Origin of the sequence: Enterococcus sp. DIV1337a, from assembly GCF_051712285.1 — a bacterium.
Lineage (GTDB): Bacteria > Bacillota > Bacilli > Lactobacillales > Enterococcaceae > Enterococcus > Enterococcus faecalis.
Window position 1 is genome coordinate 815,001 of sequence record NZ_JBIOOP010000001.1, and the last position, 461,373, is coordinate 1,276,373.

Sequence of the window (461,373 nt, forward strand, 5' to 3'; positions counted from 1 at the left end):
TAGGTTCGAGTCCTACTGCCGGAGTTTAACATATGAAATATCATGAGTATGTGCTTCTTTCAGCTATGGAGAGTTGTCCGAGAGGCCGAAGGAGCATGATTGGAAATCATGTAGGCGGTAAACACTGTCTCAAGGGTTCGAATCCCTTACTCTCCGTTTCATATTTACAAACTGGCCCGTTGGTCAAGCGGTTAAGACACCGCCCTTTCACGGCGGTAACACGGGTTCGAGTCCCGTACGGGTCATTCAATTTAATAGTAACATTCCTTTTTGGAGGTTTAGCTCAGCTGGGAGAGCACCTGCCTTACAAGCAGGGGGTCAGCGGTTCGATCCCGTTAACCTCCATTACTCGGTTGGTTCCGTGGTGTAGGGGTTAACATGCCTGCCTGTCACGCAGGAGATCGCGGGTTCAAATCCCGTCGGAACCGCCATTTAATGTTGTTATTTGAAAATTATTTGAACAAGCTTTTGTTTTAGGCGTGGTAGCTCAGTTGGTAGAGCAACGGATTGAAGCTCCGTGTGTCGGCAGTTCGACTCTGTCTCACGCCATTTATGGAGGAATAGCGAAGTGGCTAAACGCGACGGACTGTAAATCCGTTCCTTAGGGTTCAGTGGTTCGAATCCACTTTCCTCCATTTTAGGGGCATAGTTTAAAGGTAGAACAACGGTCTCCAAAACCGTTGGTGTGGGTTCAATTCCTGCTGCCCCTGCCATTTATTTATTTAATAGATACACTTTTTAAGATTACGGCGATCGTGGTGAAGTGGTTAACACACCAGATTGTGGCTCTGGCATTCGTGGGTTCGATTCCCATCGGTCGCCCTTTGTAATTTTATTGGGGTATAGCCAAGCGGTAAGGCAACGGACTTTGACTCCGTCATGCGTTGGTTCGAATCCAGCTACCCCAGTTTTTTTGTAACAAAAATGGAATATGGCGGTATAGCCAAGTGGTAAGGCAGAGGTCTGCAAAACCTTCATCACCGGTTCAAATCCGGTTACCGCCTTCCAAAAATATCTTGCCGGCGTGGCGGAATTGGCAGACGCGCTGGACTCAAAATCCAGTTCCTTCACGGGAGTGCCGGTTCGACCCCGGCCGCCGGTATACTAAAGACTGTTAAATCAATGATTTAACAGTCTTTTTTGTTTATTATTTTCTAAAATACATAAAAAAACCATCTCAAAAAATGAGATGGAAAGTTACGTGAGAGAGTGATAAGTATAGTGCGAATAAATACAGGGGTTACAGAAGAATGTGGGGGTTCTGCATCATCGTCATTAAATGTTCCTGCAGTGGGAATATGAATTTCTGTCATATTATATTCAATAACTTGAACTGTGATGATTGCAACAGTTCCAATGATTGCTAACATAGTAGTCATACTTTCACTCCTCTCTTAATTTTAAATAAAAGTACTTAATTGATTTGCTAAAGACTAAAAACATGCATCAACATGAACGTTGAGCTTTAGCACTATACAACGTAAAGATCACTCTTAGCTATTTTGAGAAAAGCCTTCTCTTCGACTATTCTTGTTCTACTCATTGGTGTCTCTCGACATTTCTGAGCAATAGCCTATGTTTGTATAGGAGCCTCACCTAACTTATTACAAAGAAATAATAGTCTTTTAAGTAACTCTTTGTCAAGACATAAGCAGTAGGAGAAATAGTTCTATTTACAAATGAATGCGACGAATCATTTCTTCTGTTATTTGTTCTACAATATCAATGGTTGTTTTAGGCGAACGTTGATTTCTGGGAATATCGATTGAGTAAATTTTGGCAATACGACCAGGATTTGCATCCATTAATACAACCCGATCAGAAAGTTGAACTGCTTGTTGAACGTCATGCGTGATCATTACAATTGATTTAGTCGCAATTTGATTGTTTAGCCAAATTTCTAATAAATCGTTGGATAATTGGCTGGCTGTAATGATATCTAAAGCTGAAAAAGGTTCGTCTAAAAGTAATAAGCTAGGTTCGATGGCTAAAGCACGAGCAAAGCCTACACGCTGTTTCATTCCACCAGATAACTCTCTGGGATAAGCTTTTTCAAAACCAGTTAAACCAATCATTTCAATGAGATTACTAACTCTTTTATTTATTTGTTCGTGGGAAATTTCTTTACGGTTTTCTAAGCCAAAGCTGATATTTTTTTCGACTGTCAACCAAGGAAAAAGGGCAAAATGTTGAAAAACCATACCGATATTGGCATCAGGCTCATTAATGATTTTATCTTCAAAAGTAATTTCACCTCTAGTTGTGCGAAGAAGTCCAGCAATACTTCTGAGCAGCGTTGATTTGCCTGTTCCTGATTGTCCGATAATACTTAAAAATTCATTCGTTTTAACTGTTAAATCAATATTTTCAAGGACTTTTAAATGTTCTGAATGTCCTTCAATTTCAAATTCTTTATATACTGATTTTATGCTTAATAATTCTTTATTTTCCATCGTCTTATTAGATAGGTCAAGGGAAATCACCTATCGTTCTCCTCTCTAGTTTATCTTAAAAATTTAGTCGAGTTGAGTCATCCAGCTATTAATAGTGAAATTTTTGTTTTGCTGCTCGATATAAAGGTTGCCAAACAAAGGCGATACATAAACCAACAACGAAACACATCGCTAAGGTTCCTAAAGCAGATTTATCTTTTACACCATCGTTTGCCGCAATATATTGTCCTAGGCCAGTAACATCTATTGATTTTTTGCCCCATTGAATGCTTTCTGCTGCGATATCAGCGTTCCAAGCAGCACCAGCAGCGTTAATAATTGCTGTAATGAGGTAAGGTAAGATAGAAGGAATCAAAAATTTTGTCCACCATTGCCATTTAGATAATTTAAAAAGTTTAGTTACGTCACGAATATCATCAGGGATGGCTAAGTAGCCAGCAATTACATTAAAGAAAAAATACCATTGGCAACCAACCATGATGAGTGGTAGAATCCACCATTCTAATTTGTTGAAGCCCATACTAATAATCAACACAATGAATGGAGTATAAACATTTGACGGAATGGAGCCTAAAATTTGTCCAATCGGTTGAACGATGCTTAAGCGCCGATTATCATTCGCAACCCAAATTGCTAAGGGAGTAAAGATAATGCCAGCAACGACCATGGCCAAGGTAACCCTTAGCGTAGTATAAAGTGTTAATCTAGGAATCATGCTGAAATCTTGATGGGGCAGGAAATGATAGAGCTTAATAGAACAGTAAATCCCAATAATCGTTAAGCTGACATACCATAATGTTTTGAAGAAATGGCGTAATTTTGCTAGTAAGCGATAGAGATAATCTAGTTTGAAAAAGTACCAAACTTTTGGTAAATCATAGATCCAAAAATGACTGAATTTCACAAAAGCTTTTGAAAAGTATTTCGTTAAAGTTGCTTTTTTTAATAAATGATAAATGATGGATTTAGGTGGCGTCGTACTTTCGACATCTGTTTCATATTTAAAATAATAAGTGGCTCGAACTAAAGGTTGAAAGACTAAAAAGTTTAAAATCACCACATTGATTAATAAGGCAAAAACAGCCCATAAACAAGATTTAAAGTCGGCTCGATTTAATGCCACTTGGATATAAGAACCAATTCCTGGTAAGTAAAGGTTGGTTTCTTTAGGAAAAGCAACAGAAGCTTGCTCGCTAGCCACTAAGGCAAACCAAGCCGCCGTTTGAGAAATAATAACGTTCCAAAGTAAGCCAGGAATTGAGTAAACAAATTCAAGGCGCCAAAATTTTTCCCAAGCATTGTACTTGAACTGATCGGTCACATTCACTAGATCTGAAGGAATCACTTCCATTATTTGGTAAAGAGTCAACATGATGTTCCAAGCTTGACCTGTGAAGATAGCAAAAATAGCAACCGCTTCTGCACCCATCACATTTCCTGGAAATAAACCAAGTAACCAAGCAGTTGTAAAGGTCAAAAAACCTAGTAATGGAACAGATTCAAGGAAATTAACTAATGGTAAAATGACTCTTCGTGCCGTTTTATATTTTACGGCTAAAATACCAAAAACAAAGGAAAACAGGAAGGACCAAGCCATGCCTACAATCATTCGAAACATGGTTCGAATTGAAAAGTAAAAAAGATTTGATGGAGATAAGAAATCATCTGTTTTACTTGGTGTTGCGAGGAATTCTTCTGAGGGAAGGGTGTGAAGAGGGCGATTCATTTTTAGCCAAGAGAAGACGATGATAAAAATGAAAATGCCTAAAATGATGAGCAAGGTAAGATTCCCGATACTTTTAGCAAGTAGGGTATTTTTCTTAGATGATGCAGTGACAGCTTTCAATTTAAAAACCTCCAATTAATCATATTAAAGAGGTCGCCGAATAAAAGAAGAAGATTATAGGGTAATCACAATAATTGAGCTTTGGCTTTCTGAGACGTAAGAAAAAATTCTAGTTATCTTAGGAAAGCCTTAATTCGACAATCCCTGCTTTACTCGTTACTGTCTCTCGACATTTCCGAGCGATAACCTGTGTTCTTCAGAGTAACCTCACCTAATATGATTCTATTTGATTTACATGCTTATCATACTCGTGACTAAAAATAAAACAATTTCTAGCTAGTTATACCTGAATGACTGTTTGTTGTTATTCTATTCAATCATTCTTAAAAAGTTTGCCCACATTCTGTTTTTTTTTTAAGAAAAAATTATCAGAAGAGTATGTTATGTAACGCAAGGGGAATAGCATAGGATGTTGTATTTTTAGTTTGTCTCGTTTACTGTTAAAGATGTAAGTAGTAACTATACGTGAATGGCTAAAAAATTAAAAGTAATCTAGCACCTATATGAAGCAACAAAGAAATTTGTTCAGAAGAAAGGAAATTATGATGATTATTTGGTTAAACGGTGCGTTTGGAGCTGGAAAAACGACCATTGCACATGAATTACAACAAAAACTTCTCAATGCAATCATTTATGATCCAGAAATTATTGGTAGTGCATTGATGGAGTTAGTTCCCGAAGAAATGAAAGAAAATGATTTTCAAGAGTATCAGGAATGGCGTTGCTGGAATGCTCATTTATTAAAACGAATGTCGAAAGCGTCTGGACGGCCGATTATTGTTCCAATGACCCTTTATAAAAAAGAATATGAAGAAGAGCTAATTGGATATTTGAGACGAGCAGGCGTTAACGTTTGTCATTTTTTGTTAGCGGTCGAGAAAGAAAAAATTTTACAAAGATTATTGAAAAGAAATGATGGAACTTTTGAATGGGGGAAAAATAAGTTGCCCGAAGTACTTGAAGGTTTTCGTCAGATTCAGTTTACCGAGATTTTTAGAAATCATTCAGCTGACACGACAGAAATTGTAGCAACCATTCTTAATAGAGTAACCGAATAAAAACAAAATAAGGGACCTAAGCCGAAATGACTTAGGTCCTTTATTTTCTACTTCTTAAGATAATCAACTACCAGCTACCCTAATTTCTTCAAACTTTAAGACTACACATTTACGACAATCTATTTTTACACTGTCAAAATTTTCTTTTAAGTCTTGCATTTTGTTATTTTTAGCAGTATATTTTAGGTATACCTAAAATATATTAGAGGTTAACCTTCTAATGGGAAGGGCCTTTTAAAATTATTGCAAAACGAAAGAAGGAATTGAATTGAAAAATTCAGAAGAACATGAACCAAAGCAAAGACATCATTTGATTGAATATGCAAATGGTCCTTCGCTTGAAGAAATTAATGGCACCATTGACGTGCCTAAAAATATGAGTTTTTGGAAAACGTTATTTGCTTACTCAGGTCCAGGAGCATTGGTAGCAGTGGGGTATATGGATCCAGGAAACTGGTCTACTTCAATTACTGGGGGACAAAATTTTCAATATTTATTGATGTCGATTATTTTAATTTCCAGTTTGATTGCAATGTTGCTCCAATATATGGCGGCTAAATTAGGTATTGTTTCACAGATGGATTTAGCACAAGCGATTCGTGCTAGAACTAGTAAGACGCTAGGTATTGTATTATGGATTTTAACAGAGTTAGCAATTATGGCTACGGATATTGCTGAAGTTATCGGGGGCGCAATTGCCTTATATTTATTATTTCATATCCCTTTAGGTCTGGCTGTCTTTATTACGGTATTTGATGTTTTACTTTTGTTGTTATTGACAAAAATTGGTTTTAGAAAAATTGAAGCTATTGTTGTTGCTTTGATTGTTGTTATTTTTGTGATTTTTGCTTATCAAGTGGCATTGTCAAATCCAGTATGGGGAGATGTAATTAAAGGGTTGGTTCCTAGTGCAGAAGCTTTTTCTACATCGCATGCGGTGAATGGGCAAACGCCACTGACAGGTGCATTGGGGATTATTGGTGCAACAGTGATGCCTCATAATTTGTATTTACATTCTTCTGTTGTACAAAGTCGTAAAATTGATCGTAAAGATAAAACCGATATTCAACGCGCTTTACGCTTTTCAACTTGGGATTCTAATATTCAATTAACGATGGCATTTTTTGTTAACTCTTTGTTATTGATCATGGGTGTGGCCGTTTTTAAATCCGGCAGTGTCAAAGATCCTTCATTCTTTGGTTTGTTTGATGCTTTATCAAATCCAGCGGTTATGAGTAATTCTATTTTAGCGCATATTGCAGGTTCTGGAATTTTATCAATTTTATTTGCGGTAGCCTTATTGGCATCAGGACAAAATTCAACAATTACAGGAACCTTAACTGGTCAAATTATTATGGAAGGGTTTATTCATATGCGCGTACCAATTTGGTTACGTCGGATGGTCACACGTTTGTTATCTGTTATTCCTGTCTTAATTTGTGTTTTAATGACCAGCGGAAAAAGTACAGTGGAGGAGCATATTGCGATTAATAATTTAATGAACAATTCACAAGTTTTTCTAGCATTTGCTTTGCCATTTTCGATGTTGCCTTTACTGATGTTTACAGATAGCCGTGTTGAAATGGGTGAACATTTTAAAAACTCGTGGTTGATTAAATTGTTAGGCTGGGTTTCTGTCATTGGCTTAATTTACCTCAATATGAAAGGTTTACCTGATCAAATTGAAGGGTTCTTCGGTGATAATCCGACAGCGAGTCAAATTACGTTAGCCGATAATATTGCTTATGTCATCATAGCACTCGTCATTCTCTTGTTAGTTTGGACGGTTGTAGAATTATATAAAGGCGATAAACGATACGCACAGCAGCTTGCAGCTATGGAGCAACAAGTAGAGGAGGTTAAATAATGAAATTTTCAAAAATTATGGTTGGTGTTGAAGAGTCGCCAGATGCGCTAAAAGCATTTCATTATGCTATCCAAAAAGCAAAAGAAGACCAAGCTGAATTGGTTATTGTTTCGATTTTAGAAGAGAAAGAGATTAATGTTTACCAATCGTTAGATAAAAATTACTGGCAAGAACAGTTGGCGAAATTAGAGAAACAAACGGAAAAATATCAACAAGAAGCGTTAGCGAATGGCATCGATAAAGTAAGTATAATTGTCAATGAAGGAAACCCAGGGGAATTAATTATTAATAAGCTTATTCCTTTGAATAAACCAGATTTGTTAATTATTGGCTCCAAGTCAACTAGCAAATTAAAAAGCTTTTTTGGTAGCCAAGCAGCTTATATGGCTCGATATGCACCAATTTCTGTAATGATTATTCGCTAACAAAATTGAAACAGTTAAAAAAGCCGCCACGATTTACTATTCGTGGTGGCTTTTTTATAGTAATTTTTGTTTATATAAATAAACAGCCAAACTTAGTTGTAGCGAACTATCAGGAAATTCTAAAGTTAAGTGAAGAATCTCTTCTATTTTTTTTAAGCGATAAATAATTGTATTACGATGTACATACATATTTGTGGCAGTCAACGAAATATTTTTATTCGATTGAAAGTAGGCGTTGATGGTTTCTAGTAGGGAACTTTCATGTTTTTTATCTTCTTTTTCTAATGGTTCAATCAATCGTTTATATATTTTTTGTTTGGCTTGTTTGGTCAGGGTTTCGATCATTAAACGATAAAAAAAGAGGTCGTCATAATTCAAAATCGTTCGTTGTTGTAATTCTTGACTTGCTTGTGCTAAGTGGAATGTTTCTTGTGCTAATTTATAAGAATCACACAGATCGGTGATTTTTTTGACAGTTGGCCCAATCGCTAATTTAAATGATAATTTTGGATTCAGTTTCATTAATTGCTCTAGTAAATTCTTGGCAAGATGAGTGGATTGTGCAAGGTAGGTGGCTTCCTCTTGTGCTGGATTTTCTAGTAATAAAATAAAGCCAGTTTGTGTAGGAAAGGCAGTAATTTTTTGTCGATATCCTTCTAAAATATGATTCAATTGATGGCCAATGCTATTCATTTGAATAGTCGGATTAAACAGTTGTTCCAATTGTTCAATGGCTACAAGCAAGAGACTAAATGTATCTTTTTCATTTAATTGCAGATAATTACTAAATTCTTGCCAAGCTTGAGGATTGGTATTTTTTTCTTGGATAAGGTCTTGAAACAGCGCCCCGATCTTTTGCCTCGTTGTTAAATTTTCCGAAGATTCTAATTGAAGTTGTGGTAAAAGGTAGTGAGCACAGACCTCCACAGATAATAAATCAATCGTCTGTAATTTTTTGGTAGTTTGCCAAATCACTAAGTAAGATAAGCTGAGATTTTTCTTTTTGATGGGTAAAATTCGCAAAGATAGCTGATGGTTCGCTAAGGGAAATTCAACAGTCAGTGGTTCTTTATAAAATAATAGTAGCTCATTGTTCTGGGCTTTTAAAGCTGTCTCAAACTGTTTTTTGCGAGTTGCATTGTTTAAAATACTGGTGATTCTTGTTGGCGCATCAGGTAAATCAAAATGATTCATAATCTGAAAACGCTCGTCTAAAAGCATTACAGGCGCTTGAATCGCGGCACTTAATACTTCCAGTAATTGGGTACTTTTTCCGCCAGCTTTGATAATTGTATAAAATTTATTATGCATATGAACAGAATGTTGGCTAATCGTTTCGTCAGGTTGATTGACTCGGCGATTGACCAATGAAATAATTTGAGAAAAGTTGTAATTATAAGGAATTGAGAGAATTGGTAAGCCGACGTCATTCGCTAATTGGATCATCTCTTGTGGAACTTCATTGAAATAACGTTGGACTTTAAAGCCTAGAGCAGCGCAGTTCATATTTGCTAGTTCTTGAATAAGACGTTTTTGCAAGCAAGGCTGATCTTTGAAAATATAGCCGGTAGTTAATAAAATTTCTCCTGGCGTTAACCAGTCAAAAGCATCAGGATTTTCTAAAATATTTGCTTGTAGAATTGGCGCATCTAAATTGGTCTCGTGCGTCAATAAGGTTAAACCAGGTAGTTCTTCTGCATGGAGTAGATCATTGACCGTCATCATTAGCAAGGCCTCCTTTTGTATGAATTATCTAAAAATTAAGTGTATTTATTGTAAGATGTTACAAAACTATTTTAGGGAAAATAAGGTATCCTTATACTAATAGAAAAAAGTTCCAAGTCATCACGTGATTGGTAGTCACAAGTGACCAAATAAGAATAATCAGCGCTTACAACCTATAGAAACGCATCGTTTAAAGATATAGCAATAGTATACTTAATTTTTAATGCTTTTACTATTGTTTCAGCTACTTTAAATTTCTCAAGTATTTCTATAATCTGTAAGTTTTTTGAGACTCTTATCAGATATGCTTCTTTTTCTATATTTTATCAGAAAATTCTGGTAACTTTGAAGGTTATAGTTTGTAAAATGGAGGGATCGGTATGAAGAAATTAAAAATGTTAGGATGCGTCGGTTTGCTTTTAGCTTTAACGGCTTGTCAGGCGGGAACGGGAAACTCGGTTGATAGTAACAAAGCAGCGGAACAAAAAATTGCAATTAGTTCTGAAGCGGCTATTTCGACAATGGAACCGCACACAGCGGGGGATACTACCTCGACTTTAGTCATGAATCAAGTTTATGAAGGACTCTATGTTTTAGGTAAGGAAGACGAATTAGAGTTGGGGGTCGCTGCCGAAGAACCAGCGATTTCTGAAGATGAAACCGTTTATACATTTAAGATTAGAGAAGATGCCAAATGGTCGAACGATGATCCAGTGACAGCAAACGACTTTGTTTATGCATGGCAACAAGTTGCTTCCCCTAAATCAGGGTCGATTCATCAAGCTTTATTTTTTGATGTCATTAAAAATGCTAAGGAAATTGCTTTAGAAGGCGCAGATGTGAATACTCTTGGGGTTAAGGCGCTAGATGATAAAACATTAGAAATAACTTTAGAACGGCCTACCCCTTATTTGAAATCATTACTTTCGTTTCCTGTTTTGTTTCCACAAAATGAAAAATATATCAAAGAACAAGGGGATAAATATGCCACTGATGCAGAACATTTGATTTATAATGGTCCTTTTAAATTGAAAGAATGGGATAACGCCTCTTCCGATGATTGGACCTACGAAAAAAATGATACGTATTGGGATGCTGAAAAAGTTAAATTAACAGAAGCAAAAGTTTCAGTAATTAAGAGCCCAACGACAGCGGTGAATTTGTTTGACTCGAATGAATTGGATGTAGTGAATAAGCTAAGTGGTGAATTTATTCCTGGTTATGTTGATAATCCAGCCTTTCTTTCGATTCCTCAATTCGTCACATACTTTTTAAAAATGAACAGTGTTCGTGATGGAAAAGAAAATCCGGCTCTAGCGAACAACAATATTCGTAAAGCGTTGGCACAAGCTTTTGATAAAGAAAGTTTTGTAAAAGAAGTCTTGCAAGATCAATCCACGGCTACAGATCAAGTAATTCCGCCGGGACAAACGATTGCACCAGATGGAACTGATTTCACAAAACTAGCTGCTAAGAAAAATAACTACTTAACCTACGATACAGCGAAAGCAAAAGAATTCTGGGAAAAAGGGAAAAAAGAAATTGGGCTGGCTAAAATCAAATTAGAATTTTTAACAGATGATACAGATAGTGCCAAAAAAGCTGCTGAATTTTTCCAATTTCAATTGGAAGAAAATCTAGATGGATTAGAAGTGAATGTTACTCAAGTTCCTTTTACTATTCGTGTTGATCGTGATCAAACGAGAGACTATGATTTAGAATTATCTGGTTGGGGAACCGATTATCGTGATCCATTAACGGTTATGCGCATCTTTACTTCGGATAGTACCTTGGGCGGTGTAACGTTCAAGAGTGATACGTATGATCAATTAATTCAAGAAACTAGAACAACACATGCGGCTGATCAAGAGGCTCGTTTAAATGACTTTGCTCAAGCACAAGATATTTTGGTGAATCAGGAAACGGTTTTAGCACCAATCTACAATCGAAGCATTTCTGTATTAGCTAATCAAAAAATCAAGGATCTGTATTGGCATTCATTTGGACCTACGTACAGTTTAAAATGGGCTCATGTTAACTAATTGAATGAAGGTAGGAAGGGGTTTGTCATGCTTTTAAAAAACTGTAAATTAGAAACAGGATTTTCTACTGTGAATCAGCGAATTGTTGCGACAGAAACAGCTAGCTATGATATTCGAATTGAAAACGAGGTCTGTACTGCGGTCGCACCGCAGTTAAGGCCATTAGAGAACGAAACAGTTATCGATGTGAATCAGCAACTCGTTTTACCTGCTCTAAGAGAAATGCATATTCATATTGATAAAACGTATTTTGGAGGACCTTGGAAGGCCTGTCGTCCACCAACGAAAGGAATTTTAACACGTATTGAAGAAGAAACTTGGCTGTTACCTGAACAATTACCAACTAGTTTAGAACGTGCTTGCCAAGTTATTGAGCAATATATTCAACAAGGCCATTATCATATTCGCAGTCATTGTAATGTAGATCCATCTATTGGAACGAAACATATTGAAATCACTAAAGAAGCATTTAGTCGATATGAACAATACATTACTCATGAAATTGTGGCTTTTCCTCAACACGGATTACTCCGCTCGCAAGTCGAACCTTTGATGCGTGAAGCCTTACGTATGGGCGCAACTCATGTCGGCGGCGTTGATCCAGCCCTTGTGGATCGTCATGTGGATCATTCAATCGCCAAAATGTTTGAATTAGCTACCACATTTAATAAAAAAATTGATGTTCATTTACACGCCCGTGATACTTTGGGACTTTATGAATTTAATAAATTTGTTGATTATACAGAACAAGCAAAGATGTTTGGCAAAGTTACTTTAAGTCATGCTTTAGCCTTGGGGGGCTTAGAAGAAGCAGCAATTAGAGACATTGCGCAAAAATTCATCGAAACAGGTATTGATTTGACTTCGACTGTCCCGATTGGCATGCCCACCATGCCGATTCCAACCTTGGTTGAACAAGGCGTTAAGATTTCCGTCGCTCATGACAGTTTGACGGATCATTGGTCGCCTTTTGGCAGTGGCAATACAATAGAAAAATTAAATACAGCCGCTCAAAGATTTAAAATTAGCGATGAGTATCGCTTGAATCGTTTATGGGGCTTAGCAAGTAATTTTGTAACGCCTCTTGATCCTAACGGGCAGCGTGTTTGGCCTAACGTCGGCGATTCTGCAGATTTCCTACTATTTAATGCTGAGAGCACTGCTCACGTGATTGCCCGCCAACAGCCAATCCAACAATTGATACTAAAAGGACAACTGGTTGAAGCCGTTCAAAAGGGGGAAAAAGAATGACAGCATCCATTGTTTATTTGAATAATGTTCGTTTAGAAACTGGTTTTGCTAAAGACCACCACGAATTAACGTATACTAAAACTGCGCTCTATACTTTAGCGATTCAAGAAGGAAAAATCCAAGCGATTATTTCGCAAAATCAAGTCACTGAAAAGCAACAAGGCACTGATTTAAACGGACAACTGGCTATTCCCGCTTTTCAAGAGAGCCATAACCACTTAGATAAAACCTATCTTTCATTAGGCTGGCGTGCTAGCCAACCTGTTAAGAATTTAAAAGAGCGTTTAGCAGACGAAGCCAGTGAACTTAAATTGTTAGCTCCGTCAACAGAACAACGAGCGACGGCCATGATTGAAAAATTGATTGGGTATGGAGCCTCTTATATTCGGACACATGTCAACATTGATCCTTATGTAGAACTAGAAAACTTCTGGGGCGTCAAAAGAGCCTTAGAAAAATATGCGCATGTGATTGATTATGATATTGTTGTCTTTCCACAGCATGGATTATTAAAAAATCCCCAAACGGTTTTACTCATGAGAGAAGCCCTAAAAAATGGTGGAACAATGGTTGGCGGTTTAGATCCTGCAGGCATTGATTATGCAATTGAAGAATCTTTAGAAACCATTTTTGATCTGGCAGAAGAATTTCAAGTAGGAATCGATATCCACTTGCATGATACGGGGGAGGTTGGTGTTTATACAATTGATAAGTTTTTAGACATTTTGGAAGAACGAAAATTTACTCAGCCAACCGCTATCAGCCACGCCTTTGCGCTGCTAGATGTACGACCAGCAGAAAAAGAAAAACTATACCAACGCTTGGCAACGCATCAAACGGCGATTATGTCTACAATTCCCTATGATTCTCGTTATTTATTGCCACCAATTGACGTGTTACGCCAAGCTGGTGTATCGGTTCATTTAGGTAGTGATGGCTTTTTTGACTCTTGGAGTTCTAATGTTTCAGGTGATTTATTTGAAAAATTACGTAATTTTTGTGAAATGACAGGAAAGATTACAGAAGAGCAACTTACTCAAGCTTACGTCCATGGCTGTGGCAAAGAAGCACCTTTTTCATTTGAAGAAGAACGCCTTTGGTTTACAGAAGGCGACGAAGCAAACTTTATTTTTACAGAAGCAGCTTCTACAGCAGAAGTGATTGCTAGAAAACCACAGAAACGCCAGATTATGTTGAAAGGACAATGGGTTTAACTTGCTTTAAAATTAGGTAGAAATAGAATGCTAAAAAGCCAAACAGAGGAAACGGGGTTCAGCTCTGAGCAACGCACAGTGTCAGTCCTGCGGTTACTCGTCACAGTTTAATGCGTATAAAGTGCTTCTGCTCACAACGTGTATCAGCTTTTCAAGTTTGTTTTACTCACTTTAACATAGCACTTTTGCGTATCTTCCTTTATAATAAGACAAAATGAAGGAGATGAACCAAGCATGACTGAACAAACGAGAGAAAACAAAAAAGCAGCCTACGAATTGTGCTTGCAACAATTGAGTGGTTTGTTAGAAATAGAAACGGACACTATTGCAAATTTAGCAAACTCGTCCGCGCTACTTGCACAAACATTACCAGATACCGTTTTTGCTGGGTATTATTTATATAAAGATGAAGAATTAGTTTTGGGGCCTTTTCAAGGGAAAGTCTCTTGTACCAGAATTAAAATGGGCAAAGGTGTCTGCGGTGAGTCAGCAGAAAAACAAGTTACATTGATTGTTGATAACGTGAAGACACACGCCAATTATATTTCTTGCGACTCGGCTGCGATGTCTGAAATCGTTGTGCCGATGGTGAAAAATCATCAATTGGTTGGTGTTTTAGATATTGATAGTGGTGTAACAAATAGCTATGATGCGGTTGACCAACTGTATTTGGAAAAATTTGTTACCTTATTGCTAGAAAAATCAGATTTTTAAGCAGACTATTTTTGCTTTCTGACAAATCATGAGAAAATAAAGTATAAAATTTGATCATGAAAGAAGGTGAGTCATTTGTTAGAGCTGTATATAAATTTTAAAGGTGAAGCAAAAGAAGCAATCGCGTTCTATGAAGATGTTTTTGATACAAAATGTCAAAATTTAATGACTTTTGGCGAAGCACCTGAAGATCCTGAGCATCCTATAAACGACGAAATAAAGGATTTAGTGATGAATGCAAGCATCATTATTGAAGGAACCTATGTAATGATTTCAGATGTTCCTGATATGTTTGGTTTTGAAGTTACGGAAGGAAATAACCTTTCGCTCGTGGTTAGCACAGATGATGATGAAAAAATTGAACGCTTATTTAAACGATTATCTGAAGGTGGCACTGTTACAATGCCATTATCTGAAACTTTTTGGTCCAAAAAGTATGGTTCCCTAAAAGATCAGTTTGGCATCCATTGGATGTTTAATTATTATGAAGAAGATTAAAATAAAAAAGCCCCAATCCACTATTTTCATTGGATTGGGGCTTTTTTATTCATGAAAGAATTGCTTCTTAGCGATTTGATACTGCCGTTGCTTTTCTGTCCAAAATTGCTGATCGTTTTCATCAATTTTGCGAATGACTTTTGCTGGATTCCCCCCAACAATTGTGTTCGCAGGAACGTCTTTTGTAACGACAGCACCAGCAGCAACAATCGCATTTTTTCCAATTGTAACGCCAGGTAAAATGGTAGCACTTCCGCCAATCCACACGTTATCTTCAACAATAATTGGCGTACCGAATTCTAATTCTGCAGTTCGAATCATTGGATCAGTTGGGTGGCCGGCAGTATAAAAGCTAGCACGAGGACCAACCATGACATTATCACCGAAGATGATTTTGTTTACATCTAAAAAAATGCAATCCATGTTTGCATAAAAATTTTCTCCTACCTCAATATGGCGACCGTAATCTACATGGAGGGGCGGGTTGATATATAACAGCTTGCCAGTTTTTCCTAATAATTCTTTTTCTAGGGCCACAATTTCTTTCACATTATCGATAGGAAGTTGATTGATTTTTTGAGCTAACACCTTGCCTTTTGTCGAGTTATTTTCGGGTAAAATGGTGGGGGCGTAATATAATTCGCCTTTTAACATTTGCATGTAATCAAAGTCATTTTGTGTCATGTAAGCGCTCCTTTAGGCTTTTTCTCTATTGTATCAAATCAATACAATAAGTCGAGGAATATGTAAAATAAAAAAGGACAGATAGCAAAATAGCCTTGCTTATCTATCCTTTATCAAAGGTTATCCAATTTTTTTAACTCTCCCGCCAATTTTATCTGCTAATTTTTGTGCTTCTTTTTCAGAGTGGTAAACTAAACAACCTGATTTATCACGCGTACGTTTACCATCTGCAGTTAAATAGCCATGAAAAAACTTGATTGCATACATAGACATCACCACCTTTCTAATTGAAAATAGTGTAAATGGAGCGATTAAAAATGTCAAATGATAGAATGCCCTTAACCCTTCTTCTCTTTTTTAGCTCATAGATAAGCTTGGTTAAGAGCACCATGTTACTTAAAAAATTAGTTTGAAACGGGTCGTTGAATGAAATTCTTGTTCAGGTGAGAGGGTGATAGAACCGAACAACGGAAATCTTTCAGCACCAGGACAGACTTGGGTTTCAAAGGTGAGCGCTCCGTGATTGACTAATTGTTGCCCTTGAATATCGGGACCGTTATCAGCAAAATTTGCTGAAAAAATAACAACTGAAGGTTGATCAGTGAACATCTCTAAGGTGATATCTTTAGTAGGACTTTTTAAGATAACATCCGGGTTAATTAAATCATGATTGGTTAAGATGAAAGGGTGATCGAAGCCGTTCATCTTTTGGATTTGTTCATCGTTACTTGAAAAAACCTCAGCTAATTTTTTAGGTTTTTGTAAATCAAAAGCTGTCTGGTCGACGGAAGCTAATTCTCCAAGTGGTAAGACTCTTTCATCAAGCGGGACATACTTTTGGGCATTTATTTGTAACTCATGCGCATCAATGGGGATTGCGGGATTGCCAGTTAAATTAAAGTAGACATGATTGGTTGGATTAAAAAGTGTTTGTTCATCTGTAGTTGCTTGATACTCAATTTGCCATTCATTTTCTTCAGTCAATGTATACGTGACTGAAACAGTGAGGTTCCCAGGAAAACCATTTTCACCAGCAGGACTCTCTAGCCAAAATTTCACAGAAGGATTCACTTGTGCCTCTTGGATTTCGCTGTGCCATTTTTTACTTTCAAACCCAGGTGTGCCGCCGTGAAGTGTTGTTTGAGTAGGCGTATTAATCATCGTTTGATACGTTTTACCCGCTAGTTCAAAGGAGCCATCGGCAATTCGACCAGCTGTTCGGCCAATTGTTGCACCAAAATATAAGTCTTTAGACAAATATTCATCTGCTGAAAGAAAGCCTAACACGAGTGATCGAGATTCATTTTTTGTAAGAGGAACGTCGAGCGCAACAATTCGCGCACCAAAATCTGTTACTTTTAAAGTCACACCATTTTTATTCGTCAGTGTGTAAAGAAGCATTCCTTGTCCAAATGATTCAGTTGAAATAGTCAAAATAATCAATCCTTCCTTCAAGTAAATATTTAGTAAATTTAACTTTGTTATTTAGATTATTTAAATAGTCAAAAAGAAACGCTAAGAAAATAAATCTTTATTTAATTGTATTGTACACGTTTTCAAACGAAATAACAATTAAGAAAAATGTTAAGTAAATATTTGCAAAAGTTTAGTAAATATTATACAATTTGTTTACTAGTGAAAGGAGCGATTAGTGATGGAAGAACTGTTAATGAATCGATTTGTAGAAATATTTGGTGAGAAAGGGACAGCCTGTTATTTTGCCCCTGGAAGAATTAATTTGATTGGTGAACATACAGATTACAATGGCGGTCATGTTTTCCCAGCGGCTATTACGTTAGGGACATTTGGTGTGGCAAGAAAAAGAGACGACCAAAAAATTCGGATGTTTTCTGATAATTTTAAAGAGGTTGGTCTCATCGAATTTTCATTAGAAGATTTAACCTATTCAGATTCAGATGATTGGGCAAATTATCCGAAAGGCGTTTTAAATTACTTGATTGAAAGCGGACACAATATTGATTCTGGCTTAGATGTGCTCTTCTACGGTACGATTCCTAATGGTGCTGGCTTGTCTTCTTCTGCTTCTATTGAACTTTTGATGGGGACGATTTGTAATGATTTATATGCTTTACACTGTCCAATGCTTGAATTGGTGCAAATCGGTAAAAAAGTGGAGAATGAATTTATTGGCGTTAATTCGGGAATTATGGACCAATTTGCCGTAGGGATGGGAGAAAAAGATCAAGCTATTCTACTAGATACCAATAATATGCACTATGAAATGGTTCCCGCCAAATTAGGTGAGTATACGATTGTCATTATGAATACCAACAAACGTCGTGAATTAGCAGATTCAAAATATAATGAACGTCGTGCAGAATGCGAAGAAGCCGTTCGTTTGCTTCAAAAAGAGTTATCTATTGAATTTTTAGGTGAATTAGACAGCGAGACATTTGAACAATATCAAGTATTGATTGGAGATCCAACGTTGATTAAACGAGCGCGTCATGCCGTCACAGAAAATGAACGAACTTTATTGGCAAAACAAGCGCTAACTGAAGGGGATTTGGAAGAATTTGGCTTATTATTAAATGCCTCACATCGTTCGCTAAAAGAAGATTACGAAGTAACTGGCATTGAGTTAGATACCTTAGTGGCTTGTGCGCAAGAACAACCAGGCGTTTTGGGCGCACGGATGACTGGTGCAGGGTTTGGCGGTTGTAGTATTGCTTTGGTACCAAAGCAAAAGATAGACGCATTTATTGAAGCTGTTGGCCAGAGTTATCAAGATAAAATTGGCTATGCTGCTGATTTTTATCCTGCATCAATTGATGATGGTGCCAGAAAGTTATTTTAGAAAGGAAGGCTTTAAATGTCTATTTTAGTATTAGGCGGCGCAGGCTACATTGGCTCACATGCCGTCGATCAATTAATTTCAAAAGGTTATGCCGTTGTGGTTGTTGATAATTTATTAACGGGGCACCGTGCAGCAGTTCATGAACAAGCGACTTTCTATGAAGGCGATATTCGTGATAAAGCTTTTTTACGTAGTGTCTTTGAAAAGGAATCAATTGAAGGTGTGTTGCACTTTGCGGCCAATTCTTTAGTGGGTGAATCCGTGGAGCAACCGTTAATGTATTTCAATAACAATGTTCACGGCACTCAAATTGCCTTGGAAGTCATGCAAGAATTTGGGGTGAAACACATTGTTTTTTCTTCCACAGCAGCCACTTATGGCGAACCCAAAGCAATGCCTATTACAGAAGAAACCCCAACGAATCCTAAAAATCCGTATGGGGAAAGTAAATTAATGATGGAAAAAATCATGAAATGGTGCGACAACGCTTATGGAATGAAATATGTTGCTTTGCGTTATTTTAATGTCGCAGGAGCAAAAAAAGATGCCTCAATTGGGGAGGATCACACGCCAGAAACGCATATTGTGCCGATTATTTTACAAGTAGCATTAGGCCAACGAGCAGAGCTAAGTATTTTTGGGGATGATTATGATACACCAGATGGCACGTGTATTCGAGATTACGTTTACATTGAAGACTTGATTGCAGCGCATATTTTGGCTTTAGAATACTTGAAAAATGGCGGTGAAAGTGACGTCTTTAACCTTGGTAGCAACAACGGCTATTCTGTTAAAGAAATGTTAGATGCTGCTCGCGAAGTGACAGGTCAAGAAATTCCTGCGACAATCGCGCCACGCCGAGCAGGGGATCCTAGTACGTTAATTGCTTCTAGTGAAAAAGCCAAACGAGTTTTAGGCTGGCAACCAGAAGTAACTGAGGTCAAGGACATTATCGCCACCGCTTGGCAATGGCATGTGAAACATCCTCAAGGCTATAATGAATAGGAGAACATCAGATGATGAAAGAAAGTAGTAAATGGATTGCTGCATTTGTAGAGATAATCATAGAAAATGGCGATTGGACGGAAACAGACCGCTATTATTTGACGAATCGGATTGCCAAACTAGTTGGCTGTGATTTTTTTGAACAACCAGAGGCGGTTGACTGTGAGCAAGAACCGTTGAGTGTGGTGGAACATCTTTTAAACATTGCACAAGCCAATCACCAAATCGATGGCTCAATTACGGAAGCAGAGCAACTAGAAGCGGAGTTAATGGATTTTATTACGCCGACCCCAACCACTATTAATCGGAAGTTTATGGACTATTATCAAGAGTCTCCACGAAAAGCAACGGATTATTTTTATCAGTTATGTAAAACGAATAACTACATTAAAACGAAAGCAATCGCCAAAAATATTATTTTCCCAATGGACTCACCCTATGGTAAACTAGAAATTACCATTAACTTATCGAAGCCAGAAAAGGATGCTCGAAAAATTTTGGCTGAAAAGAAAATGAGTCAAAAAAAATATCCAGCGTGTATGTTATGTATGGAGAATGAAGGCTATTATGGTCGTGTGAATTATCCAGCACGGACAAACCATCGGATTATCCGACTAAATTTAGAGGACGAAGCTTGGGGCTTTCAATATTCGCCATATGCTTATTATAATGAGCATGCGATTTTCTTGGACCAACAGCATCGAGAAATGAAAATCGAGAAAAAAACGTTCCAGCGGCTCCTTAAAATTACGGAGTTATTCCCTGAATATTTTGTGGGCTCTAATGCAGATTTGCCAATTGTTGGTGGTTCTATTTTATCTCATGATCATTACCAAGCAGGACGGCATACATTTCCAATGGATTTAGCACCAATGGAAAAAATTTTTTCTTTGAAACAATATCCTGGGATAACTGCTGGTATTTTAAAATGGCCGATGTCTGTGATTCGTCTTCAAAGTGATCATCAAGAGGAACTAGTTGAGGCAGCCGAATTAATTTTGACCAAATGGCGCAATTATTCTGATGAACGTGTCTCAGTTCGAGCCTATTCAGAAGATGGTACACCGCATCATACGATTACACCAATTGCCCGACGCAAAGGGTCATTATTTGAATTGGATTTAGTTTTACGAGATAATAATGTTTCGGAGGAATTTCCAGATGGTATTTTTCATCCACATCCAGAAGTACAACATATTAAGCAAGAAAATATTGGCCTAATTGAAGTAATGGGATTAGCTATTTTGCCACCAAGGCTGGCACAAGAATTAAGAGAAGTCGAAAAGTATTTATTAAAGCAACCCAATCAAATTGCTGAAAGCCATCGAGCTTGGGCGGATGAACTCAGCCAGCAAACCATCACTGAAGCCAATGTCAAAGAAGTGATTCAACAAGGAATTGGGACGATTTTTGTTCAAATTTTAACAGATGCCGGCGTCTTTAAACGTGACGAAGAAGGCCGTCGTGCTTTTGAACGGTTTATTCAATGTATTGAAAATGATTAATTTGAGGTGAGGAACATCGTAACCATTAAAGATATAGCAGAGCAAGTTGGTGTTTCTTCAGCGACAGTTTCGAGAGTTTTGAACTATGATGAAACATTATCAGTTAGTGATGAAACGAAGAAGAAAATATTTGAAACCGCAGAAACGTTAAATTATAAAAAACGAGCCAGAAAAAAACAAGCAGGCAAAAAGAAAATTCGATTTGTCCAATGGTTCAGCGATCCAGAAGAGCTGGATGATATCTACTATTTATCGATTCGTTTAGGTGTTGAAAAGAGAGCAGAGGAATTGGGTTTTCTTTTAGTCAAAGAATCTCTGACAAACCTGTCTCAAAAAAGATTTGATGGGACAATTGCCTTAGGAAAATTTGATGAAAAGCAAGTGGCGACCTTAGCCGCCTTAGGCGCACCTCTTCTATTTGTAGACTTTGATGCAATGGCTTTTGGTCAAAACTCCATTGTTGTTGATTTTGCTGGAAGTGTTAAAACAGTTGTGCAAGAATTTTTGGCGCAAGGACATCAGAAAATCGGTATGCTTTCTGGTCAAGAATATACGAAAGAGTCCCGTGTGGCATTGGTTGATTCACGTTTTGTTGCTTTTAAAGAAACGTTAAAAGATCTGGACCTTTATCATCAAGAATGGGTTGTCGAAGCAGCTTTTTCTGTTGAAGAAGGCTATCAAGCGATGAAAGACTTTATTGAAAAAGCGGACACTCGTCCAACCGCTTTTTTCGCTGCAAGTGATACGTTGGCAATTGGTGCGATGCGGGCGTTACAAGAAGCAGCCATTCGTGTGCCAGAAGATATTTCTATCATTGGTTTTAATGATATTAGTGTCGCAAAATATGTTTCACCCACATTAACAACAGTCAAAGTTCATACTGAATGGATGGGCGAGCTAGCCGTTGAGACAATGAAAGAGTTATGCTTGAATACACCACCAGTTCCTAGAAAAATTATTATCGGAACGGAATTCATTCAGCGAGACTCAACGAAACGTTCATCAAAATAACAGCAAAACTTGGAGAGTTTTTTCCAAGTTTTTTGCTCTTTTCTGCTGGTTTTCAACAATCAAGAAAATGGAGGGAAACAGATGCAACCGAAATTAATTATTTTACGTGGTAATTCTGGTAGTGGCAAAACAACGATAGCTAAAGCGCTTCATCAATGTCTTAAAGAACAATCGTTATTGATTTCTCAAGATGTGGTGCGCAGAGAAATGCTTCGTGTTAAAGATGAAACAGGTAATCTAAGTATTGCTTTGTTAAAACAGTTGGTAGCTTTTGGTTATCAAGAATGCCAGTATGTGATTGTTGAAGGGATTTTTCAAAAAGCCATTTATCATTCCTTTTTTCAGGAAATAATTCATCTCTTTGAAGGAAACGTTCAGGTTTATTATTTTGATATTTCTTTTGAAGAAACGCTGAAAAGACATAGCCAGAGAAACAAGAATCAAGAATTTGGTGTCGTGGAAATGAAACGTTGGTGGCTACCAGAAGATTATTTAGGGCTTCCGGGAGAACAGCGGTTATCTGAACAACTGTCTGAAAAGCAGATTATCAGGCAAATTTTAGCAGATATTCAGTAGTAAGTGCTGCGCTTTTTAGAGAAACGGATGTTGTGGTATGATAAAAAAGAAGGAGTGGTTCCAATGGATTACCAAGAACGATTAAAAAATTTACCACCTGAAGTCATGACAGCTTTTTCAGAATCATTTATTTTTTTAATCAGTAACGATAAAGTTCAACATTTTCCTGCTCGAGACTTAACGCAAGCTGAAATGATTCAACGAGTGAAAGAGAAATTGGGTGAAGCGGTAACGTGGTCCTTATGGCACGGGTTCGTTATTGCTGTTAATTCAGAAGAAACATGTGTTGCTGTTTTGCCCAAATATCATCAACTCGATGGCTTTTGAAAATGAACAAGTGAGCGAAGAATTATTCGCTTCATTTCATAAAATGAAAACGTTTTTCGGGAGGGAATGCTGATGTCTGAGCCAGTGGTTATTAGAGAAATGCAAGAGAAAGATATCTTAGCGCTGGATACTCAAGGAGGTCGGGACAGAACTGTTTAACTCCGAGAAATAAGAAGAAATTTCCGGAAATTGTTCTTTAATTTTTGGAGAATTTTGCTTATTTCCGAAGGAGTTGGTTCTGTTCCCGCCGTTTATCAGGTTTTGAGCGTGGAGCAAAAATCCAAAGTGATTTTTGTCCCACGCTCGTCGCCAAGAGATTTTAATGAACTATTTAGAAGAACAATTAGTCAAGCAACGAACGGTTTTTGTAGCGGAGAAAAAGGCAACGCTGTTAGGTTATGTGACGTTACTGCCATTAGCTAAGGAAGGACCTTTTAAAAATTTATATCCTGAAATAGCTGATTTCAATGTATTCTTACCATTTCAAAAACAAGGAGTGGGGCGGTTATTATTAAATCGTGCAGAAAATGTTGCCAAAAGTCATGCAGATACTGTTTCTTTGGGAGTAGGCCTGCATCCTGGTTATGGTGCAGCGCAAAGATTATATATCAAACAAGGATATGTGCCAGATGGTTCAGGAGTCTGGTTTCAAAATAAGCAGCTGAAACCAAACGATCGGTGTGTTAATGATGATGCGTTAGTTCTTTATTTATCGAAAAAACTATAGAGTAGCCAAAGTAATATTCTATAAATATCATTTAGGAGGTTGTTACCCTTGATTAGAAAAATGAAGCCAACCGATGCAGCGGCGTTAACTATCATTAATAAAGAACAATTGGGCTATGAAGTTCCCGTTGACGTGATCTGTAAACAGATTGAAAAATTACTACTAGCCAGTGACAGAGAGTTTTTATATGTTTATGAAGAAACGAAGACAGGTAAGATTTTAGGCTATGTGCATGCGCAACTGTATGAAACAATTTATTCCCAAACGTTATTGAACGTTCTGGGATTAGCAGTCGCAAGAGAAGCAGAAGGCCGTGGAATTGGCAAACAATTAATGACGAAACTAGAAACGGAAGCCAAAAAGTGTAACTTGTCTGCGATTCGCTTAAATTCGGGGGAACAGCGTATAGCAGCACATCAATTTTATGAACACATTGGCTATATTTCTGATAAAAAACAAAAGCGATTCATTAAATACTTGGATACTTAATTTATGTCTTTAAAAAATAACAATTTCCTTTAAAAAAATAAGTAAAAACTAGTGAAATTTTCAGCGAATTAGTGTAAAATGTATCTCAATGACTCAACGAGTGTTTCAGCCGAAACACTGTCAAAGAAAGTACATACAAAGAAACAGAAATAGCCATTTTTGATGGCTGTTTTTTTATGGAGGAGGCAGATTATGACGAAAAAAAATAGTATGATGTACTTAGCAATTTCTAACTTATTTCTTGTTTTTCTAGGTGTAGGCCTAGTCATTCCCGTAATTCCCCAATTAAAAGAAGAAATGCATTTTTCTGGTACCACAATGGGAATGATGATTTCTATTTTTGCGATTGCCCAATTAATCACATCGCCAATCGCAGGTGTCCTTTCGGATAAAATTGGTCGGAAAAAGATGATTGCGACGGGCATGTTGGTTTTTTCAATTTCTGAGTTATTATTTGGTTTAGCCCAAGCGAAAAGCGGTTTTTATATTTCTCGTGGTTTAGGTGGGATTGCAGCCGCTTTATTAATGCCGTCAGTGACAGCCTTTGTGGCAGATATGACCACGATTTCTGAACGCCCGAAAGCGATGGGACTTGTATCAGCCGCAATTAGTGGTGGTTTTATTATCGGACCAGGAGTTGGTGGTTTTATTGCTTATTTAGGTATTCGCGCCCCATTTTTTGCAGCCGCATTTTTAGCGTTTATTGGTTTTATTTTGACATTAACTGTTTTGAAGGAGCCAGAGAAACGAATTTTAGCCGCTGTTGAAGCGAAAAAAGGTTCATTTATGGATATTTTAAGAAATCCAATGTTTACCTCATTATTTGTGATTATCTTAATTTCCTCTTTTGGCCTGCAAGCGTTCGAATCTATTTATAGTATTATGGCGACTATTAATTTCGGTTTTACCACAAGTGAAATAGCAATCGTGATTACGGTTAGTGGTATTTTAGCGTTGATTTGTCAGTTGTTTTTCTTTGATGCAATCGTCCAAAAAATAGGTGAAATGGGCTTAATCCAATTAACCTTTTTTGCAAGTGCCATTTTTATTGCCGTGATTGCCTTTACAAAAAATAATTTAGTTGTTGTGTTTTCAACGTTTATTGTCTTTTTAGCGTTTGACTTGTTTAGACCAGCAGTAACCACTTATTTATCTAAACATGCTGGAGATCAACAAGGAACCATCAATGGGCTAAATTCGACATTTACAAGTTTTGGTAATATTTTAGGACCAATGGCAGCAGGTGCATTATTTGATATCAACCACTTTTTCCCTTATTATGTTTCAGCAGTGATTCTGTTAGGAACAGGCTTTTTATCATTATTTTTAAATCGAAATAAGATGTAAAAGAAAAAATAAGTATTTGGAATATAATAATTCCGAATACTTATTTTTTTGATCACCAACCGTTCTGGAAAAAAAACAAAAAATAAACAGTGTTCGCTTGATTAATCGAACGTTTGTTCGTATAATGATTTTGCAAGTGAGGTGATGTTTGTGAAATTTGATTATGAAAAAGAACCTAGTCGCGATATTCTTTGTATTGATTGTAAAAGTTTTTACGCTAGTGTAGAATGCGCAGAACGTGGGTTAGATCCGTTGAAAACGATGTTGGTAGTGATGAGCAATGCCGAAAATGCGGGGGGATTAGTTTTATCAGCATCGCCAATGGCAAAAAAAGTTTTAGGTGTTTCAAATGTTACGCGTAAAAATCAAGTGCCCGCTCATCCTGATTTATATGTGGTTCCGCCACGAATGAATTTGTACATGAAAAAGAATCAAGAAATCAATAATTTATATAAAAAGTTTGTCGCAGATGAAGATCACTCTGTGTTTAGTGTAGATGAATCATTTCTTGATGTAACGGCTTCTTTAAGTTATTTTCATTGTGAAACCGCCTATAAAATGGCTCGGATTATCCAAAGAGTCGTTTATAATCATGTGGGTATTTATGTGACCGTTGGGATAGGGGACAATCCGTTACTGGCTAAATTGGCGTTGGACAATGGCGCCAAACATTCGCCAGATTTTATTGCAGAATGGCGGTATGATCGTGTACCAGATACTGTCTGGCAGTTGCCTTCTTTGACAGATTTTTGTGGGATTGGTCGCAGAATGGCTAAACGACTAAATCGTTTAGGAATTGATTCTGTATATGAATTAGCGCAAGCGAATCCGCATCTTTTACAAGAAACATTTGGCGTGATGGGGCTTCAATTGTATGCTCATTCATGGGGAATTGATCGTACTTTTTTAGGAAAAAAAACGCAACGTAAAGCTGAAAAATCATTTGGGAATAGTCAGATTTTACCGAGAGATTATGCGCGAAGAGATCAGATTGAACTAGTCTTAAAGGAACTGACAGAGCAAGTGGCTGCTCGTTTAAGAAAAGCGCATTGTCAAACGGAATGTATCACAGTCTACGTTGGTTATTCCAAAGGACAAATTGACCGTGAAGGACGAACTGGTTGGCGAAAACAACAAACGATTCCTGCAACAAACAATACAAAAGTTTTGATCACCCATGTATTAGCCCTTTTTAGAGAACACTATCTAGTAGGAACCGATGTCCGACAATTAGGTCTTTCTTATGGAAAATTAGTTTGGAATGAATCTTTACAATTAGATTTATTTTCGGTACCAGAAGAGCAAATTAGTGAAATGGAGTTAAACTATCTGATTGATAAAATCCGACAAAAATTTGGCTTTCAAGCTTTAATCCATGCCTCTTCTTTGTTAGAAGGCGCGACAGCAATTCATCGTTCAGGATTAGTGGGTGGACATGCTGGGGGAAATGTCGGTTTAGGAGGATAACATCATGAAACGAACAAAAAAAGAATTTACACCTTATAATGAGTACCACGATCGGCCCTTTGAACTGAAATGGGCGACTGCTTTTGCATTGGGGGAGTTACAAGAAGGAATCGAAGCTTCTGACGAATATTCTAAGAGAGCGTTTGAACGCTTACCGCAACAGACAACAGAAGAAATTGAAGAATACTTAGAGCAGTCTTTAAAAAATAACCAAGTTTTAGAAATCCAATTGAATACTTTGGATGATTTTGGCCGCGTTCAGCCGCCAATTATCGGTGTTTTTGAAGGGATGAGCTCAATGGAGCATGCAAAAGTTGGACATACACATATTTTATTTGAAGATATTCGTCATGTTAAAAGTCATGAGTTTACAAAGTGGTCGAGCCTTGATTAAAAAACTATTGTTATACGTGCGTTTTGTGAAAACATATGAGATAATGTTCATAGGTAATAGAAATAAAAATTATGGAGGTGGCTAGGATGGGACATCATTTAAAAGGACACCATGGTAAAAAAACAAATGCAAGTGGCGGCTTTTTAACAAAGTTATTGGCAGGTGGCGCCTTAGTGGGCGTAGGAAAAAAGTTATACGACAATCGTGAAAAAATTAAAGAGCTGTTAAGTGACGACAAAGAAAAAAGCAACGATACTGAAAACAAATAAAGGACTGGATTGACGGAATGGTAAAAGATGCAGCGTATATTATTGAAGAGATTACCACGATTTTAGAAGGAACCTATTTTGTGATAACCAAGAAAGCGAATAAGCGCCGCATGTGTTTACATGTTTCAGATACCGCGAAAGAATTTTTACGTTGTCGACTGGAGTATGAAACATTCTTAGAGCAACAGTTTGATTATGCCACAATGTTTTTAGAAACATGTACGGAAGATGTTTCTGTTGAAATTCAAACGGGACTACTTGAAGAAACAAATTATCAAGCATTAACCGTGGAAAAATTACAACAGATAGCCACTAAAATGTAACACAGCTGTTGTGTTAGTTGTGATTCTTAATTTGGTTAAGGAGGCGGATAAAATGTCAGTATATCAACATATTTTGGTTGCTCTTGATGGCTCAGATCAATCTGAAAAAGCTTTTCATGAAGCTGTCAGGATTGCCAAAGAGGAACAAGCCACTCTTTATTTAGCTACAATTATTAATGATGCTGAATTTACGACGAGTCCCTTTTCTTTTGAAGAATTGTATGATTTAGAAAAACACAAGTCAGAAGAGATGCTCACTGAAAAGGCAAAACAAGCGAGTGAAATTGGTGTAAAAACAGTCAAAAAAATTGTTGAGCTTGGGAGCCCAAAACGTTATCTTGCCAACACGATTTCTGAAAATTATGCCATAGATTTAATTGTGCTAGGGGCCACGGGAAGAGGTGCTATTCAACGAACCTTGATTGGTTCTACTACAGATTATGTGGTTAACCATGCTTCGTGCAATGTCTTAGTCGTTCGCTAATTGTGAGTAAATAATCAAGGACACAGTGTTTTATCGGAGCGTTTTTTTAAATTAAACGAGAGGTGAGTTTATGAAAACAAAAATCGGAAAAACAGTTATCTTGTCAGCGTTTTTATTCACAAGTTTCTTTTTGCTGAGTGGCTGTACCTCGGCTGGCGAAGAGATGGAAAAGACAATTGATCGACAGAAAGAAAAAGTCGATAAAACTGTCGATAATCAGAAACATCAAAATGAAAATTCCCTGGAAAGTTACGACGAAAAAGTTGACCGTTCTTTAGATAGTCAAGAAGACAATATCGATACTACTGAGTAACGGGAAAGCTTTGAACTATCGGCTAGTAAATAAATAGTATACAAAAGGGAGCATCCGCTGCAGTTATTTCTCACAGCGGATCCTCTCTTTTGTGGTTAAAAAGAAAAAGTTAACTGCTCCCCAACAGTTAACTTTTAATCATGTTGCACATAGTTAAAACACTCTATATATCATTTATATCATTTGAAACTGGTGGTGTAAAAAGAAATCTCTTGAAAAGAGTATCTATTTGTAGGAAAAGATGGGCATAAAAAAGAGAAACTTTAATAGGGGAAATAAAAAAGCATTTTTTCACTAATAATAGATATTTAAGTTTTTATAGCAACAGTTTATTCATGTTGCAACTTTTATCCTTCTATAGTAGTATTATGTTTAAAAAATTAGGAGGTGCGTTTGATTGACAAGTGACACGTCAGAAGGCGAGCAGAGATTCTTAATGTGTTTAGCCTACTTTTTAATTGAATAATTTATAGGGAAGTTCAGTATTGATAGCAAGTATGGGCTATTAAATGATGAGCTTATTTGCACTATAAAAAAATAATTAAGAAAGTTAGGTAAATAAATGGAACAGATAAAAGAGTATCAATTGAGTACAGAAGAGATTTTAAAAAAATATGAAATAAAAAATTTAGAAAACGGTTTAACAGCAAAGCAAGTAGAAGATAGTATTTTGAAATATGGGGTAAACAAACTAGAAGCTAAAACGACTCCTAAATGGAAATTGTTGCTTCGACAGTTTAACAATATGATTATTTATATTTTGTTATTTTCCGCAGCTTTGACGCTGTTCATGGGACATACTTCAGATACTATTATCATTGTTCTAGTAGTTTTTGTAAACGCGCTGATTGGGTACTATCAAGAAGCTAGTGCGACAAATGCATTAGAAAAAATAAAAGAACTTCTTTCTTCAAAAGCAACCGTTTACCGACAAGGTGTTAGAAAGGACATTCCAGCTGAACAGGTAGTAGTGGGAGATGTAGTTTTTTTAGAGGCTGGTGACAATGTTCCAGCAGATTTACGAATGATTGAAGCAGATAATTTACGTATACAAGAATCCGCTTTAACAGGAGAATCAGATTCTGTTGAAAAAGTTACGACTCCGATAATCGCTGAAGATACACCTTTAGCAGAACAAGTTAACTTAGCTTTTGCTTCTACGGATGTTACTTCTGGAAGCGGGATTGGTTTGGTGATAGCAATAGGAGAACAAACAGAGATAGGAAAAATATCCTCTGAAGTAAACAATACAGAAACCAGAAAAACTCCGTTAATGAAAGAAATCGATAGTTTGGGAAAAGGGATTACTTACGTAATTATGTCAGTAGCGATTGTTCTTTTTCTGGTAAGTTTGTTTCTTGAAACTTACTCTCTGTCTGTTTTATCTCTGGCTGTCGTGACAATGATTGTCGGCTCTATTCCTGAAGGCTTGCCTGCTACTACTTCCGTTGTTTTAGCAATGGGTGTGAGCGATATGGCTAAAAATAAACATACCATTGTTAAGACTTTACCTGCTGTGGAAACTTTAGGCTCTGTAGATGTAGTAGCTACGGATAAAACAGGTACATTAACCAAAAATGAAATGACAGTAAAAGACATCCTATTATATAAAAAAGAGTACCAAGTGACGGGCGATGGCTACCAGCCAACAGGACAAATTTTATTTGAAAATAAAAAAGCGTCATTAGATGAGAAGCTAAAATTGTTTTTAGAAATAGGCTTTGAAGCGAATGATACAGTTTTGGTAAAAGAAGAAAATCATTGGTCGATTAACGGAGAACCAACTGATGGTTCATTTCTTACTTTATACTATAAGCAATTTGATTATCCTAACCAACCTAGTTATGAGGAATTGGACATGTTGCCTTTTGACTCGGAGTATCGCTATATAGCAAAACTTATTAAAAATGAAAAGGGCGAGCAATTTATTTTTATAAAAGGATCGCCTGATAAGCTTTTGCCCATGGCAGAAAAAGCAGATCAAACTTTTGATACGAAGTATTGGTATGAACAAGTTGAAAAACTATCCAAAGAAGGAAAACGAGTAGTAGCGGTCGGGTTCCAAAAAGTTTCTTCAGCTATAACAGAAATTACGCATGATTTTTTAAAGAACGGTATTCAGTTAGTCGGGATTGCAGGGATTATTGATCCGCCAAGAGAAGAAGTCATTCAAGCGTTGGGTGAAATGAATCAAGCAGGAGTTCATGTTAAAATGATTACAGGGGATCATCCCTTGACCGCCAAAGCAATTGGGGAAAAATTAGGATTGGCACCAACAATTCGTGTCATAACCGGCGGTGAACTAGATAAAATGACTCCAGAAATGTTTCGTGAAGCTGTTTTGGAAAATCAAGTTTTTGCAAGAACGACGCCTAAAAATAAGCTTGATATTGTCAAAGCCCTTCAAGAAAGCGGTAAAGTTACTGCAATGACAGGTGATGGTGTCAATGATGCCCCCGCGTTGAAACGAGCAGATATTGGGGTAGCGATGGGAAAAAAAGGAACGGACGTAGCCAAAGACTCTGCAGATATGATTTTAGCAGATGATAATTTTGGTACCCTATCGGTGGCAATTAAAGAAGGACGTCGCATCTATGACAATATAAAAAAGAGCATTCTCTTTCTTTTACCAACTTCTTTTGCTGAAGGTTTAATTATAGTATTTAACATTTTAATGCAAAAAGAAATGCCTCTACAAGCAACCCAACTACTATGGATTAATATGGTTTCCGCAATTACTATTCAGTTTGCGTTTATCTTTGAACCAGATGAAGAAGGTATTATGAAAAGAAAACCAAGGAAAACTGGAAATCGTTTATTGGATAATCATGATATTTGGCAAATGGCCTATGTTTCAATAATAATGGCTTTAATTAGTCTTATTTCTTATGAGTGGTTATTAACTCAAGGTGTAGGACAAGCGGTAGCAAGTACTATGATGATTAATATTGTTGTTTTAAGTAAAATCTTTTATTTATTTAATATTCGAACAACACAACCATTTTTCTCTAAAAGCTTATTTACAAATCCAAAAGCTTTTTGGATTATCGGTATAATGGTCATATTGCAACTAATTTTGACTTATGTTCCATTAATGCAATCAATTTTTTATACGGCTAATCTGTCCTTGTTAGCTTGGGTAATTTCAATCGTTTCAGGTATGATTATCCTATTTATTACAGAAGTAGATAAGTATATAAGGAATGTGAAACGTAAGAAAAAAAGAAATGACGTACTTCCCAAGTCTTAAACTTGGAGATAAATGCTCAGGTGAGAAAGCCAATAAGAAGGAATTTCCCAAAGATGGTATAAAAATAAAAAAAGCGAAGAATGAACTGATGGTGTGCAGTATCCCGCATTTCATTTCGGTTGCATCAAATTCCATGTATGGAAAATGCTAGAATTGATGGTCTTGGCTCTTGAAACTAAACACTGTTTTCTCAATAAATGTTCGTCGCAATTTAGCCTTCTAAAATCCTATTACGATCGCGTCATAAAATAAAAAAATAATTAGGTGAAAACAATGGAAATACATTTTGAAAAAGTAACAAACAATAATCGTACGGCAGTGGAAAACTTACAGGTCTTCGCGGAACAACAAGACTTCATTGAATCAATGGCAGAAAACCTGAAAGAATCGGACCAATCTCCAGAATGGGAATCGGCAGGTATTTATGACGGCAATCAATTAATCGGCTATGCCATGTATGGACGTTGGCAAGATGGGCGCGTTTGGTTAGACCGCTTTTTAATTGATCAACGGTTCCAAGGACAAGGTTATGGGAAAGCAGCCTGTCGACTTTTAATGTTAACACTAATAGAAAAATACCAAACAAACAAGCTATACTTGAGTGTTTATGATACGAACAGCTCAGCAATTCGGTTGTATCAACAACTTGGTTTTGTATTTAATGGTGAATTAGATACGAATGGCGAGCGGGTAATGGAATGGACATATCAGAATAAGTAGATAGAACAGGTGAGACAAAAGCCACAGCGCATTTTGTTTCACTTGTTTCTTTTAATTGGCTTCATTTGTTTACTTTTAGTAAGTAAAATGGTAAATTTAGTGCAATCTGTTTTGAAAAAAAGAGTTACTGGAGGGTAAGGATGAAAATAGAATTTTTCCATGATGTTATTTGTAGTTTTTGTTTTCCAATGTCTGATCGCATGCATGAGATTCAACAGGAATTTCCTGAAATTGAATTAATCCATCGGTCGTTTGCGTTGGGGTGGTCAGCAAACGATTTTGAAACAATGTTTGGCTCACGAGCGGCAGTAAAAGAAGAAGTTTTGACGCATTGGGTGCATGCCAATCAAAACGATTCAAAGCATCGTTTTAATATTGACGGGATGAGGAAGCAACGATTTGATTTTCCAACATCAAAGAATGCATTATTAGCAGCAAAAGCAGCTGGATACATTGGCAACCAAGACACCTATTGGTTACTGTTTGATAAGTTACAAGAAGGTTTATTTGTGAGAAGTTTAAATATTGAAGAGCCAGAAGTAATTGAGGAGTTAGTAAAAGAAACAACGATTGATTTTACTTTATGGAAAGAAGCTGTTGCTTCCGAGGCTGTTTGGACGGCAGTTCAAGAAGATTTTGCGCTAGCTTCTGCTTATGGTTTACAAGGGGTTCCTGCCCTAATCATTAATCAAAAATATCTAATTAATGGTGCAGTACCGAAACAACAAATCAGTCAAACTATTCAAAAAATTCTCACAGAAGAAAAACAACAGCAACCGTTAGTTTCATTGTCTCCCTCTTCTGAAGAGTCAGCTTCATGTGAATTTAAGGAAGGCGCATGGACGTGTCAATAAGCGGTATAAAATAACGTTATTCTTTGACAAAACAAAAGACTTCTGTAATAGTTAATGCGGGGGTGATAATATGTTTAACGCGTATAGAGAATACTGGAATAATATTACAACAATGAATGCGTCAGCAACACGAGCACAATATTGGTGGCCACAATTAATTAATTATTTAGTGTTAGGGATTTATTCAGCAATTACGGGCGTTTACAGATATATTGAAGTAACACCCAATGATGGAACAATCATTAAAGAATGGAATACCGTGACCATTATCTTTTTCTTGCTGACTGCTTTAATTTGGTTGGCAAACTTTACTGTTCGAGCAAGAAGATTGCATGATCGCGACCACAGTAACTGGTGGATTTTATTCTATTTACTTCCTTTTATCGGTACTTTAGTGATCTTCATTACATTAATTTTGCCAAGTAAAAGCCACACAAGATGGCCAGTGAATCAATCAGAAATTTAATTTACTGGTTTAGCTGATTATCTTAAGAGTGAAAATAGGACATAAGTCATTTCGACTTATGTCCTATTTTCTTTTTTATTTCAGAAAAATAAAATTATCTTTTGAATGATGGTACCTCACATTGCGTGCTTCTTGATAAAAGAGTTATCTTTTTGGTAGATAGGGAAAACTATTAAGACGTTAAAAGTTTAATAAATCGAGCAATTCTCTTTTGTTAGAAAATAAGATAGCATCATTAATTAAAATACTTGGAACATTGGTTTCAATAATTGGTTGATTGGTAATAATCAAGTCAAATTCTTCGAGTCGATGATCATCTATTTGTTCTTCCGTGATTGCTAACGTATTTGAACGAATCCGATGTAACGCTAAAATATCGTGGACATAGTTTCCTATGTATTGGCTATGATTCAGGCCCATGTCACTAATAATCAAAATCTTTTTTGAGTCGAAACTCTGGTTAATTTCTGGAAAAGTATTGAGCAACCAAAAAATATAAGAAGATGAATAGTTTAATAGGTTTGTTTCTAAAAGAGCGGAAAAGAAATGCAATTCTGCTTTTAATCGTGCATATAAGTGGAGCTGAGTAAAATGAATTTGTCGAGTGAAAAAGGTGGCCCTTTGTGTTAATTCGGTGGTGTCAAAAGGCACTAATTGAGAAAACAAATAAAGACAGGTTAACAAGTGAACAGCAAAGTCAACGACTTCTTCTGTTAATTGTTCAATCTGTGAAAAAGCATTAAATTTTAAATTTTCACGTATCCTTTGACTGATAACTTCTTGTTCTTCAGAGTAGTATTGCTGAAAAGCGCCTCTTTGAAAATACCGGAGAACTTCCCGATAGGTCTCACGGCTGAGTCCAGTAAAATGACGACTGAGTAAAAGATAATCTTCCATTTTGATCGGACTCTTTTTGTCTGATTTTTTCTGGAAACGTTGTTGAAATCCTTGATGTTCTCTTAATAAATCAACAATAAAATACATAATAAAAAAATCGTGTTCATAACTGTTATCCATACTAATAATATTTAATTGACATTGATTACGGCGCATTAATTGCTTGATTTCCTGCTTGTCTAATTGATAGGGCAATTCATAATGACCATAATACATTAAAAAGAAAAAGGTCGTAAAAACACGTAAGGGCAATTCTTCTGTTTGGCTAGTTAATTGATAGCCTTGATCAACGATAACGCGAAGAGAGTAAGTTTCCAAGACCTGATTACACTGCTTTAATTTTCGAGCAAAAGAAGAGCGACTAATATTGATGGTATCGCAATAATATTCGATAGTTTTGCCAGGATTTTGGATAAATTCATGGAGCAATTGGGTGGTCGTTGACGTTTTTGCCATATCCGTCAGTACTTTTAAATATAAGGATGCATTAAAGTTTTCTAAACGATAGCCTAATTTATGAGACGTTTTAATGGTTAAGCTTTCGCCCCAGCGTTGTTTAATCTCCTCAATATAACGGATAAAAGTAGACTCAGAACTACCAATATATTTTGCAAGTTCTTTTTTAGTCATCCATTTATCAGAAATGGATAATACACGAATGATTTCTTCCATTTTCCGATAATTTTTTTCTAAAAACCTAATCATATTGTTTCCTCCCAAGTCCTTTACTTTAATGAAACAATCATCGAAACAATAACGCAATTTCAGAAATGAAACCGCTTGGTATGAAAGCTGGTGTGATTTAATGAGCTCCTTCTCTGTATAATAATTATCAGATTAGAATAATGAAATTTTACGTGCTACGCAATTCTAATTTAACTGTTAATTCATAAAAGAAAGGAGAGAACAGACATTAAATTACTAAAGAAATTTGGGGTTTTCGGCGTAGTCTTTTTACTTGTCTCATCCTATTTCATACCGCTCATTGGCTATGCAGAAACAGCCAAAGAAGTTGAAATTACATCCGCTCAAATGATAACAGATGAGAATGATAAAACGAATATTAATATCGAGTTAAATCTTCTCAACCAAACAGAGCAGCCATTACAACGAGAAATTCAATTGAAAAATGCACAGTTCATGGATTCTGCTGGAATTGAAAAAGACGGATATTCTTACCAAGTGACTAATGGTACGCTTTATCTCACTTTGGATGCACAAGTAAAAAAGCCGGTACAGCTTTCGTTAGCTGTTGAGCAAAGTTCTATTCAAGACGCTCAGCCACCTAAGTTATTGTATGAAAACAACGAATATGATGTTTCAGTTACTTCTGAAAAAATAACAGTAGAGGATTCTGCTAAAGAATCAACTGAACCAGAAAAAATAACTGTACCAGAAAATGTGAAAGAAAATAACAAAAATGATTCGGCTCCTGAAAAAACAGAACAGCCGACCGCAACAGAAGCGGTAACTAATCCATTTGCAGAAGCAAGAATGGCGCCAGCTACTTTGAGAGCGAATCTGGCACTGCCTTTAATTGCACCACAATATACAACGGATAATTCTGGCACTTATCCGACTGCTAATTGGCAGCCCACAGGCAATCAAAATGTGTTAAACCATCAAGGGAATAAAGACGGTGGTGCACAATGGGATGGCCAAACGAGTTGGAATGGGGACCCTACTAATCGCACAAATTCTTATATTGAGTATGGCGGTACAGGAGACCAAGCCGATTATGCCATCCGAAAATATGCTAGAGAAACAACAACACCAGGGCTTTTTGACGTATATCTTAATGTGCGTGGAAATGTTCAGAAAGAAATCACGCCATTGGATTTGGTCTTAGTCGTTGACTGGTCCGGTAGTATGAATGAAAACAATCGGATCGGTGAAGTTCAAAAAGGCGTGAACCGTTTTGTTGATACATTGGCAAATAGCGGTATTACCAATAACATCAATATGGGCTATGTTGGCTACTCAAGTGACGGTTATAATAACAACGCCATTCAAATGGGGCCGTTTGATACAGTCAAAAATCCAATTAAAAATATTACACCAAGTAGCACTAGAGGAGGAACTTTCACTCAAAGAGCGTTAAGAGATGCCGGTGATATGTTAGCAACGCCAAATGGACATAAGAAAGTCATTGTACTTTTAACGGATGGTGTCCCAACCTTCTCCTATAAAGTGAGTCGAGTTCAAACAGAGGCGGATGGTCGCTTTTACGGGACACAATTTACAAATCGACAAGATCAACCAGGCAGTACTTCTTATATCTCTGGTAGCTACAATGCGCCAGATCAAAACAATATCAATAAACGAATTAACAGCACTTTTATCGCCACGATAGGTGAGGCAATGGCCTTAAAACAACGTGGGATTGAAATACATGGATTGGGCATTCAATTGCAAAGCGATCCACGAGCTAATTTATCTAAACAACAAGTTGAAGATAAAATGCGTGAAATGGTGTCAGCCGATGAAAACGGAGATCTTTATTATGAATCCGCGGATTATGCACCAGACATTTCTGATTATTTAGCGAAAAAAGCCGTTCAAATTTCAGGAACGGTTGTAAACGGAAAAGTAGTCGATCCAATTGCTGAACCTTTTAAATACGAGCCAAATACATTATCAATGAAAAGTGTGGGCCCCGTTCAGGTGCAAACCTTACCGGAAGTATCGCTAACAGGCGCTACAATTAATAGTAATGAGATTTATTTGGGTAAAGGGCAAGAAATTCAAATTCATTATCAAGTACGTATTCAAACAGAGTCAGAAAACTTCAAACCTGATTTTTGGTATCAAATGAATGGTCGGACAACGTTTCAGCCATTAGCCACGGCCCCTGAAAAAGTTGATTTTGGGGTTCCTTCTGGAAAAGCACCTGGCGTGAAGTTAAACGTGAAAAAAATCTGGGAAGAGTATGATCAAGACCCAACAAGTCGACCAGATAATGTGATTTATGAAATTAGTAGAAAGCAAGTAACTGACACAGCCAACTGGCAAACTGGGTATATTAAATTATCAAAACCAGAAAATGATACTAGCAATAGTTGGGAGCGCAAAAATGTAACCCAACTTTCCAAAACCGCTGATGAAAGCTATCAAGAAGTTCTTGGGCTTCCCCAATACAACAATCAAGGACAAGCTTTCAATTATCAAACAACCCGTGAATTAGCAGTTCCTGGTTACAGTCAAGAAAAAATCGACGATACTACTTGGAAAAACACGAAGCAATTCAAGCCATTAGATTTAAAAGTAATCAAAAATTCTTCCTCAGGTGAGAAAAACTTAGTGGGAGCCGTCTTTGAATTGAGTGGTAAAAATGTTCAAACAACACTAGTGGACAATAAAGATGGGAGCTATTCCTTGCCAAAAGATGTGCGCCTACAAAAAGGGGAACGCTATACATTAACCGAAGTAAAAGCACCTGCAGGACATGAGTTAGGTAAGAAAACGACTTGGCAAATTGCGGTGAGTGAGCAAGGAAAAGTAAGCATCGATGGACAAGAAGTGACCACCACAAATCAAGTTATTCCATTGGAAATTGAAAATAAATTTTCTTCTTTGCCAATCAGAATTAGAAAATACACCATGCAAAATGGCAAACAAGTGAACTTAGCAGAGGCGACTTTTGCGTTGCAAAGAAAAAATGCTCAAGGAAGTTACCAAACTGTGGCAACTCAAAAAACAGATACTGCAGGATTGAGCTATTTTAAAATTAGTGAACCTGGTGAGTATCGAGTGGTGGAACAAGCAGGACCATTAGGCTATGACACTCTTGCTGGAAATTATGAATTTACTGTTGATAAATATGGGAAAATTCACTATGCAGGCAAAAATATTGAAGAAAATGCGCCAGAATGGACACTGACACATCAAAATCATTTGAAACCTTTTGACTTAACGGTTCATAAAAAAGCCGATAATCAGACACCACTTAAAGGAGCGAAATTCCGTTTAACAGGACCAGATACGGATATTGAATTATCAAAAGATGGCAAAGAAACGGATACTTTTGTTTTTGAAAACTTAAAACCAGGGAAATATGTCCTAACAGAAACCTTTACGCCAGAAGGATATCAGGGGTTAAAAGAACCAATCGAATTAATAATTCGCGAAGATGATTCAGTCATGATAGATGGGGAAAAAGTAGCAGATGTTTTAATTTCTGGAGAGAAGAATAATCAAATTACTTTAGATGTTACTAACCAAGCAAAGGTTCCTTTACCTGAAACTGGTGGCATAGGACGCTTGTGGTTTTACTTGATAGCGATTAGTACATTCGTGATAGCGGGTGTTTATCTCTTTATTAGACGACCAGAAGGGAGTGTGTAATCAATGAAAAACGCACGTTGGTTAAGTATTTGCATCATGCTACTCGCTCTTTTCGGGTTTTCACAGCAAGCATTAGCAGAAGTATCGCAAGCAAGCGTTCAAGTTACGTTGCACAAATTATTGTTCCCTGATGGTCAATTACCAGAACAGCAGCAAAACACAGGGGAAGAAGGAACATTGCTTCAAAATTATCGGGGCTTAAATGACGTCACTTATCAAGTTTATGATGTGACAGAGCCATTTTATCAGCTTCGTTCTGAAGGAAAAACGGTCCAAGAGGCACAGCGTCAATTAGCAGAAACCGGTGCAACGAATAGAAAACCGATCGCAGAAGATAAAACACAGACAATAAATGGAGAAGATGGAGTGGTTTCTTTTTCATTAGCTAGCAAAGATTCGCAGCAACGAGATAAAGCCTATTTATTTGTTGAAGCGGAAGCACCAGAAGTGGTAAAAGAAAAAGCTAGCAACCTAGTAGTGATTTTGCCTGTTCAAGATCCACAAGGGCAATCGTTAACGCATATTCATTTATATCCAAAAAATGAAGAAAATGCCTATGACTTACCACCACTTGAAAAAACGGTACTCGATAAGCAACAAGGTTTTAATCAAGGAGAGCACATTAACTATCAGTTAACGACTCAGATTCCAGCGAATATTTTAGGATATCAGGAATTCCGCTTGTCAGATAAGGCGGATACAACGTTGACACTTTTACCAGAATCAATTGAGGTAAAAGTGGCTGGAAAAACAGTTACTACAGGTTACACACTGACGACGCAAAAGCATGGATTTACGCTTGATTTTTCAATTAAAGACTTACAAAAATTTGCAAATCAAACCATGGCTGTGTCGTATCAAATGCGTTTAGAAAAGACCGCTGAACCTGACACTGCGATTAACAACGAAGGACAATTAGTCACGGACAAGCATACCTTGACTAAAAGAGCTACAGTTCGTACAGGTGGCAAGTCTTTTGTCAAAGTTGATAGTGAAAATGCGAAAATTACCTTGCCAGAGGCTGTTTTTATCGTCAAAAATCAAGCGGGGGAATACCTCAATGAAACAGTAAACGGGTATCGTTGGCAGAAAGAAAAAGCGTTAGCTAAAAAAATCACATCTAATCAAGCCGGCGAATTTTCAGTCAAAGGCTTAAAAGATGGCCAGTACTTCTTGGAAGAAATCTCTGCACCAAAAGGTTATCTTCTGAATCAAGCAGAAATTCCTTTTACGGTGGAAAAAAATTCTTATGCAACGAATGGACAACGAACCGCACCGTTACATGTAATCAATAAAAAAGTAAAAGAGTCAGGCTTCTTACCAAAAACAAATGAAGAACGTTCTATTTGGTTAACGATTGCAGGCCTGCTAATCATTGGGATGGTAGTCATTTGGCTATTTTATCAAAAACAAAAAAGAGGAGAGAGAAAATGAAGCAATTAAAAAAAGTTTGGTGCACCATTAGTACCTTGTTACTAATTTTGCCACTTTTCACGAGTGTATTAGGGACAACAACTGCATTTGCAGAAGAAAATGGGGAGAGCGCACAGCTCATTATTCACAAAAAGAAAATGACGGATTTACCAGATCCGCTTATTCAAAATAGCGGGAAAGAAATGAGCGAGTTTGATAAATATCAAGGACTGGCAGATGTGACGTTTAGTATTTATAATGTGACGACTGAATTTTACGAGCAACGAGCGGCAGGCGCAAGCGTCGATGCAGCTAAACAAGCTGTCCAAAGTTTAACTCCTGGGAAACCTGTTGCTCAAGGAACCACCGATGCAAATGGTAATGTTACTGTTCAGTTACCTAAAAAACAAAATGGTAAAGATGCAGTGTATACCATTAAAGAAGAACCAAAAGAGGGCGTAGTTGCTGCTACGAATATGGTGGTGGCGTTCCCAGTTTACGAAATGATTAAGCAAGCAGATGGTTCCTATAAATATGGAACAGAAGAATTAGCGGTTGTTCATATTTATCCTAAAAATGTGGTAGCTAACGATGGTAGTTTACATGTGAAAAAAGTAGGAACGGCTGAAAATGAAGGATTAAATGGCGCAGAATTTGTTATTTCCAAAAGCGAAGGCTCACCAGGCACAGTAAAATATATCCAAGGAGTCAAAGATGGATTATATACATGGACAACGGATAAAGAACAAGCAAAACGCTTTATTACTGGGAAAAGTTATGAAATTGGCGAAAATGATTTCACAGAAGCAGAGAATGGAATGGGAGAATTAACAGTTAAAAATCTTGAGGTTGGTTCGTATATTTTAGAAGAAGTGAAAGCTCCAAATAATGCAGAATTAATTGAAGATCAAACAAAAACACCATTTACAATTGAAGCAAACAATCAAACACCTGTTGAAAAAACAGTCAAAAATGATACCTCTAAAGTTGATAAATCAACACCAAACCTAGAGGGTAAAGATGTGGCAATTGGCGAAAAAATTAAATATCAAATTTCTGTAAATATTCCATTGGGGATTGCAGACAAAGAAGGCGATGCTAATAAATACGTCAAATTCAATTTAATTGATAAACATGATGCAGCCTTAACTTTTGATAACGTGACTTCTGGAGAGTATGCCTATGCGTTATATGATGGGGATACAGTGATCGCTCCTGAAAATTACCAAGTGACTGAACAAGCAAATGGCTTCACCGTCGCCGTTAATCCAGCGTATATTCCTGCGCTAACACCAGGCGGCACACTAAAATTCGTTTACTTTATGCATTTAAATGAAAAAGCAGATCCTACGAAAGGCTTTAAAAATGAGGCGAATGTTGATAACGGTCATACCGACGACCAAACACCACCAACTGTTGAAGTTGTGACAGGTGGGAAACGTTTCATTAAAGTCGATGGCGATGTGACAGCGACACAAGCCTTGGCGGGAGCTTCCTTTGTCGTTCGTGATCAAAACAGTGACACAGCAAATTATTTGAAAATCGATGAAACAACGAAAGCTGCAACTTGGGTAAAAACAAAAGCTGAAGCAACTACTTTTACAACAACGGCTGATGGATTAGTTGATATCACAGGACTTAAATACGGTACCTATTATTTAGAAGAAACTGTAGCTCCTGATGATTATGTCTTGTTAACAAATCGGATTGAATTTGTGGTCAATGAACAATCATATGGCACAACAGAAAACCTGGTTTCACCAGAAAAAGTACCAAACAAACACAAAGGTACCTTACCTTCAACAGGTGGCAAAGGAATCTACGTTTACTTAGGAAGTGGCGCAGTCTTGTTACTTATTGCAGGCGTCTACTTTGCTAGACGTAGAAAAGAAAATGCTTAATTTCTAGCATCACCGAAGAAATTTTTAGAAAAAACAAGAGCCTGGGCCAATCACTGTCCCAGGCTCTCATGCTTTATTTTTAAGGAGGAAGCAATGAAGTCAAAAAAGAAACGTCGTATCATTGATGGTTTTATGATTCTTTTACTGATTATTGGAATAGGTGCATTTGCGTATCCTTTTGTTAGCGATGCATTAAATAACTATTTGGATCAACAAATTATCGCTCATTATCAAGCAAAAGCAAGCCAAGAAAACACCAAAGAAATGGCTGAACTTCAAGAAAAAATGGAAAAGAAAAATCAAGAACTAGCAAAAAAAGGCAGCAATCCTGGCTTAGATCCTTTTTCTGAAACGCAAAAAACAACGAAAAAACCAGACAAATCCTATTTTGAAAGTCATACGATTGGTGTTTTAACCATCCCAAAAATAAATGTCCGTTTACCAATTTTTGATAAAACGAATGCATTGCTATTGGAAAAAGGCAGCTCCTTGTTAGAAGGAACCTCCTATCCTACAGGTGGTGCGAATACACATGCGGTCATTTCAGGCCATCGTGGTCTCCCTCAAGCCAAATTATTTACAGATTTACCAGAATTAAAAAAAGGCGATGAATTTTATATCGAAGTTAATGGGAAGACGCTTGCTTATCAAGTAGATCAAATAAAAACCGTTGAACCAACTGATACAAAAGATTTACACATTGAGTCTGGCCAAGATCTCGTCACTTTATTAACTTGCACACCGTATATGATAAACAGTCATCGGTTATTAGTTCGAGGGCATCGTATCCCATATCAACCAGAAAAAGCAGCAGCAGGAATGAAAAAAGTGGCACAACAACAAAATTTATTATTATGGACATTACTATTAATTGCCTGTGCGTTAATTATTAGCGGCTTCATTATCTGGTGCAAGCGGCGGAAAAAGACCACCAGAAAGCATGGAAATTAACGATTCGTATAATAAAAGTGACTATGTTTTTATTTTTTTAACCCCTTTACGTAGTGAATCAATGATCAAACCTAAGCAAAAATAAGTACAAAAATGAAGCCCAGAAGAAATCAACATTCTGGTTGTTAAAGATTGTTGGGAATAATAAGTATCCAGCGCAGGCGTTTGGTGAATAATAGAAAAACCTAGAAAATCTGTAAGGGCCAATAGAAATCCTTTACTATCATACCCAGAAAACCAAAGTAGTATAACGAAAAGACTAAACAAACTAAGAAAAAGAGTGAAAAAATAGCTTTTCAATTATTAATCCTCCTTATCGTGCATAATTGAACCAGAGAAACAGAAGTATTAACGAAATAACTAAAAGAGCAAGCCCCGAATAAAAAGCGACAAAGGACCAATCAATCGACTGTTTAAATTCCTGCCAAGTTTGGATTTTTCTGTTTTTTTTCGCGTTATCTTCAAGCGTTATAAAATAATTCAACAGCAAGAGGAGCAGCAACACCGTAAAATCATTTGTGGTAAAAAGCACATGTAAAAATAGAATGACAAAGACAACACGAGATAACACTCGATTCCGCAAAATTAAAAATAACTTAGCACGCATAATAAACCACCATTTCTTATCAGAGATAATGAATCTGTTTTTGTCTACTCTTTAGTTATAGCATAAAATTCTTAATAATGAAAAAATGATTCAAGAAAATAATTAAAAAAAGTTTTTTTCCTGAATCATTATTTTCGTAAATAAAGAATAAACGTGTTACTCTTGGTTTATCAAATTTGGAAGGAGTGTTGTAAATGAAATATCTGGATATTATTGCTTTAATTTTATTGATTGTCGGAGGCTTAAACTGGTTATTAGTTGGCGCATTTAATTTTGATTTAGTTGCAACAATTAGTGGCGGTGCAACCACACCATTAGCAAAAATTATTTATATTATTGTCGGAATTTGTGCGATTTATTCTATTAAGTTTTTAGCTCCTTTGTTCCGCGAACCATAGAATTGATTTAAAATATTTAGATAACGTGAAGTTATTTTGACTTAGCAATTGAGAGTTTCCTTGAGAAAGGGGACTCTTTTTTAATTTTCTATATTCGTTTCAGGAAGTTTAGACAAGCTCAAAAAATATTTCAAGAGAGCAGTGTTGTTTTCAAAATAGAACCTAGCATTACCTCGAATGTACCTCAAATAACCTGTGTCTTTTTTTTGAATCATTAGTTCAAATTGATGTGATCTCTAGTGAGAAAAATCAGCTCTAGGATACATAGGAAAATATAAGGATCAAATAGGGACTTTGATGATAAATTATCTTTTTCCTTGCTATGATAATAATAAGTAAAAAGAAAGTAGGGATTTATGTATGGAATTACAGGTGACAAAAAAGGCTAAATTTTTTTGTTTAGCGATGGCATTACTAATGACATTAGGTATTTTTATCAGTGCTGGTACAAGTGTTTATGCATCTGACCAGCTAGAGGATTCAGAAGTTGAGGCTGTAGCAAAAGGACTGGAAGAAATGTATGCGAATGGAGTGACGGAAGATAACTTTAAAAACTATGTCAAAAATAATTTTCCTTATCAAGAGATTTCTTCAGTTGAGAAAGAGTTAAATGTAAATATTTTTGATGCTTCAACAGTAGTTAAAGCACGTTTTAATTGGAATGCATTGGGAGGTTGCGTCGCTAACAAAATCAAAGATGAGTTTTTTGCAATGATTAGTATCAGCGCAATTGTAAAAGCTGCACAAAAGAAAGCCTGGAAAGAATTAGCAGTGACTGTATTACGCTTTGCTAAAGCCAATGGTTTGAAGACGAATGCTATTATTGTAGCTGGACAACTAGCTTTATGGGCAGTTCAATGTGGGTTAAGCTAATGAATTTAAAAGATCATGTTACGGAAATAGCAATTACTTTTATCATCGCTTTTGTATATACTTGGATAGATTCAGGAAAAATTGAAATCTTAAAGACTCTTTTGATAACAATAATATTTTTAGCCATGTTTTATGCAATGCTAAAAATTACCAATAGAAAAAGAAAATGATGTAGTTTTAGAAAGACAATGTGACAGGAAGTGTAAGAGGAGGAACCGAGCATTCTCTTTCTTTTAGAAATAAAAAGAGCTAAAACCTTTATTTTATAAGGTTTTAGCTCTTTTTTGTTTTTCTCTACTTTTCTAAAAATGGAGACGGCGGGAGTCGAACCCGCGTCCAAACATATTGCCACTTAAATCTCTACGTTCATAGACACTCATTTAAAGGTTCGCTTTACAGCGTGCCGAGTGACAGGCATTCTGTATTGCTAGTCTGGTAAGCTCCTCTAAATTTTACAGACGGAAAAATTTAGCGTATCCCACTTCGATTAGGACCCTGACCCGAGCACATGGGCGATGCCGGGAGGATCTTCGCTAGCTGGTTTTTAGGCAGCTAAAGCGAAAGAATTGTTTTCGTTTTTAGCAGTTATATTTAACTGTAACGTTTTAACGTAGCCGTAACCTACGAAACGCAATTCAAGCTCAACTATGCCTGTCGAATCCGTAACGCCCCCGAAATAACATAAGTATCCCTTGATACTTATCAAAGTATAGCATAAATTCCTTGTTTTTTCAAAGAGTAGGATAACAGTTTGTTAGATATTCATAAAAAGAGGAAGGACGGAAGTAAGTTTTGTTTCCTAAGCTATTTTTTATTACTTTCTGAGATTCACTATAAATAAGAATAAATAGTCTTGATAACAAAATGAGGATTAAATAAGTATTTTTATTCATTATTGATGTGAAACATGTTATTTATGCAAAGTAACATTGAAAGTATATTACGATTAAAAACGATTGTTATCTAATTTTCTTATCAGAATAAAACGTTTTCTTAGGAGGAATAATAAAAAAAGAGAAAAATATAGAATTAAAATAAGCATTAATGTTGTATTGGACATTTTTTTTTGATATTGTCAACTTCATAAAAAAACCGATAATAGGAAAAAAAATGATAAAAGAAGGGTGAATAAATTTCTATGACAAAATATACAAAGTTTATAGTTTTGATGCTGGTAATGATTCTACCAATTGTTAGTACATTGTTGATTGGTCCGGCTTCTTTTGGTGCTGAGTTAAATAAAAGTCCAATTGTTGATAAAATAAAACTGGATCATGCCACTTTATATCAAGGTGAGATGACATCTGTGAAAGTATATTTCAGTGACAAAGAGAATCAAAAAATAAAAGCGGGAGATACTATTACTTTAACTTTACCCGATGCATTAGTTGGAATGACAGAAAGTGATGGCTCACCACGAAAAATCAATTTGAATGGTTTGGGTGAAGTATTGATTTATAAAAACCGTGTTGTTGCAACATTTAATAAAAGAGTGGAATCTTTACATAATGTGAAAGGAAACTTTTCTTTTGGTATTAAAACGCTTGTCACAAATAGTTCTCAGCCAAATGTGTTTGAAACAGACTTTGGTACAGCGACAGCTACTCAGAGAATTATAGTGGAAGGTGTTGGCAACGAAGCAGAGAACCAAGAAAAAAGTGAATATCCATTTTTTTATAAAGTAGGTGATTTAGCAGGAGAGTCCAACCAAGTACGTTGGTTTTTAAATGTGAACCTCAACAAATCTGATGTCACAGAAGATATCACAATTGCGGATCGACAAGGCAGTGGTCAACAATTAAATAAAGAGAGTTTTACATTTGATATTGTGAATGACAAAGAAACTAAATATATTACACTTGCCGAGTTTGAGCAACAAGGTTATGGCAAAATTGACTTTGTGACAGATAACGACTTTAATTTACGTTTTTATCGGGGAAAAGCACGCTTTACTTCTTTTATCGTCCGTTACACTTCGACAATCACAGAAGCAGGCCAACATCAAGCAACGTTTGAAAATAGTTATGACATCAATTATCAACTAAACAATCAAGAGGCGACAACCGAAAAAGACGTTTCTAAGGTTAAAAACGTTTTTGTAAATGGAGAGGCGTCAGGTAATCACAAGATTAATATGCCCGCAGAAGAAAGTTTAGAGATGTCTATGGAAACAGTAGAACAACTGAAATCAAGTACCCCTTCTTCAGAAAAAGCAACAGTAATCACAGAAAAAACGGGAGCAACCGAAGCTGCAAAAAGTAATCAGCCTGTAATTCATGCTGCCCCAACAGAAGAAGAAAATCCAGATGAAAGTGAAACATTAGGAACAGTTAAACCAATTGTTCCTGAAAAACCAAACACGACAACTGAAGAGAATGGCGCCACAGAAATCGCAGAAAGCAAGCAACCAGAAGTCCATGTCTCACCAACAGAAGAAGAAAATCCAGATGAAAGTGAAACATTAGGCACAATTGAACCAATTGTTCCTGAAAAACCAAACAAGACAACTGAAGAGAATGGCGCCACAGAAACTGCAGAAAGCAAGCAACCAGAAGTCCATGTCTCACCAACAACAGAAGAAAGCCCAGATGAAAGTGAAACATTAGGCACAATTGAACCAATTGTTCCTGAAAAACCAAACAAGACAACTGAAGAGAATGGCGCCACAGAAACTGCAGAAAGCAGCCAACCAGAAGTCCATGTCTCACCAACAGAAGAAGAAAATCCAGATGAAAGTGAAACATTAGACACAATTGAACCAATTGTTCCTGAAAAACCAAACAAGACAACTGAAGAAAACGGCGCCACAGAAACCGCAGAAAGCAAGCAACCAGAAGTCCATGTCTCACCAACAGAAGAAGAAAATCCAGATGAAAGTGAAACATTAGGCACAATTGAACCAATTGTTCCTGAAAAACCAAACACGACAACTGAAGAGAATGGCGCCACAGAAACTGCAGAAAGCAGCCAACCAGAAGTCCATGTCTCACCAACAAAAGAAATGACCACAACTGAGAAAAAACAACCATCAACAGAAACAACTGTGGAGACAAATAAAAAAATTACATCAAAAAATCAACCACAAATACTAAATACTTCATTAAGTACATTGAAAAATGAAGGAAGCCAACAGTTAGCTGATCAACTGTTTAGTGAACCCATTCAAAAACTAAATGTAGCAAAAGGGCAACGAGTACTTCCCAAAACAGGTACAACAAAAACACCGTTTATGTTAGTAGAAGGAATACTGGCAAGTACATTTGCAATTTTAGGTGTAAGTTATCTACAAATGACAAAGAATTAACAATAGAAAAGCCACCTAGCTTTCGCTAGGTGGCTTTTCTGAATTCATTCTTAGCATTTACACAAGCAGAGATTCTTATTTTAGATGAGGCGACTTCCGCATTGGACGAAAAGACCGAAGAAAAAGTGTTGCAAGAAGTACAAAAATTTACCCACAATAAGTTGACCATTTTGGTTACTCATCGACCTAAAACCCTGCGATTTGTAGATGAAATTATTGATTTAAATGGGTAAACTTGTAAGCTGTTTGGTACATCTTTTGCTATACTCTTTATAAGAATTGAGTGAAAGGGGCACTCGTTGATGAAGAATAATGAGCAAGAATTAGCGGGATTTTGGGATGAATTTGCAGAAGAATATGAAGAAATTCAACAAGAATCGCCGTTTCCAATTGCCCAAGAATTACGGGATTTCTTGGTCCAAGAAGGTCTTTTTCCGTGTCAGACATTTCTGGATATTGCAGGTGGGACAGGACGATACTTACCTTTTTTTCAAGAGCAAGTCACGGAGTACACGCTAGCTGATATTTCTCAGAGAATGTTGGAGATTGCGGAAGCAAAAGCACAAAGCAACGTTGTTTTTCTTCACCAAAGCCAAGAAAGATTGATTGAGACTGGGAGAAAATTTCAAGTCGTTTTTTCAGCGATGAATCCTGCTTTGGATACGCCGGAAAAAGTTAATGCATTATGCCAATTAAGTGAGGAATGGTGTCTTATATTTCGGCTAGTAGAAGAGCAAGATTCGTTGTTTTCTCCTTTTGAGCAAGAGAGCAACCCGCAGTTAAATTGGATGGCACAATACAAAGCATTTCTAAAAAAAGAACAGCGACCCTTTTTCACAAAAAGATTTTTCTTTGAAGCATCAGAAACTATTTCAAAAGACTTTTTCCGCCGCTATTTTGAAGAGCAATGGCCAGTTCCCATTTTAGAACAACGCATACAAGAAATTTTTGGTTCTCATGAAATTAAGCAAAATCAGCGTACTGTTATGTATGAATTAATTGCTATTCCATGTGAAAAAACAACCAGCGATCACTAATTAGCGCTGGTTGTTTTTCTTTTCTTTAACTGTGCGAAAGCTTTTTCTGGAATCTCTTTTTTATCAATTTTGACAGGAGATTGGATGATTCTTTTTTTACTAATGGTCGCTTCTATGTAAGCATTTGGCTCCAAAGGTTGAGGATTTTTGTCTGTCCGTTCATATTCCATGACTTGCGTTTTTCCATTACTTTTAACAAAAGTTAGTCGATAGTGTAAAGAATATTGCCCATCTATGCTTTTTTGATTGTCATCTACTGTTTGCGTTCGTTCAGGAATTTCTAGAGGAACTTGTGCATAGGCTTTTTCACCCTTATAGATATCTGCATAATAACGATAGCCTGTATAACCACCAACAATGAATAAGCCAATAAATAAAATAGCGCCAATTTTTTTCATTTTTTCTCCTCCTAACAATTTACAAAAATAGCATAGCAAAAGAAGAAGGAAATCGAACATCGAAAAAACGAACAGTTGTCTTACAAAACTGTTCGTTTTTTCAGTCTATTTAGCTTTCATCAGATAATAGATAGGAATCATTTTTCTTACGATAACTAAAGAAAATAACAAAGTACAGTAGGCCTGTTAAAATAGTGACACCTAACGAATTCGTAAATAAAATGCCAATAAAGATGAGGCCTAAAATGATTAAAGCAAGGAGATTAATACTTTTTTCAAAGAGAGACCCTCGTTTTAAAGAAAGAACAAATGCCGCAGCGCTAATTAAAATCCAAATTAACAAGACGGTGTAAGAAAGAGAACCGGCTAAGTAACCAAATAATTCATCGCCAACAAAATAAGAAAGAATAACGCCCAGGTATAAAACACTGGCGCAGAAGAAAACTGAACGTTGGGGTACTTGGTGCTTGTTTAAAACCGCTAGTTTGCTCATTGACCCTTTTTTGTCTTTTAAACGAAAATATAAAAGGCGAGAAGAGGCGTATACCCCAGAATTAATAGAAGAAAATAAGGCTAAAATAATCACAAAATTTACGATATCAGCAGCAAAAGGAATATTCATTTTTTCAAAAACCATAACAAATGGACTCACTGTCGTGCCTGCTAATGTATTCCAAGGGAAAATAATCAAAAGTAAGAATAATGGAATGATATAGAAGGAAATAATCCGTCCCATCACACCGCGAATCGCTTTAGGAATGGCTTTTTTAGGATCATCTGCTTCACTGACAGTGATCGCAATTAATTCTGAACCGCCATAAGAATAAATAACTACTAATAAAGAATTAACAATACCTTTCATGCCATGCGGGGCGAAGCCACCATGATTGGTGATGCTTTGTAAAGTAGGGAAGACACCACTGCCTAGCATTTGTTGTCCCACCAGATAAACACCAAAAATAATTAACAAAATGATGACACTAATTTTAGCAAACGCCAACCAATATTCCGTTTCTGCAAATAAGCGAACCGAGTAAAGATTAATAAGCGTCGTTAAAATAGCTAAAATGAAAACAAAAAACCAAGCAGGAATATTAGGAAACCAAAGTTGTAAAAAGGAAGCTGCGGCAACCGCTTCTGCGATAATATTAATTGTCCACATGGAATAATAAACCCAATCAATAAAGTCAGCAGAATGAGGGCCTAAAAATGGTCGAACTAAGCCAGATAAACCATGATGCGTGTCTCCACCATCTAAAACAAGTTTCCCTAAACCGTTCATGACGATAAAGAGAACAGCGCCCCCGATTAGAAAAGCGATTAAAACAGAAGGACCAGCAATGCCAATTGCTTCGCCACTTCCTTTAAAAAGACCTGCGCCAATCGCTCCCCCTAAGGCTAACATCGTAATATGGCGCGAGCTTAATTGTTTTTTTAAGGTTGTTTGTTGTGTTTCACTCATAGGATTCTCCTTTAATTGAAAAAAATAATATGAAAATAACTTTCTTTATTATATACAATTTTCTGACAATTACAACTATTCTGTCAATGAAAATGAAAAAATAAGTGAAAAATATTGTGAAAATAAAAAAATCGAGCAATTTAAGGGATTAAAATCGCTCAATTTTTTTATTAATTTTTATTTTTTAATAGAGTCATAATGGTTAATGGAACAGTAATGACCACATAGCCGATGATACTAGCCACTACTAAGTAAGCTATTGGACTCGAGAAATTAAATAAGTCCGTTAAAAGTATTGCGACAATCATTGAAATAGCATAACAAATGAATAATTGAATAAACCGTTTTGCAGACAAAAAATCACCTCTTCCTAATTAGTAAAAGTCTCTTTTCAATCATTTAGTATACACCTGAAAAGAAGAATAAACTATTATTAATTAAAAGAAAAAGTGAAACAACTAGCGGATTTTTTGTTCAGATGTTTATCTTAAGAGTTAGAAATTGGAACATAAAGTCATTTATGACGTTGGCTTCGTGTAAATTGAGAAGTCTCGTCCTCTCTAGTGGTTGGTTGCTGCGTTCGTTGTACGGATTGCTTTTCTGGCTCGCTCTTTTTTTCAACATCAGTCACAATAGTTGGCTTCTGAGAAGGTGGGACAGTTGTTTTTTTGTTTAAAGTTGACGTAGTTCTTTTTGTTTCTTGCTTTTGTTGCTTTTTATTATTTTTATCATTGCCAGTGACTGTTAAATAAATAATCAGAAAAATCATTAGGATCGTTGCGACAATTAATAGAATAAACATGTTAAATGAAATGAACATGCATGGCCCTCGTTTCTAGTTTTTTCTTAGTTTACCAAAATTTCAAAATTTCGTCACTCTTTTCTTCAGAAAAAAACGAATTTCTAAGGGGGTAAAAGAAACTTTTATAAAAAAGCCACCTTTTTTTTGTGTGAAAATGCACAAAATTTCTGAAATCGTTTGCTGTTAAAACCAGATACTGGTAAAATAATTATTGTATAAGAATCATTTTAAAAAACGATTTTTGTTACAGATAACGTATTTGTTGAAAAGGCACTGTGAAGTAGTTAGAGACGACAGCCAAGTGACTTTTAATGACAGCCGCCCGATTGATTTCATGGAGCCTTTTCCTAGAAAACGAGGAGGTTATTTTGCGTGAAAGTGAGTATATTTTCGACATGCGTGGTGGATTTACTTTTTCCAAATGTAGGTCAAGCAATGGTAGAGGTTTTGGAACGGTATGGCTGTGAAACGGTTTTACCAACAAACCAAACGTGTTGTGGTCAGCCAACATACAACAGTGGCTATGTGACAGAGAGCACGACAACACTTAAGAATCAAATTGATAGTTTTGACGGTGCCGATTATGTGGTGGGGCCTGCGGGCTCTTGTGTCGGCATGATGAAAGAATACCACAAATTTTTAGCAGATGATCCTATTTATGGGCCAAAAGCACAACGTTTAGCTGAGCGAACTTATGAGTTTAGTCAGTTTCTTTATCGTGTCTTAGGGGTCAAAGATGTTGGCGCAACGTTATATGGGAAAGCCACTTATCATCGTTCTTGTCATATGACCAGAATTTTAAATGAACGTGAATCTCCCTTTATTTTGTTGGATCATGTGAAAGGATTAGAGATGATTCCTTTAGGACATCTTGAAAATTGTTGCGGATTTGGTGGGACGTTTTCAGTGAAAATGCCAGCTATTTCTGAACAAATGGTGACGGAAAAAATGAACGATGTGATTGATACAGGCGCAGAAATTTTAATTAGTGCTGATATGGGTTGTCTGATGAATATCGGAGGTAAATTCAATCGTGATGGGAAAAAGATTAAGATTATGCATATTGCAGAAGTCCTTAATCACGAAGTGGATGAAGCACGCATGGACCAACCGCAAATCATATCGGTAGGGTAAGGGGGAAGAACTGTGGGATTATCAACGAGCAATCAGCCGTTAAGTGAACGAATTGAAGAAAGTAAAAAAGATGTGTTTATGCAAAAAGCTGTCGCCAAAGCACAAGATGCCCAATGGGAGAAACGAGAAGGTGCGCGTGAAGCTTTAGGCAATTGGCCACAATGGCGTGAACTGGGAGAACAAATTCGTCAACATACGATTCAATATCTGCCTGACTATTTAGAAGAGTTCAGTGATAACGTCGCCAAACGAGGTGGAAAAGTCTTTTTTGCTCAAACTGCCGAAGAGGCCAATGAATATGTGAAACAAGTGGTTCTAGAAAAAAAGGCGAAAAAAATTGTAAAATCTAAATCAATGGTGACGACCGAAGTCGATATTGATCCAATGTTATTGGGATTAGACGATGTCAGTGTGATGGAAACAGATTTGGCGGAATTCATTTTACAAATGGATGACTGGGATGAGCCGTCACATATTGTTTTCCCAAGTATTCATAAAAATCGCGAACAAATTCGTCAGGTTTTTGCGAAAAAATTAGGGTATCAAGGAGATAATGACCCAGTAAATTTGGCACGTTGTGCACGAGAAGTAATGCGGAAATTCTTTTTGGAAGCGGAGATTGGCATTACAGGTTGTAATTTCGCTATTGCGGATAGCGGCTTAATTAACTTAAATACAAATGAAGGAAATGCTGATCTGACCATCAGTATTCCTAAGACACAAATCGTGTTAATGGGAATGGAAAGAATCGTACCAACGATACGTGAAGCAGAGGTTTTAGATAACCTTTTAGCCAGAAGTGCCGTTGGTCAAAATTTGACAACGTATGTTACATTTGCTGGGCAAAAAAATGCGGATGAATCCGATGGTCCAGAAGAATTTCACGTGGTCATTTTGGATAACGGACGTTCAAAAGCGTTAGGAACAGCCTTTCAGCCAGTCTTACAGTGTATTCGTTGTGGGTCTTGTCTGAATGTTTGTCCTGTTTATCGCCATATTGGTGGGCACGGTTATGGCTCTATTTATCCAGGACCAATTGGTGCTGTCCTTTCCCCAATTTTAGGCGGATATAAACAGTTTGGGGAATTGCCTTATGCGTCTAGTCTTTGTGGTGCATGTACGGAAACATGTCCTGTGAAAATTCCATTGCACGAATTATTAATTGAACATCGTAAAGTGATGACCGATGATCTGAAAATGAAACATGGATTTGAAGATTTCCAAATGCGTATGGTAGGCAAAGCCACTGGTTCACCAGCAATGTTTAAAGCAGCCATGAAAGTCGATCATGCTGCAGCGGGCATTTTAAGTAAACAAAAAGAAATTACTGTTGAAAACATGTATAATCATGGGGGCTATCTTGATAAAGGGCCAGGGTTAGTAAAAGGTTGGACCGATGTTCGCGATTTGCCAAGACCACCAAAATCTTCGGAAAATTTCAGAAGTTGGTTCAAAAAACATCAAGAAGGTGAAAAAAATGACTAATGAAGCGATTCAAAATCGAGAACCTTTTTTACAAAACCTACGAGAAAAATTAGGCGTAGAAAAACAGCCTGTTTCGGCCCATCCATTTGAGCCAATTAATCATTTGCCAGAAGAACAGTTGGCAGATAAAACACCAGCAGAGCTATTAACGATTGTGAAAGAACGTGTGCAAACGATTCACACGAACTTAGTGGAAACTACACAAGAAAATTTACTGACGACGATTCAGCAAATTGTTGCTGAGTTTGGTGGGGGCAATCTTTTATTGCCAACAGATACACGTTTTGAAACCTATGGATTAGCTGATTTAGCTAAGTCATTAGAGGATGTTTCTGTTAAGCAATGGCAACCTGGAAGTGAGCAACGAGAAGCGAATATTCAAACAGCTGCCCAAGCTAATATTGCGATTGCCTTTGCTGAGTTTTTACTAGCTGAATCAGGAACGATTGTGGTGGAATCCAATGCGGGACAAGGCAGAGCTTTACACTTTTTACCGAAGCATTACATTTCAATTATACCGTTTAGCAAACTCGTTCCACGTTCGACTCAGCCAGCAGCTTTTTATACAGAAAAAATAGAAAAAGGCGAAAAAATCGGCTCAGCGATTCACTTTATTTCAGGGCCTTCTAATTCAGGAGATATTGAAATGCAACTGGTTGTCGGGTTGCATGGTCCTTTAGAAGTTTGTTACGTGGTTGTGATGGATCGCTAAAACGCTAGAAGCATAATCAATTCAGCCCTTTTTAGAATTGATTATGCTTTTTTTATGAGCAGAATCAAAAAAGTAAGAATCAAATTTGAAAGAAATACGTTTTTTTTCTGATCATTTTGTAAAAAAAGCGTACATAAAAAATTAATTGAGTGTTAAGCACTATAGGATTGATTTACTTTGTGGTAGAATATGAGTCATAAGATAATAAGGTTTTTGGAGGAATGAGTTTGAAATCAAAAGAATTAATTAAAACAGTAGTCTTTTTTGCCTGTTTGGCTTTGGGTCTGTTTTTACTGAGACAATTTGTATTTACGCCTGTCGTAGTGAGAGGTCATTCAATGGATCCAACGTTAGCAGATGGTGAACGGGTAATTACATTAAAAAACACAGAAATTAATCGTTTCGATATTATTACTTTCCCAGCGCCAGATGAACCAGATAAAAATTATATTAAACGTGTGATTGGTTTACCTGGAGATACAATTGCATACAAGGATGATACGTTGTACATCAATGGAAAAGAAGTTGACGAACCCTATTTAGATGAATTTAAAAAAGCCTTAACAGATGGTCAACCTTTGACAGGCGATTTTTCACTAAAAGAAAAAGTGCCAGCAGATAGCTACTTTGTTTTAGGTGATAATCGACGTAATTCAAAAGATGGTCGTGTCATTGGTTTTATTCATAAAAAAGATATTTTGGGTGAAGTGAAATTTGTTATGTGGCCATTCTCACGGTTTGGTCCGATACCAGAAGTGTCAAAACAATAAAAGATACAATGAGTAAAAGTGAAGGGCGGAAATGTGTAAAAACAAACACATGTTTCCGTCCTTCTTTTGTGGTAAAATAAAGGCAGTGCAAAGGAAAAGGATGTGAAACCATGAGTGTGCAGTTTATTAGAGGAACCGCCGTGGCAGATTTAGAAGCGCCACTTATACAGGCGACAAAACAATGGCTAGAAGAAGACGCACAGCATGAAGTATTCTATTTAGTCCCGAACCATATTAAATTTGAGCAAGAAATTCAAGTCTTGCAAAAGTTACGTCAATTACAGACAACCTCGTCTGATTCAATAACCAGTACCCGTCTGCAGGTTTTTAGTTTTTACCGTTTGGCTTGGTACTATTTACAACATACACCTTTTTACTCGGCAGATGTTTTATCTGATGCAGGAGCTGCAATGATTTTTCGCAAAATTTTAGTAGAAGCAGAAGAAGAGTTGCAAATTTTTAGAGGTGAAATTAACAAGCCTGGCTTTATTCAGCAACTATTTCAGCTTTATCAAGAAATGCGTGAAGGCAATATTGAAATTGCGGAGCTTTATCCATTTTTAGAAAAACAAACGGAGAATCCTAAAGGACAAGATTTACAACTTAAGTTTCAAGATTTAACGTTAATTTTTACACGATTCCAATTACAAATGAGTCAGTATGGCTATGAATCAGCGGAGATTATTCAACATTTAAGCGAGTATTTACAAACGGTTGATTTGTCGCATGTTCAATTCGTTATTTCAGGTTATCAGCAGTTTACTGCTAGAGAATTAAAGTTGATTGAAGTGCTAATGGCACAAGCAGGTTCTGTGAAAGTAGCCCTTTTATTGGACAAACAATATCCGCATGACTTACCTGATCCGCGGTCATTATTTTATGAAGCGGGTCAAACCTATCATCAGCTTTATCAACTAGCAAGACAGAAGCAAGTGCCGATTCTTTCAGATTATGTGGAAAAAAAAGAGATATTAATTACAAATCCAGACTTGCAAGGATTAAACGATTATTGGATTCAATCGCAAGAACACCTACCTACATTAAGCACCACTGACTGGAGGGGCGATGGTTTATTTCTGTGGCGTGCTGAAAACGTTAAAGAAGAATTAACACATGTTGCAACCGAAATTCGCCGTTTAGTGGTGGAAGAAGGGTATCGTTACAAAGAAATTCAGGTATTGACTCGTGATTTAGATTGTTATGAAAATTTATTAGAACCGATTTTTGCGGAACATGGGATCCCTGTTTATGTTGACCGAGATATGGCTATGGATCGGCATCCTTTAGTCGAATGGATTGAGTCTTTATTTGCTATTCATACGTACAATTATCGTTATCGAGATGTGCTTCGTTTTTTGAGAACGGAATTATTTATGCCAATGAATCAACACGCTACTTCTGAAGAAAGCTTGACTGATTGGTTAAACCAGCGGAATGCTTGGCGCAGAAAAGTTGATATTACCGAAAATGTAGTCCTGGCATACGGCTATGAAGGCTATTATTGGTCGCAAGAAAAAGATTGGGAATTTATTCGGTATGATTTTGAAGCGGAAGAGCAAGAAGATGTCGCTACGATGGAAGAAGAGTCAAATGCGATTCGTCAATCGCTTCAACGGCTGCTGCCTAGTTACTTTCAAGCAATGATAAGTGCCGAAACTGGTTTGGAAGCAGCGACCGTCTTCTATCACTTTTTACTGCAAAGTGGTGTGGCAACGCAATTAAAAATGTGGCGCTTACAAGCTATCGAAGCAGGTCAATTAGAAACAGCTCGTAACCACGAACAGACTTGGGATGCATTAATGTCGTTACTAGATGAATATGTCACTGTTTATGGAGAAAGTTTGTTTGATTTTACAACGTTTCAGGAAATATTTGTTAGTGGCTTGGAAGGTTTACACTATAGTAAAGTACCGACAGCGATTGACCAAGTACAAGTTCGGGCAATGGATTTAACGCGACCTGGCGCCGTCAAGGTTACTTTTGCTATTGGGATGACGGAAGAAATTTTTCCACAAAAGATTGAAAATAAAACATTATTGTCTGATGAAGAACGTCAGACAATCAATGATACTTTAACGGAAAACCAATATTTACGTGGGACAACCGGGCGCAAAATTGCGCAAGAACCTTTTGTTGCATATCTCGTCTTTTCTTCAGCGCGAGAACGGTTATATTTAACCTATCCAAGTGTTAAAGACACCGCTCAAGAAGTCAAACCGTCTCCTTATTTTAAAAATATCCAAAAAGATTTAAACTTGCCCGTTTTTGAAAAAAATGAAACAACCATTTTCGATGATGAAACGACCAGTTTAGCCCATATTAGTACGTATCGGACGTTAATCGGTGAATTAACGCGCTTGAAAAGACAACGGAAAGAAACACAAGAAGGATTGTTGCCTTTCTGGTTAAATATGGAAAAAGCGCTAATGAACCAACCAATTGCTTCGCTAGCCAAACAAGTTTTCGAAAGTTTAACGCATCAAAATATTCCTGAAAAAATTGACGAGGTCTTAGCTGAACCTTTATACGGAAAAGATATTTATACATCCGTTTCTCGGATGGAAAGTTTTTATCGGTGTCAATATCAATACTTTTCTCGCTATGGCTTACGTTTGAAAGAAAGAGATGTCTTTGGGCTTTCGCCAGCAGCTACAGGGGAATTTTTCCATGAAGCATTGGATCAGTTCTTTAAATTATTGATTATGAATCAACGGAACTTATCTGAGCTAACCGATCAGGAAGTCAATTTATTGGCGGAGGAAGTGCTAAATAGTATTTTAGGGGATGCGCGTTTTTCCGTATTAACAACCTCTAGTCGCATGAACTATATTCGCTATCAATTGAGTCAAACAATTAAAAAAGTCAGTTGGGCGCTGAAACGCCAAAGTCAACGAAGTGGCATGACGACTGTTCAAACGGAAGTGTTATTTGGCCAAATTGCCGCTAAAAAAGGAATTTCTGGTTTGGAACTACCATTAAAAAATCAAGGGAAAATTCATGTTCGTGGGAAAATCGACCGGATTGATCAATTGGTTACACCCGAATCAACCTATTTAGGTGTGATTGATTATAAATCGAGTCACCGTAAATTTAATATGACAGAAGCGTATTACGGCTTAGCCATGCAAATGCTGACGTACTTGGATGTGGCTTTAATGGATGCTGTACAATTAGTTGGTCAAGAAGCCAAACCTGCTGGCTCACTTTATCTGCATGTACACAATCCTACGTTATCTTATGAAGGCAAAGACGACATTGAACAACAAATGCTTAAAAAATATCAGTTTGACGGTCTTTTGATGAAAGACCCAGATTTATTGGATCACTTAGATACGAGTCTGCAAGCCAAACAAAGTTCGTTGCTGTTTCCGATTGAAGAATCCGCCAAAGAACAAATTAAACCTGGTCGTCGCCAAGAAGATAAATTTGTGACAGAACCAGAATTAGGCGCGTTGCTTTCCCATAACCGAAATAAATTTATTGAAGCGGGGAATCAAATTATTGGCGGTGAAGTTCAACTTAATCCCGCTTATCAAGGCAAGGAACGGATTGCTTGTCGCTATTGTCCGTTTCGAAGTGTCTGTGATTTTGATGTGATGTTAAAAGAAAATAATTATCATCGTATTGAGAATTTATCCAAAGAGGAAATTATGGCGCGCTTGTTAAACAAAGATGAGGAAGGAGCAACCGAAGATGAGTAAAACAATTCCACTACGTCCAGCCAATGAGCAATTCACCGACAGTCAATGGCAAGCGGTGTTTGATGGCGATGAAAATATCTTAGTTTCTGCTTCGGCTGGCTCAGGAAAAACCACTGTTTTAGTCCGCCGTGTCATTGAAAAAGTCAAAAGCGGCGTCGATATCGATCGTCTCTTGATTGTGACGTACACTGAGGCCGCTGCCCGTGAGATGAAAGAACGTATTCAAGTGGCTTTACAAAATGCAATTAATGAAGAACAAGATCCAGAAAGAAGACGGCATTTTTCTCGTCAAATTGCTCTTTTGCCAACAGCCAATATCAGCACGTTACATGCCTTTTGTTTAACTGTTATTCGTCGTTTTTATTATTTAATTGACATAGATCCAGTTTTTCGAATGTTAACAGATGAAACAGAAACATTGTTATTAAAAGAAGATGTTTGGGATGCGTTACGTGAACAATTTTATGAGGAAAATCAAGAAGCGTTTTACCAATTAACAGCGAATTTTTCCAATGACCGCAGTGATGACGGCCTCACTAACTTAATTTTTTCTTTTTATGAATTTGCCAAAGCCAATCCTGATCCAGAGGCGTGGATTAGTGGTTTAACACAAGCCTACGAAGTGGGGGATCAGCTAGGCGAATCAACGTTATTTCAGACGTACTTAAAACCGCTAGCAGTTGAGACGTTACAACGAACTCTTCAGCGTTACGAAGAAATGGTGACCTTAACAGAGGGCGAAGAGAAACTTCAAAAGATTTGGTATTTAGCTCAAAATGAAAAGGAACAAACAAAACAATTTTTACAATTTTTAGAGAGAAATGATTTAGAAAGCGCCTATAATTTGACTGAATTATTGAGCTTTGAACGCTACCCGACAGTTCGTGCCGAAGAGTTGAAACCGACCGCAGAACAAGCCAAACAGTTACGAGAGCAAAATAAAAAAGCCTTAAATGATTTGAAAAAGCAATTGTTTACACTTTCTCCAGATGCCATGAAACAAGTCTTGAAAGAGGCCACGCCCATTGTTCAAGAAATGGCCCACGTGGGTAAACAATTTATGGAGGCCTATGGCGCAGAAAAACGGCTTAAAAATTTAGTGGATTTTAACGATTTAGAACATTATACGTTAGCTATTTTAGCGAAAAATCAGGCAGATGGCTGGCAAGCATCAGAAGCCTCTGTTTACTATCGCGAAAAATTTGATGAAGTGTTAGTCGATGAATACCAAGATATCAATCAATTACAAGAATCAATTTTGTATTGGTTGCGCCGCCCTCTTAGCACAGAAGGAAATCTTTTTATGGTAGGGGATGTGAAACAGTCTATTTATTCTTTCCGTTTGGCAGATCCTACGTTGTTTATTGAAAAATACAATCAGTATGGACAAGGTAAAGAGGGCAAGCGAATTATTCTAGCTGAAAATTTTCGTTCCCGCAAAAACGTTTTAGACTTTACGAATTTAGTATTTAGTCAATTAATGGATGAGCGAGTGGGCCAAATCGCTTACGATGAGTCAGCCGCTTTGGTTCATGGCTTTGATCAGTTTTCGGAGTCGGCTGTTTATTCAACTGAATTGCTGATTTATGAAAAAAAAGCAACAGAATCAGTTGAATTTCCAGAATTACAATCCCCTGAGTTGTTGATTGAAGATAAGACAGAAGGGGAACTTTATGTCACTGCTTTGAAAATTCGTGAATTAATTGACCAGAATTTCTTAATTTATGATAAAAAGCTGAAAATGGATCGACCGATTACTTATCAAGATATTGTCTTATTAACACCTACGAAGAAAAATAATTTAACTATTTTAGATGTTTTTAAATCATTAGAAATTCCAGTTCAAGTCAATGATGCTCAAAATTATTTCCAAGCAACGGAGATTCGTACAATGATTGCCTTACTTCAATTGATTGATAATCCTTATCAGGACATTCCTTTAGCAGCTGTGTTACGTTCACCAATTGTGGGATTAAAAGAAAACGAATTAGTGCTTATTCGTTTGGCTAATAAGGAAGCCAGTTACTACGAAGCATTTTTAACGTTTAATCAAAAGATGGAACCAACCATGGAGGAAGCAGTTGTTCAGGAAAAAACTATACGTTTTGCTGAATCATTAGAAAAATGGCGAGAACAGGCTCGACGCAACCAGATTAGCAACTTGCTGTGGACGATTTATCGGGAAACGGCCTACCTTGATTATGTTGGCGGGTTGCCTGTTGGCAAACAACGCCAAGCCAATTTATATGCGTTGGTGGATCGGGCCGCGGCGTATGAAAAAACAACCTTCCGCGGATTATTTCAATTTGTTCGCTTCATCGAAAAAATGCAAGAAAAAGACAAAGATTTAGCGGAACCAGTCGTTTTAAGTGAAGAGAATGCCGTACGCGTCATGACGATTCACGCTAGTAAAGGGTTAGAATTTCCGGTGGTATTCGTTTTAGATATGACCAAAGAATTTAATGTCAGTGATTTGAATGAACGCTATATCTTTGAAGAAAATTTAGGGGTAGGCATTCGTTATTTACAACCTGAAGAACGAGTTATGTACGATACTTTACCATTTTTGGCGATTAAACAAGTACGATTGAGAAAATTACTATCCGAAGAAATGCGGAAGTTATATGTGGCGTTGACACGTGCAGAACAGAAACTTTTTCTGGTGGGCTCCTATAAAGACCAAGCGGCGATGTGGAAAGAGTGGCTGAAAGTTGGCGATGTAGAAACACTGGTGCTACCAGCTGAAAATCGCTTGCAAAGTAAAAGTAGTTTAATGAATTGGGTTGGGATGACATTGGTACGCCATCAAAAAGCCGATGAATATCAGCAAGAAGTAGTAGTAAGTAACGTTCCCCAAGTCAAAAAGCACCCAGCTAACTTTCATATTCAGTGGTTCAACGAAGAACAACTACGAGCAGCCATTCAGCAATTACAATTACCAGAAAGACAAGCAGAGGATTTAGCCGAAAAAGCGCAATTATCTGCTGACAAAATCAATCGTGGCCTTGCACGGTTAAGTTTCAACTATCCGTTTGAAGTGGCTACTCGGACCACCAGTTATCAGTCTGTTTCTGAAATCAAGCGAGTATTTGATGACCCCGACAACAAAGAAATTGGTAAAATTGAGGTTCGGGAAGACAATACTATTCAGGCGCAACCGTTAATTGTCAATCGAATGATTGAAGGAGATTTAAGTAAGCCTAAATTTTTAGATACGGTTCAAGCGCCCTCAGCAGCTGAAATTGGGACAGCAACCCATTATTTATTACAACTAATTGATTTAAGTACGCAACCTTCTTATGAGGAAGTGCGAGCTGTTCAAGAACGCTTAGTGGAAAATAAATTGATTTTACCAGCAATTGCTGAAAAAATGAATCTGGAACAAATCGTGGCCTTCTTTGACACCGCCTTAGGAAAACAATTGATTCAACACCATCAAACCGTTAGAAGGGAACAACCTTTTTCTATGCTGATTGAAGCAGAAGAGCTCATTCAAAATTATCCAGAAACGACACAAGATGATTTATTAATTCATGGGATTATTGATGGCTATATCGAATTAGACAATCAATGCATTTTGTATGACTATAAAACCGATCATGTAAAAGGCACCTCTCCCCAAGCAATTTCTGAAATTGTCGAACGGTATCGCGGACAGATGAATCTTTATCGTAGAGCGCTACAAGAGGCAACGCATAAAGAGGTGTCGCACGTCTATTTAATTTTATTAAATGGAGGAGTAATTATTGACATGCAGACAGGAAATGTTGTAGATTTTATAAAGTAGAAAAAATTAGAAGCAGAAACACTTACATTTTGTAAGGAATGTGCTATACTCATTGAAGAGGTGAGGAAGATGGAAAAAGTAAAAACAGGATCGTTTGTACTTTGTCCCAAATTTGAAAAATCATTTTCAATACTTGGTAAAAAATGGAATGGTTTAATTATTGATGTTTTATTAGAACGAGGTCCTCAACGTTTTGGCGAATTAAAAGAAAAAATTCCAATGCTAAGTGATCGTGTCTTAGTAGAGCGATTGAAGGAACTAGAAGCTGAAGGGATTATCACCAAAGCTGTTCGTTGCGGTGAAGGAAATCGCTTAGAATATTTCCTGACCGAAAAAGGCGAAGACTTGCAATTAGCAATGGAACAAATTCAACATTGGGCAGAAAAATGGGTAAAAGACGAAGAATGCAGTTGACCGCAAGCAAAACTTCTTGTAAACTAAACGTAATTAAATAACTAAAAAAACAGTGATGGAAACAAGTAGTTTGAATTGACGTGTTTTAGGGAGAATCAGCCAGAGACTGGAAGCTGATTTACACAGTCACCAAGCGAAATTCACTTCCTGAGTTTGTTTGTTTTCAAGAGGAAAACAAACCGGTAATTGCCGTTAAATGAAATGAGTGCATGACAATAATTTGTTATGAATTAGGATGGTAACACGATAGCTCGTTCCTTTGAAAGGAATGGGTTATCGTTTTTTTTTAGTTTAAATAAAAAGATAGAGGGGAACGCATAATGACATTACAAGCGCAATTAGAAGCTCTTAGAGACAATACGCTCAAAGAAATCGCACAAGTTGCTACTTTGAAAGAATTAAACCAAATTCGTGTAGAAACATTAGGAAAAAAAGGGCCAATCACCGAAGTATTAAGAGGTATGAAAAACCTTTCACCAGAAGAACGACCAGTGGTGGGGGGCTTTGCAAATGAAATCCGCGATTTATTAACTGAAGCAATTGAAGCCCGCAAAGTTATTTTAGAAAACGAAGCATTAAATGCGGCACTAAAAGAAGAAAGTTTAGATGTAACTTTACCTGGAAAACAAATGCCTCAAGGCACACGTCATATTTTGACACAAGTCATGGAAGAGATTGAAGATATTTTCTTAGGTATGGGTTATCAAGTAGTGGAAGGATACGAAGTAGAATCAGATCATTATAATTTCGAACGCATGAATCTACCAAAAGATCATCCAGCACGCGACATGCAAGATACGTTTTATATTTCAGATGAGATGTTAATTCGTACGCATACTTCACCAGTTCAAGCTCGAACAATGGAAAAACACGATTTTTCCAAAGGTGCATTGCGAATGATTTCTCCTGGGAAAGTATTCCGTCGTGATACAGATGATGCGACACACAGTCACCAATTCCATCAGATTGAAGGCCTTGTTGTCGATAAAAATATCACAATGGGTGATTTAAAAGGCACGTTAGAAGTCATGATGAAAAAAATGTTTGGTGAAGAGCGTAAAATCCGTTTACGTCCTAGCTACTTCCCCTTTACAGAACCATCTGTTGAAGTGGATGTTAGTTGTTTCAAATGTGGTGGTGCAGGTTGTAACGTCTGCAAACACACAGGTTGGATTGAAATTTTAGGTGCGGGGATGGTTCATCCAGATGTTTTGCAAATGTCAGGAATTGATCCAACCGATTACTCAGGTTTTGCCTTTGGCTTAGGACCTGATCGCGTTGCTATGTTACGTTATGGTGTGAATGATATCCGTAATTTTTATCAAAATGATTTACGTTTCTTAAATCAATTCAAGGTAAAGGAGTAGTTGAAAAATGTTAGTTTCTTATAAATGGTTAAATGAATATGTTGATCTTTCAAACGTTACTCCGCAAGAATTAGCGGACAAAATGTCTGTGACAGGTATTGAAGTTGAGGGCGTTGCTGTACCTGAAGAAGGATTAAAGAAAATTGTTGTCGGTGAAGTAAAAGAATGTGTTCCTCATCCAAATTCTGACCATTTATCAATTTGCCAAGTAGACATCGGTGAAGAAGAATTGTCACAAATTGTTTGTGGAGCACCAAATGTAAAAGCAGGAATTAAAGTCATCGTGGCATTACCTGGTTCAAGAATTGCAGGGAACCAAAAAATTAAAAAAGGTAAAATGCGTGGCGAAGTTTCTAACGGAATGATTTGTTCATTAGAAGAACTAGGATATTCAGATAATGTTGTACCAAAAGCCTATGCTGAAGGGATTTATTATTTACCTCAAGAAGCAGTGAACGGGACACCGGTTTTCCCTTATTTAGACATGGATGATGCGATTATTGAATTATCAATTACACCAAACCGTGCAGATGCACTAAGTATGAGAGGGGTAGCCTATGAAGTTGGCGCAATTTATCGCCAAACACCACAGTTTAATGATCCCGAACTCAAAGAAGATGCTTCAGATAACGTGGAAAATTACGTAACAGTGACTGTTGAAGATTCACAAGATGCCCCAGCGTATCAAATTCGTGTCATTAAAGATGTGACGATTGCAGAAAGTCCTCAGTGGTTGCAAAATCGATTGATGAATGAAGGAATCCGTCCGATTAACAATGTAGTGGACGTAACAAATTATATTTTATTATTATTTGGTCAACCATTACATGCATTTGACTACCAAAAATTAGATAGCAAAGAAATCTTGGTGCGTCGAGCAACAGCAGGCGAAGAACTAATTACATTAGATGGTGAAACACGTCAATTAACAGAAGAAAATATCGTCATTACGAATGGAAAAACGCCTGTTGGCCTAGCTGGCGTAATGGGTGGAGCTAATTCTGAAATCAGTCAAGAAACAACGACTGTGGCTTTAGAAGCGGCATTGTTTAATCCATTATCTATTCGCAAAACGTCTAAACAATTCAATTTACGGAGTGAATCTTCAAGTAGATTTGAAAAAGGTATCAACCAAGCGACAGTTGGGCTAGCTTGTGATGTAGCAGCCGCTATGATTGCAGACTTAGCCGACGGAACAGTGGTCTCAGGCACTGCAATTGGTTCTGAAGTGGCCGTTAAAGAAGCACAGGTAGCTGTGACTTTAGAACGAATCAACCAATATTTAGGCACTGCATTAGATGAAGCAACGGTGAATGAAATTTTTGAAGCACTCGGTTTTGCTTATGAAGTAAATCAAGGCGCATATGAAATTACGATTCCACCAAGACGTTGGGATATTGCGATTGAAGCAGATATTATTGAAGAAGTGGCGCGCATTTATGGATATGATCATTTACCGTCAACATTGCCAAGTGGAGAAACGGTTGCTGGAAGTCTAACCAAAGCACAACATGTTACGCGCCAATTAAAGAGCTTACTAGAAGGTCATGGCACGAGTGAAGCTATCAGCTATGCATTGACAACAGAAGAAAAATCACGTCAATTTATGATGAAAGAAAGTCAAACAACACGATTACAATGGCCAATGAGCGAAGAGCGTTCTGTGTTACGTATGAACTTAATTTCTGGTTTATTAGATGATGTAGCGTACAATGTGGCGCGTAAAAATAATAATATCGCCTTCTACGAAGTAGGACGCGTTTTCTACCAAACAGAAGATCCAACAAAAAATTTACCTACAGAAGAAAATCACTTAGCACTTGCTTTAACTGGTAATGCAATGGTTAAAGATTGGCAAACAAAAGCAACAGCTGTTGATTTTTATACAGTAAAAGGCTTAGTGGAAAGTATTGTGACTGTTTTAGGATTAACAGAAAAAATCAGTTACCAAGCGACAACGGTGATTCCAGAAATGCATCCAGGCCGGACAGCATGGATTTATTTAGAAGATGAAGTGGTTGGTTTTGTCGGACAAGTTCACCCAACAACAGCAAAAGCATATGATATTCCTGAAACATATGTTGCTGAATTAAACTTGCAACAATTAGTAGCCACAGAAGCAAGCGGAGTTACTTATGAAGCAGTTTCTAAATTCCCAGCAGTTTCTCGAGACATTGCTTTATTAGTCGATGAAACAGTTACCAATCAAGAACTAGTTAAAACTATTTCAGATAACGCAGGTAAATATTTAAAAGAGGTTCATTTATTTGATGTATACCAAGGTGAAAAACTAGGCGCTGGTAAAAAATCAATGGCCTATAGTTTAACTTTCGTTAATGCAGAAGCGACATTAGTGGATGAAGAAATTAATCGTTCAATGGAAAAAGTTGAAAAAGCGCTAATTGAAAAACATCAAGTAGAAGTAAGATAAAATAAAAACAGCGACAACTAAACATCGTTAGTTGTCGCTGTTTTTAACTACATTAATAACTTTTCGCCCAATTTCGTGAAAGCCAACGTGAAAATTGTGAGATACTAAAGTTAATAATGAAATAAATTAGGGCGACGATTCCGTAAATAGTGAATACTTGTCCTGTTTGTGCGTAGCGCCCCATTAAGATATAAGATTTGCCAAAGAGTTCTTGTAAAGCAATCACGGAATACAAGAAACTTGTATCCTTGATGACAGTAACAAACTGAGAAACGATCGCTGGTAAAACATTGCGAATGGCTTGAGGCAAAACAATATGATAAAGAATTTGCCAATTTGAAAAACCTTGAGAACGCGCCGCTTCAATTTGTCCTTTATCGACACCATTCAAACCACCACGAATAATTTCCGCTAAAGCAGCGGTGGTAAACACAGTAAAACTCACAATTCCAGCAGGAGTGGATTTGATTTTGAAAATCAAAAAAATAACATAAATCCACAATAAGTTCGGAATATTGCGTACCACTTCTACATAAATACTGGCAAGTAACTTCAGTGGTCCATGAGTTTGATTTCGCAAAACGGCTAGAATGGTGCCAAAAATCGTACTCAAAATAATTGAGACGAAAGAAATATAGAGTGTCAATTTTAAGCCGTTAAATAGAAATTGAAAATTATTTGCTGTCAGTAATTGACGCATTTCTTCTGAAAAAGGCATCTGTTTTCCTCCTATCTACTATATGCTTTCTTATTTTTTTCTTCCATTTTTCTAGCTAAATTCGCTAATGGGAAGCAAAGAATGAAATATAAGAAACCAGCAAGCGCAAAAGCAGGAATGTAGTTCAAGTTGACAGACGACCAACTATTGGCAGCAAACATTACGTCAGCGCCAGAAATAATGGCAACTGTGGACGTATTTTTAATTAGGTTAACGACTTGATTGGTTAAAGGCGGTAACATAATCCGCCATGCTTGTGGTAAAATCACATACCGCATCGTTTGGCCATACGTTAATCCTTGCGAACAAGCCGCTTCAAATTGCCCCCTTGGGACAGCCCCAATTCCTGAGCGAACCACTTCAGAAATATAGGCGCCATGATAGAAGCCTACACATAGAATGGCAATCGTAGTAATAGAAAATGAAAGCAGCGGGCTTAGCAGAGGAAAGCCATAATAGACAACGATAAATTGAATCAACAAAGGTGTGTTTTGAAAAAATTCTACATAGACACGACTAATTGCATGTAAAAGTTTACTTTTTGTCGCTGATAAACTGCCAAAGAAAATGCCTAAAGCAAAGGCAACTAAGATCGCCCCTAAAGAAAGCAGAATAGTATAGAGAAAAGCCTGACCAAAAATTCGCCAATCTTGAAATAAAGCTTCCCAACGATATAAGGCAAACGGTCCTTCTTCAAGCCAGGAAATATTGGCTAATAAAAACATAAAAATCCCTCCTAAAATTTTTGATTCTTCAAGTCTTAGGAATGATTAATTTTTTAAGCCCCAGTCTTGATAAATTTTTTCTAGTGTGCCGTCTTTTTCCCATTTTTCAATTAAATCATTTAGATAATCATTTAATTCAGTATTTGCTTTCTTTGTAGTAATTCCATATTCTTGTGGAGAAAAACCATCTTTTAAAATTTCTGTCTTGCCATCCACATAGCCAGATAGGATTGATTTATCCACTGAAAATGCATCAATTCGTTTAGAAGTTAACGCTGTTTTTAATTCTGGATAGGAACCTAATTCTTGATAAGTAAATTTGATTCCTTCCTCTTGCGCTTTTTTCTCTAAATTTTCTTTTGTCGTAGCAGATTGTGCAACGCCGATTGTTTTCCCGTCTAAATCTTTCATGCTGGAAAAGTTATCCTCTTTGCGCACAAGGAAACCAATTTCATCTGTATAATAGGGAGTTGTAAAATTATACGTCTTTTTACGTTCATCAGTAATGGTAAATGTGGCAATCACCATATCTAATTCACCATTGTCTAAAAGGGGACCGCGCGTTTTCGCTGTCACGCCCACAAATTCCACATTCTCTTCGCTGCCGGTAATTTCTTTCGCAATCAAACGTGCAATATCTGGTTCCATTCCTTCATTTTTATTTGTATCAGGATTCATATAGCCAAAATTAGGAATATCTTCTTTAACACCTACTTTAATTTTCCCCGCCTTTTTTAATTGTTCTACTGTGACCGTTTTGTTTGATGAAGCACTTTTTGACGTTGAGTCATTGTCGCCGCTACCACAGCCGACAATGATGCCTGCTAATACAAGTAAGGAGAGCCCAGCCAGCCATTTATTTTGTTTTTTCATTGTTCATTCCTCCAATTTTTTGTTTTTTATTCATTACCCGTTATGAATAATTTTACTTAGAAATTCTTTTGCACGAGGGTTTTCAGTGCTTGTAAAGAAATGTTCAGGCGTTCCTTGTTCAATAATCTCTCCTTGGTCCATAAAGATTACACGGTCAGCAACTTGACGAGCAAAGCCCATTTCATGTGTGACACAAACCATGGTAATGTTTTGTTTGGAAAGATCGACCATTACATCTAAAACTTCTTGAATCATTTCTGGGTCAAGTGCCGAAGTCGGTTCATCAAAAAGGATAATCTCAGGATGCATATTTAAGGCACGAGCAATAGCGACCCGTTGTTGCTGCCCGCCAGAAAGCTGCGAAGGATAAGCAGAAGCTTTATCAGCTAAGCCGACCCGTTCTAAATACTCCATGCCAGTCCGAACCGCTTCGTCTTTGGAAACGCCCATCACTTTAATCGGTGCTAACGTTAAATTATCAATAATTGTTTTGTGAGCATATAAGTTAAAATTTTGAAAGACCATGGCAACCTTCTGGCGAACCTTTTGAATCGGTGCTTTCGGTTTGGTGATGTCAATGTGATCAATTACGACGGAACCATCATTGACTTTTTCCAATTGGTTCATACACCGAATTAATGTGCTTTTTCCAGAGCCGGAGGGTCCGATAATGACAATTTTTTCTCCTTGTTCTACATTCAAAGTAATATCTTTTAAAACGTGATGCTCCCCAAAATACTTATTTACATGTTCTAAAGAAATCATAGGCAGTCTCCTTTGCAATCATTTGGCAGAAAAGATAACAGAGGATTCGGTGAGAAACATGTTATTTAAATTAAATTAACCAAATGTATTTCTAATTGTATTCTCAATGTTAGGAATTATAACATACAAAAAAATGAATTACTAGTTTTTTAATCGAAAAAGATTTCCTTCAAAAAAAGAAATAAATGAGAGCAAAACAGGAAAAATTGACAATAGTCCTTAAAAAGTAGAAAATAAAGGCAGTGAATAAAAGGCAAAGGTAGGATGAGAATGAGCAATCAAGAAGCCATTGGATTAATTGATTCTGGCGTTGGTGGATTAACTGTTTTAAAGGAAGCGCTAAAGCAATTACCAAATGAACGATTAATTTATTTAGGAGATACAGCCCGTTGCCCATATGGTCCACGGCCAGCCGAACAAGTCGTTCAGTTTACTTGGGAAATGGCCGATTTTTTATTAAAAAAACGAATAAAAATGCTAGTAATCGCATGTAATACCGCGACGGCTGTCGCATTAGAAGAAATTAAAGCTGCCTTGCCAATTCCAGTTGTTGGTGTTATTTTACCTGGCGCACGAGCAGCCGTTAAAGTCACAAAAAATAACAAAATTGGTGTCATAGGTACGTTAGGGACAATCAAAAGTGCTTCCTATGAAATCGCCATTAAAAGTAAGGCACCAGCAATTGAGGTGACTAGTTTAGCTTGCCCTAAATTTGTCCCGATTGTTGAAAGTAATCAATATCGTTCTTCCGTAGCAAAAAAAATTGTGGCAGAAACACTTCAAGCTTTACAATTAAAAGGACTTGATACGTTGATTTTAGGCTGTACCCATTACCCGTTGTTACGCCCAGTAATTCAAAATGTGATGGGAAGTCATGTGACATTAATTGACTCAGGAGCCGAAACAGTTGGCGAAGTTAGCATGCTTCTCGATTATTTTGACATTGCACATACACCTGAAGCTCCTACACAATCCCATGAATTTTATACAACTGGTTCTGCAAAAATGTTTGAAGAGATTGCAAGCAGTTGGCTTGGTATAGAGAACTTAAAAGCACAACAGATTCACTTAGGAGGAAACGAAAATGATTAGACATGATAGTCGTGCACCAAAAGAATTGCGAAAGATCACCATTGAAACCAATGTATTTAAACATCCAGAAGGTTCGGTGGTTATTTCGTTTGGCGATACAAAAGTAATTTGCTCAGCCACTGTCGAAGAAAAAGTTCCCCCATTTTTACGAGGTGCGGGAACAGGTTGGGTAGCAGCTGAATATAGCATGCTCCCTCGCGCAACGAACACAAGAAATATTCGGGAAAGCGCAAAAGGGAAATTAACAGGGCGAACAATGGAAATTCAACGTTTGATTGGTCGGTCATTGCGAGCTGTTGTTGACTTAGAAAAGTTAGGGGAACGGAGCATTGTTGTCGACTGTGATGTGATTCAAGCAGATGGTGGAACCCGTACAGCTAGTATTACAGGCGCTTTTGTTGCTCTACGCTTAGCAGTCAATCATTTATTGATGACTGGTGCGCTAGCGGAAGACCCAATTAAAGAGCATTTAGCTGCTGTCAGCGTGGGTATTTTACCCGATGGTTATTGTGTACTGGACTTAGATTACGCAGAGGACTCGAATGCTGCAGTGGACATGAACATCGTGATGACCGAATCTGGTGAATTTGTGGAAATTCAAGGAACGGGTGAAGAAGCCACCTTCTCAGGAGATGAGTTGAATGCCATGCTCTTTTATGGAAAAACAGGGATTGAGGAATTAATTGCATATCAGAAAGAAGCGCTTTATGCTTTAGCCTCTGAAGAAATACCTTCGCAAGATTCAGAAGAGAAAGTGATTGTCATTGCGACTAGAAATCCTGGTAAAGCGAAAGAGTTTAGTTCAATTTTTGGTGAAAAAGGATATACAGTTAAGACGTTATTAGATTATCCGAATTTGCCAGATGTAGAAGAAACTGGTCGGACATTTGAAGAAAATGCTCGTCTAAAAGCTGAAACAATTGCAGAAATTTTACAGAAACCAGTATTAGCAGATGATTCAGGATTAATTGTTGATGCGTTAGGGGGAATGCCAGGGATTTATTCTGCTCGTTTTGCTGGTGAGCCAACTAACGATGCTTCAAATAATGCGAAACTATTACATGAATTAACGGGCGTGCCAAAAGAAAAAAGACAAGCGCGTTTCCATTGTACATTGGTTTTTGCTGAACCAAAGAAAGAAAGTCTGGTGGTCGAAGCTGAATGGCCAGGAGAAGTCGGTACGATTCCTCGTGGTGAAGGAGGCTTTGGGTACGATTCACTTTTCTATGTTCCAGAGCTTGGTAAGACTGCAGCTGAATTGTCTGGAGAAGAGAAAAATAAAGTCAGTCATCGTGGACAAGCGGTGGCAAAATTAAAAGAACAATGGGAAGAATGGCTAAAAAAATAGGAGTTGAAACGTATGAAAATCTTGGTAGTAAGCGATAACCATGGCGATCGCGACTGTTTGGTTGACTTAGTGAATCATTATGAAGGACAAGTCGATGCACTCTTTCACTGTGGTGATTCTGAATTAGAACCGACAGATGAACTTTGGCAAAAATTCATTGTAGTGCAAGGAAATTGTGATTTTTATGATGAATTTCCCAAAACTGTGACTAAAAAAGTGGGGGATCAAGTTATTTACATGACACATGGTCATTTGGCCAATGTTAGAATGGGTCTCACGACACTTGCTTTACAAGCGGAAGAAGCAGGAGCGACAATTGCCTTATTTGGTCACACCCATGTACTTGGTGCAGAGCGACACAATAACATTCTTTTTGTTAACCCAGGAAGTATTCGTTTACCTCGTGGGCCAGTTCAAGAGAAAACATATGCCATAATTGAAAGCACGCCTGAACAATATCTTGTTCAGTACTATAACAAAGAGCATCAACCGTTGGAACGATTAAAGGCAACGTTTACGAAGTAAGTGAATGTTAAGAAATAAGTGCTACTTTTTTATTTATCAGATTTTGAGCGTAAGACAAAAATCCAAAAGAGATTTTTGTCCTACGCTCTTTTTTTAGTCGACTTGGATAACCTTTAAGCCGGTCTTACGAAGTTCTGTAATTAAAGTTGATGAGCAATGTTTGTCCGTAATCAAACAATCAAAAGCGGTAATATCAGCAATTTTAAATTTAGAAGTCAAGCCGATTTTTCGATGGTCTGCGACCAGAATTTTTACTTTTGTTGTTTGTTTTATCATAAGCTCATTAATTTTTGCTTCATTGAAAATTTTTGTAGTGACTCCATGTTCTAAACTGACCCCGCTACAGCCAATTACGCAAACATCGGCATGCGTTGCGGTGATTGTGTTAATGGCAATATCTCCTACCAGAACTTCTTTGGGAAAACGTAATTCGCCTCCGGTCAAAATATAATTGTATTGAGAAACATGAGGCTTGGTGGCAATTTTTAAATTATTCGTTACGATGGTCAGATGATCGGCCTTTAAATAATGGAGAATATTCAAAGCAGTGGAACTTGAATTGATGAAAACGGTATCATAATCACTTAGATAGCTGCAAGCGACACGAGCAATGGCTTGTTTTAATAACTCCGGTCCTGATTGATCAAAGTCTTTCTGATTTTGGTCGTTGTAAATACAATACCCATATTTTCGAATGATGTCATTCTTAGTTTCTAAGACATTTAAATCACGACGAATTGTGCTTAAGGAAACATTTAAAGCATCTGCTAATTTATAGGTAGTCATTTGTTTGTTTTTTTGCAGCAGCGCGAGAATGTTTTGTTGCCTTTTTTCAATGGTTTCTAAGGAACTTTTCAAGTGATACAACCTCCTTTAGTTTTTTTTTTGGACACGGTCCTCCATGAAATAGTATAACTCATAGGAAAACAAAACACGTAAAAGAATCATTAAAAGTGCAAACAATCATATAAAAGGGTTTTCATTGTGATTTTTTGCGGCTATGATTTTCTTATAAAGCATAACACAATCATTTGAGAAGAGGAGTGGTAGCATGAGCAAATCGATTCATGAAATTACAAAAGAAAGTTGGTTGAAGGCGACATTTCCGGAATGGGGCACTTATTTAAACGAAGAAATTAATCAGACAAATGTGCTTCAAGGAACGGTTGCACTTTGGTGGCTTGGTTGTACAGGCATTTGGCTGAAAACACATGAGAACACGAATATTTTATGTGATTTATGGTGTGGAACAGGAAAACAAACGCACGGGAACGGCTTAATGAAAAATGGCCATCAAATGATGCGCATGAGTGGTTGCCAAAAAATGCAACCTAATTTAAGAACACAACCTTTTGTGATTGATCCTTTTGAAATAAAAGAGGTAGATGCTTTAGTTGTCACACATATTCATTCAGACCATTTGGATATTCACACAGCTGCTGCTGTTCATCAAAATTGTCCTAAGGCTTTATTTATTGGCCCCGAAGAAGTAGTGAAAACATGGCAGCGTTGGGGTGTTCCGGCAGAAAAAACACGCGTTATAGAGCCTGGTCAAGAAATAAAAGTGAATGATGTAAATGTGGTGGCCTTGGAAGCTTTTGATCGAACCGCGCTAATTACTTCTGATGATCCTGAAAATACCTTTAAAGGTAAAATGCCTCAGGACATGAATGAACTAGCTGTCAATTATCTATTTGAAACCTCAGGTGGTACGGTATATCACGCCGGAGACTCTCATTATTCTAACTTGTTTGCAAAACATGGCAATCAATATGCAATTGATGTTTGCTTAGGAGCATATGGCGAAAATCCTCGCGGTATCACAGATAAAATTACTTCTGTTGATATGTTGAGAATGGCAGAATCTTTGAATGCGAAAGTAGTCATTCCCGTTCATTATGATATTTGGTCTAATTTTATGGCGGATCCAAAAGAAATCATGGAAATTTGGAAATTTAAAAAAGATCGTTTACATTATCAATTTAAACCATATATTTGGCAAGTGGGTGGCAAATTTGTTTATCCAGATGACAAAGACAACTTAGAATTTAACTTTGATCGTGGCTTTGATGATGTTTTTGTTAAAGAAAATGATACACCATTTCCTTCATTCTTGTAAGAAAGGCTGGATGTACAATGTTAACTTATTTTTGGGAGCAAGAGCTTATTCATTACCCTGATAAAGAACCGGTTAGTTGGCAAGAGGCGATTCAGGAAAGTTGTTTGATTTTACTCCAAAAACACATCATCGATCAGAGTTACGTCGATGAGATTACCCAGTGTGTCGAAACGTTTGGACCTTATATCATCATTGCTCCTGAAGTAGCCATGCCACATTCATCAGAGGAAAGCGCAGGCGTTTTTGGAACGGCCATTTCTTTTACAAAATTTAAGCAAGCAGTCACTTTTGCTAGCGATCAAGAAGCAAAAACAGCAACATTATTTTTTACATTGGCAGCCCAAAATCCCGCCGAACATCTTGAAAATATTCAGCAATTGATGGATTTATTGATGACGGATGGCGTGATTGCTGACTTGTTAGAAACAAACACGCCAATGGATTTTAAAGAAGTTATGGAGAAATATCAATTATAGGGGGAAAAATCAATGGGGGAGTTCTTGTTAAATAGTTGGACTTATTTTGCTACGAACGTTTTAACACAGCCAGCATATTTGATTGGTTTCATCGTGTTATTAGGTTATCTCTTGTTACGGAGGCCCTTTTATGAATGTTTAGCAGGTTTTCTGAAAGCGACAGTTGGTTATTTTATTTTGAGTGTTGGTTCTGGTGGATTGGTTAATAATTTTCGCCCTATTCTAGTAGGCTTGAAAGAGCGATTTAATTTACAGGCAATGGTTACCGATCCATATTTCGGGCAAAATGCAGTTGATGCAGGCTTGATGAAAACCTTTGGACGAACCTTTGGTGATGTGATGATTTTGTTATTGATCGCATTTATTATGAATATTTTGCTGGTTCGTTTTCAAAAATATACAAAATTGAGAGCCGTTTTTACAACAGGGAATGTTCAGATTCAACAAGCAGCTACCGCTTTCTGGATTTTACTCTTTTGTTTCCCTAACTTAGGTAGAATCGAAGTACTAATTTTTATGGGCTTAATTCTCGGGTGTTATTGGGCAGTTGCTTCAAATTTAACGGTAGGAATTACGCAGGAATTAACAGAAGGTGCTGGTTTTGCGGTAGCCCATCAACAAATGTTTGGTATATTTATTTTTGCAAAATTAGCAGAATGGTTGAAAAAACGTGATCAAAAGAAACATCGTTCAGAGAAGGTCGATAAAAAATTGGAAGATATCGAATTGCCAGGATTTCTATCCATTTTTAATGAAAATATGGTTGCTACGTCCATTTTGATGCTCTTTTTCTTTGGCATTATCTTGCTTGTTTTGGGACAAGATTATTTAATTCAAGCTAAATTTATGCAAGAAGGGCAGAGTTTCTTCTTTTATATCATGACCACTTCATTAAATTTTGCTGTCTATTTAGCTATCTTACAGTTAGGCGTTAGAACCTTTGTCGACGAGTTGACGCAGTCATTCCAAGGGATTTCAAATACCATTTTACCAGGCGCTGTTCCTGGGATTGACGTAGCAGCGACTTTCGGGTTTGGCTCGCCCAACGCAGTAACAATTGGGTTTCTCTTTGGCGCATTAGGCCAGTTTTTAATGATTGGCTTACTGATTCTATTAAAGTCTCCGACAATCGTTATTGCGGGTTTTATCCCATTGTTTTTTGATAACGCTGTCATAGCTGTTTATGCAAATAATCGTGGCGGAGTAAAAGCTGCTTGTTTATTCCCCTTCCTTTCAGGTTTAATCCAAGTAGGTGGCTCAGCTTTATTTGCTACATGGATTGGATTATCTCAATATGGCGGTTATTTGGGCATGTTTGATTGGGCAACAGCTTGGCCGTTATTTACAATCATTATGAAAGTTCTAGGCTATGTTGGCGTAGCGGTGGTGGTGATTGGGTTATTAATAATTCCGCAACTTCAGTATCGGAAAAATCCAGAAGGTTACTTTATGATTGTCAATGATTATGAACAATATGCTAAAAAATTTCAAGAGAATTAAAGGAGGAATTTGAAATGAGAATACTTGTTTCCTGTGCCAATGGTTCTGGCACGAGTCTCATGATGATGCGGAGTGTTGAAAAAGCAATGAAAGAACTAGGTGTACCGATTACAAAAATTCATCATTGCGCCATTTCAGAAGGAAAAAGCTCTGCTAGCCAATACGACGTTGTTTTTACACCAGTCAATTTTTTACAAATGTTTCAGCAAGCAGAAAAACGCGGAGTCACAGTGATTGGCATTAAAAATGTAATGTCTGCAAAAGAAATTCAAGAAAAATATATGGCTTCAGATCGTTATCAAAAATCTGAATAAAAGGGTGAGAAAGATGAAAAGACCAAACTTACAAATCGCTTTAGATCATAATAGCTTAGAAGACGCTTTAGCAGATTGTATGAAAGTCGGAGAAATTGTCGATATTATCGAAGTTGGCACTATTTTGTGTTTACAAGAAGGGCAAAAAGCAATTCGTTGTTTAAAACGTATGTTTCCTAATAAAACAATTGTTGCTGATACAAAATGTGCTGATGCGGGCGGGACAGTTGCTCGTAATGTCGCACAAGCAGGCGCTGATTTCATGACGGTCATTTGTTGCGCCACCTTGCCAACTATGGCTGCAGCTCAAAAAGAAGTCCGAGAATTACAAGTAGAACTATATGGAGATTGGACAATGCAACAAGCGCAACAATGGCGAGAATTAGGGATTAATCAGGTGATTTATCATCAAAGTAGAGATACTCTTTTAGCTGGCGGCAGCTGGGGAGAAAAAGATTTGAGTAAAGTTCAAGAACTAATTGACTTAGGCTTTGATGTGTCCGTCACAGGTGGTTTAACTGTCGAAACGCTTGAATTGTTTCAAACAATGGCAGTTGCAACATTTATTGCGGGCCGTGGGATTACCGAAGCGAAAAATCCTGAACAAGCAGCCAAAGATTTTCAAAAAAAAATCGATCAGATTTGGAAGTGATAAAATGGCACGAATTGGACTGTATGAAAAAGCACTCCCGCAAAATTTAACTTGGACAGAACGATTAACATGGTCCAAAAAATTAGGGTTTGATTTTTTAGAAATGTCAATTGATGAATCCGATGAACGTTTAGCACGATTGACTTGGACACCAAGCCAGTTACAAGAACTTTCTCAATTAATGGTGAAAGAAGATTTTTTTATCCATTCTTTATGTTTAAGTGGTCATCGGCGGTTTCCATTAGGCTCTTTAAATAAAGAAACACGTGAAAAAGGACGGAAAATTTTATCTCAAGCGATTCATTTGGCCCATCAATTAAACATACGGGTAATTCAAATAGCTGGCTATGACGTCTTTTACGAAGAAAAAACTGCCGAAACAAGGGAATTTTTTCTTCAAGGTCTGAAAAATGGCGTTGAGGAAGCTGCACAATACGGTGTCATTCTGGCTGTTGAGATTATGGATGATCCTTTTATGAATAGCATACAAAAATTTCTAGAGATTAAGGAACAAATTCCATCCCCTTTTTTGCATGTTTATCCTGATTTGGGTAATTTGTCTGCTTGGCCGGAAAATAATCCGGCGGTTGAGCTTGAAAAGGGAATTGCTGAAATCGCTGCTATTCACTTAAAAGACACCTTCGCTGTAACAGACACATTTGAAGGGAAGTTTCGGGAAGTTACTTTTGGAGAAGGCTGTGTTGATTTTACAGGCTTATTGAAAACACTCAAGCGGTTAAACTATAGTGGTCCTTTTTTAATTGAAATGTGGAATGAAATGGATTTGAATTTTCAAGAAAAAATTCAAGCCGCGCAGCAGTATCTCTATCCCAAATTAGCAGAGGTGGGTTATTATGAACAATAAAGCAATCATTCAAGCAATGAAACAACGTGTTTATGAAGCGAATCTGGCTTTGCCAAAACTGGGCTTAGTCAAATTAACGTGGGGCAATGTTAGTGAAATCAATCGGTCATTAGGGATTATCGTAATTAAACCAAGCGGCGTCGAGTATCAAGAAATGACCAAGGAACAGATGGTAGTGACTGATTTAAAGGGACAACAATTGGAAACCAATGCGTTAAAGCCGTCTTCTGATTTACCCACGCATCTTTATCTCTATCAAAAAATGCCAGAAATTGGAGCGATTGCTCACACGCACTCTCTGAATAGTGTTACATGGGCTCAAGCAGGGCGAGCCTTACCTCCTTACGGTACAACACATGCGGATGCTTTTTATGGCGCTGTACCCTGTACAAGAGCGCTTTCTGAAAGTGAAATTAAAGAAAATTATGAAGAAGAGACTGGCAAAGTCATTGTTGAAACATTTCATGAACAAGAACTAGATCCTTTAGCAGTTCCAGGTGTGCTAGTTTATGGACATGGCCCATTTACTTGGGGAATGACTCCGGAAAAAGCAGTTGAAAACAGTTTGATTTTAGATGAAATCTGTTCAATGGCACGTTTGACGGAAACCATTAACCCAGCTGTTGAACCAATTGATCATTTTTTATTGGATAAACACTATCTTAGAAAACACGGGATTTCCGCTTATTATGGTCAGTGATGGCTGTGATGAAACGTGTGAAAAAGAAGGATAATTGACTGATTAATTGGTCTTTTATAAAAACTTAGTTGTCTGTGATGAGACAACTAAGTTTTTATTTTTTTAAGAAAGCGTTCTCTTATTTTGGGGAGAATAGAACAAAACGTTAATTTTCGTTTGTTAAGTTATGAAGAATTTGCGAATTCCAAGACTTTTTCCGCAGAATTAGGTACAATAAGTTACGTGTTAAAGAATTAGAAATGGAGGCAACCCAATCATGATAGGGACTGCTGTAAAAGAATTATTATTAGAAAAACAAGAAACGTTTTTAGTACCTGCCGAAAATGTCGCCAATGTAATGTGTTTAAATCCGTTAAGTCACGCGGCATTAGTCTTATCGAAAGTTCGCTATTCCAAGATTCCTGTGTTAGATAAGGGAGATCGCTTTGTTGGCTTAATCGGCTTGACAGACGTTGTAGATAAAATGTTTGATTTGACTTCAGTGGATTTTGAAAAATTGAACGAATTTACTGTGGCCGATGTAATGGAAGTTAATGTTCCCGTAATTGGTGAATCGTGGGATTTAGAAGAAGTGTTACATTTATTAGTAGATGCTTCTTTTTTACCAGTGGTTGATGATAATCAACGCTTTAAAGGTATCATTACACGCAAAGAAATTTTAAAAGCGGTCAATCATATGGCACATGAGTTAGAAAAACATCATCTTGTTCTGCCTAAATCAGAAGAAGAAATGAAAGTAATTTAAATAAAACGCAAGAAACTCTTTACTTTTTTCTCATAAATGCGTTATTCTGTATGATAACACGAAGTAAAGGAGTGCTGTGATTGGACGCATATGAGATTATTCAATATATTGGCGATGCCAAAAAGCAAACGCCTGTTAAAGTAACACTGAAAGGGCAATTAAAAGAAGTCACGTTTCCTGAAACAATTAAGGTCTTTAATAATTGTAAAACTGCGACACTGTTTGGCGATTGGGCTGACGTAAAACCTTTTTTAGAAGCAAACAAAGAAAAAATTGAGGATTATGTTGTAGAAAATGATGCGCGTAACTCAGCAATTCCTTTTCTTGATCTGAAAGACATCAATGCCCGGATTGAACCTGGTGCTTTGATTCGCGAAAAAGTTGAAATTGGCGATCAAGCAGTGATTATGATGGGAGCTATTCTAAATATTGGCGCCGTCGTTGGCGCAGGGACCATGATCGATATGGGCGCTGTTTTAGGTGGTCGTGCAACAGTAGGAAAACATTGTCATATTGGTGCGGGAACGGTTTTAGCTGGCGTTATTGAACCACCAAGTGCCGCACCTGTGGTTATTGAAAACGAGGTTGTCATCGGAGCGAATGCGGTCGTACTAGAAGGAGTTCGTGTTGGTGAAGGTGCCGTTGTGGCTGCTGGCGCAGTAGTTGTGGAAGACGTTCCAGCGCATACCGTTGTAGCAGGCGTGCCAGCAAAAGTAATCAAACAAATTGATGACAAAACCAAGAGTAAAACAGAGATTTTAGCAGAATTACGTAAACTCTAAAAATAAATTAGTCAGTCGCGATGAAGAAACTTCTTCATGGCGGCTTTCGATTACCCCAAAAATGAAGGAGTGGCTTTTGTGGAGCAAGAAGAATTAATTGCGATTAGACGGCAACTACATCAAATACCTGAAATCGGTTTAGAAGAAAAGGAAACACAAGCCTTTTTACTTAATGAAATCGATAAAATGAAGCAACCTTATCTGCAAGTTCGAACATGGCAAACTGGGATTCTAGTCTTCATAGAAGGTAAAAATCCTCAGAAAACCATCGGGTGGCGTGCTGATATTGATGGTTTACCTATTCAAGAGGAAGTGGTTTCTGCTTTTCAATCAAAACGACCAGGGTTTATGCATGCCTGTGGGCACGATTTTCACATGACAATCGGTTTAGGGGTTTTGAAAGAATTAAGTCAACAGCAACCAGACAATAACTTTTTATTTTTATTTCAACCTGCTGAAGAAAATGAAGCAGGGGGAATGTTGATGTATGAAGACCACGCGTTTGGTGAGTGGTTACCTGATGAATTTTATGCGCTTCATGTTAATCCTGATTTGCCAGTCGGAACTATTAGTACCAGAGTAGGGACGTTGTTTGCTGCCACTTGTGAAGTGAACATTACCTTAAAAGGGAAAGGTGGACATGCGGCTTTTCCGCATCAAGCAAATGATATGGTCTTGGCGGCCACAAATTTAATTCAGCAAGCGCAAACGATTGTTAGTCGAAATGTTGATCCTGTGGTCGGAGCAGTCGTTACCTTTGGGACTTTTCATGCAGGGACTGCCTGCAATGTGATTGCCGAAGAAGCAACTTTATCTGGTACAATTCGCACATTGACAGCAGAAACTAATGAACAAACGCAGCGAAGAATTCGCGAAATTAGTGAAGGTATTGCGCAATCTTTTCAATGTGAAGTAACTGTTCATCTTGATCAGAAAGGGTATTTACCTGTAGTGAATGAGCCAGCATGTACCACGAATTTTATTGAATACATGAGCAAACAAGCAACAGTTCAATTTCAACAAGCGCCGGTTGCAATGACAGGTGAAGATTTTGGCTATCTATTGTCTAAAGTCCCAGGCACGATGTTTTGGTTAGGAGTGGCAAGTTCCTATAGCCTTCATTCTGCCAAGTTTGAACCGAACGAAGAGGCGTTATTGTTTGGGGTGGAGGCAGTTAGTGGCTTTTTAAAATCATTGGACAGTAAATATCCACCCGCATAGCGGGTGGCCTTTTAATAGCCCTAGAAGGGCTCGCTACCTGCTGCTCCCTTTAAGGGAGCTTTTTTTAGAGACCGCCAACCGCTACCTTTCTATTCTTATCTAGCTATTACTTCCTAAATGGATCTTTATACTCTCTTTTGTTTATACTATCCCTTACTCGATCTTCTGCTTCTTGTTCTCGTATATACTTTGCTATCGTTTTTTGGTTCAGTCCTACAGTGCTCACATAATAGCCTTTTGACCAAAAGGATCGATTTCCATAATTGTATTTTAAATTCGCATGACGTTCATGAATGATTACTGCACTTCTTCCTTTTAAGAAACCCATAAAACCTGATACACTCAACTTCGGTGGGATTCTTACCAACATATGGATATGGTCGGGCATTGCATGCGCTTCAATGATTTCGACTTCTTTCATCTCACACAATTTTCTTAGTATTTTCCCTATATCTCGCCTCAATTGACCATAGATTACTTTTCTTCTATATTTTGGTGTAAACACAAGATGATACTTACAATTCCAACGAGTATGTGCTAAACTTTTATCGTCGTTCGACATTCAAAAACTCCTTTCGATTTGATAACGGTTGGTAGCCTTTATCTATTATATCGAAAGGAGTTTTTATCGCTAAAGCTCTGACCTCCACGCGCAGTACGCGTGGTTTTTTTGTCGAAATCTCTTTAGAGATTTCAACTGACTAAAGTCATTAATTAGAAAAACAGCCACCAGATAACTAATAAGTATCTGGTGACTGTTTTTTATTTTGCAATAATGGGCGTATTGGGAATCGTAAAGCCTGCCTCTGTTAATGCTTTGATATATTGGGCTAAAAATTCTTCTTTGACCGCAAATTGTTTGCCGTTTAGTACATACATGGTCGTTCGTACCGCAAAGTTACCATTGCCTAAATCAACCATGCCAAAAATATCTGGTCCAGTTTGGATACTTTCGATATACTTTTCTTTTAACGTTTCATTGACTTCTGTAATCACTTCACAAATTTTTTCATAGCCTTCTTCAGGATTGATCCGGACATCAATTAACACTTGCATATTGGCACGAGATAAGTTACTGATTGTGGTGATGTTTCGATTTGGAATAAAATGAACGGTTCCGTCAACTGCTTTGATTTGAGTGGTTCGTAATCCGACAGAAGTAACAGTTCCTTCAATATTTAATGCCAATAAGCGAATATAATCGCCTACATCCATTTGTTGTTCCAGAATAATGAAAAATCCGGTAATTAAGTCATTCATGAAGCCTTGAGCCCCTAAACCAATGGCAACTCCGGCAATTCCCGCTCCGGCTAATAATGAACCAACAGGCACCCCGACAATTGTCAAAAGAGAATAGATAAAGAAAAAGAACAGTGTATATTGAAACGCATTGATGATTAAAGTGTGTAACGTTTTTAAACGGCTTTCACTAAAATGTTGCTTTTTACTATAATTTGCATAGGTGCGATCAATTAAATATTTCCCAATTCGCTGAATAATAAAAAATAGGAAAATTAAAAATAAAATGGATAAACTTTTTTCGATTAAGGTAGCAACAATTGCATCCCAGTTAATATTATTCCAAAAGCGTTGCAACGCGCTCACTTTTTTTACGGTCGCTTCTGCTAAATCAGGAGCAGAAGAATCGACTGTTTCAGTACTGGCTAAACCAAGTATCAACATAAAAATCCAACTTTCTCTAAAATTTCTTCTTTTAGTATACTAAATCTCTCGGCGAAAGGGGAAGAAAATAGAAAGTTTTTTTAAGACTTAACATGTTTTTTTAGGAATGTTATAATTTTGTAAATAAATAATATCTTTTATAATTTTGTTAAAGGTTGTGAATGCTGCGTGAAAGTTTCAATTGAATGGGCAAAAAATGATTTACTTTCTAAATTACCTGTAACAATTTTTATTGATGAACGATGTGCTACTCGCTTGACGGCTGATAAGCGACGGACATTCATTTTCCACAGTCCGGTTACTTTACGATTAGGGAGTCGTTTTTTTAGTAGTCAGATAATCGAAATTGCGGAATCATGTACATTGAAAGTTTCCTTTAATTGGTCTTGTGTTTATCTTTTTTGTATCTGGTTACTTGCAGTTAAACTGTGGATTGGAAGCGTTAGTGGTCGGACAATTGTAGTTGTGGCACTAATCGGCGTGCTGACTTATTGGCGTCGTTATTTATTGAAAATAAAGAAAATGACCTGACAAGTCGTGATTGTTTCGTCAAAGAAGAATGCGTAGTATACTAAAAGTAATGAAAATGAAGGGACTGAAGAAACACATGACTTTGGATAAAACAAAAAAATTAGCAAACGGTAATGAAATGCCACGCCTGGGTTTAGGCGTTTGGCGTGTAGAAGATGGCTCAGAAGCAACAAATTCAGTAAAATGGGCTTTAGAAGCGGGTTATCGCTTGATTGATACGGCAGCCGTTTATAAAAACGAAGTAGGGGTGGGCGAAGGAATTCGTCAATCGGGTATTCCCCGCGAAGAAATTTTCGTGACGACGAAATTATGGAATGAAGATCAAGGCTATGAAAATGCGATTAAAGCGTTTGATAAAAGCTTAGAAAAACTAGGGTTAGACTATGTTGATTTATATTTAATTCACTGGCCTGTTGCAGGTAAATATAAAGAATCATGGAAAGCGTTAGAAGAAATTTACGCAAGTGGTCGCGCCAAAGCAATTGGTGTTTCCAATTTTCATCAACATCATTTGGAAGATTTATTAACAGAAGCAAATGTTGTGCCAATGGTGGATCAAATTGAATTACATCCTACGTTAACACAAGAGCCGCTACGAAAATATTTAGCCGAAAATAAGATTGCCGTGGAGGCTTGGTCTCCTCTCGGACAAGGTAATTTATTGTCTGAGCCAGTACTAGTGAAAATTGGTGAAAAATATGGCAAATCAGCGGCCCAAGTGATTATTCGTTGGCACTTACAAAATGATATTATCGTGATTCCTAAATCTGTTCATGAAAAAAGAATTCAGGAAAATTTTGCTGTCTTTGATTTTGAATTAACACCAGAAGAAATAACCGCAATTAATCAGTTAAATAAGGATCATCGTTTTGGTGCAGATCCAGATAATTTTGATTTTTAAGTATGATAGCAAGTAAAAACGGAGGGGCGAAAGACGTCCCTCCGTTTTTACTATAATTTTTGAACAAAGTAGTTAAAGAGTGCTTGGGATTTGGCATCACGTGCGTACATTAGTTCAGGATGCCATTGAACAGCTAATAAAGGCTGCTGTTCATTTGTTGATTCCACTGCTTCTGCAAGGCCATCAGAGGACCAAGCAGTAACGCGTAAATCTTTTCCTAAAGTATGTAGTGCTTGGTGATGGTACGAGTTGACTTGACCAGTTGTACCATATATGTTTGATAATTGACTGTCTGGTTCAATATCAATACGATGCGTTGCAAAGATTGGTTGAGTGGGTTGTTGTCCATGCTTAACCGACCATTGAGGATACATCGATAAATCTTGATATAATGTGCCACCTAGAGCAACATTGACTAATTGCATTCCACGGCAAACCGCAAAAATAGGTTTGTTTTGTTTTAAGGCTTCTTCAATTAGGGCTAACTCAAACGCGTCACGATGACGATTCGTTTCTTCTAATTTTATATGGGGTTCTTGTCCGTAAAATTCAGGGGCAACATCTTGGCCGCCTGCTAAAAGTAGTTTATCAATTTGTTGAATATACGTAGCGGCTAATTCTTGGGAGCCAATTGGCAAAACCAGAGGAACGCCACCTGCGGCTTGAACAGCGCTGACAAAACCTTGTGGGGTGTAAGTCACTTGATTGCCGTGAAACACTTCAGCTGCCTGCAATAGTTGATTGCCAGCGATTCCAATAATTTTTTTTGTCATAATAACATCACATCCTCAATAAATTCATACGTTCTATTGTAGCACTTTTTTTGAAAAAAGTGTTTGAGAAGAAGTCGAGACAAACTTTTGTCTTGGACAGCTCTCAAACACAAAAATCTCAGTAAGTGAAACTTTTTAACGTTCGCGAATGACTTCGATTTTATAACCATCTGGGTCGACAACAAAGTAATAAGATGGTGCAGTTCCAGGTAAGCCTTTTAAGTCAGTGACAGTTAAGCCAGCCGCTTGATGTTTTTCGTGTAATCCTTCTAAATCATCTGTACTGATGGCGATATGGCCATAACCGTTTCCTAAATCGTATGCTTCATGATCATAATTATAAGTTAGTTCTAGTTCGTAGTCGTCTCCTGGTAAAGTTAAATAAACCAAAGTAAATTTATTTTCTGGAAAATCACGACGGCGACTTTCTTCAAAATTGAAGGCTTTTTGATAGAAATCTAATGATGCCTCTAAATCTTTTACACGCACACATGTATGAGCCATTTTCATAGTTAAAAACTCCCTTTCAAACTTAATTATATTTCCAATGTTAATAGTAGCATAGATAAACGTGAAATGTAGAGAAAAACGCTTGGTTTCTGACTTGTTCTAAAGGAATTTCTCAGGTAAAATAGATGAAAAGAGAAGAGGTGCGCCAATGAAATCGCCAACATTTGGAAAAATAGAAGAGACATTGACCTATCAAACAAGATATGCCGCATACATTATTGTTTCAAAACCAGAAAATAACACAATGGTTCTGGTACAAGCGCCAAATGGAGCTTATTTTTTACCAGGAGGCGAAATTGAAGGCACCGAAACGAAAGAAGAAGCAATCCATCGAGAAGTGCTAGAAGAATTAGGAATTAGTGTAGAAATTGGCCATTATTTAGGGGAAGCCGATGAATATTTTTATTCGAACCATCGACAAACTGCCTATTATAACCCTGGATATTTTTATGTAGCTAATACGTGGCGGCAACTCAGCGAACCCTTAGAAAGGACCAATACTTTACATTGGGTTGCACCAGAAGAAGCAGTCCGTTTATTAAAAAGAGGAAGCCACCGCTGGGCCGTTGAAAAATGGCTAGCGGCATCATAATAAAATAACGAATAACCCTCAATCTATGTTGATTAGATTGAGGGTTATTGTTATTGAAAAGAACGTTTAAATTAAAACCATTTTTTCAATAATTTGAGCGACACCATCTTCGTCATTACTAGTGGTATGCACATCGGCAATTGTTTTAACATTATCTGTCGCATTGCCCATCGCAACACCAATCCCAGCGTAATCAATCATGGATAAGTCATTTTCATTGTCACCAATGGCCATCACTTCGTCTTTATTTAAGCCTAAGTGGTCTGCTAATTTTGCTAGAGCATTACCTTTGCTAGCATTTTTATTCATAATTTCATAGTAAAAAGGCGTACTTTTAACAGTCGTATATTTTTCGGTAAAATGTAATGGTAATTTTGCAATGGCAGAATCTAAAACTTCCGGCTCATCAATCATCATCATTTTAATAATGTTCATTTCTGGTGTCATTTCATCCACCGTACGATATTTCAAAGGCATGTTCACTAAAGATGCTTCGTGAATCGTATATTTACCAATGTTACGATTGGCAGTGTAAATAGCAGAATCATCAATTGTATGCAAGTGAGCGCCGACTTTACGAGAATACATTTCAATTTCTAAAAAATCCTCATAACTCAAGGTATAGCGTGAAATAATCGTATTATCTTTGGTTGCTTGGACAAGTGAACCGTTGTAGGTAATCACGAAATCATTTTCACCGTATAACGCTAATTCATCCAATTGTTCTTTCACGCCTGGCAAAGGACGGCCTGTACATAAAACAATACGAACGCCTTGATCATTTGCTTTTTGGAGCGCTTCTTTGACTCGTGGGGTAATCTTGTGTTGTGAATTTAGTAATGTTCCGTCGATATCAATAGCAACTAACTGAATTGACATAGAATCCTCCTAGAAAACCTATTTTTTTAAAACTAACGCACCATTATGAATGTAGCTTGAAAACTCACGATACGTTTCATCAAATAAATCGTAATGTTTTTTATTTCCTTGGTCAAGCATTTCTTTAGGGAAATAGAAACGTTCATCTCCTTGACTCTGACCAGCAAGTGCTGCAACTAGGGGGCTGACCGTTGCCAATTCCACTAATGAGCCATCTTTTTGCATTAATTCAATTTGTGTACGATGACGGTCTTTATTTGGACGATAAAAATCGTAAGGTAAATCATAGCTTGAATTAATTGCAGTATAATATTTAGGGTTGAAACCAACTTTTTCAATCAATTCCCTTAAATAAGCAATCGTCGCTTCGCTCTCTTTTTCATTCGTAAAGGTGGCTGATTTCAGGGGCTTACGCATAAGGAAACGTTTGGCTAAATCACCTAGAATTGAATCAGGCACATCCATCCATTGTGTAAAGTACGTAGAGAGGACGCCATCATCTAATTTTAAATATTCTTGTAATGTGAAGTCTCCTTTAAAGAATGGCACAAGCAAAGACGCTTGTAAATCATAGTCAAATTCAGGGTTTTCAAATAATTCTTTCGCCCGATGCAATAAATGATCAAGAATCACTTCCATCCCGCGAGAAACAGGGTGGAAATAGACTTGGACATACATTTGATAACGACTAACGATATAGTCTTCCACCGCATGCATTCCATTCATAGCAAAGGCAATGCCTCCTTTGTACGGTCGAATCACACGTAGGATTCTAGTTAAATCGAAAGTTCCATATTCGGTCCCTGTAAAGTAAGCATCACGCAGCAGATAGTCCATGCGATCGGCATCAATTTGACTAGAAATCATTTGAACCACTTGAGGATTTGGGTATTGTTTAGTAATAACGCTGGCGACTTTTTCAGGAAAATCTGCCGAAACACGATTTAAAATTTGATAGACTTCCGTTTCTGGTGAGGTGATGATTTGGACCGTGATTGCTTCATGGTTTGTATCAAAAATATGCTCGAAAGTATGTGAATAAGGACCATGACCGACATCATGTAATAAGGCTGCGCAAAGTGTAATCAGACGCTCGTCGTCATTCCAACCGTTTTCACCTAATCGTTCCACAGAGTAGTTACGTTGGAAAATCTCGCAAATCCGACGTGTAATTTCGTAAACACCCAAAGAATGGGAAAAACGACTATGTTCGGCACCGTGAAACGTAAAAGAAGAAGTGCCTAGTTGCTTAATGCGACGTAATCGTTGCACTTCCGCAGAATTAATAAGGTCTAAAATCACTTGATGTTGAACATGAATATAATTATGGACGGGATCACGAAAAACTTTTTCGATTGGTAATCGTTGCTCTTTATACGGAATCGTCATACGATCTCTCCTTTAATTAAGGCGTTTCGTTGCGCCATTTTTTCAAGCTGGACAGTTAAATTTGTTTGGAACCATTCTGAGGTTATGATTGGTTCGGTTAAGTTTGGATCAATAGATTTTTCAAATTGTTGAGATAACGTCTCAATTAAACGGGTTTTTACGGCGTCTATTGTTAATGGAGTCTCAATCAGGGTTTCTAAATTTGCCATCACTGCTGGATCAACGGGTGGATAGCCATTTTCACCAAATTGTTCTTGTAAACCAGCAAGGTAAAAGTCTCGAACCACTTCTCCACGAGCAAGTTGATTGCCGTTAACGCTAATGTAAATCATGACAGCAATGCCGTCTTTGACGCGTCGTTGGGCAATCCCAGCAAACTTTTGACCGCCAATACTTAAATCATAAGTACCGGGACAATAGGATGTAGTAATTTCAAAGGCGTCAATCTCTTTCTCCGGAAAACTCTGACGGAGCCAAGCCCACATTAATTCATAAGCCGCATCGATACTTAATTTGTGTTCAGAATTATTTGGTAAAATAAGTGAAACATTTAAAATACCCGAATCAGCAATCACCCCTAAACCGCCGGCATTGCGAACGACTACAGAATAATCGTTTTCTTGCAGAGAAGTGATTCCTTCTTTTAGATGTGGTACACGGGTATCTTTCATGCCAAGAATCATTGCTTGATCCAATTGCCAAAAATGAATGATTGGTTGGTGCTGCATTCCTGAAAATGTGGTTAAAACATCGGTCAAGGCAAAAGGTAAAAAATAGTCACTGTTTGTTAAACAACCTGAATCAAGGAGTATAAATGATTCGGTTTGAAGGGGAAAAGTTGTGCTCATAAAAAACGTCCTGTCTATTTATAATTACGTCATTTAATACGTTTATTTTCTTACTCTCTCTTATATTATATACAAAAAACGTAAAAAAGCATGTTATATAAACGAATTCTGAAGGAATTCTCTAAAATAGTAAACGGTTTTCTTATTAAATAGATGAAACAAATGCTTGCAACCCGTGAAAAGAGCTTATACAATAAGAAAAGGTACATAAGCAAGGGAGAATTGACTTTAGTTGACAAACACACTGAAAAAGTCAACAATAAGAAAGTTATATTTTGGAAAAGGAGTGACCATTATGGATTTATCAACAGGCGTTCCTGTATCGATTCAACTAAAAACGATTGTCCAACAAGGCAACGAACAAAAAGATTTTTTCTTTGACTTAGAAGGTCAATTAGTAAAAATGGGTGATACATTATACATTCGTTACAAAGAAGAATTATTAGAGGATACAGAACCAACCCCCGTAACCATTAAAATTGAACCAGACGGGCATGTTCAGTTGATTCGTGCCGGCGAATTGCGGATGCGTTTAAGATTTGGCTATCAGGAAAAATTAGATACAAGTTATCGAACTCCGTATGGCTTGCTACAAATTAGTACGTTTACACATAATTTGCGTGTTAGTTTAAAAGACCAACCGATGTCTGGTAAGATTTTAGTTGATTATGATTTATACTCTCAAACAGAGCGAATCGGAGAATATCATTTAGAATTAGAATTTACTGCATAAATATTGCAGAATAGAATTGATTTTTTTTCAATGTTTTTGTATGATAAGGAGTAGACTGTGAAAGGACGTGTACCTCTTGGAAATTAATGTATTTGAAGGGTTAAACAAAAAAGAATTATCCATGATTGAAGTAGCACACGCTATTTTAGAACAACATGCAGATGTAATGGATTTTTCTGATTTAGTTAACCAAATCCAAAATTATCTTGGCAAGTCTGATAGTGAAATTCGTGACCAATTAGCACAATTTTATACAGATTTAAACATCGACGGTAGCTTTATCTCATTAGGAGACAATCGTTGGGGCTTACGTTCATGGTATCCAATCGATTCAATCGATGAAGAAGTTACACATGGCTTGGAAGAAGACGAAGAAGATGCACCACGTCGTAGAAAACGTAAAAAAGTAAATGCCTTCATCACTAATCCAAACGATGAAGATGTAATTGACTATAACGATGACGATCCAGAAGATGCTGAATTAACAAATGATGATGAAGAAGACATCTTGTACGATGATGAAGAAGATGAAGATGAAGAAATCAAAGCATACAACTCTGACTTACAAGAGATTGGTGCAGATTCAGATGATGATGAAGAAGACATTCCGCAAATTGAAGAAGATTTAACGATCATTGATGACGATGATGTTGAAGATGAAGACGATTTTGATGACGAATATTCTGAAGAGTAAGAACCCAAAAAGCTTGATTCCTAAGAAGGAGTCAAGCTTTTTAGTTGAACACTCAAGTAAAATGAGAAAATAGAAAAAATTATTTTCTTGAATAGAAGTACTTGACCTGATGTCCGTTTGCTTGTATTATACTACTTGGGCACCTTTAAGAAGGTCAGAAGTTTGAACGAACTTACAAGCTCCCTATTCGTAATGGATAGGGAGCTTTTCTATTTTTGTTTCTTTTTTATTTGGAGAAACGTAAGAGTTTCAAAGTTGTTTTACTTCTCTCTACAAAATATTATCAAAGAAAGGGTTTTTAACTATTATGACAAAATACATCTTTGTTACAGGTGGCGTGGTTTCTTCTATCGGAAAAGGGATTGTCGCAGCATCTTTAGGACGATTATTAAAAAATCGTGGATTAAAAGTAACGATTCAAAAATTCGATCCATATATTAATGTGGATCCGGGGACAATGAGTCCTTACCAACATGGAGAGGTTTTTGTCACAGATGATGGTGCCGAAACAGATTTGGACTTAGGTCACTATGAACGTTTTATTGATATTAACTTAAATAAATACTCAAACGTAACTACTGGGAAAATTTATTCAGAAGTCTTACGTAAAGAACGTAAAGGGGAATACTTAGGTGCAACAGTGCAAGTTATTCCACACATTACCAATGAAATCAAAGAAAAAATCATGCGCGCAGCGAAAATGACAGATGCCGATGTGATTATCACAGAAGTAGGTGGGACTGTAGGTGACATCGAATCATTACCTTTCCTAGAAGCATTGCGTCAAATGAAAGCTGATATGGGTAGTGACAACGTAATGTACATCCATACAACCTTGATTCCTTACTTAAAAGCAGCTGGCGAAATGAAAACTAAACCAACGCAACATAGTGTTAAAGAATTAAGAAGTTTAGGGATTCAACCAAATATTTTAGTGGTCCGTACGGAATTACCTGTTTCTCAAAACACTAAAAACAAATTAGCACAATTCTGTGATGTTAATCCGGAAGCGGTAATTGAATCTCGTGATGTTGAAACATTGTACTCCATTCCATTAGCACTTCAAGCACAAAACATGGATCAAATTGTTTGTGATCATTTAAAATTGGATGCACCGGCTGCAGACATGACTGAGTGGCGTGCATTAGAAGAAAAAGTTCTTAACTTGAAAAAGAAAACAAAAATTGCGCTGGTTGGTAAATATGTTGAATTACCAGATGCCTATATTTCTGTTGTAGAAGCATTAAAACATGCTGGGTTTGATTTTGATTCAGATATCGAAATTGATTGGGTTGATTCACAAGAATTAACTGCTGAAAATGTCGCTGAAAGAATTGGTTCAGCAGATGGTATTTTGGTTCCTGGTGGTTTTGGTGATCGCGGAATTGAAGGGAAAATTGAAGCAATTCGTTTTGCTCGTGAAAATGACGTACCATTCCTTGGCATTTGTTTAGGTATGCAAATGGCCTGTGTAGAATTTGGTCGTAACGTTGTGGGCTTAGAAGATGCTGGTTCTGCAGAAACTAATCCTGACGTGACAAATAACATTATTGATTTAATGGCAGATCAAGAAAATATCGAGAATTTAGGTGGCACACTACGTTTAGGTTTATATCCATGTAAATTGAAAAAAGGGACGAAAACTGCGGCAGCTTACGGAAATGAAGATGTTGTCCAAGAACGTCACCGTCATCGTTATGAATTCAACAACAAATACCGTCAACTATTTGAAGAAAATGGCTTAGTTTTCTCTGGGGTTTCACCAGATAATCGTTTAGTTGAGATTGTTGAAATCCCTGAAAAACAATTCTTTGTGGCTTGTCAATTCCACCCAGAATTAATTTCTCGTCCAAATCGTCCACAACGCTTAATCAAAGGGTTTGTTGGTGCAGCTTTGGCAAATAAAGAAAGTAAATAATCAAAAATGGACGAAGCGATTCAGTTCGCTTCGTCCATTTTTGCTCTAAAAAAGTACGGGGCTCATGATGAGCCCCGTGCTTTTTATGCTGCCTTATTTTCATCTGGTTTAGAACTACTTTCAGGTGGTTGTGGTGGTTCTTGTGTACTTGAACTTGATGGTGCAGGTGGTTGTTCCGATGTTGCTGGTTGCTCTGCTGAGGAAGAGCTTGCTGGCTGTTCTGTTGATTGTGGTGCTTCCGATGAAGAAGAAGGGACACTTTCTGAACTAGAACTTGAGGAACTTTCCGCTTCTTTTGTGGAAGAGGACTCCACAGTACTGCTAGATTCTGGCTGTGGTGCTGAAGAGGTAGCACTTGGTAAAACTTGTACATTTGGTACCTCGTAGGCATCTTTCACGTATAGTTCATTTCCTACTCGCACAACACTGTCTGGCTGTACCCAGTCATCGTTTGAAACGTTTTGAGATAAGTAACTCATTATTTCACGATAAACATCCGAAGCAATCCCATAGTATTCTTGATAGATTGGTGTATTTCGATCATTGTATCCAGTCCAAACGGAAACGGCATAGTGCGTTGTATAACCGACAAAGGTACTATCAGGAGCAATTCCTTTTTCTGTTGTGCCCATTCGCGCTAAATCTTCATCAGTATAGTTAGAAGTCCCTGTTTTGGCCGCTTGGATTAAGCCTGGAATGGCGCCGTTAAATCCTGTTCCGCCGTTTAAAACATCTTTTAACATATCCGTCATCATATAGGCGGTAGAGTCTTTCATCGCACGTTTGCCATCAGGTTGATAATCAACGCTAGTTCCATCATTGAAAACGACTTTGTTTACGTAATACGGTTTGTTGTAAATCCCGTTATTGGCGAAAGCCGCATAAGCTGCTGCTAACTTTAATGAGGAGATCCCGTATTTATTGCCATCTACATCGCTTGTGTTACTTGAAATGGCGTTCGAGGCTTCTAAGTTTTTATAGTCAATTCCTAGTCCTTTAATGAACGGCATGATGTTTTCTTTACCAACTTCATCAAATGTCTGGACCGCTGTTGTGTTACGAGAACCCATAATCGCACGGCGCATAGTAATGACGCCTTGATATGTTAAATCAGAGTTGAAGACATCAATGTCGGTACCAGGATATTTCGTTGGCTTATCCACCATTAGGCGACCCGTCGAATAATTTAAATTCTCAATTGCGGGACCATAATCCATGATTGGTTTCACGGTTGAACCAACATCACGTTGGGTGTTAACAGCTAAATTGTTTCCTAATTGCACATCATCAGGAATGTGACGACCACCAATTTGTGCTCGGACCTGTCCAGAGGCAACATCAATAACGGTTGAAGCCACTTGCATTTTATCATCTGGAAACGCAACGTATTGATCACTGTTGACAATATCGTAAAGTTGTTTTTGGGCATTCATATCTAAGTTTGTGTAGATATCTAGTCCGTCTGTGTAAACATTTTTACCAGTTTTTGCTTTCACTTCATTGATTACTTCTTTGACGTAATTATCTACGACTTTTCGATTGTCATCACTGGCTTTTAATGGAACTAAGCCTTCATTAATCGGGGTAGCTTTAGCTTTTTCGTACTCTGCTTTCGAGATTTTTTTATTGTCGTACATTGTGTAGAGTACGACATCCCGACGTTCCTTAGCAGTATCTGGTTTTGTATAGGGATCATATGAGTTTGGCGCTTGCGGCATACCTGCCAGTAGGGCCGTTTGTGGTAAATCAAGTTCAGATAAATGTTTACCATAATAATTTTCAGCCGCTGTTTCCATTCCATAGAAACCATTCGCCATGTAGACTTTGTTAATGTAGTAAGTTAAAATTTCTTCTTTTGATTTTTCACGTTCTAAACGAACTGCCATCCATGCTTCTTGTGCTTTCCGTTTCAAGGTTTGGTCAGATTCTTTTGTAGAGAAGTAAGACAATTTAATTAATTGTTGGGTTAAGGTACTTCCGCCTTGTAATCCACCATTTTTGACATTTGAAAGAGCAGAACCGATAATCCGAATCGGATCCACACCAATGTGTTTATAGAAACGACGGTCTTCGACAGAAACAATGGCATCTTTTAATAATTGAGGCACATCATTTGGTTGAATTAATTCACGTTTTTCTGCGCCCAAATCCTCAAAAATTTCATTATTAATATCGTAAAGCTTCGATGAAACTGTCGCATTCAGTTTGTCATCTTCTAATTTCGGGGCTTGTCGTGCATAGAACCAAAAAAGACCAACGCCTGCTATAAAAGCGACCATCCCAGCGATAAGTAAGCCAAGAAAGATTTTTAAAACAAGCCGTTTTTTCTTTTTCGGCGGTTGTGTCTTTTTCTTGTAAATCGACTTCGATGAGGTGTTGGATGCATGTCTAGCAGCTCGCGAGCCTGAATTTGCGGTTGGCATAAATAGCAACTCCTTTGTTATACTTTCAAAACTTTATGAATCTAGTGTGTCTGAATATATTGTTCCACTGCGTCGAGATAAGGGATTCGCGGTGCGATTCCAAAAGATAACTCAATTCCTTCTTTCTCGATCAGTGCAAGCGGCATAGATTTTTTTCCAGTAACTGCTTGGTTTTTCCAATGCGTTATTAGATTTTCACCACTAAAAAAGAAGCAGCGTTTTAAGCTTGAAAACCATAATAGCACAAAACAAATCCCTTGTTGTGCTATACATTGTTCCATATGATCAATTTGATGTTGATGAAAATTTTTAAAGGGAAAGGACGTGGTATTTTTCGTTTCTTTCGCTTCAAAATCTATGTAACGGCCTTGATATACACCGTTATAATCTGTCGTTGAAGCTTGTCTAAAGTAGGCCTCCTTAATAACAGCCGCACTTCGTTTGGGATAATCTACTTTAACAATTTGAACAGGAGTGGGTTTCTTATGAACGACTGCTTGCTTATTCAATAGATAATATTGATTGCTTTGATTGATCGCTTCTTCGAAATCCATCCCGCGATTACCAAATTCAACGGGGCGTTTCTTTTTTACTTGTTTTTTTGGTGATTGTGCTTCATGATGATTATAAGGTATTCCGTTAGGATAATGGAACGTCACGTTTATCACACTCCTAGCCTGTATTATACCAAAAAAAAGACTTGAAAGAAAAGGGATGACTTATGGAAATGATAAAAACCCTCTATGTCACCGGTTATCGCAGCTTTGAATTGGGGATATTTCAAGGAAAAGACCCGAAAATCTCAGTTATTAAAAATGTCTTAAAAAAAGAGTTAGCCAGTTATATTGAAGCGGGAGTAGAATGGATTTTGATTTCTGGCAATTTAGGTGTTGAACTTTGGACGGCTGAAGTAGTCGGTGAATTAAAAACGGAGTATCCAGAAGTTCAGCTAGGTTTGCTTTATCCATTTAAAGACTTTGGCAATAATTGGAATGAACAAAATCGAGAATTGTTAACGAAAGCGGAAGGTTTGGCTGATTATATCAACTCAGTAAGTCACCAGCCCTATCAATCGCCAGCACAATTAAAAATGCATACGAAATTTCTTTTGGAACATTCTGGAGGTAGTTTACTTATTTATGACAAAGAGTACCCTGGTAAAACGGAGTATTTTTTAAAAGACGCACAACATTTTTCGGAACGAGAACCCTATGATATTCGCTTAATTACAATGGATGATTTACAAAACTCGGTGATTGATTAGAGAATCTGTTTGATTTTCTAGCTATTTTTCGTTACAATAGTATTTGTGGAACTATGAAATTTTCTATCGTAAATAAACAAATGAGGTGTAAACATGGCAAATTTAGTATATAGTCCTAAAGACATTTTACAAAAAGAATTTAAAACGAAAATGATGAACGGGTATGACCCAATTGAAGTAGACGAATTTTTAGACAATGTCATTAAAGACTACGAAGCTTATAATAAAGAATTATTAAGCTTGCAAGAAGAAAACAGCCGCTTAATGGCAAAATTAGACCAATTATCAAAAGCCCAACCAACGCCTCGTGTTGCTCAAGAAGTACCAAAAAGTGCAGCAGTGACCAACTTTGATATTTTAAAACGTTTATCAAACTTAGAGCGTGAAGTTTTTGGTAAAAAGTTAGATGAAACACCTTCAACACCTGTAACGCCTTCTGCACCGTCAATGACTGCAGAACCAGTGAACCATGATGTTGATAATGCACAAACACGTCAATTTTAACAAGACAATTTAAAGTCAAGTTTTCACGAGGAACAGAAAGCATTTGTTAGACTAGCGGATACTTGTTGTAGTGTGTAAATTTTTGCTGTTCGTCTAAACAGATTTGTAATTTTCGGGTGATCGCGGTTTGCTTATGCAAGCTGAGGAAAGTCCATGCTCGCACAAGCTGAGATGCTTGTAGTGTTCGTGCTTAGCGAAATCATAAGCTAAGGTACTCTTTTAGAGTAACGGCAGGAAAAATGACTAAGGTTTCGACTATGTCAAAGTATCCTTGAAAGTGCCACAGTGACGAAGCGATGTGGGAAACTTCATCGGTGGAACGCGGTAAACCCCTCGAGCGAGCAACCCAAACAATGGTAGGGGCGCTCTTCTAAAGGAAATGAACGAGTAGAAGAGGCAGAGTTTACTCTGCAGATAGATGATGACCGTCACCAATTTTTCCTGAAGAATTGGTGATACAGAACATGGCTTATAGAAAATTACAAGTAATTCAGGAAGACCTTCCAACGTAGTTGTGAAGGCTTTTTTTACGAAAAGAATAAAAAAATGTTAAAATAAAGAAACTGAGATAAAAGTAGTAAGCTGTCTGTTCTAAAGAGGCCGGAACAGGACCGTTTAGTTCAGAGAAAGCGGACAATTACAAAAAAAGCGGAGCAGTAGTCGGCAGGACTGTTAGCTTCAGACAATAAAAAAGAGTCAAGAAGGAGTTTTTATGACGAAAGAAAAAACATTCAAACTTGTTGCAACGGCTGCTAGTGGCTTAGAAGCGTTAGTTGGAAAAGAATTGCGTGATTTAGGGATTCCCTGTGAAGTAGAAAATGGCCGGGCCGTCTTTGAAGGGACTGTTGAAACAATTGCCACTGCCAATTTATGGCTACGAACAGCGGATCGGATTAAGATCGTCGTTGGCGAATTTAACGCCTATAGTTTTGATGAATTATTTGAAAAAGTTAAAGCACTTCCTTGGGAAGATTATTTGCCTTTAGATGCAGAATTTCCAGTTGCAGGTAAATCAATTAAGTCAAAATTATATAGTGTTCCTGATTGCCAAGCCATCACCAAAAAAGCCATTGTTAACCGTTTAAGAGAAGTTTACCATCGTCCAGTGACGGTGCCTTTAACCGAAACAGGAGCTTTGTTTAAATTAGAAGTAGCTCTTCTAAAAGATAAAGTGACGTTGACGTTGGACACGACTGGGCCAAGTTTATTTAAACGGGGCTATCGCATTGAAAAAGGGGGCGCACCTCTGAAGGAAAACATGGCAGCTGCTTTAGTGATGTTGACCAATTGGCGCAAAGATCGTCCTTTTTATGATCCAGTTTGTGGTTCTGGAACGATTTGTATTGAAGCAGCATTAATTGGCCATAACATTGCCCCTGGCTTTAATCGTAGTTTTACTTGTGAAACATGGGATTGGGTTGATCCAGCAATTTTTGAAAAAGTACGTAACGAAGCCGAGGCAAAGGCAGACTACGATGTCGAATTAGATATTTGTGGTTCAGATGTTGATGGACGAATGATTGAAGTCGCACGGGCGAATGCTGAGGAAGTTGGCTTAGGTGATTCAATTACCTTTAAACAATTGGCATTAAAAGATTTTACAACCGAGAAGGAATATGGTGTAATGGTAGCTAACCCGCCTTATGGTGAACGTTTAGGAGAAGAGGAAAGTGTTCGTCGTTTGTATAAAGAAATGGGACATGTTTTCCGTCCGTTAACTACTTGGAGCAAGTATATACTGACGAGTGATCTTGCTTTTGAAGAATATTATGGTGCCAAAGCCACTAAAAAACGGAAGCTTTACAACGGAGCCTTACGAACAGATTTATTCCAATACTGGGGAACACGTCCACCAAGAAAACCACGGGAAGACTAAGAAAGCTGGTGTTAAAAAATGAAGGAAACTGTATTTTTACAAGAAGTGAAAGAAATTCAATTACTAAAAAATGCCTTGACATTATTAGACTGGGATTCATCAACTGGGATGCCAGAAAAAAGTAGTCCTTTTCGAGGAGAAGTGGAAGGGTATTTGACAGGATTATATTTTGAACGAAGTATTGGTCCAGTTATTCAAGAAGCATTAGCGTATTTTGAAACGCGTCCTGAAGAATTATCTGAATTAGGGAAACTAGTTTTTGAAAAAGTAAAAGAAGAATATGCTTTGAATAAAAATGTTCCAGCTGAACGTATGCAAGAATATGTTAAAGTATTAAACCAAGCACATACAGATTGGCTAAAAGCACGCGCTGCACAAGATTTCGGCTTGTTAGAAGAAACCTTAACGAAGGTCGTTGCGTTCCAAAAAGAGTTCATTCCTTATTGGCAAAAAGAAGAAAAAACTCCGTATGATGTGTTATTAAATCAATTTGAACCAGGGATGACGGTTGAGAAGCTAGACCAAGTATTCGACCAAGTAAAACAAGGGATTCAAGAAATTCGGACCGTTTTAGCAGAAAAAGGTACGCCGCCTAGAACTGACTTTTTATCTAGAAAAATGACTAAAGAACAACAACGCCGTTTTGTGATTGGTGTGGTTGAGCAATTAGGCTATGATTTTTCAAAAGGCCGATTAGATGATACAGTTCATCCATTTATGACAGCTCTAAATCGAAATGATGCGCGGATTACAACGCGTTGGGAAGAAAATAATTTCTCAATGGCAACATTTGGTGTGATTCATGAAGCCGGTCATGGGATGTACGAACAAAATTTTGATCCTAAATTTGACTTTACGCCACTAAGCGAAGGCGCCTCTATGGGGATTCACGAATCACAATCGCTCTTTAATGAAATTATCATTGGTAGCAGCCAGGCTTTTTGGCAAAAACAATACCCGTTTTTCCAAGAATGCGCAGAAGGTACTTTTGATGATATTTCTTTTGAAGATTTCTATGCTTCTTTAAAAGAAACGAAAGCAAGTTTGATTCGGATTGATTCCGATAGTCTTACCTATCCTTTGCATATCATTATTCGTTATGAAATTGAAAAAATGTTGTTTAATGGTTCTTTGGAAGTCGCTAATTTGCCAAAAGTGTGGAACGAAAAATACCAAGAGTACTTAGGCGTATCACCTGAAAATGATTTAGAAGGTGTCCTTCAAGATGTTCATTGGTCTGGAGGCAGCTTTGGTTATTTCCCATCTTATGCCTTGGGATATATGTACGCTGCACAACTATTTCACGCAATGAAACAAGAATTATCTGTTGATGAAATTTTAGCTTCGGAAGATTATTCTGATATCCGTAAATGGTTAACACAACATATTCATCAGTACGGCGCTTCACGTAAACCAAATCAATTAATTTATGATGCAACGGGGGAAGAATTGAATCCTAGTTATTTAATTGATTATATGAAAGCTATTTATTTTGATGTTTATCAAGTGCAATAAGTGAAACAAGCAAGGGGAAGTGGACAACAACAATGTTATCAATTCGTGAATATTTAGAAGCTGGTGAAACGACAATCTCAAACTTACTATTTGATCATTACCAAAAAATTGGTTTGAAAGATGATGAATTTCTCTTTTTACTGCAACTTTTTCGTTCGCAAAATGCAGGCGATTTATTTCCAGACTTAATGGCGATTGCAGAGACGATGGGCAAAACGCCAGATACGATTTATAAGTTATTAAATCAATTGGTTTCTCGCGGATTTATTCGAATTGAAACACAACAAAACCAAAAAGGTCAAATGATGGATACGTATGATTTACTGCCTGTTTTTCAAAAGATTCAATTATTTTTACAAACGAGCAAAGAAAAACAAGTTGTCGCAAACCACGAAGATGAAATTAAACAGCTTTACCAAGGCTTTGAAAAAGAATTCGGACGTCCACTTTCACCAATTGAATTAGAAATGATTGGTCAGTGGTTGAACACGGACCATTATTCCCCTGAGTTAATCCGGTTAGCGTTGCGAGAAGCCGTTTTAAATCAGGCGTATAGTTTGAAATATATTGATCGTATTTTACTTGCGTGGGAGCGTAAAAATATTACCACCAAAGAACAAGTGGCTGCTGATCAGAAAAAACGAAAAGATTCTATGATTCAAAATGAGATTGAACAACAAGGGCAGACACAAGAAACGTTGCCAAAGGTTACATTACACAATTGGTTAAATCCAGAAGACAGTGAATAAAAAGGAGGTGGGCCATGCTATCAAAAGTGAAAACAATGGAAGCTATTGAAATTATGTATGAGATGTTTCCAAATGCAGAATGTGAATTAAAACATAAGAATCCTTTTGAATTATTAATTGCTGTGATTTTAAGTGCGCAAGCAACCGATGTATCGGTAAATAAAGCGACTCCTGGTTTATTCGCAGCTTTTCCAACACCAGAAGCTTTAGCAGCTGCGTCGGTGGAAGAGATTATTGCTAAAATAAAAACCATTGGCTTATATCGCAACAAAGCAAAAAATATTAAAGCGTGCGCACAACAACTTTTAGAACGCTTCAATGGAGAAGTTCCGCAAACCAGAGATGAACTGGTCAGTTTACCTGGCGTGGGGAGAAAAACAGCCAATGTAGTAATGGGAGATGCTTTCGGCGAACCGGCTTTTGCAGTAGATACGCACGTGGAACGAGTATCTAAGCGCCTTAGAATTTGTAAGCTAAATGCGAATGTTACTGAAGTTGAGCAAACCTTAATGCGTAAAGTTCCGAAAGAGCTCTGGGTGAAAACGCACCATACCATGATTTTTTTCGGGCGTTATCATTGCCTAGCAAGAGCGCCTAAATGTGAAGCCTGTCCGTTACTCTATATGTGTCAAGAAGGCAAAGAACGGATGAAAGGGAAATAACATATTTTTTCCTAAGAAAGCGAGCCACAAGTCCAAGCGTCTTGTGGCTCGCTTTCTTTTTTGATTTTTAAGAAACGCAACAAATGATTGCGGTTTCTTAAAAATTGATTTAGTATAGACAGTGTGGTATATACTAGGGAATTTATTTTTTGAAGAAAGTTAGGCGATGAAATGACAGAAAATGCACCCAAATTTAAGCAAATTTCTGCAGAAATTGAAAAGAAGATTCGAGACGGTCTGTATGTAAGTGCACAAAAATTACCTTCAGAATATGATTTAGCTAAAGAATATAACTGCAGTCGCTTGACCATCCGTAAAGCGATTGATGATTTGATCCGCAAAAATATTTTGGTAAAACGACATGGTAAAGGTAGTTATGTGATGTCGCAAGCGAAAATTCAAAGTGGTCGCGCTGGCTTACAAGGTTTTACTGAGGCAGCCAAAGCTTACGGGAAAAAAAGCCAGACAGAAGTCATTTCCTTTGAAGAAGTAGTACATCCCGCTGAGAAAATTCGGGAGGCGCTCCAAGTGGGCAAAAATGAGGCAATTTATGAACTGATTCGCCGCCGAATGTTAGACGGCGAGCCAATGACAGTTGAAAAAATTTATTTGCCACAGGCATACGTACAAGGCCATACGAAGCAAGACTTCGAGGGCTCTCTTTTCTGCTTAATCGAGAAGAACGTCGAGATTGCTTATTCGCATCAAGAAATTGAAGCAATCTTAGTTGAAGCGGAAATTTCAGAATTATTGAATGTTCCTGTGGGCCAGCCACTTTTACAAGTCCACTCTATCACCTATGCGCTTGATGCAACCCCTATTTTATATGATGTCTCTTTATATCGAGCAGATCGGTACACGTTTAAAAACACACTGACCCGCTATAGCCCGTCTGAAAACAACCAAGTGGAGCTAGGAGGTTCTTGGAACGAATGAAGATAAAAGAAGAAATAGCCGCTCAAAAAGATTTATTTTATGAAGACTTAAACAAAATTATCGCGATTCGAAGTGTGAAAGGGTCGCCTAAAAAAGAGGCACCTTTTGGCGAAGGAGCGAAAAGAGCCTTGGAAGAAACGCTGAAACTTGCAGAGCGTTATGGCTTTCAAACTGAGATTGTCAATGACGCAGTTGGCTATGCGCAATGGGGAACAGCGGAAGAATATCTGGGGATTATTGGTCATTTAGACGTAGTACCAGAAGGTTCTGGCTGGTCAGTGCCGCCATTTCAATTAACGAAAAAAAATCAACGTTTGTATGGTAGAGGAATTCTAGATAATAAAGGTCCTATCTTGGCTTGCCTGTATGGAATGAAATTACTGAAAGAACTTGGTTACCAACCAAAGAAAACCATTCGCTTAATGTTTGGCACGGATGAAGAAAGTGGGAGTGGAGATATCCCCTTATATTTAGAGAAGGAAAACGCACCCGTTTTTGGATTTACTCCAGATTGTAAATATCCAGTAGTTTATGGGGAGCGAGGGATTGTTAATTATGAAATCACAACGACCATCCCAGATGATTCAAGTGAACAAATTAGTCAGATTATGGGTGATCAAGCAAAAGACCATGTGCCTGATCAATTAAGTGTGATAATTGCGGGAAAAACAACAACAATCACGGGAAAACGTGCTCCTTCCAATGCGCCAGAACTAGGCAAGAACGCGATTACTTTATTGGCACAGAAAATTAGCGAGGAACAGTTAGTCAAAGGAAATTTATTACAGTATTTTGACTGGTTAACCGCTAGTTTTCACGAAAAGCACTATGGCGAAGGAGTAGCTCTGGACTTTAAGGACCAGGATAGCGGGCAATTGATTTTAACGCCCTATGCGTTGGAAAAACGAGGACAGCAATTGGTGTTATCATTGGCCGTGCGTTATCCTGTTTCTATTACAGAAAACGAAGTAACCACGCAGCTAATAAAGGCACTATTTCCAGAAAGTGAAGTGACCGTCATCCGCCGCCTCCCTAGTACGCTGTTTCCAAAAGATGAGCGCAATGTTCAAAAATTAACCAAGGTTTATGAACAAATTACTGGCTTAGATGGGACGCCAGTTACAACTACAGGTGCTACGTATGCTCGCTTTATGCCGAATATCGTTGCTTTTGGTCCATCATTTCCTGGTCAAAAAGGCATTGCGCATAACCAAGATGAATATATGGATGAAAAAGATTTACTGCTTAATCTGGAAATCTATATGCAAGCGATGATTGCATTAACAGAAGCGTAAAACCAATAGAAGATACACGTATGAGAAGAAGCCAATGTGTTTCGTAGAGGTCGCATACGTGTATCTTCTATTTTTCTGTTTAAAATTTCATTTTCAGTATATACAAAACAGTATATACTAGTTTATAATAGTGGAGAAATGTAAGCGTTAACGAAAGGGCGGATGGAAAATGACTTGGGGTGCAATTGCGACATGGCGGATGGCACATGATGGGTTACTAAAAGCTACAGAAGAATTACAACAAGGAGGTGCTGCAGGCACGGCCGTGGAACAATTAATTAAAGAAGTAGAAGACTATCCTTTTTATAAGTCAGTGGGCTACGGCGGTTTACCTAATGAGGAAGGGATTTTAGAAATGGATGCTGCCTATATGGATGGAGACACATTTGCAATTGGTGCTGTGGCAGGAATTACAGATGTTAAAAATCCGATTTCAGTGGCTAAAGCATTAAGTAAAGAGAAATTTAATAGTTTTCGTGTTGGCGCAGGTGCAACGAAATATTCAATGTTGCACGGTTTTGAAAGAAAGAATATGTTGACAGAACGCGCTAATCAATGGTGGCAAAAGCGTTTAAAAGAAATTCAGGAAAATCAGTTGGACCCCTATGATGGGCATGATACTGTCGGCGCTATTACGTTAGACCAAACAGGATCAATGGCAGCTGGCACTTCCAGTTCGGGACTCTTTATGAAAAAAGCAGGACGTGTCGGCGATTCACCACTGTCAGGTTCTGGTTTTTATGTTGATAGCGAAATTGGTGGTGCTGCGGCTACAGGATTAGGTGAAGATTTAATGAAAGGCTGTCTTTCTTATGAAATCGTCCGTTTAATGGGGGAGGGGCGCTCGCCACAACAAGCATGTGATCAAGCGGTCTATGCTTTTCACGAAAAATTGACCCAACGTTATGGGAAAGCAGGAGCTTTTTCACTGGTGGCCATGAACAAACAGGGAGACTGGGGCGTAGCTACGAATGTGGAATTTACTTTTACGGTTGGTACTGATATGCAGCAACCAGAAATCTATATTGCAAATCAAGGCAAGAATCATACTACAGAGATTCAGCCAATTTCACAAGAATGGTTAGCAGCCTATGAAAAAAGAATCAAAGCACCAATTGAATAAATGAGGAGAGTGAAGGAACATGAGTAAAAAACAAATTTATCTTTTTTGTGATGCAGGGATGTCTACAAGTATTATGGTGAATAAAATGATGGAAGTGGTTGAAAAACATCAAATGCCTTTAATGATTACTGCTTTTCCTATTGCAAGAGCACAAGAAGTGGTTGAAGCAGAGAAGCCTGTTGCTATTTTACTAGGACCACAAGTCCGTTTTTTATTAGAAAAAACAAAAGAACAATTTGCCCCTCAAGGGATTCCTGTCGCCGCAATTGCTCCAGAAATTTATGGCATGATGGATGGCGAAAAAGCGTTGAAAGAAGCGTTACGGTTAATTAAACAAAATAAAAAATAATAGATAGGAGTGACGACCGTGCAAAAATTTTTGGATTGGTTAGAGCGCGTATTGACCCCATTGGCAAAAGTGATAGGAGAAAATAAGTATTTAGTAGCGATTCGTGATGGCTTCCTTTTATCAACGCCCTTGTTGATTGTTGGTTCGGTCTTCTTATTAATTGCTAATTTTCCTTTGCCGCAATGGGATACTTGGCTGTCTCATTTGCTTGGTAAAGACTGGGCGACAATGATGTCTGTTCCAGCTAGTGCTAGTTTTGATGTAATGACCATTCTGGCCGTTGTCGGTATTGCCTATAGTTTAGGGAAACAATTCAATGTGGATGCAATGCAAGCAGGAATTATCGCATTGGTTTCATTTTTTATTGTAACGCCTTATCAAACATTATTTACACCGGAAAATAGTTCAAAGGTTTATGAAGTTACTAGTTTACCTTTAAAATGGATGGGTTCCAGTGGCTTGTTTTTAGGAATGATTGTCGCATTAATTGCGACTCGTTTATTTGTGGCCATTGTTCGTAAAGGGTGGACAATAAAAATGCCAGAAGGAGTGCCACCAACAGTGGTTAAGTCTTTTGAGGCCCTGATTCCGAGTTTTTTAGTTGTTACTCTCATGTTTTTAGTCAATTGGCTGGCTGCTTTAACTCCTTATGGTAATTTACAAGATGTTATTTTTGAATTTCTACAAACGCCCTTATTGAGTCTTGGTAATACCTTAGGTGCAATGAGCATTGCTTATTTATTTTTACACTTCTTTTGGTTCTTTGGCATTAACGGTGGTAGCGTGGTTGGCGCAGTTTTTAATCCTGTTTTGCGGGCATTGTCTGTTGAAAATTTACAAGCATTTAAAGACGGCCACGAAATTCCCAACATCATCACTGGACAATTTCAAGATATGTTTGCAACATTTGGTGGCGCCGGTTCCACACTCTCATTAATCATTGTGATGGTCTTATTCTGTAAAAGTCAACGAATTAAAAAGCTTTCGCAACTTTCACTAATTCCTGGTGTTTTTGGGATTAACGAACCAATCATTTTTGGGTTGCCAATTGTTTTAAATCCAATCCTTTTAATTCCATTTGTCTTAGTACCTGCAATCAATATTATTATTGCCTATTTTGTTATGGATTGGGGCTTAGTACCATTAACGAATGGGATTCAATTGCCGTGGACGACCCCGCCAATTATCTCAGGATTTTTAGTCAGTGGTTGGCAAGGATCAATTCTGCAAGCTCTCTTATTGGTACTAGGAATGTTCATTTATTATCCTTTTATTCGAGTTATGGATGACCAATATTTACGAGAAGAATGGCAAGCACAAGAAGAAGAGAGTGAAGAAATTGATTTTGATTCCTTTGACTTCGATGATTTATAAAAAAGGAGGAAATGCGCGTGAAAAAAATCCTTTTAGTCTTAAACCACAGTTTAGCAGGATTTGGCAGTGATGAACAAGCTCAGCTGAAACCAAGTGGTAAAAAGGCTCCCTTAGGTCCAGGGGTAACATTGCTACCATTTGTACAGAAGCAAGGAGCGGAAATTGTTGCGACCCTTTATTGTGGAGACCAATATTATTTGGAAAACGAGGAAGAGGTAGCAAAGAAATTTATCGGCTTTGCAAAAAAGTTTCATGCCGATGCGGTTCTTTGCGGACCTGCCATGCATTATCCTAATTTTGGAGAAATGGCCGCTCGTCTAGCTTGTAAGTTTAATGCTGCGGGCATTCCTGCAATTGCAGCGATGGCAGAAGAAAATCCAGCAGTCAGTCACTATTATCAGCAAGTGCCAATTGTGAAAATGCCTAAAAAGGGCGGCATTGGTTTAAATAATTCGTTTAAACAAATGGCGCAATTGGTTGTGGCAAAAGCAAATGGCAAAGAAACCAAACAGTTAGAAGAAACGAGTTGTTTTTAATTGTTGATAATCTAAAGAGAAATCCAAAATGAACGCATGATTGTGTTTGTTTTGGATTTTTTGCTTTTGTTTAGCGAATGTATGTTCTATAATAGGGAGGCAGATAGGTGGGATTACGTGAAATCAACGAGAAAAATTGCAGTTCGTCAAGTGGTCGAATTTATTTTAAGGCGGGGAAGTATCGATTCTCGCCATGTGAGTGAACATACACCACAAGAAGGTAGTCGCCTTCATCGAATGTTGCAAAAGGAAGCGGGGAGCCTTTATCAAAAGGAAGTATCTTTAAAAATTGAGGTGCCTTTAAATGGCCATAATTATTGTGTAGAAGGTCGTGCAGACGGCATTTTTGCGAAAGAAACTGGTCAAGTGGTCATTGATGAAATTAAAACATCCGAACCAGCGTTTGAAGAATTGCCGCCAGAAAAAGTCGAATTGTTTTGGTATCAAGCGATGTGTTATGGTCATATGTATTGCCAACAAGAACAGCTTTCTGAAATAATAATTCAACTCACTTATTATCAGACCACTACGAAACAAATTACACGACAAGAACGCCATTTTACAGAAGCTGCATTAGCGGAGTTTTTTACTGATTTGATGAGGCACTATGAACAGTGGGTAATTTTTAAAGAAGAATGGCGTATTTTGAGAAATAAATCATTAAAAAATCTTAGTTTTCCTTACGGAGAGTATCGCAAAGGACAACGAGAATTGGCGGTAGCCGTCTACAAAACGATTCTTAGTAAACAGCGGCTCTTTGTGGAAGCACCAACTGGAACTGGCAAGACAATGTCCACTCTTTTTCCAGCAATGAAAGCGATTGGTGAAGAAGAAGGTGAACGGATTTTTTATTTAACAGCTAAGACCATTACGCGGCAAGTGGCTGAAGATGCCGTCAAAGCGCTGTCCGAAAAACAAGCGCAAACTAAGAGTATTACGTTGACAGCAAAAGATAAAATTTGTTTTTTAACTGAACGAAATTGTACGCCAGAACATTGCCCGTTTGCTGACGGCTATTATGATCGTTTAAATGAGGGACTGTGGGATTTATTGCAGCATGAAAATCATTTAACGAGAGAGGTTATTGAACGGTATGCACAAAAGCACCAATTGTGTCCATTCGAGTTGTCGCTAGATGCAAGTCTTTGGTGTGATTTAATTATTGGCGATTACAATTATCTATTTGATCCAACGGTTTATTTGCGGCGCTTCTTTGAAGAACCCCAAAGTGCAGAAGAGAATATTTTTTTAGTGGATGAAACCCATAATTTGGTTAATCGTTCACGGGAGATGTATTCGGCCGCTATTTCTAGAAATGCAGTTTTACAAATTCAAAAAAGATTGCAAAAAGAATCTGTTCAATTAAAAAGAGCTTGTCAAAAAGTCTTAACTACGTTTGATGATATTGAAGCAATCTGTGAAGAAAAAGACACGGATTTTTTTGCCCAACGCGCGCCAATTGATTCATTGGTTAAACAGATACATCAATTAACAGAAGTAATTGCAGAATGGTTACCAGAAAATCAACACATTGAGGAATTGGCGTCGATTCTCAGTTTTTATTTTGATTGTTTAAGTTATCTTCGAATCAGTGAGTATTACGACAACGGCTTTTATACGTCTATTTCTTTGCGAAACTATGACTGTGTTGTGAAACAATTTTGTGTCGATCCGGCTTATTTATTGTCACAACGATTAGATAAAGGGAAAGCGAGTATCTTATTTTCGGCAAGCTTAACACCGCTGAATTATTATCAAGAAGTGCTTGGTGGAGGTGAAGAAAGCCTACGTTATCGGATTCCGTATCCTTTTCCAGAAGAAAATCAATTGCTGATGATCGGTAGTCATCTTCAAACAACCTATAAAAACCGTGAAAAAAGTTATCCACAGATTAGTGAACTTTTAGGCAAGTTAAGTGAAACAAAAACAGGCAACTATTTAATTTTCTTTCCTTCCTATGCCTATATGGATGATGTCTATCAAGTATTTAGCCAACGTTATCCGCAAGTAAAAACGCAAATTCAGGGAACGGACTTAAACGAAAAAGAGCGGGAAGCTTTTTTAGCTGAATTTAAAGAGAATCCTCAAGAAACTTTCATCGGTTTTTGCGTTTTAGGTGGTATATTTTCAGAAGGAATTGACTTGAAAGGTACTCGATTGATTGGTGCGATAATTGTTAGTGTCGGGCTACCACAAATGAATCCAGAGCAAGAACTGATCCGCACTTTTTATCAAGAAGAGCGAGGGCAAGGGTTTCAATTTGCGTATCAAATTCCTGGTATGAATAAAGTCTTGCAAGCGGCTGGACGTGTCATTCGAGATGCGCAAGATAAAGGCTTTGTCTTGTTATTAGACGAACGGTTTGAATTGCCAAGTGTCCAGCGTTTCTTTCCGCCGCATTGGTTGGCGTATCGAAAGGCAGACACCAATGAACAACTCATTCAACAAGTGAGACAATTTTGGTTAAAAAATAAAGAAAACGAAGGAGGAAACAAATGAAGACCATTTTAGTCCTTCATACAGGTGGGACCATTTCCATGTCGAAAGTAGCAGGAGGAAGTGTTGCCCCAAATGAAAAAAATCCGTTGATGGAACAAGAAGCATTATTTTCTGGCAAGGTTCATTTAGTTGTCGAAGATATTTTTAATATTCCCTCACCACACATGACCTTAGAACGGATGTTTCAATTAAAAGAACGGATTCAAAAAGCTTATTCTGAACCAATTGATGGCGTTGTTATTACGCATGGAACAGACACATTAGAAGAAACAGCCTATTTTTTAGATATAACCTTAGAGAAAAAAATTCCCATTGTTTTAACAGGAGCAATGCGGTCAAGTAACGAAATCGGTAGTGATGGCTTGTATAATTTCATCAGTGCTATTTGGACTGCTTGTTCAGACGAATCGTACGATAAAGGTGTTTTAGTCGTGATGAATGATGAAATTCATACGGCACGGTATGTGACAAAAACACATACAACGAACGTCGCAACGTTTCGGACGCCAACTTTTGGACCAATTGGAACCATTGCGAAAGAACGTGCTTTTTTTGCGAAAGAGGTTTTACCGCAAGAAGTCTGCGATGTTTCTTCTGTGAAAGGAAATGTTCACGTAGTGAAGGCCTATGCGGGGATGGGTGAACGGATGTTTGAATTATTAAACACCCCAGAAACGGATGGGTTAGTAATTGAAGCGCTAGGTGCGGGCAATTTACCGCCAGAAACGCTCCCAGCATTACAAAAAATGCTAGACAACGGGATTCCAGTTGTTTTAGTTTCTCGATGTTCCAATGGCATTGCTGAAGATATCTATGATTATGCTGGCGGTGGCGTTGGCTTGAAAAAAATGGGGGTCGTTTTTGCCCGTGGTTTAAACGGACCGAAAGCGCGGATTCGTTTAATTGTTGGTTTAAACAGCGAAAAAAATCCTACAGAGTTAAAAGAATTTTTGGAACAGTAACTAATTTTAAGGAGAAAATAAATGAAGCTGTTTGAACGCATTCATCAAGATACTGAAATTCGACAAATTTATGATGCAATTGGTCAAATGGAAGATGAAGAAGCTGGGTGGGCCTACCATAATTGGTTTCATGTAACCAATGTCGTGGCCATGACGGAAATGATTTTGAAACAACTTGCTGTTTCAGAGGAGTATTTAGAAGCGGCAAAAATTGCGGCACTGCTCCATGATGTGGGTGCGCTACAAGGAAAAGCAGGACATGCACTTCGTGGGAAACAATTTGCAGAAGCATATTTTCGTAAGCAAAAGATTTGTTTGCCTTATCAAGAAGAAATTTTATCTTCTATAGAAAATCATAGTAACGGCTTTGATTCGGAAGAGTTAATGACACTAGCGCTAATCATTAGTGATAAATTAGATATTACAACCTCTCGTGTTGCAAAGGCTGGTTATTTCGTGCCGGGAATGCGGCAATTTCAATTTTTAAGGAAAATTGAAATTATGCTTTCAGAACAAGAGGTTTGTGTCTCGTTTACGGCAGAAGAAGAACTGAATTTAGAAGAATTAAATGCGTTTTATTTTATGCCAAAGGTTTTCAAAGCGATTGCTGCTTTTTCAGAAAAAATCAAGCGCCAACCAATTGTTTTATTGAATAATCAAGAATGGCCAGTACCAAAACCAAAAAATCCTTCAACTGTTCATTAACAGTTGAAGGATTTTTTTAGCGATAATTATTAAACTCAAGAGCCATTGGCAAATCTAATTCTCGTAAAAGAGCCATGACTTTTTGTAAATCATCCCGACTTTTTCCAGTTACCCGAATTTTGTCTTCTTGGATTTGTGACTTAACTTTAATCCCTGAGTTTTTGATAGCTGTGTTGATTTTTTTGGCATTTTCTTTATCAATACCACTAATTAAATCACCATATTGGCGGGCGGTACCGCCTAAGGCTTTTTCACTTTCTGAGAAATGAATATTTTTAATCGGAACATTGCGTTTGACTAATTTTCCAAATAAAATATCCTTCACTTGCTCGACTTTATAATCATCTTCAGCTACGACCACTAATTTATCGTTTTCCAATTTAATATCAGCAATTGACCCTTTAAAGTCAAAACGATTTTTCAATTCTTTCAAGGCAATTTGAATTGCGTTTTTGACTTCCTCCATATTGACCTCTGAAACTACATCAAAACTTGCTTCTTTTGCAGCCATGTAAAAACCTCCTAAAATATTCTTTGCTTCATCATATCATGAAATAGCAAAAAAGGTTAGGTTAGAATCATTTTGAATAGAGAAATTAGAAGATCAAATTTTAGGGATATCTTCCCGCATTCTTTCATGGAAATGTTGCAAAAAAATTTTTTTCAATGTTCGCTTTTAGCCCCTTTTCTTTTAGGATAGAACCTGTTATTCTAAGTCAGAAGAATAGCGAAGGAGCGAAGCAAAATGAGTCGATTGGTTAGTACTTACCAAAGAAATGAATCGATAAAAAAAATAGCAGTGATGGCGATAACCGCCTTGACTTCCGCGGTCGGTTTGAATTTCTTTTTAATTCCGGCAAAAGTTTTTTCGGCAGGGATGAACGGAATTGCGCAAATCATTGCTACATTATTATATACAAATTTAGGGATGCATATTAATACAGGAATCTTCATTTTATTTTTAAACATTCCTGTCTTTGTTCTAGGGTTTGTAAAGTTAGGGAAACAATCAACGATTCTTAGTTTCATCAATGTTATTGGCATTTCCGTTGTCACTATGTTCGTGCCAATCGTAACAGTCACAACGAATCCTTTGATGAACGCAATTATGGGTGGTGTGTTAGTCGGCGTTGGCGCAGGACTTTCATTGAAAATGGGTTTTAACACTGGCGGCATGGACATTATTTCACTGATTCTTTCAAAAACAACAGGGAAAACCGTTGGTAATTTTATGTTCTTATTAAATGGTATTATTGTGCTGTTGGCTGGTTTTGTATTTAACTGGGAAAGTGCGTTGTATACCATTATTTCTATTTACTGTTTGAGTCAGGTGGTTGACATGATTCATACCAGTCACCAAAAAGTCACAGCAATGATTGTCACCACGAGACCAGAAGCCGTTGCCTTAGAAGTTTCTCAACAAATCGCTCGTGGCATGACCTTGTTACCTTCAATCGGCGGCTATTCAGGTGCAGAAGGTCGGATGATTATGATGGTCATTACTCGCTACGAACTCTATGATTTAGAACAAGCAGTTTATAGTATCGATGAGAATGCCTTTGTAAATATTTTACCAACACAATCTGTTTTAGGACGTTTTGCCAATGAAGATGAACAACGGATTTTTCATAGTACAGGAACATTTCCTGAGCTTCAATCCTACAAGGTGAAACGATATCCACCAAAGAAAAAATTAAAATAGCAAGTCGGCCTTCAGATCCCAAAGTGATAACGGGAAAACTGGAGGTTTTTTTATAAAAATGAAGGTTATGTGAAAGAATAGACAAAAATTTTCTGAAAAAGGGAATTTTACTAGAAAAGTGTCAGGAATTCTGCTAAAATAGAACCGTTGGTTAGGGAACACCTAACAAATAAAGTTTTTAAAAACTTAGGAGGAATTTTTTATGCCAGTAGTATCAGGAGCAGAATTCTTAAAAGCAGCACGTAAAGGCGGCTATGCAGTAGGTGGCTATAACACAAATAACTTAGAATGGACACAAGCGATTTTAGAAGCAGCAGAAGCTAAAAAAGCACCAGTTCTAATCCAAACATCAATGGGCGCTGCTAAATACATGGGTGGCTACAAAGTAGCTAAAGACATGATTACTAATTTAGTAGACTCAATGAATATCACAGTTCCAGTAGCAATTCACTTAGACCACGGTGACTACGAAGCTGCTTTAGAATGTATCGAAGTTGGCTATACTTCAATCATGTTTGATGGTTCTCACTTACCATTTGAAGAAAACTTAAAATTAGCGAAAGATGTAGTTGAAAAAGCTCACGCTAAAGGTATTTCTGTCGAATGTGAAGTTGGTTCAATCGGTGGTGAAGAAGACGGAATCATCGGTACTGGCGAATTAGCTGATATCGAAGAATGTAAACAAATGGTTGCTACAGGTATTGACTACTTAGCATGTGGTATCGGTAACATCCATGGTCAATATCCAGAAAACTGGAAAGGTTTAGCGTTTGATCACTTACAAGCAATTGCTGAAGCTGTCGGTTCTGATGTACCTCTAGTATTACACGGAGGTTCTGGTATTCCTCAAGAACAAATCGAAAAAGCAATTTCAATGGGTATCTCAAAAGTTAACGTAAATACAGAATTCCAATTATCATTCGCTAAAGCAACGCGCGAATATATTGAAGCTGGTAAAGATTTAGAAGGTAAAGGTTTTGACCCTCGTAAATTATTAGCACCAGGTAAAGCTGCAATCATCAAAGATGCAGAAGAACACATTGATTGGTTCGGTTCAGCTAACAAAGCTTAATCAACTAGTTACGTTAAAGACAGTCACAACACGTGGCTGTCTTTTTTATTTTTTGTTATTTTTTCATTCTATTAAAATACCTGAGAAGTTTTCTTTTTTCTTAAGCTTGATTATGATAGAATGATTGGGTAGTTTATTTAGAAAACGTATATTATAGATAGGTGAGAATATAAATGAAAAAAATCGTAATCAATGGGAATCGTCCATTAAAGGGCGAAGTAACCATTAGCGGCGCCAAAAATAGTGTAGTCGCTTTAATTCCAGCTGCTATTTTAGCAGATTCGCCCGTGACTTTAGATGGCGTTCCTGATATTCAGGATGTTCACTCATTAATTGAAATTTTAGAAATTATGGGTGCTAAAATTACTTTTGAAAATAATACATTAATTATTGACCCAACAGAAGTTGTTTCTGTGCCAATGCCAAAAGGAAAAATCAATAGCTTACGTGCGTCCTATTATTTTATGGGCTCACTTCTTGGTCGATTTGGGGAAGGTGTTGTCGGTTTACCTGGCGGTTGTTACTTAGGACCTCGTCCAATTGATTTACATATCAAAGGATTTGAAGCATTAGGCGCTCATGTTACCAACGAACATGGGGCGATGTACTTGAGAACAGACGATGATGGCTTACAAGGAACACGAATTTTCATGGATATGGTGTCTATTGGCGCTACAATCAATGTCATGTTAGCCGCAGTCAAAGCGAAAGGCAAAACGATTATTGAAAATGCTGCGCGTGAGCCAGAAATTATTGATATTGCTACATTATTAAATAACATGGGTGCAAAAGTTCGAGGAGCTGGAACGGACGTTATTCGAATCGAAGGTGTCGAAGAATTACATGGCTGTCGTCACTCGATTATTCCAGATCGAATTGAAGCTGGGACTTATTTAGCTATGGCAGCAGCTATGGGTGAAGGAATCAAAGTTCGAAATGTTATTTATGAGCATTTAGAAAGCTTCATTGCGAAATTGCAAGAAATGGGCGTTAAGATGACAATTGAAGAAGACATGATTGAAGTTCATCCGTCACATGATCTGAAAATGACGACGGTGAAAACCTATCCATATCCTGGTTTTGCTACAGACTTACAGCAACCTTTAACGCCATTACTTTTAAAAGCGCAAGGAACTGGTGAAATTATCGATACCATTTATGCTCAACGAAATAAGCATATTCCTGAGTTGGTACGGATGGGGGCTGATGCTTCAGTTGAAGGCAATATGATTATCTTAAATGGTCCAAATCATTTGCATGGTGCAGAAGTAGTTGCCTCTGATTTACGGGCTGGCGCTTGCTTAGTCACTGCCGGCTTGATGGCTGAAGGCACGACCACAATTTATAATGTAGAATATATTTTACGTGGATACGACCATATTATCGAAAAGTTAACTGCTTTAGGTGCCGATATTCAAATGCTAGAAACCGAAGATCAAGAAGGTCCGTTTGAGGTGGATCAATGAGCGACTATTTAACAATGGCTGAATTGGAAAACAGTACGTTAAAAGATATTTATGCGTACGCGAAAGAGTTTAAAATTCCTTATTATAGCCAAATGAACAAAAAAGAATTGTCTTTAGCTGTGATTCGCGCACAAGCTGAGAAGCAAGGGTTTTTCTTCATGGAAGGGATTTTAGATATTGTTTCTCAGGATGGTTATGGCTTTTTACGGCCAATTAATTATGGACCAAGTGCAGAAGACATTTATATTTCTTCTTCTCAAATTCGTCGTTTTGGATTGAGAAATGGGGACAAAGTAGCTGGCAAGGCGCGTCCGCCAAAGGAATCAGAACGTTACTATGGACTCATGCATGTTGAAAGTGTCAATGGGAAAGATCCTGAAGAAGCGAAAGAGCGACCACATTTTCCCGCACTAACACCGTTGTATCCTGAAAAACAATTAACGTTAGAAACCACAGCTGGCAGATTATCAACACGAATGATTGATGTATTTGCCCCAATTGGTTTTGGGCAGCGTGGTTTAATTGTAGCTCCGCCAAAAGCAGGAAAAACAAGTGTTTTAAAGGAAATTGCTAATGGAATTACAGAAAATCATCCTGAGGTGGAATTGATTCTGTTATTAATTGACGAGCGTCCTGAAGAAGTGACTGATTTAGAGCGAAGCGTTAAAGGAGATGTGGTTTCTTCAACTTTTGATCAACAACCACAAAATCATACGCGAGTTGCTGAATTGGTTCTGGATCGAGCAATGCGCTTAGTTGAAGACAAACGAGACGTAGTTATTTTAATGGACAGCATCACTCGTTTAGCACGGGCCTATAACTTAGTGGTCCCGCCTAGTGGTCGAACCTTAAGTGGCGGAATAGATCCAGCTGCATTTTTCAAACCTAAACGATTTTTTGGTGCTGCCAGAAATATCGAAGAAGGAGGCAGTTTAACTATTTTAGCCACAGCCTTGGTCGATACAGGTAGCCGAATGGATGATGTTATCTATGAAGAATTCAAAGGCACAGGCAATATGGAGCTCCATCTATCTCGTGAATTAGCAGAGCGCCGTATTTTCCCAGCAATTGATATTAAAAAATCAAGTACGCGAAAAGAAGAGCTGTTAATGACACCAGAACAACTAGAGGAAACGTGGAAATTGAGAAACAATATGTTGGGAGACTCGCTGGAATATACGGATCAATTCATAAAAATGTTAAAACGGACCCAAAATAATCAACAATTATTTGAAGTTTTTCATGATGTTTCGTTTGGTAAACAAATTAAAAGAAATCCAAAAAGATAATTGCATACCAGCTGAAAACATGGTAAGATAGCATTGTTGTATACCGACAAAATAACTCTGATACAGCAAATGGATCAGGGCAAAGGAGCGAAAAAAACGTATGAAACAAGATATCCATCCAAATTACCAACCAGTAGTATTCATGGATTCAACAACTGGTTTCAAATTCCTTTCAGGTTCAACTAAAGGATCTTCAGAAACTGTTGAATGGGAAGATGGCAACACTTATCCATTATTACGTGTTGAGGTTACTTCAGACTCACACCCATTCTACACTGGTCGTCAAAAATTCACACAAGCCGACGGACGTGTGGACCGTTTCAACAAAAAATACGGTCTCAAAGACGAAAACGCAAATCCAGACGCATAGTCTTTCAAAACATTGTTATGACAAGGTTTATAGAGATTTTCCACTGTGGTGGAAAATCTCTTTTTTTGCGTTGGATAGGCATTTTCTATTCAGGAAATTAGTTAAATATTATTTTATTTAATTGAAAGTATAGCTAGTCCGTATATCGTATAATTTAAATTATTTGGATAGTATACATATTGTAAAGTGCAATTGTCTTTTTAGAATCTTTAATGTATAATTTGTTTTAATAAGTTTATATGTAAGCTTTTTCTTTTTAAAGACTTTGATCATCTCTTTTTTTAAGAAAACGATTGGTTGTGAAAGGATATAGAAGTGTTAAAACAATTGTACTTGACAGTATTAAGACGGAGACCATACAAGCATAAAAAAGTAAAAATTGTGTACATAATGAGTTTCCCAAGAAATGATGGACATTTAATTGAACAATTAGAACAACACTATCACGGAATGATAATAGTACTTTATACAAAAAATTGTCAATCATATGCAGCATCCTTAAAACAAAAAGGCATAAAGACGATACTTTTTGATAAGAAGAATTTGTTGATTACAACGGCGATTTCATATTTGAAGTCAGCACCGCTAATTTTTGTAGATAATTATTTTCCAGAATTGGCAATTTTAAAAAACGAGCAAGTAGTTATCCAGTTATGGCATGCTAATGGGGCTTTAAAACAGTTTGGCTGGGGCGCTTATCATACGAATCAAAGAAGTCGCAAGGATCAAATCAGGTTTCAAAAAGTTTATGATAAAATGAATTATTTTATCGTTAATTCACTAAAAATGGAAGCTATTTTTAGAAACAATTATCGTCTCGAGAATGCTCAATTTTGTCATTTTGGTTCGCCACGTCTTGCTTATCTTGAAAAATTAGAGATAGGAGAAACAAATCAGAACAACAAAATTTTATATGCACCAACTTATCGAGAGGGATCGAACGAAATGATGCTTGTGATAAATCAAGCAATAAGGGCTTTTTCTGCTATGCCAAAATTTCATTTTTATATGAAATTACATCCATCAATCCAGTTAGATGCCATTGAACTACCGAGAAATGTTTCTATTTGGAAAAAGCATATTTTTGAAAGCTTTAGTGAAATAGACTACTTGATTACTGATTATTCGAGTGTGGTCTTTGAATACATGCATGTTAAAGAGCAACCGAACATCTTATTTTTTTGTCCAGATTTAGAAAAATATGCATCAAATCCTGGAATTGTGCCCGATTTTTTTGAATATTTACCGGGACCGTTAGTTAAAAATGAAGGCTCTTTGTCAAATAATGTTGGTAAAGAGAAATTGTAGAATTATGTCGAGTCCAGAGGAGAAAATCCTCTGGATTTTTTTATTTGGTTTGTATAGCTTGTCCTTGTTGGACGAAAATACGTAATTTGAAATTATAAAAGTTACGAAAACCATAGGCATTCCGCTTTAACACTTTGATATGATTATTTAGACACTCCAATTGTCCATTCGAATAAGAAGAATTCAAGGCATGATGAATTTGCTTTTGGTATTTTTTAAAGGTTCGTATAGTTGTTTGATAAGTAGTTGGCAAGTGAGAAATATTTTGCGTAAGCAAGGCATCAAAATACGTTTGGTTGCGTTTGTGAACGGCATACAAAAAGTCTTGGTACAATGTGTAGCCTTGTGTTAACTCAACGCTATAGGAAAGCAGCCTGTCCACAAGCTCTGTTTCGGTTAAATACGTTTTAAACGAAGGGCGCCAACGGCGGTTCAAACTATCCAACTTCTCTTGATTTTTTTGTAATAATTTCCAGTATTTTTTGAGTTGTTTTCCTTGGCGTTTTTCAGCCAAACTTGAACTTTTTAATAGATGATTTGTCCAAGTGATTCGATGGTTTCGAAAGGTCCGACCGATGTGTTGAACGATATGGAAGCGATCAATGATGAGCTTCGCTTTAGGGAAACATTTTTTCACGAGAGAAACGTAAGGTGCGTACATATCAATGACAATAAATTGGACGTTTTCCCGCACAGATAGTGGAAAACGAGTAAAATAACGTTCTAAATAAGACAGTTGTCGGTTTTCAACAATATCAAATAATTTTCTTGTTTGCCCATTTAAAATGATAAAACTCATGGCGCCAGAAACCTGACGAACGGATTTAAATTCATCAAAGTGAAGAACCGTTGGTAAGGTTGTTTTAAAGGGATTCATCGGTTGGTAAAAGCGTTTCAGCACACGATAAACAGAAGAAACAGACACATTTTTTTGGCGAGCGATGCCTGTCATGGAAGTATTTTCTTTCAAACGTGTAGTAATGGCCCATTTGACAGATTGACTAATGAAACAGTGTTTTTCTGCAATACTTGTATCTGCAACAAAGGTCCTTTGGCACGCATGACATTTAAACCGTTGTTTTCTCAATTCCAGATACGTTTTGAATTCTGCGACTTCATTCAGTAACAACCGAACGGTTGTCATTCCCCAGCGAATAATCGTGGAATTACTTTTACAATGTTCACAGGAATCTGCAGAATAGGTTAATTTTCCTGTATAAACTTTACAAATTTGTCCATTTATTTTTTCTTTTCGCAAACAATTTTCTTCAAAAGTAACATTTAGGTCTAGAATATTTAGGGTTTCTTTGATAAGCTCAGTATAGGACATCTTGATTCCTCCTTAGAACGGGTTCAGCGACTTTAATTCTACAGGATTTCAAGGTGTCTTTTTTGTGAATCAAAAAAGATGTTGGTAAAAATACCAACATCAGAAAGTATAGAGCCAAAATGAAAAACAGTTGGTAGTAGCATTGGCAAATTTTTCAATAAATAGTTATAAAAACAATATTGCTAGAATTAACGAAGAATGGAATCAATATCAGTCAAAAGACACCATTAATAAAATAGTGGAGTTGGTAGAGAGAATCTTGGGGGGATTTTGTGAAAAATAAGGTACGCACTGAATATATTGGGGGATTACCAGTTGACGTATTAACACATCAAGAAATTATGGATGACTTAGAAAGTTATCTCAAAGCTAAAGAGAAAATGATTGTGACTAGCGTTAATCCACAGATTTCGTTGTTGGCATTTGAATATCTAGAAGTTAAGTTATATTTGAAAAGAGCAACTCATCGGATTGCAGATGGGATAGGTGTGGTCAAGGCATCGAAACTAATGGGTGGGTCTATTCGTGAAAGAGTTACAGGAATTGATGTCATGGATAATTTTTTAGAGTATGCGAATCAACATGAGGAACGAATCTTCTTGTATGGTGCAAAGCAAGAAGTAGTTGAAGCAGCAGCTGAAAATATTCAGCAACAATATCCAGGGATTGTTATTAGCGGTATTTTACATGGTTATACGAAGAAAAAACAGCAAGAAATTGTGGAACAAATTAACAAAGCTGAACCAAGGTTTGTCTTTGTAGCATTAGGTTCACCGAAACAAGAGATTTTTTTGGAACAAACCATTGATCAGCTGACAGCTAATGTGTTTTTAGACGTAGGCGGTACTTTTGACGTATTAGCTGGATCCGTAAAAAGAGCGCCTGAATTTTATATAAATCACAATTTGGAATGGTTATATCGTTGTTTGACAATGAAGAGATACGATCGGTTAATGCAAATTCCTAAATATATTTATTTGACTATTAAGTATCGGAACAACAAGTCTAGGGGGCAGTAAATGATTATTTTGTTTATTTGGGAAAATGACGTAGATACAACTTTTTATATCGTGAAAATAGAGAAAGATGAGAAGTTCATTTTACGAGTACCACCTATTCACAAACTAAGTGAATTTGTTCAAAATAATCAATGGAATAGTTTGATAGAAGAATTAAGAAAATTGTCTTCATATGAAGTAACTGAGTACATAATTATAAAAAAAGCAATGCTTTTTTCGTATCTTTTTGAAGACGATAAAGAAATTGTTATTTCAAATCAAAGCGAGCGGCATCTAATAGATCAAAATGGAAAAGAATGGTTTTTACCAAAAGGAAAAGTTGCTGTAAATCAAGAGGTGCTTTCAGAATATCTTCGTTTTAGTCATTCAGATGTTGAACGTTCATTTGAGCATCAGGAACACATTTTTCGTTTAACGAAAATTAAATTATTAAAAGATAAAAATCCGTTGAAATTGCAAAAGCAGTTAAAGCAATTAAAAAAAGCTACAACAACGTCTTTCTCTATAAAATCTCTGAGTAAGTTATTACTAATCTATACTACTACAGAAAATAAAAAATTTGATCGAAAAACCATCAAAGTCGATTAAAAGTAGCCTTTTTTCTATTCACAAAAATTGATAATTAACGAAGAAATATCAAAGTACAAATGGAGGTTTTTATGAAAAAAATACTTACTTACGGCACATTTGACCTCCTGCACTATGGTCATATTAATTTGTTGAAAAAAGCGAAACAACAAGGGGACTACCTGATTGTTGGACTTTCAACAGATGCTTTTAATTTAGAAAAAAAGAAACAAAGTTATTTTTCATATGAAAAACGTAAACAATTATTAGAGGCAATTCGTTATGTTGATTTAGTTATTCCTGAAACTAGTTGGGAACAAAAAGTTTCCGATATTGTTGAATTTAAAATTGATACGTTAGTAATGGGCGACGATTGGCGTGGGGCTTTTGATTTTCTAGAAGTTGAAACAACTGCAACGGTCCTTTATTTGCCACGAACGCCAGAAGTATCAACTACACAGATAAAAAAAGAATTATATTATAGTGAATAATAAAAAAGTCTCCTTGCTATTTTCCAAGGAGACTTTTTTTCAAGATTATCCTTCCCAAAGGTCAAAGATTGATCATCATTGTTTCGCTGGTTTGTTAGACTAGTAAGTACATTCAGCTTTATAAAGGAGATTTTGAAGAAATGAGTAGAAAAAAAGTCGGTGTTTTCTGTCTATTTCTATTTTTCACATTTTTTATTATTGTTCCAAAAGTAGAAGCGACAGAAGAAATGAAGACTAAATTTACAGTAACGCCTGTTTTGCCAGAAAATCAAGTATCAGGAACATCTAGTTATTATGATTTAATTGTGGCACCAAAGCAATCTTCCACTATTGCCTTAGACATAAAAAATAAGACAGACGAAAAATTGTCCGTCGTATTGACTCTAGCAAATGCATCAACAAATGATAATGGATTGATTGTATACAATGATTTTGATAAACCACTTGATTCATCGTTAAAGGTTCCGCTGACAGACCTAGTTACTTTAGAAAACAAGGAAGTGAGTGTGCCTCCTCATCAAACAGTATCAGCAAAGATGAAGGTGAAGGGACTTGATCAGCCTATTAAAGGAGTTATTTTAGGTGGAGTTTACGCGCATCTTAAAGATGAAAATACAGAAGAAAAGACCCAAACAACGGGATTAAGCAGTCGCTATGGGTTTAATGTTGCGATTGCTATGAGGAGTGCTGAGAATGTTCCTTTAACAGAGATGAACCAACTGAAATTAGCGAAAGTAACCCCTACAATTGCTCTAGGGGTCAAATCACTAAAGGCAGTCATTCAAAATCCGTATGCTGCTATTTTTCCAGAAGTTCGTTTAGAAGGTCAAGTGGTAAAAAAAGGATCCTCTAAAAAAATTGCACAACGGACACTAAAAAATGTCCGCTTTGCCCCGAATAGTTCCATGAATTTTCATCTTGATTTGGGCAAACACCCGCTAGATGCTGGGACTTATATTTTTACAGGACGTGCTATTTTACAACAAGATGAACAACAGTCTTGGCCTTTTCAACAAGAATTTACGATTAACACTCGTGAAGCAAAAAAATTGAATCAAGAAGCTACGGTCAAATGGGTCCTACCTACATGGTGGTTACCGACTTTCTACACGTTGTTAGTAATCACAATCGGGGCAATTTGTAGTGTCATTTGGCGCAATAATTATCAAAAAACAAGCGAAAAGGAGAGTGAGAATAATGGCTAGTTGGTTTTGGTTGTCTGGCGGTTTAGCGGTCATTTGTTTTATGTTTTTCCTCTTTTCTTTGCTGACTAGTATGAGTTTTATTCAGCATGCAAAAGAACCAAGAAGTATTTTAAAAGAAACGCTTTTGAGTTGGTTAATGCTTTTACTTAGTGGTGGGTGGGTTACAATCGGACTATTGTTATATTTTTCGCTCAAGAATCAATAAACAAAAAACGAGCATTCATTGTTAGATAACCGTGAATGTTCGTTTTTTGTTTTAGGAAAATGTTCTTAGCAACTTGCCAGATTTCATTGGGCAACCTGACTGAAATTGTTAAATTGTTCTGTCGAAACGAAAAAAAAGTGGTAAACTAAACGTGTATGTTAGTTATTTAATCAAAAGTAATGTATCCGCTTACTTATAAAATGGAAACGAAGGAGCATATTGTAATGACAGAAAAACTTTTAGGAAGTATCGAAGCCGGTGGCACAAAATTTGTATGTGGCGTTGGGACAGATGATTTGACCATCGTGGAACGTATTAGTTTTCCCACAACAACCCCAGAAGCAACAATGAAAAAAGTAATAGAATTTTTCCAACAATATCCTTTAAAAGCAATTGGGATTGGTTCGTTTGGTCCGATTGATATTCACGTTGATTCTCCTACGTATGGTTATATCACTTCTACACCAAAATTAGCTTGGCGTAACTTTGACTTGTTAGGAACTATGAAACAACATTTTGATGTGCCAATGGCTTGGACAACGGATGTGAATGCTGCGGCATATGGTGAGTATGTTGCTGGAAATGGGCAACATACATCTAGTTGTGTATATTATACAATTGGAACTGGTGTTGGCGCTGGAGCGATTCAAAACGGTGAGTTTATTGAAGGATTTAGCCATCCAGAAATGGGGCATGCGATAGTCCGTCGTCATCCTGAAGATACGTATGCAGGAAATTGTCCTTATCATGGAGATTGTTTGGAAGGGATTGCAGCAGGACCCGCAGTTGAAGGCCGTTCCGGTAAAAAAGGTCACTTATTGGAAGAGGATCACCAAACTTGGGAACTAGAAGCTTATTATTTAGCGCAAGCGGCGTACAATACTACTTTATTATTAGCGCCAGAAGTGATCATTTTAGGCGGCGGTGTCATGAAACAACGTCATTTGATGCCGAAAGTTCGTGAAAAATTTGCTGAATTAGTCAATGGATACGTGGAAACACCGCCGTTAGAAAAATACCTGGTGACGCCTCTTTTAGAAGATAATCCAGGAACAATTGGTTGCTTTGCGTTGGCAAAAAAAGCTTTAATGGCTCAAAAATAACCATTTATTCGCAGTTCATGCATTATATTTGAAGGAAACGGCTAAGAATGATACTCTTATTATGTAATTAATTATTTAGGAGGGATTAGCATGGCAGATTTAAAAGGACGTTTTGACGATGCAAAAGATAAAGTAGAGGGCACTGCAAAAGAAGCGCAAGGCAAAGTTACGGATGATAAAGGCAAAGAACTTGAAGGAAAAGCTCAATCAACCTTTGCTGACGTAAAAGACAAAGCACGTGATGCCGGTGACGACCTTAAAGAAGGCGCTGAAAAATTAACTGATAAAGTTAAAGAAGGCTTTGAAGACTTAAAAGACAAATTTAGTAAAGATAAATAAAAATAAACAAAAGAGTGTGGGCCTATGTTATTTCAACATAGGCCCACACTCTTTTGTTTAGACATCAAATCCTTGTTTTTGCAAGAAATTTTTAACTTCTGGGCGACGATTATAAGAAAAATAGGATAAAGACTTCTGTGACCAATCCGCTGTTTGGGCGTTACTTGAGCGGCTAGCATAGTAATCTTTTAATAATTCATCATACGCATGCATATCTGTCAATTTGTCTGGTTGGTAGTGATTTTCGCTTAAAATATTTTCAAAAGGCATCCGTGGCTTTACGCCATTTAACGTTTCTGGTACACCAATCGTTAATCCAAAAAGTGGTACAGTTAATTCAGGCAAAGATAAGCGTGTGGCCACTGTGTCTAAGTTATTTCGAATGCCGCCAATATAACAAATCCCTAAATCCATAGATTCAGCCGCAATGGCCATGTTCTGCGCAGCAATCGTTGTATCAACGGCAGCTACTAATAATGATTCTGGTGTTTTTAAGGGTTCCAATGATTGCCCCTCTTTTGACAAAATCGTTGCATGACGATACAAATCAGCAACAAAAACATAGAACACACCAGTGTTAACGACATAGTCTTCACAATTCGCTAAACGTCCCAATTCTCTGCGTAGCTCAGGATCTTTGATTTCTATAATTGTATAAGCTTGTAAAAAATTGGAGCTTGATCCTGCTTGAGCTGCAGTAATTAACTGTTGTTTCTGCTTGTCCGTTAACGCTTGATTTTTAAAATGACGAACGGAACGGTGACTTAGTAATTGTTCAATTGTTTGATTCATAAAAAACCTCCGTTTAAATTAAGAAAGAGAACAGAAAAACCCACAGCTTAATAGTGGGTTTTTCTGTCTTTAATTGCTAAAGATTACAGAATGCGTTCAAATGGATCTAAACTAATTCCTTGGTCTAAGACGATTTTTGCGTATTCTTTCGCTGCAAATAAAGAATGATCTTTGTAGTTTCCACACTCTTTTGCAGAAACTGCTGGAACAACTTCTGTATTGATTACTTTGTTTAAAACGTTGACTAATGCATCACGGATTTCTTGTGGTGAATGTTGATCCCACATAATCATATAAAAACCAGTGCGGCAACCCATTGGCGAAATGTCAATGATTCCTTTTAATTCATCACGCATGTTAACTGCTAATAAATGTTCTAACGTGTGTAATGCGCCTGTTGGTAGGGCATCTTTGTTTGGTTGTAAGAAACGTAAGTCATATTTTTCGACTAACGCATCCCCATTTTGTTCTGTGCCAGCAAGGCGAACATATGGTGCTTTTACTGTGTTGTGATCTAATTCAAAACTTTCTACGCGTGCCATGAAATTTCGCTCCCTTTATAATTAAATTCGTTTTAACTATAACAAATTTAAGTCAAAAGTCAATGGATAGTCCTTTGATAGGTAATAGTTTTAAAATATCATGGGAAAATAAAAAAATCATTTTTTTGACTATGTAGGTTTTTTCAATACTATGGTAAAATAGGACAAGTAGCTTTTACAAGAAGGTAAGAGGGGAGTATGAAAATATGGGAAAAGAATATCATGTTGCCGTGGTAGGAGCAACAGGTGCTGTCGGGACAAGAATGATTGAATTGTTAGCAGAAACAAGTTTGCCAATTGCCAGCGTGAGGTTATTGGCATCTAAGCGTTCTGCGGGACAAGCGATTCAGTTTAAAGGACAACCTCTTATCGTGGAAGAATTAGTCCCGGAATCATTTGAAGGAATCGATTTAGCGTTATTTAGTGCTGGTGGGAGTATTTCCGAAAAGTTTGCACCAGAAGCAGTTAAGCGTGGAGCTGTTGTCGTTGACAACACTAGCCATTTTAGAATGGCAAAAGACGTTCCTTTAGTTGTTCCAGAAGTGAACCCGGAAGCCTTAAAAAATCATCAGGGAATCATTGCGAATCCAAATTGTTCTACGATTCAAATGATGGTAGCCTTGGAACCAATTCGGCAAGCGTTTGGCTTAGAACGAATCATCGTTTCAACGTATCAAGCTGTGAGTGGTGCAGGTATCCGTGCAATTAATGAGCTGAAAGAACAAGCCGAAGATTTTTTAGAGGGAAAACCTGTCAGCGAATGGTCAGCTGAAATTTTACCAGCCGACAGTGACAAAAAACATTATCCAATTGCTTTTAATGCGTTGCCTCAAATTGATGTTTTTTCAGAAGCCGGGTATACCTACGAAGAATGGAAAATGATAAATGAAACCAAAAAAATCATGGGGGACAACAAGCTAAAAGTCGTTGCCACCTGTGTCCGTATTCCGGTAATTTCAGGACATTCTGAATCTGTTTATATAGAAGTGAAACAAGCAGATGCATCGGTCTCAGCCATCCAAGAATTAATGGCGCAAGCTCCAGGTGTAATTTTGCAAGATGAGCCAAGTGAACAACTATATCCACAAGCGCTAAATAGCGTCAATCAGAAAGAAACATTTGTCGGCCGTATTCGTCAAGACGTTGACGTGAAGAACGGTTTCCATTTATGGATTGTATCAGACAACCTATTAAAAGGAGCTGCTTGGAACTCGGTCCAAATTGCTGAAACGCTACACGAAATGAATTTGCTTCGTGTACCTGAAAACGACTAGAAGGTTTGTATTGTATACTCGGGAGGGAATAGGATGGATTTAACGAATGCAACAATTATTACGGCAATGGTTACGCCGTTTCAAGAATCGGGAGAAATAGATTTTGATAAACTACCGCAATTGGTAGACTATTTATTGGCCAATCATACAGAAGGCGTTATTTTAGCAGGAACAACTGGTGAATCACCCACTTTAACTCATGAAGAAGAATTACAATTATTCCAGCGGATTATTGAACTAATCGATGGGCGTATTCCGATTATTTGTGGTGTTGGTACGAATGATACACGTGACTCAGTCGCTTTTGTGAAAGAGTTAGCGACAATCGCTGGTATCGATGCTGTTTTGGCGGTTGTTCCTTATTATAATAAACCAAATCAAGAAGGCATGTATCAACATTTTAAAACCATCGCAGAAGCAAGTGAACTACCAATCATTTTGTATAATGTTCCTGGTAGAACGGCTGCATGTCTAGAAGTGGAAACTACTTTGCGCTTAGCACAATTGGAAAAAATTGTGGCGATTAAAGAATGTGCAGGATTAGATGCAATTACTGAGTTGATTGAAAGAGCGCCAAAAGACTTTCTAGTGTATACTGGAGAAGACGGGTTGGCTTTTGCCACCAAGGCACTTGGCGGACAAGGGGTTATTTCGGTAGCCAGTCATGTCTTCGGTTCGTCAATGTATGAGATGTATCAAGCGCTGGAGCAGGGGAACTTGCCGGAAGCGGCTAAAATTCAACGACAGTTGTTACCAAAAATGAACGCGTTGTTTTCAGTGCCTTCGCCGGCACCCGTGAAAGCAGCCTTAAATCATTTAGGTATTCCTGTTGGAAATTTACGGTTACCTCTAGTTGCTTGTACACCAGAAGAAGAGCAAAGAATTATTCGCACGTTAGAGATTTAAAGAACGTGTAATCATAGAGAGGTGAAAAGAGTGAGTACAATAAAAATCGTTCCATTAGGCGGCGTTCGTGAAAATGGAAAAAATATGTACGTTGCTGAAGTGGAAGATGAAATTTTTGTACTGGATTGTGGATTACAATATCCAGAGAACGAACTTTTAGGAATTGACGTCGTCATTCCGGATTTTACGTATTTAGAAGAAAATAGTGAACGAATTGCAGGGGTCTTTTTAACACATGGCCATGCAGATGCAATTGGGGCCTTACCGTATTTGCTTTCAAAAATTCAAGTGCCTGTTTTTGGGACAGAATTAACGATTGAACTAGCAAAACTAAGTGTCAACAATCATGCGGAAACGAAGAAATTTAAAGATTTCCATGTGATTGACCCACATACAGAAATTGATTTTGGTCAAGCAACGGTGAGCTTCTTTAAAACAACGCACACCATTCCAGATTCGATTGGCGTTAGCATCAAAACAAAAGAAGGCAACATTGTTTATACTGGTGATTTTAAATTTGATCAAAGTGCGATTGAGATGTATCAAACCGATTATGGCCGCTTGGCTGAAATTGGTAAAGAAGGCGTCTTGGCGCTACTTAGTGATTCATCAAATGCTGAAAACCCAGCCCAAGTTGCTTCCGAAGCCCAAATCGCTGATGAAGTGTTCGACACGATTCGCTATTGGGAAGGACGAATTATCGTGGCATGTGTGGCAAGTAATTTGCAACGGGTCCAACAAGTATTGAATGCCGCTGATCGTTCTGGTCGTAAAGTCGTTTTGACAGGCCAAGATTTTGAACGGATTATTCGGACGGCGATGAAATTGGAAAAATTACAATTGCCAAGCGAAGATCTATTAGTGAAACCAAAAGAAATGAAAAAATATGCACCAGAACAGTTATTAATTTTAGAAACAGGCCGAATGGGAGAACCTATTAAGTCACTTCAAAAAATGGCTAATAATACACATGGTGTTGTTCGGATTGAAGAAGGCGATTTAGTTTATATTACGACAACGCCAACAACGGCCATGGAAACAACAGTTGCTAAAACAGAGGATATTGTCTATCGGGCCGGTGCTACAGTGAAGCAAATTTCCGACAATTTACGTGTGTCAGGCCACGCTAATCCGAATGACTTGCAATTGATGTTGAATTTAATGAAACCAAAATATTTCATTCCTGTCCAAGGTGAGTACCGCCAGTTAGCTGCGCATGCGGACTTAGCTCACGAAATTGGCATGCCTTATAAAGATATCTTTATTACAGGTCGTGGGGACATTCTAGAATATACAAAAGGTAGAATGTCGGTAGCCGGTAGCACAACGGCCGAAAATATTATGATTGACGGGATTGGTGTCGGCGATATTGGTAATATCGTTTTACGAGATCGTCGTATTCTTTCTGAAGATGGCATTTTTGTGGCTGTCGTGACAATTAATCGTCGAGAAAAACGAATTGTTTCACCAGCTAAAATTACTTCTAGAGGTTTTGTTTACGTTAAAACAAGTAAAGATCTAATGAAAGAAAGTAGCAATATTGTCACAGAAATTGTTGAAAAACATTTAGAGAGTGACGATTTTGAATGGAGCAAATTGAAACAAGAAATTCGTGAAAACTTAAGCCGTTATTTATTTGAACAAACCAAACGTCGTCCTGTGATCTTACCAGTTATTATGGAAGCGACGCAACGCAAGCGGCCCAAAAATAACGCATAGTTCGTCCTGATAAAAACAGGTGATTTTAGGAGAAATTCTTCTAAAGTCATCTGTTCTTTTTTGTAACTTTCTTCTATAAATATGGTACTATTAATCAGAGCGCTGAATAAAGGAGGCGATTTTAGTGGAAGAGATTGTGTTGTTCCATACCAATGATCTTCATTCTCACTTTGAAAATTGGCCCAAAATACGGCGTCTGGTTAAAGCCAAACGTTCGCTGTACCAAAAAGAGGGCAAAACAGTCGTAACCATTGATTTAGGTGACTTTTCAGATCGGTGTCATCCTTTGACCGAAGCAACAGATGGTCAAGCAAATGTAGCTATAATGAATACAATAGCGTATGACCTGGTTACAATTGGAAATAATGAAGGAATCGGCAATTCAAAGAAACAATTAGAGCATTTATATGATCAGGCAACCTTTGAAGTGGTCTTAGCTAATTTACAAGATCCAAAAACTCAAATGTTACCAGATTTTTGTCAAGCATATAAAATAATGACAACTAAAGAAGGCACAAAGTTAGGATTTATTGGTTTAACCGCACCGTTTCCTTTAACGTATAATCCCAATGGCTGGACAATCAAACAAGTGGAAGCAGTCCTTCCTCAACTGATTACAGAAGTTGCCCCTCAATGTGATGTTCTCATTTTGCTTAGTCACTTGGGGATAGATACTGATTTTATGATTGCGGCGAATTATCCTGAAATTCAAGTAATCTTAGGTTCCCATACACATCATTTATTTAAAGATGGGGAAAAAATTAATCATGTACAACTAGCAGCTGCTGGCAAATACGGACAGTATATTGGTGAAGTGCATCTGTTTGTTGATGCTGAAACGAAGCAAGTCACAAGTTATGCGAAAACTATTGAAACAGCAAGTTTAGAAGAGCAAACAAATGATGCCAAGGAAATTGCGGGTTATTTAACGGAAGGTCATCGACTATTGCAAGCGCAGCAAATTGCACAAATCCCAGAAACCCTTTCAACGGACTTACGGCAACCGCATTCCTTTATAACTGTTGCCTTGAAGGCATTAAAAGAAGCGGGACAGACAGATGCAGCTGTATTAAACAACGGGTTATTTTTAGCAGATTTACCAGAAGGAATAATCAATGCAGACCAATTACATGAGGCTTTGCCTCATCCAATGCATTTAATCAAGGTTACTTTGAAAGGGTCAGACATGAGCCGTTTGATTCGTGAAATGGAAAAAAGTCGTCAATTTCTGCGGAAATTTCCGATTCGCGGGATGGGCTTCCGCGGGAAAATTTTTGGCGAATTATGTTATGATGGGATTCAATTTGATCGAAATAGCCAGTCCGTTTTTTGGCAAGGGAAACCTATTCAGCCAGAGCAGAAATATACGCTGACAACAGTGGATCACTTTCAATTTGTCCCGTTTTTCCCAACGATTGAGTTAGTTGGAGAAGTCGAATTTTTGTTTCCAGACGTTTTAAGAACTGTCGTGGCGAACTATCTGCATGACCACTATCCAATCAAATAAAAACAAGGTATAATAAAAACTAGGTGGTGAAAAAATGACAGACAAAAAGACAACCGAAAAAAAAGAAACAGAAACTGCTGCAACCTTTACAGAAGAATTAACAGCAGTTCTTGAAGAAATAAAAGAAGAACCTGTAAAAGAAAAGAAAAAAGGGGAAATTGTCACCGTTGTGAATGAAACAGATATTCAAATTGGTGAAAGAGAGTACCGAATTGTTAAAAATCATCGTGATGCCTTTGATCCTGAACGCTTAGGTGAACGGTTTAGTGAAGTTTTAGCGCGTTATGATTATATCGTGGGAGACTGGGGTTATGAACAGTTACGTTTGCGTGGCTTTTTTGATACTTCCAATCGTCGGGCGGCGCCGGATCAACGAATTGATACACTAGAAGACTATCTGTATGAATATTGTAATTTTGGCTGTGCCTATTTTGTAATTGAGCGAACAGGTGAACGCAAAGAAAAAACAACGCATCGTCGCCGTCGTCATAAAAAGAATAATCGTTCTAACGCGTTTGTCGAGGAAAAGAGTGCGCCCGCTAATAAAAATAGTAAGCCAGTAATTCGTACGCGAAAAGAAGAAAATAAAAAAACGACTACACCCAAACAGCCTAGTCCCAAAAAATCTGGCAAAGGCTTTACGATTCGTCAACGTGAGGAGTAAACAGAGTGAAAAAAGACTATCAAGGATATTTAATTGATTTAGATGGAACGATTTATTTAGGAAAAGAGCCAATTCCAGCAGGAAAACGTTTTGTCGAGCAGTTACAGGAAAAAAACTTGCCTTTTTTATTTGTAACGAATAATACCACTAAATCTCCTGAAACAGTGGCCCAACGTTTAGCAAATGAATTTGATATTCATGTCCCAGCATCCCTTGTTTATACAGCGACTTTAGCAACGATTGATTACATGAAAGAAACCAATCGAGGCAAGAAAGTCTTTGTCATCGGCGAGGCTGGTTTAATTGATTTAATTTTAGAAGCAGGTTTTGAATGGGAGGAAACAAATCCTGATTATGTTGTCGTGGGACTTGATACAGAACTATCCTACGAAAAAGTGGTTTTAGCCACCTTAGCTATTCAAAAAGGGGCGTTATTTATTGGGACCAATCCAGATAAGAACATTCCGACAGAAAGAGGCTTATTACCTGGTGCAGGTTCAGTTGTGACGTTTGTGGAGACAGCTACCCAAACAAAACCAGTTTATATTGGTAAACCAAAAGCGATTATCATGGAACGAGCGATTGCGCATTTAGGCGTGGAAAAAGAGCAAGTGATTATGGTTGGAGATAATTATGAAACCGATATTCAATCAGGGATTCAAAATGGTATTGATAGCTTGTTAGTTACATCAGGTTTTACCCCTAAGTCAGCGGTTCCAACTTTACCAACACCGCCAACCTATGTTGTTGATTCCTTAGATGAATGGACTTTTTGAGTATGATGAGGTCGAAATTGCGCTTAAGGGAAACACTTGGACTCATTTGTTTGTTTTTAACGATTGTGGCTTTAAGTATCACGATCACGATTAATTTTCGTCCGTTGTATCTTTTTGATATCCAACACTTAAATATTTTAAAAGACGTAGAGGTTGATCGTGTGACCTTGATTAAAAATTACGATCATTTAATGAGGTACTTAAACAATCCTTTTGAAAAAACATTAGTATTTCCTGATTTCCCCATGTCTGATAGTGCGGCTTTTCATTTTTATGAAGTGAAAAAATTGTTTTTATTGTGCTATGGCGTATTACTAGTTACGTTGTTGCCTAGTGTCCTTTATTTAAAATATTTGGTAAAAAATCAGCGTTTATGGACATTGATACGGCCATTTCAGTGGGGAATGTTCTTGCCTGTGCTTTTTGGCTTTTTCATGCTGATTGGCTTTGATCAATTTTTTATTGCGTTTCATGGATTATTTTTTAACAACGATGCTTGGTTATTTAATCCGCTGACTGATCCAATTATCAATGCCTTACCTGAAGCCTACTTTATGCATTGTTTTATCTTGTTTTTTGTTTTATTAGAAGGCCTGTTTTTAATAGGCATTTTAATCGGAAAACGTTCTTTAAAAAAATAAAGAGAGAAAAGTGAACAATTCCCAAAGTGTTCACTTTTCTTTTTTATTCAATCTAGTTTTAAAAACTAGATTGAATAATTATCAAAAGTATGATATTCTTTTTTAGAAATGGTTAGGAGGGTTTTTATGGACGAGATAGAAAAATCACTACAAGATTGGGGCCAACAATTGGAAAACGTTCATTTGCCAAGATGGCATGAGTTACCAGATATTGAATTATATATGGATCAAGTGATTACTCTGATAGAAAAATACTTATCCCCATTGATTACACTGGAAAAACATACTTTGTTAACTTCCTCAATGGTTAATAATTATGTCAAACACGGGTTAATCCCGGCCCCAGTGAAAAAGCGCTACAATCAAAAACATTTAGCGTTTTTAATTGCGATTACGTTGTTGAAACAAGTGTTAACATTGCCAGAAATTAAGCAAGGCATTTTATTCCAAGGAGCCGCGGTTGGTATTCGTGAAGCGTACAATTTATTTTGTCAAGAACAGGAACGAGCGATTTATGTGATTGCTACTCAAGCGCAAGAAAAAGAAGTTCAGGCCAAATCACAAGAACCTATGGGGATTGAATATTTGGCTGTAAAAGCAGCGACAATGTCTTTTGCTACTAAAATGTTTAGTGAAAAAGTGATTGAATTGGAACAAGAATACTTAAAAGAAATGGATGAGATGACACATGAATAAAGAAAAGATTGCATTACTGGTTGATTCTGGGACAGATGTTCCAGAGGCATTGGTCAAACAATACGGCATGTATGTCTTGCCCTTACAGATTATTTATCCTGAAAAAACCTATACAGATAAGGTAGATATTACACCAGAAGAAGTGTATCAACGTTTAGAGAAAGAAATTCCTAGTACTTCATTACCAGATGGAGCCACGATCCAAGCTATTTTTGACAAAATTAAAGAAGCGGGTTACGAAAAAGTTTTAGCGGTGACCATTTCTAGTGGTTTAAGTGGAACGTATAATGTGGTTCGCTTGCTTGGAGAACAAACCGAAGGACTAGATGTATTTGTTTTAGATACAAAGAACATTGGTATCGGGGCTGGCATTCAGGCGATTCGAGCAGCAGAATTAATTGAAACAGGACTAGGCTGGCAAGAACTACAACAAAAATTAACAGAAGAAGTAGCCAACGCAAAAGTATTTTTTAATGTAGCCACTTTAGAATATTTACAAAAGGGTGGACGAATTGGTTTAGTCACTTCTATTTTAGGGAATGCGCTAAAATTAAACCCCATTATTTCTTGTAATGAAGAAGGCATTTACTATACGGTGGCTAAGTCTCGTGGCCGTAAAAAAAGTCTTGATAAAACGTTTGAGTTGGTGACGAACTTTATAGGTGAGGCACCCCGTTTTCGTTTGGCAGTTGCTCACGGTGCGGCAGAGGAAGAAGCAAAAGCAATGATGGAACGCTTGAAAGCGGCTTTTCCGCAAGCAGAAGAAATTTACTTTGGAACAATTAGTCCGGCATTAGTTGTTCATACAGGACCAGGACTTTTAGGTGTTGGCATACAGTTATTAAATGATTAATTAAATGAAAAATCCCCTCAAATTTTTTTGAGGGGATTTTTCATTTAAGATTTCTCTTTTTCATAGAAATATCATTTTACTGAAAAAACAACGAAAATTATATTGAAAATTTCACAAATGTGTTACAATTTGTCTACAAAGGGGGAATTTTTTGTGAAAAAAGCAATAGCAGAATGTTTAGGAACATTTATTCTTGTCTTTTTTGGGACAGGAACAGCCGTTCTAGGAAATGGTATGGAAGGGATTGGAACAACGGGGATTGCCTTAGCATTTGGGTTAACAATCGTTGCTGCTGCCTATAGTATTGGCACAATTTCAGGTGCACATCTAAATCCAGCTGTTTCTTTAGGAATGTGGCTTAATAAACGAATGACAACAATGGAACTAATCTACTATGTAGTTGGACAAATTGTTGGTGGTTTGATTGCCTCATTTGCATTATTAAGCATTCTAAAAGGTGCTGGTAAAAGTATTGAGAACTTAGGTCAAAATGGCGTAGGTGAATTAAGTGTTGCTGGTGCATTGACAGTCGAAATTATTTTAACATTTATTTTTGTTTTAGTTGTCATGACAGTTACAAGTGCTAAGAAGGGTAATGCTTCATTAGCAGGGGTCGTAATTGGGTTAACACTAACAATGATTCACTTAGTCGGTATTCCTTTGACAGGAACTTCTGTCAACCCAGCTCGTAGCATCGCGCCAGCCGTTTTTGCGGGTGGTTCAGCGTTATCTGAGTTGTGGATTTTTATCGTTGCGCCATTAATTGGTGGATTATTAGCCGCTCTTGTCGCGAAATTCGTCTTAGATACGGAAGAATAGATTAGCGGAAGAAGAATCTTTGATAACAAGCGTCAATTGTTGTCAGAGATTCTTTTTTTGTTATACTAGGAGAACCTGAAGGCGCATTTTTAGCTAAAGATGAAAACATCATCAAAATAAGGTATAATAGGAAAGTATCAAATAAGATTAGAAGGAAAAAGAGGTGTCTCTTTGTGAAGAAAATTTTAGTAGTTGATGACGAGAAGCCAATTTCAGAGATCGTTAAATATAATTTGGTTAAAGAAGGATATGAAGTATTTACTGCTTACGATGGAGAAGAAGCACTTGAAAAAGTGGAAGAAGTGGAACCAGACTTAATTATTTTAGACTTAATGCTCCCTAAAATGGATGGCTTAGAAGTCGCGCGAGAAGTGCGCAAAACACATGACATGCCAATCATTATGGTGACTGCCAAAGATTCTGAAATTGACAAGGTTTTAGGATTAGAATTAGGCGCTGATGACTATGTAACGAAACCATTTTCAAATCGTGAATTAGTCGCTCGTGTAAAAGCCAATTTACGGCGAGGTGCAACCAATGCGAAAGAAGCCGAGGTGACAACACAATCTGAATTAACGATTGGTGATTTAACCATTCATCCTGATGCATACATGGTCTCAAAACGGGGTGAAAAAATTGAATTAACCCACCGTGAATTTGAGTTACTTTATTACTTAGCAAAACATATCGGACAAGTCATGACTCGTGAACATTTATTACAAACCGTTTGGGGTTATGATTATTTTGGTGATGTGCGGACAGTGGACGTCACCGTACGTCGTTTAAGAGAAAAAATTGAAGATAGTCCAAGTCATCCAACGTATTTAGTTACTCGTCGTGGGGTTGGTTATTATCTAAGAAATCCTGAACAGGAGTAATCAGGTATGAAGAAAAAAGTTCACTTTTTTCAATCTGTTAATTTTAAGATTGCTTTATCATTTATCCTGCTGTTACTGATCGCGATTCAAATCATTGGTGGCTATTTCATTCGTGAATTGGAAGCCACTACAATTTCCGATTTTAAGAAAAATATGGATTCCCAAGTTGTCCAATTGTCAAATACGTTAAGTACGCAGATGAGCAATAAAGATCTCGAACGTAGTGACGTTGATGCAAATTTAAAAAAAGCGTTATCTGATTTTTCAAATGCAGACATTTCTGAAGCGAGAATTGTCGATGATAAAGGGATTATTCGGGCAACCAATGATTTAAATCAACAAAATATTATTGGGAAAAAGAATGATTATCGTGATTTAAATGACTTTACGAGTAAAAAATATCAAGCTTTAGATAATGATAAACGCGTGTATGTGAATGTCCAGCCGATTCAATCGCCTACTGGAGAAACAGTGATTGGCGTCCTTTATGTGAAAAGTAATTTAGAAAATAAATACCAAGAAATTACTAACACAGCAAGTATCTTTTTCACTGCTTCTATTATTGCCGCAGCAATCTCGATTATTGTGACCTTACTGATTGCACGATCTATCACGAAACCGATTGGGGAGATGCGCGAGCAAGCCATTCGAATCGCTCGTGGTGATTACGCTGGAAAAGTAGAAGTCCATGGAAAAGATGAATTAGGCCAATTAGCAGAAACATTTAATCAATTATCAGAACGGATTGAAGAAGCACAAGAAACAATGGAAGCAGAAAGAAATCGCTTAGATAGTGTCTTAACCCATATGACAGATGGTGTCATTGCGACGGATCGCCGCGGAAAGGTGATTACGATTAATGAAATGGCCCTTTCATTATTAAATGTAAAAAATGAGAATGTGATTGGGACCTCGTTATTAGAGTTGTTAGATATTGAAGAAGATTATACATTACGAAAGCTGTTAGAAGAGCCAGATGAACTGCTGATTGATCGCTCAACGTCTGATCGTGAAGAAGACCAAATGATTATCCGGGTAGACTTTACGATGATTCGTCGGGAATCAGGATTTATTACTGGCTTAGTTTGCGTACTTCATGATGTCACAGAACAGGAAAAAAATGAACGGGAAAGACGGGAATTTGTTTCCAATGTTTCTCATGAGTTGCGAACGCCTTTGACAAGTATGCGCAGTTATATAGAAGCTTTAAGTGAAGGGGCTTGGGAAAACCCTGAGATTGCGCCTAATTTCTTAAAAGTCACGTTAGAAGAAACCGACCGGATGATTCGTATGATTAATGATTTGTTAAATTTATCTCGGATGGACTCTGGGAATACACATCTTCAATTAGAGTATGTGAATTTTAACGAATTGATTAATTTTGTCTTGGATCGCTTTGATATGATGATTGAAAATGAGCAAAAAAATTACAAAATTCGCCGTGAATTTACTAAACGCGATTTATGGGTAGAGTTAGATACCGACAAAGTAATTCAGGTTTTAGACAACATTTTGAACAATGCGATTAAGTATTCGCCAGATGGCGGCGTCATTACCTGCCGACTAGTTGAAACACATAATAATGTCGTCTTTAGTATCTCGGACCAAGGTTTGGGCATCCCTAAAAAAGATCTCGGGAAAGTCTTCGAGCGTTTTTATCGTGTGGATAAAGCCCGTGCGCGAGCACAAGGTGGGACTGGTTTAGGTTTAGCAATTTCTAAAGAAGTAATTCGGGCCCATAACGGGAGTATTTGGGTGGAAAGTACAGAAGGTGAAGGATCGACTTTCTATATTTCACTACCATATGAACCTTATGAAGAGGATTGGTGGGAATGATGAAATTATCAGAATGGATTACAAGAATTGGCTTGATTTTGATGGTCATTTTAAGTATATATTTTTCAGTCAATATCTGGCTGAATTCTGCCAAAAAAATACCAGAAATGAAGTCGGGAAGCCAAGTCACAACAGCTGTCAATGAAAAAGCCATTGGCGATGTCTATTTACCTTTGCAATTGATTCGCATAACTGATGGAAAAGCGATGCAAAGTAATCGTGAAACATTAATTAGTAATGTTCAAAATGATATTAAAATGGCTACGTTTGGTAAATTGACACAAGTTGTGACAAAAAATGCAGAGCAACTTAAGCGCTACAATCAAATGGACCAAGGTATTGAACTTCTTTATCAAGGTCCCTTTTTAATCTCGGACTATGCTTCGATTTATAATCTATCCATTAATTTTACTAACTTTAATGAGTTGACGGACCAGTATTTTACGAAAATTCAATTGGATTTTAACGAAAATAAGATACGTTTTTTAGATTATGACCAAGCCAACGTCTATGAAGCGCCCATGACTGTCAATAAGGCGCGCTTAATGGGAATTATCAATAAAGAGGGATTACAATATCAAGACGTTTCCGAAAATATGCTAACCAAACAAGGGCAATGTTATTTAACCAATGATATGAAGTTGAAAAAGTACAGTTATATCTTAGCTTCGCAGCCAGTTACTCGTTTTAGAAATGCTTTTTTCAATGAAACAGAAGATATTCAAACCAATGAAGACAGTCAAGACTTAACCTACACGAGCAAAGAAGAACGATTGTTTGCAGAAGAAAAGCTGGGAAAAATCGATTTTAAAGGGACCTTGCCAGAAGAGAATAAACGGGAGTCAATTTATAACCAAAGCTTTTCTTATGTAAAACGTTTAGGAACCAACATGGGGAATTTACGTTACTTTGATCGAACGAAAGATAGTGTCAATTATCGGACCTTTGTGGAAGGTTTCCCAGTGTTCAGTAATGATTTGAAAGGCCAAGTGGATATTCGCATCACGAACAATGATGGTGCTACGCCAAGCGTAACCATTAACACAAGTGTGAATACGATTCAAGTACCGATTCCTTCAGAAGAAGAAGTGACGCTGGAGAGTACCGAAAAATTGATTAAGCGTTTAGAAACGGCTGGTGCTAAAAAGGAAAAAATCCAATCGGCTGTTATCGGTTATACTTGGCAGACAATTGAAGAAGTCAAACAAGTCGTTGATTTAAGTCCGGAATGGTATGTCCTTTATAACAACAATTGGTACACTGCAACGGACTTGGTAAAACAATTACCAAGCTTGGAGGTGGGCTAATGGATTTTAAACGAATTGAGTGGATTTTCTTCTTAGCGTTTTTAGGATTAAATATCTTTTTATTTGGAATTTATCGGGAAGGACAACAAGAAGAAAGCAGTGTCTCTTCTTCCAGCCAAACAGAATCGATTGAAAGTCGGTTGGAGAAAGATAACATTTCGTATAAAGGAACACTTTCTTCAGAACGATTGGAAGGCTATTATTTAAGTGGGGAACAAACCAATTTTTCTGCTGCTTTAAAAATCCAACGTGAAAAGAATAAAAACTTTTTGAGAAATGGGCTGCAAATTGCGGATAATACTTTAACGAGTGTACCTAGTAAAAACTATTTTATTGATCCTAAGAAAATTGATAAAGATTTAAGTACCTTTTTAAATGAAAAAAATGCTTTATTATTCGGAGACGAATATCAATACTTACCAGAATTTTCTCATTTAAAAGAGCCAACGGCAGAAATTGTGGCTGCACAATCGTATAAAGGAATTCCCTTTAGAGATGATACTGCAAAATTAAGTATTTTAGCAGATACGTCAGGTGAATTATGGAAAATTAGTAAATATTCGCAAACGCACATTGAAAATATTGAGGAATTGCGAGACAAAACGGATTTATATTCCAATCGTGATGCGATAGACACGCTCTATATGAATAACCGCATTCCTAGTAATTCCAAAATAACATTCATTAAATTGGCTTATTCAAGAATTTATAAAATTCGTGAGAAAAATGTATACGTTCCAGTCTGGTTTGTAGGAATTTCTACTGGTGAAGATTCAGTTGAAATTGAACAGGTAAATGCCGTAAGTAATACCATCATCACAAATAATACTGTGCCAAAGGTGGAAAAACATTAAGGGTCGTTGTATAATGAAACACGTTAATGTTGTAATGTAGAAGGGAAGAGTTTTAAATGGATTCAGAGTTTGCTTTTAATATCAGTGTTCTTGCCAGTGGCAGTACAGGCAATTCCCTTTTTATTGAAACCAACCAAAAGAAAGTATTAGTAGATGCGGGGTTAAGTGGCAAAAAAATTACTTCACTGTTAGCAGAAGTCAATCGCAAACCAGAAGATTTAGATGCGATTTTAGTTACACATGAACATCGCGATCACATTCACGGCGTTGGCGTGTTAGCGCGAAAATATAAGTTAGATGTCTATGCCAATGAAAAAACGTGGCAAGCGATGGATCCCATGATTGGCAAAGTCGATGTTGCCCAAAAACATATTTTTGAAATGGGCAAAATTTTGACCTTGGGAGATATGGACATTGAAAGTTTTGGCGTTTCACATGATGCGATTGCGCCTCAATTTTATCGTTTTCATCGCAATAATCGTTCCTTTGTTATTCTAACGGATACAGGTTATTGTAGCGATCATATTCGTGGTACGATTGAAAATGCAGATGCTTATTTAGTTGAAAGCAATCATGAAATTGAAATTTTGCGAGCAGGACCTTATCCTTGGAGCCTAAAACAACGGATTTTAGGAGATAAAGGTCATTTATCCAATGACGATGGCGCCCTCGTGATGGCGGATGTATTAGGTGATAAAACAAAACGCATTTATTTAGGCCATCTCAGCAAAGAAAATAACACGAAGCTTCATGCGCGAATGGCCATGGAATCTACTTTGAAGCAAAAGGATTTAGGCGTCGGTGAAGCATTTAAGGTATATGATACAGACCCAGATTCAGCCTCAGAGTTATTTCAAATTTAGAATAATGGTGGTTTAACAATAAAAAGATACGTAGGATAGTAGTTAGATAACTAGTATTCTACGTATTTTTTGTTCTTTTATCCAGTTGCTTTGACAGCTACATCGATGATAATACTTTTAAACTCTTAGTTAATTTTTTGACAAATACTTGTGTTTGTCTGGTGTTAGGAGTATAGTTAATTAGATTTTTGCTAGTGGGAGGTCTATGATGTTTCAATTTTTACCAAACTCTGTTTTACAGATGAGCACTATTTTCCTTTCGATTATTATCGAAGCATTGCCTTTTGTCATGTTAGGTTGCCTGATTTCAGGCGCTTTACATGTTTTTTTAACACCAGAACGAGTAAAAAAAGTGTTACCTAAAAATAAATTTTTATCAATTTGTGTAGGTAGTTTTCTAGGTTTTTTCTTCCCTTCATGTGAATGCGGGATTGTACCAATTGTGCATCAATTTGTTAAAAAAGATGTACCAACACATACCGCTTTTGCTTTTATGTTAACGGCACCAATCATTAATCCAATTGTGCTATTCTCAACATACGTAGCCTTTAGTGGCGCAACAAAATTTGTGATTTGGCGAGTTTTAGGCAGTATGATTGTTGCGTGGGTTATCGGCATTTGGTTAGCTTACTTTCGAAAAGAATCAATTTTAACAGAAAAAGAGTTGGCGCAAATTAAAGAAGAGCAGGTTGCTCATACACATGAACACGCTGATGAAGCTCATTCATTTTGGAAAAATGGCTGGTCAGCGTTAACCCATAGTATTGATGAATTTTTTGATACGGGTCGTTATTTAATTTTTGGTTCTTTGTTGGCAGCAATCATGCAAACTTATATCCCAACTGGCGCACTTATGCAATTGGGCCATTCAAAGATTTTAGCTATTCTAGTCATGCTAGTCATCGCTGCCACTCTATCACTTTGTTCAGAAGCAGATGCATTTATTGGTTCATCTCTTTTGAGTTTGTTTGGAACAGGACCGATTGTCGCCTTCTTAGTTTTTGGTCCAATGGTAGATATTAAAAATTTATTGATGATGAAACGTTATTTTAAAATGTCATTCATTGTACAATTTGTTTTGATAGTGGCGCTTGTCGTAACTATTTATGCAGCAGTAGTTTAAAAAGGAGGCCTACAATCGATGATACGATTTATTATTTTAATTGGATATATGGGGTTGATGATGTATCTTCAAATTTCAGGTGAGCTGAACCAATATATCAATGTTCATTATAATTATTTAGCTGTTTTATCAATGGTTTTAGCTTTTATTATGGCGATTGTTCAATTGATTTTGTGGAACCAAGCAGATCCATCAATGCAAAAAAAACATGAAGAAATACACCAACATGTAGGACATGAGCATCATGGTCATCAGCATAATTTGGAAAAAACCAGCCAAAGAGGGCTTGCCTATTTACTACTGTCTTTACCGTTGATTGTTGGCTTATTATTTCCGACAGTTAGTTTAGACACAACAATTGTTGAAGCAAAAGGATTTAACTTTCCAGTAAGTAAAGAATCAGTAGGGGATCCTGATATGCAAACGCAATATTTGAAACCTGATACAAGTATGTACTTCAATAAGACGGATTATGACAAGCAGATGGCAAAAGCCATGAAACAATATGATGGACAATCTGTGATTTCAATTACGGATGAAAACTATTTGGAAATTATGGAACTAATCTATAATTATCCAAGTCAATTTGCAGGAAAAAGGATTTCTTATAAAGGCTTTGTCTATAATTCAAAACGAGAAGAAAGTGTTGACCAATTTGTCTTCCGTTTTGGAATTATTCATTGTGTCGCTGATTCTGGCGTTTTTGGCTTGTTGGTTCATTTTCCTGAACATACTCAATTTCAAAACAATGATTGGGTAACGATTACTGGAACGGTTGAGTTGTCCTATTATCCACCGTTTAAACGACAAATACCAACTGTGCAAGTTGAGAAAGTCATAGCGGATCAAGCACCAAAAAATCAATATGTCTATCGTTCCTTTTAAAAAAAGTTGGTTGCTTCCATTTGATAAGGAAGCAACCAACTTTTTTGATATCTATTTTTTTATTTTGTTGCGCTTACGACGAATAAAACCCAAAGATTCTCTTTTTTCTCGAAAGCTGCGGATATTCTGATTGAAAACCTCAGAAGCGACTAAGCCTAACGCAATTGCCCCAGCAATCATTACAGCTTGCACGGTAAAATAGGCGCCTTTTTCATAATTGCCAATTACGATATTCCGAACAGCTTGATAAGCTAAGCCGCCAGGCACTAATGGAACAATACCAGGAATATTAAAAATCGTGACAGGCATTTTCAATATTTTCGAGAATAGATAGCTTATTGCAGCAACACCCACAGCACCAATAAGGGAACCTAATGCCGCATTTCCACTAAAAACTTCAACGATTACCCAGTAAAGCATCCAGCTGACACTGCCAGTTAGACCGCAAGCCACCAGTGACCGTCGAGGAACATTAATAATAATCGCAAACGCTGCAGAAGCTAAAAAACTAAAGATAAATTGTACCAAAACGATTCCTAGCAAGTAAGTCACTCCTTTTTAATAGAAAAGTTGAAAGACAAAAGCAATGCCAAAACCAATCATTCCTGAAGTCATTAATGCTTCAGTCCCACGAGAAACACCCGATAAGTAGTGTCCAGCTAACAAATCGCGAAGGGCATTGGTAATTTGCACACCAGGTACTAAAGGCATGACACAACCAATGATGATTAAATCTTGTGATTGTCCGAGTCCCAATTTGACTGAAAGAATAGCGGCTGCACCAATGAATAACGAAGCTAAAAACTCAGATAAAAATTTAATCTTGAGAAACTTTAAACTGAAATAATAAAGACTGTAGCCGCAACCACCAATTAGAAAAGTCAAGAACAAATCGGACCAGACACCACCAAAAAGAATCATAATCGTACCGCTGACAACGGCCGCACTAACGATGCGTGCGCTAATCGGAAAATGTCGGTGTTCACTATCAATCATTTTTAGTTTATTTAATAATTCCTCTAAAGAAATATCACCAGCTACATAAGCACGAGACAGTTGATTCACACGAGAGATTTTTTCTAAATCAATGCCACGTTTCATTACTTGAACCATCCGAATCGTGGAGGTCCCATCTATGCCAACAAATAATCCAGTTTGTGTCACATAGCTAACCATTCGATAGTTGCCAGAAGCAAGCGCAATCCGGCTCATTGTATCTTCAACACGATACATTTCTGCATCACTTTCTATCATAATTTTACCAGCTAACAAACAGGTTTCTAAAAGTAAATCCAAATGAGCAGGAGTCATTGAGCAAGCCTCACTTTATGTATTTTCTTCTAGTGTACTACAAACCAATCAAAAAGAGGAAATAAATAACAGCCGCAATCAAAAAATTACATCGTAAACAGATTGTTAGCGAATTGTAACATTAAAAGACTGATATTATTTAATCATAGATATTTAAAAGTTTTCGAAAGAAAAACGTCGATTTTTTCACAAAATAAATTGAAGGGAAAGGTGATATTCTGGCGATTTATCAGAGCTTTATTCTTGTTTTATAAAGTTGTGGATTTGTTTTTATAATTTTAAAATTATCGATGGCTGTCATTTTTTTGCGAAGCCTTTATTAATAAAAGACTAAGAAATAACAAAAAAGAGAGAAGAGGAAGAAATTTTGTTTGTAGTTTCGGTTCTTTTCTAGTAAAATGAAATTGTATAAAAGTAGAAGTGAGGTGTAGTAAAATGGGTTTTACAGACGAAACAGTACGCTTTGATTTTGATGATAATCGAAAAAAAGCAATCAGTGAAACGTTAGAAACCGTATATCGGGCATTAGAAGAAAAGGGATACAATCCTATTAACCAAATAGTAGGGTATTTACTTTCTGGGGACCCGGCTTACATTCCTCGTTATCAAGATGCTCGAAACTTAATTCGTCGTCATGAACGCGATGAAATCATGGAAGAATTAACCAAATATTACTTAGTGAACCACGGAATCGATGTCAAATGAGGATCATGGGGCTAGATGTAGGTTCGCGAACAGTCGGCGTGGCTGTCAGTGATTTATTAGGTTGGACAGCACAAGGCATCGAAATTATTCGTATCAACGAAGATGAAGAAAACTTTGGTTTTGAGCGATTAGGTGAATTGGTGAAAGAATACGAAGTTACGAAATTTGTCGTAGGCTTACCGAAAAACATGAATAATTCAATTGGTCCTAGAGCTGAAGCATCGATAGCATATGGTGATAAGATTCAAAAATTATTTCAATTACCGGTTGACTATCAAGATGAACGATTAACAACTGTCCAAGCAGAGCGTTTCTTGGTGGAGCAAGCAGATGCTTCAAGAGCCAAAAGAAAAAAAGTTATTGATAAACTAGCAGCAGTAATGATTCTACAAAATTATTTAGATGCACACAGCCGATAATTATCGAGCTTTGAATACATCAAGGGAGAGAAGAAGAATGACAGAACACAACCACGATCATGATCATGAAGGACATGAACACATTACTTTAGTAGACGAGCAAGGAAATGAAACATTATACGAAATCTTACTAACTGTCGATGGTCAAGAAGAATTCGGTAAAAATTATGTTTTATTATATCCAGCAGGAATTCCTGAGGATGAAGATGTTGAATTGCAAGCTTACTCATATGTGGAAAACGCAGAAGGTACAGAAGGCGATTTACAGCAAATCGAAACAGATGCTGAATGGGATATGATTGAAGAAGTTTTCAATACATTCATGGCTGAAGAAGAAGAGTAAAACTGTAACGAGAGAAGCGCTACTTCTCCTATTGAGAAGTAGCTTTCTTAATAATAATTGTTATAATGTACATGTTGTTTCTATCATAAGATACTATCGCTATCATTGAACGTATTAGATAAAGAAGGACAGCCTTGTCTAGTTTTACAAGATGTTGTAAAAACGTAACATCCTTGTAATGACGTTAATTTGATAACTATCTAGCATAATTTATAATTTGTGTTATACTAAGGATGGGGCTTTGGAAATACTGTTAATTTTATAATTTTGAATAAAAAAATAGCTCTACCTACTGGCATAGGTAGAGCCGTCAGAAATTCAGTAATGTAGCTCACTAATTATTGATGAGGAGCATTTCCGTATACTGTAATTCCAGTTAATAAAGCAAGTAAATCAAACATATATTTCACCTCCTTTATTAGGATAGCTTAATTATAACATTATCTGTAAAATGATGGTATGTTTAATACAAAAAAAATAGAAAGATTGGAGTTTTGACTGTGAGAGTAGCGGGAGAAAAAATCAAAGCAGCGCGTAAAAAGAAAAAATTATCGCAAGCTGAATTGGCAAAAGGAATTTGTACACAAGCAACAATTAGTAACATTGAAAACAAAAATGTGTGTGACAGTTTAGACATTTTCTCATCTGTATGTCTACGTTTAGACTTACAAGTGGAAGAATGTATCGAAGGTTCTAGTGAGAAAAAACTCGAAAGCTTATTAAATAAAGTAGAAGAATTATGCTTTTACTTTAAGCACGATGAAGCCTATGATTTGTTGAAAGACTATCCAGATGATATCGAAAGTTCAAACAGAATTTTAGAAACAAAATTTTTCTATTATAAAGGGATTACTAGTTTATTAGGTAAGAAAAATAATAGCGAAGCATTGTTCTATTTACATCGTGGTTCTGAAATTAGTCGTGATATTAATATTTATAATATTTTGAGCATGAATGCAATCGGTATTTTATATGAACTAGAAGATGATATTGAAAAAGCAAAAGTTTATTACGATAAATCTTTACAATTGCTAAGCGAATTCAAATTAGATTATCCCTTAGAGCAATGCCGTATTTATTATAATACCGCAAAATTCTATTCATTAATTAAAGACTATGCAAAGAGTATTGAATTAAGTGATAAAGGAATCGAAATTAATCGGACACACAGTTCTATTTACTCTTTAGATTGCTTATTATACGAAAAAGCGTTTAATAAACAAATGCTAGGACTAGATGCTGTGGAAGATTATCGTATTGCGTACTACTTTACACGTTTCTTTGAAAATAAAAAATTACTTGCTTATATTGAAAAAGATATGCAAGAGTTTAACATCAGTTTTAAATAATAGATTATCGTTTCAGATTTTAAAAAGGAACAACTTAACTCCTCTTGAGTTAAGTTGTTCCTTTTTTCTCTTTTTAATTTATTTCTTTGACAGCGTTACGAACACTTTCGGCGACGACTTTGGCTACTCCTTCTTGGAACGGATCGGGAATAATATTCGTCGGCGTGAGTTCATTATCGGGAATCAATTTTGCAATCCCTTTGGCAGCGGCAATTTGCATTTCAATCGTAATCTTTTTCGCACGAGCATCTAAGGCACCGCGGAAGATACCAGGGAAGGCCAACACATTATTAATTTGATTCGGAAAGTCACTACGACCAGTTCCGACAATATAAGCACCTGCCGCTAAAGCTTCATCTGGAAAAATTTCAGGAACTGGGTTAGCCATTGCAAAAATAACCGGTTGCTCATTCATCTGTTGAATCCACTCGGGTTTTAAAACACCTGGTGCCGAAACACCAACAAAGACATCAGCGCCTTCAAGTGCAGCAGCTAAATCACCGGTACGATGTTCCTGATTGGTTAGCTTTGCAATTTCTGCATGGTGTGGTGGTAGAGCTGTGTCTGTTTCACTCAGAATCCCTGTACGGTCAACAATGATAATATGTTTTACGCCAGCAGCTAAAAATTTTCTTGTGATTGAAAGACCAGCAGAGCCACCTCCATTGATTACCACGTGAATGTCCTCTATTTTCTTGTCGATTAATTTTAAGCTGTTGTACAAAGCTGCTAGAACAACAATCGCCGTCCCGTGTTGATCATCATGGAAAACGGGAATATCTAGTTCGTCGATTAAACGCTGTTCAATTTCAAAACAACGAGGAGCGCTGATATCTTCCAAGTTAATCCCCCCAAAGGTTGGAGCCAAAAATTTCACTGTTTGGATGATTGCTTCGGTATCTTGTGTATCTAAAACAAGGGGAATCGAATCTACACCAGCAAAGCGTTTAAACAAAGCGGCTTTTCCTTCCATGACAGGCATCGCTGCTTCAGGACCAATGTTACCTAAACCTAAAACTGCTGAGCCATCACTAATAACGGCAACGGTGTTTTTCTTCGTCGTTAATTCGTAAGCTCGTTCTTTTTTTTCATGTATGGCAGAAGAAACAGCCGCAACACCTGGAGTGTAGGCAATTCCTAAATCTGCTTTTGTTTCAATCGGAACTTTAGGGCAGACTGCTAATTTTCCCCCAAATTTTTTTGCTTGTTCAATTGCTAATTCTTTTACATCTTTTGTTGACATATCATTTTCCTCCTAAATAATTCAAGTATGGTTAAAAAAGCATTCTAAAAATAGCTGTCATTGTTATTACTGTAATGGCGCCGCCTAAACGTGTCGCAACTTGTGCAAACGGCATTAAGTTCATTCGATTGGCTGTACTTAAAATAGCAACATCGCCAGTACCACCCATACCACTCTGGCAAGCGGAGACAATGGCAGCCTCGACGGGATTCATATTCATGAAGCGTGAAACGAAAAATCCTGTAGCAATAACAGTGAAAACAACACTAATCACCACAATAAAATATTGCCAGCTAAGCATTCCTACGACATCTTTTAAAGGAATATATAACATACCTAAGCCAACCATTAACGGGAACGTAAAGTTACCAGAGATAAATTTATAAAGCTGTTTTGATCCGCGTTGGGTTTCTTTCGGTACTACGTTTAGGTATTTTAAAAAGGCTGCAACGACAATCATCAAAACAGGACCAGGAAAGCCTGTTAAATGTTGCAATAAACCACCCGTAATAAATAAGGTACACGCAATTAAAACACCAGCGCCCATTAATTTTACATCAATTGGTGCTTTGTCTTCTTCTAGGGCATCACTTAAATCATCTGAATTGGTAATTTTAATCAACTGACCTTGTCCAGAAAGTTCAGGGCGTTTTTCTCCTAAACGACTGAGTAAACCGGAACACATGATAGCAAAAAAATTACCAATAATGGTTGCGGGAATTAATTGCCCCACTAATTGTTCACTTGGCAATCCTGTAATGGCACTATAACCAAGGGATAAAGGAAGAATACCTTCACCGATTCCACCAGCTAAAACAGGAGTGACAATATAGAAAAGACTATGTTTCCAACCGAGGCCTAACAGCGTTCCAACAAGGGTCCCAACACCCATTGCTAAAATCATTCCTAATGCCATTGGGACAATCATACGCATTAAACCTTGGACTAAAATTTTGCGGTTCATTCCAAGGATACTTCCACAAACCAAACAAGCAATATAGAAATAGAGAAAGTTTGCTTGTTTCATTAAAATATCTGTTGAGTCTAAGACATTTTGGTTCAGTAAATTGAAAAAGACCATAATTGATGGTACTAATAAAGATAAAATTGCGGGACCGCCAAAATGTTTCAAAATAGGAATATTTCCACCAATTGTTCCAAGTAACCAACCCATTGTTAAAATTACGGCAAAACCACCTAACATATTGACTGGTAGTTGTTCTAAAAGAGCCGTAACAAGAATAATGCTAGCTGTTACAAGATAAACAGGTAACGTAACCGAACCAATCCTCGTTTTGGTTAATTTGTTGCGCCAATCTGTTTCATTAGCAGCTGTTGCGTGCAATTTCTTTTCCATGCTATTTCCTCCTATAACTTTAATCTATATTCATCATAATGTAAACGTTTTCTATAGAGTAGATTATTTAATTAATTTAACTAAAGAAAAGTTTTTTAACTAAATCTTCCTATGCTATACTTTATTTGAAGAGAAAAGAGGGATGGAATGAAGCGTGGCGGGAAATTATGGTGCTTCTTATCAGTGATTTTTATTGCAACATTAATTATTATGATTACTTTCTTTTACGGAGTAACGACGGTCCAAACAATTAAAGAAGTTCGTAAAAACCAAGAGCAAGCACTTTTAGCCGTCGGGGAACAGTTGGCTATTGAACCGAATGTTATTGAAGCCTTAAAGAATGATCACTATTCAGATGAATTGGAAGCGTATACGGTTCGTTTAGGTGAAATCCATCAGTTGGATTTTATCGTGATTATGAATATGCAGGGGATTCGTTTAACACATCCTGATCGCCAAAAAATAGGTAAGCATTTTGAAGGTGGCGATGAAGTGCGAGCATTAAAAGGGGAGGAACATTTATCTGTTAGTCAAGGGAGTTTAGGAGAATCATTACGAGGTTTTGTCCCAGTCTATGATCAAGGAAAACAAATTGGGGTGGTGGCAATGGGCATTAAAATGACCTCGCTTTCACAATTGATTGAACGAACAAAAAATGATTACACAGTGAGTGTCCTTTTAAGTGTTGGTTTTGGCTTTATATTAGCCATCGTGGTTTCTTATTATTTAAAAAAACAACTTCACGATTTAGAGCCAAGAGAAATTGCTCGTCTGTTAGAAGAGCGAAACGCCATGCTTGAGGAAACGAAAGACGCAATCCTTGTGATTGATACCGATCAAAATATTTTATTAGCAAATATTGAAGCAACTAAAATGTATCATAATATAACAAATAGTGAAGAAAATTTACTAGGAAAGAAACTTTCAGCATTGGTTTTATCTGCTGAAAAATTAATCGTACATTCAAAAACAGAGCAATTCTATCGTCAAAATGGCCAGGATTATTTCGTCTCAATCGCCCCGATTAATGTCCGTAAAAAAACAATTGGGCATGTTATCTTTCTGAAAAATGCGACGGAAACGTTTATTGTCGCAGAACAGCTTGTCAGCACAACAACATATGCTTCGGCATTACAAAGTCAATCACACGAATTTATGAATAAGATGCATGTCATTTATGGCTTAGTCGATTTAGAAGATTATGAGGCGCTAAAACATTATCTAGCCGATTTATTGAAACCAGAAAAGGAATTTGCACAGCGCTTAGCTATTTTGGTCAGGAACCCTATTTTAGCTGGTTTTTTAAGTGGAGAAAGAATTAAGTTTGCGGAAATTAAAACGCAATTAGCCATTGAAATTTATCCAGAAATTCCACCAAATAAACGAGATGAAGATACACAAAATTTGATTGCTATCTACCGATATATTCATCGTTTCCTGATGGAACAACCGTTACCAGAAGAGATCATTGAAACCATTGATTATCAGCCAGAAAGTTTGACGACGACTTATTCGTTTGCTTATCCAAAAGAACAACTGGAACGTTTTGAGCAAGAGTTTTTCACTTCTTATTTGGCAAGATTATTAGAGAATGCGGAAGCGACATTGACTTGGGAAAACCAACAAAACAATTGGCTTGTCATTCGCATAAATGTTCATTACGAAGGAGCAGAGGAAAATGAACCTATTGATTATTGAAGACGATCCTATGGTTGCATATATACATCAAAAATATCTTGAAAAATTAATTCACCAACCGACTATTTTTACGGCGGCAACAATTGCTGAAAGTCTACAACTAACGAAAGAAAAACAACCAGCACTTGTTTTATTAGATGTTCATTTAAAAGATGGCAATGGCTTGACCTATCTGGCAACAATTAGAGATGAAAAAATTGATACAGAAGTCATCCTGATTACGGCTGCTAACGAGTTGGAAAATGTTAAGCGAAGCTTACACTTAGGTGTTTTAGACTATTTAGTTAAACCCTTTTCTTTTGAGCGATTTCAACAAAGTATCGAAAAATTTCAGAAGAAAGCTGCTCAATTCACGCTGGAAACGGAGGCGCTTTCGCAAACAAAAGTGGATCAATTGTTTCATTCTTCACAGACAAACGCATGTAAAAATGAACAAGATCTTCAAAACCTGTCCTTAGAAAAAGGACTAACACAAGCAACATTACAATTATTGTTAAAAAAAATAGACGAATTTACAGACTATTTTACGATTCAAGAATTATCAGAAGCGAGTCAGCTTTCTCATGTTTCTGTTCGCAAATATGTGTTGTTTCTAGAAAAAAATAACCTTTTAGAAAGTAAAAACAGCTATTTAAAAGTGGGGCGCCCCTATCAATCGTATCGCAGAATTTAGTATTTTTTATTTTTTAGTAAATAAAAAAAGTAATTGAAAAGTGGCGAAATACAGAGGATACTCCTTTTTATTCTCATTTAAAGAACTTAATTGAGAATGATAAAGAGGATATTACTTGTTATTTTTTGAGGAGATATGATATTCTTTATTAAGTAAGAAATAATATTATATGGGAGGAACGAGCGATGAAAGTTATTGTTTTAGGATCATCACATGGAGGTTATGAAGCGGTAGAGGAATTACTAAATCTTCATCCTGATGCAGAAATTCAATGGTATGAGAAAGGTGATTTTATTTCATTCTTATCTTGTGGCATGCAGTTGTATCTAGAAGGAAAAGTGAAAGATGTTAATTCTGTTCGTTATATGACTGGCGAAAAAATGGAGAGCCGTGGTGTGAATGTCTTTTCTAATACTGAAATTACAGCGATTCAACCAAAAGAACATCAAGTGACAGTGAAAGATTTAGTGTCAGGTGAAGAACGTGTTGAAAATTATGATAAATTAATCATCAGTCCCGGGGCTGTCCCATTTGAATTAGATATTCCAGGTAAAGATTTGGACAATATTTACTTGATGCGTGGTCGTCAATGGGCCATTAAATTAAAACAAAAGACAGTAGATCCGGAAGTCAATAATGTGGTTGTGATTGGTAGTGGTTATATTGGTATTGAAGCTGCCGAAGCATTTGCGAAAGCTGGCAAAAAGGTTACTGTTATTGACATTTTAGATCGTCCATTAGGGGTATATCTAGATAAAGAATTTACAGATGTTTTAACAGAAGAGATGGAAGCTAATAACATTACCATTGCAACTGGTGAAACAGTTGAACGTTACGAAGGCGACGGCCGTGTACAAAAAGTCGTTACGGATAAAAATGCTTACGATGCTGATTTGGTCGTTGTAGCGGTCGGCGTTCGTCCAAACACTGCTTGGTTAAAAGGTACCTTGGAATTACATCCGAATGGCCTAATTAAGACGGATGAATACATGCAGACAAGTGAGCCAGATGTTTTTGCAGTAGGGGATGCTACGTTAATTAAATACAATCCTGCAGATACAGAAGTAAATATTGCTTTAGCAACGAATGCTCGTAAACAAGGTCGCTTTGCTGTGAAAAATCTAGAGGAACCAGTTAAACCTTTCCCTGGTGTTCAAGGATCTTCTGGTTTGGCCGTCTTTGATTATAAATTTGCGTCTACAGGGATTAACGAAGTTATGGCCCAAAAATTAGGAAAAGAAACAAAAGCGGTGACAGTAGTAGAAGACTACTTAATGGACTTTAATCCAGACAAACAAAAAGCGTGGTTTAAATTAGTGTATGATCCTGAAACAACACAAATTTTAGGCGCTCAATTAATGTCAAAAGCAGATTTAACTGCAAACATTAATGCTATTTCATTAGCGATTCAAGCCAAAATGACGATTGAAGACTTAGCCTATGCGGATTTCTTCTTCCAACCAGCGTTTGATAAACCTTGGAACATTATTAATACAGCGGCTTTAGAAGCGGTAAAACAAGAACGTTAATAAAACCAGACAAGAACGATGCTGAAAATAGTATCGTTCTTTTTGTATATTTTCAAAAAAATAACAACGCACTTTTACTTTTTTTCTAAAACAAAGAATTTTTTTACTCTTACTAAAATTTCAAAATGATGTAAAAATAAAAGCAGGTCGCAAGTGACCAAGAAATTTTAGGAGGAATTTTAGAATGAAAAAACAAATTTTAGCAAGTGTTGCATTAAGTGCATTAGCATTAAGTATTGCGGGACCAGCAGTTTATGCAAATGAAGCAAACTTACAAGACACGCAAGCTGATGTAACTTTAAAAGCAGGTTCTGGGAAAGACGTCAAACCTGTCGTTGATCCAACAGGTGATACAGATGAAAATCCATCTACAGGTGGTGAAGGTGCATTATCAATTCCGTACGCTTCAAGTATTAGCTTTGGTGAACAAGAAATTCAACAAGGCGATACCACTTACTTTGCACAAAACGAAAAACCATTTGTCCAAGTCAACGATACGCGTGGAGGTGCAGAAGGTTGGTCACTATACGCATCAATATCAGAATTTAAAGGTGCAACAAATCAAAACGTTTTAAAAGGTGCGCAGTTAACCTTAGCCAATGGTCAAGTAACTACAGAAGGTAACCAATCAGAAGCACCAATCATTGCATCAAATAGTTTAACGTTAAATGACTCACCACAACCATTAATGTCAGCTGAAAAAGGTAAAGGTGCAGGAGCCTGGGCTGCTTTATTCCAAGGGGAAAAAGGTAAAAATGAAAATGTAAAACTTTTTGTGCCACGTGCAGGTGTTGAAGCACAAGCTTACACAGCAACGATTACATGGGGATTATCTGATGCGCCAGCGTAAGACTTTAAAAAGATGGGGAACCTTTATTCCCATCTTTTTTCTTAGTTTAGTCAGCTGGTTGGTTTTGTGGTCTGCACCAGCTTCCGCTGAGGGGAATCAGATTAATTTTGAAGCAGAAGCTATTTTACCAGAAAACCAGCAATCTTCAGTCAGTTTTTACGATTTAAAAGTAACCCCTGGAAGTACACAAGAGTTTAAGTTACGCTTGAAAAATGTAAGTGATCAGCCTGTTAAAGTCCGTGTCGATGCAAATAATGGGATTACCAATAAAAATGGCGCTTTAGATTATTCACAACATGGGAAAAAATTATTAGGTAGTCCTACATTTGAAGAATTGATTTCGCCGTCACAAACAGTCGAATTACAAGGAAAAGAAACAAAAGAAGTTTCATTTCAATTAAATGTCCCTAAAAATGGTTTTGAAGGAACGATTTTAGGTGGATTTTATTGTTATGAATTAACAGATGGAAAAGAGAAAGAAGTAAAAGGGTTTAGTTTAACGAATAAATTTGCTTATACAATCGGAGCAAAACTTGTTGTTGAAAATAAAAAAATGGAACCTGCATTTCAGTTAACAAAGGTGAAACCAGGTTTAGAAAATGGCTATTTAACACTGTTTGCGACAATTGAAAATCCAGCACCAGTTTTAATGAGTCAATTGAAAATGAACGCCTTTGTTACCAAAAAAGGAAAAAATGAGAAAATTCGCGAATTATCAAAACAAATTTCTGTAGCACCACGTAGTCAATTTGAACTTCCGATTAGTTGGAATGACGAAGCCTTAAAAAAAGGGTTGTATGAGTTGACGATTCAGTTGGAAGATCAAAATGGTAAAAAGTGGACATTGAAAAAAGCATTTGAAATTAAAGGTGAAGATGAAAAATTGAATGATGAGGCAGTCAAAGTCACACGTCCTGCTTCGAATATCCTTCTGTATCTTGTGATAGGCAGCTGTATCTTAATTATTCTGGCGTTAATCATTTATATTTTAAAACTACGCCAAAATAAATCATAAATAGGGAGGCTTTAAAATGAAAAAAAGAAGTGGGTATCTTGTATTTATGCTAGTATTCGTTTTTTTAGCAAGTCCTAATAATGTACATGCGCAGCAAGTAGATTCAGAAGTAGGCATTACGTTTTATCAAAAAAATTATAAAGATCAGGTAGTGCCTTTTGAAAAAATAACGCCAGTTAATGAAGCCAAACAACCCAAGCAAGAAACGATTAACTCTGATAAGGGATTAATCAATCAACTTTTACCCAATACGGGAGAAAAACAGCAATTGGAGTTACTAACTATCGGTTTACTTCTTATAAGTATCATCCTGTTTGTAGTGGCCCGAAGACGAAAGAAAGGATGGAAAGCAGATGAATAAGATCGCTAAAACCTCATTTGTTTTTATAATCACGTTGATTGGGTTAGCCTTAGGACCGCAAATCGGTGAAGCAACTGAGTTAGTCAAGAAAATTTCAAATAATACAAAATTGTCTGATTATGGTTACTTTAAGGCCTTGCCAGGTGTCTATACACCGACTTCCCATACTTTTGTCATGCAATCAGGAGCAGAAACAGAAGTTATTCCACTTGAAGGCAATGCGAACAGTAGTCAATTGACAGTTGATGAAAATTCTCCTGCAGGTAGTGCCATGATTCGTAATGTGGGGTGGTATCAAGGCAAAAAAGTCAGCGTTAAAGTTTCAATGTTGAAAAATTTGTCAAGTCGTGCAGGGGGAACAATCTTTTTTGAAAAAGAGCGTTTCTTAACATTATCTCTTCTTGGAGATGTGAAAGTGACGTATGAATTTTTTGATGAAGAAAATCAACCGATACAAATAAAAACCTCTTTCAATACCTATGATTTAAGCAAAAAATACTATTTTGGTATATTTTTCCCATTGGACTTGCTTTATGCATACAATCCAACCAATATTTTTTCTAGAACATGGAATGATGAAAGTGGTGGTTATTGGGTAACTTATCATAACGAAACGGAAACGGGTGCCATTAATAGTCAAAAGCAACAGCTACAAATTTTAACTCGACCAAGGGAAAAGTTAACCTTTATTTATCGAAATTGGAATAACAATCAGCCGTTAGAAATACCTTATCGCACAGACTTTGTGGCAAAACCTGAGTTTGGTGGGGCCGTGGCAAATTCTTTAACGTTAGAGAAGCCACAACCTGTGAGTGAATTAAAGGCCCAACAAATCATGCCGAATGTTGCAGATGATCGTAAATTAAGCAATTTAGAAGTACGTTTTAACTTAACAAATCTCTTACAATCACAGCAATACGAGCTAGGTGATATCAACATTCAAAACTTTAATGGTGAAGATGTCACGGCTTTGTTCTCACAAGAGATGCAAGGTGAGGAATTAGTATTGACTGCCTTACAACCACAAGATAGCCGCTTAAATGCCACGACTTTACTTTATACAGTAGCCGTGAAATGGCGTGCAGGTGCGCCCGCAGTCGATAATCGTTTCATTGACACAGAAGGAAATCTGGCATTACCTTATACAATCCAAACAAAGGCCACTAACAGAGATAAAGCGTTTAATCAAGCAACCGAAGGCATGTTGAAAGTGAATTATAACAGCAAGGTGAATCTTCTTTTTGTTGACGAAAATGATCAACCGTTGAAAGAGCCAATGACCCAGCCAGGTATTTTAACACAAGCATTTGATGTATCATCTGAGTATCCTGAAATACCTGGATATTATCCAGTGAAAAATCCAGTGGAACAAGATCAAGGAACGTTTCAACAAGAAGAACAAACAATCGTTCATCGGTATCGTAAAAATTTGGAATTTCAATTGAAAAATTCAGGAGAGACAATACCGGTTTCTCGTTTTAATAAAGAAGCTGAGGTGGCATATTCTTTAAAACACGAAGCGGGAAAAACGGTTCGCGTGATGGCTCGTTTCGGTGGAGAGGAACAATTAGTAAAAGAGTATCCAATAGCACCAGAGACTGTTGACGATCAAGTGAAAATGAAGATACCTGATAATTGGCTTGACCAAGAAGTTGAATTTTACGCGATGAATGAAACTGGACAAGTTTCAAATAATGAAAAAAAGATACTTAGTCTGGAAAAAGGACCACAATTAAAATTACCTGACGTTCTTTCTTTTGGGCAACAAGAAATCCCGGTAAAAGATAGCTATGTTAAGTTGCCGCAAGAAGCAGAACTGGCTATCACTGATGAAAGTCAGTTAGATAAAAGTCAATGGAAAGTCAAAGTTAAAATGCAACAAATGATGAAAAATCAAAATAATCAAACATTGTCAAAAGGTTTAAGCTTTATTAAAGAGGGCAAACGGACACCGATTAATGATGTCGAACAAACGGTTGCTAGTGGTAGCGGAAGTCAAGTGTTGAATTTAGCAAATATACTTGATTTAACTTTGGTTCCAAGTGATGTCGCGGGAAGCTACCAAGGTCAATTAGTTTGGAACTTAGAAGATGCCCCTATTTAAAGCTAGAAAAAATTTCCATTCAACTTGACTTAATAATTAAATTAATTGAAATCAAGCACAGGTGCTAAGGAATTTCTTTAGCACCTGTTTTTTTGGGCAAAAATTTACCTCTTGCAAAAAGAAAGTCGTATAATTAATATGACTAAGTTATTTATAAAAATTTAGAAATACAGGAGGTTGATAAAGTGCATACATTCTTAACAAAATCTTCTCAAAAGAAAATTCGCCTATTTAATTATCTCTTAGAAAAAAACAAGTGGCGAACCATTACAGACTTAAAAGACTTACTAAATGTTTCTTCAAAATCAATTCTATTGTATGTAGAAGAATTATCTGAAATTTTCAAACAATTTAATGGGAAAATCGTACTGAAAAATGAAAATAATCAACGATTTTATATGTACAAAGATGCTAATTTTCCTATCTATAATATTTACTTGCATTACTATCGTCAATCCTATAACTACAATTTGATTGATTATATGTACAAGTATCCAGAGAGAAACTTAGAGGACTATGCAGAGGCACAATTTACAAGTGTCTCAACTGTTTTTCGCTACGCTAAATTATTAGTAAAGTATTTCAAAAGATATCAAATGACCTTCCATACATTCTCATTAGAACTAGAAAATGAAGAAAGTGTGATTCGTTCTTTTTACTATTATTTTTATTGGCAATCTTCACACACAGGTGACTGGCCATTTATGATTTCTGAAAACTTAATTGAACGATATATTGAACAATTTGAAGAGGTATACGATATTAAGTTGTTACGTTTACCCAAACGAATTTTTTCTTATTGGCTAGCAATTGTATTAGAACGTGCACCACAAAAAAGAGTGGAATTTTTAGATGAAATTAAACAGGTAGCGGATTCGGATAAAGCCTTTCCGTTAGTAAAAATGTGGCTGCAAAATTGTAATTTATCGTTACCTGAAGAAGAAATTTATTTTTTATATCGAATCATCTGTTCGTTTGGGGTAATTGATGGCAATCCTCGTTATGAAGTTAGTCATGCATTAGCACATAAGTTACATCATACTGTGTCATACCAAGCCGTATTGCTACTAAATAATGTTACGCGAAAAGACTATCAATTCCAATTGGATTTGTCAGATTCTGAATTGATTTTTAACTTTGTGGCCTTCCATGAGCGAAGTCAATTCTTTTTCGGTAATACGGATTTGTTTTTCAATCAGTCTTATATTAATGAAATTAAAAGACAAAATATGGAAATAGCCCAACTGATGGAGACATTTCGCCAAGACTTACAAGAACAAGCAACAAAAGAACTACAAGAGATTTTAAAAAATTGGGAACAACTTTTCTTAAACTATTACTATGTTTTAGATTATTATGATTTGCTGTTAAAGAAACTAACACCTATTAAGATTTTAATTGCAGACGATTTACATCATACCCATCGATTATGGTTGATGAATAAAATAAAAAATTATTTTGGTAAAGCTTATCCCTTGGCTTTTTATGATTATGAAGCGGATGTATCAGAAGTCGATTTAGTGATTTCTAATTATTATTTTGATACAAAAGGAACGACTTTACTACTAATGAAAAATATCCCAACAGAACGCAACTGGCGGAATTTAGAGAAAATTCTTTATAAAATAACTCATTGTAATGATAAATAAAGCCTCTCTTTAGCAAGCGTTACTTTTTAACTTAATAACATATTGACTACGATTAATTTTGTTTACTTGCAAAAGCGCCATTGGCTAACAGACAATCTTAGGAGGTTTAGAAACAGCGCTGAAAAATAATTGACGGCGTTGTTTCTTTTATTTTTTTTCCAAATAGCGGATTTTTTTACACTAAAAAATGACTACTTTTCTTGCTATGCTAGTAATTGAAAGCATAGAAAGGAGCGGATAGTAATGGTTGCATTTGGTATGGTAGTAATTAGTGTTAAATTAATAGGGATTGGCTTGTTTTGCTATTACGAACTAAAGGCTGAAAAAAATTGTAGTTAAGGAGTGTTGCTAATGCAATTAGAAAATATTTCAAAAACCATTAATAAAAAAGAAATTCTAACAGATATTTCAATTACTGTAGAACCAGGTGAAATTGTAGGTTTAATTGGTCCAAATGGTGCAGGCAAAACAACTACAATGAAAATTATGAGTGGGTTAATTGTTAATTTTCAAGGTAAAGTCATTGCTCAAGAACGGATTGGTGTTTTAATTGATGGACCTAAATATTTTCCCAATAGAACAGCAAGAGAGAATCTTAATTATTTTCGTGCTCTTTCAAAAGAGAGTTATTCAGTTGATTACGTAGAATCACTATTTGATATGAAAAGTTACGGGAAAAAGAAAGTCAAAGATTTTTCTTTAGGCATGAAACAGCGCTTGGGAATGGCGCTAGCTTTAATTAACAAAAATGAGTTGCTTATTTTAGATGAACCAATGAATGGTTTAGATCCAGATGGCGTACAAGCGACCATTCAGACACTAAAGTACTTAGCAAAAGAGTTACATATCGGTATTATTATTTCCAGTCATATTTTAGGAGATCTAGATAAGTTGTGCGATCGAGCGTATTTTATTAAAAATGGAGCAATTATTCAAGACGTCACTTTAGGAAAAGAAGCATCAGTCTATCAATTTACCTTTAATGAAGAAAACGAAGACAAAGTAAGTGAAATTAGCGCTCTTTTTGAGGGGGTAGAACAAAGAAATCATCGTTGGTTAATTTCGGAAGCAGATTATCCATTATTCCTAAAAGAGTTGGTTTTAAACGACGTCATTCCACTAGAAATGAAAAAGCATGCGCTAAATTTAGAGGACGTTTATTTTTCATTAGCAGAAGGGGAGTAAGAGATGAAAGTAACAGCTGTTTTAAAACAAGATATTCGGCGCAGAATTTTTCGATTTTCTGTTAGCTATCTCATGATGTTTGCCATTTTAGGGTTAGTCCCACCATTTTTAAATTATTTTTTTGGCGATACATTTGATGTAAATGATTATATTAGTTCGATGAATTTTATTAACAGTTTGCTATTACCAATTTTAGTAGTGTCCTTTGCTGTTGACGATCAAGGCTCACGAATTAGTGATTATTATTTTAAAACGAGGCAAGGTCGCCATCTTTATTTGTTCTCGCTGTTGATTTGTGGACTATGTTTGGGCTTGTTAGCAGGATTTTTATTAATCGGTGTTTGCGCTCTTTTAAGTATGGTTCTTTCAGTAGCTATTTCATGGAAAGTGTTGACTGTTCTATTAGCTTCTTATGTATTATTGCCGTTGTTCTACTTAGTTTTAGCTATAACGGTGTATTTTTTCTTTCATATACAGGGAGTGGCTTTAACGACCTTTAATTTAGTTTTGATGATGATTGTTCCTATATTAATAAATATTGGAGCATCAACCATCGGATTGGGCATTCTTTTGCAGTCTCCTTTTTACATTTTAACATTTTTAGGAATGGGTTCAGGAACGATGAATGAATTATTTTATTGTTTAGTAAGCATACTAGTGTTATATGGAATAAATCATTGGAAAATACAACGAATTGATTTTTGAGTAAGGATAGTTCGATTTAAGATTTTAAAAGCATGTATCAGACGTATTTTATTGTCTGGTACATGCTTTTACTTAGTTATTCAATTGATTTTTTAATTCTTGTTGAACGCGATTTAATTCTTGTTCATCCACACGTTGATAGGAAACACCGTCTTGCATAAAACCAGTCCCTTGAAGTTGGTCTTGTTTCACTTTACCAAAGGCACTGCGATAATCTAAGGCAATTTTTTTCATGTCATCAAAACTTAAATCTGTCTTCATATTATCAGAAACAGCTGTTAAAATTTCTTGATAGTTGCTCACGCTATTAAGACTTAAGATTTTTTGGACAATGCCTTCAATCACTTTTCTTTGACGTTCTTGGCGGCCGTAGTCACCATTAGGGTCTTCGTAACGCATTCTTGAATAGGAGAGTGCTTGTTCACCATCTAATGAAATTTTACCAATCGTAAAATCATATCCGTCTTGAGAAAAAGTCAGATTATTATTCACTTCAATTCCGCCAACCGCATTGACTAATTCTTTTAAACCAGCCATATTAATTGAAACATAATGATTGATAGGGATGTTTAAATAGTTTTCAACTGTATCCATCGCTAAGGATGCACCACCAAAAGCATAGGCGTGATTCAATTTATCTTGTTTTCCTTGACCTGGAATATCCACATAGGTATCGCGAGCAAGACTGACTAAGGTTGTTTGCTTGTCACGAGGATTAACCGTTGCAACAATTGTTGTATCCGAACGACCTTGCTCGACACGCCCATCATCGCCTGTATCAATCCCTAATAATAAAACAGAAAAAGGCTCCTTATTGTTTAAATTGACCTGACTTTTTTTAGATCGTTCCACTGTTTCATAGGTTTTATCCATTGACTTAGAAACATCCCAATAAAGTTTTGCCCCCATTCCAACAACTGCAAGAAACAGAACCAAAATAATTCCAAAGATAATGGCAAAAATTTTCTTCCCTTTTGACATATTTTTCCTCCAATAATTTATCACAGATTGTGATTTTTTCTTATAGGTTAATCTTACTAATTTTTAGTGAAGAAGTATATAATAATTGTTGAAAGACTATAAAACTTTAAGATATTTTGGATTATTTTGGCTTAATTTTTTGAAATATCCCAATTCTATTAAAATATGCGAATTAGTATATTACACGTTTTCAAGGTGTTTCATTGTTGATTAATTAGAATTTTAGTGGTATTTTTGTATTTGTAATTAGTACAGAATTTAATTGGAGGTATAACAGTGAGTAAAAAAGGATCAGATATCATAGTAGAAAGTTTAATCAATCACGAAGTTCCCTATATTTTTGGGATTCCCGGTGCAAAAATTGATGGGGTTTTTGATGCATTAGTTGACAAAGGCCCAGAATTAATTTTAGCTCGACATGAACAAAACGCAGCCTTTATGGCACAGGGGATTGGTCGTTTGACGGGAGAGCCTGGCTTAGTTATTGCAACTAGTGGACCTGGTGCCAGCAATTTAGCAACTGGCTTAGTAACTGCGACTGCAGAAGGGGACCCTGTTTTAGCATTGGCTGGACAGGTGAAACGGTCCGATTTGTCAAAATTAACTCACCAAAGCATGAATAATGCTGCATTATTTAGTCCAATAACAAAATTCAGTACAGAAATTCAAGATCCAGAAACATTATCTGAAAATATTGCCAATGCTTACCGCATCGCCAAAACAGCGAAAAAAGGTGCAACATTCTTATCGATCCCACAAGATGTCACCGATAGTCCGGTGACAGGCGAAGCAATTAAGCCTTTGTCGGCTCCGAAACTGGGCCATGCATCAGCAGAAACGATCGCAGCTTTAGCTGAACGAATCAAGCAAGCGAAGTTACCTGTTTTACTTTTAGGAATGCGGGCTTCTGCACGAAAAGTTACCGCAGCCATTCGTGAATTAGTTGCTATAACTGGTTTGCCAGTCGTGGAAACGTTCCAAGGAGCAGGAATTATTTCAAAAGAATTAGAAGAACATTTCTTTGGGCGTGTTGGTTTATTTCGAAACCAACCTGGGGACCGTTTGTTAAAAAGAAGTGATTTAGTGATTGCGATTGGTTATGATCCAATTGAATATGAAGCACGTAATTGGAACGCAGAAAAAGATGCACGCGTTATTGTCATTGATGAAGTTCAAATGGAAATTGACCAATATATGCAACCTGAAGAAGAGCTAATTGGTGATATGTCTAAAAATATTTTGAAATTATCAGAAGCATTTAGTGAGCCAATATTAACAGAAGATGCTCAAGATTATTTAGAAACGCTTCAAGAAAAATTAACGATTAAAGAAGTAAAAACCAGTACAATTGAAAATCGATTACATCCATTAGAAATTGTTCAAACGCTTCAAGAAAAAACCACGAATGAAATGACAGTTACTGTTGATGTAGGGAGTCACTACATTTGGATGGCTCGCCACTTTAGAAGTTATGAACCGCGTCATTTATTATTTAGTAATGGCATGCAAACATTAGGTGTCGCTTTGCCTTGGGCAATCTCGGCCGCGCTGGTTCGTCCGAATACTCAAATTATCTCTGTTTCTGGGGACGGCGGTTTCCTATTTTCAGCGCAAGAATTAGAAACAGCGGTTCGTTTAAAGCAAAATATTGTGCATATTATTTGGAATGATGGTAGTTATGATATGGTTAAATTCCAAGAAGAAATGAAATATAATCGATCCTCTGGCGTAGATTTTGGTCCAGTTGATTTTGTGAAATATGCTGAAGCTTTTGGAGCCAAAGGGGTTCGAGTTCATTCACAAGCAGAATTTGCCGCAGCTTTAGAAGAAGGAATGCAAACAGAAGGTCCCGTGATTATTGATGTTCCTGTGGATTATTCAGATAATCAAGAATTAGGTAAAACATTGTTACCAGATCAACTTTATTAGGAGATGGAAAAATGAGCGAACAATATGTTTATCAACATGGTACGCTAGGCGGTTTAATGGAAAGTTTGATGGCAGGAACGGCAGAAATTGGCACGTTACTCAAGCAAGGTGATTTTGGAATTGGGACATTAGAAGGCTCAAATGGCGAAATTATTTTATTGGACGGTACATTGTATCATGCGAATCAAACTGGCGAAATTACTATTCTAGAAGGCGAAGAATTAACGCCATATGCCGCAGTTACTCGTTTTCAAGAAGATGGCGCATTCCCTGTATCAACGGAAACCGATGAAAATATTAAAGCACAAATTTTAGAAAAAATTAGTCCTAATTTTTTTGCGGCAATTAAAATTAGCGGTCTTTTTGCGAATATGCATGTCCGTGTGGCACCTAAACAAGAAAAACCGTATCCACCATTTGTAGAAGCAGCACGCAATCAACCTGAATTTACAGCGGAGAATATTCAGGGAACAGTTGTAGGGTTCTTTACACCTAAATTATTTCATGGTGCCTCTGCCGCAGGGTTTCATTTGCACTTTATCAGTGAGGATCACCAATTTGGTGGGCACATTCTTGATTTTGGCATTAAACAAGGGACTGTTTCGTGGATGGAAACAGCAGAATTGCGGCAGCATTTTCCAGTTCATGATGCTGATTATCGGAATAAAGAAATTGATATTGCAAAAGCTTTGTCCGCAATTGAAGAAGCGGAATAACTGAATAACAAGGCAGATTTATCCCCGCCCATCCAAGTTGACCCAGTGAGTCAACTTGGATGGGTTTATTGCTGTTCGTCGCTTTTTGTTGTTATTTTTCAATAATAAATAGTATCCTTTTTATAATAAGTAAATAACAATTGGAAAGGAAGGCGTAATGGACATACTTTATAGAAGTTGGCAATTATCTGGTTGGCTCTATCATGACATTTTTGTCATCATTGTAGCAATTATTTTTATAGTAATTAGTGGTATTTTGATTATTTCCTTAATAAGAAGGCGGAGTACAAGGAGACTGGTTCCATATGTGTTAATTTTGTTGGTTTATCTTGCAGTGGTACATTTTGCTGGTTTAATCTTTTTCGGAATGTTTCGTTCAGTAACGATTGAAGAGAAAAGTGCGACGTTTTATTCTGAAAAAACGAAAGGCTTAACTTCAATTGAGCGAATGATTATTCCAAATGGACGAACAAATGGCATTAGCACCAGTAATTCATTGTTCCAAGTGATTTCTGTTAATAGTCAGACGGGCAAACGAATGTGGAGTAAACGTATAGGTTGGCGTGATTATTTAATTGGTCAAACAGATCAATATGTGGTCTTGAATAATGCTGATAACGAGGCCATTTATTTACTAGATACAAAAACAGGGAAAAAACAGTTTTCCGAAGCGGATTTAGTGAAGAAATTCCCTGAATTAAAAGACTATTTGAGCTCTGATTTCGTTGATTATCGTTTTATGGATAATCGCTATCTCTATATTTATGGATTAAACAATCGATATTATCAATTAGATTTGGAAAATTGGCAGTTAAAACAAGACCCAACCTTCAAAAAAGTCTTTCAAACACAAGAAGCGCCTAAATGGACGATAGATTCAAATGAGAGTCAAATTGGTCAAGAGCTGTCATCGGAAGAACGTGCAACTGTGCAAGGAAAACTAGAAGAGCAACTAATAGCACCAGTCTTATTAGGCAAGAAAGATGAAGCAAATTATTATGTCCTGTCATACAAGAAAAGACAAAGTAATCAAGCGATAGTTGGCTTATACAATTGGCAGAAAAAAACATACGAGTGGCAAACACCGTTACTTCTAACTAAAGAGAACGTACCTATTAAAGCTTTTCAAGTAGAGAATGCGTTATTCATTAAAGTCCCGCGTTATTTATACAAAATTAACCTGAATAATGGTAATCAAGAGTATCAGTTTGATTACCGTTGGGGCCAAGTGATTCGTTAAACGAAAAGCGGTAAAGCATACTTAGACAAATAGAAGGAGCAAATAGTCCTTATGATATAAAAAAAACGCTTAGAAGAGTAGTGACTCCGCTAGTTTTCTAAGTATTTTTTTATTTTATGCAGGTCCAGAGATTAAATTCCAGATAATCGAACCTGTATATGCGCCAGGAAATAATTGTGAAACAGGGGTTTGAATTGCAAGAGAAATATCGGTCATGCGGCCGCTCCACATTCCTTGTCCTTTTCTATCACCAGCGTTACTCATTAAAGTCGCACCGTTACCGATAATAATTGGGTTGGTCGGGAAGTCGGGTGCAGCAGGATCTTCTGAAAAATTCAGTCCATACATTGTATTTGTCATAAAAAAACGCCGTAACGTTTTGTCATAGCGGGCATAGCCGCCTGTTAATTGAAACGTAATGATGCCTAGTAAAGAATGAGCTTCGTTTCGCATGTGTGGGATTTCAGCAGTGACATGCCAACCAGTTAAGGCTCCGCGAACATCCCCCATCCCAAAGTGTCTCATTGTATGAGTATTGCCTGCAGACGGCCGGATAGGAACTGCGGTTAAATCACCAGAAATCGCTTGGGTTTCAAAAGTAAATTCTTTCGGAATGAAGAGCAAGTCAAAACTAGTGTTAGGATTTTCTAAATCAGGATCAATGGCATCGTCAACCGATTCATCGCCAGGCAGCCTTCCAAGTTCTAGTTCAACTGAAACAGGCGTTTTTCCAGAACGGGTGGCAAAAGAAACCGATGGGTCAAAACTAAAGAGACTGAATACTAGCAACAAGGCTGCAAGTGATTGATAAGTGAGTAGATTTTTTTGCTTCAAGAAAGTTCCTCCTTTAGGGCTGATAATATAAGTATACGCAAAAAGCGCTGTTTTTATTTATCAGTAATTTACAGGGAATTCGAAAATATTGAGACAGATAGTGTTTAATATTAGTAGAGAAAGATGAGTCGACAATTTTTACTTGTTGATCCTGTCTTTTTTGAGCACAATTCGTTATATCAAGCATGCTAAAATATAAAAGAAATCATCACGTATCACTAATCAAAATGGAGAGGGGGAGAAAATTTTGAGTAAGTGTTTGGGGTTGTTGATGATTTTATTTGTATTATCTGGCTGTTCAGGAAGTAGGAATTCGCAACAGGAAGTCGTTATAGAAAAGTCTGCTAATAATGACAAAGTAAGACAATTTGTTGATCAAAAAAATCCGCATTTAGGCACGCAATTAGAAGCAGAATCTTATACTAAACAGGAAGCGATTGAATTTTTACAAAATGGTTTAGGGATACCAACGAATGACTCGGTGTTTAATTATACGTTTAAGCAGTCAAATAAAGGAAGTTATGTTGTTCAAATTATATCTGAAAAGAATAGTGTTTCGAAAGACAACGAATTGTTCGGATATTATCAGGTATATCAAGATGGTATTATAGTGAAAATGGTGGAAAAGGACCAAACGTTCCAAGAAAATTAAGTGATAAATAAAAAAGTTGACAAAAAACACAAACAGCCTTGTTTGTGTTTTTTTGTTTAATGTTCGTGTTTTATTTTTTGATAGCCTTTTTTGAAAAAACATACGAACGTTCGGGTTTAAAAACGAACAAAAAGATGAAAATGTGTTGAAATATACGTTTTCCTTGCGTATACTGATGAAGTGAAAAAACGAACGAGGAGTGTACGAATGAACAAAAATGTTCCTTATTTAATTGTGGCACCAGGGCTAGTACTATTATTATTTTTCTTAATGATTCCATTAATTACTAGCATTTTGCCAACCATTTTTACTGATCATGGCTTGACGCTAAATCAGTATGTTACTTTTTTTAAAGATGACTATAATGTTTCAATTTTCTGGCGAACGATAAGAGTTTCGTTAATTGTGACAGGTATTTCAATTGTGTTGGGCATTCCAACGGCGTACTTTATTGCTGGAGTTTCCAAAAAATGGCGTGGCTTTTTAATGGCTATGACCTTGTTTCCACTATTGACTAACTCAGTTATTCGAAGTTTTGCTTGGATTAACATTTTAGGAAAAAACGGTGTAGTGAATACGTTGTTATTAAAAATCGGCTTAATTGAACAGCCGCTGAATTTATTGTATACAGAATTTGCAATTATTATCGGTTCAGTGTATTTATTTTTACCGACAATGATTATGACCTTAGTCGGGGTTATGGAAAACATTGAAGGAGAAATGCTAGAAGCGGCTGAGACGCTAGGCGCCAATCCAATGACGGGTTTTCGGAAAATTGTTTTACCTTTATCAATTCCAGGCACCATCGTAGGAAGTATATTAGTGTTTACAGGAACCTTAACGGCTTATACGACGCCACAGCTGTTAGGTGGTAACCAAAAAATGATGATGTCGACCTTCTTATATCAAAAGGCTAATACTTTAGGTGATTGGCAATCGGCGAGTGTTCTTGCATTTATTATGATTTTAACAACATTAATTGTGATGAAAGGCCTAGACATGGTCGCTAAGAAAGTAGATCGGAGAGAAGCAAATCATGCGTAAGCAAAAAGGACTATCTGTTATTGCAATTCTAGTTTTTCTGTTTTTATTTTTACCATTATGTTTGATTGTGGTGACTTCTTTTGGAACAGCCGCAGCGATTCAATTTCCGATTAAAGGATTTACTTTAGATTGGTATGCCAAAGCCTTACAATCAGAAACGTTTATGGACAGTTTTAAGTTAAGCTTGTTGATTGGGGTATTAGCGACTGTTTTAGCATTAATAGTAGGGATTCCAGCTTCCTATGCGCTGGCACGTTATTCCGTTCGTGGGCGCAACTTTATTAAAAGCTTTTTCTTATCCCCAACTGTGATTCCAGGAATTGTGGTCGGGTATACACTATTTCAATATATTGTTATTAAATTAGGTTTGCCTGTTTTTCAAGGATTATTAATGGGGCATTTTTTAATTAGTTTGCCTTATATTATTCGAGTGGTTGGGTCAAGTATGGAACAACTGGATTATTCAATGGAAGAAGTGGCTTGGACATTAGGTTGTACAAGATTACGAGCCTTTATTCAAATTGTTTTACCCAATGTGTCTTCAGGAATTTTTGCAGCCTTTATGTTAGCATTTGTCAATTCGTTTAACAATGTTCCTGTATCGATGTTTTTATCAGGTCCCGGTGTGACGATGCTGCCTACTTCTTTATTAAGTTATATGGAATACAATTATGATCCAACTGTTTCAGCAATTTCTGTATTGTTGATGCTACTAACAATGGGCTTAATGTTTTTAATTGAAAAAACGTTGGGACTAGCTTCCATTGCCTAAAACATGGAAGAAGCACGAGATAGAAAGAGGAGAAAATTTTGACTTTTGTGGATTTAAAAGATATTCGCGTCAGCTATGACGGAAAACAAGATATTTTAAAAGATTTAAATATTTCAATGGAAAAAGGAGAGTTAGTTTCTTTATTAGGACCGAGTGGTTGTGGTAAAACGACCACGCTAAGAGTGATTGCTGGATTAATTAAGCCAAACGACGGACAGTTTTTCGTTGACCAAGAAGAACTAACAAAGGTTCCTGTCCATAAAAGAAACTTCGGAATGGTTTTTCAAAGCTATGCGCTATTCCCTCATTTAACGATTGCAGAAAATGTCGCTTTTGGGTTGAAATTACGCAAAGAAAGCAAACAAACCATGGACCAAAAAGTCACGGAAATGCTAAAAGTATGTGGTTTAGAAAGCTTGGGTGACCGTTATCCAAAACAATTATCTGGTGGCCAAAGACAGCGGGTTGCGCTAGCACGTGCTCTGATTATTGAACCTAAACTATTATTATTAGATGAACCGTTAAGTAATTTAGATGCAAAATTACGAGTGGCAATGCGGATTGAAATCAAACGGATTCAACAACAATTAGGCATTACGACAGTTTTTGTCACACATGACCAAGAAGAATGTTTTTCTATTTCAGATAAAGTGGCCATTATGAATAATGGCGTGATTGAACAATATGATTCACCAGAAACGATCTATCGTTTGCCTCGTACTAAGTTTGTCGCTGAATTTATCGGTTTTGAAAACTTTTTCTATGTCGAAAAAATGGAAGCTGGTCATTATCGGACACAAACAAATCAAATAATGAAAACGACTAATCCTGAACCAAATGTTACAACGACGGTGGCAACGATTCGTCCAGAGGACATTGAGATTGTTTCAGAACCTGCTACTAATACTGTCGCAGGGACTGTCGCTGTCCGAACATTTTTAGGGAAAAGCTATCAATATGAAGTGGAAACAGCGTTAGGTACATTGCTGGTTAACGGAACAAGTGAACAGTTATATGAAACAAACGAAACCATTCACTTGGCTTTTCCAGCTGAGAAATTAGTTATTTTAGAAAAATAAAAACCATTTTGGAGGAAGATTTAAAAATGAAAAAACGCGTAATTTTAGGGACATTAGTCGCTGCAACGTTATTAATGACTGCTTGTGGAAACAGCGAAGCAACTACGAAAAGCGAGAGCAAAGGTGGAAGTAATGCTTTAGTCGTTTCAACTTTCGGATTAAGTGAAGATATTGTCAAAAAAGACATTATCGCTCCATTTGAAAAAGAGAATGAAGCGAAAGTTACCTTAGAAGTAGGCAATAGCGCAGACCGCTTTACGAAATTAAAAAATAATCCCAATGCGGGAATTGATGTCATTGAATTAGCACAAGCAAATGCAGCACAAGGTGGAAAAGAAGGGTTATTTGAAAAAATTACAGAAAAAGAAGTACCTAATTTAAGTCAGTTAACGCCGGGAGCAAAAGAGGTTTTTGAAAGTGGTGCTGGCGTACCAATCGCTGTAAACAGTATCGGGATTGTTTACAACAAAGAAAAATTAGGCAAAGAAATTAAGAACTGGGATGACTTATGGTCAGCTGATTTGAAAGGTAAAATTTCTGTTCCAGACGTTGCCACGACGGCAGGTCCTTTAATGTTATACGTTGCTAGTGAACATGCTGGTCAAGATATTACAAAAGATAACGGGAAGGCCGCTTTTGAAGCGATGAAAGAATTAAAACCAAACGTTGTTAAAACGTATTCAAAATCGTCAGATTTAGCTAATATGTTCCAATCTGGTGAAATTGAAGCAGCTGTGGTTGCTGATTTTGCGGTTGATATTATTCAAGGCGCAGCAGAAAACGTGACGTATGTCGTTCCAGAAAGCGGCACGTATGCCAACTATAATACAGTCAATATTCCTAAAAAAGCACAAAACAAAGAAACCGCCTTTAAATTTGTTAACGCACGGATTAGTGAAGCATCACAAAAGGCCAAAGCGATTTCATTAAATGAAGGACCTACAAATCAACAAGTAACGCTAAGCGAAAAAGAAGCGAAAAATAAAACATACGGTGCCATTGCCGAACGTGCCAAAACAGTCGATTTTAATTTTATTAATAGTCAACTAGCGGATTGGATTGATCAATGGAATCGGACGATGAATCAATAGTTTTAGAAAAGAGGGACAAAATGAACGTCGATGTATTACTAAAAAATGTATGGCTGTATCAAACAGTCACTCAAACATTCGTTCAACGAAATGTTGCGATTAAAAATGATAAATTTTATTACATTTATGAAGAAGAGAACGTCAATTTGCAGCCCCAAAAAACAATTAATGCCGAGAATCAATGGATGATTCCCGGCTTAATTGATGCACACATGCATATTGAAAGTTCCATGACGACACCTACTATTTTTTCCAAAGCAGTAGTACGTTACGGTGTGACAACGGTGATTGCCGATGCCCATGAAATGGCTAACGTATTTGGCTTAGAAGGCTTAAAAGCTTTTATGGCCGCTGAAACAGAACTGGATATCTTTCACGCAATTCCTTCCTCGGTTCCTTCAACAACCCCAGAATTAGAAACAACTGGTGGGATGATCGGCTTAGCAGAAGTAGCAGAATTACTCAAAGAACCAAAAGTGATTTGTTTAGGGGAAGCCATGAATTTTAAAGGGATTTCCTATGAGCCAGATTCTTTAATTCGTCAAATTATCGATTTGTGCCAAAAACAACGACCAACCATGCCTTTAGAAGGCCACTGTCCTAAAATCGAAGACCAAGAGTTAGCAGATTTTCTATATAGTGGTATCACTTCAGATCATACCCATCAATTTCCTAAAACGTTAAAAGAAAAAATTGAAGCGGGCGTCTTTATTCAATTTCAAAATAAATCAATCACTCCTGAAAACATTCAGGTGATAGTAGACAATGACTTCTACAATTATGCAAGTATTATCACGGATGACGTGATGGCTGATGATTTGCTAAAAGGTCATCTAAATGAAAATGTCAAAAAAGCCGTTCAAGCAGGCTTGCCTATCGAAAAAGCCATTTATATGACAACTTATACGCCGGCCAAACGAATGGGTCTCCATGATCGCGGCGAAATTGCACCTGGTAAAAAAGCTGACTTTTTGTTGTTAAATGACTTAGAAAGTTTTGATATTAATACGGTTTATAAATCTGGAAAGGTCGTTTTTGAAAAAGGCGAGCCCTTTCATCATCCAGAAAAAATTGAAGAGTTTCCAGCCGCGTACCAACAAACCATTCAATGTAAAAAGTTAACAGAAGAAGATTTACTTTTAAAGGTGGCTACAACAAAAGAAACAGTTCGTTGTAATGTGATTCAAAAACAAGAAATTGGCACATTTACAGAGCGAATTACAAAAGAAATTCCTGTTGAAAATGGATTGTTGCAATGGCAAAAAGCCAACTGTGCCTTATTAATTGTGATGGAACGTTACGGAAAAAATGGCAATATTTCTTTTTCTTTAATGGATCAACCCCTTTCCGAGAAAGGAGCCATTGCGACAACCTGGGCCCATGATCATCATAATTTAATGGTGATGGGTAATACGATTGAGGATATTTTATTAGCGCAGAATGAATTATTAGCGATGCAAGGCGGCTATTTGGTTGCTTCGGATCAGCAAGTGATGGCAACTTGTCCTTTACCAATTGGTGGGATTTTATCGCAAGCACCGATTGAACAATTAGGCGCTGCTTTGCAAAAAGTCCGACACGCTATGCAAACGTTGGGCTATCAAAATATGAATGAAATCATGTCCTTTTCCACACTATCGTTGCCTGTCTCGCCAGCCATTAAAGTGACAGATTTTGGGATGATGGATACGAAGTCACAACGTTTCTATCCATTAGTTTTTCCAGAGGATGGAGTCTTTTTGCATGAAAACACTCATTAAAAATGTGCATATACTAACAATGGATGAGCAATTTTCAGAAATCAAAGCCGGCTATTTAGTGATTGAAGAAGACACAATTGTGGAATTAGCACCAATGACCACACTTGATGAAAAACAAATTGCTGCAAATCAAGTAACCGATGGTCAAAATGGAATTTTAATGCCTGGGATGATTAACACGCATACCCATGTGGGCATGATTCCGTTTCGTTCGTTAGGAGACGATGTGCCAGATCGACTTCGGCGTTTTCTTTTTCCATTAGAACAATTCATGACAAAAGAATTAGTAGGATGCAGTAGTGATTATGCAATTGCTGAAATGTTACTGAGTGGTATTACGAGCTTTTGTGATATGTATTATTTTGAAGATGAAATTGCTAAAAGTTGTGAAAAAATGAGTGTCCGTGCTTTGCTCGGAGAGACGATCATTGATATGCCTACTTGTGATAGTCCGGAACCTTCAGGCGGTCTTTTTTACGCGGAAACCTTTATTCGCAACTGGCAAGGACATCCGCTGATTACGCCTATGCTTGCGCCGCATGCACCGAATACCAACTCACCAGAAGTGTTAGCAAAAATTATTGAACTTAGTCGGCAATACCAAGTCCCTGTGACCATGCACGTTGCTGAAATGACTTATGAAATGGCTGAGTTTGAAAAAGCCTATCATAAAACACCAATTGCTTTTTTAGAAGAACTGGGTTATTTGAGTGAGCCGTTTATTTTAGCTCATTGTATTTTGGCAACAGATGAAGATCTTGTAAGTTTAGCTGCTACTAATGGAAAAGCGCGTGTCGCTCATTGTATCGGTGCGAATACTAAATCAGCCAAAGGCGTAGCGCCGATTAAGCAAATGCTTGATCAAGGGATTATTGTCGGTTTAGGCACGGATGGACCTAGTAGTGGGAATACGTTAGATTTATTCACCCAAATGCGTATGGTTGCGAATTTTCATAAGACAGCACATCAAGATCGTTCCTTGTTTCCTGCGAAAGAAATTGTTTATCTGGCAACGATGGGGGGCGCTAAAACGTTAGGTTTGGCGGAACAAGTCGGCTCATTGGAAGTGGGCAAAAAAGCGGATATAACATTAATTGAAACGCAATCAGTTAATATGTTTCCAATTTTTGATGCCTATTCAGCGTTGGTTTATTCAGCAAATGCTAGCAATGTTGAAGCCGTTTGGGTGAACGGTCAACAGTTAGTTGCCAATAAAGAATTACAACAAGCTAATCTCAAAGAAATCAAGGAAAAATTATATCAGGCCATGAATACGTTTGTGAAAGAAGCTAAAAAAAGAGCTGCTCTCTAAACAGAGCAAGTAGGACGTATCGGAGTGATTAAATAACGCTGGATTTACCTTTAGTGATTCAGGTTCTAATAGAGCGCAGACAAACTTTTAATGAAAGAGTTGTCTGTGTTCTTTTTTGTTATAAACATTTTTCTTTTTCTATATATATTTTTAAGGTAAGTTGTATTATAGTAAGTTTGAGAAGATGAGAATGAGAGGAAAAGCAATGAATATACAACGGTTTATAGAAAAACGCAAAGCACGTGGTTTGTCGCAAAGTGAATTGGCTAAAGGGATTTGTACGCAAGTTACGGTTAGTCGCTTTGAAAAGAATGGTCAAGTCCCAACTTTAAAAATATTGATCCAACTATGTAATCGTTTAGAGCTACCTTTGGGGGAACTCTTCCCGCGCGTAGGGATTAAACAACCTGAAATTCTTGAAAAAATGGAAGAAGCAGAATTCTTCTTGATTACCAGCGAACATGACCAATTGCAAACAATTTTAAAAAATATTCCTTTTGATGAAATCAAAGATTCCCAACTGTTATTAGAATATTATTATTTACAAGGCTTTGTCATGATTTTTCAAAATGCTTCGTTGATGGATTGCTTATTTACCTTTGAAAAACTTCTGTTTGAAGAGCAAAAATACACGAGCGATATTTACCGTTTGTTAGCTTTTACTGGCATTGGCATGGCCTATGCCAAAGAAGGCGAAATTGAGAAAGCAGAATTTTATTTCAATAAGGTCTTCAAGGAAATTTATCTCTATACTATTCAATCAATGGAAGATACTTGGCGAGTATTAAATGTTGTCTTTCACTGTGGTGTTTTTTATGCAGAAAAAGGCGATTTAGAAACAAGTGATGCTTTGTTAGAGTATGCGATTTCCATCTGTTCTGATAATCACGTCACGTATTACTTGGCAAGAGCAGCTTTCCAGCTTGCGAAAAATGCCTTAGCTGAAGAAAAGCCGCAAGAACAAATTTTAGAACTACTACAAGATGCCCGCGCGTATGCAAAAATCAATAAAAATCGCATCTTGTTGGAAGCAATTCAAACATTGAAAGAAACAATTTTATCTAAGAATAATTAGGTTATATAGAAAATTATATATTTATTTTCAAAATATAATAAAAAAAGCGTTTTTTAAAAGAGTTCAAGACACGTTACGGCCTTAAATGAAAATTTTAAGGTCGTTATTTTATATAAAAAAATATATAATCGACTTGACTGGCATCAAATAAAGGCGTATGATTCATTTGTGAATAAATGTGAAATAAAACACAATCTTTCGTGGAGAGGAAGTCTTGAGGTGCAACAAAGTCAAACTATTTATTTGATGGGCACAGTAATAGATGTATTTGTAGACCATGAAGAACCTGAAAAAATTCTAGAAGAAGTGCAGCAACGATTGATCACTTATGAACAACGCTTTAGTGCAAATGATTCAACTTCGGAACTGATGGCTGTCAATCAACAAGCTGGGCAAACACCGGTCAACGTTCATCCAGAGTTGTATCAATTAATTGCATTAGGAAAAAAACATAGTTGTGATCCAACCAGTCATTTGAATGTGACCATTGGCCCGTTAGTTCAAACGTGGCGAATCGGTTTTAAAGATGCCCGTGTCCCGTCAGATGAAGAAATTAAAGCTTGTTTGAAAATAATTAATCCAGAAAAGATTCACTTAAATCCCTTAAAACAAACGGTTTTTTTGGAAGAAGAAGGAATGAAATTAGATCTGGGGGCTTTAGCAAAAGGCTATATCGCTGATTTACTAATTGCCTATTTGAAAGAAGTCCATGTTACATCTGCTTTGATTAATCTGGGCGGCAATATTGTGACGTTGGGGCCCTCTACGCATCAAAACAAAAAATGGCGAATTGGTATTCGCAATCCGCAAGAATCCAGAGAAACAATCAGCTTACTTGTCGAAGTGGCTAATCAATCGGTTGTGACGTCAGGTATTTATGAAAGAAGTTTAATCGAAGCTGGGCGAGTCTATCACCATTTGTTGGATCCGACAACCGGTTACCCATTGGAAACTGAAATGGCCAGCATCACAATTATCTCGGATGCTTCAGTGGATGGTGAGATTTGGACGACGCGTTTATTTGGTTATCCAATTCCAGAAGCGCTTGAAATCCTCAATCAACTAGCTGGGATTGAAGGAATCATCATTACACAAGATCAGCAAATTTTATATACCAGTGGGTTAGCAGATACTCTTCACATTATCCATTCATAGAACCGAAAAAGAAAGGACAGCTCATTATGAAAAAAATTATCGGCTTAGTAGGAACGAACTCAGAGCAATCAACCAATCGTCAACTTTTGCAATTTATGCAACACTATTTTGCGCAGGAGGCTGACATTGAACTAGTTGAAATTATTGACTTTCCTATGTTTAACAAGCCAGAAGACAAAGTTTTGCCAGAAATAGTAAAAACGGTTGCTGAAAAAATTGAAGCAGCAGATGGTGTCATTATTAGTACACCTGAATATGACCATGCGGTGCCGGCTTCTTTGATGAACGCCCTAAGTTGGTTATCTTACGGGATTTTTCCGTTTGTTGATAAACCAGTTATGATTACTGGTGCATCCTATGGCACGTTAGGTTCGTCTAGAGCACAAGCGCATCTGCGCCAAATTTTAGATGCTCCTGAATTGAAAGCACGAATTATGCCAAGCTCTGAGTTTCTATTAGCGCATTCCTTACAAGCTTTTGATGAAAGCAATGCGTTAAAAGATTCAGAACAAATTGATAAACTAGCTGGCTTGTTTGCAGATTTTTGTGTATTTATTGAAATTACAGAACAGTTGAAACATGCGCATGCGCAAAACAAAAAAGAAGCAGAAAATTTCTCATGGGAAACGATTTAACGAAATGGAGTGAATAAAATGAAATTAATTGGGATCGTCGGATCAAACGCTGATTCTTCTTATAATCGGTTACTATTGCAATATATTGGCAAAGAGTTTTATAAAATGTTCGACTTGGAAATTTTAGAAATTAAAGATATTCCAATGTTTAATCAAAGTAAGGATCAAACGAACAGTGTCTTAATTCAGAATATGAATCGCAAAATTTTACAAGCAGACGGCGTAATTATTGCGACGCCCGAACATAACCATACCATTCCTGCCGGTTTGAAAAGTGTGTTAGAATGGTTATCTTTCAAAATTCATCCGCTGGAAAACAAACCAGTAATGATTGTTGGTTGCTCTTATTATGATCAAGGAACCTCGCGTGCGCAATTACATCTCCGTCAAATTCTTGATGCACCTGGTGTCAATGCGATCGTCATGCCTGGAAACGAGTTTTTATTAGGAAAAGCTAAAGAAGCATTTGATGAAAACGGCAACTTAATTGCGGAGGGAACACGTCAATTTTTAGAAAGCACATTACAAAAATTCGTGGAATTCATTGATGTGATTTCAAAATTAGAAGGGGCTAAGCCAAAAGACTTACCTGAAGATTTACATGCAAAAGGAACCATTGAAACAACGATCGAAGGGGTTGATATGGCAGCAGATGATTGGGTAGAACAAGCAGCAGAAGCGGTTCAGGCTGTTGAAGGCGACACATACGTAAAATTAGATCGAGGCATTTTAACCGTAGATCAGCTAAATTATTTCTTAAAATCAATGCCAATGGAATTGACTTACGCAGACAGTAACAATCAATTTTTATATTACAATAAAAAAATGGCTGCTGAAGAAATGTTTGCTAAACGGCAACCAGGACAGGTTGGTAATCCATTAGCGAATTGTCATCCACCAAAAGCATTGAAAAATGTAGAATGGGTGATTCAACAATTACGGTCAGGAAAAACAGATGCTATTCGCGTTCATGTTCCAATGCACGGACCAGATACCTATGTAGTGCATAATTATCAAGCGATGTATGATGATAATGGAAATTACGCGGGAATTAATGAGTATATTTTAGACTTTAAACCAATTGTTGATTGGTATTTAAAACAAACTGGGCAAGAATTAGTCGGTGGAAAAAACGTCGATGCAGTCAGTGGTGCCTCCAAAAAAGAAGCGCCAGAAACGGCAGATAGTGTATCAAGTGCGTCAGTCCATGAAGAAGAGTCAGCGACCGAAAAGCCAGCAGTTGACAGCGTTTCTAGCGCTTCGATTAAAGAGTAAAATAACAGCAAAAAATAGTGGCAACAAGTAGTCATACTGTATTCAGATTAGCAATGCCAAATGAGGACTTTTATTGACAGAAGCTGATACTTAAAAGAGCAAGAACTTTATAGGAAGATGGTATAGAAGACGAACCAAAAGTTTCAATCATTTTTGACGAATAGGCTAGAAAAGAAACAGAAAATTAGTCAAACAAATCAGCTTTTCTTTAAATCTAAAGTAAAAAAATAACAAAAAAAGCCTCCTTGGTGACGCAAGGTGGCTTTTTTTGGTTAAAATAATACTTTTCTATGAAGATTCCTAAATATTGAAAGAATCATTTTTAAATTTGTGGAAAAAATAAGCAAGATTGACACTCACGTCTTGTTAAAAAAATAGATACTTAAGGCGTGATAGTTTGGAGTTGAAAATGTGACTACTTTGTTAGATGAATTATTAGACCAAGAATTCCGAGATAAATTACTTATTTATCAAACTTTTATGAATAGTGAAGGTCCATTATTAAAAGAAGAATTTTATGGATATTTTGATTTATCCACTCAAAAGTTAGAATCGTTGTGCCGTCAAATAAATTATGAATGTACACAAATTTCTTCAAGGAGTCAAATTCTTTTTCCAGCTAAAGGACTGATTAGTGCGCAAAAATTATCGCAAATTGATTATCAAGCGTTAAGAAAATATTATTTTGATCAATCACTAATGGCCAAGTTGCTTCTTGATGTGGGTCTCTATCAAAAGCACACGATTCAAGAATTTTCGCAAATTCATTTTATGAGCAAAAGTAAAATATATGCTTTCTCGTATAAACTAAATCTGATTTTAGCTAATTGGCGTATTAAATTAAAGTCAACAGGCTTGGTTGGAGAAGAGAAAAATATCCGAAGTTTTTGTTTTCAATGCTTGTATTATTTTTATGGCAGTAATCAAGAAAGGCTGCCTAACATTTTGCTGGAAAATAGTCATGGTATTAAACGATTTATAAACGATCTACAACTGATGTATCAAAGAACGTTTAGTCTTAATCAAAGCGCACAACTATATATTCTTTTAACGATCCAACGTTTTCGTGTCTTTTCTGATCATGTAGTGGACTCTTTTACGGAAGTTCATGTGCCTAGCTGTTTACAGCATGCGTTTGAAAAAATTTATACAAGTGAAACACCTCTTTTTAAAGAGGATTTTGGCAAAGAAACTTCATATATTTTTCTTTTTTTAAGTTTAAATGAATACATTGATAGTCCGATTGTTTTTCCAAATAAGTTAACCATGTTAGACGAATTTATTAATCATATGAATAGTGTTATTCCTTTCTTTGAAAAGCGAATTACGGTGGAAACAAAAGAAAAATTAAAGTTGATTTGTTATCGCTGGGACCGTCTATACTTTTCGGTGGCTGCATTTATTCCCGCCAAGCAGAGCAGTTTCTTTGAAGAGCGGTTTCCTCAAATTCATCGCGCCATAGATGGTTTTATACAAAAGACAGAGTCGCTGTATCAAAAACGATTTTTAATGTATGAGCGCGTGCATCTATATTATGATTTTATGTTTTGTTTGTTAAATGATCGTTCTTTTTGCGCAATTGAAAAAACGATTCATGTATTTGTTGATTTTTCTGGTGGGGAGGATTATAACCGCTTTATTGCAAAAATTATTGCTTCTTTCAACTATATGGATGTTCTGATTGATCACAAATTAACCTTAGAAACCGATTTGTATTTGTCCGATTTTTATAGTTCGAAAGTACGGTGTCGTCAATTGACATGGCGTCATTTGCCGGAAACAAAAGATTGGCAAGTATTTGCTGAGGTGGTCAGAGAACTAAGAAAGGGAGAGACTCAGAAAAATGAGCACTATGGCAGAGACGCAATCGAGATGTGGCGAGAACAAGAATATGAAGGATAGTCAAGTGAGACAAGCAGTTAACTATAAAGACTTAACTGGTCAAAAATTTGGTGAGTTGATAGTAGTAGCACCAACAGCAAAAAGAAAAGAAGGGCTGATTGTTTGGGCCTGTCGCTGTTCTTGTGGGAGCTATGCAGAAGCTTCAAGAAGACAACTAATTCGTGGGTATCGAACCAAATGTGCGCACCATCGCTATCAAACAATGTTGAAAAAAAACTATCATGAATTAGTTGTGGTACGGATTGAAAGTATTCAACAGACAATGAAAGCGTATTGTCTGTGTACGTGCGGACAAGCTTGCTGGGTTCGCTGTGAAAATTTGTTGAATGGTCATACCAAAAGTTGCGGGCATCGTAAAAAGAAGGATTACCGACAAAGAGTTGCTGGTGTAATTCCAGGAAAGTTACAAAGTAAACGCCCTAAAAATAATAGCAGCGGATACAAAGGAGTGAGCCAGACCGCTTCTGGGAAATGGCTGGCTTATATCTCCTTGAAGGGCAAGCGCCATAACTTAGGTATATTTACAGAAAAAAGTGAAGCAATTTTAGCAAGGAAATTAGCAGAACGTCGTCTATTTCAACCAATTTTACAACAAGAAATAGTGACTACAAATAAAGAAGTTTAGCAGCAGAGAGGATGCGAAAGATGTTAGCAGGTTTATTTTCAGTAACTGGAATGATTTTATTGGGGATTTTATTTTGCTTAATTGGTTATCAAACGTTTCGAAAACATCATCATTAAGAGAAGAATGTTCCCACCGTTTATCAGCTTTTGAGCCTGGAACAAAAATCCAAAGTGATTTTTGTCCCAGGCTCTAGCTTTTTTTATAAAAAAGCTAAGAAAAGGATAAGAGATTGTGGAAATTCTTTAGGTTGTTTAACAAAGCCTTAATTTCGTTTGTTTTAGATTGTGGCTAAGAAGATTTTTCTCTATACTAAGTCTTCGGAAATCAAAGAAAAGAAAGGAGCGAGTGATGTGGTTAAAAAAATTGGTTTAAGTATAATGCTCTTATTTTTTTTCTTAATTATCGCTCTCCCAATCTATGCGTGGAAGATTGAGCCGAATTTAGTTCACGTTAATCAGGTGACTTTGGGAAAGAAAAATCAACGAGAACCATTGAATGTTGTGCAACTTTCGGATATACAAGTTTCAGAATTTTATGAGACGAAGCGGTTAGATAAAGTCATAAAAAAAGTCAATCGTGAAAAACCAGATATTATCGTTTTTACAGGTGATTTATTTGACAATTATGCTGAAAATCCACAACAAAAAGAACCGATGATTGAAAAGTTAAAACAGTTGCAAGCGACAATTGGAAAATATGCAGTTTGGGGAAATCATGATTATGGTGGCGGTGCTTCTGCGGTGTATGATGAAGTCATGGAGGCCAGTGGCTTTACCGTTATGAAAAACCAAGGAGAAACAATAACCTTAGCAGATGGACGCCGTCTTTTTATTGGTGGTTTAGATGACTCGTTATTAGGAAATCCTTCGGTTTCAGAAACATTATCCTATCGAGAAACGTATGACTATGCGTTATTAATGACCCATGAACCAGATGTCGCGGATGCATTTGTTGGCACGGGTACACAGTTAGTTTTAGCAGGACATAGCCATGGCGGACAAATTTGGATTCCTTTTTATCCAATCACAAATGTTTTAGCAGAAAAGTATACCAGAGGATTGTATCAGTTGGACCAAGAAACGCAACTATATGTTAATACAGGCTTAGGAACGACCGCCATTCATGCCCGTTTTGGGGTGATCCCTGAAATTACACATTTTACTATTTATCTTTAAAAAGTCTGGTCAATCCAACCAGACTTTTTTCTGTTATTTAACAGAATTATTTTTAAGAAAAAGAGGTTCATATTTTGGTGAAACGTTTCTATAAAATGCTTTGAAATATCTAGAAAAGAGTATTTTTATGGAAAAAGAAGCAGGGGAAATAATTTCTTTATAAATGGTCTATAGCGCTTTTTAATGCTGTTATTTTTAAATAAAACCATAATGTAAGGGTTTACAACTATTTAGACTGAAGGTATAATCTGTTTGTAGAAACGTTTCACTAAAAAGAAAGGAACCCTGCTTATGAAAAAACTAAAAAAGTTTTATGATCAGCGGCAATTGCATTGGATGGTACTTCCGGGTGTAGCATTCATGATTGTCTTTAACTACATTCCAATTTATGGAATTATCATTGCTTTTAAAAATTATACGATTGTTGACACGGTTTCTTCTGCACCATGGGTTGGACTTGAAAATTTTCGAATCATTATGGAAGATAGTTTTTTTTGGGAAGCAGTTCGTAATACCTTAGCGATTAGTTTAATGAAACTTTTTTTAGGATTCGCTATTCCGATTATCTTAGCAGTAATGATTTTTGAAATGAGAGATGGACATTTAAAAAAAGTGATTCAGACGATTTCTTATATTCCCCACTTTTTTTCTTGGATCGTTTTAGGCGGGATGTTGATTTCGTGGCTTTCAACAAATGGCTTTATCAACCAAGTCATGATGTCGTTAGGCTTAATGAATCAGGGCGTCAATCATTTGTTAGATCCTGATAAGTATTGGTGGATTGCTGTTCTTTCTGATTTGTGGAAAGAAGTAGGTTGGGGCACGATTCTCTATCTTGCTGGCATGTCTCGCATTGATCCAACGTTTTATGAAGCGGCGAGAATTGATGGTGCTTCAAAATTAACACAAATCCGAACGATTACTTTGCCCTTATTAGCGCCGATTATTTCGTTGAACTTAATTCTAAATGTTAGCGGTTTATTGGGATCGAACTTAGATCAAACGTTGGTTTTAATGAATGCTCAAAACCAAAACAAATCAGAAGTAATTAATTCATTTGTTTATCGTATGGGGCTAACGCAAGGGGACTTTTCTTATGCGACGGCAGTTGGTTTAGGGATTTCTGTTATTTCAATTGTTTTATTAGTCATTACAGATCGCATTACTAGAAAAATGAACAATGGTCGGTCGGTTATTTTATAAAGGAGGCAACAGCTGTGATTAAAAGAAAATCAAAAGAAAACAAATGGTTTTACTTTTTCAATACGTTAATTCTTGTGTTGTTTTCTTTATTAATTATCGTACCAATTTGGAATATTTTAGTTTCCTCAGTTTCGTCAAGTTCGGGTTTAGCTGGTAAAGGCTTGGTTTTATGGCCGAAAGGATTTACGCTAGAAAATTATCGGAAAGTTTTTTCGGATAGTAGCATTCCGCGAGCGTTTTTGATTTCTGTTTTAAAAACAGTCATCGGTGCGTCGACGCATACGCTGTTCTGTGCAATTGTCGCCTATGGACTTAGTAAATCTAGACTAGTCGGGCGTAACATTTATACAACGATGGGTGTGATTACAATGTACTTTGGTGGGGGCATGATTCCCACATATCTTTTGATTAAGTCATTAGGACTCTTAGATACCTTCTGGGTATACATCATTCCAGCTTTATTTAGCTATTATGATGTAGTTATCTTAATGAACTTTTTCCGAGAAATTCCACCATCTTTAGAAGAATCCGCCAAAATAGACGGCGCCAGTGAGTTTCAAATTTTTTATAAAATCTTTTTACCTTTAACAAAACCGGCATTAGCCACCATTATTTTATTTAATGGGGTTGGTCAATGGAATGACTTTATGACCACGAAATTATATATTACCAAAGAATATCTGTATCCATTGCAGATGAAAATTTATGAAATTATTGTTCAATCCAACTTGAGTACCATGACAGAGAGCGGCAGTACAGATATGGTGGTGCAGGCAACGACACGTGGTGTTCAGCTGGCAACAATTGTCATTACAACGATACCAATTTTAATCATTTATCCATTACTACAAAAACACTTTATCGGCGGTATGATGGCCGGTGCAGTAAAAGAATAAAGAAAGTAGGGAACAATATGAAAAAAGTTTTAGGCGGTTTATTGGTGGCAACGGCGGTCGTTAGTTTAGCGGCCTGTAGCGGTGGGGAAAAGAAAGCTAGCTCAGATGTCTCAATTAAGGATCGGTATGAATTAGATGAAAAGACGCCTGCTTGGAAGTTAGATAAGAAGAAAGAACCGACCAAGATTAAATGGTATATTAACTCAGATTGGACGGCGCTACCTTTTGGGAAAGATGTGACCACTGCGCAGATTAAAAAAGATTTAAATGTGGATATTGAATTTATTTCCGGCGATGATTCAAAATTAAATGCCATGATTTCAAGTGGAGATATGCCTGATATCGTGACATTAACTGAAAAAACTGGACAAGCAGCATTGAAAGCAGATTCTTGGGCCTACTCTTTAAACGATTTAGCTAAAAAATATGACCCCTATTTAATGAAAGTTGTCAACCAAGATACGTTTAAATGGCATGCCTTAGAGGATGGAAAAACATATGGTTACCCTAATTACTCTAATACAAAAGCGGATTATGAAAGTGGAAATATCCCAGTAAATGATAATTTTGTTATTCGTGAAGATGTCTATAATGCATTAGGCAAGCCAGACGTTTCAACACCAGAAAATTTTGAAAAAGTCATGCAACAGATTAAAGAAAAATATCCTGAGATGACCCCAATGGGCTTCACCACAGTGGGCGAGGGGGCAGGACCATTTTTAGACAAATTACAAGACTTCTTAGGTGTTCCTTTAGAGGATAAAAATGGTAAATACTATGATCGAAATTTAGATAAAGAATATTTAGAATGGTTAAAAACATTTAATGATGTTTACCGAGCAGGCAATATTAGTGATGATAGCTTCACAGATGATGGGGCGACGTTTGATGAAAAAGTGAAACAAGGAAATTATGCAACCATGCTCGTTGCTGGAACCAGTGGTCAAGGTGGGAACTTTACAGAATTTATGAAAAAATCTGGCACACGTTATATAGCCATTGATGGACCAAGTAGCACTTCTGGCAGAAAACCAACATTAAATCAAACCGGCATTTCAGGTTGGTTAAGTAATTACATTACGAAAGATGCGAAAGATCCTGCGAAAGTCACTCAACTGTTCACATATTTAATTGATGAACCAGGACAAATTTTAACAAAATATGGCGTTGAAGGAGTTACTTATGCGTACAATGATCAAGGGAAAATTGATTATTTACCAGAAGTGAAAAAATTAGAACAAACAGACAATGATGCCTACAACAAAAAATATGGCATTAGTCGTTTCCTATATTTTAACAACGACCGTGTTAATAAACTAAAAGTGCCTATGGAAAGTGCTTTAACGCAAATGCAAGAATGGGGCAAAGGAAAATTGGTCCCACATTTCGTAATTGAAAATATTAATCCAGATGCGGGAACGCCGGAAGCTCGGGCGAATGAAGCGATTGAAACCAAACTAAATACAACCGTTATTTCAATGATTCGTGCGAAAGAGGATAAAGCCTTTGACAAATCTTTAGAAGACTACAAAGCATTCTTAAAATCAAATAAATGGGATGCAATTGAAAAAATAAAATCTGAGAAAATGGCAGAAAACAGAGACAAACTTAAGTAAGAGAGGAGGAGAGAAAAGCGGATAAAGCAACGAGGAATCCGCTTTTCTTTTTTATTATGAATAAGCTATTTGCATATGAAGGTTGGTATTATCGGCTTTTTTCTTTTATTGCCAACTTGATCATTATTAATTTTCTCTTTTTAATTACCTGTATAACAGGCATCTTTAGCGGTGTCGGCTTAATTGCGTTGTATCGAACGATCTATCGTTTGTATCGTGAAAAAGATATTCCTGTTTTGCGAACGTTTTGGACAGCGTTAAAAAATAATATCATGCGAGGTTTTATTTTAACAGGCGGCTTGTTCGTTGCTTTTTTACTGGGCGGTATCGTCGTAACAAGTTTATTTAAAATAGCCACCAGTTTAGGTTTCTTAGCTATTTTTCTATTAAGTTTTGTTGCATTATTTTTGACGAGTTTTCTTTTTCTCTTTTCCGTTTTTAATTGGTCCGTTAAAAAGACACTAGGTGAGACGGTTTATGTGGTCTTAAGTAATAGTGCCAATGCGATTATTTTGTTTATTTTACCTCTTTTAACGTTTGTTTTTTTCTATAAGCTTAATTTGTTTTTATATATCGCTTTAGGATTCGGGACAACGGCCTTTCTTCAAGTAGCTTTTTTTCAGAAAGTGTTAGGTGTGGAACATGAATGAGTATTTTGAGTTTTGGCAAAAGACTAAGAAGGAACTTCAAAAAATACCGCTAGATATCCATCGGCGGGTCATTGACTATCCATTGGAAAATGTTCAAGTGGAACAGGTCGACTTTTTAAGTTTCCTAGGTGAGCGCATCTTTGGCTATTTGTTACTTCCTAAAACGGCGGGGAAACAGCCAATAGTGATTGACTGTTTAGGCTATATGAATCATATTCAAGAACCTTGGCAATTTGCTCATTGGACACAAATTGGTTGTGCTTGTTTTGTCATTGATAATCGAGGTCAAGGGGGATTAACCAAAGATCGTGTGCCATATCAAACAATTTGGCATGAAGCACCAATGGGACGAGGATTTCTAGACAAAGAAGATTGGTACCAACGCCGCTTGTTTGCCGACCATTTACGTAGCGTAGAAGTGGTGCGGACCTTTACTGAAATTAATCAGGACCAAATCATTCTTCGTGGTGGTTCCCAAGGGGGTGGCGTAGTGTTAATGGTGAACAGTTTAGTTGACTTCCCGATTTTAGCGACTTTTGCAGATGTTCCAAGTCATTCTTGTTTAGAAAATCGAGTAGCAGAAGGAACGGGTTCGTATCAAATTATTCATCAGTACTTACAGGAGCATCCTCAAGCGCATGAAAAAATTGCCGCGGTTCTTCCTTATTTTGATAGTCGTCACTTTGTTTCGCAAATTAAAAATTCAGTCTTTGCTTCTGTTGGGAGCCACGATCCGATATGTCCAATGAAAGATTTTTTCCCTTCTTATCATCAGATAAAGGCAAGAAAAGCAGTCAGAGTGTATTGGAAAAAAGGCCACGGTGGCGGTGAAACAACCCAGATCCGTCGTGAGATGCGTCAAATTCAACAACTATTGCAGGAGGTTAAAAATGAAAATAGCTACGTATAATGTCCGGGTAGATACAGAGTATGACCAAGATTGGCAATGGTCTTTTCGTAAAGAGGCTGTTTGTCAGTTAATCAATTTTCATGATTGGAGCCTTTGTTGTATTCAAGAAGTACGACCGAATCAAGTCAGGGATTTAAAGGCGTATACAACATTCACCTGTCTTTCTGCGGAAAGAGAAGGGGATGGTCAAGGAGAAGGACTAGTGATTCTCTATAACGAACAAAAAGTTCAGGCTATTGATACAGGGTATTTTTGGTTATCTGAAACACCTCAGCAGCCAAGTATCCATCCTGAAGCTGGCTGTCCAAGAATTGCTTTGTGGGGACTATTTAAGGAAACGACTCAAAATACGCCTTTTTTAGTCATCAATGTTCATTTGGATCATATTTCAGCTCATGCTCGTTTAGCAGGAATGACCGTTATCTTAGAGGAGTTACATGACAAAATTGCACAGTATCCAACTTTATTAATGGGCGATTTTAATGCAGAATCGGGGGAAGCGGTTCATCAACTTGTTCAAAAAAAATTTCAAGATAGCAAAAATTTAGCTACTCATTATGGCCCAAGAGGAACATTTCAAAATTTTGCTTACACAAAACTTTGGTCGGAATTAGAAGAAATTGATTATATTTATGTAAAAGGTTGGCAAGTACAGCAAACCGCAAGTTTAACAGATAGTATTGATGGACGTTTTCCCTCCGATCATTTTCCTTTAGAAGCAGAAGTATTTATTGAAGAAAGGTGAGAGTATGAAAGAAAATCAACTGATTCAATTAGTCGAAGAAATGACAATTGATGAGAAAATTAATCAATTATTACAATTAGCAGCAGCTTTTTATTCAGACAAAGCAGAAGAAAAGACCGGTCCCATGTCAGAGCTAGGACTAAGTCAAGAAACGATTGATACGGCTGGGACAACACTGGGTGTTTCCGGTGCAAACGAAGCAAAACGTGTTCAAAAAGAATATATGCAAAATCATCGATTAAATATTCCAACACTTTTAATGGCGGATATTATTCATGGTTTCAGAACCATCTTTCCGATTCCTTTGGCTTTAGGAAGCACTTGGGATGAAGCAGCGGTTGAAAAAATGGCGGAGATTTCAGCAAAAGAAGCCGCTGTTTCAGGGTTACATGTAACCTTTTCGCCAATGGTTGATTTAGTGCGCGATCCACGTTGGGGACGTGTCATGGAGTCAACAGGTGAAGATCCGTTACTCAACAGCCGCTTAGCTGCTGCAATGGTTAGAGGTTATCAAGGAGAAAATTTAAAAGAGGACAATTGGCGAGTAGCTGCGTGCGTGAAGCACTTTGCGGCATATGGTGGTGCTTTAGCGGGTCGAGATTATAATACGGTAGATATGTCTGAACGGCAGCTAAGAGAAATGTATTTACCTGGCTATAAAGCAGGATTAGATGCGGGTGCAAAACTTGTCATGACGTCCTTCAATACAGTGGATGGGATTCCTGCTACAGGCAACCAATGGCTGTTTAGAGACGTATTACGAACTGAATTTGGCTTTGAAGGGGTTGTGATTTCAGACTGGGGAGCGATTAAAGAATTAATTCCTCATGGCGTTGCCAAAGATGAAAAACAGGCAGCAGAATTGGCTATCAAAGCTGGTGTAGATATTGAAATGATGACCACGTGTTATCCAGATTATTTAAAAGAATTACTTGAAGAAGGCCGGATTGCTGAAACACTTATTGATGAAGCAGTTATGCGAATTTTAAAACTAAAAAATGAGCTAGGCTTATTTGAAAATCCCTATCGTGGCGCGGATGAACAAGCGGAAGCTGAAGTGATTTTAAGCAAAGAACATCGAGAAATAGCTAAAAAGATTGCTCAAAAATCAATGGTTCTTTTAAAAAATGAAAATATTTTGCCTTTTACAACGCAAGAAAAAATCGCGCTTGTCGGCCCAGGGGCTCAATCACAAGATATTTTAGGGGCTTGGTCATGGCAAGGAAAGAAAGAAGAAGCCATTTCCCTCGTGGCTGGGGCCCAAAAATTAACCACAAATCTCCTAGTTGCCCAAGAACCCTTTGATTACTTTGAACCGACCGCGGCGGCCATTGAAGAGGCTTTAACGTTAGCTAGTCAAGCAGATAAAGTAGTAGTGGCACTAGGCGAAACAGATTGGATGAGTGGGGAAGCTGCCAGTCGCAGTGATATTCGTCTACCCGAAAAACAATTAGCAGTAGTTGCACAAATTATTGAGAAAAATCCCAATGTTGTTGTCACGGTCTACAGTGGCCGGCCCTTAGATTTACAAGGGATAGATGTTGCAAAAGGAATTGTGCAAGCTTGGCAACCTGGAACAGAAGGGGGCAATGCGCTAGCAGAAATTTTGTGGGGACAGTACAATCCAAGTGGTCGTTTAAGTATGTCGTTTCCAGAAACGGTTGGTCAAGTACCAATTTTTTACAATGTCGACAATACTGGGCGTCCTTATGAGTCAGCACCAGAAGAAAAATATGTTTCTAAATATTTAGATGTCTCTAATTACGCTAAATATCCCTTTGGATTTGGCTTAAGTTATAGTCATTTCTCTTATCAACCAATTCAACTAAGTGCATTAACATTTACCAAAGAAGAACCAGTCACGGTCTCTGTTTTGGTAAGAAATGACAGTCCAATCGCTGGTGAGGAAACCGTGCAATTTTATGTACGTGATTTGGTGGGACAAGTGGTTCGCCCAATTAAAGAGTTAAAAGATTTCCAAAAAGTTTGGCTAGAACCAAAGGAAGAAAAAGAAGTTCAGTTTCTTCTTTCAGAGGATATGGTGCGTTATGTTCATTCAGACAATCAGGTAACCAGTGATGCAGGTGAATTTATCGTAATGATTGGTGGAAATAGTCGCGATGTACAAACCGCAACAGTCACGTTAAATGAATAAGATGGGAAGGATAAGTTATGCAGATAAAGAAGCTTAAGCAAGCAGACACAGTCGCTACATTTCTAGAGACAGGTGATTTAAAAGAATTGAATAGCTGTGGCATGATGATTAATCAATTAGAAGGTAATCCTTTAGACGGCAGTATGAACCAACTCTATTTGCGGATAATTACAGGGGACACAATTAATTATCGACCAATGATTGGTTCCAACAGTCAAAGTGATTTTTATCTTTCAGATAACCAATTGACGTGGCGGGGCGAATTTGAAGCGGTTCGTTACCAAGTTGACTTTCGTTTGGGACCAAGCAATCAATGGTTCTGGCGGGTTAATGTCACTGGAACTGGCTTAGTAGATATTGTTTATGGTCAAGATATTGGCTTAGCGACAAAAGGAGCCGTTCAGTCAAATGAAGCGTATGTGTCGCAGTATCTTGATCATCACATTTGGCAAGAGGGCGAAGAGCTTGTTGTTTTATCAAGACAAAATCAACCGCAAAATGAGAAGTTTCCAGCCCTTATTCAAGGGAGTTTTCAAAAATTAGCAGGCTACTCAACGGATGGCTATCAATTTTTCGGACGTTCATTTAAACAAACGAACACACCAGAAGCATTGAGGAAAAGATATTTAGCAAATGAAGTCTATCAATATGAATTTGCTTACACCGCTTTACAAACGGAAGCCGTCCAATTAACGAATGAAAGTAAGGAATTTATTTTTTATGGTGCGGTAACAGAAACACATCCGCAAGCATTAGCTGAACCTTTTTTATCGAAAGAAGCCTTACAAGCTATTTATGAAACTGTGACATTCGATTCATTAGAAGAAACACAGGACTATCCTACGAAACTTTTAGGAGAACCTATCACAGGAAATCCATTAACAGAAGAAGAGTTGGCCGCACTTTATCCCCTTCAGACACAAATTGAAAAAGTAGCAGGTCAGACGTATTCCTTTTTCACGGAAAATTACCATCACGTTGTTCTTCAAGAAAAAGAAATTGCCATGGAAAGAGCGCATGGCCACATTTTATTAAGTGGTAAAGGCTTAACGGTTGACGAACCTTTGCTTAGTACGACAGTGTATATGTATGGCATTTTCAATTCACAAGTAGTTTTAGGAAATACGACCATGAACAAATTAATGAGTAATAGCCGAAACGCTTTAAACGTTATGAAACGCTCTGGTCAACGAATCTACATTTTAGAGAATGGCTTATGGCGCTTACTAACAATGCCTTCTGCTTTTGAAATGGGGTTGAACTCTGCTACGTGGTATTATAAGTTGCCAAAGGACACAATTCGTGTACGCACCTTCACTTCGCCTGATTCAAGAGTGATTCAATTGGAAGTGACCAGTCAAAAGGATGCATATATGTGGGCTGTTTCTAACCATTTGTTATTAGGACCGGAAGAAGTACCAACCTATCAATTAGAACAAACTGGCAAAACGCTTCGAGTGACGGGAAATCATTCTGCTACAGAAAATTATTACCCAGAACTAACCTATACATTGACAGTTGATAAATCATTTCAAGTAACCGATAGCACATTATTTGGTGGAGCTGAAGCGGACTTATTAGTCTTGGCAATCAAAAAGACCCAAAAATTTTCACTACTTATTACGGGCAGCACAGAGGACCAAGCATTAGTTAATACACCATTAGATTTTGAAAAAGCAGAAAGTCAATATTTGGCATTCATTAATGGCTTGTTGCATCATTTTGAGTTAACACACGCAGACTCAAGTGTGCAGCAAATGAATCAATTAACTCGTTGGTATACTCATAATATGCTCGTTCATTATTTGTCGCCACATGGCTTAGAACAGTATGGTGGAGCAGCTTGGGGCACACGAGATGTGTCGCAAGGACCGACAGAATTTTTCTTTGCGACGCAACAGCCTAAGATCGTGGTCTCCATTATTCAGCATCTATTTGAAAATCAATTTGAGGACGATGGCAACTGGCCGCAATGGTTTATGTTTGACCGATACGAAGAACAAAAAGCCAGTGAAAGCCATGGCGATATTATCGTCTGGCCATTGAAAGTAGTGACTGATTATTTGGAACAAACCGCAGATTATTCAATCTTAGCTATGGAAATCCCTTATACAAGTCGCAAAGATAATCACAAAACAAAAGAAACAGCATCTTTATTTGAACATTTGAAAAAAGAAATAAATTATATTGAACAACATTTTTTACCAGAAACTTTTCTATCTTGTTATGGCGACGGCGATTGGGATGACACGTTACAACCTTATGATAATCGTCTTAAAGAGCAAATGGCTAGTAGTTGGACCGTTGCCTTAACGTATCAAGTGTTGAAAAAATTTGCGACTTTAATTACGGAAATCGATGCTACTTATAGTCAGCACTTAGCAAGTTTAGTTGCAGGAATAAAGAACGATTTTCAAAAATATATGTTGGTGGATGAAACGATTCCAGGGTTTATTTATATGGAAACGCCAGAAACTTTTGAACAAATGATTCACCCAAATGACCAAAAAACAGGGATTCAATATCGATTATTGCCAATGACTCGTAGTATGTTAGCTGAATTATTAACACCGGAACAAGTAAGTCATCATCTAGAAATTATTGAAAAAGAATTAACGTTTCCTGATGGCGTGCGCTTAATGAACAAACCGGCGAACTATCGAGGCGGTGTCAGCACTAATTTTAAACGAGCAGAACAGGCGGCTAATTTTGGGCGTGAAATTGGTTTACAGTATGTACATGCGCACATTCGCTATACAGAAGCGATGGCGAAAATTGGACAGCGAGACAAAACTTGGCAAGCGTTAATGCAGATCAATCCAGTTCAATTAAAAGAAGTGGTTCACAATGCAGAGTTACGTCAAGCCAATGCCTATTTTAGTAGTTCCGATGGCGATTTTAAAACAAGGTATGAATCACAAGAAAATTTTGGTAAACTAAAAGATGGAAGTATTGGGGTAAAAGGTGGCTGGCGAATTTATTCAAGCGGGCCGGGAATTTATTTAAATCAATTAATTACAGCTGTTTTAGGGATTCGGCAAAAGGCCCAAAGTGTGGTTTTCGATCCCGTGTTACCAGAAAAATTGTCTGGTTTAACACTAACTTACCAATTGTTTGATAAACCTGTCACATATAAATTTTATCCAAATCAGTCAGCGAAAATAGTTATCGATGGTCAAGAGGTTCCGTTTAAGTTTGAAGAAAACCCTTATCGCGAAGGGGGAATGGAAGTTCAAAAAGACGAGGTGCTTTCATTATTAAATGAAGCAAGTGTTATTGAAATTTACCATTAGAAAGGAGAGTAGTCCATGGTAGGAATTAAAGATATTGCAAAAAAAGCAGGCGTATCAATCTCGACCGTTTCTTACGCATTGAATGGTAGTTCAAAGGTAACTGAAGAAACACGAACGCGCATCCAAGCAATTGCTGAAGAGCTAAACTATGTTCCTAACATGGCCGCTCGCACATTAAAACGTCGTCAAACCAATATTATTGGTGTCTATTTGGCCGATTATGGCGGTAGTTTTTATGGTGAATTGTTGGAGGGAATTAAGAAAGGCTTAGCACTGTTTGATTATGAGATGATTGTCTGCAGCGGTAAAAAGTCACATCTTTTCATTCCTGAAAAAATGGTGGATGGGGCAATTATTTTAGATTGGACATTTCCAACAAAAGAAATTGAAAAGTTTGCTGAACGAGGCCATTCGATCGTTGTCCTTGATCGAACCACTGAGCATAGGAATATCCGGCAAGTTCTCTTGGATAATCGTGGCGGTGCCACGCAGGCAATTGAGCAATTTGTCAATGTGGGTTCAAAAAAGGTTCTTCTGCTTTCTGGACCAGAAAAAGGTTATGATAGCCAAGAACGATTGGCTGTTAGTACACGAGAATTAACTCGTTTTGGGATACCTTATGAAATTATCCAAGGCGATTTTACTGAACCTTCTGGCTATGCGGCTGCTAAAAAAATTTTGAGTCAACCACAGACAGAACCAGTCGATGTTTTTGCTTTTAATGATGAAATGGCGATCGGTGTCTATAAATATGTTGCAGAAACAAATTACCAAATGGGGAAAGATATTCGGATGATTGGTTTTGATAATTCTGAACTAGGTGCGTTTGTGCAACCGCGATTAGCAACAATTGCCTATTCTAAACATCGATGGGGCATGGTGGCTGCAGAGAAAATTATTCATTTAATGCGGGGAGAAGCTGCTGAGAGCGAACACATTTACACACGTTTTATAGAAGGAGAATCTTTTCCATCTGAATAATAAATAAAAAGTTTGGTCCAATGCTAGCTAAGCTAGCGGACCAAACTTTTTTCTGTAATGGTAATTTCTTCTGATTCAATGGGTTCATCCAGACTGAGAAGGCGATCTCTAAATTTAAAATGGACCGGCTTGTTCTCATTAATAAATTCATACGGGTAAGCGCCTTGGATTGTTTCGCCAGGATTGATTTCATCTGCTAAACGATCTAATTTGTCTTGGAAAGGTGAATCTGTTAAGACTGCATATTGTAAATTTTGGGCTTTTCCGTGGACAGTTTGACTAACTTCCATAAAACTTTGAATCATTAGCTGAATATTTTGTGTTTTTTCGGTTGTATTGGTTAATTCAAACAGGACATAAAACATTGGTTTGCCTTGATAATCTTTTCCTTTATGCAAGGCAGTTAAGGCTAAACGCCCATCTGGAACCAACAATGTTCGATTTTCATACGTCCCAATACTTGTCGCCAACACTTCATCAGGTGCGGGCGCACTTTGACTTTGTGGGCTGCCACTTACAGTTGAACAAGCACTTAATAAGGTACTTAGAACGAGTAAGCTCATTAAAATGTAGGGTTTCCTCATATAAAGTCCTCACTTTGGTTGATTGACTATGTAAAAACAAATTGCTTGTAGCACTCTTAAAAAGAGTGCTACAAGCAATATTTTAATCGTAGTTCTAGTAAATAGCAATACTTTTATCAAAATTCAAGTTTATAAATATAATTTGAAAAATATTTTTAACGAGTAGAAAAACATTTTTAACAAAAAGTATTGGCTCAAAGTAAAGAGATCGTTTTGTTAGAAATGAGAAATGGCAACATAAAAGTTTCCTATTTTTCTGCAATTAAGACAGTTTCAAAAGTGAATTCACTAGGAATATGATTCGCAATTGAGTATTCAAAAATATGGCCATTGCCTAAGTAAGCAATTTGTTCTGCACGCATCAGGAAATCATTATCGGTTAAGTTTAAATATTTTTTTTCCAACGCAGAAGGACGAATCCCAGAAATACTGACCCGCGCACTTTGAATTTTTTGATGCAATTGTTCCGAAATATATTGATAAATGGAGACTTTCAACTCTTTCATCGTCAAGTTCGGAATTAAGGCAACGGGCATCCAAGTATATTCAATAATTGAAGGAACATCTTCGATAATCCGTAAGCGAATGATTTTGTAGACTAACTCGTCATCTGTAATACTTAATTTTTCAGTCACCCAAGGCTCAGGTACTTCTGTTGTAAAGCCTAAAACTACGGATTCAACTTTTCCATCGTAGGTTGAGTAAGTGCCAGTTAACGGAGAAAATTTAGTAATAGTTCGATTTTGAAAGTCTTGAACAAAGCTGCCCGAGCCACGTCGTCTGACAACATAACCTTCTTGTACAAGCAAATGTAAGGCTTTTGTAATGGTTAGTTCGCTAACCTGATATTTTTCTGCAAGAAGACGACCTTGGGGTAACTTTTGATTAATTGGATAAACACCTGCTTCGATATCCTGTTTTATAGCTGCATAAATTTCTTTATAACGTGTATTTGTCCGCATCAGAGTACTCCTTTATCATCAGTATTTCTCTCATTATACCATGAATTCAATCTGTTAAAACTATATATTTATTTTTAACGTAACCACTTAATAATCAAGTCCTTAAATAAAAGTAGTTGACTTATTCTTTTTAAAACTATATAGTTTTAAAAGTAAACAGAAGAACTTATTGATCTGATTGGTACTTTTTGTGAAAACCTTTTACAATAAAAGGGAAGCACAGAAAAGAGGGAGGAATGACAATGGAACATCACCAACTAAAAGCATTTCCGCAAGATTTTTTATGGGGCTCTGCTTCGGCAGCTTATCAAGTCGAAGGTGCTTGGAATGAAGACGGCAAAGGCGCATCTGTTTGGGATGAATTTGTTCGGCTACCAGGAAAAACGTTCAAAGAGACAACTGGCGATTTAGCCGTCGATCATTATCATCGTTTCAAAGAAGATGTGGCTTTAATGAAACAACAAGGTTTAAAAGCATATCGTTTCTCGATTGCATGGACACGAATCTTACCTGAAGGACGTGGTCAAGTAAATCAAGCGGGACTGAAATTTTATTCAGATTTAATTGATGAGTTATTAGCTGCAGGAATTGAACCCATGGTAACTTTGTATCATTGGGATTTGCCAGCTGTTTTGCAAAAAGAATATGGTGGCTGGGAATCAAGAAAAATTATTGCTGATTTTGTGGCCTATGCGAAAATTTTATTTGACGCTTTCCGTGGCAAAGTTCGCTATTGGATTAGTTTAAACGAACAAAATGTGTTTACTTCGTTAGGTTATCAGTTAGCCGTGCATCCTCCCGGCGTGACAGACAATAAACGGATGTATGAGGCCAATCATATTGCTAATTTAGCCAATGCAGCAGTGATTAATGCGTTTCATGAATTAGAAATGCCTGGCAAAATTGGCCCTAGCTTTGCTTATACGCCTGTTTATGCCGTTGATGCGCATCCTGCCAATGTTTTAGCGGCTGAAAATGCAGAAGATTTGTTGTCGCATTTTTGGTTAGATGTCTATCTTTGGGGAGAATACCCAATTGCCGCATTAAATTACTTACAGGAGCAAGGTGTGGCCCCAACGATAAAAGAGGGAGATTTAGCGTTACTACGTTCAGCCAAACCTGATTTTCTAGGTATTAATTATTATCGGACGGATACGGTTGCTGCTAATCCATTAGATGGCGTTGGAATAGGGAAGATGAATACAACGGGTAAAAAGGGTTCTGAAACGGAATCTGGGGTACCGGGTTTATTTAAAAAAGTAAATAATCCATATGTTGAACGAACGAACTGGGATTGGGCCATTGACCCGCAAGGTTTGAGAATTGCCTTACGACGATTAGCTAGTCGCTATCAAGTCCCTATTTTAATTACTGAAAATGGGTTAGGCGAATATGATACCTTAACAGAAGATAAACAAATTCATGATACGTATCGCATTGATTATTTGCGAAGCCATATCCAAGCGATTCAAGAGGCGATTACGGATGGCGTTTCAGTTATTGGTTATTGTACATGGAGTTACACCGATTTACTGTCGTGGCTCAACGGCTATCAAAAGCGTTATGGTTTTGTCTATGTGGATCAAGATGAAACACAAAAAGGTTCCTTAGCAAGAATCCCGAAAGACAGTTATTATTGGTATCAAAAAGTCATTGAAACAAATGGACTTATCTAATTATAAGAAAAGAGTGTGGAAAATATGACAGTAAAAATGGGGTTTATTGGATTTGGTAAAAGTGCCAATCGTTACCATTTACCTTATGTAATGATTCGAGAAACACTAGAAGTGAAAACGATTTTCGATTTACATGTTAATGAAAAAGCAGCAGCGCCCTTTAAAGAAAAAGGTGTAAATTTTACCACTGACCTTAATGAATTATTGACAGATCCAGAAATTGAATTGATCACAATCTGTACGCCTGCGCATACACATTATGATTTAGCCAAACAAGCCATTTTAGCTGGTAAATCAGTGATTGTGGAAAAACCATTTTGTGATACGTTAGAACACGCAGAGGAATTATTTGCTTTAGGGCAAGAAAAAGGTGTAGTAGTGATGCCTTATCAAAATCGACGTTTCGACGGCGATTACCTAGCGATGAAGCAAGTAGTAGAGCAAGGCTTTTTGGGAGAAATCAATGAAGTAGAAACGCATATTGATTACTATCGACCAGGAAGTATCATGGAACAAGGACCTAAAGAAAATGGTTCGTTTTACGGACTAGGCATTCATTTAATGGATCGCATGATTGCTCTTTTCGGACGTCCGGATCAAGTCACTTATGATATTCGCAATAACGAGGTGAGTGAGGCAGTCGATAATTATTTTGACGTCGATTTACATTATGGTTCAAAATTAAAAGTAAAAGTTAAAACGAATCATTCTGTCGCTAGTCCGTATCCACGTTTTATTGTTCATGGCAGCAATGGCTCGTTCATCAAATATGGCGAAGATCAACAAGAAAATGATTTAAAAGCTGGAATCATGCCGGATGCACCAGGCTTTGGAGAAGATTCACCAATGTATTATGGAGAAGTGACCTACCGTAATGGCAATGGCGACTGGATTAAAAAACAAATTAAAACGCCTGTAGGTGATTACGGTCGTTATTATGATGCCGTCTATGAAACGTTGAAAAATGGTGCACCGCAACTAGTAACTGAAGAGCAAGCATTAACTAACATCGAAATTTTAGAAGCAGGTTTCCTTAACCCAAGTCCAAGTATTTATCGCTTGAAAGAAAACTAAAGCGTATTTAAATGACTTGAAAAGCGCCTGCCCCACAGTCCAGACAACTGTGGGGCAGGCGCTTTTATTTATAAAGAGTTGTGAATTTTAATATAAGAAACGTATATTGTTAGTAAAAATAAAAAAAGGAAAGACATCTTAGTAGCACTACTTCCCCAAGAATTGCTACTAAAATGTCTTTTGTGATGCTCGCTCAATTGAAGAGCCTTAAATAGGATATCGAATATCCAGTATAAATGCAAGTAAACTACTTTATAGTTAATATTAGTATACTTCATAAAATAATTTTTCAAAGAGAAAAAGGCTTGTTATGAGAAAAAATTAATTTTTAACTCGTTTTTTCTAAGCAAGATTCGGGTGAAAAAGACAATAATTACTGAAGCTGAATGGTAATTAAAGAGGTTCTTTGCTAAAATAGGAAAGACAAGAAAGTTTGGTTAACGAAAGAACCAAATCAGAAAGGAGGACAACCAGTGGAAAGTTGGCTTTTTTTACTACTGATTGCCTTGATTGCGTTTGTTGCAAAAAATCAAAGTTTATTAATTGCGTCAGTTGTTGTGCTTGCTTTAAAAGCTTTACCAAATAGTGCGAAAATCATGTCGTGGTTGTCAGATAAAGGCATTAATTTAGGCGTCACAATTATTTCAATTACCATTTTAGTCCCTATTGCTACAGGACAAATTGGCTTAAAGGATTTAATCCAATCATTCAAAACACCGATGGGATGGCTGGGGATACTTTGTGGAATTCTGGTGGCTGTTTTATCCTCAAAAGGAGTAGGTTTAATTAATCAATCGCCAGAGATTACGGTGGCCTTAGTTTTTGGAACGATTCTTGGCGTCGTTTTTTTAAAAGGAATTGCAGCTGGTCCGATTATTGCATCGGGCATGATGTACGTAATCATTACTGCCTTTCAAGCCTTTCAACACTAAAAAAGCAAACAAAACGCGTAAACGTTTTGTTTGCTTTTTTAGTGTTGATAAATGTCCACATTACTATCTAATATGCCACTTTCATTTTTTAAAGTAATGGTCCCCGCATTCGGATGAATCACTAGCTGTAAATGCCCCGTTAAAAACATTTGGTCATACGTCGAAGTATAGACGTGAAAAGAATCATTAGCAATCGTTTCGGTGTAAGGCGCTTCTGCTTGATCAACAGGAACGATAATAAAACGATCGCCAATCATACAACAACCTTCTGCGGAAGAATAAGGATTAGAGCCGTCATTTGCTACCAACAAGAAGGTATTCGTTTCAGTTAAGAAAGGGGCTAAACGTTGTTTTACTTCTTCAGAAATAGTCAGAGACATTTGCCTCACTCCTTTAAATAGTATGTAAAAGGAAGAGGGTAGCTTGTCGCTATGCCGCTCTTCAAAGATTTTGTTATTTGCTTGTTTCTTTACTGCTTTTTTTGAAAAGAGCAATAGAAAAGGCGACAACTAAGACAATTGTTGCAGCTAAAACAAATGGATTTTTTGTTGCTGATGTAAACCCTAGGACTGTTGAACCAATCGCACCTACGTAAGATAAAATAATCGCTGCTTTCTTTGGTGTTGAAAGTTCTGTAAAGCTATCGCGGAAGGCGACACCTAAACCTAAAGCGCCAATAAAGGCAAACATCCCAAAAATAATGTGTAAAAAGACCATGAATTTCACCTCCAACAGTCAGTATAGAGAGAAATAGCTAGTTTGTAAACTAATTGAGCTTGTTTGTGTTATTTATCACTTGATAAATGTGTTTGTCAAAGCAAAAAACAACGTACGATCAATCGGCAGTACGTTGTTTTTTAGTTTAATATAATTAGGAAGCAGAATCCTTATTTTGCTGGAGTTTTTTGATCGATTCTTCTGTTGGGGTCACATATAACGTTCGTTGGTTTTCATAAATTACATAACCTGGTTTTGCTCCATTGGGTTTATGCACATGTTTTACTTGGACATAATCAACAGGCACTTGTGAAGAAAGTCGATATTTTGAAAAATAAGCGGCTAGAAGTGCGGCTTCAGTAAGGGTTTCTTCGCTAGGATGTGCGTCACGAATAATTACATGAGATCCAGGAATATCTTTGGCATGGAGCCAATAATCAGTTTTTTTAGCGGTTCGTAAAGTCAATTGATCATTTTGCAAATTGTTTTTTCCAACGAGAATAGGTGTGCCATCTGTGGCATAAAAAAGATCAGGTTGGCTTTTTTTCGGCTGTTTTTGTTTTTTATTTTTTTTACGTTTTAAATAGCCTTGTTCAATCAGTTCTTCACGAATCACTTCAATGTCCATTGGTGTCGCAATTTCAAGTTGTGCCACAACTGACTCTAAATAAGAAATTTCTTGTTGCGTTTGTTGAATTTGTGTCTTAACAACTCGGACAGCATTTTTCAATTTTTGGTATTTTTGAAAGTATTTTTGTGCATTTTGATTAGGTGAAAGTGCAGGATTTAGCGAGATACGCAAGGGTGCATTTTCTTCATAATAATTTGGTAATTCCACCTCGGTGGCTCCTTTGGGGACTTGTGCCATGAAGGTTGTTAATAGTTCTCCGTCGCGACGGTAATTTTCAGCGTTTTCTGTATCGGCTAAGGTTTGCTGTAATTTTTTAAGTTTCTTTTGATTTCTTTTTAGTTCATTTTCAATTTTGCGAATTAGTTCGCCGCCTTGTTGTTTGACACGGTCTTTTTCTGCTTTACCAGAATAAAAGGCATCTAGTAATTCACTGAGTGTCGCATATGTTGTCTGTTCACCAACTAATGATTGATAAGGAATGGGCGTAAAATATTCTTTTTTTTCAGTGACGGTTAGTGTCGGTACAACAGCTTCAGTAACTGAGGACCAAAATTCCGTCCAGATGGCCATTTTTTCATTTGGTTGTGCAAGTAAACGGGTACTTAATTCGTCTGCTGTATCCTTGCCTAGACCTTGGAAATGCTGTTGTAAATAGCGTCCGTTTAATTCAGGAGCTGTAGAAAGAAGCGCAAAGACTTCTTCTTTTGAAGCCGTGAGCGGATTAAGGCCCATTGGTTTTGGCGGTTCAATATAAGTTGCTCCAGGGAGCAACGAACGATAACTATTTTGGCTCATTCCAATGTGTTTTATCGCATCCAAGATTTTTCCAGAAGATTGATTGACTAAAACGATTGTACTGTGACGTCCCATTAATTCAACAATCAGAACAATATTTTGTAAGTCACCTAGTTCATCTCTTTTTGAAAAGGTGAAGTGAATCACGCGATCATTTTCTATTTGTTGAATCGTTTCTAAAATGGCACCGTCCAGAAATTTTCGTAACATCATCACAAAATTAGGAGGTGTTTCTGGATTGCTATAGGTAATTGTAGATAGTTGTATGCGCGCATAACTAGGATGTGCTGATAATAATAATTTATGGTTTTTACCTTTCGCACGAATGACTAAAACGACTTCGTTTTCATAAGGTTGATGGATTTTTGAAATCCGGCCACTTACGAGTGTTTCTGTCAACTCATGAACCATGCTATGAGTAAATACGCCATCAAATGACATAATAAATCCCTCGTTTCTTTCCGACTAATAGCTTCATTATAGCGGAGTTTTTGAATTTAAGAAAGAAGCTTGTTAAAAAGGAGTTGGGTTTTCCTTAGAAAGAGGGAGGAGTTTGCTGGTTTTTTTAGTAATTAAAGCGCAAGGGTAGGCAAGAAAGAAAATGATTAGTATAATAGATAAGAACTAAAAGCGAGGAGCGATTAGAAGTTGAATAATTTTATGGAAGAACTAAAAGAGGCACTTTATGAATTAAAACAAAGAAAACTGTTAATGATTACCGCTATTGTAGCATTAGTATTAATAATTGGCTCAATCATTTTTATTCCAACGATGCAAAAAAATATTCGAGCTGCTCAAGTTGAATCGTTAGTCGCAGGACCCATCAAGTCAGAGAAAGTCAGTGTCTTAGATTACAAAACAGCAGATAAGAAAATCCAAGAAACAGGAGCCATGTCAGTCATGTTTGCTAAACCATCTGGCAAGCAATATGATCAAATGGTGAAGCTGTTTAATTCAGATAAAATGAATGAATTTCATCGTTCGCTGTATATCTATCCGTTAATTTATAATGCTGGCAAAGCACAAGAGCAATACAATGTTAGCGGCGATGAGATTACGCTTGTTTTCTTTGAAAACGGTAAAGAAAAGACGCGGACAGTTGTCGAAAAATCTATGGATTTAAAAACACAATTAATACCAGAATTAAATCGATTACCAATGGCTGGCGTTTTGAAAGACCAGCAAAAAGCGGCGCAAGAAGCTGAAAAAGAAGCAGCAAAGACCGCTGAAACACAGACGACGACTAGCACGACTGGCGTTGCCCAATCTACTGAAACGACGACAGAAAGCACTGCTACAGTACCAGAAACTGGTGAATAATAGCTAGCTATGTTAAACTTAGATTGTAGAAAGTTTTAAGGAATTAGAAAGAGGGGATTTTCGATGGCATTAGTAATTTCAATGACGATTTTAGTGAGTTTATGGCTGATTCAATCGCAAAAACAAGCAGTTAAAGTTCCCGTGAAAATTGAAAGAAACCGAAACAATTAAGTGGTAAATATGCTGAAATAAAGAAAAACGAGCCTCTCATAAGAGTGGCTCGTTTTTTAGAAGTAAAAGAAATGCAAGAAAATAAAAACTTTTTCTTGACGAACAAAATCAATATAGTGTAGACTACCTTTAACAACATAACTAGGAGGGAAAATACATGACACAATTATCTAACGTAAAAGAAATGCACCAATCATGGCAAAACTGGCGTAGATAGTTGTATGTATGATTCTTTCATAGATACAACTTTAGAAGACTTATTCTAAAAAGTGTATCTGTGCTGGTTATATTCAAGAAGAAAAACGACCACATAGAGGACCCATCTATGTGGTTTTTGTTTTGCATAAAAACAACGACCACTCCTAAACACTTAGGATAAGTCGTTGTTTTTTTGCTACGAATCACTACGATTGGCACAAAGTGACAGAGTAGATGCAGGCTGCGCTTACTCGCCGCAGTTTGGCCTTTAAGAGTGATGAGTAGTACAAGGTGAACGAAGAGAACGTTGTCACAATCGTAGAAAAAGTGCTCCTGCGATTCTCACCGAAGTTGCGATCCTCGTCGCAGTTAAATCCTGATATTTGTAAAAAAGTGTTCCTCGGATTTTGACTAAGCAGAGGATTACGAATCTCAGTTTCACTTTCAACGGAAGAAATGCCCTATAGATAATGGTTTCATTGTTAAAAAGAAAAAGTTGCCAAACAAACGGGCAGTTAGGAGAATGCAAAATGAAAAATAAACGTTTAACGTTTGTCGTGTCTTTATTAGCTATTTATTTAATCGGTGCTTTTTTTGTGAATCAAAAAGTGACGAATTCAAAGAAAGAAACAGTTACTGTAGGGGTTTTGCAGTTTGTCAGTCACCCCGCATTGGATGAAATTTATAAAGGTGTTGAGGAAGGTTTAAAGGAAAATGGCTATAACAAAGGCAAAAATTTAGAAATTATTTTTCAAAATGGTCAAGCTGACCAGAGTAAGTTAGCAATCATGAGCCAACAATTAGTACAAAAAAAGGCGGACGTTTTAATTGGCATCGCCACGCCCGCTGCGCAAGCCTTAGCAAACACTACCCAAGAAATCCCGATCATTTTAGGCGCCATTACAGACCCTGTTAGTGCTGGATTGGTAAAAGACAATCAAAAGCCAGGCGGTAATATCACTGGTGTTAGTGATCAATCACCTTTGTCAGCCCAGATGGATTTACTAAAAGAATTGATACCAGCTGCCAAAAAAATGGGTATTCTCTATGCTTCCTCAGAAGAAAACTCTCGATACCAAGTAGCTGAAGCGCAGAAAGCAGCTGAAGCCAAAGGATTGACAGTGAAAACATATGCTGTGCCATCAAGTAATGAAATTGCACAAACGGTTCAAGTAATGACTAAGGAAACAGATGTGATTTATATACCAACTGATAATACGATCGCTAATGCTATGCAAACGGTAGTCGGAGAAGCAAATCGAACCAAGACGCCGATTATTCCTTCAGTGGATACAATGGTAGAACAAGGCGGTTTAGCAACTGTTGGGATTAATCAACATGCGTTGGGCGTACAAGCCGGCAAAATGGCAGCAGAGGTTCTGTCTGGAAAAAGTCAACCAGCAACTACACCCATTTATACCTTTAATACAGGCGACACAATTATCAATGAAAAACAAGCTCAAAAGTTAGGAATTACGATTCCCGCAGAGTTAGCAAAAAAATCGAAATTGATTAACTAATTATCAAAGAAAGTAGGAGAAGCGATGATTGTTTCAGCAATTGGACAAGGAATGTTATGGGCCTTGTTAGGACTAGGTATTTTTATGACTTATCGTATTTTAAATTTTCCAGATATGACCACGGAGGGTTCATTTCCGTTAGGTGGGGCGGTTTGTGTAACTGCCATTACAACAGGGGTTTCACCATTTGTAGCGACTCTTTTAGGGGTTGGGGCAGGAATGCTTGCTGGTTTAGTGACTGGTTTACTATTTACAAAAGGAAAAATTCCAATTATTTTAGCAGGAATTTTAGTGATGTCTGGTTTAAATTCCGTGATTTTATTTGTGATGAAATCGCCAAATAAGTCTTTATTAAACCAACCGAAGATTCAAGATGTTTTTCAAAAAATGGCCTTACCAGATTATTATGATACCATTTTTTTAGGGATTAGTGTTTTGGCTGTGGTAATGATTTTACTGTTATTTTTCTTTAATACTAGTTTAGGACAAGCCTATATTGCGACAGGCGACAATGAGGAAATGGCTCGCTCGATTGGCATTCAAACGGATCGCATGAAAATTTTAGGATTGGTTTTATCGAATGGCTTGATTGGCTTATCTGGCGCTTTGATTGCCCAAAATGATGGATATGCGGATGTAAGTAAAGGAACAGGTGTCATTGTGATTGGCTTGGCTTCACTCATTATTGGTGAAGTACTGTTTGGAGAATTAACGTTTGGTGAACGGCTGTTGGCGATTGTTGTAGGGAGTATTATTTATCAATTATTAATTTTGTTAGTGATTAAATTAGGCTTTGATACGACGTATTTGAAAATCTTCTCAGCAGTGATTTTAGCAATCTGTTTAATGATCCCGCAATTGAAAAAAGCATTACGACTACACGGCTTTTCTGATAAGGGGGGAACGAAATGAAACCAGTTGTTGAATTAAAAAATGCGACAAAAATCATTGATAATGGGATGAATGAAAAAAAAGTGATTTTGGATCATGTGAACTTAGCAATTTATCCCGGGGACTTCATTACTGTTTTAGGTGGAAATGGCGCAGGCAAGAGTACGCTGTTCAATAGTTTAGCAGGAACTTTGACACTAACAGAAGGACAATTTTTAATTGAAGGAGTCAATCGCACCAATCTTTCTGAAGTCAAACGAGCCAAATCTTTAGCGCGTGTTTTTCAAGATCCTAAAATGGGGACAGCACCAAGAATGACTGTGGCAGAAAATTTATTGCTTGCCATGAAACGCGGACAAAAACGTTCCTTAAAATTACGGAAGATAAATGAACAACGCGCCTTGTTTACAAAAATCTGCCAAGAAGTTGGCAATGGCTTGGAAAATCATCTGGATACCCCGACAGGTAACCTTTCTGGCGGTCAACGCCAAGCCTTAAGTTTATTAATGGCCACTATCACAAAACCAGAACTATTACTTTTAGATGAACATACCGCTGCCTTAGATCCCAAAACGTCCAAGCAGTTGATGCGCTTAACAGAACAACGGATTGAAGAAGGGAACTTAACTTGTTTGATGATTACTCATCGAATGGAAGATGCCTTACGATATGGCAATCGTTTAATTGTTTTACAAAAAGGTAAAATTGTTCAAGATTTAAACGCTGCTGAAAAAGCACAATTAACGCTACAAGATTTGTTGCTGTTCTTTGAAGAAGTAGAATAAAAAAAACAAGCTCGTTTTCTGAGCTTGTTTTTTATTTTTTGACCAATCGGAAGAGTCGCTTGGGGAAAAAACGTTTGACAATTCGTTCCAGTAGGGATGTCACCATAAAGCCCGCTGCGATGGCTGCAGCAGTAAAGACAACTTTTAAAATCAACTGCAAACCGTCATCAATATTTCCTAACAAAATGCTCCGAACCGCTTGATAAGCAGGCCCTCCTGGCACTAAAGGAACCAAACTCGGAATATAAAAAATAATCATCGGCATTTTTTTGTAACGAGAAAAAAAGATACTAGCGATTCCTAATCCGACCGTTCCTAAAAAATTTGCAAAGGTTTGACTAGCATCAAAAGTTTGCGTTAAGAGATAATAAATCATCCAGCCTGTCATGCCAGTAATGCCACAAGCCACCAGTGCTTTACGAGGAATGTTCGTAATAATACCAAACGTCACAGTCGCTAAAAAACTAAAGAGAAGATGAAAAATTAGTTCCATTTGAACACTCCTTACATAAATAATTTAAAAATCAAGGCAATTCCCAGGCCAACAGACCCAGCAATAAAAATAGCTTCTGTCCCTCGCGCCGTCCCACTGATGAGGTGGCCCGCTAAAATGTCGCGAAAAGAGTTCGTAATCGCCACACCTGGAACTAACGGCATCACCGCACCAATAATAATATTATCGATATTGATCGCTAAGTGAAAATGCACAGCCAAATAGGCGAACAAGCCAATGACAAAAGCGGCTGCGAAGGAATCGAGGTAAGGAACTTGGAATAACTTTTGGGTAAAAAGATAACTGGCATACCCAATCACGCCAACAAAAAAAGTTGCAATAAAATCTTGCCAAGTGCCACCAAAAATGTACATTAACGTACAACTAACAATGCCGGCTGCTAACAAGCGTAACGAAATTGAAAAAGTGGGGGTATCTGTTTCTAATAGAGTTAAGCGCTGATAAAGCTCTGGTAAAGTAATCTCTTTTTGTGCAAATTCTCTTGATAATTGATTGACAAGACTAACTTTTTCCAAATTAATCGAGCGCTGGGGGATGTTTTCTAATTGCGTATAATTACTGGAACGAAAGCCTACGAAAATCCCTGTAGCCGTCGTATAACAAACACTCTCTGATTCGCCAGCGTTTGCTGCAATCCGAGTAATCGTATCTTCGGTTCTATATACTTCAGATCCGCTTTCCAGCATAATTTTTCCAGCTAAAATGCACGTATCAATAATTAATTGTTTTCTTTTTTCGCTATTAACCAAAGGAATGGCTCCTTTCATTTTGAGTTCACGTTTAGTGTATCATTTTTTTTAAGAACTGTACGCAATTTAAAACAGAGATAGAAAAAAATCTGATTTTTAACAAAAATGAAACGAATCTTAAGAATAAATGAAAACAAATAAGGAATTAGTAAAAATTATGGGTTAGTTGTAAGAATCTAGGATCTTTCCTTGCATTTTTGTAGGAAACATCCTATCCTAAACATAGAAAAACAAAGGGGTCATTAAAAATGGACAACCAATGGTTACTCTACGGAATTAGCAGTGTCGTATTAATTATTTTAATCAGAAGAACCATCCTATCAGGGAACATCGCATTAAGTTGTTTGTTGGGAGCGATTTTGCTGATTCAAGTAGTGGGAGTAGCTCTCTGTGCACAACAGAAAAAGAAAAATGAACATACAAAAGAACTACCTTCTTCTAAAATACATCAATAGAAGAAGGTAGTTTTCTTTTATAGTAAATCAAATTTTTTCAAGCCATTAACAATGCCATTCTCAGTATTTTTAGTTGAAATAAAGGTGGCTTTTTCTTTTAGTTCTTCTCGCGCATTACCCATGGCAATTCCATAATCACAGGCCTCAAACAGCGCCAAATCATTGATGCCATCACCAAAGGCATAAGTGGGAATGCCGTTTAATCCCAAGGTGTTAAAAAGATTTTTGACACCAGAGCCTTTAGAGACCCCTTTACGAACAATATCAATTGAAAAAGGACCATTGCGATAAAAGGTCAATTCAGGAAACCGCTCATAGTAATATTCATCATCATCGCCATGGTGACTTAAGACCAACATCATATTGACGGCATCATTCTCATAACCTGTGGGATCAATTTCTGGAACAGCTGAATGAATATAAGCATAGGCTTGTTTCACTGTGCCAGTATGCCCTGTACAAAAAATACGGCGCTCATTATAAAAAGCTAATTCATGACCACGCTGTCTGACGTGCTCATGCAGTGAAACACATTCCTCTGTTGTAAATTCATCTGAATAAATCGTTTTTCCTTCATAATGAATAAATTGTCCGTTCATTACAATCGCTGAGTCAATGCCACTGGCTTTCATAATTGGCTGAATCTCACACAAGGTCCGACCAGTCGCAATTAAAGGTAAAATTTGATTGTCTTTCAAGGCCGCCACCGCTGCAGTAATCTCAGGAGTAATTTGTGAGGTTCCATCTAACAAAGTTCCATCTAAATCAAAAAAAGTAATAGCTTTCATTTTATCCATACCTTAACATCCTCTCTACGCTTGTTATTTTAACAAACTTTTCTGAAAAGACAATGGGTTCACTTCGTTTTCTTTAAAAGAGCAGGAAAAAAGTGATTTTTGATAGTTCTGTAAAGGATTTTTGAAGAAATATAGAATCGGTTGGTACAAATTCAATTTTAGAGTATACTACAATAGAGCAGTCTTATGAAAAGTGAATAAGGAGTGAATGAAATGAATATATTAATGATTGAAGACAATGAATCTGTCTCAGAAATGATGCAAATGTTTTTCTTAAATGAAGGGTGGGAAGCTACCTTTAAAGATGATGGCAAAGAAGGATTGGCGACTTTTCTTGCTTCGCCAGAAAAATGGGACATGATTACATTAGATTTAAACTTACCTAGTATGGATGGGATGGCTGTTTGTCGTGAAATTCGCAAAGTTTCAGCCAATGTTCCCATTATTATGTTGACCGCTCGTGATTCTGAAAGTGACCAAGTAATTGGCCTTGAAATGGGTGCGGATGATTATGTGACAAAACCATTTAGTCCACTAACTTTGATTGCACGAATGAAAGCTTTACATCGTCGTGCCGAGGTGGCAGAGGCTGCGCATGATACGTCTGAGAATACAGATGAAACGTTTGATGTGATTACGGATCATTTTAAAATGAATACGAAAACACGAGAAACATATTTAGATAATCAATTAATTGAAGGCTTAACACCAAAAGAATTTGATTTGCTATACACCTTAGCAAAAAAACCACGCCAAGTCTTTTCACGCGAACAACTACTAGAATTGGTTTGGGACTATCAATACTTTGGCGATGAGCGGACAGTTGATGCCCATATCAAAAAATTACGACAAAAAATTGAAAAAGTGGGTCCTCAAGTCATCCAAACGGTTTGGGGCGTAGGGTATAAATTCGACGATTCAGGTGTTGCTTAATGAAATATTTATATCAACAATTACTTGCTTTTATAGGTGTGATTGCTCTGATTATTCTCATTGTCGGAACGTCTTTCACGCAGCTGACCAAGCGCACAATGCAAGAAAATAACTATGAACAGTTGTATGGTTATGCAGAATCGGCTTTAGAAACACGTGACTTTTTTATTAATGTTGCAGGCGTTTCGGATCGAGATGTTTTATCCTATTCATTTCAGTTGACTGAGCGCGTACTCCAGAAGCAAGATGTGCAATTTGTGTTTATTAACAAGGACCGTGAAGTGCAGTATCCACCAGTTGATAGCACGAAAAAATTAGACTTTTCCTTAATCGATAAAAATTGGGATCAAATCATGAAAGGCAATCGTGTTTATGCAACGGAAAACATTGATATTTACGGGGCCCGAAATACTTCGTCCTATGTAATGTTACCTGTGTATGCATCAAATCAGTCTTCTGATAAAAAAGTGATTATTGGCTCGCTAGTTATTACACAACCTGCCAAAAACGTTGACCGAAGCGTTCAGTCCGTGACACAAAACTTGATTAAAGGCTTTATTTTTTCTAGTGTGATTGCCTTGTTACTAAGTTATCTATTTGCGACTTTCCAAGTGAAACGAATTAATCGGATGCGTAAAGCCACCAAAGAAATTACTAGTGGAAATTTTGATATTCAATTACCGGTTCATGACAAAGATGAATTTGATGACCTAGCAGAAGATTTTAATAAAATGGCCGCATCTTTAAAAGAATCACAAGAAGAAATCAATCGGCAAGAAGAGCGTCGTCGTCAATTTATGGCGGATGCCTCTCATGAAATGCGGACGCCTTTAACAACTATTAATGGCTTGTTAGAGGGATTGCAGTATAATGCTATTCCTGAAAATCAAAAAGAGAATGCGATTAAACTGATGCAAAATGAGACCGCTCGCTTGATTCGCTTAGTCAATGAAAATCTTGATTATGAAAAAATTCGGACCAACCAGATTCAAATTGTTGTGAAGAAGTTCAACGGAACAGAAGCTTTAGAAAATATTGTGACGCAACTAACGGCAAAAGCTGAAGCCGCCAGTAATCGATTGTATTTAGATACCACCGAACCAATTGATGTGTATGCCGATTATGATCGTTTTGTTCAAGTAGTTGTCAATATTGTTCAAAATGCCATCCAATTTACTGAAAATGGTGAAATTCATATTGCTTTAGAAAAAGGCTATTTAGAAACCATTGTCCGCATTTCTGATACAGGAATCGGCATGACGGAAGAACAAATTCTGAATATCTGGGATCGTTATTACAAAGTAGATCCATCCCGTAAAAATACGAAATATGGAGAATCAGGATTAGGCTTACCAATCGTTCAACAATTGGTCCGCTTGCATAAAGGAAAAATCAATGTTGAGAGTGAACCTGGTAAAGGCACCACCTTTATTATTTCATTTCCTGATGTTGAAATCACTGAAAACTAAAGAAAACGTCTGGTCACAATCAGTGCCAGACGTTTTCTTTAGTTTAATAACGCATGTAGAGACAGAGGGTGCACATAGGGACTATCAATAATTTGTGGATCCTTTGTCAAGAATAGCAAGCGCTTGTTTCTTTTTTGAACTGCTATTTTTAATTGAGGTAAAATTTCTTGACGTTGTCCAATCGTTAATGAAGAAAAAATATCATCGATCACTAACGTACTTGTTTTTGAAAATAAAAGTTGTATTATGCGCATTTTAATTTTTTCAAAAGTCGTAAAAGAAGTAAAAGAACGACCAAGTAAGGCAGGTTCTAATTGGAACACTTGGAAAGCTTCGGCTAGAACTGCTTTTCGATCCCGTTCTTTAATCGTACTGGTGATAAATAAATTTTCTTCTAATGGCAAGTAGGGTAGAAAGGTTTCATTAGAAGAAAGCCTAGTAAGGGTTAGTTGGTTTCTCTGGAAAAAATCGGCCAATGCGAGTTCTTGTTCTGGAGCAGAATAAATGATTCCATAAACTTTTCGTAAAGCTAACGCATCAAATGAGGCCTTTTTTTCGGTTGTTTTTTTGAATGACGGTGTGACATTCATAGAAAATCCCTCCCTTATTTCTTATGTGTGCGTAAATAAATCAACGTGAAAGGAGTCCCGCAAACAAGAGGAATGCCAAGCAAGACTAAGCAATTGACAAAGCAGTTACGGATCGTATAAAGCGACTGCATACTTTTGAAATCAAAAGAAAACGCTTGGATCGTTTGAATCCCTAAATGCTGGATATTTGTAATCGTGACATCTTGGTCGGTACTTTTAGCTAAAAATGCTGGAGTTTCCAAATGTGAGCACTGTAAAATGGCGTCACGAACGGCCCAAAGAACGGTATTGTATGTTTCTTGAAACATTAAAGTGAAAAGTAAAAAACTGAAAATTCCTAATAGAGCCGGTAAACACAACTCTAGTAAGAGCTGTTTGGTGACATACATATTTGAAAAGTGCATGTGATACCATGTATGTATTTCTTCCTTTTTTATGCGTAATGTCACATACATCAACAGAAGAAAAGTGACACCAAAGAAAATGACACTACCTAGATAGAGGTGCCAATAGTATTGAATCAGTTGGTAATGGTAACTAGTTTGTTTTTCAATATCGACAAAGTCTGGCATCGTTCGTAAAAACTCTTTTTCAAAATCAATTAAGTTAAACAGCCCGGTCAATAAGAAAGAGAACAGGAAGAAGAAGAGTGCAGTGATTAATGTGATTTTTTTATGATAAAAACTACTAGCTGTAGCGTAACGGACACTTCTCATCAACTTTCACCTCTCTAAACTATCTTTAGTATAGTGAAATAATATGAATTAATTATGAAAAAGTAGCAAAAAAGCTTGAGCAAATTGCTCAAGCTTTTTGAAGATTTATTTACCCGTTTTTTGATAGCCTTGATAACTGTCAGTGTGATATTCATCAACGGTTGATTTATTATTGTTTTTACTGTAAACACTCGTTGATTTTTCACCTTTTTCTTTTTCAATTGCTTCCAGTTGTTGCAATTGGTTCTTGTAATCATAGTCTTCTGGGTTAACTGGTTTTAAGCCGCTATTAGTATAGAAACGAAGCAAGTCACCGTTAGTAATTTGGTCAGACGTTTCTAATTGTTTCGTCGCTTTGGCTTTTAAATCAGCGACTTCTTTCTTAACTTCTTCGGTTGGCTCTGTAATTAAAGTGCCCGTTTTAGTATCGTAAATGCTAGAACCTAAAATGGTATATTTAGGTGTTACAACATTGCCGTTTCGGAAAGCAACGATTTGATTGTGTTGTTTAGAGAATAAATCTTGGCCCAACTGAATGTAGTTTTTCGTATCGACACCAAGCAAGTGCAGAAGGGTTGGTAAGGCATCCACTTGTCCACCATACGTATGGTTCACACCGCCATTTTCTTGACCAGGAACGTGAATCATATAAGGAACACGTTGCATATTGGCATTGTCAAAATCGTTCCAATCTGCTTTGGTTTTACCTACTAACTCTGCTAAGTTTTGGTTTCTTGAATTAGAAACACCATAGTGATCGCCATAAAGGACAATGACTGAGTTTTCATAGAGACCTGAAGATTTCAAGTAGTTAAAGAATTCTTCTACTGCTTTATCTAAATAATTCGCTGTTGCGAAATAGCCATTAATTGTTTCGTCAGAGGTTTTCGCAATTGGGAATCCTGCTTCATCGTTTGTAAATTGAGAATAAGGATAATGATTGGATACAGCAATAAATTTAGAATAGAACGGTTGTTGTAAATGCTCTAAATATTGAACGGATTGATTAAAGAATGGTTTATCGTGTAACCCATATTGGAATGAGTTATCTGAATTAACATCATAATAACTAGCATCAAAGAAATAGTCATAGCCTAAACGTTTATAAGTTTCATTTCGATTCCAGAAGTTACCAGCATTTCCGTGGAAAGCAGCGCTAGTGTAGCCTTGCGTTTGTTTTAAAATATCGGGTGCTGCTTCAAACGTATTTTTCCCACCAACTTGTGTAAAGAGTGAACCTTGGTCTAAACCAAATAATGAATTTTCAAGTAACGTTTCGGCATCACTTGTTTTTCCTTGACCAACTTGGTGGAAGAAGTTATCAAAGCTAAAGGTACTTTTACTATTGTAAAGGCTATTGATAAATGGTGTGACTTCGTGTTCTACGCCATTTTCATCTTTTAATTTGTAATTAACTAAAAATTGTTGGAAACTTTCTAAATGGATATAAATTACATTTTTGCCTTTTGCAATACCAAATTTACTATCATCGGGTGCCGCATATTGTTGTTTCACATAATCTTCAACTTGTTTCATATCGTTAGCGCTAGCTTCTGCACGAACTTGGTTTGTTTGGTAAGTTGTAATGCCGTCGTATACGGTAAAGGCATTTAAGCCTAGGAATTTCACGATATAGTCACGAGAGAATTGGCGCCCTAATAATTGAGGACGTTCTGTTTCAGCCATGAATAGATTGAATAAGAAAAAGACAACAGAAAGGAGTGTGACAGAGACTGCTACACGTGCACGGACTGGACGCGCATCTGTTTTAATTTTTTTCGTTAATAATAATACGCCAATAATAATGAAGTCTAAGAAATAAATGACGTCATAAGGTCTAAAGAGACGTAAGGCACTTTCGCCAAGACCGCTAGCTACTTTGCCAGCACCAAGCATCGTATTAACTGTGATGAAGTCAGTAAATTCTCGATAATACACAACATTTGAGAAGAGTAGTAAACTCATCAAGAAGTAAATAATCATCATTGTAATATAAGAAGCTTTTTTACGGCGAACATACAAAGCGATGGCTAATAAAAAGACCGTTGTGGCAATTGGATTAATTAAGAGTATGAAGTACTCGTTAATATTTTCCAAACGTAAATGGAAATCAACGGCGTACGCAAAGAGGTTTTTTAGCCACAGTAAGATGGCGATTAGCGAGAATAACCCCAGTCGCGTGTTCAAAATATTTGTTTTAAATAATTTTTTCAAATTAAACGTCCTTTCTAAACGATGATTCTATAAAAGTAAAATTAGGTAAATTTCGTATTTTACAATATCGCTTTAATTTTACTCTTTCACAAATTTTATGTCAATTCTTACCGAAGTGAGGGAAAGCGATGTTAAAGAAAACTTACTATTTCCTTAATCTTTTTAGTTCGTTAAATAACGTGAAGCTTGATTCCTTTAAAGACAGACGGCCTTTTTTTTGCTATACTAGATAGGACTTTGAAAAGTAGGTGTACAGAATGAAATTTCAAGTAACTAAAAAAGCAGAACATAAATTTAAAAAAGGATATCCTTTAATTCAGAAAGAAGATTTGCAACAAGTGCCGGCGCCGTTGCCAACAGATTGGCTTACTTTGATTGATAGTAAAGGCCAGCGTTTAGCCGAAGGATATTTAGGCGAACAAAATAAAGGAATTGGTTGGTTGCTGTCATGGCATGGACCAATTAATCAATCTTTTTTTCAACAACTTTTTGAAATAAGTCGTGAGAAGCGGACGTCTTTTGAAAAGGATTCGCTGACAACCGCTTATCGATTATTTAATGGAGAAGGGGATGGCATTGGGGGTCTAATCATCGATCGCTATGCAGATTACGCCGTTTTTTCATGGTATAATGAAACCCTTTATCAGAAAAAAGCCGAACTTTTGACGGCGTTTCGCACAGTTTACCCTGACATTATTGGTGCCTACGAAAAGATTCGCTTTTCCACAAAAGATTTACCAGAATCACAGTTTTTATATGGCGTACAAGCACCCGAGCCATTACTTGTTACTGAAAATGGCGTTCAATTTGCTACCTATTTAAACGAAGGATTAATGACAGGCATCTTTTTAGATCAAAAAGAAGTTCGTGGTCGACTAGTTGATGGTTTTGCAGTAGGTAAAACAGTCTTAAATATGTTTAGTTATACAGGTGCTTTTTCAGTAGCTGCCGCTATGGGTGGCGCCGTAGCCACCACTAGTGTGGATTTAGCTAAACGAAGCTTACCGAAAACGACTGAGCAATTTGAAGTTAATCATTTAAATCTTGCCGCACAAAAGATTATTGTCATGGATGTTTTTGACTACTTTAAATATGCTTCCCGTAAAGACTTGCGTTATGACATGATCATTTTGGATCCGCCAAGTTTTGCTCGCAACAAAAAGAAAGTTTTTTCCGTTGCTAAAAATTATGGGGACCTAGTGAAAGATTCTATTGATATTTTAACGGATAAGGGAACGCTTATTGCCTCAACCAATGCGGCAAATTTGTCCTTAGCCAAATACCAAAAAATGGTGATCACGGCCTTACAAGAGAAAAATGTCCGTTACAAGATTACGGACACGTATCAATTACCGGTAGACTTTCAAGTGAATCCTAATTTTCCAGAAGGGAATTACTTAAAAGTCCTATTTATCGAAATTGAAAAATAATTTTTTACAACAAGCAAAAGTCCCAGCGTCACTAATCAGCGCTGGGACTTTTGCTTGTTGTTTATTTATAGTAGCTTTTGGGCTTTTTGGGTGTTTGCAAAATGCAGTTTCGCATAGTTCGCTAATAAGTCTAGGCCACCTTTTTTCAGAATACGGGCGGCTACTTGATCTGATTTGCTGCCAGCACCAGAGGGCACAGAGAAACCCAATTCTGCAGATTCTTTGTCTAACTCTTCTAAAAAAGCAGCGCGGCTAATAATAGAGGCGGCAGCAACGGCAACATGATATTGCTCTCCTTTAGTGACGAAGAACAATTTTTCAGTGACTTGATTTTTTTCATTACGAACATATTTCTGATAATTATTTTCAGGCGTGAATTGGTCAATCAAAATCCCTTCTGGCTTTGTGGGAGCCAATTCTTGTAGCAACAGATAAATCGCTTGGTTATGCAAAGCGACTTTCATGTGTACAGCATTGTAGTTTGGTTGGATCTCATTGTATTTTTTTGGTTCAACGATTAATAACTTGTAAGGAATCAGTTCTTTAATGACATGTGACAATTGAATGATTTGTGGGTCGGTTAATTCTTTGGAATCACGAACACCTAATGCTTTTAGTTTGCTAATCATGCTTTTGTCAACATATGCAGCACAGACAGTTACTGGACCAAAATAGCTACCGTTACCGACTTCATCGGAACCTATCACTGACCAGTTGCTAAAATCAGCAGGCAGCACTGTAGTCTGGGAGGAAACTTTTTTCTCTGGTGTGGTACTCGTTCCTTCCCAACGAGCGGCCTCTTTTTCAGCTTGAGGTCCCTGAAACATGACTTTACCTGATTGATAGGCGGTGATGGTAGTGGTGCCAACCTTGGCCACAAAGACTGTATAAGGGACCGTTTTATTTAAACGATTGGGTTGATAAACAGTGGTCATCTCTGCTAATGTTTTTTTACTAACTTTAATTACGTGATTCTGTGCCATCAATTGTTCCTCATTTCTTGATATTTCTTCTCTACTATAGTAAAGGAAAAACAAGTAAATGAAAAGGTTTTGCGTTAGCTTGTTCCGGAAAATGACAATGTTTAGGAAATGTATAATTTTTTTCTATAGTTGGACGCTAGTTGTTATCTAAATTTTTATTCAGTGCTATACTGTGAGATATAAGGAGACGATGAAAGAGTCGACTAGAACAAGAGGTGATGTGTTTGAGAAGGAAAAAAGAAATGCAAGAAAATGAAACAATAGTAGCGACTGCTAATGCGGAACGCTATTATCCAGAAGGTAAACAAGGCTTGACTGCCGCACAAGTGGAAGAAAGACAGCGAAAAGGCTTGGTCAACGCCGCCGTCGATACTGAGTTTATCACGACGAAACAGATTGTTATTAATAATGTATTTACGTATTTCAACTTAATTTTTGTGGTGCTGGGCGTGTTATTAATGCTTGTGCAATCTTATAAAAATATGACCTTTTTGCCAGTAGTAATCATTAATACGGTCATTGGAATTTACCAAGAAATTAAGTCGAAGAAAGTATTAGATAGTTTAAATATTCTAAACGCTACAAAAGTAACCGTTGTGAGGGATGGCCAAGAGCAAGAAATTTCGCCAGATGAACTGGTTTTGGACGATGTGGTGCTCTTTAAATCGGGTGAACAGATTTCTGGAGATGCGATTGTCTTATCTGGTGAAGTCCGTGTGAATGAATCCTTGCTAACAGGGGAATCTGATGAGATTACCAAAGTGGCAGATAGCCAACTTTTATCAGGTAGCTTTATTGTGTCAGGTTCTTGTCATGCAAGAATTGATAAAATTGGCGCTGAGGCCTATGTTCATCAATTAACGCTTGAAGCGAAATCAATTAAAAAAGGGGAACAATCAGAGATGGTTGGTTCCATTAACCGTTTGGTGAAATGGGTAGGGATTATTATTATTCCAATCGGCTGTGTCCTATTTTTCCAAAGTTATTTCATCAACCATCAAGGGCTTCATGACAGCATTGTCTCCATGGAAGCTGCCTTGATTGGGATGATTCCGGAAGGGTTGTACCTTTTAACAACCGTTGCATTAGCTGCCAGCACAATGCGCTTAGCGAAGCGCGGCGTTTTATTGCACAACATGAAAAGTATCGAATCCTTAGCACGTGTCGATGTGTTATGTGTAGATAAAACAGGAACAATTACTGAAAACACGATGGAAGTCCAAGAGTTGGTTCCTGTGGTGAGTATCGAAAATGACGGTACAGACTTAACCAATGTCGAAAAATTAATTGGCGATTTTTGCCGAACAATGTCAGCTGACAATGATACGATGAAAGCGATGAAAGAATTTTTTGTTACTAATAATCAGAGGGAAGCCGTTAGCTATACCTCGTTTTCGTCTGTTGAAAAATTTAGTAGCGTGACTTTTCCAGAAGCGACGTATATTCTTGGGGCGCCAGAGATGATTTTGAGAGATAATTATGAAATGTATCAATCTGAAGTGGAACATTATACAAGTCAAGGTTATCGCTTATTGGTGTTCGGAAAGTATTTAGGAGAATTTCAGGAAACGTTGGCAGCAGAGGTTCAACCTCTAGGCTACATTCTTCTTTGGAATCCGATTCGTAAAGAAGCCAAAGCAACTTTTGAATATTTTGCTGAACAAAATGTGGCCATTAAGGTCATTTCTGGTGATAATCCTTTAACAGTATCCAATGTAGCACAAGCGGCAGGCATTATTGGTGCTGAAAATTATGTGGACGCGCGAACATTAACTACAATGGAAGCCCAGACAGAAGCCTTAGAAAAATACACCGTTTTTGGTCGTGTCACGCCAGAACAAAAGAAACAATTTGTGCTATTGTTGAAAAAATTAGATCATACAGTGGCGATGACAGGGGATGGAGTCAATGATATTTTAGCCATGAAAGAAGCAGATTGTAGTATTGCCATGGCTTCAGGAAATCAAGCTACAGCACAAGCCTCGCAAGTTGTGTTGTTAGATTCTGATTTTTCAACGATGCCGGAGGTTGTCTTTGAAGGCCGCCAAGTAGTTAATAATATTGAACGCTCTTCAAGTTTATTCCTTGTAAAAAATATTTTCTCCTTGCTGATGTCTGTCTTTGCTATGATTTTTGCCGTGACATATCCTTTACAACCGACGCAAGTCACATTGATTAGTTTATTTACAATTGGGATCCCTTCGACATTTCTAGCTTTGGAACCAAATCATCGCCGCATTGAAGGGAAGTTTCTTTTCAATGTATTATCAAAAGCAATTCCTGGTGGTTTAACGGATATGTTGGTAGTCGGTGCCTTACTAATTTGTGGTGATATTCTTGCACTTCAAAAAACGGACATTTCAACAACTGCAACATTGTTACTAGTTTCAGTCGGTTTTATGGTTCTTTATAAAATTAGTTCACCAATGAATCGTTACCGCAAACGTGTGATGATTGGCTGTTTAATCGGAATGGTCATTACAAGTATTTCCATGAAAAACTTGTTCTCGTTAACTTCGGTATCGCCAACTGCCTTGTTACTTTTAGTCATTCTTTTCTTTGCAGCAGATTCAACTTTCCAACACTTATCAACCATTTCTGAAAAAGTTCAATTATGGTTTTATAAGAAAAGACATTAGAAGCAAAACACCGAGCCAAAATAATTTTGGCTCGGTGTTTTTTGTTTTTTATTGTTGGGAAAAATAAAAACACTTACACCTAGTTCGTCCTTGATAGTATAAACCTAACCAATTATTTTAGGTTAGAAAGGATTGAATAAAAATGAAAAAAAGAAGTTTTATTTATTGGGGGATGTTTTTCATTCTTTTGTCGACACTGATAACGCCTTTTCTGAAACTTGAAACAGGATATGCGCAAACGGTACCAACTAGTACCAGTGAAACTAATCAAATTGCCGTTACGCCAAACGTAGTGCCACGTAAACAAGTGGGCAACATTGTGACAGCGATTCAGCTAACGGACAAAGAGGGAAACCCACTTGGTACGATTAATCAATATACAGACATCTACCTCCAGATTGATTTCAGCTTACCGAATAATACCGTTAACAGTGGGGATACGAGTGTGATTACATTGCCCGAAGAACTACGTCTCGATAAAAATATGACCTTTAATGTAGTAGATGATACGGGCGCTGTGGTTGCAATCGCACAGACCGACGTAGCGAATAAAACTGTCACGTTAACGTATACAGATTACGTAGAAAACCATGCCAATATTAGTGGGTCTTTGTATTTTACTAGTTTAATTGATTTCGAAAACGTAGAAAATGAATCCAAGATTCCTATTTACGTCACTGTTGAAGGGGAAAAAATATTTGCTGGCGAGCTTGATTACCAAGGCGAAGGCGACGATGTTAATGAAAAGTTTAGCAAGTATTCATGGTTTATTGAAGACAATCCAACCGAAATTTACAATGTGCTACGGATAAATCCAACCGGGCAAACGTATACTGATTTAGAAGTGGAAGATGTGCTAAAAACAGAAAGTTTAAGTTATATGAAAGACACTATGAAAATTGAACGAGGACAATGGACACTGGATGGAAATGCTATTTGGCAGTTCACGCCAGAGGCCGACATTACTGGCCAGTTGTCTGTCCAGTATGGTCCTGGTGATCGTAATTTTTCGGTGCATTTTGGCAATATTGGAACCAATGAATATCGTATCACCTATAAAACCAAAATCGATCATCTTCCCGAAAAAGGTGAAACCTTCACAAATTATGCTAAATTAACAGAAAATCAAACGGTGGTGGAAGAAGTCGAAGTGAGCCGTGTCTCACAAACGGGTGGTGGAGAAGCTAATGGTGAACAATATGTTGTTGAGATTCATAAAGAAGATGAAGCGGGCCAGCGTTTAGCAGGTGCAGAATTTGAACTCATTCGTGACTCAACCAATCAAAAAGTGGCCAAAATCACAACAGATCAAAACGGAACAGCGATTGTTAAAGGCTTGTTAAAAGATAACTATACTTTAGAAGAAACAAAAGCCCCTACTGGTTACCAACTTTCGCAAAACAAGATTCCAATAACACCAGAAGACTTTGGCAAAAACTTAGTTGCGCTGAAAACTGTTGTGAATCATAAAATTTCATATCAACCAGTCGCTGCTTCATTTTTAGCTGGAAAAGTTCTTTTAGGAAAACCACTGAAGGATGCTGAATTTCAATTTGAATTGTTAGATGAGAAAGGTACAGTACTAGAAACGGTTAGTAACGATACTTTAGGGAAAATTCAATTTTCACCATTAACCTTTGAAACTCCTGGAAACTATCAATACACCATTCGGGAAGTAAACACGCAACAGGCAGGTGTTTCCTACGATACGCATAATCTTCAAGTTCAAGTAACCGTCAAGGCGCGTTTAGGGACTCTTGAGGCGACTATTCAGTATGATGGAGGTCAAGTATTTACTAATCACTATACGCCAGAAAAACCTATAGAAAGTACCACACCGCCAACGAGTGGGACAACAGATACTACCACAAATTCAACCACAGAAACAGTCATTACTTCAAAAAACCATGAAAAACAGGCGATTCGTAATAAAGAATTGCCAAAAACAGGAGAAACAAAAGAAAACGCATTTCTTTTCTTAGGTAGCCTTCTTTTGATTCAAGGAGTATTTATCTATTTTAAAACGAAAAAATAATCGCTTAGATAGTTTCAGTAATCGAGACAAAATGTGCAAATTTCGAGAGATTTAGCTTGTTCATTTGAGTTTGGAGTGGTTCTGTGCTATACTATCTTTAGCGTAATGATACTAGTTGGGAGTGAGCGGATTTCTGCTCACTCTTTTTGATGGAAAAGTCATCAGGACACGGTTCGTTACATCAATCTCGAAGGAGGCGAAAATTTTGAGTAGTGCTGTGGAAACTGTAACAAAGTTAGTCACACCAATCTTAGAAGAACAAAATTTTGAACTTGTGGAAGTAGAGTTTGTTAAGGAAGGAAAAAATTGGTTTTTACGAGTATTTATCGATAAAGAAGGTGGCATTGATATTGAGGAATGTGCCTTTGTCAGCGAAAAATTAAGTGAAAAACTAGATGCAATGGATCCAGATCCAATTCCGCAAGCGTACTTTCTGGAAGTTTCTTCTCCGGGAGCAGAACGTCCGTTAAAGAAAGAAAGCGATTATGAACAAGCGGTAGGTAAGTACATTCATATTTCTCTTTATCAAGCAGTTGATGGAGAAAAACAGATTGAAGGTACCTTAGTCCATCTTGATTCAGAACAATTAACATTAAGTGTAAAAATTAAAACCAGAGTGAAGGAAATGACTTTTGAACGTAAAAATATCGCAAAAGCTCGTTTAGCCATTCAATTTTAATCAACAGACTCGAATGTAAAAAAGGGTCCACTAAAAGTTTTACTTTTAGCCGGGCCTGTGACAAGTTTTAACGAGAAGTTTTTCCCTTGGAAGAAGAACCACTCGTTCAGCTTTAACGAATCCATAGGAGGAAAAGAAAAACAATGAGCAAAGAAATGTTAAATGCATTAGACGTATTAGAAGCTGAAAAAGGGATTCCTAAAGATACGGTGATTGAAGCGTTACAAGCAGCTTTAGTTTCTGCATATAAAAGACATTATGGACAAGCAAGCAACGTCGAAGTTGAATTTGAACCAAAAAAAGGCAATATTCACGTGTATGCTGTCAAAGAAGTAACAGAAGAAGTATTTGATTCACAATTGGAAGTTTCATTAAAAGATGCCGTTGCATTAAATGGTGCATATGAAATCGGCGACAAAATTCGTTTTGAAGTTACGCCAAAAGACTTTGGCCGCATTGCTGCCCAAACAGCAAAGCAAGTAATTTTACAACGTGTCCGTGAAGCAGAAAGAACAATTATTTATAATGAATTTAGCGAATACGAAAATGACATCATGCAAGGAATTGTTGAACGTCAAGATCGTCGTTATATTTATGTAAACTTAGGTAAAATCGAAGCAGTCTTATCAAAACAAGATCAAATGCCAAATGAATTTTACCAACCGCATGATCGGATTAAAGTTTACGTATCACGTGTTGAAAACACATCAAAAGGCCCACAAGTTTTTGTAAGCCGTAGTCATCCAGATTTATTAAAACGTCTTTTTGAACAAGAAATTCCAGAAGTTTATGATGGAATTGTTGAAATCGTAAGCGTCGCTCGTGAAGCTGGCGATCGTTCAAAAGTAGCTGTTCGTTCAACAGATCCTAATATTGACCCAGTGGGTACCTGTGTCGGTCCAAAAGGCCAACGTGTCCAAGCGATTGTGAATGAATTAAAAGGCGAAAATATGGATATTGTGGAATGGAACGAAGATCCAGCTATTTATATTAGTAATGCCTTGAATCCAGCTCAAGTATTAGATGTTATTTTTGATCCAGAAAATAGCAAAGCATGTACAGTCGTTGTACCTGATTATCAATTGTCATTAGCAATTGGTAAACGTGGTCAAAATGCGCGCTTAGCTGCTAAATTAACGGGCCATAAAATCGATATCAAATCAGAATCTGATATGGCTGAATTTTATGAACAACAAGCCAACCAAGAAGTTGCCGAAGTGGCAGAAGAAATGGATGAAGCAATTATCCATTCAGATATGACGGCAGATGATTACGAAAACTTGGCTGCGGAAGAAGCAGTTGTTGAAGCAGAAATTACAGAAGAATTACCTGAACAAGAATAACGTTTTTGGAGGGTGAAAAAATGAAAAAGAGAAAAATTCCAATGCGTAAATCGGTTGTTTCAGGCGAAATGAAACCGAAAAAAGAATTAGTCAGAATTACTCGCTCCAAAGAAGGAGAAGTGGCCTTAGATCCAACTGGTAAATTACCTGGACGTGGCGCTTACGTTGATTTGGATCCTGCGGAAGTCCAAAAAGCTTGGGATAAAAAAATTCTTGATCGTGTCTTAGAAACAAAATTAAGTGATGAATTTTATCAAGAACTATTGGATTATGTAACGCATCAAAAAGCCCGCAAAGAGTTGTTTGGCGATGGAAAATAAAACTAAAATTTTGAACCTTTTAGGTTTAGCAATGCGCGCCGGTAAATTAGTCACAGGCGAGGAATTAACCCTTAAAGATATTCGTGCCAACAAAGCGAAATTTGTGTTTGTTGCGCAAGATGCCAGTGAGAATACTAGAAAGAAAATCAAGGACAAAAGTTCTTATTATAATGTTCCTGTTAGCGAACTGTTCAGTCAATTCGAGCTCAGCCAAGCGATTGGGCGACCACGAATGGTTATCGGAGTAACTGATGCAGGATTTGCCACCAAAATCAAGGAATTACTAAAAGGTTAGGAAGGTGATTGCATGGGAAAAAAAAGAATTTATGAACTAGCAAAAGAAATGAATAAAGCAAGCAAAGACGTTGTCGATAAAGCGCATCAATTAGGTATGGATGTTAAAAACCATATGGGCGCAATTAGTTCCGAGCAAGAAACAAAGCTTCGTCAAGCATTCGGAGGAGGAAGTACCGTAAATACTCAATCAAAAGCAACAAACAACCAAAAGCCACAAACAACACAAAATAAACCAGCCAATAAGAAACCAATGAACAATAAACCTGGTGAACAAAGAAATAACCAAAATCGTCCAAACAATCAATCAACGAATGGACAACAAAGAAACAACAACAACCAAAATCGTCACGGCCAAAGCAACACACAAAACCGTAGCAATCAAACAAATACAAACAATCAAAACCGCAATACCCAAAACAATAACGGTTCTACAACTAATCAAAATCGGACCAGCCAAAATAACAATGGCGGGAACAACCAAAACCGTGGCGGCCAAAACCGTAACAACAATTTTGGTGGCGGTCAAAATCGTAATAACCGGAATAACTTTAATAACCAAAACCGCAATCGTTTCAATAAAAAAGGGAAAAAAGGCAAACATCAACAAGAATCAGCGAAGCCAGCAGTACCAGCACGTAAATTCCGTGAATTACCAGATGTTTTAGAATATACAGAAGGTATGAACGTGGCGGATATTGCGAAAAAAATCCACCGCGAACCAGCGGAAATCATCAAAAAATTATTTATGATGGGTGTCATGGTTAACCAAAACCAAGCCTTAGATAAAGATACAATTGAATTATTAGCTGTGGACTATGGCATGGAACCGCAAGAAAAAGTTCAAGTTGATATTGCGGACATTGATAAATTCTTCGAACCAGAAGCAGTTGTTGAAGAAAACTTAACTACACGTCCCCCTGTTGTCACAATCATGGGACACGTAGACCACGGGAAAACAACATTATTAGATACATTGCGTCATTCTCGTGTGACTTCAGGTGAAGCGGGCGGAATCACGCAGCATATTGGTGCTTATCAGTTAGATATTGATGGCAAACCAATTACATTCTTAGATACACCAGGACATGCGGCCTTTACTAGTATGCGTGCGCGCGGTGCCAGCATCACTGATATTACCATCTTAGTTGTTGCAGCGGACGATGGAGTAATGCCACAAACAATTGAAGCGATTAACCATGCCAAAGCGGCAAAAGTGCCAATTATTGTAGCAGTTAACAAAATTGATAAGCCTGGTGCGAATCCTGATCATGTGAAACAAGAATTAAGCGAACATGAATTAATTCCTGAAGAATGGGGCGGAGATACGATTTTCGTCAATATTTCAGCGAAATTCAATCAAAACATTGATGAGCTATTGGAAAATATTTTATTGATTGCTGAAGTAGAAGACTTAAAAGCTGATCCAACGCAAAAAGCAATTGGAACAGTGATTGAAGCGCGCTTGGATAAAGGGAAAGGTCCGGTTGCGACATTACTCGTTCAACAAGGAACTTTACATGTTGGTGATCCAATCGTGGTTGGTAATACTTACGGACGTGTTCGTGTGATGACCAATGACATGGGCCGCCGTGACAAAGAAGCAGGACCCGCAACTCCTGTGGAAATTACCGGATTAAATGATGTCCCTCAAGCGGGTGATCGTTTTGTGGTCTTTGAAGATGAAAAAACAGCACGTCAAGCAGGGGAAGAACGGGCTAAACGTGCGTTACTTGAACAACGTTCAGCAAGTAGCCGTGTGACATTGGATAACTTATTTGAAAGCCTAAAAGAAGGCGAATTAAAAGAAGTTAATATCATTGTCAAAGCAGACGTACAAGGATCTGCCGAAGCCGTTTCAGCAAGTTTACAAAAAATTGATGTAGAAGGCGTTCGTGTGAAAATTGTTCACGCGGCAGTTGGGGCCATCAATGAAAGCGACGTAACTTTAGCCGCAGCAAGTAATGCGATTATTATCGGCTTTAACGTTCGACCAACACCACAAGCGAAACAACAAGCAGAACAAGAAGAAGTTGATATTCGTTTACACCGCATTATCTATAAAGCCCTAGAAGAAATCGAAACAGCGATGAAAGGGTTATTAGATCCAGAATTTGAAGAAAAAATTACGGGTCAAATGACGGTTCGTGAATTATACAAAGTATCTAAAGTTGGCACAATCGCTGGCTGTTATGTTACAGAAGGCTTTATTCGCCGCGATAGTGGCGTGCGTGTCATTCGTGATGGTATTGTTATTTATGAAGGTAAATTAGCAAGCTTGAAACGCTTTAAAGATGACGTGAAAGAAGTCAAACTTGGTTTTGAATGTGGTGCTATGATTGAAAACTTCAATGATTTACGTGTAGATGATGCGATTGAAGGCTTCATTATGGAAGAAATCAAACAATAATTTTAGTAATTGGAGGAAGACACTATGGCAAATTATCGTGACCGTCGTGTAGGCCAAGAAATCATGCGTGAAGTGAATGATATCTTGAACAAACGCATCAGAGATCCACGCGTCCAAGGCATCACTATTACAGATGTTCGTGTGACCGGTGATTTACAACAAGCAACGATTTATTACAGCTTGTTATCTGATTTAGCTTCCGAACAACAAAAAGCTCAACAAGGCTTAGACAAAGCCAAAGGACTGATTCGTAAAGAATTAGGACAACGGTTAACCTTGTATAAAACACCAGAGTTGATTTTTGAAAGAGACGAATCTGTCCAATACGGAAATCACATTGATGAGTTGATTCGTAAGTTGAATCAAGGTGAATAATTAAAAAGAAAAAGCACACCAGACGAATGGTGTGCTTTTTCTTTTCATGATTTCTTGATAAAATAGTCATGGAGGTGCAAAGATGAAAAGGATTGTTGCTTTCTATAAAAATGGAGATCGTTATTTAAAAGAAATGGGTTCAGGCAATAGTTTCCTGTACTTTTTTCTTTTCTTCTTTGTACTACATAGTATGCGGGAACGCATTATTCAGTTCATCGGATTTTGTCCGTCATTTATATTCGTCCTTATACTTGTTCCCAATCTTATGCTTGGCGTTGGACATATTAACCATTGGTACAAAAACCGCTCTTGAAATTTCCAGAATACTTAAAAAGCATGGAACAAAATCAATAAGGATTTTGTTCCATGCTTTTTAAGTTAACCCAGTATTTAACACCATCACAGAATAATCCTTAAATTCAAAAATTCGTCCTTTATAAAGATAAGTGGCGCCATACTTTTGTCGATAGTACGTAATCACATTTTTTAATGTTTCAACATCGATTTCCAAAAATTCAGCACAAGAATAATGGTTACTTAAGCCAGCTTCAGAGCAACGAATTAAATCGTCTAACGTAACTAATTGCTCTAAGGCCACATTGCGGGCTTTCAACTCTTGCTTCCGATTTTCTGTACAATTTTGATTTAAAATAGTGCCAACGGATGTTTGATAATGTCCGTATTCTTCGGCTAAAATATGCTTCTTTTGACGAGTACTTAATGTTTTTTCAATATAAATTTTACCATTTCGATACAACCCATAACAACCTGTTTGATTGTATAAATCAATCTCCAAAACTGTCACATCCTTTTGAATGGAACTGACGAGTTTTTCATAATCATTCACTTTACCATTCACCTGCCATTACTTAATAAAAAAGAGTAGATGGGAAGTTAATCCTCTTTTTTGTCAGAAGAAATCGATTGTTGATATTTGGCATCAATTTCATCCAAGTAATCGTGAATTTTCTCGATTTCTTCTTTTGAAAATATCTTTTCTGGATCCCCAGCGTGGGCAGCCAGTGTCATTTCGTCACGGCGAGGGAATGAGAGAATTTCTGCTTGCGTTTGTTGTTCGTGTAATTGTTGTTCGGCAAATTGATAAACGATAGCTTGTCGTTGGGGTTCTAATTTTTTATAAATGCGGTCAATAGTTGAGGCATTTTTTTCCATGGGAACCTCTTGTCCCATCAACCAGGCCTCATTAATGTCTAATGCATCTGCAATGCGATAAACTTTGTCTTGTTTCGCTTCGTAACGACCAGCTAGCCAATCGCTGATCGAAGATTTACCGATGCCAGTTTTTTTCGCTAATTCACTAGGTTTGATGTTCTTGACTGTTAAAGCCTCTTTTAAACGGATAGCAAAAATGTTCATATTTCCGAACCTCCTATTGCCTCAAAGTATACTATATCTGTTTAGAGAAGGCAAGTAACAATCTCAATTAAAATCACCTGTTCATAAAACCGAACTTATGAGTTGACAGTGAAAATATTTGGTGCTAAGATAGAGCCATTCAGATGTTCGGTTAACTGAACAAATTTTTTTGAGCATCTTGTTCGGAAAACCGTATTTTGGTGGAAAGGGTGAAGAAATGAGTCGGAACTATAAAAAAACGTTGTCGGATATGTTACTTTTAGCAATTATTTTATTAATAAGCAGTGTCTCAATAAAAATTGGGGCCATCGTGATTGGTATGATTGGCCTCATGGAATTACTAACAGAATAACAATAATTTAGTCAAAAGGAGAGAAGCGGATTGGCAGAACGACGCATGTTTGCAAAAACGATTATTGATAGTGATGCGTTTTTAGATATGCCCTTATCAAGTCAGGCCCTGTATTTTCATTTATCGATGCGTGCCGATGATGATGGATTTATCAATAATCCCAAAAAATTGCAGCGAATGGTTGGTTGTGGGGAAGACGATCTAAAATTGCTAATGGTTAAAAAATTTATTCTAGTATTTGAAAGTGGTGTGATCGTTATCAAACATTGGAAAATTCATAATTATATTCGCAGTGATCGTTACAAACCAACCTTGTATCAAGAAGAAAAAAATCAGATTGTTGAAAAAAATAGCAAAGCTTATACGTTTCAAACAGAATCGTCTATTAGTGGTCAACCAGCTGACTACCAACGGTTACCACAGGAAAGCTTAGTCCAGTCTAAATTAGGTCAGAGTCAAGGTAGTAGTTCAGAAAACAACTGTTTAAAGATGATTTATCACTTTTACGAGGAGAACGGCTTTGGCACTCTAGCTTCAAAAACAAGCCAAGATTTTAAGTATTGGTTGCAAGATTTTATTCAAAAAGGGGCTAGCCAAGAGGAAGCATGCCAATTAATCTTGCATGCTTTAGGGATTGCCGTTGATCGAAATAAACGGAATTATGGCTATGTAAATGCTATTTTGAAAAGTTGGGAACAACAAAATTATTTATCCGTACATGCAGTTCTAGTAAATGATAAAAAACAAGTGTTGGAGCATACGCCGCAAATGACAGAAGAATATCAAGAGTTAGGTTTTTAAAGAAAGGAGGAAATCAGTATGCATGCGACAGATCAAACTTTTCAAATACTATTGAGTCAATTGTTAGAAAAAGTTGAAGACCGTTGTCCTGAATGTGGCAGTGAACAATATGTTTGGCAACAAAAAAATAAAGATGGCACAGAACGTTGTGCCCCAACTTGTTGGTCGTGTGGGTATAAAATGCTAAAAAAACATGAACAAGAAGCCACTCAACAACGTTCTCAAGAGAGTTTTATAGCGCGTACACAAAAATTTTTTCATCAAGGGTCCTTAATTGCTGATGATGCGCTACGGCAATGTCGCTTAACCAATTACCAAACCACTGAATTAGAAACAAGACAAGCAAAAGAGCGGGCCTTAGCAGCAGTTTCAGCGATTGTTGAAGGAAAGCCAATCCACGTTATTTTTTCAGGGAAACCGGGTGTCGGTAAAAGTCATTTGGCTATCAGTATTTTACATGAAGTCTTAGAACGCTCTGCATATCAAAAGTATTGTTTATTTGTCAGCTACTCTGAGTTATTAGAAAAACTAAAAATGTCCATGAATGAGTCGGCCAAAAGCCAAGCAAAGGCTCAAGCGTATATTACTAGAATGAAGAAAGCAGATGTTTTGGTCTTAGATGATTTAGGTGCTGAATTAGGAATTAAAAATAAAGTTAGTACGGATTTTAATAATGACATCTTAAATCGAATTTTAGAAGCTAGACAGAATAAAGCAACTATTTTTACTACTAATTTTTCTGGAAAACAACTAGTGGCGGCCTATGGAACACGTATTATTTCTCGTCTAATGAAGCACGCCAGTGGCTATGTTTTCCAATATAAAGACACAACAGACAAACGAATGAGGAGTGTGAAATAAATATGTTAACAATTATTATAGGGTTTATCTTTTGGACAATGACACTGATGTTAGGTTATCTAATTGGTGAAAGAGAAGGCCGTAAACATGAGTAATTTAACAAAACGTAAAAAAGATTTATTTGAAATGAAAAGCGTTGTATTTAAAGATATTTCAAAGCAACAAAGCGAAAAAGCACAAAAAAGAAAACGACTCTTACAACTAATGAATCAATATCCCGATTGGACAAGTCAGAAAAATAAACCTATTATGCAGGAAATTCAAGAATTAGGACAAGCAATCGGTAATTGGTCGATGGATCAATCAAGACCCATCCAATCCATCAAGGCCGCATCGTTTACAAAAAGCGAGTATCTCTATTTAATTTGGCTCGGTTATTCAGATGAAGCGATTCGTCACGGCTTAGACATGTCGAAAGAGTGTTATTTTATTTATCGATTAACACTTTTAAATGAATAAAAGTAAAGGAGACTAACCAATGCGTACGTCAACATTTAACTATATCAAAGATATTTTAGCAGACTTTTATAAAACAGATGAGTATATCCGTCAACGGGAAGAAGAATTACGGCACCCTTATCAAGAAGCGGATTTAAATGCTGGTATTAAAGGACAAGGACTTCACTCTGTAGTGACCGAACGAATGGCGATTACGATAGCTATGGATCGTCGTCTGTGGAATTTAGAGAGAAATCGAGACATTATCAAAAATTGTTTAGCTGAAGCGGATGAACAAACGCGCGTGATTATTGAAGAACTATATATGAAAAAACGAACATCTTTAACATTAATTGGACTTGCCCAGCAATTATTTATTAGTAAAAGCCAAGCCTATAAATTAAGAAATCATTTCTTTGAAGCAGTGGCAGATGAACTAGGGATGTAAACATGGAAAAAGCGTGGAATTTTTTCAGGTGTCAACATGGTAAATTAATAGTGTCGAAAGAGATAGATAAACGTGAGGCAACTCAAAAAGAAATGAAGACACGAAATTCTATGATTTTGACTGCTTTCTTGTGTCAGTTATGAAGGAGCAGAAAATGCCGGCTACTTTCAAGATCCTTCATTTTGACTAGAAGAGAGCCAATTTGTTAACCAATCCTGAATCTTTTGAATGGAAAGGTGGCGCTAAAAATGAATGAAGCGGAACAAGAGTTATATGAAGCACTTGTTGCAATCTGCCAGACGTCAGGATTTTTGTTGCTAGAGGAACTGCCGACAGATTTACCAGATCAGCCATTTGTTTGCTTAGGCGATAGTAAAGAATTACCTAAATCAACTAAATCAGCTATTTTGGGAGAAATTGAATTAATGATTCATGTTTATGGTGCGTTATCTGAACGTCAACAAATTTCTACAATTAAAGGAACGATTTTACGGCAGGCAACCAGTAACTTAAAACGAACGGCTCATTTTAATTGGGGTATCAAACATCAAGAAGTCAAAGCACAAATGGTAAAAGATACCAAACAAATGAAAAAAACAATTTGGCATGCTGTACTACCATTACACATGCAATTTTATTAGGAGGAATTATCAATGGGAGAAGTTATGCAAGGAAAAGACCGTATTTTATTAGTCCGTCGCTTGGATGAAGCAGCGACAAAGAAAGCAATGAAACCCTTATTTCAAATTGAACATGAATGGGAATTCTCACGTGAATCGAGCGGTACGCAAACAAAAGATGGCGTTGCGAATGCTGTTTCTGGTTTAGAAGTTACGTTATCGTTAAGCGGTTTAGCCTCTCGAGATGATGAAAATTTATACATGAAAGACGCAGTTGAAGATGGCATCTTAATGGAATTTTGGGATGTTGATTTAAAAGGTGAAAAAAATGCGGAAGGTAAATATCCAGCAATTTATGCCCAAGGTTATGTAAATTCATGGAGTTTACCAGCCAATGTAGAAGAATTAGTAGAAATCGAAACAGAAGCCTCTATTAATGGCAAACCACAAGATGGCTTTGCAACAGTAGAAGCAGATATTATTGCGGAAGCACAATATGCGTTCCAAGATACCGTGCCAGATAAAGCACCACAACCTGGCGCATAATCAAAAAGTGTTGAATTTTAGGAGGATAAAAAATGAATTTAGAGATTAACGGAAAAACAATTGAAGTGAAATTTACGATTGGCGCGATTCGCGAATTAGATAAACGTTACCAAATTGAGAATGGCGCTGCCAAATTCGGCATGGGCATCAGTTCAGCAATGATTTATTTACGCCAATACAATCCAGTAATCTTAGTTGACATCATGGAAGCCTTACAAAGTGGGCAATTAAAAATAGGTAAGTCGGAAATTGAAGCATGGTTAATGACCCAAGATGTCAAAAAACTTTCAGATGATTTGCTTAAAGAAATGGGAAAGCAACCTCTTACAAAACCAATGATCGATCAGTTCAGCAAAGAAGCGAAGAAAGCAGAAGCGCAAGCAACCAACTAATTAAAACGAGCGATGACGTGTATCACGACATCGCTCTTTCTGCTTTTCGCTACTTAGGCTGTCGTTCATTTGAAGAAGTGGATCAGATGACCATGTCTGAATTTGAATTACGAATGATTGCTTTTAATTTAGCAGAAGTAGATGAAGAGCGGAAAAGGCACGAGCTTGCCTACTTAAATGTTAAAGCGCAAGCGACAAACAAAAAAGGAAAACCCGTTTTTGAAAGCTTTAAAAGTTTTTATGATTATGAAAAACGAGTTGCTGAAGTTCTGGCAGTTAACCAGCCACAACGAACAAAATTAAATGAGCGGAAAAAAACGCAACTTGCCACTGTGGCAGAGCGTCTACGCCGCTATCGAGAAGGGAGGAGAGTAGATGGAGAATGACAAAGAAAAAACGCCGTTATCGGAGGCAAAGAAAAGCCTTGCAGGCGTCCAACAAGCATTAAAAAGTATGAGCGGTGAGTATGCCTTATTAAGTGGATATTTAGGGAAAATTAGTGCGGGTGTCAATCAGTCAGCCACGGTCATGAACACATTTAAAACCGTCATGCAACAATCTGGAGAAACAGTGAAAAAAACAGGAGACGAAACAGCAAAGGCAGCAGATCAAATGAACACAGCGTTAACAGATTCTGCTGAACAAGCCGGTGAAGCAGCTAAAAAAGCGGGGAAAGAAACCTCTGATGGCTTTACTAATGCACAAAATAATATGCTGAGCTTTGGGACGGCCATGACTAGTGCCGTTTCCTTACCTATGCTGAACGTTTTAAAAACAGCTATGGGCGTCGGTGCTGGGATCAGTGGCGAATTTCAAGGAATGCAAGGACTGATTATGGCCAGTGCAGGAGGGATTTCTGATTCATTGCAAGGCGAGTTGCAAGGGGCATTGACTCAGATGAATCAATCATTTGAAGCGGCGGCACAAGTGATTCAAAGCGTGATGGCTCCAGGAATGGAAATTTTGGTTCAAGTGGTTATCACAGTCGTCAAAGGCATTACAGCTTTGGTGAATTTATTTATCAAATTACCAAAACCCGTCCAAGTTTTTATTGTTGCCATTATGGGTATTTTAGCCGCCATTGGGCCCATGCTGATTATGGTAACGATGGCTCAGCAAAAATTTCAACAGTTTAGTGATGGTTTGGTTCTTGTAAAAGGAAACATTGGGAAGTTAGGTGGTGGCTTATCAAAACTAAGTGCTAGTTTTAGTGCCTTAAGTGGAGGACCGTTAATTTTAATTGTAGCAGCCGTTTTAGCAGCGGTAGCAGCGTTTATTTATTTCTATAAAACCAATGAAACATTTAGAAATAGTATCAATCGCTTAGCTAGTGCCATTCAAGGAGCTGTTTCAGCGGCGTTTGGCAAATTGGTAGGATTGCTACAACAGATCCAGCCGGCCTTTCAACAAGTAATGGCAGTTTTTAAACAATTTTTTGCAGTAGGCTTAGAGAAAATGGCGACTATTTTTTCAACAATTGGTCGTGTGCTAGCAGGTGTTTTTGCCAGCGGTTTGCAATTAGGTAGTAACTTATTAGGGCAATTTGGTGGCACCTTTGACAAAGCTGGTTTAGCGGTTGGTCTTTTGGTAAAAGTTCTGACAAAAGTTGCACTGGCTGCATTAGGAATTTCTGGGCCGTTTGGTCTAATTATTTCCTTGATTGTTTCATTCGTGACGGCCTGGATGAAAACCGGTGATTTGAGTGCGGGTGGTATTACCCAAGTCTTTGATAATTTAGGTAACACGATTACATCGGTTACAACAATGCTTGCGGCCAATCTACCGAAAGTTATCCAACTTTTTACAACCGTCTTAACCAGTATTCTCGGGAAAATAACAGAAGCTATTCCAAGTATCGTCACCGCGTTATCTAGTTTAATTACGTTAATTGTTGGTGCGATCGTTGCCAATTTGCCACTTTTAGTTGAAGCGGCAACACAAATTATTACTACGTTGATTCAGGGGATTACAACAGTCTTACCAATGTTGATAGAAGTTGGTTTGAGCTTATTAATGACTTTAGTTAATGCGATTGTCACCGCCTTGCCAACAATTACAACTGCAGCGATTAATATCCTCACTACATTAGTAGCAGCTTTTGTCACAGCGTTACCGATGCTAGTTACAGCAGGTGTTTCAATTATCACGGCCTTAGTCAATGCATTTGTTACGATGTTACCGTTGATTTTGACTGCTGGTTTACAAATTTTGATGGCATTAATCACTGGGATTATGACAATTTTACCTCAGTTAATTCAATCAGCGCTGACAATTATTCTAGCGTTAGTGACAGCGTTGATAGGTGCCTTACCACAGATTATCAGTGCCGGTGTCAAATTGTTAATGGCGTTAATTCAAGGAATTATTTCGATTTTACCAACCTTAGTTGCGGCAGCTATTACCTTAATTTTGACATTGGTAAATGCCTTAATTGGTGCCTTACCACAAATCATCAGCGCAGGTGTCAAATTGCTAATGGCCTTGATTCAAGGGATTATTTCAATTTTACCGCAACTGGTTACTGCAGCAATTACGCTAATTACCGCTTTAATGGGTGCGTTAATCAATGCGTTGCCACAGTTATTAAGTGCTGGGATTCAACTGATTCAAGCCTTAATTAATGGTGTACTCAGTCTATTGGGTGCCTTGTTGTCCGCAGCAGGAACATTAATCTCACAAATGATCACGAAGATTGGTTCTTATTTTGGTCAACTGTTAGCTTCGGGCGGACAGTTAGTTGAAAATATCAAAAATGGCGTTATCAATGCAGCCGATCAGGTAAAAAATGCCATTGGTTCTGTAATTGAAGGTGCTTGGCAAGCAATCCAAGGTTGGTTTTCAAAATTCACTGATGCCGGTGCGAATATTGTCGGCATGATTGCTGATGGAATTACAGGCGCAATTGGAAAAGCCAAAGAAGCAATTGATGGAGTTGTCAGTAAAATTCGTAACTTTTTACCATTTTCACCAGCAAAAGAAGGTCCTTTATCTGATTTGCATAAATTGAATTTCGGCGGCACGATTGCCACGGGGATTTATGCAGGCGAAACAGCCGTTAGTAGAGCAATGGCTGCTATTTTAGATTTACCGCTGTTAAATGATTTTGCCTTGGACTTAGCTGGTCGAGGAAACTTCACGGCAACGATTGACCATCGTTTAGAAAATGATGCATACAATCGACCATTATTTGTGACAGTAGAGTCAACGTTAGATGGAAAAGTTGTCGCAGCGACTACGGCACCTTATCTAGCAACAGAGTTACAACGACAACAAGTGAAACAAAATAACCGCTTAGGAAGGAGAGGATAACATGTATAAATTTGTTGATACCAATCAAGCAACTCGTTCAACGCCTCTTCCTTCAGAAGCGTTGAACTTTAATGGCCAATTTTTGGAAAAAGTCATCCCTGGCTATCAAACATTATCAGTTTCAGGACGAGAATTAGTTCCAAGCGAAATTGAAAGCTATCAATTAGGGATTCGTGATGGCAAACGTCACGTTTATGCGCGGATTCCAGAACGAGAATTAACAGTCAAATATCGCCTTTCAGCTGTGAATAATGAAGCGTTTCGAGATGCATTTAATCATTTAAATGTTGCTTTGTTTACGGAAAAAGACGTTTCTATTTGGTTTAACGATGAACCGGAAATGCTGTGGTTTGGTAGTAAGTCTTCAGTGAGTGATGTACCCGAAGGCGTTAACCAAGTAACAGGCACCTTTACTTTATTGCTTTCTGATCCGTATAAATACACACGGAGTGATGCGACTAGTGTGATGTGGGGTTCGCCAACCATTACATTTCAAGCAAATTACTTAATGGGGAATACAGGCTCAGGTGCAGTTGATTTTCCAATTTTAATTGAAGGCGGGGCCTATTGGGGATCAACCATGATTACCTTTCAAAATCGGGCTTACACGATGGGGGATTTAGGCAAAGAAGTTCGGCCAATTGAAATTTATCCTACGGTTGAAGGCTTAAAAGTCAAACCGACCATTATTTTAACAGGAACCGGACGTGGTGTTTGGATTAAAACACGGAACGATACAATTAACTTAGGAGACTTTGATAGTTCGGAAATTATCATTGATACTGAAAATTTTTATCTGACAAAAAATGGTGCACCGATGATTCGACCAATGAACGATTTTTATCTATATCCCAATGAACCGCTGTATATTCAAGCCAAAGATAGCGACTTCCGCTTGACGATTCGCTATCCTAACCGATTTGTGTAGGAGGGTGATTAAATGTTAATGGCACTGGATTTGAAAAGAACATATACGGCAATTTTGGATAATGCCTATCAAGTCAGTTATGAAAAAATAGAGAACAAAATTGGCAGTTTAGATTTTACCATGCCGCTAGATGATCCTAAAAATGAATTTATTGCAGAAATGCAATGGGTGGAACTGACCGACAATGAGAATGAATATATTGGTTTATATCGCGTGATGCCAACCACAATTAAGAAAGATGCGAACAATAATCAAATTCACTACTCTGCCACAGAAGCATTATGTACCTTAGGTGATACTGTCCTTTTGGGTTGTCACGAAATTAAAAACAAAACAACGAAAGAGGCCATTCAATTTCTATTAAATAAACAAAAAACAAAGCATTGGGTCCTAAAAAAATGTGATTTTTCAAGGAAATTAACCTATAAATGGGAGAATGAAAATGGAATAGTCGAGCCTTTATTTAGCATCCCAGCCGATTTCGAAGAGGAATATCTTTGGCAATGGAATACAGAGGTCTATCCTTTTGAACTTTCATTAGTCAAACCACCAACAGAACCAGTTGCGCGAATTCAAGAAGGTTACAATATGCAAGGATTTGAAATAGAACGTAACCCCAAGATGCTAATCAATCGGATTTATCCATTAGGTTCAGGCGAAGGTGTTAACAAAGTCAATATTCGCTCGGTCAATCAAGGGGTTCCATATTTAGAGAATAAGGCCGCAATTGACCGCTATGGTTTATTGGAGGCAATTTGGGTGGAACAGCGTTTTTCTGATCCCAAGGCATTAAAGGAAAATGCTTTGCGAATGTTAGCAGAATGGACTAAACCGCAAATTTCTTGGCTAGTGACTGCAGCTGATTTGATTAAATTAACAGATCAACCTTTGGCAATTGATCGTTTGCGGTTGGGTACGGTTGTCATGATTAATACGAATGAGTTTGGGAGTGTCAACCTTCGTATCAAAAAAGAAAGTAAAAAAGATGTCTTTGGTGCCCCCCAAGACATTCAGCTAGAGTTGGGAAATCTGCAAGAAACAATTCATAGTACCATGACAGCTTTCAGTCGGAAACAAGAGATTAGCGAAACTTACGCACAAGGGGCGACGACGCTTTTAAATCGTTCAGTACAAGGAGAACTTAGCAAGACACAGCCAGTGGAGCTGAATTTATACTTTGACGAGGACATTCTTTATGTAAACACCGCAGAATTAACGTTCAAGGCAACTACTAAAGGACCTTCGCATTCTGTAACGAACATTGATGTGGTAGTGGATGGCAAAAAATTACCCCAACTATCATTGCAACAACAACGGCTCAACATTTTGAGTTATTTACGAAAAACAACAGATGGAAAAATAGAACGCGGCAATCACACGCTTCAATTTTTCTCTCACCAGCCACTATGGTTGGATGCTTCGGTCATCTGTCGTGTGTATATTCAATCCCAATTGGGTGGCCAGTTTTAATAAAATAATGAAAATTAGAGGAGTGTGACGAAATGTCAGTAGAACATATTGAAGAATTAGATACCCTGAATCAAGGTCGCCTTAAAATCAATGCAATCTTGGATCAGTCAAACGCGTCGGCTGAGAAAGTTGATGCTTACCAAGTCCAGTTAACGAATGGAATTTCTGAAGCGAAAAACATCGCCGATGAAGCTGGCAAAGAAGCTGTACAAATTGCTACCGATGCAGGCAATCAAGCAAATGATACAGCCAACCAAGCGATGAACAATGCCAAAACAGCCATCACAATTGCAGGAAACGCAGTTTCAACGGCAAATAATAATAAACAAGAATTTGATACTTTACGAAATGATTTCGATCAATTAGTTGCAGAAGCGGGTGATAGTAATCCAGAAATTGTCCAAGCACGCACAGATACACAAGGCATCAAACAAGCTACTCTAGCGAATCGTCTTCAAATTGATTTGAATGACCGCATGACAAAAGCAGATGGCATTTCTTTATTGGCTAAGCCAACTACTGTCAAAATGAAGTTAGACTTTAACGGTAAAACGGCCGGCAATACAGCCACCAATGCAAACAGTTATTCCACTGATTTTACGGCTAAAATTCTTAAGAAGCCAACAGATGTTTGGGAGGAAGTTTCCCAAGTGGACTACAATAAAATGGCCAGCCGTGATGATGAGGGGGTGAAAACAGGTTCCACCCAAAGCGGTGTGATTCCACAACAATTAGCAGCCTTCAATCTCGTTGAAGCTGCTAAAAAATTAATTCCACAAATGTTTGAGACATTCACAACTGACGAGGCGGTGGCATTTGTTCGCCAGAACGTGCAATTTTTTACGATTAATCAACGTGTGAAAGCCACGGCGCCCAATAATCAAACGATTAAAATCGCTACGTATTTACCAACTACGGATAGTTGGGTCACTCAAATCCAAGAATCAGCAAAAGAGTTCAGCGATTTTTCAATTCAAATCAATGATCAGAATTTTATCACAGATGAAGGTTTCATTTATTTAATGAGCTACACTGATTCATCGAATGGTGTGACACCAGCCAGCTTAGAAGTTGATTACGTGGGGCTTCATATTGGTCTGTCTGTTGATGCCCAAGCGGTTTTAGCGAAGAGTGGTTTTGTTCAAGCAGCGCAACTCAAAACGCATGTGGAAAATCAGGATAATCCACACCAAGTAACCGCTGAACAAGTGGGGCTGGGCAATGTAGAAAATTATGGCTTCGCATCAGACAGTGAAGCAGTCGCGGGAACTTTAACGAGTAAATATATGCACCCGAAAAACGTTGCGGAAGCGATTAAAGGTCAAGCTGTGACCCAAACAGGTGATCAAGAGATTGCTGGGGTGAAGAATTTCGTAACTATGCCAACCGTCAATGGCGCACCTTTGGAATCCTCTAAAATGGCTATTTATGAAGCTAGTGGAGTTGGTGAAGTCGAGACAAAATATCAGGCGGCCTTTAATAAGGATAATATGAAATTTGTATTAATTAGGGTAGGAAATCGTGTTGATGCATTTGTAAGATGTAATCTGAGTGATCCGACGAAATTGAATAACCACATGCCTAAAGTATTTAACATACCAACTGGGTACAAAATGTCCTCAAAAATAAGTGCTAGTGTCTGGAATATTCCGCTCTCAGTTGCACCTTACGCTTTTCCGTATCCTAATTGTAATGCACTATATGAAATCGGAAATCAAGGGATAATTTTTGCCTCAAGCAGAGCTGGAAATATTTACCTACAAGGAAGTTGGTACACGGACGATCCGTTTCCAACAAAATAACAAGCTAGTTTAGGAGTCTTTTTATGGAACGTTATCTCAACACAATAACAATGCTTTTAAGCATTTTCGGTGGAATTGTCATACGTTTATTAGGTGGATTAGATCAATTGTTGGATGTTTTCCTCTTTTTAATGATTGTCGATTTCATCACAGGTTGGATTAAGGCAATCGCCACAAAAGAATTGTCCAGTCGGATTGGTATGCTCGGAATTGCGAAAAAAGTGACGATGTTATTTGTGGTTGCCGTAGCGGTTCGTATTGAAAAAGTTGTGGGGAACAATTTGCCAATTCGGGAAATGGTTCTAATTTTTTACATTGCGAACGAAGGACTTTCTTTTTTTGAAAATATTGCGACCTTTATTCCTATGCCGAAAAAGTTAAAAGAGTTATTTATTCAGTTAAAAAATAAAGATGATTAAGTAGAAGTGGTCGGGACAAACGTAGAACTTTCGGCTGATTGCCGAAGAAGCTACTTCTGTTCCGCCATTTATCTGCAGGTTTAAGCCATGGAAGGGAAGTTATTTTGACTTCCCTTCCATGGCTTTTTTAAGAAAGGAGCATGCTATGTTTAAAAAATTAATGATTCAACTTGCTTTAGTGATTGTCTTAAGTTTAACGATTCCGATGACGACTTGCGCTTACACTATCGAAGCGGATCCAATCAACTTTGCTTATTTTCCAGGCTCTGCAAGCAATGAATTAATTGTTTTACATGAATCAGGAAACGAGCGGAACCTAGGACCACACAGTTTAGACAATGAAGTGGCCTATATGAAACGAAATTGGTCAAATGCTTATGTCTCATATTTTGTCGGATCTGGTGGACGAGTGAAACAATTAGCTCCTGCTGGTCAAATTCAATATGGCGCAGGTGCTTTAGCTAACCAAAAAGCCTATGCGCAAATCGAATTGGCTCGAACGAATAATGCGGCGACGTTTAAAAAAGATTATGCTGCCTATGTTAATTTGGCTCGTGATTTGGCTCAGAACATTGATGCTGATTTTTCGCTGGACGATGGAACAGGTTATGGAATAGTCACTCATGATTGGATTACAAAAAATTGGTGGGGAGATCATACAGATCCTTATGGTTATTTAGCGCGTTGGGGGATTAGTAAAGCGCAGTTGGCACAAGATTTACAAACGGGCGTTTCTGAAACAGGTGAGACTGTCATTATTCAGCCTGGTAAACCTAATGCACCAAAATATCAAGTAGGACAAGCAATTCGTTTCACTTCAATCTATCCAACGCCAGATGCTTTAATCAATGAACATCGCTCAGCAGAGGCACTTTGGACACAAGTAGGAACAATTACAGCGAAATTACCCGACCGACAAAACCTTTACCGTATTGAAAATAGCGGACATTTGTTAGGCTATGTGAACGACGGCGACATTGCTGAACTTTGGCGCCCGCAAACGAAGAAATCATTTCTAATTGGTGTGGACGAAGGCATTGTTTTAAGAGCGGGCCAACCTAGTTTGTCAGCACCCATTTATGGTATCTGGTCCAAAAATACTCGCTTTTATTACGATGCGTTTTATATTGCAGATGGGTATGTTTTTATTGGTGGAACAGATACGACAGGCGCGAGAATTTATTTGCCAATCGGACCAAACGATGGCAACGCACAGAATACATGGGGAGCATTTACTAGCTAAAAAAAGCCACAAACTCTGATAAAAGCAGAGTTTGTGGCTTTTTTTGCATTTAGGAGAGATTTTGCTAAAGGGAATGAGCAACGGAGACTGCGAAGCTAGGCACTTTTATGCTATAATGACAAAGTTAGTATTATGGGAACTGGAGGAACTATAATGGACGGCATTTTACCGTTATGGAAGGAACGTGGCATGACAAGTCATGACTGCGTATTTAAATTGAGAAAAATTTTACATACCAAAAAAATTGGTCATGGTGGGACGTTAGATCCAGATGTCGAAGGGGTCTTACCCATTTGCGTTGGCAAAGGAACGAAAGTGATCGAATATATGGTAGATTCTGGCAAAACCTATGAAGGTGAAATTACACTTGGATTTGCTACGACAACCGAAGATGTTAGTGGCGAAATTGTTGAAAAAAAACCAGTTACAACACCTCTGTCAACTGAACAAATTGATCAAGCAATGGCCGAAATGACGGGTGAAATCACACAAATCCCACCGATGTTTTCTGCGGTGAAAGTCAATGGTAAACGTTTATATGAATATGCCCGGAACGGTGAAGAAGTTGAACGGCCGCAACGAAAAGCAATGATTTATTCATTTGAACGCACTAGTGAACCAATTTTTAACGAATCCGCTCAAACACAAAGTTGGCGGTTTAAAGTAGTTTGCGGCAAAGGAACCTATGTGCGGACACTATCCGTGGATACTGGCAAAAAATTAGGCTATCCTGCCCATATGTCGGATTTAACTAGAACGGCAAGTGGCGGTTTGCAAGCTGCGCAATGCTTAACGTTAGAAGAAGTAGCTAAACAAATGGCTGCTGAAACAATCGATCAATGCCTGTTGCCCATTGAGACAGCAGTAGAACAATTCCCACGAATTGATCTATCAGATGAATTATATCAAAAAGTAAAAAATGGCATGCGTTTGCACAAAAAAGAATTAGGAATAAAGGCAATGCCAGAATCCCTAGTTGCTTTATTTTACCAAAATCAAGTGGTTAGTTTATACATGCCACACCCAACGCATGATAAATTATTGAAACCAAGTAAAGTTCTACGGAACAATTAAATAAAAAAGAAGGAAGTTTTTGCACATGCAAGTTATTCAACTACATCATCCCTATGAACCCAATCAAATTCCTAATGACGAAGTCGTGATGGTCCTAGGCTTTTTTGACGGTGTTCACAAAGGCCACCAAAAAGTAATTGAAACAGGCAAAAAGATTGCTGAGGAAAAAGGCTTGAAGTTAGCTGTGATGACCTTTAACCAACACCCATCAATCGTTTTTCAAAAAGTTTTACCAGAAAATATGAAATATTTAACTAGCTTGGAACAAAAAGAACGCCTAATGGCCAACTTGGGCGTTGATATTTTATATATCGTCGAATTTACTTCAGCGTTTGCTCAATTAAAACCGCAAGATTTTGTCGATCAGTATATCGTTAATTTAAATAGTGCAGTGGCCGTTTCTGGGTTTGATTATACGTATGGTCCTAAAGAAATCGCTGGAGTCAAACAGTTACCAACTTATGCGCAAGGCCGTTTTGAAGTGGTGACAGTACCGAAAGAAGAAATGACTGGTGCCAAAATTAGCTCAACAAGAATTCGCGAAAAAATGGAAGCCGGCGAGATGGAAGAGGTTACGGAATTGTTAGGATATATTTATGAAACAGAAGGAACAGTTGTCCATGGCGATGCTCGTGGTCGGTTATTGGGTTTCCCAACCGCTAATGTCAAAGTGAAAAGCACCGTGCGCTTACCAAGAATTGGCGTCTATGCTGTGCAAATCGAAGTTGGTGGCAAATGGTATGTTGGCATGGGCTCAATCGGTCATAATGACACCTTTGGAGAAGGGCGCGATTTAACCGTGGAAGTCTATATTTTGGACTTCCATCAAGATATCTATGGTGAGCAAGTGGTGGTTCGTTGGAATCATTATTTACGTGATCAAGTGAAATTCAATGGGGCTGAAGCCTTAATCGACCAATTAAAACAAGATGAACGAGACACGGCTGCCTATTTTCAACAATCTGAGGACAAATAATGAAGATTCGTCAAGAAAAACCTACAGAGTATCAAGCTGTAGAACGTTTAACGTATCAAGCGTTTAAGGAATTAAACTTGACCGAAAACTGGCGTCCCACAGAGCATTTTATCGTGCATTTATTAAGAGAAAGTGCTGACTTTATTCCGGAGCTGTCCTTAGTTTCAGAAACTGATCAAGGGAAATTAACGGGCCATATTATATCTTCAAAAGCTAAACTACGATTACCTGATTATACAGAAAAGACCGTTTTGACCGTTGGGCCGGTAAGTGTCCATCCAGAAGCGCAGAACATGGGCGTGGGCTCAGCGTTAATTAAGCGTTCTGTTCAGAAGGCCAAAGAATTAGGCATCGGCGGATTGATTATTCTGGGTCATCCAACTTATTATATGAAGTTCGGTTTTGTTCCAGCGACTACTTTTCAGATTACGTTACCAGAAAAAGAAACGTCAGAAGCACTATTGGCTTTGGAATTACTGCCAGGTTATTTTGGCATAAGTGGTGGGGAGTGGCACTTTTCAACATGCTTTACTTATCCAGAAACACATCCTGCAGAATTAGAAGCCTTTGAAGTAGACCTCAGAATAAATGAATAAAGAATAATAAGACGCGACAACCACTAGTTAAGTACCGGTGGTTGTCGTGTTTTTACTACTTTTTATCACAAAGTAGTTGACAGAATCGGTACTCAGTATTATTATGTAGTGGTACATAGTACTAAAGAGTAGGTTGGGGAGGAAAAGCAGTGAAGCAGACAGAGTTGCTAAAAGGCATTTTAGAAGGTTTAGTTTTAGCCATCATCCAAAGGAAAGAAACATATGGTTATGAAATTACAAAAATTTTAAATGACCAAGGTTTTACTGAAATTGTTGAAGGAACCGTTTATACGATTTTACTCCGTTTAGAAAAAAATCAATGGGTTATAGCTGAAAAAAAGCCTTCAGAAAAAGGGCCAATGCGGAAGTTCTATCGCTTAACTTCATCAGGAGAAGCAGAACTCGCTGATTTTTGGCAGCGTTGGACGTTGCTTTCAAAACAAGTAAACAAGATGAAAAAAATGGAGGGATAGAGCATGTCAAATTTTAAAGCGTTGATCAAAAAAGTTGTTGGGGATAAAAAAGAGTACAAAGAATATAAACGACGGATTGCAGCATTACCAGCAGAGTATCGACAAGTATTTCAAGAAATCGAAAAATATGCATGGCATTTTTCAGATCATAGCGGAGCCAATATGTTCAATGCGTTGACTGATTTACTTGATTTGTTTGAAGAAGGAGCTGCTAACGGAACACCTATCAAAAATATTACGGGGGAAAAAGTAGGCGATTTTGCTGAAACAATTGTCAATGAAGTCGCTGGCAAATGGACCGATAAACAGAAAGAAAAACTGAATCATCAATTTTCTAAACAATAGTCAAAACAAAAAAGGAGAATAAACATGGTTGAAAATTTTTTTAAAGAAGGAAAGTTGCTGGTTATTCCCAAGAAAAATGCGAAAAAAGTCCAAGTGTTTCAACGTGTGGCCAACCAATTTGAATTTGGGAAAGAATATACGGAAAAAGAAGTCAATCAGCGACTTAGAGAAATCTATGAAGATTATGCACTTTTGAGACGGTATTTAGTAGATTATCAGTATTTAGAAAGAGATAAGTTTGGAAAAATTTATCAGAAATGTGAGCAACACACAAAAATTATATAAATGATTTTTTTTATAAGTAGCGAAACTAGGTGAAATGAACCAAGTCTAGCTACTTTTTGTTATGTAATCTTAGTAATAGTTCTATAAAAAACTCTCTATTTGTTTTCTAACTCAGACTGGTAAGATTGATTTAATTAGAAAAAAGATAGAGGTGAGAGAATGAATCTACGTACTTTAGGTCTAACAAAAATTCTTTTGACCTTTATTATATTGAGTATTATTGGCGCGTTAATGATTTATAGCGCCAGTAGCTATGACTTGCTGATGCAAGGCGTGAAGCCCACTGCTGTGTTTATTAAACAAGGCATTATTATGTGTCTGAGCTGGGTGCTAATGTTCGTGATCTACAAAGTTCGATTAGAAGTGTTATTTAACAAAAAAATTGCGATTGGACTGCTTTTAGTTTCGGTACTATTACTGCTAATGGTTCGACTACCTTTTTTTGGTGTAGCAGCGAATGGCGCACAGCGTTGGATTTCTCTCTTTGGGATTCAATTTCAGCCATCAGAACTTTGTAATTTTGCGATTATTTATTACTTGAGCTGTTATTTAGGTGAAAAAGAAAATGGCTTAACAACGAAGCAGTTAAGGAAACAATGGCTGTTTGTTTTGGTCGTTGCATTTTTAGTTTTAATTCAACCCAAAGTTGGCGGGGCCATTCTTATTTTAGTTATTGGCAGTGTCTTGATTTTCTCAGCAAGTATTCATGCAAAATTTAGTGTAATTGCTGCAGGGATTGTCGTTGCTAGCGCGGCGCTTCTTTCTAAAATAATTATTTTTCTAGGCGATCACCGCTACTTACCGCATTTTTTTGCGCATGTGTATGACCGCTTAGTTGTTTTGAAAAATCCTTTTTTATCCTTTCATGATCGCGGATTTCAGCCTTCAATGGCCTATTTAGCGATGTATAACGGTGGGTTTTGGGGTACCGGACTAGCCAATGGTATGGTAAAAAAAGGTGGCTTACCAGAAGGTCAAACAGATTTTATCTTTGCGGTAATTGTGGAAGAACTCGGTTTGATTGGCGGCTTACTATTGTTATTTCTTTTGTTATTTTTAGCGGCCTCGATTTTGCGGAGTAGTTGTGCAATAAAAAATCATTGTTACGGCTTGTTTTTGTTAGGGGTCGGGACCTTGATTTTAGCTCAAACGGCAATCAATATTGGTGGCGTTTTGGGTTTGATTCCAATGACGGGCATTCCCTTACCGTTTGTTAGTTACGGCGGGACAAGTTATTTAATCTTTTCAGTGGCATTAGGAATCGTCATTAAAATTATTGCAAACGAAAGGCGGCAGTTAAATGGTCAATACAAAAAAATTCAACTTACATCTTAATTATGATTTATTATTGCCCATTTTTTTACTCACACTTTTATCTTCTGGTGTGCAATACTGGATTGCCGTTAATGAAGGAAAAGATGGAACTGTGCCAGCATTAAAACAACTTTTCTTTATTTTTGTTGGCTATGCAGGCATGTTTTTAGCTAGTCGGCTGTCACAGAAATTTATTTGGAAAGTAGCTCCTTTTTTCTATGGATTTTCATTAATCTTGATGAGCGCTTTGTATTTTTCCTATGATCAAGGAATGTATTTATTGACGGGCACAAAGCGCTGGTTAGATTTAGGGTTTATTAAATTTCAGCCATCAGAAATTGCGAAAATTGCGTTTATTTTAATGTTGGCAAAAATTATTGTCCAACATGAGCAACAAGACTGGACCGATAAATGGCGTTCAGACAAGCAACTTCTAAAAAAAATCGTTGCGGTTAGTGTGCCTGTTTTTTTCTTGATGGCGGTACAAAAAGATTTTGGGACATCCCTTGTTTTCGTAACGATTATTTTATCTCTTTTAGTTATTTCAGGAATTGATCGCAAAATTTTAATTATTATTTTCAGTGCTTTAGCAACGTTAGGCGTGGTCTTGATTCTGTTAGTCTTTACAGAGTGGGGGCACAAAGTACTTTTCTTTTTACATTTTAAACAATATCAATTGGATCGAATTTTAGCATGGATTCATCCCTATGATTATGTCGATAAAATCTCCTACCAACAAGTACAGGGCTTATTAGCAATCGGTTCGGGTGGTTTATTTGGCAAGGGTGTGCATGGGATTGAAGTGTATGTTCCTGTTCGTGAGTCTGATATGGTTTTTACTTTTATCGGGGAAGCCTGGGGCTTTGTGGGCAGTGCCACCGTTGTTTTTCTCTACTTTTACTTGTTCTATCAAGTTTTAGTAGCTGGTTTGCGAAGCAATTCGCGTTTTTGTATGTACATCTGTGTCGCCCTCATCTTTTCGCTGGTTTTTCAAACGGTTGAGAATATCGGTGCGGTAATTGGACTGTTACCGTTAAAAGGGATTCCGCTTCCGTTTTTAAGTCAAGGAGGCACTTCGTTAGTGATGGCTATCACTTCTTTAGGCTTTGTCAAAGGAAGAGAAGCCGCTATCTGAAAACACAAATAAAAACCAAGACTGGAACTCGCTTGCCGACAAGCTCTAGTCTTGGTTTTTACTATTGAAATTGTTTTTGGCATTCAGCCAAAAGTTGTTGAAGTTGTCGACTCATGTAACGTTCCTTTAAATAATACACCGCCATGTTTCGTTTAGGTAGTTCTTGGTAAGTCAGTGTATGGATCGAATTGTCTAAAAGTTGAATATTTGTGTATTCGGGGACAATAGCGAAACTATCGGAATGAGACACCAAGTGAGTAATAAGTGAAAGAGTATCCACTTGAATGACTTTCTCTGGAGAAAAATTAGAAAATGTAGTATCTAGCCAATTGGTTAATTTGTTTTGCTCGGAAAATTCGGTATTTAAACGGACGAAGGGGTACATTGTTAGTTCCTTTAAAATTTCTTCCGTCGTAGCTTTTGCCAAAGCTGGATGATCGTTTCTTAAAATGAATTGATAGTTTGCTGTAAATAAATCAATTTTACCAATATGCTCAGGCAATGGTAAGTCAGCAAAGGAAATACCAAAATCTGCGTCCATTGTTTCCAAGGATTGAAGAATATTTTCTGTAATAATAGTGTGGACTTGTAAGTTGGATGAACGATCCGTTAATGTTGTCATCAGTAAGTCATTCAATTTATATTCTAAATCACAGAGATAAGTGGCTACATAAATATGGTTGGAAGAATGATTAATTTCTTTTAGCTCTTCTTCAATTGAGACCAACTCATTGGTGATGCGCCAACAATATTTTTCTAAAATTAATCCAGCTGGTGTTAAGGTAGTAGTTTGGCCTTGGCGATTAAAAAGTTCCGCGCCTAACGTTGCTTCAAGAATTTTTATTTGCTTACTTAATGCAGCTTGAGAAATTGCTAAATTTTCGGCTGCTTTAGTAAATTGTTTCACTTTGCATAACTCTAAAAAATAATGTAAACGAAATAGTTCCATGGGAATTCCTCCTTTTTCTATTCCTAGAATAAATAACGTAATTGTTCGAATAAATAACGGTGTGCTTCACAATGTCCGTGATGATTATTCTGAACTAAATAGATGGCTCGTTCTGGACTATCTTCCAGAGGAATACCAACTAAGTTACGTCTGTTTAGTTCATCAGTGAGTGAATAAGGAAGGATGCTACAGGCTTTTTCTCGTTGGACCATGTCTAAGACTAAATGAAGAGAAGGGAGTTCGATGACGATTTGCCGATTTTCCCAATTGATTTTACGTTCCCAACGTTTAAACACTTTTTTTTCATATACTTGATCGGAATATGCAGCAAAAGGTAAAGAACGAATTTCGTCAATCGTCACGCTATCGGCATGGGCTAAAGGATGATTTTTATTGACACAAAGGAGATAGCTTTCTGTATAAATTAATTCTTTCTCTAATGGAATCGAGGTATCCAAAAATATCCCAATCCCGATGTCAATTAAATCTGTTTCCAGGGCTGTTTCAAGATCGTAATAATACTTAAAATCAATACTTACATACGGATAGGATTGATTAAATAACAACAAGACTTCTCCAAATGCTTTATCTATATCAATTAAGTTTGTTCCAATCCGAATGGTCGTTGTCGATCCTTGGGTAACTAATTCATTAATCTCTTCTTGCGCTTCCTTAATGAGTGCAAAAATCATTTCTGTTCGTTTGGCGACGACTTCGCCTGCTGGAGAAAGCCGACAATGTTTCTTGTCTCTTAAAATTAATGAAGCACCTAATTCACGTTCCAACTCCTTGAGCTGGGTACTTAAATAAGGTTGACTCGTATGGAGCTTTTGAGAAGCTAAAGTAAAGCTCGCATACTTTGAAACTGCCATAAAATATTCTAGTTGTTGTAATTTCATTTTCCTCACCGCCGTTTCTTTAACTATACAAAAAATAGCAGAAGAAAAGCTTCTCGACAAGGCTATCTGACGGTCTTTAGATTAATTTAACCAGTTATGATTCTATGAATAAATACGAATCATACCAGAAAACCATAGTAAACAAGCGGATTGTTTTTCTTTTTGTTACAGAATGGACAAAAAGTTATCTGCTAAAAACTTTTTCTATATCGTTATTTTTTTAGGGAAGAATTATACTTGCTGTTGTAATTAAATAAGATTTGTTAGGTGAGGCTCCTATACAAACATAGGCTACTGCCCAAAAATGTCGAGAGACGCCAATGGGTAGAACAGGAACTGTCGAATGAAGGCTTTTCTTAAGGTAGCTAAAAGCAATCGCTTTTTACGTTGTATAGTGCTAAAGCTCAACGATAAGAACGATTATTCTTTGACACGTTGAGTTTTCAGCGTGTCTTTTTTGTGGAAAGGGTGAGGGAAATGGAAGATGAACCGAACGTCAATTCAAGTCAACAGCAGATAAATGAGGTGAAAGAAAATGGAAAAGAAAATGCGTCACTTGGGCCATGACTACAGTTACAAAAAGTTTGCCCACGCAGAAGTAGAAAAAGTTTTACAACGTTTTGGTTCAACTTGGGATGGAATTAAGCACCAAGATATTGAAGAATTACAAGAACGTTATGGCCGTAATAAAATTATGAATGAAAAAAAAGCTTCACGGCTGCGACTTTTTATAAAATCGTATATCACGCCGTTTACTTTGGTGTTATTAGCACTAGCAACGATTTCATTTTTTACAGAATATGTCTATGCTGCGCCAGAGGAAAAAGATGTTACTGGTGTGTTAATTATGTTAGCGATGGTCATATTAAGCGGCACGATGAGTTTTGTCCAATCAGTCAAATCAAGCAATGCAGTTGAAAAATTACAAAATATGATTAAAGTTACAGCGACAGTCATTCGTGACAAGAAGCAAATGGAAATTCCTATTGAGGATGTTGTGTGTGGCGACTTAGTCCAACTATCCGCTGGCGATATGATTCCAGCCGATTTACGATTAATCCAATCTAAGGACTTATTTGTGTCCCAATCATCCTTGACTGGAGAGAGTTTTCCCATTGAAAAACACGCGACTCATCAAAAAGATAGTGATCAAATTGATACAGAATACGACAATCTTTTGTTTTTAGGAACAAATGTCATTAGTGGCACTGGTTTAGGCATTGTCATTAAAGTTGGTAATCAAACATTATTCGGACGGATGGCTTCTGATAACGGAGAAGAGCAGCAGCAGACGAGTTTTGAAACAGGAATTAATAAAACAACGTGGGTGCTGATTCGCTTTATGCTGGTCATTACGCCAACTGTTTTTCTAATTAATGGGTTAACAAAAGGCGATTGGGTGGAAGCGTTAATGTTTGCGATTGCCACAGCTGTCGGCTTGACACCAGAAATGTTACCCATGATTGTAACAACCAATTTAGTCAAAGGTTCTCGAGAAATGGCTAAAGAAGGCACGATTATGAAAAATGTCAATGCCATTCAAAATTTTGGCGGGATGGATGTACTTTGTACGGATAAAACAGGCACCTTGACACAAGATAAAGTAATTTTAGAATACCATTATAATATTGGTTGCCAAGAAGATCAAAAAGTCTTGGATTTAGCATTTCTAAACAGTTATTTTCAAACGGGCTTACGTAATTTAATGGATAACGCCGTTATTCAAGCGGCGACACAAGAAAGTGATATACAGTCAGATGATTTTTATAAAGTAGATGAAATTCCTTTCGATTTCAATCGACGTCGAATGAGTGTGATTATCAAAGAATTTAAAACGCGAGAAACACGCCTAATTACCAAAGGTGCGGTTGAAGAAATGCTCTTGGTCTGCACACAGGTACTTTTAGATGGCGAAATTGTGCCCTTAACAGAGACGCTGCGTCAAAAAATTACCAAAGACGTTGAAGCTTTGAATCGGGATGGTTTGCGCGTTCTAGCAATTGCCGATAAAAAAGTCGAAGCGGCTGAATGGGAGTATACAACTAAAGATGAATCAGAGTTGATTTTACAAGGCTATCTTGCTTTCTTAGATCCGCCGAAAGAAACAGCGGCGGCAGCTATTCAAGCCTTGCACCAACATAATGTAGCTGTGAAAGTATTAACGGGTGATAATCAGTATGTGACGCATTCTGTTTGTAAAGAAGTTGGTCTGGCTGGTGAAAAAATTATTACAGGTAATGAACTTCAACAATTAAACCAAGAAGAATTAAGAGAAACCGTTCAAGCGTATAATATTTTCGCCAAAATTACGCCGGACCAAAAAGTTCGCATTGTAAATGCATTAACTGAAAATGGTCAAACTGTTGGCTTTTTAGGTGATGGAATAAATGATGCTGGAGCAATGCGCGCTGCTGACGTAGGAATCTCTGTTGATACTGCTGTCGATGTGGCGAAAGAATCGGCGGATGTAATTTTATTGAGAAAAGATTTAATGGTTTTGGAAAAAGGAATTTTATCTGGACGGCGCGTGTTTACGAACACGATGAAGTACGTCAAATTAACAGCAAGTTCTAATTTTGGCAATGTTTTTTCCGTGATCCCAGCAAGTATCTTTTTACCATTTTTACCGATCGCTCCGATTCAATCGCTATTATTAAACCTAATTTACGATACTTCGTGTATGTCAGTTCCTTGGGACAAAGTAGATGAAGAATACGTAGAAAAACCAAAAAAATGGGAACCAAAATCAATTGGTAATTTTATGCGTTGGTTTGGTCCGACGAGTTCTATTTTTGATATTGTTACCTATTTATTTATGTATTTCATTGTGTGTCCTGCTATTCTAGGTGGCTCATTTTTTGAATTAAGTGGAGCAGATCAATTGCTCTTTATTGGTATTTTCCATGCAGGCTGGTTCATCGAGTCCTTGTGGTCCCAAATGCTCGTCTTGCATTTCCTACGAACAGAAAAAATGCCTTTCCTTCAAAGTAATGCTTCTGGAATTATGACGTTAGTCACTACAGCAGGGATTGTTTTTGGCACTGTTTTACCTTTTACCGCTTTCGGTGCAGAACTAGGATTTGTCGGTTTATCACCAAGCTATTTCTTGTATTTAATCCCGACAATTGTTGCTTATTTGGCACTGGTTGCGTTCATTAAAGTTCTATACGTCAAACGTTACGGTCAATTACTGTAACTGATTTGTACTATTATATATAGAAAAAATTTTTACTTTTCTTCCAAGATTGAGGAGTTGTCGGTTTTTATGACAGCTCCTCGTTATTGTTTAAAGAGACTGTGAGAATTTTTTTATGGATTTATTTGTCATTTACAGTTAGTATGGCTAGTAGAGACTTTCCAAAAAGAACGAGCTTTTTGGTATTAAGGAGATAAAACGAGCTAATGACCAAAACAAACCAAATTTCAACTTCAACGCCGATGTTCGATCGGTCGGCCTATATTCATATTCCATTTTGTGAGCATATTTGTTATTATTGCGATTTTAACAAGGTCTTTTTAGAAGGACAACCAGTTGATGAATATATTCAGAGTTTATTAAAAGAAATTCAACTTACGCAAGCATTGTATCCAGAACAAGAAATGAAAACCATCTATATTGGCGGAGGCACACCAACTTCATTATCAGCGAAACAGTTAGATGTGCTACTAAAAGGGGTTCGCGAACAGTTAACGTTTGATGACCGAAATGAATTTACGGTGGAAGCAAACCCTGGTGATTTAACCCAAGAAAAATTACAAGTCATGAAAAACTATGGCGTCAATCGTCTTTCGATGGGCGTTCAGACATTTGATGATCGCTTGCTCAAAAAAATCGGTCGCAAGCACACCGCCGCAGATGTTTATGAAACAATGAAATTTTTAGAGAAAGAAAATTTTACCAATGTCAGTATTGACTTAATTTATGCTTTACCTGGACAAACATTAGAAAGTTTTCGCGATACTTTGACAAGAGCCTTAGCATTGGACTTGCCGCACTATTCGCTTTATTCATTAATTCTTGAAAATAAAACAATGTTTATGAACTGGGTTCGTCAAGGACGGTTACAGCTGCCTGAAGAAGAAATCGAAGCACAAATGTTTGACGAAACGATTGAAGCAATGGAGAAAAAAGGACGTCATCAATATGAAGTCAGTAATTTTGCTTTAACAGGAAAAGAAAGCCAACATAATCTGGCTTATTGGAATAATGACCACTACTATGGATTTGGCGCAGGTGCCAGCGGCTATCTTGGGCAAACTCGTTATAAAAATCACGGCCCAATCCAACATTATTTGAAACCCTTGCGAGAAAATCAGTTGCCAATTGTAGAGACTGAAGAATTAACTCGTCTAAATCAAATAGAAGAGGAGTTATTTTTAGGCTTACGTAAAAAAATAGGTATTTCTAAACAAAAATTCCAACAAAAATTTCATGAACCAATTGAAGCAATTTATGGAGAGGTCATTCAACGCTTAATCAAAGAAGAATTATTAATTGAAGAAGCAGATATCTTACGTTTAACGAAAAAAGGACTATTTGTGGGGAATAATGTTTTTGAAGCATTTTTGTTAAGTGAAAAAGAGTGAAAAAATAAAAAAATCAGCGAAGTGTGACAAAGCATTTCGATGGTTTTTTTATTACAAAAGTTGGTATTAATGGTTTTTGAAGGTGATTTGCAGTAATTAGCACTCTTGTGTGAAGAGTGCTAAAAAGTTGCGTATTTCCCTTGACAAAAAGGTAAGGACTTGTTATATTAGTATATGTAGTTAGCACTTAGATGTTAAGAGTGCTAATGAAGGGTGGTAATAACGATGATTACAGAAAGACAACAAAATATCTTGAGACTTATCATCCAAAATTACACGAACACGGGCTTACCTGTCGGTTCTAAGAAATTGATGGAGGATGGCATTGCCTCTAGTTCTGCCACAATTCGTAATGATATGAAAGCATTAGAAGAATACGGCTTATTAGCTAAGACCCATTCTTCTTCAGGGCGAATCCCCTCAATGGCTGGATATCGTTACTACGTGGATCATCTTTTACAACCAACACAAGTAGAAGAGAACCAACTTAGAAGGATCCGTCAATCTTTTGGAAAAGAATTTCATGAGATTAATGATATTATTCGACAATCAGCTGAAATTCTATCAGAATTGACAAGTTATACTGCTTTTTCATTAGGACCTGAAGTGAAAGAACGGAAATTAACCGGCTTTCGAATGGTTCCTTTGAATGATCGGCAAGTCCTTGCTATTATAGTGACAGATAAAGGCAATGTTGAAAACCAAGTATTTGCCATTCCTGCCGCTGTTTCTAGCCAAGATCTTGAAAAAATGACACAAATCATCAATGATAAGTTGGTTGGACAACCTTTGTTGACCGTTTATCATCGTTTGCGGACGGAGATTCCGATGATTTTACATCGCTATTTCCAAACGCCAGAAGGAATGATGAACTTATTCGATGAGATGTTAGGACATGCCTTTGAAGAAAAAGTCTTTGTCGGTGGTCGCATGAATTTGTTAGATTTTGGCATCAAACAAGATATTGAACAATTGAAATCTGTCTATTCCTTTATGCAAAATTCTGATGAGCTGACGCATTTATTAAATGGTTCTGCAACAACAGAAAATCCAATTGTTTTTCGTATCGGCTCAGAAATTGGCAACAATCTCTTAGAAGATATGAGCATGATCACTGCTACGTATGAAGTATCAGGACATGGCAAAGGAACAATTGCCCTGCTAGGACCAACCAGTATGCCGTATTCAAAAATATTCGGTTTGGTAGACACGTTTCGACATGAGCTAGCTTCACAACTAGGTGACTATTACCGTTTTTTAGGTAATTAAGCAAACCTTGTTAGGATAAGAAGTAGATGCATAAAGAGAAAGGAAGTTGCTGAAGTGAGTAAAAAAGAAGAAAAGCAAGAAGAATTACAAGAAGAAATGGAAGCTGTTGATGCTGCTGGCGTTTCTGAAGTAGAAGTTGAAGCAACAGAGATTGAAAATCTTAAAGCAGAGCTTTCCGAAATGGAAGACAAGTTCTTGCGGGCAAGAGCCGAAATTGCTAATATGAGCAATCGAAATAAAAACGAACGAGAATTATTAGTTCGTTACCGCTCACAAGATTTAGGTAAAAAGATTTTACCATCTATTGATAATTTAGAACGAGCAATGGCTATTGAAGTATCAGATGAACAAGGCGAAAGCTTGAAAAAAGGTATTTCGATGGTGCTAGAAAGTATTACTGTGGCTTTAAAAGAAGAAGGAATTGAAGAAATCCCAGCAATGGGTGAAACCTTTGATCCAAATTTACATCAAGCCGTTCAAACAGTCCCTGCTTCTGAAGAAACCCCAGCAGATACCATTGTTGAAGTTCTACAAAAAGGGTACAAATTACAAGACCGTGTGTTACGACCATCAATGGTCATTGTTGCACAATAACAAACGTTAATTAAAAATATATTATTATAGAAAACTAATACAGATTGGAGATATTCACTATGAGTAAAATTATTGGTATTGACTTAGGAACAACAAACTCAGCTGTCGCAGTACTAGAAGGCGGCGAAGCGAAAATTATTGCAAACCCAGAAGGTAACCGCACAACTCCTTCGGTCGTTTCATTCAAAAACGGTGAAATTCAAGTCGGCGAAGTAGCAAAACGTCAAGCTGTTACAAATCCTAACACGATTTCATCTATTAAACGTCACATGGGTGAAGCTGGCTATAAAGTTGATGTTGAAGGAAAATCATACACACCACAAGAAGTTTCTGCAATGATCTTACAATATTTAAAAGGTTTTGCTGAAGACTATTTAGGTGAAAAAGTTGAAAAAGCAGTTATTACAGTTCCTGCATATTTCAACGATGCGCAACGTCAAGCAACAAAAGATGCTGGTAAAATTGCTGGTTTAGAAGTAGAACGGATCGTTAACGAACCAACAGCAGCAGCTTTAGCTTATGGTTTAGATAAAACAGACAAAGATGAAAAAATTCTTGTCTTTGACCTTGGTGGTGGTACATTCGACGTGTCAATCCTTGAATTAGGCGATGGCGTTTTCGATGTATTATCAACAGCAGGTGATAATAACCTAGGTGGGGATGACTTTGATAATAAAATCATTGACTACATGGTTGCAGAATTCAAAAAAGAAAATGGCATTGACTTAGCTAACGATAAAATGGCGTTACAACGTTTGAAAGATGCTGCTGAAAAAGCGAAAAAAGACTTATCAGGTGTAACAAGCACACAAATCAGCTTGCCATTTATTACTGCTGGCGAAGCTGGACCATTGCACTTAGAAATGAACTTAACTCGTGCAAAATTTGATGAATTAACAAGTGATTTAGTTGAACGTACAAAAGTACCAGTACGTCAAGCCTTGAAAGATGCTGGGTTAAATCCTTCTGAAATCGACGAAGTTATCCTAGTTGGTGGTTCAACACGTATTCCAGCTGTAGTTGAAGCTGTTCGCAAAGAAACAAACAAAGAACCAAACAAATCAGTTAACCCTGACGAAGTAGTAGCAATGGGTGCGGCAATCCAAGGTGGCGTAATCACTGGTGATGTTAAAGACGTTGTCTTATTAGACGTAACACCGTTGTCATTAGGTATTGAAACAATGGGTGGCGTATTTACAAAATTAATTGATCGTAACACTACGATTCCAACAAGTAAATCACAAGTCTTCTCAACTGCTGCTGACAATCAACCAGCTGTTGATATTCACGTTTTACAAGGTGAACGTCCAATGGCTGCTGATAATAAAACATTAGGTCGTTTCCAATTAACAGATATTCCTGCGGCTCCTCGTGGTGTGCCACAAATTGAAGTAAGCTTTGACATTGATAAAAACGGGATTGTAAACGTTCGTGCGAAAGACTTAGGTACTCAAAAAGAACAAACAATCACTATTAAATCTTCTTCAGGCTTATCTGATGATGAAATCGAACGCATGGTGAAAGATGCTGAAGCAAACGCTGAAGCAGATAAACAACGTAAAGAAGAAGTTGATTTACGTAACGATGCAGATGCTCTATTGTTCACTGTTGATAAAACATTGAAAGAATTAGAAGGAAAAGTTGATGCTGAAGAAGTGAAAAAAGCAGAAGATGCGCGTGATGAATTAAAAGCAGCCATCGAAGCAAACGATATCGAACAAATGAAAGCAAAACGTGATTCATTAAATGAAATCGTCCAAAACTTAACAGTAAAACTTTACGAACAAGCTGCGCAACAACAAGCACAAGAAAATCCTGAAGCTGCCAAAGGTGGCGCTGATGATGTTGTTGATGCTGATTTTGAAGAAGTAAAAGGTGATGACAAATAATCAATAACAATTGATTTTAGGGACTGGATCATTAGTACAATGACTAATGTCCCAGTCCCTTGTCTTTTGTGAGAAAATCAACCGCAATCAAGTTAGCAAGAAACTATTTAGGTTTTGAAAGAACTGTGGTATGATTACAACGATGTTAAACAAGCTGAAAATACCTATTTGCAGCTAGTAACACTGATTCAAGGTGTGATAGATAATCCAACCAGAGAGACCGAAATCAATCGATGAATTAGGCTGGTTCTAAACACATTGTAAAGTTTGAAGAAAGTTGGAGGGAAGTCAATGGCGACGAAACGAGATTATTATGAAGTGCTAGGATTAGCAAAAGGTGCTTCAGATGATGAAATTAAAAAAGCATACCGCAAACTTTCCAAAAAGTACCATCCAGATATTAACAAAGAAGCCGATGCGGAAGAAAAATTTAAAGAAGTTTCTGAAGCGTATGAAGTATTAAGTGATCCACAGAAAAAAGCGGCCTATGACCAATATGGCCATGCAGGAACTGATCCTAATTACGGTGGCGGCGCTGGTGGCTTTGGCGGTTTCGGTGGCGGCGGATTTAGCAGTAGTGGTTTTGGTGGATTCGAAGATATTTTCGATTCATTCTTTGGCGGCGGTGGTGGCCGTTCTGTTGATCCGAATGCACCAAGACAAGGCGCCGATTTACAATATACAATTCAATTGAAATTTGAAGAAGCTATTTTCGGTGTCGAAAAAGAAATTAAGTACAATCGAGAAGATACTTGTGCAACCTGTGGCGGTAATGGTGCCAAACCAGGCACACACCCAGAAACTTGTCATAAATGTCATGGCTCTGGAACAATCAATGTTGAACGTCAAACGCCATTAGGTCGTATGATGAGTCGTCAAACTTGTGATGTGTGTCATGGCACAGGAAAAGAAATTAAAGAACCATGTCCAACTTGTCATGGCACAGGTCATGAGAAAAAAGCACATACTGTCAAAGTAAATGTGCCTGCTGGAGTAGAAGACGGCCAACAAATGCGCTTAGCTAACCAAGGAGAAGCGGGTACCAATGGTGGACCATATGGTGATTTATATGTAGTCTTTCGTGTTGAAGATAGTGACATTTTCGATCGAGATGGCGCAGAAATCTACTATGATTTACCAGTAAGTTTTGTTCAAGCGGCTCTAGGTGACGAAGTAACTGTACCAACTGTTCATGGTGACGTGAAATTAAAAATTCCGGCTGGAACACAAACTGGCACAAACTTCCGCTTAAGAGGCAAAGGTGCGCCACGTTTACGTGGTGGGGGCAATGGTGATCAACACGTGAAAGTGAAATTAATAACACCAAAAAATCTTAATGAAGAACAAAAGGATGCCCTACGAGCTTTTGCAAAAGCTGGCGGACAAAATGTAACTGAACAACAAGAAGAAGGCTTCTTTGATAAAATGAAAGATGCGTTTGGCGGTAAGAAGAAAAAATAGACCAAACGAGCGCTAGCGCTTGGTTAAATGAATCAGAGACAAAAGCTGTTAGCTCAAAGTGTTTATCACTCTTGAAGGCCAAATTGTAACGAGTAATTGCAGGCGTTGCTTTTGTTCAGCTGATTATTTTAAGATTTAAAGAGTAGGACATAAGTCGTTTTGACTTATGTCCTATTTTCGTTTTTTATTTCCAAACATTTTACGAGAATATTTTAAAATTTAGCGTATACTTAATATAAGCAAGTTAGGAGGGCTTATTTATGAAACCATATGTTTATGTAATCAGTGATATTCATGGACAAGCAGATTTGTTTGATGCCTTACTCACAGACTATGACCCAGTTGAGCATCAGCTAGTTTTAATTGGTGATTTAAACGACCGTGGTCCGCATCCTAAAGCCTGTTTTCTCAAAGGAAAAGAACTTGTCGAGCAATACGGCGCTGTTTATTTACGAGGCAATCATGAAGAATATTTTTTGCAGTTTCTTCAAGATCCAGAGGACTGGTTTGCAGGATATGTTCGCAATGGTGGCAAGGAAACAATTGAAAGTCTCTTGCATCCAGGAGCTACTGCAGAATACTCACCAACAGAAATGGCTTTAATGATTCATAGTCGCTATCCAGAGTTAATTGATTTTTTAACAAAACGACCGCTTTATTTTGAATGGCAGCATTACCTATTTGTTCATGCCGGTGTCGATTTAACGATGAAAGATTGGCGGCAAACAGCACCTAAGGATTTTTTATGGATTCGCGAACCCTTTCATCAAGGGAAAAATAATACAGGCAAGACCATTGTTTTTGGTCATACCATTACCCCAATGTTACATGGTGATATGCAGACTACGGACCTTTGGCAAAGTGATGGAAAAATTGGGATAGATGGTGGTGCTATTTTTGGTGGCTCGGTTCATGGTGTGATTTTTAATGAAAAAGGGATTGTCCAAGATATCGAATATCAAAAACGCACTCCCGCGTGGCAACCAGAATTTTGATGCCTTAATCGTGCGAATCAGTTACCTCACTTCTATATTTAGAAGCAAAAATATGCTAAAATAGATAAGTATGCATAAGAAAAGAGGTATCTAGTTAATGGCAGAAGCTTATAACGAAGAAGTAGTAGCGCTACTTCAAAAAGAATTGACAACGTATCGTTCAAAACAAATAACAACGGTTTTAACTTTATTAAATGAAGGAAATACAGTTCCTTTTATTGCCCGCTACCGGAAAGAAATGACCGGAAGTTTAGATGAAGTCCAAATCCGTGAAATAGAAGAACGTTATCATTATTTACAAAACTTGAAAAAACGGAAAGAAGAAGTTCTCCGTTTAATTGAAGATCAAGGAAAACTAACAAAAGAACTCAAAACAGATATTCAAAAAGCAGTGAAAATGCAACAAGTGGAAGATTTGTATCGACCATATAAACAAAAACGTCGGACTAAAGCGACTATCGCGAAAGAAAGAGGGTTAGAACCATTAGCAGATTGGTTACTCTCTTTACCTGAAAATGCGGATATCTTAGCCAAAGCGGCTACTTTTATTAATGAAGAAAAAGAAGTTGCAACCGCCGAGATAGCCTTGCAAGGTGCTCATGAAATTTTAGCAGAACGCATTAGCGATGAACCAAAATACCGAACATGGTTACGTGATTATATGGTTAAGCATGCGCAATACGTGAGCATAGTTAAGGACGAAGAAAAAGATGAAAAGCGAACCTATGAAATGTATTACGATTTTGCAGAACCAGTTAGCAAAATGGTGCCACACCGCGTCTTAGCAACGAATCGTGGTGAAAAAGAAGATATTCTAAAGGTTTCCCTTATCGCTGATGAAACAAAAATTAATGATTATTTCCAACGTCAACTAATCGGCAAACAAGCAACAAGTTTAGCTGCTCCATACATTGAGGCTGCTTATTTAGATAGCTATAAACGATTCATTGGACCAGCGATTGAACGGGAGATTCGCAATGAATTAACAGAAAAAGCAGATGAACAAGCGATTGCGATTTTCGGTGAAAACTTACGTAATTTATTATTACAGTCACCACTTAAAGGAAAAGTTGTTCTAGGATTTGACCCGGCCTATCGGACAGGCTGTAAATTAGCAGTTGTCGATGAAACTGGTAAAGTTTTAGCAATTCAAGTGATTTATCCACATAAACCAGCGACTGCTGCAAAACGTGAAGCAGCTGGTCCAGCCTTTAAAAAGATCATTGAAGACTATCAAGTGGACATGGTAGCTATTGGAAACGGAACGGCAAGTCGTGAATCTGAATTGTTTGTGGCGGAGCAATTAAAAGCGGTGAAGCGTGACGTCTTTTACGTGATTGTTAATGAAGCAGGGGCTTCCGTTTACTCTGCGAGTGAAGTGGCTCGTAAAGAATTTCCAGATTTGCAAGTCGAAGAACGAAGTGCAGTCAGCATTGCCCGTCGTTTACAAGATCCGTTGGCAGAATTAGTAAAAATTGATCCCAAAGCAGTCGGGGTCGGTCAATATCAGCATGACGTATCGCAAAAACGTCTTGCCGAACAATTGGATTTTGTTGTGGAAACTGCAGTAAACCAAGTTGGTGTCGATGTGAATACAGCGAGTGCTCAACTTTTACAACATATTTCTGGCTTAAATAAAACAACGGCGCAAAATTTAGTCACTTACCGTGATGAAAATGGTGTCTTCACAGCACGAAACCAAGTCAAAAAAGTACCTCGTTTAGGACCAAAAGCATTTGAACAAGCAATTGGCTTTTTACGAATTCCTAATGGCAAAAATGTGTTAGATAATACTGGAATTCACCCAGAAAGTTATCCAGTAGCACAAGCAATTTTAGAAAAAGCAGGGATTGCTTCTAAAGAATTAGGGACATCAGAAGCTATCGAAAAATTGAAACAGTTACCCGTGAATCAATTAGCTACTGAGTTAGAAGTAGGTTCAGAAACACTCACGGATATTATTGCTAGTTTAATCCAACCAGGACGTGATATGCGCGATGAGATGTCAGCGCCACTTTTACGTAAAGACGTGTTGACGATGGAAGATTTGAAACCAGGAATGGAAATGCAAGGAACTGTTCGAAACGTAATTGACTTTGGTGCGTTTATTGATATTGGTGTGAAGCAAGATGGCTTAGTCCATATTTCTAAGTTAAGTACTAAATTTGTTAAGCACCCAACGGATGTTGTTGCGGTCGGTGATGTAGTCACAGTTTGGGTAGAAGATGTTGATTTGAAAAAGGGGCGTATTAGTTTAACTATGTTGCCTCGTGCGGATAGAAAAGACTAGCAATGAAGGAACCTCAACCAGTCTTGATGACAGATCAAGCGCTACAAACGCTAGTGGAAAAAATTTCAATCGTATTTTTTCAGAAACCTTTTCTGCATCAAGCTACATTTAATCGGCGGTTAAAAACTACGGGTGGTCGCTATCATTTAGCTTCGCATCACTTGGATTTTAATCCAACTGTCTTTTTAAAGTATGGACAAGAAGAATTGGAAAAAGTCATTAAGCATGAATTATGTCACTATCATTTACATTTGGCCGGCAAAGGCTATCAGCATAAAGATAAGGACTTTAAAGAGTTATTGGCTAAGACTGGCGGTGCCCGTTATGCACCGCCCCTGGTAGAACGGAAAAAAGCGGTTTTTCATCAGTACCAATGTCAGTCTTGTGGAGAAGTCATCCTCAGAAAACGGCGTATTGATACGACCCGATATGTCTGCGGAAAATGTCATGGGCGTTTGTCCTGGCAAGCGAAAAAAGAACAAATCTAACGATTCTGGTCTTTGTTATCTTGACAAAGACCAGTAATTATTTTAGGATAAATAAGTGCTCTTAAAATGCAGATGTGTTGGAATTGGCAGACAAGCATGATTGAGGGTCATGTGGACAGATGTCCGTGTGGGTTCGAGTCCCATCATCTGCATCAACTAGTATAACAAGCAAGGCAACTATCTGCAGACGGTTGCCTTGCTTGTTTATTACGGAAAAACCATCAATTTTTTATTAAATTCTGATATTTATTATTGCTTTTTCATTATAGTTGGCGTAACTTTAGAGTATAAATTTGTGAAGCGAGGGAGTCCGTGTGAGAAATTTTAAAAAATCCGATAAATTAAATAACGTAAGTTACGATGTCCGTGGTCCTGTTTTAGAAGAAGCAGAACGCATGCAAGAAGAGGGCATACGTATTTTGAAATTAAATACAGGGAATCCAGCGCCATTTGGTTTTGATGCCCCAAATGAAATTGTACGTGACATGATTGTGAATGTTCGCGATTCAGAAGGTTATTCCGATTCAAAAGGTATTTTTTCTGCAAGAAAAGCAATTGAACAATATTGCCAATTAAAAAAATTTCCTAATGTAACGATTAATGATATTTACACTGGTAATGGCGTGAGTGAACTAATTACCATGTGTATGCAAGGCTTGTTAAATAACGGCGATGAAGTACTTGTGCCAATGCCAGACTATCCTTTATGGACTGCTTCTGTTTCTTTGGCGGGCGGCACACCCGTCCATTATATTTGTGATGAGCAAGCAGAATGGTATCCAGACATTGATGATATAAAATCAAAAATAACTTCGAATACAAAAGCAATCGTTATTATAAATCCGAATAATCCGACTGGTGCTTTATATCCGAAAGAGTTATTGCTAGAAATTGTTGAAGTGGCACGTCAAAATGATTTAATTATTTACTCCGATGAAATTTATGATCGTTTGGTCATGGACGGTTTGGTTCATGTACCGATTGCTACATTAGCACCTGATTTATTTGTCGTAACATTGAATGGTTTGTCAAAATCACATCGAGTGGCAGGCTTCCGATGCGGTTGGATGGTGTTGAGTGGCGATAAATCACGAGTAAAAGGGTATATCGAAGGGCTAAATATGCTGGCTTCCATGCGGTTATGCTCGAATGTATTGTCACAACAAATCATTCAAACCGCATTAGGCGGCTATCAAAGTGTTGATGACTTGCTTTTACCAGGTGGCAGAATTTATGAACAACGAGAATTTATTTATAATGCGATAAATGATATTCCTGGTTTATCAGCCGTGAAGCCTAAAGCAGCCTTCTATATTTTCCCGAAAATTGATACGGCCAAATTTGACATTTATGATGATGAAAAATTTGTTTTAGATTTCTTACACAAACATCATATTTTATTAGTCCATGGCGGTGGGTTCAACTGGCAACAACCAGATCACTTCCGCATTGTTTATTTACCGAAGATGGAAGACTTAAAAACCACGGCGGATAAAATGCGTGAATTTTTAAGTACCTACAAACAAAAATAAAAGAACTACCAAAAAATAGCTTCGTTAGAGGCTATTTTTTGGTAGTTCTTGTTTTATCAACAATACTATTCTGCAGTTTCACATGCTTTTTTACTAATAATCATTCGGTTGGTATATTTTTCTTCCATATCAGGACTAGGATTTGCTACTACGATGAGATAAGAATTTTCATACTCCTTCTCCACAAAGCCTGAATAATTTGTTTTTTCCCAAATGAAGTGAACCTTTTTCTCTTCGGCCATACAATAACACTCCTTTTTAATAAAAATGAACCTATTTATTTTCTAAGAAAACCTTAGATAATGTTCTTGCAGTATATTATGCAATAAAGTACAATAAAAGCATAATGCGAATTCGCATATTTTGACAAAATCCCCATTTTGCAAGGAAAATGGCCGATATAAATAGGAGCTATTGTGATGAATTCTTTAGGTGCAGTTATTAAAGAAATTAGAAAAAATAGAAAATTGACACAGAAAATGTTATCAGAAGACATCTGTTCGCAAAGTGTTTTAAGTCGCATTGAAAACAATGAAGAGTTGCCAAACGTCCTCGTCATGCAACAACTTTGTGATCGTTTAGGTGTGACGGTTGACCAGATTATGCGTTATAAATCTGGTGATGTGCATGTTGTTACGTATTCATTTGAAAAAATGGCTGAATATTTTCGTCATAAAAAATATCAATTATTATTAAATTATTTAAAGGAAAATCGTCTTGAAGAACAATTGTATTTAGATACGGACTGGCAAAAATATTATTATTATTTAGGTAGTTGCGAATTGTTTGTTCTCAATGATTACGAAAAAGCCATCGCTAGTTTGCGCAAAGGGTTATCTTTCACCTATAAAGCGGATAAATTAAATGTTTCTGATTTAGAGATTCAATTGATTAGTTGTTTAGGTGCCACTTATGGTTACATGGGCAATAAAGTAGAGGCAGAACGATTTTTAAGTTTGAGTATTCATTACTTTAATCAATTGCCCAATGAACGCAGTAATGCAGAGTTAACGAAAATATTTTTTAATTATGCTGATTTCTTATTTAAAAATTATACAGAAAAAGATGCCGAAATTTATGTGGATCAAGGAATTACTTGGGCCCGCAAAAAAAATAGTTATTATTATTTAAGTGAATTATTAAATCTAAAATATTTAGTTTTAATGAGAAAGAATAAACACGAAGAAGCAGAACGTTATCTGAACTTAGCACAACAAATGAAAAATGTGGAAAGTGGCAATCTTTAAAAAATCCTCAGAATTGCTTAAAAGGTCTACACCATTTCTTGACTTTTGTACTGATTAAGAGTACTTTTGAAGTAAGTAAAATAAAGAAAGAAGGATGAAGATGAAAACATTTATCTTTGCAGACAAGTTCTTTTTAAAAAGCGATGTTAAAGGACCTGGTTATTTAGAAATCACGGATGGTATCTTTGGTAATTATACAAAAGATGAACCGCAAGGGGACGTAAAAATTATTCGTGAGGAAGGCAAATGGATTGCCCCAGGTTTAGTCGATACTCATATTCATGGTTACATGAATCATGACGTAATGGATAACGATGCAGAAGGCATTAAAGTGATGTCTGAAGGCTTATTATCTTGTGGCGTAACTTCATTTTTACCAACAACGTTAACTTCAAGTAAAGAACGTTTAACAAACGTTGCACGTACGATTGGTCAAGTCTACCAAGAAGTACCTGGTGCAAAAATTCAAGGGATTTACTTTGAAGGACCTTTCTTTACTGAAGAACATAAAGGCGCACAAAATCCAAGTTATTTTGGAGATCCAGACCTTGATACATTCCACGAATGGCAAGAAGCTTCAGGCGGAATTATTAAGAAAATTGCGTTGGCACCAGAACGTAATGGTGTGAAAGAATTTGTTGAAACCGTTACAGATGAAGGTGTCGTTGTTGCTTTAGGCCATAGTAATGCGACCTTAGAAGAAGCTGATGTGGCAGTTGAAGCAGGCGCTAGCGTTTTTGTTCATGCATATAATGGGATGCGCGGCTTAAATCACCGTGAACCAGGGATGGTTGGTGCATTGTTAACGTTACAACACGTTTTCTCTGAATTAATTTGTGATGGACACCATGTACATCCGCAAGCAGCTGAAGTATTGATGGAAAAAACAGGCCATGATCACGTAGCGTTGATTACAGACTGCATGATGGCTGGCGGTATGCCAGATGGCAACTACAATTTAGGTGAATTTCCTGTTGTGGTAGCAGAAGGAACGGCTCGTTTGGATACTGGAAACTTAGCAGGAAGTATTTTAAAACTAAAAGAAGCAATTAAAAATGTAGTTGATTGGGGTATTGCCACACCTGCACAAGCAATTATGATGGCTTCATTAGTTCCTGCGATTAGCTGTAAAATCGATGATCAATGCGGCATGATTGCAAATGGTCGCGATGCTGACTTTATCGTATTAGAACCAACCATGGAATTAGCAGCCACTTATTTAGATGGCGTTGAACGTTATCGAGCATAAGACACAAGAAAAAGCTTGCGGAAATTTATCCGCAAGCTTTTTTATAATTCTTTTGGTAAAATCGCAGAAGTGATTTCTTTGTTCTCGTAGGCAATAAAAAAATCGATTAATTGCTTGTCAAATTGCTCAATATCCTCTTTGTAAAGGGAGCTAGGAATCACAAAGGTTTGCTCTAGAGTGCCTGCTAGATAATCACCATCTAAACTTTGGGCGACAACTAAAAATTCTTGTTCGCGCCAATGTTCCACATCTGTTTCAGAAATGGTTTCTGGAGAGGCTAAAAATTTACAATTTTCGACAAATTGTTCATCAATTTCTTCACTGAAAGTTAATTCAGCATCCTCTTCTTGAGGTTGAGAGAGGATTGCTTGCAAAAATGTTTGTGGTTTTGCATCGGGTAATGTTTCTTTTAGCTGTTCAAAATCCACTGAAAGTTCCTCCTTATTGTTTGTTTAAAATAGTTACTGAAAAATCAATGGGTGAATTTGTTTTAAGGCTTTTGGCTTCTAAGATGATTTTTTCAGCCAACAAATCGTTTCCGTTATATACAGGTGTCACGCGATAGCGAACGGTTTCGCCGCGATCAAGAGCTGCCCGAATCTGATTTTCATATTTCGTCATATAAGGAGTGTTGACAGGATTCTGATACAAGGTGGTTAAGTTACGTGGATCATCACCACTGCCTCCCATTTGACGGCCGATTAGGTGGCCACGCGAATGATTAGCTTTTCCTGAAATGAAACCAGCTGGTCGAATATCTTTATTAGCGGAAGTTCCTGTATTGACCATTGCGGGTTTTAATAGCGCATCAGCGCCTGTCGCTCGTTTTAGACGATCTAGAGAATGATAAGTAATCCAGCCGTTTGAGTTATCCTTTAATTCCTCTGCTGAAAATGTGGCTTTACCATTTTCAATGGGTCCAGGATTATCTCCTTTAGGTGCTGGTGTGCTTGAGGGGGTGGTTGTTTGTGGTTGAACATTAAATAAATCTTGTAAAGCATCAGGAACTTTAACGCCAACCGCGCCTAAAATTAAAATGATTAATGCGCCCATCAGCATGATGGTTGAATTAAATGGTGGTTTCTTCTTTCTATTTGCCATAACGTGCTCCTCTAATTTTATACTTGCAATAGTCCAAATTTAAGGGGACCATCTTTTCTATTATACGTAAATTTGCTAAAAAATCAAAAAAGGCTTTTCTTTGAAAGACTTGTTTTCTCAGATATGTTACTATTTTAATGTAGAAGGGAAGGGATAGTGGATGGCCTATATTGAAGTCAAAAATGAATACAAGCGTTACCAAATGGGAGAGACAACTATTACTGCGAATGATGGCATTTCTTTTGAAGTGGAAAAAGGAGAAGTAGCGGTTATTTTAGGCCCCAGTGGTGCAGGAAAATCAACTGTTTTAAATATTCTTGGTGGAATGGACAGTTGTGATGAAGGGGAAATTATTATTGATGGCACAGATATCGCTCAGTTTTCAGAGAAACAATTAACCACTTATCGACGCAATGATGTCGGGTTTGTTTTCCAATTTTACAATTTAGTCCCAAATTTAACGGCAAAAGAAAATGTCGAATTGGCTTCGCAAATCGTTGCGGATGCGTTGGATTCGACCACTGTTTTACAATCGGTGGGTTTAGGGGAACGTCTAGATAATTTTCCAGCGCAACTTTCTGGTGGTGAACAACAACGAGTAACCATCGCCCGTGCAATTGCTAAAAAGCCCAAGTTACTTTTATGTGATGAACCGACAGGAGCACTGGATTATGAAACAGGAAAACAAATTTTAACCATTTTGCAAAACACTGCTCGTGAAACTGGAACGACCGTCTTAATTATTACCCACAATTCAGCCATTGCAGAAATGGCCGATCGGGTAATCCGAATTAATGATGCGAAAGTTCGCGAAATGACTGTGAATGATCAGCCTAAATTGGTTGCTGAAATTGAATGGTAGGTGCCTAAAATGAAGAAAACAGCGCTAATTAAAACAAGCTTACGTGAAATTAGACAATCTACTACACGCTTTTTATCGATTATGGGGATTATTTTCCTTGGTGTAATGGTCTTTGTTGGTTTGAAAGCTACTGGACCAGATATGATTAAAACCGCGAATAATTATTACCAGAAAGAGCAGCTTCCAGATGCGCGAATAATTTCTACAATGGGACTGGAAAAGAAAGATTTAACAACACTACAGTCTTTAAAAGATGTCGAAACAGTTGTGCCGAGGTATACAATAGATGCCACGATTGGGCCGCAAAATAATGCAGTAAAATTGTTTGGCTATCAAAAAAATCAAGCAGGATCGGTTAACTATCAAGTAGTTGACGGTCGGTTACCTAAACAAACAAATGAAATTGCATTAGATACATTAGCGAAAACTAGATATGACTATAAAATGGGTGATAAAATCACTTTAAACGATGCAGCGATTAAAGAAAAAGGACTGACACAAACTCATTTTACTGTTGTCGGATTTATCAATTCACCAGAATATATTGATAATACATCCAGGGGAACCACAACGGTCGGTTCTGGAACGTTAAACTTTTTTGGCGTGGTTTCGGAAAAAGCCTTTGACAGTCAACGGTATCCAGAATTGCTAATCTCATTTCGTTCATTAAAACATCAAAATACGTATTCCTCTGATTATGAAAAGAAAAGAGAGCAGGCCTTAAATCAAGTAAAAGAGGCACTGAAAAATCGGCCAGAAGAACAGATTGCGGCTCTGCGTGATTCGGTTCAGCCGGACATTAACCAAGGTCGGCAAGCGTTGGAAACGGGAAAACAAGCGCTTGCGCAGTTGGAGCAACAACCAGGAATTCCAGCTGAGATGCTTGAAAAGCAAAAAGACGAATTGACTAAACAGGAACAACTATTGGCTGAAAAAGAAACAGAGCTAGCCAATTTGAAAGCCCCAACGTATTATTATTTTACCAGGGAAGACAATCCAGGATTTTCTGAATATCAAGATAATGCTGATCGGATTTCCTCTTTAGCCACGCTGTTCCCGTTGTTCTTTTTCCTAATTGCGGCATTAGTTAGCTTAACTACCATGACACGTATGGTGGAAGAAAAAAGAATGGAAATTGGTAGTTTGAAAGCTTTAGGTTATCGTAATCGTGAAATTGCTTCAATCTTTATTACCTATGCGACGGTTGCCAGTCTAACAGGCGCATTATTAGGATTGGCAGTTGGCTATTATCTATTCCCTAAAATAATTTTTGATGCCTACGGTCAAATGTACAATATTCCTGATTTAGTTACACCGTGGTACTTGAATTACAGTTTATGGGGCATTATTGTAGCCTTAGCTTGTACCGTGGGGGCAGCTTTAGTGACATTAAGAATCGATTTATTAAGTACCCCAGCTACCTTGCTAAGACCCAAAGCGCCGAAAGCGGGCCAACGTATTTTACTAGAACGAATCCGCCCTTTATGGCAACGAATGAGCTTTATTCAAAAAGTGACCGCTAGAAATCTGTTCCGCTATAAACGTCGGATGCTGATGACCGTTATCGGAATAGCTGGTTGTATGGGGCTGTTAATTGTTGGTTTTGGTTTACGCGATTCAATTGTCGATGTCGCTACAATTCAATTTAATAAAATCTGGCATTACCAAGCAGTCGTGACTTTTAAAGAGCAAACAACACCTGAAGAGACAAAAGAGTATCAAGAAACGTTGCGCAAACTGGATGGTTTGAATAAAACAATTCCATTATATTCAGAAATCTTTAAAACGAAGGGCAAAGGCGCACCAACTCAAAATATTACACTTTATGTGCCGCAAGATTCTTCGAAAATGGCTGAGTTTCAATTATTTAATGATCGAGTCACTGGAGAAAAATATTCCCTCCATGATGACGGTGTAATCATTAATGAAAAATTAGCTAAATTATTTGGCTATAAAGTCGGAGATCAATTAAATTTAGAAAATAGTGATAATCAAACCTATCACGTGAAAATTGCCGCGATTGCAGAGAACTACACGGGTCATTTTGTCTATATGACGCCGAAACTCTACCAGACGATGACGAAACAGAAGCCGGAGTATAATACAGAATTCCTACTTTTTGACAAAAAATTATCCTCAAAACAAGAAACCTCAATCGGAGAGGCGTTGACAAAACAGCCGAAAGTTTTGAACATTACGTTTTTAACTGCGATGAAAGGTTCGTTTGATGATATGCTGAAAAGCCTCGATATTGTCATTTGGGTACTGATCGCTGTTTCTGGTTCTTTAGCGTTAATTGTGTTATATAATTTAACCAACATTAATGTTTCTGAACGGATTCGAGAACTTTCCACGATTAAGGTTTTAGGGTTTTACGATCGTGAAGTCACCACCTATGTCTACCGTGAAAACATTATTTTAACGTTTATTGGTATTATTGTTGGCTGCTTCTTTGGGAAAATTTTGCATCAGTATATTTTAGCAACCGTTGAAGTTGATTTAATTATGTTTTCGCCAATTATTCATTGGCCGAGTTATCTGTATTCCGCAGTCATCACCATGTGTTTCACGTTGTTTGTGATGGTCATTATGCATCGAAAATTGAAGAAAATCAATATGATTGAAGCGTTAAAATCAAATGAATAGCACATTTTAAAAAACGAGGAGTCCGTAGAAGTTCGATAATTCTAGGGCTGCTCGTTTATTGCTGTTTCTTTTATTAAGCAAAAATAGGTCTTAAGATGTATCTTTTGAGATTTATTTGGAAATTACTACTCTTTTTATTTAAAAATTGGTACACTATTACTAGGTTATAGCACAGAAAGGAGTGTGGGAAAAGTGTTAGAAGGTCTACCATTGGAAACGGTTTATTTTTATGTATTAGTGGGGAGCGCGGTCCTCGCTTTTTTACTAATTATTTTTGGGGATGTTTTTAATTTTGATGGACCGGTGGACCCAATGCTGATTATTCCATGGATTGCTTTTACCTCGCTGTTTGGGTACCTTGGGGAAGAATTAACAGCGGTGAATAGTTGGCTTATTTTAATGGTCAGTGGTATTCTTTCAACTATTATTGTTTTCTTCCTGAATTTTTATTTGTTGGTCCCTTTGAAAAATTCGGAGGCCACAATTTCTATTTCGGAAAAAGACATGGAAGGTCGTGTTGCTACTGTGATTACTCCAATTCCTGTCCAAGGAATGGGCGAGATTCAATTGAAGAGTGTTACAGGTTCGTTAAGTCGACCAGCAGCATTTTATGTGCCACAAGTAGTAGCTGCGCCAAGTGGTAGTGAGGTATTGATTATTGAATTGAAAGAACGGGTTTGTTATGTCATTCCTTACGAAGGCAGTCTAAAAATATAGAGTAGGAGAGAAGAAAATGGGGATTTTGTTACCGATTATTATTGCAGTTTTAGTATTATTAATGTTATTAATTGTGTTTGTTTCTAAATATCAGACAGCCAAACCTGATGAGGCGTTAATTATCAGCGGGAGCTATCTAGGCTCTAAAAATGTTCATGTGGACGAAGGTGGCAACAAAATTAAAATCGTTCGTGGCGGTGGTGCGTTTGTCTTACCCGTGTTCCAACGTTCGAATCGAATTAGTTTGCTTTCAAGTAAATTAGATGTTTCTACACCAGAAGTGTACACAGAACAAGGGGTTCCTGTGATGTGTGATGGGACATCAATCATTAAAATTGGTTCATCGGTTGAAGAAATTGCGACAGCAGCGGAACAATTTTTAGGAAAAACAACGGAAGAATTAGAAAATGAAGCACGTGAAGTATTAGAAGGACATTTACGTTCGATTTTAGGTTCAATGACAGTGGAAGAAATTTACCAAAACCGTGATAAATTTAGCCAAAGTGTGCAAGAAGTTGCCAGTGTTGACTTAGCTAAAATGGGCCTAGTTATTGTGTCGTTCACAATTAAAGAAGTTCGTGATAAAAATGGATACTTGGATTCATTAGGGAAACCAAGAATCGCGCAAGTTAAACGTGATGCAGATATTGCTGAAGCAGAAGCCTTGAAAGAAACTCGTATCAAAAAAGCGGAAGCTGAAAAAGAATCACAACAAGCAGAATTGCAACGTCAAACAGAAATCGCAGAAGCTTCAAAAGAAAAAGAATTGAAATTAGCGTTATACAAACAAGAACAAGACATTGCCAAAGCCAAAGCAGACCAAGCTTATAACTTGGAAAGCGCGCGTGCACAACAACACGTGGTTGAACAAGAAATGGAAGTCAAAGTCGTTGAACGTCAAAAACAAATTGAGTTAGAAGAAAAAGAAATTACGCGTCGTGAAAAACAATACGACTCAGAAGTGAAGAAAAAAGCCGATGCAGATCGTTACGCACGCGAACAAGAAGCCCTTGCACAAAAAGCACGTGAAGTGGCAGAAGCCGAAGCAGAACGCTTCAAAGTTGAAGCATTAGCCGAAGCGGAAGCCAACAAAACGCGTTTAACAGGTCAAGCGCAAGCCGAAGCTATTTTAGCTCGTGGTGCAGCGGAAGCCGAAGCCAAACAAAAGATTGCTGATGCCTTCAAGGAATATGGTGAAGCAGCTGTGTTAAGTATGGTGATGGAAATGTTGCCACAATTAATGAAAGAAGCGGCACAACCATTGGGCAACATCGACAAGATTTCAGTGGTAGATACAGGCGCAGGTGGCGAAAATTCTGGCGCCAACCGTATTACCAACTATGCAACAAACTTGTTGGCTGGTACACAAGAAACACTAAAAGAAACAACGGGCCTTGATGTGAAAGAGCTAATTGAAAACTTTTCTAAAAAAGGTACCTCAAATAGCGTGAACTATCATGCGACAGAAGGCTCAGAAAAAGAATAGAAATCAGTCTTTAAGGAGTAGCGAATCGCATTTCGTTACTCCTTAATGCTGCATTGAAACGATAAACGAACAATCTGACAGAGAAATAGTGAGTGCTTGTTTTGTTTCAAAGATTCTGATAACATAGAGTTCTTGGAGGGATAGAGATGTCAAAAAAGAATAAAGATATTGAAGTACGTGTTGAAGAAGAAAAAGCTCAATATAATGGAGCGAACGTTTTAATGAACAAATTATTTATTGGTAAAAAAGAAATCGGTCGTGTCATTCCGCAAAATGATAAAAAATTCATCATTGAAATTGATGGCAAGCAAGAAGGTACAGCAAAAAATCTGGACGAAGCCTTTGAAACAATTATTCGTCAATGGAATTTAAGTGAATAAAAAATAAATAACAATTTTTTTAAAAAAAGGGTTGCTTTTTTCTGGAAAAGATTGTATTATAACTAAGTCAGGTCGTTACAGCGACAATGACTTTTTGGAGGAATAGCGAAGTGGCTAAACGCGACGGACTGTAAATCCGTTCCTTAGGGTTCAGTGGTTCGAATCCACTTTCCTCCATTTTCTTTTTGGGGTATAGCCAAGCGGTAAGGCAACGGACTTTGACTCCGTCATGCGTTGGTTCGAATCCAGCTACCCCAGTTTTCAGAACATTTCTGGTAGAGAGATGTTCTTTTTTTGTATAATTATATAACAAAAAAGAGGTAAGATTTTCCTCATGTACAGGCTAGAAAAGTTTTCATTTATATAAGAATATGCTAAAGTATTAAGAAAGAATAGTCTGGAGTTGATAAGAATGAACTTTAAAGAAAAAATTACAGAAATAGTTGAAAATGTTTATGATTTAGCGCGTGATGGTAAGTATGATGTCAAAGTTGACTTAATTCCACGTAAAAAAGGCAACATTAAAAGTGGCGTTAAAGTTACTTCTTCAAGAAATACAGCCCACAACATCAAATGGCGCTCAAAAAACTAACTCATCTTTAACAGAAACACCAGAGCAGACAAAATTATTGTCGGCTCCGGTGTTTTTATTTTTCTAATTCAATGCCTAAGACAGTTAAATGCCCATTACCAACTAATTTGATAACTAATTGGGCTAAATGGTTGGGTGTCATATCCGTCTCGCTAGTAATCCACCAATGAAGCGTACCGATGAAGATAGAGGTCATGTATTCAATAACAAAATCTATTGGCACATCAATATCATTTTCGGTAATTCGCAACTGCGAAAAAATCGTCGCATATTTTTCTTCGATAATTTCAGCTAAGCGTTTTCGAAAGTGTTCGTTGAAATTATTGTCCGTGATAGTTAAGAAGAAAGATTTGTTCTCTTGAATATTAATGTAGAGTTGCGTCAGAAGTTCTTCAATGTGCTTCACGCGGACGCGGTTACCATTAACCAGTTGTTGCGAATCAAGAATAGCGGTAAAAGCACTAAGCGTAAAGGTGAAGATTGCATCATATAAATGCTGTTTGTCTTTAAAATGAGCATAAAAAGTCGCACGATTAATCATAGCTTCATTAGCAATATCTTGAATCGTTACCGCTTCGTAGCCTTTCGTTTCTACAAGTTTAAAAAAAGCTTCAATAATCATTTTTCTGGTTCGTTGTACTCTAAGGTCTGTTTTCTTTGCCATCATAAATTCCTTTCGAGATAGTCAACATTCACGGAAACTTTGTTGTTTATCTCACAAAATAGGGTAAATTGCTTGTTGCAAATCATTTAGAACCTTTCTAAAATAGGTATATCTATTATAACAAACAGTTTGTATAATAATCAACAAACTGTTGGGAAATGAAGGGGTATTTCAATTGATGGTTATGAGAGCAGGGATTGATGTTGGGTCAACGACAGTAAAATTAGTATTTTTAAATAAACAAAATCAGCCTATTTTTACAAAATATGAACGTCATTTTTCAGATGTCAAAGCAGCAACGGAACGCATTTTAAAAGAAGGGCTATCAAAGGTCGGCGCAGATCAACCTTTGACAATGACCATAACTGGCTCTGGTGGTATGGGGCTGGCTGAGGTATTAGGGATTCCTTTTGTTCAAGAGGTAATCGCATGTACGCGAACTGTTGAAACAATGATCCCAGAAACGGATGTTGCTATCGAACTTGGCGGAGAAGATGCAAAAATCACTTTTTTTGATGGCGCTTTAGAGCAACGAATGAATGGTAGTTGTGCAGGTGGGACAGGCGCCTTTATCGATCAAATGGCTGTTTTACTTAAAACGGATGCCAATGGAGTGAATGAATTGGCGGAAAATTATCAAAACATTTATCCGATTGCTTCCCGCTGTGGGGTTTTTGCCAAAACAGATGTTCAACCTTTAATCAATGAAGGAACAGCAAAAGAAGATATCGCGGCAAGTATTTTTCAAGCGGTAGTTAATCAAACAATCGCCGGGTTAGCTGCTGGTCGCAAAATTAAAGGTAAAGTAGCGTTTTTAGGCGGACCTTTATTTTTCATGTCAGAATTGAGAAAACGGTTTGTTGAAACCTTAGCAATTCAGCCAGAAGATGTTATTTTTCCAGAACAACCGCAACTGTTTGTAGCAATGGGAGCAGCACTTTATTCAGAAGATGCAGCCGAATGTACATTGGAAGAATTAATTCAGCGCTTAGTGAACAGCCAGGCTACTGATTTACAGCCGAGCGACACGTTACCACCGTTATTTAACAGCGCAGAAGATCTGGCAGATTTTCGAGAAAGACACGCGCAAGCCCAAGCGACGGAGAAACCTTTATCTCAACATACTGGCGTGACCTTTTTAGGGATTGATGCAGGCTCCACAACGACAAAAGTCACATTGATTGATGAAGATGGCCATTTGTTGTTTTCTTTTTATGGTAATAACCAAGGGCAACCTTTAGAAACCACCATGACAGTACTGAAATCACTTTATCAACAACTGCCTGAAGAAGTTTTTATCGGAAAAGCGGCTGTTACAGGATATGGAGAACAGCTAATAAAAAATGCGTTAAAAGTCGATATTGGTGAAGTTGAAACGATGGCCCATTACAAAGCAGCCAACCATTTTCAGCCAGGTGTGGATTTTATTTTGGATATCGGAGGACAAGATATGAAAGCGATGACCATTAAAAATGGCGTGCTTTCCTCGATTCAATTAAATGAAGCTTGTTCTTCTGGGTGCGGTTCTTTTATTGAAACCTTTGCGCAATCCTTAAACTATAACGTGAAGGATTTTGCTTTAGCCGCCTTAGAATCGCAAGCGCCTGTTGATTTAGGTTCTCGGTGTACTGTTTTTATGAACTCAAAAGTGAAACAAGTTCAAAAAGAAGGGGCCTCTGTCGGCGATATTTCTGCTGGACTATCTTATTCAGTCATCAAAAATGCCATTTATAAAGTAATTAAGGTTCGTCGACCTGAAGAGTTGGGAGCAAAGATTGTCTGCCAGGGAGGAACATTTTACAATGAAGCGGTCTTGAGAGCTTTTGAAAAAATTAGCGGTCATGAAGTGGTTCGTCCATCTATTGCTGGTTTGATGGGGGCCTATGGGGCAGCGCTGATTGCTTTGGACGCTTATGAAATTGGGGAAGAAACCACGCTTCTTTCTTTAGAAGAGTTAGCGGCATTTACCTCTGAAAAGGAATTTACTCATTGCGGCTTGTGTGAAAACAATTGTCAATTAACGGTCACAGTGTTTTCAGATGGGCGCCAATTTATTACGGGAAATCGCTGTGAACGTGGTGCACGAATTAAAATTAAACGAGAAGAACGCAAAGTGAATTTGGTTGATTATAAGTACCGCAAGTTATTTAAGTACCGACCTTTGCGGGAAAATAAAGCGTTTCGTGGGCGCTTGGGTATCCCTAGAGTCCTAAACATGTATGAAAATTATCCTTTGTGGCATACATTTTTTACTGACTTAGGCTTTCGGGTCGAATTATCGCCACGTTCTAATAAACAAATCTATGAACAAGGCCTTGAAACGATTCCCAGTGATACGGTTTGTTACCCAGCGAAAATGGCGCATGGACATATTCAAGCATTAATTGATGCGCAAGTGCCAATCATCTTTTATCCTGGTGTCGTTTTTGAACAGCAAGAAACAGCGGAAGCGGATAATCATTTTAATTGTCCGATTGTGCAAAGCTACCCAGATGTTATTCGAAATAATGTGGATGCCATCAGAGAGGGGCAAGTGGATTATCGAAATCCCTATCTTAATTTAGCGAATGAAGCAGCAGTTGCCAAAGTTTTAGCTGAAAATTTTGCTGATTTAGGGATTTCCTTAGAAGAAATTCAAACAGCGCTGCATCATGGTTATCAAGAATTAACAGCCTTTAAAAAAGAAATTCAAGAAAAAGGCGAAGAAACGTTAGCCATGTTAACTGAAAAAGGCCAGAGAGGGATTGTCTTATCGGGGCGACCGTATCACTTGGATCCAGAGATTAATCACGGCATTGCCGAAGTCATTACACAGGAAGGATTCCATGTCTTGACAGAAGACAGTATCTCCCATCTTGGAGACGTGCAGAATTTACGTGTGGTGAATCAATGGGTCTATCATTCTCGCTTATATGCGGCGGCTAAAGTAGTGGCTAAGACGAAAAATTTAGAACTTGTCCAACTGAATTCCTTTGGTTGTGGCTTGGATGCTGTGACAACCGATCAAGTAGAAGAAATCATGGATCGGTCTGGCAAAATTTATACAGTCCTCAAAATCGACGAAGGCGCGAATTTGGGTGCAATTCGTATTCGGTTGCGCTCCTTGAAGGCGGCTGTCAATGAGCGGGAGAAGCAACAGTTTGTTCCGCATAGACAAATGGAAGAGCCAGAGAAAATTGTGTTTACAAAACAAATGAAAAAAACACATACTTTACTGTTACCAATGCTTAGCCCGATTCATCAATCTGGATTAGTCGATGTAGCATTACAAGCTTCTGGCTATCATGTCGTCTGTTTGCCTGCGCAAGACAAAGAAGCTGTGAATGTCGGGTTAAAATATGTCAATAATGATGCGTGTTACCCAGCAATTATTTCTATCGGACAACTAGTCGAAGCTTTGGAAAGTGGTCAATATGATTTGGATAATGTCAGTGTCTTAATGACGCAAACAGGGGGCGGTTGTCGCGCAACGAATTACATTCCATTATTACGAAAAGCCTTAAATGATGCTGGTTTTTCTCAAGTTCCTGTAGTTTCAGTTTCGATGGGCAATAAAGGAGTCGAATCCAATCCAGGATTTAAATTTACGTTGCCAATGATCAAACGTTTAGTGGTTGCCTTTTTATATGGTGACTTATTCGAACGAGTAGTTTATCGAACAAGACCTTATGAAACAGAAAAAGGAATGGTAGATCAACTGCACCAAGATTGGCTAAAAAGAGTGGAAGCCAATGTCCGGAATGGTTCGCTGACACAATTTAATCACTTCATGAAAAAAATTATTCGGACGTTTGATGAAATTCCTTTACAAGAGATAAAAAAACCAAAAGTCGGTGTGGTCGGGGAAATTTTAGTGAAATATTCGCCGACAGCGAATAATGATATTGTGCGTTTGTTAGAAGAAGAAGGTGCTGAAGCAGTTGTGCCAGATATTGTTGGCTTTATGAACTATTCTTTGTACAATCAAATTTGGAAATACGAAAATATGGGGATGTCAAAACAAAGCAAACGTTTAGCAGAATTTGCGATAAAAATCATTGAATTGGTAGAAAAACCAATGGATAAGGCATTGAGAAAATCGGTCCGTTTTGATGGCCTTCATTCCATTTATGATATGGCAGCAGACGCAAGTAAAATTTTATCAATTGGCAATCATACGGGTGAAGGTTGGTTTTTAACAGCTGAAATGATTGAGCTCTTAAAACATGAGGTGAATAACATCGTTTGTATGCAACCGTTTGGATGTTTACCAAACCATATTGTTGGAAAAGGGGTCGTGAAAGAGCTACGACGTCAATATCCGCAAGCAAACATTGCGCCGGTGGATTATGATCCAGGGGTATCTTTGGTCAATCAGTTGAACCGAATCCGTTTGATGATGGCCACAGCGAACAAGTTGTTGAAAGAAGAAAATGTAAAAAGATAATAACTAATAGAAATTCGTTTAAAAACATTTGACTTGGTCACTTTTTACTGACTAAGCCAAATGTTTTTGTTATAAAAAGAAAGCGTGCAACTAGACCAACTTTGATAAAAATTCCAATTCCTCTTTTATTTATCATTTTTTGGTTGTTTACACGGTCTATACCAGTTATAATAGAAGAGGAGATGAACGAAGAGGAGGAAGCGTAAATGGTTCAAAATATACCAATTTATATTCAAATTCACGATAAAATCAAAGAAGATATTGAAAAAGGTGTCTGGAGTATCGGGGATCGTTTGCCCTCTGAGCGAGAATTAGCCTTGAAATTTGATGTTAGTCGAATGACCTTACGCCAAGCCATTCAGACTTTAGCAGACGAAGGGATTTTAGAACGAAAAATTGGTTCAGGAACGTATGTAGCACGTAAGAAAGTTCAAGAAACAATGACAGGTACCACTAGTTTTACAGAAATTACCTTGTCTCAAAATCGTGTTCCTTCTAGTCGGACGGTGTCTTATTTTGTAGCGAAACCTAGTTCTAGTGAGATGGAAAAATTACAACTAGGTCCAGAAGATTCAATTTTACGAATGGAAAGAATTCGTTTTGCGGATGACATTCCGATTTGTTTTGAGGTGGCGAGCATTCCTTATTCATTGGTCTCGGAATATGGCAAATCTGAAATCACGAACTCCTTTTATAAAACACTTGAAGCCAAATCCGGCCACAAAATTGGCCACTCTAACCAAACGATTTCTGCTGTTCAAGCATCGGAGCAGATCGCAGAATATTTAGAGATTAAACGAGGCGATGCGATTCTGCGTGTGCGCCAAGTATCCTATTTTGAAAACGGACTACCTTTTGAATATGTTCGTACGCAGTATGCAGGAAGTCGATTCGAGTTTTATTTAGAGAAGTAAGAAAATGATAAGTATGGAAAAACGCCGAGGAATAGGCTGAGACAAGGTATTTTAACCTCCAAAAGTTGTATGTGAAAAACACAATTTTTGGAGGTTGTTTTTGTAAACTTATAAGGTAGAATTTAAATTAAATTTAGAGAAAGCATTTCAATTCAAATAAATATCGAATAGAGTAGCAGGTCTGAATACCAGAAAAGTGAGATGATTTGTCCCGCTATAAATATTGTTAAAAGGGTGCTATCAATTTTTTTAAAATCTACATATGATTAAAACTTGATACTATAATGTTAGTGGTAAGGTTAATGTATACCATAGCGGTGCTTGAGGAAAGCAGAAATGTTTCTGATGTTAGGTATGTGGGCTTGTGTATTGACTGATTTTCCTTTGAAGTTGGATAATAAGCTCTCAGATAATTGGAAATACTATATTTTTTCCGATAGAACAGATGGATTAGTAAAGATTAATACTGAACAGTCAAGTGTTTAAAAAAAGTGATTTTCAAATGGTGATAAAAGTATATTTAAAGGAACTCGAATTTTTAGAAAGTAGCTTCAAACTTAGTTTGAAAGAACTTAGTTTGAAAGAATAGCTTTCGGCTATAAAAAAAGTTAAAAGGAGCCTGCCATGTTACAGAAATATATAGAAATTTTAACAAGAGACGAGGCCATCTTTCGTAAAAAGCCAGATGGAACAGAAGTAAATTATTTTCTATTTCCAGAGTTTGAAATACATATAAATAGCTTGCCAGGAAAAACTGTGCAAGGTTGGCATAAGCATCACGAAATCGAGGAAGTTTTACTTGTGCAGTCGGGAAAAGTGAAAATAGAAGAGGTAGAAAATCAGCAAATTGTTTCAAGAATTTGTGCAGAAGGAGAACTTATTCGGATGCATAATAGTCTTCATCGGATTAGTAATCCTGATACGTTATCTGCATCATTTACAGTATTTCGTTTTGTTCCACAAGGGCAAAATCAACAAGAATGCATAAAAAATGATAAAGAAGAATTCTCTGATGCGGCAGTACAACGGCTTCTAAAAATAAATGATTCGTTGTGATTGTTATTTTTAAACTTTTCTTTTCCCCCTCCTAGAAAACACAAAACCGTGGTACAATAACTTACGTAATAGACACACCTACTCCGAATGTCAAAAAAGGGCAGAAAAGTAGACAAGAAATTGTTTAAGGAGTAAAGTAAACTTACTTAAAATTTTGGGGGAAATAAAATGTATGATGTAATTATCATTGGTGCCGGTCCTGCTGGGATGACGGCAGCACTTTATGCATCACGGTCCAATCTTTCTGTATTGATGATTGAACGCGGTGCGCCTGGTGGGCAAATGAACAACACTGCTGAGGTAGAGAATTACCCAGGCTTTGATTCTATTATGGGTCCAGAATTGGCCTATAAAATGTATGAAAATGTAGAGAAATTTGGTACGGAAAATGCGTATGGCATTGTGATGGGCATTGAAGACCACGGATCCTATAAAGAAGTGATTTGTGATGACAAATCTTATGAAGCTAAAGCGGTAATTATAGCGACAGGCTGTGAACACCGAAAATTGGGTGTAAAAGGCGAAGAAGAATTTGCTGGTCGTGGTGTTTCTTATTGTGCCGTTTGTGACGGTGCCTTCTTTAAAAATAAACGCTTAGTAGTTGTTGGTGGTGGCGATTCTGCAGTTGAAGAAGCAATCTATTTAACACAATTTGCTTCTGAAGTAGTGATTGTTCACCGTCGTGATGAATTGCGTGCGCAAAAAATCATTCAAGATCGTGCCTTTGCAAATGAAAAGATTTCCTTTGTTTGGGATACAGTTGTCGAAGAAATTGTTGGCAATGAAATGGTCGTGACAGGTGTGAAAGCACGAAATGTCAAAACAGATGAAGTTTCTGAAATTGAAGCAAACGGCGTGTTCATTTATGTGGGGCTAGATCCATTAACAGAACCATTTAAGAAAGCTGGTATTACGAATGAGGCTGGTTGGATTGAAACAGACCAAGAAATGAGAACAAAAATTCCTGGTGTTTATGCCATTGGTGATGTCCGTGAAAAAACATTGCGTCAAATCACGACAGCGGTCGGTGAAGGCGGTATTGCTGGACAACAAGTATTTAACTATATTGAAGAATTAAAATAAAAAAATGCTTTTGCCTTTAATAATAAGGGCAAAAGCATTTTTTTAATAGGTTCCTTTAATGACAAAATAAGAGCCACGAATGGTTCCAGCTAATTTTGATTTTTGACGAGCAAATTTGAATTTTCCTTCAAATTCTGCAGGAATTACCATACCATCTGAAAGTTTAAACCCAACGGCGCGTTTGCCTTCATCAGCTAATGTGTACATCACGTTAACTGTTAAGCCGTTTTCATAAAATACATAGGCCATTTTTATGCCATCTAAAGTGAAAGAAGAAATTTCAAGTGGCTTGTAAGGGAAATGTAATTCTCGTTCTAATAAAATTTTTTCAATCCAGGCCAATGTTTCTGGGGCTTCAGAGGCAGGGACGGTCGTAAAGCGATGTTTGTATTTATTCCAAAAATAGCGAGCTTCATTCGCTCTTAGTCCAGCAAGAGCAGGTGCTACTGGTGAACTTTCTAAACCAATAGTAGTTACTTCTTTAAAATCAACTGTATAAACCATGATTTGATACTCCCATCATTTATTTTAAACTAAGTATAACGGTAGCAGGAGTAACGGACAATTATTATTACTTAAAAGAATGAAATTGGGACAAAACGATTGGCTTCGAGAAATGTTAGGATTTCCGAAAGCGTAGGTTCTGTCCCATAGATTAGTATAAAATTTGGTTATTTAGCGATAAGATATGCGCATGTGCTTATTTATTGGCATCTATGTTAACTTTTTCATCTGCGGTAGTCGTTTTAACATCTACTGTATAAATAAGTTTGTTGTTATTTTTGGCTAACTTCCAAGTCAAAATACGTGGAGAAAGTCCTCCAACTTCTTTTTTTGCTTTGGCTAAGACGTCGTTAACAGCGCCTAATTCTTTGACTTCAGCAGCTGAAAAGGTTGTCTCATTTTCGCCAAGTTGATTTGTTTCAGTATTTTTGGTGACTTTTCCTGTTTCAGGATTCACGTAAAGTGTTTCTGTCTCATTGGTAAAGATATAGCTGTAGTCACTATCTGGTTTTGTATCAAATTGGACATTTACTAATGGTTTGTTGCCAGCTTCTTTTTCGTAGATTTCAGCAGCTTGCTGCAAACTAACTTTGTACTTAGTATCTGTGACAGCATCTTTTCCTATGCCGCAACTAGCTAAAATAAAAATAGCTCCTAAAAGTGAAAAAAATAGTAAAAATGGTTTTTTTAACATGAAATTACCTCGTTTCCTTTTATTAAGTGTTCACAATCATTTAGTATACGGAGGTTTTATAAAAATTACAAATAAAAAACAATCCTTTAAGAGAAATTAAAGGATTGTTTTTTGTTATTTATTCTGCACGCAAAGCAACTGCCGCATCTTTTTTCGCTGCCATTCGGGCAGGAATATGGCCACCAATCATGGTTAAGATTGTGCTAATTACAATCAAAATAATCCCGTGAATTGGATTTAGGGTGGCAACATTTTCTAAATCAGTCAGGTTATAGAGTACTGCGTTGATTGGAAATGTTGCGAGAAAGGCAATCACAACACCAAGAATGCCAGAGGCAACGCCTAAAATAGCGGTTTCGGCATCAAACACACGGGTAATATCTTTTTTACGAGCCCCTAGCGCTTTCAGAATACCGATTTCTTTGGTCCGCTCAATGACAGAAGTATAGGTGATGATCCCAATCATAATCATACTTGTGACAAGGGAAATCCCAGCAAATGCAATCAGCACATAGGTGATGGCATCCATTAAACCACCTGTTAAGCGGGTCATCGTTCCAGCTAAATCAGAATAGATGATTTGGTCTTTTTTATCTTTTCCTTTGTTATAAGCATCTAAATAATCAAGAATTTTATCTTTTGATTTGAAATCGTTTGGATAAATCATAATACTTGAAGGAATTTCATTCGCTCCTAAATAAGACAACAGGTTTTCTTTAGCGGAAGCATCTAATGTTTCGTTGGTCATAACGTTAGTGTTGCTAGCTTCTTGCGCTTTGACAATGTCAGACGTTTTGTTTTTGGCAATCATATTAGTTGAAAGTGCATCGCTATAAGCAATCCCAGGTGCTAATAGATTCATTGTTGATGAATCTTTAATTCGCAAAATCCCTGAAATTGTTAATTCGGTATTTTCTGGATTATTGTAAACAGCTTGCAAATCTTGGTTAGGAATGAAGTTGCCTGTCGGTAATTTGGTGTAAAATGCATTATTATTGGCTAACTTCATTTTTGTACCGACAATGTCTGAAAAGGCAATCTTTTGATTATCTTTCACGTCAAAGCCAAGATTTTTTAAGGCATTAATATTGGTGGTATTGTTACTATCGACGATTAAAACGACATCGGTTTCTTTTTCTGGATAATTTCCTTCAAGCAACGAGTAATTGTCTTTTAAGAAATTGTTTTTTCCGTTTTCTAGTTGTTTAGGAAAAGCAGAAACGCCGACGCCAGTTTGGGCAGCCATCATGGAAGCCATCGCGTTTGATTGGCCGTCAGGTGCATCGTTTGAAAATTTGACCGTTTGTGCTTTCCCGTTGATTTCTCTTAATAAGTTCATATTGACTAGACGAGTATAGCCAATATTGTTACTTAATTCAGGATCAATGTGATTGACATAGTCAATAAATTTTTGGTCAATTAAATTCGTGTGTTGCGCACGGTCCGCATCGCTGATTTTAGCAGTCACTTCTTTTTCTTTGGGGAAGGTGCCTTTTTTGTCCTGATTATTGAAACTTTCTGGATCTTGATCTGTCGCTATTTTAGAAATGGTAATCGGAAATTGCGCTAACGTTTCCGACTGAGTTTTATCAATTTGTTTCTGGAATCCTGTTGAAAGAGAAAGGACAATCGCGATACTGATAATTCCGATACTTGAAGCAAAGGCGGTTAAAAAAGTTCGCCCTTTTTTAGTGCGGATATTATTAAAAGACAAACGCAGCGCAGTCGTGAATTTCATTTTGGTGCGTTTCAATTCGAAAGGTTCTTTTTTTTCATGTTCAATATGAGGACGCGAGTCATGACGAATTTGGCCATCTGAAAATTCAATAATTCGATCAGCGTATTCATGAGCTAATTCAGGGTTGTGGGTCACCATAATGACTAATTTTTCTTTCGAAAGTTCTTGGATAAGTGCCATAATTTGTAGGCTGGTTTCTGAATCCAATGCACCAGTTGGTTCGTCACAAAGTAAAATATCGGGATCATTAGCTAAAGCACGAGCAATGGCAACCCGTTGCATTTGACCACCAGATAATTGGGAAGGCTTTTTATGGATATGGTCTTTTAAACCGACACGGATGAGTGCATCTTCGGCTTTTTGGCGTCTTTCTGCTTTTGAAATACCACTTAGTGTCATACCAAGCTCGACATTATCCAAAATCCCTTGATGACTAATTAAGTTGTAACTTTGAAAAATAAAACCAATTGAGTTATTCCGATACGCATCCCAGTCGGCTTCTTTAAAATTTTCTGTTGATTTGCCGTTAATGATTAAGTCACCAGAATCGTAATTGTCCAATCCGCCAATCACATTCAACATCGTCGTTTTACCAGAGCCGCTGGGACCCAGAATTGCTACAAATTCTTGTTTTCGAAAAGCGACAGAGACGCCATCTAAAGCTTTAGTGGTCGTTCCGCCGACAGTATAATATTTTTTTATCTCTTTGAGTTCTAGCATGTTTTTCGCATCCTTCTTCCAATTTATCAACAACACAACCTTAAGTTAGTGTATAACGTAACATAATAGTTAACAAAAATCAATCATTACCATTTGATAATCAAGTGAGTTTAGTATACACTAGGTGGGAAACGAGGGAGAACATATGGATAAAGAGAAGCATTCGTCAAATTTAGATATTAGTGTCTTTACTGAAATTTTTTCATATATGAGCCAATTGCTTTTTAAAGACCTAGACTTGGAAGATCTAAAATTAACAAAGTTAGACATGTTAATTTTATTAATTGTGGCAACGAATGAAGGAATCAGTATGACGGAATTGGCTAACCAAGTAGGAACGTCAAAAGTTCAAGTGAGTCGCTCCATTGCGGGGTTAGAAGAACGAGCGATCGTTCAACGTCGCCATAATCAGGAAAATCGCCGCATGGTTAATGTCTATACGACAAAAGAAGGCGAGAAGCTTTTTAAGCAAAAAGAAAATCAAGTAAAACAGCAATTATCTGAAACGCTTAGTGTTCTTTCGTTAGAGGATTATCAAGAAGTCAATCAACACTTCTTGGCGGTCATGAAAATTTTGTCCAATTATCAAGCGCTACGAAGAAAAACGTGTAAGGAAAACAACCCCAAAAAATAAAAAACATCGTTTGGCTATAAACCAAACGATGTTTTTTTCTAGCCTTTGACAGAGCCAGAAGTCACGCCTTCTACATAGAAACGTTGCATTACTATAAATAAAATAGTAATTGGAATGGCAATTAGCACACACCCAGCTGTAAAAGCCATGAATAGTGAATTAGCTGTTGATTTGGTCATCATCGAAAAGAGACCAATTGCAACAGTGTAATTTTCAACTTTATCACCCATAATAACTTTTGCGAAAATAAAATCCATCCAAGGGCCCATGAAGGCGGTTAGAGAAGTATAGACAATAATTGGTTTCGACAATGGCAACGTAATTTTTGTGAAAATTTGCCACTTGTTGGCACCGTCAATCATAGCAGATTCGTCTAAAGCCATCGGAATGGTATCGAAGAACCCTTTGGCGATGTAAAAACCTAGCGCCGAGCCTGCAGAGTAAACCAGAATTAAAGCGAATAAACTTTCAGTTAAATTTAAGGCTTTTAAAATATAGTAAACAGCAATCATACTCATAAAACCAGGGAACATATTTAAGACAAGCGCCACTTTTAAAAATGGTTTTCTTAAGCGAAAACGCAACCGTGACAGCGCATAAGCCATTGCGATTGTAATAAAAGTTGATAACAGACAGCTTGCGATGGAAACGAACAAGGTGTTTAAAAACCAACGGACAAAGGGGAAGTTGCCAGTCTGATTTGTTAATAATACTTTATAGTTTTCTAAAGTGAATGTTTTGGGAATGATATAGGGAACAAATGCACCGCCTTCGCCACGAAAACTTGTTAAGATAATCCACACAATGGGGAACATCCAAAAAACTGCTAAAATGGTTAGAATGATGTAAACGCTGGTAAGTGCAGTGCGTTGTTTTTTCTGGTAACTTTTTGCTTTAGCCATAAGTTACGCCTCCTTAAATGAATTCGTCCGTGTATAGGCAATTAAACTAAAGACTGCGGAGAGAATGAAGATTAAAATACCAATCACAGAGGCTAAATTGTAATCCATTGTATCGACAGTCAATTTGTATAACCAGGTAACTAAAAGGTCAGTTGAGCCTGCACCGTAGAAGTTAGAATTGGCTGGACCGCCGCCCGTTAATAGATAAATGACATTGAAGTTATTGATGTTGCCAATAAATTGTTGAATCAGCGCCGGGGTCATCACAAATAGAATTTGTGGAAACGTTATACTTTTGAAAATTTGCCATTTATTGGCGCCGTCAATTCTAGCTGCTTCGATTTGATCTTCTGGAAGATTTTGGATAATCCCTGTAGAGATTAACATCGTAGCAGGAATACCAATCCACATATTGACAACAATAATGGTTAATTTTGCCCAATTCGGATCTGTTAAGAAGGGGATAGAAGAATCAATTAAGCCCCAGTTTAATAAGAGAGCATTGATAGGCCCAGAACCATTTAAGAGGTTTCGCATAATTAAAAGTGAAACAAACGGAGGTACGGCCATCGTGATAACAAAAATAGTTCGCCAAAACGCTTTATATTTTAAACCTTTTGTATTGATAAGCAAGGCTAAAATGATTCCAAAGAAGAAACAAGTTGCGGTTGCAAAAACAGCCCAAATCAAGGTCCAGCCAAGCACAGGAAAGAACGTTGAAGCCATATCGCCTGTGATTACATTGCCTAAATTTGCCAATCCAACCCAAGTAAAGAGGTTTTTCGGTGGCAAATGGTTATGGTCGTAGTTGGTAAAGGCAATTGAAATCATATACAACAACGGCAAGATGGTAAAGAAAAGAACACCTAGTAAGGGAATCGTCATTAAGGTTGCATGGAAACGTTCGTTTAGCAAGCTACGTAGATCATCCATAGTTGTTGGAATCTTTTTACCAGCTGTCTTTAATTCATACAGGTGACGGGCGCTTTTTAAATTGATTACATATAAAATGATTAGCGATAAACAGACTAAAATTGCTGCAATTCCGAATAATAATAAAAGCATTGAATTATCGCCTTCTTTTAGAACTTCAATCCCTAAAGAATCATCATATACTAATCCTTGCTGTTGGGTCCCTAGTGTTCCTAGCATCATTAATGCGTGGAAACCGTTACGGATTAACCAATAGATAAAGCCAATTTCAGCTGTTAAAAAGATGATTCCCTTTAACCACTGCTTGTTGGCAAAGTTTGCAGCACCCATAACTAAAAAAGATAGTTTTGTAGCAAAGTCGCCTTTGTTAAAGACCTCTCGAAATGACGTCTGGGCTTTCTTTTTCTTGAACATCTTCGTTCACTCACTTTCTACTTAAATAAAAAAGATAGAGGAAATGGGACAGCAGATTGAAGCTCGTCCCATTTCTTTACTCTTTTTATTCTTTTGCTTCTTTTGATGTGTCTTGGACTAATTTATCTAATTTTGCTTGATAATCCGCAGGTTTGATATTGCCTTTGTACGTATCATTAATCACTGCATCCATCGCAGGCCAGAATGAAACGATTTCTGGGATTTTTGGCATTACCACAGAGTGGGTTGGTTGCGCCATTTCTAAGATAGCTTTTGCAACAGTATCTTGTGTAATTTCTTCGTTTGTTTGTAATTTTTTGTTTGAAGGGACAAAACCGATTTCTTTAAAGTAAGTCATTTGTGATTTTTCGCTTGTTAAATAGTTTGCTAATGTCATTGCGGCCAATGGTGCTTGTGTTTGTTGGTTGACAGCAAAACTACGAACGCCCAAGAAAGCTTTCATTTGTTTTTCGCCATTGCCAAAATCAATGGTTGGATAGGCAGCAGCCCCCATTTTGTCGCCAAGAGCTTTTTCTACATCGTTTTTAGACCAAGGGCCAGAAAGGAAGGCATCCGTTTTACCAGAACCTAGGTTAGATAATGCTTCTGTATTTGATTGGATCACACCAGGATTATTTTTTTGATCGGCAATCCATTGTAATACTTCAATGCCTTGTTGATTATTAAAGTTGGTACCTTTTGGATCTTCGCCATTTTCACCATATAAGTAATCGCCATTACTCATAAATAGAGGACCGAAGATATAATTTGCGCCATCTTCACCAAAATTGGTGCCGATTTTGCCTTTTTCAGTTAAAGACTTCCAAGTTTTGATTTCCTCTGGAGAATACGTATCTTTGTTATAATAAAGAACTTGTGACTCTACGGCATAAGGGTAGGCATAGACTTTGTCTTTCCAAGTGACCCCTTCGACTGCCGAGTCAATATTGTTTTCTTTGACTTCTTTTTCATATTTTGTGTTAGGGTAAATCAGACCAGCTTCTGCCATTTGACCAATTTGATCATGTGGCATCATGAAAACATCTGCGGCTGCTTTAGGGTCTTTCGCAATGTCTTTTTTAGCATCTGCCGAATTGCCAGCAGTTAAGTTAACTTTAATATCAGGGTATTCTTTTTCAAAATCGGCGACAACTTTTTTAAAGACACCCATATATTCAGTATCAACCCATAATTTTACGTCACCAGCTGCTTTATTTGTTGAACCGCTTTCATTTTCGGCTTTCGTTTTTTCTGCGCCACCACAGGCAGTAAGTAAAACTGCGGAAGCACTTAAAAGGATACTGCCCATTAAAATCTTTTTCCAATTCACTTTCATTTTTGAACCCTCCAAAAATTATTTTTTACAAGTCTTATTATGCAACCGATTGCGGAAATAATCAAGTGTTTTTCATCGAGAAAGTTAAAAAAGTTTTTTTATTATAAATAACATACTGTTTGTTTAAAGTGGTGTATACCACTAATTAAGCATTTTAAATAAAAAAATAAAAAAGGGTATACAAATGCAATCGTTTGCGCTAAAATGTGTTCGAGTATGAGAAAATACACGAAAAGTGACAATTAAAGGAGAGAATTAAATGAACACTGCTGCAATCTACCATCGTCCAGAAAGTGAATTTGCTTATCTTTATACAGCAGAAACAATGCATATTCGTTTGCGTACGGCCAAAGACGACATTGCCTCTGTCCAATTAGTGCAAGGAGATCCTTATCTTTTAGGAAAAGAAAAGTGGTACCAACAGTCGTTAACCATGGAGAAATTAGTATCTACGGAGTTATATGATTACTGGTTTATTGCATTGAGTGCAAAATTTAAACGCCTTTCATATGCTTTTACTTTAGTGGGGACGGATGGTTTGACGGCGTTTTATGGCGAACACGGCATTTATCCTTTAGAAGAAAAGTATTTAGAGCGGGCGAATAATTATTTTCGGATGCCGTATTTTCATGAAATCGATCGTTTTAAAGCACCTGAATGGGTGAAAGAAACGGTTTGGTATCAAATATTTCCAGAGCGTTTTGCAAATGGTGATCCCGCCAATGATTCTGAAGGAACGTTGCCTTGGGGCTCTAAAAGACCAGATCGACAAGATTTTTTTGGTGGGGATTTGCAAGGGGTGCTAGATCATCTTGATTACATTGAAGATTTAGGTGTTAACGGCTTATATTTTTGCCCAATTTTTGAAGCGTTTTCTAATCACAAATACGATACGATTGATTATTTAAAAATTGACCCAGCTTTTGGCGATGGGGCTACCTTTAAGCGGTTAGTCGAAGAGTGTCATCGACGGGGTATCAAGATTATGTTGGACGCCGTTTTTAACCATATGGGGGATACTTCGCCTCAATGGCAAGATGTGTTAAAAAATGGCCAGGACTCAATTTATGCCGATTGGTTCCACGTAAATCAGTTTCCAGCTAACTATGAAGAAAGTGCTGATTTTGAAGAAGCAAGCAACATTACCTATGATACTTTTGCATTCACGCCGCATATGCCTAAATTAAACACAGCAAATCCAGAGGTGCAAGCCTACCTTTTAGAAATTGCTCGTTTTTGGATTGAGGAATATGATATTGATGCTTGGCGCTTAGATGTGGCAAACGAAGTGGATCATGCGTTCTGGAAAAAATTCCGGCAAACATGTGATGACGCAAAAGAAGATTTTTATATTTTAGGGGAAATTTGGCACTCGTCACAAAGCTGGCTCCAAGGAGATGAATTTCATGCAGTGATGAATTATGCGTACACAGATGCGATTATGGGGTACTTTGTCAAGCAAGAATTGTCATTGGGAAAGATGCTCTCTGAAATGAACAACCAGTTAATGCTCTATCGACAACAAACGAACCAAATGCAGTTTAATGTTTTAGATTCCCACGATACACCGCGCTTATTGCATGAAACGAAAGAGGATAAAGAGTTGATGCGCCAAGTATTAGCGTTTACGTATATTCAACCAGGCGTCCCTTGTCTTTATTATGGCGATGAAATTGGTATGACAGGTGATATGGATCCTGATTGTCGTCGTTGTATGGTTTGGGAGGAAAATCAGCAAGATTTGGATTTGAAGGAATTTGTAAAATCATTGATTGCTCTTCGCAAAAAGTATGCGGCTGTTTTTTCTGGTGGAACAATCAATTGGACAGGAACTTCTTTTGAAACGGGGTTGATTAGACTCGCTTGTCGTTTCGAGGAACAGATGATCTATGGGATTTTTAATACTGGCCAAGAGACACAATTTGTCGATAGAACTGATCGAGAAGTTTTGCTAAGTTCTTCTATCGAAATTGCTTCAGAACAGATAATGGTTTTACCAAAAGGCTTTCTTTTATATCAAGCATAATAATTAAGCAAAGGAATGTGAAGAAGAATGGAAAAACATTGGTGGCAAGAAGTCGTTGTTTATCAGATTTATCCTCGCAGTTTTAAGGATACCGATGGAGATGGGATTGGAGATTTACCAGGAATTATTGAAAAATTGGATTATTTGGAAACGTTAGGCATTGGGGCTATTTGGTTATCACCAGTTTATCAATCGCCTAATGATGATAATGGTTATGATATTTCTGATTATGAAGCGATTATGACAGAATTTGGTACGATGGCGGATATGGATCGTCTAATTGAGGAAGCGAAAAAGCGAAAGATTGAAATTGTTATGGATTTAGTGGTTAACCATACATCAGATGAACATCGTTGGTTTATTGAAGCGAAAAAAAGCAAGGAGAACCCATATCGAGACTATTATGTATGGGCGGACCCTGCTTCAGATGGCGGTGTACCTAACCGATTGAAATCTGCATTTTCGGGTTCTGCGTGGACGTTTGATGAAGCGAGTGGGCAATACTATTTACATTTGTTTAGTAAAAAACAACCAGATTTAAATTGGGAAAACCAACAAATGCGTCAGTCGGTTTACGAGATGATGAATTTTTGGATTGATAAAGGAATTGGCGGTTTCCGTTTAGATGTAATTGACTTAGTGGGTAAAATTCCAGGAGAAGAGATCACCGCGAATGGACCTCATTTACATCGTTATTTACAAGAAATGAACGCCGCGACATTTGGTGGTAAAGAGCTGTTAACTGTAGGCGAAACATGGGGGGCCACACCTGAAATTGCGAAAATGTACTCTAGTCCAGAGCGTCATGAATTATCCATGATTTTTCAGTTTGAACATATGAGCTTGGATCAACAACCAGGTAAAGAAAAATGGGACCTCCAACCAATGGAAGTTGCCAAATTGAAACAGGTTTTTGCAAAATGGCAAACAGAATTAGGAAATGATGGCTGGAATTCTTTATTTTGGAATAATCATGATTTACCAAGAATGATTTCACGTTGGGGAAATGATCAGGAACATTGGTTGGAAAGTAGTAAGTTATTCGCTATTTTACTGCACATGCTGAAAGGCACACCTTATATTTATCAAGGGGAAGAAATTGGTATGACCAATACGCCGATTACAGATATTCGTGAAGCGCGGGATATCGAAACGATTAACATGTACCATGAGTATCTAGAAAAAGGATATTCTAAAGAAGAAATTTTGCTGAAAATTAATACTAAAGGTCGTGACAATGCACGCCGGCCTATGCAGTGGACAGCTGAAAAAAATGCTGGCTTTACGACGGGTACACCTTGGATTGATGTTAACTCCAATTATCAAACGATTAACGTCGCTGCTGCTTTGGCAGATAAAAATTCACTATTCTATACGTACCAAGAAATGATTCGTTTGAGAAAAGAACATCCTTTAATTGTTTGGGGCAACTTTGAATTGCTGGAAACAGTGGATGAAGTGATCAGTTTTTATCGTGCCTATGGTGAGGAACGTTGGCTTGTTGTAACGAACTTTTCTGACAAAGTTCAGCCATTTTCTGCAGACGTTCATGTAGAACAAGTAATGATTGAAAATATGCCGACAGATGTCACTGCTTTAGCAGACTATTCGTTAGCGCCTTGGCAAGCATTTGTTGTGAAAGTGAGTCAATAAGATGGAACAATGGTGGAAAAATGCTGTCGGTTATCAAATTTATCCTCGGAGTTTTAAAGATAGCAACGGGGATGGCATTGGTGATTTGCGAGGAATTATTGAGAAATTACCGTATTTAAAAGAACTAGGGGTCGATTTTTTATGGCTAAATCCGATTTACACTTCGCCAAACGTTGACAATGGTTATGATATTGCGGATTATCAAGGGATTCAGCCAGAATTGGGTACGATGGAAGATTTTCAAGAACTTTTGGACCAAGCACATCAATTAGGTTTGAAGATTATTCTTGATTTGGTGGTCAATCATACCAGTGATCAACATCCGTGGTTTGTTGAAGCGAAAAAAAGTTTAGATAATCCGTATCGCGAGTATTATTTATGGGCCGATGCGACACCAGATCGTATGCCGAATGAATGGCAAAGCTTTTTTGGTGGCTCGACTTGGACCTATGACGCGGGTACAAAGCAAGCGTATTTTCATGTGTTTGCCAAAGAGCAACCTGATTTGAACTGGAAAAATCCTAAAGTTCGTGAAGAGATTTATGCGATGATTCGCTGGTGGTTAGATTTGGGAATTGATGGTTTCCGATTAGATGCGATTAGTCATATCCAAAAAGAACCTTGGGATTTTAAGATTACCACGAATCCATGGGCTCCCTTTATGAATGTAAAAGGCATTGAAGACTATATGCTGGATTTGAAAGCTATTTTTGCTGAGTATGACATCATGACAGTGGGTGAAGCTAGTGGCGTTTCAAGTAAGAAAGCGGTGGAATGGACCAATGATGCGGGCTATCTGAATATGATTTTTGAATTGGAACACAATGTTCGAGAAGGAAAGCCAGGAGAAGAACGGTTAAATGTTTTAGGCTATAAAAAAGTAATGGCTCGCTGGCAAAAGCATTTAGGGATAGAAGGCTGGAATGCATTATATGTAGAAAATCATGATAATCCCAGAATCAATTCAATTTTAGGTAATGAAACCCCTCGTTCTGCTAAGGCGATTGGAACAATCGCCTTGCTCTTGCGAGGGACGCCGTTTATTTATCAAGGACAGGAAATTGGTATGGTTAATTATCCATTTCAACAGATTGATGAGTTAGATGCTAAAGATTCTCATAACCATTATCGTTTGCTTATAGAAAGTGGCTACGATGCAAAACAAGCATTAAAAGAAGTAGGGCATTGGACGCGGGACCATTCGCGTACGCCTATGCAGTGGACGAGTCAAGAAGCGAGCTCCTTCACCTCGGGGCAGCCGTGGTTAGCAATTCATCCCAATTTTAAAGAAATAAATGTTGCTGATCAAGAAACGGATGCGCAATCCGTGTTGAATTATTATAAAAAGTTAATTGTGCTGCGGAAAGAAAATCCAGTCTTTACAGATGGACAGTTTGAACTATTAGCGCCAAATCATCCGTCTGTTTTTGCTTTTTTAAGAAAAACAACCGAGGCAACCGCGTTAGTGATTGTTAATTTAAGTGGAGAAAAGTGCCAATTTGACTTGCCGAATAAATTGCTGGGCAGAAAGTGGCAACAATTGTTAGGAAATCAAGATTTTACAGTGGAAAAACGGATGCAGTTAGCACCTTATCAAGCAGGCGTCTTCCAATAACTGATTCGTTCTATAAACGAGTGTAAGAGCCTTACTTTTAAGTGGGACTCTTGCACTCGTTTTTAGGAACTTCAACAACCGAGAGACTTCATAAATAATTGAATTTTTACAGAAATGCGTTATACTTACTTTGGGTAAGTTATTTAATTTTATGAAAGTAGGGGAAATGATGCCGAAAACACGTGTAGAAGCATTTACAGATGCAGTCATTGCGATTATTTTAACGTTATTAATTTTAGAATTAAAAATTCCGGAAAAAGCAGATTGGTCTGCTTTGACCCAATCTGGACACAAAATCATTATTTATTTAATTAGTTTTGTTACTTTATTAATTTATTGGAACAATCATCATCATTTATTTCAAAGTGTCCGTAAAATTGATGGACGTGTCCTTTGGATGAATAATTTTTTAATTTTGACGTTAACGTTTTTCCCGTTTGTTACTGGTTGGGTAGGTGAACATCCGTTTTCTTGGCCGCCACAAGCTTTATATGGTTTAGTAGTATTAGGAGCTGATGTTGCTTATTATCTAGTGGTGCGGGCATTGATTCAGGCAAATGGGCCCAAATCTGAAGTACAACGTTTGTTTGGCCACTATCCCAAATTAACGCTTTCGATTGTGTTGAATATTATTGCGTTGATTGTGGGCAAACTGGTAGCGCCAATCGCTGTCCTGATTATTGATACGATTGTTTTAATCATGTGGTTTATTCCTGAGCGAAAAGCAGAAATAAAAGAAACTTTAAAATAGTTATTTTTTATTTATAACAAAAAAGTCATAAATCTTTTGACAAGAATGTCAAACTCCTCTATTATAAGAAGTGGATAAAAACTGAATAATTGTTAGGTGAGGCTCCTATTTGAACAAATGCTGCTGCCGCGAAAGGATCGAGAGACCCTTAGTTGGTTGAACAGGAATAATCGTGAAGGTTATTCATAATGTAGCTGATACATGTTATCTACGCCCTATAGTGCTAAAGCTCAACGATAGAGAATCTTATTTAAAGATAGTATTTTGGGACGTACTCTATTGTTGAGTAGGTCCTTTTTGTGTGTTTGGCAAAAAAGCAATTATTCACTGGAAGTATAAATAAGAAAAAGAAAGGATGACTGTCATGGAAGACCCTGGAAGTGAACAGAGAAACAAAATACAGTCACCAACGAAAGGAGAAGATTTTAGCGCTCTTTTCAGCAGGTGACCACAACCTTGGAGGAAAAGAAAATGATGAACAAAAAAACAATGGATATGAGAAAAGCAACCAAAGATCAAGAATTACGTAAATTGGCGTTGCTTTCTGAACGAGAATTAATGATGGAATTACGGACATCCGAAAAAGGACTCTCAAATGAAGATGCTGAAAAAAGATTAGAGGAATTTGGACCAAATGAAGTCTCTGCACAAAAACCAACCCCAGCAATTATTTTATTTTTAAGTGCATTCAAAGATCCGTTTGTCTATGTCTTAGCCTTATTGATGGTCGTTTCAACTTTAACGAAAGATTTCGAAGCCGCTATCGTGATGGGCGTGATGATTTTAGCCAGTGTCTTGATTGCTTTTATACAAGAATATCGTTCTCAAAAAGCGAGTTTGGATTTAAAAGAATTAATTGAAAACACCGCTGCAGTGACACGGGAAGGAATTACGAAAGAAATTCCAATGGACGAAATTGTTCCAGGAGACATTGTAACTTTAGCTACAGGAGACATGATTCCTGCAGATGCCGTGTTGATTTGGACCAAAGATTTATTCGTTAATCAATCTTCGTTAACAGGCGAATCCATGCCTGTCGAAAAATTTGTGGATGCAGGTGTTGATCGCCAACAAACAGAGGTTTCTGCATTAGATATGCAAGACCTAGTGTTTATGGGCACGGATGTCTTGAGTGGACAAGGAAAAGCGATTATTTTAAAAACTGGGCAACATACATTTTTTGGGGATATTGCTAAAAATGCTACAACACAACGAGGAAAAACTAGTTTTGACTTAGGCTTAGCAAAAGTCAGTAAGTTTTTATTACGAATGGTAATGATTTTGTTTCCAATCGTTTTCTTGATTAATGGTTTAACTAAAGGTGCTTGGGGCGAAGCGTTTTTCTTTGCGATTGCTGTTGCAGTTGGTTTGACACCAGAAATGTTACCAATGATTGTTACGAGTAACCTAGCTAAAGGTGCGTTATCTTTATCGAAACATAAAGTCATTGTTAAAGAATTAGCAGCTATTCAAAATTTGGGTGGTATGGATGTGCTCTGTACAGATAAGACTGGAACAATTACTGAAGATCGTGTAGTTTTGGTTCAGCATTTGAATCCATTAGGTGATTTGAGTGACGAGGTTCTAAATTTAGCCTACTTAAATTCTTCTTATCAAACAGGTTGGAAAAATTTAATGGATATTGCCGTTATTAATTTTTATGAAGAGCATCAATGGAAAACGCCGTTTAAAAATGTCACTAAAATTGATGAAATTCCTTTTGACTTTTCCAGACGTCGCTTAACGGTTGTCGTGAATGCAGATGATCATCAATTGATGATTACGAAAGGCGCCGTGGAAGAAATGGAAGAAGTGTGCACGCATGCGCAAATTAATGGCGAAATTGTGCCATTAAGCACTGCTGTACGAGAAGAACTACGCCGAGTGAATGTTCAAATGAACAAACAAGGGATGCGTGTGTTAGCGGTAGCTGTAAAAAAAGATGTCCATAAAGAAGCAGTTTATTCAGTTGAAGATGAAAAAGAGATGACATTGATTGGGTTTATGGGTTTTCTTGATCCAGCAAAAGAGTCAGCTGTCAGCGCTATCCGCTCCTTACATGAACATGGTGTCAACGTGAAAGTGCTAACGGGCGATAATGACATTGTCGCCAAAAAAGTCTGTAAAGATGTAGGTATTGAAGTTTCCCATGTGTTATTAGGTTCTCAAATTGAAGCAATGACAGATGAAGAGTTGCGGGCGCAAGTGGAAGAAACTAATTTATTTGCCAAATTAAATCCGATGCAAAAATCTAAAATCATTGAATTGCTACAAGCGAAAGGTCATACGGTTGGTTTTATGGGGGATGGCATTAACGATGCACCAGCATTGCGAAAAGCTGATGTGGGCATTTCAGTAGATACTGCAGCTGATATTACTAAAGATGCTAGCTCGATTATTTTACTGGAAAAAAGTTTAAATGTACTGGAATCTGGTGTGATTGAAGGACGAAAAGTATTTAGCAATATGATGAAATATATTAAAATTACCATCAGTTCTAATTTTGGGAATGTCTTTTCAATTTTAGTAGCCAGTGCCTTTTTACCATTTCTACCAATGCTTTCCTTACAACTCTTGATTCAAAATTTGATTTATGATGTGGCTCAGTTGACAATTCCTTGGGATAATGTCGATGAAGAAGAGTTATTAAGCCCTGTTCGTTGGGAAACGAACGGCCTAGCGAAATTTACAGTATGTATTGGCCCGGTAAGTAGTATTTTCGATATTCTAACGTATCTTGTCATGTGGTTTGTCTTTAGCGCCAATAGTTTGGCCACTCAACATTTATTCCAAACAGGTTGGTTTATGGTGGGACTTGTTAGTCAAACGTTAGTTGTTCATATGGTCCGGACGCGGAAAATACCATTCATTCAAAGTCGTGCGTCAATGCCTGTGATGTTAAGTAGTTTAGGCGCAATTTTACTCGGTTTCTTGATTGTAGCAACGCCTATAAGAGAGGTTTTTGACTTTGTGAAACTTCCAGCTAACTACTGGCCATGGTTCTTTGTAATCATCATTGCTTACATGTTAACTGTTGAAGTAGCTAAACGTTTATATATTAAAATTACCAAGGAATGGATTTAGTAAAATCTACTGAAAGAGAAAAGAATTTGCTAAGCTGTATTACTCATTTTGCGAAAATTTGGTGATTTTACGCAATGAATGTTCGTGATAAAACCTAAGGCAAAGTATTTGGAAAAAAAACAAACCAAAAAAAATAAAAATTAACGAAAAAACTTTGTTTTCTAAAAAATAAAAAACCGCATGCTGAATAGGTTATTCGGCTGGCGGTTTTTATTTTTTGATTTTTTCAAGATAATTTTCATGAAAACCCAAAGTTCGGAAATCAGATTACTAGCCAGCTCAGAGATGAGAGGGCTCGAATTAACGGAACTGTTATATAATATTTTCGAAATAGAATATAACAGTTGGGAGAAAAATAGTACAGAAGAAGTGTGAAACAGAAACCGTTTTCTTGTTTGTGAAAATTATCACTAAACCGCAAAAACATGCGGTTTTACTCTTTTGTGAAAAAATGAAGAAATTAGAGTTTTTTTCTTGCGCTTTTTCGAATTTAGTGATAATTTGTTAAGTGTAGTCGATAAAAAGTAATACAGTTTCGCACTCTGTTTTACTTTTGTCGAAATTAAAGAAACGTAATAGAGAGGATTGTGTGACAAAATGGCAAAGGCTAAGAAACAAAAACCTATTGACTTTAAAGAGCTAATGGCTAAAGTCGACGCTGATTTCCCAACTTTCCAAATCTTGGATCAAGATGGAAAAATTGTGAATGAAGATTTAGTACCTGATTTATCGGATGAGGAATTAGTTGAATTAATGACACGCATGGTTTGGTCTCGTGTGTTAGACCAACGTTCTACTGCATTAAACCGTCAAGGACGCTTAGGATTCTTCGCACCAACAGCTGGACAAGAAGCAAGCCAATTGGCAAGTCAATTTGCAATGGAAAAAGAAGACTACTTATTACCAGGTTACCGTGATGTACCTCAATTAGTACAACATGGCTTACCATTAAAAGAAGCTTTCTTATGGTCTCGTGGTCACGTAGCAGGGAACTACTACGCGGAAGATTTAAATGCATTACCACCACAAATTATCATTGGTGCTCAATACATCCAAGCAGCTGGTGTTGCTTTAGGATTGAAAAAACGTGGAAAAGAAAATGTTGTCTTCACTTATACTGGTGACGGCGGTTCTTCACAAGGGGACTTCTATGAAGCAATTAACTTTGCTGGTGCTTACCAAGCAAACGGTGTCTTCATTATCCAAAACAATGGTTTTGCGATTTCTACACCTCGTGAAAAACAAACAGCGGCTAAAACTTTAGCTCAAAAAGCTGTTGCAGCAGGAATTCCTGGTATTCAAGTTGATGGTATGGATCCATTAGCAGTTTACGCAATTGCAAAAGAAGCACGCGATTGGTCAGCTGCCGGAAACGGTCCAGTTTTAATTGAAACATTAACTTATCGTTATGGTCCACATACTTTATCTGGAGACGATCCAACACGTTACCGTTCAAAAGAAATGGATGACGAATGGGTACAAAAAGATCCATTGACTCGTTTCCGTAAATATCTAACAGATAAAGGCTTATGGTCTGAAGCAAAAGAAGAAGAAATTATTGAAAAAACAAAAGAAGAAATCAAAGTAGCGATTGCAGAAGCGGATAAAGCGCCAAAACAAAAAGTTTCTGATTTCTTGAAAAATATGTTTGAAGTTCAACCTCAAACAATTAAAGAACAAATTGCATTTTATGAAGCGAAGGAGTCGAAATAAAAATGGCACAAAAAACTATGATCCAAGCAATTACAGATGCCTTAGCTCTTGAATTAGAGAAAGACGAAAATGTCTTAATCTTCGGTGAAGACGTTGGTAACAACGGTGGGGTTTTCCGTGCAACTGAAGGTTTACAAGAAAAATTTGGTGAAGATCGCGTCTTCGATACACCTTTAGCTGAATCTGGTATCGGTGGATTGGCTTTCGGTCTTGCCTTGCAAGGTTACCGTCCAGTTCCTGAAATCCAATTCTTTGGTTTCGTTTTTGAAGTATTTGACGAAATCGTTGGTCAAATGGCTCGTACGCGTTACCGTATGGGTGGAACTCGTAATATGCCAATTACTGTTCGTGCCCCATTTGGTGGTGGTGTTCATACACCAGAACTTCACTCAGATAACTTAGAAGGATTAATCGCACAATCACCAGGCGTTCGTGTTGTTATTCCATCAAACCCTTACGATGCAAAAGGACTATTAATTTCATCTATTCGTAGCAACGATCCAGTTGTCTACTTAGAGCACATGAAATTATACCGTTCATTCCGTGAGGAAGTGCCAGACGAAGCTTATGAAGTGCCTTTAGATAAAGCGGCTGTAACTCGTGAAGGAACAGACGTATCAATCATCACTTACGGCGCTATGGTTCGTGAAGCGATTAAAGCAGCTGATAGCTTAGCGAAAGACAATATTTCAGCAGAAATCATTGACTTACGTACAGTGGCTCCTTTAGATGTGGAAACAATTATTAACTCTGTTGAAAAAACTGGCCGTGTGGTTGTCGTTCAAGAAGCACAAAAACAAGCTGGCGTTGGCGCTATGGTTGTTTCTGAAATTTCTGAACGTGCCGTATTATCATTAGAAGCACCAATCGGACGTGTATCTGCTCCAGATACAATCTTCCCATTCGGACAAGCAGAAAATATCTGGTTACCAAATGCGAAAGATATCGAAGCAAAAGCTAGAGAAATCGTCGAATTTTAATAGTTATTCGAAGTAGATAAACGAAGAATTAAACAGGTGGAATACGGCTATAGGCATGAAATGTTCAGCTACTATAGTCGTTTCCCCGCGTTTTGCTCCTAAGAAAATAGACAGATCCAACGAAGAAGGGAAGACTTAAAAAATGGCTTATCAGTTTAAATTACCGGATATCGGTGAAGGGATTGCCGAAGGCGAAATCGTTAAATGGTTTGTAAAACCTGGCGATACAATCAACGAAGACGATACGTTATTAGAAGTGCAAAATGACAAATCAGTGGAAGAAATTCCATCACCAGTAACAGGTACTGTAAAAAATATCGTTGTACCAGAAGGAACAGTTGCAAACGTTGGTGACGTGTTAATCGAAATCGATGCACCTGGTCACGAAGATAACGATGCAGCACCAGCAGCTCCTGCACAAGAACAAACACCAGCACAACCTGCTGCTGTACCAACAACAGAAGCAGCTGGCGGATTTTTCCAATTCAAATTACCAGACATCGGTGAAGGAATTGCCGAAGGCGAAATCGTTAAATGGTTCGTTAAAGCTGGCGACACAATTAATGAAGATGATTCATTATTAGAAGTACAAAATGACAAATCAGTAGAAGAAATTCCATCACCAGTAACAGGTACTGTAAAAAATATCGTTGTACCAGAAGGAACAGTTGCAAACGTTGGTGACGTGTTAGTTGAAATTGACGCACCTGGTCATAATTCAGCAGCACCGGCAGCCGCAGCACCAGCTACTGAAGCTCCTAAAGCGGAAGCATCAGCTCCAGCCGCTTCAACAGGTGTAGTTGCAGCCGCTGATCCAAACAAACGCGTTTTAGCAATGCCATCTGTTCGTCAGTATGCGCGTGAAAAAGACGTTGATATTACACAAGTAACTGCAACTGGTAAAGGTGGCCGTGTCATTAAAGCGGATATTGATGCCTTTGTCTCTGGTGGTTCTCAAGCAGCAACAGCTACTGAAGCTGCCGCAACAGAAGCAGCACCTAAAGCGGAAGCAGCTGCACCTAAAGCAGCGCCAAAAGCCTTTACTTCTGATTTAGGCGAAATGGAAACACGTGAAAAAATGACACCAACACGTAAAGCAATTGCTAAAGCAATGGTTAACAGCAAACACACTGCTCCTCACGTAACATTACATGATGAAGTAGAAGTTTCTAAATTATGGGATCACCGTAAGAAATTTAAAGATGTTGCTGCTGCAAATGGTACAAAATTAACATTCTTACCATACGTTGTAAAAGCATTGACTTCAACTGTTCAAAAATTCCCAATCTTGAATGCATCAATCGATGATGCAGCACAAGAAATTGTTTACAAAAATTACTTTAACATTGGTATCGCTACTGATACAGATCATGGCTTATATGTACCAAATGTTAAAAATGCTAATACGAAGAGCATGTTTGCTATCGCTGATGAAATCAACGAAAAAGCAGCATTGGCTATCGAAGGTAAATTAACTGCACAAGATATGCGTGATGGCACAATCACAATTAGTAACATTGGTTCAGTCGGTGGCGGCTGGTTTACACCAGTAATCAACTACCCTGAAGTTGCTATTTTAGGCGTTGGTACAATTGCACAAGAACCAGTTGTTAATGCAGACGGCGAAATCGTTGTGGGACGCATGATGAAATTATCATTAAGCTTTGACCACCGTATCGTTGACGGCGCAACTGCTCAAAAAGCAATGAACAACATTAAACGCTTATTAGCTGATCCAGAATTACTATTAATGGAAGGATGATTAACAAATGGTAGTAGGAGATTTCGCCATTGAACTAGATACAGTCGTAATCGGAGCTGGACCTGGAGGATACGTTGCTGCAATTCGTGCCGCAGAAATGGGTCAAAAAGTTGCGATTATCGAACGTGAATACATCGGAGGCGTTTGTTTAAACGTTGGATGTATTCCTTCAAAAGCTTTAATTGCTGCTGGACATCATTACCAAGAAGCACAAGATTCTTCAACTTTTGGTGTAACAGCTAAAGGAGTCGAATTAGACTTTGCAAAAACACAAGACTGGAAAGATAACACAGTTGTTAAATCATTAACAGGCGGAGTTGGCATGTTATTGAAAAAACACAAAGTAGAAATTATTGAAGGCGAAGCATTCTTCGTTGACGAAAATACATTGCGTGTTATTCACCCAGACTCAGCACAAACTTACTCATTCAATAATGCTATTGTAGCAACAGGTTCTCGTCCAATTGAAATCCCAGGATTCAAATTTGGCGGACGCGTGTTAGATTCTACAGGCGGTTTAAACTTAAAAGAAGTTCCTAAAAAATTCGTTATTATCGGTGGCGGCGTCATCGGTGCTGAATTAGGTGGCGCTTATGCTAACTTAGGTTCAGAAGTAACAATTTTAGAAGGCAGCCCATCAATTTTACCAACTTATGAAAAAGACATGGTTAAAGTTGTCACAGACGACTTCAAGAAGAAAAACGTAACAATCGTGACTTCAGCAATGGCTAAAGAAGCTGTTGACAATGGCGATAGCGTCACTGTTAAATATGAAGTTAATGGAAAAGAAGAAAGTGTTGAAGCAGATTACGTAATGGTCACTGTTGGACGTCGTCCAAACACAGACGACTTAGGCTTAGAACAAGCGGGCGTTGAAATTGGCGAACGTGGTTTAATCCCAGTTGACAACCAAGGACGTACAAACGTGAAAAACATTTTCGCAATCGGCGACATCGTACCAGGTGCTGCGTTAGCGCATAAAGCAAGCTACGAAGCAAAAATTGCTGCTGAAGCAATTTCTGGTAAGAAAGTTGCAGTTGATTACAAAGCAATGCCAGCCGTTGCCTTTACTGATCCAGAATTGGCAAGCGTTGGTATGACTGTTGCAGAAGCAAAAGAAGCGGGAATCGAAGCAAAAGGCTACAAATTCCCATTTGCTGGTAACGGCCGTGCAATCTCTTTAGATAAAACTGAAGGATTCATGCGTTTAGTTACAACTGTGGAAGACAATGTCATCATCGGTGCACAAATTGCCGGTGTCGGGGCTAGTGACATGATTTCTGAATTAGCTCTAGCTATTGAATCTGGCATGAATGCAGAAGACATTGCTTTAACAATCCACCCACACCCATCATTGGGCGAAATTACTATGGATACAGCTGAATTGGCTTTAGGTTTACCAATTCATATTTAATAGTATCACTTTGTCGCACGACAGATATAATGCGCTTTTTGTACTTGTTGCATTAGCCACAGCAAGAGCAAAAGGTGTAAAAAAACAACGACTTCTAGGAGTCGTTGTTTTTTTATGCTCTGTTCTTTCTTTTACGGTATTTAAGGGGTGTTTCACCCGTTTCTTGTTTAAAGATACGGACAAAATAGCTATCTTCAACAAAGCCTAAATCTTCACTGATTTGGGCAATCGTTTTATCTGTCTCCAAAAGAAGCTGTTTAGCCCATGTGATTTTTAATTGTCGATAAAATTGACTAAAGGGAATACCAAACTCCTCTTTTAATAAACGACTTAAATACGTCGGTGTCAAATGAACAAGGTCTGCCAGTTCTTGTAAATTTAGACGCAGCGATTTGTTTTCCCAAAGGGCATCTAAAACTGGTTGTAATTGCTTATTTTTAGTTTGATAGGCGCTTGAAGGAGTTAATTGAGCAGTTAATAAAGTTTGTTGAATATCTTTTTGGATCATGTTCAATGGTTCCAGCTCTTCTTTTCGCGAACTAATCTGTAAGGATTGTTTGTAAGTGTTGATTAAATAATCTTTTTTGATGGCTTCAGAAATAATATATTGGCTTAAATCTGCGATTAATGTCGCGCTCTTCTCTAAGTCTGCTAGTTCTAAAACAGGGTATTGTTGATACAGCTCTTGATGTGTTACTAAAAATTTTTGAATGGAGGCATCATTCATGGTTAAAACCTGTTCTAACTCTTCTTGATGATCTTCGAGCAAAACTTCACCAGCCATAATGGCTCCCACATATTGGTCATCAACGATAATGGGGATGGCCATATCAACGATGTTAAAATGACAGCGGTAGATAAAAGGCTGACCAGTGCGAACAGCTTCTAAGCCACCACGAGCATCACATTTTTCACAAAGTTTCGAGAGCTCAGGGGAGTGACGTACCAGTTGACAAAAGGGTTGAACTTGACTATGTTTCGTCACCGGTCGACCTTTATAATCAACTAAAATAATAGCTAAACGAGTGCTTAAGGCCAATGATTCTTGCAATTTTTCCCACTTTTCTAAATCTAAAATATTTTTTAATTCTACAGTCATAAGTCAATCCTTCAATCTAAAGTTTAAAAATCATAATATTTTATTATTTCACAAAATAATTCTATCATTTTTTGTAAGAAAACGATACCAAAAGTTCAATGCTTTTTGGATGAAAGCGTTTTATACTATGTATGTAAACAAAATATAGGAGGCTATCAACATGAGAAAAGCATTGATTTTACCAACGAAATATGTTCAAGGGGAAGATGAATTACTAAACTTAGGTTACTTCGTTTCAACTTTTGGAAAAAAAGCGTTACTAATTGCAAATCCTGCTGACGTTGATCGTGTACGTCCGCAATTGGAAGAAACAGCGAAAAAGTTTGACATTACCTTCGTAGAGGGTGGCTTTAGTGGAGAAGTAACGCGGGAAGAATCAAAGCGCTTGCAAAACGTTGGACAAAAAGAACAAGCAGACTGTATCATTGGTTTAGGTGGCGGTAAAGCAATCGATGCTTCAAAAGTCGTAGCAGAAGGTGAAAATTTAATTATTGTACCAACGATTGCGGCTCAAGATGCACCAACTTCGCATTCAGCTGTACTATATCATGAAGATGGCTCATTTGATGATTATGCTTACTTTAAACAAAGTCCAAGCGTCGTGATGGTTGATACAAAAGTGGTTGCCAAAGCGCCAACTAGATTTTTAGTTGCCGGAATGGGGGATGCCTTATCCACATATTTTGAAGCACGCGCAACACACAATTCATATTCTCGGGTTAATGCTAGTTTGCCAATGGGTTCAAGAGAAGGCTTAACGCCCGCTGCTAGCGGCACATATGCAGCTTTGGCCATGGCAAAACTTTGCTGGGAAAATCTCCAGGAAGATGGGTTAAAAGCGAAATTAGCTTGTGATGCAAACGTGGTTACTGAATCATTGAATAAGATTATCGAAACAAATATCTTACTTTCAGGCTTAGGTTTTGAAAGTGGCGGTTTAGCTGCAGCGCATGCGATTCATAACGGTATGACAGTCTTACCTGGTGCGCACAGTTATTTACATGGTGAAAAAGTAGCCTTTGCAACGATTGCACAACTTGTATTAGAAGATGCAGCAAAAGACGAATTAGAAGCTGTTTTAGACTTTAGCGCTTCTGTAGGCTTACCATTAACGCTTTCAGACATTGGTGTCGATGAAATCACTTATGAAGAAGCGTTGGAAGTAGCCAAAATTGCTTGCATTCCAGAAGAATCAATTCATTCAATGCCATTTCCAATTGTCGTTGAAGAAGTAGCGAATGCAATCATTGTTGCAGATAAAGTCGGACAAGAATATAAAACAAGACATAAATTAGATTAAGGAAGTGTCCACATGAAAGCAGATATTTTACTCGTTTCACATAGCAAAATGATTACAGATGGTATTAAAGAGATGATTGAACAGATGAACGCCAGTGAAGAAATTACGATTCATTCACTTGGTGGCACATCGGATGGTTCATTAGGTTCAGATCCAATGAAAATCATTGATACGATTAACGAAGCGGACTCTGACCGAGAATTTTTAATTTTTGCCGATTTAGGCAGTGCCGTTTTAAGTTCAGAATTAGCTTTTGATATGCTAGAAGAAGACCAACAGAAACACTATCATTTAGTCGATGCACCACTGGTTGAAGGGGCTTTTGCGGCAGCAATTACTGCAGGTGTCTCAGATGATTTGACGCAAATTTTAGCAGAAGCTCAAAATGCTGGTAAGAAAGGGTGGAACTAAATGAAAAAAATTATTAATGAACCTGGAAAAATTGTCGAAGAAATGCTCCAAGGAATTGTGAAAAGCTATGGAAACCTTGTTCATCAAGTCGAAGATTCTCGCGTGATTGCTCGCAACGACTCAAACAAACAAGTTGGGTTAGTATCTGGTGGTGGAAGTGGTCATGAGCCTGCACATGCTGGGTTTGTTGGTGCTGGGATGTTAAATGCCGCAGTATTAGGGGATGTCTTTACTTCACCAACACCAGATCAAATTTTAACAGGAATCCAAGCGGCAGATCAAGGGGCAGGTGTTCTGTTAATCGTAAAAAATTATACAGGCGATATTTTGAATTTTGAAATGGCCAAAGATATGGCTGATATGGAAGACATTCATGTAGAAATGGTCGTTGTTGATGACGATATTGCTGTCGAAGATAGCACCTATACCGCTGGAAAACGAGGAGTTGCCGGGACTGTTCTTGTTCATAAAATTTTAGGACATCATGCCCGCCAAGGTGCTTCATTAGAAGAGCTCGTTTCTTTAGGAGAAAAGATTGTAGCAGCCACGAAAACCATTGGAGTGGCTTTAAAAGCAGCCACTGTGCCTGAAGTTGGCAAACCAGGTTTTACTTTACCAGAAGATGAAATTGAATTTGGCGTAGGGATTCACGGAGAACCAGGCTATCGCCGTGAAAAAATCCAACCATCAAAAGAGTTAGCGAAAGAATTAGTTGAAAAAACATTAAGTAGCTATCAACAACCACCACAAACAGTGGGGGTACTTGTCAATGGTATGGGTGGCACGCCATTAATGGAACAATTTGTATTTATGAACGATGTGCTAACATTATTAGAAGACAAAGGTGTTCAAGTGACCTTCCATAAAGTGGGTAACTATATGACGTCCATTGACATGCAAGGATTATCTCTAACGATGATTGACTTGGCGACAAAAGACTGGCAAACAGCGCTAGAAAGCAATGTAACAACAATTTCTTGGTAAGGGTGATAAAAGATGGAATTAACAGTAAAAGACATTCAAACATGGTTAGACAATTATTCAAAAGTTATTGAAGAAAAAAAAGACTATTTAAGTGAATTAGATACGCCGATTGGTGATGGGGATCATGGCAACAACATGGCTCGTGGTATGGCTGAATACAAAATTGCGTTTGACAAAAAAGTACCAACAACAATCACGGAGACATTTAAAGTTTTATCTATGGCCTTGATTTCAAAAGTTGGCGGAGCTTCTGGCCCTTTATATGGGACTGCGTTTATGAATATGACTAAAGCGACAAAAGATTTGGAAACCATCAGTTCGCCAGAGCAATTAAAAGAAATTGTTCAGCAAGGTCTAGCTGGGGTTCAGATGCGTGGCAAAGCTGAACCAGGAGATAAAACGATGGTTGATGTCTGGGCACCTGTTGCTGAAGTAATCGGAACGGAACAATTTAATGAAGAAAAAATTGAACAATTTGCTGAAGCAACAAAAGATTGGGTGGCGAAAAAAGGACGTGCCTCTTATTTAGGGGAACGAGCAATTGGTCATATTGATCCAGGCGCAGCTTCTAGTGCATTATTATTTGAAGAACTAGTCAAAGTGATCAATCAATAACAGTGAGAAAAAAGTTTAGCAAGTGCCTCTCTTGAAGCGCTTGCTAAACTTTTTTATAAATAATGGTTTCTTTTGTTCATCTATGGGATAATTTAAGTAACAAAAAATAACAAAGATAGACAAATGGGGGATTTAAAGATGAAAAAGCATGTGATTGTGGGATGTTTATTAATCGTTAGCTCAATGTTTGTAAGTGCTTGTGGAAATTCGTCAGACGTGACCACAGAAAAAACCAGTGTTACAAAGCAAGTCGAAGCTACGGGACAAAGCACATCCTCTTCTGTAGACCAAACCAAGTATGATGCCATTATTACAGAAGCTAAAAAGTTAACGGCAGAGGGGCAATATAAAGAATCAGAAGAAAAATTAGCTACGATCCCTGTTAGCGATTTAGGGAAACCTCACTATTCGATCGTTAAAGAAACGGTTGAGAAACTAAATAATCAAAATAATGAAGGCTTAAAAAGACAAGAAGAAGTCGCGGTTGAAAAGCAAACGAAGTCGAGTCCGGCACAAACGGAATCACTTAAACCGATTCCAGATGAATTTGCTAAATGGGCAACCACCTATCTTTTTTATTATCCACGAGGAGATCAAAAGCAAGCGGGTTTAATCATTGAATCGGATGGAGCGGTCACGCAGACGAATACGAATGGCGAAATTTACACAGGAAAAGCCGAAATAAGTGGAGCTTCGGGCACTATTTTAAGTTATGATACGACTAGTTATCGCCCGACGACCCAACCAGCTACAAAATCGATTACTCCAAATGTTAAAATCACTGTTACTTGGAACAATGGCGGCGGTGTTGATGTTTATTATGGCTACGTTTCTTATTCACAACGTTTAGCTTTGACAGATGGTATTGCCGTGACAAACGGGGTCAAAGAAGTTTGGCTTTCATAAAAAGAGCTAGACATTCAAGTTTTTGCTTGAATGTCTAGCTCTTTTGTTGATTGAATCGGGGGATATAAATACTTAGTTTCGATAAGAACGAACGGTATTATTAATAGCAGAAATACTATATTTTAATTCATCTTCTAACGTTTGATCAATGTCCGTGTCTAAAGTTTCTGCAAACATGGCTTCATATTCAGCGATAGAAAGTTCTGTCCGATTATCCAGCAGTGCTAAATGAGTTTCTTTTTGTAAATGATTTTGATAACCAGCTACTAATTCACCAGTGAAAAATTCAGCGACAGCACCAGAACCATAACTGAATAACCCAATTTGATTGCCTGCGGTTAAAGTCGTTGCATTTTCTAAAAGGGAAATGAGTCCCAGATAAAGTGAACCCGTATATAAGTTTCCGACGCGACGACTATAGATGATACTTTCTTCATAACGGGCTAAAATTCGTTCCTGTTCTTCTTCAGTTTGATCGGAGATTTTTGCTAATAAGGCTTTTTTGCCCATTTTTGTGTAAGGAATATGGAACGCTAAAGCATCATAATCTGCAAAATCAAGACCGGTCCGTTTTTTATGTTCATCCCAGACTTGGGCAAAAGATTGGATGTAGGTTTCGTTTGACAAAGGACCATCGACCATTGGATACGGATGACCTGTTGGCCGCCAAAAGTCATAGATATCTTGCGTCAGCATCACATTATCCTCTTTTAAAGCCAAGATGCGCGGTTCACTAGCAACTAACATCGCAACCGCTCCAGCTCCTTGTGTAGGCTCACCGCCAGAATTTAAGCCATATTTTGCAATATCTGCCGCTACAACCAAGACTTTTTTATCTGGATGTAAGGCGACGTGATTCTTAGCCAACTGTAAGCCTGCTGTTGCTCCGTAACAAGCTTCCTTGATTTCGAAAGAGCGGGCAAAAGGTTGAATCCCCATTAAACGATGTAAGACAACTGCGGCCGCTTTTGACTCATCGATACTGGACTCAGTCCCTACAATTACCATATCAATGGCCTCTTTATCTTCTTTGGTCAGGATAGCTTCTGCGGCATTGGCTGCAAATGTCACAATGTCTTGGCTGATTGGGTTCACCGCCATTTGGTCTTGCCCAATACCAATATGAAATTTTCCAGGGTCTACATTTCTAGCTTCAGCCAGTGCCGTCATATCAATATAATATGGGGGCACAAAAAAACTAATTTTATCAATCCCAATTGTCATTTCTTTAACTCCTTTACGATAAATAGATTCATTATATAAAATAGCACGAAATGAACCAAAATGGGGGATTTTTGTATTAACTTCATAGATTATTAAAAAATATCTTATAAGTCTGTTAACATTCAGTGATTGGCACTTGTGATTCTGGGATTTTATGATATATTTCAAGATGGAGGTGCATTTAGTTGAAAACAGTAGTTATTATTGATGCATTACGAACACCAATTGGAAAATATAAAGGCAGCTTAAGTCAAATAAGTGCCGTAGACTTAGGAACACATGTTACAACACAACTTTTGAAAAGACATTCCCATATTTCTGAAGAAATTGATCAAGTAATCTTCGGAAATGTTTTACAAGCTGGAAATGGCCAAAATCCCGCACGACAAATAGCAATAAACAGCGGTTTGTCTCATGAAATTCCCGCAATGACAGTTAATGAGGTCTGCGGATCAGGAATGAAGGCCGTTATTTTGGCGAAACAATTGATTCAATTAGGGGAAGCGGAAGTTTTAATTGCTGGCGGAATTGAGAATATGTCCCAAGCACCTAAATTACAACGCTTTAATTACGAAACAGAAAGCTATGATGCGCCTTTTTCTAGTATGATGTACGATGGATTAACAGATGCCTTTAGTGGTCAAGCAATGGGTTTAACTGCTGAAAATGTGGCCGAAAAGTATCATGTAACGAGAGAAGAGCAAGATCAATTTTCTGTACATTCACAATTAAAAGCAGCTCAAGCACAAGCAGAAGGGATGTTCGCTGACGAAATAGCTCCCTTAGAAGTGTCAGGAACGCTTGTGGAGAAAGATGAAGGGATTCGCCCTAATTCGAGCGTTGAGAAGCTAGGAACGCTTAAAACTGTTTTTAAAGAAGACGGTACCGTGACTGCAGGGAATGCGTCAACCATTAATGATGGGGCTTCTGCTTTGATTATTGCTTCACAAGAATATGCCGAAGCACACGGTCTTCCTTATTTAGCTATTATTCGAGACAGCGTGGAAGTCGGCATTGATCCAGCCTATATGGGGATTTCGCCGATTAAAGCCATTCAAAAACTGTTAGCGCGGAATCAACTTACTACGGAAGAAATTGATCTGTATGAAATCAACGAAGCATTTGCAGCAACTTCAATCGTGGTCCAAAGAGAACTGGCTTTACCAGAGGAAAAGGTTAACATTTATGGTGGCGGTATTTCATTAGGTCATGCGATTGGTGCCACAGGCGCTCGTTTATTAACAAGTTTAAGTTATCAATTAAATCAAAAAGAAAAAAAATATGGCGTGGCTTCTTTATGTATCGGTGGTGGCTTAGGACTCGCTATGCTACTAGAGAGACCTCAGCAAAAAAAAAACAGCCGATTTTATCAAATGAGTCCTGAGGAACGCCTGGCTTCTCTTCTTAATGAAGGTAAGATTTCTGCCGATACAAAAATAGAATTTGAAAATACAGCTTTATCTTCGCAGATTGCCAATCATATGATTGAAAATCAAATCAGTGAAACAGAAGTGCCGATGGGCGTTGGCTTACATTTAACAGTGGACGAAACTGATTATTTGGTACCAATGGCGACAGAAGAGCCCTCAGTGATTGCGGCTTTGAGTAATGGTGCCAAAATAGCACAAGGATTTAAAACAGTGAGTCAACAACGCTTGATGCGTGGTCAAATCGTTTTTTACGATGTTGCAGACGCCGAGTCATTGATTGATAAACTACAAGTAAGAGAAACGGAAATTTTTCAACAAGCAGAGGTAAGTTATCCATCTATCGTTAAACGCGGCGGCGGCTTAAGAGAATTGCAATATCGTGCTTTTGATGAATCATTTGTATCTGTCGACTTTTTAGTAGATGTTAAGGATGCAATGGGGGCGAATATCGTTAACGCTATGTTGGAAGGCGTGGCAGAGTTGTTCCGTGAATGGTTTGCGGAGCAAAAGATTTTATTCAGTATTTTAAGTAATTATGCAACGGAGTCGGTTGTTACGATGAAAACGGCTATTCCAGTTTCACGTCTAAGTAAGGGGAGCAATGGCCGGGAAATTGCTGAAAAAATTGTTTTAGCTTCACGCTATGCTTCGTTAGATCCTTATCGGGCAGTCACGCATAACAAAGGGATCATGAATGGCATTGAAGCCGTAGTTTTAGCCACTGGAAATGATACGCGCGCTGTTAGTGCTTCTTGTCATGCTTTTGCGGTGAAAGAAGGTCGCTACCAAGGCTTGACTAGTTGGACGCTGGATGGCGAACAACTAATTGGTGAAATTTCAGTCCCGCTTGCTTTAGCTACGGTGGGCGGGTCCACAAAAGTCTTGCCTAAATCTCAAGCAGCCGCTGATTTGTTAGCAGTGACAGATGCAAAAGAACTAAGTCGAGTAGTAGCGGCTGTTGGTTTGGCACAAAATTTAGCGGCGTTACGGGCCTTAGTCTCTGAAGGAATTCAAAAAGGACACATGGCTTTACAAGCACGTTCTTTAGCGATGACGGTCGGAGCTACTGGTAAAGAGGTTGAGGCAGTCGCTCAACAATTAAAACGTCAAAAAACGATGAACCAAGACCGAGCCTCGGCTATTTTAAATGATTTAAGAAAACAATAAAAAATAGTTCAGCAGAAATTATTCTGCTGAACTATTTTTTTTAACATTGGGTAGCCGTTTTAGGCCACGAATCGGTTTTACTTTTAAGACATCTAAGAAGAAAGTGAATACAGGGATTCCTACAATAAGTCCCCATACACCAAAGAGACGCTCACTAACTAATAAAATGACAAACGTATAAAAGATTGGTAACTCTGTTTTACTAGACATAAATTTAGGATTTAGCACGTAAGATTCAAATAAATGGACGATTGTAATTAAAGCTAAGATATAAATCACATCGTTCAAGCCACCTTGGGAATAAGCAATGAAACTTAGAGGAATGCAGGAAATAATCACACCGGCAACTGGGACTAAGCTCAAAACGAAGATTATAATGGCTAAACTAGGTAACTGCGTAAAGCCGATTATTGCCAAGGCCAAGGTAGTAATAACTGTGTTCACCACAGCAATGAAAAACTGAGCTTCCATTACGACACCAAATGTGTTGACGAACTTGTTGGCAAAATAATAGATATCCTGAAAAAACCAATCAAAATCACTTTTTAAGAATAACTTAGAAAAATCGGCCATTTGTTTCTTCTCAATCATAAAGAAGAAACTTAAAATAAAGGACATGACAAACGATAAGCCAACAGCGCCAATATCTTGAATATAGCGTAGAATCATTGAAGCACCATTCTGTAGTTGAGAGAGTAAGTTGGATTTTTCCAAGTATTGATCAATAAATTGCAATACTTGATTTGTATCTGTATGTGGACTTTGATAAAAATCAACTACAGAATTAATCATTTGAGTCGTTTGGTTAACTAAAACGGGGACATATTTAGTAATCGCTAAATAGATTAGAAAAACAACCAATGCATAGGTTAAGAGAACGATGACAATCGTTGGGATTTTCATATAGCGTTGAACAAAATGGACTAAACGAACAGCTAAATAGGTAAAGATAAATGTTAAAAGAATTGTAGTAATCATGCTTCTGGATAAATAAAGCACAAAAATAATCAAAGCAAGGACGCAAAAGCGTCGCAAACGTTCATTTTGAATAAATTTTTGATACAAACTCATAGGGGAAACTCCTTCTTTACTGAATAATCAAGCCTGTTAAGAATAACATAACCATACCGATGGCAGCTAGGCCGCAAACAATAATATGGCGGCGTTTGTACATCACTACAATAGCAATGAACTCTCGAATAAACGCGTTAGGTAAAAAATAAAATGCGGTTTTCGCTCCAATACCATCCGCTTTTAAGCCAGCCATTCGAGCGAAAAGACCCGCTCGGAAAAGGTGATAATTGTTTGTAGTAAAAATGGCTTGGAAATTAGTATTTCCAAAATCCTCAATCATCGTTTCTTTGGAAAAACGCATATTTTCCAGTGTGTTTTTTGAATGAGCTTCTACTAAAATATCATCGTCAGGAATACCTTGCGTCAAAGCATACATTTTCATTGCGACACTTTCAGGAAGTAATTCATCGGGACCTTGGCCACCAGACATGACGATTTTTGGTGGATTTAACGTGGCGCGATTTTGAGCCTTGTAAAATTGAATCGCTTTGTTGATGCGGGCTTGCAATAACGGCGGGACAATCTCACCATTGATTAACCCAGAACCTAACACAACAATATAATCCTGTGTATATTTTGGCTGATTAAATTGATACAACGTAGAAACGGTCAAGAAATTATAAAAAACAAACGCGAAATAAGTCAAAATAAATGGTGCAATAGTTAGTGGCAAGGAGAGCCAAGTCGGTAATAATGATTGGAAAAAGAAATTATAAATTAACAATAATGTTAAACCGATCGCCAGTAACAAAGTCAACAAGTTCCCTAAAGAACGACCTTCTTTTCTCATAACAACGACCGCATTCCAATAAAGGAAAATAATTAAAGCATAAATTCCTAAAGCCAACCCGATAAAGATAGCCAAAAGGGCAATAATTGCTAAGGTGATTAGAAAGTAGTTGTTTGTCCGGATTGCAGTAATCCCTAAATAAATTGCTAGAACTACAAGAAAAATATTAAATAACGTCCCATTTAACAAACGCCTTTTTTCTTTGAAATAGAAGAGCGCAAACAAGCCAAAAAAAGCAATAGGGATTAAAAAGAAGGCTGTACCACGAATGATTTCTAAATACAAAACATAAGAGAAGAATAAAAAGATAGTCCAACCAAACGTCCACGGTAACCAATCGTGTTCTTTTTTCTTTTTCCGCCACGAAGGAATGAAAAAGAGACCCAATAAATAAACACCTAAAAAGGTTAAATCACCATAAAATTGCATAAATAAACTCCTTTAAAACATTTTTCCTCTTCAGTATAACGAAAACTCTTAAAAAAAAATAGGGGAAACACTTAGTTTCAGAAAGTTTTCTTGTTTTTTTTATAAAAAAAAACCTGACGTTTAACGTCAGGTTTTTGAGTCAGTATTGTTTAATTAAGCTTTAGAAACGTTAGTTGCTTGAGGGCCACGTTGACCTTCTTCAATTTCGAAAGTTACTGCTTGACCTTCTTCTAAAGTTTTGAAGCCGTCACCTTGGATAGCTGAGAAATGTACGAATACATCGTTTCCGTTTTCTGCAGTGATGAAGCCAAAGCCTTTGTCTGAGTTAAACCATTTTACTGTACCTGTTTCCATAATAAATATCCTCCTAGATGTGTGTGTTATAACACATTCATATTTTGCAATTACTTGAAAGGTGAAAAATGTGGAAGATGTTTATTTGAAACAGCTACCCATATTACCGAACAAAAACTACATCTATTACTATAGCATACTAACTGGTTTTTGTATAGCAATAACCTTATTTTCTTTTTTATCGGATGTTTTTTAAAAACTAGAAAGTGAAGATAAGGCTGTTATAGTGCTGTTTCAATAAGGCTAAGAAAAAAAGCCCATTGTAAGGCGCTTTCTTACAATGGGCTTTTGGATGTTTTTTAATAACGGAGGATAGCCGCTAAAGATTTTTCATCTGGTGCAGCTTTTTGGTCTAAGACAAAAACTTGACCACCGTTTTGGATGACTTGGTAAGCAATAGTGTTTAAAAGTTTGCGACGGTCATATTCTTCAGATGACATTTCATTGTTTTCAGTAACAAAGAGTGACGTTGCAATAAAAAGATGAGAAATTTTGCCGTCAGCTGCCGCTGGCGAAATATCAGTAAATTGATCTAAAAATTTACGATCTAGTAATTTGTTATAAGAAGCTGTTTCTTTTTCTGTTAACTCTGCAGCTATTTTTTCACTAGCGCTACGGATATCTTGAATGGTTGCTTGTGCAGGTGAAGCAGCAACTGAAATTGAGCAATCATAATAAGGATTTTTAGCAATCTTTTTAAAAAGTGTTTGGTTTTCTGGTAAAGCATAAAGATAAAGCGGTAATTTTTCAGGATTATCCAGTTGATCTTTTAAGAAAGTATCGACCGCTTGATAGTAGTTCACCCAATCAATTTCAACTTCTTTATCTTTAGTATTGATGCTATGATAAGCGACACCTTCTTTAGAACCATTAGAACTACCTTGAGTTGAAAAGTTTAAATTGCCACCCGTTAATTCATCACCTAAAGCTGTGACCACGTCGGTTGGTGCATCTTTAGGCAATTCAACAGGAGTCACAGTCGTATGATCGACCTTGTAAAGTTTCATTGAATCGCGATTTAGAGCAAGTAGGTAATAATGGTAGTTAAATTGTTTGTCTTTGACTAGTCCAAGTAAATAAGGAATCGTGTCCACGTAATATTGATCATCAACGGGCACATCTAATCGTTGGACTAAGGTATTCTCTGGAGATAAGATGATTGAAACGCTTGCTGTGCCGTTGCGCCAGAAGGAAGCATCAGCTAGAAGTGCATCAATTTTTTCTTGGAAAACGGCCCATTTTTCTTCAGGAAATTTTTTTTCAAAGCGTGTTTTTGCCGCTTTTGCAAAATTTTTCAAAACAAGCGAATCTTTTTCTACGTTTTGATGAGCGACATGGGTGTTAAACAAGAAGGTAACAAAAGGTCCATGAACTTCTTCAGAAAATAATGTTGATAAGCTATCTTTTTTTTGATTTGCCATAATAAAATCCCCCTTCTAAGAGTAAGTGTAGCACAGGAAATCGAATGTTTAAAACAATATGTTCAATATAGGGAAACGCTTTAAAGAATCTAAATAAAGGACTGTTAATGGTGTTCTAATAAAAGTTTTATAAAAAATATAGCTGAAACTCATGATAAAAAAGGCACAAACCACTATACTTACGTTATGCCAATTATCCCGAATTGGTTTTTTCATACTTACTCCTACCAAGAGTAAATAACAACCTTCATTTCCACCACAGACGACGGTCGTGGTGGTTTTTTTGTTTAGGTTCTAGTTTTTTTTGCTATTAACTTTTGAGAAGGACAGAGTAAGATAGTTAGAGAGATTATGACAAGTACGAGAATGGTGAGAAGAGTTATTAAGATCCCGTTTTGATAGGTTAACAATGGATTTCGCAAAGGTCTCATAATGTCACCACCTAATAGAATATGAGGCATATCCAAGTAGCTTAAGAGAATGTAAGGTTTTAAGTTCTCGTTAAGTAACGTATTGAGTACATCGTATTGTCCAATCACTAATGGAATAATTAAAACAGAGAGATTTAGAATTAAATTACTTGTTAGAATGCTGAATACTAAACTTAACAATGCTAGAAATGCTAGAAATAATATAAAAAAGAAGATTGTTTTAACGACAAAGTCACCTGTTGCTATCAAACTGACTTCCGTATTTTTCGAACTGGTGGCAATCGGGTAATTAAACACACCCAGTCCATTTTTCAGAAAGACAAATACAAGTACAAGGAGAAATGCGCTGAGTAGGTTTGCAAAGAGCGACAAAACAATGGCAAAAAGCTTGGTGTAATATGTTCGTACATAGGAGTTAGAAGAAACACAATACCAAATGAAATTATGTTTTTTATAGTCTAAATTAAATAAATAAGCAATCTGGAAACTAATCAGAATTAAAATAATTTGCATTAATTGAGGAGAAGAAAAAACCAAATTTAGATATTGGATTACGCCCATCTTTTTTGGATTATCACTCGTTTTATTTAGCCCATTGTTTTTTAAATACTCCAGTACGGCCACTATACTTTTTTGTTCACTAATTGGTCTAGCTTGCAGACTACCATCTAGAATTCCTTCTAGCGTTTTTTTTTCCAAGTTATACTCATTTTCGACAATCGCTTTTTGATCTCCTTTCTTTAGAGAATCAATGAGCTTTTTTAAATAACCATTTGTTTCCTTGATGTCTTCAACGATTTTTGTTGCAGTTGGGTCGTCTTTGATACTTTCAATCGTTGTTATGCCGGCATAGTAATTATCTTCGTAATATTTTACATAATTAAAATTGTCATTTCCTAGAAAAAAAGGAACGCTAATAACGAGAACGAATAATGCAAACAGAAAATAAGTGGTTTTCTCTCGAAAAATTTTAATTAGTTCAAATTTTATCATTTAGGCACGACCTTTCGTTGCATATAGTTCGTAGTATTCTTCTTTTAATTGTAGATAGTCTAGTGACGCTGCTTTCAGAATACCGCTATCTAAAAAATAAATTGCATCACAAAGCTTGCTTATTTCGAAAATATTATGAGATGACAAAAGTAATGTTTTTCCTTGCTCTTTTAAAGTAAGAAAGACGGTTGCTAGGTACTCAACATTTTCAATATCGAGACCATTTAATGGCTCATCAAAAATCAGAAAAGACGCACCACTAGCGATGGCGACTGAGAGCAAGGCTTTTTGCTTCATACCTGCAGAAAGGTGTTTAATTTTTTTGTTTATGTACGTGTTAACACCGACTAAGTTAATGATTGATTCAAAATTAGCATCATGTTTCCATAACTTGGCCGCTACTTGCATATTTTCGTAAACGGTAAGATTTGCAAATAATTGATTCGCGGATTCTATGAAAAAGATTTTTTTATTGTAGTCAGTTCTGTTTTTGATTGATGTTTTGTCAACTATTACTTCACCAGATTCAAACGGAATAAGTTGGACGAGTGATTTAAAAAAAGTCGTTTTTCCTGTACCATTTGGGGCCACAATACATGTGATTGATCCCGTATTTAATGTAAGCGACAAGTCATTCAAGATGTTTTTATTGTTCAATGCTACGCAGATCTTGGTTATTTCTATTGAATTATTCAATTTTTTTCCTCCTTTTATTAGAAATAAGTTATATAGATTATATTAACATTAAATTAAAGAAAGAGAAAGGTTGTTTTTCGAATAATTATTTAGTAGTATAAAATTATAAATAGTGAAAATATATTAGGTTAGGAGTAGAAACAATGGAAAAGAAAGTTGTGTATGGTTGTGTTCTAACAAATTTGTTGGGTGTTAGTTTGGTGTTTAATTCACCAGTAGAGGCAGAAGAAGTCATTCAAAATGATGCGTTAGTTGAATTGCAAAACGAGATTGGTAGTCAATCTGTTAACCCAAGAAACAGAGCTTATGTTGGTTGGGTCGTGAGGTATTTCCATCAATATCAAACTCGAGCAACAGGGAATTGGGCGCCAAATTTACATGGATATGTTTATGGGAAAATCAATGTGCGTAATGGTTATTCTGCGAATGGATGGACGTATTTGGGAACAACGAATAATTCTAATTGGTTTACGATTGAACACAAGTTTAGACAAAATTATCGAGTATGGTAAATCGATTATTTTATAAGTAAGGATAAATAAAGAAGATAAACCAAATAAAGGCCAGAAAGTGTCTCCTTCTGGCCTTTATTTGGTTTATTACAATGAATATGCTAGTGGCTGAATAAATTAATAAGTACAAACAACACAGAGCCGCTGACTGTCGTATTATTTAAGGATTGGTCATTTCAAATTTACGAAACCGCAAGAAACGATTTGCTTCTTCCTCTAACTGAGTAATTTCTTCCTCCGTTAAGCCTTCCGTAGTAATCTGAATATGTAACTCTTTTTGTATGTTGGTAATAGGTGCCTGATGATTAATCTCTGTTTGTTGGGTGCGGCCCATTAAATAGTCTAAGGAAACAGAAAAATAGTCTGCTATTTTTAAAAGATTCTCTACTTTAGGTGAAGAGGTATCCCAACGACGAATTTGTCCATTGGAAATACCGACGTTTCTTTCTAATTGGGCGAGGGTTAATTGCTTTGACTGAGCTAATTGTTTAATGCGAGAAATTAAGGTCATTTCAAGTCCTCCTTGCGTTTTCCGTTTGTTAATTTTAAATTAGCGTAAAAGCGAAGGGTTGTCAATTGCGAGCGTGTAATAAGAAGGTGAACATCTCATGAGTGATTTTTTAGAAAATTTCCGATGAAAAAAAGTAGAAATAGAGTTATTATTAGTAAGTAAATTGCTTTGGAGCGAGAGGGGATGAATCAATGGAGAAAATTAAAAGTTACCAAGAGGATTCTGAAGTACAGAAAAATCGTTGGTGGATCTTAGTTTCTGTGGCTATGTTTACCTTCATGTCTACATTAGATTCCAGTATTGTAAATATTGCTTTACCGACAATTTCAAAAGAAATGTTCGTACCCATGAATCAAGCGGAATGGGTCGTATCTATCTATTTAATGGTTGTCTGTGCTTGTTTATTATTATTTGGAAAAATTGGCGACAGTTTTGGAAAAATAAAAGTTTATCGAATCGGCACGGTTATTTTTACGATTGGTTCGTTACTTTGTGGCTTTAATCAATCACTGAGCTTTCTACTATTTGCGCGAGTCGTTCAAAGTATTGGTGCTAGCATGACCATGGCGACCAATTCAGGAATTATTACGGAAGTATTCCCTCTGAAGGAAAGAGGGCGGGCGCTCGGTGCAGTAGGTGCCTTTGTCTCTTTAGGAGCGATTGCTGGTCCTGGGATTGGTGGGTTGATTTTATCAAACTTTTCTTGGTCTTATATTTTTTGGATTAATGTTCCCGTGGGGCTAATTACAATTTTAATCGGTGAAAAGTTTCTACCAAAAGATATTACAAAAACAAAAGAAAAAATCGATTTTCCAGGATTTGCTTGTATTGCCATTGCGATTATGACGTTCTTCGGCGGGATTTTCCTCGGACAAGAGAGCGGATTTGGCTCGGTACAATCCTATTTATTGTTCATTATTGCAGTAATCGCACTAGGATTATTTATAATGGTTGAACGGAAAAGAAAAAGCCCACTTATTAAGTTCGCAATTTTTAAAAACAAAATTTTTACTTTAAGTTTATTGTCCGCCGTTTTAATTTTTGCCTCGAACTTTTTTGTAAATGTTGTCATTCCATTTTATTTGCAGGATGCACGCAAACTAAGTGCTAGTTATGCTGGTCTATTAATGATGGTATTTCCGTTATTAATGGTGGTTGGGGCTCCTCTGAGTGGCTATTTGACGGATAAAATTGGCCCAGGTATTTTAACGTTTGGCGGCTTGTTGCTTTTGTGCTGTACGTCGTTAATGTATATGTTTTTAGATATGAATTCGCCTATCTGGTATTATGTGATTGCAACAGCCATTATGGGATTAGGAAATGCACTTTTCCAGTCTCCAAACAATACAATGGTTATGAGCAGTGTTGAAAAGCAAGACTTAGGTGTAGCAGGAAGTATGAATTCTTTTGCTAGAAACTTAGGGATGGTCATTGGGATTGCGTTGTCAACGACCATTTTATATCGTGGCATGAGTGAAGCATATGGTGAAAGAGTGACCACGTATCTGGCTAATCGCCCAGATATATTTATTGTGGGAATGCGTGAAACCTTTTTTGTCGCCTTTCTATTATGTGTAGCGGCCTTTATATTAACGATTTTACGTTTTCGGAAAACAACCAAATAAGTAAAAAGAAACAGACGAGAAAGATTCATGATTTTTCTCGTCTGTTTCTTTACTAGCTAAGAAAATAAGCAAATGCGATTGTATATTTCTAATTCTCTGTTACAATAAAGAAAGTAAACTGTACTAAACTGTATTACTTTTAAGAATGAATTTGACGATTAATTATCATAAGATTGTGTAGAAAATACCGTAGGAGGAATACAAATGGAACTGATAGGACATGGACATTCATGTATTGAAATTCGTCTAAATGACGGCACGAACCTTTTATTTGATCCTTTTATTAATGGCAACCCTTTAGCGGACGTTTCACTTGCAGATTTACACCCTGATTACATCTTAATCACCCACGGACACAGCGATCATATTGGCGATATGCTAGCAATTGCTCAAGCCAACAAGGCAACGATTATTGCGATAGCTGAAGTGGCTACGTATGCGCAGTCGCAAGGGATAAAAGCGCATGGAATGAATCTAGGTGGGCGTTATGTCTTTCCTTTTGGTTCGGTTAAATTTGTGCCAGCTTTGCATAGTTCCGGTTATGAAATAGACGGCGTAATGACCTACATGGGCGAAGCAAGTGGGATTATTTTAGAAGCAGAAGATAAAAAAATTTATCACGCTGGTGATACGGCGTTGTTTTCAGATATGCGCCTTTTTGCAAAAGACCAATCCATTGATGTAGCGTTCTTACCAATTGGCGATAATTATACGATGGGACCAGAGGATGCGCTACAAGCAGTCTCTTACTTAAATCCCAAAATAACCATTCCAATTCATTACAATACCTTTCCTGTTATCCAACAAAATCCAGCAATATTCGTAGAACAAGTAGTTGGCGGGAAAGTATTAAACCCAGGAGAGACGATCCTAGTTTAGGAGGAAATTATGGCGACGAAACATGATCAAATTTTAAAACATATTGAAGAATTACCGATTGGCGATCGAATCTCTGTTCGAAGCATTGCCAAAAGTTTAAGTGTTAGTGAAGGAACAGCGTATCGGGCCATCAAAGATGCAGAAAATATTGGGCTTGTTTCCACCATTCAACGTGTTGGTACGATACGAATTGAGCGGAAGTTAAAAAAACATATTGAAAAATTAACATTTGGTGAAGTGGTCCGGATTATTGAAGGAGATGTGTTAGGCGGTAGCTCTGGTCTAGACAAAGTCCTTAATAAATTTGTAATTGGTGCGATGACAGAAACCGCGATGACGCGATATATTACTCCCGGATCCTTAATGATTGTTGGTAACCGCCAAGGTGTGCAAAAGCTTGCTTTAGAAAATGGGGCAGCCGTTTTAATTACAGGTGGATTTGAAACATCTGAAGAGATTGCGCAGTTAGCAGATCGTCTGGGTATGCCTGTCTTGAGAACCACATATGATACATTTACTGTGGCTACTATGATTAACCGTGCTTTAAGTGATCAGCTGATTAAAAAAGACATTTTACTCGTCAGTGATATTTATACAGCGCTTGAAAAAACCAATTATTTGTTGACAACTCAAACGATTGCAGATTATCAGGCATTATCTGAAAGTACCCATCATTCTCGTTTCCCAGTAGTAAATAAGAAATTACGTTTAGTGGGGATTGTCACAGCCAAAGATGTCATTGGTAAAAGTGAACATTTAACCGTGGATAAAGTCATGACAAAGGACCCCAATGTTGTGAAAAAGATGATGAGTGTGGCGAGTGTCAGTCATCAAATGATTTGGGATGGTCTAGAAGTCATGCCGGTGGTGGAAGATGATTTAGCGCTTGTTGGAATTGTTTCTCGCCAAGATGTGATGAAAGCCATGCAATTGGTGCAACGACAACCACAAATTGCAGATACAATTTCAGATCAAATTTCCGGGGAAGTGATGCCTGTTGAAGAAAATGGCAAAGAAACAACCCGTTTTCGTTTTTCGGTTGCGCCCCAAATGGTTAACAGTGTTGGTACCATCTCGTTTGGTGTCCTAAGTGAAATTATTTCTAACGTGACACAACGAACAATGTTGATGAATCAAAAAAGAAATGTACTAATTGAACAAGTGAATCTACATTATTTGCGGCTAATCCAGTTGGAAAGTGAATTGGACATTCGTCCACGGATTTTAGAAATTGGTCGTCGCTCTGCAAAATTAGATATTGAAGTTTATTTAGAAAATGTCATTGTGGCAAAAGCAATTGTTGTTTGCCAAGTGATGGAGAGAACGTAGGAGGCTACAAAGAATGGACGTAGTAAAAGAAATTATGGCAGCAGTTAAACAATATGAAACAATTATTATTCATAGACATCAAAGGCCCGACCCAGATGCGATTGGCTCACAGGTTGGGTTAGCAGAACTCTTAAGAGCGAGCTTTCCTGAAAAAAATATTTATCAAGTAGGCGGACCAGTGGAAGGCTTAGAGTTTTTAGCTGAAATGGACGTTATTACTGATGATGTCTATCGAGGTGCATTAGTCATTGTAACAGATACTGCAAATGCTCCCCGAATTAGTGATGCGCGTTTTTCTTTAGGCGATCAATTAATTAAAATCGATCATCATCCGAATGATGAACCCTATGGAGATTTAGTTTGGGTGAATACAAATGCAAGTAGTTGTAGTGAAATTATTGTTGATTTTTGGCAACAGCATTTAGCAGAATTAACGATGACAGATAATGCAGCTCGTTTATTGTATGCTGGGATTGTAGGGGATACAGGACGTTTTCTTTATCCTTCCACTTCGGCGCATACACTCGCTGTCGCTGCACAATTGCGTACGTTTAACTTTAATGCCGCAGACTTAAATCGTGAGTTAGACCAAATGCCTTTAAAGGTTGCTAAATTAGCGGGTTATATTTATCAAAATTTAGAAATCGACGCAAATGGCGCTGCTCGTGTCGTTTTACCACAAAGTATTTTAAACAGTTATGATATTGTCGATTCTGAAACGGCAGCCATTGTTTCAATGCCAGGAAAAATTGAAGATGTTCTCTCATGGGCAATCTTTGTTGAACAGCCAGAAGGTTATTATCGCGTTCGGTTACGTTCCAAAGGACCAATCATTAATACAATTGCTAAAAAACATCATGGCGGCGGCCATCCTTTGGCAAGTGGCGCTAATGCATGTGATGCGGCTGAAATTGAAGTGATTTACCAAGAAATCCAGGCAGCTTGCCAAGAGTGGGCCCCAAAATAAATCAGTAATTAGAAAGTACTTATCTGTCGTTGATAAATCATTAGGACTACTTTTCATTCACTAGAAAATAAGGTAAAATGAAAAAGAATTATTTTTTACAAAGGAGAACGTTAATGACAGAGCAATTACCAAACTGCCCTGAATGTGGGTCGGCATATGCCTATGAAGATCGCGGACTATTTATTTGTCCAGAATGCGGTCATGAATGGTCACCAACGGAAGAAGTTGCAGAAGAAGGCTTAGTAGTCAAGGATTCAAATGGCAATCTTTTAGCGGATGGTGACAGTGTTACTGTAATCAAAGATTTGAAAGTCAAAGGTGCTAGCGGAGCAATTAAACAAGGCACAAAAGTGAAAAACATTCGTTTAGTGGAAGGCGATCATAACATCGACTGTAAGGTAGATGGCTTTGGTCCAATGAAGTTAAAATCCGAGTTTGTTAAGAAAAATTAAATTTCATTTGAATGATGAGACAGTAAGAGTCTAGGACACAACCATCGTCCTAGACTCTTACTAATGTTTATCGGTCTTGTATTTTATCATTGTACGAAGGCCGTGCCAAGCGTTGTAAATAGTGAGGATTAACCCGATACCTAAAGGAATCCATAACCATTGCGGAGAATAAGCGGCATCTTTTAACGTTTCAGGATTGATGGTCCATGATTCTTGCAATACTTGGAAACTAAAAACCATCAGAAATGTTGAAATAAGTAACAAAATAAACCGTAAATAATGAATCGTTGTTTGACGGTGAATCAGTGCAAAGAGTAAGTAGAGCACAAGTAAGAATAGCGGCACTCCAAACGCAAAATATGGCTGTAACATGAGAACGTCCTCCTTTTTCTTAATGATACTGCAAAGGAGAGGATTTGCAAAATAAAATTTATTGTTGGTACATTTTTTTAGAAACAAGTATAGTGTTATTGAGGCATTGATACTTGAAATTGTTTATCTTGGAGGAATTTTTATGGCAGTATATAGCGAACCAATTAAATGGGCAATCATTATTTTCCCGTTTCTAGCATTTTTTATTTCTGGGGCATTATTAATCTATGAATACCGCAAATATGGTTCATTTGTTTGGACACGAGCAATGATTTTGTATTCATTTGTTTTTTATTTATTATGTGCCTATTTCTTGGTGATTTTACCGTTGCCATCTCGGGCAGAAGTGGCTCAATACACAGGACCAACAATGGAATTGCGGCCTTTTCATTTTATTTCAGGGATTTTAAACGAAACCGTTTTTTCGCTCAAAGATCCTAGTACGTATTTACCAGCATTAAAACAGCATGCCGTTTTAGAACCACTGTTTAATGTTTTATTAGTTTTACCTTTTGGTGTGTATTTACGGTATTATTTCAAATGCTCATTTTTAAAAACAGTTCTTGCTAGTTTTTTATTGTCATTATTTTTTGAATTAACACAGTTATCTGGTCTTTATTTTATTTACCCACGTTCGTATCGCTTGGCGGATGTCAATGATTTAATTAATAATACCGTCGGAGGAATGGTTGGGTATTGGTTGACGCCGCTCTTTACCTTTTTATTGCCAACACGAGAAGAAATTGATGCCACCTCTTATGAAAAAGGGCAGACAGTTAGCCTGTTAAGACGTTTCTTAGCTTGGGGGATTGATTGGTTGGCGATTGGCTTTGTACAAGGCCTGCTCGTTTTTGGATTAAATTTTATTCCAGCTTATAAAAATTGGGCAACTAATTATCCGATTTTTTCAGATCGGATGTGGTTCTTTATCATGGTGTTTGCGGTCTTTATCGTCATGATGAAACTGACAAATGGTCAAACGTTAGGGAAAAAAGTTGTTCGCATTCGGGTGGTTGAAACAGGACATGAAAAAATTCGTTTAAAAGCCTTGTTTGTTCGCTACGGTTATTTGTATTTTGTGTATGGTTTAATTAGTATTTATCTAGCTAATGCCACTGATTTATTGAATTCTTCTAATCGGATGTTGCAAATGGTGTCATTAATCTTGTATTTGTTCTGTTTAATTTTATATTTACTATTTTTGGTCAACGTTTTGGTTACCTTGATTCGTAAAAAACGGCGTTTGTTTTATGAAAAAGCTAGCCATACTTATACAGTCAGTACATTAGAAGTTGCGAAAACAAAGGAATCAGCAGGTGAGTAAAAGTTGTTTTTGTGTTATAATGCCAAAGTGCATAAAGAATTTAACGAGAAGAGGTGAGGCAAGTGCCTTCATTTAAACAATTTCAATTTCAACCTTTTATCAACGAAGCACTCGCAGAAAAAGGGTTTGAAGAACCAACAGAAGTCCAAGAAAAATTAATCCCAATCATTAAGAAAGGGAAAAGTGTCATTGGACAATCACAAACAGGAAGTGGCAAGACGCATACTTTTTTACTTCCATTAATGGATAAAGTTAAGCCAACTATCGACGAAGTACAAATTGTGATTACTGCGCCTAGTCGTGAATTAGCCAATCAAATTTATCAAGAAGCGCAGCAATTGGCTCGTTTCAGTCAACCAGAAATTCGAGTGTCAAATTTTGTTGGCGGAACAGATAAACAACGGCAATTAAATAAATTAAAGCATCAGCAACCTCATGTGGTGATTGGTACACCAGGGCGGATTTTAGATATGATGAATGAACAAGCCTTGAAAGTGCATACGGCTTTTGCCTTTGTTGTCGATGAAGCAGACATGACATTAGATATGGGCTTTTTAGCAGAAGTCGATCAAATTGCTGGTCGTTTGCCAGAAAAATTACAAATGCTCGTTTTTTCTGCAACCATTCCAGAAAAATTACGACCATTCTTAAAAAAATATTTAGAAAATCCAGTGATTGAACAGATCAAACCAAAAGCAGTTATTTCAGAAACAATTGACAATTGGTTGATTTCCACCAAAGGAAAAAACAGCAATCAAATCATTTATCAATTATTGACTATCGGGCATCCTTATTTAGCGATTGTTTTTGCAAATACTAAACAAAGAGTTGATGAAATCACCGATTACTTAAAAGATCAGGGCCTAAAAGTTGCCAAAATTCATGGAGATATCACACCACGCGAAAGAAAACGTGTGATGCGTCAAGTTCAAAATCTTGATTATCAATATGTGGTAGCTACTGATTTAGCGGCGCGTGGGATTGATATTGAAGGGGTTTCGCATGTCATCAATGCAGAAGTTCCCCATGAATTAGACTTCTTTATTCATCGAGTTGGCCGCACAGGACGTAATGGATTAAGCGGGACTGCCATAACATTATATTCACCAGCAGATGATGAAGCGATTACTCAGATTGAGCAGTTAGGTGTTTCTTTCAAACCGAAAGAAATTAAAAATGGTGAGATTGTAGAGACGTATGATCGCAATCGTCGAACAAAACGAGAAAAATCTCGAGAAGAATTAGACCCAACGTTAATTGGTTTAGTGAAAAAGAAAAAGAAAAAAATTAAACCGGGATACAAGAAAAAAATTAATTGGGCAATTGAAGATAACAATAAGAAAAAACGTAAAATTGAGCGTCGTCAAAAAGATCGTTCTGCCAGAAAAGCCAAAAAGAATTCTTCTAATTAAAAAAGATGTTGAATATTAAAAGTGAGGAACTAGAATCGAAAAGATTTTAGTTCCTCCTTTTTTTGATAAATATTTAAGTCATTTTTAAAATAACTCTTTTTTAAGAGCTGTTATCGCTAAAAGTGAAAAAAATTACTAATTAATTGTAAAGATTTTTATTAAAAACATCAAAATGTTGGTCTTTAGAACCAACATTTTGATGTTTTCTCAAGAAAATAATAATAAATTTATAGAATTTTTAGTGTGTTTTAGCAAAAAATGGGAAGTTTTGGGCCTTTTTTTGGTAAAAAACTGGCTGTAATAGTTGCTACTAAAGGAAATTCATTTTTTTTTACGGAGGATAAAAAAATTTTACACACAAAAAAATTCATTTTCTAATATAATATAAATAACCACCAAAATAAAGAAAAAAGGAGTGAAGAGAGATGAAGTTAAAAAGGTGTTTATTAATCAATCGATGGAAGAAATACACAATTTGGTAACGTATTTTGATTGATCCGTTTAGTTATTAGTAGTAGAAAGAAATTCTAGGAGGAAAGAAGAAATGAGAAGGATTTTGGTATTAACAAAGAACATTTTAGTTGAGCAAACATTTCAACAGCAATTACAACATTTAAATTATGAAGTCTTTTGTACAAACTGTTTTGAAGAAACTATAGAACGTGAGTTAGCTTTTTTTAATTATTTTGATGCAATTGTTTTAAGCGAGACACTTTCTCAGAATGATTGTTTGAGATTGCTAGGGAGTCTTACATCATTAGAGAAACCGATTTATCGACGTTCGCAATCGCTGTGTAACAAACGTGAAGCGGAGATTTGGCAGGAAAGAGGCATTATCCGATGGTTAGGTCTAAAAGATTCATTGGAAGATATTCGTGAAAAGATTGACATTGTCGATCAAAATTTTGCCGAAGTAACAGCCGAGCTATTTGACGAGCAAGTAAAAAAGATTCGCTTTACAAAAAACGAGCAACGTTTTTTAAAAATCTTGTATCATCATGCCCACGAAGGGTTGGACCGTGATCAAATTTGTCGCATGCTTTGGCAGAAAGAACCAGATGCTTCGACAAAATCGCAGCTGTCTTTTGTATGTAAACGAGTGAAACAAAAATTTAGTGAGGCAGGCATGAATGAAGAAATTATTACAACCTCGTGGGGGAAAGGGTATCAAATAAATGAACAAATTTTACCTTATTTAGAGCAAACATTGTTTGAAACAATTCAGTAAGAAACATTCCTACGAAAACAATTGACTTTTCAGCAGATCTTTCTTATACTTTTGACTATAAGCTAAAGGATATGAGGAATCTTATTTTGATCACAGAAAGCCGTTCGTTGCTGAGAGAAGGGTATCAGATAAATTTACTTGCTCCCTTTAGATAGACTTGATAGAAATATCAACGCGACTCTGCGTTATAGAGCTTAAGAGGTAATGATCCAACATCATTGCAATCAAGGTGGTACCGCGAGCAATCGTCCTTGACTGCAATGGTGTTTTTTGTGTTCACAATCAGCCGCTTAAGAGGGTACAAAACATAAATAGTTAATTATTAATAGAAAGTAGGAAAATCAATGAAAGAATTAACAAGTAGTCAAGTTCGTCAAATGTATTTAGACTTCTTTAAGTCTAAAGGACATTCAGTAGAACCAAGTGCTTCTTTAGTACCAGTAAATGATCCAACCTTGTTATGGATTAACTCTGGTGTTGCAACTTTGAAAAAATATTTTGATGGCTCTGTTGTGCCAGAAAATCCAAGAATTACGAATGCCCAAAAATCTATTCGTACAAATGACATTGAAAATGTTGGGAAAACGGCCCGTCATCATACAATGTTTGAAATGTTAGGAAACTTCTCAATTGGGGACTATTTTAAAAATGAAGCGATTCACTGGGCTTGGGAATTTTTAACAGGTGCTGAATGGCTTGCTTTTGACCCAGAAAAATTATATGTGACTGTTTATCCGAAAGATACAGAAGCGAAACGCATTTGGCGTGATGAAGTTGGTTTATCTGAAGACCATATTATTGATGTGGAAGATAACTTCTGGGATATTGGTGCTGGTCCAAGTGGTCCGGATACGGAAATCTTTTATGATCGCGGCGAAGAATTTTTAGATATCCCAGAAGATGATCCAGAAAATTATCCTGGTGGCGAAAATGAACGCTATTTAGAAATTTGGAACTTAGTTTTCTCTGAATTCAACCATACACCAGAAGATACGTACGAACCATTACCACATAAAAACATTGATACGGGTATGGGCTTGGAACGTGTTGTGTCTATCATTCAAGATGCCCCAACAAACTTTGAAACTGATTTATTTATGCCAATCATTCATGCGGTAGAAGCTTTAGGAACCAACGTGAAATATGGGGATGCACCACAAACGGATGTTTCCTTTAAAGTGATTGCTGACCATATTCGTGCCTTGTCCTTTGCAATTGGCGATGGTGCGCTTCCTTCAAATGAAGGTCGTGGCTATGTGCTGCGTCGTTTATTACGTCGTGCAGTAATGCATGGGAAAAAATTAGGCATTAATGAAGCCTTTTTATACAAATTAGTGCCTGTTGTTGGCGAAATCATGGTAAGCTACTATCCAGAAGTATTACAACAAAAAGACTTCATTGAAAAAGTGGTTCGGACAGAGGAAGAACGTTTCCATGAAACCATCAATGAAGGTTTAAGCATGTTAAATGAGGTTATTAAAGAAGTTAAAGATGCAAAAGGCGATACATTAGATGGGAAAATTATCTTCAAACTTTATGATACTTTTGGCTTCCCCGTAGAATTAACGGAAGAAGTTGCGGAAGATGAAGGCTTGAAAGTCGACCATGCGGGGTTTGAAACAGAAATGGAAGCACAGCGTGAGCGTGCTCGTTCTGCTCGCAGTAAAGAAACTTCAATGGGTGTTCAATCTGCATTATTAACAGATATTAAAGTAGAAAGTAAATTTGTTGGCTATACAGAATTAACACATGATAGTGAATTATTTGTTATTATTCAAGGTGACGCACTAGTAAATGAAGCAACTGCAGGAACGGCCGAATTAATTTTTGCCGAAACACCATTTTATGCTGAAATGGGTGGACAAATTGCTGACCGCGGCTATGTGAAAAATACCGCTGGCGAAGTAGTTGCCAACGTCGTGGATGTGAAAAAAGCACCAAACGGTCAATTTTTACACAAAGTAGAAGTTTTGGCGCCATTAGCAGAAGGTCAAATTTATCAATTGCAAGTGGACGAACGGATGCGGACACGTATTTTGAAAAATCATACGGCAACCCATTTATTGCATCGTGCTTTAAAAGATGTGTTAGGGGAGCATGCCAACCAAGCAGGCTCATTAGTTGCACCAGGACATCTACGTTTTGACTTTACTCATTTTGGGCAAGTTACATCAGAAGAACTAGCGCGGATGGAAGCCATCGTTAACGAAAAAATCTGGGAAGCTATTCCTGTTGTCACAATTGAAACAGATATTGATACAGCGAAAAACATGGGCGCAATGGCGTTATTTGGCGAAAAATATGGCAAAGAAGTCCGTGTAGTTAATATTGGGGATTACTCTATCGAATTATGTGGTGGAACACACGTTGCTAATACAGAAGATATCGGGATTTTCAAAATTGTTTCTGAATCTGGAATTGGTGCAGGAGTACGCCGTATTGAAGCAGTGACGAGTAAAGAAGCGTATCAACTTTTACAAGAAGAAGAACGTCAATTGAAAGAGATTGCTACATTAGTTAAATCACCTCAATTAAAAGAAGTGGTTACGAAAACAGAGCAATTGCAACAACAATTACGTGATCTACAAAAAGAAAACGAACAATTGGCAGGCAAATTAGCGAACCAACAAGCTGGTGACATTTTTAAAGATGTCAAAGACATCAATGGTGTTCGTTATATTGCCGCTCAAGTCAATGTTAAAGACATGAATCAATTACGCCAATTGGCTGACCAATGGAAACAAAAAGAATTGTCTGATGTACTAGTTCTAGCAACTGCACAAGATGAAAAAGTAAGCTTGTTAGCGGCTATGACAAAAGACATGAACGGAAAAGGCTTAAAAGCCGGTGACTTAATCAAAGCAATTGCGCCAAAAGTTGGCGGTGGCGGCGGTGGTCGTCCTGATATGGCTCAAGCTGGTGGGAAAAATCCAGCAGGGATTGCGGATGCCTTAGCAGAAGTTGAAAACTGGTTGGCAAATGCCTAATTAAAAATGTTTTCCCTATTATTAATATAAGGAGAATGCTCTTTATAGCAATAATGACAGCCCTCTTCAAAGTTATGAAATTGATTTTGAAGGGGGTTCTTTTTTTTAAATGATTAAGGAGAGGAAACAGTAGATTGCACGAATGTGTAAGTTTTCATCTTCAATTGACAATGGTATAATAAGCAACGGAGGAATCAAAAATATGAATGAAAATCAATTATCAAAACGTCTCGCAACGGTTGGTGATTTAATCCCTAGAGGAAGTCGCTTAGCAGACATTGGTTCAGACCATGCTTATTTACCAGTTGCTTTAATGTTAGAAAATAAACTTTCTTTTGCTGTGGCTGGGGAAGTGGTGGAAGGCCCTTATCAATCTGCCAAAAACCAAGTCAGTAAATCCAATTTGACGGATAAAATTATCGTACGTTTAGCGAACGGGCTAGATGCAATTGAACCTGAAAATCAAATAGACGTCATTAGTATTTGTGGAATGGGCGGCACATTAATCCGAGATATTTTAGAAGCTGGACGCAAAAAAAATCGTTTAACAGGGAAGGAACGCCTTGTTTTACAACCGAATATTGGTGAACCAACTTTACGCCGCTGGTTAGTGGCAAATGACTACAGTATTATTGATGAAACAATCGTGGAAGAAAACCGTAAAATATACGAAATTATCGTAGCCGAAAAAAAAGAGCAATCCGTTTCTTATACGGACCAAGAATTACTATTTGGGCCAGTTTTAATTAAAAAACAAGGACCAGTTTTTACCAAAAAATGGCAACGAGAATTAAAACAGCGCAAAACGGTTCTTGCACAACTAGCAAAAGCAAGTGGAGAACATATTGAAAAACAAGCGAAACTACAGCAAGACCAACAATTAATTGAGGAGGTACTGGCCAATGGCTGTGAACGGTAAGACATTGATTCGACGCTTCAATGACTATTGTCCCGAGTGGCTAGCTGAAACGGGAGATCCTGTGGGCTTGCACATTGGTACGTTAGATAAACCAATTGAAAATGTGATGGTTACCTTAGATGTTCGTCCTGAGGTCGTTGCAGAAGCAATTGAGAAGCAGGTTGATTTAATTATTGCGAAACACCCACCTATTTTCCGCTCAGTTAAGCGATTAACCACAGATAATTTTCAAGAAAAAATGTACGCTGATTTATTAAAACACGATATTGCTGTTTACGCAGCGCATACTAACATGGATATTATTGATAATGGCTTAAACGATTGGTTTTGTGAATTATTGGGAATTAAACAGACCACCTTTTTAACTAAAACACATACTGTTCCTTATAAAAAATTAGCCGTTTTTGTGCCAATTGATGAAGCTCCGCAAATGAGAGAAGCTTTAGGTCTAGCTGGCGCTGGAGCTCAAGGTGATTATTCTAAAACAAGTTACTCTTTAATTGGAACAGGACGTTTTACACCAACACAAGGAGCAAATCCCACGATTGGCGAAATTGGTCAAGAAAGTGTTGTCCAAGAAGCAAAAATCGAAGTGATTTTCCCTGAAACTAAGCAAGAACAAGTTCTTGAAGCTATGTTACAGGCACATCCTTATGAAGAACCAGCGTATGATGTTTATACCATTGAAAATCAATCAAAAGAATTTGGTTTAGGTCGGGTTGGAGTATTAGACGAGCCTGTGAGATTCTCTGATTTTGTACAGCAAGTCAAGGAAGCTTTCCAATTGGATGGCTTGCGGGTCATTGCAAAAGACGATACTAAAATGATTCAACGGGTAGCCATTTGTGGTGGAAGTGGTGAAAAATTCTATCACGATGCATTACGTAAACAAGCCGATGTCTATATTACTGGTGATGTGTATTATCATACGGCACATGATATGATTGCTGAAGATTTACCAGTCATCGATCCTGGTCATTACATTGAAGCGCTTTGTAAGCCAAAACTTGTGGAATTAATGAATCAATGGAAACAAGAAAATGAGTGGGCTGTATCCATTTTTGAATCAGAAGCGAATACCAACCCATTTCGTTTTAAATAAAAAAATGAAGATTAAAGGAGTGTTCTTTTATGTATGAAAATTTATTACCTCGTTTTTTACGCTATGTGAAAACAGAAACACGCTCAGATGCAACAAGCACAACGACACCATCAACACAAACACAAGTAGCCTTTGCACAAACCTTAAAAAAAGAATTAGAAGAATTAGGAATGAGCGATGTTATTTATAACGAAACAAATGGTTTTGTAATTGCTACGTTACCTAGTAACGTGGAGAAAGACGTTCGTTCAATCGGTTTTATTGCCCATATGGATACCGCTGATTTTAATGCAGTGAATGTTTCTCCGCAAATTGTTGAGAACTATGACGGAGAATCAACGATTCCTTTAGATAAAGAAGGCAAATTCACTTTAAATACGAAAGACTTTCCTAACTTAAAAAATTATCGTGGTGAAACACTTATCACAACCGATGGTACCACTTTATTAGGGGCGGATGATAAATCAGGTATTGCGGAAATAATGACAGCCATGGAATATTTAATTAATCACCCAGAAATTAAACATGGCACCATTCGTGTGGCTTTCGGTCCTGACGAAGAAATTGGTGTCGGTGCCGACAAATTTGATGTCGCTCAATTTAACGTGGATTTTGCTTATACAATGGATGGCGGACCAGTAGGCGAATTACAATTTGAAACGTTTAATGCGGCGCAAGCAGAAATTACAATTCAAGGGAAAAACGTTCATCCAGGCACGGCGAAAAATACAATGATTAATGCGTTACAATTAGGAATTGATTTCCATAATGCCTTACCTGCTGACGAAGTTCCAGAAAAAACAGCAGGTGAAGAAGGCTTTTATCATTTAGCAGCGTTTGCTGGAACGCCAGAAGAAGCTACAATGACGTATATTATTCGCGACCACAATCGCGAGATTTTTGAAGCACGTAAAGCTAAAATTAAAGAAATTCAACAAACACTGAATGCACCATTTGATGAAGAACGAATCAAAGTTGACTTATTTGATCAATACTATAATATGCGAGAAGTAATTGAAAAAGATATGTCCATCGTCGAAATTGCTAAACAGGCAATGGAAGAATTGTCCATTCAACCAATTATTGAACCTGTTCGCGGTGGAACGGATGGCTCAAAAATTTCTTATTTAGGGATTCCAACACCAAATATTTTTGCTGGTGGCGAAAATATGCATGGACGTTTTGAATTTGTTTCATTACAAGCCATGGAAAAAGCGACCAATGTGATTATTAAAATTGTTGAATTAAATGTAAAATAAATGAGGCACTCAATAGGAAAGTAAGAAAACGGGCAACCGAGAGCTTACTTTCCTGTTGTAGTTTCATGAGTCATTGAAAATTTTTTTGCAATTAGAATCAGAACAAGGTATCCTAGTACAGTAACTAGTTAGGAGGCCAGAAAGAATGTTTCAGTGGATAGTAATCATTTATTTCCTCGTTATTAATTTAGTATTGTTTAGTATGATGGGTTATGATAAAAAACAAGCAAAACGTGGGAACTGGCGTATTCCAGAACGCCGCTTATTGACGATAGGACTGGTCGGTGGCGGTCTAGGTGGGTTAATAGGACAAAAGAAATTTCATCATAAAACCCAAAAACAAATTTTCGCATTGTGTTATTCAATTGGCGTAATCGTGATGATTAGTTGCATCTATCTAACGTTTAAGTAAGAACAAAAAAGGAGAAGCGATGAAAGGAAAAGTAAAAATTGGCTTAAATATGTTGTTAATGATTATCGTTTTAGGCGTAATCTTTTATGTCATGGATAATTCATTAAGTGATATTTTTGCTCAACTGATGGAAACGAGTTGGCTGGTGCTAATGGCTGTTATTTTTTTTGGTGTAGTTTATCAATTTGCAGAAGGGCGCTCAATCAAGGAAATAGCTCGTTATTTTAACAAAGACTTTACAACAGTGGATGGTTTTTTTACTTCTTGTTATGTAGCATTTTATCGGATTATTTCATTTGGCACGGGAACCTTGCTTTCGGAAATTTATTTTTATAAGAAAAAAGGAATTCCTGTTTCTAAAAGTGTGGGGATAACGGCATTACATATGATTATGTATAAAGCGGCCGTGATTTTTTTAGCAATTATTGGTTTGATTATTCAATTCTCCTTGTTTTATGAAAATGCGCCTAAGATGATTCCATTCATTTTAGCAGGTGTTATTTTAACATTAGTAATAATTGCAGCATTGCTTATTTTATCTAGTAGCTTAAAGTTGCAAGTTTTATTGGTTAAGTTTACCAATCGTTGGTTCAAACGACCAAAACTAAGAGATTGGGTGGATAATTGTAATTTACAAATCTATTCCTTGCGGGCGGCTGTGCAAACAATTACACAAGATCGCTCAGCGTTGCTCCGAATCTTTTCATGGAATGTATTTAAATTATTATTTTGGTACATTATTCCTTACATTGTTTTAGTGGAAAATCACCCGAACATTGATTTATTATTAGTGATGTCCTTTACCAGTTTTGCTGTTATTCTTTCAGGAGTTATTCCAACACCTGCTGGCATTGGGCCATTTGAATTTGTTTACTTATTGTTGTTTAAACCATTGGTCGGCAATGTTGATGCTGTAGCATCTGTTTTACTGTATCGATTTGGTAGCTTTGTTTTACCCTTTTTGATTGGCTTGGTTTATGTCGCCATTGAGAAACGAAAATCATTACGCATTGAGATTGAAGAAATAAAACGTCAAACAGATGAATAAGGTAGAACGAGAAAAAGAACGACTCTTTTTCTCGTTCTTTTTTTTTAAAAGGAATTGACTTGTACGAGGGATGTCTTATAATAGACTTAATACATGACTAAAAAATATTTTTTTGAACTAATAAAAATTATGGTAAAGGGGTGGGGAAAATTATTGCTGATTGTACAGCAGTGCTGTTATGCGGCGGGAAAAGTTCACGGATGGGATTTGATAAGGCATTACTGAAAGTTCAAGGCCAATACGTGATCTTGCAAACAGCTGAAAAGTTAATGGAACTGTTCGAAGAGGTTATTTTAGTAACGAATGATAGTCAAAAATTTCCTAAGGCGTTTAGAAAATGCACAATCATTCAAGATATGTATCTTGGAAAGGGGCCATTAGGTGGGATTGTGACAGCAATGAACTATACTCAGAAAGCTGAAGTGTTTGTAATTGCCTGTGATATACCAACTTTTTCTCCTAAACTTGTGTATCAGTTAGCCTCTAAGCGTGGACAAAATCAAGTAACAATCTTTGACTTTGAGGGTCGTCAAGAACCATTATTTGGCTTTTATCGATGTTCTTGTTTACCAACATTTCAAAAGCAACTTGTGCAAAATAACTATCAGATTCGCCGAGAATTTGAGCACCTATCTGTAAAAACGGTGCAACTATCAAAAGAGAAGCAACTTAAAAATGTCAATCGAAAAGAAGAATTGTCTCAGTGGTATCGATAAAAAGGAGGAATCGTAATGGATTTTTTCACTAGTGAAGAAATAGTTGCAAGCTTAGGTGATAAGGCAGAAATGAAAGGGAAATTATCGTTTGTTCGACTCTGTATTTTAGGCATCATGGCTGGTTTTTGTATTGCACTGGGTTACTTAGCGTTTATTCGTATCACTGGAACCGCCCCCACAGAATGGGGAAGTTTTAATAATTTTCTGGGCGGTTCTTTATTTCCAGTCGGATTGATAGCGCTTACTTTTGTTGGTGGTGAGTTAGCAACTGGCAATATGATGGTGATGACATTAGGCGTATTGCAGAAAAAGGTTCGAGTGGGAACTCTTTGTTATAACTGGGTAGTTGTTTTATTGACCAATTGTCTGGGCGGATTTCTCGTAGCGTATTTATTTGGCCATATTGTTGGGTTAACTGAAGGTGCATTTCTGGATAAAACAGTCGCAGTTGCTCAGGCGAAAATTGCTGATCCACCGTTAGTCGCTTTTGTTTCAGGGATAGGCTGTAATATTTTTGTTTGTTTAGCTGTTTATCTCGGAGCGTTGGCAAAATCATATTTAGGTAAAATGTTTGGCTTATGGTTTCCTGTCATGGTTTTCGTTGTTTGTGGGTTTCAACACGTGGTCGCCAATGCGTTTATTATTCCAGCAGCAATTTTTTCACAAAGCACCACAATCAGTTGGTGGGATTATTTGCAGAATACACTATGGGTATTTTTAGGCAATGCGGTGGGGGGCAGCCTTTTTATGGCCGTACCATTGATCTTTATGACAAAACCAGCAACTGTCAAACCAAGAGTTGAGAAAACGATTCAGACGGAGGAACTCTATGGCAATTGAGGTGCCGAACATGATTCAAATTGGTTCTACTGGTCGAAATAGTGGCAAAACGACATTAGCCGAAGCTCTTATTAAACAGTACCAAGAAGTCTATCCAATTTATGGCTTGAAGATTATTACGATTAGTGGTCAACGAGGGGTGTGTCAACGAGGCACAAAAGGATGCGGAATTTGTACCAGTATTACAGCTGGTTATGAATTAGTAGAAGAGCAAGAGACGATTGGCAATAAAGATACCATGAAATTATTAGCTGCAGGTTGTCAAAAAGTTTTTCTATTGAAAGTTTTTCAAGAAAATTTGGCGGAAGCTATTCAGCAATTTTTGAAAGCTGTGCCGGCCCAAGCTTTAATCATTTGTGAATCAAATTCGTTACGTAACGTTGTGCAGCCAGGACTATTTCTTATGATGAATAACCAGAATCGCCAAAAAGAATCAGCAAAAAAAGTCATAGATAAAGCCGATTTTTGCTTGCTATCTGCTGAAATACCAAAAGAATTGCGTATCTATTATCAAGGAGAACAACTTCAAGTTTCACTAAAAAGGGGGAATAAAAAGGAATGTGTGCATTAAGCTTAATTGAAAAAGAAGCGATTATTCTAGAAAACGATGCTGATCCACAACGAATTTTAAATATTTTAATTGAATTACAATTTGCTTCAGAAGAAGGGTATATCGATCAGGAAACAGCTCAATTAGTTGCAGAGCATCTGCATTTAACAGAAGCGCGAGTCTATGAAATCGTCAGTTTTTATGCCATCTTAAAGACGGAACCGCAAGCGAAGTATGTGTTGAAGATTTGTAACAGTACGCCGTGTCATTATACTGGTGGGGCGATGGTTGCTGAAGTTTTAGAAACCATTTTAGAAGTGCCAGAGAATCAGACGACCCCAGATGGCTTATTTATGTATCACAGTATTCCTTGTATCGGGGCTTGTGATTTAGGCCCAGTAATTAAAATTAAGGACACCGTTTTTAGCCAACTAACAGAAGAGAAAATTTATCAATTAATTCAACATTTGCAAAATGATTGCTATGAAGGATTGTAGGAGGTGAGTCAATGCTTAAGAGAAACCAACCAATGTTATTAGAGAGAATGGGAAAAATGCAATCTGCGACCGATGTTGCTGAATATTGTAAATACGATGGATTTGATGGTTTAAAAAGAGCAATTTCACTATCAGATGAAGAAATTTTAAACGAACTGGATATTGCGCACTTAAGAGGTCGCGGTGGAGCAGCCTATCCTTTAGGAAAAAAATGGCGCCATCTTTATCAGGCAAAAGGAACCACAAAGTACATTGTTTGTAATGCTGATGAAGGCGAACCAGGGACCTTTAAGGATAAAGTACTTTTATCTGAAGATCCATTGAGTGTGATTGAAGGAATGATCATTGCTGGCTATTTATTTTCAGCAAAAGCAGGTTATATTTATATGCGAGGAGAATATCGCAGAATCCAAAAAAACTTTCAAGAAGCACTCGATAAGGCACGACAAGCTGGCTTTTTAGGTGAAAACATTTTAGGAATTGAAGGATTCAATTATGATATTACGATTATTTCTGGTGCTGGCGCCTATATTTGTGGGGAAAACTCAGCACTTTTAAATTCAATTGAAGGAAAAACGGGGCGGCCGCGTGTCAAACCACCACACTTAGCAGATGTTGGTTTATATTTGCAACCAACATTAGTGAATAATGTTGAATCATTTGCAAGTGTTCCGGTAATTTTACGAGAAGGTGGACAAGCCTTTTTAGAGATGGGTACTGCCGATGGTGGCGGAACAAAGCTAATTTGTTTGTCTGGACATATTAAAAATCGGGGCTTATACGAGGTCAACCTTGGAACACCATTAGAAGAAATAATTTATGGTGAGCAATACGGTGGCGGCTCTGCAACTGGTCGAGCATTGAAATTTATTCACTTCGGTGGGCAATCCGGTCCAATTGGTGCTGTCGCAACGTTAACGGATTGTTTGTATTCTTACGAAGATTTATGGGCCCATGACTTATCTGTCGGCTCTGGCGCAATTGTAGTAATGGATGATTCAGTCAATGTTGTGGACTATTTAGTACACGTGGCGGCCTTTTTTGCTCATGAGTCCTGTGGTAAATGCACCCCTTGTCGATTGGGAACAACTAGGATTTTGGAATTATTGAGTAAATTCAATCGGAACGAGGCAACAGCTAGTGATTTGCCACGATTGGAAAAGATGCTCACGCATGTCACGCGATTATCAGCTTGTGGTTTGGGCCAATCCGTCGCAACTTCAATGAAGAGTGCATTGGCTTTGTTTCCAGAAGAATTTGAAACGACTGCTGAAACAGAAATCTATGCCACCAGCAAAGGAGGTTGGTAAAAATGAAAACAAAGTTGCATACGCAAACAGTTACGTTGTCTATTGATAACCAAGAAGTAACTGTGCCTAAAGGGACTACCATTCTCGAAGCAGCGAAAGAGCTAGGTGTTGAAATCCCAACGCTCTGTCATTTAAAGGAATTAGCGCCTGATGGTTCTTGTCGGATGTGCGTGGTTGAGGTGGAAGGCGGCCGACGTGGTGGCTTAACAACTGCGTGTACGGCACATTGTCAAGAGGACATGGTTGTGTCAACACATTCTGAAAAAGTTGCTGATTCCAGACGTTTTATTCTTGATTTATTATTGAGTAATCATAAATTAGAATGTTTTTCTTGTGGAAAAAACGGGGATTGTCAATTACAACAGTATGCGCTAGATTATGGAATTGATGCCACTAGCTTTACCGAGGGAAAAAGAATGCCTTGCCATCAAGAAGAAACCAGTAATCCGTTTTTCTCTTATGATCCAGAAAAGTGTATCATGTGTCGTCGTTGTGCCCGTGTCTGTCAATTGCGGCAGGGAAGAGATGTACTCAGTATTGCTAATCGTGGCTTTGAAACAAAAATGATGCCAAGTTATGGGCAGGCGTTTGATCAATCTATCTGTGAATCATGTGGCAATTGTGTCTCTTCCTGTCCTACAGGTGCGTTAACAGCAAAAGATACAAAAGAGTACCGCAAATGGGAAACCCAGAAAATTCCTACAACTTGTCCGCATTGTGGGACAGGCTGTCAGATGAATTTACTCGTTAAAAACAATCGTTTGGTGGGTGTTGAACCCATAGATGGACCAGCTAATAAAAATTTACTTTGTGTGAAAGGAAAATTTGCTTCATATAAATTTGTTGGGTCAGGAGATCGCTTAACGGAGCCATTAATTAAACGGAATGGCATTTTTGAACCTGCTTCTTGGGAAGAAGCCTTAACGCTTGTTTCGTCAAAATTTAACGAAATTAAAGCAGAAAACGGCGCGGATGCTCTTGCTGGTTTTTCGTGCTCTAGAGCAACAAATGAAGATAATTATGTTTTTCAAAAAATGGTGCGTGCTGCTTTTGGTACCAATAATGTTGATAACTGTGCCCGTGTTTGTCATTCGGCTTCGGTCCATGGTTTAGCCCAAACCTTAGGCTCTGGTGCGATGACCAATCCTATTGCTGATATCACTGAAGATGTCGATATGATTTTATTAGTAGGGTCCAATCCAGAAGAAGCTCATCCAGTTATTGGTGCGCAAATTCGCCAAGCCATCCAAAGAGGAACACAAGTTGTTGTTGTTGATCCGCGGAAAATTAACTTAGTGAAGGATAGTGCGCTGCATTTACAAGTTCAGGCGGGAACGAATGTCGCATTTGCTAATGGCATGATGCATGTGATTTTGAAAGAAGGTTTAGCAGATCGCCACTTTATTGAAGAACGGACAGAAGGATTTTTAGATTTAGAAAAAATGGTGGCTGATTATACGCCGGAAAAAGTCGCAGAAATTTGTCATATTCATCCAGAAGATTTAATTCAAGCAGCACGCATGTATGCAAAAGCAGAGAAAGCACCAATCATTTATTGTTTAGGCGTAACGGAACATTCGACAGGAACTGAGGGTGTTATGAGTATGTCTAATTTGGCAATGTTGGTTGGTAAAGTTGGAAAACCAGGCTGTGGTGTCAATCCTTTGCGAGGTCAAAATAATGTTCAAGGTGCTTGCGATATGGGCTGTATGCCTTATGATTTCCCAGGATATCAAAAAGTCAATAATCCAGAAGTAATCGACAAATTTGAAAAAGCTTGGCATGTGCCGTTAAATCGAAACACCGGTTTAACTTCTACTAAAGTCTTGCCAGCAGCAACGGCAGGAAACGTCAAAGGCCTTTATATTTTTGGGGAAGATCCAATTGTTACGGATCCAGACACAGGACATGTTCGTCAAGCTTTAGAAAGTTTAGAATTTTTAGTGGTTCAAGAACTATTTATGACCGAAACGGCTGCTTATGCGGATGTCGTTTTACCCGGCATCAGTTATGCAGAAAAAGACGGAACATTTACAAATACAGAGCGGCGCGTGCAAAGAGTTCGTAAAGCTGTTGAACCAAGGGGACAAGCTCGAGAAGATTATGAAATTTTTTGTGAAGTCATGACACGGATGGGCTATCCTTGTGCGTATGAATCTGCAAAAGAAATTATGGAAGAAATTTCAGCTGTGACGCCTTCGTTTGGCGGAATTAATTATGAACGATTAGAGAAGGAGAGCTTACAATGGCCTTGTCGTAGCTTGACAGATCCAGGCACGCCGATTATGCATGTGGGCAGTTTTGCTCGTGGGAAAGGTTTATTTAGAGCAATTCCGTATAAGCAAGCACAAGAATTACCAGATGAAGAGTACCCGTATTTAATGTCGACAGGACGGATGCTCTACCATTACAATACCCGAGCAATGACAGGACGAACGGAAGGGATTAACCAAATAGCGAATCACTCTTATATTGAGATAAATGCAGTCGATGCACAAGCTCTGGGAATCCAAGAAGGTGACAAAGTGGAAGTTCATTCTCGCCGTGGCAAAATCGAAACCTATGCGGCTGTCGGAAATCGAGTATTTCCGCAAGAAGTCTTTATGACATTCCACTTTCCAGATGGGAATGTTAACGAAATTACCAATGCTGTATTTGATGATATCGCCACAATTCCTGAATATAAAGTTTGTGCTGTTGCGATTAAACCAGTGAATAAATAAAAAAGGATGGTTAAAACATGATCGAGTTGGAAGAAGCACGAGAGAGAATGAACCAACATATGAAGAGTCAATGTGAAACAGAAGAAGTGGCGCTGCTTGATTCCTTGGGGCGGATTAGCGGAGAAACCATTTTTGCAGAGACAGCGATTCCTCATTTTCCTCGTGCCGGAATGGATGGGTATGCCGTTCGCGCAGTAGAAACACGAGGTGCGACTGCTGAAAGCCCAACTTGTTTAAAAGTCGTCGGTTCTTTAGTGACAGGGGATTCCATGTTTTATTGTAATCAGACGAATAACTGTGCGATTAAAATAATGACAGGTGCTTTTATTCCAACCGATTTTGATGCTGTAGTGCCACAAGAATGGACGGATTTTGGGCAAGACCATGTTAAAATTTTTCAATCTGTCACTGCGGGCCAAAACTATGCGGAAATTGGGGAGGATATTGCTTTTCAGCAAAAAATTTTAGCAAAACATCAACAGATCAATAGTCGAATGATTGGTTTACTGGCAATGCAAGGGATTGACAAAGTTGTTGTTTTGAAGCGCATGAAGGTAGGGATTTTAGCGACTGGTAGTGAGTTAGTTTCTTTGGAAGAATCACTGTCAGTTGGGAAAATTTATAATAGTAATCTCTACATGTTAGCAGCTTTTGTCAAAGCAAGTGGCAATGAAGTAATCCACCTAGACCATTGTTCAGATGACCCTGAAGAATTAGCGAATAAGCTGTTTGAGATTTTACCAAAACTTGATGTATTAATTACTTGTGGTGGTGTTTCGGTAGGTGAAAAGGACAATTTACCTTTAGCGATTAAGCGTATCGGCGGAACAGAGCTGTTTCATTTTGTAAATATGAAACCTGGAACCCCAGTTATGGGAAGTCAATTTCAAGAAACACTCATTTTAAGCGTTTCAGGCAATCCGTTTGCGGCAATGGTTAATTTACATCTTTTTTACTGGACATTATTAGCTACTTTTTTCAATTGTGTCGAGTTAAATCTCAAGGAACGAACAGTAATTTTAGCGCATGAATTAGCACCCAGTAGACTACGTCGATTTTACCGAGCGAAAGAAATAGATGGCAAAGTAAATTTAGTCACAAAAAGTCATCTTTCCTCCAATTTATCAAATACTTTAGAAACAAATTGCCTGCTAGAACAACCAGCTGGTGTATTACTCAAAAAAGGCGCGCTTGTAAAAGTCTATTATTGGCAAACTTGATGACAAACTGACCTAAGATTAGCATGAAAGTAAGAGCCTGGAACAAAAATCACTTTGGATTTTTGTTCCAGGCTTAAAAATTGATAAACGGCGGGAACAGAAGCAACACTACGCGTTGCTCCGATCTCAACAACTTCTAAGGTGTTTTCTCGACTTGCGTCTCGTCACAGTCCAGCCTTCAAAAGAGCTACAGCTCTAAGAGTTGCGATGTTTCACTGTGAAGCATGAACAGATGAAATCATCGTACCTACTTGGTGAAGGTCCTTCGGAAATAAGCCGAAATTGTTGAGAATCACGAAGAACGTAGTGATTCGATGATGAACAATACCTACTTGGTCTCCAAAAATTAAAGAACACCGGGTAGGTATCATGCAACATCAACTCGTTCCTCGTTGTGTTTTATGACAATTTTCGGAAATTTCTTCTTATTGCTGAGAAACACTATTTGCAAAGCAAATAGATGTTGAACAGTACCTACTTGGTTCTCGGAGTTAAGCACTTCTGTCCCGACCTCTTATTGCTTATCAAGTTTTAAGACTTAGACAAAAGTCTGGTCAGACTAAGCGAAGCACGTAATTTTTGTCGCGTAACGTTTTTTACTTCGATTTTTCGCTAAAAAAAATTATGGATGCCAGATTGTTTTTTTGAAGCAAGAGTGATACACTTGAAAAAGAAGTATTGTGTAAATATTAACAATGTCAAATGTGAGGTGGAGAAATGGTTCAAAGTAAGGAATTTACGCACTTGAATACACAAGGAGAAGTGCATATGGTTGATATTTCGGGAAAAAATGACACTGAAAGAACAGCCCTCGCTTATGGAGAGATTCATATGTTGGAAGCGACAGCAGAGGCGATCCAGACCCAAATGATTAAAAAAGGTGAAGTATTACAGGTAGCAAGAGTAGCTGGGATTACCGCTGCAAAACGAACGTTTGAATGGATTCCTTTGTGTCATTTGGTTGCTTTGACAAAGTGTGAAATTCAGTTTGATTGGCGCAATCAAACTTGTTTAGAAGTACGTTGTTTTACAAAAACCGTGGGTTCAACTGGCGTTGAAATGGAAGCGCTAACAGGTGTGCAGGCAACACTCTTAACAATTTATGATATGTGTAAAGCAATTGATCGGGGCATGACAATGACAAACATTGGTTTATTAGAGAAAAATGGTGGACGTAGTGGTCATTTCATTCGTTCTTCAATTAAATCAAAGGAAAGTGATGAGTGAACAGCATGAAAGATGTATTTAACCGTGAAATTGATTATGTTCGTTTGTCTTTAACAGATCGTTGTGACTTACGCTGTACGTATTGCATGCCAGCAACAGGTCTTTGCTTTTTAAAAAAAGAGCAGCTTCTAACAGATGATGAGATTATTTTTTTACTGAGGATATTAGCGAAAGAAGGCATCAAAAAAGTTAAATTAACAGGTGGTGAACCGCTTGTTAGACCAAATTTACTCTCTTTAATTAAAAGGATAAAGCAAATCTCAGGCATCGAAAAAGTAACCCTAACGACTAATGGCATGAAGTTAGCTCGTGAGGCTCAAGGATTAAAAGAGGCGGGCTTGGACGGCATTAATATTAGCTTAGACACTCTGGATCCAGAAGAATTTCGAGAAATAACAAGAGTTGGTCAGTTAAGGAATGTTCTGGCGGGCTTAGAACAAGCGATTGATGTGGGACTACCTAATATCAAGATTAATACTGTAGCTAGGAAAGAGCTAAGTGAAGCAACAATTGTAGAACTGGCTGAAATCGCTAAGAAAGAGACTGTGCATCTTCGTTTCATTGAAATGATGCCAATCGGGTTAGGAAAGGAGCATCCGGGGAAGCAGCAAGAAGAAGTAGAAGCCATTTTAACCAAACATTATGGAACGTTGCAACCATATCAAAAACCATTGGGCAATGGCCCTGCTAGTTATTACGCCTTAAAAGATTTTAAAGGAAAAATAGGGTTTATTAGTGCGCTAGGGCATTGTTTTTGCGAGACGTGCAATCGAATCCGAATTACTGCAGACGGCCATTTAAAAACGTGCCTGCATTCTGCAGAAGGCTACTCGTTAAAGGAAGCTTTGGCTAAGGAACAAACAGCTGAATTGTTAGGGATTATTAAGAGTGGCATTGCCTGTAAGCCTGAAAAACATCTTTTCTTGGAACAACAAGGAGAACAACGATTTATGTCACAAATAGGAGGGTAAGTATGAAAACAGGAGAAATTATTGCAATAAATATTAGCCCACGAAGAGGCACACAGAAAAAGGAAGTTCCTGAAGTCAACTTAATTAAAGGCTTTGGATTAGAAAATGATGCGCACGGCGGGAATTGGCATCGACAAGTCAGTTTGTTATCTTTTGAAGAAATAACGGCTTTCAATGAAAAAGGAGCTCGGGTTGGCAATGGTGCTTTCGGGGAAAACATTATCGTCTCAGGGATTGATTTACGTCAATTACCCGTTGGAACGAAAATGAAAATAGGCGATTCTGAATTGGTGGTTACTCAAATTGGGAAAGAGTGCCATAAACACTGTCAGATTTACGCGCGAGTGGGCGATTGCATCATGCCTAGAGAAGGAATCTTTGCAGTCGTTGTGACAGCAGGTCATATCAAAAAAGGAGACCAGTTAGACGTTGTTTAAAGTGGGCATTGTAACATTAAGTGATCGTTGCTTTCAAGGGCTTGCTGTCGACCAATCAGGCTCCTTAATTCGTGAACAGTTACCTGCGCTCTACCAGGTAACTAAACAAACCATTTTACCAGATGAAGAAAATCAATTAGTAGAGCTATTGCAAGAGTGGTCTAAATCCTGTGATTTGATTTTAACGACAGGCGGCACAGGGTTGAGTGAACGGGATCGGACCCCAGAAGCAACCTTGCGTGTAGCAGAGCGAGTCATTCCTGGAATCAGTGAGGGCTTGCGTCAACTTAGCTTGGAAAAAACGCCATTTGCTATGTTAAGTCGAGGCGTTTCTGTTCAAAGAGGACGCACGCTCATTGTTAATTTGCCTGGTAGCCCGAAAAGTGTCACAGAACATTTGCATTTTTTGTTGCCTGTTTTGCCCCACGCTTTGGATTTAATCACAAATAAAAAAATCATACATGATGAGGAATAAACCATGAAAACAATTCGAACAGAAGAGGCAGTTGGCCTTCCATTGAGTCATGATATTACGCGAATTAACTATGGGAAAACCAAGGAAGTGTGTTTTAAAAAAGGACATGTAGTTGTCCAAGAAGATATTCCAATTCTTTTATCATTAGGGAAAAAACATCTGTTTGTTGCCTTAGATTCAGCGGAAATACATGAAGAAGAGGCAGCGACATTTTTGTATAACCTGTTAACAGATGACTCATGTCAGCCGAGTGAAGTCCATGAAGGAAAAATTGTTGCTAAAGCTAGCACGAGAGGTCTTTTAAAAGTCAATCGAGAAAAATTAATTGCTTTAAATGAAATTGAAGGTCTCGCCTTGTCGACTAAAATTACCAATATAGAAGTTCAGAAAGATGAAAAAGTAGCAGCCTTTCGAGTGATTCCACTAACAATTTCTAAAGGGCAATTAGAAAAGGCACGTCAGCTCAGTACTTCTGAGCCACTAATCTCTGTGAAACCTTTCAAAAAAATAAGTGTCGGGATTGTAACTACTGGCAGTGAAGTTTACACAGGATTGATTGAAGATGCTTTTTACCCTGTGTTAAAAGCCAAGTTCTCCGCCTATCCTTTAGTTACGATTGTCAAGCAAGAAATTGTCGATGATCAGCCGCAAAAAATTACTGTTGCGATCAAAAAGATGTTAGCACAAGGGTTTGATCTGATTGTTTGTACAGGTGGTATGAGTGTAGATCCTGATGATTTGACACCGTTAGCTATTAAACAGACAGGTGCTGAAATCGTAACCCATGGGACGCCAGTCTTACCAGGCTCAATGTTTTTGCTGGCTTATAAAGGAGAGCAAACGATCATTGGCTTACCAGGTGGTGTTTTATTTTCAGAAAAAACTGTTTTTGATTTGTTGTTACCAAGATTAATGGCCAAAGAAGTGATAAAAAAATCTGAAATTATTGACTTGAGTTATGGCGGGTATTTATAAAAGAAAAGAGGCGTTCAAATGTCTAAACAAAAAAAGGCTGTGTTCCTGCTTAGTTTATTCAGTTTAGTTGCCCTAATTGCTGCATGTACAAATCAGCCGCAAAAAGAAACAGTTTCAACAAAAAAAGAAGAAATAACCCTTGCAGCAGCAGCTAGCTTAGAATCAGTCATGGAGAAGAAAATTATTCCAGCCTTTGAAAAAGAGCATCCAGATATTCAGATAACTGGAACCTATGATAGTTCTGGAAAATTACAGATGCAAATTGAAAAAGGCCTAAAAGCCGATGTATTTTTCTCGGCCTCGACAAAACAAATGAATGCATTGGTTGCAGAAAAACTAATTAGTCAGAAAAGTGTCGTTCCTTTATTGGAAAACCAGCTCGTTCTAATTGTACCTAACCAAGATCGAGCAAAATGGCACGATTTTTCTGATTTGAAAAAGGCCCAAATGATAGCAATTGGTGATCCTGCAAGTGTTCCAGCTGGTCAATATGCCGAAGAAGGCTTAAAAGCTTTAGATGCTTGGTCCTATGTAGAAAAACACGCAAGCTTTGGCACGAATGTAACAGAAGTCCTTGAATGGGTAGCTAATGCAAGTGCAGATGCTGGCTTGGTTTATGCGACAGATGCAGCAACCAATTCAAAAGTAGCGATTGTTGCGGCCATGCCTGAAGCTGCTTTGAAAAAGCCAATCATCTATCCGGTTGGTAAAGTTGCCGCCTCTAAGAAACAAAAATCAGCGTATGCTTTTTTAAATTTTTTACAGAGTCAACAATGCAGAAAATATTTTGAAAATATTGGCTTTAAGTTAACAAAGTAGGTGGGAAAATGGATGTTCGACCAATTCTTTTATCTTTTCAGACAGCAATAATCGCCATTTTATTTACTTTTGTTTTAGGAACAGGCGTTGCGTATATTGTTTTTCGTTTGAAAAATCGTAAATTAAAAATTCTTTTGAATAGTTTATTTACGTTGCCATTAGTTTTACCGCCGACGGTTTTTGGTTTTTTTCTCTTAACTATTTTTGGTGTTCAGCAACCAGTGGGCCAGTTTTTACTTGATTTTTTTGCCATCCAAGTTGTTTTTTCATGGCCAGCTACGGTTATTGCTGCCGTTGCTGTTTCATTTCCTTTAATGTATCGTTCAGCCTTAACGGCGTTTGAACAAATGGATAGTGAATTGTTGGCGGTAGCCCAGACACTCGGGTTTTCGGAAAGTCGGTATTTTAGAAAAATTGCGTTACCTTTGTCGATGAACGGTCTCTTGGCCGGTGGTGTGTTAGCCTTTGCCCGCGGGTTAGGTGAATTTGGAGCGACGACAATGTTAGCAGGGAATATTGCTGGCAAAACAAGAACGCTTCCTTTAGCTATCTACTCTGCTGTAGCAAGTGGGGATTGGCACTTAGCCAACCAATATGTTGTGATTATGTTATTACTTTGCCTGATTATTTTATTTTTTACGGAATTTTTTAGTCAGCGCGCTTGGAGAAGATCGGAATGAGATTAATTGTTGATATTCAAAAAGAATTGAAAAGTCATACTTTGCAAATTCAGTTTGAAACAAAGACTCAAACAACAGGAATTTTAGGTGCTTCTGGTTGTGGCAAGAGTATGTTATTAAAATGTATTGCAGGTGTTGAGACTGCGGATAAAGGTCAGATTGTTTTAAATGATCAAGTCTTATTCGATGCTGAACAAAAGATCAATTTGTCGCCGCAACAACGAAAAATTGGTCTTTTGTTTCAACAGTATGCGTTGTTTCCTCATTTATCGGTAGTAGAAAATCTGACGTGCGTGACAAAAGATTTACAATTGGTCACTCAATTGCTTGCGTCTTTTCACTTAACTAAAGTCCAACAACAATATCCTAGTCAACTTTCTGGAGGACAAAGACAGCGAGTGGCTTTTGCGCGAATGCTAGCGGCTCAGCCGGCTTACCTGTTATTAGATGAGCCATTTTCCGCATTAGATGCACCCTTAAAGGAAGAGCTGCAAATTGAACTTCAACAGCGATTAAGTAATTTAAATCAACATGCCTTAATTGTGAGTCATAGTTTAGATGAACTGTATAAGTTATGTCAGAGTTTAGTGATAATCACAAAAAACCAAACACTTTTTGGGGCAACAAATCAATTATTTAACCAACCTCAAACGATTGAAGCAGCTAAACTCACTGGTTGTAAAAATATTTGGCCTGTCAAACGCATAGATGCGCACAGAGTCCAAGTGATTGGTTGGCAACAAACACTAATGGTTACACAAGAAGTTCCTATTTCTTGTCATTCTATAGGTATTCGGGCCCATGATTTCACAACAGAACCGCAGGCAACCAATCAAATCGAAGTGCATCACTTACAAACATTGTCAGCACCTTTTGAACAAAGTGCTTGGTTTCAACACCAACAAACCAAAATTTGGTGGAAAGGCAGCAATAGACTCAATCCGAAAGTTATTACTCAGTTATCCATTTCACCTACAGCAATTATGCCATTATGTCTATAAAATAGAAAAAGATTACGTGAAGCGGTTGACATATGATTGCATCTTCATTTATAATAGATTCATGAAAGGTTATTCATGTAAACGAAATAATCGCTATTATATAGGGAGTGAAGGTGTTTAAATGCAAAAGAGTTATAAACTAGAAGGACTTGATTGTGCAAGTTGTGCAGATAAAATTGAAAAATCTGTCCAAAAAATTCACGGAGTAGAAAAAGCGCGTGTGGACTTCATGGCTGAAAAGATGACACTGGAAGTTGAATCAGGACATGATTTAGAAGTCGAAAATGAAGCGCGTGCAGTGATTGGTAAGTTAGAACCAGATGTCAAAGTTATTTCTTTAAAGGATGTCAAAGAAGAAGAGGGACGTAACCCAAATAAGAATCGCTTAATTCGTATCATTATTGCATTTGTTTTATTTTTAGCACTTATTATCATTAAACCAAGTAATAATTGGGTTGCTTTGGGGTCTTATTTAGTCGTTTATGTCTTAATTGGTGGCGACATTGTCAAACGAGCGGTAACGAATATTTTTCGGGGGGAAGTGTTTGATGAAAATTTCCTAATGTCTGTAGCAACGATTGGGGCATTCTTTATTGGGGAATATCCCGAAGCTGTGGCAGTAATGTTGTTCTACCAAGTCGGCGAATGGTTCCAAAGTGCTGCGGTTGATCAATCCAGAAAATCAATTGCCAAATTAATGGATATTCGTCCAGATTCAGCAAATCTTTTAGTAAATGGGCAAATAAAAGCGGTCGCTCCAGATACAATTGAAATTGGGCAACAAATATTAGTGAAACCAGGTGAAAAAGTTCCATTAGATGGTCAAATTATTGATGGATCAAGTATGGTAGATACCTCTGCGTTGACTGGTGAATCCGTTCCAAGAACGGTCAAAGTCGGCGATGAAATCTTAGGTGGTTTTATCAATAAAAATGGGGCCTTGACCATTAATGTTACGAAAAAATTTGGTGATTCAACAGTTAGCAAAATTTTAGATTTAGTTGAAAATGCTAGCAGTAAAAAAGCCCCTGCAGAAAACTTTATTTCTAAATTTGCTCGTTACTATACACCAGTTGTCGTTGTTTTAGCTGTCTTATTGGCAGTGATTCCACCATTTATTTTCCCAGATACTTCTATTAATGAATGGGTTTATCGGGCATTAACGTTCTTGGTTATTTCTTGTCCATGTGCTTTAGTCATTTCTGTTCCCTTAAGTTTCTTCGGTGGAATTGGCGGAGCCAGCAAACTAGGTGTTTTAATTAAAGGAAGCAACTATTTAGAAATTTTAGCGAATACGGAAACGATTGTTTTTGATAAAACTGGTACTCTAACAAAAGGAAATTTTGTGGTTCAAAACATAACTAGTGTTGTCTTACCCGAAGAAGAGTTGTTGCGTTTAACAGCAACAGCAGAACAATTATCCACTCATCCAATTGCTATTTCTATTAAAGAAAGCTATGGCAAAGAAACTGTTCCAGCAACAGCAATTGAAGAGGTTGCCGGACACGGTATCAAAGCCACAATTGAAGGCAAAACAGTTTTAGTCGGTAATGCGAAGTTAATGAAACAATTTGGTATCAAAGCACCAGAAGTGAAGGAAACTGGAACTTTAATTTTTGTCGCTATTGATAATCAATTTGCAGGCTACTTAGTGATTGCGGATCAATTGAAACCAGACGCCATTTCAGCAATAAAAGAATTAAAAGCTGAAGGGGTCAAACAAACTGTTATGCTGACTGGAGACAATCAACAAGTTGCAGAAGCTATTGCAAAAGAAGTTGGTGTTGACAAAGTTTATGCAGAACTTTTACCAGATGGCAAAGTGGATCGTTTAGAAGAGTTGTTAAAAGCATCTTCACCTAAAAACAAAGTTGCCTTTGTTGGTGACGGCATGAATGATGCACCTGTTTTAGCCCGGGCTGATGTTGGGATTGCCATGGGTGGTTTAGGAAGTGACGCGGCAATTGAAGCTGCTGATGTGGTGATTATGAATGATGAACCAAGTCGCATCGCCTCTGCGATTAAATTATCAAGAAAAACATTGAGAATTGTTAAACAAAACATTATCTTTGCGATTGCTGTTAAAATCATTGTCTTGGGACTAGGTGCATTAGGCTTGGCTTCAATGCAAGCAGCAGTGTTTGCTGATGTTGGCGTAACGATTATCGCTGTTTTAAATGCTATGCGTTGTTTACGTGTAGAAAAGATGAAAGATAATAACTAAATCTTAAAAAGTACAGCTGAAACAAACGTTTTTAGCTGATTATCAGGTTTTGAGCGTGGGACAAAAATCACTTTGACTTTTTGTTCCACGCTTTTTCTCCTACACAATTTCTATTCGTTTTTAAATTGTCAGAGTTCTTGTAAAGAAATCTTTAAATTTTTCGCTTTGTGGCATATAATAAGAGAGAATTTGTACGAAAATTGCGCTTCGCTTTTTTTTCATGGTACAATAAGCAAGAATGGATTGATTTACAGGAGGGAACCTCAACATGGCATCAAATGAAAAAACACGATATAAAGCAATCATTGCAGACCATACGTATACAATTATTGGCCAAGAGTCAAAACAACATATGGATTTAGTCACAAAAATTGTCAACGAACAACTGGCGGAAATTAAACATCTTTCTCCGCAAACTGATACGGAACAAGCTTCTGTTTTATTAGCAATTAATGCAATTTCAGATCAACTAAAAAAACAAGAATATGCTTTAAAATTGGAAAAACAAGTAGCAGATTTAAAACAGAAGACCATTCGTTTGGCTGAATTAGAGAATCGTGTGCGCCGAATGGAAATTATCGAAGAAGAAGCACGGGATGTTTTGAAAAAGAATGGACAAGAAGATGTAGAAATTCATAATCACGTGGAAGCCCAACAAATTTTGAATGAAAATCGAAAACAGCAGATTCAAAATAAAGGTGTTTCGGAGTAGTTCCTGAAAGGATGACAAGATGTTAACAATACTTATTTTATTACTTTTAGCCTTTGGATTTTATACAGGAGCTAAACGAGGCTTGATTTTACAAGTGCTCTATTCGGTAGGTTACTTAATTTCATATTTTGTTGCTCGAACCTATTACAAAGAGGTCGCCTCTCATTTAGAATTGTATATTCCATATCCATCGGTTACGCCAACGTCAAAGCTTGTCTTTTTTAATCAAGAGATTTCTTTAGACTTGGATAAAGCCTTTTATTCAGCGGTTGCGTTTCTATTATTGCTGTTTGCAGGCTGGTTAGTCGTTCGATTTTTAGCTATCTTTTTACATGGATTAACGTTTATTCCAGTTTTGAAACAGGTAAATGGACTATTAGGTGGCGTATTAAGTGTTCTTGTGTTATACGTTGGTCTTTTTCTCGTGTTAGCTACGGCGTCAATGATTCCGTCAGATGTTGTTCAAAATCAGTTTCGGTCAAGTGGCTTGGCACGAGGCATTGTAAAAAATACCCCAATTCTAACAAAACAAGCATATGAATTATGGGTTGAACCAATTACGAAATAAAGCTGAATGGGACTGAGATAGAGATAAGAAGTAAGCGAGCAAAGCGAAACTTCTTATGTTATGTCTCAGTCTTTTCAACAAATGAAAAAGTTAGAAAAGTAGGTGGAAAAATGAATCAGCGTATTCTATCAACGTTAGGGTTTGATAAAGTAAAACAACAGTTGTTGCAATTTATTGTGACAGCCCAGGGGACAAATGAAGTATCGGAATTATTACCGATTGCTGATGAAAATAAAATTCAATCCTGGCTGAATGAAACACAGGATGGTTTAAAAGTTCAACGATTACGTGGTGGAATCCCCATTCCTAAATTAGAAAATATTCAACCACACATGAAACGGATTGAAATTGGTGCGGATTTAAATGGTGTAGAATTAGCACAAGTAGGTCGTGTCTTGTCGACTACTTCAGAACTGACTCGTTTTTTTGATGAGTTAAGTGAAAATGAAGTGGATTTTGGACGTTTATATATGTGGCGAGAGCAACTAGAAGTTTTGCCTGAATTAAATCGCCAACTCAAACAAGCCATTGATGATGATGGCTACGTCACAGATGAAGCTTCGCCAGCCTTAAAGGCAATTCGGCAAAATATTCGACGTAGTGAGCAGACCATTCGAGAAGAACTCGATAGTATTATTCGTGGGAAAAACGCACGTTATCTGAGTGACGCCCTTGTTACTATGCGAAATGAACGCTACGTGATTCCAGTCAAACAAGAATATAAAAATATTTTTGGTGGCGTGGTTCACGATCAAAGTGCTTCAGGTCAAACCTTATTTATTGAACCTAAACAAATTTTAGAAATGAATAATCGCTTGCGACAACAACAAATTGCCGAAAGAAATGAGATTACTCGCATCTTGGCAGAACTGTCGGCCGAGTTGGTCCCTTATCGCCGTGAAATTACGCATAATGCTTATGTCATCGGTAAACTTGATTTTATTAATGCTAAGGCGCGACTTGGAAAAGAACTAAAAGCAGTTGTTCCAGAAATTAGTCAAGCAAATCATGTAGTTTTTAAACAAGCCCGGCACCCGCTATTAGATCCAGAAAAAGCTGTAGCCAATGACATTGTGATTGGAGAAGAATATCAAGCAATTGTGATTACAGGGCCTAATACCGGTGGGAAAACCATTACTCTGAAAACGTTAGGTCTTTTACAATTAATGGGCCAAGCTGGACTACCTATTCCAGTTGAAGAAGAGAGTAAAATGGGGATTTTTACAGAAGTATTTGCGGATATCGGGGATGAACAATCGATTGAACAAAGTTTAAGTACTTTCTCTTCACATATGACGAATATCGTGTCTGTCTTAAAGAAAGTCGATCATCAAAGTTTAGTACTATTTGATGAATTAGGTGCTGGGACAGATCCGCAAGAAGGGGCCGCTTTAGCGATTGCCATTTTAGATTCATTGGGTGCTAAAGGAGCCTATGTGATGGCAACAACCCATTATCCTGAATTAAAAGTGTATGGCTATAATCGAGCTGGAACAATCAATGCCAGTATGGAATTTGATGTAGATACCTTGAGTCCAACCTATCGTTTATTAATTGGCGTGCCTGGCCGAAGTAATGCTTTTGAAATTTCGAAACGTCTTGGATTAGACAACAGTATTATTGAAGCTGCAAAACAAATAATGGACGGTGAAAGTCAAGATTTAAACGAAATGATTGAAGACTTGGAAAACCGTCGCAAAATGGCCGAAACTGAATATTTAGAAGCTCGCCACTATGTCGATGAATCGGCCGCTTTGCATAAAGAACTGAAAGAAGCCTATCAAGTATTTTTTGAAGAACGAGAAAAAGAATTACAAAAAGCGCGGAAAGAAGCAAATAAAATTATTGCAGAAGCAGAAGAAAACGCAGAAACCATTATTTCTGATATTCGCAAAATGCAATTGGAAAGTGGCCAACAAGGTGGTGTCAAAGAACATCAGTTAATTGATGCGAAAACACAACTTTCTCAATTACACCATGAAGAAACCCAGCTTGCTAAAAACAAAGTGCTGAAGAAGGCGAAAGAACAGAAAAAATTAAAAGCTGGCGATGAAGTAATTGTCAATACCTACGGCCAACGAGGGACATTATTAAAAGACAACGGTAAAGGACAATGGCAAGTTCAATTGGGCATTTTAAAAATGAACGTCTCTGAAGAGGATATGACGCCTGTCGCTCCACAAAAAGAAGCAAAACCTAGAGTCACAACGGTTCGTTCTGCTGAAAGTAGTCATGTTAGCACACAACTAGACTTACGTGGCAAACGCTACGAAGAAGCATTGGCAGAAGTTGACCAATACATTGATGCCGCGATTCTAGCTGGCTATCCACAAGTAACCATTGTTCACGGCAAAGGAACAGGTGCATTAAGAACCGGAATAACGGAATTTTTAAAAAATCACCGCAGTGTAAAAAGCTATGAATTTGCGCCACAAAACCAAGGTGGTAATGGTGCGACTGTCGTAAAATTCCAATAAACAAGGACTTACAATAAGTAAGCAGAACGCTCGCTATCTTAAAGATGACGTGTTATACTAAGCATGTAATAAGAGTAAAGAGTAGGAGGTTTGTGAAATGACACAAGCAATTACCGATAAAGATTTTGCAACAGAAACAGATGAAGGATTAGTCTTAATCGACTTTTGGGCAACTTGGTGTGGCCCTTGTCGTATGCAAGCACCCATCTTAGAACAATTATCTGAAGAATATGATGAAGACGAAGTGAAAATCGTCAAAATGGATGTGGATGAAAATCCTGCAACACCAGCAAGTTTCGGCATCATGAGCATCCCAACATTGCTATTGAAAAAAGATGGCGAAGTTGTTGAAAAAGCAGTCGGTGTTCATACAAAAGACCAATTGCAAGCAATGATTGCCAAACACTTATAAACGTTGATTAGTCATTACGAATAGCCTGATTCAGTCTGAAAGGAAATCATTAGCGATTGTCTTTTCAGGCTGTTTCTTTCGTACATAAAGTAGCGGCTTTTTTGTTTAATTACAAAAAGAGGTGTATAATAGATAAAGCATTTTGTTAGAAAGGAAGTATCGTATGAACGAACGAATAAAAAATAAATTAGCACTGCTTCCTGATCAACCTGGTTGTTATTTAATGAAAGATAAAAACGGCACGATTATCTATGTTGGAAAAGCCAAAATTTTGAAAAACCGAGTTCGTTCTTATTTTCGTGGTAGCCATGATACTAAGACAGAACGATTAGTCAGTGAAATCGATGATTTTGAATATATTGTGACAGAATCGAATATTGAAGCACTTTTATTAGAAATTAATTTAATTCATAAAAATAATCCCAAATATAACATCATGTTAAAAGACGATAAAACCTATCCTTTTATCAAGATCACAAACGAAAAATATCCTCGTTTAATGATTACTCGAAAGGTTTTAAAAGACAAAGCGTTATATTTCGGGCCATATCCAGATGTAAATGCAGCAAATGAAACAAAGAAACTGTTAGATCGGCTTTTTCCTTTGCGAAAATGTAATCCGTCGCAAAAAACACCTTGTTTGTATTACCATTTAGGACAATGTCTGTGTCCCTATGCTTTTGATGTGGATCCACAAGTCTACAAAGATATGGTGGAAGAGATTAAAGGGTTTCTCTCTGGAGGACATACAGAAATTCAAGATCGCTTACAAGAAAAAATGGCTTATGCAGCTGCACATATGGAATTTGAAAAAGCTGCAGAATTTCGCGATCAAATCAAAGCGATTGAAACAGTTATGACCCGCCAAAAAATGACGAATGTGGATTTAATTGATCGTGATGTGTTTGGCTACGCTGTTGATAAAGGCTGGATGTGTGTTCAAGTATTCTTTGTCAGACAAGGAAAATTAATTGAACGTGATGTATCGATTTTTCCATTTTATGATGATGCCAGTGAAGCATTTTTAACTTTTATTGGACAATTTTATCAAGAGAATGAGCATTTTGTGCCAAAAGAAGTCTTGATTCCTGATGACATTGATAAAGAAAGCGTTGAAGCTTTATTAGCTACGAAAGTCTTGCAGCCGCAACGGGGAGAAAAGAAAAAACTGGTTAAATTAGCCAGTAAAAATGCTGCAGTTGCTTTAAATGAAAAATTCGATTTGATTGTACGGAAACAAGAACGAACAATTGGCGCAGTTGAAAAATTAGGCAATGCGATGAATATACCTGCGCCCATTCGAATTGAAGCGTTTGATAATTCAAATATTATGGGAACCAACCCTGTTTCTGCGATGGTTGTGTTTATTGACGGACGGCCAGCTAAAAATGAGTATCGAAAATATAAAATAAAAACTGTCCAAGGTCCTGATGATTACGCTTCTATGAGAGAAGTCATTTATCGCAGATATTCACGAGTTTTAAAAGAAGGCTTGCCTTTTCCTGATTTAATTTTAATCGATGGTGGTAAAGGTCAAGTCGATGTTGCTAAAGATGTGCTAGCCAATCAACTAGGAGTCGATATTCCTGTAGCTGGATTAGCCAAGAACGACAAGCACAAAACGAGTGAACTTTTATTTGGTCCAAACTTAAAAGTTGTACCATTGGAAAGAAACTCACAAGAATTTTTCTTGTTGCAACGAATCCAAGATGAAGTCCATCGTTTCGCCATCACATTTCATCGTCAATTACGTAGTAAAAATAGTTTTGCTTCGAAATTAGATAATATTGAAGGTTTGGGACCGAAACGTAAAAAAAATCTTTTAAAAGAATTTAAATCGCTTAAAAATATTACGGCAGCCAGTGTTGAAGAATTAAGAAAAGCTGGGTTACCTGAAACTGTCGCACAGAATGTATATCGTCATTTGCACCAAGAAACAAAAAAATAAATGAAAATGAGCCAGACAAATTAGGAAAAGTACCTAATTTGTCTGGCTTTTTATTCAAATTTTTCATAAAAGGTTGAAATCTCAAGAAAATATAATAACGATTTCTTTCATGATATACTAATGTTAACTTAAAAGAGAGGGCGTCTGATCATGAAAATACTAACACCCGTTTATCAAATAAAATTTAAAAAAGTACCAAATCCACGCCTGATTGATGAGCGTTTAATGAATGAATTGGGGACTTGGCTGAATCGTACAGGTCGAATTTGGGCCTGCCAATCATCAAAATCGGTAAAGGAATTTAAAAATAAATTTTATGAAAGCACAGGCTTGACTGCAAATGAAGTGCATATTTCTTCCGAGACGGATGGCCTTTTTCGTTTAGCAGAAAATAAAGCGTCTGATTAAAGCGTAACAGCTTTCCATAACAATTGTCATTGACAAGCCAACACAGGAAAGATACGATATGAGTAACTAAACAGCGGTTTAGAAAAAGTGAAGGGGGCGTTTATGTGTTAGAGGTAAAAGAGTTAGTCAAAACCTTTGGGGATTTTAAAGCAGTCGATCAGGTATCCTTTACGATACCGGACGGGAAAATTTTAGGATTAATTGGCCAAAATGGTGCCGGGAAAACAACTACGTTTCGCTTGATTTTAAATTTTTTAACACAAGATAGCGGGTCAGTTTTATGGAATGGTCAACCATTAAACGAAAAAGAGTACAATATTATTGGTTATTTACCAGAAGAACGGGGTTTATATCCTAAAATTACGATTGAAGACCAACTAATTTATTTCGCTTCATTGCGGGGAAAAACTAAAAAAGAAATTGAACCTAAAATTGACTTTTGGATGGAAAAATTTCAAGTTAAAGGCAAAAAAACGGATAAAGTTAAATCTTTATCAAAAGGAAATCAACAAAAAGTTCAATTGATTGCGACACTTATTCATGAACCGAAGTTAATTATTTTAGACGAACCATTCAGTGGCTTGGATCCAGTTAATGCAGAATTATTAAAAGACGGCATTATTGAATTGAAAAATCAAGGTTCTTGTGTCATTTTTTCCAGTCATAATATGGACAATGTGGAAAAAATCTGTGACCATTTAGTCATGTTAAAAAATGGACGTATGGTTTTAGATGGTCAGGTTCATGAAATTCGAGAACAATTTGGTCGAACAAAATTATTCTTAGAATCACCGTTATCTGTTGAGGAAGTTGCTGCTACAGCAGGCGTGAAAGAAGCGCACTTGCGACAAGATGGCGTCTTAGAAGCGACATTAGAAAACGCTGAAGTGGGCAAAGTGTTGTTTGATAAAGCAACAGCCAATGGCTACATTCCAATGTTTAATCAACAACCACCAACATTGGAAGAAATTTTCAAAATGAAAGTAGGTGGGCAAGATGAGTAAATTTTGGATTATTGCGACTGATGTCTATAAGAAAAATGTGAAGTCGCTGTCTTTCTTAATCATGATTTTAGCGCCATTTCTTCTTGTAGGAATTGTTTACTTAGCGGGCTCTCTAGCTAGCGGTTTTTCAGGAGATACGACCATTGGTCTGGTTTCGGAAAATCAAGCGCTGATTAAAGAGTTGACAAAGAATAAAACAGAGGACTTTTCTTTCAAAGCTGTTTCTTCTGAGAAAAAGGCCCAAGAACAATTAAAAGACGAGAAAATTGATGCCTATTTACTTTTGGACACTACAGATAATCAGATTTCTGGTCAGCTTTACTCTGAACGCTCTTTAGGAAATACAACCGAGATGCTAATTCCTCAAATGTTAAACCAATTACAAACAATGGCGAATGCCAATCGTTTAAACCTAACAGCTGAGCAAGTTGCCATGTTGAATCAACAAGCAACATTTAAAAAAGCCAAAATTAGTTTTGATGAAAATGGCAAAATAAAAACAGGAGAAGATAACACAGGGATTCAAATGGCGTTAGCAATGGGGATAACAATTTTGTTATTTGTCTTCATCAGCAGTTATTCTTCAATTATTGCCCAAGAGATTGCTTCTGAAAAAGGCACTAGAATCATGGAAGTTATTCTCTCTAGTACAAAAGCGCAAACCCATTTTTATGGCAAATTAACTGGGGTTATTCTAGTAGCTTTAACACAAATTTTCATTTACGGAGTGGCGTTTGTTCTCGGCTACTCTCAATTGAAAAATCTTGATTTTATGAAAAGTCTATTAAGTGGTATTTCACCACAAAGTATTTTTTCATCAACCTTTATTTTTACATTAGGCTTTTTCATTATTGGTATTCTCGTTTTTGCTGTTTTGGCAGCACTTTGTGGTTCTCTTGTTTCCAAACCAGAGGATACAGCAAAAGCAGTTCAGCCCATCATGTATATTGGTTTAATCGGTTATATGATTGGCATTACGTTTGGAACGAATGATCCACAAAATATCGTGGTGAAAGTGACTTCCTTTATTCCGCTGATTTCGTCCTACATCATGCCAGTACGTTTGGCGACCGAAACGGCATCAACAATGGAAGCAATTGTCTCATTAGTGATTTTGGCAGTCTTTGGAATTATTTTAACAATCTTCTCTGCTCGTTTATACAAATCAAACGTTCTTGTATACAGCGAAGGCGGGATGATTCAATCCTTAAAACAGTCAATTTCTATTTTAAAAAATGAACAAAAGCATAAATAATTTTTGTTTAACTCTAAAAGGACCCGGTAAATCAGTCAAAGTGACTGATCTGCCGGGTCTTTTTTAGGCACCGTTCGTCGTTCAACTAGATGAACGGTTAATTTTTTTTCAGGAATATTCGTCTGATTTAATTGGTTGTATAGGTAAATAAATGAGTTTTCGGCTTGATACTGAATGGCATAATCAACAGTTGTAATATGCATCAACTCACTGACATAACTATTATCAAAGCCAATGACAGCGACATCGCGAGGAACGGCATAATTTAGATTTTCAAGTTCTGAGATAAACTCAGCTGCTACGTGATCATTATAAAAGGCTAAAGCTTCTGGCTTGTCGGTTAATTGTTGCCAGTAATGGGCAATTTTGCGACCAGAATGGTCAGTGTACTGATCATTAATCAGCCATTCAGCTTGCCAAGGTGCCTGAGTGTTTTCATAAAAATCTTTCATTGCACGTTTTCGTGCGTGTGTGTTTAAATTTTCGGGATTACCGAGGACATGACCGATTTTTTGGTATCCTTGTTGTTGTAAATATTCTAAGGAACGATAATAACCAGAGTAATGATCAATGTAGGAAGAATATATATTAGGTGAATCGATACGATGCCAGGTTGCTAAAGGGCCATACGCGCTGTAAGGCTCAATCACCGACCATTCATTTGTCCGTGTCAATAAAAACAAGCCATCTAATTGTTTGTATTTTAATTGGTTCAAGGCATCAATTTCTTTCTGCTGATCGCCATCTGTAAAAAATAAGGTTACGGAATAATTGTATTTTTTGGCAATTGAAATAAAACGATTCAAGAAAATGCCTAAGGAACCTAAATAACTAGGTGCTAAAAAGCCAATGGTTTTTGTGGCACCTGCTCGTAAATTCCGAGCCACATAATTCGGGGTATAATTTAATTCTTTCATTGCTTTGAGAATTTTTTCTTGACTATCGGCACTCACATATCCTTTTCCAGAAATTAAGCGAGAAACAGTCGATTTCGAGACACCGGCAACTTTTGCTACATCAATGATAGACGTCATTTTTTACCTCCAAAGTGGAATGTATTCTTATAAGAAGTATAGCATACATTTTTTTGAAAATAGTGCTTGACATGGGAACATTCCCATAATTTATCCTAAAGATGTAAACGATAACAATTTAATCAAGGAGGAAGAAGACGGATGACAAGAGGAGCATTAAAAATTGCAACAATAGGTGGCGGTTCTAGTTATACACCCGAATTAATTGAAGGATACATTAAAAGAAAAGATGAACTACCAATTAAGGAAATTTGGTTAGTCGATATTGAAGCTGGCAAAGAAAAATTGGAAATCGTTGGTGCAATGGCGAAGCGCATGATTAAAGCTGCTGGTTTGGATTGGGAAGTTCATTTAACCTTAGACCGTGAAGCAGCCTTAGAAGGGGCGGATTTTGTTTCAACACAGTTCCGTGTAGGATTATTAGATGCTCGCATTAAAGATGAACGGATTCCTTTGTCCCATGGCGTATTAGGCCAAGAAACAAATGGCGCGGGAGGAATGTTTAAAGCATTTCGAACAATTCCTGTCATTTTAGCTATTATTGACGATATGAAACGTCTTTGCCCAGATGCTTGGTTAGTGAATTTTACCAATCCAGCTGGAATGGTTACGGAAGCTGCAATTAAACATGGCGGTTGGAAAAAAACAGTGGGCTTATGTAATGTGCCGATTGGTCATAGAAAACAAGCGGCCGAAATGCTGGGAATTCCAGAAGAAGACTTATTCTTTAAATTTGCTGGAATTAATCATTTCCATTGGCACCGCGTTTGGGACAAAGAAGGACAAGAGCGAACACAAGAACTCATTGATTTAATTTACGGGCCTAAGCAAGAGCAAGAAAGTCATTTGAAAAATATTTTTGATGCGCCGTTTCATTATGAACAGTTGAAAGATTTAGGCATGTTACCATGTGGTTATCATCGCTATTATTATATTGAAGATGAGATGTTGAAGCATTCCATCGAAGAGTTTGAACGGGGCGAAACAAGAGCTCAAGTGGTTAAAGAAACGGAAGGTCGTTTGTTTGAATTGTATAAAGATCCCAAACTAGATTACAAACCAAAAGAATTAGAAGAACGGGGCGGCACACACTATAGCGATGCAGCTTGTGAAATGATCGCATCAATCTATAATGATAAACGAACGGATATGGTTGTTTCTACTGAAAATAATGGGACAATTACTGATTTACCGTATGATTGTGTTGTAGAAGTATCTGGACCTGTGACAGCACATGGCCATGAACCCTACAACTGGGGCGCCTTTCCGCCATCAGCACGAGGAATTATTCAAAATATGAAAGCTATGGAAGAAACGGTTATTCGAGCAGCCATCAATGGTGATTACGGCGCAGCATTGCATGCTTTCACTATTAATCCATTAGTTCCTGGCGGCGTCATGGCGAAGACCTTGTTGGACGAATTATTAATTGCCCACAAAGCGCATTTACCGAATTTTGCAGATGCGATTAATAAAATTGAAGAAACACAACCAGAAACAGTCACATATGTGGCCGAATTAATGAAAAGTAATTAAAAAATATCGCACGCTAAAGATTCGTTTAGTGTGCGATACTTTTTTTAGAATAGGAAGCAAAGGATTCCGTTTTTTTCTTGACAGTAAAATGATAGGTTTGTTGCCGGAACAGCCATTGAATACCAGAATAAATTAAAATTTCAGCAATAATAAACGTCGAAAGTTTCTGTGCGGAAAGGAATAATAGCGTTAAAATTAAAAATAAGACGACACAGGTATAAAAAACGTGCTGTAATTTTTTAGAATTGATAATCGTGATTTCTTTGGTATCTTCAGTAACTTCAATGCGCCGATAAAATTGGAACCAGCCTTCATAGAACGTTAAAACATCCCCAGGGTCAGCCTCAATTTCAATAGGTACATTAGTAAAAAGTTTCCCTTGATGCACACCATTTTTATAAAATGTAAAATAGCGTAACGCGCCCCAAACTGATGTTTTTCGTGTCAATGTAATCTTCATGGTTTTCACCTCCGTCTTTATTTTGCCATAGTTTCGGTAAAATTGTATCCTACTAAAGTCCGATTCTCTGATTTTAGGGTCAGAATTGACAAAAGAAAGCAGAGGTGTTAATGTGGGAGTAGTTAAACGAGGAGGTATAATTGTATGTTGGCATCTATCAGAATTTGGATTGACTTTTTGACAAAATAAATTGAATAAATCTTATCAAAAAGTCTGAAATTAAAATTCATGGGTGGCGTGTGTACTTTTATACGAAACTACAAGGATAGCGATTAGGCTGTCCTTTTTTGCGTACCCAAGATTCTTTCGTTTCAGAAATGAAAGAAGAGGGCAAAATGAAAAAATTAAGTATTCATCTGAAAGAAGTAAGTATTCACTTTTCGGGAAAACCAATTCTAGAAATTGATGAATTATTTGTATATGAAAATGAAAAAATTGGGATTATTGGTAAAAACGGCGCAGGAAAATCAACACTGCTCAATTTAATTATGGGTAAGATTCAATCAGACAAAGGAAAAGTTCAAAGATTGAACGACTTTCATTACTTGGCACAAGTAGCTGAAGAAATAACGAATGAACCGGAGAAAACTGCCAAAAACTGTTTGCTAAATCAGAAAAATCAAAAACTAAGTGGTGGCGAAAAAGTCCAAAAACGCTTAGCAACATTATTTTCAGAGTATCCAACGGGGGTTATTTTAGATGAACCAACCACACATTTAGATAAAGAACATCGTCAGTTGTTAGTGGCAGATTTAACGTATTATTGTGGGACCGTTTTGTTTGTTAGTCATGATCGCTTTTTCTTGAATCAATTAGCAGAGAAAATTTGGGAAGTTTCTGATGGACATGTCAAAGAATATTTAGGAAACTACGATGCGTATTGTCGTCAAAAAGAATTGGAACAGCAAACACAATATAATGTCTATCATCAGTATCAAAAGGAAAAGAAAAAATTACAGGAATCTTACGCAAAGAAACAAGCGCAAGCGCAAAAATCTAGTCATGTTTCAAAAAAACAAAAACAAAAGCAAATTCAACCTAGTCGTTTAGCTGGTTCTAAACAAAAAGATACCGTACAAAAAGCACTCCAAAAACAAGCGAAAGCGATTAATGCCAGAATTGACAGATTACCAGATGTTGCACAAGCAAAACAAAAGCGAAAAATTATTTTTCCTACTAATAATCAGTTCTCTTTATACAATCCATATCCAATTAGAATTGAAAATTTAACTTTCGCTTATGAGAATCGAACAATTCTTAACCATGTGAACGTTCAAATTCCTTTAAACGAAAAAATAGCACTTTGTGGAAAAAATGGTGCTGGGAAGAGTACTTTCCTTCAACAAATTGAAGCCCGTCACCCGGCCATTTACTTTTCTCCCAAAGTCCGGTTAGGAACGTATCATCAATTAGATTATCGATTAAAAAATGATGAACCACTGTTGACTTATTTATTGAAACGGACAAATTATTCTGAAAAGATTGTGCGTTCACTTTTATATCGGCTAGGTTTTCAACAAGAAAATTTACAGACAAAGATATCTTCTCTAAGTGGTGGAGAAGCCATAAAAATTACTTTGGCGCAATTGTTTATAGAACCAAATAATATCATCTTATTGGATGAACCCACAAATTTTCTTGATTTAGAGACAATCCAAGCACTTGAAGAATTTATAAGTGCCTATCAAGGAACAGTAATTTTCACCTCGCATGATGAAACGTTTGTGGAAAAAGTAGCTACCCACACTCTTTATTTAGAAAACGGGAAAATTATTGATAAATAAAAAAAAGTAGAGCCTGGGACAAAAATCACTTTGGATTTTTGTCCCAGGCTCAAAACCTGATAAACGGCGGGAACAGAACCAACACTACGCGTTGCTCCGATCTCAACAACTTCTAAGAGCTAAAGCTCTAAGAGTTGAAGGTCCTTCGGAAATAAGCCGAAATTCTCCAAAAATTAAAAAGCAATTTTCGGAAATTCCTTCTTATTGCTGAGAAACACTATTTGCAAAGCAAATAGATGTTGAACAGTACCTACTTGGTTCTCGGAGTTAAACGGTTCCGTCCCGACCTCTTAGACTTCTTCAATTGGTAAATAGGTGTATTCTGCAATTTCTGCGGCATGAGAGCCAGCAACATGTCCAGTGACAAATGCAGCTGTTACGTTGTAGCCTCCAGTATAGCCATTAATATCTAAAAGTTCACCAGCAAAAAATAAACCATTGACTAATTTGCTTTCCATTGTTTTAGGGGTCACTTCTTTGAGGGAAATCCCACCGCCTGTGACAAAAGATTTTTCCAAAGGCAATGTTTTCGTAACAGTGAACTGAAAGTCTTTCAGTAGTTCCACAAAGGAAAGACGTTGCTTTTCTGTTAGTTGTTTGGCAGGCACTTCTTCAATTGCTAGTTTCTCTAGATAAAAAGTGAGCAGCCGTTCTGGTATTAAAGAATGAAAGGCATTTTTTGCCACTTTATTTGGCTGTTCCTCAATCATGTAATCAACGTTTTTCAGCACTTCTTCAAAAGATTTTGTCGGAAACACATCCAAGGCTACCGTGACAGGTTGATTACCGTTGCGAGTTAATTCTTGGTTAATAAAACTAGAACAGCGGAGCGCGGCAGGTCCTGAAATGCCAAAATGTGTAAACAGCATATCCATTTGATGATTAACTAAAGGTTTTCCTTTTTGGTTCAAAACAGTTAAATTAACATCTTGTAAAGAGAGACCTTGCAACGTTTTATCAAGGATAAAAGGTTCTTCAGAAATAATAGGCGATTCGGTAGGGTAGAGTGGGCTGATGGTATGCCCCATTTTTTTGGCTAGTTTATAGCCATCACCAGTTGCTCCTGTGGAAGGATAAGTGCGGCCGCCAGTTGTTAATACAACACACGGTGCATAAATTTTTTCCAGTTCGGTTTCAACGCCAATTATTTGATCGTCTTTTCGTAGTAATTTTGTGACCTGTGTTTTTGTAAAAACAGTGACTCCTAATTCGTTAATGCGGTTAAATAGCGCATCAACAATTGACTTCGATTTATCTGTAACAGGGAACATGCGTCCGTGATCTTCTTCTTTTAAGTGAATACCATTGGATTCAAAAAAGTTCATGATATCATAGTTATCAAATTGTGAAAATGCGCTGTACAAAAATTTTCCATTCCCAGGAATAAATGAAATGATTTCTTCTGCGGGCCGATTATTGGTTACATTACAGCGACCGCCACCAGTCATTAATAATTTTTTCCCAACACGGCGATTTTTTTCAATCAATAATACTTGAGCACCAGCTTCTGCGGCCGCAATCGTGGCCATCATACCACTCGTCCCAGCACCGACAATAATTACATCAAATTTCTTCATAGTTCTCCTCCAATTCAATAGGTAGTGTACCATAATTACAGGATTTTTTCTGGATTTAAGGAAAAAATAAACGTTTGACTATGGTAATTTTTGAATTTTCAGTTAAAATAAACCTATAACAATGAGAGGATGATTAAATGGACGCAAAACAATATGTTAAAAATATTCAAGAAAAGATTCACCAATTAGACCAAGGTCAAACAGAATATTTACAAGCAGTCGATGAGTTTTTACCAACCGTAGAAGGTTTTTTAGAAAAAAATCCTCAATACATTGAAGCAAATGTTTTAGGTGTCTTGATTGAACCTGAACGTATTTTTCAATTTCGTGTGCCGTGGCAAGATGACCAGGGCAACTGGCATGTGAACAGAGGCTATCGTGTCCAATATAATTCAGCGATTGGACCATACAAAGGTGGTTTGCGGTTTCATCCAAGTGTGAATTTAAGTGTGATGAAGTTTTTGGCCTTTGAACAAATTTTTAAAAATAGTTTAACTGGTTTGCCAATCGGTGGCGGCAAAGGCGGTAGTGATTTTGATCCAAAAGGTAAGTCAGATGCTGAAGTGATGCGCTTTTGTCAAAGTTTCATGACCGAACTTCAAAAACATATTGGTCCAAGTACAGATGTTCCAGCAGGCGATATTGGCGTAGGCGCTCGTGAAATTGGTTATTTGTTTGGCATGTATAAACGCTTGCGCAACTATGATGCAGGAGTGTTGACTGGAAAACCTTTAGGATACTGGGGAAGCCAAGCAAGAACAGAAGCGACGGGTTATGGAACGGTTTATTTTGTTAAACATTTATTAGCAGATAAAAACGATACGTTTGAAGGCAAAAAAGTCGCTGTTTCTGGTAGCGGGAATGTCGCAATTTATGCCATGGAAAAAGCAACTGAGCTAGGCGCCACAGTAATCACATGTTCCGATTCGTCCGGTTTTGTCTATGATCCAGAAGGAATTGATGTGGCGTTAGTAAAAGAACTAAAAGAAAAAAATCGTGAACGCATTTCAAAATATGTTGAAACACGTAAAGGCGCAACTTATTATGATAAAGAATCTGTTTGGGATTTCGAAACAGCGTATGACATTGCGTTACCATGTGCAACACAAAATGAAATCAACGAAAAGCAAGCCGCTATTTTAGTGAAAAATGGAGTGAAAGTCGTGGCAGAAGGCGCAAATATGCCTTGTACACTAGAAGCAGTCGCCGTTTTTGCTAAATCAGCTGTAATTTATTGTCCAGGTAAAGCCGCTAATGCAGGTGGTGTTGCGGTTTCTGCATTAGAGATGAGCCAAAATGCTGAACGTTTAGCTTGGTCCTTTGAAAAAGTTGACGGTATGTTAGATCAAATTATGCAAAACATTTATGAGACTTGTCGTGATACAGCTAACGAATATCAGGCACGAGATAACTTTGTTTTAGGTGCGAATATTGCTGGCTTTGAAAAAGTAGCGGCAGCGATGCTGAGTCAAGGACTTGTTTAATAACAAAAAATGCTAGGATTTCCTAGCATTTTTTGTTGGTTTGTTTGATTAAGAGAATAAATATCTCTAATTAAATAGTTAAAATTAAACAATTGGTCTATCCAAAAGAATTTGCTTGAAAAAATGTCTAAAAACACGTAAAGTATACATGTAGTAAGTTTACTTTCGAGGAGGAAAAGGAATGTCACACATTCAATTAGATTATTCCAAATTAGCACCATTTGTTGCTGACCATGAATTGGAATACATGCAAACACAAGTCACTGCAGTGGACAAAGCATTACGTGAAGGTACAGGAGCTGGTAATGATTTTACTGGCTGGATTGATTTACCAGAAAACTATGACAAAGAAGAATTCGCGCGCATTAAAAAAGCAGCAGCAAAAATTCAATCTGACTCTGAGGTATTAGTAGTCATTGGTATCGGTGGTTCATATTTAGGTGCCCGTGCAGCAATTGAATTTTTGACACATTCATTTAATAATCTATTATCAAAAGAAGAACGGAAAGCGCCACAAATCTTCTTTGCTGGAAATAGCATCAGCTCAACTTATTTAGCTGATTTAATCAATGTGATTGGTGATCGTGATTTTTCTGTCAACGTTATTTCAAAATCTGGAACTACGACAGAACCAGCGATTGCTTTCCGCGTCTTTAAAGAGTTATTAATTAATAAATATGGCAAAGAAGAAGCCAATAAACGTATTTATGCGACAACTGACCGTGCTAAAGGAGCAGTAAAAGTTGAAGCCGATGCGGAAGGTTGGGAAACATTTGTGATTCCTGATGATGTGGGCGGTCGTTTCACTGTTTTAACGCCAGTAGGTCTTTTACCAATCGCTGTTAGCGGTGCGGATATTGATCGTTTAATGGAAGGTGCAAATGATGCACGTAAAGAATACGGCGCAACGAGCGACTTAAAAGAAAACCAAGCCTATCAATATGCTGCGTTACGTAACATTTTATATCGTAAAGGCAAAACAACTGAAATGTTAATTAACTATGAGCCTGGTATGCACTATTTCTCTGAATGGTGGAAACAATTATACGGTGAATCAGAAGGAAAAGATGGCAAAGGTATTTTCCCAGCAGCAGCAGACTTTTCAACTGACTTACATTCCATGGGCCAATATGTTCAAGAAGGTATGCGTAACTTATTTGAAACAGTGGTTAAAATTGAAAATCCACGCCATAGCATTTCAATTCCAGAACAAAATGAAGATCTAGATGGTTTAGGCTATTTACAAGGAAAAGAAATTGACTTCGTCAATACAAAAGCGTTCGAAGGTACGTTGCTTGCTCACACAGATGGTGGTGTGCCAAACATGATCGTTAAAGTTCCAACAATGGATGCTTATTCATTAGGTTATGTTATGTACTTCTTCGAAATTGCGGTTGGTATCTCAGGTTACTTAAATGGGGTTAATCCATTTGACCAACCAGGTGTTGAAGCTTACAAACGCAACATGTTCGCTTTATTAGGTAAACCAGGATTTGAAGAATTAGCAAAAGATTTAAATGCACGCCTATAATTTGTAAATAACGGAAGAAAAGAGCCAGAAACACTTACGTTTCTGGCTCTTTTCTTCTATTTAAATTATTTTTCCAAAGGTTCGTTCCATTTTTTAGGACTCCAAATAGTTCCTTCCAATGCAACTTGAAGACTTTCATTATCATCTTCTAATTGTTCAATATATTTGATGGTTTCCTCGATAATAAAAGAATTGGGTTCTTCACTGATTGACTGAAGTTGTTCTGCTAACCATGTATTTCTCATTTTATTCACCTCAAAATGTAGTCTATCATAGGTGAGCCTTTTAGTAATGAAACTTGCTTATTGGTTTTCCTTTAAAATAGCATAAATTCGTTCAATATCCGCTTGGGTGCCTCTTAATTCATAATCAGCTAAGAAGGGAAAGTTGAATTGTTCTGCATACTGTTTGGCTGTCAGGCAGTATTGGTGATTAAAGTTTTTATTGCCGCTGCCCACCACGCCGGAGCAATAACGATAATTATTTTCAAAAGCAAGATATTCTCGCATGACTTCTGTTAAAATTTCGGTATTGCCGTTGTTGACGCCATCGCCACCATCTAAATAGGTAGGTACAAAGGTAAAAAATGGTTCTGATTCTACTTCTAACGGAGAATTTTCCGAAATTTCTTTTAAAGTAATCGTAGGATTTTTTTCGTTTTGCTGATGTTGCTCTTCGGCATAAGTTGTTAAACGTTGAACAAATGAGCGTGTATTACCAGAGATTGAAATATATCGTATATTCATCAGAGATCCCTCCAAATAAATTTAATTGTTTACGTAAGTATAGCACATCGATGTGAAAAAATTTATTATTTTTATTACCTATTATAAAAGGGAAAGTTTGTTATTTTAATTCATTTGGGTAAGTATTGAATTTTGCGAAAAACTTTGCTAAGATGGTAGAGTATTGAATAAAGAATGGTTGGGCGAAAGCTTCAAGGATTCAGTTCTTCAAGGGGTGAGAAGAACAATTTTTGAGTTTGCGCCTTTTTGCATACCTAAAACAAAAGGGCTGAGCGTATCTCTATTTCGCTAGTCCTTTTTCTTATATGCTAAAGGTGTAAAAACTAAGGAGGTGGAGATAATGGTACAAGAAGTACTAGAGCAAATCAAGGCAGCGGAAGATGCGGTGGAAGAGCATCGGCAACAAGCTAAGATGAATTGTCGTTTATATGAAGAACAGAAGCAAGAACGTTTAGCTGAACTACGGCAAGAGAGTGAAGAAGCTGTTGAAAAAGTGCTGACGGATTCACTAGCAACGCAAGAAAAGATGTTACAACTTGAAAAAGAACAACTTTTAGATGAAACAAAGCGTACAGAACAAGCGCTTCACGAACGTTACGAAGCGAACAAAGAACAAGTCATTGATTCAATTATTGAGAGGGTGAAAGACGTTTATGGCAGTTAGTAAAATGGAAAAAATGACAATAATTGCCGCTGCTGAAAAAGAAGCAGCAATTCTACAAGCCATTCAAGGCCTGCAAATTGTCGAAGTAAAACGGATTTTTCATTCGCCTGAAGAAGAACAAGCCTTAAAGAGTCAATATTCTTTTTTACAAGCAGAACAGTCAACTGAACAGCTACGTAAATATGAAACGATGCTACAACAATTGCAAGAGCTTCTTTTATTTTTGACACGCTCTTCAGGAAAAGGTTTAAAGATAAAAAGAAAAGTCTATACTTTGGAAGAGTTGGAACAAACCTTTGATGAAGAAACATTACAAAGCTATTTGACGGAATTAAAGAATATTCAAGAATCTTTGAAACAAATTCAAACGGATCGCCAAGGATTAGAAGCCGAAGAAGAATTATTAGGCCGCTGGCAATATCTAGATGTTTTACCGCATAAACAGCAGTTAAAAAGTAGTAATGTCGTTCATGGTTCGATAAATCTAGCCAATAAAGCCAGCTTTTTGAGCGCTTTATCTCAATGGCCAACAGTTTATTTTGAAGAAATTTATCAAAGTATGCACCATAGTTATTTTACACTCGTTTATCTGAAGGAACATCAGCAAAAGGTAACCGAGTTATTAAACCAATATAGTTTTGAACCACTCCAATACCGTTATGATGTTCCGCCTAAAGAGGCATATCAACAAGTTAAAGAACGATATGAAATTTTACAAAAAGAAGAAAAAACCTTAAAGCAACAACTGGCTTCTTATCATGATTTCTATGAAACGTTTTGCTTGGCTGAAGAAGTCTTATTGGCGGTTATCCAAAGAGAGCAAGCACGTCAACATTTGTTAAATGCTTCCTCATTTTTCATTTTGCAAACGTGGATTCCAGTCGAAGAAAAAGCTGGGATTCTGACAGCGATTGAAGAAAAAGTTCCTAAGGACGAGATAGCTCTTACTTTTGAAAATCCTACGAAGGCGGAAATTGAGACAGATATACCGGTTAAACTAGCGAATAATAAATTGGTGCAGCCGTTTGAAATGTTAACAGAGATGTATAGCTTACCAAAATATGAAGAAGTTGATCCGACACCCGCGATGATGCCGTTTTATCTAGTCTTTTTTGGCATGATGGTAGCGGATATTGGCTATGGCTTACTGATGCTATTCTTGTCTATTATTGCTTTGAAAGCATTTGTTTTACCTAGAGGCATGAAACGTTTTGCCGACTTTTTCTTGATTTTATCATTTCCAACAATTATTTGGGGCTTCATTTACGGTTCGTTTTTCGGTGCAGCATTACCGCCAACAATGTTTGGAATCAAATCACCATTTCCGATTTTATCAACGACCGAAGATGTAAATACGATTCTTATTTTATCGGTTATTTTTGGGTTTATCCAATTGGTTGTCGGTTTAATGATTAATGGGATTCAGTTATCAAAACAAAGGCGCTATTTAGATAGTATTAACGAAAGTTACGCTTGGTTAGGGATTTTGTTTGGTTTAGCATTGTTAGTCGTTGGTAAATTAGTAGTTAAAAATGAAGGCTTATTTACAGCAGGTGCGATTTTAGCTAGCCTTTCTGCCGTTGCAATTATTGTGATTCCAATGATTCAATCGAAGGCCAAATTAAAAGGTTTAGCCAAAGGACTGTATGGACTATACGGTGTGACAGGCTATGTCGGTGATTTAGTTAGTTATACACGTTTGATGGCGTTAGGAATTGCTGGGGGAAGTATTGCTTCAGCGTTTAATATGCTCGTTGAGTTCATGCCGCCAGTTGCCCGTTTTAGCGTGGGGATCTTGCTGTTAATTGTTTTACATGCGTTAAACATATTCTTATCGTTATTAGGTGCGTATGTTCATGGTGCACGTTTGCAATATGTTGAGTTCTTTGGAAAATTTTACACAGGCGGTGGCCGGGCGTTTAACCCGCTAAAAACAAAAGAAAAGTATGTTAATGTTGAGAAAAAATAGAAAATTATTTATTGGAGGAAAATAGAGATGATGGATTACTTAATTAATAATAATGGTGGAATTGTTTTTGCAGTATTAGGAATGGCGATGGCGACAATTTTTGCTGGGATTGGATCAGCCAAAGGAGTTGGCTTTACTGGGGAAGCAGCAGCAGCTTTAACGACGGAGCAGCCAGAAAAATTTGGTCAAGCGTTAATTTTACAGTTATTACCAGGTACACAAGGATTATACGGTTTCGTTATTGCTTTCTTAATTTATATTAACTTAGGAAACGATATGAGTATGGTTCAAGGATTGAACTATTTTGTAGCAGCTTTACCAATTGCCTTTGCAGGATTGTTCTCTGGGATTGCCCAAGGTCGTGTAGCCGCTGCGGGGATCCAAATTTTAGCGAAGAAACCAGAACATGCAACAAAAGGAATTATCTATGCTGCCATGGTTGAAACTTATGCCATCTTAGGGTTCGTAATTTCCTTCTTACTTGTATTGAACGTCAAATAATTGAGGAGGCAGATGGATGGATGCCATTGAAAAAATCATCAGTGAAATTAAGCAGCAAGGAAAGCAAGAAGTCGAAGCCTATGTCACCAGTGAACAAACGCGCATCGATCAAGAATTCCAAGCAGCACAACAAGAAATTTTGCTGAAGCAAGAACATGAAATAGAAAAACGACAACAACAATTATTAAAAGAATTTAAACAACGCCAACAACGGCAAACACTAGAAATTCGTCAAGATGCATTAAATAAAAAACAAGCATATCTTAACCAATTATTTGACGAAGTGGTCTTAAAGATGAGTGAATGGTCAGCGGAAGAATTTCAACAATTTATGAAAGCACAATTAGGCTCACTTGAATTAACAGGAAAAGCAACCATTCTTTTAGGCGAGTATTCTCAAGCGAAAGTAACGCAAGAGTGGCTGACCGCACTTTCTGATGCTACTGTTCAATGGGAGCTTTCAGAGGAGGTTGTTCCAAAAGAAAGCGGCTTTATCGTTGCAAAAGATGGTTTGGATTATAATTTTCTCTTTTCAGCATTAGTTGAAGAGATTCAAAAAACAGAAGGCTTTAAAGTAGCAGAAAAACTTTTCAGTTAAGAAGGGAGGACGTAGAATGAGAAAACCAACGTATCATCAAATTAATCCGCTGATTCGTTTAAAAGAAACGGAGCTGCTTTCTGAGCAACAGTTTCAACAACTTTTAGAAGCGGAAACAGTTGAAGACGTTAAAAATATGTTAAAAAGTACGGTTTATCAACCTTATTTAACCGAAACTTTTGAAGAAAAATTTGACTACCATTCTTCTGAAGCATTGGGAAATCTTTATCGGTGGTTATATGAAATGGCTCCAGAACCAGCTGTAGTAACGTTGTATACGATGCGTTTTACCTTCCATAACTTGAAGATTTTGACGAAAGCTGAGCGAACAGGTAAAGATTTTGATTATCTTTATTTAGAAGATGGTCGTTATTCTCTAAACACAGTCAAAAGTGCCATTCATACAAAAAACTCTTCCGAACTTGAGCCAGCATTATTAGAAGTGATTCGTGATGTTTTTGCCTATCTGGAAGAAGGCGGTTTGCCGCAAGCAATTGATATCCTTTATGATCGAGCATTTTTACAGCAACAGCGAAAATTGGCGGATGAATTGGGCTATGAAGAGTTAACGAAGGAGGTCATCGCTTTTATTGATTTAACCAATCTATCAACGATGGCCAGAGGGATTGTTCAACATCAAAACAGTAACTTTTTATCAACCGTGCTTTCTAGCGCTGGCAGTATCTCAAAGAAAGAGCTGTTGACCTATGCGGAAAAGTCACTTGTAGAATTTACTGCATTTGTCAGAACAACGAATTACGGACAACTATTAGAAAAGATCATCAATAAAGAAACCAATGAATTAAATTTATTGGCTTTTGAAAAACTCAAGGATGATTACCTGACCTCAATGTATGAAAATGGGCGAACGGTTGCTTTTGGGCCGCTCCCATTACTAGCCTTTTTGAATGCGAAAGAAGTTGAATGGAAAAATCTACGTTTAATTTTGGTCGGAAAACATAGTGGGTTTTCAAATGAAAAAATTCGAGAAAGGATGCGAAAAGTCAATGGGGTATAAAATTGGGGTCATTGGAGACAAAAATTCAATCTTACCATTTAAACTGTTTGGCTTTGAGGTCCATCATGCCATTTCAGAAATGCAAGTTAGAGAAGCCATTGAAACTATGGCGAAAAATAAGTTTGGGGTCATTTTCATAACGGAAGAAGCCTCTACTTTAGCAGAAGAAACGATTGAACGATACAAAGAACAAGTGACACCAGCGATTATTTTAATCCCAAGTCATAATGGTACAATTGGAATCGGTTTAAGAGAGATTGAAAAAAATGTTGAAAAAGCAATTGGACAAAATATTTTATAATGCAAAGGAGAATGAGCGTGCAAATTGGAAAAATTGTCAAAGTTTCAGGTCCTTTGATTTTAGCTGAAAACATGTCAGATGCTAGTATCCAAGACATTTGTCATGTAGGAGATTTAGGCGTTATCGGAGAGATTATTGAAATGCGAGGCGACGTCGCTTCGATTCAAGTATATGAAGAAACAACAGGCATTGGACCAGGAGAACCCGTTATTTCAACAGGAGAACCGTTATCTGTTGAATTGGCCCCAGGTTTAATTGCCGAAATGTTTGATGGTATTCAACGACCATTGGATACATTTCAAGAAGTAACCCACAGTAACTTTTTAGGCCGTGGCGTTAAAATTGATGCGTTAAATCGTGAGAAAAAATGGACGTTTGAACCGACTGTGGCAGTTGGTGAAGAAGTGTCGGCAGGTGACATTGTCGGTGTGGTTCAAGAAACACCGATTATTCAACATAAAATTATGGTGCCTTTCGGCGTTTCAGGAACGATTGCCGAAATTAAAGCAGGGGACTTTGCCATTGATGAAACAGTTTACTCAGTGAAAACAGCTAAAGGAACAGAAAGTTTTAGCATGATGCAAAAATGGCCGGTTCGGCGGGGACGTCCCATTTTAGAAAAACTAAGTCCCAAAGTACCGATGGTGACCGGACAACGCGTAATTGATACCTTTTTCCCAATCACAAAAGGCGGCGCGGCAGCAGTTCCAGGACCGTTTGGCGCTGGAAAAACAGTCGTTCAGCACCAAATTGCCAAGTGGGCCGATGTCGACTTAGTCGTTTACGTTGGTTGTGGGGAACGCGGGAATGAAATGACCGATGTTTTAAATGAATTTCCAGAATTAATTGATCCAACAACTGGTGAGTCTTTGATGAATCGGACGATTTTAATTGCGAATACGTCAAATATGCCGGTAGCGGCCCGGGAAGCCTCGATTTATACAGGGATTACCATTGCAGAATATTTCCGTGATATGGGTTACTCAGTCGCAATTATGGCGGATTCTACTTCTCGTTGGGCGGAAGCGTTACGAGAAATGAGTGGCCGTTTGGAAGAAATGCCTGGTGATGAAGGCTATCCAGCCTATCTAGGTAGCCGCTTAGCTGAATATTATGAACGAGCAGGACAAGTAATCGCATTAGGAAAAGACCATCGTGAAGGAAGCATTACAGCGATTAGTGCGGTTTCACCATCTGGCGGGGACATATCAGAACCTGTCACCCAAAATACGTTACGCGTTGTTAAAGTATTCTGGGGCTTAGATTCCCAGCTAGCACAAAAACGTCATTTTCCTTCTATTAACTGGTTACAAAGTTATTCTCTTTACTCTACAGAAGTAGGGCAATATTTGGACTTGGAATTGCAAGGAAACTGGGCCGCTATGGTAGCTGAAGGGATGCGGATTTTACAAGAGGAATCTCAATTGGAAGAAATTGTTCGCTTGGTTGGGATTGATTCCTTGTCGGATAAAGACCGTTTAACGTTGGAAACAGCTAAATCATTACGGGAAGACTATTTGCAACAAAATGCTTTTGATGACGTGGACACGTTCACTTCTCGAAGCAAACAAGCGAAAATGTTGCAATTGATTCTAACTTTTGGTGAAGAAGGTCAAAAAGCTTTAAGTTTAGGCACTTATTTCTCTGAATTAATGGCGGGAACAGTTGAAATCCGTGATCGCATTGCTCGTAGCAAGTATTTACCAGAAGAAGAATTAGAAAGATTGGATCGTTTACAAGCAGAAATTAAAACAACGGTAAAAGAAATCATTGCTGAAGGAGGAATGACGAATGATTAAAGAATATCGCACAATCAATGAAGTCGTTGGTCCTCTGATGATTGTTGAAAAAGTGGCAGGCGTAAAGTACGAAGAATTAATTGAAGTGCGCATGCAAAATGGCGAAATTCGCCAAGGGCAAGTTTTAGAAATCAATGGAGATAAAGCGATGGTCCAAATTTTTGAAGGAACGAGTAATATCAATATTCGTGATTCAAAAGTTCGCTTTCTGGGACATCCTTTAGAATTAGGGGTTTCGCCAGATATGATGGGGCGCGTTTTTGACGGCTTAGGTCGTTTAAAAGATAATGGACCAGAATTATTACCTGAGAAAAAATTAGATATTAACGGCGAAGTTATCAATCCAGTTGCTCGTGATTATCCTGATGAGTTCATCCAAACAGGGATTTCAGCGATTGACCATTTAAATACCTTAGTTCGCGGCCAAAAATTACCTGTTTTTTCAGCTTCTGGCTTACCTCATAAAGAATTAGCAGCGCAAATTGCTAGACAAGCCAACGTGTTAAATAGTGAAGAAGAATTTGCCGTGGTTTTTGCGGCGATTGGGATTACCTTTGAAGAAGCGGAATATTTTATGGAAGATTTCCGCCAAACAGGCGCAATTGATCGTTCAGTCTTGTTTATGAACTTAGCAAATGATCCAGCCATTGAACGAATTGCAACGCCTAGAATGGCTTTGACAGCCGCTGAATATTTAGCTTATGAAAAGGGCATGCATGTCTTAGTTATCATGACGGATATGACCAATTATTGCGAAGCGTTGCGAGAAATTTCAGCAGCACGTCGTGAAGTTCCAGGTCGTCGTGGTTACCCAGGTTATCTTTACACGAACCTAGCAACGTTATATGAACGGGCAGGCCGAATTCGTGGTTCAAAAGGTTCCGTAACGCAGATTCCTATTTTAACGATGCCTGAGGAAGATAAAACACATCCAATTCCCGATTTAACTGGCTATATTACAGAAGGGCAAATTATCTTGTCCCGGGAACTGTATAAGAGCGGTATCCAACCACCAATTGATGTATTGCCATCACTTTCCCGTCTTAAAGACAAAGGAACTGGCGAAGGCAAAACGCGCGGTGATCACGCAGCGACGATGAATCAATTGTTCTCAGCCTATGCACAAGGGAAACAAGCCAAAGAATTAGCGGTCATTTTAGGAGAATCAGCTCTTTCCGATGTCGATAAAATCTACGCAGCTTTTGCCCAACGTTTTGAAGAAGAATATGTCAACCAAGGATTTAATACAAACCGTTCGATTGAAGAAACGTTAGATCTTGGGTGGGAACTATTAAGTATGCTACCGAGAACAGAACTAAAACGAATTAAAGAGGATATGCTCGATCAATATTTAACTGAAGGGAAGTAGAAAAATGGCTCGATTAAATGTTAATCCAACCCGTATGGAACTTTCCCGATTGAAAAAACAGTTAACTACGGCCACGAGAGGTCATAAGTTGCTGAAAGACAAACAAGATGAATTGATGCGACGGTTTATTGCGCTAGTCAAAGAAAACAATGAGTTACGTATTCAGGTTGAACAAGAAGTGACGGATGCGTTATCAAATTTTGTATTGGCAAACGCAACGTTGAACGAAGCCTTTATTGAAGAGTTAGTGGCAATTCCAGCCGAAAAAGTTGAATTAGAAATTATTGAACAGAACATCTTAAGTGTGCCAGTTCCTAAAATGATTTTTGATTACGATGAATCGGTTCAAGAAGCGCCCTTAGACTATGGCTATGTCAACTCAAACAGTGAGCTTGATCAAGCTTTTGCTAAAATTTCAAGCATTTTACCGAAATTATTAGCACTTGCAAATGTTGAAAAGACATGCCAATTATTATCAAAAGAAATTGAAAAAACGCGTCGTCGTGTTAACGCCTTAGAGTATATGACAATCCCACAATTAGAAGAAACAATTTACTACATTCAAATGAAATTAGAAGAAAATGAACGTGGCGAAATTACACGTTTAATTAAAATTAAAAGCATGAACAAAGAAAATTAGTTGTTAGAAAGAACGAGTACGAAGTCAGTTGGTAGCTTTCGTGCTCGTTTTTAATAAAAAAGGGAGTGGAAAAAATGAAAAATGAAGAACGCCGCAAAGCGATTGCACTGAATTGTAAATCATTCTGAATTTAAAACGTTATTATTATGGTGTGAAATATCTTCCTGAGTGTCATTTAGATGAAAGTAACCAGTTTATCGAAGATGGACTTGAAGCTCTTAAAAAAGAGATTTAGGCAACGGTGCGTTACAATTGCTTGGCGCTGACTTAAACTTTGCTAGTTTTGCAGTAAAAGCACAAGGAACCAAAAAAATAGATGCTCACCAGATGTTGGCAGAGCGTTTTACGAAGTTGTTGGCTGTACAAACGGATAATAATAACAAACAATAGGCAAAATACCCTTGGTTTATTAAGCCGTTTTAATAAACCAAGGGTATTTTTTTACTGTTATTGATTAGGATATTCAGACACTTGCAATTGCCAAAGTTTATCTGTCACTGAAGCAATAAATGCAGAACTCTTAGCATTATCAGGTCCCTTAGTAAAAATTGCTAAAGCAAAGGGGTGAGGTGTTTCTAAAATCCCCATATCATGAATAAATTCATCATAGGAACCAATTTTATGAGCAACTTTCCCTTGAGTTGTGGGAGTTTCCATTCTTTCATGGAAAACACTTTGTTTCATAGAATCATAAATCGCTTGGTAATCTGGTTTCGTTGCTTTTTCAGTATATAATTTTTGTAGAATAACAAGCGCATCTTCCGAAGAAAATTGTGGTTCTTCAATCGAAGGTGTCTTGTGCAAATAACGCTGATACATTTCTCGTTTTGCTTTTGCATCACCACCTAATGTGTCATAGAGCATATTTTTAGCGATATTATCAGAATAGGTGATGGCATATTCTTGTAACGTTTTTAATGGATATTCTGGTTGGATATTATAGGCAATGATCCCAGTTCCTTCTTCATAATCTTCTTCAGCATCATAGGGAATCAGGTCTGTCCATTTTTTTTGACCAGAAGCAACCATGTCGGCGACTAACATCGTCAATGGCACTTTAATGGTACTAGCTGTATAAAATTCATGTTGGCCATTCACGGAACGTTGTTCGCCAGTTTCCAAATCTAAATAACTGATCCCGACCGTTCCTTCAAATTCTTTGACAGAAGCGACGAGCAGATCATTTATTTTATCAAAAAAAACTGTATTTGCTGAATTATTTTCTTCCTTGTTGTTTGTATGCTTCTCATGTTTGGCGGAATCAATTGTAACTTTTTGTTCAGATTCTTTGGCATAATCTTCGCCACGACTTGAGAAGAAGAAGCCCACAATTAGGAAAAAGCAAAGAAAGAAAATGGTGCCGTAAAGTGAGAGTTGCTGTTTCTTCAATGTAAAACCCTTTCCGTTTCTCTAATAGATATTTTTCTCAACTCCTCCATTTAATCATTTTTCGGATAAGAGCGCAAGCTTCTTTTTAGCAGCACTACTGGTTTTGTTTCATTTGTTTTTGAAGTGCTTGCGATTGTTTTAATAGCTCTTTGCCGATGGTGGTGTCTTTCACCAATAGCCGCTGTAAGGGGCGATCGATGACTTGTTTGATAGAATGAATGTCTTGGTTATTTAAAATGGCTGTTTCTTTGCTAGAAAAAGATTTATGCGCGGTCAGTTGTAACCCGAACGAGTTGTACAATAATGTATAACCAGCAATTCCAGTAATTGTCTGATAAGATTTTGAAAAGCCGCCGTCAATTACGAGAAGCGTGCCATTTGCTTTGATTGGCGATTCGCCTTTTGTTCGTTTAACTGGTGTATGACCATTAATGATATGTCGATTTTCACCAGTCACTTCAAATTCATCTAGGATTCTTTCACAAACTTCAACCGTATCACGCAAAGAATAATAAGGATTTTTTTCTTCGTGATGTGTTTCTTTTTCAGCGATAAAATAACGCTCGAAGGTTTTCATGGCTCGTTTACCAAATAATGAGGAACCTTCGCCACACCAAAGATACCATAAACAATCTGTCGCATAGTCATCTGTAATAGCAGGCTGAGCGTATGCTTCTTCTAACATTTTCTGAAAGAAGTCAACTAAAGCTTTTCCTGAATAGGAGTGGCCTTTAAATGCGTAAGCTTGAAAAGTACCGTCCGCATTCAGAGGCAGACAGCCGTGGATCAATAAATTTTGATTATACACAAGGTAAAGAGAAGCTTTTTCCATTAGAAAGCGCATGTGTTTTGTTAACCGCGGCGAAGACTGAAATTGCGTTAATAAATCATCAATTATCTGTTTTTCCTCACGTGTTAATTGGTAAGGCTGCTCTTCAGAAACGGTTTGGAAACAGCTGTTAATTAATGTATAACGACATTCGTCAAAAGTAATAGTTTCCCCTTGAATCTTATCTAAGCGTAGCCGATGTGCCAAGTTAAAATCAGGACGTCGACCAATAATTTGGCCTTCTAGTTTTTCTTGAATAATGGCAATGGCTTGTTGCACACGCATCGCTATTTGTTTTTCAGCTTCAGTTAACGCACGATAGGGATTTTTCTTGGGTGCAAAAGCAGGATTTTCTTTATACGTTTCTAAACTAAATTTTTTTAAGGCGGTTAAATCGATAGCATAACGTTCTTCTAACAAATCTAAATTTCCATAGCGAGCACAAATACGTACTACATTGGCTAAACAAGCCAGTGAACCACTATAAGCAGCCAGCCAAATCATATCGTGATTGCCTAGTTGAATATCCAAGGAGTGATAGGACATTAATCGGTCCATAATTTTATCGGGTGCTGGCCCCCGATCATAGATATCCCCAATAACATGTAGGTGATCGATAATCAGACGTTGGATTAGATAAGCTAATTCTGTCACGAAACGTTTGGCTTCACCTAGTAAAATAATTTTTTCAATAATTTGTTGATAGTAACCGTTTTTGGTTGTTGTTTCATCATATTGATAAATCAATTCTTCGAGAATATACCCATAGGTTTCAGGAAGGGCTTTGCGAACTTTAGAACGTGTATACTTCATCGAAGAAGAACGAACGATTTCAACCAGACGGCGAATCGTTAATAGCCACCATTCATAAGAGAGGGCGCTTTCATTTTCTAAAAGTGTTAATTTTTCTTCGGGATAGTAGATAATAAAACAAAGCTCGTCCATCTGATGGGCATTTAATTCTTGTTTAAATAAAAATTGAACTTTTTCCCGGATTCGTCCAGAACCATTTCTTAAAATATGGTCAAAGGCTTCAAATTCACCATGTAGATCACTGACAAAATGTTCTGTTCCTTTTGGTAAATTCAAAATTGCTTCTAAATTAATAATTTCTTCAATTTGTTGATCGCGGTTCAGTGTAGCCAAGTCATCTGCCTTCTTTCTTTTTCGTATATACCAATTTCAATTAAAAAGATTAAAGTCTTGTTAATAAAGGTTTTTTATCTGTATGCCAATTATTGTAGGCTATTTAGCGAAAAAAAGCAACAGGAGAAAGTCCGAGAAAAATGTGGAAAATTATAGGAAGCTACTGGGTTTTATGCTATGATTTTTAATAAAACAAAATGAAGGGGCGAGAAAAAATGTTATTTGGTACAGCAAAAATGAATCGGGAAAATCATTTAGAAATCGGTGGTTGTGACACCGTAAAGTTGGCACAAAAATTCGGGACGCCGTTATTTGTCTATGATGTTGCTCATATTCGCGCGCAGGCACGTGGTTTTAAACAAACGTTAAATCAATTAGGTATCAAAAATAAAGTGGTTTATGCAAGTAAAGCATTTAGTTGTTTAGCTATTTATCAAGTGTTAAAAGAAGAAGATATTGCTTGTGATGTTGTCTCTGGTGGGGAACTATTCACAGCTTTAAAAGGGGGGATGGAGCCAGCAGAAATTGAATTCCATGGAAATAACAAAACCCCTGAAGAATTGCGTTACGCTTTGGATAACAAAATAGGTACTATTGTCATAGATAATTTTTACGAAATTGACTTGTTGGAAGAATTATTAACTACACGAAACCAAACACAAAAAGTTCTTTTTCGGGTGAGTCCTGGCGTGGATGCAGAAACCCATGATTACATTTTGACAGGCCAAGAAGATTCAAAATTTGGTTTTGATGTTGCAAGTGGGCAGGCAACAGAAGCACTCGTTCGCCTTTTATCAAATCCCTCTTTTGATGTACAAGGGGTCCATTGCCATATTGGCTCGCAAATTTTTGCTGTGGAAGGCTTTTTAGCAGCTGTTGAAAAAATGTTTACTATTTTAGAAGGTTGGCGGCAAGTCCATCAATTTACAGCACGTGTTTTAAATATGGGTGGTGGTTTTGGTGTGCAGTATACGCAGCAAGATGAGCCATTAGCACCAGCAACGTTTGTTGAAAAAATTGTTGATTCATTGAAAGGTCATTGTGAACAATTCGGATATCCACTGCCTGAGCTTTGGATTGAACCAGGCCGCAGTTTAATTGCCGAAGCGGGCACAACGATTTATACAGTTGGCGCGCAAAAAGAGGTTCCTGGCGTTCGTCATTTTGTTTCCGTCGATGGTGGCATGGGTGATAATATACGGCCTGCTTTGTATCAAGCGGTTTATGATGGTTTTCTAGCAAATCGTGATGGGCATGATTCAGTCAAGAAAGTCACGGTGGTTGGTAAATATTGCGAATCAGGCGATGTCTTACTTCGAGATATTTTATTGCCAGAAGTTAAAGCAGGGGATTTATTGGCCATCAGTAGTACGGGGGCTTACGGTTATTCAATGGCAAGTAATTACAACCGAAATCCTCGACCAGCAGTGGTTTTTGTCGAAGATGGACAAGCAAAATTAGTTGCTCGCCGTGAGACATATGAAGATATGACAACGTTGGATTGTTGATAGAGTAAAAGCAGCCGCCTCTTTTTGAGACGGCTGCTTTTTTCAAAAAATAACAAAATGTAAGGGTGATTTCTTTCAGAAATGAAAGATCCATAGTATATTAAATGGAGAAGGAAATACTTTAGAAGAGGGTGTGATTTGCAGATGAAATGGCTCCTCGGGTTACTGATCATTTTTGCAATGATTGGCGTTGTTTTTTCTTTTTACATTGCCAATTATTTTTTGAAAATCGCTTTGATTAAAGACAATCCTTGGTATCATAAAAAAGGGCATCGGTTATTAAATCCTGATAATTTTCAAGAACGGGAAACAAGATACACAAAAATAGAAGAACAACAAAAACAAGAAGGCGAAGCTTTTTGGACAGAGTCTTTTGCTGAAGATCGTTGGTTGAAAATTAAAGACGAAACATTGTATGCGCGGTGCTTTATCCCTTATCCAGATAACCATCGTTGGGCGATTTGTGTGCATGGTTATCGTTCAAACGGAAAACGCGATATGGCATATACTGCATTACGTTTTGCAGAAGAAGGTTACAATGTTTTAGTTCCCGATTTGCGTGCGCACGGGAAAAGTTCAGGGAATAAAATTGGGATGGGATGGTTGGATCGGTTAGATTTATTAAGTTGGATTAGTGAAGTTCTTGCCATTGATATGGAAGCAGAAATTATTTTAGTGGGAGGTTCCATGGGGGCGGCTACCGTCATGATGGCAAGTGGTGAAAAGTTACCAACGAATGTTCGCGGATTAATAGTGGATTGTGGCTACACTTCTGTTTATGATGAATTTAAATATGTCCTACATGAATCTTTTCATTTACCCGCTTTTCCTATTTTAACAATTGCTAATCAATTAGCATTAAATAACTATGGCTTTCAATTGAAAACCGCTTCTTCTGTGAGGCAATTACACAAAAATACGTTGCCAACATTTTTTATTCATGGCACAGGTGATCGTTTTGTTCCAATGACGATGTTTGAAGAAAATTTAGCGGCAACTCAAGGGATAAAAAAAGGCCTCATTGTTGCTAAAGCACCACATTTATCTTCAAGTGTCTACGAACCTGAAAATTATTACAGTAGTATTTTTGAATTTTTGGAAGAAAACTGTCCTGCGGTAAAAACAGCACCCGACTAACAAGACATGGATTTTTATGATTCCATGTCTTGTTTTGTTTGACTCGTTTAGCTAAATTTAAAGTGCTTGAGAAGAAAAATAATAAAGTTGGACTACCAAACTATTAGTCAAATAAAAAACCACCTGAAAGAACTGACCGATTAGTTCTTTCAGGTGGTTTTTATCATTAGTCAAAGTCTCGAAATAACTAGCGAATACCCAAAGCAATTCGTGCGTAACGGCTCATTTTATCCGTTGTCCATGCAGGGTACCAGACTAATTTTACTTCGATATTATTCACTTCAGGAATATCTTTTAAAACACCATGGATTTGTTCTGTTAAAACATCTGCTAACGGACAGCCCATTGTGGTTAAGGTCATTTTGATGACAGTATCACCAGTTTCTTCTGCAAATTCAACTTCATAAATTAGTCCTAAATTAACAATATCGATGCCTAATTCAGGGTCAATCACTGTTTCTAATGCAGTTAAAATATCTTCTTTGATTGCTTCAACTTCTTCGGTTGAGCGTTGTTGAGGTTGTTCACTCATTCGTCTTCTACTCCTTTGCAAGTTGCCTCTTCACTATCATACCTTTTTTAAGGATGTTTGTAAATGAGAAGTATCTCACATGTTCTGGAATTTACTGATTTATAAAAGAGCTCGTAAATTCGATTTTCATATTATTTTAATCTTAATCTCATTATTTTGTTGACATTAGAAAATAATGAGTTTAGAATGTTCGATAACAATCAAAATTTAATTTTGTAGCATTTAAAAAACTGAATTTTCAATTAATTAAAAATGTTAAAGGGAGGATTTTATGAAAATTAAGCAGGTACATGTTAGGGCATCGAAAATCAAACTGAAAGAAACGTTTACAATTGCTTTGGGGACGATTGAATCGGCGGATAGCGCAATTGTAGAAATTGAAACAGAAGAGGGATTAGTTGGATATGGAGAAGGAGGGCCCGGCATTTTTATTACCGGTGAAACGTTGGCTGGCACGTTGGAAACGATCGAATTATTTGGCCAAGCAATCATTGGCTTAAACCCCTTTAATATTGAGAAAATTCATGAAGTCATGGATAAAATATCTGCTTTCGCTCCAGCCGCAAAAGCAGCAATCGATATTGCTTGTTATGATTTGATGGGTCAGAAAGCGCAACTGCCTCTTTATCAATTGTTAGGTGGCTATGATAACCAAGTGATAACGGATATCACACTAGGTATTGATGAACCAAATGTGATGGCACAAAAAGCCGTCGAAAAAGTCAAACTAGGTTTTGATACATTAAAAATTAAAGTCGGAACAGGAATTGAAGCTGATATTGCAAGAGTAAAAGCGATTCGTGAAGCAGTTGGCTTTAATATCAAGCTCCGCTTAGATGCGAATCAAGCTTGGACGCCCAAAGATGCAGTTAAAGCGATTCAAGAATTGGCAGATTATCAAATTGAGTTAGTGGAACAGCCAGTTAAAAGGCGCGATTTAGAAGGCCTAAAATACGTTACCTCACAAGTCAATACGACAATTATGGCTGATGAAAGCTGTTTTGATGCCCAAGATGCGTTGGAATTAGTAAAAAAAGGCACAGTCGATGTTATCAATATAAAATTAATGAAGTGTGGCGGCATTCATGAAGCATTGAAAATTAATCAGATTTGTGAAACAGCAGGTATCGAATGCATGATTGGTTGCATGGCGGAAGAAACAACCATTGGCATCACGGCTGCTGCTCATTTAGCTGCTGCTCAAAAGAATATCACACGAGCAGATTTAGATGCGACATTCGGTTTAGAAACTGCGCCCGTAACTGGGGGCGTATCCTTAGAAGCAAAACCATTATTGGAATTAGGAGAAGCAGCCGGATTAGGTATTTCTCATTAAAAAAGGAGTAAAGAAAATGAAGTATGATTTAAAGTATCTTAGTGTTCCTTTGCCTGAGGAAATTCAAAGGGTGAAGGAATTTGGCGATTTTGCAAGTGCGGATACTGCCATTGATTTTTGGTTGACAAAAGAACTTCCGCAGGCATTAAAAGAACGTCTGATAATTGAAAAAGATGTCATTAAAATGATGCGTATGAATGAGTATCCTCATAGCTTTGCAAAAGCTGATCAAATGATGAGAGATACTTTTCAGGATTATCAAACAGAGGAATTAATTCGTTTAAAAGAAACGGGTTTAGTGGACTGGGTTTATATTGACGGTGAACCGTATTTCCAACTTCGATTTTTGGCCAATTTAATTAAAACAAATGCGGCATATGTTGCACGTTTGCGAGAAGCAGAAAGCAATCAATTAGAAATTCTCCGCAAAAAAGAACTAAAAGAGAACATCGAACAAATGCAAAAAAATGGTGGTAGAAAAGTGAGAACAACAATTAAAGCCACTATTCAGGTGAAAAAAGAATTTGAACATTCAGGTGAGCGTGTTCGTGTCCATTTGCCGCTGCCCAAAGCGTGTCAACAACAATCAGAAATTGAAATTCTGGCTACGTCACCTGAGGCCACCTATATTGCGGCAGAAGATGCGCCGCAACGAACACTGTGTTTTGAAACAATCTTAAAAGAAAATCAAACGTTTACAGTTGAATATTGTTATGTTAATCGGATGGTTTACCAGCAGTTAGAAGAAAATAACGTAGACAAAATGCAACCAAGCTTTGATTTAGAGGAACAGTTACCGCATATTCGATTCACGCCTTATTTAAGAAATTTAGCAGATGATCTTGTAGGCGATGAAAATAATCCCTTAAAAAAGGCACGCTTGATTTATGACTTTGTGACGACAAAGATTCAGTATTCTTTCATGCGTGAATATTTTACAATTTCCAATATTTCAGAGTATGCTGCAACTAATTTAAAAGGTGACTGCGGCGTGCAAGCGATTTTGTTTATCACGCTTTGTCGGATTGCAGGGATACCAGCCAAATGGCAATCGGGATTATATGTTTCTACACATTATACAGGCTGTCATGATTGGGCACAATTTTATATAGAACCGTACGGCTGGCTCTTTGCGGATTTGTCTTTTGGCGGAGGTGCTTATCGAGACGGCGATAGACAGCGGTGGAATCATTATTTCGGCAATTTAGATGTTTTTAGAATGGTCGCAAATAGTGAAATTCAAGCAGATTTTCAGCCAGTGAAAATGCAATTGCGGGCAGATCCAATTGACAATCAGCGGGGCGAGTTTGAGTACGAAAATGAGGGCTTGCCCTACGCATGCTTGATAGTTTCGCAAGAACGGCTTTCCATGGAAGAGTTGCCATTTGATTGACACAGAGGGGGAATAGTATGAAAAAGTTAAAAATGATGGGGATTATGTTATTTGTTAGTACGGTCTTGGTAGGTTGTGGCACAACGGCAGAGACGAAAATAGACGAGAAAACAACTGAGAAAACCAGTGTCTCGAAAAAAGTTTTAAATTTAATGGAAAACTCGGAAATCGGTTCAATGGATTCTATTTTTACACAAGATGAAGCCAGTATTAACGCACAATCCAATGTCTTTGAAGGGTTATATCAATTGGATGAGAAGGATCAACTAATACCAGCTGCGGCTAAAGAGATGCCTGAAATTTCTGAAGATGGCAAACGATATACCATTAAACTAAGAGAAGATGGCAAGTGGTCCAATGGTGATGCTGTAACAGCCAATGATTTCGTTTTTGCTTGGCGTAAATTAGCGAATCCCAAAAACCAAGCCAATTACTTTTTCTTGTTAGAAGGAACGATTCTGAACGGAACAGCTATTACAAAAGAGGAAAAAGCACCAGAGGAATTGGGTGTCAAAGCGCTTGATGAGTATACTTTGGAGGTTACTTTAGAAAAGCCTGTACCGTATTTTACGTCCTTATTGGCATTTTCTCCATTTTTCCCACAAAACGAAGCATTCGTGAAAGAAAAAGGACAAGCCTATGGCACTTCTAGTGAAATGATTGTATCTAATGGTCCGTTTTTAATGAAAAATTGGGATCAGTCAGCGATGTCGTGGGATTTTGTGCGTAATCCCGACTATTACGATAAAGAAAAAGTAAAATCAGAAACGATTCATTTTGAAGTTCTTAAAGAAACCAATACCGTTTATAATTTGTACGAATCAGGTGAATTAGATGTGGCTGTCTTAACAGGAGATTTTGCTAAACAAAATCGAGACAACCCAGACTATGAAGCAATCGAACGATCAAAAGTGTATTCCTTACGTTTAAACCAAAAAAGAAACGAAAAACCATCTATTTTTGCAAATGAGAATGTCCGCAAAGCTTTAGCTTATGCTTTGGATAAAAAAAGTTTAGTCGATAATATTTTAGCGGATGGTTCAAAAGAAATTTATGGGTACATTCCAGAAAAATTTGTCTATAACCCAGAAACAAATGAAGATTTTCGTCAAGAAGCAGGTGCCCTTGTCAAAACAGATGCCAAAAAAGCCAAAGAGTATTTAGCTAAAGCAAAAGCAGAGCTAAACGGAGAGGTAGCCATTGAACTTCTTTCAAGAGATGGTGATAGTGACCGAAAAGTTGCTGAATTTATCCAAGGCCAGTTACAAGAAACGTTGCCAGGTCTCACTATTAATGTCAAAACAGTTCCTTTAAATAATGCGATTGAATTAATGAGAAAAGGGGATTATGAATTGTCTGTTGGCATGTGGGGCCCCGATTATCAGGATCCAATGACCTTCTTAGAAAGCTCAGTTAGTGGCAACCGTATGAACTATTCTAGCCCAACGTTTGATCAACTAATTGAAGAGTCAACAACTAAATACGCAAATGATCCTGAAACTCGTTGGCAAACATTAATTAAAGCTGAAAAAGTATTGGTGGAAGAAGATGCCGCTTTAATTCCTTTATACCAAGAGGCCCGTAGTCAGCTTGTACGACCAGGTGTCAAAGGTATTCAGTATCATAACTTTGGTGCAACGAGCACATATAAGTATGCCTATAAAGAATAACTTAGTGAACAAAAGTACCTTTAGCTGAAGGTACTTTTTTCCCGATAAGAGCTTCTTTTTTATTAATAGTCAACAATTAATAAAAAAATAATTGAAAAAGGTTGACAAAAATAATGATACTCGTTAGAATAAGCACTGTTAACAAATGAATAGCGTTTTCATGTGACTAGATAATACTAGGCATGGAAGAATTTCGTAATACAATGTGGTGTACAATGGTTACGCAACATGTTTAACGGGATTGTTCTATGCTTTTTTTGTTGTTTTCACTGAAAATGTTAGAATTACTTCTGCAGAAGAGGGTCATTTATGAAAATTAAAAAGGTGCTAAATCAAAATGCTGTACTTGTTCTTGACGAAGGACAGGAGAAAGTAGCTGTCGGTAAAGGCGTCGGGTTTAATAAGACTAAAAATGATGTCTTATCTCGACAATTGGTAGAGCGGATGTTTGTGATGGAGCCAGAAGGACTGAAAAAACTTCAAGTATTGCTATCACAAATTGAAGACAAATACTTTTTAGCGAGTGAAGAAATTATTCAACATGCTGAAACGGTATTGGGTGAAAAGTTGAATGAACATATTAATATTGGGTTGAGTGATCACATTGCTTTTGCAGCTGAAAATATTCAAAATAATATTATTGTTCGGAACAAGCTTTTAAGTGAAATTGAGATTTTATATAGTGAAGAATTTGCTATTGCTCAATGGGCTGTAGAATATTTAACACAAACCTTAGAAATTCCATTTAGTTATGATGAAGCGGGATATATTGCAATTCATATCCATAGTGCTCGCAGCGGGCGTACTGATAATAGTAAAAGTATCCGTGAAGTTACAATCGTTTCTGAAATTATTCATTTAATCGAGCAGGAATTGGCTATTGATATTCATGATGATAAAAATAGTCTCAGTTATTCACGTTTGGTGAATCATTTACGTTTGTTTATTCATCGCTTCCAACAAAATCAATATGCTGTTTTAGATGAAGAAATTTTGGAAGTCGTAAAGAAAAAGTATGCTGAAAGCTATGAAATCTCAAAAAAAGTACAAGTCTTATTAATGAGAAATTTTCATTATCAAGTACCAAATGAAGAACTTGGTTATTTATCGATTCACATTGAACGATTAAGAATGACCAAATAATAAAAATTAAATAGTTTATGTGAGGAGTTACGTATAATGAAAGCGTATATGCAAAGAATGGGACGTTCGTTAATGTTACCAGTTGCTGTATTACCGGCGGCTTCTTTATTAGTCGGTATTGCCAACTGGATTGTGGGAACAATCGGCGCTAGTCCAGCCACAACTTTTCTAATGAATGGTGGTTTGGCTATCTTAAACAACTTAGCATTATTATTTGCGGTTGGTTTAGCGTTAGGAATGTCAAAAGATAAAGATGGATCGGCAGCATTAGCTGGTTTAGTCGCTTATTTAGTGCCAAAAACTGTTTTAGCGCCTGCTTCTATCCAAGCCATTAAAGGCTTCAAGGATATTGCTGAAGTAAACCCAGCCTTCAACAGCATGGACAACAATGTCTTTGTCGGAATTGTCGCTGGTTTAGTTGCCGCGGCAATGTATAATCGTTTCTCTGGTGTGAAATTGCCAATGGCTTTATCATTCTTTAGTGGAAAACGTTTAGTTCCTATTATGTCAGCTATTTCGATGTTAGCAATCTCAGCTGTCTTATTCTTCTTCTGGCCAGTTGTTTATAACGGATTAGTTGCTTTTGGTAAAGGAATCTCTAGCTTAGGTTTCGTAGGAGCTGGCTTGTATGGTTTCTTTAACCGACTATTAATTCCAACAGGGTTACACCATGCCTTGAATTCTGTTTTCTGGTTTGATGTTGCTGGTATCAATGATATTGGGAACTTTTTAGCTGGTCAACAAGCGTTAGATACTGGTAAAGCAATTGTCGGACAAACGGGGATGTATCAAGCTGGTTTCTTCCCAGTAATGATGTTCGGTTTACCAGCAGGCGCGTTTGCTATTTATCAATGTGCGCGTCCTGAGAAGAAAAAAGTTACAGCTTCATTAATGTTAGCTGCTGGTTTTGCGGCTTTCTTTACAGGCGTTACTGAACCTTTAGAATTCTCATTTATGTTCGTTGCTTGGCCTTTATATGTTTTACATGCGGTCTTTACAGGTATTTCTTTAGCATTCGCTGCGTTTATGCATTGGACAGCTGGCTTTGCCTTTAGTGCAGGTTTTGTAGACTTCTTCTTAAGTTTGAAAAACCCAGTCGCTAATCACCCAATGATGTTGGTGGTTCAAGGACTTGTCTTTGCAGCAATTTACTACTTCGGTTTCCGTTTTGCAATCACTAAGTTTAACTTAATGACACCAGGACGTGAAGAAGGTGATGGCGAAGAAACGCCAGATGTTGCAGAAGGCGATAACAAATTTGCTTCTCTAGCTCGTCGTATTTATGATGGTTTAGGCGCTGATGCCAATGTGACATCTATTGACAACTGTACAACTCGTTTACGCTTAACAGTGAAAGATACAGGCAAAGTGGATCAAGCAAAAATTAAAGCAACTGGGGTTCCTGGTGTGAAAGTCATTGATGACACCAATATCCAAGTGATCGTTGGCACGGAAGTACAATTTGTTGCTGACGAAATGCAACGATTATATAACCACCAAGCGCCAGCAACACCAGTCAAAGAAACGCCTGTTTCTCAACCAGTTGTTGAAGAAAAAACACCCGTTTCAACGAAAGAAACTGAATTATATTCTGTAGCGAATGGGAAAGTTATTCCTATTTCTGAAGTACCAGATGATGTTTTCTCAGCAAAAATGATGGGTGACGGTTTTGCTGTCGTACCAACAGACGGTGAAGTTTCAACACCTGTTGCTGGTAAAATTACTAGCATTTTCCCAACAAAACATGCGTTAGGTATCCAAACAGATTCAGGCATTGAAGTATTATTACACATGGGTCTAGATACTGTTGAGTTACAAGGTGGACCATTTACCTTACATGTTGAAGAAGGCCAAGTTGTAAAACAAGGCGATAAAATTGCAACCATTGATTTAGCCGCATTAGAACAAGCTGGCAAAAAATCAGATTTAATTGTTGTTTTCACAAATCAAGATATCGTTGCTCAATACGATTTACAAAAAGCAGGTCAAACGACTTCAATGAATGATGTAATCGGAAATGTTACCGTAAAATAAAAATAAAAAAGGGCTAGCCGCAGGGCGGCTCTTTTTTTGATGAAATTCGATAAAATTAATTGTTATTCTATTCTATGTGAAAACGTTCAATCTTGCGAAGGAACGGTTTGTTCACAAAAAAGTTACTTTTATTAAATAAAACTAAAGAAGTAACAAAAACTTCGCTTTTTTCGGTTATTTCAAGTAACATAGAACGTATCTTAAAAGAAAAAGTTTGGATGATTCGATGCGTAGAGTAAGAAAAATAATTTATAAAATCATGCTACTTTTGTTTGTTGGTTTAGTTGCTGGTCTTGGCTATCTTGGCTATAAAATACATCAAAATGTTGAAACGGTAATGACCTTTGAAAAGCAAGTAGAAGCAGAAGTCAAAAAAAATAAAATACCTGAATACAAAACATTAGCTTTAGCGATTATCTATACAGAATCTAAAGGGAAATCTGGCGATATTATGCAGAGCAGTGAAAGTGTTTATGGACAACAAGAAGTGATTGAAACACCAGAGGAAAGTATCGCACATGGCGTCAAATTTCTCGCGGAAGCGTTAGCGAAAGCAAAAGAAGCTGGCTGTGATGAATGGACAGGCGTACAAGCATATAATTATGGACTGGATTACATTCAGTTTGTGAAAGAACGCGGCGGGAAACACACGACAGAGTTAGCAGAAGAATATTCAAGAGAAGTCCTTTCACCGTTGCTAGGGAATGACCAAAATACGAAATATCGTTATTATCGTTGGCAAGCGTTAGTTTACAATGGTGGCTACCTTTATCAAAATGGTGGCAATATGTTCTACGCGGAAATTGTCAAAATGAATCGTTGGTTTATTGAAAAGTTAAATTAAAACGAGAAAAGTCTAAAGAATTCTTTCAACTTACAGGAATTTTTTAGGCTTTTCTTGCAGTTTCATGAAAATGCAAGTAAACTAGAAGGGATGTAACTGATTAATTGAAAAGGTAGGGAAAGAGCTGGATGTTGAATAAAGTCGACCTGAAAAAAGGGTTAAGTACAGAAGAAGTTGCCAAGCAGAAAGAGTTAGGCCTTCAAAATAATTATGAGGAAAATGTAGCAAAATCTACAAAAGATATTATTTTTGATAACGTCATGACGTTATTCAACTTTTTAAACTTTGCAATCGCTGTTTGTTTACTATTTGTCGGAGCGTATTCCAATCTGGCTTTCTTAGCGATTATTATTGTGAACATGTCAATCGGGATTTTCCAAGAAATTCATGCCCGTAATTTAGTTCAAAAATTATCTATTGTGGCAAAAGAAAATGTTCATGTTGTTCGAAATGGTGTACAACAAGAAATTGATACAAAAGAACTAGTTATGGAAGATATTGTTATTATCTCTGCAGGGGAACAAGTTCCTTCTGATATGGAAGTTATTGACGGTAAAGTCGAAGCGAACGAAGCGTTGTTAACAGGTGAATCAGATTTAATTGAAAAGGAAATCGGCGATACCTTGCTTTCTGGAAGTTTCATTGTTAGCGGACAAGCCTATGCCCGTGTCATCCACGTTGGTGCTGAAAACTATGCAGTGAAAATCACCCAAGAAGCCAAAGTGCATAAACCAATCCAATCAGAGTTAGTCAATTCGATTCGTAAAGTCTCTAAATTTACAAGTTGGGTGATTATTCCTCTAGGGATTATTTTATTTGTTGAAGCTTTTTGGTTAAGAGATGCTGGCATCAAAACATCCGTTGTTGCTTCTGCAGCTGCTTTGTTAGGCATGTTACCAAAAGGATTAGTACTATTGATTAGTATTGCGCTGACAACAGGTGTCATTAAGTTAGCCAAAAAACGTATTTTAGTACAAGATATGTACTCAATTGAAACATTGGCCCATGTGGACACTTTGTGTTTAGATAAAACTGGAACGATTACGGAAGGTAAAATGAAAGTGCAAAAGGCGATTATCTTGCATGATAAATATGAAGAACTTTTCCCGCAGATTATCGGAAGCTACCTATCTGAAAGTACGGATAATAATATTACAATGCAAGCAATTCGTGATCATTATGAAGTATCCAATCGATTTGGCGCAAAAGAAGTCTTGGCTTTTTCTTCTGAACGAAAATGGGGGGCTATTGAATTTCCAGAAATTGGGACAGTTTATTTAGGGGCTCCTGAGCGTTTGGTAGACGATAGTCGGTTGCCTGAAGCTGTTTTTACAGCACAAGAGAATGGGTATCGTGTCTTGATGTTAGCTATTGCGGAGCAACAACCGTTAAACGAAACCCAAATGCCTTATTTAGAGCCATTAGCAATTCTAGAAATTGATGATCCAATTCGCCAAAATGCCAAAGAAACACTGGCTTACCTAAAAGAAGAAGGAATCGACTTAAAAGTAATTTCTGGTGATAATCCGGTGACTGTTTCAAATATTGCTCGTCGTGCTGGGCTACCCGGTTATGAGTCTTATATTGATTTGTCGACCAAAACGACAGAAGCAGAAGTACGTGAAGCAGTTCAGCAATACACAGTGTTCGGACGTGTATCGCCTCAGCAAAAACGAACCATTGTACGTGAGTTGAAAGACACAGAGCATGTGGTGGCGATGACCGGAGATGGCGTCAACGATGTTTTAGCGTTGCGAGAAGCGGATTGTAGTATCGCCATGGCAGAAGGAGACGGCGCTACTCGGCAAATTTCTAATCTAGTTTTGTTAGATTCTGATTTTACAACGTTACCAGATGTCTTGTTTGAAGGACGGCGTGTGGTAAATAATGTAACCCGAGTTTCCAGCGTTTTCTTCATTAAAACGATTTATTCGTTTATTCTCTCAATCATTTGTGCTTTAACGGCTATTGCGTTCCCGTTCATTCCGATTCAAGTGACCTTGATTGATTTAGCAATTGAAGGATATCCTGCCTTCTTCTTATCTTTCGAAGGGGACAAACGAAAAGTTGTCGGGAAGTTTTTACCAACGGCTTTGAAAAATGCGTCTGTTAATGCGCTTTTAGTTGTCGCGAATATCATTGCTGTTTATCTGATTGGACAAAATCAAGGATTTTCTTCTTTAGACACCACGACGTTAATGTATTATTTATTAGTTGGAATTAGCTGTATGGCTGTTGTTCGCGCGTGTCTGCCTTTCAATCCATTACGTATTTTCTTGGTTTTCAGTACCATTATTGGTATTTATGTAGCAGCTATGTTATTCCACAACATTTTAGAAATTGGTTTCTTAACTTCGCAAACAATGGGGCTCTTCTTTATAATGATGGCCATCAATATTGTAGTGCGTGTAGCAATTGGCTTCGTACAAATGAAACGTGCTGGAAAAACAATTAAAGATTTATAAAAAACAGAAGTTGAGCTAAAAGCATGCGTCTCCAGAAATGTAGTTCTTCTTTAAATCTTGAAGGAAGTCGGAGCAAGCTTGATGTTTCACTGATTATTTTAAGAGTTAGTGTCTGGGGCAGGAGTCAGGATGACTTTTGTCCTAGATACTTTCTTTTTTTGTTGAGTTGAAACAAGATACTTGAAAAACAGAGATTATGTGATACAATAAATCATGTGTAAATGTGTCCATTGGAATTCGCACTGAAATGACAGTGCGTTTTTTAAACGGTCAATCACATGAGTTAGCACAATGCTATTCTTAGGAGGTGAGGACAATGGCACAACGCATTCCTCAGGAAGTCATTGAGGAAGTTCGTCACCGAACGAATATAGTAGATATTATTGGGCAGTATGTCCAGTTAAAAAAATCTGGTAAAAATTATATGGGTTTATGTCCGTTTCACGAAGAACGTTCCCCTTCATTTTCAGTAGCAGAAGACAAACAAATTTTTCACTGTTTTGGCTGCGGGAAAGGTGGAACTGTTTTTAATTTCTTGCAAGAAATTGAAGGTATTAGTTTTCCAGAATCCGTGAAACGTGTTGCAGATTTGGAACATTTATCTGTGGACTTTGATTGGTCAGAGCCGCGTGAAGTAGCGGATACCCCAGAAAACCAACAAAGACGGAGTTTGTTACAACTGCATAGTAAAGCCGCAGAACTTTACCATCATATTTTAGTGAATACTAAAATTGGCGAACCCGCATTAAACTATTTATTAGAGCGGGGGTTAACACAAGAACTAATTGAGACCTTTCAAATTGGATTTGCGCCGCAAAAACGTGATTTCTTAAGTCAAGTTTTTAAAAATGAACAACTGGATGAAACGCTTTTTGAGCCTTCTGGGCTGTTTGTCCAAAGAGATAACGGTACGTTTTTGGATCGTTTCTATCAACGAATCATGTTTCCAATTAATGATCCCCAAGGGAATGTCATCGCCTTTTCTGGTCGCTTGTTAAAAACAGCTGATTTTCCAGGAGATGAGATGCCTAAATACTTGAATAGTCCTGAAACAACACTTTTTAATAAGCGAGAAACGCTGTTTAACTTTGATAAAGCCAGAAAAGAAATTCGTAAAGAAAATACGGTCTTGCTTTTTGAAGGATTCATGGATGTTATCGCTGCTTGGCAATCAGGCGTAAAAAGTGGCGTGGCTTCAATGGGGACTAGTTTGACCAATGAACAAATTCGGCGTTTGGAACGGGTCGCTAAGGAAGTAGTTATTTGTTACGATGGCGATAATGCCGGTGTTCAAGCCACAAACCGTGCGATTCAATTATTGCAAGAAAACAGTCATTTTGACTTGAGTATTGTCAGTATCCCTGAAAAGCTGGATCCTGATGAATATGTGCGGAAATATGGCGCAGAAGCTTTTCAAAATTTAGCCAATCATGGCCGAGAAACAGTTTTTAGTTTTAAAATGAATTATCATCGTTTAACTAGAAACATGAATAACGAAAAAGAACAATTGGATTATGTGAACGAATTGTTACGGGAGTTAACCAATGTTCAATCTCCCTTGGAACGTGATCGTTATTTAAACCAAATTGCTCAGGAATTTCAACTTTCTGTTCATAGTTTAGAAGAACAATTCAATCAATTGAAGCAAGAGCAACGTTCAGTCCAACGGCAAGAAAGGCAACAATTTTATCAAGATGAAATGATGCCACCACCAATGGAAGAACCTGTTTTTGAAGAGAATCACGTCCAGAACAAGTTACCGTTAACACAAGTTCAAAAAGCAGAACGTTCTTTATTATTTCGTTTAATGAATGAACAAGGAGTACGGCAAACCATTCAACAATTGCCAGATTTTTCGTTCGCTCATGATGAATACCAAGAATTATATTTCTTGCTAGAAAGTTATGCGACATTGCATCAAAGTTTCGACATTGCCGATTTTATTAATTTCTTGCAAGATAATCAAACCAAACAATTAGCAATTGAAATTGCGTATCAGAATTTATCGGAAGAAAGCTCTGAGCGAGAAGTTGCCGATTTATTACATGTAATTGCCTTATCAAGTATTGCAGAGGCAATTGAGCAGAAAAAGATTCAACAGCAAGAAGCAAAACGAGTGGGCAACCAACAGCTTGAAGCCGAATTAACAATGGAGATTATCCAATTGGCACGACAGCTTAAAGCTCAACGAACATTTACTTAAGTAATAAATGAATAGAACCAAACGTTTTGTTCATTTTATTTTGATAAGTCCCAGTGATTTATCTTTTATTTCAAGCGTGAACCGAAAAATGAAGGGGGCCTTCTTTCATGGAAAAAGAAACAAGTAAAAAATATGAAGCTGCAGTGGCAGCATTTATCAAAGAAAACAAGCCTAAAGGAACAGTGGTTTATGATGATTTAGCGAATCAATTAGCCACACCGTATACTTTGGATGCGGAAGCTATGGAAAAATTGATCCAAAAAGTTGAAGATGCTGGTATCAGCGTGGTCGATGAAAATGGAGACCCAAGTGAACATAGCTTGAAAAAAGATGAAAAAGAAGCGGAAAAGGCCCAAGCAGAAGACTTATCTGCGCCAACAGGTGTTAAAATTAATGATCCCGTGCGTATGTACCTCAAAGAAATTGGGCGCGTTCAATTATTAACTGCCGCAGAAGAAGTTGAATTGGCACTTAAAATTGAAGAAGGCGATCAAGAAGCAAAACAACGTTTAGCAGAAGCTAACTTACGTTTGGTTGTTTCAATTGCTAAACGATATGTAGGTCGTGGTATGCAATTCTTGGATTTAATTCAAGAAGGTAATATGGGCTTAATGAAAGCTGTTGAAAAATTTGACTACCGTAAAGGGTTCAAATTCTCTACGTATGCTACTTGGTGGATTCGTCAAGCGATTACGCGGGCAATTGCGGACCAAGCTAGAACGATTCGAATTCCTGTTCACATGGTTGAAACAATCAATAAATTGATTCGGATTCAACGCCAACTATTGCAAGATTTAGGTAGAGAACCAACGCCAGAAGAAATTGGTGCGGAAATGGATTTACCAACAGAAAAAGTTCGTGAAATCCTAAAAATCGCACAAGAGCCAGTCTCTTTAGAAACACCAATTGGTGAAGAAGATGATTCACATTTAGGTGATTTCATTGAAGACCAAGATGCTACCAGTCCTGCTGAACATGCAGCTTACGAATTGTTAAAAGAACAACTAGAAGATGTTCTGGATACTTTAACAGACCGTGAAGAAAATGTTTTACGTTTACGTTTTGGTTTAGATGATGGTCGGACACGTACGCTAGAAGAAGTCGGAAAAGTTTTCGGTGTCACTCGCGAACGTATTCGTCAAATTGAAGCAAAAGCGTTAAGAAAACTAAGACATCCTTCTCGTTCAAAACAATTAAAAGACTTTTTAGAATAAACATACCGTTTAGCGGCTCTTTTCGTGCATGCGAGAAGAGCCGCTTTTGATTTTTAAAAAGTCTCTAAATGTCATTGCTAGTTATTGGAAGAAGGCGCAAGTTGTGGTAAATTAGAAGTAATGGAATATTAGCAGAATGTGAGGCGGAAGAATGACAAAGAAATGTCCGAAGTGCGGGAACGAATTCGATGCAGAATTAACGACCTGCCCAACATGTGGCTATTCACTAACTGACACAACAGTTGATAAAGAAGAAGCGGAAACGACTTCAACAAATATAGATTTTGAAACACAGGAAAATGAACAACACGAAGATCAATTAAATGAAAATATTGAGTGGTCTGAGTTAAAAGATATGAGCTTAGGCCATGTGATGGAACTGTTTGGCGAATCACCTGAAGAAGAAAGTAATGCTGACAAAAAAGAAGAACCAACAGAAGATAGCTTAATAGTCTCTGATTCAGAGGATGTTTCTGGTCCAGAAGCAGCGCTTCAAGAAGGGGCTAGTGAGGAGACTCATGATTTGGTGGAGGAAACGACACCAGCGACAGAAGCGATGCCTACTCATTCAACAGAAGAAGAACTAGCAACGGACGAAGCAGTTACTTTAGAAGAAACAACAGAAGAAACAACAGAAGAAACAACAGAAGAAACAACTACTGTTGAAGCGGAAACGGCTGAGGTATCTGAGACGGTGAAGTCAGAAGAGGCAGCTTTAACAGAAATTTCAGGAACTGAAGTTATCCCTGCTACTTCTGAAGAAGGAACTTTTTCACAACCACCGATAGAAGATCAAGATGTAACACCAAACGAAACTTTACAAGCTTATATTCAAGCGCATCGAGCAGATACAGAAATGTCTGAAAATCAATCAGAAGAAACAGCCGAGAGCCAAGAAGTAGAAAACAGTAGTGAGGTAGTGTTAACCGAAACTGAAACCCCAACTGAATCCATTTCAGATTCTAAAGAAGGGTTAACAAGTGCAGAGTCGCTAGAGGCACCGAGCGAAACTGATGCAACCGAGGAAAAAGTTTCAGATTCAGGTGTGATACCACCAATGAATGAAACTGGCATCGCTCAACCAGCGCCTGCTCCGAAGAAACCCTCAAAAAAAGTAGCTTTCGTTGCGCTTGCGGTTGTCTTGTTAGCTGGAGGTAGTGCTTGGGCGTATCATGATCAAACGCAAAAAGCGGCCGCACAAGAGGCGGCGGCACTAACGAAGAAAACAGATACACTGAAAAATGAACTAGCGGCCTTTTATACTACGAAGGAGCAGATTTTTATTAAACCCGATATGGTGACTGTTAGTCCAGAAAAACTCTCAAAACAAGTCGCGGAAATTAAAGATTCAGAAGAGTATTCTCAATTGAATAAACAAATTCAAACATTGAAAGATAAGCAACAAACTATTCGACAAATTAACCAATTATTTGAGGCGCCGATTGTCAATGGCAATGAGTTGAAACCGGCGATTTTAGTTGCTGATCAACCAATTTCCGTAAAGAAAGTAACAGGAAATGATCCATTTGACCAATTGATGAACCAAGCAATCGATCAAGCGAACCAACAATACAACCAATTACAAAAAGCTAAAAAAGCGGTTGAAGTCATTTATAAAGATGGAAAAACTACCAATCAGCTGAATCGAGACACGTATCAAGCTGCTAAGGCAGAAGTAGATAAAGTAACAAGTGACAAACTGAAAAAAGAACTGGTCAAACAAGTTACGACAGCTGACCAAGCGTTAACGAAGGTTGAAGAAGAACAGAAAAGAATTGCAGAAGAACAAGCTGCCCAAGCTGCCGCAGAGCAAGCAAAACAAGCAGAAGAACAAGCGAAACAAGCTGCTGCCGCGAAAAAAGAGAACGCTAAGAAGGAAGAAACAGCAAAAACAGAAGCGAATGGCTACACGGCACCGAACAGTGACGGGGTTTACACTAGTCCGCTTTATGCGCCAGATCCTGCCGATGTCGCTGATAGTAGCAATCCAGCGTGGACATGGGCACCAGGTGTGAAAGAAAAAGTCTTAGACACAGTGATTGCTCGTGGCTATGTGGTTCCTGGCGGCTATTCTTTAGAACCTGCCAAAATTGTGAATGGCGAAGGTTACTACAATCTTTATGCAACCAACAATCAATCAAAATTATTAGAAGGCACTACAGAGAAAAATGTTCACATGTATTTAGTTACAATCAACGCTAAAACAGGTTGGTTCAAAGGGAACGCTTCTCGTAATGCAGGGCAATAAAAGAAAATAGAAACAATCGAGCGAAAGTGGAAATCTTTTGTTCGATTGCTTTTCCTTGAGGAGTTAATGATAAATGAGAGAATTACTAGCAACAACATTTACCGGCATTGTGGTCGATGAAAATGAACAATTTTATTTTGTTCAAAAAAATGGCATCACATTCCGTTTAAAAAAAGAAGAAGGTACGCATGCTATAGGAGAGGCTGTAGAAGGGTTTGGTTATTTAAATCAAAAACAAGAGCCAGCACTGACAACTACAATTCCTACTGTGCGTATTGGTAGCTATGGCTTTGGTACTGTCACAGGAACGAGACGTGATTTAGGTGTCTTTGTGGACGTTGGCTTACCAGATAAAGATGTCGTTATTTCGTTGGATGAATTACCAACCATGCGGGAACTTTGGCCTAAAAAAGAAGACCGAGTAATGGTTACTTTAAAAGTGGACAGTAAAGACCGCATTTGGGGCGAATTAGCAGATGAAAAAGTCTTTAAAGCCATGGCAAAACGCGGGAATGCTGAAATGCAAAACCAAAACTTAACTGGGCATGTGTATCGTCTGAAACTTGCAGGAACGTATATTTTAACTGATGATTTATACATTGGATTTATCCATCCTTCTGAACGATTCCAGGAACCACGTTTAGGTGAAAAAGTAGTGGGCCGTGTGATTGGCGTGCGGCCGGACGGCGTATTGAATCTTTCATTAAAACCAAGAAGTCACGAAGTAATCAGCGATGATGCGTTAATGATTCTAACTTTCTTAGAAAGAGCAAACGATCACCAAATTCCTTTCACCGATAAATCAAGTCCTGATGAAATTAAACAAACCTTTGGCATTAGTAAAGCGCAATTTAAACGCGCCTTAGGCCATTTAATGAAACAAAAATTGATTAAACAAGAAGCCGGTAAAACAATTCTAATTGGCTCGTTGGAACAATCAAAAGAAAAAAATTAAGGTAGCTAATTGAGAATATCTTGCAAATTACAGTTATTTCTTTTATAATTATTTTAATTTGATTGGTAAATTAAGTTTCTTAATTTATAATCATTCTAAACAAGGAGCTGTAATAATGGATTCGACTGCTGCTTTAAAAAAGACAAAAAAACAATTACATGAATCAGGCTTTAAATTAACACCACAACGGGAAGCAACCGTACTTGTATTATTGGAAAATGAAAAAGATCATTTATCAGCAGAAGAAATTTACTTCTTGGTAAAACAAAAAAGTCCGGAAATTGGTCTAGCAACAGTCTATCGAACGCTAGAAATTTTAACAGACTTAAAAGTCGTTGATAAGGTGAGCTTTAACGATGGTTTAGCTCGCTATGATTTAAGAAAAGAAGGCGCCAAGCACTTTCACCACCATTTGTTATGCTTAGAATGTGGCACAATTGAGGAAGTGGAAGAAGACTTGCTTGGTGAAGTAGAGCAAATTGTTGAAAGTCGGTATCATTTTTTAGTCAAAGATCATCGCTTAACTTTTCATGGTATTTGTCAAAGTTGTCAAAGTAAACATTAAAAAAAACTGCCTTGCATTAATTAATGCAAGGCAGTTTTTTATTCATTGAAATTATAAATTAGCAAATTTTTCCAATAAGCGAATCATTTGGCAAGTAAAACCATATTCATTGTCATACCAAGCCACAGTTTTCACTAATTGGAAATCGCCAGCTGTCGTTACTTCTGTTTGCGTTGGGTCAAAAATCGACCCTTCTGTCGTGCCGATGATGTCTCCAGAAACAATTTCACGATCATCATAACCGAAAGAAGGGTTATCAATGGTGTGTTTTTTCATTGCTTCATTTACTTGATCAGCTGTTACTTTTGTTTTTAAAATGCTAACTAATTCCGTTAAGGAACCATCCACAACGGGGACACGTTGAGCATGGCCTTGTAATTTTCCATTAAGTTCTGGAATAACTAAGCCAATTGCTTTAGCAGCACCAGTTGAATGGGGAATAGTATTGTCTGCAGCAGAGCGTGCCGCACGAAGATTTCCGCCACGAACAGGGCCATCTAGTAACATTTGTGTTGATGTGTAGGCATGGACAGTTGTCATGGTACCAACTTCAATACCGAATTCATTATTTAAGAAGTAAGCCATCGGTGCTAGACAGTTTGTCGTACATGAGCCGGCAGAAATGATTTTATCGTTGGCATCAAGTGTATCATCATTGACGTTATAAACGATGGTTTTCATTGCGCCTGCAGGAGCAGAGATAACCACACGTTTCACACCTGCATCTAAATGAGCTTGTGCTTTTTCTTCCGAGGTATAAAAACCTGTACATTCAAGGACAATGTCTACTCCGTTTTCTTTAACCCAAGGGATTTTACTTGCATCTGGTTCTGCGTAGACACGGGTTTCTTCGCCGTCAACCACAATGCCATTTTCAGTGGCTGTCACGGTGCCAGGATAGGTGCCATGCGTAGAGTCAAATTGTAATAAGTGAGCCAACATTGTGGGGCTAGTCAAATCATTGATTGCCACAACTTCAATATCATCAGAAACTTCTTTTATTCGGCGAAAGGCTAAACGACCAATTCTTCCAAAACCGTTAATTCCTACTTTGACTGTCATAACAAAAATTCCTCCTTTAGATGTTTGTGTTTCTTTGGACCCTTGCTGAAAAAGTGATTTTCTTCAACTATCTATAGTATGAACCTCTAAAATTTTTTTGTCAAAAGACTGATAGCGAAGCGACAAAAAGAAAGCGAAAGATTCATGAGAAATTTTGCTTTTTCCAACGATAACTAACTAGAATTGCTAGACAAACGGTTGTTTTCCCGATACAATAATAAAGACTTTCGAATCACGCTTTTTGAGGTGATTAAAGATAGTAGAAGTAGAATAGGAGGACAAATTATATGTCCATGTTTTTAGATCAAGTGACGATTGATGTCAAAGCTGGTAAAGGCGGCGACGGAATGGTTGCTTTCCGTAGAGAAAAATATGTACCAGACGGGGGTCCCGCTGGTGGTGATGGCGGTCGCGGTGGCGACGTTGTCTTAGTTGTTGAAGAAGGATTACGCACATTAATGGATTTCCGGTTTAATCGTCATTTTAAGGCGACACCTGGAGAAAATGGTATGAGTAAAGGAATGCACGGTCGTGGTTCAGAAGATTTACTTGTCAAAGTTCCACCAGGTACAACAGTTCGTGATGCAGAAACTGGAGCTTTAATTGGGGATTTAATTGAGAATGGTCAGACCTTAGTAGTAGCAAAAGGTGGACGCGGTGGACGCGGGAATATTCGCTTTGCTTCCCCGAGAAATCCTGCACCAGAAATTGCAGAAAACGGCGAACCTGGCCAAGAGCGTAAAATCGAATTAGAATTAAAAGTTTTAGCAGATGTTGGCTTAGTTGGGTTTCCTTCTGTAGGAAAATCAACGTTACTCTCTGTTATCTCGTCCGCACGTCCGAAAATTGGTGCCTATCATTTTACGACGTTAGTTCCAAACTTAGGGATGGTGACTACTAGTGACGGTCGAAGCTTTGCTGCAGCAGATTTGCCAGGCTTAATTGAAGGAGCTTCTCAAGGTGTCGGCTTAGGAACACAGTTCTTACGCCACATTGAACGGACGCGTGTTATTTTACATGTCATTGATATGAGTGGCATGGAAGGACGCGATCCTTATGAAGATTATTTGGCAATCAATAAAGAATTGGCTTCACACAATTTACGTTTGATGGAGCGACCTCAAATTATTGTTGCCAATAAAATGGACATGCCTGAAGCAGAAGAGAATTTAGCGAAATTTAAAGAGCAACTTGCGAAGGAACGCACCGATGAGTATGCTGATGAGCTACCTATTTTCCCAATCTCTGGGGTTACTCGTAAAGGTATTGAACCTTTATTAAATGCAACAGCTGACTTGTTGGAAGTAACGCCTGAATTCCCATTATATGAAGATGAAGTAGTAGAGGAAGAAACCGTTCGTTATGGCTTCCAACCAGAAGGTCCAGAATTTACGATTGATCGTGAACCAGATGCTTCATGGGTTTTATCTGGTGAAAAATTAGAAAAATTATTTGAAATGACGAATTTCGATCATGATGAAACAGTGATGCGTTTTGCACGTCAATTACGTGGTATGGGTGTCGATGAGGCATTACGAGCACGTGGTGCGAAAGATGGCGACATTGTTCGGATTGGTAATTTTGAATTTGAATTTGTCGAATAAGCATAAAACCAGTTCACTAAGTGAACTGGTTTTTTATTTTAAAATTAGTATTAAATCAGCGAATAGATTGAAATAATATTTTTAATAGCTTATAATTTTAAATGTAACAAAATAACAAACGAAAGGAGCGAAATTGAAATGGAAAACAATCAAGCAATGGTTCCTAAGTTTTCAGCTAAAAGTGCTGGTTTTCTTTTTTGTATGGGGCTCTTATGTGGTGTCCTGTTGCCGAGTGTTTTATTATGGACTTTCAATCTTCCGTTTAATATTGGTGCCATGTTTTTTTTACCTGTTGGGATTGCTTTTGCGTTAGCGTATAGTCATTATTTTATTGAAACGAAAACAGGTTTTTGTAAGCGTTTTATTTGGTTGTTTTTAATTTCTCTTATTTTATTAGAGCTTATCTCTTATTTATGGCTGATTAAAGGAGTTATTTTTTAAGAGAAAAACAGAGGAGAGTGTTATTTATGTTAGATAAATTGACTGTTTGGATTGAAAATCATCTAGCTGGACCAATGGCTAAAATTGCCAATCAGCGCCATTTACGTGCGGTGCGGGATGGGATTATTGCGACATTACCTTTAATTATTGTCGGTTCTTTTTTTCTAATTATTGCGTTTCCGCCGTTACCAGAATCTTGGGGCATTACTCAATTTTTAACAAGTAATGCTGCTACAATCTTATTGCCTTACCGAATGACGATGTACATTATGGCACTATATGCGACTTTTGGCATTGGCGCTAGTTTAGCGAAATCATATAATCTTGATCAAGTCTCAGGAGGGATTTTAGCCACGATTGCTTTTTTATTAACATTAGTACCTGTAGCGATTCCTGAAGAAGCCAGTAAAGCAGCTGGTGTTTCTGGCTTTGTTTTGCCAATGGCTAATTTGGGTGGTGCAGGGATGTTTGTCGGGATTGTGACGTCAATTATTGCTGTCGAAATCTATCGAGTGACAGATAAGTCTAAGTTCAAAATTACAATGCCTGATAACGTTCCGCCTGCTGTTGCTCGTTCATTTGAATCGCTGACGCCGACGTTGATTGTCATGTTATTGATTGGTTCAATCACTTATTATTTAGGCTTTGATTGGCACACCTTTGTAGGGAACTTAGTGGGACCACTAGTTCAAGCAGCGGACTCTTTATTGAGTGTCTTGCTGTTAGTATTTTTAACCACATTTTTCTGGTTCTTTGGGATTCACGGCGCTTCAATCGTAGGATCGTTGGCGCGTCCTCTATGGCTACAACTATTAGAGGAAAATACGACTGCTAAAGCAGCTGGCGAAGCATTACCTCGGATTGCGGCAGAACCTTTTTACCAATGGTTTATTTGGATTGGTGGTGCTGGGGCCACAATTGGTTTAGCTATATTATTAGCCTTCCGGGCAAAATCAGAATATGGTTCAAAACTAGGAAAAGCTATTTTAGCACCGTCTATTTTTAATATTAATGAGCCAGTTATTTTCGGTGTACCGATTGTCTTAAATCCAATTTTAATGATTCCTTTTATCTTTGCACCAATGGTTTTAGCAACGATTGCTTGGTTTGCGACAAAATTAGGCTTAGTAAGTGAAGTTGTCTTTACCGCACCTTGGACCTTACCAGGGCCAATTGGCGCTTTTATGGCGACAGGCGGTGATTGGCGTGCTGCTGTTTTGAATATTGTTTTAATTCTAGTGGCCATCTTGATTTACTATCCGTTCTTTGTGGCTTATGATAAAAATGAGCTTGCCAAAGAACAAGGCAAACAAATAGAAGAATAAAGAGTGCAACCGTTTAGTGTCTAGAACAAAAGGTGATGACCTTTTGTTCTGGACCTATTTGTTTATAGGCGTTAAAAATTCTCAATTTTTTTGAAATGTATAGAAAATTTTGAGAAAAGAAACGCATAAAAAAGTGTAAAATATTATATATATAATGGAAATGGTTTTCTTTTGTGTAAACATAATAAAGTTATTGTTAACTAAAAGAGAAAAGGGGTATGAAAATGGTTAGAACGAAGGTATATACGAAGGAAAAAATCTTAAACGTAGCTGAAAAAATTGCAGTAGATAAAGGTTTTTCTAGTTTAACCGCAAGAAATATTGCAGAGACTATGGGGATTTCTACGCAGCCGATTTATTTAGAATTTGTCAACATGGACGATTTAAAACGAACCTTAATTAAATCGTTATTTCATCGTATGCAATTATTTTATAAAGCAGATGTCGGTGCATCAGACCCAGCGATTGCATTGGGTCTGAACTTTATATTATTTGCTCAAAAACATCAAAAAGTCTATACAGCGTTATTTATGAAAGCACATGGTTATGAAGAAGAATTGCAGCAAATGCTTCAAACTTTTTTTGAAGAGCGTTTATTGTTGGATAAAAAATATGTACAAATGGACAAAGGAAAATTTGTCGAATTATTTCCTAAAATGGTGGTAATCTATTTAGGGTTAGCCACAGCGGTTACAATGAAAACAATTGACTTAACTAAGAATCAAGAAATTCAATTATTAAGTCAATTATTGATAGAAGAGTAGTGTTTTGTTATTTATTCAAAATAACAAAAATACGACATAAGTCTGAGAAAAAACTGGTCGTTGCGCCCGAGGAAGGATTGTTTAAAACTTGCTATACTTTGGAAGAAGTAACAGAGAATAATTACTCGGGAGGATTTATGTAATGAAATTTATTAAATTTTTAGTGGTGACAGCAATTGTTATTGGTGGTGGTTTATTTGGGGCCAAGTTTTACGCAGAGAAGAACTCTGGCGAATTAGCTAGTGTGTTAGATCAATTAAATCCATTGGTTAAAGAAGGAAATGTGTATGTTAAAACAAAGAAAGCCGATAGTGTTAATGGTTATGGAATTGCTAGTTATACGCAAGTAGCCGCAGATGAGGAAGGCAAAACGCGAGAAATAACTTTTACAGCGGACCATGAATTAAAAACAGATCATTATCTAAAAGTCTCAAATAAAGGGGCCCACATCAATACGTATGAAGAGGTCAATCAAGACCAAGTACCAGAAAAAGCATTACAAGCGATTCAAAAATAACAAAAAGTCAGAACGTAACTTCAGGGTACGTTCTGACTTTTTGTTATTTTTTTGCTTCTTGAAGAATATTAATTTTTTCAATTTTTACATCGGTTTTTGGTTTATCATTGGCACCAACTTCAACTTTGGCAATTTTATCAACAATATCCATTCCTTTGGTTACTTGACCGAAAACAGTATGTTTTTTGTCAAGAGAAGGATAGCCGCCTTTTTTGTAAGCATCAATGATTGCTTTCGGATAATCATCATATAAAAGACCATCAGATTGATCATCTGTATTTTGAACAATAAAGAACTGACTGCCGTTAGTATTAGGTCCTGCATTCGCCATTGATAATGCGCCACGAATGTTATATAACTGGTTTGAAAATTCATCTTCAAATGGTTTATTCCAGATGCTGTTTCCGCCAGTTCCATCACCGCTAGGATCGCCACCTTGGATCATAAAGTTATTGATGACGCGGTGGAAAGTCAAGCCATCATAATAGCCATCTTTAGCATGTTTCATAAAGTTCTCGACAGTTTTTGGAGCCTGTTTAGGAAATAGTTTGATTTCAATATTTCCCATTGAAGTAACCATTTGGACTAAGTCTTGATCTTCGGCAACTTTATCATCTAGTTGGGGTAAATCTAGTGAATTTAAGTCGACCGAATCCTTTGTTTTACTTTCACTGGATTTAGCGACAGAATCACTCGTTGCGGTCGTGCCTTTATTATTGGTTGTGTTACAGCCTGCTAAAAGCAAGGTGAATGCTGCAACTGAAGCAACAGCAAGCATTTTCTTATGTTTCATCTGTTTTCCTCTTCCTTTCTCACTGACAATTAGGTTCTTTTTTATCATAACAAAAGAAAAGATAACAAACCAGTGGAATTTTTATAAGATTTCCTATAGGAAAGGTGTAGACCACTTTTGTTTTTTTTGATACAATGTAAGCAGATACATTATTATGTTTTACAATTTAGGAGGCAGTCACATGGGAAAATTAGGTATTTCAATTTATCCAGAACGTTCAACATTTGAAAAGGACAAAGCATATTTGGATTTGGCTCATAAATACGGCTTTAAGCGTGTCTTTACTAGTTTATTACAAATCAATGATGATCGGGAAAAGGTATTAGCAGAGTTTAAAAAAGTCGTAGATTACGCCAACCAATTAGGTATGGAAGTGATGGTCGATATTAATCCTGCATTGTTTGAACAATTAGGCATCTCTTATGATGATTTATCATTTTTCCATGATATGGGTGCTTACGGTATTCGTTTAGATCTGGGCTTTACTGGGCAAGAAGAGGCGAATATGACAAGAAACCCTTATGGCATTAAAATTGAAATTAATATGAGTTCAGGGACAAGTTATGTAGATAATATCATGGCCTACTCACCAAATACAGAAAATTTATTAGGCTCGCATAATTTCTATCCACATCGTTATACAGGCTTGGGCTATGATCATTTTGTTTACTGCTCAGAAAAATTTAGAAAATATAATTTAAATACAATGGCGTTTGTGAACTCACACGATGCTACATTTGGGCCATGGCCAACACAAGATGGTTTATGTTCTTTAGAAGATCACCGCGATTTAGAAATTGCAACGCAAGTTAAGCATTTAGTTTTAACAGGATTAATCGATGATATTTCTGTCGGAAATGCTTATGCCTCAGAGGCAGAATTAGCAGCAATGGCAGAAGCCTTTCATGCACCTTATCCTTCGATCAAAGTGGATACAGAACCAGAAATCACAGAAGATGAACGAATTGCATTGTTCGATAACCTACACAGTTATCGTGGCGATCGTTCTGATTATGTTTTACGTTCAACAATGACACGTGTTTACTATAAAGATCGTCCTTTCCCCGCACATACAACGAGAGATATTGTTCGTGGCGATGTCTTGATTGACAACGTGGGCTACGGACAATACAAAGGGGAAACACAAATTGCTTTAAAAGAAATGAAAAATGACGGCCGTGTCAATGTGGTTGGCCGTATTTCTGATGATGAACGTTTCTTATTAGAATTTTTGAAACCATGGTCAAGTTTTAAACTTATTGAAAATAAATAATTTTTACTTTCCTATAAATAGATAAGTGGAGCATAGCGTAAAAGACAATATTTTTATGCTATGCTTTTTTTGTGTAGTAACAAAATTGTCCCTTTGTAGTGGTAAAGAAAGATGGTTGAATCTTTGAATGGTGGTTGTCAAAAAATGAGCAACAACTTATAATGAAGCATACAGTTTAAATAAAAGGAGTACGTAGATGAATCGATGGTTAAAAATTTTGATTGCGCTTATTGTAGTAATTGCAATTGCTTTAATTGCGGCAGGCTTATACTTTTATAATTATGCAGTGGTTCCAGGAAAGAAAGACTTTATAAATGAGAATACCCCAGGATCAAAAGTGGTCCAGACACCTGAAGGCGCGTGGTTTAAAGATGACAAAAATCGACAAGAATGGTCAATTACTTCGGAAGATGGGCTACGTCTAAAGGCCATTTATTTGCCAGCTGACAAAAAAAGTAATCGTACTGTTATTATGGCGCATGGTTATATGGGTTCGGCAGAAACGATGTCTGTCTTTGCGAAAATGTATCATGATTGGGGCTACAATGTGTTAGCGCCAGATGCGCGTGGTCACGGGAAAAGCCAAGGAGATTATATTGGTTTCGGCTGGCCCGATCGTAAAGATTATGTCCAATGGATTGAGAAAGTTTTAACCGAAAATGGTCAACAAGAACAAATCACTCTATACGGTGTCAGTATGGGTGCTGCCACAGTCATGATGACGAGCGGAGAAAAGTTACCAGATAATGTGAAAGCCATTGTAGAAGATTGTGGTTATTCTACAGTTAATCAAGAATTAAAGTACCAGTTAAAAGAGCTTTTCAATTTGCCAAGTTTCCCATTAATTAACGTTACTAGCGGGATTACGAAAATGCGAGCAGACTATTTCTTTGGGGAAGCAAGCGCTGTTAAACAATTACAAAAGAATCATTTACCGATGCTCTTTATTCATGGTGAAAATGATACGTTTGTGCCATTTAGTATGTTAGACGAAGTTTATAATGCCACCCAAGGGCCTAAAGAAAAATATGTCGTGCCTGGAGCGGAACATGCGAAAGCATATAATAAAGATCCAGAAAAATATAAGGAAACTGTAGCTGCTTTTCTGGATAAATATATAAAATAACAAATTTATTCTTTACTAATAGTAGTAAAAACAAAAGACTTGTTCTTAAGTTAACGACTTAGTGAACAAGTCTTTTATTCTCAGTTGATTTTTTTTAAGAAGTTGGAATTTACCCATGCAATCTAGGGCATAATCTGATAGGATAGTACTAGAAATGAGGGAAGGATAATGGAAGAACAATTAGTCGATTATTTACACTATTTACAAATAGAGCGGGGCTTATCAAATAACACACGACGGAGTTACGAGCGAGATTTAAAAAAATACGTAGCCTTTTTACAAGAACAAGGTCTGCATTCTTGGGACGAAGTTGACCGTTATATGATTACAGAATTTTTGCAATCTCTTCACGAAGAACAGCAAGCTTCAGCAAGTGTGATTCGGATGATTTCTAGTTTAAGAGGATTTCATCAATTTTTACGTCAAGAACGTTTAAGTGAGCATAATCCAATGCAACATATTGACTCCCCCAAGAAAGTTCAAAAATTGCCAAGTACATTATCTGTTGACGAAGTGACTCGATTAATTGAAACGCCTGATACAAGTAAACCACTAGGTATGCGGAATCGTGCTATTTTAGAAGTGATGTATGCAACGGGCCTGCGAGTTAGTGAGCTAATTGAAATAAAATTAGGGAATCTGCATTTATCCATTGGTTTATTGCAAACAATCGGAAAAGGGGACAAAGAACGAATTATCCCTTTAGGCGATTATGCGATTCAATGGATTGAGCGCTATATGAACGAAGCCAGACCTCAATTGATTAAAAACCATCCGAATGAAACACACCTGTTCGTTAATCATCATGGCGAACCGTTATCTAGACAGGGCATTTGGAAAAATTTAAAACAGATTGTTCGAGAAGCCGAGATAGAGAAAAACATCACTCCCCATACGTTGCGGCATAGCTTTGCGACACATTTGTTGGAAAATGGCGCAGATCTTAGAATTGTGCAAGAATTATTAGGACATGCAGATATCTCCACGACACAAATTTATACACATATTACCAAACAACGAATGGCAGATGTTTATAAGGAACATTTTCCTCGGGCTTAATTTGCGAGAATGCCCACAAATGAATAAATTTATGGTAAACTAGGAAGTCGAGAAAAGAAAGTAGGTGTCGTTTTTGCAAGAAATTAATTTAAAACTAGATGTTTTTGAAGGACCACTGGATCTTCTACTACATTTAATTCAAAAATTAGAAATCGATATCTATGACATTCCCATTACAGCAGTAACTGAACAATACATGTCTTATATTCATGCGATGCAAACCTTAGAGTTAGAAGTCGCTGGAGAATATCTAGTCATGGCTGCCACCTTAATGGCTATTAAAAGTCAGATGTTGCTTCCAAAACAAGAGCTTGAAATCATTGATGATGAAGATTTTTTTGAAGAGGAAGACCCACGGGAAGCTTTAGTAGCTCAGTTATTGGAGTATCGGAAATTTAAATATGCAGCGACTGTTTTACACGAAAAAGAAGAAGAACGTAAACTCTATTATACAAAAGAACCAATGGATATGGATGATTATAAAGAGGAAGATACAACACTACCGCCTAATCAAATTAATACAATTGATTTATTTCTAGCCTTTCACGCCATGTTAGAAAAGAAAAAAAATCGCCAGCCTGTTGAAACAACTGTGGCCAGTGACGATGTTTCCATCGAAGAAAAAATCACCGCTATTTCAGAACGTATGCGTCAAGTACAGCGAGGGAAGGCAGTGTCATTTGATTCTTTCTTCGATTCTTATTCCAAACAAGAAATTGTGACAACGTTCATGGCTCTTTTAGAATTAATGAAAACGGGCGTGATTTATGCTGAACAAGAAAACAATTATAGTGAAATTTTGTTATTTAATACAGAAACCCAGCAGGAAGATACAACAGAGGTGGAGGAAACACAGTGACATTAGTTAGTCAAATTGAAGCAATTTTATTTGTGGTTGGCGAAGAAGGAATTGGCTTGGAAGAGCTTGCGTACTTATTAGAGAAGTCAACAGCAAAAACCTATGAAGAGTTAACGAAATTGAAAGAACATTATGCTTCTGACAATAAATCGGCATTGAATATTTTAGAAGTCGGCAATCATTTTGTCTTAACAACTAAGAAAAAATATGCCTCATTACTGAAAAAATATGCGCAATCGCCTATGTCGAATGCTTTATCACAGGCGGCGCTAGAAACATTATCCATTATTGCTTATAAGCAACCAATTTCTCGTATTGAAATTGATGAAATTCGTGGCGTACAGACTTCTGGCTCTATCCAAAAGTTAGTTGCCCGTCAGTTGATAGAAGAAAAAGGCCGCGTAGATGGTCCTGGTAGAGCAATTTTGTATGGCACAACGAAGTATTTTATGGATTACTTTGGATTGAAAAGTTTAGATGAATTACCAGATATCCAACAAATGGAAGATGAGTTAGAAGAAGAACTACCAATGGATCTATTTTTTGATCGTTATCAAGAAACGAACCCAATGTCTGAAACAACAGAAGGCGAGGAAGCTTAAACAATGGAAAGATTACAAAAAGCAATTGCTCATGCTGGAGTGACTTCGCGTCGCAAAGCAGAGGAATTAATTGTCAAAGGTCGCGTAAAGGTCAATGGCCAAGTGGTCAAAGAATTAGGAACGCAAGTTAGTAAACAAGATACCGTTGAGGTTGATGGTGTGCCAATTTATCAAGAAGAATATGGTTATTATTTATTCTATAAACCAAGAGGGGTCATCTCTGCGGTGTCTGACGATAAAGGCCGCAAAGTAGTGACGGATTATTTTACAGATGTTACTGAACGAATTTATCCAGTCGGTCGTCTGGATTATGATACTTCTGGATTGTTACTTTTAACGAATGATGGAAGTTTTTCACAAAAATTAACCCACCCTAAACATGAAGTAGATAAAGTCTACGTAGCAAAAATTAAAGGTGTACCAACCAAGCGTGATCTATTACCACTAGCCAAAGGCATTCGCATTGATGGCAAACGCACAGCACCAGCCAATTTTCAAATTCTTTCGGCGGATACTAAAACAGGTAGCAGTGTCGTGGAATTAACGATTCATGAAGGACGTAATCATCAAGTAAAGAAAATGTTTCAAGCCGTTGGTTTCCCTGTTCAAAAATTAAAACGTGAACGTTACGGTGAGTTGACTTTACAAGGATTGCGACCAGGGCAATATCGTGATTTAACTAAAAAAGAAATCAGTCAATTATTGAATCAAGCCAAATAAGATAAAATGATCCCGATCTCTTCGCGCTTATGGCGGAGGGATTTTTTTTAGAAACGAAAGAAGCAATGGAATTTGATAAAAAAACTTAGTTAGTTGCATTCATTGCTCAAATCGGTTACACTAAGTAAGTAAAAAAATATAATACAAGGTTCGTCTTCAGGGGCAGGGTGTAATTCCCGACCGGTGGTTATAGTCCACGACTCGTTTTTAACGATTGAATTGGTGTAATTCCAATACCGACAGTATAGTCTGGATAAAGAAGATAGGGCTTATTTGAGACGCTTTTTCATCAGATAATCCTACTCTATTTTTCCCTGCAGAAAAATAGAGTTTTTTTGTATGACAAAGAAGCGAATCAAAAAGTTCGTTGAAGATGGGTCCTTAATTGGAGGATTTCAGATGAACAACAAGGTACAAAAAATGGTTAGCATTGCAATGTTGGCCGCAATCGGTACAGTATTACAATTTGTGGCATTTCCGATTATGCCGGCGTTTAGTTTTTTGAAAATCGATTTTAGCGATATTCCGATTCTACTCGGGATGTTCTTGTACGGACCGTTAGCAGGAGTAATTACTGCTTTTGTTCGTTCGTTGCTACACTTATTCTTAACCGGACTAGCGCCGCAAAATATGGTGGGAGATTTTGCTAGCTTTTTAGCAAGTAGTATCTTCACCTTGCCAATATTTTACTTCTTTGGTAAAAAGAAAAATGTCCGTACAAATCGGATGATGGGCCTAGTAAGTGGGATCTTAGCCTTGACGATTTTCATGAGTATTGCGAATTATTTTGTCATTACACCAATTTACTTACAATTATATGGGGTGACCACACAACAATTTTTAGGAACATCTTTAGCAAGTTATGTGGCGATTGGTATTGTGCCCTTCAACCTTATTAAAGGCCTCTTAGTCAGTGGTGTTTTTCTAGTGCTACATGCGAAGTTATTGCCATGGCTATCAAAAAAACAACATACTATTCAGAAAAAAACACCGTTAACAAAATAAATGATAAAAAACCTGCTGTTGAACAATGTTTGACAGTGGGTTTTTAAAATTTACGCCCAAAAGAAAAGAAGTTGTCACAATCTGTCATCATTCTGTTAAAAAATACTAAACCATCTGCATTGTAATTTTAACTTTCCCTTGGTATGATAGAAACCATCAAAGAAAGAGGAGTTTTCCTGAGTGAAAAAGTGTAAAAATTGTCGTCACGTGAATCGTGATACGGAGTCCTTTTGTGAAGAATGCGGCGCTCCGCTAATGAATGAATCGATGCATCAAGAGGAAAACCAAGCACAACCATCAATGAATAAAGGGAACGAATCTACTCCTCTCAGATCAAAAAGAAGCTGGATCTGGGTGTTTCTTTTTGTGGTCATCGTTCTTGGAGTGGGTGGTTATTTTCTCGGGACGCATTATTTTTCTAAGGAACAACAAATTTCTCATTTTATTAAAGCGATTGAGAATGGTGATGCCCAAGAATTAAGTAAAAAAATGAGGACGAACGAGTCTGAATTTCAAGTGAATCCGCAAAGCATCAAACCTTTAATCACTTATTATCAAAAAAATCCAACTGAGCTAAAAAAATTAGAAAAAGCGCTATTAAAGGATAAAAAGCTACATGGTTTAACTATTCGTGAAACGAGTCAAACAGCATTTTTCTTCCACCGTTATCAATTCATTTTAACGCCTGTTTCTGTTCAGTTAACGACGAATCAGCGTGGTGTGACGCTGGCAATGAACGGGCGGGAAGTGGGCACTTCCGACTCAACCACTTATCAAAAGGAATTGGGGCCCTTAGCGCCAGGACAATATACCTTTACAGCCACAGTGAAAGATAGCACCGGCGAACCTGTTATCACAGAAGAGGATCGTTTATTAGAAGAGGAAAATTATATTTCTAGTATTCCTTTAGATTTTAAACGAATGAATTTTGTTGTGGAGAGCAATCTGCCAGACGCAGACATTTATATTAACGACCGGAAAGTTGGTACGCTAACGAATGGAAGCAAAACGATTGGCCCTTTGTTCTGGTCTAAAGGGATGACGATTCAACTTAAAAAGACGATTAATGGAGAAGAAATTCAAACATCAAAAGAAACGATTGGTGAAAATGATTTTGTCGAAGCGCTCTCCGATAATCCAACGCTACAATTGAACTTTCCGTTAGCTAGCGACTATGATGCCCGCAAAGCGCTAGAAACCTTTTATCAAGCATTTGCCAAACAAGTGAAAAGTCATACGGATAGTACAGAATTTGCTAAAAAATATCTCGTTGGTGGGGAAAATAATCCTCAATTTCCTTCTTTTATAGAAGTGCTTGAACGATTACGTGAAAAGAAATCGACCGATGTTTCACCAGATTTTGAAGTGACTATTAATACGCTACAATTGGATGGTAAAGAAAATTACCATGTTAATTATTATTTAGAAGCCAAAAATTCCAAAGCAAAAGACAATGGTCTTCGTTATGAATGGATTAATGGCTTAAATGATCAAATTCATTTAGTCAAAGAACCTCTAAAAGAGGGACGATTACAGTTTGTTTCGATAGATGAACAAACGCTTGCTTGGCTCGAAAAAATACTCTAAGTAAAAATGAGTGCTAAATTATTTAGCACTCATTTTTGCTTATTTCTATTGCACGCGTGGGACATTTGCGGTACGCTTTTAACACATTCTCGCGTTCATTTTCTGGAATAAATTGTTGTCGAGCATGCGGCTCGTCTTTAAAAAGGACAATTCCATGATCATCATAATCAAATATATTGGGCGCATAAACTTGACAAAGTCCACAAGCAATACATTTTTCAGGAACTAAACGTGATTGCATAAACAGTGACACATCCTATCTAAAAGAGGTTTACTATGGAAGCAACTTTTATTTTAGCGTTATTATCTCACGGATACAAGGTACGTGCATCAACTTTGTATCATCTTTTAAAAGGCAAACGGACTAGCTCTGTTTTGATTTATGGTTTTTTATATGATTGTTTACGGTTCATTGGCTGGTGGCCAACGATTTCCGAACAAGCCTATTTTCAATTTCTTGAAAAACTTTCGAAGGCGAAACAAATTCAGTATCACAAAGAGACAAATGAGATTCAACTAACAAAAGAAGGGCAACTATTTTTAAAGGAGTACCATTTTTCGTTGCTGGATTATCCTGCAATTGATCTTTATCGTTTTGGCAGAAGTGATCAAGAAAGTTGGCAACTCATTCAATTTGCCGTGCAAGTGACTTCGTATTTATCGTTTGGGGAAAAAAAGTATATTCCACTTTTATCAACACCGATTCCGCAACTATATTTGAAACAATGGTTACAACAAGATAAGAAAGAGCAACGCATTCAATCAATCAAAGAAGAACTCTTGCGAGGGTTTGAGTCACTACCTGAAGCAGAAAGCGACTATTTGGTTGCGCAACTTTCTGGTTATCAGCAAACTGGCAAAGTTCCTCAGCAATTAACAAGCCAAAAAACAGCCCTTGAACAGCGTTTATGGCACACGCAAGCAGTTCATCATTTACTGCAGTTGATTATGTACGGAGGCAACTATCCTGCTCTACAAACGCTTGTTTGGCCGTATCTAGAAAAAAATCTAAATCAAAGTATGCAAGAAACCCAACGATTGTTAACGGAAGGCAAGACACTTCAAGAGATTGCTGAGCAGCGAAAAATAAAACCGAGTACCATTCATGACCATCTACTAGAGTTGGCCATTCAAGGGCAGTTGCAGGCGTCTGTTTATCTTGAAAAGGAGGCCATGCTCCAAAACTTGGCTCAAACAGAACAAGATCCGCGGTTGTGGGTGTATCGGGAGTGGCGAGCGCAAGAAGAGACGCTTTCTTATTTGGATTTCCGATTATATCAAATCCAACAAATTTGGCAAGAAAAGGAGTGAGTGTTGTTGACATTAGAACAAGAATTATTCACTCGATTTGGTTATGCAGCGTTTAAGCCTGGTCAAAAAGAAGTGATTACAAACTTACTTGACGGTATGAATACATTGGCTGTTTTACCAACAGGCACTGGCAAATCATTGTGCTATCAATTTGTGGGCCAGAAGTTAGAGGGACTAACGGTAATTGTTTCTCCCTTACTTTCGTTAATGGAAGATCAGGTACGTCAATTACAAAGACAAGGAATTAAAGGTGCGGTTGCCTTAAACAGTACGTTACAATATTCAGAAAAGCGTTATATTTTAGCGAAAATATTTCAGTACGATTATCTGTTTTTAAGCCCAGAAATGCTTTTGCAGCAGGAAGTGCTTTGTGTGTTACAACGCCAAAAAATTGCATTGTTTGTGGTGGATGAAGCTCATTGTGTCTATCAGTGGGGCGTCGATTTTCGCCCTGAATATAGCAAATTAGATCTGGTCCAAAAACAGCTAGACTTTCCTTTGACTTTGGCGTTAACTGCCACAGCGACACCCGTTGTACAGCACGCAATAATAAAACAATTATTTTCTCAAGGTAGCTATCAAGAAGTTCTTTCTTCAGTGAATCGAAAAAATATTGGCTTGTTCGTCAAGGAAACGTCAGAAAAAGAAGAAGTGTTACTAAATTACTTATCTAAAGTTGCTGGTAAAATCATTATCTATTGCGCCACGCGCAACAAAGCAGAACAAATTAGTCAACTTATTCAGGCAAAAACCAGTTTTAAAGTGGCCTATTATCATGGGGGCTTGGAGGCTAGTGAACGTAGTCGCTTGCAAGAACAATTTATTGATAATCAAATCGATATACTTTGTGCAACGAATGCTTTTGGGATGGGAATCGACAAACCTGACGTCCGTGGAGTGATTCATTTTGATTTGCCTGATAGCTTAGAAAATTACCTGCAAGAAATTGGGCGAGCGGGACGTGATGGCCAAAAAAGTTGGGCGCTATTATTATATAAAAAAGGGGATGAATTTATTCATCGGTTTTTCTTAGAAGAGACAAGAGCGAATCGAGCGACCTTAAAAACGCTGATTGAAGGAGAAAAACAAGCAGATTTGTTAGAAAATGCCACCGAGTTACAACAAAAATGGGTCCAAGGTTATTTAGCTAAGGATTATTCTTTTGAAGAGCTAGAGCATCGTTTAGAGGAGAAAGAAAAAGATCGTCAAGCGCAATTAAGAGGGATGCTGATGTATATTGAAACCACAACCTGTCGAAGAAGGTTGATTCAAACTTATTTTCAAGAACCGATTGTAAAACAATCCCCGGAAACTTGTTGTGATAATTGTGCGTTATTCTTTGACATTTACCAAGATTCAATAGTAAAATCGAACAAGACCAGCAATCAAAATGAAGAAGGTTGGCGTTCCAAATTTCTAAAATTATTTAAAGAACGTGATTAATTCATTTTTTTAGTCGGCAGTTGGCAAAAGCTATGATATAATAACAAGCGAGAGAAGTTTAGGAGGAAATTAGCAGTGAGTAAAAAGGACAAAAAGAAAAACCAAGCTCGTGAGCCATGGGAACAATCAATTTATGAACCTGATCAAAATGGTGGTGGTTCTCGTTTAGCAAAACGCCAACAGCAACGAGGAAATTCATTATTTCTAACTGTTTTAGTTATTTTGCTATTATTAATTATTGCCATTCCAATTGGGACTTTCTTATGGATGATGCAAGACAAGAAACCAAACGAAAGTGCTAGCAAAAATAGCCAGCCATCTTCTTCATTAGTCCAATCATCATCAAAAGAGAAGAAAAAAGAAAGTACGTCAAAATCAGTGGAAAGCTCAGACCCAGCAAGTAGCCAACCAGCTGAAAATACAGCACCTTCAAGTTCAGATGCTGCTGCACAGCAACAACAGGACCAACAAGCACAACAACAGCAAGAGCAGCAACAACAACAAGAAGCGCAAAATCAACAACAGCAAGCGCAACAACAGCAACAGCAACAGCAACAAGCACAGAACCAACAACCTGTTTATGATACCGTTCAAAGTGGCGAAGGGGCACGTCAAGTTGCCGAACGTAACGGAATGACATTAGAACAAATTTTAGCGTTAAATCCTGGGATTGATACATCTGTGTTTTATCCAGGACAACCATTACGTATTAAATAATCCAGAAAAAGAGGTTTGGACAGCACTTTCAAGGGTTAAACCGCGACGGATGATTACATGAGAATGCCAATAAGCAGAAATTTCCGAAAGATGTTTTGCGTCTTTCGAGGGATTTCGGCTTATTGCTTTTTCGTTAGAGACTCGTCATCAGTTTAAATCCAAGTTCTTTTCTTCCGATTTTAATATAAAAGAAGAAGCGCATTTTAAAGGATGCATATCAGTTAAGGAGTTTTTTCATGGGGAAAATCAGTATTGCTATTGACGGACCAGCTTCGTCAGGCAAAAGTACAGTTGCAAAAATTTTAGCAAAACAATTGAATTATGTGTATTGTGACACGGGTGCCATGTACCGAGCGATTACGTATCTGGCCTTGCAAAATCAAATCGATATTCAAGCGGAAGAGCCATTAGTAGCACTTTGTGTCAACCACACTATTTCTTTTCAGCAAGCAGAGAATGGCCAACGTGTTTTTATCGATGGCCATGAAGTGACCGAAGCGATTCGCCAGCCAGATGTAACGAATGCTGTTTCAGCTGTTTCAAAACATGCAAAAGTTAGAGAAGAAATGGTGGCGTTACAACAGAAAATTGGTCAAGCCGGCGGAGTTGTCATGGATGGTCGAGATATTGGTACTGCAGTTCTACCAAAGGCCGAAGTAAAGATATTCTTGGTGGCTAGCGTTGAAGAACGTGCCGAACGTCGTTTTAAAGAAAATCAAGAAAAAGGGATTGAGACGGATTTTGAAACCTTGAAGGCGGAGATTGAACGTCGGGATTATTTAGATTCAACCAGAGAAGTATCACCCCTTGTCCAAGCAAGTGATGCTGTGAAAATCGATACAACAGGGTTGACGATTGAAGAAGTCGTCGCCGCCATACAAAATGTGATTAAACAAAAAGGTTTTGAACTTTTTTAAAGAATTTTAAGAAAAATAGAAGAAATCGCTTTATTTTTTTACAAAAATCTCGTACTATGTAAGTATATATAGCTAAGTTTTGGAATTTTTGTTGGCATAGGAGGATAAGAGGCATGACAGATTTTGAAGACAAACAAGTAGCAAACAACGAAACAATGGAAGATGCAATGAACAGCGTTCAAGAAGTCAGTGTTGGCGATATTGTTAAAGGCGAAGTTTTAGCCATTGAAGACAAACAAGTGGTTGTCGGCATTGAAGGAGCGGGCGTTGAAGGCGTTGTTCCTGCAAAGGAATTATCGACTTTACCAGTTGAAGATGTACACGAACTTGTGAAAGTCGGTGATGTGTTAGATTTAGTTGTTATCACATCAATTGGCAAAGATAAAGAAAACGGCAGTTATTTACTGTCAAAACGCCGTTTAGATGCTAAAAAAGTTTGGGAAGAAATTGAACAAGATTTCCAAGCGGGCAAAGTAATCGAAGCACCTGTTACAAATGTTGTTAAAGGTGGTTTGGTTGTGGATGTCGGTGTTCGCGGATTTGTTCCTGCCTCAATGGTTGAAGATCATTTTGTTGCAGATTTTTCTGAATATAAAGGTCAAACACTAGCATTTAAAATTATTGAAATCGAACCTTCAGAAAACCGCTTAATTCTTTCACATAAAGCAGTTGTTGAAGCTGAAAAAGAATCGAAAAAAGAAGAATTACTTTCTTCCTTACATGACGGAGACATTGTTGAAGGAAAAGTAGCTCGTTTAACAGATTTTGGTGCATTCATTGATTTAGGTGGCGTGGATGGTTTAGTTCATGTTTCTGAAATTGCTCATCAGCATGTGGGCAAACCAAGTGATGCGTTAACTGTTGGCGAAGACGTTCAAGTAAAAATTCTTTCAATTAATCCAGAAGAAGGACGTATTTCTTTATCTATTAAAGAAACATTGCCTGGACCATGGACAGATATCGAAACAAAAGCGGCCGTTGGGACTGTTTTAGATGGAACAGTAAAACGTCTAACAAGCTTCGGTGCGTTTGTGGAAGTTTTCCCTGGTGTGGAAGGATTAGTGCATATTTCTCAAATTTCTCACAAGCATATTGCAACGCCTCATGAAGTTCTTCATGAAGGGGATCAAGTACAAGTGAAAGTTTTAGAAGTTAATCCAGAGGAACATCGTATTGCTTTAAGTATCAAAGCGTTAGAACCAAAACCTGAGTCTCAAGAAGAACCAAAAGAAGAACAGGAATATGAATTGCCTGAAGAAAATACTGGCTTTACCATGGGCGATATTTTAGGTGACGCTTTATCTGATGCGAAAGAAGAGGAATAACACGTTACTTTCTTGAAATTTATGAGTTTGATATAGCCGTAAACAGATCGGCTATGTCAAACTCATTTTTTCTTGAATTGGTTAGAAAATCAGCAGAAACTAAAACTTTTCTTGCACTTTAAGGTTTGATTAGGTAAACTAGTAAGGATTGAAATTCTCAAGGAGGGAATCAAATGGCAAATCCAACTATTGCGATTGTCGGTAGACCGAATGTCGGTAAATCGACTATTTTTAACCGCATTGCCGGTGAGCGTATCTCGATTGTAGAAGATACTCCTGGCGTAACACGCGACCGTATTTATACAACTGGAGAATGGTTAGGGCGTGAATTTAGTATTATTGATACAGGTGGGATTGATTTAGGTGACGAACCATTTATGGACCAAATCAAACACCAAGCAGAAATTGCGATTGATGAAGCAGATGTGATTATCTTTGTTGCTAGTGGCCGTGAAGGAATTACTGATGCAGATGAGTTAGTAGCAAAAATTTTATATCGTAGTAATAAACCAGTGATCTTAGCTGTTAATAAAGTTGACAATCCTGAAATGCGTAATGATATTTATGAATTTTATGCTTTAGGACTAGGGGATCCTTTCCCAGTTTCTGGTAGTCACGGTTTAGGCATTGGCGATGTGTTAGACGAAGCAGTTAAACATTTTCCTAACACTTCAGAAGAAGAGGACGAAGATACAATTAAATTTAGTTTGATCGGGCGTCCAAATGTCGGTAAATCATCATTGATTAATGCTATTCTTGGTGAAGATCGTGTGATTGTTTCAGATATTGAAGGAACAACGCGAGATGCAATCGATACGTATTTTGAATCTGAAGAAGGTCAAAAGTTCTTAATGATTGATACAGCTGGTATGCGTAAACGTGGGAAAGTATACGAATCAACTGAAAAATATAGCGTCATGCGCGCAATGCGGGCGATTGAACGCTCAGACATTGTTTTAATGGTCTTGAATGCAGAAGAAGGTATTCGGGAGCAAGACAAGCGTGTGGCGGGCTATGCCCATGAAGCAGGTCGCGGTATTATTATCGTGGTCAACAAATGGGATACAGTCAAAAAAGATACAAATACAATGCGTGATTTTGAAGCGGAAATTCGTGATGAATTCCAATATTTAGATTATGCACCCATTATTTTTGTGTCTGCATTAACCAAACAACGTTTAAACAAACTGCCTGAACTAATTGAAACAGTAAGTATGAATCAAAACTTACGGATTCCTTCAGCGTTGTTAAATGACGTTATAATGGATGCTGTAGCAATTAATCCGACACCAACCGATAAAGGAAAACGTTTGAAGATTTTTTATGCAACACAAGTGGCAGTCAAACCACCTACATTTGTTATTTTTGTCAACGAAGAAGAACTAATGCACTTTTCTTATGCCCGGTTTTTAGAAAATCAAATCAGAAAAGCATTTACGTTTGAGGGCACGCCGATTAAAATCATTCCGCGACGCCGAAAATAGTGCATTCTACCATACTTTTTTTAGATATTCAAATAAATTTATCAACTTTGAGAAAAAATGATTATTTTTTGAAAAAACTGGTTAAAATACACTAAAAACCTTGCTATTACAACTTTCTTATGCTATCTTGTTAACAGAATATTGAACCAGATCAATATTTGCTGTCTGTTTTTGGACCACTCAAAAATAGACGGAACTTTAGGTGTGTAAAAACATCGTATCTCTTATAGAGGAGGTGAAATGATCCATGGCAAATAAAGCAGAATTAATCGAAAACGTTGCATCTTCAACTGGTTTAACTAAAAAAGATGCTACTGCAGCAGTAGACGCTGTCTTTTCAACAATTCAAGAAACTCTTGCTAAAGGTGAAAAAGTTCAATTAATCGGTTTTGGTAACTTTGAAGTTCGCGAACGCGCAGCTCGTAAAGGACGTAACCCACAAACTGGACAAGAAATTCAAATCGCTGCAAGCAAAGTACCTGCATTCAAACCAGGTAAAGCATTGAAAGATGCAGTGAAATAAGACAGACAATTAGAACCCTTGGTTTCCAAGGGTTCTTTTTTTGAATCATACATACAAAATGTTATTTTAAGAGGTTCTTCTTAGTCAAAATAAGGAGATCTTGCTTTTTTGATAAAAAGAGAAAGATTTATGAATGAAAGACAAAAATAAGTTGTTGCTAGTAGCTGTTTTTTAGTGGTTATGCTAGACTTGGGGTAAAGGAAGAGGAAACAGTCTTAAGGTGGTGAATCAATGAAATACAACTATTCTAGAGGGCAAAACAAGGTCGCTATTATTTATGGAGAAACATTTGCTTCCGTCCTAAAAAAACGACCAGTAACGCCGGAATCAATTGTTGTTTTGGCGAATCAGCGTTACTATGATCTTTTTTCGGAGAAGATTAATTATGCCTTTGGGGAACAGTCGGGATTAAACTGGTACATTTGTCGCAATGATGTTCATTGCAATGACTTATCAGAATTAGAAAGTGTGTTACGTTTCTTAGCTGATTGGCCAGAAAATCAGGAGGTTTTATTGATTGGTTTGGGCAATGAAGGGGTACTACAATTAACCGCATTTTTGCACCAAGTAAGTAAGTGTTCTTCCAAATGTTGGCTGATGCCTGTATCTGTTCAAGCGTTACGCCAAGGACTTTTACCAAGTGTCACAATTCAGCAAGCACAGCATGCAACCATGCATATAGAAAATCATTCGGAAGAAATCTTGTTTGATAGTACCTTGACCAATAAAAAAGGTGCCGCCCCTTTAATTGATTTGCTCGTTTTTATTCGCGTGGGCCTTGTCTGTGATTATACTTATTTACAAATGCTGTACCAAACGTATCCAGATAAAAAACGGTTGAATCAAACGTCATTTAATGGTATTTTAGACGAGTTGTTATCTTTTTATGAACAAGCAGGGGAAAAAGTGGATCAATTTGGCCGAGTTTTTGAAGCGGCCTTTGCTACAACCGAAAACGGCCATTTGTTATCAGGGCCCATGAAACGATTATTGGGATTATTGTTACAAGTTTTATGGAGCCAGCAAGTCAATCACTTTGACTTTCAATTTAAAAATTTTATCGTTTGGTTTATTCGCTTAGGTTTTCCAGTGGCGTTTCCAAAAGAAATTTTAAGTGCTGATTACGCAGAACAAGTTTTGCTTCACACAGAAACACTAGGTCCTCCTATGGTGTTGGAAAAAATCGGTCAACTAGGAGCAGCTTTAAAGCCAACGCCCGATCAACTGTTAACAACGATTGAAAGATACCAAGAAATTTTAAAAGAGATTTGAGGGGAAATTATGTCATATAGTGAAAAAATGGTTCAAGCATTACAAGCTGAAAATTTAGCAGAAGCACAGTTGATGTTTGAAGAAGCATTAAAGAAAGATGATGAAAATACCTTAGCTGATTTAGGGGAAACGTTATTATCTTTAGGTTTTCTAGAAGAAGCCAAACAAATTTTCCAACAGTTGTTGGAACAATTTCCCGATGCAGATGGCTTAAACATTCCATTAGCAGAAATCGCCATTGAAAATAATGAAATAGATGACGCATTCATCTATTTAGAAAAAATTCCAGAAACTAGTGACAGTTATGTCCAAAGTCTCTTAGTCACTGCGGATTTGTACCAAGTTTTAGGGATTCCAGAAGTCAGCGAAGCGAAATTAAAAGAAGCAGCCAGTCTTATGCCAGAAGAGCCGTTAATTCAATTTGCTTTGGGAGAACTATATTTTACAAATGGTCAATTTGTCGAGGCTATCACTCGTTATCAAAGCATTGTGGAAAGTGGGACAGCGCAAATCTCTGCTATTTCCTTGAATGAACGCTTAGGAAGTAGTTACAGCATGTTAGGTGATTTTGAAGAAGCAGTTCCTTATTTGGAAGCCGCAGTCAAAGAAGAACAAACAGACGATCGTTTATTCCAGTTAGCTTTCACTTATTTACAGTTACATGAGAATCAAAAAGCCATTGCGTTGTTCCAGCAATTAAAAACACTAAACCCACATTATCAATCACTTTATCTATATTTAGCGGAAGCGCTCCAAGAAGAAGAGCAATTGGAGGAAGCAAAAGCGGTTATCGAAGAAGGAATTGCGGAAAATCCTTTCCAAGTAGAGTTATACCAATTTGCCTCTGAAAATGCCTATCGCTTACACGATATTGCTGGTGCTGAAAACTGGTTGTTAAAAGCTTTGGAATTAGGTGAGAAAACAGATGAAAGTCGTTTGACATTAAGTAATCTCTACATCACGGAAGAGCGTTTTGAGGAAGTAATTACTATCTTAAATGATTTAGAGGAAACGGATCATCCTTATGCTGAATGGAACTTAGCAAAAGCATACAACGAATTAGAAGACTTTGCCATCGCTAAAGTTCATTATGAACAAGCAGCGCAAGAATTGTCTCACGAACCAGAATTTCTAAAAGAGTATGCATTGTTCTTACGAGAAGAAGGCGAACTTGAAAAAGCGAAACACTTGTTGTACCACTATTTGGAACATGAACCTGGTGATGTAGATATGCAATCTGTGCTAGCAGATATGGAAGAAAGATAGGAATCGACGATGTTTGTTAGTTTAGCAGAAAAGAAAAAGTTTTTAACTTGGTTAGTGAATACAGTGCCTTTTGGTAGAAGAGAAGTATTGTGGATTTTAAATTACTTATTAACGCACGATGCGATTTTAAATAATGTTCATTTTGTTGAGAACGTAGAGAAAACCGATCGGGGGATTCGTGTGGTAGCAGATGGTTTAGGTAAGGAGCCGTTATTGCTTTTTATCCAAGCACAAGAATTTACAGATCCGGAACAAATTTTTCACGAGATTCGGATGAATTGGCGGAAAGCTCTTTATTTAGAATGTGTATTTCCAGAGGCTTGGCAAACGAGCCAGTATTTATCTGTTTTAGAAGATAATCCGTTTGCGCCTTGGAATGAACAAGTGGATCAGGAAGTTGCCAGATCGATTAATCAATACTTTAAGCAAGAAGAACAAACGCAACGAATGGCATTAATTAAAGCTCAAATTGATGATGCTTTAGAAACAGGCAACAAAGAAGCGTTTTTAGAATTATCCGATGAATTAAATCGTTTAAAACAACAATAAATAAAACCCAGCATTTTCAATAAATGCTGGGTTTTGTTTATTGTTTTAATTTAAAGCGCCGTTGTTTGCTGGGTTTTGCATAAGTAAAGCCTTCGCCAATTGCTTCATGTACGTTAATGATTGACACAAAGGCTTTTTCATCTATTTCATTAGCAATCCGCTTCACTTCCATTATTTCTCGAGGACTAACTACCGTGTAGAGAACCCGTTTTTCTACTTGTGAATAAGCACCTTCACCATTTAAATATGTTACTCCACGTTCTAAAGAGGCCATTAAACTTTGACCGATTTCTTCGGAATGATTGGAAACAATTAAAATTCCTTTCGCAGCATAGGCTCCATCGAGTACAGAATCAACAACACGACTGAAAACAAAGGACACAATTAAAGTATACATCATTCGTTTGACATCAATATAGGTCAACGAGAGAAGTAAGACTGCAACATCAAAAAGCAACAACGAGCGGCCCATGCTAATCCCAAAGTATTTTTCGAAAATGCGGGCAATGACGTCGGTCCCGCCAGTGGTTCCGCCTACGCGGTAAACAAGACCACTCCCGAATCCCGCGGCCAAACCAGCTAGGAGAGCAGCAATTAATAAATCATGATCTAAATTAATTTCAACAGGAAATTTTTGCCAAAACCACAAAAATACCGATAACGACACGGTACCAATTAGCGTATAATAGAGGGAACGTTTGCCTAAAATTTTACCACCAATTAATAAGAGCGGGATATTGATTAATAATGTCGTATATGCTGGGTTAAAATGAAATAAGGCTCTTAAAATTAAAGTAATCCCCGTGACACCACCTTCGGCCAGGTCATTGGCAATATTGAAAGTAACCAAACCAAAGGCATAGATACAGCTTCCTAATACAATAAATAACACATCTTTAAAATAAAATCTTTGTTCTTCCATTTAATCACGTCCTTTTACAGTATAAACTGTATCATTCTCTATATAAAACAACAAGTAGAACCTTTCCAGATAGCCAAGTTTTTGATAAAATGTAGGAGGTAGAGTAAGAAAGGTTGGGGTAAAATGTCAGAATCAGAACAACGTAGTTTGCAATCGATGCAAACAGAAGTTGATGATTATATTCAACAATTTAAAACAGGTTATTTTTCACCATTAGGACAAATGGCTCGTTTGACGGAAGAGGTCGGAGAATTAGCCCGTGAAGTCAATCATTATTATGGTGAAAAACAGAAAAAAGCAGACGAAAAACCAAAGACAGTATCAGAGGAACTTGGAGATGTCTTTTTTGTATTGATTAGCATGGCAAATTCTTTAGAGATTGATTTAACCGAAGTTTTTGAAGAAAATATGGCCAAATTTAACAAGCGGGATCGCTATCGCTTTGAAAGAAAGGATGGGAAAACACATGATTAAAATAATTGTCGCTGGGTTTAAAGGACGGATGGGCAGTACTGCTACACAAATGGTCTTAGAAACCGCAGACTTTGAATTAGTAGGTGTGTATGATCCTCATGAAGCACAAGAAACTGTTTCTTTCAATGATGAAACAGCAATTCCCGTTTTTCAGCGCTTAGAAGAAGTCTTAGCTGTCAAACCAGATGTTTGGATTGATTTTACGGTTCCTGAAGCCGCCTATCCAAATACGCGTTTTGCGTTGGCGCATGGTATGGCGCCTGTTGTTGGGACTACAGGCTTTACGGAGGAACAAATCAACGAATTGACAAACCTATCTCGAGAAAAAGCCACCGGCGGCTTAATTGCGCCAAACTTTGCAATTGGGGCAGTTTTAATGATGCAATTTGCCCAAAAAGCGGCACAGTATTTTCCAGATGTGGAAATCATTGAATTACATCATGATAACAAATTGGATGCACCGAGTGGAACGGCTATAAAAACTGCAGAAATGATTCAAAAAGTTCGGCCGGCAAAAAAACAAGGGAATCCGCAAGAGGTAGAATCAATACCAGGGGCACGCGGGGCTGATTTCGAGGGTCTGCGAATCCATAGTGTCCGCTTACCTGGGTTAGTGGCACACCAACAAGTCCAATTTGGCAGTGTAGGTGAAGGGCTCACTATTCGGCATGATTCTTATGATCGGCGTTCATTCATGACAGGAGTGGCGTTAGCTTGTCGGCAAGTGGTACAGAGAACTGAACTACTTTACGGATTGGAACAGATACTATGAAATTGACAACCATTCCAAACGAATTTAAAGAAGCCGCTCCCGTTATTCGTGAAATCAATGCACAGGGCTTTGAAGCGTATTTTGTCGGGGGCAGTGTCCGTGATGCTTTATTAAATAAACCAATCCATGATGTCGATATTGCGACAAGTGCCTATCCAGAAGAAATCAAGCAAATTTTTAAACGAACCGTTGATGTGGGCATCGAACATGGTACAGTCCTTGTATTAATGGAAGACCAACAGTATGAAGTAACAACTTTTCGTACCGAGTCAACGTATCAAGACTTTCGCCGACCAGATGAAGTCACCTTTGTTCGCTCCTTAAAAGAAGATTTAAAACGGCGAGATTTTACGATTAATGCCTTGGCGCTGGACAGCACAGGTGAAATCATTGATTTGTTTGATGGTATCGAAGATTTAACTAATCAAACCATTCGTGCAGTCGGTAATCCCCATGAGCGGTTTCATGAAGATGCTCTGCGGATGATGCGGGGCTTACGCTTTGCGAGTCAATTAGATTTTAAAATTGAAGAGAAAACCTTAGCCGCTATCGCTGAATTTCATCCTTTATTGGAAAAAATTTCAGTAGAACGCATTACGATTGAATTTGTAAAAATGCTTTTAGGGGTTAATCGACAAGGTGGCTTAGCTCCGTTTATTGAAACAGAATGCTATCAATATTGTCCCAAATTACGAGAACAAGGGGCTGGACTTTTTCGTTTAATGGACTTGCCTGCTCGTCAAATTGAAACAGAAGCAGAAGCATGGACGTTACTTATCCAATCATTGAATTTACCAGAAGCAGAAATTCGCTCCTTTTTAAAAGCTTGGAAACTTTCCAATCAATTAATTCAAAACGTTTCACAATTAGTGCACGGTCTGCGTTTTCGCTTGAGTAACGACTGGCAGCCAATGATGCTTTATGAATTAGGCGAAGAAGCAGCAGTACTTGTTGAAAGGCTTTTATATTATTACCAACAAGAGAGTCAAGTACAAGTAACAAAAGAGTTAGTTAAGGCATTACCCATCCATCAAAGACAGGAATTGGCCATCACAGGAAAAGACCTTTTAGCCGTCTTAGAAGAAACACCAGGCAAATGGTTAGGGGAACTGATTGCTGAAATCGAGCAACACGTTGTTGAAGGTAGCTTAGAGAATAAACAAGAAGTTCTACTTTCGTTTGCCAAAAAACAACGTTCAAAAGGAGAGAAAGCATAATGCCAACAGAAATGTTTACAAAAGAATTTTTGGTGAAAGAATCACAAACGGCTAAAATGCTCGGTTCTGGTGACTTAGAAGTTTTAGGAACCCCTGCTTTAGCTGCTATGATTGAACAAACCGCCAAAGAAGCTGTAAAGGACCAATTATCAGTTGGGGAAACAACTGTCGGAACGGTGTTAGAATTGCGTCATTTATATCCATCCGCGGTAGGAGCGACAATCGTTGTTACGATGACCAGTATTGAACAGACTGCACACAAAATACGCTACGAATTTGTTGCTTATGAAGGAGAACGACAAATTGCCAAAGGTTCTCATCAACGTGCAGTAGTTGAGATTGATTCTTTTTTAAAAAGAATAACAAAAGATTAAGAACCTACAGCGAAAGTTTGTGACCGTTTATCAAAAGTATGGTAAACTAATGATGTAAGAAATTATTTTTAAGTAAGGAGATTTGTGCGATGGCTAGAGAAATGACAGGACTTAAATTTTATTTCAGAAATGGTGAAACTTGGACGATTGATCGTCGTTTTATTGGTGATTTATGGATCAAACATATTACAACAAGTTTTGGCCGTATCCATGGTAGTGAATTTGTTGAAATTCATCCATGTGAAGGGTTCAAAATTGAAATTTTCCAAGAAGGAGATCATGTTCAAACCCACGATATTAACTTAGGTGGCTTAGAATTAGGGATGTTCTCTCGTGCTTTAAAATATGAAGATATCGAACGTATGGAAATTCTTTACAAAAATGGCACACCAGATTTAGTTTACTTCCCTTACAAAGATAAAACAGATGAGGGCTTGGATAACATCTATCAATCTACAAAAGTCAGCGAAAAAACTAAAAACTTATACATTGTTATCGATCCAACACAAACAGTTGATGATGTATACGCTGAAGAATTAAAATAATTTTTGCCCCACAGGAATCAGTGAAATGACTGGTTCCTGTGGCTTTTTTGAGCCTTTTGACAAATAAAATAACATTGGTTTTAATGAAATAGTCAAAAAAATAAGCGAATAAGTGTTGACACATGTTTTTTCTAGCGGTATACTGTTAACAATTCTTAATTAAATCAGTTTTGGAGTGATTCTTATGACAACAACGAAGAAAAACCATACACAACTGAATAACTTTTACTTTAGCTATTTTAGATAGGTTTGTATTCATAACATTATGGGTACAGACAGCAAACGTTTGTATCTATAATGGCTAGGGAAATTTAAGATGACTTTCAGCCATGTAGATTTAAGAAAATCTATAGTGGCTTTTATATTGCTTTTTTGTAGGGTATTCACTGTAGATTTTTCTTAAAATTTACTGTGAATATCCTTTTTGTTTGGCCAAAAATTAGGATTTCAGAAACTTACTAAAAAAATTTCGTAAAGGAGCACACAGGATGAAAGAAATAACTGGAGCCACTCGTTTAGCTGGGCTATTCGCGAAACCCAGCCAACACAGTATTTCACCGTTGATTCATAATACAGCATTTCAAAATTTAGGAGTTGATGCTCGGTATCTGGCGTTTGACGTTGGACAAGAGACATTGCCACAAGCAATTGAAGCGATTCGAACGTTTCACATGTTAGGGGCCAACTTATCAATGCCCAATAAAGTGGCGGCTGTAAGTTATATGGATGAACTAAGTCCTACCGCTCAACTGGTTGGCGCAATTAATACGATTGTCAACAAAGATGGAAAACTTTACGGAGACAGCACGGATGGTACTGGTTTTATGTGGAGTTTGAAAGAGAAAAAAGTTGACGTTTTTCAGAATAAAATGACCATCTTAGGAACAGGTGGTGCAGCCTTATCAATCATTGCCCAAGCTGCTTTAGATGGCGTGAAAGAAATCGCCGTTTACAACAGGAAAAGCGCGGGGTTTAACGACAGTCAAAAAAAACTGGCAAATTTCTCTGAACAAACCAACTGTGTGATCCATTTAAATGATTTAGCGGATACTAAAAAACTAGCAAAAGATGTTGCTGAAAGCGTCTTGTTAGTTAATGCAACGAGTGTGGGGATGCATCCACATGCGCATAGTAGTCCTATAGAAAATTATGCAATGATTCAACCGAAGTTATTTGTGTATGATGCTATTTATAATCCCAGAGAAACACAGTTATTAAAAGAAGCCCGTTTACGTGGCGCAGAAACAAGCAACGGCTTGGACATGTTACTTTATCAAGGAGCTGCTGCTTTTGAACAATGGACAGGACAAAAAATGCCTGTATCAGTCGTGAAACGTAAAATTGAAAATAGATAAAAAGAGCGCCGTTTAAAGGCATGAGGAGAGAATATAATGATCGTAATTATGAAAGAAAATGCAACCGAAAAGCAAATGAAACAAGTCATTGATTTAGTAACAGGTGCAGGCTTAACTACTCAAACAAGTCAAGATAATGGAAAAACAGTGATAGGCTTGATTGGTGATACAGAAAAATTAGTTGAAGCAGAGTTAACAGCGTTAGAAGGAGTGGAGAAAAGTGTCCGCATTTCGTTGTCTTACAAACTAACGAGTCGTTTATTTCATCCAGAGAATACAGTGGTTGATGTGAACGGTGTTAAAATCGGTGACGGCAGTATGACCATGATGGCGGGCCCTTGTTCAATCGAAAGCTTAGATCAGATTCGTGAATGTGCGCGAATTGCTAAAGCTGGCGGTGCAACAATTTTACGAGGTGGTGCATTCAAACCTAGAACGTCGCCATACGCTTTCCAAGGACTAGAAGAAGAAGGACTAAAATACATTCGCCAAGCGGCTGATGAATTAGATATGCAAGTCATTACAGAAGTGATGGATGAAGCGAATTTAGAACTTGTCGCAAAATACAGTGACATTTTACAAATCGGTGCGCGCAACATGCAAAATTTCAAGTTATTACAAGCGGTTGGTAAAACTGGAAAACCTATTGGCTTAAAACGCGGGATTGCCGGTACGATTGATGAATGGCTAAACGCAGCTGAATACATTGCTGCGCAAGGGAATTTCAATGTGATCTTCATTGAACGTGGGATTCGTACGTACGAAACCGCTACGCGCAATACACTTGATTTAAGTGCGGTGCCTTTAATTAAAAAATTAAGTCATTTTCCAATTATTGTTGATCCGAGTCATGGTGTTGGTATCTGGGATTTAGTACCGCCAATGGCCCGAGCAGGTGTTGCTTCAGGTGCGGACGGCTTGATTGTAGAAATTCACCCAGATCCAGCGAATGCGTGGTCAGATGGGCCACAATCCTTGAATGAAAAAACTTACCTACGTATGATGAAAGAAGTTCATATCATCGAAAAAGCAATGAAAGAAATTAATGCTTTAGAAGATTAGTAAAGACAGAGGAGTAGAGGACATGAAATTAACCGTAACGTTACCTACACATTCATATGATTTAACCATCGAAACAGGTGCCTTAGATAAAATTGGCACCTGGGTACGTAGCCTGTGGCAGCCACAACGGGTAGCGATTATTACCGATGAAACGGTGAATAAATTATATGGCGCAGCTGTTGAGAAAGAATTGCAAGCTGCTGGTTTTGAAACATCATTGATTGCTGTAGCGGCAGGTGAACAAAGTAAGAGCCTCGAAACAGCTCAACTGCTTTATGATTTTTTAGCGGAACAGCAATTGACTCGAAGTGATGGTCTAATTGCTTTAGGTGGAGGCGTTGTGGGAGATCTAGCTGGATTTGTCGCTTCAACCTATATGCGCGGCATTCACTTTTTGCAAGTACCAACAACATTACTGGCACAAGTAGATAGTAGCATTGGAGGTAAAACAGCGGTTAATACTAAAAAAGCCAAAAATCTTGTCGGTACTTTTGCCCAACCAGATGGGGTTTTAATTGATCCTAATACACTTAAAACATTAGAACCTAGACGTGTGCGTGAAGGAATTGCAGAAATTGTAAAATCAGCAGCTATCGCTGATGTTGAATTGTGGCACCGTTTATCCTCTTTGGAAAATGAACAAGATTTAGTGGCACATGCAGAAGAAATTATCACGGCCTGTTGCAAGATTAAACGTGATGTTGTCGAAGAAGATGAATTAGATTTGGGCTTACGTTTGATTCTGAATTTTGGGCATACGATTGGCCACGCATTAGAAAATACAGCTGGTTACGGGGTGATTGCTCACGGTGAAGGCGTTTCTTTAGGAATGATTCAAATAACTCAAGTCGCAGAACAACGAGGGCTTTCCCCACTTGGGACTACCCAAGAGTTGGTCACCATGTTAGAAAAGTTCGATTTACCAGTAACGACAGATTGTTGGCCAGAAGAACGTCTCTATCAAGCAATTACACATGATAAAAAAACACGTGGGGGACAGATTAAAATCATTGTCTTAGAAAAAATTGGTCAAGCGAAAATTGTCTCTTTACCAACGGAAGAAATTCGAGCATTTTTAAACAGAGAAGGAGGAATTTAAGATGCGCTTTATTACAGCAGGCGAATCACATGGACCTGAATTAACTGCTATTATTGAAGGCTTACCAGCCGGCTTGCCTTTAAGTAGCGAAGAGATTAACCGAGAATTAGCAAGACGTCAAGGCGGTTACGGTCGTGGAGGACGGATGAAAATTGAAAAAGACCAAGTACGTATTACTTCGGGCATTCGGCATGGTAAAACACTTGGCTCACCAGTAACGTTGATTGTCGAAAACAAAGACTGGAAAAATTGGACCTCCGTGATGTCAGTAGAGCCAGTTCCTGAAAAACAAAAGAAAATCCGCCGCGTCAGCAAACCACGTCCAGGACATGCTGATTTAGTCGGTGGCATGAAATATCAACATGATGATTTACGGAATGTTTTAGAACGGTCTTCGGCACGAGAAACAACGATGCGCGTGGCGATTGGTGCGGTTGCTAAAAAACTCTTAGCTGAACTGGATATCCAAGTCGCTGGGCATGTCGCGGTATTAGGCGGGATTGAAGCTACGATTCCTGAAAATTTAACGATCCGTGAAATTCAAGAACGGTCTGAACAATCTGCCGTTCGCGTATTAGATCCTTCCGTAGAAGAAAAAATGAAAGAACTAATTGATCAAACCAAGAAAAATGGCGATACAATTGGTGGGGTAGTCGAAGTACTCGTAGGCGGCGTTCCAGCTGGCTTAGGTAGCTATGTTCAATGGGATCGTAAACTAGATGCCAAAATTGCGCAAGCTGTTGTAAGCATCAATGCTTTTAAAGGTGCTGAGTTTGGCATTGGATTTGAAATGGCGCAACGCCCTGGTAGCCAAGTGATGGACGAGATTGTTTGGGACGAAAGTACAGGTTATACCAGAACTTCCAACAATTTAGGCGGTTTTGAAGGAGGAATGACCAACGGAATGCCAATCATCGTTCGTGGTGTCATGAAACCTATTCCAACCCTTTATAAACCATTACAAAGCGTTAATATTGATACAAAAGAGCCTTATAAAGCCAGCGTTGAGCGCTCTGATAGCACGGCGGTACCGGCCGCTAGCGTTGTTTGTGAAGCCGTTGTTGCAACGGAAGTAGCGAAGGCTATGCTCGAAAAATTTGATAGTGACTCATTTGAACAAATGAAAGAAGCAGTGAAACGTTATCGTCTATATACTCAAAACTTTTAATGGAAGAAAGTCGCAAGTATATGGAGGGAAAAATGAAGAAACGCATTTTAATCGTAGGATTAGGGCTAATCGGGAGTTCACTGGCTTTGTGTATCAAAAAAGGGCATCCCAACAGTGAGATTATCGGTTTCGATAATCAAGCGGAGTCAACTGAATTTGCTAAGAAAACGGGTCTAATTGATGAGATAGCTGAATCTTTAACAAGTGGGGCAAGACGAGCAGAGATTATTTTTCTTTGTTCTCCAGTTAAAGCAACTTTAGTACAACTAGAAGAATTAAACCAATTATCACTAGAAACTGCTCTGATCACAGATGTGGGTAGTACCAAGGTGGAAATTAATCAGTTAGCAACAAAGCTTAACATGAAAAATTTTATTGGTGGTCATCCAATGGCTGGTTCACATAAATCCGGCGTAACAGCCGCTGATGAACGTTTGTTTGAAAATGCCTACTATATTTTTACCGATGACCATGGCGAAAAAAACAAACAGATTCAGGAGTTACAAACGTTACTAAAAGGAACGCATGCGAAGTTTATTACGATGCCTGCACAGGAACATGATGAAATTACTGGTGCTCTAAGTCACTTGCCACATATTGTTGCCGCAGCTTTAGTGAATGAAAGTCAGCAATTGAATACAACTTATCCTAGAGCGCAGCAGCTAGCGGCTGGAGGATTCAGAGATATTACTCGAATTGCTTCCTCTGATGCAACGATGTGGACGGATATTTTATTAAGCAATCGCTTAGTATTATTGGACTTACTAGAAAATTGGCAAAAAGAGATGACTACTGTTTGCCAATGGTTAACAGAAAAAAACGCCCCAGCTATTCGTAATTTTTTTGATAAGGCCAGAGAAACACGCGCTCAGTTACCTATTCATAAAGAAGGCGCAATCCCAGCTTTCTATGATTTGTTTGTTGATGTACCAGATCAACCAGGAATCATTGCTGAAATTACGCAAATTTTAGGCGAAGCGGACCTTTCTCTTACAAATATTAAAATTTTAGAAACGAGAGAAGAAATCTATGGGATTCTTCAATTGTCTTTTAAAAATCAACCAGACTGCCAAGCTGCAAAACAAATTTTATCTAAAAAAACGAACTATACGTGTTACGAAAAATAAGAGGTGATGAGGGTGCAACTACGTACAAATGTGAAACATTTACAAGGGACTCTGATGGTTCCTAGCGACAAATCGATTTCCCATAGAAGTATTATGTTTGGAGCGATTTCTTCTGGAAAAACGACGATTACAAATTTTCTAAGAGGCGAAGATTGTTTAAGTACCTTAGCGGCGTTTCGTTCTTTGGGTGTGAACATTGAAGATGACGGGACGACAATCACCGTTGAGGGGCAAGGATTTGCAGGATTAAAAAAGGCGAAGAATACAATTGATGTTGGAAATTCAGGGACAACAATTCGTCTAATGCTAGGCATTTTAGCTGGCTGTCCCTTTGAAACGCGCCTAGCTGGTGATGCGTCTATTGCTAAACGACCGATGAATCGTGTGATGCTTCCTTTAAACCAAATGGGAGCGGAATGTCAAGGGGTTCAGCAAACGGAGTTTCCACCAATTTCTATTCGCGGGACTCAAAACTTGCAACCGATTCACTACACAATGCCTGTTGCGAGTGCTCAAGTTAAATCGGCTATTTTATTCGCCGCTTTGCAAGCCGAGGGCACTTCTGTAGTGGTTGAAAAAGAAAAGACACGTGATCATACAGAAGAGATGATTCGACAATTTGGTGGGACGCTTGAAGTAGACGATAAAAAAATTATGTTAACTGGACCACAACAATTAACAGGTCAAAATGTGGTAGTCCCTGGTGATATCTCTTCTGCGGCTTTCTTTTTAGTTGCGGGTTTATTAGTCCCAGATAGCGAGGTACTCCTGAAAAATGTTGGCTTAAATCAAACGCGGACAGGTATTTTAGATGTGATTAAAAACATGGGTGGTTCCGTCACTATCTTAAATGAAGACGAAGCTAATCACTCTGGCGATTTACTTGTAAAAACGAGTCGTTTAACAGCTACAGAGATTGGTGGCGCTATTATTCCACGTTTAATTGATGAGTTACCGATTATTGCTTTGTTAGCCACTCAGGCTACTGGTACGACAATCATTCGAGATGCAGAAGAATTGAAAGTCAAAGAAACGAATCGGATTGATGCAGTAGCGAAAGAATTAACGACTTTAGGCGCCGACATCACGCCTACAGATGATGGCTTAATTATACACGGACCGACTTCTTTACATGGTGGAAGAGTTACCAGTTATGGGGATCACCGTATCGGGATGATGTTACAAATTGCTGCATTACTTGTAAAAAAAGGCACTGTTGAATTAGATAAGGCTGAAGCAGTTTCAGTTTCTTATCCAACATTTTTTGACGACTTAGAACGTTTAAGTTGTTAATGAAGGAGGGTAACAAACCATGGAAAGCATTGTTTTAATTGGTTTTATGGGTGCTGGTAAAACAACCATTGGCCAAAGCTTGGCCAATAAACTAAAGATGTCTCATCTTGATTTAGATACAGCGTTGATTGAAAAAATAGGGCGCTCAATTCCTGACTATTTCGAAAAATATGGCGAAGCCGCTTTCCGAGAACAGGAAACCCAACTTTTAAAGGAACTGTCAAAAAATGCAGCCGTCCTTTCAACTGGGGGCGGGATTGTTGTCGGACCAGAAAATCGTAGCTTATTAAAATCTTTTCAGCAAGTAATTTATTTACATGCGACACCAGAAGAGCTGTTAAAAAGAATCAAAGAAGATACTGAGAACCAACGGCCCTTAGCTATAGAACGTTCTTCAAAAGAGATTATTACTTTGTTTGAGACTCGTAAGAATTTTTATGAAGAATGTGCGAAAATGACAATTGATACGACCAATCGCTCGCCAGAAGAAATTATCAATGAAATTTTGCAACAATTAAAGGAGTAGAGAAACGATGAAAGTTGGTTATTTAGGTCCGATCGGTTCCTTTACGTACAGTGCAACATTGGCTGCTTTTCCTGAAGCTACGTTGATGTCGTACGCATCGATTCCAGCTTGCTTGAAAGCAATTGAACAGCACGAAGTGGCATGGAGCATTATCCCAATAGAAAACACGATTGAAGGAACCGTTAATGCATCGATTGATTATTTGTATCATCAAGCGCAGTTACCTGTCCAAGCAGAGTTGGTTTTACCAATTCAACAACAACTAATGGTGGCAAAGGAGAATCAATCAATCTGGCAACAAAGTCAGAAAATTTTATCACACCCGCAAGCATTAGCTCAATCACAGATGTTTCTAGCGAAAAACTTTCCAGAAGCGATTTTAGAAGCAACGCCTTCAACAGCTTACGCCGCCAAATACATTGCAGAACATCCAGAATTACCTTTTGCAGCTATTGCACCAAAACTTTCTGCGGAAATGTATGATTTGACCATTGTTGAAAAAAATATACAAGATTTATCGGTAAATCAAACCCGATTTTGGGTTCTTGGTTCTGAAAATTTAGCGATTTCTTTCCCGCTATCTGAAAAAAAAATAACGCTAGCGCTGACGATGCCAAGTAATGTTCCTGGCTCTTTACACAAAGCATTAAGTGTGTTTAGTTGGCGCGGGATTAATCTTAGCAAAATAGAATCGCGGCCGTTGAAAACAAAGCTCGGAGAGTACTTCTTTTTAATGGACTTAGTGAAAGATCAACCAGAAAAACTAATTGAAGCAGCTTTAACAGAATTGCAACTCATTGGCGCAGAAATAAAAATTTTAGGGGATTACCCAATCTATGTTTTGTCCACGCTTTAAAGAGTTAAAAATGAAAATGAAGCTTACTTATTAGATAAAGTGAGTTTCATTTTTTATTAAATTACATATTTGTAATAGGAATTTCCTGTGAAATGAGGTATCCTAAGAAAGGTGATAAAACACAGAGGTAAAGGAGTGACACGATGAGTCGTGTAGATCGTTATAAACATATTCATGAAAAATCGAGATCAGCAGAGCATAAAAAGACCTTTAATCCCCGAAAATCAATGGGTGAACATAGAGAAGAAGAACCGGAAGAACTAGCTGAAAGCCTTCAAGAGCCAGTTTTCGAAGACAGCTATACTGAGGACAGTCGCAGAAGTGAGAGGCGACATCAAACAGATTCAGGTGGTGGCAACGGTTCTGACCAACCCCCTCGTGGAAAAAAAGACAAGAAACCAAAAAAGAAACGTAAAAAATCAAAAACAAAACGCTTTTTCAAATGGCTAGTGATCTTATTAATTCTTTTATTTGCCTATAGTACAGTCATGTTTTTAAAAGGAAAATCTGCAGCAGAACATGATGACTCGTTGCCTCAAGAAAAAGTAGAAACATTTAATGGCGTCAAAAGTAGCAATGGGGCTAAGAATATTTTAATTCTTGGCAGCGATACACGTGGGGAAGATGCTGGACGAGCCGACACAATAATGGTTCTCCAACTAAATGGACCATCAAAAAAACCAAAATTAATTTCATTTATGCGTGATACATTCGTGGACATTCCTGGTGTCGGGCCGAATAAAATTAATGCCGCATACGCTTACGGCGGAGCTGAATTGGTTCGTGAAACGTTAAAACAAAACTTTAATTTAGATACGAAATATTATGCTAAGGTAGATTTCCAATCATTTGAAAAAATTGTTGACTCTATGTTTCCTAAAGGTGTCAAAATCGATGCAGAAAAATCACTGAATTTAGATGGCGTTGATATTGAAAAAGGTCAACAAGTCATGGATGGACACGTCTTACTCCAATACGCTCGTTTTAGAATGGATGAAGAAGGCGACTTTGGACGAGTCCGTCGCCAACAACAAGTTATGTCAGCTGTGATGAGCCAAATGAAAAACCCGATGACTTTATTAAGAACTCCAGAATCACTTGGGAAATTAGTTGGATATATGTCGACAGATGTGCCTGTTAGTTTCATGCTGATGAACGGACCAGCGTTGCTGATTAAAGGAAAAGCAGGGGTTGAGTCATTATCGGTTCCGGTACCAGATTCCTGGAATTTTGGTGAATCCTCTTATGCAGGAAGTATTTTAGAAGTGGATGAACAGAAAAATGCTGACGCCATCGAAAAATTCCTGAACGAATAAGGAAAGCATTTTAAAATATCCTTTTTTATGCTATATTAGAAACAACGTGGAAAATTAGTGAAACGAGGTTACAAAATGAAAATTGCTATTGTGACAGATAGTACAGCTTATTTACCCGAGCGCATTAAAGATCATCCGAATCTTTTTGTAATTCCCATCCCAGTCATTTTAGATGGAAAAATATACAACGAAGGCATTGACATTGAAGCAGATGAATATTATGCATTGCTAAATAATAGTAAAGAATTTCCGACGACTTCACAACCTGCTTTAGGAGAAGTGTTAGAGCTTTACAAATCAATCGCTGAACAAGGGTATGACACCATCATCAGCATTCATCTTTCTTCAGGAATCTCTGGTTTTGTTCATACACTGCACGGACTTACTGATGAAATCCCAGGTGTTGCTTTATATCCATATGACTCAAAAATTACAAGTATGCCAATGGGACACATGGTAGAAGCAGCTTTAGATTTAACAGAAGAAAAAGCTAGCTTAGAAGAAATTTTTGCCAAATTAGATTTAATTCGTGACAATACGTATGCATATCTAATTGTAGAAGATTTGAACAACTTAGTCCGTGGCGGTCGTTTAACGAACGGTGCAGCCTTGATCGCTGGATTATTGAAAATTAAACCTATCTTAACTTTTGAAGATGGAAAGATTGTATTATTTGAAAAAATCCGTTCAACAAAGAAAGCTTTTGCTCGTGCAGAAAAAATTATTGGTGAACGAAATGCAGGGATTGAAGCACCAGTTAAACTGTATGTGATTCATGCCAATAACCGTATCGTCGCTGAAAAAGAACAAGCAAAATTACAAAAGCTCTATCCAAATGCAGAAATTGAAATCGGTCATTTTGGACCGGTTATTGGAACCCATCTAGGGGAAAAAGCAATTGTTTTAGCGATTTCAGCTCAATAATAAAAAATGAGACAAAAGTAAACTACTTCTGTCTCATTTTTTATTCTATTATTTTGTCGTTTGCTGGCGTTACTCAGGCAAACACTTTTTGTTTATAAGAAATTGTAAAATTACTCCTTTTTATTAGAAAATATCTTGCAAATTAAGCAATTCCTTACAAAGTAATGTATACTAAGAAAGAGGAGGCGGTTAAATGAAAAGAAATATAGCCTTGTTGCAAAGCGAAAAAATGAAAAAAGTTCAAGCTTTAGCAAACTACTACCAAGAATCAATTGACTTACCGCCTGGAAAAAAACGTGAGACGGTTATCAGAAAGATTAATGAATCAAAAAAAGAAATTAAAGAAATAAATGATATTTTAACAGATATTCAAAAGAAAAAGAAATAAAGGAGTCGTTTGTGATTATCGATGGGTTTACGTTATTGCTATTTTTATTTGTCGTCGTTATGTATGGTTACTTTTACTTTGTACGTAAAAGTATTGTAATTCCGGCTGCAAAACATCCTACAACGAAATATTTAGTTGCTTTTTTCAGTTTAATAATTATGGCCAATGCATTTTCGGCAGGAGATAAAATTGAAATGATTCGAAGCGTGTTATATATTTTGATTGTCTTCAGTTTTCTTTACGATGCAAGAGGTTTTGCGGAGGATGGTATTATTACGCATCCTTTTGACAATCGGGGCACGGCTTTTAAAGATATCGAAAAGATTGTCCTTGTTCAAAAGCCAAACGGTATTCGTTTAGGATATTTAAAAAAAGGCAGAAGAGGGGTGGTTTTGCGCTTTTCTGCGCCACTAGAAGAAATGGTCCTTTTTCTTTCGACACGGATGAATGAAGAGGCAGAAATTGATATTATTGTTAATGAAGATTAAGTATGTTCAGCTCCTAGAAATCAGCTTTTTTCTCATAAAATTTCCCCAGAATTTCTTTTAAAAAAAAGAAAGCAATTTTGCTTGTACTTTTGGTAAAATTTGTTATAATTAGTCAGATTAAATTTTGGAAGGAAGTTGTTTCGGTGAGTGAAGAATTTGAAAAGTGTGTCGCTGACTTGAAAAAGAAATATCAAGCAATCCCTGAAGAAAAACGACAACACTTTGCAGAACGTATGCAAAAGAAAAATTTCTTACGCTACAAAAAAATTGAATTAATTAAAGGAGATCTTCTTCGTTTAGAAGCACGACGCGCCCAATTGGAGCTTTGTGAACGCAGTTCTGAATTAGAAGAAGTCGAAAAAAAAATTATTCTTAAAAAGAAAAAATTACTTAAATGTTTTGATCGGTAAGTCAATAAAAATTTAATATAGAAGGGAATGATAGGATGGAATTTACCTTTCTAATCATTGTTTTTGCACTGTCTATTACCTTCTCAAACATATTCAACCGGATTGTTCCCGTCATTCCGCTGCCAATTGTGCAAATTATTGTAGGTGTTCTAATTGGTTTAACTAAAATGGGACAAGAAATTGAATTTGAGCCTGAAGTGTTTTTAGTAATGATTATCGCACCGCTTTTATTTAGAGAAGGGGAGCTAATCAATCTGAAAGCAATGATGAAAAACTTCGGGATGATTCTTTTCTTGGCCTTTTTTGGTGTGTTAATTACCCTAGTCGGAGTCGGCTGGACACTGCATATGATTTTGCCTGCCTTACCATTAGCCGCCTGTTTCGCTTTTGGGGCGGCTTTAGGGCCAACGGATGCAGTTGCGGTAGGTTCATTATCAGGTCGAATTGACATCCCTGAACGTTCAATGAACATTTTGTCTGGTGAAGGGCTCATCAATGATGCGTCAGGCGTTACAGCCTTTCAATTTGCGTTAGCTGCTTTATTAACGGGTTCATTTTCGCCGGTGGAAGCGGCAGGGACCTTGATTATTTCCAGCATTGGTGGAGCAGTGGTCGGAATTGTTTTAGTTTTATTAAAACAACAAATTGTTCATTTACTTGAAACTGCAGTGGCAAAAGATGTCACTGGCTACTTGTTGATTGAATTGCTTTTACCATTTATTGCTTATTTAATTTCAGAATTGGTCGGCGTTTCTGGAATTATTGCCGCTGTGATTGCTGGAATTATGCAAGCTTCTAGTTTGAAAAAAGTTTCGCTTTTTGAAGCAGAGCTGTCAAATGTTGGCGAAAGTATTTGGAGTATGATTGAGTTCACTTTAAATGCCTTAGTTTTCTTATTCTTAGGAATTGAACTTTCGCAAGTATTTTCGCCAATTTGGATTGACCAACAATATTCAAACTGGTTCTTACTAATGGTTGTTTTAATTATTAGTGGGGTTGTCTTTTTAATTCGTTTCTTAGCTATTTTCAGTGTTTACATGCTTCAACATGGCTTCAAAAAAGTTAAAACTGCAATGAATGAAATGTTGATTTTAACTTTTGGCGGTGTTAAGGGGACAGTGAGTTTAGCCACCATCTTTATTTTGCCAACGGCGATTAACGGCGAGCATTTTAAAGAACGACCGTTATTACTATTTATTACAGCTTGTGTTATTTTGGTAACTCTGATTGGTGGTATTCTAGTTTTACCATTTTTAACAGATTCAGAGACGGAAGTGGCAAATGAAGAGTCAGTCGAAATTGATTTATTACGTGATGTCATTGACGTTTTAAAACAGCAAAATGAAGAGAATCCTCGTGGTGAAATGAATGCGGTCATTGAAAATTACCAAGATCGTTTAAAAGAATTGTATACCGAGCAGTTAAGTGCGGAACGAAAACAAGAAGTGCAAGAGTTGCGGACGTTAATTGTGTCAATTGAACGAGATGGCTTAGAAGAAAGTTTGAAACAAGGAGAAATTAGTGTCAGAAGTTATCGTATGTATCAACGCTTAATTACACGGATGCAACGGTCGATTGCCAAACAATTATTATCGATTGTAGGCTTTTGGTTACTATTTGCTCGACAAATCATTTCGATTCTTTTACATCCTAAGTTATTTTTCAATCGTGATGAAGCTTCTGAAGAAGAAAAAGAATTACGAAACGAAGAATTAGAAAATATTCGCCAAGTTTTTCTAAGAAATTCTCAAGTTATTCTAAAAAGTTTAGATAATTTACGCGGTGTTTACGATGATGATTTAATTGACTTCTTTATTGACGGACGCTTGGATTTAGCCCATAAGTTTGAAAAAGGCGAATTTATTGATTCGTATATTGTTCATACGGAGACAGACTATGTTAAAGACCTATTATTAGGCTTCCAAGAAGAGCGACGAATGATTGATCATTACGAACAATCTGAACGCATTTCAATTATCGAAGCGAACGAGTTACGAAAAAATGTCAATTTATTAGAGAGTTATTCGATTAGTGGCGAAGTGAATAACGTTCCGCTGAAACGATTTGTTAAAAATTTTAATAAAGAATAAGTAATAGTGTATGAGATGAAACCAAGACGATTTTTATCTCATGCACTTTTTTTACGATCCAATTTTTGATACAATAAGCAAGACCAAAATAGAAGGAGTTGGTAGTGTCGGTGAAAGAATTAAAAGTAACAGATTTAACCAAAACATATGGGGAAAAAACACTATTTGATCATCTTTCTTTTTTGATTCATGAAAAAGATCGCATTGGTTTAATTGGGATTAACGGCACAGGGAAAACCAGTTTATTAAATATTATTGCTGGTGTAGATAGTGGCGATGGTGATCTTGCTGCGATTCAGCAGCCAAGTGATTATCAAATCGGGTATCTTTCCCAGAATCAAACATTTGACGAGAATATTACGATTGCAGAAGCCGTGTTTCAGGGGGACAGCCCGATCATAAAAGCGGTTAAAAATTATGAATTAGCGTTAGCTGCTTTAAGTGAGAATGGCTTAGACGAAGGGGTTCAAAAACGTTACACGCAAGCAGAAGAAGCCATGAATAAACAAGATGCTTGGACAGCAGATACCAATGCAAAAATTATTCTACAAAAATTAGGCATTCCCACATTGGAGAAGAAAATAAGTGAGCTTTCTGGTGGGCAGTTAAAACGAGTAAGTTTGGCGCAAGTCTTAATTGAAGCGCCTGATTTACTGCTATTAGACGAACCAACGAACCATCTGGATTATGAAACGATTGAATGGCTGGAAAACTTTTTAAATAACTATCGTGGCGCGGTTTTAATGGTGACCCATGACCGCTACTTTTTAGATCGAGTAACCAATCGGATTTTCGAACTTTCTTTTGGAAAACTGTATGAATACAAAGGAAACTATGAAACGTATGTGATGGAAAAAGCCGAACGTGAACGTGTCGCTGTAGAACAAGAAGAAAAAAGAAAACGCCTCTTCAAACAAGAACTAGCCTGGATGCGAGCGGGCGTTCAAGCACGAGGAACGAAACAGCAAGCAAGAATTGATCGGTTTCAGGATTTAAAAGAAAACTTGCATCAGGTACAAACCAATGGCACCTTAGAAGCAGACTTTGCCACGCAGCGTTTAGGGAAAAAAGTTCTGGAAATCAAGGAAGGAAATTATGCCATTGATCATAAACAGCTTTTGAAAGACTTTAATTTACTCATTCAAGCAAACGATCGAATTGGCATTACTGGTAAAAACGGTGCAGGCAAATCCACGTTATTAAATATTTTAGCTGGCCGCATTCCTTTAGAGAGTGGCCTATATAGTATCGGTGAAACCGTCCGAATTGGCTATTATACCCAGCAAAACGAAGAAATGGATCCTAATCAACGGATGATTGCTTATTTGCAAGAAGCAGCAGAAGAAGTGAAACGCAGTGATGGAAGCAGCGTTGGGGTCGCTGAAATGTTAGAGCGCTTTTTATTTCCTCGTTTTATGCACGGGACACTGATTGGCAAACTGTCTGGTGGAGAAAAACGCCGGTTATATCTCTTAAAATTATTAATTAGTCAGCCTAACGTGTTATTATTGGATGAGCCAACCAACGATTTGGACATTGATACATTGACTATTTTAGAAGATTATATTCAAACGTTCAAAGGAGCGGTAATTGCAGTTTCTCATGATCGTTATTTCTTGGATAAAACAATGGATAAATTGTTAGTTTTTCAAGGAAATGGTCAGATTCTATCATTTTATGGCACGATGAGTGAATATTTGGCGAACCAAAAAGAACAAGAAAAGGTCAAAGAAAAACCGGTCAATAAACCAGTAAAAGAAGTATCGACAGAAAAGAAAGAAAAAACAAAGCTGACTTATATGGAACAAAAAGAGTGGGCAACAATTGAAGAAGATATCACACAATTAGAAACGAAATTAGAAACATTAACTGAAGAAATGAATCATCAGGGTGACGATTTTGTTCGTTTACAAGAACTACAAGAAGCGGTAACTGTAACGGAACAATTGCTAGAAGAAAAAATGAATCGTTGGGAATACTTGAGTGAATACGCGGATTAAGAGATGGAGGGAATAAGATGGAAGAAGCATACTTAGCGCTAGGAAAAAAGATTTTAGAAGAAGGTCATTTTAAAGAAGACCGTACAGGAACTGGGACGTATAGTTTATTTGGCTATCAAATGCGTTTTGATTTGGCCAAAGGATTTCCCTTACTAACAACCAAACGAGTACCGTTTGGCTTGATTAAAAGTGAGTTATTGTGGTTTTTAAAAGGCGACACGAATATTCGTTATTTGTTAGAGCGAAATAATCATATTTGGGATGAATGGGCGTTCGAACGTTACGTAAAAAGCGCAGATTATCAAGGACCAGACATGACGGATTTTGGGCATCGTGTCTTACAAGATCCAGCATTTGCAGAACAATACAAAGAAGAACATCAAAAATTCTGTGACGCCATTTTAAATGATGCAGAGTTTGCAGAAAAATATGGTGAATTAGGGAATATTTATGGTGCGCAATGGCGTCACTGGGAAACCAAAGATGGTAGCTTTATTGATCAATTAGCTAATGTGATTGAAATGATTAAAACCAATCCTGATTCTCGCCGTTTAATTGTTTCCGCTTGGAATCCAGAAGATGTGCCTTCAATGGCGTTGCCGCCTTGTCACACTATGTTTCAATTTTATGTAAATGAAGGAAAATTAAGCTGTCAACTTTATCAGCGCAGTGCCGATGTTTTTTTAGGTGTTCCTTTTAACATTGCAAGCTATGCTTTATTGACACATCTGATTGCGCATGAAACAGGTTTAGAAGTGGGGGAGTTTGTACACACGCTAGGAGATGCCCACTTATATCAAAATCATGTGGAACAAATGCAAGAACAATTATCACGAGAAGTTCGTTCTTTCCCAACGCTCGTTTTGAATCCAGACAAGGCTTCTGTTTTTGATTTTGATATGGAAGATATTAAAGTAGAAGGCTATGACCCACATCCAACGATTAAAGCGCCGATTGCCGTATAAAAAAGGAGAGAGAAGCTATGTTAGCAGCTATTTGGGCCCAAGATGAACAAGGAGTGATTGGGAAAGAAGGCAAATTGCCTTGGTATTTACCCAACGACTTGAAATTTTTCAAGGAAAAAACAATTCATAATACATTGGTTTTAGGACGTGCTACCTTCGAAGGCATGGGATGCCGTCCGTTACCAAATCGAACAACGATTGTTCTTACCAGCAATCCAGATTACCAAGCTGAAGGCGTTTTGGTTATGCATTCCGTAGAGGAAATTCTTGCATATGCTGACAACTATGAAGGCGTGACCGTTATTGGTGGAGGTTCTGTCGTTTTTAAAGAACTGATTCCCGCATGCGATGTCTTATATCGGACGATGATTCATGAAACGTTTGAAGGCGACACCTTCTTTCCAGAAATTGACTGGTCTGTTTGGGAAAAAGTTGCCACTGTTCCCGGCGTCGTGGACGAGAAAAATCTCTATGCACATGACTATGAAACGTATCATCGAAACGATAAATAATAAAATGA

At 37.5% G+C, this 461,373-nt stretch carries 424 protein-coding genes, 15 tRNA genes, 2 other RNA genes, 6 pseudogenes, 5 riboswitches and 2 other annotated features (1 of these 454 cut by a window edge); of the genes and pseudogenes, 359 read left to right on the forward strand and 88 right to left on the reverse strand.

Features of this window, described 5'->3' with window-relative positions; all coding sequences use genetic code 11:
* The 12 genes from IGL49_RS03965 to IGL49_RS04020 all read left to right on the forward strand — a co-directional run.
* Positions 1-24, forward strand: a tRNA-Asn gene (locus IGL49_RS03965); it begins 50 nt to the left of the window's first position.
* A 43-nt stretch (positions 25-67) separates the two neighbouring features.
* Positions 68-156: transfer RNA gene (locus tag IGL49_RS03970), tRNA-Ser, on the forward strand.
* Between the two features lie 17 nt (positions 157-173).
* Positions 174-245 (forward strand) — tRNA-Glu (locus IGL49_RS03975).
* A gap of 27 nt (positions 246-272) precedes the next feature.
* Positions 273-345, forward strand: a tRNA-Val gene (locus tag IGL49_RS03980).
* A 10-nt stretch (positions 346-355) separates the two neighbouring features.
* A tRNA-Asp gene (locus IGL49_RS03985) sits at positions 356-431 on the forward strand.
* A gap of 45 nt (positions 432-476) precedes the next feature.
* A tRNA-Phe gene (locus tag IGL49_RS03990) sits at positions 477-549 on the forward strand.
* Between the two features lie 5 nt (positions 550-554).
* A tRNA-Tyr gene (locus IGL49_RS03995) sits at positions 555-635 on the forward strand.
* 4 nt (positions 636-639) lie between these two features.
* Positions 640-713: transfer RNA gene (locus IGL49_RS04000), tRNA-Trp, on the forward strand.
* 36 nt (positions 714-749) lie between these two features.
* Positions 750-822: transfer RNA gene (locus tag IGL49_RS04005), tRNA-His, on the forward strand.
* A 14-nt stretch (positions 823-836) separates the two neighbouring features.
* Positions 837-908: transfer RNA gene (locus tag IGL49_RS04010), tRNA-Gln, on the forward strand.
* 25 nt (positions 909-933) lie between these two features.
* Positions 934-1,004, forward strand: a tRNA-Cys gene (locus IGL49_RS04015).
* A gap of 14 nt (positions 1,005-1,018) precedes the next feature.
* Positions 1,019-1,102 (forward strand) — tRNA-Leu (locus IGL49_RS04020).
* Between the two features lie 17 nt (positions 1,103-1,119).
* On the opposite strand, the pseudogene IGL49_RS04025 reads toward IGL49_RS04020, so the two are convergent.
* The 3 genes and pseudogenes from IGL49_RS04025 to IGL49_RS04035 form a co-directional block, all read right to left on the reverse strand.
* Positions 1,120-1,379, reverse strand: a pseudogene (locus IGL49_RS04025) (hypothetical protein).
* A 64-nt stretch (positions 1,380-1,443) separates the two neighbouring features.
* A riboswitch (M-box (ykoK) riboswitch) is annotated at positions 1,444-1,611 on the reverse strand.
* Between the two features lie 62 nt (positions 1,612-1,673).
* Positions 1,674-2,453 carry an ABC transporter ATP-binding protein gene (locus tag IGL49_RS04030; protein ID WP_162782568.1) on the reverse strand — a complete coding sequence of 260 codons (780 nt, stop codon included), beginning with the start codon at positions 2,451-2,453 and terminating at the stop codon, positions 1,674-1,676.
* 88 nt (positions 2,454-2,541) lie between these two features.
* The gene (locus IGL49_RS04035) at positions 2,542-4,314 is read right to left on the reverse strand and encodes an ABC transporter permease subunit (RefSeq protein WP_164982998.1); all 1,773 of its coding nucleotides are present in this window, start codon (positions 4,312-4,314) and stop codon (positions 2,542-2,544) included.
* Between the two features lie 44 nt (positions 4,315-4,358).
* Positions 4,359-4,525: riboswitch (M-box (ykoK) riboswitch) on the reverse strand.
* A 316-nt stretch (positions 4,526-4,841) separates the two neighbouring features.
* On the opposite strand from IGL49_RS04035, the gene IGL49_RS04040 reads away from it, so the two are divergent.
* The 3 genes from IGL49_RS04040 to IGL49_RS04050 all read left to right on the forward strand — a co-directional run bounded on the left by IGL49_RS04040 (position 4,842) and on the right by IGL49_RS04050 (position 7,649).
* A complete protein-coding gene (locus IGL49_RS04040; protein ID WP_164982997.1) occupies positions 4,842-5,357 on the forward strand; it encodes an AAA family ATPase in 516 nt (171 codons plus the stop codon).
* Positions 5,358-5,625: 268 nt separating this feature from the next.
* Positions 5,626-7,224, forward strand: a complete 1,599-nt coding sequence (locus tag IGL49_RS04045) for an Nramp family divalent metal transporter (protein WP_002382010.1) — start codon at positions 5,626-5,628, stop codon at positions 7,222-7,224.
* Positions 7,224-7,649 carry a universal stress protein gene (locus tag IGL49_RS04050; protein WP_104854248.1) on the forward strand — a complete coding sequence of 142 codons (426 nt, stop codon included), beginning with the start codon at positions 7,224-7,226 and terminating at the stop codon, positions 7,647-7,649. The genes IGL49_RS04045 and IGL49_RS04050 overlap by 1 nt, the downstream gene beginning before the upstream one ends.
* 54 nt (positions 7,650-7,703) lie before the next feature.
* On the opposite strand, the gene IGL49_RS04055 is transcribed toward IGL49_RS04050, so the two are convergent.
* Positions 7,704-9,374, reverse strand: a complete 1,671-nt coding sequence (locus IGL49_RS04055; RefSeq protein ID WP_104854249.1) for a PucR family transcriptional regulator — start codon at positions 9,372-9,374, stop codon at positions 7,704-7,706.
* Between the two features lie 380 nt (positions 9,375-9,754).
* Between IGL49_RS04055 and IGL49_RS04060 the strand changes: the two genes are divergently transcribed.
* The 5 genes from IGL49_RS04060 (at position 9,755) to IGL49_RS04080 (ending at position 15,093) form a co-directional block, all read left to right on the forward strand.
* Positions 9,755-11,416: a peptide ABC transporter substrate-binding protein gene (locus tag IGL49_RS04060; RefSeq protein ID WP_104854250.1), complete on the forward strand. Its 1,662-nt coding sequence runs from the start codon at positions 9,755-9,757 to the stop codon at positions 11,414-11,416.
* On the forward strand, positions 11,417-12,667 hold the full coding sequence (locus tag IGL49_RS04065) for an amidohydrolase family protein (protein WP_174108331.1): 1,251 nt from the start codon (positions 11,417-11,419) through the stop codon (positions 12,665-12,667). It begins immediately after the preceding gene.
* Positions 12,664-13,881, forward strand: coding sequence for an amidohydrolase (locus IGL49_RS04070; RefSeq protein ID WP_104854252.1), 1,218 nt, complete (start codon positions 12,664-12,666; stop codon positions 13,879-13,881). Before IGL49_RS04065 ends, IGL49_RS04070 begins: the two co-directional genes overlap by 4 nt.
* Before the next feature lie 234 nt (positions 13,882-14,115).
* Complete coding sequence (locus IGL49_RS04075; protein WP_104854253.1) at positions 14,116-14,595, forward strand: GAF domain-containing protein; 480 nt, start codon at positions 14,116-14,118, stop codon at positions 14,593-14,595.
* 66 nt (positions 14,596-14,661) lie between these two features.
* Positions 14,662-15,093, forward strand: a complete 432-nt coding sequence (locus IGL49_RS04080) for a VOC family protein (RefSeq protein WP_104854254.1) — start codon at positions 14,662-14,664, stop codon at positions 15,091-15,093.
* Positions 15,094-15,138: 45 nt separating this feature from the next.
* Here the strand turns inward: IGL49_RS04080 and IGL49_RS04085 are convergent, their stop codons facing one another.
* The 3 genes from IGL49_RS04085 to galM form a co-directional block, all read right to left on the reverse strand.
* Positions 15,139-15,777, reverse strand: a complete 639-nt coding sequence (locus IGL49_RS04085) for a sugar O-acetyltransferase (RefSeq protein ID WP_104854255.1) — start codon at positions 15,775-15,777, stop codon at positions 15,139-15,141.
* A gap of 120 nt (positions 15,778-15,897) precedes the next feature.
* Positions 15,898-16,044: a hypothetical protein gene (locus tag IGL49_RS04090; protein WP_002384758.1), complete on the reverse strand. Its 147-nt coding sequence runs from the start codon at positions 16,042-16,044 to the stop codon at positions 15,898-15,900.
* Positions 16,045-16,173: 129 nt separating this feature from the next.
* On the reverse strand, positions 16,174-17,232 hold the full coding sequence (gene galM / locus IGL49_RS04095; RefSeq protein WP_308659095.1) for a galactose-1-epimerase: 1,059 nt from the start codon (positions 17,230-17,232) through the stop codon (positions 16,174-16,176).
* A gap of 199 nt (positions 17,233-17,431) precedes the next feature.
* On the opposite strand from galM, the gene IGL49_RS04100 reads away from it, so the two are divergent.
* The 19 genes from IGL49_RS04100 (at position 17,432) to IGL49_RS04190 (ending at position 34,122) form a co-directional block, all read left to right on the forward strand.
* Complete coding sequence (locus IGL49_RS04100; protein ID WP_104854256.1) at positions 17,432-18,595, forward strand: galactokinase; 1,164 nt, start codon at positions 17,432-17,434, stop codon at positions 18,593-18,595.
* A gap of 15 nt (positions 18,596-18,610) precedes the next feature.
* Positions 18,611-19,600, forward strand: coding sequence for a UDP-glucose 4-epimerase GalE (gene galE / locus IGL49_RS04105; protein ID WP_002413537.1), 990 nt, complete (start codon positions 18,611-18,613; stop codon positions 19,598-19,600).
* A 14-nt stretch (positions 19,601-19,614) separates the two neighbouring features.
* Positions 19,615-21,105, forward strand: a complete 1,491-nt coding sequence (gene galT / locus IGL49_RS04110) for a UDP-glucose--hexose-1-phosphate uridylyltransferase (protein WP_174108333.1) — start codon at positions 19,615-19,617, stop codon at positions 21,103-21,105.
* A gap of 6 nt (positions 21,106-21,111) precedes the next feature.
* Positions 21,112-22,116 (forward strand): LacI family DNA-binding transcriptional regulator, encoded by a 1,005-nt coding sequence (locus IGL49_RS04115; protein WP_104854258.1) that lies wholly within the window; start codon positions 21,112-21,114, stop codon positions 22,114-22,116.
* Positions 22,117-22,125: 9 nt separating this feature from the next.
* Entirely contained in the window at positions 22,126-22,692 is a 567-nt protein-coding gene (locus IGL49_RS04120) for a kinase (RefSeq protein ID WP_174108329.1), read from the forward strand.
* A gap of 27 nt (positions 22,693-22,719) precedes the next feature.
* Complete coding sequence (locus IGL49_RS04125; protein ID WP_162782421.1) at positions 22,720-23,019, forward strand: hypothetical protein; 300 nt, start codon at positions 22,720-22,722, stop codon at positions 23,017-23,019.
* A 292-nt stretch (positions 23,020-23,311) separates the two neighbouring features.
* Positions 23,312-23,746: a GNAT family N-acetyltransferase gene (locus tag IGL49_RS04130; protein WP_104854260.1), complete on the forward strand. Its 435-nt coding sequence runs from the start codon at positions 23,312-23,314 to the stop codon at positions 23,744-23,746.
* A 48-nt stretch (positions 23,747-23,794) separates the two neighbouring features.
* Positions 23,795-24,235 (forward strand): GNAT family N-acetyltransferase, encoded by a 441-nt coding sequence (locus IGL49_RS04135; RefSeq protein ID WP_282593684.1) that lies wholly within the window; start codon positions 23,795-23,797, stop codon positions 24,233-24,235.
* A 192-nt stretch (positions 24,236-24,427) separates the two neighbouring features.
* A complete protein-coding gene (emeA, locus tag IGL49_RS04140; protein WP_002358140.1) occupies positions 24,428-25,582 on the forward strand; it encodes a multidrug efflux MFS transporter EmeA in 1,155 nt (384 codons plus the stop codon).
* Between the two features lie 144 nt (positions 25,583-25,726).
* Entirely contained in the window at positions 25,727-27,049 is a 1,323-nt protein-coding gene (locus IGL49_RS04145; RefSeq protein ID WP_164982879.1) for a Y-family DNA polymerase, read from the forward strand.
* A gap of 4 nt (positions 27,050-27,053) precedes the next feature.
* Positions 27,054-27,443 carry a hypothetical protein gene (locus IGL49_RS04150; RefSeq protein WP_104854263.1) on the forward strand — a complete coding sequence of 130 codons (390 nt, stop codon included), beginning with the start codon at positions 27,054-27,056 and terminating at the stop codon, positions 27,441-27,443.
* A gap of 71 nt (positions 27,444-27,514) precedes the next feature.
* Positions 27,515-27,712, forward strand: coding sequence for a hypothetical protein (locus IGL49_RS04155; protein ID WP_002375234.1), 198 nt, complete (start codon positions 27,515-27,517; stop codon positions 27,710-27,712).
* A 17-nt stretch (positions 27,713-27,729) separates the two neighbouring features.
* Positions 27,730-28,035 (forward strand): hypothetical protein, encoded by a 306-nt coding sequence (locus IGL49_RS04160; RefSeq protein ID WP_002358136.1) that lies wholly within the window; start codon positions 27,730-27,732, stop codon positions 28,033-28,035.
* Between the two features lie 52 nt (positions 28,036-28,087).
* Complete coding sequence (locus tag IGL49_RS04165) at positions 28,088-28,519, forward strand: universal stress protein (RefSeq protein WP_104854264.1); 432 nt, start codon at positions 28,088-28,090, stop codon at positions 28,517-28,519.
* Positions 28,520-28,589: 70 nt separating this feature from the next.
* Positions 28,590-28,832: a hypothetical protein gene (locus tag IGL49_RS04170; RefSeq protein WP_104854265.1), complete on the forward strand. Its 243-nt coding sequence runs from the start codon at positions 28,590-28,592 to the stop codon at positions 28,830-28,832.
* 562 nt (positions 28,833-29,394) lie between these two features.
* Positions 29,395-32,082, forward strand: a complete 2,688-nt coding sequence (locus tag IGL49_RS04175; RefSeq protein ID WP_104854266.1) for an HAD-IC family P-type ATPase — start codon at positions 29,395-29,397, stop codon at positions 32,080-32,082.
* Positions 32,083-32,355: 273 nt separating this feature from the next.
* On the forward strand, positions 32,356-32,802 hold the full coding sequence (locus IGL49_RS04180; RefSeq protein ID WP_104854267.1) for a GNAT family N-acetyltransferase: 447 nt from the start codon (positions 32,356-32,358) through the stop codon (positions 32,800-32,802).
* 140 nt (positions 32,803-32,942) lie between these two features.
* Positions 32,943-33,656, forward strand: coding sequence for a DsbA family oxidoreductase (locus IGL49_RS04185; RefSeq protein ID WP_104858170.1), 714 nt, complete (start codon positions 32,943-32,945; stop codon positions 33,654-33,656).
* A 70-nt stretch (positions 33,657-33,726) separates the two neighbouring features.
* A complete protein-coding gene (locus tag IGL49_RS04190) occupies positions 33,727-34,122 on the forward strand; it encodes a DUF805 domain-containing protein (RefSeq protein WP_002358131.1) in 396 nt (131 codons plus the stop codon).
* Between the two features lie 180 nt (positions 34,123-34,302).
* Here IGL49_RS04190 and IGL49_RS04195 read toward each other — a convergent pair whose 3' ends face one another.
* Positions 34,303-35,724 (reverse strand): helix-turn-helix domain-containing protein, encoded by a 1,422-nt coding sequence (locus IGL49_RS04195; RefSeq protein ID WP_104854269.1) that lies wholly within the window; start codon positions 35,722-35,724, stop codon positions 34,303-34,305.
* A 174-nt stretch (positions 35,725-35,898) separates the two neighbouring features.
* On the opposite strand from IGL49_RS04195, the gene ebpA reads away from it, so the two are divergent.
* The 4 genes from ebpA to srtC all read left to right on the forward strand — a co-directional run bounded on the left by ebpA (position 35,899) and on the right by srtC (position 43,628).
* Entirely contained in the window at positions 35,899-39,363 is a 3,465-nt protein-coding gene (ebpA, locus tag IGL49_RS04200; RefSeq protein WP_164982897.1) for an endocarditis and biofilm-associated pilus tip protein EbpA, read from the forward strand.
* Positions 39,364-39,366: 3 nt separating this feature from the next.
* Positions 39,367-40,797 carry an endocarditis and biofilm-associated pilus minor subunit EbpB gene (ebpB, locus tag IGL49_RS04205; RefSeq protein WP_104854271.1) on the forward strand — a complete coding sequence of 477 codons (1,431 nt, stop codon included), beginning with the start codon at positions 39,367-39,369 and terminating at the stop codon, positions 40,795-40,797.
* Positions 40,794-42,677, forward strand: a complete 1,884-nt coding sequence (gene ebpC / locus IGL49_RS04210) for an endocarditis and biofilm-associated pilus major subunit EbpC (RefSeq protein ID WP_104854272.1) — start codon at positions 40,794-40,796, stop codon at positions 42,675-42,677. The genes ebpB and ebpC overlap by 4 nt, the downstream gene beginning before the upstream one ends.
* A 93-nt stretch (positions 42,678-42,770) precedes the next feature.
* Positions 42,771-43,628, forward strand: coding sequence for an Ebp pilus assembly class C sortase (gene srtC / locus IGL49_RS04215; RefSeq protein WP_104854273.1), 858 nt, complete (start codon positions 42,771-42,773; stop codon positions 43,626-43,628).
* Between the two features lie 21 nt (positions 43,629-43,649).
* On the opposite strand, the gene IGL49_RS04220 is transcribed toward srtC, so the two are convergent.
* Both IGL49_RS04220 and IGL49_RS04225 read right to left on the reverse strand, forming a co-directional pair.
* Complete coding sequence (locus IGL49_RS04220; RefSeq protein WP_241690075.1) at positions 43,650-43,928, reverse strand: hypothetical protein; 279 nt, start codon at positions 43,926-43,928, stop codon at positions 43,650-43,652.
* 13 nt (positions 43,929-43,941) lie between these two features.
* Positions 43,942-44,235, reverse strand: a complete 294-nt coding sequence (locus tag IGL49_RS04225) for a hypothetical protein (RefSeq protein WP_104854274.1) — start codon at positions 44,233-44,235, stop codon at positions 43,942-43,944.
* A 194-nt stretch (positions 44,236-44,429) separates the two neighbouring features.
* Here IGL49_RS04225 and IGL49_RS04230 point away from each other — a divergent pair, with 194 nt between their 5' ends.
* The 3 genes from IGL49_RS04230 to IGL49_RS04240 all read left to right on the forward strand — a co-directional run bounded on the left by IGL49_RS04230 (position 44,430) and on the right by IGL49_RS04240 (position 45,676).
* A complete protein-coding gene (locus IGL49_RS04230) occupies positions 44,430-44,633 on the forward strand; it encodes a DUF378 domain-containing protein (protein ID WP_002381996.1) in 204 nt (67 codons plus the stop codon).
* A gap of 360 nt (positions 44,634-44,993) precedes the next feature.
* Positions 44,994-45,506 carry an enterococcin EntV gene (entV, locus tag IGL49_RS04235; protein ID WP_104854275.1) on the forward strand — a complete coding sequence of 171 codons (513 nt, stop codon included), beginning with the start codon at positions 44,994-44,996 and terminating at the stop codon, positions 45,504-45,506.
* Positions 45,491-45,676 (forward strand): hypothetical protein, encoded by a 186-nt coding sequence (locus IGL49_RS04240; RefSeq protein WP_104854276.1) that lies wholly within the window; start codon positions 45,491-45,493, stop codon positions 45,674-45,676. The genes entV and IGL49_RS04240 overlap by 16 nt, the downstream gene beginning before the upstream one ends.
* Before the next feature lie 136 nt (positions 45,677-45,812).
* Here the strand turns inward: IGL49_RS04240 and ssrA are convergent.
* Positions 45,813-46,179, reverse strand: a transfer-messenger RNA (tmRNA) gene (gene ssrA, locus IGL49_RS04245).
* Positions 46,180-46,644: 465 nt separating this feature from the next.
* Here ssrA and IGL49_RS04250 point away from each other — a divergent pair.
* The 3 genes and pseudogenes from IGL49_RS04250 (at position 46,645) to IGL49_RS04260 (ending at position 49,847) form a co-directional block, all read left to right on the forward strand.
* Positions 46,645-48,810: a collagen binding domain-containing protein gene (locus tag IGL49_RS04250; RefSeq protein WP_104854294.1), complete on the forward strand. Its 2,166-nt coding sequence runs from the start codon at positions 46,645-46,647 to the stop codon at positions 48,808-48,810.
* 50 nt (positions 48,811-48,860) lie between these two features.
* Positions 48,861-49,043, forward strand: a pseudogene (locus IGL49_RS04255) (hypothetical protein); the annotation flags it as partial.
* 69 nt (positions 49,044-49,112) lie between these two features.
* Positions 49,113-49,847, forward strand: a complete 735-nt coding sequence (locus IGL49_RS04260) for a class I SAM-dependent methyltransferase (RefSeq protein ID WP_104854295.1) — start codon at positions 49,113-49,115, stop codon at positions 49,845-49,847.
* Here the strand turns inward: IGL49_RS04260 and IGL49_RS04265 are convergent.
* The 4 genes from IGL49_RS04265 to IGL49_RS04280 form a co-directional block, all read right to left on the reverse strand.
* Complete coding sequence (locus IGL49_RS04265) at positions 49,844-50,245, reverse strand: YxeA family protein (protein ID WP_104854296.1); 402 nt, start codon at positions 50,243-50,245, stop codon at positions 49,844-49,846. The two genes, IGL49_RS04260 and IGL49_RS04265, sit on opposite strands and share 4 nt — an antisense overlap.
* Before the next feature lie 109 nt (positions 50,246-50,354).
* Positions 50,355-51,707, reverse strand: coding sequence for an amino acid permease (locus tag IGL49_RS04270; RefSeq protein WP_104854297.1), 1,353 nt, complete (start codon positions 51,705-51,707; stop codon positions 50,355-50,357).
* A 170-nt stretch (positions 51,708-51,877) separates the two neighbouring features.
* A complete protein-coding gene (locus tag IGL49_RS04275) occupies positions 51,878-52,063 on the reverse strand; it encodes a hypothetical protein (RefSeq protein WP_002358046.1) in 186 nt (61 codons plus the stop codon).
* 158 nt (positions 52,064-52,221) lie between these two features.
* A complete protein-coding gene (locus tag IGL49_RS04280; protein WP_162782572.1) occupies positions 52,222-52,509 on the reverse strand; it encodes a hypothetical protein in 288 nt (95 codons plus the stop codon).
* Positions 52,510-52,881: 372 nt separating this feature from the next.
* Here IGL49_RS04280 and IGL49_RS04285 point away from each other — a divergent pair, with 372 nt between their 5' ends.
* The 9 genes from IGL49_RS04285 (at position 52,882) to pheT (ending at position 68,310) form a co-directional block, all read left to right on the forward strand.
* The gene (locus IGL49_RS04285; protein WP_104854299.1) at positions 52,882-53,643 is read left to right on the forward strand and encodes a (Fe-S)-binding protein; all 762 of its coding nucleotides are present in this window, start codon (positions 52,882-52,884) and stop codon (positions 53,641-53,643) included.
* A gap of 12 nt (positions 53,644-53,655) precedes the next feature.
* Complete coding sequence (locus tag IGL49_RS04290; RefSeq protein WP_104854300.1) at positions 53,656-55,128, forward strand: LutB/LldF family L-lactate oxidation iron-sulfur protein; 1,473 nt, start codon at positions 53,656-53,658, stop codon at positions 55,126-55,128.
* Complete coding sequence (locus IGL49_RS04295; RefSeq protein ID WP_104854301.1) at positions 55,121-55,840, forward strand: LutC/YkgG family protein; 720 nt, start codon at positions 55,121-55,123, stop codon at positions 55,838-55,840. Before IGL49_RS04290 ends, IGL49_RS04295 begins: the two co-directional genes overlap by 8 nt.
* Positions 55,841-56,061: 221 nt before the next feature.
* Complete coding sequence (lepB, locus tag IGL49_RS04300; protein ID WP_002358039.1) at positions 56,062-56,610, forward strand: signal peptidase I; 549 nt, start codon at positions 56,062-56,064, stop codon at positions 56,608-56,610.
* A gap of 110 nt (positions 56,611-56,720) precedes the next feature.
* Positions 56,721-60,311, forward strand: coding sequence for a PD-(D/E)XK nuclease family protein (locus IGL49_RS04305; protein ID WP_104854302.1), 3,591 nt, complete (start codon positions 56,721-56,723; stop codon positions 60,309-60,311).
* Positions 60,304-64,098, forward strand: coding sequence for a helicase-exonuclease AddAB subunit AddA (gene addA / locus IGL49_RS04310; RefSeq protein ID WP_104854303.1), 3,795 nt, complete (start codon positions 60,304-60,306; stop codon positions 64,096-64,098). Before IGL49_RS04305 ends, addA begins: the two co-directional genes overlap by 8 nt.
* 69 nt (positions 64,099-64,167) lie before the next feature.
* Entirely contained in the window at positions 64,168-64,512 is a 345-nt protein-coding gene (locus IGL49_RS04315; protein WP_104854304.1) for a winged helix-turn-helix transcriptional regulator, read from the forward strand.
* A 43-nt stretch (positions 64,513-64,555) separates the two neighbouring features.
* Positions 64,556-64,774: a binding site (T-box leader), on the forward strand.
* A 58-nt stretch (positions 64,775-64,832) separates the two neighbouring features.
* Positions 64,833-65,879, forward strand: coding sequence for a phenylalanine--tRNA ligase subunit alpha (pheS, locus tag IGL49_RS04320; protein ID WP_104854305.1), 1,047 nt, complete (start codon positions 64,833-64,835; stop codon positions 65,877-65,879).
* 7 nt (positions 65,880-65,886) lie between these two features.
* Entirely contained in the window at positions 65,887-68,310 is a 2,424-nt protein-coding gene (pheT, locus tag IGL49_RS04325; RefSeq protein ID WP_104854306.1) for a phenylalanine--tRNA ligase subunit beta, read from the forward strand.
* Positions 68,311-68,362: 52 nt separating this feature from the next.
* Here pheT and IGL49_RS04330 read toward each other — a convergent pair whose 3' ends face one another.
* From IGL49_RS04330 to IGL49_RS04345, 4 genes are read right to left on the reverse strand one after another with little or no spacing between them, the layout of a single operon-like run.
* Positions 68,363-69,028 carry an amino acid ABC transporter permease gene (locus IGL49_RS04330; RefSeq protein ID WP_002382114.1) on the reverse strand — a complete coding sequence of 222 codons (666 nt, stop codon included), beginning with the start codon at positions 69,026-69,028 and terminating at the stop codon, positions 68,363-68,365.
* An 11-nt stretch (positions 69,029-69,039) separates the two neighbouring features.
* A complete protein-coding gene (locus IGL49_RS04335; protein WP_104854307.1) occupies positions 69,040-69,753 on the reverse strand; it encodes an amino acid ABC transporter permease in 714 nt (237 codons plus the stop codon).
* 45 nt (positions 69,754-69,798) lie between these two features.
* Positions 69,799-70,626 carry a transporter substrate-binding domain-containing protein gene (locus tag IGL49_RS04340; protein ID WP_104854308.1) on the reverse strand — a complete coding sequence of 276 codons (828 nt, stop codon included), beginning with the start codon at positions 70,624-70,626 and terminating at the stop codon, positions 69,799-69,801.
* A 33-nt stretch (positions 70,627-70,659) separates the two neighbouring features.
* Complete coding sequence (locus IGL49_RS04345; RefSeq protein WP_104854309.1) at positions 70,660-71,391, reverse strand: amino acid ABC transporter ATP-binding protein; 732 nt, start codon at positions 71,389-71,391, stop codon at positions 70,660-70,662.
* A 264-nt stretch (positions 71,392-71,655) separates the two neighbouring features.
* Between IGL49_RS04345 and racE the strand changes: the two genes are divergently transcribed.
* Genes racE through IGL49_RS04360 form a run of 3 tightly spaced genes read left to right on the forward strand, consistent with a single transcriptional unit; the run spans position 71,656 to position 74,356 of the window.
* Positions 71,656-72,483, forward strand: a complete 828-nt coding sequence (gene racE / locus IGL49_RS04350) for a glutamate racemase (protein ID WP_162782427.1) — start codon at positions 71,656-71,658, stop codon at positions 72,481-72,483.
* A complete protein-coding gene (gene rph, locus IGL49_RS04355) occupies positions 72,476-73,831 on the forward strand; it encodes a ribonuclease PH (RefSeq protein WP_104854311.1) in 1,356 nt (451 codons plus the stop codon). The genes racE and rph overlap by 8 nt, the downstream gene beginning before the upstream one ends.
* Positions 73,832-73,843: 12 nt before the next feature.
* Entirely contained in the window at positions 73,844-74,356 is a 513-nt protein-coding gene (locus IGL49_RS04360; protein WP_002386618.1) for a metallophosphoesterase, read from the forward strand.
* Between the two features lie 93 nt (positions 74,357-74,449).
* Here the strand turns inward: IGL49_RS04360 and IGL49_RS04365 are convergent, their stop codons facing one another.
* A complete protein-coding gene (locus IGL49_RS04365; protein WP_002382117.1) occupies positions 74,450-75,214 on the reverse strand; it encodes a DeoR/GlpR family DNA-binding transcription regulator in 765 nt (254 codons plus the stop codon).
* A gap of 193 nt (positions 75,215-75,407) precedes the next feature.
* Between IGL49_RS04365 and ulaG the strand changes: the two genes are divergently transcribed.
* From ulaG to IGL49_RS04415, 10 genes are all read left to right on the forward strand, one after another.
* A complete protein-coding gene (ulaG, locus tag IGL49_RS04370) occupies positions 75,408-76,475 on the forward strand; it encodes an L-ascorbate 6-phosphate lactonase (protein WP_104854312.1) in 1,068 nt (355 codons plus the stop codon).
* A 17-nt stretch (positions 76,476-76,492) separates the two neighbouring features.
* The gene (locus tag IGL49_RS04375) at positions 76,493-76,951 is read left to right on the forward strand and encodes a PTS sugar transporter subunit IIA (RefSeq protein ID WP_104854313.1); all 459 of its coding nucleotides are present in this window, start codon (positions 76,493-76,495) and stop codon (positions 76,949-76,951) included.
* A gap of 12 nt (positions 76,952-76,963) precedes the next feature.
* On the forward strand, positions 76,964-78,451 hold the full coding sequence (locus IGL49_RS04380; protein WP_002366460.1) for a PTS ascorbate transporter subunit IIC: 1,488 nt from the start codon (positions 76,964-76,966) through the stop codon (positions 78,449-78,451).
* Between the two features lie 14 nt (positions 78,452-78,465).
* A complete protein-coding gene (locus tag IGL49_RS04385) occupies positions 78,466-78,765 on the forward strand; it encodes a PTS sugar transporter subunit IIB (RefSeq protein WP_002358018.1) in 300 nt (99 codons plus the stop codon).
* 13 nt (positions 78,766-78,778) lie between these two features.
* The gene (locus tag IGL49_RS04390) at positions 78,779-79,417 is read left to right on the forward strand and encodes a 3-keto-L-gulonate-6-phosphate decarboxylase UlaD (RefSeq protein WP_104854314.1); all 639 of its coding nucleotides are present in this window, start codon (positions 78,779-78,781) and stop codon (positions 79,415-79,417) included.
* 4 nt (positions 79,418-79,421) lie between these two features.
* Positions 79,422-80,282: an L-ribulose-5-phosphate 3-epimerase gene (locus IGL49_RS04395; protein ID WP_104854315.1), complete on the forward strand. Its 861-nt coding sequence runs from the start codon at positions 79,422-79,424 to the stop codon at positions 80,280-80,282.
* Positions 80,272-80,982 carry an L-ribulose-5-phosphate 4-epimerase gene (locus IGL49_RS04400; protein WP_104854316.1) on the forward strand — a complete coding sequence of 237 codons (711 nt, stop codon included), beginning with the start codon at positions 80,272-80,274 and terminating at the stop codon, positions 80,980-80,982. Before IGL49_RS04395 ends, IGL49_RS04400 begins: the two co-directional genes overlap by 11 nt.
* A 256-nt stretch (positions 80,983-81,238) precedes the next feature.
* Positions 81,239-81,727, forward strand: coding sequence for a cyclic-di-AMP-binding protein CbpB (gene cbpB / locus IGL49_RS04405; protein WP_002382126.1), 489 nt, complete (start codon positions 81,239-81,241; stop codon positions 81,725-81,727).
* A gap of 80 nt (positions 81,728-81,807) precedes the next feature.
* Complete coding sequence (gene dapD / locus IGL49_RS04410; protein ID WP_104854317.1) at positions 81,808-82,509, forward strand: 2,3,4,5-tetrahydropyridine-2,6-dicarboxylate N-acetyltransferase; 702 nt, start codon at positions 81,808-81,810, stop codon at positions 82,507-82,509.
* A 36-nt stretch (positions 82,510-82,545) separates the two neighbouring features.
* Entirely contained in the window at positions 82,546-83,730 is a 1,185-nt protein-coding gene (locus IGL49_RS04415; protein ID WP_104854318.1) for an N-acetyldiaminopimelate deacetylase, read from the forward strand.
* Positions 83,731-83,836: 106 nt separating this feature from the next.
* Here IGL49_RS04415 and tnpA read toward each other — a convergent pair whose 3' ends face one another.
* Together tnpA and IGL49_RS04425 are read right to left on the reverse strand one after the other, a co-directional pair.
* Positions 83,837-84,292: an IS200/IS605 family transposase gene (gene tnpA / locus IGL49_RS04420; protein ID WP_002411089.1), complete on the reverse strand. Its 456-nt coding sequence runs from the start codon at positions 84,290-84,292 to the stop codon at positions 83,837-83,839.
* 200 nt (positions 84,293-84,492) lie between these two features.
* Entirely contained in the window at positions 84,493-85,413 is a 921-nt protein-coding gene (locus IGL49_RS04425) for a mechanosensitive ion channel family protein (RefSeq protein WP_002382128.1), read from the reverse strand.
* A 168-nt stretch (positions 85,414-85,581) separates the two neighbouring features.
* On the opposite strand from IGL49_RS04425, the gene IGL49_RS04430 reads away from it, so the two are divergent.
* Together IGL49_RS04430 and IGL49_RS04435 are read left to right on the forward strand one after the other, a co-directional pair.
* Positions 85,582-85,944 (forward strand): hypothetical protein, encoded by a 363-nt coding sequence (locus IGL49_RS04430; RefSeq protein WP_162782428.1) that lies wholly within the window; start codon positions 85,582-85,584, stop codon positions 85,942-85,944.
* A 28-nt stretch (positions 85,945-85,972) separates the two neighbouring features.
* Positions 85,973-86,845, forward strand: a complete 873-nt coding sequence (locus IGL49_RS04435) for an aldo/keto reductase (protein WP_002393437.1) — start codon at positions 85,973-85,975, stop codon at positions 86,843-86,845.
* A 50-nt stretch (positions 86,846-86,895) separates the two neighbouring features.
* Here the strand turns inward: IGL49_RS04435 and IGL49_RS04440 are convergent, their stop codons facing one another.
* Together IGL49_RS04440 and gloA are read right to left on the reverse strand one after the other, a co-directional pair.
* Positions 86,896-87,618: a gamma-glutamyl-gamma-aminobutyrate hydrolase family protein gene (locus tag IGL49_RS04440; protein ID WP_104854320.1), complete on the reverse strand. Its 723-nt coding sequence runs from the start codon at positions 87,616-87,618 to the stop codon at positions 86,896-86,898.
* Between the two features lie 135 nt (positions 87,619-87,753).
* Positions 87,754-88,128, reverse strand: a complete 375-nt coding sequence (gene gloA / locus IGL49_RS04445; RefSeq protein ID WP_002358003.1) for a lactoylglutathione lyase — start codon at positions 88,126-88,128, stop codon at positions 87,754-87,756.
* A gap of 148 nt (positions 88,129-88,276) precedes the next feature.
* Here gloA and IGL49_RS04450 point away from each other — a divergent pair, with 148 nt between their 5' ends.
* Entirely contained in the window at positions 88,277-88,720 is a 444-nt protein-coding gene (locus tag IGL49_RS04450) for an NUDIX hydrolase (protein WP_104854321.1), read from the forward strand.
* 66 nt (positions 88,721-88,786) lie between these two features.
* Here IGL49_RS04450 and yidA read toward each other — a convergent pair whose 3' ends face one another.
* The 3 genes from yidA to IGL49_RS04465 are packed head-to-tail and all read right to left on the reverse strand — an operon-like array spanning position 88,787 to position 91,836.
* A complete protein-coding gene (yidA, locus tag IGL49_RS04455) occupies positions 88,787-89,599 on the reverse strand; it encodes a sugar-phosphatase (protein WP_104854322.1) in 813 nt (270 codons plus the stop codon).
* A gap of 18 nt (positions 89,600-89,617) precedes the next feature.
* Positions 89,618-90,988: a dNTPase gene (locus IGL49_RS04460; protein ID WP_104854323.1), complete on the reverse strand. Its 1,371-nt coding sequence runs from the start codon at positions 90,986-90,988 to the stop codon at positions 89,618-89,620.
* Positions 90,985-91,836 carry a lipoate--protein ligase family protein gene (locus IGL49_RS04465; protein WP_104854324.1) on the reverse strand — a complete coding sequence of 284 codons (852 nt, stop codon included), beginning with the start codon at positions 91,834-91,836 and terminating at the stop codon, positions 90,985-90,987. The genes IGL49_RS04460 and IGL49_RS04465 overlap by 4 nt, the downstream gene beginning before the upstream one ends.
* A 295-nt stretch (positions 91,837-92,131) precedes the next feature.
* On the opposite strand from IGL49_RS04465, the gene IGL49_RS04470 reads away from it, so the two are divergent.
* From IGL49_RS04470 to IGL49_RS04480, 3 genes are all read left to right on the forward strand, one after another.
* Positions 92,132-92,569, forward strand: coding sequence for a DUF1934 domain-containing protein (locus tag IGL49_RS04470; RefSeq protein ID WP_002382132.1), 438 nt, complete (start codon positions 92,132-92,134; stop codon positions 92,567-92,569).
* Between the two features lie 76 nt (positions 92,570-92,645).
* A complete protein-coding gene (gene rpoE, locus IGL49_RS04475; RefSeq protein ID WP_002357996.1) occupies positions 92,646-93,263 on the forward strand; it encodes a DNA-directed RNA polymerase subunit delta in 618 nt (205 codons plus the stop codon).
* Between the two features lie 307 nt (positions 93,264-93,570).
* Positions 93,571-95,181 (forward strand): CTP synthase, encoded by a 1,611-nt coding sequence (locus IGL49_RS04480; protein ID WP_002357995.1) that lies wholly within the window; start codon positions 93,571-93,573, stop codon positions 95,179-95,181.
* Between the two features lie 83 nt (positions 95,182-95,264).
* Here IGL49_RS04480 and IGL49_RS04485 read toward each other — a convergent pair whose 3' ends face one another.
* Positions 95,265-97,604 carry a PBP1A family penicillin-binding protein gene (locus tag IGL49_RS04485; protein WP_104854325.1) on the reverse strand — a complete coding sequence of 780 codons (2,340 nt, stop codon included), beginning with the start codon at positions 97,602-97,604 and terminating at the stop codon, positions 95,265-95,267.
* Between the two features lie 41 nt (positions 97,605-97,645).
* Complete coding sequence (gene recU / locus IGL49_RS04490; protein WP_002388848.1) at positions 97,646-98,263, reverse strand: Holliday junction resolvase RecU; 618 nt, start codon at positions 98,261-98,263, stop codon at positions 97,646-97,648.
* Between the two features lie 62 nt (positions 98,264-98,325).
* Here recU and IGL49_RS04495 point away from each other — a divergent pair, with 62 nt between their 5' ends.
* From IGL49_RS04495 to IGL49_RS04570, 16 genes are all read left to right on the forward strand, one after another.
* Complete coding sequence (locus tag IGL49_RS04495) at positions 98,326-98,868, forward strand: DUF1273 domain-containing protein (RefSeq protein WP_104854326.1); 543 nt, start codon at positions 98,326-98,328, stop codon at positions 98,866-98,868.
* A gap of 93 nt (positions 98,869-98,961) precedes the next feature.
* Complete coding sequence (gpsB, locus tag IGL49_RS04500) at positions 98,962-99,372, forward strand: cell division regulator GpsB (RefSeq protein ID WP_104854327.1); 411 nt, start codon at positions 98,962-98,964, stop codon at positions 99,370-99,372.
* Between the two features lie 108 nt (positions 99,373-99,480).
* Positions 99,481-99,849, forward strand: an RNA gene (gene rnpB, locus IGL49_RS04505) — RNase P RNA component class B.
* A gap of 235 nt (positions 99,850-100,084) precedes the next feature.
* On the forward strand, positions 100,085-101,248 hold the full coding sequence (locus IGL49_RS04510; RefSeq protein ID WP_104854328.1) for a THUMP domain-containing class I SAM-dependent RNA methyltransferase: 1,164 nt from the start codon (positions 100,085-100,087) through the stop codon (positions 101,246-101,248).
* A gap of 18 nt (positions 101,249-101,266) precedes the next feature.
* Positions 101,267-102,763, forward strand: coding sequence for a carboxypeptidase M32 (locus IGL49_RS04515; protein WP_104854329.1), 1,497 nt, complete (start codon positions 101,267-101,269; stop codon positions 102,761-102,763).
* A gap of 32 nt (positions 102,764-102,795) precedes the next feature.
* Positions 102,796-103,512 (forward strand): DnaD domain protein, encoded by a 717-nt coding sequence (locus IGL49_RS04520; RefSeq protein ID WP_104854330.1) that lies wholly within the window; start codon positions 102,796-102,798, stop codon positions 103,510-103,512.
* A gap of 14 nt (positions 103,513-103,526) precedes the next feature.
* Entirely contained in the window at positions 103,527-104,174 is a 648-nt protein-coding gene (gene nth, locus IGL49_RS04525) for an endonuclease III (RefSeq protein ID WP_104854331.1), read from the forward strand.
* A 171-nt stretch (positions 104,175-104,345) separates the two neighbouring features.
* The gene (locus IGL49_RS04530; protein WP_002357984.1) at positions 104,346-105,110 is read left to right on the forward strand and encodes a GntR family transcriptional regulator, LSA1692 subfamily; all 765 of its coding nucleotides are present in this window, start codon (positions 104,346-104,348) and stop codon (positions 105,108-105,110) included.
* A complete protein-coding gene (locus tag IGL49_RS04535) occupies positions 105,107-106,405 on the forward strand; it encodes a Sapep family Mn(2+)-dependent dipeptidase (RefSeq protein ID WP_104854332.1) in 1,299 nt (432 codons plus the stop codon). The genes IGL49_RS04530 and IGL49_RS04535 overlap by 4 nt, the downstream gene beginning before the upstream one ends.
* A gap of 169 nt (positions 106,406-106,574) precedes the next feature.
* Positions 106,575-107,528: a N(4)-(beta-N-acetylglucosaminyl)-L-asparaginase gene (locus IGL49_RS04540; protein WP_164982878.1), complete on the forward strand. Its 954-nt coding sequence runs from the start codon at positions 106,575-106,577 to the stop codon at positions 107,526-107,528.
* A 19-nt stretch (positions 107,529-107,547) separates the two neighbouring features.
* Positions 107,548-107,877: a PTS sugar transporter subunit IIB gene (locus IGL49_RS04545; protein ID WP_002357981.1), complete on the forward strand. Its 330-nt coding sequence runs from the start codon at positions 107,548-107,550 to the stop codon at positions 107,875-107,877.
* Positions 107,878-107,895: 18 nt separating this feature from the next.
* Entirely contained in the window at positions 107,896-109,251 is a 1,356-nt protein-coding gene (gene celB, locus IGL49_RS04550) for a PTS cellobiose transporter subunit IIC (RefSeq protein WP_104854333.1), read from the forward strand.
* A gap of 17 nt (positions 109,252-109,268) precedes the next feature.
* On the forward strand, positions 109,269-109,787 hold the full coding sequence (locus IGL49_RS04555; protein WP_104854334.1) for a GrdB-related putative oxidoreductase: 519 nt from the start codon (positions 109,269-109,271) through the stop codon (positions 109,785-109,787).
* A gap of 36 nt (positions 109,788-109,823) precedes the next feature.
* Positions 109,824-112,286, forward strand: coding sequence for an ATP-dependent DNA helicase (locus tag IGL49_RS04560; RefSeq protein ID WP_164982877.1), 2,463 nt, complete (start codon positions 109,824-109,826; stop codon positions 112,284-112,286).
* A complete protein-coding gene (locus IGL49_RS04565) occupies positions 112,283-113,248 on the forward strand; it encodes an asparaginase (RefSeq protein ID WP_002382144.1) in 966 nt (321 codons plus the stop codon). The genes IGL49_RS04560 and IGL49_RS04565 overlap by 4 nt, the downstream gene beginning before the upstream one ends.
* Positions 113,249-113,269: 21 nt before the next feature.
* Positions 113,270-113,953 carry an HD domain-containing protein gene (locus tag IGL49_RS04570; RefSeq protein ID WP_104854336.1) on the forward strand — a complete coding sequence of 228 codons (684 nt, stop codon included), beginning with the start codon at positions 113,270-113,272 and terminating at the stop codon, positions 113,951-113,953.
* 16 nt (positions 113,954-113,969) lie between these two features.
* Here IGL49_RS04570 and IGL49_RS04575 read toward each other — a convergent pair whose 3' ends face one another.
* Positions 113,970-114,464 carry a YajQ family cyclic di-GMP-binding protein gene (locus IGL49_RS04575; RefSeq protein ID WP_002357974.1) on the reverse strand — a complete coding sequence of 165 codons (495 nt, stop codon included), beginning with the start codon at positions 114,462-114,464 and terminating at the stop codon, positions 113,970-113,972.
* A 234-nt stretch (positions 114,465-114,698) separates the two neighbouring features.
* On the opposite strand from IGL49_RS04575, the gene IGL49_RS04580 reads away from it, so the two are divergent.
* From IGL49_RS04580 to IGL49_RS04605, 6 genes and pseudogenes are all read left to right on the forward strand, one after another.
* The gene (locus IGL49_RS04580) at positions 114,699-115,655 is read left to right on the forward strand and encodes a YitT family protein (RefSeq protein WP_104854337.1); all 957 of its coding nucleotides are present in this window, start codon (positions 114,699-114,701) and stop codon (positions 115,653-115,655) included.
* Between the two features lie 202 nt (positions 115,656-115,857).
* A complete protein-coding gene (locus IGL49_RS04585) occupies positions 115,858-116,727 on the forward strand; it encodes a class II fructose-bisphosphate aldolase (protein WP_002357972.1) in 870 nt (289 codons plus the stop codon).
* A 173-nt stretch (positions 116,728-116,900) separates the two neighbouring features.
* The gene (locus IGL49_RS04590; RefSeq protein WP_104854339.1) at positions 116,901-118,193 is read left to right on the forward strand and encodes a UDP-N-acetylglucosamine 1-carboxyvinyltransferase; all 1,293 of its coding nucleotides are present in this window, start codon (positions 116,901-116,903) and stop codon (positions 118,191-118,193) included.
* Positions 118,190-119,482: a transcription termination factor Rho gene (gene rho / locus IGL49_RS04595; protein ID WP_104854340.1), complete on the forward strand. Its 1,293-nt coding sequence runs from the start codon at positions 118,190-118,192 to the stop codon at positions 119,480-119,482. Before IGL49_RS04590 ends, rho begins: the two co-directional genes overlap by 4 nt.
* A 100-nt stretch (positions 119,483-119,582) precedes the next feature.
* Entirely contained in the window at positions 119,583-119,852 is a 270-nt protein-coding gene (locus IGL49_RS04600; protein ID WP_002357967.1) for a type B 50S ribosomal protein L31, read from the forward strand.
* A gap of 315 nt (positions 119,853-120,167) precedes the next feature.
* Positions 120,168-121,130, forward strand: a pseudogene (locus IGL49_RS04605) (CDP-glycerol glycerophosphotransferase family protein); the annotation flags it as partial.
* Positions 121,131-121,200: 70 nt separating this feature from the next.
* On the opposite strand, the gene IGL49_RS04610 reads toward IGL49_RS04605, so the two are convergent.
* Entirely contained in the window at positions 121,201-122,490 is a 1,290-nt protein-coding gene (locus tag IGL49_RS04610; RefSeq protein ID WP_104854702.1) for an ISL3 family transposase, read from the reverse strand.
* Between the two features lie 115 nt (positions 122,491-122,605).
* Here IGL49_RS04610 and IGL49_RS04615 point away from each other — a divergent pair.
* The 8 genes and pseudogenes from IGL49_RS04615 to IGL49_RS04650 all read left to right on the forward strand — a co-directional run.
* A pseudogene (locus tag IGL49_RS04615) lies at positions 122,606-122,773 on the forward strand (teichoic acid biosynthesis protein TagB); the annotation flags it as partial.
* Entirely contained in the window at positions 122,763-123,509 is a 747-nt protein-coding gene (locus tag IGL49_RS04620; RefSeq protein WP_104854342.1) for a WecB/TagA/CpsF family glycosyltransferase, read from the forward strand. The pseudogene IGL49_RS04615 and the gene IGL49_RS04620, both read left to right, overlap by 11 nt.
* The gene (locus IGL49_RS04625) at positions 123,510-124,097 is read left to right on the forward strand and encodes a hypothetical protein (protein ID WP_104854343.1); all 588 of its coding nucleotides are present in this window, start codon (positions 123,510-123,512) and stop codon (positions 124,095-124,097) included. It abuts the gene before it with no gap.
* A gap of 59 nt (positions 124,098-124,156) precedes the next feature.
* Complete coding sequence (gene tagD / locus IGL49_RS04630; protein ID WP_174108214.1) at positions 124,157-124,567, forward strand: glycerol-3-phosphate cytidylyltransferase; 411 nt, start codon at positions 124,157-124,159, stop codon at positions 124,565-124,567.
* A gap of 140 nt (positions 124,568-124,707) precedes the next feature.
* The gene (locus IGL49_RS04635; protein ID WP_104854345.1) at positions 124,708-125,772 is read left to right on the forward strand and encodes a DUF916 and DUF3324 domain-containing protein; all 1,065 of its coding nucleotides are present in this window, start codon (positions 124,708-124,710) and stop codon (positions 125,770-125,772) included.
* Positions 125,765-125,977, forward strand: a complete 213-nt coding sequence (locus tag IGL49_RS04640; RefSeq protein ID WP_104854346.1) for a hypothetical protein — start codon at positions 125,765-125,767, stop codon at positions 125,975-125,977. Before IGL49_RS04635 ends, IGL49_RS04640 begins: the two co-directional genes overlap by 8 nt.
* 224 nt (positions 125,978-126,201) lie before the next feature.
* On the forward strand, positions 126,202-127,080 hold the full coding sequence (gene scrK, locus IGL49_RS04645) for a fructokinase ScrK (RefSeq protein WP_104854347.1): 879 nt from the start codon (positions 126,202-126,204) through the stop codon (positions 127,078-127,080).
* A 90-nt stretch (positions 127,081-127,170) separates the two neighbouring features.
* Positions 127,171-127,419: a YtxH domain-containing protein gene (locus IGL49_RS04650; RefSeq protein WP_002357962.1), complete on the forward strand. Its 249-nt coding sequence runs from the start codon at positions 127,171-127,173 to the stop codon at positions 127,417-127,419.
* Between the two features lie 57 nt (positions 127,420-127,476).
* Here the strand turns inward: IGL49_RS04650 and nfsA are convergent, their stop codons facing one another.
* Both nfsA and IGL49_RS04660 read right to left on the reverse strand, forming a co-directional pair.
* On the reverse strand, positions 127,477-128,211 hold the full coding sequence (gene nfsA, locus IGL49_RS04655) for an oxygen-insensitive NADPH nitroreductase (RefSeq protein ID WP_104855374.1): 735 nt from the start codon (positions 128,209-128,211) through the stop codon (positions 127,477-127,479).
* Positions 128,212-128,294: 83 nt separating this feature from the next.
* On the reverse strand, positions 128,295-128,753 hold the full coding sequence (locus IGL49_RS04660; protein WP_002357960.1) for an S-ribosylhomocysteine lyase: 459 nt from the start codon (positions 128,751-128,753) through the stop codon (positions 128,295-128,297).
* Between the two features lie 206 nt (positions 128,754-128,959).
* Between IGL49_RS04660 and IGL49_RS04665 the strand changes: the two genes are divergently transcribed.
* The 17 genes from IGL49_RS04665 (at position 128,960) to IGL49_RS04745 (ending at position 146,354) form a co-directional block, all read left to right on the forward strand.
* Positions 128,960-130,027 (forward strand): aspartate-semialdehyde dehydrogenase, encoded by a 1,068-nt coding sequence (locus tag IGL49_RS04665; protein WP_104855373.1) that lies wholly within the window; start codon positions 128,960-128,962, stop codon positions 130,025-130,027.
* Positions 130,028-130,060: 33 nt separating this feature from the next.
* The gene (gene dapA, locus IGL49_RS04670) at positions 130,061-130,933 is read left to right on the forward strand and encodes a 4-hydroxy-tetrahydrodipicolinate synthase (protein ID WP_002361644.1); all 873 of its coding nucleotides are present in this window, start codon (positions 130,061-130,063) and stop codon (positions 130,931-130,933) included.
* 30 nt (positions 130,934-130,963) lie between these two features.
* Positions 130,964-132,652 carry a ribonuclease J gene (locus IGL49_RS04675; RefSeq protein WP_104855372.1) on the forward strand — a complete coding sequence of 563 codons (1,689 nt, stop codon included), beginning with the start codon at positions 130,964-130,966 and terminating at the stop codon, positions 132,650-132,652.
* Positions 132,653-132,776: 124 nt separating this feature from the next.
* On the forward strand, positions 132,777-134,159 hold the full coding sequence (locus tag IGL49_RS04680) for a bifunctional metallophosphatase/5'-nucleotidase (RefSeq protein WP_104855371.1): 1,383 nt from the start codon (positions 132,777-132,779) through the stop codon (positions 134,157-134,159).
* Between the two features lie 34 nt (positions 134,160-134,193).
* The gene (locus IGL49_RS04685; protein ID WP_104855370.1) at positions 134,194-134,823 is read left to right on the forward strand and encodes a YutD family protein; all 630 of its coding nucleotides are present in this window, start codon (positions 134,194-134,196) and stop codon (positions 134,821-134,823) included.
* 5 nt (positions 134,824-134,828) lie between these two features.
* On the forward strand, positions 134,829-135,599 hold the full coding sequence (locus IGL49_RS04690) for a TIGR01457 family HAD-type hydrolase (protein WP_104855369.1): 771 nt from the start codon (positions 134,829-134,831) through the stop codon (positions 135,597-135,599).
* Positions 135,587-136,240, forward strand: a complete 654-nt coding sequence (locus IGL49_RS04695) for a TIGR01906 family membrane protein (RefSeq protein ID WP_104855368.1) — start codon at positions 135,587-135,589, stop codon at positions 136,238-136,240. The genes IGL49_RS04690 and IGL49_RS04695 overlap by 13 nt, the downstream gene beginning before the upstream one ends.
* Positions 136,241-136,366: 126 nt before the next feature.
* The gene (locus IGL49_RS04700) at positions 136,367-136,936 is read left to right on the forward strand and encodes a DUF1836 domain-containing protein (RefSeq protein WP_104855367.1); all 570 of its coding nucleotides are present in this window, start codon (positions 136,367-136,369) and stop codon (positions 136,934-136,936) included.
* Entirely contained in the window at positions 136,929-137,789 is an 861-nt protein-coding gene (locus IGL49_RS04705; protein WP_002357950.1) for a DegV family protein, read from the forward strand. The genes IGL49_RS04700 and IGL49_RS04705 overlap by 8 nt, the downstream gene beginning before the upstream one ends.
* Positions 137,790-137,906: 117 nt before the next feature.
* On the forward strand, positions 137,907-138,608 hold the full coding sequence (locus IGL49_RS04710; RefSeq protein WP_164982876.1) for an MIP/aquaporin family protein: 702 nt from the start codon (positions 137,907-137,909) through the stop codon (positions 138,606-138,608).
* Between the two features lie 173 nt (positions 138,609-138,781).
* Positions 138,782-139,486: a response regulator YycF gene (yycF, locus tag IGL49_RS04715; protein WP_002357947.1), complete on the forward strand. Its 705-nt coding sequence runs from the start codon at positions 138,782-138,784 to the stop codon at positions 139,484-139,486.
* A 6-nt stretch (positions 139,487-139,492) separates the two neighbouring features.
* Positions 139,493-141,322 (forward strand): cell wall metabolism sensor histidine kinase WalK, encoded by a 1,830-nt coding sequence (gene walK, locus IGL49_RS04720; protein ID WP_002357946.1) that lies wholly within the window; start codon positions 139,493-139,495, stop codon positions 141,320-141,322.
* Entirely contained in the window at positions 141,319-142,629 is a 1,311-nt protein-coding gene (locus IGL49_RS04725; protein ID WP_104853765.1) for a YycH family regulatory protein, read from the forward strand. The genes walK and IGL49_RS04725 overlap by 4 nt, the downstream gene beginning before the upstream one ends.
* On the forward strand, positions 142,629-143,483 hold the full coding sequence (locus IGL49_RS04730; RefSeq protein WP_104853766.1) for a two-component system regulatory protein YycI: 855 nt from the start codon (positions 142,629-142,631) through the stop codon (positions 143,481-143,483). The genes IGL49_RS04725 and IGL49_RS04730 overlap by 1 nt, the downstream gene beginning before the upstream one ends.
* A 56-nt stretch (positions 143,484-143,539) precedes the next feature.
* The gene (locus IGL49_RS04735) at positions 143,540-144,346 is read left to right on the forward strand and encodes an MBL fold metallo-hydrolase (RefSeq protein ID WP_104853767.1); all 807 of its coding nucleotides are present in this window, start codon (positions 143,540-143,542) and stop codon (positions 144,344-144,346) included.
* Between the two features lie 208 nt (positions 144,347-144,554).
* Positions 144,555-145,469 (forward strand): permease, encoded by a 915-nt coding sequence (locus IGL49_RS04740; protein WP_104853768.1) that lies wholly within the window; start codon positions 144,555-144,557, stop codon positions 145,467-145,469.
* 18 nt (positions 145,470-145,487) lie between these two features.
* A complete protein-coding gene (locus IGL49_RS04745) occupies positions 145,488-146,354 on the forward strand; it encodes a TIGR03943 family putative permease subunit (RefSeq protein WP_104853769.1) in 867 nt (288 codons plus the stop codon).
* Positions 146,355-146,405: 51 nt separating this feature from the next.
* Here IGL49_RS04745 and IGL49_RS04750 read toward each other — a convergent pair whose 3' ends face one another.
* Positions 146,406-146,906, reverse strand: coding sequence for a threonine/serine exporter family protein (locus IGL49_RS04750; RefSeq protein ID WP_162782432.1), 501 nt, complete (start codon positions 146,904-146,906; stop codon positions 146,406-146,408).
* Between the two features lie 6 nt (positions 146,907-146,912).
* On the reverse strand, positions 146,913-147,665 hold the full coding sequence (locus IGL49_RS04755) for a threonine/serine exporter family protein (protein WP_104853771.1): 753 nt from the start codon (positions 147,663-147,665) through the stop codon (positions 146,913-146,915).
* 435 nt (positions 147,666-148,100) lie between these two features.
* Between IGL49_RS04755 and ireB the strand changes: the two genes are divergently transcribed.
* From ireB to IGL49_RS04775, 4 genes are all read left to right on the forward strand, one after another.
* Positions 148,101-148,370 (forward strand): regulatory phosphoprotein IreB, encoded by a 270-nt coding sequence (gene ireB, locus IGL49_RS04760; RefSeq protein WP_104853772.1) that lies wholly within the window; start codon positions 148,101-148,103, stop codon positions 148,368-148,370.
* Positions 148,367-148,789: a Holliday junction resolvase RuvX gene (ruvX, locus tag IGL49_RS04765; protein WP_104853773.1), complete on the forward strand. Its 423-nt coding sequence runs from the start codon at positions 148,367-148,369 to the stop codon at positions 148,787-148,789. The genes ireB and ruvX overlap by 4 nt, the downstream gene beginning before the upstream one ends.
* A gap of 37 nt (positions 148,790-148,826) precedes the next feature.
* Complete coding sequence (locus IGL49_RS04770) at positions 148,827-149,132, forward strand: DUF1292 domain-containing protein (protein ID WP_002357933.1); 306 nt, start codon at positions 148,827-148,829, stop codon at positions 149,130-149,132.
* 500 nt (positions 149,133-149,632) lie between these two features.
* Entirely contained in the window at positions 149,633-150,481 is an 849-nt protein-coding gene (locus IGL49_RS04775) for a helix-turn-helix domain-containing protein (protein WP_104853774.1), read from the forward strand.
* Positions 150,482-150,554: 73 nt separating this feature from the next.
* On the opposite strand, the gene IGL49_RS04780 is transcribed toward IGL49_RS04775, so the two are convergent.
* A complete protein-coding gene (locus IGL49_RS04780) occupies positions 150,555-151,724 on the reverse strand; it encodes an NAD(P)-dependent malic enzyme (protein ID WP_104853775.1) in 1,170 nt (389 codons plus the stop codon).
* Positions 151,725-151,755: 31 nt separating this feature from the next.
* Positions 151,756-153,081: a 2-hydroxycarboxylate transporter family protein gene (locus tag IGL49_RS04785; protein WP_061101007.1), complete on the reverse strand. Its 1,326-nt coding sequence runs from the start codon at positions 153,079-153,081 to the stop codon at positions 151,756-151,758.
* Positions 153,082-153,228: 147 nt separating this feature from the next.
* On the opposite strand from IGL49_RS04785, the gene IGL49_RS04790 reads away from it, so the two are divergent.
* From IGL49_RS04790 to IGL49_RS04835, 10 genes are all read left to right on the forward strand, one after another.
* Positions 153,229-154,779, forward strand: a complete 1,551-nt coding sequence (locus IGL49_RS04790; protein WP_104853776.1) for a Spo0B domain-containing protein — start codon at positions 153,229-153,231, stop codon at positions 154,777-154,779.
* Positions 154,760-155,452, forward strand: coding sequence for a response regulator (locus IGL49_RS04795; RefSeq protein ID WP_104853777.1), 693 nt, complete (start codon positions 154,760-154,762; stop codon positions 155,450-155,452). The genes IGL49_RS04790 and IGL49_RS04795 overlap by 20 nt, the downstream gene beginning before the upstream one ends.
* Positions 155,453-155,637: 185 nt before the next feature.
* Positions 155,638-156,981, forward strand: a complete 1,344-nt coding sequence (locus IGL49_RS04800; RefSeq protein ID WP_104853778.1) for an NADH peroxidase — start codon at positions 155,638-155,640, stop codon at positions 156,979-156,981.
* A 184-nt stretch (positions 156,982-157,165) separates the two neighbouring features.
* Complete coding sequence (locus IGL49_RS04805) at positions 157,166-157,831, forward strand: WxL domain-containing protein (RefSeq protein ID WP_104853779.1); 666 nt, start codon at positions 157,166-157,168, stop codon at positions 157,829-157,831.
* Positions 157,818-158,846: a DUF916 and DUF3324 domain-containing protein gene (locus tag IGL49_RS04810; protein ID WP_104853780.1), complete on the forward strand. Its 1,029-nt coding sequence runs from the start codon at positions 157,818-157,820 to the stop codon at positions 158,844-158,846. Before IGL49_RS04805 ends, IGL49_RS04810 begins: the two co-directional genes overlap by 14 nt.
* A gap of 16 nt (positions 158,847-158,862) precedes the next feature.
* Positions 158,863-159,207, forward strand: coding sequence for an LPXTG cell wall anchor domain-containing protein (locus tag IGL49_RS04815; protein ID WP_104853781.1), 345 nt, complete (start codon positions 158,863-158,865; stop codon positions 159,205-159,207).
* A complete protein-coding gene (locus tag IGL49_RS04820; RefSeq protein WP_104853782.1) occupies positions 159,200-161,311 on the forward strand; it encodes a MucBP domain-containing protein in 2,112 nt (703 codons plus the stop codon). The genes IGL49_RS04815 and IGL49_RS04820 overlap by 8 nt, the downstream gene beginning before the upstream one ends.
* Before the next feature lie 185 nt (positions 161,312-161,496).
* Positions 161,497-162,960 (forward strand): helix-turn-helix domain-containing protein, encoded by a 1,464-nt coding sequence (locus IGL49_RS04825; RefSeq protein WP_104853783.1) that lies wholly within the window; start codon positions 161,497-161,499, stop codon positions 162,958-162,960.
* A 351-nt stretch (positions 162,961-163,311) separates the two neighbouring features.
* Entirely contained in the window at positions 163,312-164,145 is an 834-nt protein-coding gene (locus IGL49_RS04830) for an ABC transporter ATP-binding protein (RefSeq protein ID WP_104853784.1), read from the forward strand.
* 3 nt (positions 164,146-164,148) lie between these two features.
* Entirely contained in the window at positions 164,149-164,850 is a 702-nt protein-coding gene (locus IGL49_RS04835; protein ID WP_104853785.1) for a hypothetical protein, read from the forward strand.
* Positions 164,851-164,922: 72 nt separating this feature from the next.
* Here IGL49_RS04835 and IGL49_RS04840 read toward each other — a convergent pair whose 3' ends face one another.
* Positions 164,923-165,831: an LCP family glycopolymer transferase gene (locus IGL49_RS04840; protein ID WP_104853786.1), complete on the reverse strand. Its 909-nt coding sequence runs from the start codon at positions 165,829-165,831 to the stop codon at positions 164,923-164,925.
* Positions 165,832-166,107: 276 nt separating this feature from the next.
* Here IGL49_RS04840 and alsS point away from each other — a divergent pair, with 276 nt between their 5' ends.
* From alsS to IGL49_RS04855, 3 genes are all read left to right on the forward strand, one after another.
* Entirely contained in the window at positions 166,108-167,760 is a 1,653-nt protein-coding gene (gene alsS, locus IGL49_RS04845) for an acetolactate synthase AlsS (protein ID WP_002357923.1), read from the forward strand.
* Positions 167,761-167,771: 11 nt separating this feature from the next.
* Positions 167,772-168,476 carry an acetolactate decarboxylase gene (gene budA, locus IGL49_RS04850; protein WP_104853787.1) on the forward strand — a complete coding sequence of 235 codons (705 nt, stop codon included), beginning with the start codon at positions 167,772-167,774 and terminating at the stop codon, positions 168,474-168,476.
* A 157-nt stretch (positions 168,477-168,633) separates the two neighbouring features.
* On the forward strand, positions 168,634-169,716 hold the full coding sequence (locus IGL49_RS04855) for a PA2928 family protein (RefSeq protein ID WP_104853788.1): 1,083 nt from the start codon (positions 168,634-168,636) through the stop codon (positions 169,714-169,716).
* Positions 169,717-169,830: 114 nt separating this feature from the next.
* Here the strand turns inward: IGL49_RS04855 and IGL49_RS04860 are convergent, their stop codons facing one another.
* Complete coding sequence (locus tag IGL49_RS04860; RefSeq protein ID WP_104853789.1) at positions 169,831-170,550, reverse strand: WxL domain-containing protein; 720 nt, start codon at positions 170,548-170,550, stop codon at positions 169,831-169,833.
* Between the two features lie 271 nt (positions 170,551-170,821).
* Here IGL49_RS04860 and IGL49_RS04865 point away from each other — a divergent pair, with 271 nt between their 5' ends.
* The 23 genes from IGL49_RS04865 to IGL49_RS04975 all read left to right on the forward strand — a co-directional run bounded on the left by IGL49_RS04865 (position 170,822) and on the right by IGL49_RS04975 (position 198,551).
* Complete coding sequence (locus tag IGL49_RS04865; RefSeq protein WP_164982894.1) at positions 170,822-171,202, forward strand: hypothetical protein; 381 nt, start codon at positions 170,822-170,824, stop codon at positions 171,200-171,202.
* A gap of 207 nt (positions 171,203-171,409) precedes the next feature.
* Complete coding sequence (locus IGL49_RS04870; protein ID WP_104853791.1) at positions 171,410-172,246, forward strand: ABC transporter permease; 837 nt, start codon at positions 171,410-171,412, stop codon at positions 172,244-172,246.
* Positions 172,239-173,018, forward strand: a complete 780-nt coding sequence (locus IGL49_RS04875) for an ABC transporter permease (RefSeq protein WP_002357916.1) — start codon at positions 172,239-172,241, stop codon at positions 173,016-173,018. The genes IGL49_RS04870 and IGL49_RS04875 overlap by 8 nt, the downstream gene beginning before the upstream one ends.
* 38 nt (positions 173,019-173,056) lie before the next feature.
* On the forward strand, positions 173,057-174,097 hold the full coding sequence (locus IGL49_RS04880; protein ID WP_104853792.1) for an ABC transporter ATP-binding protein: 1,041 nt from the start codon (positions 173,057-173,059) through the stop codon (positions 174,095-174,097).
* Between the two features lie 26 nt (positions 174,098-174,123).
* Positions 174,124-175,188: an ABC transporter substrate-binding protein gene (locus IGL49_RS04885; RefSeq protein ID WP_104853793.1), complete on the forward strand. Its 1,065-nt coding sequence runs from the start codon at positions 174,124-174,126 to the stop codon at positions 175,186-175,188.
* Complete coding sequence (locus IGL49_RS04890; protein WP_174128046.1) at positions 175,164-176,948, forward strand: adenine deaminase; 1,785 nt, start codon at positions 175,164-175,166, stop codon at positions 176,946-176,948. Before IGL49_RS04885 ends, IGL49_RS04890 begins: the two co-directional genes overlap by 25 nt.
* Positions 176,932-178,260 carry an amidohydrolase gene (locus IGL49_RS04895; RefSeq protein WP_104853795.1) on the forward strand — a complete coding sequence of 443 codons (1,329 nt, stop codon included), beginning with the start codon at positions 176,932-176,934 and terminating at the stop codon, positions 178,258-178,260. The genes IGL49_RS04890 and IGL49_RS04895 overlap by 17 nt, the downstream gene beginning before the upstream one ends.
* A 184-nt stretch (positions 178,261-178,444) precedes the next feature.
* A complete protein-coding gene (locus IGL49_RS04900; protein ID WP_002382193.1) occupies positions 178,445-179,335 on the forward strand; it encodes a helix-turn-helix domain-containing protein in 891 nt (296 codons plus the stop codon).
* 219 nt (positions 179,336-179,554) lie between these two features.
* Positions 179,555-180,490: an FAD:protein FMN transferase gene (locus tag IGL49_RS04905; protein WP_104853796.1), complete on the forward strand. Its 936-nt coding sequence runs from the start codon at positions 179,555-179,557 to the stop codon at positions 180,488-180,490.
* A 26-nt stretch (positions 180,491-180,516) separates the two neighbouring features.
* Positions 180,517-181,125 carry an NADPH-dependent FMN reductase gene (locus IGL49_RS04910; protein ID WP_104853797.1) on the forward strand — a complete coding sequence of 203 codons (609 nt, stop codon included), beginning with the start codon at positions 180,517-180,519 and terminating at the stop codon, positions 181,123-181,125.
* Positions 181,126-181,143: 18 nt separating this feature from the next.
* Positions 181,144-182,400, forward strand: coding sequence for an NADPH-dependent oxidoreductase (locus IGL49_RS04915; RefSeq protein ID WP_104853798.1), 1,257 nt, complete (start codon positions 181,144-181,146; stop codon positions 182,398-182,400).
* Positions 182,401-182,811: 411 nt separating this feature from the next.
* Positions 182,812-184,302: a helix-turn-helix domain-containing protein gene (locus IGL49_RS04920; RefSeq protein WP_104858177.1), complete on the forward strand. Its 1,491-nt coding sequence runs from the start codon at positions 182,812-182,814 to the stop codon at positions 184,300-184,302.
* Positions 184,253-184,927: a hypothetical protein gene (locus IGL49_RS04925; RefSeq protein WP_162782575.1), complete on the forward strand. Its 675-nt coding sequence runs from the start codon at positions 184,253-184,255 to the stop codon at positions 184,925-184,927. Before IGL49_RS04920 ends, IGL49_RS04925 begins: the two co-directional genes overlap by 50 nt.
* A gap of 284 nt (positions 184,928-185,211) precedes the next feature.
* On the forward strand, positions 185,212-186,102 hold the full coding sequence (locus IGL49_RS04930; RefSeq protein WP_174108218.1) for a metallophosphoesterase: 891 nt from the start codon (positions 185,212-185,214) through the stop codon (positions 186,100-186,102).
* Between the two features lie 291 nt (positions 186,103-186,393).
* Positions 186,394-187,305: an ABC transporter permease gene (locus IGL49_RS04935; protein WP_002382199.1), complete on the forward strand. Its 912-nt coding sequence runs from the start codon at positions 186,394-186,396 to the stop codon at positions 187,303-187,305.
* Positions 187,306-187,319: 14 nt separating this feature from the next.
* Positions 187,320-188,201, forward strand: a complete 882-nt coding sequence (locus tag IGL49_RS04940) for a carbohydrate ABC transporter permease (RefSeq protein WP_002357901.1) — start codon at positions 187,320-187,322, stop codon at positions 188,199-188,201.
* 17 nt (positions 188,202-188,218) lie between these two features.
* The gene (locus IGL49_RS04945) at positions 188,219-189,817 is read left to right on the forward strand and encodes a sugar ABC transporter substrate-binding protein (protein ID WP_104853802.1); all 1,599 of its coding nucleotides are present in this window, start codon (positions 188,219-188,221) and stop codon (positions 189,815-189,817) included.
* Positions 189,818-189,873: 56 nt separating this feature from the next.
* Positions 189,874-190,467 carry a hypothetical protein gene (locus IGL49_RS04950; RefSeq protein WP_104853803.1) on the forward strand — a complete coding sequence of 198 codons (594 nt, stop codon included), beginning with the start codon at positions 189,874-189,876 and terminating at the stop codon, positions 190,465-190,467.
* Positions 190,460-191,377, forward strand: a complete 918-nt coding sequence (locus IGL49_RS04955; RefSeq protein WP_104853804.1) for an acetylxylan esterase — start codon at positions 190,460-190,462, stop codon at positions 191,375-191,377. Before IGL49_RS04950 ends, IGL49_RS04955 begins: the two co-directional genes overlap by 8 nt.
* Complete coding sequence (locus IGL49_RS04960) at positions 191,358-192,122, forward strand: endonuclease/exonuclease/phosphatase family protein (protein WP_104853805.1); 765 nt, start codon at positions 191,358-191,360, stop codon at positions 192,120-192,122. The genes IGL49_RS04955 and IGL49_RS04960 overlap by 20 nt, the downstream gene beginning before the upstream one ends.
* A 4-nt stretch (positions 192,123-192,126) precedes the next feature.
* Positions 192,127-194,277, forward strand: a complete 2,151-nt coding sequence (locus IGL49_RS04965) for a glycoside hydrolase family 3 N-terminal domain-containing protein (RefSeq protein ID WP_104853806.1) — start codon at positions 192,127-192,129, stop codon at positions 194,275-194,277.
* Positions 194,278-194,294: 17 nt separating this feature from the next.
* Entirely contained in the window at positions 194,295-197,570 is a 3,276-nt protein-coding gene (locus tag IGL49_RS04970; RefSeq protein ID WP_104853807.1) for a GH36-type glycosyl hydrolase domain-containing protein, read from the forward strand.
* A gap of 15 nt (positions 197,571-197,585) precedes the next feature.
* Positions 197,586-198,551, forward strand: coding sequence for a LacI family DNA-binding transcriptional regulator (locus IGL49_RS04975; protein ID WP_002382203.1), 966 nt, complete (start codon positions 197,586-197,588; stop codon positions 198,549-198,551).
* Between the two features lie 32 nt (positions 198,552-198,583).
* Here IGL49_RS04975 and IGL49_RS04980 read toward each other — a convergent pair whose 3' ends face one another.
* Complete coding sequence (locus tag IGL49_RS04980; RefSeq protein ID WP_104853812.1) at positions 198,584-199,114, reverse strand: DUF5067 domain-containing protein; 531 nt, start codon at positions 199,112-199,114, stop codon at positions 198,584-198,586.
* A gap of 269 nt (positions 199,115-199,383) precedes the next feature.
* Entirely contained in the window at positions 199,384-200,097 is a 714-nt protein-coding gene (locus IGL49_RS04985; RefSeq protein ID WP_104853808.1) for a GntR family transcriptional regulator, read from the reverse strand.
* A gap of 242 nt (positions 200,098-200,339) precedes the next feature.
* Between IGL49_RS04985 and IGL49_RS04990 the strand changes: the two genes are divergently transcribed.
* The 3 genes from IGL49_RS04990 to IGL49_RS05000 all read left to right on the forward strand — a co-directional run bounded on the left by IGL49_RS04990 (position 200,340) and on the right by IGL49_RS05000 (position 203,779).
* Positions 200,340-201,773, forward strand: coding sequence for a glycoside hydrolase family 1 protein (locus IGL49_RS04990; protein ID WP_104853809.1), 1,434 nt, complete (start codon positions 200,340-200,342; stop codon positions 201,771-201,773).
* A 24-nt stretch (positions 201,774-201,797) separates the two neighbouring features.
* Positions 201,798-202,847, forward strand: a complete 1,050-nt coding sequence (locus IGL49_RS04995) for an oxidoreductase (protein WP_104853810.1) — start codon at positions 201,798-201,800, stop codon at positions 202,845-202,847.
* 473 nt (positions 202,848-203,320) lie between these two features.
* Positions 203,321-203,779, forward strand: a complete 459-nt coding sequence (locus tag IGL49_RS05000; RefSeq protein ID WP_104853811.1) for a DUF441 domain-containing protein — start codon at positions 203,321-203,323, stop codon at positions 203,777-203,779.
* 38 nt (positions 203,780-203,817) lie between these two features.
* Here the strand turns inward: IGL49_RS05000 and IGL49_RS05005 are convergent, their stop codons facing one another.
* From IGL49_RS05005 to efbA, 3 genes are all read right to left on the reverse strand, one after another.
* Positions 203,818-204,159 (reverse strand): iron-sulfur cluster biosynthesis family protein, encoded by a 342-nt coding sequence (locus IGL49_RS05005; protein ID WP_002391631.1) that lies wholly within the window; start codon positions 204,157-204,159, stop codon positions 203,818-203,820.
* Positions 204,160-204,232: 73 nt separating this feature from the next.
* Complete coding sequence (locus IGL49_RS05010) at positions 204,233-204,496, reverse strand: hypothetical protein (RefSeq protein ID WP_104854968.1); 264 nt, start codon at positions 204,494-204,496, stop codon at positions 204,233-204,235.
* Between the two features lie 154 nt (positions 204,497-204,650).
* Positions 204,651-206,363, reverse strand: coding sequence for a fibronectin-binding protein EfbA (gene efbA, locus IGL49_RS05015; RefSeq protein WP_104854969.1), 1,713 nt, complete (start codon positions 206,361-206,363; stop codon positions 204,651-204,653).
* 219 nt (positions 206,364-206,582) lie between these two features.
* Here efbA and IGL49_RS05020 point away from each other — a divergent pair, with 219 nt between their 5' ends.
* Positions 206,583-207,242 carry a hypothetical protein gene (locus IGL49_RS05020; protein WP_162782576.1) on the forward strand — a complete coding sequence of 220 codons (660 nt, stop codon included), beginning with the start codon at positions 206,583-206,585 and terminating at the stop codon, positions 207,240-207,242.
* Between the two features lie 433 nt (positions 207,243-207,675).
* On the opposite strand, the pseudogene IGL49_RS05025 reads toward IGL49_RS05020, so the two are convergent.
* A pseudogene (locus IGL49_RS05025) lies at positions 207,676-208,053 on the reverse strand (hypothetical protein).
* Between the two features lie 88 nt (positions 208,054-208,141).
* Here IGL49_RS05025 and trpX point away from each other — a divergent pair.
* The 3 genes from trpX to IGL49_RS05040 are packed head-to-tail and all read left to right on the forward strand — an operon-like array spanning position 208,142 to position 210,807.
* A complete protein-coding gene (trpX, locus tag IGL49_RS05030) occupies positions 208,142-209,131 on the forward strand; it encodes a tryptophan ABC transporter substrate-binding protein (RefSeq protein WP_104854971.1) in 990 nt (329 codons plus the stop codon).
* A gap of 24 nt (positions 209,132-209,155) precedes the next feature.
* A complete protein-coding gene (locus IGL49_RS05035) occupies positions 209,156-210,043 on the forward strand; it encodes an ABC transporter permease (RefSeq protein ID WP_104854972.1) in 888 nt (295 codons plus the stop codon).
* Entirely contained in the window at positions 210,040-210,807 is a 768-nt protein-coding gene (locus tag IGL49_RS05040) for an ABC transporter ATP-binding protein (protein ID WP_104854973.1), read from the forward strand. Before IGL49_RS05035 ends, IGL49_RS05040 begins: the two co-directional genes overlap by 4 nt.
* A gap of 31 nt (positions 210,808-210,838) precedes the next feature.
* Here IGL49_RS05040 and IGL49_RS05045 read toward each other — a convergent pair whose 3' ends face one another.
* Both IGL49_RS05045 and IGL49_RS05050 read right to left on the reverse strand, forming a co-directional pair.
* Positions 210,839-211,300, reverse strand: coding sequence for a threonine/serine exporter family protein (locus IGL49_RS05045; RefSeq protein WP_002377734.1), 462 nt, complete (start codon positions 211,298-211,300; stop codon positions 210,839-210,841).
* A gap of 11 nt (positions 211,301-211,311) precedes the next feature.
* Positions 211,312-212,088: a threonine/serine exporter family protein gene (locus IGL49_RS05050; RefSeq protein WP_104854974.1), complete on the reverse strand. Its 777-nt coding sequence runs from the start codon at positions 212,086-212,088 to the stop codon at positions 211,312-211,314.
* A gap of 230 nt (positions 212,089-212,318) precedes the next feature.
* On the opposite strand from IGL49_RS05050, the gene IGL49_RS05055 reads away from it, so the two are divergent.
* A complete protein-coding gene (locus tag IGL49_RS05055) occupies positions 212,319-212,525 on the forward strand; it encodes a hypothetical protein (protein ID WP_104854975.1) in 207 nt (68 codons plus the stop codon).
* A gap of 17 nt (positions 212,526-212,542) precedes the next feature.
* Here the strand turns inward: IGL49_RS05055 and IGL49_RS05060 are convergent, their stop codons facing one another.
* The gene (locus IGL49_RS05060) at positions 212,543-213,322 is read right to left on the reverse strand and encodes a Cof-type HAD-IIB family hydrolase (RefSeq protein WP_104854976.1); all 780 of its coding nucleotides are present in this window, start codon (positions 213,320-213,322) and stop codon (positions 212,543-212,545) included.
* A gap of 213 nt (positions 213,323-213,535) precedes the next feature.
* Here IGL49_RS05060 and IGL49_RS05065 point away from each other — a divergent pair, with 213 nt between their 5' ends.
* Complete coding sequence (locus IGL49_RS05065) at positions 213,536-214,255, forward strand: response regulator transcription factor (RefSeq protein ID WP_002381953.1); 720 nt, start codon at positions 213,536-213,538, stop codon at positions 214,253-214,255.
* The gene (locus tag IGL49_RS05070) at positions 214,255-215,724 is read left to right on the forward strand and encodes a sensor histidine kinase (protein ID WP_104854977.1); all 1,470 of its coding nucleotides are present in this window, start codon (positions 214,255-214,257) and stop codon (positions 215,722-215,724) included. The genes IGL49_RS05065 and IGL49_RS05070 overlap by 1 nt, the downstream gene beginning before the upstream one ends.
* A gap of 38 nt (positions 215,725-215,762) precedes the next feature.
* Here the strand turns inward: IGL49_RS05070 and IGL49_RS05075 are convergent, their stop codons facing one another.
* The 3 genes from IGL49_RS05075 to IGL49_RS05085 all read right to left on the reverse strand — a co-directional run bounded on the left by IGL49_RS05075 (position 215,763) and on the right by IGL49_RS05085 (position 219,244).
* A complete protein-coding gene (locus tag IGL49_RS05075) occupies positions 215,763-216,314 on the reverse strand; it encodes a hypothetical protein (RefSeq protein WP_104854978.1) in 552 nt (183 codons plus the stop codon).
* Between the two features lie 14 nt (positions 216,315-216,328).
* Positions 216,329-217,030: a hypothetical protein gene (locus tag IGL49_RS05080; protein WP_104854979.1), complete on the reverse strand. Its 702-nt coding sequence runs from the start codon at positions 217,028-217,030 to the stop codon at positions 216,329-216,331.
* A 105-nt stretch (positions 217,031-217,135) separates the two neighbouring features.
* The gene (locus IGL49_RS05085) at positions 217,136-219,244 is read right to left on the reverse strand and encodes an LTA synthase family protein (RefSeq protein ID WP_002357869.1); all 2,109 of its coding nucleotides are present in this window, start codon (positions 219,242-219,244) and stop codon (positions 217,136-217,138) included.
* Positions 219,245-219,501: 257 nt separating this feature from the next.
* Between IGL49_RS05085 and IGL49_RS05090 the strand changes: the two genes are divergently transcribed.
* Positions 219,502-220,674: a class I SAM-dependent rRNA methyltransferase gene (locus IGL49_RS05090; RefSeq protein WP_104854980.1), complete on the forward strand. Its 1,173-nt coding sequence runs from the start codon at positions 219,502-219,504 to the stop codon at positions 220,672-220,674.
* Positions 220,675-220,739: 65 nt separating this feature from the next.
* Here the strand turns inward: IGL49_RS05090 and rnhC are convergent, their stop codons facing one another.
* Complete coding sequence (gene rnhC, locus IGL49_RS05095) at positions 220,740-221,657, reverse strand: ribonuclease HIII (RefSeq protein ID WP_104854946.1); 918 nt, start codon at positions 221,655-221,657, stop codon at positions 220,740-220,742.
* A gap of 218 nt (positions 221,658-221,875) precedes the next feature.
* On the opposite strand from rnhC, the gene IGL49_RS05100 reads away from it, so the two are divergent.
* The 8 genes from IGL49_RS05100 (at position 221,876) to rbfA (ending at position 231,752) form a co-directional block, all read left to right on the forward strand.
* A complete protein-coding gene (locus IGL49_RS05100; RefSeq protein ID WP_104854945.1) occupies positions 221,876-224,296 on the forward strand; it encodes a cation-translocating P-type ATPase in 2,421 nt (806 codons plus the stop codon).
* A 142-nt stretch (positions 224,297-224,438) separates the two neighbouring features.
* Positions 224,439-226,331 carry an Ig-like domain-containing protein gene (locus IGL49_RS05105; RefSeq protein WP_104854944.1) on the forward strand — a complete coding sequence of 631 codons (1,893 nt, stop codon included), beginning with the start codon at positions 224,439-224,441 and terminating at the stop codon, positions 226,329-226,331.
* 205 nt (positions 226,332-226,536) lie between these two features.
* A complete protein-coding gene (rimP, locus tag IGL49_RS05110; RefSeq protein ID WP_002357863.1) occupies positions 226,537-227,010 on the forward strand; it encodes a ribosome maturation factor RimP in 474 nt (157 codons plus the stop codon).
* Positions 227,011-227,153: 143 nt separating this feature from the next.
* A complete protein-coding gene (gene nusA / locus IGL49_RS05115) occupies positions 227,154-228,353 on the forward strand; it encodes a transcription termination factor NusA (protein WP_002357862.1) in 1,200 nt (399 codons plus the stop codon).
* 20 nt (positions 228,354-228,373) lie between these two features.
* The gene (gene rnpM / locus IGL49_RS05120; protein WP_002363794.1) at positions 228,374-228,673 is read left to right on the forward strand and encodes an RNase P modulator RnpM; all 300 of its coding nucleotides are present in this window, start codon (positions 228,374-228,376) and stop codon (positions 228,671-228,673) included.
* The gene (locus tag IGL49_RS05125; RefSeq protein ID WP_002357860.1) at positions 228,663-228,968 is read left to right on the forward strand and encodes a YlxQ-related RNA-binding protein; all 306 of its coding nucleotides are present in this window, start codon (positions 228,663-228,665) and stop codon (positions 228,966-228,968) included. Before rnpM ends, IGL49_RS05125 begins: the two co-directional genes overlap by 11 nt.
* A 12-nt stretch (positions 228,969-228,980) precedes the next feature.
* Entirely contained in the window at positions 228,981-231,377 is a 2,397-nt protein-coding gene (gene infB, locus IGL49_RS05130) for a translation initiation factor IF-2 (RefSeq protein WP_016617896.1), read from the forward strand.
* Positions 231,378-231,401: 24 nt separating this feature from the next.
* Positions 231,402-231,752, forward strand: a complete 351-nt coding sequence (gene rbfA, locus IGL49_RS05135; protein WP_002360497.1) for a 30S ribosome-binding factor RbfA — start codon at positions 231,402-231,404, stop codon at positions 231,750-231,752.
* Positions 231,753-232,125: 373 nt separating this feature from the next.
* Here rbfA and IGL49_RS05140 read toward each other — a convergent pair whose 3' ends face one another.
* Both IGL49_RS05140 and IGL49_RS05145 read right to left on the reverse strand, forming a co-directional pair.
* Positions 232,126-232,611, reverse strand: coding sequence for a toxin (locus IGL49_RS05140; protein WP_162782438.1), 486 nt, complete (start codon positions 232,609-232,611; stop codon positions 232,126-232,128).
* 35 nt (positions 232,612-232,646) lie between these two features.
* On the reverse strand, positions 232,647-233,129 hold the full coding sequence (locus tag IGL49_RS05145) for a helix-turn-helix domain-containing protein (RefSeq protein ID WP_104854626.1): 483 nt from the start codon (positions 233,127-233,129) through the stop codon (positions 232,647-232,649).
* Between the two features lie 169 nt (positions 233,130-233,298).
* On the opposite strand from IGL49_RS05145, the gene IGL49_RS05150 reads away from it, so the two are divergent.
* The 23 genes from IGL49_RS05150 (at position 233,299) to IGL49_RS05260 (ending at position 252,956) form a co-directional block, all read left to right on the forward strand.
* On the forward strand, positions 233,299-233,481 hold the full coding sequence (locus IGL49_RS05150; RefSeq protein ID WP_104854625.1) for a hypothetical protein: 183 nt from the start codon (positions 233,299-233,301) through the stop codon (positions 233,479-233,481).
* Positions 233,482-233,526: 45 nt separating this feature from the next.
* Positions 233,527-234,282, forward strand: a complete 756-nt coding sequence (locus IGL49_RS05155; RefSeq protein WP_164982892.1) for a DnaD domain protein — start codon at positions 233,527-233,529, stop codon at positions 234,280-234,282.
* An 18-nt stretch (positions 234,283-234,300) separates the two neighbouring features.
* Positions 234,301-235,143 (forward strand): ATP-binding protein, encoded by an 843-nt coding sequence (locus IGL49_RS05160; RefSeq protein WP_104854623.1) that lies wholly within the window; start codon positions 234,301-234,303, stop codon positions 235,141-235,143.
* A gap of 66 nt (positions 235,144-235,209) precedes the next feature.
* Complete coding sequence (locus IGL49_RS05165) at positions 235,210-235,602, forward strand: hypothetical protein (protein WP_025189516.1); 393 nt, start codon at positions 235,210-235,212, stop codon at positions 235,600-235,602.
* Positions 235,603-235,621: 19 nt separating this feature from the next.
* Positions 235,622-236,029 carry a RinA family phage transcriptional activator gene (locus IGL49_RS05170; protein WP_104854622.1) on the forward strand — a complete coding sequence of 136 codons (408 nt, stop codon included), beginning with the start codon at positions 235,622-235,624 and terminating at the stop codon, positions 236,027-236,029.
* A 224-nt stretch (positions 236,030-236,253) separates the two neighbouring features.
* Complete coding sequence (locus IGL49_RS05175) at positions 236,254-236,670, forward strand: hypothetical protein (RefSeq protein WP_164982873.1); 417 nt, start codon at positions 236,254-236,256, stop codon at positions 236,668-236,670.
* 12 nt (positions 236,671-236,682) lie between these two features.
* On the forward strand, positions 236,683-237,195 hold the full coding sequence (locus tag IGL49_RS05180; protein ID WP_002381948.1) for a phage major tail protein, TP901-1 family: 513 nt from the start codon (positions 236,683-236,685) through the stop codon (positions 237,193-237,195).
* A 32-nt stretch (positions 237,196-237,227) separates the two neighbouring features.
* Positions 237,228-237,587 (forward strand): tail assembly chaperone, encoded by a 360-nt coding sequence (locus IGL49_RS05185; RefSeq protein WP_002357848.1) that lies wholly within the window; start codon positions 237,228-237,230, stop codon positions 237,585-237,587.
* A 17-nt stretch (positions 237,588-237,604) separates the two neighbouring features.
* Positions 237,605-237,973, forward strand: a complete 369-nt coding sequence (locus IGL49_RS05190) for a hypothetical protein (RefSeq protein WP_104854620.1) — start codon at positions 237,605-237,607, stop codon at positions 237,971-237,973.
* A complete protein-coding gene (locus IGL49_RS05195) occupies positions 237,963-240,896 on the forward strand; it encodes a phage tail protein (protein ID WP_104854619.1) in 2,934 nt (977 codons plus the stop codon). Before IGL49_RS05190 ends, IGL49_RS05195 begins: the two co-directional genes overlap by 11 nt.
* Position 240,897: 1 nt before the next feature.
* Positions 240,898-241,824: a distal tail protein Dit gene (locus IGL49_RS05200; protein WP_104854618.1), complete on the forward strand. Its 927-nt coding sequence runs from the start codon at positions 240,898-240,900 to the stop codon at positions 241,822-241,824.
* 12 nt (positions 241,825-241,836) lie between these two features.
* Positions 241,837-243,294: a phage tail protein gene (locus tag IGL49_RS05205; RefSeq protein WP_104854617.1), complete on the forward strand. Its 1,458-nt coding sequence runs from the start codon at positions 241,837-241,839 to the stop codon at positions 243,292-243,294.
* 32 nt (positions 243,295-243,326) lie between these two features.
* A complete protein-coding gene (locus IGL49_RS05210) occupies positions 243,327-245,096 on the forward strand; it encodes a hypothetical protein (RefSeq protein WP_104854616.1) in 1,770 nt (589 codons plus the stop codon).
* Positions 245,097-245,119: 23 nt separating this feature from the next.
* Positions 245,120-245,515, forward strand: coding sequence for a phage holin family protein (locus tag IGL49_RS05215; RefSeq protein WP_104854615.1), 396 nt, complete (start codon positions 245,120-245,122; stop codon positions 245,513-245,515).
* 118 nt (positions 245,516-245,633) lie between these two features.
* Positions 245,634-246,758 carry an SH3 domain-containing protein gene (locus IGL49_RS05220; RefSeq protein WP_162782441.1) on the forward strand — a complete coding sequence of 375 codons (1,125 nt, stop codon included), beginning with the start codon at positions 245,634-245,636 and terminating at the stop codon, positions 246,756-246,758.
* Between the two features lie 153 nt (positions 246,759-246,911).
* Positions 246,912-247,832: a tRNA pseudouridine(55) synthase TruB gene (gene truB, locus IGL49_RS05225; protein WP_002357840.1), complete on the forward strand. Its 921-nt coding sequence runs from the start codon at positions 246,912-246,914 to the stop codon at positions 247,830-247,832.
* 25 nt (positions 247,833-247,857) lie between these two features.
* Complete coding sequence (ribF, locus tag IGL49_RS05230) at positions 247,858-248,808, forward strand: riboflavin biosynthesis protein RibF (protein ID WP_162782443.1); 951 nt, start codon at positions 247,858-247,860, stop codon at positions 248,806-248,808.
* Positions 248,808-249,404, forward strand: coding sequence for a GNAT family N-acetyltransferase (locus IGL49_RS05235; protein WP_104854612.1), 597 nt, complete (start codon positions 248,808-248,810; stop codon positions 249,402-249,404). Before ribF ends, IGL49_RS05235 begins: the two co-directional genes overlap by 1 nt.
* Positions 249,405-249,553: 149 nt before the next feature.
* Complete coding sequence (locus IGL49_RS05240) at positions 249,554-249,877, forward strand: PadR family transcriptional regulator (RefSeq protein WP_002357837.1); 324 nt, start codon at positions 249,554-249,556, stop codon at positions 249,875-249,877.
* A 3-nt stretch (positions 249,878-249,880) separates the two neighbouring features.
* On the forward strand, positions 249,881-250,222 hold the full coding sequence (locus IGL49_RS05245) for a DUF1048 domain-containing protein (RefSeq protein WP_002357836.1): 342 nt from the start codon (positions 249,881-249,883) through the stop codon (positions 250,220-250,222).
* Positions 250,223-250,246: 24 nt separating this feature from the next.
* Positions 250,247-250,507 (forward strand): DUF2087 domain-containing protein, encoded by a 261-nt coding sequence (locus IGL49_RS05250; protein ID WP_002360471.1) that lies wholly within the window; start codon positions 250,247-250,249, stop codon positions 250,505-250,507.
* Positions 250,508-250,666: 159 nt separating this feature from the next.
* Positions 250,667-251,842: an FtsW/RodA/SpoVE family cell cycle protein gene (locus IGL49_RS05255; RefSeq protein WP_104854611.1), complete on the forward strand. Its 1,176-nt coding sequence runs from the start codon at positions 250,667-250,669 to the stop codon at positions 251,840-251,842.
* The gene (locus IGL49_RS05260; protein WP_104854610.1) at positions 251,808-252,956 is read left to right on the forward strand and encodes an FtsW/RodA/SpoVE family cell cycle protein; all 1,149 of its coding nucleotides are present in this window, start codon (positions 251,808-251,810) and stop codon (positions 252,954-252,956) included. Before IGL49_RS05255 ends, IGL49_RS05260 begins: the two co-directional genes overlap by 35 nt.
* A gap of 61 nt (positions 252,957-253,017) precedes the next feature.
* Here IGL49_RS05260 and IGL49_RS05265 read toward each other — a convergent pair whose 3' ends face one another.
* Positions 253,018-253,905 (reverse strand): LysR family transcriptional regulator, encoded by an 888-nt coding sequence (locus tag IGL49_RS05265; RefSeq protein WP_002357832.1) that lies wholly within the window; start codon positions 253,903-253,905, stop codon positions 253,018-253,020.
* 23 nt (positions 253,906-253,928) lie between these two features.
* Positions 253,929-254,804: a LysR family transcriptional regulator gene (locus tag IGL49_RS05270; protein ID WP_002382245.1), complete on the reverse strand. Its 876-nt coding sequence runs from the start codon at positions 254,802-254,804 to the stop codon at positions 253,929-253,931.
* A gap of 252 nt (positions 254,805-255,056) precedes the next feature.
* A riboswitch (M-box (ykoK) riboswitch) is annotated at positions 255,057-255,227 on the forward strand.
* 112 nt (positions 255,228-255,339) lie between these two features.
* Here IGL49_RS05270 and mgtA (IGL49_RS05275) point away from each other — a divergent pair.
* The 11 genes from mgtA (IGL49_RS05275) to IGL49_RS05325 all read left to right on the forward strand — a co-directional run bounded on the left by mgtA (IGL49_RS05275) (position 255,340) and on the right by IGL49_RS05325 (position 269,909).
* A complete protein-coding gene (gene mgtA / locus IGL49_RS05275) occupies positions 255,340-258,000 on the forward strand; it encodes a magnesium-translocating P-type ATPase (protein WP_104854608.1) in 2,661 nt (886 codons plus the stop codon).
* 242 nt (positions 258,001-258,242) lie between these two features.
* Positions 258,243-259,391, forward strand: a complete 1,149-nt coding sequence (hemW, locus tag IGL49_RS05280) for a radical SAM family heme chaperone HemW (protein ID WP_164982891.1) — start codon at positions 258,243-258,245, stop codon at positions 259,389-259,391.
* Between the two features lie 225 nt (positions 259,392-259,616).
* Complete coding sequence (gene hrcA, locus IGL49_RS05285; RefSeq protein ID WP_104854606.1) at positions 259,617-260,660, forward strand: heat-inducible transcriptional repressor HrcA; 1,044 nt, start codon at positions 259,617-259,619, stop codon at positions 260,658-260,660.
* 54 nt (positions 260,661-260,714) lie between these two features.
* Positions 260,715-261,254, forward strand: coding sequence for a nucleotide exchange factor GrpE (gene grpE, locus IGL49_RS05290; RefSeq protein WP_002357827.1), 540 nt, complete (start codon positions 260,715-260,717; stop codon positions 261,252-261,254).
* Positions 261,255-261,313: 59 nt separating this feature from the next.
* Positions 261,314-263,143 (forward strand): molecular chaperone DnaK, encoded by a 1,830-nt coding sequence (gene dnaK, locus IGL49_RS05295; RefSeq protein WP_104854605.1) that lies wholly within the window; start codon positions 261,314-261,316, stop codon positions 263,141-263,143.
* Positions 263,144-263,434: 291 nt separating this feature from the next.
* Positions 263,435-264,604 carry a molecular chaperone DnaJ gene (dnaJ, locus tag IGL49_RS05300; RefSeq protein WP_002357822.1) on the forward strand — a complete coding sequence of 390 codons (1,170 nt, stop codon included), beginning with the start codon at positions 263,435-263,437 and terminating at the stop codon, positions 264,602-264,604.
* Between the two features lie 260 nt (positions 264,605-264,864).
* Positions 264,865-265,599 carry a metallophosphoesterase family protein gene (locus tag IGL49_RS05305; RefSeq protein ID WP_104854603.1) on the forward strand — a complete coding sequence of 245 codons (735 nt, stop codon included), beginning with the start codon at positions 264,865-264,867 and terminating at the stop codon, positions 265,597-265,599.
* Positions 265,600-265,696: 97 nt separating this feature from the next.
* Positions 265,697-267,889, forward strand: a complete 2,193-nt coding sequence (locus tag IGL49_RS05310) for a Tex family protein (RefSeq protein WP_104854602.1) — start codon at positions 265,697-265,699, stop codon at positions 267,887-267,889.
* Between the two features lie 26 nt (positions 267,890-267,915).
* Positions 267,916-268,377, forward strand: coding sequence for a SprT family protein (locus IGL49_RS05315; RefSeq protein WP_002365561.1), 462 nt, complete (start codon positions 267,916-267,918; stop codon positions 268,375-268,377).
* Positions 268,378-268,445: 68 nt separating this feature from the next.
* Positions 268,446-268,529: transfer RNA gene (locus IGL49_RS05320), tRNA-Leu, on the forward strand.
* A gap of 162 nt (positions 268,530-268,691) precedes the next feature.
* The gene (locus tag IGL49_RS05325) at positions 268,692-269,909 is read left to right on the forward strand and encodes a pyridoxal phosphate-dependent aminotransferase (protein ID WP_002357817.1); all 1,218 of its coding nucleotides are present in this window, start codon (positions 268,692-268,694) and stop codon (positions 269,907-269,909) included.
* Positions 269,910-269,974: 65 nt separating this feature from the next.
* Here IGL49_RS05325 and IGL49_RS05330 read toward each other — a convergent pair whose 3' ends face one another.
* Positions 269,975-270,151, reverse strand: a complete 177-nt coding sequence (locus IGL49_RS05330) for a hypothetical protein (RefSeq protein WP_002357816.1) — start codon at positions 270,149-270,151, stop codon at positions 269,975-269,977.
* Positions 270,152-270,328: 177 nt separating this feature from the next.
* Between IGL49_RS05330 and IGL49_RS05335 the strand changes: the two genes are divergently transcribed.
* Positions 270,329-271,156, forward strand: a complete 828-nt coding sequence (locus IGL49_RS05335; RefSeq protein ID WP_104854601.1) for a helix-turn-helix domain-containing protein — start codon at positions 270,329-270,331, stop codon at positions 271,154-271,156.
* 100 nt (positions 271,157-271,256) lie between these two features.
* Positions 271,257-272,405, forward strand: a complete 1,149-nt coding sequence (nagA, locus tag IGL49_RS05340; RefSeq protein WP_104858664.1) for an N-acetylglucosamine-6-phosphate deacetylase — start codon at positions 271,257-271,259, stop codon at positions 272,403-272,405.
* A gap of 41 nt (positions 272,406-272,446) precedes the next feature.
* Here the strand turns inward: nagA and IGL49_RS05345 are convergent, their stop codons facing one another.
* A complete protein-coding gene (locus tag IGL49_RS05345) occupies positions 272,447-272,833 on the reverse strand; it encodes a hypothetical protein (protein ID WP_002357813.1) in 387 nt (128 codons plus the stop codon).
* 13 nt (positions 272,834-272,846) lie between these two features.
* Positions 272,847-273,506, reverse strand: a complete 660-nt coding sequence (locus IGL49_RS05350) for a DNA/RNA non-specific endonuclease (RefSeq protein ID WP_104854599.1) — start codon at positions 273,504-273,506, stop codon at positions 272,847-272,849.
* 160 nt (positions 273,507-273,666) lie between these two features.
* Here IGL49_RS05350 and IGL49_RS05355 point away from each other — a divergent pair, with 160 nt between their 5' ends.
* The 8 genes from IGL49_RS05355 (at position 273,667) to IGL49_RS05390 (ending at position 280,189) form a co-directional block, all read left to right on the forward strand.
* Entirely contained in the window at positions 273,667-274,368 is a 702-nt protein-coding gene (locus IGL49_RS05355) for an ABC transporter ATP-binding protein (protein WP_002360463.1), read from the forward strand.
* Between the two features lie 9 nt (positions 274,369-274,377).
* Entirely contained in the window at positions 274,378-277,014 is a 2,637-nt protein-coding gene (locus IGL49_RS05360) for an FtsX-like permease family protein (RefSeq protein WP_104854598.1), read from the forward strand.
* A 183-nt stretch (positions 277,015-277,197) separates the two neighbouring features.
* Positions 277,198-277,731: a hypothetical protein gene (locus tag IGL49_RS05365; RefSeq protein WP_174108222.1), complete on the forward strand. Its 534-nt coding sequence runs from the start codon at positions 277,198-277,200 to the stop codon at positions 277,729-277,731.
* Between the two features lie 16 nt (positions 277,732-277,747).
* Positions 277,748-279,217 carry a flotillin family protein gene (locus IGL49_RS05370; protein ID WP_002357808.1) on the forward strand — a complete coding sequence of 490 codons (1,470 nt, stop codon included), beginning with the start codon at positions 277,748-277,750 and terminating at the stop codon, positions 279,215-279,217.
* A 146-nt stretch (positions 279,218-279,363) separates the two neighbouring features.
* The gene (locus IGL49_RS05375; RefSeq protein ID WP_002357806.1) at positions 279,364-279,597 is read left to right on the forward strand and encodes a DUF2969 domain-containing protein; all 234 of its coding nucleotides are present in this window, start codon (positions 279,364-279,366) and stop codon (positions 279,595-279,597) included.
* A gap of 96 nt (positions 279,598-279,693) precedes the next feature.
* Positions 279,694-279,774, forward strand: a tRNA-Tyr gene (locus IGL49_RS05380).
* A gap of 9 nt (positions 279,775-279,783) precedes the next feature.
* Positions 279,784-279,855 (forward strand) — tRNA-Gln (locus IGL49_RS05385).
* Between the two features lie 154 nt (positions 279,856-280,009).
* Entirely contained in the window at positions 280,010-280,189 is a 180-nt protein-coding gene (locus tag IGL49_RS05390; protein ID WP_104854596.1) for a hypothetical protein, read from the forward strand.
* Positions 280,190-280,244: 55 nt separating this feature from the next.
* Here IGL49_RS05390 and IGL49_RS05395 read toward each other — a convergent pair whose 3' ends face one another.
* Positions 280,245-280,856: a TetR/AcrR family transcriptional regulator gene (locus tag IGL49_RS05395; protein WP_174108224.1), complete on the reverse strand. Its 612-nt coding sequence runs from the start codon at positions 280,854-280,856 to the stop codon at positions 280,245-280,247.
* A 175-nt stretch (positions 280,857-281,031) separates the two neighbouring features.
* Between IGL49_RS05395 and IGL49_RS05400 the strand changes: the two genes are divergently transcribed.
* The 4 genes from IGL49_RS05400 (at position 281,032) to trxB (ending at position 288,332) form a co-directional block, all read left to right on the forward strand.
* The gene (locus tag IGL49_RS05400) at positions 281,032-285,279 is read left to right on the forward strand and encodes a 2-hydroxyacyl-CoA dehydratase (protein ID WP_104854594.1); all 4,248 of its coding nucleotides are present in this window, start codon (positions 281,032-281,034) and stop codon (positions 285,277-285,279) included.
* Positions 285,280-285,485: 206 nt separating this feature from the next.
* On the forward strand, positions 285,486-286,193 hold the full coding sequence (locus IGL49_RS05405) for a GntR family transcriptional regulator (protein ID WP_104854593.1): 708 nt from the start codon (positions 285,486-285,488) through the stop codon (positions 286,191-286,193).
* Between the two features lie 624 nt (positions 286,194-286,817).
* Positions 286,818-287,249, forward strand: a complete 432-nt coding sequence (locus IGL49_RS05410) for a cupin domain-containing protein (protein ID WP_002366591.1) — start codon at positions 286,818-286,820, stop codon at positions 287,247-287,249.
* Between the two features lie 168 nt (positions 287,250-287,417).
* Complete coding sequence (gene trxB / locus IGL49_RS05415; RefSeq protein WP_002357780.1) at positions 287,418-288,332, forward strand: thioredoxin-disulfide reductase; 915 nt, start codon at positions 287,418-287,420, stop codon at positions 288,330-288,332.
* A gap of 42 nt (positions 288,333-288,374) precedes the next feature.
* Here the strand turns inward: trxB and IGL49_RS05420 are convergent, their stop codons facing one another.
* The 3 genes from IGL49_RS05420 to IGL49_RS05430 all read right to left on the reverse strand — a co-directional run bounded on the left by IGL49_RS05420 (position 288,375) and on the right by IGL49_RS05430 (position 291,988).
* The gene (locus IGL49_RS05420) at positions 288,375-288,836 is read right to left on the reverse strand and encodes a phage tail protein (protein WP_104854592.1); all 462 of its coding nucleotides are present in this window, start codon (positions 288,834-288,836) and stop codon (positions 288,375-288,377) included.
* Positions 288,837-289,032: 196 nt separating this feature from the next.
* Positions 289,033-289,530: a PepSY domain-containing protein gene (locus IGL49_RS05425; RefSeq protein WP_104854591.1), complete on the reverse strand. Its 498-nt coding sequence runs from the start codon at positions 289,528-289,530 to the stop codon at positions 289,033-289,035.
* A 118-nt stretch (positions 289,531-289,648) separates the two neighbouring features.
* Entirely contained in the window at positions 289,649-291,988 is a 2,340-nt protein-coding gene (locus IGL49_RS05430) for an ABC transporter ATP-binding protein/permease (protein WP_104854590.1), read from the reverse strand.
* Positions 291,989-292,112: 124 nt separating this feature from the next.
* Here IGL49_RS05430 and IGL49_RS05435 point away from each other — a divergent pair, with 124 nt between their 5' ends.
* The gene (locus IGL49_RS05435) at positions 292,113-292,622 is read left to right on the forward strand and encodes a MarR family winged helix-turn-helix transcriptional regulator (protein ID WP_174108226.1); all 510 of its coding nucleotides are present in this window, start codon (positions 292,113-292,115) and stop codon (positions 292,620-292,622) included.
* A gap of 38 nt (positions 292,623-292,660) precedes the next feature.
* Here IGL49_RS05435 and IGL49_RS05440 read toward each other — a convergent pair whose 3' ends face one another.
* The 3 genes from IGL49_RS05440 to IGL49_RS05450 form a co-directional block, all read right to left on the reverse strand.
* Positions 292,661-293,524 carry a sugar ABC transporter permease gene (locus tag IGL49_RS05440; RefSeq protein WP_002369496.1) on the reverse strand — a complete coding sequence of 288 codons (864 nt, stop codon included), beginning with the start codon at positions 293,522-293,524 and terminating at the stop codon, positions 292,661-292,663.
* A gap of 3 nt (positions 293,525-293,527) precedes the next feature.
* Complete coding sequence (locus IGL49_RS05445) at positions 293,528-294,871, reverse strand: carbohydrate ABC transporter permease (RefSeq protein WP_104854588.1); 1,344 nt, start codon at positions 294,869-294,871, stop codon at positions 293,528-293,530.
* Positions 294,872-294,956: 85 nt separating this feature from the next.
* Complete coding sequence (locus IGL49_RS05450; protein ID WP_104854587.1) at positions 294,957-296,207, reverse strand: extracellular solute-binding protein; 1,251 nt, start codon at positions 296,205-296,207, stop codon at positions 294,957-294,959.
* A gap of 259 nt (positions 296,208-296,466) precedes the next feature.
* Here IGL49_RS05450 and IGL49_RS05455 point away from each other — a divergent pair, with 259 nt between their 5' ends.
* From IGL49_RS05455 to lpdA, 9 genes are all read left to right on the forward strand, one after another.
* Positions 296,467-298,233 (forward strand): glycoside hydrolase family 13 protein, encoded by a 1,767-nt coding sequence (locus IGL49_RS05455; protein WP_104854586.1) that lies wholly within the window; start codon positions 296,467-296,469, stop codon positions 298,231-298,233.
* Positions 298,234-298,260: 27 nt separating this feature from the next.
* On the forward strand, positions 298,261-299,886 hold the full coding sequence (locus IGL49_RS05460) for a glycoside hydrolase family 13 protein (RefSeq protein ID WP_104854585.1): 1,626 nt from the start codon (positions 298,261-298,263) through the stop codon (positions 299,884-299,886).
* 1 nt (position 299,887) lies between these two features.
* Entirely contained in the window at positions 299,888-301,501 is a 1,614-nt protein-coding gene (locus tag IGL49_RS05465; protein ID WP_104854584.1) for a glycoside hydrolase family 13 protein, read from the forward strand.
* A gap of 169 nt (positions 301,502-301,670) precedes the next feature.
* A complete protein-coding gene (locus IGL49_RS05470; RefSeq protein WP_104854583.1) occupies positions 301,671-302,252 on the forward strand; it encodes a TMEM175 family protein in 582 nt (193 codons plus the stop codon).
* Between the two features lie 81 nt (positions 302,253-302,333).
* A riboswitch (M-box (ykoK) riboswitch) is annotated at positions 302,334-302,501 on the forward strand.
* 222 nt (positions 302,502-302,723) lie between these two features.
* Complete coding sequence (gene mgtA / locus IGL49_RS05475; RefSeq protein ID WP_104854581.1) at positions 302,724-305,336, forward strand: magnesium-translocating P-type ATPase; 2,613 nt, start codon at positions 302,724-302,726, stop codon at positions 305,334-305,336.
* 597 nt (positions 305,337-305,933) lie between these two features.
* Positions 305,934-307,049 (forward strand): pyruvate dehydrogenase (acetyl-transferring) E1 component subunit alpha, encoded by a 1,116-nt coding sequence (gene pdhA / locus IGL49_RS05480; protein ID WP_104854580.1) that lies wholly within the window; start codon positions 305,934-305,936, stop codon positions 307,047-307,049.
* A gap of 2 nt (positions 307,050-307,051) precedes the next feature.
* Positions 307,052-308,029: an alpha-ketoacid dehydrogenase subunit beta gene (locus IGL49_RS05485; protein WP_002357767.1), complete on the forward strand. Its 978-nt coding sequence runs from the start codon at positions 307,052-307,054 to the stop codon at positions 308,027-308,029.
* 142 nt (positions 308,030-308,171) lie between these two features.
* Complete coding sequence (locus IGL49_RS05490; RefSeq protein ID WP_104854579.1) at positions 308,172-309,791, forward strand: dihydrolipoyllysine-residue acetyltransferase; 1,620 nt, start codon at positions 308,172-308,174, stop codon at positions 309,789-309,791.
* A 7-nt stretch (positions 309,792-309,798) separates the two neighbouring features.
* On the forward strand, positions 309,799-311,205 hold the full coding sequence (gene lpdA / locus IGL49_RS05495; protein ID WP_002357765.1) for a dihydrolipoyl dehydrogenase: 1,407 nt from the start codon (positions 309,799-309,801) through the stop codon (positions 311,203-311,205).
* Between the two features lie 112 nt (positions 311,206-311,317).
* On the opposite strand, the gene IGL49_RS05500 is transcribed toward lpdA, so the two are convergent.
* A complete protein-coding gene (locus IGL49_RS05500) occupies positions 311,318-312,304 on the reverse strand; it encodes a PocR ligand-binding domain-containing protein (protein ID WP_104854578.1) in 987 nt (328 codons plus the stop codon).
* Positions 312,305-312,464: 160 nt separating this feature from the next.
* Between IGL49_RS05500 and IGL49_RS05505 the strand changes: the two genes are divergently transcribed.
* The 5 genes from IGL49_RS05505 to IGL49_RS05525 all read left to right on the forward strand — a co-directional run bounded on the left by IGL49_RS05505 (position 312,465) and on the right by IGL49_RS05525 (position 316,520).
* Complete coding sequence (locus IGL49_RS05505; RefSeq protein ID WP_104854577.1) at positions 312,465-313,604, forward strand: glycerol dehydrogenase; 1,140 nt, start codon at positions 312,465-312,467, stop codon at positions 313,602-313,604.
* 12 nt (positions 313,605-313,616) lie between these two features.
* Positions 313,617-314,015, forward strand: coding sequence for a dihydroxyacetone kinase phosphoryl donor subunit DhaM (gene dhaM, locus IGL49_RS05510; protein WP_002357762.1), 399 nt, complete (start codon positions 313,617-313,619; stop codon positions 314,013-314,015).
* The gene (gene dhaK, locus IGL49_RS05515) at positions 314,016-314,999 is read left to right on the forward strand and encodes a dihydroxyacetone kinase subunit DhaK (protein ID WP_104854576.1); all 984 of its coding nucleotides are present in this window, start codon (positions 314,016-314,018) and stop codon (positions 314,997-314,999) included.
* Positions 315,000-315,011: 12 nt separating this feature from the next.
* Positions 315,012-315,614, forward strand: coding sequence for a dihydroxyacetone kinase subunit DhaL (dhaL, locus tag IGL49_RS05520; RefSeq protein ID WP_104854575.1), 603 nt, complete (start codon positions 315,012-315,014; stop codon positions 315,612-315,614).
* 123 nt (positions 315,615-315,737) lie between these two features.
* Positions 315,738-316,520: a hypothetical protein gene (locus IGL49_RS05525; RefSeq protein WP_164982871.1), complete on the forward strand. Its 783-nt coding sequence runs from the start codon at positions 315,738-315,740 to the stop codon at positions 316,518-316,520.
* 72 nt (positions 316,521-316,592) lie between these two features.
* On the opposite strand, the gene IGL49_RS05530 is transcribed toward IGL49_RS05525, so the two are convergent.
* Positions 316,593-317,744, reverse strand: coding sequence for a hydroxymethylglutaryl-CoA synthase (locus IGL49_RS05530; RefSeq protein WP_104858267.1), 1,152 nt, complete (start codon positions 317,742-317,744; stop codon positions 316,593-316,595).
* Positions 317,745-317,929: 185 nt separating this feature from the next.
* Here IGL49_RS05530 and IGL49_RS05535 point away from each other — a divergent pair, with 185 nt between their 5' ends.
* Positions 317,930-320,341 carry a hydroxymethylglutaryl-CoA reductase, degradative gene (locus tag IGL49_RS05535; RefSeq protein WP_104854572.1) on the forward strand — a complete coding sequence of 804 codons (2,412 nt, stop codon included), beginning with the start codon at positions 317,930-317,932 and terminating at the stop codon, positions 320,339-320,341.
* Positions 320,342-320,359: 18 nt separating this feature from the next.
* Here the strand turns inward: IGL49_RS05535 and IGL49_RS05540 are convergent, their stop codons facing one another.
* The 6 genes from IGL49_RS05540 to IGL49_RS05565 all read right to left on the reverse strand — a co-directional run bounded on the left by IGL49_RS05540 (position 320,360) and on the right by IGL49_RS05565 (position 326,529).
* Positions 320,360-321,412, reverse strand: coding sequence for an AI-2E family transporter (locus tag IGL49_RS05540; protein WP_104854571.1), 1,053 nt, complete (start codon positions 321,410-321,412; stop codon positions 320,360-320,362).
* Positions 321,413-321,428: 16 nt separating this feature from the next.
* A complete protein-coding gene (locus IGL49_RS05545; RefSeq protein WP_162782455.1) occupies positions 321,429-322,634 on the reverse strand; it encodes a YdcF family protein in 1,206 nt (401 codons plus the stop codon).
* A gap of 153 nt (positions 322,635-322,787) precedes the next feature.
* Positions 322,788-322,988, reverse strand: coding sequence for a cold-shock protein (locus IGL49_RS05550; RefSeq protein WP_104854570.1), 201 nt, complete (start codon positions 322,986-322,988; stop codon positions 322,788-322,790).
* 299 nt (positions 322,989-323,287) lie between these two features.
* Entirely contained in the window at positions 323,288-324,409 is a 1,122-nt protein-coding gene (locus IGL49_RS05555) for a baeRF6 domain-containing protein (RefSeq protein WP_104854569.1), read from the reverse strand.
* A gap of 287 nt (positions 324,410-324,696) precedes the next feature.
* A complete protein-coding gene (locus IGL49_RS05560; RefSeq protein WP_104854568.1) occupies positions 324,697-325,833 on the reverse strand; it encodes a hypothetical protein in 1,137 nt (378 codons plus the stop codon).
* Positions 325,834-326,529, reverse strand: coding sequence for an ATP-binding cassette domain-containing protein (locus IGL49_RS05565; protein WP_104854567.1), 696 nt, complete (start codon positions 326,527-326,529; stop codon positions 325,834-325,836).
* Positions 326,530-326,672: 143 nt separating this feature from the next.
* Between IGL49_RS05565 and IGL49_RS05570 the strand changes: the two genes are divergently transcribed.
* Positions 326,673-327,041, forward strand: a complete 369-nt coding sequence (locus IGL49_RS05570) for a hypothetical protein (RefSeq protein ID WP_010777603.1) — start codon at positions 326,673-326,675, stop codon at positions 327,039-327,041.
* A gap of 160 nt (positions 327,042-327,201) precedes the next feature.
* Here IGL49_RS05570 and IGL49_RS05575 read toward each other — a convergent pair whose 3' ends face one another.
* Complete coding sequence (locus IGL49_RS05575) at positions 327,202-327,552, reverse strand: helix-turn-helix domain-containing protein (protein WP_104854981.1); 351 nt, start codon at positions 327,550-327,552, stop codon at positions 327,202-327,204.
* Between the two features lie 191 nt (positions 327,553-327,743).
* Here IGL49_RS05575 and IGL49_RS05580 point away from each other — a divergent pair, with 191 nt between their 5' ends.
* From IGL49_RS05580 to IGL49_RS05600, 5 genes are all read left to right on the forward strand, one after another.
* Positions 327,744-329,177 (forward strand): MFS transporter, encoded by a 1,434-nt coding sequence (locus tag IGL49_RS05580; protein WP_104854982.1) that lies wholly within the window; start codon positions 327,744-327,746, stop codon positions 329,175-329,177.
* A 204-nt stretch (positions 329,178-329,381) separates the two neighbouring features.
* On the forward strand, positions 329,382-330,056 hold the full coding sequence (locus tag IGL49_RS05585) for a metal-dependent hydrolase (RefSeq protein ID WP_104854983.1): 675 nt from the start codon (positions 329,382-329,384) through the stop codon (positions 330,054-330,056).
* A gap of 9 nt (positions 330,057-330,065) precedes the next feature.
* Positions 330,066-331,385: a DRTGG domain-containing protein gene (locus IGL49_RS05590; protein ID WP_002357743.1), complete on the forward strand. Its 1,320-nt coding sequence runs from the start codon at positions 330,066-330,068 to the stop codon at positions 331,383-331,385.
* A gap of 13 nt (positions 331,386-331,398) precedes the next feature.
* Entirely contained in the window at positions 331,399-332,352 is a 954-nt protein-coding gene (locus IGL49_RS05595; protein ID WP_104854984.1) for a DHH family phosphoesterase, read from the forward strand.
* Between the two features lie 113 nt (positions 332,353-332,465).
* Positions 332,466-332,804 carry a zinc ribbon domain-containing protein YjdM gene (locus IGL49_RS05600; RefSeq protein WP_002357741.1) on the forward strand — a complete coding sequence of 113 codons (339 nt, stop codon included), beginning with the start codon at positions 332,466-332,468 and terminating at the stop codon, positions 332,802-332,804.
* A 60-nt stretch (positions 332,805-332,864) separates the two neighbouring features.
* Here IGL49_RS05600 and IGL49_RS05605 read toward each other — a convergent pair whose 3' ends face one another.
* Positions 332,865-333,263 carry a hypothetical protein gene (locus IGL49_RS05605; protein ID WP_162782457.1) on the reverse strand — a complete coding sequence of 133 codons (399 nt, stop codon included), beginning with the start codon at positions 333,261-333,263 and terminating at the stop codon, positions 332,865-332,867.
* 55 nt (positions 333,264-333,318) lie between these two features.
* Here IGL49_RS05605 and IGL49_RS05610 point away from each other — a divergent pair, with 55 nt between their 5' ends.
* The 33 genes from IGL49_RS05610 (at position 333,319) to IGL49_RS05770 (ending at position 370,316) form a co-directional block, all read left to right on the forward strand.
* On the forward strand, positions 333,319-334,500 hold the full coding sequence (locus IGL49_RS05610; protein WP_104854986.1) for a VanZ family protein: 1,182 nt from the start codon (positions 333,319-333,321) through the stop codon (positions 334,498-334,500).
* 53 nt (positions 334,501-334,553) lie between these two features.
* A complete protein-coding gene (locus tag IGL49_RS05615; RefSeq protein ID WP_373413004.1) occupies positions 334,554-335,912 on the forward strand; it encodes a DEAD/DEAH box helicase in 1,359 nt (452 codons plus the stop codon).
* Between the two features lie 544 nt (positions 335,913-336,456).
* Entirely contained in the window at positions 336,457-337,140 is a 684-nt protein-coding gene (locus tag IGL49_RS05620) for a helix-turn-helix domain-containing protein (protein WP_104854988.1), read from the forward strand.
* A 344-nt stretch (positions 337,141-337,484) separates the two neighbouring features.
* The gene (gene alaS / locus IGL49_RS05625; RefSeq protein ID WP_104854989.1) at positions 337,485-340,127 is read left to right on the forward strand and encodes an alanine--tRNA ligase; all 2,643 of its coding nucleotides are present in this window, start codon (positions 337,485-337,487) and stop codon (positions 340,125-340,127) included.
* A gap of 202 nt (positions 340,128-340,329) precedes the next feature.
* On the forward strand, positions 340,330-341,046 hold the full coding sequence (locus IGL49_RS05630; protein WP_104854990.1) for a tRNA (adenine(22)-N(1))-methyltransferase: 717 nt from the start codon (positions 340,330-340,332) through the stop codon (positions 341,044-341,046).
* A complete protein-coding gene (locus IGL49_RS05635) occupies positions 341,030-342,148 on the forward strand; it encodes a Nif3-like dinuclear metal center hexameric protein (protein WP_104854991.1) in 1,119 nt (372 codons plus the stop codon). Before IGL49_RS05630 ends, IGL49_RS05635 begins: the two co-directional genes overlap by 17 nt.
* 29 nt (positions 342,149-342,177) lie before the next feature.
* On the forward strand, positions 342,178-343,407 hold the full coding sequence (pepT, locus tag IGL49_RS05640) for a peptidase T (protein ID WP_104854992.1): 1,230 nt from the start codon (positions 342,178-342,180) through the stop codon (positions 343,405-343,407).
* 145 nt (positions 343,408-343,552) lie between these two features.
* A complete protein-coding gene (locus IGL49_RS05645; RefSeq protein ID WP_104854993.1) occupies positions 343,553-343,819 on the forward strand; it encodes a DUF1294 domain-containing protein in 267 nt (88 codons plus the stop codon).
* Between the two features lie 19 nt (positions 343,820-343,838).
* Positions 343,839-344,867: a lysylphosphatidylglycerol synthase transmembrane domain-containing protein gene (locus IGL49_RS05650; RefSeq protein WP_104854994.1), complete on the forward strand. Its 1,029-nt coding sequence runs from the start codon at positions 343,839-343,841 to the stop codon at positions 344,865-344,867.
* Between the two features lie 140 nt (positions 344,868-345,007).
* A complete protein-coding gene (gene mobA, locus IGL49_RS05655) occupies positions 345,008-345,583 on the forward strand; it encodes a molybdenum cofactor guanylyltransferase (RefSeq protein ID WP_164982870.1) in 576 nt (191 codons plus the stop codon).
* Positions 345,584-345,598: 15 nt separating this feature from the next.
* Entirely contained in the window at positions 345,599-346,423 is an 825-nt protein-coding gene (locus IGL49_RS05660) for a formate/nitrite transporter family protein (protein WP_104854995.1), read from the forward strand.
* Positions 346,413-346,994, forward strand: a complete 582-nt coding sequence (locus IGL49_RS05665) for a hypothetical protein (protein ID WP_002363879.1) — start codon at positions 346,413-346,415, stop codon at positions 346,992-346,994. Before IGL49_RS05660 ends, IGL49_RS05665 begins: the two co-directional genes overlap by 11 nt.
* Positions 346,982-347,470, forward strand: coding sequence for an NADH-quinone oxidoreductase subunit NuoE family protein (locus tag IGL49_RS05670; RefSeq protein WP_104854996.1), 489 nt, complete (start codon positions 346,982-346,984; stop codon positions 347,468-347,470). Before IGL49_RS05665 ends, IGL49_RS05670 begins: the two co-directional genes overlap by 13 nt.
* A gap of 11 nt (positions 347,471-347,481) precedes the next feature.
* Positions 347,482-348,780: a complex I 51 kDa subunit family protein gene (locus IGL49_RS05675; RefSeq protein WP_164982869.1), complete on the forward strand. Its 1,299-nt coding sequence runs from the start codon at positions 347,482-347,484 to the stop codon at positions 348,778-348,780.
* A 2-nt stretch (positions 348,781-348,782) separates the two neighbouring features.
* On the forward strand, positions 348,783-351,503 hold the full coding sequence (fdhF, locus tag IGL49_RS05680; RefSeq protein ID WP_104854997.1) for a formate dehydrogenase subunit alpha: 2,721 nt from the start codon (positions 348,783-348,785) through the stop codon (positions 351,501-351,503).
* A gap of 17 nt (positions 351,504-351,520) precedes the next feature.
* The gene (locus tag IGL49_RS05685; protein WP_104854998.1) at positions 351,521-352,723 is read left to right on the forward strand and encodes a molybdopterin molybdotransferase MoeA; all 1,203 of its coding nucleotides are present in this window, start codon (positions 351,521-351,523) and stop codon (positions 352,721-352,723) included.
* Between the two features lie 717 nt (positions 352,724-353,440).
* Positions 353,441-353,950: a cyclic pyranopterin monophosphate synthase MoaC gene (gene moaC / locus IGL49_RS05690; protein WP_104854999.1), complete on the forward strand. Its 510-nt coding sequence runs from the start codon at positions 353,441-353,443 to the stop codon at positions 353,948-353,950.
* On the forward strand, positions 353,947-354,921 hold the full coding sequence (gene moaA / locus IGL49_RS05695; protein ID WP_104855000.1) for a GTP 3',8-cyclase MoaA: 975 nt from the start codon (positions 353,947-353,949) through the stop codon (positions 354,919-354,921). The genes moaC and moaA overlap by 4 nt, the downstream gene beginning before the upstream one ends.
* A 2-nt stretch (positions 354,922-354,923) precedes the next feature.
* Positions 354,924-355,358 (forward strand): MOSC domain-containing protein, encoded by a 435-nt coding sequence (locus tag IGL49_RS05700; RefSeq protein ID WP_104855001.1) that lies wholly within the window; start codon positions 354,924-354,926, stop codon positions 355,356-355,358.
* Positions 355,351-355,833, forward strand: coding sequence for a MogA/MoaB family molybdenum cofactor biosynthesis protein (locus IGL49_RS05705; RefSeq protein WP_104855002.1), 483 nt, complete (start codon positions 355,351-355,353; stop codon positions 355,831-355,833). Before IGL49_RS05700 ends, IGL49_RS05705 begins: the two co-directional genes overlap by 8 nt.
* A 3-nt stretch (positions 355,834-355,836) precedes the next feature.
* Entirely contained in the window at positions 355,837-356,808 is a 972-nt protein-coding gene (locus IGL49_RS05710) for a molybdopterin-binding protein (RefSeq protein WP_104855003.1), read from the forward strand.
* An 18-nt stretch (positions 356,809-356,826) separates the two neighbouring features.
* The gene (gene modA, locus IGL49_RS05715) at positions 356,827-357,627 is read left to right on the forward strand and encodes a molybdate ABC transporter substrate-binding protein (protein ID WP_104855004.1); all 801 of its coding nucleotides are present in this window, start codon (positions 356,827-356,829) and stop codon (positions 357,625-357,627) included.
* Positions 357,628-357,635: 8 nt separating this feature from the next.
* Positions 357,636-358,307: a molybdate ABC transporter permease subunit gene (gene modB, locus IGL49_RS05720; protein ID WP_104855005.1), complete on the forward strand. Its 672-nt coding sequence runs from the start codon at positions 357,636-357,638 to the stop codon at positions 358,305-358,307.
* Positions 358,304-359,308: an ATP-binding cassette domain-containing protein gene (locus IGL49_RS05725; RefSeq protein WP_104855006.1), complete on the forward strand. Its 1,005-nt coding sequence runs from the start codon at positions 358,304-358,306 to the stop codon at positions 359,306-359,308. Before modB ends, IGL49_RS05725 begins: the two co-directional genes overlap by 4 nt.
* 121 nt (positions 359,309-359,429) lie before the next feature.
* Entirely contained in the window at positions 359,430-361,532 is a 2,103-nt protein-coding gene (locus IGL49_RS05730) for a heavy metal translocating P-type ATPase (RefSeq protein ID WP_104855007.1), read from the forward strand.
* Positions 361,533-361,800: 268 nt separating this feature from the next.
* A complete protein-coding gene (zapA, locus tag IGL49_RS05735; protein WP_002357706.1) occupies positions 361,801-362,244 on the forward strand; it encodes a cell division protein ZapA in 444 nt (147 codons plus the stop codon).
* A gap of 19 nt (positions 362,245-362,263) precedes the next feature.
* A complete protein-coding gene (locus tag IGL49_RS05740) occupies positions 362,264-362,812 on the forward strand; it encodes a CvpA family protein (protein ID WP_002369463.1) in 549 nt (182 codons plus the stop codon).
* A gap of 110 nt (positions 362,813-362,922) precedes the next feature.
* On the forward strand, positions 362,923-365,289 hold the full coding sequence (locus IGL49_RS05745; protein ID WP_104855010.1) for an endonuclease MutS2: 2,367 nt from the start codon (positions 362,923-362,925) through the stop codon (positions 365,287-365,289).
* Between the two features lie 97 nt (positions 365,290-365,386).
* The gene (gene trxA / locus IGL49_RS05750; RefSeq protein WP_002357703.1) at positions 365,387-365,701 is read left to right on the forward strand and encodes a thioredoxin; all 315 of its coding nucleotides are present in this window, start codon (positions 365,387-365,389) and stop codon (positions 365,699-365,701) included.
* Between the two features lie 163 nt (positions 365,702-365,864).
* Positions 365,865-367,649 carry an excinuclease ABC subunit UvrC gene (gene uvrC / locus IGL49_RS05755; protein ID WP_104855011.1) on the forward strand — a complete coding sequence of 595 codons (1,785 nt, stop codon included), beginning with the start codon at positions 365,865-365,867 and terminating at the stop codon, positions 367,647-367,649.
* Positions 367,650-367,799: 150 nt separating this feature from the next.
* On the forward strand, positions 367,800-368,057 hold the full coding sequence (locus IGL49_RS05760; protein WP_104855012.1) for a DUF3884 family protein: 258 nt from the start codon (positions 367,800-367,802) through the stop codon (positions 368,055-368,057).
* Between the two features lie 104 nt (positions 368,058-368,161).
* Positions 368,162-369,061, forward strand: a complete 900-nt coding sequence (locus IGL49_RS05765; protein ID WP_104855013.1) for an ABC transporter ATP-binding protein — start codon at positions 368,162-368,164, stop codon at positions 369,059-369,061.
* Positions 369,054-370,316: an ABC transporter permease gene (locus tag IGL49_RS05770; RefSeq protein ID WP_104855014.1), complete on the forward strand. Its 1,263-nt coding sequence runs from the start codon at positions 369,054-369,056 to the stop codon at positions 370,314-370,316. Before IGL49_RS05765 ends, IGL49_RS05770 begins: the two co-directional genes overlap by 8 nt.
* A gap of 35 nt (positions 370,317-370,351) precedes the next feature.
* On the opposite strand, the gene IGL49_RS05775 is transcribed toward IGL49_RS05770, so the two are convergent.
* Positions 370,352-371,350 carry a LacI family DNA-binding transcriptional regulator gene (locus IGL49_RS05775; protein WP_104855015.1) on the reverse strand — a complete coding sequence of 333 codons (999 nt, stop codon included), beginning with the start codon at positions 371,348-371,350 and terminating at the stop codon, positions 370,352-370,354.
* Between the two features lie 141 nt (positions 371,351-371,491).
* Between IGL49_RS05775 and IGL49_RS05780 the strand changes: the two genes are divergently transcribed.
* The gene (locus IGL49_RS05780) at positions 371,492-372,886 is read left to right on the forward strand and encodes a 6-phospho-beta-glucosidase (protein WP_104855016.1); all 1,395 of its coding nucleotides are present in this window, start codon (positions 371,492-371,494) and stop codon (positions 372,884-372,886) included.
* Between the two features lie 25 nt (positions 372,887-372,911).
* Here IGL49_RS05780 and IGL49_RS05785 read toward each other — a convergent pair whose 3' ends face one another.
* Positions 372,912-373,418, reverse strand: a complete 507-nt coding sequence (locus tag IGL49_RS05785; protein WP_164982890.1) for a hypothetical protein — start codon at positions 373,416-373,418, stop codon at positions 372,912-372,914.
* A 245-nt stretch (positions 373,419-373,663) separates the two neighbouring features.
* Between IGL49_RS05785 and abc-f the strand changes: the two genes are divergently transcribed.
* The gene (abc-f, locus tag IGL49_RS05790) at positions 373,664-375,130 is read left to right on the forward strand and encodes a ribosomal protection-like ABC-F family protein (protein ID WP_164982889.1); all 1,467 of its coding nucleotides are present in this window, start codon (positions 373,664-373,666) and stop codon (positions 375,128-375,130) included.
* A gap of 290 nt (positions 375,131-375,420) precedes the next feature.
* Here the strand turns inward: abc-f and IGL49_RS05795 are convergent, their stop codons facing one another.
* A complete protein-coding gene (locus IGL49_RS05795) occupies positions 375,421-376,707 on the reverse strand; it encodes an NAD(P)/FAD-dependent oxidoreductase (RefSeq protein ID WP_002357691.1) in 1,287 nt (428 codons plus the stop codon).
* Positions 376,708-376,844: 137 nt separating this feature from the next.
* Between IGL49_RS05795 and gdhA the strand changes: the two genes are divergently transcribed.
* Entirely contained in the window at positions 376,845-378,191 is a 1,347-nt protein-coding gene (gene gdhA / locus IGL49_RS05800; protein WP_002360402.1) for an NADP-specific glutamate dehydrogenase, read from the forward strand.
* A gap of 181 nt (positions 378,192-378,372) precedes the next feature.
* Positions 378,373-379,722, forward strand: coding sequence for a glucose-6-phosphate isomerase (locus tag IGL49_RS05805; protein ID WP_002357685.1), 1,350 nt, complete (start codon positions 378,373-378,375; stop codon positions 379,720-379,722).
* A 65-nt stretch (positions 379,723-379,787) separates the two neighbouring features.
* On the opposite strand, the gene IGL49_RS05810 is transcribed toward IGL49_RS05805, so the two are convergent.
* Both IGL49_RS05810 and nrdI read right to left on the reverse strand, forming a co-directional pair.
* Positions 379,788-379,967, reverse strand: a complete 180-nt coding sequence (locus tag IGL49_RS05810) for a hypothetical protein (protein WP_002357684.1) — start codon at positions 379,965-379,967, stop codon at positions 379,788-379,790.
* Between the two features lie 57 nt (positions 379,968-380,024).
* Positions 380,025-380,468 (reverse strand): class Ib ribonucleoside-diphosphate reductase assembly flavoprotein NrdI, encoded by a 444-nt coding sequence (nrdI, locus tag IGL49_RS05815; RefSeq protein ID WP_104855020.1) that lies wholly within the window; start codon positions 380,466-380,468, stop codon positions 380,025-380,027.
* A 176-nt stretch (positions 380,469-380,644) separates the two neighbouring features.
* Positions 380,645-380,692 (forward strand) — a sequence feature (sodium ion sensor (DUF1646 type); this cis-regulatory element may regulate processes involved in with the transportation of sodium ions).
* Positions 380,693-380,808: 116 nt separating this feature from the next.
* Between nrdI and IGL49_RS05820 the strand changes: the two genes are divergently transcribed.
* From IGL49_RS05820 to IGL49_RS05865, 10 genes and pseudogenes are all read left to right on the forward strand, one after another.
* Positions 380,809-381,132, forward strand: coding sequence for a V-type ATPase subunit F (locus IGL49_RS05820; RefSeq protein WP_002381927.1), 324 nt, complete (start codon positions 380,809-380,811; stop codon positions 381,130-381,132).
* Complete coding sequence (locus tag IGL49_RS05825; protein WP_104855021.1) at positions 381,122-383,101, forward strand: V-type ATP synthase subunit I; 1,980 nt, start codon at positions 381,122-381,124, stop codon at positions 383,099-383,101. The genes IGL49_RS05820 and IGL49_RS05825 overlap by 11 nt, the downstream gene beginning before the upstream one ends.
* 27 nt (positions 383,102-383,128) lie before the next feature.
* The gene (locus IGL49_RS05830; RefSeq protein WP_002363905.1) at positions 383,129-383,602 is read left to right on the forward strand and encodes a V-type ATP synthase subunit K; all 474 of its coding nucleotides are present in this window, start codon (positions 383,129-383,131) and stop codon (positions 383,600-383,602) included.
* 16 nt (positions 383,603-383,618) lie between these two features.
* On the forward strand, positions 383,619-384,200 hold the full coding sequence (locus IGL49_RS05835; protein ID WP_104855022.1) for a V-type ATP synthase subunit E: 582 nt from the start codon (positions 383,619-383,621) through the stop codon (positions 384,198-384,200).
* Between the two features lie 16 nt (positions 384,201-384,216).
* A complete protein-coding gene (locus IGL49_RS05840; RefSeq protein ID WP_104855023.1) occupies positions 384,217-385,218 on the forward strand; it encodes a V-type ATPase subunit in 1,002 nt (333 codons plus the stop codon).
* Positions 385,208-385,519 (forward strand): V-type ATP synthase subunit F, encoded by a 312-nt coding sequence (locus IGL49_RS05845; protein WP_104855024.1) that lies wholly within the window; start codon positions 385,208-385,210, stop codon positions 385,517-385,519. Before IGL49_RS05840 ends, IGL49_RS05845 begins: the two co-directional genes overlap by 11 nt.
* A gap of 17 nt (positions 385,520-385,536) precedes the next feature.
* A complete protein-coding gene (locus IGL49_RS05850) occupies positions 385,537-387,318 on the forward strand; it encodes a V-type ATP synthase subunit A (RefSeq protein WP_164982866.1) in 1,782 nt (593 codons plus the stop codon).
* The gene (locus IGL49_RS05855; RefSeq protein WP_104855026.1) at positions 387,311-388,687 is read left to right on the forward strand and encodes a V-type ATP synthase subunit B; all 1,377 of its coding nucleotides are present in this window, start codon (positions 387,311-387,313) and stop codon (positions 388,685-388,687) included. The genes IGL49_RS05850 and IGL49_RS05855 overlap by 8 nt, the downstream gene beginning before the upstream one ends.
* 4 nt (positions 388,688-388,691) lie before the next feature.
* Positions 388,692-389,327 carry a V-type ATP synthase subunit D gene (locus IGL49_RS05860; protein ID WP_002357673.1) on the forward strand — a complete coding sequence of 212 codons (636 nt, stop codon included), beginning with the start codon at positions 388,692-388,694 and terminating at the stop codon, positions 389,325-389,327.
* A gap of 74 nt (positions 389,328-389,401) precedes the next feature.
* Positions 389,402-389,717, forward strand: a pseudogene (locus tag IGL49_RS05865) (hypothetical protein).
* 57 nt (positions 389,718-389,774) lie between these two features.
* Here IGL49_RS05865 and IGL49_RS05870 read toward each other — a convergent pair.
* Both IGL49_RS05870 and IGL49_RS05875 read right to left on the reverse strand, forming a co-directional pair.
* On the reverse strand, positions 389,775-390,656 hold the full coding sequence (locus IGL49_RS05870) for a serine hydrolase (protein ID WP_174108243.1): 882 nt from the start codon (positions 390,654-390,656) through the stop codon (positions 389,775-389,777).
* A gap of 154 nt (positions 390,657-390,810) precedes the next feature.
* Positions 390,811-392,691, reverse strand: coding sequence for a fructose-1,6-bisphosphatase (locus IGL49_RS05875; protein WP_104854721.1), 1,881 nt, complete (start codon positions 392,689-392,691; stop codon positions 390,811-390,813).
* A 197-nt stretch (positions 392,692-392,888) separates the two neighbouring features.
* On the opposite strand from IGL49_RS05875, the gene lysA reads away from it, so the two are divergent.
* On the forward strand, positions 392,889-394,199 hold the full coding sequence (gene lysA / locus IGL49_RS05880) for a diaminopimelate decarboxylase (RefSeq protein WP_164982865.1): 1,311 nt from the start codon (positions 392,889-392,891) through the stop codon (positions 394,197-394,199).
* Between the two features lie 144 nt (positions 394,200-394,343).
* On the forward strand, positions 394,344-395,336 hold the full coding sequence (locus IGL49_RS05885; RefSeq protein WP_164982888.1) for an alpha/beta hydrolase: 993 nt from the start codon (positions 394,344-394,346) through the stop codon (positions 395,334-395,336).
* A 187-nt stretch (positions 395,337-395,523) separates the two neighbouring features.
* Here the strand turns inward: IGL49_RS05885 and IGL49_RS05890 are convergent, their stop codons facing one another.
* Positions 395,524-395,868: a metal-sulfur cluster assembly factor gene (locus tag IGL49_RS05890; protein WP_002357660.1), complete on the reverse strand. Its 345-nt coding sequence runs from the start codon at positions 395,866-395,868 to the stop codon at positions 395,524-395,526.
* 271 nt (positions 395,869-396,139) lie between these two features.
* Here IGL49_RS05890 and IGL49_RS05895 point away from each other — a divergent pair, with 271 nt between their 5' ends.
* From IGL49_RS05895 to fur, 12 genes are all read left to right on the forward strand, one after another.
* Complete coding sequence (locus IGL49_RS05895; RefSeq protein WP_104854718.1) at positions 396,140-397,204, forward strand: dipeptide epimerase; 1,065 nt, start codon at positions 396,140-396,142, stop codon at positions 397,202-397,204.
* A gap of 16 nt (positions 397,205-397,220) precedes the next feature.
* On the forward strand, positions 397,221-398,597 hold the full coding sequence (locus IGL49_RS05900) for a transglutaminase-like domain-containing protein (RefSeq protein WP_104854717.1): 1,377 nt from the start codon (positions 397,221-397,223) through the stop codon (positions 398,595-398,597).
* Between the two features lie 17 nt (positions 398,598-398,614).
* The gene (locus tag IGL49_RS05905) at positions 398,615-400,267 is read left to right on the forward strand and encodes a peptide ABC transporter substrate-binding protein (RefSeq protein ID WP_104854716.1); all 1,653 of its coding nucleotides are present in this window, start codon (positions 398,615-398,617) and stop codon (positions 400,265-400,267) included.
* Between the two features lie 309 nt (positions 400,268-400,576).
* Positions 400,577-401,410: a PRD domain-containing protein gene (locus IGL49_RS05910; protein ID WP_002357655.1), complete on the forward strand. Its 834-nt coding sequence runs from the start codon at positions 400,577-400,579 to the stop codon at positions 401,408-401,410.
* Positions 401,411-401,446: 36 nt separating this feature from the next.
* A complete protein-coding gene (nagE, locus tag IGL49_RS05915) occupies positions 401,447-403,444 on the forward strand; it encodes an N-acetylglucosamine-specific PTS transporter subunit IIBC (RefSeq protein WP_104854715.1) in 1,998 nt (665 codons plus the stop codon).
* 226 nt (positions 403,445-403,670) lie between these two features.
* On the forward strand, positions 403,671-404,288 hold the full coding sequence (locus IGL49_RS05920) for a lysozyme family protein (RefSeq protein ID WP_002357646.1): 618 nt from the start codon (positions 403,671-403,673) through the stop codon (positions 404,286-404,288).
* A 128-nt stretch (positions 404,289-404,416) separates the two neighbouring features.
* On the forward strand, positions 404,417-406,753 hold the full coding sequence (locus IGL49_RS05925) for a cation-translocating P-type ATPase (protein WP_104854713.1): 2,337 nt from the start codon (positions 404,417-404,419) through the stop codon (positions 406,751-406,753).
* 316 nt (positions 406,754-407,069) lie between these two features.
* The gene (gene dnaG, locus IGL49_RS05930) at positions 407,070-408,956 is read left to right on the forward strand and encodes a DNA primase (protein ID WP_002363929.1); all 1,887 of its coding nucleotides are present in this window, start codon (positions 407,070-407,072) and stop codon (positions 408,954-408,956) included.
* Between the two features lie 107 nt (positions 408,957-409,063).
* A complete protein-coding gene (rpoD, locus tag IGL49_RS05935; RefSeq protein WP_002360364.1) occupies positions 409,064-410,170 on the forward strand; it encodes an RNA polymerase sigma factor RpoD in 1,107 nt (368 codons plus the stop codon).
* A gap of 151 nt (positions 410,171-410,321) precedes the next feature.
* Entirely contained in the window at positions 410,322-412,418 is a 2,097-nt protein-coding gene (locus tag IGL49_RS05940; RefSeq protein ID WP_104854712.1) for a cell division site-positioning protein MapZ family protein, read from the forward strand.
* A gap of 73 nt (positions 412,419-412,491) precedes the next feature.
* Entirely contained in the window at positions 412,492-413,373 is an 882-nt protein-coding gene (locus IGL49_RS05945) for a CvfB family protein (RefSeq protein WP_104854711.1), read from the forward strand.
* 115 nt (positions 413,374-413,488) lie between these two features.
* The gene (fur, locus tag IGL49_RS05950) at positions 413,489-413,938 is read left to right on the forward strand and encodes a ferric iron uptake transcriptional regulator (RefSeq protein WP_002357640.1); all 450 of its coding nucleotides are present in this window, start codon (positions 413,489-413,491) and stop codon (positions 413,936-413,938) included.
* A 51-nt stretch (positions 413,939-413,989) separates the two neighbouring features.
* Here fur and gap read toward each other — a convergent pair whose 3' ends face one another.
* Positions 413,990-415,000, reverse strand: a complete 1,011-nt coding sequence (gap, locus tag IGL49_RS05955; RefSeq protein ID WP_002357638.1) for a type I glyceraldehyde-3-phosphate dehydrogenase — start codon at positions 414,998-415,000, stop codon at positions 413,990-413,992.
* A 287-nt stretch (positions 415,001-415,287) separates the two neighbouring features.
* Here gap and obgE point away from each other — a divergent pair, with 287 nt between their 5' ends.
* From obgE to IGL49_RS05980, 5 genes are all read left to right on the forward strand, one after another.
* Positions 415,288-416,604: a GTPase ObgE gene (gene obgE / locus IGL49_RS05960; protein WP_002384537.1), complete on the forward strand. Its 1,317-nt coding sequence runs from the start codon at positions 415,288-415,290 to the stop codon at positions 416,602-416,604.
* 138 nt (positions 416,605-416,742) lie between these two features.
* Positions 416,743-417,045 carry a hypothetical protein gene (locus tag IGL49_RS05965; RefSeq protein ID WP_104854710.1) on the forward strand — a complete coding sequence of 101 codons (303 nt, stop codon included), beginning with the start codon at positions 416,743-416,745 and terminating at the stop codon, positions 417,043-417,045.
* 26 nt (positions 417,046-417,071) lie between these two features.
* Positions 417,072-418,370, forward strand: a complete 1,299-nt coding sequence (locus IGL49_RS05970; protein WP_002363934.1) for a PTS sugar transporter subunit IIC — start codon at positions 417,072-417,074, stop codon at positions 418,368-418,370.
* A 218-nt stretch (positions 418,371-418,588) separates the two neighbouring features.
* A complete protein-coding gene (locus IGL49_RS05975; protein WP_164982864.1) occupies positions 418,589-419,134 on the forward strand; it encodes a TetR/AcrR family transcriptional regulator in 546 nt (181 codons plus the stop codon).
* Positions 419,135-419,276: 142 nt separating this feature from the next.
* Positions 419,277-419,651, forward strand: coding sequence for a YxeA family protein (locus IGL49_RS05980; protein WP_104854709.1), 375 nt, complete (start codon positions 419,277-419,279; stop codon positions 419,649-419,651).
* A 43-nt stretch (positions 419,652-419,694) separates the two neighbouring features.
* Here the strand turns inward: IGL49_RS05980 and IGL49_RS05985 are convergent, their stop codons facing one another.
* On the reverse strand, positions 419,695-420,444 hold the full coding sequence (locus IGL49_RS05985; RefSeq protein ID WP_002374887.1) for a peptidylprolyl isomerase: 750 nt from the start codon (positions 420,442-420,444) through the stop codon (positions 419,695-419,697).
* Between the two features lie 181 nt (positions 420,445-420,625).
* Between IGL49_RS05985 and IGL49_RS05990 the strand changes: the two genes are divergently transcribed.
* The 8 genes from IGL49_RS05990 to IGL49_RS06025 all read left to right on the forward strand — a co-directional run bounded on the left by IGL49_RS05990 (position 420,626) and on the right by IGL49_RS06025 (position 428,675).
* Positions 420,626-421,717, forward strand: coding sequence for a DUF871 domain-containing protein (locus IGL49_RS05990; protein ID WP_002357630.1), 1,092 nt, complete (start codon positions 420,626-420,628; stop codon positions 421,715-421,717).
* Positions 421,718-421,913: 196 nt separating this feature from the next.
* Positions 421,914-422,843: an alpha/beta hydrolase gene (locus tag IGL49_RS05995; protein ID WP_104854811.1), complete on the forward strand. Its 930-nt coding sequence runs from the start codon at positions 421,914-421,916 to the stop codon at positions 422,841-422,843.
* Between the two features lie 168 nt (positions 422,844-423,011).
* Positions 423,012-423,902, forward strand: coding sequence for a site-specific tyrosine recombinase XerD (gene xerD / locus IGL49_RS06000; RefSeq protein WP_104854812.1), 891 nt, complete (start codon positions 423,012-423,014; stop codon positions 423,900-423,902).
* Positions 423,903-423,966: 64 nt separating this feature from the next.
* Positions 423,967-424,761 carry a segregation/condensation protein A gene (locus tag IGL49_RS06005; RefSeq protein WP_104854813.1) on the forward strand — a complete coding sequence of 265 codons (795 nt, stop codon included), beginning with the start codon at positions 423,967-423,969 and terminating at the stop codon, positions 424,759-424,761.
* Complete coding sequence (gene scpB, locus IGL49_RS06010; RefSeq protein WP_002357625.1) at positions 424,758-425,363, forward strand: SMC-Scp complex subunit ScpB; 606 nt, start codon at positions 424,758-424,760, stop codon at positions 425,361-425,363. The genes IGL49_RS06005 and scpB overlap by 4 nt, the downstream gene beginning before the upstream one ends.
* A 3-nt stretch (positions 425,364-425,366) precedes the next feature.
* Positions 425,367-426,083 (forward strand): pseudouridine synthase, encoded by a 717-nt coding sequence (locus tag IGL49_RS06015; RefSeq protein WP_104854814.1) that lies wholly within the window; start codon positions 425,367-425,369, stop codon positions 426,081-426,083.
* A gap of 148 nt (positions 426,084-426,231) precedes the next feature.
* Positions 426,232-426,351, forward strand: a riboswitch (FMN riboswitch).
* A 71-nt stretch (positions 426,352-426,422) separates the two neighbouring features.
* Positions 426,423-427,088 carry an ECF transporter S component gene (locus IGL49_RS06020; protein WP_162782474.1) on the forward strand — a complete coding sequence of 222 codons (666 nt, stop codon included), beginning with the start codon at positions 426,423-426,425 and terminating at the stop codon, positions 427,086-427,088.
* 255 nt (positions 427,089-427,343) lie between these two features.
* Positions 427,344-428,675 (forward strand): zinc ribbon domain-containing protein, encoded by a 1,332-nt coding sequence (locus IGL49_RS06025; RefSeq protein WP_164982887.1) that lies wholly within the window; start codon positions 427,344-427,346, stop codon positions 428,673-428,675.
* 22 nt (positions 428,676-428,697) lie between these two features.
* Here the strand turns inward: IGL49_RS06025 and IGL49_RS06030 are convergent, their stop codons facing one another.
* A complete protein-coding gene (locus IGL49_RS06030; RefSeq protein WP_002357617.1) occupies positions 428,698-428,916 on the reverse strand; it encodes a ferredoxin in 219 nt (72 codons plus the stop codon).
* A gap of 35 nt (positions 428,917-428,951) precedes the next feature.
* Here IGL49_RS06030 and IGL49_RS06035 point away from each other — a divergent pair, with 35 nt between their 5' ends.
* The 10 genes from IGL49_RS06035 to IGL49_RS06080 all read left to right on the forward strand — a co-directional run bounded on the left by IGL49_RS06035 (position 428,952) and on the right by IGL49_RS06080 (position 439,482).
* On the forward strand, positions 428,952-429,986 hold the full coding sequence (locus tag IGL49_RS06035) for a helix-turn-helix domain-containing protein (protein ID WP_104854817.1): 1,035 nt from the start codon (positions 428,952-428,954) through the stop codon (positions 429,984-429,986).
* Positions 429,987-431,429 (forward strand): RecQ family ATP-dependent DNA helicase, encoded by a 1,443-nt coding sequence (locus IGL49_RS06040; RefSeq protein WP_104854818.1) that lies wholly within the window; start codon positions 429,987-429,989, stop codon positions 431,427-431,429. It abuts the gene before it with no gap.
* A 75-nt stretch (positions 431,430-431,504) separates the two neighbouring features.
* Entirely contained in the window at positions 431,505-432,146 is a 642-nt protein-coding gene (locus IGL49_RS06045) for a LysM peptidoglycan-binding domain-containing protein (protein ID WP_104854819.1), read from the forward strand.
* A 236-nt stretch (positions 432,147-432,382) separates the two neighbouring features.
* Positions 432,383-433,063, forward strand: coding sequence for a (d)CMP kinase (cmk, locus tag IGL49_RS06050; protein WP_002357612.1), 681 nt, complete (start codon positions 432,383-432,385; stop codon positions 433,061-433,063).
* Between the two features lie 113 nt (positions 433,064-433,176).
* Positions 433,177-434,388 carry a 30S ribosomal protein S1 gene (rpsA, locus tag IGL49_RS06055; protein WP_104858209.1) on the forward strand — a complete coding sequence of 404 codons (1,212 nt, stop codon included), beginning with the start codon at positions 433,177-433,179 and terminating at the stop codon, positions 434,386-434,388.
* 173 nt (positions 434,389-434,561) lie between these two features.
* Positions 434,562-435,872, forward strand: a complete 1,311-nt coding sequence (gene der, locus IGL49_RS06060; protein WP_002360340.1) for a ribosome biogenesis GTPase Der — start codon at positions 434,562-434,564, stop codon at positions 435,870-435,872.
* Positions 435,873-436,119: 247 nt separating this feature from the next.
* Positions 436,120-436,395 (forward strand): HU family DNA-binding protein, encoded by a 276-nt coding sequence (locus IGL49_RS06065; RefSeq protein ID WP_002357604.1) that lies wholly within the window; start codon positions 436,120-436,122, stop codon positions 436,393-436,395.
* Positions 436,396-436,626: 231 nt separating this feature from the next.
* Positions 436,627-437,667: a hypothetical protein gene (locus IGL49_RS06070; RefSeq protein WP_104854821.1), complete on the forward strand. Its 1,041-nt coding sequence runs from the start codon at positions 436,627-436,629 to the stop codon at positions 437,665-437,667.
* A 9-nt stretch (positions 437,668-437,676) separates the two neighbouring features.
* A complete protein-coding gene (locus tag IGL49_RS06075; protein WP_164982862.1) occupies positions 437,677-438,933 on the forward strand; it encodes a tetratricopeptide repeat protein in 1,257 nt (418 codons plus the stop codon).
* A gap of 9 nt (positions 438,934-438,942) precedes the next feature.
* Positions 438,943-439,482 carry a ReoY family proteolytic degradation factor gene (locus IGL49_RS06080; protein WP_104854822.1) on the forward strand — a complete coding sequence of 180 codons (540 nt, stop codon included), beginning with the start codon at positions 438,943-438,945 and terminating at the stop codon, positions 439,480-439,482.
* Positions 439,483-439,519: 37 nt separating this feature from the next.
* On the opposite strand, the gene IGL49_RS06085 is transcribed toward IGL49_RS06080, so the two are convergent.
* Positions 439,520-440,404, reverse strand: coding sequence for a YitT family protein (locus IGL49_RS06085; protein ID WP_002357595.1), 885 nt, complete (start codon positions 440,402-440,404; stop codon positions 439,520-439,522).
* 123 nt (positions 440,405-440,527) lie between these two features.
* On the opposite strand from IGL49_RS06085, the gene IGL49_RS06090 reads away from it, so the two are divergent.
* The 22 genes from IGL49_RS06090 to dfr all read left to right on the forward strand — a co-directional run bounded on the left by IGL49_RS06090 (position 440,528) and on the right by dfr (position 461,365).
* Entirely contained in the window at positions 440,528-440,878 is a 351-nt protein-coding gene (locus tag IGL49_RS06090; protein ID WP_002363944.1) for a nucleotide pyrophosphohydrolase, read from the forward strand.
* Positions 440,871-441,650: a 4-hydroxy-tetrahydrodipicolinate reductase gene (dapB, locus tag IGL49_RS06095; RefSeq protein ID WP_104854823.1), complete on the forward strand. Its 780-nt coding sequence runs from the start codon at positions 440,871-440,873 to the stop codon at positions 441,648-441,650. Before IGL49_RS06090 ends, dapB begins: the two co-directional genes overlap by 8 nt.
* On the forward strand, positions 441,647-442,867 hold the full coding sequence (locus IGL49_RS06100; RefSeq protein WP_104854824.1) for a CCA tRNA nucleotidyltransferase: 1,221 nt from the start codon (positions 441,647-441,649) through the stop codon (positions 442,865-442,867). Before dapB ends, IGL49_RS06100 begins: the two co-directional genes overlap by 4 nt.
* The gene (locus IGL49_RS06105; protein WP_002361804.1) at positions 442,867-443,241 is read left to right on the forward strand and encodes a thioesterase family protein; all 375 of its coding nucleotides are present in this window, start codon (positions 442,867-442,869) and stop codon (positions 443,239-443,241) included. The genes IGL49_RS06100 and IGL49_RS06105 overlap by 1 nt, the downstream gene beginning before the upstream one ends.
* Positions 443,242-443,330: 89 nt before the next feature.
* Complete coding sequence (locus tag IGL49_RS06110) at positions 443,331-443,786, forward strand: hypothetical protein (protein ID WP_002357586.1); 456 nt, start codon at positions 443,331-443,333, stop codon at positions 443,784-443,786.
* A 488-nt stretch (positions 443,787-444,274) separates the two neighbouring features.
* Positions 444,275-445,141: a shikimate dehydrogenase gene (gene aroE / locus IGL49_RS06115; RefSeq protein ID WP_104854825.1), complete on the forward strand. Its 867-nt coding sequence runs from the start codon at positions 444,275-444,277 to the stop codon at positions 445,139-445,141.
* A gap of 36 nt (positions 445,142-445,177) precedes the next feature.
* Positions 445,178-446,203 (forward strand): 3-deoxy-7-phosphoheptulonate synthase, encoded by a 1,026-nt coding sequence (gene aroF, locus IGL49_RS06120; RefSeq protein ID WP_002363948.1) that lies wholly within the window; start codon positions 445,178-445,180, stop codon positions 446,201-446,203.
* A gap of 22 nt (positions 446,204-446,225) precedes the next feature.
* The gene (aroB, locus tag IGL49_RS06125) at positions 446,226-447,302 is read left to right on the forward strand and encodes a 3-dehydroquinate synthase (protein WP_033595195.1); all 1,077 of its coding nucleotides are present in this window, start codon (positions 446,226-446,228) and stop codon (positions 447,300-447,302) included.
* Between the two features lies 1 nt (position 447,303).
* Positions 447,304-448,470, forward strand: coding sequence for a chorismate synthase (gene aroC / locus IGL49_RS06130; protein ID WP_002357582.1), 1,167 nt, complete (start codon positions 447,304-447,306; stop codon positions 448,468-448,470).
* Between the two features lie 32 nt (positions 448,471-448,502).
* Positions 448,503-449,597: a prephenate dehydrogenase gene (locus IGL49_RS06135; RefSeq protein ID WP_104854826.1), complete on the forward strand. Its 1,095-nt coding sequence runs from the start codon at positions 448,503-448,505 to the stop codon at positions 449,595-449,597.
* Positions 449,598-449,603: 6 nt separating this feature from the next.
* The gene (gene aroA / locus IGL49_RS06140; protein WP_104854827.1) at positions 449,604-450,890 is read left to right on the forward strand and encodes a 3-phosphoshikimate 1-carboxyvinyltransferase; all 1,287 of its coding nucleotides are present in this window, start codon (positions 449,604-449,606) and stop codon (positions 450,888-450,890) included.
* A gap of 19 nt (positions 450,891-450,909) precedes the next feature.
* Complete coding sequence (locus IGL49_RS06145; RefSeq protein ID WP_104854828.1) at positions 450,910-451,416, forward strand: shikimate kinase; 507 nt, start codon at positions 450,910-450,912, stop codon at positions 451,414-451,416.
* 7 nt (positions 451,417-451,423) lie between these two features.
* Positions 451,424-452,272 carry a prephenate dehydratase gene (gene pheA, locus IGL49_RS06150; protein WP_104854829.1) on the forward strand — a complete coding sequence of 283 codons (849 nt, stop codon included), beginning with the start codon at positions 451,424-451,426 and terminating at the stop codon, positions 452,270-452,272.
* Between the two features lie 143 nt (positions 452,273-452,415).
* The gene (locus IGL49_RS06155) at positions 452,416-453,588 is read left to right on the forward strand and encodes an LCP family protein (RefSeq protein WP_104854830.1); all 1,173 of its coding nucleotides are present in this window, start codon (positions 452,416-452,418) and stop codon (positions 453,586-453,588) included.
* A 75-nt stretch (positions 453,589-453,663) separates the two neighbouring features.
* Positions 453,664-454,512: a DegV family protein gene (locus tag IGL49_RS06160; protein ID WP_438748974.1), complete on the forward strand. Its 849-nt coding sequence runs from the start codon at positions 453,664-453,666 to the stop codon at positions 454,510-454,512.
* Positions 454,513-454,705: 193 nt separating this feature from the next.
* A complete protein-coding gene (locus IGL49_RS06165) occupies positions 454,706-454,900 on the forward strand; it encodes a hypothetical protein (protein WP_104854831.1) in 195 nt (64 codons plus the stop codon).
* 11 nt (positions 454,901-454,911) lie between these two features.
* Entirely contained in the window at positions 454,912-455,388 is a 477-nt protein-coding gene (locus IGL49_RS06170) for a hypothetical protein (RefSeq protein ID WP_104854832.1), read from the forward strand.
* Between the two features lie 77 nt (positions 455,389-455,465).
* Positions 455,466-455,798, forward strand: coding sequence for an ACP phosphodiesterase (locus IGL49_RS06175; protein WP_104854833.1), 333 nt, complete (start codon positions 455,466-455,468; stop codon positions 455,796-455,798).
* A gap of 35 nt (positions 455,799-455,833) precedes the next feature.
* Positions 455,834-457,888: a cation:proton antiporter gene (locus IGL49_RS06180; protein ID WP_104854834.1), complete on the forward strand. Its 2,055-nt coding sequence runs from the start codon at positions 455,834-455,836 to the stop codon at positions 457,886-457,888.
* Positions 457,889-457,998: 110 nt separating this feature from the next.
* The gene (locus IGL49_RS06185; RefSeq protein ID WP_164982886.1) at positions 457,999-459,888 is read left to right on the forward strand and encodes an ABC-F family ATP-binding cassette domain-containing protein; all 1,890 of its coding nucleotides are present in this window, start codon (positions 457,999-458,001) and stop codon (positions 459,886-459,888) included.
* 17 nt (positions 459,889-459,905) lie between these two features.
* Positions 459,906-460,853, forward strand: a complete 948-nt coding sequence (locus IGL49_RS06190; RefSeq protein WP_002357569.1) for a thymidylate synthase — start codon at positions 459,906-459,908, stop codon at positions 460,851-460,853.
* Between the two features lie 17 nt (positions 460,854-460,870).
* Positions 460,871-461,365 (forward strand): trimethoprim-sensitive dihydrofolate reductase, encoded by a 495-nt coding sequence (dfr, locus tag IGL49_RS06195; RefSeq protein ID WP_104854836.1) that lies wholly within the window; start codon positions 460,871-460,873, stop codon positions 461,363-461,365.
* Positions 461,366-461,373 lie beyond the last annotated feature (8 nt).

Excerpts from the sequence above, each read along its gene's own strand:
- IGL49_RS04030 (WP_162782568.1), bottom strand. The coding sequence starts at position 2,453 with ATGGAAAATAAAGAATTATTAAGCATAAAATCAGTATATAAAGAATTT.
- IGL49_RS04040 (WP_164982997.1), top strand. The coding sequence starts at position 4,842 with ATGATGATTATTTGGTTAAACGGTGCGTTTGGAGCTGGAAAAACGACC.
- IGL49_RS04050 (WP_104854248.1), top strand. The coding sequence starts at position 7,224 with ATGAAATTTTCAAAAATTATGGTTGGTGTTGAAGAGTCGCCAGATGCG.
- IGL49_RS04055 (WP_104854249.1), bottom strand. The coding sequence starts at position 9,374 with ATGATGACGGTCAATGATCTACTCCATGCAGAAGAACTACCTGGTTTA.
- IGL49_RS04060 (WP_104854250.1), top strand. The coding sequence starts at position 9,755 with ATGAAGAAATTAAAAATGTTAGGATGCGTCGGTTTGCTTTTAGCTTTA.
- IGL49_RS04070 (WP_104854252.1), top strand. The coding sequence starts at position 12,664 with ATGACAGCATCCATTGTTTATTTGAATAATGTTCGTTTAGAAACTGGT.
- IGL49_RS04075 (WP_104854253.1), top strand. The coding sequence starts at position 14,116 with ATGACTGAACAAACGAGAGAAAACAAAAAAGCAGCCTACGAATTGTGC.
- IGL49_RS04085 (WP_104854255.1), bottom strand. The coding sequence starts at position 15,777 with ATGACACAAAATGACTTTGATTACATGCAAATGTTAAAAGGCGAATTA.
- IGL49_RS04090 (WP_002384758.1), bottom strand. The coding sequence starts at position 16,044 with ATGTATGCAATCAAGTTTTTTCATGGCTATTTAACTGCAGATGGTAAA.
- IGL49_RS04100 (WP_104854256.1), top strand. The coding sequence starts at position 17,432 with ATGGAAGAACTGTTAATGAATCGATTTGTAGAAATATTTGGTGAGAAA.
- galE (WP_002413537.1), top strand. The coding sequence starts at position 18,611 with ATGTCTATTTTAGTATTAGGCGGCGCAGGCTACATTGGCTCACATGCC.
- galT (WP_174108333.1), top strand. The coding sequence starts at position 19,615 with ATGAAAGAAAGTAGTAAATGGATTGCTGCATTTGTAGAGATAATCATA.
- IGL49_RS04125 (WP_162782421.1), top strand. The coding sequence starts at position 22,720 with ATGTTGTGGTATGATAAAAAAGAAGGAGTGGTTCCAATGGATTACCAA.
- emeA (WP_002358140.1), top strand. The coding sequence starts at position 24,428 with ATGACGAAAAAAAATAGTATGATGTACTTAGCAATTTCTAACTTATTT.
- IGL49_RS04145 (WP_164982879.1), top strand. The coding sequence starts at position 25,727 with ATGTTTGTGAAATTTGATTATGAAAAAGAACCTAGTCGCGATATTCTT.
- IGL49_RS04150 (WP_104854263.1), top strand. The coding sequence starts at position 27,054 with ATGAAACGAACAAAAAAAGAATTTACACCTTATAATGAGTACCACGAT.
- IGL49_RS04155 (WP_002375234.1), top strand. The coding sequence starts at position 27,515 with ATGGAGGTGGCTAGGATGGGACATCATTTAAAAGGACACCATGGTAAA.
- IGL49_RS04160 (WP_002358136.1), top strand. The coding sequence starts at position 27,730 with ATGGTAAAAGATGCAGCGTATATTATTGAAGAGATTACCACGATTTTA.
- IGL49_RS04165 (WP_104854264.1), top strand. The coding sequence starts at position 28,088 with ATGTCAGTATATCAACATATTTTGGTTGCTCTTGATGGCTCAGATCAA.
- IGL49_RS04170 (WP_104854265.1), top strand. The coding sequence starts at position 28,590 with ATGAAAACAAAAATCGGAAAAACAGTTATCTTGTCAGCGTTTTTATTC.
- IGL49_RS04175 (WP_104854266.1), top strand. The coding sequence starts at position 29,395 with ATGGAACAGATAAAAGAGTATCAATTGAGTACAGAAGAGATTTTAAAA.
- IGL49_RS04180 (WP_104854267.1), top strand. The coding sequence starts at position 32,356 with ATGGAAATACATTTTGAAAAAGTAACAAACAATAATCGTACGGCAGTG.
- IGL49_RS04185 (WP_104858170.1), top strand. The coding sequence starts at position 32,943 with ATGAAAATAGAATTTTTCCATGATGTTATTTGTAGTTTTTGTTTTCCA.
- IGL49_RS04190 (WP_002358131.1), top strand. The coding sequence starts at position 33,727 with ATGTTTAACGCGTATAGAGAATACTGGAATAATATTACAACAATGAAT.
- IGL49_RS04195 (WP_104854269.1), bottom strand. The coding sequence starts at position 35,724 with ATGATTAGGTTTTTAGAAAAAAATTATCGGAAAATGGAAGAAATCATT.
- ebpB (WP_104854271.1), top strand. The coding sequence starts at position 39,367 with ATGAAAAACGCACGTTGGTTAAGTATTTGCATCATGCTACTCGCTCTT.
- ebpC (WP_104854272.1), top strand. The coding sequence starts at position 40,794 with ATGAAGCAATTAAAAAAAGTTTGGTGCACCATTAGTACCTTGTTACTA.
- srtC (WP_104854273.1), top strand. The coding sequence starts at position 42,771 with ATGAAGTCAAAAAAGAAACGTCGTATCATTGATGGTTTTATGATTCTT.
- IGL49_RS04225 (WP_104854274.1), bottom strand. The coding sequence starts at position 44,235 with ATGCGTGCTAAGTTATTTTTAATTTTGCGGAATCGAGTGTTATCTCGT.
- IGL49_RS04230 (WP_002381996.1), top strand. The coding sequence starts at position 44,430 with ATGAAATATCTGGATATTATTGCTTTAATTTTATTGATTGTCGGAGGC.
- entV (WP_104854275.1), top strand. The coding sequence starts at position 44,994 with ATGGAATTACAGGTGACAAAAAAGGCTAAATTTTTTTGTTTAGCGATG.
- IGL49_RS04240 (WP_104854276.1), top strand. The coding sequence starts at position 45,491 with ATGTGGGTTAAGCTAATGAATTTAAAAGATCATGTTACGGAAATAGCA.
- IGL49_RS04250 (WP_104854294.1), top strand. The coding sequence starts at position 46,645 with ATGACAAAATATACAAAGTTTATAGTTTTGATGCTGGTAATGATTCTA.
- IGL49_RS04260 (WP_104854295.1), top strand. The coding sequence starts at position 49,113 with ATGAAGAATAATGAGCAAGAATTAGCGGGATTTTGGGATGAATTTGCA.
- IGL49_RS04265 (WP_104854296.1), bottom strand. The coding sequence starts at position 50,245 with ATGAAAAAAATTGGCGCTATTTTATTTATTGGCTTATTCATTGTTGGT.
- IGL49_RS04270 (WP_104854297.1), bottom strand. The coding sequence starts at position 51,707 with ATGAGTGAAACACAACAAACAACCTTAAAAAAACAATTAAGCTCGCGC.
- IGL49_RS04280 (WP_162782572.1), bottom strand. The coding sequence starts at position 52,509 with ATGTTTATTCTATTAATTGTCGCAACGATCCTAATGATTTTTCTGATT.
- IGL49_RS04295 (WP_104854301.1), top strand. The coding sequence starts at position 55,121 with ATGACTAATGAAGCGATTCAAAATCGAGAACCTTTTTTACAAAACCTA.
- lepB (WP_002358039.1), top strand. The coding sequence starts at position 56,062 with ATGAGTTTGAAATCAAAAGAATTAATTAAAACAGTAGTCTTTTTTGCC.
- IGL49_RS04305 (WP_104854302.1), top strand. The coding sequence starts at position 56,721 with ATGAGTGTGCAGTTTATTAGAGGAACCGCCGTGGCAGATTTAGAAGCG.
- addA (WP_104854303.1), top strand. The coding sequence starts at position 60,304 with ATGAGTAAAACAATTCCACTACGTCCAGCCAATGAGCAATTCACCGAC.
- IGL49_RS04315 (WP_104854304.1), top strand. The coding sequence starts at position 64,168 with ATGGAAAAAGTAAAAACAGGATCGTTTGTACTTTGTCCCAAATTTGAA.
- pheS (WP_104854305.1), top strand. The coding sequence starts at position 64,833 with ATGACATTACAAGCGCAATTAGAAGCTCTTAGAGACAATACGCTCAAA.
- pheT (WP_104854306.1), top strand. The coding sequence starts at position 65,887 with ATGTTAGTTTCTTATAAATGGTTAAATGAATATGTTGATCTTTCAAAC.
- IGL49_RS04330 (WP_002382114.1), bottom strand. The coding sequence starts at position 69,028 with ATGCCTTTTTCAGAAGAAATGCGTCAATTACTGACAGCAAATAATTTT.
- IGL49_RS04335 (WP_104854307.1), bottom strand. The coding sequence starts at position 69,753 with ATGTTTTTATTAGCCAATATTTCCTGGCTTGAAGAAGGACCGTTTGCC.
- IGL49_RS04340 (WP_104854308.1), bottom strand. The coding sequence starts at position 70,626 with ATGAAAAAACAAAATAAATGGCTGGCTGGGCTCTCCTTACTTGTATTA.
- IGL49_RS04345 (WP_104854309.1), bottom strand. The coding sequence starts at position 71,391 with ATGATTTCTTTAGAACATGTAAATAAGTATTTTGGGGAGCATCACGTT.
- racE (WP_162782427.1), top strand. The coding sequence starts at position 71,656 with ATGAGAATGAGCAATCAAGAAGCCATTGGATTAATTGATTCTGGCGTT.
- rph (WP_104854311.1), top strand. The coding sequence starts at position 72,476 with ATGATTAGACATGATAGTCGTGCACCAAAAGAATTGCGAAAGATCACC.
- IGL49_RS04360 (WP_002386618.1), top strand. The coding sequence starts at position 73,844 with ATGAAAATCTTGGTAGTAAGCGATAACCATGGCGATCGCGACTGTTTG.
- ulaG (WP_104854312.1), top strand. The coding sequence starts at position 75,408 with ATGAGCAAATCGATTCATGAAATTACAAAAGAAAGTTGGTTGAAGGCG.
- IGL49_RS04375 (WP_104854313.1), top strand. The coding sequence starts at position 76,493 with ATGTTAACTTATTTTTGGGAGCAAGAGCTTATTCATTACCCTGATAAA.
- IGL49_RS04380 (WP_002366460.1), top strand. The coding sequence starts at position 76,964 with ATGGGGGAGTTCTTGTTAAATAGTTGGACTTATTTTGCTACGAACGTT.
- IGL49_RS04385 (WP_002358018.1), top strand. The coding sequence starts at position 78,466 with ATGAGAATACTTGTTTCCTGTGCCAATGGTTCTGGCACGAGTCTCATG.
- IGL49_RS04390 (WP_104854314.1), top strand. The coding sequence starts at position 78,779 with ATGAAAAGACCAAACTTACAAATCGCTTTAGATCATAATAGCTTAGAA.
- IGL49_RS04395 (WP_104854315.1), top strand. The coding sequence starts at position 79,422 with ATGGCACGAATTGGACTGTATGAAAAAGCACTCCCGCAAAATTTAACT.
- IGL49_RS04400 (WP_104854316.1), top strand. The coding sequence starts at position 80,272 with ATGAACAATAAAGCAATCATTCAAGCAATGAAACAACGTGTTTATGAA.
- cbpB (WP_002382126.1), top strand. The coding sequence starts at position 81,239 with ATGATAGGGACTGCTGTAAAAGAATTATTATTAGAAAAACAAGAAACG.
- IGL49_RS04415 (WP_104854318.1), top strand. The coding sequence starts at position 82,546 with ATGGCGGCTTTCGATTACCCCAAAAATGAAGGAGTGGCTTTTGTGGAG.
- tnpA (WP_002411089.1), bottom strand. The coding sequence starts at position 84,292 with ATGTCGAACGACGATAAAAGTTTAGCACATACTCGTTGGAATTGTAAG.
- IGL49_RS04425 (WP_002382128.1), bottom strand. The coding sequence starts at position 85,413 with ATGTTGATACTTGGTTTAGCCAGTACTGAAACAGTCGATTCTTCTGCT.
- IGL49_RS04435 (WP_002393437.1), top strand. The coding sequence starts at position 85,973 with ATGCGTAGTATACTAAAAGTAATGAAAATGAAGGGACTGAAGAAACAC.
- IGL49_RS04440 (WP_104854320.1), bottom strand. The coding sequence starts at position 87,618 with ATGACAAAAAAAATTATTGGAATCGCTGGCAATCAACTATTGCAGGCA.
- gloA (WP_002358003.1), bottom strand. The coding sequence starts at position 88,128 with ATGAAAATGGCTCATACATGTGTGCGTGTAAAAGATTTAGAGGCATCA.
- IGL49_RS04450 (WP_104854321.1), top strand. The coding sequence starts at position 88,277 with ATGAAATCGCCAACATTTGGAAAAATAGAAGAGACATTGACCTATCAA.
- yidA (WP_104854322.1), bottom strand. The coding sequence starts at position 89,599 with ATGTCAATTCAGTTAGTTGCTATTGATATCGACGGAACATTACTAAAT.
- IGL49_RS04460 (WP_104854323.1), bottom strand. The coding sequence starts at position 90,988 with ATGACGATTCCGTATAAAGAGCAACGATTACCAATCGAAAAAGTTTTT.
- IGL49_RS04465 (WP_104854324.1), bottom strand. The coding sequence starts at position 91,836 with ATGAGCACAACTTTTCCCCTTCAAACCGAATCATTTATACTCCTTGAT.
- IGL49_RS04470 (WP_002382132.1), top strand. The coding sequence starts at position 92,132 with ATGGATTTATCAACAGGCGTTCCTGTATCGATTCAACTAAAAACGATT.
- IGL49_RS04480 (WP_002357995.1), top strand. The coding sequence starts at position 93,571 with ATGACAAAATACATCTTTGTTACAGGTGGCGTGGTTTCTTCTATCGGA.
- IGL49_RS04485 (WP_104854325.1), bottom strand. The coding sequence starts at position 97,604 with ATGCCAACCGCAAATTCAGGCTCGCGAGCTGCTAGACATGCATCCAAC.
- IGL49_RS04495 (WP_104854326.1), top strand. The coding sequence starts at position 98,326 with ATGGAAATGATAAAAACCCTCTATGTCACCGGTTATCGCAGCTTTGAA.
- gpsB (WP_104854327.1), top strand. The coding sequence starts at position 98,962 with ATGGCAAATTTAGTATATAGTCCTAAAGACATTTTACAAAAAGAATTT.
- IGL49_RS04510 (WP_104854328.1), top strand. The coding sequence starts at position 100,085 with ATGACGAAAGAAAAAACATTCAAACTTGTTGCAACGGCTGCTAGTGGC.
- IGL49_RS04515 (WP_104854329.1), top strand. The coding sequence starts at position 101,267 with ATGAAGGAAACTGTATTTTTACAAGAAGTGAAAGAAATTCAATTACTA.
- IGL49_RS04520 (WP_104854330.1), top strand. The coding sequence starts at position 102,796 with ATGTTATCAATTCGTGAATATTTAGAAGCTGGTGAAACGACAATCTCA.
- nth (WP_104854331.1), top strand. The coding sequence starts at position 103,527 with ATGCTATCAAAAGTGAAAACAATGGAAGCTATTGAAATTATGTATGAG.
- IGL49_RS04530 (WP_002357984.1), top strand. The coding sequence starts at position 104,346 with ATGACAGAAAATGCACCCAAATTTAAGCAAATTTCTGCAGAAATTGAA.
- IGL49_RS04535 (WP_104854332.1), top strand. The coding sequence starts at position 105,107 with ATGAAGATAAAAGAAGAAATAGCCGCTCAAAAAGATTTATTTTATGAA.
- IGL49_RS04540 (WP_164982878.1), top strand. The coding sequence starts at position 106,575 with ATGACTTGGGGTGCAATTGCGACATGGCGGATGGCACATGATGGGTTA.
- IGL49_RS04545 (WP_002357981.1), top strand. The coding sequence starts at position 107,548 with ATGAGTAAAAAACAAATTTATCTTTTTTGTGATGCAGGGATGTCTACA.
- IGL49_RS04560 (WP_164982877.1), top strand. The coding sequence starts at position 109,824 with ATGATTGTGTTTGTTTTGGATTTTTTGCTTTTGTTTAGCGAATGTATG.
- IGL49_RS04565 (WP_002382144.1), top strand. The coding sequence starts at position 112,283 with ATGAAGACCATTTTAGTCCTTCATACAGGTGGGACCATTTCCATGTCG.
- IGL49_RS04570 (WP_104854336.1), top strand. The coding sequence starts at position 113,270 with ATGAAGCTGTTTGAACGCATTCATCAAGATACTGAAATTCGACAAATT.
- IGL49_RS04575 (WP_002357974.1), bottom strand. The coding sequence starts at position 114,464 with ATGGCTGCAAAAGAAGCAAGTTTTGATGTAGTTTCAGAGGTCAATATG.
- IGL49_RS04580 (WP_104854337.1), top strand. The coding sequence starts at position 114,699 with ATGAGTCGATTGGTTAGTACTTACCAAAGAAATGAATCGATAAAAAAA.
- IGL49_RS04585 (WP_002357972.1), top strand. The coding sequence starts at position 115,858 with ATGCCAGTAGTATCAGGAGCAGAATTCTTAAAAGCAGCACGTAAAGGC.
- IGL49_RS04590 (WP_104854339.1), top strand. The coding sequence starts at position 116,901 with ATGAAAAAAATCGTAATCAATGGGAATCGTCCATTAAAGGGCGAAGTA.
- rho (WP_104854340.1), top strand. The coding sequence starts at position 118,190 with ATGAGCGACTATTTAACAATGGCTGAATTGGAAAACAGTACGTTAAAA.
- IGL49_RS04600 (WP_002357967.1), top strand. The coding sequence starts at position 119,583 with ATGAAACAAGATATCCATCCAAATTACCAACCAGTAGTATTCATGGAT.
- IGL49_RS04610 (WP_104854702.1), bottom strand. The coding sequence starts at position 122,490 with ATGTCCTATACTGAGCTTATCAAAGAAACCCTAAATATTCTAGACCTA.
- IGL49_RS04625 (WP_104854343.1), top strand. The coding sequence starts at position 123,510 with ATGATTATTTTGTTTATTTGGGAAAATGACGTAGATACAACTTTTTAT.
- tagD (WP_174108214.1), top strand. The coding sequence starts at position 124,157 with ATGGAGGTTTTTATGAAAAAAATACTTACTTACGGCACATTTGACCTC.
- IGL49_RS04635 (WP_104854345.1), top strand. The coding sequence starts at position 124,708 with ATGAGTAGAAAAAAAGTCGGTGTTTTCTGTCTATTTCTATTTTTCACA.
- IGL49_RS04640 (WP_104854346.1), top strand. The coding sequence starts at position 125,765 with ATGGCTAGTTGGTTTTGGTTGTCTGGCGGTTTAGCGGTCATTTGTTTT.
- scrK (WP_104854347.1), top strand. The coding sequence starts at position 126,202 with ATGACAGAAAAACTTTTAGGAAGTATCGAAGCCGGTGGCACAAAATTT.
- IGL49_RS04650 (WP_002357962.1), top strand. The coding sequence starts at position 127,171 with ATGGCAGATTTAAAAGGACGTTTTGACGATGCAAAAGATAAAGTAGAG.
- nfsA (WP_104855374.1), bottom strand. The coding sequence starts at position 128,211 with ATGAATCAAACAATTGAACAATTACTAAGTCACCGTTCCGTTCGTCAT.
- IGL49_RS04660 (WP_002357960.1), bottom strand. The coding sequence starts at position 128,753 with ATGGCACGCGTAGAAAGTTTTGAATTAGATCACAACACAGTAAAAGCA.
- IGL49_RS04665 (WP_104855373.1), top strand. The coding sequence starts at position 128,960 with ATGGGAAAAGAATATCATGTTGCCGTGGTAGGAGCAACAGGTGCTGTC.
- dapA (WP_002361644.1), top strand. The coding sequence starts at position 130,061 with ATGGATTTAACGAATGCAACAATTATTACGGCAATGGTTACGCCGTTT.
- IGL49_RS04685 (WP_104855370.1), top strand. The coding sequence starts at position 134,194 with ATGACAGACAAAAAGACAACCGAAAAAAAAGAAACAGAAACTGCTGCA.
- IGL49_RS04695 (WP_104855368.1), top strand. The coding sequence starts at position 135,587 with ATGGACTTTTTGAGTATGATGAGGTCGAAATTGCGCTTAAGGGAAACA.
- IGL49_RS04700 (WP_104855367.1), top strand. The coding sequence starts at position 136,367 with ATGGACGAGATAGAAAAATCACTACAAGATTGGGGCCAACAATTGGAA.
- IGL49_RS04705 (WP_002357950.1), top strand. The coding sequence starts at position 136,929 with ATGAATAAAGAAAAGATTGCATTACTGGTTGATTCTGGGACAGATGTT.
- IGL49_RS04710 (WP_164982876.1), top strand. The coding sequence starts at position 137,907 with ATGTGTTACAATTTGTCTACAAAGGGGGAATTTTTTGTGAAAAAAGCA.
- walK (WP_002357946.1), top strand. The coding sequence starts at position 139,493 with ATGAAGAAAAAAGTTCACTTTTTTCAATCTGTTAATTTTAAGATTGCT.
- IGL49_RS04725 (WP_104853765.1), top strand. The coding sequence starts at position 141,319 with ATGATGAAATTATCAGAATGGATTACAAGAATTGGCTTGATTTTGATG.
- IGL49_RS04730 (WP_104853766.1), top strand. The coding sequence starts at position 142,629 with ATGGATTTTAAACGAATTGAGTGGATTTTCTTCTTAGCGTTTTTAGGA.
- IGL49_RS04735 (WP_104853767.1), top strand. The coding sequence starts at position 143,540 with ATGGATTCAGAGTTTGCTTTTAATATCAGTGTTCTTGCCAGTGGCAGT.
- IGL49_RS04740 (WP_104853768.1), top strand. The coding sequence starts at position 144,555 with ATGTTTCAATTTTTACCAAACTCTGTTTTACAGATGAGCACTATTTTC.
- IGL49_RS04745 (WP_104853769.1), top strand. The coding sequence starts at position 145,488 with ATGATACGATTTATTATTTTAATTGGATATATGGGGTTGATGATGTAT.
- IGL49_RS04755 (WP_104853771.1), bottom strand. The coding sequence starts at position 147,665 with ATGACTCCTGCTCATTTGGATTTACTTTTAGAAACCTGTTTGTTAGCT.
- ireB (WP_104853772.1), top strand. The coding sequence starts at position 148,101 with ATGGGTTTTACAGACGAAACAGTACGCTTTGATTTTGATGATAATCGA.
- ruvX (WP_104853773.1), top strand. The coding sequence starts at position 148,367 with ATGAGGATCATGGGGCTAGATGTAGGTTCGCGAACAGTCGGCGTGGCT.
- IGL49_RS04770 (WP_002357933.1), top strand. The coding sequence starts at position 148,827 with ATGACAGAACACAACCACGATCATGATCATGAAGGACATGAACACATT.
- IGL49_RS04780 (WP_104853775.1), bottom strand. The coding sequence starts at position 151,724 with ATGTCAACAAAAGATGTAAAAGAATTAGCAATTGAACAAGCAAAAAAA.
- IGL49_RS04785 (WP_061101007.1), bottom strand. The coding sequence starts at position 153,081 with ATGGAAAAGAAATTGCACGCAACAGCTGCTAATGAAACAGATTGGCGC.
- IGL49_RS04790 (WP_104853776.1), top strand. The coding sequence starts at position 153,229 with ATGAAGCGTGGCGGGAAATTATGGTGCTTCTTATCAGTGATTTTTATT.
- IGL49_RS04795 (WP_104853777.1), top strand. The coding sequence starts at position 154,760 with ATGAACCTATTGATTATTGAAGACGATCCTATGGTTGCATATATACAT.
- IGL49_RS04800 (WP_104853778.1), top strand. The coding sequence starts at position 155,638 with ATGAAAGTTATTGTTTTAGGATCATCACATGGAGGTTATGAAGCGGTA.
- IGL49_RS04805 (WP_104853779.1), top strand. The coding sequence starts at position 157,166 with ATGAAAAAACAAATTTTAGCAAGTGTTGCATTAAGTGCATTAGCATTA.
- IGL49_RS04810 (WP_104853780.1), top strand. The coding sequence starts at position 157,818 with ATGCGCCAGCGTAAGACTTTAAAAAGATGGGGAACCTTTATTCCCATC.
- IGL49_RS04815 (WP_104853781.1), top strand. The coding sequence starts at position 158,863 with ATGAAAAAAAGAAGTGGGTATCTTGTATTTATGCTAGTATTCGTTTTT.
- IGL49_RS04820 (WP_104853782.1), top strand. The coding sequence starts at position 159,200 with ATGAATAAGATCGCTAAAACCTCATTTGTTTTTATAATCACGTTGATT.
- IGL49_RS04830 (WP_104853784.1), top strand. The coding sequence starts at position 163,312 with ATGCAATTAGAAAATATTTCAAAAACCATTAATAAAAAAGAAATTCTA.
- IGL49_RS04835 (WP_104853785.1), top strand. The coding sequence starts at position 164,149 with ATGAAAGTAACAGCTGTTTTAAAACAAGATATTCGGCGCAGAATTTTT.
- IGL49_RS04840 (WP_104853786.1), bottom strand. The coding sequence starts at position 165,831 with ATGTCAAAAGGGAAGAAAATTTTTGCCATTATCTTTGGAATTATTTTG.
- budA (WP_104853787.1), top strand. The coding sequence starts at position 167,772 with ATGAGCGAACAATATGTTTATCAACATGGTACGCTAGGCGGTTTAATG.
- IGL49_RS04855 (WP_104853788.1), top strand. The coding sequence starts at position 168,634 with ATGGACATACTTTATAGAAGTTGGCAATTATCTGGTTGGCTCTATCAT.
- IGL49_RS04865 (WP_164982894.1), top strand. The coding sequence starts at position 170,822 with ATGATTTTATTTGTATTATCTGGCTGTTCAGGAAGTAGGAATTCGCAA.
- IGL49_RS04870 (WP_104853791.1), top strand. The coding sequence starts at position 171,410 with ATGAACAAAAATGTTCCTTATTTAATTGTGGCACCAGGGCTAGTACTA.
- IGL49_RS04875 (WP_002357916.1), top strand. The coding sequence starts at position 172,239 with ATGCGTAAGCAAAAAGGACTATCTGTTATTGCAATTCTAGTTTTTCTG.
- IGL49_RS04885 (WP_104853793.1), top strand. The coding sequence starts at position 174,124 with ATGAAAAAACGCGTAATTTTAGGGACATTAGTCGCTGCAACGTTATTA.
- IGL49_RS04890 (WP_174128046.1), top strand. The coding sequence starts at position 175,164 with ATGGAATCGGACGATGAATCAATAGTTTTAGAAAAGAGGGACAAAATG.
- IGL49_RS04895 (WP_104853795.1), top strand. The coding sequence starts at position 176,932 with ATGAAAACACTCATTAAAAATGTGCATATACTAACAATGGATGAGCAA.
- IGL49_RS04900 (WP_002382193.1), top strand. The coding sequence starts at position 178,445 with ATGAGAATGAGAGGAAAAGCAATGAATATACAACGGTTTATAGAAAAA.
- IGL49_RS04910 (WP_104853797.1), top strand. The coding sequence starts at position 180,517 with ATGAAAAAAATTATCGGCTTAGTAGGAACGAACTCAGAGCAATCAACC.
- IGL49_RS04915 (WP_104853798.1), top strand. The coding sequence starts at position 181,144 with ATGAAATTAATTGGGATCGTCGGATCAAACGCTGATTCTTCTTATAAT.
- IGL49_RS04925 (WP_162782575.1), top strand. The coding sequence starts at position 184,253 with ATGGCAGAGACGCAATCGAGATGTGGCGAGAACAAGAATATGAAGGAT.
- IGL49_RS04935 (WP_002382199.1), top strand. The coding sequence starts at position 186,394 with ATGAAAAAACTAAAAAAGTTTTATGATCAGCGGCAATTGCATTGGATG.
- IGL49_RS04945 (WP_104853802.1), top strand. The coding sequence starts at position 188,219 with ATGAAAAAAGTTTTAGGCGGTTTATTGGTGGCAACGGCGGTCGTTAGT.
- IGL49_RS04950 (WP_104853803.1), top strand. The coding sequence starts at position 189,874 with ATGAATAAGCTATTTGCATATGAAGGTTGGTATTATCGGCTTTTTTCT.
- IGL49_RS04955 (WP_104853804.1), top strand. The coding sequence starts at position 190,460 with ATGAATGAGTATTTTGAGTTTTGGCAAAAGACTAAGAAGGAACTTCAA.
- IGL49_RS04960 (WP_104853805.1), top strand. The coding sequence starts at position 191,358 with ATGAAAATAGCTACGTATAATGTCCGGGTAGATACAGAGTATGACCAA.
- IGL49_RS04965 (WP_104853806.1), top strand. The coding sequence starts at position 192,127 with ATGAAAGAAAATCAACTGATTCAATTAGTCGAAGAAATGACAATTGAT.
- IGL49_RS04970 (WP_104853807.1), top strand. The coding sequence starts at position 194,295 with ATGCAGATAAAGAAGCTTAAGCAAGCAGACACAGTCGCTACATTTCTA.
- IGL49_RS04975 (WP_002382203.1), top strand. The coding sequence starts at position 197,586 with ATGGTAGGAATTAAAGATATTGCAAAAAAAGCAGGCGTATCAATCTCG.
- IGL49_RS04980 (WP_104853812.1), bottom strand. The coding sequence starts at position 199,114 with ATGAGCTTACTCGTTCTAAGTACCTTATTAAGTGCTTGTTCAACTGTA.
- IGL49_RS04985 (WP_104853808.1), bottom strand. The coding sequence starts at position 200,097 with ATGCGGACAAATACACGTTATAAAGAAATTTATGCAGCTATAAAACAG.
- IGL49_RS04990 (WP_104853809.1), top strand. The coding sequence starts at position 200,340 with ATGGAACATCACCAACTAAAAGCATTTCCGCAAGATTTTTTATGGGGC.
- IGL49_RS04995 (WP_104853810.1), top strand. The coding sequence starts at position 201,798 with ATGACAGTAAAAATGGGGTTTATTGGATTTGGTAAAAGTGCCAATCGT.
- IGL49_RS05005 (WP_002391631.1), bottom strand. The coding sequence starts at position 204,159 with ATGTCTCTGACTATTTCTGAAGAAGTAAAACAACGTTTAGCCCCTTTC.
- IGL49_RS05010 (WP_104854968.1), bottom strand. The coding sequence starts at position 204,496 with ATGGTCTTTTTACACATTATTTTTGGGATGTTTGCCTTTATTGGCGCT.
- efbA (WP_104854969.1), bottom strand. The coding sequence starts at position 206,363 with ATGTCATTTGATGGCGTATTTACTCATAGCATGGTTCATGAGTTGACA.
- IGL49_RS05020 (WP_162782576.1), top strand. The coding sequence starts at position 206,583 with ATGGAAGAACTAAAAGAGGCACTTTATGAATTAAAACAAAGAAAACTG.
- trpX (WP_104854971.1), top strand. The coding sequence starts at position 208,142 with ATGAAAAATAAACGTTTAACGTTTGTCGTGTCTTTATTAGCTATTTAT.
- IGL49_RS05035 (WP_104854972.1), top strand. The coding sequence starts at position 209,156 with ATGATTGTTTCAGCAATTGGACAAGGAATGTTATGGGCCTTGTTAGGA.
- IGL49_RS05040 (WP_104854973.1), top strand. The coding sequence starts at position 210,040 with ATGAAACCAGTTGTTGAATTAAAAAATGCGACAAAAATCATTGATAAT.
- IGL49_RS05045 (WP_002377734.1), bottom strand. The coding sequence starts at position 211,300 with ATGGAACTAATTTTTCATCTTCTCTTTAGTTTTTTAGCGACTGTGACG.
- IGL49_RS05050 (WP_104854974.1), bottom strand. The coding sequence starts at position 212,088 with ATGAAAGGAGCCATTCCTTTGGTTAATAGCGAAAAAAGAAAACAATTA.
- IGL49_RS05055 (WP_104854975.1), top strand. The coding sequence starts at position 212,319 with ATGGACAACCAATGGTTACTCTACGGAATTAGCAGTGTCGTATTAATT.
- IGL49_RS05060 (WP_104854976.1), bottom strand. The coding sequence starts at position 213,322 with ATGGATAAAATGAAAGCTATTACTTTTTTTGATTTAGATGGAACTTTG.
- IGL49_RS05065 (WP_002381953.1), top strand. The coding sequence starts at position 213,536 with ATGAATATATTAATGATTGAAGACAATGAATCTGTCTCAGAAATGATG.
- IGL49_RS05070 (WP_104854977.1), top strand. The coding sequence starts at position 214,255 with ATGAAATATTTATATCAACAATTACTTGCTTTTATAGGTGTGATTGCT.
- IGL49_RS05075 (WP_104854978.1), bottom strand. The coding sequence starts at position 216,314 with ATGAATGTCACACCGTCATTCAAAAAAACAACCGAAAAAAAGGCCTCA.
- IGL49_RS05080 (WP_104854979.1), bottom strand. The coding sequence starts at position 217,030 with ATGAGAAGTGTCCGTTACGCTACAGCTAGTAGTTTTTATCATAAAAAA.
- IGL49_RS05090 (WP_104854980.1), top strand. The coding sequence starts at position 219,502 with ATGAAATTTCAAGTAACTAAAAAAGCAGAACATAAATTTAAAAAAGGA.
- rnhC (WP_104854946.1), bottom strand. The coding sequence starts at position 221,657 with ATGGCACAGAATCACGTAATTAAAGTTAGTAAAAAAACATTAGCAGAG.
- IGL49_RS05100 (WP_104854945.1), top strand. The coding sequence starts at position 221,876 with ATGTGTTTGAGAAGGAAAAAAGAAATGCAAGAAAATGAAACAATAGTA.
- IGL49_RS05105 (WP_104854944.1), top strand. The coding sequence starts at position 224,439 with ATGAAAAAAAGAAGTTTTATTTATTGGGGGATGTTTTTCATTCTTTTG.
- nusA (WP_002357862.1), top strand. The coding sequence starts at position 227,154 with ATGAGCAAAGAAATGTTAAATGCATTAGACGTATTAGAAGCTGAAAAA.
- rnpM (WP_002363794.1), top strand. The coding sequence starts at position 228,374 with ATGAAAAAGAGAAAAATTCCAATGCGTAAATCGGTTGTTTCAGGCGAA.
- IGL49_RS05125 (WP_002357860.1), top strand. The coding sequence starts at position 228,663 with ATGGAAAATAAAACTAAAATTTTGAACCTTTTAGGTTTAGCAATGCGC.
- infB (WP_016617896.1), top strand. The coding sequence starts at position 228,981 with ATGGGAAAAAAAAGAATTTATGAACTAGCAAAAGAAATGAATAAAGCA.
- rbfA (WP_002360497.1), top strand. The coding sequence starts at position 231,402 with ATGGCAAATTATCGTGACCGTCGTGTAGGCCAAGAAATCATGCGTGAA.
- IGL49_RS05145 (WP_104854626.1), bottom strand. The coding sequence starts at position 233,129 with ATGAACATTTTTGCTATCCGTTTAAAAGAGGCTTTAACAGTCAAGAAC.
- IGL49_RS05155 (WP_164982892.1), top strand. The coding sequence starts at position 233,527 with ATGTTTGCAAAAACGATTATTGATAGTGATGCGTTTTTAGATATGCCC.
- IGL49_RS05160 (WP_104854623.1), top strand. The coding sequence starts at position 234,301 with ATGCATGCGACAGATCAAACTTTTCAAATACTATTGAGTCAATTGTTA.
- IGL49_RS05170 (WP_104854622.1), top strand. The coding sequence starts at position 235,622 with ATGCGTACGTCAACATTTAACTATATCAAAGATATTTTAGCAGACTTT.
- IGL49_RS05180 (WP_002381948.1), top strand. The coding sequence starts at position 236,683 with ATGGGAGAAGTTATGCAAGGAAAAGACCGTATTTTATTAGTCCGTCGC.
- IGL49_RS05185 (WP_002357848.1), top strand. The coding sequence starts at position 237,228 with ATGAATTTAGAGATTAACGGAAAAACAATTGAAGTGAAATTTACGATT.
- IGL49_RS05195 (WP_104854619.1), top strand. The coding sequence starts at position 237,963 with ATGGAGAATGACAAAGAAAAAACGCCGTTATCGGAGGCAAAGAAAAGC.
- IGL49_RS05200 (WP_104854618.1), top strand. The coding sequence starts at position 240,898 with ATGTATAAATTTGTTGATACCAATCAAGCAACTCGTTCAACGCCTCTT.
- IGL49_RS05205 (WP_104854617.1), top strand. The coding sequence starts at position 241,837 with ATGTTAATGGCACTGGATTTGAAAAGAACATATACGGCAATTTTGGAT.
- IGL49_RS05210 (WP_104854616.1), top strand. The coding sequence starts at position 243,327 with ATGTCAGTAGAACATATTGAAGAATTAGATACCCTGAATCAAGGTCGC.
- IGL49_RS05215 (WP_104854615.1), top strand. The coding sequence starts at position 245,120 with ATGGAACGTTATCTCAACACAATAACAATGCTTTTAAGCATTTTCGGT.
- IGL49_RS05220 (WP_162782441.1), top strand. The coding sequence starts at position 245,634 with ATGGCTTTTTTAAGAAAGGAGCATGCTATGTTTAAAAAATTAATGATT.
- truB (WP_002357840.1), top strand. The coding sequence starts at position 246,912 with ATGGACGGCATTTTACCGTTATGGAAGGAACGTGGCATGACAAGTCAT.
- ribF (WP_162782443.1), top strand. The coding sequence starts at position 247,858 with ATGCAAGTTATTCAACTACATCATCCCTATGAACCCAATCAAATTCCT.
- IGL49_RS05235 (WP_104854612.1), top strand. The coding sequence starts at position 248,808 with ATGAAGATTCGTCAAGAAAAACCTACAGAGTATCAAGCTGTAGAACGT.
- IGL49_RS05245 (WP_002357836.1), top strand. The coding sequence starts at position 249,881 with ATGTCAAATTTTAAAGCGTTGATCAAAAAAGTTGTTGGGGATAAAAAA.
- IGL49_RS05250 (WP_002360471.1), top strand. The coding sequence starts at position 250,247 with ATGGTTGAAAATTTTTTTAAAGAAGGAAAGTTGCTGGTTATTCCCAAG.
- IGL49_RS05255 (WP_104854611.1), top strand. The coding sequence starts at position 250,667 with ATGAATCTACGTACTTTAGGTCTAACAAAAATTCTTTTGACCTTTATT.
- IGL49_RS05260 (WP_104854610.1), top strand. The coding sequence starts at position 251,808 with ATGGTCAATACAAAAAAATTCAACTTACATCTTAATTATGATTTATTA.
- IGL49_RS05265 (WP_002357832.1), bottom strand. The coding sequence starts at position 253,905 with ATGGAACTATTTCGTTTACATTATTTTTTAGAGTTATGCAAAGTGAAA.
- IGL49_RS05270 (WP_002382245.1), bottom strand. The coding sequence starts at position 254,804 with ATGAAATTACAACAACTAGAATATTTTATGGCAGTTTCAAAGTATGCG.
- mgtA (WP_104854608.1), top strand. The coding sequence starts at position 255,340 with ATGGAAAAGAAAATGCGTCACTTGGGCCATGACTACAGTTACAAAAAG.
- hemW (WP_164982891.1), top strand. The coding sequence starts at position 258,243 with ATGTTCGATCGGTCGGCCTATATTCATATTCCATTTTGTGAGCATATT.
- hrcA (WP_104854606.1), top strand. The coding sequence starts at position 259,617 with ATGATTACAGAAAGACAACAAAATATCTTGAGACTTATCATCCAAAAT.
- dnaK (WP_104854605.1), top strand. The coding sequence starts at position 261,314 with ATGAGTAAAATTATTGGTATTGACTTAGGAACAACAAACTCAGCTGTC.
- dnaJ (WP_002357822.1), top strand. The coding sequence starts at position 263,435 with ATGGCGACGAAACGAGATTATTATGAAGTGCTAGGATTAGCAAAAGGT.
- IGL49_RS05305 (WP_104854603.1), top strand. The coding sequence starts at position 264,865 with ATGAAACCATATGTTTATGTAATCAGTGATATTCATGGACAAGCAGAT.
- IGL49_RS05310 (WP_104854602.1), top strand. The coding sequence starts at position 265,697 with ATGGCAGAAGCTTATAACGAAGAAGTAGTAGCGCTACTTCAAAAAGAA.
- IGL49_RS05315 (WP_002365561.1), top strand. The coding sequence starts at position 267,916 with ATGACAGATCAAGCGCTACAAACGCTAGTGGAAAAAATTTCAATCGTA.
- IGL49_RS05330 (WP_002357816.1), bottom strand. The coding sequence starts at position 270,151 with ATGGCCGAAGAGAAAAAGGTTCACTTCATTTGGGAAAAAACAAATTAT.
- IGL49_RS05335 (WP_104854601.1), top strand. The coding sequence starts at position 270,329 with ATGAATTCTTTAGGTGCAGTTATTAAAGAAATTAGAAAAAATAGAAAA.
- nagA (WP_104858664.1), top strand. The coding sequence starts at position 271,257 with ATGAAAACATTTATCTTTGCAGACAAGTTCTTTTTAAAAAGCGATGTT.
- IGL49_RS05350 (WP_104854599.1), bottom strand. The coding sequence starts at position 273,506 with ATGGCAAATAGAAAGAAGAAACCACCATTTAATTCAACCATCATGCTG.
- IGL49_RS05355 (WP_002360463.1), top strand. The coding sequence starts at position 273,667 with ATGGCCTATATTGAAGTCAAAAATGAATACAAGCGTTACCAAATGGGA.
- IGL49_RS05360 (WP_104854598.1), top strand. The coding sequence starts at position 274,378 with ATGAAGAAAACAGCGCTAATTAAAACAAGCTTACGTGAAATTAGACAA.
- IGL49_RS05370 (WP_002357808.1), top strand. The coding sequence starts at position 277,748 with ATGGGGATTTTGTTACCGATTATTATTGCAGTTTTAGTATTATTAATG.
- IGL49_RS05375 (WP_002357806.1), top strand. The coding sequence starts at position 279,364 with ATGTCAAAAAAGAATAAAGATATTGAAGTACGTGTTGAAGAAGAAAAA.
- IGL49_RS05390 (WP_104854596.1), top strand. The coding sequence starts at position 280,010 with ATGAACTTTAAAGAAAAAATTACAGAAATAGTTGAAAATGTTTATGAT.
- IGL49_RS05395 (WP_174108224.1), bottom strand. The coding sequence starts at position 280,856 with ATGATGGCAAAGAAAACAGACCTTAGAGTACAACGAACCAGAAAAATG.
- IGL49_RS05400 (WP_104854594.1), top strand. The coding sequence starts at position 281,032 with ATGGTTATGAGAGCAGGGATTGATGTTGGGTCAACGACAGTAAAATTA.
- IGL49_RS05405 (WP_104854593.1), top strand. The coding sequence starts at position 285,486 with ATGGTTCAAAATATACCAATTTATATTCAAATTCACGATAAAATCAAA.
- IGL49_RS05410 (WP_002366591.1), top strand. The coding sequence starts at position 286,818 with ATGTTACAGAAATATATAGAAATTTTAACAAGAGACGAGGCCATCTTT.
- trxB (WP_002357780.1), top strand. The coding sequence starts at position 287,418 with ATGTATGATGTAATTATCATTGGTGCCGGTCCTGCTGGGATGACGGCA.
- IGL49_RS05420 (WP_104854592.1), bottom strand. The coding sequence starts at position 288,836 with ATGGTTTATACAGTTGATTTTAAAGAAGTAACTACTATTGGTTTAGAA.
- IGL49_RS05425 (WP_104854591.1), bottom strand. The coding sequence starts at position 289,530 with ATGTTAAAAAAACCATTTTTACTATTTTTTTCACTTTTAGGAGCTATT.
- IGL49_RS05430 (WP_104854590.1), bottom strand. The coding sequence starts at position 291,988 with ATGCTAGAACTCAAAGAGATAAAAAAATATTATACTGTCGGCGGAACG.
- IGL49_RS05440 (WP_002369496.1), bottom strand. The coding sequence starts at position 293,524 with ATGGCTAAAGCAAAAAGTTACCAGAAAAAACAACGCACTGCACTTACC.
- IGL49_RS05445 (WP_104854588.1), bottom strand. The coding sequence starts at position 294,871 with ATGTTCAAGAAAAAGAAAGCCCAGACGTCATTTCGAGAGGTCTTTAAC.
- IGL49_RS05450 (WP_104854587.1), bottom strand. The coding sequence starts at position 296,207 with ATGAAAGTGAATTGGAAAAAGATTTTAATGGGCAGTATCCTTTTAAGT.
- IGL49_RS05455 (WP_104854586.1), top strand. The coding sequence starts at position 296,467 with ATGAACACTGCTGCAATCTACCATCGTCCAGAAAGTGAATTTGCTTAT.
- IGL49_RS05460 (WP_104854585.1), top strand. The coding sequence starts at position 298,261 with ATGGAAAAACATTGGTGGCAAGAAGTCGTTGTTTATCAGATTTATCCT.
- IGL49_RS05465 (WP_104854584.1), top strand. The coding sequence starts at position 299,888 with ATGGAACAATGGTGGAAAAATGCTGTCGGTTATCAAATTTATCCTCGG.
- IGL49_RS05470 (WP_104854583.1), top strand. The coding sequence starts at position 301,671 with ATGCCGAAAACACGTGTAGAAGCATTTACAGATGCAGTCATTGCGATT.
- mgtA (WP_104854581.1), top strand. The coding sequence starts at position 302,724 with ATGATGAACAAAAAAACAATGGATATGAGAAAAGCAACCAAAGATCAA.
- pdhA (WP_104854580.1), top strand. The coding sequence starts at position 305,934 with ATGGCAAAGGCTAAGAAACAAAAACCTATTGACTTTAAAGAGCTAATG.
- IGL49_RS05485 (WP_002357767.1), top strand. The coding sequence starts at position 307,052 with ATGGCACAAAAAACTATGATCCAAGCAATTACAGATGCCTTAGCTCTT.
- IGL49_RS05490 (WP_104854579.1), top strand. The coding sequence starts at position 308,172 with ATGGCTTATCAGTTTAAATTACCGGATATCGGTGAAGGGATTGCCGAA.
- lpdA (WP_002357765.1), top strand. The coding sequence starts at position 309,799 with ATGGTAGTAGGAGATTTCGCCATTGAACTAGATACAGTCGTAATCGGA.
- IGL49_RS05500 (WP_104854578.1), bottom strand. The coding sequence starts at position 312,304 with ATGACTGTAGAATTAAAAAATATTTTAGATTTAGAAAAGTGGGAAAAA.
- IGL49_RS05505 (WP_104854577.1), top strand. The coding sequence starts at position 312,465 with ATGAGAAAAGCATTGATTTTACCAACGAAATATGTTCAAGGGGAAGAT.
- dhaM (WP_002357762.1), top strand. The coding sequence starts at position 313,617 with ATGAAAGCAGATATTTTACTCGTTTCACATAGCAAAATGATTACAGAT.
- dhaK (WP_104854576.1), top strand. The coding sequence starts at position 314,016 with ATGAAAAAAATTATTAATGAACCTGGAAAAATTGTCGAAGAAATGCTC.
- dhaL (WP_104854575.1), top strand. The coding sequence starts at position 315,012 with ATGGAATTAACAGTAAAAGACATTCAAACATGGTTAGACAATTATTCA.
- IGL49_RS05525 (WP_164982871.1), top strand. The coding sequence starts at position 315,738 with ATGGGGGATTTAAAGATGAAAAAGCATGTGATTGTGGGATGTTTATTA.
- IGL49_RS05530 (WP_104858267.1), bottom strand. The coding sequence starts at position 317,744 with ATGACAATTGGGATTGATAAAATTAGTTTTTTTGTGCCCCCATATTAT.
- IGL49_RS05540 (WP_104854571.1), bottom strand. The coding sequence starts at position 321,412 with ATGAGTTTGTATCAAAAATTTATTCAAAATGAACGTTTGCGACGCTTT.
- IGL49_RS05545 (WP_162782455.1), bottom strand. The coding sequence starts at position 322,634 with ATGCAATTTTATGGTGATTTAACCTTTTTAGGTGTTTATTTATTGGGT.
- IGL49_RS05550 (WP_104854570.1), bottom strand. The coding sequence starts at position 322,988 with ATGGAAACAGGTACAGTAAAATGGTTTAACTCAGACAAAGGCTTTGGC.
- IGL49_RS05555 (WP_104854569.1), bottom strand. The coding sequence starts at position 324,409 with ATGGCAAATCAAAAAAAAGATAGCTTATCAACATTATTTTCTGAAGAA.
- IGL49_RS05560 (WP_104854568.1), bottom strand. The coding sequence starts at position 325,833 with ATGATAAAATTTGAACTAATTAAAATTTTTCGAGAGAAAACCACTTAT.
- IGL49_RS05570 (WP_010777603.1), top strand. The coding sequence starts at position 326,673 with ATGGAAAAGAAAGTTGTGTATGGTTGTGTTCTAACAAATTTGTTGGGT.
- IGL49_RS05575 (WP_104854981.1), bottom strand. The coding sequence starts at position 327,552 with ATGACCTTAATTTCTCGCATTAAACAATTAGCTCAGTCAAAGCAATTA.
- IGL49_RS05580 (WP_104854982.1), top strand. The coding sequence starts at position 327,744 with ATGGAGAAAATTAAAAGTTACCAAGAGGATTCTGAAGTACAGAAAAAT.
- IGL49_RS05585 (WP_104854983.1), top strand. The coding sequence starts at position 329,382 with ATGGAACTGATAGGACATGGACATTCATGTATTGAAATTCGTCTAAAT.
- IGL49_RS05590 (WP_002357743.1), top strand. The coding sequence starts at position 330,066 with ATGGCGACGAAACATGATCAAATTTTAAAACATATTGAAGAATTACCG.
- IGL49_RS05595 (WP_104854984.1), top strand. The coding sequence starts at position 331,399 with ATGGACGTAGTAAAAGAAATTATGGCAGCAGTTAAACAATATGAAACA.
- IGL49_RS05600 (WP_002357741.1), top strand. The coding sequence starts at position 332,466 with ATGACAGAGCAATTACCAAACTGCCCTGAATGTGGGTCGGCATATGCC.
- IGL49_RS05610 (WP_104854986.1), top strand. The coding sequence starts at position 333,319 with ATGGCAGTATATAGCGAACCAATTAAATGGGCAATCATTATTTTCCCG.
- IGL49_RS05620 (WP_104854988.1), top strand. The coding sequence starts at position 336,457 with ATGAGAAGGATTTTGGTATTAACAAAGAACATTTTAGTTGAGCAAACA.
- alaS (WP_104854989.1), top strand. The coding sequence starts at position 337,485 with ATGAAAGAATTAACAAGTAGTCAAGTTCGTCAAATGTATTTAGACTTC.
- IGL49_RS05630 (WP_104854990.1), top strand. The coding sequence starts at position 340,330 with ATGAATGAAAATCAATTATCAAAACGTCTCGCAACGGTTGGTGATTTA.
- IGL49_RS05635 (WP_104854991.1), top strand. The coding sequence starts at position 341,030 with ATGGCTGTGAACGGTAAGACATTGATTCGACGCTTCAATGACTATTGT.
- pepT (WP_104854992.1), top strand. The coding sequence starts at position 342,178 with ATGTATGAAAATTTATTACCTCGTTTTTTACGCTATGTGAAAACAGAA.
- IGL49_RS05645 (WP_104854993.1), top strand. The coding sequence starts at position 343,553 with ATGTTTCAGTGGATAGTAATCATTTATTTCCTCGTTATTAATTTAGTA.
- IGL49_RS05650 (WP_104854994.1), top strand. The coding sequence starts at position 343,839 with ATGAAAGGAAAAGTAAAAATTGGCTTAAATATGTTGTTAATGATTATC.
- IGL49_RS05660 (WP_104854995.1), top strand. The coding sequence starts at position 345,599 with ATGGATTTTTTCACTAGTGAAGAAATAGTTGCAAGCTTAGGTGATAAG.
- IGL49_RS05665 (WP_002363879.1), top strand. The coding sequence starts at position 346,413 with ATGGCAATTGAGGTGCCGAACATGATTCAAATTGGTTCTACTGGTCGA.
- IGL49_RS05670 (WP_104854996.1), top strand. The coding sequence starts at position 346,982 with ATGTGTGCATTAAGCTTAATTGAAAAAGAAGCGATTATTCTAGAAAAC.
- IGL49_RS05675 (WP_164982869.1), top strand. The coding sequence starts at position 347,482 with ATGCTTAAGAGAAACCAACCAATGTTATTAGAGAGAATGGGAAAAATG.
- fdhF (WP_104854997.1), top strand. The coding sequence starts at position 348,783 with ATGAAAACAAAGTTGCATACGCAAACAGTTACGTTGTCTATTGATAAC.
- IGL49_RS05685 (WP_104854998.1), top strand. The coding sequence starts at position 351,521 with ATGATCGAGTTGGAAGAAGCACGAGAGAGAATGAACCAACATATGAAG.
- moaC (WP_104854999.1), top strand. The coding sequence starts at position 353,441 with ATGGTTCAAAGTAAGGAATTTACGCACTTGAATACACAAGGAGAAGTG.
- IGL49_RS05700 (WP_104855001.1), top strand. The coding sequence starts at position 354,924 with ATGAAAACAGGAGAAATTATTGCAATAAATATTAGCCCACGAAGAGGC.
- IGL49_RS05710 (WP_104855003.1), top strand. The coding sequence starts at position 355,837 with ATGAAAACAATTCGAACAGAAGAGGCAGTTGGCCTTCCATTGAGTCAT.
- modA (WP_104855004.1), top strand. The coding sequence starts at position 356,827 with ATGTCTAAACAAAAAAAGGCTGTGTTCCTGCTTAGTTTATTCAGTTTA.
- modB (WP_104855005.1), top strand. The coding sequence starts at position 357,636 with ATGGATGTTCGACCAATTCTTTTATCTTTTCAGACAGCAATAATCGCC.
- IGL49_RS05725 (WP_104855006.1), top strand. The coding sequence starts at position 358,304 with ATGAGATTAATTGTTGATATTCAAAAAGAATTGAAAAGTCATACTTTG.
- IGL49_RS05730 (WP_104855007.1), top strand. The coding sequence starts at position 359,430 with ATGCAAAAGAGTTATAAACTAGAAGGACTTGATTGTGCAAGTTGTGCA.
- zapA (WP_002357706.1), top strand. The coding sequence starts at position 361,801 with ATGGCATCAAATGAAAAAACACGATATAAAGCAATCATTGCAGACCAT.
- IGL49_RS05740 (WP_002369463.1), top strand. The coding sequence starts at position 362,264 with ATGTTAACAATACTTATTTTATTACTTTTAGCCTTTGGATTTTATACA.
- IGL49_RS05745 (WP_104855010.1), top strand. The coding sequence starts at position 362,923 with ATGAATCAGCGTATTCTATCAACGTTAGGGTTTGATAAAGTAAAACAA.
- trxA (WP_002357703.1), top strand. The coding sequence starts at position 365,387 with ATGACACAAGCAATTACCGATAAAGATTTTGCAACAGAAACAGATGAA.
- uvrC (WP_104855011.1), top strand. The coding sequence starts at position 365,865 with ATGAACGAACGAATAAAAAATAAATTAGCACTGCTTCCTGATCAACCT.
- IGL49_RS05760 (WP_104855012.1), top strand. The coding sequence starts at position 367,800 with ATGAAAATACTAACACCCGTTTATCAAATAAAATTTAAAAAAGTACCA.
- IGL49_RS05770 (WP_104855014.1), top strand. The coding sequence starts at position 369,054 with ATGAGTAAATTTTGGATTATTGCGACTGATGTCTATAAGAAAAATGTG.
- IGL49_RS05775 (WP_104855015.1), bottom strand. The coding sequence starts at position 371,350 with ATGACGTCTATCATTGATGTAGCAAAAGTTGCCGGTGTCTCGAAATCG.
- IGL49_RS05780 (WP_104855016.1), top strand. The coding sequence starts at position 371,492 with ATGACAAGAGGAGCATTAAAAATTGCAACAATAGGTGGCGGTTCTAGT.
- abc-f (WP_164982889.1), top strand. The coding sequence starts at position 373,664 with ATGAAAGAAGAGGGCAAAATGAAAAAATTAAGTATTCATCTGAAAGAA.
- IGL49_RS05795 (WP_002357691.1), bottom strand. The coding sequence starts at position 376,707 with ATGAAGAAATTTGATGTAATTATTGTCGGTGCTGGGACGAGTGGTATG.
- gdhA (WP_002360402.1), top strand. The coding sequence starts at position 376,845 with ATGGACGCAAAACAATATGTTAAAAATATTCAAGAAAAGATTCACCAA.
- IGL49_RS05805 (WP_002357685.1), top strand. The coding sequence starts at position 378,373 with ATGTCACACATTCAATTAGATTATTCCAAATTAGCACCATTTGTTGCT.
- IGL49_RS05810 (WP_002357684.1), bottom strand. The coding sequence starts at position 379,967 with ATGAGAAATACATGGTTAGCAGAACAACTTCAGTCAATCAGTGAAGAA.
- nrdI (WP_104855020.1), bottom strand. The coding sequence starts at position 380,468 with ATGAATATACGATATATTTCAATCTCTGGTAATACACGCTCATTTGTT.
- IGL49_RS05820 (WP_002381927.1), top strand. The coding sequence starts at position 380,809 with ATGGTACAAGAAGTACTAGAGCAAATCAAGGCAGCGGAAGATGCGGTG.
- IGL49_RS05825 (WP_104855021.1), top strand. The coding sequence starts at position 381,122 with ATGGCAGTTAGTAAAATGGAAAAAATGACAATAATTGCCGCTGCTGAA.
- IGL49_RS05830 (WP_002363905.1), top strand. The coding sequence starts at position 383,129 with ATGATGGATTACTTAATTAATAATAATGGTGGAATTGTTTTTGCAGTA.
- IGL49_RS05835 (WP_104855022.1), top strand. The coding sequence starts at position 383,619 with ATGGATGCCATTGAAAAAATCATCAGTGAAATTAAGCAGCAAGGAAAG.
- IGL49_RS05840 (WP_104855023.1), top strand. The coding sequence starts at position 384,217 with ATGAGAAAACCAACGTATCATCAAATTAATCCGCTGATTCGTTTAAAA.
- IGL49_RS05845 (WP_104855024.1), top strand. The coding sequence starts at position 385,208 with ATGGGGTATAAAATTGGGGTCATTGGAGACAAAAATTCAATCTTACCA.
- IGL49_RS05855 (WP_104855026.1), top strand. The coding sequence starts at position 387,311 with ATGATTAAAGAATATCGCACAATCAATGAAGTCGTTGGTCCTCTGATG.
- IGL49_RS05860 (WP_002357673.1), top strand. The coding sequence starts at position 388,692 with ATGGCTCGATTAAATGTTAATCCAACCCGTATGGAACTTTCCCGATTG.
- lysA (WP_164982865.1), top strand. The coding sequence starts at position 392,889 with ATGAAGGGGCGAGAAAAAATGTTATTTGGTACAGCAAAAATGAATCGG.
- IGL49_RS05885 (WP_164982888.1), top strand. The coding sequence starts at position 394,344 with ATGAAATGGCTCCTCGGGTTACTGATCATTTTTGCAATGATTGGCGTT.
- IGL49_RS05890 (WP_002357660.1), bottom strand. The coding sequence starts at position 395,868 with ATGAGTGAACAACCTCAACAACGCTCAACCGAAGAAGTTGAAGCAATC.
- IGL49_RS05895 (WP_104854718.1), top strand. The coding sequence starts at position 396,140 with ATGAAAATTAAGCAGGTACATGTTAGGGCATCGAAAATCAAACTGAAA.
- IGL49_RS05900 (WP_104854717.1), top strand. The coding sequence starts at position 397,221 with ATGAAGTATGATTTAAAGTATCTTAGTGTTCCTTTGCCTGAGGAAATT.
- IGL49_RS05905 (WP_104854716.1), top strand. The coding sequence starts at position 398,615 with ATGAAAAAGTTAAAAATGATGGGGATTATGTTATTTGTTAGTACGGTC.
- IGL49_RS05910 (WP_002357655.1), top strand. The coding sequence starts at position 400,577 with ATGAAAATTAAAAAGGTGCTAAATCAAAATGCTGTACTTGTTCTTGAC.
- nagE (WP_104854715.1), top strand. The coding sequence starts at position 401,447 with ATGAAAGCGTATATGCAAAGAATGGGACGTTCGTTAATGTTACCAGTT.
- IGL49_RS05920 (WP_002357646.1), top strand. The coding sequence starts at position 403,671 with ATGCGTAGAGTAAGAAAAATAATTTATAAAATCATGCTACTTTTGTTT.
- IGL49_RS05925 (WP_104854713.1), top strand. The coding sequence starts at position 404,417 with ATGTTGAATAAAGTCGACCTGAAAAAAGGGTTAAGTACAGAAGAAGTT.
- dnaG (WP_002363929.1), top strand. The coding sequence starts at position 407,070 with ATGGCACAACGCATTCCTCAGGAAGTCATTGAGGAAGTTCGTCACCGA.
- rpoD (WP_002360364.1), top strand. The coding sequence starts at position 409,064 with ATGGAAAAAGAAACAAGTAAAAAATATGAAGCTGCAGTGGCAGCATTT.
- IGL49_RS05940 (WP_104854712.1), top strand. The coding sequence starts at position 410,322 with ATGACAAAGAAATGTCCGAAGTGCGGGAACGAATTCGATGCAGAATTA.
- IGL49_RS05945 (WP_104854711.1), top strand. The coding sequence starts at position 412,492 with ATGAGAGAATTACTAGCAACAACATTTACCGGCATTGTGGTCGATGAA.
- fur (WP_002357640.1), top strand. The coding sequence starts at position 413,489 with ATGGATTCGACTGCTGCTTTAAAAAAGACAAAAAAACAATTACATGAA.
- gap (WP_002357638.1), bottom strand. The coding sequence starts at position 415,000 with ATGACAGTCAAAGTAGGAATTAACGGTTTTGGAAGAATTGGTCGTTTA.
- obgE (WP_002384537.1), top strand. The coding sequence starts at position 415,288 with ATGTCCATGTTTTTAGATCAAGTGACGATTGATGTCAAAGCTGGTAAA.
- IGL49_RS05965 (WP_104854710.1), top strand. The coding sequence starts at position 416,743 with ATGGAAAACAATCAAGCAATGGTTCCTAAGTTTTCAGCTAAAAGTGCT.
- IGL49_RS05970 (WP_002363934.1), top strand. The coding sequence starts at position 417,072 with ATGTTAGATAAATTGACTGTTTGGATTGAAAATCATCTAGCTGGACCA.
- IGL49_RS05975 (WP_164982864.1), top strand. The coding sequence starts at position 418,589 with ATGAAAATGGTTAGAACGAAGGTATATACGAAGGAAAAAATCTTAAAC.
- IGL49_RS05980 (WP_104854709.1), top strand. The coding sequence starts at position 419,277 with ATGAAATTTATTAAATTTTTAGTGGTGACAGCAATTGTTATTGGTGGT.
- IGL49_RS05985 (WP_002374887.1), bottom strand. The coding sequence starts at position 420,444 with ATGAAACATAAGAAAATGCTTGCTGTTGCTTCAGTTGCAGCATTCACC.
- IGL49_RS05990 (WP_002357630.1), top strand. The coding sequence starts at position 420,626 with ATGGGAAAATTAGGTATTTCAATTTATCCAGAACGTTCAACATTTGAA.
- IGL49_RS05995 (WP_104854811.1), top strand. The coding sequence starts at position 421,914 with ATGAATCGATGGTTAAAAATTTTGATTGCGCTTATTGTAGTAATTGCA.
- xerD (WP_104854812.1), top strand. The coding sequence starts at position 423,012 with ATGGAAGAACAATTAGTCGATTATTTACACTATTTACAAATAGAGCGG.
- IGL49_RS06015 (WP_104854814.1), top strand. The coding sequence starts at position 425,367 with ATGGAAAGATTACAAAAAGCAATTGCTCATGCTGGAGTGACTTCGCGT.
- IGL49_RS06020 (WP_162782474.1), top strand. The coding sequence starts at position 426,423 with ATGACAAAGAAGCGAATCAAAAAGTTCGTTGAAGATGGGTCCTTAATT.
- IGL49_RS06025 (WP_164982887.1), top strand. The coding sequence starts at position 427,344 with ATGAATGAATCGATGCATCAAGAGGAAAACCAAGCACAACCATCAATG.
- IGL49_RS06030 (WP_002357617.1), bottom strand. The coding sequence starts at position 428,916 with ATGCAATCACGTTTAGTTCCTGAAAAATGTATTGCTTGTGGACTTTGT.
- IGL49_RS06035 (WP_104854817.1), top strand. The coding sequence starts at position 428,952 with ATGGAAGCAACTTTTATTTTAGCGTTATTATCTCACGGATACAAGGTA.
- cmk (WP_002357612.1), top strand. The coding sequence starts at position 432,383 with ATGGGGAAAATCAGTATTGCTATTGACGGACCAGCTTCGTCAGGCAAA.
- rpsA (WP_104858209.1), top strand. The coding sequence starts at position 433,177 with ATGACAGATTTTGAAGACAAACAAGTAGCAAACAACGAAACAATGGAA.
- der (WP_002360340.1), top strand. The coding sequence starts at position 434,562 with ATGGCAAATCCAACTATTGCGATTGTCGGTAGACCGAATGTCGGTAAA.
- IGL49_RS06065 (WP_002357604.1), top strand. The coding sequence starts at position 436,120 with ATGGCAAATAAAGCAGAATTAATCGAAAACGTTGCATCTTCAACTGGT.
- IGL49_RS06070 (WP_104854821.1), top strand. The coding sequence starts at position 436,627 with ATGAAATACAACTATTCTAGAGGGCAAAACAAGGTCGCTATTATTTAT.
- IGL49_RS06075 (WP_164982862.1), top strand. The coding sequence starts at position 437,677 with ATGTCATATAGTGAAAAAATGGTTCAAGCATTACAAGCTGAAAATTTA.
- IGL49_RS06080 (WP_104854822.1), top strand. The coding sequence starts at position 438,943 with ATGTTTGTTAGTTTAGCAGAAAAGAAAAAGTTTTTAACTTGGTTAGTG.
- IGL49_RS06085 (WP_002357595.1), bottom strand. The coding sequence starts at position 440,404 with ATGGAAGAACAAAGATTTTATTTTAAAGATGTGTTATTTATTGTATTA.
- IGL49_RS06090 (WP_002363944.1), top strand. The coding sequence starts at position 440,528 with ATGTCAGAATCAGAACAACGTAGTTTGCAATCGATGCAAACAGAAGTT.
- dapB (WP_104854823.1), top strand. The coding sequence starts at position 440,871 with ATGATTAAAATAATTGTCGCTGGGTTTAAAGGACGGATGGGCAGTACT.
- IGL49_RS06100 (WP_104854824.1), top strand. The coding sequence starts at position 441,647 with ATGAAATTGACAACCATTCCAAACGAATTTAAAGAAGCCGCTCCCGTT.
- IGL49_RS06105 (WP_002361804.1), top strand. The coding sequence starts at position 442,867 with ATGCCAACAGAAATGTTTACAAAAGAATTTTTGGTGAAAGAATCACAA.
- IGL49_RS06110 (WP_002357586.1), top strand. The coding sequence starts at position 443,331 with ATGGCTAGAGAAATGACAGGACTTAAATTTTATTTCAGAAATGGTGAA.
- aroE (WP_104854825.1), top strand. The coding sequence starts at position 444,275 with ATGAAAGAAATAACTGGAGCCACTCGTTTAGCTGGGCTATTCGCGAAA.
- aroF (WP_002363948.1), top strand. The coding sequence starts at position 445,178 with ATGATCGTAATTATGAAAGAAAATGCAACCGAAAAGCAAATGAAACAA.
- aroB (WP_033595195.1), top strand. The coding sequence starts at position 446,226 with ATGAAATTAACCGTAACGTTACCTACACATTCATATGATTTAACCATC.
- aroC (WP_002357582.1), top strand. The coding sequence starts at position 447,304 with ATGCGCTTTATTACAGCAGGCGAATCACATGGACCTGAATTAACTGCT.
- IGL49_RS06135 (WP_104854826.1), top strand. The coding sequence starts at position 448,503 with ATGAAGAAACGCATTTTAATCGTAGGATTAGGGCTAATCGGGAGTTCA.
- aroA (WP_104854827.1), top strand. The coding sequence starts at position 449,604 with ATGAGGGTGCAACTACGTACAAATGTGAAACATTTACAAGGGACTCTG.
- IGL49_RS06145 (WP_104854828.1), top strand. The coding sequence starts at position 450,910 with ATGGAAAGCATTGTTTTAATTGGTTTTATGGGTGCTGGTAAAACAACC.
- pheA (WP_104854829.1), top strand. The coding sequence starts at position 451,424 with ATGAAAGTTGGTTATTTAGGTCCGATCGGTTCCTTTACGTACAGTGCA.
- IGL49_RS06155 (WP_104854830.1), top strand. The coding sequence starts at position 452,416 with ATGAGTCGTGTAGATCGTTATAAACATATTCATGAAAAATCGAGATCA.
- IGL49_RS06160 (WP_438748974.1), top strand. The coding sequence starts at position 453,664 with ATGAAAATTGCTATTGTGACAGATAGTACAGCTTATTTACCCGAGCGC.
- IGL49_RS06165 (WP_104854831.1), top strand. The coding sequence starts at position 454,706 with ATGAAAAGAAATATAGCCTTGTTGCAAAGCGAAAAAATGAAAAAAGTT.
- IGL49_RS06180 (WP_104854834.1), top strand. The coding sequence starts at position 455,834 with ATGGAATTTACCTTTCTAATCATTGTTTTTGCACTGTCTATTACCTTC.
- IGL49_RS06190 (WP_002357569.1), top strand. The coding sequence starts at position 459,906 with ATGGAAGAAGCATACTTAGCGCTAGGAAAAAAGATTTTAGAAGAAGGT.
- dfr (WP_104854836.1), top strand. The coding sequence starts at position 460,871 with ATGTTAGCAGCTATTTGGGCCCAAGATGAACAAGGAGTGATTGGGAAA.